At 62.9% G+C, this 461,373-nt stretch carries 434 protein-coding genes, 7 tRNA genes and 2 pseudogenes (2 of these 443 running past the window's edge); 267 read left to right on the plus strand and 176 right to left on the minus strand.

The features are described from left to right. From recG to trmD, 23 genes are all read left to right on the plus strand, one after another. Positions 1-2,089 carry the 3' portion of an ATP-dependent DNA helicase RecG gene (gene recG, locus ACN50D_RS02160; protein ID WP_003942757.1) on the plus strand. 173 nt of this gene lie to the left of the window's left edge, so 2,089 of the gene's 2,262 nt are visible here — the last part of the coding sequence; its start codon lies beyond the left edge, outside the window; the stop codon is at positions 2,087-2,089. 120 nt (positions 2,090-2,209) lie between these two features. After that, on the plus strand, positions 2,210-5,614 hold the full coding sequence (locus ACN50D_RS02165) for a pyruvate carboxylase (RefSeq protein ID WP_211920391.1): 3,405 nt from the start codon (positions 2,210-2,212) through the stop codon (positions 5,612-5,614). Then, positions 5,611-6,177 carry a 16S rRNA (guanine(966)-N(2))-methyltransferase RsmD gene (gene rsmD, locus ACN50D_RS02170; RefSeq protein WP_030535425.1) on the plus strand — a complete coding sequence of 189 codons (567 nt, stop codon included), beginning with the start codon at positions 5,611-5,613 and terminating at the stop codon, positions 6,175-6,177. The genes ACN50D_RS02165 and rsmD overlap by 4 nt, the downstream gene beginning before the upstream one ends. Continuing rightward, positions 6,174-6,668: a pantetheine-phosphate adenylyltransferase gene (gene coaD, locus ACN50D_RS02175; RefSeq protein WP_003942776.1), complete on the plus strand. Its 495-nt coding sequence runs from the start codon at positions 6,174-6,176 to the stop codon at positions 6,666-6,668. The genes rsmD and coaD overlap by 4 nt, the downstream gene beginning before the upstream one ends. 131 nt (positions 6,669-6,799) lie before the next feature. Further along, entirely contained in the window at positions 6,800-7,561 is a 762-nt protein-coding gene (locus ACN50D_RS02180; RefSeq protein ID WP_003942696.1) for a DivIVA domain-containing protein, read from the plus strand. Between the two features lie 189 nt (positions 7,562-7,750). After that, the gene (locus tag ACN50D_RS02185) at positions 7,751-8,311 is read left to right on the plus strand and encodes a YceD family protein (protein WP_007729319.1); all 561 of its coding nucleotides are present in this window, start codon (positions 7,751-7,753) and stop codon (positions 8,309-8,311) included. A 2-nt stretch (positions 8,312-8,313) separates the two neighbouring features. Beyond that, positions 8,314-8,496, plus strand: a complete 183-nt coding sequence (rpmF, locus tag ACN50D_RS02190; protein WP_007729318.1) for a 50S ribosomal protein L32 — start codon at positions 8,314-8,316, stop codon at positions 8,494-8,496. Positions 8,497-8,515: 19 nt separating this feature from the next. After that, positions 8,516-9,289 (plus strand): ribonuclease III, encoded by a 774-nt coding sequence (gene rnc, locus ACN50D_RS02195; RefSeq protein ID WP_003942759.1) that lies wholly within the window; start codon positions 8,516-8,518, stop codon positions 9,287-9,289. Positions 9,290-9,297: 8 nt separating this feature from the next. After that, positions 9,298-10,167, plus strand: coding sequence for a bifunctional DNA-formamidopyrimidine glycosylase/DNA-(apurinic or apyrimidinic site) lyase (gene mutM, locus ACN50D_RS02200; protein ID WP_003942752.1), 870 nt, complete (start codon positions 9,298-9,300; stop codon positions 10,165-10,167). Between the two features lie 42 nt (positions 10,168-10,209). Continuing rightward, a complete protein-coding gene (locus tag ACN50D_RS02205) occupies positions 10,210-10,662 on the plus strand; it encodes an OsmC family protein (RefSeq protein ID WP_003942740.1) in 453 nt (150 codons plus the stop codon). Further along, positions 10,662-11,585: an SMP-30/gluconolactonase/LRE family protein gene (locus ACN50D_RS02210; RefSeq protein WP_211920389.1), complete on the plus strand. Its 924-nt coding sequence runs from the start codon at positions 10,662-10,664 to the stop codon at positions 11,583-11,585. Before ACN50D_RS02205 ends, ACN50D_RS02210 begins: the two co-directional genes overlap by 1 nt. A 5-nt stretch (positions 11,586-11,590) precedes the next feature. Continuing rightward, entirely contained in the window at positions 11,591-11,875 is a 285-nt protein-coding gene (locus ACN50D_RS02215; protein ID WP_007729313.1) for an acylphosphatase, read from the plus strand. A gap of 26 nt (positions 11,876-11,901) precedes the next feature. Further along, complete coding sequence (gene smc / locus ACN50D_RS02220; RefSeq protein WP_211920387.1) at positions 11,902-15,489, plus strand: chromosome segregation protein SMC; 3,588 nt, start codon at positions 11,902-11,904, stop codon at positions 15,487-15,489. 42 nt (positions 15,490-15,531) lie between these two features. Beyond that, a complete protein-coding gene (gene ftsY / locus ACN50D_RS02225) occupies positions 15,532-16,956 on the plus strand; it encodes a signal recognition particle-docking protein FtsY (protein ID WP_211920385.1) in 1,425 nt (474 codons plus the stop codon). 247 nt (positions 16,957-17,203) lie between these two features. Then, positions 17,204-18,463 (plus strand): ammonium transporter, encoded by a 1,260-nt coding sequence (locus ACN50D_RS02230; RefSeq protein ID WP_050656651.1) that lies wholly within the window; start codon positions 17,204-17,206, stop codon positions 18,461-18,463. Between the two features lie 56 nt (positions 18,464-18,519). Then, on the plus strand, positions 18,520-18,858 hold the full coding sequence (locus ACN50D_RS02235) for a P-II family nitrogen regulator (RefSeq protein WP_003942772.1): 339 nt from the start codon (positions 18,520-18,522) through the stop codon (positions 18,856-18,858). Further along, positions 18,848-21,355: a [protein-PII] uridylyltransferase gene (locus ACN50D_RS02240; RefSeq protein WP_003942689.1), complete on the plus strand. Its 2,508-nt coding sequence runs from the start codon at positions 18,848-18,850 to the stop codon at positions 21,353-21,355. The genes ACN50D_RS02235 and ACN50D_RS02240 overlap by 11 nt, the downstream gene beginning before the upstream one ends. A gap of 115 nt (positions 21,356-21,470) precedes the next feature. After that, a complete protein-coding gene (gene ffh / locus ACN50D_RS02245; protein ID WP_003942713.1) occupies positions 21,471-23,048 on the plus strand; it encodes a signal recognition particle protein in 1,578 nt (525 codons plus the stop codon). A gap of 3 nt (positions 23,049-23,051) precedes the next feature. After that, positions 23,052-24,134 carry an amidohydrolase family protein gene (locus ACN50D_RS02250; protein WP_065352375.1) on the plus strand — a complete coding sequence of 361 codons (1,083 nt, stop codon included), beginning with the start codon at positions 23,052-23,054 and terminating at the stop codon, positions 24,132-24,134. Positions 24,135-24,343: 209 nt separating this feature from the next. Next, positions 24,344-24,814 carry a 30S ribosomal protein S16 gene (gene rpsP, locus ACN50D_RS02255; RefSeq protein WP_003942818.1) on the plus strand — a complete coding sequence of 157 codons (471 nt, stop codon included), beginning with the start codon at positions 24,344-24,346 and terminating at the stop codon, positions 24,812-24,814. Further along, the gene (locus ACN50D_RS02260; protein ID WP_003939023.1) at positions 24,811-25,053 is read left to right on the plus strand and encodes an RNA-binding protein; all 243 of its coding nucleotides are present in this window, start codon (positions 24,811-24,813) and stop codon (positions 25,051-25,053) included. Before rpsP ends, ACN50D_RS02260 begins: the two co-directional genes overlap by 4 nt. Before the next feature lie 14 nt (positions 25,054-25,067). Continuing rightward, positions 25,068-25,640: a ribosome maturation factor RimM gene (gene rimM / locus ACN50D_RS02265; RefSeq protein ID WP_050656639.1), complete on the plus strand. Its 573-nt coding sequence runs from the start codon at positions 25,068-25,070 to the stop codon at positions 25,638-25,640. A 9-nt stretch (positions 25,641-25,649) separates the two neighbouring features. Continuing rightward, positions 25,650-26,354: a tRNA (guanosine(37)-N1)-methyltransferase TrmD gene (gene trmD / locus ACN50D_RS02270; protein ID WP_211920383.1), complete on the plus strand. Its 705-nt coding sequence runs from the start codon at positions 25,650-25,652 to the stop codon at positions 26,352-26,354. Here trmD and ACN50D_RS02275 read toward each other — a convergent pair. Continuing rightward, positions 26,351-26,926, minus strand: coding sequence for a dihydrofolate reductase family protein (locus tag ACN50D_RS02275; RefSeq protein WP_065455565.1), 576 nt, complete (start codon positions 26,924-26,926; stop codon positions 26,351-26,353). The genes trmD and ACN50D_RS02275 overlap by 4 nt on opposite strands. Before the next feature lie 68 nt (positions 26,927-26,994). Here ACN50D_RS02275 and ACN50D_RS02280 point away from each other — a divergent pair, with 68 nt between their 5' ends. After that, positions 26,995-27,573: a TetR/AcrR family transcriptional regulator gene (locus tag ACN50D_RS02280; protein WP_042450812.1), complete on the plus strand. Its 579-nt coding sequence runs from the start codon at positions 26,995-26,997 to the stop codon at positions 27,571-27,573. Positions 27,574-27,577: 4 nt separating this feature from the next. Here ACN50D_RS02280 and ACN50D_RS02285 read toward each other — a convergent pair whose 3' ends face one another. Both ACN50D_RS02285 and ACN50D_RS02290 read right to left on the minus strand, forming a co-directional pair. Next, entirely contained in the window at positions 27,578-28,024 is a 447-nt protein-coding gene (locus tag ACN50D_RS02285; RefSeq protein WP_211920381.1) for a GtrA family protein, read from the minus strand. After that, positions 28,021-30,219 (minus strand): hypothetical protein, encoded by a 2,199-nt coding sequence (locus ACN50D_RS02290; RefSeq protein WP_064112685.1) that lies wholly within the window; start codon positions 30,217-30,219, stop codon positions 28,021-28,023. Before ACN50D_RS02290 ends, ACN50D_RS02285 begins: the two co-directional genes overlap by 4 nt. Positions 30,220-30,391: 172 nt before the next feature. On the opposite strand from ACN50D_RS02290, the gene ACN50D_RS02295 reads away from it, so the two are divergent. Both ACN50D_RS02295 and rffA read left to right on the plus strand, forming a co-directional pair. Beyond that, positions 30,392-31,378 (plus strand): glycosyltransferase, encoded by a 987-nt coding sequence (locus ACN50D_RS02295; protein WP_211920379.1) that lies wholly within the window; start codon positions 30,392-30,394, stop codon positions 31,376-31,378. Beyond that, positions 31,368-32,510 (plus strand): dTDP-4-amino-4,6-dideoxygalactose transaminase, encoded by a 1,143-nt coding sequence (gene rffA / locus ACN50D_RS02300; RefSeq protein WP_211920377.1) that lies wholly within the window; start codon positions 31,368-31,370, stop codon positions 32,508-32,510. The genes ACN50D_RS02295 and rffA overlap by 11 nt, the downstream gene beginning before the upstream one ends. A gap of 27 nt (positions 32,511-32,537) precedes the next feature. Here rffA and ACN50D_RS02305 read toward each other — a convergent pair whose 3' ends face one another. Then, positions 32,538-33,524: a serine hydrolase gene (locus ACN50D_RS02305; RefSeq protein WP_007729299.1), complete on the minus strand. Its 987-nt coding sequence runs from the start codon at positions 33,522-33,524 to the stop codon at positions 32,538-32,540. Positions 33,525-33,599: 75 nt separating this feature from the next. On the opposite strand from ACN50D_RS02305, the gene ACN50D_RS02310 reads away from it, so the two are divergent. The 6 genes from ACN50D_RS02310 to ACN50D_RS02335 all read left to right on the plus strand — a co-directional run bounded on the left by ACN50D_RS02310 (position 33,600) and on the right by ACN50D_RS02335 (position 39,295). Beyond that, the gene (locus tag ACN50D_RS02310; protein WP_003942690.1) at positions 33,600-35,939 is read left to right on the plus strand and encodes a Tex family protein; all 2,340 of its coding nucleotides are present in this window, start codon (positions 33,600-33,602) and stop codon (positions 35,937-35,939) included. 104 nt (positions 35,940-36,043) lie between these two features. Then, complete coding sequence (locus tag ACN50D_RS02315) at positions 36,044-36,931, plus strand: hypothetical protein (RefSeq protein ID WP_003942742.1); 888 nt, start codon at positions 36,044-36,046, stop codon at positions 36,929-36,931. Between the two features lie 89 nt (positions 36,932-37,020). Then, positions 37,021-37,362 (plus strand): 50S ribosomal protein L19, encoded by a 342-nt coding sequence (gene rplS, locus ACN50D_RS02320; protein WP_003942791.1) that lies wholly within the window; start codon positions 37,021-37,023, stop codon positions 37,360-37,362. 55 nt (positions 37,363-37,417) lie between these two features. Then, on the plus strand, positions 37,418-38,221 hold the full coding sequence (lepB, locus tag ACN50D_RS02325; protein WP_003942787.1) for a signal peptidase I: 804 nt from the start codon (positions 37,418-37,420) through the stop codon (positions 38,219-38,221). Between the two features lie 50 nt (positions 38,222-38,271). Then, on the plus strand, positions 38,272-38,952 hold the full coding sequence (locus ACN50D_RS02330; protein ID WP_211920375.1) for a ribonuclease HII: 681 nt from the start codon (positions 38,272-38,274) through the stop codon (positions 38,950-38,952). Positions 38,953-38,989: 37 nt separating this feature from the next. After that, the gene (locus tag ACN50D_RS02335) at positions 38,990-39,295 is read left to right on the plus strand and encodes a DUF2469 domain-containing protein (protein WP_003942715.1); all 306 of its coding nucleotides are present in this window, start codon (positions 38,990-38,992) and stop codon (positions 39,293-39,295) included. Between the two features lie 84 nt (positions 39,296-39,379). On the opposite strand, the gene ACN50D_RS02340 is transcribed toward ACN50D_RS02335, so the two are convergent. The 3 genes from ACN50D_RS02340 to ACN50D_RS02350 form a co-directional block, all read right to left on the minus strand. Further along, positions 39,380-40,561 carry an RtcB family protein gene (locus ACN50D_RS02340; protein WP_211920373.1) on the minus strand — a complete coding sequence of 394 codons (1,182 nt, stop codon included), beginning with the start codon at positions 40,559-40,561 and terminating at the stop codon, positions 39,380-39,382. A gap of 97 nt (positions 40,562-40,658) precedes the next feature. Beyond that, positions 40,659-40,877, minus strand: a complete 219-nt coding sequence (locus ACN50D_RS02345; RefSeq protein ID WP_003942716.1) for a hypothetical protein — start codon at positions 40,875-40,877, stop codon at positions 40,659-40,661. A gap of 81 nt (positions 40,878-40,958) precedes the next feature. Then, positions 40,959-41,966 carry an iron-siderophore ABC transporter substrate-binding protein gene (locus ACN50D_RS02350; RefSeq protein WP_249342671.1) on the minus strand — a complete coding sequence of 336 codons (1,008 nt, stop codon included), beginning with the start codon at positions 41,964-41,966 and terminating at the stop codon, positions 40,959-40,961. Between the two features lie 143 nt (positions 41,967-42,109). Between ACN50D_RS02350 and ACN50D_RS02355 the strand changes: the two genes are divergently transcribed. After that, on the plus strand, positions 42,110-42,916 hold the full coding sequence (locus tag ACN50D_RS02355) for a helix-turn-helix transcriptional regulator (RefSeq protein ID WP_211920369.1): 807 nt from the start codon (positions 42,110-42,112) through the stop codon (positions 42,914-42,916). A gap of 115 nt (positions 42,917-43,031) precedes the next feature. Here ACN50D_RS02355 and ACN50D_RS02360 read toward each other — a convergent pair whose 3' ends face one another. Continuing rightward, positions 43,032-43,766: a hypothetical protein gene (locus tag ACN50D_RS02360; protein ID WP_165638297.1), complete on the minus strand. Its 735-nt coding sequence runs from the start codon at positions 43,764-43,766 to the stop codon at positions 43,032-43,034. Positions 43,767-44,032: 266 nt separating this feature from the next. Between ACN50D_RS02360 and ACN50D_RS02365 the strand changes: the two genes are divergently transcribed. From ACN50D_RS02365 to ACN50D_RS02385, 5 genes are all read left to right on the plus strand, one after another. Continuing rightward, on the plus strand, positions 44,033-44,389 hold the full coding sequence (locus tag ACN50D_RS02365) for a YraN family protein (protein WP_037130401.1): 357 nt from the start codon (positions 44,033-44,035) through the stop codon (positions 44,387-44,389). Then, entirely contained in the window at positions 44,389-45,897 is a 1,509-nt protein-coding gene (locus ACN50D_RS02370; protein ID WP_019747979.1) for a YifB family Mg chelatase-like AAA ATPase, read from the plus strand. Before ACN50D_RS02365 ends, ACN50D_RS02370 begins: the two co-directional genes overlap by 1 nt. After that, positions 45,894-47,021 carry a DNA-processing protein DprA gene (dprA, locus tag ACN50D_RS02375; RefSeq protein ID WP_007734867.1) on the plus strand — a complete coding sequence of 376 codons (1,128 nt, stop codon included), beginning with the start codon at positions 45,894-45,896 and terminating at the stop codon, positions 47,019-47,021. The genes ACN50D_RS02370 and dprA overlap by 4 nt, the downstream gene beginning before the upstream one ends. Before the next feature lie 460 nt (positions 47,022-47,481). Continuing rightward, complete coding sequence (locus ACN50D_RS02380; protein WP_003942721.1) at positions 47,482-47,841, plus strand: histone-like nucleoid-structuring protein Lsr2; 360 nt, start codon at positions 47,482-47,484, stop codon at positions 47,839-47,841. Positions 47,842-48,134: 293 nt separating this feature from the next. Continuing rightward, positions 48,135-48,905 carry a siderophore-interacting protein gene (locus ACN50D_RS02385; RefSeq protein WP_007734868.1) on the plus strand — a complete coding sequence of 257 codons (771 nt, stop codon included), beginning with the start codon at positions 48,135-48,137 and terminating at the stop codon, positions 48,903-48,905. Here the strand turns inward: ACN50D_RS02385 and ACN50D_RS02390 are convergent. Next, positions 48,902-50,074 carry a multidrug effflux MFS transporter gene (locus tag ACN50D_RS02390; protein WP_007734871.1) on the minus strand — a complete coding sequence of 391 codons (1,173 nt, stop codon included), beginning with the start codon at positions 50,072-50,074 and terminating at the stop codon, positions 48,902-48,904. The genes ACN50D_RS02385 and ACN50D_RS02390 overlap by 4 nt on opposite strands. 84 nt (positions 50,075-50,158) lie before the next feature. Between ACN50D_RS02390 and ACN50D_RS02395 the strand changes: the two genes are divergently transcribed. Together ACN50D_RS02395 and ACN50D_RS02400 are read left to right on the plus strand one after the other, a co-directional pair. Next, positions 50,159-51,085 (plus strand): tyrosine recombinase XerC, encoded by a 927-nt coding sequence (locus ACN50D_RS02395; protein WP_003942767.1) that lies wholly within the window; start codon positions 50,159-50,161, stop codon positions 51,083-51,085. Between the two features lie 123 nt (positions 51,086-51,208). Next, positions 51,209-52,318 (plus strand): MinD/ParA family ATP-binding protein, encoded by a 1,110-nt coding sequence (locus ACN50D_RS02400; protein WP_003942711.1) that lies wholly within the window; start codon positions 51,209-51,211, stop codon positions 52,316-52,318. A gap of 25 nt (positions 52,319-52,343) precedes the next feature. On the opposite strand, the gene ACN50D_RS02405 is transcribed toward ACN50D_RS02400, so the two are convergent. Further along, complete coding sequence (locus ACN50D_RS02405; RefSeq protein WP_007734876.1) at positions 52,344-52,838, minus strand: M23 family metallopeptidase; 495 nt, start codon at positions 52,836-52,838, stop codon at positions 52,344-52,346. A 313-nt stretch (positions 52,839-53,151) separates the two neighbouring features. On the opposite strand from ACN50D_RS02405, the gene rpsB reads away from it, so the two are divergent. From rpsB to ACN50D_RS02435, 6 genes are all read left to right on the plus strand, one after another. After that, complete coding sequence (gene rpsB / locus ACN50D_RS02410; RefSeq protein WP_003942709.1) at positions 53,152-54,009, plus strand: 30S ribosomal protein S2; 858 nt, start codon at positions 53,152-53,154, stop codon at positions 54,007-54,009. A gap of 152 nt (positions 54,010-54,161) precedes the next feature. Beyond that, entirely contained in the window at positions 54,162-54,989 is an 828-nt protein-coding gene (tsf, locus tag ACN50D_RS02415) for a translation elongation factor Ts (RefSeq protein ID WP_007734877.1), read from the plus strand. A gap of 200 nt (positions 54,990-55,189) precedes the next feature. Then, positions 55,190-55,918: a UMP kinase gene (gene pyrH / locus ACN50D_RS02420; protein ID WP_003942722.1), complete on the plus strand. Its 729-nt coding sequence runs from the start codon at positions 55,190-55,192 to the stop codon at positions 55,916-55,918. 43 nt (positions 55,919-55,961) lie between these two features. Then, on the plus strand, positions 55,962-56,519 hold the full coding sequence (gene frr / locus ACN50D_RS02425; RefSeq protein WP_003942777.1) for a ribosome recycling factor: 558 nt from the start codon (positions 55,962-55,964) through the stop codon (positions 56,517-56,519). Between the two features lie 48 nt (positions 56,520-56,567). Continuing rightward, positions 56,568-57,464, plus strand: a complete 897-nt coding sequence (locus ACN50D_RS02430) for a phosphatidate cytidylyltransferase (RefSeq protein ID WP_003942673.1) — start codon at positions 56,568-56,570, stop codon at positions 57,462-57,464. A 6-nt stretch (positions 57,465-57,470) separates the two neighbouring features. Further along, positions 57,471-58,199: a class I SAM-dependent methyltransferase gene (locus tag ACN50D_RS02435; protein ID WP_030535661.1), complete on the plus strand. Its 729-nt coding sequence runs from the start codon at positions 57,471-57,473 to the stop codon at positions 58,197-58,199. A gap of 79 nt (positions 58,200-58,278) precedes the next feature. Here the strand turns inward: ACN50D_RS02435 and ACN50D_RS02440 are convergent, their stop codons facing one another. Continuing rightward, positions 58,279-59,121, minus strand: a complete 843-nt coding sequence (locus ACN50D_RS02440) for an HpcH/HpaI aldolase/citrate lyase family protein (protein ID WP_211920367.1) — start codon at positions 59,119-59,121, stop codon at positions 58,279-58,281. Positions 59,122-59,216: 95 nt separating this feature from the next. Further along, positions 59,217-59,627: a LapA family protein gene (locus ACN50D_RS02445; RefSeq protein WP_073512295.1), complete on the minus strand. Its 411-nt coding sequence runs from the start codon at positions 59,625-59,627 to the stop codon at positions 59,217-59,219. A 102-nt stretch (positions 59,628-59,729) separates the two neighbouring features. Here ACN50D_RS02445 and rlmN point away from each other — a divergent pair, with 102 nt between their 5' ends. Continuing rightward, positions 59,730-60,839 (plus strand): 23S rRNA (adenine(2503)-C(2))-methyltransferase RlmN, encoded by a 1,110-nt coding sequence (rlmN, locus tag ACN50D_RS02450; RefSeq protein WP_003942816.1) that lies wholly within the window; start codon positions 59,730-59,732, stop codon positions 60,837-60,839. A gap of 78 nt (positions 60,840-60,917) precedes the next feature. On the opposite strand, the gene ACN50D_RS02455 is transcribed toward rlmN, so the two are convergent. Then, positions 60,918-61,187, minus strand: coding sequence for a DUF2631 domain-containing protein (locus tag ACN50D_RS02455; RefSeq protein WP_003942762.1), 270 nt, complete (start codon positions 61,185-61,187; stop codon positions 60,918-60,920). A gap of 120 nt (positions 61,188-61,307) precedes the next feature. On the opposite strand from ACN50D_RS02455, the gene dxr reads away from it, so the two are divergent. The 5 genes from dxr (at position 61,308) to ACN50D_RS02480 (ending at position 67,767) form a co-directional block, all read left to right on the plus strand. Continuing rightward, positions 61,308-62,465 (plus strand): 1-deoxy-D-xylulose-5-phosphate reductoisomerase, encoded by a 1,158-nt coding sequence (dxr, locus tag ACN50D_RS02460; protein ID WP_003942815.1) that lies wholly within the window; start codon positions 61,308-61,310, stop codon positions 62,463-62,465. A gap of 7 nt (positions 62,466-62,472) precedes the next feature. Next, on the plus strand, positions 62,473-63,690 hold the full coding sequence (locus ACN50D_RS02465; protein WP_007734886.1) for a M50 family metallopeptidase: 1,218 nt from the start codon (positions 62,473-62,475) through the stop codon (positions 63,688-63,690). Between the two features lie 87 nt (positions 63,691-63,777). After that, positions 63,778-64,935, plus strand: a complete 1,158-nt coding sequence (gene ispG, locus ACN50D_RS02470) for a flavodoxin-dependent (E)-4-hydroxy-3-methylbut-2-enyl-diphosphate synthase (RefSeq protein ID WP_007734888.1) — start codon at positions 63,778-63,780, stop codon at positions 64,933-64,935. 111 nt (positions 64,936-65,046) lie between these two features. Next, complete coding sequence (locus tag ACN50D_RS02475) at positions 65,047-65,883, plus strand: GNAT family N-acetyltransferase (protein WP_003942692.1); 837 nt, start codon at positions 65,047-65,049, stop codon at positions 65,881-65,883. 69 nt (positions 65,884-65,952) lie between these two features. Then, the gene (locus tag ACN50D_RS02480) at positions 65,953-67,767 is read left to right on the plus strand and encodes a penicillin-binding transpeptidase domain-containing protein (protein WP_064688741.1); all 1,815 of its coding nucleotides are present in this window, start codon (positions 65,953-65,955) and stop codon (positions 67,765-67,767) included. A 4-nt stretch (positions 67,768-67,771) separates the two neighbouring features. Here the strand turns inward: ACN50D_RS02480 and ACN50D_RS02485 are convergent, their stop codons facing one another. Beyond that, positions 67,772-68,581 (minus strand): LuxR C-terminal-related transcriptional regulator, encoded by an 810-nt coding sequence (locus ACN50D_RS02485; protein WP_042450799.1) that lies wholly within the window; start codon positions 68,579-68,581, stop codon positions 67,772-67,774. 178 nt (positions 68,582-68,759) lie between these two features. Here ACN50D_RS02485 and ACN50D_RS02490 point away from each other — a divergent pair, with 178 nt between their 5' ends. Next, entirely contained in the window at positions 68,760-70,382 is a 1,623-nt protein-coding gene (locus ACN50D_RS02490) for an AMP-binding protein (protein WP_042450797.1), read from the plus strand. Positions 70,383-70,438: 56 nt separating this feature from the next. Here ACN50D_RS02490 and ACN50D_RS02495 read toward each other — a convergent pair whose 3' ends face one another. The 6 genes from ACN50D_RS02495 to ACN50D_RS02520 are packed head-to-tail and all read right to left on the minus strand — an operon-like array spanning position 70,439 to position 76,181. Next, positions 70,439-71,224, minus strand: a complete 786-nt coding sequence (locus ACN50D_RS02495) for an ABC transporter permease (protein WP_003942733.1) — start codon at positions 71,222-71,224, stop codon at positions 70,439-70,441. Beyond that, positions 71,199-72,101: a 2-aminoethylphosphonate ABC transporter permease subunit gene (locus ACN50D_RS02500; protein WP_042450795.1), complete on the minus strand. Its 903-nt coding sequence runs from the start codon at positions 72,099-72,101 to the stop codon at positions 71,199-71,201. Before ACN50D_RS02500 ends, ACN50D_RS02495 begins: the two co-directional genes overlap by 26 nt. Next, positions 72,098-73,273 (minus strand): ABC transporter ATP-binding protein, encoded by a 1,176-nt coding sequence (locus ACN50D_RS02505; protein ID WP_211920365.1) that lies wholly within the window; start codon positions 73,271-73,273, stop codon positions 72,098-72,100. Before ACN50D_RS02505 ends, ACN50D_RS02500 begins: the two co-directional genes overlap by 4 nt. Positions 73,274-73,275: 2 nt before the next feature. Beyond that, positions 73,276-74,325, minus strand: a complete 1,050-nt coding sequence (locus ACN50D_RS02510; protein WP_054187752.1) for a 2-aminoethylphosphonate ABC transporter substrate-binding protein — start codon at positions 74,323-74,325, stop codon at positions 73,276-73,278. Positions 74,326-74,350: 25 nt separating this feature from the next. Then, positions 74,351-75,028, minus strand: coding sequence for a phosphonatase-like hydrolase (locus ACN50D_RS02515; protein WP_050656492.1), 678 nt, complete (start codon positions 75,026-75,028; stop codon positions 74,351-74,353). Positions 75,029-75,053: 25 nt separating this feature from the next. Further along, the gene (locus ACN50D_RS02520; protein ID WP_211920363.1) at positions 75,054-76,181 is read right to left on the minus strand and encodes a TIGR03364 family FAD-dependent oxidoreductase; all 1,128 of its coding nucleotides are present in this window, start codon (positions 76,179-76,181) and stop codon (positions 75,054-75,056) included. Positions 76,182-76,277: 96 nt separating this feature from the next. On the opposite strand from ACN50D_RS02520, the gene ACN50D_RS02525 reads away from it, so the two are divergent. Both ACN50D_RS02525 and ACN50D_RS02530 read left to right on the plus strand, forming a co-directional pair. Continuing rightward, positions 76,278-77,021 carry a GntR family transcriptional regulator gene (locus ACN50D_RS02525; RefSeq protein ID WP_007734901.1) on the plus strand — a complete coding sequence of 248 codons (744 nt, stop codon included), beginning with the start codon at positions 76,278-76,280 and terminating at the stop codon, positions 77,019-77,021. 102 nt (positions 77,022-77,123) lie between these two features. Beyond that, complete coding sequence (locus ACN50D_RS02530) at positions 77,124-77,975, plus strand: SDR family oxidoreductase (protein ID WP_030535650.1); 852 nt, start codon at positions 77,124-77,126, stop codon at positions 77,973-77,975. A gap of 15 nt (positions 77,976-77,990) precedes the next feature. Here ACN50D_RS02530 and ACN50D_RS02535 read toward each other — a convergent pair whose 3' ends face one another. The 7 genes from ACN50D_RS02535 to ACN50D_RS02565 form a co-directional block, all read right to left on the minus strand. Beyond that, on the minus strand, positions 77,991-79,118 hold the full coding sequence (locus ACN50D_RS02535; protein ID WP_211920361.1) for an FAD-dependent oxidoreductase: 1,128 nt from the start codon (positions 79,116-79,118) through the stop codon (positions 77,991-77,993). 9 nt (positions 79,119-79,127) lie between these two features. Continuing rightward, entirely contained in the window at positions 79,128-79,814 is a 687-nt protein-coding gene (locus ACN50D_RS02540; RefSeq protein WP_064688877.1) for a TetR/AcrR family transcriptional regulator C-terminal domain-containing protein, read from the minus strand. 306 nt (positions 79,815-80,120) lie between these two features. After that, a complete protein-coding gene (locus ACN50D_RS02545; protein ID WP_211920360.1) occupies positions 80,121-81,266 on the minus strand; it encodes a serine hydrolase domain-containing protein in 1,146 nt (381 codons plus the stop codon). Between the two features lie 126 nt (positions 81,267-81,392). Beyond that, positions 81,393-82,298 (minus strand): hypothetical protein, encoded by a 906-nt coding sequence (locus ACN50D_RS02550; protein WP_249342670.1) that lies wholly within the window; start codon positions 82,296-82,298, stop codon positions 81,393-81,395. A 126-nt stretch (positions 82,299-82,424) separates the two neighbouring features. Continuing rightward, positions 82,425-83,783 carry an L-serine ammonia-lyase gene (locus ACN50D_RS02555; protein ID WP_211920356.1) on the minus strand — a complete coding sequence of 453 codons (1,359 nt, stop codon included), beginning with the start codon at positions 83,781-83,783 and terminating at the stop codon, positions 82,425-82,427. Then, positions 83,780-84,994, minus strand: coding sequence for an amidohydrolase (locus tag ACN50D_RS02560; protein WP_047271326.1), 1,215 nt, complete (start codon positions 84,992-84,994; stop codon positions 83,780-83,782). The genes ACN50D_RS02555 and ACN50D_RS02560 overlap by 4 nt, the downstream gene beginning before the upstream one ends. Positions 84,995-85,046: 52 nt before the next feature. Then, positions 85,047-86,312 carry a DUF3100 domain-containing protein gene (locus ACN50D_RS02565; RefSeq protein WP_228232584.1) on the minus strand — a complete coding sequence of 422 codons (1,266 nt, stop codon included), beginning with the start codon at positions 86,310-86,312 and terminating at the stop codon, positions 85,047-85,049. A 214-nt stretch (positions 86,313-86,526) separates the two neighbouring features. Here ACN50D_RS02565 and ACN50D_RS02570 point away from each other — a divergent pair, with 214 nt between their 5' ends. Then, a complete protein-coding gene (locus tag ACN50D_RS02570; RefSeq protein WP_228402203.1) occupies positions 86,527-87,525 on the plus strand; it encodes an Lrp/AsnC family transcriptional regulator in 999 nt (332 codons plus the stop codon). A 36-nt stretch (positions 87,526-87,561) separates the two neighbouring features. Here ACN50D_RS02570 and ACN50D_RS02575 read toward each other — a convergent pair whose 3' ends face one another. The 4 genes from ACN50D_RS02575 to ppk2 are packed head-to-tail and all read right to left on the minus strand — an operon-like array spanning position 87,562 to position 93,887. After that, a complete protein-coding gene (locus ACN50D_RS02575; RefSeq protein WP_211920354.1) occupies positions 87,562-88,527 on the minus strand; it encodes an endonuclease/exonuclease/phosphatase family protein in 966 nt (321 codons plus the stop codon). Positions 88,528-88,575: 48 nt separating this feature from the next. Further along, the gene (locus tag ACN50D_RS02580; protein WP_211920338.1) at positions 88,576-90,270 is read right to left on the minus strand and encodes a SulP family inorganic anion transporter; all 1,695 of its coding nucleotides are present in this window, start codon (positions 90,268-90,270) and stop codon (positions 88,576-88,578) included. Positions 90,271-90,287: 17 nt separating this feature from the next. Beyond that, positions 90,288-93,029, minus strand: coding sequence for a cation-translocating P-type ATPase (locus tag ACN50D_RS02585; protein ID WP_204855729.1), 2,742 nt, complete (start codon positions 93,027-93,029; stop codon positions 90,288-90,290). A 27-nt stretch (positions 93,030-93,056) separates the two neighbouring features. Then, entirely contained in the window at positions 93,057-93,887 is an 831-nt protein-coding gene (ppk2, locus tag ACN50D_RS02590) for a polyphosphate kinase 2 (RefSeq protein WP_228402274.1), read from the minus strand. A 191-nt stretch (positions 93,888-94,078) separates the two neighbouring features. Here ppk2 and ACN50D_RS02595 point away from each other — a divergent pair, with 191 nt between their 5' ends. After that, positions 94,079-94,330 carry a three-helix bundle dimerization domain-containing protein gene (locus tag ACN50D_RS02595; RefSeq protein ID WP_007734945.1) on the plus strand — a complete coding sequence of 84 codons (252 nt, stop codon included), beginning with the start codon at positions 94,079-94,081 and terminating at the stop codon, positions 94,328-94,330. Positions 94,331-94,463: 133 nt separating this feature from the next. Next, on the plus strand, positions 94,464-94,841 hold the full coding sequence (locus ACN50D_RS02600; RefSeq protein WP_003942794.1) for an SHOCT domain-containing protein: 378 nt from the start codon (positions 94,464-94,466) through the stop codon (positions 94,839-94,841). On the opposite strand, the gene ACN50D_RS02605 is transcribed toward ACN50D_RS02600, so the two are convergent. Beyond that, a complete protein-coding gene (locus tag ACN50D_RS02605; RefSeq protein WP_211920336.1) occupies positions 94,819-96,264 on the minus strand; it encodes a hypothetical protein in 1,446 nt (481 codons plus the stop codon). The genes ACN50D_RS02600 and ACN50D_RS02605 overlap by 23 nt on opposite strands. Before the next feature lie 75 nt (positions 96,265-96,339). Further along, positions 96,340-96,738: a DUF7144 family membrane protein gene (locus tag ACN50D_RS02610; protein WP_007734954.1), complete on the minus strand. Its 399-nt coding sequence runs from the start codon at positions 96,736-96,738 to the stop codon at positions 96,340-96,342. Between the two features lie 162 nt (positions 96,739-96,900). Between ACN50D_RS02610 and ACN50D_RS02615 the strand changes: the two genes are divergently transcribed. Continuing rightward, positions 96,901-97,494, plus strand: a complete 594-nt coding sequence (locus tag ACN50D_RS02615) for a GNAT family N-acetyltransferase (protein WP_050656477.1) — start codon at positions 96,901-96,903, stop codon at positions 97,492-97,494. Between the two features lie 17 nt (positions 97,495-97,511). Here the strand turns inward: ACN50D_RS02615 and ACN50D_RS02620 are convergent, their stop codons facing one another. The 4 genes from ACN50D_RS02620 to ACN50D_RS02635 form a co-directional block, all read right to left on the minus strand. After that, entirely contained in the window at positions 97,512-98,588 is a 1,077-nt protein-coding gene (locus tag ACN50D_RS02620; RefSeq protein ID WP_223304443.1) for an iron-siderophore ABC transporter substrate-binding protein, read from the minus strand. Positions 98,589-98,730: 142 nt separating this feature from the next. After that, entirely contained in the window at positions 98,731-99,567 is an 837-nt protein-coding gene (locus ACN50D_RS02625; RefSeq protein ID WP_050656476.1) for a helix-turn-helix transcriptional regulator, read from the minus strand. Between the two features lie 55 nt (positions 99,568-99,622). Continuing rightward, a complete protein-coding gene (locus ACN50D_RS02630) occupies positions 99,623-99,949 on the minus strand; it encodes a DMT family transporter (protein ID WP_003942819.1) in 327 nt (108 codons plus the stop codon). Beyond that, positions 99,946-100,296: a DMT family transporter gene (locus tag ACN50D_RS02635; RefSeq protein ID WP_003942817.1), complete on the minus strand. Its 351-nt coding sequence runs from the start codon at positions 100,294-100,296 to the stop codon at positions 99,946-99,948. The genes ACN50D_RS02630 and ACN50D_RS02635 overlap by 4 nt, the downstream gene beginning before the upstream one ends. Positions 100,297-100,349: 53 nt before the next feature. On the opposite strand from ACN50D_RS02635, the gene ACN50D_RS02640 reads away from it, so the two are divergent. From ACN50D_RS02640 to ACN50D_RS02660, 5 genes are all read left to right on the plus strand, one after another. After that, positions 100,350-101,069, plus strand: a complete 720-nt coding sequence (locus ACN50D_RS02640; protein ID WP_003942747.1) for a transglutaminase domain-containing protein — start codon at positions 100,350-100,352, stop codon at positions 101,067-101,069. A 29-nt stretch (positions 101,070-101,098) separates the two neighbouring features. Beyond that, positions 101,099-101,956 (plus strand): type I methionyl aminopeptidase, encoded by an 858-nt coding sequence (gene map, locus ACN50D_RS02645; RefSeq protein WP_007734970.1) that lies wholly within the window; start codon positions 101,099-101,101, stop codon positions 101,954-101,956. 8 nt (positions 101,957-101,964) lie between these two features. Beyond that, positions 101,965-103,476: a cobyric acid synthase gene (locus tag ACN50D_RS02650; protein WP_211920597.1), complete on the plus strand. Its 1,512-nt coding sequence runs from the start codon at positions 101,965-101,967 to the stop codon at positions 103,474-103,476. Positions 103,477-103,560: 84 nt separating this feature from the next. Beyond that, the gene (locus ACN50D_RS02655) at positions 103,561-104,130 is read left to right on the plus strand and encodes an RNA polymerase sigma factor (RefSeq protein ID WP_019748032.1); all 570 of its coding nucleotides are present in this window, start codon (positions 103,561-103,563) and stop codon (positions 104,128-104,130) included. 76 nt (positions 104,131-104,206) lie between these two features. Continuing rightward, a complete protein-coding gene (locus ACN50D_RS02660; protein ID WP_047271480.1) occupies positions 104,207-105,040 on the plus strand; it encodes a GAF and ANTAR domain-containing protein in 834 nt (277 codons plus the stop codon). Here ACN50D_RS02660 and ACN50D_RS02665 read toward each other — a convergent pair. Both ACN50D_RS02665 and ACN50D_RS02670 read right to left on the minus strand, forming a co-directional pair. Beyond that, on the minus strand, positions 105,037-105,462 hold the full coding sequence (locus ACN50D_RS02665; RefSeq protein ID WP_211920334.1) for a DUF6069 family protein: 426 nt from the start codon (positions 105,460-105,462) through the stop codon (positions 105,037-105,039). The two genes, ACN50D_RS02660 and ACN50D_RS02665, sit on opposite strands and share 4 nt — an antisense overlap. An 85-nt stretch (positions 105,463-105,547) precedes the next feature. After that, positions 105,548-106,417 (minus strand): PhzF family phenazine biosynthesis protein, encoded by an 870-nt coding sequence (locus tag ACN50D_RS02670; RefSeq protein ID WP_249342669.1) that lies wholly within the window; start codon positions 106,415-106,417, stop codon positions 105,548-105,550. 120 nt (positions 106,418-106,537) lie between these two features. Here ACN50D_RS02670 and ACN50D_RS02675 point away from each other — a divergent pair, with 120 nt between their 5' ends. Then, positions 106,538-106,999, plus strand: a complete 462-nt coding sequence (locus ACN50D_RS02675) for a PPOX class F420-dependent oxidoreductase (RefSeq protein ID WP_211920330.1) — start codon at positions 106,538-106,540, stop codon at positions 106,997-106,999. Between the two features lie 209 nt (positions 107,000-107,208). Continuing rightward, a complete protein-coding gene (locus tag ACN50D_RS02680; RefSeq protein WP_003942671.1) occupies positions 107,209-107,754 on the plus strand; it encodes an alpha/beta fold hydrolase in 546 nt (181 codons plus the stop codon). Positions 107,755-107,832: 78 nt separating this feature from the next. Here ACN50D_RS02680 and mtr read toward each other — a convergent pair whose 3' ends face one another. Continuing rightward, the gene (gene mtr / locus ACN50D_RS02685) at positions 107,833-109,209 is read right to left on the minus strand and encodes a mycothione reductase (RefSeq protein WP_211920328.1); all 1,377 of its coding nucleotides are present in this window, start codon (positions 109,207-109,209) and stop codon (positions 107,833-107,835) included. After that, a complete protein-coding gene (locus ACN50D_RS02690; protein ID WP_003942674.1) occupies positions 109,206-110,255 on the minus strand; it encodes an alpha/beta hydrolase in 1,050 nt (349 codons plus the stop codon). The genes mtr and ACN50D_RS02690 overlap by 4 nt, the downstream gene beginning before the upstream one ends. A gap of 146 nt (positions 110,256-110,401) precedes the next feature. Here ACN50D_RS02690 and mqo point away from each other — a divergent pair, with 146 nt between their 5' ends. The 10 genes from mqo (at position 110,402) to ACN50D_RS02740 (ending at position 121,801) form a co-directional block, all read left to right on the plus strand. Further along, positions 110,402-111,940: a malate dehydrogenase (quinone) gene (gene mqo / locus ACN50D_RS02695; RefSeq protein WP_003942820.1), complete on the plus strand. Its 1,539-nt coding sequence runs from the start codon at positions 110,402-110,404 to the stop codon at positions 111,938-111,940. Positions 111,941-111,951: 11 nt separating this feature from the next. Continuing rightward, the gene (locus ACN50D_RS02700) at positions 111,952-112,428 is read left to right on the plus strand and encodes a GNAT family N-acetyltransferase (RefSeq protein WP_003942808.1); all 477 of its coding nucleotides are present in this window, start codon (positions 111,952-111,954) and stop codon (positions 112,426-112,428) included. 224 nt (positions 112,429-112,652) lie between these two features. Next, positions 112,653-114,614, plus strand: coding sequence for a magnesium chelatase subunit D family protein (locus ACN50D_RS02705; protein ID WP_231783309.1), 1,962 nt, complete (start codon positions 112,653-112,655; stop codon positions 114,612-114,614). 21 nt (positions 114,615-114,635) lie between these two features. After that, on the plus strand, positions 114,636-115,250 hold the full coding sequence (cobO, locus tag ACN50D_RS02710) for a cob(I)yrinic acid a,c-diamide adenosyltransferase (protein ID WP_003942784.1): 615 nt from the start codon (positions 114,636-114,638) through the stop codon (positions 115,248-115,250). Continuing rightward, the gene (locus tag ACN50D_RS02715) at positions 115,244-116,620 is read left to right on the plus strand and encodes a cobyrinate a,c-diamide synthase (RefSeq protein ID WP_030535626.1); all 1,377 of its coding nucleotides are present in this window, start codon (positions 115,244-115,246) and stop codon (positions 116,618-116,620) included. The genes cobO and ACN50D_RS02715 overlap by 7 nt, the downstream gene beginning before the upstream one ends. Further along, positions 116,604-117,017 carry a cobalamin biosynthesis protein gene (locus ACN50D_RS02720; RefSeq protein WP_037130389.1) on the plus strand — a complete coding sequence of 138 codons (414 nt, stop codon included), beginning with the start codon at positions 116,604-116,606 and terminating at the stop codon, positions 117,015-117,017. Before ACN50D_RS02715 ends, ACN50D_RS02720 begins: the two co-directional genes overlap by 17 nt. Continuing rightward, positions 117,014-118,240, plus strand: a complete 1,227-nt coding sequence (cobA, locus tag ACN50D_RS02725; RefSeq protein ID WP_007735001.1) for a uroporphyrinogen-III C-methyltransferase — start codon at positions 117,014-117,016, stop codon at positions 118,238-118,240. Before ACN50D_RS02720 ends, cobA begins: the two co-directional genes overlap by 4 nt. An 11-nt stretch (positions 118,241-118,251) precedes the next feature. Next, entirely contained in the window at positions 118,252-119,748 is a 1,497-nt protein-coding gene (locus ACN50D_RS02730) for an MFS transporter (RefSeq protein WP_050656470.1), read from the plus strand. Between the two features lie 80 nt (positions 119,749-119,828). Further along, positions 119,829-120,257 carry a CBS domain-containing protein gene (locus tag ACN50D_RS02735; RefSeq protein ID WP_007735005.1) on the plus strand — a complete coding sequence of 143 codons (429 nt, stop codon included), beginning with the start codon at positions 119,829-119,831 and terminating at the stop codon, positions 120,255-120,257. Between the two features lie 35 nt (positions 120,258-120,292). Further along, entirely contained in the window at positions 120,293-121,801 is a 1,509-nt protein-coding gene (locus ACN50D_RS02740) for a protein adenylyltransferase SelO (RefSeq protein ID WP_211920326.1), read from the plus strand. A gap of 12 nt (positions 121,802-121,813) precedes the next feature. On the opposite strand, the gene yaaA is transcribed toward ACN50D_RS02740, so the two are convergent. Further along, a complete protein-coding gene (gene yaaA, locus ACN50D_RS02745) occupies positions 121,814-122,557 on the minus strand; it encodes a peroxide stress protein YaaA (protein WP_182261070.1) in 744 nt (247 codons plus the stop codon). 55 nt (positions 122,558-122,612) lie between these two features. Here yaaA and ACN50D_RS02750 point away from each other — a divergent pair, with 55 nt between their 5' ends. The 5 genes from ACN50D_RS02750 (at position 122,613) to ACN50D_RS02770 (ending at position 128,356) form a co-directional block, all read left to right on the plus strand. Next, positions 122,613-124,358 (plus strand): proline--tRNA ligase, encoded by a 1,746-nt coding sequence (locus ACN50D_RS02750; RefSeq protein ID WP_054188575.1) that lies wholly within the window; start codon positions 122,613-122,615, stop codon positions 124,356-124,358. Between the two features lie 79 nt (positions 124,359-124,437). Beyond that, on the plus strand, positions 124,438-125,109 hold the full coding sequence (locus tag ACN50D_RS02755) for an O-methyltransferase (protein WP_020969392.1): 672 nt from the start codon (positions 124,438-124,440) through the stop codon (positions 125,107-125,109). A 22-nt stretch (positions 125,110-125,131) separates the two neighbouring features. After that, positions 125,132-125,791, plus strand: coding sequence for a rhomboid-like protein (locus ACN50D_RS02760; protein ID WP_003942804.1), 660 nt, complete (start codon positions 125,132-125,134; stop codon positions 125,789-125,791). Positions 125,792-125,849: 58 nt separating this feature from the next. Continuing rightward, on the plus strand, positions 125,850-127,580 hold the full coding sequence (locus tag ACN50D_RS02765) for an acyl-CoA dehydrogenase family protein (RefSeq protein WP_211920324.1): 1,731 nt from the start codon (positions 125,850-125,852) through the stop codon (positions 127,578-127,580). Beyond that, entirely contained in the window at positions 127,577-128,356 is a 780-nt protein-coding gene (locus tag ACN50D_RS02770) for a nuclear transport factor 2 family protein (RefSeq protein WP_054188574.1), read from the plus strand. Before ACN50D_RS02765 ends, ACN50D_RS02770 begins: the two co-directional genes overlap by 4 nt. A 75-nt stretch (positions 128,357-128,431) precedes the next feature. Here the strand turns inward: ACN50D_RS02770 and ACN50D_RS02775 are convergent, their stop codons facing one another. After that, positions 128,432-128,857, minus strand: a complete 426-nt coding sequence (locus tag ACN50D_RS02775) for a pyridoxamine 5'-phosphate oxidase family protein (protein ID WP_003942732.1) — start codon at positions 128,855-128,857, stop codon at positions 128,432-128,434. A gap of 159 nt (positions 128,858-129,016) precedes the next feature. Here ACN50D_RS02775 and ACN50D_RS02780 point away from each other — a divergent pair, with 159 nt between their 5' ends. Both ACN50D_RS02780 and ACN50D_RS02785 read left to right on the plus strand, forming a co-directional pair. After that, positions 129,017-130,312, plus strand: a complete 1,296-nt coding sequence (locus ACN50D_RS02780; RefSeq protein WP_372450106.1) for an MFS transporter — start codon at positions 129,017-129,019, stop codon at positions 130,310-130,312. 91 nt (positions 130,313-130,403) lie between these two features. Beyond that, positions 130,404-131,360 (plus strand): DMT family transporter, encoded by a 957-nt coding sequence (locus tag ACN50D_RS02785; RefSeq protein WP_007735024.1) that lies wholly within the window; start codon positions 130,404-130,406, stop codon positions 131,358-131,360. Here the strand turns inward: ACN50D_RS02785 and ACN50D_RS02790 are convergent. The 3 genes from ACN50D_RS02790 to ACN50D_RS02800 all read right to left on the minus strand — a co-directional run bounded on the left by ACN50D_RS02790 (position 131,322) and on the right by ACN50D_RS02800 (position 133,378). Beyond that, positions 131,322-132,155, minus strand: a complete 834-nt coding sequence (locus tag ACN50D_RS02790; protein ID WP_003942723.1) for an SDR family NAD(P)-dependent oxidoreductase — start codon at positions 132,153-132,155, stop codon at positions 131,322-131,324. The genes ACN50D_RS02785 and ACN50D_RS02790 overlap by 39 nt on opposite strands. Beyond that, positions 132,152-132,649, minus strand: a complete 498-nt coding sequence (locus ACN50D_RS02795) for a nuclear transport factor 2 family protein (RefSeq protein WP_007735030.1) — start codon at positions 132,647-132,649, stop codon at positions 132,152-132,154. Before ACN50D_RS02795 ends, ACN50D_RS02790 begins: the two co-directional genes overlap by 4 nt. A 93-nt stretch (positions 132,650-132,742) precedes the next feature. Next, positions 132,743-133,378, minus strand: a complete 636-nt coding sequence (locus ACN50D_RS02800; RefSeq protein ID WP_003942694.1) for a TetR/AcrR family transcriptional regulator — start codon at positions 133,376-133,378, stop codon at positions 132,743-132,745. 83 nt (positions 133,379-133,461) lie between these two features. On the opposite strand from ACN50D_RS02800, the gene ACN50D_RS02805 reads away from it, so the two are divergent. Then, on the plus strand, positions 133,462-134,886 hold the full coding sequence (locus ACN50D_RS02805; protein WP_064073682.1) for an MFS transporter: 1,425 nt from the start codon (positions 133,462-133,464) through the stop codon (positions 134,884-134,886). Positions 134,887-134,939: 53 nt separating this feature from the next. Here ACN50D_RS02805 and ACN50D_RS02810 read toward each other — a convergent pair whose 3' ends face one another. Then, positions 134,940-135,395 (minus strand): ferritin-like domain-containing protein, encoded by a 456-nt coding sequence (locus ACN50D_RS02810; protein ID WP_003942700.1) that lies wholly within the window; start codon positions 135,393-135,395, stop codon positions 134,940-134,942. After that, positions 135,392-135,844, minus strand: a complete 453-nt coding sequence (locus tag ACN50D_RS02815; RefSeq protein WP_003942726.1) for a hypothetical protein — start codon at positions 135,842-135,844, stop codon at positions 135,392-135,394. Before ACN50D_RS02815 ends, ACN50D_RS02810 begins: the two co-directional genes overlap by 4 nt. Positions 135,845-136,115: 271 nt before the next feature. Between ACN50D_RS02815 and rimP the strand changes: the two genes are divergently transcribed. The 12 genes from rimP (at position 136,116) to ACN50D_RS02875 (ending at position 147,825) form a co-directional block, all read left to right on the plus strand. Then, positions 136,116-136,736 carry a ribosome maturation factor RimP gene (gene rimP / locus ACN50D_RS02820; protein ID WP_075833006.1) on the plus strand — a complete coding sequence of 207 codons (621 nt, stop codon included), beginning with the start codon at positions 136,116-136,118 and terminating at the stop codon, positions 136,734-136,736. Then, positions 136,733-137,764 (plus strand): transcription termination factor NusA, encoded by a 1,032-nt coding sequence (nusA, locus tag ACN50D_RS02825; protein ID WP_003942738.1) that lies wholly within the window; start codon positions 136,733-136,735, stop codon positions 137,762-137,764. Before rimP ends, nusA begins: the two co-directional genes overlap by 4 nt. 44 nt (positions 137,765-137,808) lie before the next feature. Then, positions 137,809-138,159, plus strand: coding sequence for a YlxR family protein (locus ACN50D_RS02830; RefSeq protein ID WP_019748063.1), 351 nt, complete (start codon positions 137,809-137,811; stop codon positions 138,157-138,159). Between the two features lie 108 nt (positions 138,160-138,267). Then, entirely contained in the window at positions 138,268-141,213 is a 2,946-nt protein-coding gene (gene infB, locus ACN50D_RS02835; RefSeq protein ID WP_030535614.1) for a translation initiation factor IF-2, read from the plus strand. Positions 141,214-141,326: 113 nt separating this feature from the next. After that, positions 141,327-141,617 (plus strand): DUF503 domain-containing protein, encoded by a 291-nt coding sequence (locus tag ACN50D_RS02840; RefSeq protein ID WP_003942205.1) that lies wholly within the window; start codon positions 141,327-141,329, stop codon positions 141,615-141,617. A 310-nt stretch (positions 141,618-141,927) separates the two neighbouring features. Next, on the plus strand, positions 141,928-142,407 hold the full coding sequence (gene rbfA / locus ACN50D_RS02845) for a 30S ribosome-binding factor RbfA (RefSeq protein ID WP_003942248.1): 480 nt from the start codon (positions 141,928-141,930) through the stop codon (positions 142,405-142,407). Between the two features lie 12 nt (positions 142,408-142,419). Further along, positions 142,420-143,412: a DHH family phosphoesterase gene (locus tag ACN50D_RS02850; RefSeq protein ID WP_054188570.1), complete on the plus strand. Its 993-nt coding sequence runs from the start codon at positions 142,420-142,422 to the stop codon at positions 143,410-143,412. Positions 143,413-143,422: 10 nt separating this feature from the next. Beyond that, the gene (locus tag ACN50D_RS02855) at positions 143,423-144,826 is read left to right on the plus strand and encodes an MATE family efflux transporter (protein WP_054188593.1); all 1,404 of its coding nucleotides are present in this window, start codon (positions 143,423-143,425) and stop codon (positions 144,824-144,826) included. Further along, a complete protein-coding gene (locus tag ACN50D_RS02860) occupies positions 144,811-145,734 on the plus strand; it encodes a metallophosphoesterase family protein (RefSeq protein WP_007735051.1) in 924 nt (307 codons plus the stop codon). Before ACN50D_RS02855 ends, ACN50D_RS02860 begins: the two co-directional genes overlap by 16 nt. A 13-nt stretch (positions 145,735-145,747) precedes the next feature. Further along, positions 145,748-146,407 carry a 4'-phosphopantetheinyl transferase family protein gene (locus ACN50D_RS02865; RefSeq protein WP_003942126.1) on the plus strand — a complete coding sequence of 220 codons (660 nt, stop codon included), beginning with the start codon at positions 145,748-145,750 and terminating at the stop codon, positions 146,405-146,407. 24 nt (positions 146,408-146,431) lie between these two features. Beyond that, positions 146,432-147,352 carry a tRNA pseudouridine(55) synthase TruB gene (truB, locus tag ACN50D_RS02870; RefSeq protein WP_020907442.1) on the plus strand — a complete coding sequence of 307 codons (921 nt, stop codon included), beginning with the start codon at positions 146,432-146,434 and terminating at the stop codon, positions 147,350-147,352. Then, positions 147,349-147,825, plus strand: a complete 477-nt coding sequence (locus ACN50D_RS02875; protein WP_054781058.1) for a GNAT family N-acetyltransferase — start codon at positions 147,349-147,351, stop codon at positions 147,823-147,825. Before truB ends, ACN50D_RS02875 begins: the two co-directional genes overlap by 4 nt. 9 nt (positions 147,826-147,834) lie before the next feature. On the opposite strand, the gene ACN50D_RS02880 is transcribed toward ACN50D_RS02875, so the two are convergent. Further along, on the minus strand, positions 147,835-148,581 hold the full coding sequence (locus tag ACN50D_RS02880) for a metal-dependent transcriptional regulator (protein WP_030535607.1): 747 nt from the start codon (positions 148,579-148,581) through the stop codon (positions 147,835-147,837). A gap of 117 nt (positions 148,582-148,698) precedes the next feature. Between ACN50D_RS02880 and ACN50D_RS02885 the strand changes: the two genes are divergently transcribed. The 23 genes from ACN50D_RS02885 to ACN50D_RS02995 all read left to right on the plus strand — a co-directional run bounded on the left by ACN50D_RS02885 (position 148,699) and on the right by ACN50D_RS02995 (position 173,638). Continuing rightward, a complete protein-coding gene (locus ACN50D_RS02885; RefSeq protein ID WP_003942148.1) occupies positions 148,699-149,679 on the plus strand; it encodes a bifunctional riboflavin kinase/FAD synthetase in 981 nt (326 codons plus the stop codon). A gap of 158 nt (positions 149,680-149,837) precedes the next feature. Beyond that, a complete protein-coding gene (gene rpsO / locus ACN50D_RS02890) occupies positions 149,838-150,107 on the plus strand; it encodes a 30S ribosomal protein S15 (RefSeq protein ID WP_007735061.1) in 270 nt (89 codons plus the stop codon). Between the two features lie 452 nt (positions 150,108-150,559). Next, positions 150,560-152,830, plus strand: a complete 2,271-nt coding sequence (locus ACN50D_RS02895; RefSeq protein WP_003942275.1) for a polyribonucleotide nucleotidyltransferase — start codon at positions 150,560-150,562, stop codon at positions 152,828-152,830. Between the two features lie 127 nt (positions 152,831-152,957). Then, a complete protein-coding gene (locus ACN50D_RS02900) occupies positions 152,958-154,316 on the plus strand; it encodes a M16 family metallopeptidase (protein ID WP_003942169.1) in 1,359 nt (452 codons plus the stop codon). Positions 154,317-154,344: 28 nt separating this feature from the next. Continuing rightward, positions 154,345-155,457, plus strand: coding sequence for an alcohol dehydrogenase catalytic domain-containing protein (locus tag ACN50D_RS02905; RefSeq protein ID WP_211920591.1), 1,113 nt, complete (start codon positions 154,345-154,347; stop codon positions 155,455-155,457). A gap of 181 nt (positions 155,458-155,638) precedes the next feature. Then, positions 155,639-157,333 carry a cutinase family protein gene (locus tag ACN50D_RS02910; RefSeq protein WP_064444495.1) on the plus strand — a complete coding sequence of 565 codons (1,695 nt, stop codon included), beginning with the start codon at positions 155,639-155,641 and terminating at the stop codon, positions 157,331-157,333. Between the two features lie 160 nt (positions 157,334-157,493). Further along, positions 157,494-157,823, plus strand: a complete 330-nt coding sequence (gene hypA / locus ACN50D_RS02915) for a hydrogenase maturation nickel metallochaperone HypA (RefSeq protein WP_073512368.1) — start codon at positions 157,494-157,496, stop codon at positions 157,821-157,823. 2 nt (positions 157,824-157,825) lie between these two features. Continuing rightward, positions 157,826-158,626: a hydrogenase nickel incorporation protein HypB gene (gene hypB / locus ACN50D_RS02920; RefSeq protein ID WP_211920320.1), complete on the plus strand. Its 801-nt coding sequence runs from the start codon at positions 157,826-157,828 to the stop codon at positions 158,624-158,626. Positions 158,627-158,807: 181 nt separating this feature from the next. Continuing rightward, the gene (locus ACN50D_RS02925) at positions 158,808-159,923 is read left to right on the plus strand and encodes a NiFe hydrogenase small subunit (protein ID WP_007735073.1); all 1,116 of its coding nucleotides are present in this window, start codon (positions 158,808-158,810) and stop codon (positions 159,921-159,923) included. A 54-nt stretch (positions 159,924-159,977) separates the two neighbouring features. After that, entirely contained in the window at positions 159,978-161,771 is a 1,794-nt protein-coding gene (locus ACN50D_RS02930; protein WP_204855741.1) for a nickel-dependent hydrogenase large subunit, read from the plus strand. 3 nt (positions 161,772-161,774) lie between these two features. Then, the gene (locus ACN50D_RS02935; protein ID WP_003942277.1) at positions 161,775-162,677 is read left to right on the plus strand and encodes a NifU family protein; all 903 of its coding nucleotides are present in this window, start codon (positions 161,775-161,777) and stop codon (positions 162,675-162,677) included. Positions 162,678-162,696: 19 nt separating this feature from the next. Next, positions 162,697-163,317, plus strand: coding sequence for a DUF5947 family protein (locus tag ACN50D_RS02940; protein ID WP_064444498.1), 621 nt, complete (start codon positions 162,697-162,699; stop codon positions 163,315-163,317). Continuing rightward, complete coding sequence (locus tag ACN50D_RS02945) at positions 163,314-163,952, plus strand: DUF6084 family protein (protein WP_003942181.1); 639 nt, start codon at positions 163,314-163,316, stop codon at positions 163,950-163,952. Before ACN50D_RS02940 ends, ACN50D_RS02945 begins: the two co-directional genes overlap by 4 nt. Beyond that, on the plus strand, positions 163,949-165,310 hold the full coding sequence (locus ACN50D_RS02950) for a hypothetical protein (protein ID WP_064444499.1): 1,362 nt from the start codon (positions 163,949-163,951) through the stop codon (positions 165,308-165,310). Before ACN50D_RS02945 ends, ACN50D_RS02950 begins: the two co-directional genes overlap by 4 nt. Positions 165,311-165,358: 48 nt before the next feature. Next, entirely contained in the window at positions 165,359-165,478 is a 120-nt protein-coding gene (locus ACN50D_RS02955; protein ID WP_003942178.1) for a DUF6893 family small protein, read from the plus strand. A 6-nt stretch (positions 165,479-165,484) separates the two neighbouring features. Further along, entirely contained in the window at positions 165,485-165,979 is a 495-nt protein-coding gene (locus tag ACN50D_RS02960) for a hydrogenase maturation protease (RefSeq protein ID WP_058226288.1), read from the plus strand. 3 nt (positions 165,980-165,982) lie between these two features. After that, positions 165,983-166,270 (plus strand): HypC/HybG/HupF family hydrogenase formation chaperone, encoded by a 288-nt coding sequence (locus tag ACN50D_RS02965; protein WP_058226287.1) that lies wholly within the window; start codon positions 165,983-165,985, stop codon positions 166,268-166,270. After that, entirely contained in the window at positions 166,267-168,555 is a 2,289-nt protein-coding gene (gene hypF / locus ACN50D_RS02970) for a carbamoyltransferase HypF (RefSeq protein ID WP_070161853.1), read from the plus strand. The genes ACN50D_RS02965 and hypF overlap by 4 nt, the downstream gene beginning before the upstream one ends. 16 nt (positions 168,556-168,571) lie before the next feature. Beyond that, the gene (locus ACN50D_RS02975) at positions 168,572-168,871 is read left to right on the plus strand and encodes a HypC/HybG/HupF family hydrogenase formation chaperone (protein WP_003942168.1); all 300 of its coding nucleotides are present in this window, start codon (positions 168,572-168,574) and stop codon (positions 168,869-168,871) included. After that, positions 168,868-169,980, plus strand: a complete 1,113-nt coding sequence (gene hypD, locus ACN50D_RS02980; RefSeq protein ID WP_007735088.1) for a hydrogenase formation protein HypD — start codon at positions 168,868-168,870, stop codon at positions 169,978-169,980. Before ACN50D_RS02975 ends, hypD begins: the two co-directional genes overlap by 4 nt. Continuing rightward, the gene (hypE, locus tag ACN50D_RS02985) at positions 169,970-171,040 is read left to right on the plus strand and encodes a hydrogenase expression/formation protein HypE (RefSeq protein ID WP_211920318.1); all 1,071 of its coding nucleotides are present in this window, start codon (positions 169,970-169,972) and stop codon (positions 171,038-171,040) included. Before hypD ends, hypE begins: the two co-directional genes overlap by 11 nt. Continuing rightward, positions 171,040-171,789: a DUF6390 family protein gene (locus tag ACN50D_RS02990; protein ID WP_211920316.1), complete on the plus strand. Its 750-nt coding sequence runs from the start codon at positions 171,040-171,042 to the stop codon at positions 171,787-171,789. Before hypE ends, ACN50D_RS02990 begins: the two co-directional genes overlap by 1 nt. Positions 171,790-171,820: 31 nt before the next feature. Continuing rightward, positions 171,821-173,638 carry an ABC transporter ATP-binding protein/permease gene (locus tag ACN50D_RS02995; RefSeq protein ID WP_211920314.1) on the plus strand — a complete coding sequence of 606 codons (1,818 nt, stop codon included), beginning with the start codon at positions 171,821-171,823 and terminating at the stop codon, positions 173,636-173,638. A gap of 82 nt (positions 173,639-173,720) precedes the next feature. On the opposite strand, the gene ACN50D_RS03000 is transcribed toward ACN50D_RS02995, so the two are convergent. Further along, positions 173,721-176,126 (minus strand): ATP-binding protein, encoded by a 2,406-nt coding sequence (locus tag ACN50D_RS03000; protein ID WP_211920312.1) that lies wholly within the window; start codon positions 176,124-176,126, stop codon positions 173,721-173,723. A 153-nt stretch (positions 176,127-176,279) separates the two neighbouring features. On the opposite strand from ACN50D_RS03000, the gene ACN50D_RS03005 reads away from it, so the two are divergent. The 3 genes from ACN50D_RS03005 (at position 176,280) to ACN50D_RS03015 (ending at position 180,451) form a co-directional block, all read left to right on the plus strand. Continuing rightward, a complete protein-coding gene (locus ACN50D_RS03005; RefSeq protein ID WP_211920310.1) occupies positions 176,280-177,944 on the plus strand; it encodes an alpha/beta hydrolase in 1,665 nt (554 codons plus the stop codon). Between the two features lie 103 nt (positions 177,945-178,047). Further along, positions 178,048-179,475, plus strand: a complete 1,428-nt coding sequence (locus ACN50D_RS03010) for a hypothetical protein (protein ID WP_054827139.1) — start codon at positions 178,048-178,050, stop codon at positions 179,473-179,475. Positions 179,476-179,788: 313 nt separating this feature from the next. Further along, on the plus strand, positions 179,789-180,451 hold the full coding sequence (locus ACN50D_RS03015; protein WP_007735094.1) for a GAP family protein: 663 nt from the start codon (positions 179,789-179,791) through the stop codon (positions 180,449-180,451). 51 nt (positions 180,452-180,502) lie between these two features. Here the strand turns inward: ACN50D_RS03015 and ACN50D_RS03020 are convergent, their stop codons facing one another. Next, complete coding sequence (locus ACN50D_RS03020) at positions 180,503-181,966, minus strand: glycoside hydrolase family 5 protein (protein ID WP_211920308.1); 1,464 nt, start codon at positions 181,964-181,966, stop codon at positions 180,503-180,505. Between the two features lie 176 nt (positions 181,967-182,142). Here ACN50D_RS03020 and ACN50D_RS03025 point away from each other — a divergent pair, with 176 nt between their 5' ends. Beyond that, on the plus strand, positions 182,143-183,063 hold the full coding sequence (locus ACN50D_RS03025) for an alpha/beta hydrolase (protein ID WP_211920306.1): 921 nt from the start codon (positions 182,143-182,145) through the stop codon (positions 183,061-183,063). A 16-nt stretch (positions 183,064-183,079) separates the two neighbouring features. On the opposite strand, the gene ACN50D_RS03030 is transcribed toward ACN50D_RS03025, so the two are convergent. Further along, complete coding sequence (locus tag ACN50D_RS03030; RefSeq protein ID WP_042922652.1) at positions 183,080-184,282, minus strand: PucR family transcriptional regulator; 1,203 nt, start codon at positions 184,280-184,282, stop codon at positions 183,080-183,082. Between the two features lie 196 nt (positions 184,283-184,478). On the opposite strand from ACN50D_RS03030, the gene ACN50D_RS03035 reads away from it, so the two are divergent. From ACN50D_RS03035 to ACN50D_RS03055, 5 genes are all read left to right on the plus strand, one after another. Then, a complete protein-coding gene (locus tag ACN50D_RS03035; RefSeq protein WP_003942271.1) occupies positions 184,479-184,736 on the plus strand; it encodes a DUF3311 domain-containing protein in 258 nt (85 codons plus the stop codon). Next, positions 184,733-186,229: a sodium:solute symporter family protein gene (locus ACN50D_RS03040; RefSeq protein ID WP_030535588.1), complete on the plus strand. Its 1,497-nt coding sequence runs from the start codon at positions 184,733-184,735 to the stop codon at positions 186,227-186,229. The genes ACN50D_RS03035 and ACN50D_RS03040 overlap by 4 nt, the downstream gene beginning before the upstream one ends. After that, positions 186,226-187,815, plus strand: a complete 1,590-nt coding sequence (locus tag ACN50D_RS03045) for an amidohydrolase (RefSeq protein ID WP_007735103.1) — start codon at positions 186,226-186,228, stop codon at positions 187,813-187,815. The genes ACN50D_RS03040 and ACN50D_RS03045 overlap by 4 nt, the downstream gene beginning before the upstream one ends. Positions 187,816-187,865: 50 nt before the next feature. Further along, positions 187,866-188,021 (plus strand): hypothetical protein, encoded by a 156-nt coding sequence (locus tag ACN50D_RS03050; protein ID WP_155419219.1) that lies wholly within the window; start codon positions 187,866-187,868, stop codon positions 188,019-188,021. Positions 188,022-188,128: 107 nt separating this feature from the next. Next, a complete protein-coding gene (locus ACN50D_RS03055; RefSeq protein WP_007735104.1) occupies positions 188,129-189,043 on the plus strand; it encodes a tyrosine-protein phosphatase in 915 nt (304 codons plus the stop codon). 174 nt (positions 189,044-189,217) lie between these two features. Here ACN50D_RS03055 and ACN50D_RS03060 read toward each other — a convergent pair whose 3' ends face one another. Continuing rightward, on the minus strand, positions 189,218-189,793 hold the full coding sequence (locus tag ACN50D_RS03060; RefSeq protein ID WP_030535586.1) for a TetR/AcrR family transcriptional regulator: 576 nt from the start codon (positions 189,791-189,793) through the stop codon (positions 189,218-189,220). 108 nt (positions 189,794-189,901) lie between these two features. Here ACN50D_RS03060 and ACN50D_RS03065 point away from each other — a divergent pair, with 108 nt between their 5' ends. From ACN50D_RS03065 to ACN50D_RS03075, 3 genes are all read left to right on the plus strand, one after another. Further along, positions 189,902-191,083: a GDSL-type esterase/lipase family protein gene (locus tag ACN50D_RS03065; RefSeq protein ID WP_030535585.1), complete on the plus strand. Its 1,182-nt coding sequence runs from the start codon at positions 189,902-189,904 to the stop codon at positions 191,081-191,083. 71 nt (positions 191,084-191,154) lie between these two features. After that, on the plus strand, positions 191,155-191,661 hold the full coding sequence (locus ACN50D_RS03070) for a glyoxalase/bleomycin resistance/dioxygenase family protein (protein ID WP_030535584.1): 507 nt from the start codon (positions 191,155-191,157) through the stop codon (positions 191,659-191,661). A 52-nt stretch (positions 191,662-191,713) separates the two neighbouring features. Further along, a complete protein-coding gene (locus ACN50D_RS03075) occupies positions 191,714-192,529 on the plus strand; it encodes a MerR family transcriptional regulator (RefSeq protein WP_047271490.1) in 816 nt (271 codons plus the stop codon). A 19-nt stretch (positions 192,530-192,548) separates the two neighbouring features. Here the strand turns inward: ACN50D_RS03075 and ACN50D_RS03080 are convergent, their stop codons facing one another. After that, entirely contained in the window at positions 192,549-192,704 is a 156-nt protein-coding gene (locus ACN50D_RS03080; protein ID WP_165638325.1) for a hypothetical protein, read from the minus strand. 276 nt (positions 192,705-192,980) lie between these two features. Here ACN50D_RS03080 and ACN50D_RS03085 point away from each other — a divergent pair, with 276 nt between their 5' ends. Further along, positions 192,981-194,030, plus strand: a complete 1,050-nt coding sequence (locus tag ACN50D_RS03085; RefSeq protein ID WP_003942269.1) for a lipoate--protein ligase family protein — start codon at positions 192,981-192,983, stop codon at positions 194,028-194,030. Between the two features lie 45 nt (positions 194,031-194,075). Here ACN50D_RS03085 and ACN50D_RS03090 read toward each other — a convergent pair whose 3' ends face one another. Then, positions 194,076-195,236: a hypothetical protein gene (locus tag ACN50D_RS03090; RefSeq protein ID WP_042450699.1), complete on the minus strand. Its 1,161-nt coding sequence runs from the start codon at positions 195,234-195,236 to the stop codon at positions 194,076-194,078. Next, positions 195,236-196,183 (minus strand): metal-dependent hydrolase, encoded by a 948-nt coding sequence (locus ACN50D_RS03095; RefSeq protein ID WP_211920304.1) that lies wholly within the window; start codon positions 196,181-196,183, stop codon positions 195,236-195,238. The genes ACN50D_RS03090 and ACN50D_RS03095 overlap by 1 nt, the downstream gene beginning before the upstream one ends. Before the next feature lie 225 nt (positions 196,184-196,408). Here ACN50D_RS03095 and ACN50D_RS03100 point away from each other — a divergent pair, with 225 nt between their 5' ends. Then, positions 196,409-197,065, plus strand: a complete 657-nt coding sequence (locus ACN50D_RS03100) for a TetR/AcrR family transcriptional regulator (RefSeq protein WP_007735111.1) — start codon at positions 196,409-196,411, stop codon at positions 197,063-197,065. On the opposite strand, the gene ACN50D_RS03105 is transcribed toward ACN50D_RS03100, so the two are convergent. Both ACN50D_RS03105 and ACN50D_RS03110 read right to left on the minus strand, forming a co-directional pair. Beyond that, positions 197,031-197,765: an energy-coupling factor transporter transmembrane component T family protein gene (locus tag ACN50D_RS03105; RefSeq protein ID WP_042450697.1), complete on the minus strand. Its 735-nt coding sequence runs from the start codon at positions 197,763-197,765 to the stop codon at positions 197,031-197,033. The two genes, ACN50D_RS03100 and ACN50D_RS03105, sit on opposite strands and share 35 nt — an antisense overlap. Further along, positions 197,762-199,801 (minus strand): ATP-binding cassette domain-containing protein, encoded by a 2,040-nt coding sequence (locus tag ACN50D_RS03110; RefSeq protein WP_211920302.1) that lies wholly within the window; start codon positions 199,799-199,801, stop codon positions 197,762-197,764. The genes ACN50D_RS03105 and ACN50D_RS03110 overlap by 4 nt, the downstream gene beginning before the upstream one ends. 111 nt (positions 199,802-199,912) lie before the next feature. Between ACN50D_RS03110 and dapB the strand changes: the two genes are divergently transcribed. Then, entirely contained in the window at positions 199,913-200,668 is a 756-nt protein-coding gene (dapB, locus tag ACN50D_RS03115) for a 4-hydroxy-tetrahydrodipicolinate reductase (protein ID WP_007735114.1), read from the plus strand. Next, complete coding sequence (locus ACN50D_RS03120) at positions 200,665-201,129, plus strand: hypothetical protein (protein WP_003942246.1); 465 nt, start codon at positions 200,665-200,667, stop codon at positions 201,127-201,129. Before dapB ends, ACN50D_RS03120 begins: the two co-directional genes overlap by 4 nt. A gap of 34 nt (positions 201,130-201,163) precedes the next feature. Here ACN50D_RS03120 and ACN50D_RS03125 read toward each other — a convergent pair whose 3' ends face one another. Beyond that, positions 201,164-201,820, minus strand: coding sequence for a DUF3105 domain-containing protein (locus ACN50D_RS03125; protein WP_003942235.1), 657 nt, complete (start codon positions 201,818-201,820; stop codon positions 201,164-201,166). A 48-nt stretch (positions 201,821-201,868) separates the two neighbouring features. Continuing rightward, a complete protein-coding gene (locus ACN50D_RS03130) occupies positions 201,869-202,816 on the minus strand; it encodes a hypothetical protein (protein WP_063316536.1) in 948 nt (315 codons plus the stop codon). Between the two features lie 200 nt (positions 202,817-203,016). On the opposite strand from ACN50D_RS03130, the gene ACN50D_RS03135 reads away from it, so the two are divergent. After that, positions 203,017-203,415, plus strand: coding sequence for a DUF1801 domain-containing protein (locus tag ACN50D_RS03135; RefSeq protein ID WP_007735116.1), 399 nt, complete (start codon positions 203,017-203,019; stop codon positions 203,413-203,415). Positions 203,416-203,422: 7 nt separating this feature from the next. Here ACN50D_RS03135 and ACN50D_RS03140 read toward each other — a convergent pair whose 3' ends face one another. Further along, a complete protein-coding gene (locus ACN50D_RS03140; protein WP_211920300.1) occupies positions 203,423-204,580 on the minus strand; it encodes an isochorismate synthase in 1,158 nt (385 codons plus the stop codon). A 200-nt stretch (positions 204,581-204,780) separates the two neighbouring features. Here ACN50D_RS03140 and ACN50D_RS03145 point away from each other — a divergent pair, with 200 nt between their 5' ends. The 9 genes from ACN50D_RS03145 to ACN50D_RS03185 all read left to right on the plus strand — a co-directional run bounded on the left by ACN50D_RS03145 (position 204,781) and on the right by ACN50D_RS03185 (position 224,552). Then, positions 204,781-205,011, plus strand: a complete 231-nt coding sequence (locus ACN50D_RS03145; protein ID WP_003942230.1) for a phosphopantetheine-binding protein — start codon at positions 204,781-204,783, stop codon at positions 205,009-205,011. Continuing rightward, positions 204,999-205,799 carry a 2,3-dihydro-2,3-dihydroxybenzoate dehydrogenase gene (locus ACN50D_RS03150; protein ID WP_211920299.1) on the plus strand — a complete coding sequence of 267 codons (801 nt, stop codon included), beginning with the start codon at positions 204,999-205,001 and terminating at the stop codon, positions 205,797-205,799. Before ACN50D_RS03145 ends, ACN50D_RS03150 begins: the two co-directional genes overlap by 13 nt. Positions 205,800-205,840: 41 nt before the next feature. Next, positions 205,841-207,505, plus strand: coding sequence for a (2,3-dihydroxybenzoyl)adenylate synthase (locus tag ACN50D_RS03155; RefSeq protein ID WP_211920297.1), 1,665 nt, complete (start codon positions 205,841-205,843; stop codon positions 207,503-207,505). 36 nt (positions 207,506-207,541) lie between these two features. Beyond that, a complete protein-coding gene (locus ACN50D_RS03160; protein WP_007735125.1) occupies positions 207,542-208,189 on the plus strand; it encodes an isochorismatase family protein in 648 nt (215 codons plus the stop codon). 47 nt (positions 208,190-208,236) lie between these two features. Then, a complete protein-coding gene (locus tag ACN50D_RS03165; protein WP_003942217.1) occupies positions 208,237-208,689 on the plus strand; it encodes a flavodoxin family protein in 453 nt (150 codons plus the stop codon). A gap of 207 nt (positions 208,690-208,896) precedes the next feature. Continuing rightward, on the plus strand, positions 208,897-221,358 hold the full coding sequence (locus ACN50D_RS03170; protein ID WP_307850401.1) for a non-ribosomal peptide synthetase: 12,462 nt from the start codon (positions 208,897-208,899) through the stop codon (positions 221,356-221,358). Between the two features lie 40 nt (positions 221,359-221,398). Then, positions 221,399-222,412, plus strand: coding sequence for a Fe2+-enterobactin ABC transporter substrate-binding protein (locus tag ACN50D_RS03175; protein WP_003942170.1), 1,014 nt, complete (start codon positions 221,399-221,401; stop codon positions 222,410-222,412). After that, a complete protein-coding gene (gene entS, locus ACN50D_RS03180; protein ID WP_007735127.1) occupies positions 222,409-223,710 on the plus strand; it encodes an enterobactin transporter EntS in 1,302 nt (433 codons plus the stop codon). The genes ACN50D_RS03175 and entS overlap by 4 nt, the downstream gene beginning before the upstream one ends. After that, positions 223,707-224,552, plus strand: coding sequence for a siderophore-interacting protein (locus tag ACN50D_RS03185; RefSeq protein ID WP_211920293.1), 846 nt, complete (start codon positions 223,707-223,709; stop codon positions 224,550-224,552). The genes entS and ACN50D_RS03185 overlap by 4 nt, the downstream gene beginning before the upstream one ends. Here ACN50D_RS03185 and ACN50D_RS03190 read toward each other — a convergent pair. Both ACN50D_RS03190 and ACN50D_RS03195 read right to left on the minus strand, forming a co-directional pair. Beyond that, positions 224,501-225,748 (minus strand): annotated as a pseudogene (locus ACN50D_RS03190) (MFS transporter); the annotation flags it as partial. The gene ACN50D_RS03185 and the pseudogene ACN50D_RS03190 overlap by 52 nt on opposite strands. A gap of 18 nt (positions 225,749-225,766) precedes the next feature. Next, on the minus strand, positions 225,767-225,949 hold the full coding sequence (locus tag ACN50D_RS03195; protein WP_249342666.1) for a hypothetical protein: 183 nt from the start codon (positions 225,947-225,949) through the stop codon (positions 225,767-225,769). 522 nt (positions 225,950-226,471) lie between these two features. On the opposite strand from ACN50D_RS03195, the gene ACN50D_RS03200 reads away from it, so the two are divergent. Continuing rightward, the gene (locus tag ACN50D_RS03200; RefSeq protein ID WP_058038681.1) at positions 226,472-226,882 is read left to right on the plus strand and encodes a hypothetical protein; all 411 of its coding nucleotides are present in this window, start codon (positions 226,472-226,474) and stop codon (positions 226,880-226,882) included. A gap of 87 nt (positions 226,883-226,969) precedes the next feature. Here ACN50D_RS03200 and ACN50D_RS03205 read toward each other — a convergent pair whose 3' ends face one another. The 24 genes and pseudogenes from ACN50D_RS03205 to ACN50D_RS03320 form a co-directional block, all read right to left on the minus strand. Next, a complete protein-coding gene (locus ACN50D_RS03205) occupies positions 226,970-228,595 on the minus strand; it encodes a hypothetical protein (RefSeq protein WP_058038847.1) in 1,626 nt (541 codons plus the stop codon). Continuing rightward, the gene (locus ACN50D_RS03210) at positions 228,592-229,383 is read right to left on the minus strand and encodes an ABC transporter ATP-binding protein (RefSeq protein WP_058038682.1); all 792 of its coding nucleotides are present in this window, start codon (positions 229,381-229,383) and stop codon (positions 228,592-228,594) included. The genes ACN50D_RS03205 and ACN50D_RS03210 overlap by 4 nt, the downstream gene beginning before the upstream one ends. 120 nt (positions 229,384-229,503) lie before the next feature. Further along, a tRNA-Cys gene (locus tag ACN50D_RS03215) sits at positions 229,504-229,574 on the minus strand. Positions 229,575-229,678: 104 nt separating this feature from the next. Next, positions 229,679-230,305, minus strand: a complete 627-nt coding sequence (locus ACN50D_RS03220; protein ID WP_003942244.1) for a class I SAM-dependent methyltransferase — start codon at positions 230,303-230,305, stop codon at positions 229,679-229,681. A 20-nt stretch (positions 230,306-230,325) separates the two neighbouring features. Next, positions 230,326-231,042 carry a hypothetical protein gene (locus ACN50D_RS03225; RefSeq protein ID WP_050655780.1) on the minus strand — a complete coding sequence of 239 codons (717 nt, stop codon included), beginning with the start codon at positions 231,040-231,042 and terminating at the stop codon, positions 230,326-230,328. After that, positions 231,039-231,623, minus strand: a complete 585-nt coding sequence (locus ACN50D_RS03230) for an RNA polymerase sigma factor (RefSeq protein ID WP_007735137.1) — start codon at positions 231,621-231,623, stop codon at positions 231,039-231,041. Before ACN50D_RS03230 ends, ACN50D_RS03225 begins: the two co-directional genes overlap by 4 nt. Positions 231,624-231,653: 30 nt before the next feature. Continuing rightward, positions 231,654-232,337 (minus strand): lysoplasmalogenase, encoded by a 684-nt coding sequence (locus ACN50D_RS03235; RefSeq protein ID WP_058038683.1) that lies wholly within the window; start codon positions 232,335-232,337, stop codon positions 231,654-231,656. Positions 232,338-232,341: 4 nt separating this feature from the next. After that, a complete protein-coding gene (nuoN, locus tag ACN50D_RS03240) occupies positions 232,342-233,937 on the minus strand; it encodes an NADH-quinone oxidoreductase subunit NuoN (protein WP_211920291.1) in 1,596 nt (531 codons plus the stop codon). After that, positions 233,934-235,538: an NADH-quinone oxidoreductase subunit M gene (locus ACN50D_RS03245; protein WP_064444520.1), complete on the minus strand. Its 1,605-nt coding sequence runs from the start codon at positions 235,536-235,538 to the stop codon at positions 233,934-233,936. Before ACN50D_RS03245 ends, nuoN begins: the two co-directional genes overlap by 4 nt. Then, positions 235,532-237,424 (minus strand): NADH-quinone oxidoreductase subunit L, encoded by a 1,893-nt coding sequence (gene nuoL, locus ACN50D_RS03250; RefSeq protein WP_030535567.1) that lies wholly within the window; start codon positions 237,422-237,424, stop codon positions 235,532-235,534. Before nuoL ends, ACN50D_RS03245 begins: the two co-directional genes overlap by 7 nt. 1 nt (position 237,425) lies before the next feature. Continuing rightward, positions 237,426-237,725: an NADH-quinone oxidoreductase subunit NuoK gene (nuoK, locus tag ACN50D_RS03255; protein WP_003942238.1), complete on the minus strand. Its 300-nt coding sequence runs from the start codon at positions 237,723-237,725 to the stop codon at positions 237,426-237,428. Continuing rightward, positions 237,722-238,519: an NADH-quinone oxidoreductase subunit J gene (locus tag ACN50D_RS03260; protein WP_211920289.1), complete on the minus strand. Its 798-nt coding sequence runs from the start codon at positions 238,517-238,519 to the stop codon at positions 237,722-237,724. The genes nuoK and ACN50D_RS03260 overlap by 4 nt, the downstream gene beginning before the upstream one ends. Then, entirely contained in the window at positions 238,516-239,073 is a 558-nt protein-coding gene (gene nuoI, locus ACN50D_RS03265) for an NADH-quinone oxidoreductase subunit NuoI (RefSeq protein ID WP_007735146.1), read from the minus strand. The genes ACN50D_RS03260 and nuoI overlap by 4 nt, the downstream gene beginning before the upstream one ends. Next, positions 239,066-240,406, minus strand: coding sequence for an NADH-quinone oxidoreductase subunit NuoH (gene nuoH / locus ACN50D_RS03270; RefSeq protein WP_211920287.1), 1,341 nt, complete (start codon positions 240,404-240,406; stop codon positions 239,066-239,068). Before nuoH ends, nuoI begins: the two co-directional genes overlap by 8 nt. Then, a complete protein-coding gene (locus ACN50D_RS03275) occupies positions 240,403-242,820 on the minus strand; it encodes an NADH-quinone oxidoreductase subunit G (protein WP_211920285.1) in 2,418 nt (805 codons plus the stop codon). Before ACN50D_RS03275 ends, nuoH begins: the two co-directional genes overlap by 4 nt. After that, positions 242,817-244,136, minus strand: coding sequence for an NADH-quinone oxidoreductase subunit NuoF (gene nuoF / locus ACN50D_RS03280; protein ID WP_007735149.1), 1,320 nt, complete (start codon positions 244,134-244,136; stop codon positions 242,817-242,819). Before nuoF ends, ACN50D_RS03275 begins: the two co-directional genes overlap by 4 nt. A gap of 1 nt (position 244,137) precedes the next feature. Further along, on the minus strand, positions 244,138-244,962 hold the full coding sequence (nuoE, locus tag ACN50D_RS03285; protein WP_211920283.1) for an NADH-quinone oxidoreductase subunit NuoE: 825 nt from the start codon (positions 244,960-244,962) through the stop codon (positions 244,138-244,140). Then, positions 244,959-246,290, minus strand: a complete 1,332-nt coding sequence (gene nuoD, locus ACN50D_RS03290) for an NADH dehydrogenase (quinone) subunit D (protein WP_003942229.1) — start codon at positions 246,288-246,290, stop codon at positions 244,959-244,961. Before nuoD ends, nuoE begins: the two co-directional genes overlap by 4 nt. Further along, positions 246,290-246,928: pseudogene (locus ACN50D_RS03295) on the minus strand (NADH-quinone oxidoreductase subunit C); the annotation flags it as partial. The pseudogene ACN50D_RS03295 and the gene nuoD, both read right to left, overlap by 1 nt. Positions 246,929-246,948: 20 nt before the next feature. Further along, positions 246,949-247,503 (minus strand): NuoB/complex I 20 kDa subunit family protein, encoded by a 555-nt coding sequence (locus ACN50D_RS03300; protein ID WP_003942234.1) that lies wholly within the window; start codon positions 247,501-247,503, stop codon positions 246,949-246,951. Between the two features lie 80 nt (positions 247,504-247,583). Then, positions 247,584-247,943 (minus strand): NADH-quinone oxidoreductase subunit A, encoded by a 360-nt coding sequence (locus tag ACN50D_RS03305; RefSeq protein WP_003942165.1) that lies wholly within the window; start codon positions 247,941-247,943, stop codon positions 247,584-247,586. A gap of 211 nt (positions 247,944-248,154) precedes the next feature. Beyond that, the gene (locus tag ACN50D_RS03310; RefSeq protein WP_070161261.1) at positions 248,155-248,547 is read right to left on the minus strand and encodes a response regulator transcription factor; all 393 of its coding nucleotides are present in this window, start codon (positions 248,545-248,547) and stop codon (positions 248,155-248,157) included. A gap of 180 nt (positions 248,548-248,727) precedes the next feature. Then, a complete protein-coding gene (locus ACN50D_RS03315; protein ID WP_003942203.1) occupies positions 248,728-249,162 on the minus strand; it encodes an SRPBCC family protein in 435 nt (144 codons plus the stop codon). Between the two features lie 87 nt (positions 249,163-249,249). Further along, positions 249,250-249,729, minus strand: coding sequence for a toxin-antitoxin system HicB family antitoxin (locus ACN50D_RS03320; protein WP_003942206.1), 480 nt, complete (start codon positions 249,727-249,729; stop codon positions 249,250-249,252). Between the two features lie 154 nt (positions 249,730-249,883). Between ACN50D_RS03320 and thyX the strand changes: the two genes are divergently transcribed. From thyX to ACN50D_RS03350, 6 genes are all read left to right on the plus strand, one after another. After that, positions 249,884-250,636, plus strand: coding sequence for an FAD-dependent thymidylate synthase (gene thyX, locus ACN50D_RS03325; RefSeq protein ID WP_211920281.1), 753 nt, complete (start codon positions 249,884-249,886; stop codon positions 250,634-250,636). 43 nt (positions 250,637-250,679) lie between these two features. Next, the gene (dapA, locus tag ACN50D_RS03330) at positions 250,680-251,585 is read left to right on the plus strand and encodes a 4-hydroxy-tetrahydrodipicolinate synthase (RefSeq protein WP_003942142.1); all 906 of its coding nucleotides are present in this window, start codon (positions 250,680-250,682) and stop codon (positions 251,583-251,585) included. Further along, complete coding sequence (locus ACN50D_RS03335; RefSeq protein ID WP_003942231.1) at positions 251,586-253,595, plus strand: ribonuclease J; 2,010 nt, start codon at positions 251,586-251,588, stop codon at positions 253,593-253,595. A gap of 59 nt (positions 253,596-253,654) precedes the next feature. Continuing rightward, entirely contained in the window at positions 253,655-254,278 is a 624-nt protein-coding gene (locus tag ACN50D_RS03340; protein ID WP_003942175.1) for a TIGR03085 family metal-binding protein, read from the plus strand. A 124-nt stretch (positions 254,279-254,402) separates the two neighbouring features. Beyond that, positions 254,403-257,174 (plus strand): DNA translocase FtsK, encoded by a 2,772-nt coding sequence (locus ACN50D_RS03345; protein ID WP_030535561.1) that lies wholly within the window; start codon positions 254,403-254,405, stop codon positions 257,172-257,174. A 45-nt stretch (positions 257,175-257,219) separates the two neighbouring features. After that, on the plus strand, positions 257,220-258,200 hold the full coding sequence (locus ACN50D_RS03350; RefSeq protein WP_019748181.1) for a TerC family protein: 981 nt from the start codon (positions 257,220-257,222) through the stop codon (positions 258,198-258,200). Positions 258,201-258,216: 16 nt separating this feature from the next. On the opposite strand, the gene ACN50D_RS03355 is transcribed toward ACN50D_RS03350, so the two are convergent. Next, the gene (locus ACN50D_RS03355; RefSeq protein ID WP_003942124.1) at positions 258,217-258,501 is read right to left on the minus strand and encodes a YciI family protein; all 285 of its coding nucleotides are present in this window, start codon (positions 258,499-258,501) and stop codon (positions 258,217-258,219) included. Between the two features lie 58 nt (positions 258,502-258,559). After that, positions 258,560-259,084 carry an amino-acid N-acetyltransferase gene (locus tag ACN50D_RS03360; protein WP_007735157.1) on the minus strand — a complete coding sequence of 175 codons (525 nt, stop codon included), beginning with the start codon at positions 259,082-259,084 and terminating at the stop codon, positions 258,560-258,562. A gap of 120 nt (positions 259,085-259,204) precedes the next feature. On the opposite strand from ACN50D_RS03360, the gene pgsA (ACN50D_RS03365) reads away from it, so the two are divergent. The 5 genes from pgsA (ACN50D_RS03365) to pspM all read left to right on the plus strand — a co-directional run bounded on the left by pgsA (ACN50D_RS03365) (position 259,205) and on the right by pspM (position 262,657). After that, a complete protein-coding gene (pgsA, locus tag ACN50D_RS03365; RefSeq protein WP_020969465.1) occupies positions 259,205-259,846 on the plus strand; it encodes a CDP-diacylglycerol--glycerol-3-phosphate 3-phosphatidyltransferase in 642 nt (213 codons plus the stop codon). Then, positions 259,843-260,340 (plus strand): CinA family protein, encoded by a 498-nt coding sequence (locus ACN50D_RS03370; protein ID WP_058038694.1) that lies wholly within the window; start codon positions 259,843-259,845, stop codon positions 260,338-260,340. Before pgsA (ACN50D_RS03365) ends, ACN50D_RS03370 begins: the two co-directional genes overlap by 4 nt. 90 nt (positions 260,341-260,430) lie before the next feature. Continuing rightward, the gene (locus tag ACN50D_RS03375; RefSeq protein WP_003942191.1) at positions 260,431-260,811 is read left to right on the plus strand and encodes a helix-turn-helix domain-containing protein; all 381 of its coding nucleotides are present in this window, start codon (positions 260,431-260,433) and stop codon (positions 260,809-260,811) included. Between the two features lie 156 nt (positions 260,812-260,967). Then, the gene (gene pspA, locus ACN50D_RS03380) at positions 260,968-261,780 is read left to right on the plus strand and encodes a phage shock protein PspA (protein WP_003942098.1); all 813 of its coding nucleotides are present in this window, start codon (positions 260,968-260,970) and stop codon (positions 261,778-261,780) included. Positions 261,781-261,811: 31 nt separating this feature from the next. Beyond that, on the plus strand, positions 261,812-262,657 hold the full coding sequence (pspM, locus tag ACN50D_RS03385) for a phage shock envelope stress response protein PspM (protein WP_020907518.1): 846 nt from the start codon (positions 261,812-261,814) through the stop codon (positions 262,655-262,657). A gap of 39 nt (positions 262,658-262,696) precedes the next feature. On the opposite strand, the gene ACN50D_RS03390 is transcribed toward pspM, so the two are convergent. From ACN50D_RS03390 to ACN50D_RS03400, 3 genes are read right to left on the minus strand one after another with little or no spacing between them, the layout of a single operon-like run. Next, on the minus strand, positions 262,697-263,302 hold the full coding sequence (locus ACN50D_RS03390; protein WP_211920279.1) for an energy-coupling factor transporter transmembrane component T family protein: 606 nt from the start codon (positions 263,300-263,302) through the stop codon (positions 262,697-262,699). Beyond that, entirely contained in the window at positions 263,299-263,979 is a 681-nt protein-coding gene (locus ACN50D_RS03395; RefSeq protein WP_007735161.1) for an energy-coupling factor ABC transporter ATP-binding protein, read from the minus strand. The genes ACN50D_RS03390 and ACN50D_RS03395 overlap by 4 nt, the downstream gene beginning before the upstream one ends. A gap of 6 nt (positions 263,980-263,985) precedes the next feature. After that, positions 263,986-264,582 carry a biotin transporter BioY gene (locus ACN50D_RS03400; protein ID WP_007735162.1) on the minus strand — a complete coding sequence of 199 codons (597 nt, stop codon included), beginning with the start codon at positions 264,580-264,582 and terminating at the stop codon, positions 263,986-263,988. A gap of 225 nt (positions 264,583-264,807) precedes the next feature. Between ACN50D_RS03400 and ACN50D_RS03405 the strand changes: the two genes are divergently transcribed. The 8 genes from ACN50D_RS03405 to recX all read left to right on the plus strand — a co-directional run bounded on the left by ACN50D_RS03405 (position 264,808) and on the right by recX (position 271,313). Next, the gene (locus ACN50D_RS03405) at positions 264,808-264,996 is read left to right on the plus strand and encodes a hypothetical protein (RefSeq protein ID WP_020907519.1); all 189 of its coding nucleotides are present in this window, start codon (positions 264,808-264,810) and stop codon (positions 264,994-264,996) included. Between the two features lie 17 nt (positions 264,997-265,013). After that, positions 265,014-265,727 (plus strand): PIG-L deacetylase family protein, encoded by a 714-nt coding sequence (locus ACN50D_RS03410; protein ID WP_042450681.1) that lies wholly within the window; start codon positions 265,014-265,016, stop codon positions 265,725-265,727. A 73-nt stretch (positions 265,728-265,800) separates the two neighbouring features. Beyond that, positions 265,801-266,439: a TetR/AcrR family transcriptional regulator gene (locus ACN50D_RS03415; RefSeq protein WP_050655792.1), complete on the plus strand. Its 639-nt coding sequence runs from the start codon at positions 265,801-265,803 to the stop codon at positions 266,437-266,439. 2 nt (positions 266,440-266,441) lie between these two features. After that, positions 266,442-267,977 carry a glycerol-3-phosphate dehydrogenase/oxidase gene (locus ACN50D_RS03420; RefSeq protein ID WP_003942114.1) on the plus strand — a complete coding sequence of 512 codons (1,536 nt, stop codon included), beginning with the start codon at positions 266,442-266,444 and terminating at the stop codon, positions 267,975-267,977. Positions 267,978-267,989: 12 nt separating this feature from the next. Beyond that, positions 267,990-269,153, plus strand: a complete 1,164-nt coding sequence (locus ACN50D_RS03425) for a glycosyltransferase (protein ID WP_042450679.1) — start codon at positions 267,990-267,992, stop codon at positions 269,151-269,153. 52 nt (positions 269,154-269,205) lie between these two features. Next, positions 269,206-269,400, plus strand: a complete 195-nt coding sequence (locus ACN50D_RS03430) for a DUF3046 domain-containing protein (RefSeq protein ID WP_003942185.1) — start codon at positions 269,206-269,208, stop codon at positions 269,398-269,400. 288 nt (positions 269,401-269,688) lie between these two features. After that, positions 269,689-270,726 carry a recombinase RecA gene (gene recA, locus ACN50D_RS03435; RefSeq protein ID WP_007735170.1) on the plus strand — a complete coding sequence of 346 codons (1,038 nt, stop codon included), beginning with the start codon at positions 269,689-269,691 and terminating at the stop codon, positions 270,724-270,726. An 8-nt stretch (positions 270,727-270,734) separates the two neighbouring features. Continuing rightward, positions 270,735-271,313, plus strand: coding sequence for a recombination regulator RecX (gene recX, locus ACN50D_RS03440; protein ID WP_054825713.1), 579 nt, complete (start codon positions 270,735-270,737; stop codon positions 271,311-271,313). Positions 271,314-271,428: 115 nt separating this feature from the next. Here recX and ACN50D_RS03445 read toward each other — a convergent pair whose 3' ends face one another. The 4 genes from ACN50D_RS03445 to gluA all read right to left on the minus strand — a co-directional run bounded on the left by ACN50D_RS03445 (position 271,429) and on the right by gluA (position 274,784). Next, the gene (locus ACN50D_RS03445; RefSeq protein WP_003942215.1) at positions 271,429-272,325 is read right to left on the minus strand and encodes an amino acid ABC transporter permease; all 897 of its coding nucleotides are present in this window, start codon (positions 272,323-272,325) and stop codon (positions 271,429-271,431) included. Next, a complete protein-coding gene (locus tag ACN50D_RS03450; RefSeq protein ID WP_003942105.1) occupies positions 272,322-273,002 on the minus strand; it encodes an amino acid ABC transporter permease in 681 nt (226 codons plus the stop codon). The genes ACN50D_RS03445 and ACN50D_RS03450 overlap by 4 nt, the downstream gene beginning before the upstream one ends. A 98-nt stretch (positions 273,003-273,100) precedes the next feature. Next, the gene (locus tag ACN50D_RS03455) at positions 273,101-273,931 is read right to left on the minus strand and encodes a glutamate ABC transporter substrate-binding protein (RefSeq protein ID WP_003942146.1); all 831 of its coding nucleotides are present in this window, start codon (positions 273,929-273,931) and stop codon (positions 273,101-273,103) included. Positions 273,932-274,055: 124 nt separating this feature from the next. Further along, positions 274,056-274,784 (minus strand): glutamate ABC transporter ATP-binding protein GluA, encoded by a 729-nt coding sequence (gene gluA, locus ACN50D_RS03460; protein ID WP_007735175.1) that lies wholly within the window; start codon positions 274,782-274,784, stop codon positions 274,056-274,058. A 231-nt stretch (positions 274,785-275,015) separates the two neighbouring features. Between gluA and miaB the strand changes: the two genes are divergently transcribed. Both miaB and ACN50D_RS03470 read left to right on the plus strand, forming a co-directional pair. Then, positions 275,016-276,563 carry a tRNA (N6-isopentenyl adenosine(37)-C2)-methylthiotransferase MiaB gene (miaB, locus tag ACN50D_RS03465; protein ID WP_211920589.1) on the plus strand — a complete coding sequence of 516 codons (1,548 nt, stop codon included), beginning with the start codon at positions 275,016-275,018 and terminating at the stop codon, positions 276,561-276,563. Continuing rightward, positions 276,560-277,150: a hypothetical protein gene (locus ACN50D_RS03470; RefSeq protein ID WP_003942155.1), complete on the plus strand. Its 591-nt coding sequence runs from the start codon at positions 276,560-276,562 to the stop codon at positions 277,148-277,150. The genes miaB and ACN50D_RS03470 overlap by 4 nt, the downstream gene beginning before the upstream one ends. A 94-nt stretch (positions 277,151-277,244) precedes the next feature. Here ACN50D_RS03470 and ACN50D_RS03475 read toward each other — a convergent pair whose 3' ends face one another. Further along, entirely contained in the window at positions 277,245-278,630 is a 1,386-nt protein-coding gene (locus ACN50D_RS03475; RefSeq protein WP_003942193.1) for a DUF349 domain-containing protein, read from the minus strand. Between the two features lie 139 nt (positions 278,631-278,769). Here ACN50D_RS03475 and ACN50D_RS03480 point away from each other — a divergent pair, with 139 nt between their 5' ends. From ACN50D_RS03480 to ACN50D_RS03510, 7 genes are all read left to right on the plus strand, one after another. Further along, positions 278,770-279,531, plus strand: coding sequence for a class III extradiol dioxygenase subunit B-like domain-containing protein (locus tag ACN50D_RS03480; protein WP_211920277.1), 762 nt, complete (start codon positions 278,770-278,772; stop codon positions 279,529-279,531). Further along, positions 279,519-280,454 carry a tRNA (adenosine(37)-N6)-dimethylallyltransferase MiaA gene (miaA, locus tag ACN50D_RS03485; protein WP_042450669.1) on the plus strand — a complete coding sequence of 312 codons (936 nt, stop codon included), beginning with the start codon at positions 279,519-279,521 and terminating at the stop codon, positions 280,452-280,454. Before ACN50D_RS03480 ends, miaA begins: the two co-directional genes overlap by 13 nt. Positions 280,455-280,538: 84 nt before the next feature. After that, complete coding sequence (locus tag ACN50D_RS03490; RefSeq protein ID WP_054826587.1) at positions 280,539-281,210, plus strand: class F sortase; 672 nt, start codon at positions 280,539-280,541, stop codon at positions 281,208-281,210. Between the two features lie 32 nt (positions 281,211-281,242). Further along, positions 281,243-282,112, plus strand: coding sequence for a diaminopimelate epimerase (gene dapF, locus ACN50D_RS03495; RefSeq protein ID WP_211920275.1), 870 nt, complete (start codon positions 281,243-281,245; stop codon positions 282,110-282,112). 75 nt (positions 282,113-282,187) lie between these two features. Then, positions 282,188-283,663: a GTPase HflX gene (hflX, locus tag ACN50D_RS03500; RefSeq protein ID WP_003942213.1), complete on the plus strand. Its 1,476-nt coding sequence runs from the start codon at positions 282,188-282,190 to the stop codon at positions 283,661-283,663. 10 nt (positions 283,664-283,673) lie between these two features. Next, positions 283,674-284,663, plus strand: a complete 990-nt coding sequence (locus tag ACN50D_RS03505) for a hypothetical protein (RefSeq protein WP_232508937.1) — start codon at positions 283,674-283,676, stop codon at positions 284,661-284,663. Positions 284,664-284,719: 56 nt separating this feature from the next. After that, positions 284,720-286,045 (plus strand): alpha/beta hydrolase, encoded by a 1,326-nt coding sequence (locus tag ACN50D_RS03510; protein WP_241199161.1) that lies wholly within the window; start codon positions 284,720-284,722, stop codon positions 286,043-286,045. A 39-nt stretch (positions 286,046-286,084) separates the two neighbouring features. Here ACN50D_RS03510 and ACN50D_RS03515 read toward each other — a convergent pair whose 3' ends face one another. The 4 genes from ACN50D_RS03515 to ACN50D_RS03530 form a co-directional block, all read right to left on the minus strand. Further along, positions 286,085-286,342 (minus strand): HPr family phosphocarrier protein, encoded by a 258-nt coding sequence (locus tag ACN50D_RS03515; protein WP_003942144.1) that lies wholly within the window; start codon positions 286,340-286,342, stop codon positions 286,085-286,087. Between the two features lie 97 nt (positions 286,343-286,439). After that, entirely contained in the window at positions 286,440-288,509 is a 2,070-nt protein-coding gene (locus ACN50D_RS03520) for a PTS fructose transporter subunit IIABC (protein WP_050655799.1), read from the minus strand. Positions 288,510-288,527: 18 nt separating this feature from the next. After that, complete coding sequence (locus ACN50D_RS03525) at positions 288,528-289,523, minus strand: 1-phosphofructokinase family hexose kinase (RefSeq protein WP_007735190.1); 996 nt, start codon at positions 289,521-289,523, stop codon at positions 288,528-288,530. Then, positions 289,520-290,287: a DeoR/GlpR family DNA-binding transcription regulator gene (locus tag ACN50D_RS03530; RefSeq protein ID WP_003942134.1), complete on the minus strand. Its 768-nt coding sequence runs from the start codon at positions 290,285-290,287 to the stop codon at positions 289,520-289,522. The genes ACN50D_RS03525 and ACN50D_RS03530 overlap by 4 nt, the downstream gene beginning before the upstream one ends. 191 nt (positions 290,288-290,478) lie before the next feature. Here ACN50D_RS03530 and ACN50D_RS03535 point away from each other — a divergent pair, with 191 nt between their 5' ends. From ACN50D_RS03535 to ACN50D_RS03545, 3 genes are all read left to right on the plus strand, one after another. Continuing rightward, on the plus strand, positions 290,479-292,152 hold the full coding sequence (locus ACN50D_RS03535; RefSeq protein WP_211920273.1) for a putative PEP-binding protein: 1,674 nt from the start codon (positions 290,479-290,481) through the stop codon (positions 292,150-292,152). Between the two features lie 75 nt (positions 292,153-292,227). Then, a complete protein-coding gene (locus ACN50D_RS03540) occupies positions 292,228-293,508 on the plus strand; it encodes a uracil-xanthine permease family protein (RefSeq protein ID WP_003942232.1) in 1,281 nt (426 codons plus the stop codon). Positions 293,509-293,697: 189 nt separating this feature from the next. After that, entirely contained in the window at positions 293,698-294,840 is a 1,143-nt protein-coding gene (locus tag ACN50D_RS03545; protein ID WP_007735194.1) for an acyl-CoA dehydrogenase family protein, read from the plus strand. A gap of 94 nt (positions 294,841-294,934) precedes the next feature. On the opposite strand, the gene lexA is transcribed toward ACN50D_RS03545, so the two are convergent. Continuing rightward, complete coding sequence (lexA, locus tag ACN50D_RS03550; protein WP_007735195.1) at positions 294,935-295,663, minus strand: transcriptional repressor LexA; 729 nt, start codon at positions 295,661-295,663, stop codon at positions 294,935-294,937. A 282-nt stretch (positions 295,664-295,945) separates the two neighbouring features. Here lexA and ACN50D_RS03555 point away from each other — a divergent pair, with 282 nt between their 5' ends. Continuing rightward, a complete protein-coding gene (locus ACN50D_RS03555) occupies positions 295,946-296,659 on the plus strand; it encodes a LysM peptidoglycan-binding domain-containing protein (RefSeq protein WP_211920271.1) in 714 nt (237 codons plus the stop codon). A 194-nt stretch (positions 296,660-296,853) separates the two neighbouring features. Further along, on the plus strand, positions 296,854-297,351 hold the full coding sequence (gene nrdR, locus ACN50D_RS03560) for a transcriptional regulator NrdR (RefSeq protein ID WP_030535543.1): 498 nt from the start codon (positions 296,854-296,856) through the stop codon (positions 297,349-297,351). A gap of 286 nt (positions 297,352-297,637) precedes the next feature. Here nrdR and hrpA read toward each other — a convergent pair whose 3' ends face one another. Continuing rightward, positions 297,638-301,543 (minus strand): ATP-dependent RNA helicase HrpA, encoded by a 3,906-nt coding sequence (gene hrpA / locus ACN50D_RS03565; protein WP_211920269.1) that lies wholly within the window; start codon positions 301,541-301,543, stop codon positions 297,638-297,640. Between the two features lie 101 nt (positions 301,544-301,644). On the opposite strand from hrpA, the gene ACN50D_RS03570 reads away from it, so the two are divergent. Continuing rightward, positions 301,645-302,274, plus strand: coding sequence for a Pr6Pr family membrane protein (locus tag ACN50D_RS03570; RefSeq protein ID WP_054188523.1), 630 nt, complete (start codon positions 301,645-301,647; stop codon positions 302,272-302,274). Here the strand turns inward: ACN50D_RS03570 and ACN50D_RS03575 are convergent. After that, positions 302,245-302,562 (minus strand): DUF2322 family protein, encoded by a 318-nt coding sequence (locus tag ACN50D_RS03575; protein WP_058226259.1) that lies wholly within the window; start codon positions 302,560-302,562, stop codon positions 302,245-302,247. The two genes, ACN50D_RS03570 and ACN50D_RS03575, sit on opposite strands and share 30 nt — an antisense overlap. A gap of 132 nt (positions 302,563-302,694) precedes the next feature. Between ACN50D_RS03575 and ACN50D_RS03580 the strand changes: the two genes are divergently transcribed. Further along, the gene (locus tag ACN50D_RS03580; RefSeq protein ID WP_047269349.1) at positions 302,695-303,918 is read left to right on the plus strand and encodes an aspartate aminotransferase family protein; all 1,224 of its coding nucleotides are present in this window, start codon (positions 302,695-302,697) and stop codon (positions 303,916-303,918) included. 2 nt (positions 303,919-303,920) lie between these two features. Here the strand turns inward: ACN50D_RS03580 and ACN50D_RS03585 are convergent, their stop codons facing one another. Next, a complete protein-coding gene (locus tag ACN50D_RS03585; protein ID WP_058227955.1) occupies positions 303,921-304,187 on the minus strand; it encodes a hypothetical protein in 267 nt (88 codons plus the stop codon). A 17-nt stretch (positions 304,188-304,204) separates the two neighbouring features. On the opposite strand from ACN50D_RS03585, the gene ACN50D_RS03590 reads away from it, so the two are divergent. Then, positions 304,205-304,903: a hypothetical protein gene (locus ACN50D_RS03590; RefSeq protein ID WP_211920265.1), complete on the plus strand. Its 699-nt coding sequence runs from the start codon at positions 304,205-304,207 to the stop codon at positions 304,901-304,903. Here ACN50D_RS03590 and ACN50D_RS03595 read toward each other — a convergent pair. The 3 genes from ACN50D_RS03595 to ACN50D_RS03605 all read right to left on the minus strand — a co-directional run bounded on the left by ACN50D_RS03595 (position 304,889) and on the right by ACN50D_RS03605 (position 306,779). After that, the gene (locus tag ACN50D_RS03595) at positions 304,889-305,569 is read right to left on the minus strand and encodes a PhzF family phenazine biosynthesis protein (protein ID WP_003942237.1); all 681 of its coding nucleotides are present in this window, start codon (positions 305,567-305,569) and stop codon (positions 304,889-304,891) included. The genes ACN50D_RS03590 and ACN50D_RS03595 overlap by 15 nt on opposite strands. An 80-nt stretch (positions 305,570-305,649) precedes the next feature. Further along, positions 305,650-306,189, minus strand: a complete 540-nt coding sequence (locus ACN50D_RS03600) for a carboxymuconolactone decarboxylase family protein (protein WP_211920263.1) — start codon at positions 306,187-306,189, stop codon at positions 305,650-305,652. Between the two features lie 2 nt (positions 306,190-306,191). Then, positions 306,192-306,779 carry a peroxiredoxin gene (locus tag ACN50D_RS03605; protein ID WP_003942119.1) on the minus strand — a complete coding sequence of 196 codons (588 nt, stop codon included), beginning with the start codon at positions 306,777-306,779 and terminating at the stop codon, positions 306,192-306,194. Between the two features lie 229 nt (positions 306,780-307,008). Between ACN50D_RS03605 and ACN50D_RS03610 the strand changes: the two genes are divergently transcribed. Beyond that, positions 307,009-307,929, plus strand: a complete 921-nt coding sequence (locus ACN50D_RS03610) for a hydrogen peroxide-inducible genes activator (protein WP_042920013.1) — start codon at positions 307,009-307,011, stop codon at positions 307,927-307,929. 28 nt (positions 307,930-307,957) lie between these two features. On the opposite strand, the gene ACN50D_RS03615 is transcribed toward ACN50D_RS03610, so the two are convergent. Together ACN50D_RS03615 and ACN50D_RS03620 are read right to left on the minus strand one after the other, a co-directional pair. Further along, the gene (locus ACN50D_RS03615) at positions 307,958-309,358 is read right to left on the minus strand and encodes an FAD-binding oxidoreductase (protein WP_209908413.1); all 1,401 of its coding nucleotides are present in this window, start codon (positions 309,356-309,358) and stop codon (positions 307,958-307,960) included. Between the two features lie 122 nt (positions 309,359-309,480). Then, positions 309,481-310,329, minus strand: a complete 849-nt coding sequence (locus tag ACN50D_RS03620; RefSeq protein WP_003942255.1) for a LysR substrate-binding domain-containing protein — start codon at positions 310,327-310,329, stop codon at positions 309,481-309,483. Between the two features lie 56 nt (positions 310,330-310,385). Here ACN50D_RS03620 and ACN50D_RS03625 point away from each other — a divergent pair, with 56 nt between their 5' ends. Beyond that, complete coding sequence (locus ACN50D_RS03625) at positions 310,386-310,793, plus strand: DUF5997 family protein (RefSeq protein ID WP_007732807.1); 408 nt, start codon at positions 310,386-310,388, stop codon at positions 310,791-310,793. A gap of 53 nt (positions 310,794-310,846) precedes the next feature. Here the strand turns inward: ACN50D_RS03625 and ACN50D_RS03630 are convergent, their stop codons facing one another. From ACN50D_RS03630 to ACN50D_RS03640, 3 genes are all read right to left on the minus strand, one after another. Beyond that, positions 310,847-313,351 (minus strand): DEAD/DEAH box helicase, encoded by a 2,505-nt coding sequence (locus ACN50D_RS03630; RefSeq protein WP_065455676.1) that lies wholly within the window; start codon positions 313,349-313,351, stop codon positions 310,847-310,849. Between the two features lie 26 nt (positions 313,352-313,377). Further along, on the minus strand, positions 313,378-314,415 hold the full coding sequence (locus ACN50D_RS03635) for an alpha/beta fold hydrolase (protein ID WP_007732813.1): 1,038 nt from the start codon (positions 314,413-314,415) through the stop codon (positions 313,378-313,380). 181 nt (positions 314,416-314,596) lie between these two features. After that, on the minus strand, positions 314,597-315,556 hold the full coding sequence (locus ACN50D_RS03640) for a proteasome assembly chaperone family protein (protein WP_209908416.1): 960 nt from the start codon (positions 315,554-315,556) through the stop codon (positions 314,597-314,599). A gap of 355 nt (positions 315,557-315,911) precedes the next feature. Between ACN50D_RS03640 and ACN50D_RS03645 the strand changes: the two genes are divergently transcribed. After that, positions 315,912-316,667, plus strand: coding sequence for a sensor domain-containing protein (locus ACN50D_RS03645; protein WP_042919947.1), 756 nt, complete (start codon positions 315,912-315,914; stop codon positions 316,665-316,667). Positions 316,668-316,822: 155 nt separating this feature from the next. Next, the gene (locus tag ACN50D_RS03650) at positions 316,823-317,956 is read left to right on the plus strand and encodes a DUF4192 domain-containing protein (RefSeq protein WP_211920260.1); all 1,134 of its coding nucleotides are present in this window, start codon (positions 316,823-316,825) and stop codon (positions 317,954-317,956) included. Here the strand turns inward: ACN50D_RS03650 and galE are convergent. Both galE and ACN50D_RS03660 read right to left on the minus strand, forming a co-directional pair. After that, positions 317,953-318,942 carry a UDP-glucose 4-epimerase GalE gene (galE, locus tag ACN50D_RS03655; protein WP_209908421.1) on the minus strand — a complete coding sequence of 330 codons (990 nt, stop codon included), beginning with the start codon at positions 318,940-318,942 and terminating at the stop codon, positions 317,953-317,955. The two genes, ACN50D_RS03650 and galE, sit on opposite strands and share 4 nt — an antisense overlap. A gap of 8 nt (positions 318,943-318,950) precedes the next feature. Continuing rightward, on the minus strand, positions 318,951-319,637 hold the full coding sequence (locus ACN50D_RS03660; RefSeq protein ID WP_003942150.1) for a metal-dependent transcriptional regulator: 687 nt from the start codon (positions 319,635-319,637) through the stop codon (positions 318,951-318,953). A 176-nt stretch (positions 319,638-319,813) separates the two neighbouring features. Here ACN50D_RS03660 and ACN50D_RS03665 point away from each other — a divergent pair, with 176 nt between their 5' ends. Together ACN50D_RS03665 and ACN50D_RS03670 are read left to right on the plus strand one after the other, a co-directional pair. Continuing rightward, positions 319,814-321,085: an acetoin utilization protein AcuC gene (locus tag ACN50D_RS03665; protein ID WP_003942159.1), complete on the plus strand. Its 1,272-nt coding sequence runs from the start codon at positions 319,814-319,816 to the stop codon at positions 321,083-321,085. Beyond that, positions 321,078-323,789: a bifunctional GNAT family N-acetyltransferase/acetate--CoA ligase family protein gene (locus ACN50D_RS03670; RefSeq protein ID WP_030536893.1), complete on the plus strand. Its 2,712-nt coding sequence runs from the start codon at positions 321,078-321,080 to the stop codon at positions 323,787-323,789. Before ACN50D_RS03665 ends, ACN50D_RS03670 begins: the two co-directional genes overlap by 8 nt. A gap of 124 nt (positions 323,790-323,913) precedes the next feature. Here the strand turns inward: ACN50D_RS03670 and ACN50D_RS03675 are convergent, their stop codons facing one another. From ACN50D_RS03675 to ACN50D_RS03685, 3 genes are all read right to left on the minus strand, one after another. After that, complete coding sequence (locus tag ACN50D_RS03675; RefSeq protein ID WP_003942639.1) at positions 323,914-324,885, minus strand: sigma-70 family RNA polymerase sigma factor; 972 nt, start codon at positions 324,883-324,885, stop codon at positions 323,914-323,916. 159 nt (positions 324,886-325,044) lie between these two features. Next, on the minus strand, positions 325,045-326,544 hold the full coding sequence (locus ACN50D_RS03680) for a DUF7059 domain-containing protein (protein WP_211920258.1): 1,500 nt from the start codon (positions 326,542-326,544) through the stop codon (positions 325,045-325,047). Between the two features lie 26 nt (positions 326,545-326,570). Beyond that, entirely contained in the window at positions 326,571-326,930 is a 360-nt protein-coding gene (locus tag ACN50D_RS03685; RefSeq protein WP_003942638.1) for a DUF3099 domain-containing protein, read from the minus strand. Positions 326,931-327,013: 83 nt separating this feature from the next. Here ACN50D_RS03685 and ACN50D_RS03690 point away from each other — a divergent pair, with 83 nt between their 5' ends. Then, a complete protein-coding gene (locus tag ACN50D_RS03690) occupies positions 327,014-327,250 on the plus strand; it encodes a DUF3039 domain-containing protein (protein ID WP_003942602.1) in 237 nt (78 codons plus the stop codon). Here ACN50D_RS03690 and ACN50D_RS03695 read toward each other — a convergent pair. Beyond that, the gene (locus ACN50D_RS03695; RefSeq protein ID WP_030536891.1) at positions 327,223-328,485 is read right to left on the minus strand and encodes a YihY/virulence factor BrkB family protein; all 1,263 of its coding nucleotides are present in this window, start codon (positions 328,483-328,485) and stop codon (positions 327,223-327,225) included. The genes ACN50D_RS03690 and ACN50D_RS03695 overlap by 28 nt on opposite strands. Positions 328,486-328,741: 256 nt before the next feature. Here ACN50D_RS03695 and ACN50D_RS03700 point away from each other — a divergent pair, with 256 nt between their 5' ends. Further along, a complete protein-coding gene (locus ACN50D_RS03700; protein ID WP_003942642.1) occupies positions 328,742-330,520 on the plus strand; it encodes a DEAD/DEAH box helicase in 1,779 nt (592 codons plus the stop codon). Positions 330,521-330,653: 133 nt separating this feature from the next. Here the strand turns inward: ACN50D_RS03700 and ACN50D_RS03705 are convergent, their stop codons facing one another. Next, positions 330,654-330,845: a DUF7455 domain-containing protein gene (locus ACN50D_RS03705; RefSeq protein WP_003942643.1), complete on the minus strand. Its 192-nt coding sequence runs from the start codon at positions 330,843-330,845 to the stop codon at positions 330,654-330,656. Positions 330,846-331,079: 234 nt separating this feature from the next. On the opposite strand from ACN50D_RS03705, the gene ACN50D_RS03710 reads away from it, so the two are divergent. From ACN50D_RS03710 to ACN50D_RS03725, 4 genes are all read left to right on the plus strand, one after another. Then, positions 331,080-331,457 carry a DUF952 domain-containing protein gene (locus ACN50D_RS03710; protein ID WP_211920257.1) on the plus strand — a complete coding sequence of 126 codons (378 nt, stop codon included), beginning with the start codon at positions 331,080-331,082 and terminating at the stop codon, positions 331,455-331,457. An 86-nt stretch (positions 331,458-331,543) separates the two neighbouring features. Further along, complete coding sequence (locus ACN50D_RS03715; RefSeq protein ID WP_021344116.1) at positions 331,544-332,026, plus strand: cation:proton antiporter regulatory subunit; 483 nt, start codon at positions 331,544-331,546, stop codon at positions 332,024-332,026. A gap of 7 nt (positions 332,027-332,033) precedes the next feature. Beyond that, the gene (locus ACN50D_RS03720) at positions 332,034-333,206 is read left to right on the plus strand and encodes a cation:proton antiporter (protein ID WP_003942634.1); all 1,173 of its coding nucleotides are present in this window, start codon (positions 332,034-332,036) and stop codon (positions 333,204-333,206) included. 21 nt (positions 333,207-333,227) lie between these two features. Further along, entirely contained in the window at positions 333,228-334,037 is an 810-nt protein-coding gene (locus tag ACN50D_RS03725; protein ID WP_211920255.1) for a tyrosine-protein phosphatase, read from the plus strand. Positions 334,038-334,106: 69 nt separating this feature from the next. On the opposite strand, the gene ACN50D_RS03730 is transcribed toward ACN50D_RS03725, so the two are convergent. Continuing rightward, positions 334,107-335,531, minus strand: coding sequence for an RNA polymerase sigma factor (locus ACN50D_RS03730; RefSeq protein ID WP_370333980.1), 1,425 nt, complete (start codon positions 335,529-335,531; stop codon positions 334,107-334,109). A gap of 112 nt (positions 335,532-335,643) precedes the next feature. After that, complete coding sequence (ppgK, locus tag ACN50D_RS03735; protein ID WP_042449945.1) at positions 335,644-336,411, minus strand: polyphosphate--glucose phosphotransferase; 768 nt, start codon at positions 336,409-336,411, stop codon at positions 335,644-335,646. A gap of 169 nt (positions 336,412-336,580) precedes the next feature. Between ppgK and ACN50D_RS03740 the strand changes: the two genes are divergently transcribed. After that, positions 336,581-337,459: an inositol monophosphatase family protein gene (locus tag ACN50D_RS03740; protein WP_003942622.1), complete on the plus strand. Its 879-nt coding sequence runs from the start codon at positions 336,581-336,583 to the stop codon at positions 337,457-337,459. A 6-nt stretch (positions 337,460-337,465) separates the two neighbouring features. On the opposite strand, the gene cei is transcribed toward ACN50D_RS03740, so the two are convergent. After that, positions 337,466-338,149 carry an envelope integrity protein Cei gene (gene cei, locus ACN50D_RS03745; RefSeq protein WP_003942618.1) on the minus strand — a complete coding sequence of 228 codons (684 nt, stop codon included), beginning with the start codon at positions 338,147-338,149 and terminating at the stop codon, positions 337,466-337,468. A 533-nt stretch (positions 338,150-338,682) separates the two neighbouring features. Here cei and ACN50D_RS03750 point away from each other — a divergent pair. Next, a complete protein-coding gene (locus ACN50D_RS03750) occupies positions 338,683-338,985 on the plus strand; it encodes a DUF4193 domain-containing protein (protein ID WP_003942593.1) in 303 nt (100 codons plus the stop codon). 80 nt (positions 338,986-339,065) lie between these two features. On the opposite strand, the gene ACN50D_RS03755 is transcribed toward ACN50D_RS03750, so the two are convergent. Continuing rightward, entirely contained in the window at positions 339,066-339,563 is a 498-nt protein-coding gene (locus tag ACN50D_RS03755; RefSeq protein WP_003942596.1) for a DUF3093 domain-containing protein, read from the minus strand. A 41-nt stretch (positions 339,564-339,604) separates the two neighbouring features. Here ACN50D_RS03755 and dut point away from each other — a divergent pair, with 41 nt between their 5' ends. Together dut and ACN50D_RS03765 are read left to right on the plus strand one after the other, a co-directional pair. Then, positions 339,605-340,099 carry a dUTP diphosphatase gene (dut, locus tag ACN50D_RS03760; RefSeq protein ID WP_003942635.1) on the plus strand — a complete coding sequence of 165 codons (495 nt, stop codon included), beginning with the start codon at positions 339,605-339,607 and terminating at the stop codon, positions 340,097-340,099. Between the two features lie 3 nt (positions 340,100-340,102). Next, positions 340,103-340,942, plus strand: a complete 840-nt coding sequence (locus ACN50D_RS03765) for a DUF3710 domain-containing protein (protein ID WP_007732842.1) — start codon at positions 340,103-340,105, stop codon at positions 340,940-340,942. A gap of 11 nt (positions 340,943-340,953) precedes the next feature. Here the strand turns inward: ACN50D_RS03765 and ACN50D_RS03770 are convergent, their stop codons facing one another. Further along, positions 340,954-341,679, minus strand: a complete 726-nt coding sequence (locus ACN50D_RS03770; protein WP_007732844.1) for an alpha/beta fold hydrolase — start codon at positions 341,677-341,679, stop codon at positions 340,954-340,956. A 138-nt stretch (positions 341,680-341,817) separates the two neighbouring features. Here ACN50D_RS03770 and ACN50D_RS03775 point away from each other — a divergent pair, with 138 nt between their 5' ends. Continuing rightward, positions 341,818-342,192, plus strand: a complete 375-nt coding sequence (locus ACN50D_RS03775; RefSeq protein ID WP_003942613.1) for an OB-fold nucleic acid binding domain-containing protein — start codon at positions 341,818-341,820, stop codon at positions 342,190-342,192. A gap of 52 nt (positions 342,193-342,244) precedes the next feature. Then, positions 342,245-342,958, plus strand: a complete 714-nt coding sequence (locus tag ACN50D_RS03780; RefSeq protein ID WP_003942611.1) for a DUF3159 domain-containing protein — start codon at positions 342,245-342,247, stop codon at positions 342,956-342,958. Here ACN50D_RS03780 and ACN50D_RS03785 read toward each other — a convergent pair. From ACN50D_RS03785 to ACN50D_RS03795, 3 genes are all read right to left on the minus strand, one after another. Beyond that, complete coding sequence (locus ACN50D_RS03785) at positions 342,951-343,244, minus strand: GNAT family N-acetyltransferase (RefSeq protein WP_007732853.1); 294 nt, start codon at positions 343,242-343,244, stop codon at positions 342,951-342,953. The two genes, ACN50D_RS03780 and ACN50D_RS03785, sit on opposite strands and share 8 nt — an antisense overlap. A gap of 33 nt (positions 343,245-343,277) precedes the next feature. Beyond that, positions 343,278-343,940, minus strand: a complete 663-nt coding sequence (locus tag ACN50D_RS03790) for a potassium channel family protein (RefSeq protein ID WP_003942632.1) — start codon at positions 343,938-343,940, stop codon at positions 343,278-343,280. Positions 343,941-344,026: 86 nt separating this feature from the next. Beyond that, positions 344,027-344,692 (minus strand): potassium channel family protein, encoded by a 666-nt coding sequence (locus tag ACN50D_RS03795; RefSeq protein ID WP_003942587.1) that lies wholly within the window; start codon positions 344,690-344,692, stop codon positions 344,027-344,029. A gap of 171 nt (positions 344,693-344,863) precedes the next feature. Here ACN50D_RS03795 and ACN50D_RS03800 point away from each other — a divergent pair, with 171 nt between their 5' ends. From ACN50D_RS03800 to ACN50D_RS03815, 4 genes are all read left to right on the plus strand, one after another. Next, the gene (locus ACN50D_RS03800; protein ID WP_007732857.1) at positions 344,864-346,858 is read left to right on the plus strand and encodes an APC family permease; all 1,995 of its coding nucleotides are present in this window, start codon (positions 344,864-344,866) and stop codon (positions 346,856-346,858) included. Between the two features lie 48 nt (positions 346,859-346,906). Beyond that, positions 346,907-348,175, plus strand: coding sequence for a class I SAM-dependent RNA methyltransferase (locus ACN50D_RS03805; protein ID WP_211920253.1), 1,269 nt, complete (start codon positions 346,907-346,909; stop codon positions 348,173-348,175). Positions 348,176-348,329: 154 nt separating this feature from the next. Then, complete coding sequence (locus tag ACN50D_RS03810; RefSeq protein WP_003942624.1) at positions 348,330-348,818, plus strand: MarR family winged helix-turn-helix transcriptional regulator; 489 nt, start codon at positions 348,330-348,332, stop codon at positions 348,816-348,818. A 5-nt stretch (positions 348,819-348,823) separates the two neighbouring features. Further along, positions 348,824-350,470, plus strand: coding sequence for an MDR family MFS transporter (locus ACN50D_RS03815; RefSeq protein WP_211920251.1), 1,647 nt, complete (start codon positions 348,824-348,826; stop codon positions 350,468-350,470). 50 nt (positions 350,471-350,520) lie between these two features. Here ACN50D_RS03815 and ACN50D_RS03820 read toward each other — a convergent pair whose 3' ends face one another. Further along, positions 350,521-351,186, minus strand: coding sequence for an SIMPL domain-containing protein (locus tag ACN50D_RS03820; protein WP_211920249.1), 666 nt, complete (start codon positions 351,184-351,186; stop codon positions 350,521-350,523). 9 nt (positions 351,187-351,195) lie between these two features. Continuing rightward, positions 351,196-353,022 (minus strand): glutaminase A, encoded by a 1,827-nt coding sequence (glsA, locus tag ACN50D_RS03825; protein WP_125051007.1) that lies wholly within the window; start codon positions 353,020-353,022, stop codon positions 351,196-351,198. 252 nt (positions 353,023-353,274) lie between these two features. Between glsA and dxs the strand changes: the two genes are divergently transcribed. Further along, positions 353,275-355,221, plus strand: coding sequence for a 1-deoxy-D-xylulose-5-phosphate synthase (gene dxs, locus ACN50D_RS03830; protein WP_007732868.1), 1,947 nt, complete (start codon positions 353,275-353,277; stop codon positions 355,219-355,221). A gap of 97 nt (positions 355,222-355,318) precedes the next feature. On the opposite strand, the gene ACN50D_RS03835 is transcribed toward dxs, so the two are convergent. Both ACN50D_RS03835 and ACN50D_RS03840 read right to left on the minus strand, forming a co-directional pair. After that, positions 355,319-356,761, minus strand: a complete 1,443-nt coding sequence (locus ACN50D_RS03835; RefSeq protein WP_007732869.1) for a sugar porter family MFS transporter — start codon at positions 356,759-356,761, stop codon at positions 355,319-355,321. Between the two features lie 350 nt (positions 356,762-357,111). Continuing rightward, entirely contained in the window at positions 357,112-358,128 is a 1,017-nt protein-coding gene (locus ACN50D_RS03840) for an iron-siderophore ABC transporter substrate-binding protein (protein WP_007732870.1), read from the minus strand. Between the two features lie 124 nt (positions 358,129-358,252). Here ACN50D_RS03840 and ACN50D_RS03845 point away from each other — a divergent pair, with 124 nt between their 5' ends. Continuing rightward, positions 358,253-358,804, plus strand: coding sequence for a TetR/AcrR family transcriptional regulator (locus tag ACN50D_RS03845; RefSeq protein ID WP_007732871.1), 552 nt, complete (start codon positions 358,253-358,255; stop codon positions 358,802-358,804). A gap of 102 nt (positions 358,805-358,906) precedes the next feature. Next, the gene (locus ACN50D_RS03850) at positions 358,907-360,478 is read left to right on the plus strand and encodes a GMC oxidoreductase (protein WP_007732873.1); all 1,572 of its coding nucleotides are present in this window, start codon (positions 358,907-358,909) and stop codon (positions 360,476-360,478) included. A 66-nt stretch (positions 360,479-360,544) separates the two neighbouring features. On the opposite strand, the gene ACN50D_RS03855 is transcribed toward ACN50D_RS03850, so the two are convergent. The 5 genes from ACN50D_RS03855 to ACN50D_RS03875 all read right to left on the minus strand — a co-directional run bounded on the left by ACN50D_RS03855 (position 360,545) and on the right by ACN50D_RS03875 (position 367,391). Further along, positions 360,545-362,650 carry a 3-hydroxyacyl-CoA dehydrogenase NAD-binding domain-containing protein gene (locus ACN50D_RS03855; protein WP_211920247.1) on the minus strand — a complete coding sequence of 702 codons (2,106 nt, stop codon included), beginning with the start codon at positions 362,648-362,650 and terminating at the stop codon, positions 360,545-360,547. After that, positions 362,651-363,871, minus strand: a complete 1,221-nt coding sequence (locus tag ACN50D_RS03860; RefSeq protein WP_003942598.1) for a thiolase family protein — start codon at positions 363,869-363,871, stop codon at positions 362,651-362,653. A gap of 161 nt (positions 363,872-364,032) precedes the next feature. Next, positions 364,033-365,322 (minus strand): HRDC domain-containing protein, encoded by a 1,290-nt coding sequence (locus ACN50D_RS03865; protein WP_210378380.1) that lies wholly within the window; start codon positions 365,320-365,322, stop codon positions 364,033-364,035. A gap of 11 nt (positions 365,323-365,333) precedes the next feature. Continuing rightward, positions 365,334-366,740 (minus strand): WS/DGAT/MGAT family O-acyltransferase, encoded by a 1,407-nt coding sequence (locus tag ACN50D_RS03870; RefSeq protein ID WP_003942594.1) that lies wholly within the window; start codon positions 366,738-366,740, stop codon positions 365,334-365,336. Positions 366,741-366,800: 60 nt separating this feature from the next. After that, the gene (locus tag ACN50D_RS03875) at positions 366,801-367,391 is read right to left on the minus strand and encodes a DUF3000 domain-containing protein (protein ID WP_003942604.1); all 591 of its coding nucleotides are present in this window, start codon (positions 367,389-367,391) and stop codon (positions 366,801-366,803) included. A gap of 168 nt (positions 367,392-367,559) precedes the next feature. Between ACN50D_RS03875 and hemE the strand changes: the two genes are divergently transcribed. The 7 genes from hemE (at position 367,560) to ACN50D_RS03910 (ending at position 374,826) form a co-directional block, all read left to right on the plus strand. Next, positions 367,560-368,657 carry a uroporphyrinogen decarboxylase gene (hemE, locus tag ACN50D_RS03880; RefSeq protein WP_030536874.1) on the plus strand — a complete coding sequence of 366 codons (1,098 nt, stop codon included), beginning with the start codon at positions 367,560-367,562 and terminating at the stop codon, positions 368,655-368,657. Then, positions 368,654-370,015, plus strand: a complete 1,362-nt coding sequence (locus tag ACN50D_RS03885; RefSeq protein ID WP_165638346.1) for a protoporphyrinogen oxidase — start codon at positions 368,654-368,656, stop codon at positions 370,013-370,015. The genes hemE and ACN50D_RS03885 overlap by 4 nt, the downstream gene beginning before the upstream one ends. 4 nt (positions 370,016-370,019) lie before the next feature. Continuing rightward, positions 370,020-370,715 carry a hydrogen peroxide-dependent heme synthase gene (hemQ, locus tag ACN50D_RS03890; protein ID WP_003942644.1) on the plus strand — a complete coding sequence of 232 codons (696 nt, stop codon included), beginning with the start codon at positions 370,020-370,022 and terminating at the stop codon, positions 370,713-370,715. Positions 370,716-370,769: 54 nt separating this feature from the next. Beyond that, positions 370,770-373,046 (plus strand): molybdopterin guanine dinucleotide-containing S/N-oxide reductase, encoded by a 2,277-nt coding sequence (locus ACN50D_RS03895; RefSeq protein ID WP_211920587.1) that lies wholly within the window; start codon positions 370,770-370,772, stop codon positions 373,044-373,046. An 82-nt stretch (positions 373,047-373,128) separates the two neighbouring features. Further along, on the plus strand, positions 373,129-373,602 hold the full coding sequence (locus ACN50D_RS03900) for a YbaB/EbfC family nucleoid-associated protein (protein WP_223304570.1): 474 nt from the start codon (positions 373,129-373,131) through the stop codon (positions 373,600-373,602). Then, a complete protein-coding gene (locus tag ACN50D_RS03905; protein WP_003942588.1) occupies positions 373,595-373,906 on the plus strand; it encodes a hypothetical protein in 312 nt (103 codons plus the stop codon). Before ACN50D_RS03900 ends, ACN50D_RS03905 begins: the two co-directional genes overlap by 8 nt. Next, entirely contained in the window at positions 373,906-374,826 is a 921-nt protein-coding gene (locus tag ACN50D_RS03910) for a hypothetical protein (RefSeq protein ID WP_211920245.1), read from the plus strand. The genes ACN50D_RS03905 and ACN50D_RS03910 overlap by 1 nt, the downstream gene beginning before the upstream one ends. Positions 374,827-374,880: 54 nt before the next feature. Here the strand turns inward: ACN50D_RS03910 and msrB are convergent, their stop codons facing one another. Genes msrB through ACN50D_RS03930 form a run of 4 tightly spaced genes read right to left on the minus strand, consistent with a single transcriptional unit; the run spans position 374,881 to position 378,988 of the window. Continuing rightward, positions 374,881-375,312 (minus strand): peptide-methionine (R)-S-oxide reductase MsrB, encoded by a 432-nt coding sequence (msrB, locus tag ACN50D_RS03915; RefSeq protein WP_003942631.1) that lies wholly within the window; start codon positions 375,310-375,312, stop codon positions 374,881-374,883. Positions 375,313-375,321: 9 nt separating this feature from the next. Then, positions 375,322-376,605 carry a glycosyltransferase family 87 protein gene (locus tag ACN50D_RS03920; protein ID WP_054828358.1) on the minus strand — a complete coding sequence of 428 codons (1,284 nt, stop codon included), beginning with the start codon at positions 376,603-376,605 and terminating at the stop codon, positions 375,322-375,324. Positions 376,606-376,665: 60 nt separating this feature from the next. Further along, complete coding sequence (locus ACN50D_RS03925) at positions 376,666-378,219, minus strand: alpha/beta hydrolase (protein WP_211920243.1); 1,554 nt, start codon at positions 378,217-378,219, stop codon at positions 376,666-376,668. Positions 378,220-378,238: 19 nt separating this feature from the next. Continuing rightward, positions 378,239-378,988, minus strand: a complete 750-nt coding sequence (locus ACN50D_RS03930) for a pyrimidine reductase family protein (RefSeq protein WP_211920241.1) — start codon at positions 378,986-378,988, stop codon at positions 378,239-378,241. A 43-nt stretch (positions 378,989-379,031) separates the two neighbouring features. Between ACN50D_RS03930 and zapE the strand changes: the two genes are divergently transcribed. Next, the gene (gene zapE / locus ACN50D_RS03935; protein ID WP_003942629.1) at positions 379,032-380,048 is read left to right on the plus strand and encodes a cell division protein ZapE; all 1,017 of its coding nucleotides are present in this window, start codon (positions 379,032-379,034) and stop codon (positions 380,046-380,048) included. Positions 380,049-380,060: 12 nt separating this feature from the next. Here the strand turns inward: zapE and ACN50D_RS03940 are convergent, their stop codons facing one another. Both ACN50D_RS03940 and ACN50D_RS03945 read right to left on the minus strand, forming a co-directional pair. Then, complete coding sequence (locus ACN50D_RS03940; protein ID WP_003942603.1) at positions 380,061-380,594, minus strand: GNAT family N-acetyltransferase; 534 nt, start codon at positions 380,592-380,594, stop codon at positions 380,061-380,063. 67 nt (positions 380,595-380,661) lie between these two features. Continuing rightward, positions 380,662-381,858, minus strand: a complete 1,197-nt coding sequence (locus ACN50D_RS03945; RefSeq protein WP_007732911.1) for an MFS transporter — start codon at positions 381,856-381,858, stop codon at positions 380,662-380,664. A 116-nt stretch (positions 381,859-381,974) separates the two neighbouring features. On the opposite strand from ACN50D_RS03945, the gene ACN50D_RS03950 reads away from it, so the two are divergent. Both ACN50D_RS03950 and ACN50D_RS03955 read left to right on the plus strand, forming a co-directional pair. Then, positions 381,975-383,360, plus strand: coding sequence for a GH1 family beta-glucosidase (locus ACN50D_RS03950; RefSeq protein WP_003942640.1), 1,386 nt, complete (start codon positions 381,975-381,977; stop codon positions 383,358-383,360). Between the two features lie 174 nt (positions 383,361-383,534). Beyond that, on the plus strand, positions 383,535-384,011 hold the full coding sequence (locus tag ACN50D_RS03955; RefSeq protein WP_003942597.1) for an alpha-isopropylmalate synthase regulatory domain-containing protein: 477 nt from the start codon (positions 383,535-383,537) through the stop codon (positions 384,009-384,011). Between the two features lie 146 nt (positions 384,012-384,157). Here ACN50D_RS03955 and ACN50D_RS03960 read toward each other — a convergent pair. The 5 genes from ACN50D_RS03960 to ACN50D_RS03980 all read right to left on the minus strand — a co-directional run bounded on the left by ACN50D_RS03960 (position 384,158) and on the right by ACN50D_RS03980 (position 384,661). Then, positions 384,158-384,232, minus strand: a tRNA-Val gene (locus tag ACN50D_RS03960). A 16-nt stretch (positions 384,233-384,248) separates the two neighbouring features. Beyond that, positions 384,249-384,324, minus strand: a tRNA-Gly gene (locus tag ACN50D_RS03965). A 92-nt stretch (positions 384,325-384,416) separates the two neighbouring features. Then, positions 384,417-384,491: transfer RNA gene (locus tag ACN50D_RS03970), tRNA-Val, on the minus strand. Position 384,492: 1 nt separating this feature from the next. Beyond that, a tRNA-Cys gene (locus ACN50D_RS03975) sits at positions 384,493-384,563 on the minus strand. Positions 384,564-384,588: 25 nt separating this feature from the next. Next, positions 384,589-384,661, minus strand: a tRNA-Gly gene (locus tag ACN50D_RS03980). Between the two features lie 293 nt (positions 384,662-384,954). Between ACN50D_RS03980 and ACN50D_RS03985 the strand changes: the two genes are divergently transcribed. From ACN50D_RS03985 to pdxS, 9 genes are all read left to right on the plus strand, one after another. Next, a tRNA-Val gene (locus ACN50D_RS03985) sits at positions 384,955-385,026 on the plus strand. 187 nt (positions 385,027-385,213) lie between these two features. Next, positions 385,214-385,666, plus strand: coding sequence for a TIGR02611 family protein (locus ACN50D_RS03990; protein WP_030536868.1), 453 nt, complete (start codon positions 385,214-385,216; stop codon positions 385,664-385,666). A gap of 133 nt (positions 385,667-385,799) precedes the next feature. Further along, positions 385,800-387,857: a threonine--tRNA ligase gene (thrS, locus tag ACN50D_RS03995; RefSeq protein ID WP_007732914.1), complete on the plus strand. Its 2,058-nt coding sequence runs from the start codon at positions 385,800-385,802 to the stop codon at positions 387,855-387,857. After that, on the plus strand, positions 387,854-388,408 hold the full coding sequence (locus ACN50D_RS04000) for an HIT family protein (protein WP_003943307.1): 555 nt from the start codon (positions 387,854-387,856) through the stop codon (positions 388,406-388,408). Before thrS ends, ACN50D_RS04000 begins: the two co-directional genes overlap by 4 nt. 81 nt (positions 388,409-388,489) lie before the next feature. Beyond that, complete coding sequence (pgsA, locus tag ACN50D_RS04005) at positions 388,490-389,167, plus strand: phosphatidylinositol phosphate synthase (RefSeq protein ID WP_307850400.1); 678 nt, start codon at positions 388,490-388,492, stop codon at positions 389,165-389,167. Then, positions 389,164-390,066: a phosphatidylinositol mannoside acyltransferase gene (locus tag ACN50D_RS04010; protein ID WP_030536867.1), complete on the plus strand. Its 903-nt coding sequence runs from the start codon at positions 389,164-389,166 to the stop codon at positions 390,064-390,066. The genes pgsA (ACN50D_RS04005) and ACN50D_RS04010 overlap by 4 nt, the downstream gene beginning before the upstream one ends. Next, positions 390,063-391,190, plus strand: coding sequence for a glycosyltransferase family 4 protein (locus tag ACN50D_RS04015; protein WP_211920239.1), 1,128 nt, complete (start codon positions 390,063-390,065; stop codon positions 391,188-391,190). Before ACN50D_RS04010 ends, ACN50D_RS04015 begins: the two co-directional genes overlap by 4 nt. Then, positions 391,187-392,209, plus strand: coding sequence for an NUDIX hydrolase (locus ACN50D_RS04020; protein WP_211920237.1), 1,023 nt, complete (start codon positions 391,187-391,189; stop codon positions 392,207-392,209). Before ACN50D_RS04015 ends, ACN50D_RS04020 begins: the two co-directional genes overlap by 4 nt. A gap of 171 nt (positions 392,210-392,380) precedes the next feature. After that, positions 392,381-393,289, plus strand: coding sequence for a pyridoxal 5'-phosphate synthase lyase subunit PdxS (gene pdxS, locus ACN50D_RS04025; protein WP_003943338.1), 909 nt, complete (start codon positions 392,381-392,383; stop codon positions 393,287-393,289). A gap of 101 nt (positions 393,290-393,390) precedes the next feature. Here the strand turns inward: pdxS and ACN50D_RS04030 are convergent, their stop codons facing one another. Next, positions 393,391-393,867 (minus strand): RidA family protein, encoded by a 477-nt coding sequence (locus ACN50D_RS04030; protein WP_047269323.1) that lies wholly within the window; start codon positions 393,865-393,867, stop codon positions 393,391-393,393. Between the two features lie 162 nt (positions 393,868-394,029). On the opposite strand from ACN50D_RS04030, the gene ACN50D_RS04035 reads away from it, so the two are divergent. The 3 genes from ACN50D_RS04035 (at position 394,030) to ACN50D_RS04045 (ending at position 397,028) form a co-directional block, all read left to right on the plus strand. After that, positions 394,030-394,452, plus strand: coding sequence for an NUDIX domain-containing protein (locus ACN50D_RS04035; protein ID WP_064444550.1), 423 nt, complete (start codon positions 394,030-394,032; stop codon positions 394,450-394,452). Between the two features lie 128 nt (positions 394,453-394,580). Further along, the gene (locus tag ACN50D_RS04040) at positions 394,581-396,092 is read left to right on the plus strand and encodes an HNH endonuclease signature motif containing protein (RefSeq protein WP_211920235.1); all 1,512 of its coding nucleotides are present in this window, start codon (positions 394,581-394,583) and stop codon (positions 396,090-396,092) included. Between the two features lie 114 nt (positions 396,093-396,206). Beyond that, positions 396,207-397,028, plus strand: coding sequence for an acyl-CoA thioesterase (locus ACN50D_RS04045; RefSeq protein ID WP_003943337.1), 822 nt, complete (start codon positions 396,207-396,209; stop codon positions 397,026-397,028). A 35-nt stretch (positions 397,029-397,063) separates the two neighbouring features. On the opposite strand, the gene ACN50D_RS04050 is transcribed toward ACN50D_RS04045, so the two are convergent. Then, positions 397,064-397,687, minus strand: a complete 624-nt coding sequence (locus ACN50D_RS04050; protein ID WP_003943324.1) for a hypothetical protein — start codon at positions 397,685-397,687, stop codon at positions 397,064-397,066. A 79-nt stretch (positions 397,688-397,766) separates the two neighbouring features. Here ACN50D_RS04050 and tesB point away from each other — a divergent pair, with 79 nt between their 5' ends. Next, positions 397,767-398,636, plus strand: coding sequence for an acyl-CoA thioesterase II (gene tesB / locus ACN50D_RS04055; RefSeq protein WP_007732935.1), 870 nt, complete (start codon positions 397,767-397,769; stop codon positions 398,634-398,636). Continuing rightward, positions 398,636-399,241: a pyridoxal 5'-phosphate synthase glutaminase subunit PdxT gene (gene pdxT / locus ACN50D_RS04060; protein ID WP_007732937.1), complete on the plus strand. Its 606-nt coding sequence runs from the start codon at positions 398,636-398,638 to the stop codon at positions 399,239-399,241. The genes tesB and pdxT overlap by 1 nt, the downstream gene beginning before the upstream one ends. Before the next feature lie 25 nt (positions 399,242-399,266). Here the strand turns inward: pdxT and ACN50D_RS04065 are convergent, their stop codons facing one another. Next, positions 399,267-399,953, minus strand: a complete 687-nt coding sequence (locus tag ACN50D_RS04065; RefSeq protein ID WP_211920233.1) for a response regulator — start codon at positions 399,951-399,953, stop codon at positions 399,267-399,269. Further along, positions 399,899-401,113 carry a sensor histidine kinase gene (locus ACN50D_RS04070; RefSeq protein WP_307850399.1) on the minus strand — a complete coding sequence of 405 codons (1,215 nt, stop codon included), beginning with the start codon at positions 401,111-401,113 and terminating at the stop codon, positions 399,899-399,901. Before ACN50D_RS04070 ends, ACN50D_RS04065 begins: the two co-directional genes overlap by 55 nt. A gap of 111 nt (positions 401,114-401,224) precedes the next feature. On the opposite strand from ACN50D_RS04070, the gene ACN50D_RS04075 reads away from it, so the two are divergent. Further along, complete coding sequence (locus tag ACN50D_RS04075; protein ID WP_003943331.1) at positions 401,225-401,425, plus strand: hypothetical protein; 201 nt, start codon at positions 401,225-401,227, stop codon at positions 401,423-401,425. A gap of 1 nt (position 401,426) precedes the next feature. Next, positions 401,427-402,128: a GAP family protein gene (locus ACN50D_RS04080; RefSeq protein ID WP_162113563.1), complete on the plus strand. Its 702-nt coding sequence runs from the start codon at positions 401,427-401,429 to the stop codon at positions 402,126-402,128. 13 nt (positions 402,129-402,141) lie between these two features. On the opposite strand, the gene ACN50D_RS04085 is transcribed toward ACN50D_RS04080, so the two are convergent. Continuing rightward, positions 402,142-403,062 carry a hypothetical protein gene (locus tag ACN50D_RS04085; RefSeq protein ID WP_211920231.1) on the minus strand — a complete coding sequence of 307 codons (921 nt, stop codon included), beginning with the start codon at positions 403,060-403,062 and terminating at the stop codon, positions 402,142-402,144. After that, the gene (locus ACN50D_RS04090) at positions 403,059-403,415 is read right to left on the minus strand and encodes a GntR family transcriptional regulator (protein WP_003943322.1); all 357 of its coding nucleotides are present in this window, start codon (positions 403,413-403,415) and stop codon (positions 403,059-403,061) included. Before ACN50D_RS04090 ends, ACN50D_RS04085 begins: the two co-directional genes overlap by 4 nt. A gap of 145 nt (positions 403,416-403,560) precedes the next feature. Here ACN50D_RS04090 and ACN50D_RS04095 point away from each other — a divergent pair, with 145 nt between their 5' ends. From ACN50D_RS04095 to ACN50D_RS04140, 10 genes are all read left to right on the plus strand, one after another. Continuing rightward, a complete protein-coding gene (locus ACN50D_RS04095) occupies positions 403,561-404,313 on the plus strand; it encodes a YebC/PmpR family DNA-binding transcriptional regulator (protein ID WP_007732951.1) in 753 nt (250 codons plus the stop codon). 124 nt (positions 404,314-404,437) lie between these two features. Further along, on the plus strand, positions 404,438-405,007 hold the full coding sequence (gene ruvC, locus ACN50D_RS04100; RefSeq protein ID WP_003943325.1) for a crossover junction endodeoxyribonuclease RuvC: 570 nt from the start codon (positions 404,438-404,440) through the stop codon (positions 405,005-405,007). Continuing rightward, positions 405,004-405,603: a Holliday junction branch migration protein RuvA gene (gene ruvA / locus ACN50D_RS04105; RefSeq protein ID WP_007732953.1), complete on the plus strand. Its 600-nt coding sequence runs from the start codon at positions 405,004-405,006 to the stop codon at positions 405,601-405,603. The genes ruvC and ruvA overlap by 4 nt, the downstream gene beginning before the upstream one ends. After that, positions 405,600-406,697, plus strand: coding sequence for a Holliday junction branch migration DNA helicase RuvB (ruvB, locus tag ACN50D_RS04110; RefSeq protein ID WP_003943304.1), 1,098 nt, complete (start codon positions 405,600-405,602; stop codon positions 406,695-406,697). Before ruvA ends, ruvB begins: the two co-directional genes overlap by 4 nt. A 138-nt stretch (positions 406,698-406,835) precedes the next feature. Continuing rightward, the gene (gene yajC, locus ACN50D_RS04115; RefSeq protein WP_003943339.1) at positions 406,836-407,183 is read left to right on the plus strand and encodes a preprotein translocase subunit YajC; all 348 of its coding nucleotides are present in this window, start codon (positions 406,836-406,838) and stop codon (positions 407,181-407,183) included. A gap of 197 nt (positions 407,184-407,380) precedes the next feature. Then, complete coding sequence (secD, locus tag ACN50D_RS04120; RefSeq protein WP_007732956.1) at positions 407,381-409,102, plus strand: protein translocase subunit SecD; 1,722 nt, start codon at positions 407,381-407,383, stop codon at positions 409,100-409,102. After that, positions 409,099-410,322 (plus strand): protein translocase subunit SecF, encoded by a 1,224-nt coding sequence (secF, locus tag ACN50D_RS04125; RefSeq protein ID WP_007732958.1) that lies wholly within the window; start codon positions 409,099-409,101, stop codon positions 410,320-410,322. Before secD ends, secF begins: the two co-directional genes overlap by 4 nt. Before the next feature lie 2 nt (positions 410,323-410,324). Further along, positions 410,325-412,055, plus strand: coding sequence for an ABC transporter substrate-binding protein (locus ACN50D_RS04130; protein ID WP_070160287.1), 1,731 nt, complete (start codon positions 410,325-410,327; stop codon positions 412,053-412,055). Next, entirely contained in the window at positions 412,052-412,630 is a 579-nt protein-coding gene (locus tag ACN50D_RS04135) for an adenine phosphoribosyltransferase (RefSeq protein ID WP_007732962.1), read from the plus strand. Before ACN50D_RS04130 ends, ACN50D_RS04135 begins: the two co-directional genes overlap by 4 nt. A 98-nt stretch (positions 412,631-412,728) precedes the next feature. After that, positions 412,729-415,140, plus strand: coding sequence for a RelA/SpoT family protein (locus ACN50D_RS04140; RefSeq protein ID WP_003943344.1), 2,412 nt, complete (start codon positions 412,729-412,731; stop codon positions 415,138-415,140). Positions 415,141-415,192: 52 nt separating this feature from the next. Here the strand turns inward: ACN50D_RS04140 and ACN50D_RS04145 are convergent, their stop codons facing one another. Next, complete coding sequence (locus ACN50D_RS04145; protein WP_370333875.1) at positions 415,193-416,005, minus strand: peptidylprolyl isomerase; 813 nt, start codon at positions 416,003-416,005, stop codon at positions 415,193-415,195. Next, complete coding sequence (locus ACN50D_RS04150) at positions 416,005-416,886, minus strand: peptidylprolyl isomerase (protein WP_003943303.1); 882 nt, start codon at positions 416,884-416,886, stop codon at positions 416,005-416,007. The genes ACN50D_RS04145 and ACN50D_RS04150 overlap by 1 nt, the downstream gene beginning before the upstream one ends. Before the next feature lie 195 nt (positions 416,887-417,081). On the opposite strand from ACN50D_RS04150, the gene ACN50D_RS04155 reads away from it, so the two are divergent. From ACN50D_RS04155 to ACN50D_RS04170, 4 genes are all read left to right on the plus strand, one after another. Further along, positions 417,082-417,762 (plus strand): MBL fold metallo-hydrolase, encoded by a 681-nt coding sequence (locus ACN50D_RS04155; RefSeq protein WP_007732970.1) that lies wholly within the window; start codon positions 417,082-417,084, stop codon positions 417,760-417,762. Positions 417,763-417,777: 15 nt separating this feature from the next. Continuing rightward, the gene (hisS, locus tag ACN50D_RS04160) at positions 417,778-419,049 is read left to right on the plus strand and encodes a histidine--tRNA ligase (protein ID WP_030536851.1); all 1,272 of its coding nucleotides are present in this window, start codon (positions 417,778-417,780) and stop codon (positions 419,047-419,049) included. Further along, positions 419,039-419,668: a hypothetical protein gene (locus ACN50D_RS04165; protein ID WP_007732974.1), complete on the plus strand. Its 630-nt coding sequence runs from the start codon at positions 419,039-419,041 to the stop codon at positions 419,666-419,668. The genes hisS and ACN50D_RS04165 overlap by 11 nt, the downstream gene beginning before the upstream one ends. Positions 419,669-419,734: 66 nt before the next feature. Beyond that, positions 419,735-420,724: a malate dehydrogenase gene (locus ACN50D_RS04170; RefSeq protein ID WP_042452093.1), complete on the plus strand. Its 990-nt coding sequence runs from the start codon at positions 419,735-419,737 to the stop codon at positions 420,722-420,724. 12 nt (positions 420,725-420,736) lie between these two features. On the opposite strand, the gene ACN50D_RS04175 is transcribed toward ACN50D_RS04170, so the two are convergent. Next, a complete protein-coding gene (locus tag ACN50D_RS04175; protein ID WP_230691596.1) occupies positions 420,737-421,972 on the minus strand; it encodes a hypothetical protein in 1,236 nt (411 codons plus the stop codon). Further along, positions 421,969-422,298 carry a type VII secretion target gene (locus ACN50D_RS04180; RefSeq protein ID WP_037130770.1) on the minus strand — a complete coding sequence of 110 codons (330 nt, stop codon included), beginning with the start codon at positions 422,296-422,298 and terminating at the stop codon, positions 421,969-421,971. The genes ACN50D_RS04175 and ACN50D_RS04180 overlap by 4 nt, the downstream gene beginning before the upstream one ends. Before the next feature lie 173 nt (positions 422,299-422,471). On the opposite strand from ACN50D_RS04180, the gene otsB reads away from it, so the two are divergent. Continuing rightward, positions 422,472-423,260 carry a trehalose-phosphatase gene (gene otsB / locus ACN50D_RS04185; protein ID WP_231917340.1) on the plus strand — a complete coding sequence of 263 codons (789 nt, stop codon included), beginning with the start codon at positions 422,472-422,474 and terminating at the stop codon, positions 423,258-423,260. A 204-nt stretch (positions 423,261-423,464) separates the two neighbouring features. Here the strand turns inward: otsB and ACN50D_RS04190 are convergent, their stop codons facing one another. From ACN50D_RS04190 to ACN50D_RS04200, 3 genes are all read right to left on the minus strand, one after another. Next, positions 423,465-424,256, minus strand: a complete 792-nt coding sequence (locus tag ACN50D_RS04190; protein ID WP_007732982.1) for an ABC transporter permease subunit — start codon at positions 424,254-424,256, stop codon at positions 423,465-423,467. Beyond that, positions 424,256-425,230: an ABC transporter ATP-binding protein gene (locus ACN50D_RS04195; RefSeq protein WP_419970225.1), complete on the minus strand. Its 975-nt coding sequence runs from the start codon at positions 425,228-425,230 to the stop codon at positions 424,256-424,258. The genes ACN50D_RS04190 and ACN50D_RS04195 overlap by 1 nt, the downstream gene beginning before the upstream one ends. Positions 425,231-425,311: 81 nt before the next feature. After that, positions 425,312-426,367, minus strand: coding sequence for a serine/threonine protein phosphatase (locus tag ACN50D_RS04200; RefSeq protein WP_065455701.1), 1,056 nt, complete (start codon positions 426,365-426,367; stop codon positions 425,312-425,314). A 466-nt stretch (positions 426,368-426,833) separates the two neighbouring features. On the opposite strand from ACN50D_RS04200, the gene ACN50D_RS04205 reads away from it, so the two are divergent. Genes ACN50D_RS04205 through ACN50D_RS04215 form a run of 3 tightly spaced genes read left to right on the plus strand, consistent with a single transcriptional unit; the run spans position 426,834 to position 430,900 of the window. Next, a complete protein-coding gene (locus ACN50D_RS04205) occupies positions 426,834-427,454 on the plus strand; it encodes a TetR/AcrR family transcriptional regulator (RefSeq protein WP_249342663.1) in 621 nt (206 codons plus the stop codon). Continuing rightward, complete coding sequence (gene kstD / locus ACN50D_RS04210) at positions 427,454-429,202, plus strand: 3-oxosteroid 1-dehydrogenase (protein ID WP_211920229.1); 1,749 nt, start codon at positions 427,454-427,456, stop codon at positions 429,200-429,202. Before ACN50D_RS04205 ends, kstD begins: the two co-directional genes overlap by 1 nt. Positions 429,203-429,217: 15 nt before the next feature. Then, positions 429,218-430,900 carry an ATP-binding cassette domain-containing protein gene (locus ACN50D_RS04215; RefSeq protein WP_007728106.1) on the plus strand — a complete coding sequence of 561 codons (1,683 nt, stop codon included), beginning with the start codon at positions 429,218-429,220 and terminating at the stop codon, positions 430,898-430,900. Positions 430,901-430,917: 17 nt separating this feature from the next. Here ACN50D_RS04215 and ACN50D_RS04220 read toward each other — a convergent pair whose 3' ends face one another. Further along, complete coding sequence (locus ACN50D_RS04220) at positions 430,918-431,565, minus strand: hypothetical protein (protein WP_211920227.1); 648 nt, start codon at positions 431,563-431,565, stop codon at positions 430,918-430,920. Between the two features lie 440 nt (positions 431,566-432,005). Here ACN50D_RS04220 and ACN50D_RS04225 point away from each other — a divergent pair, with 440 nt between their 5' ends. Beyond that, the gene (locus ACN50D_RS04225; RefSeq protein ID WP_003944949.1) at positions 432,006-432,560 is read left to right on the plus strand and encodes a transglycosylase family protein; all 555 of its coding nucleotides are present in this window, start codon (positions 432,006-432,008) and stop codon (positions 432,558-432,560) included. 12 nt (positions 432,561-432,572) lie between these two features. Here ACN50D_RS04225 and ACN50D_RS04230 read toward each other — a convergent pair whose 3' ends face one another. Then, the gene (locus tag ACN50D_RS04230) at positions 432,573-433,304 is read right to left on the minus strand and encodes a TetR/AcrR family transcriptional regulator (RefSeq protein ID WP_211920225.1); all 732 of its coding nucleotides are present in this window, start codon (positions 433,302-433,304) and stop codon (positions 432,573-432,575) included. 197 nt (positions 433,305-433,501) lie between these two features. Between ACN50D_RS04230 and ACN50D_RS04235 the strand changes: the two genes are divergently transcribed. From ACN50D_RS04235 to ACN50D_RS04250, 4 genes are read left to right on the plus strand one after another with little or no spacing between them, the layout of a single operon-like run. Beyond that, entirely contained in the window at positions 433,502-435,061 is a 1,560-nt protein-coding gene (locus ACN50D_RS04235) for an amino acid permease (protein ID WP_042951823.1), read from the plus strand. 2 nt (positions 435,062-435,063) lie between these two features. Next, positions 435,064-435,897, plus strand: coding sequence for an urea amidolyase associated protein UAAP1 (locus ACN50D_RS04240; RefSeq protein WP_064075360.1), 834 nt, complete (start codon positions 435,064-435,066; stop codon positions 435,895-435,897). Then, the gene (locus tag ACN50D_RS04245) at positions 435,894-436,547 is read left to right on the plus strand and encodes an urea amidolyase associated protein UAAP2 (protein WP_211920224.1); all 654 of its coding nucleotides are present in this window, start codon (positions 435,894-435,896) and stop codon (positions 436,545-436,547) included. Before ACN50D_RS04240 ends, ACN50D_RS04245 begins: the two co-directional genes overlap by 4 nt. Continuing rightward, positions 436,544-438,526: a 5-oxoprolinase/urea amidolyase family protein gene (locus tag ACN50D_RS04250; RefSeq protein ID WP_211920222.1), complete on the plus strand. Its 1,983-nt coding sequence runs from the start codon at positions 436,544-436,546 to the stop codon at positions 438,524-438,526. The genes ACN50D_RS04245 and ACN50D_RS04250 overlap by 4 nt, the downstream gene beginning before the upstream one ends. Before the next feature lie 115 nt (positions 438,527-438,641). On the opposite strand, the gene ACN50D_RS04255 is transcribed toward ACN50D_RS04250, so the two are convergent. The 4 genes from ACN50D_RS04255 to ACN50D_RS04270 are packed head-to-tail and all read right to left on the minus strand — an operon-like array spanning position 438,642 to position 442,207. Continuing rightward, positions 438,642-439,424 (minus strand): Fic/DOC family protein, encoded by a 783-nt coding sequence (locus ACN50D_RS04255; protein ID WP_047888369.1) that lies wholly within the window; start codon positions 439,422-439,424, stop codon positions 438,642-438,644. After that, positions 439,421-440,854: a putative nucleotidyltransferase substrate binding domain-containing protein gene (locus tag ACN50D_RS04260; protein WP_249342662.1), complete on the minus strand. Its 1,434-nt coding sequence runs from the start codon at positions 440,852-440,854 to the stop codon at positions 439,421-439,423. The genes ACN50D_RS04255 and ACN50D_RS04260 overlap by 4 nt, the downstream gene beginning before the upstream one ends. 49 nt (positions 440,855-440,903) lie before the next feature. Next, positions 440,904-441,788 carry a DUF5995 family protein gene (locus tag ACN50D_RS04265; RefSeq protein WP_211920581.1) on the minus strand — a complete coding sequence of 295 codons (885 nt, stop codon included), beginning with the start codon at positions 441,786-441,788 and terminating at the stop codon, positions 440,904-440,906. Positions 441,789-441,841: 53 nt separating this feature from the next. Then, positions 441,842-442,207: a RidA family protein gene (locus ACN50D_RS04270; protein WP_211920220.1), complete on the minus strand. Its 366-nt coding sequence runs from the start codon at positions 442,205-442,207 to the stop codon at positions 441,842-441,844. A gap of 97 nt (positions 442,208-442,304) precedes the next feature. On the opposite strand from ACN50D_RS04270, the gene ACN50D_RS04275 reads away from it, so the two are divergent. Genes ACN50D_RS04275 through ACN50D_RS04290 form a run of 4 tightly spaced genes read left to right on the plus strand, consistent with a single transcriptional unit; the run spans position 442,305 to position 448,049 of the window. After that, on the plus strand, positions 442,305-443,342 hold the full coding sequence (locus ACN50D_RS04275; RefSeq protein WP_211920218.1) for an Rv2578c family radical SAM protein: 1,038 nt from the start codon (positions 442,305-442,307) through the stop codon (positions 443,340-443,342). Positions 443,343-443,400: 58 nt separating this feature from the next. After that, positions 443,401-444,804 carry a 3' terminal RNA ribose 2'-O-methyltransferase Hen1 gene (locus ACN50D_RS04280; protein ID WP_372450100.1) on the plus strand — a complete coding sequence of 468 codons (1,404 nt, stop codon included), beginning with the start codon at positions 443,401-443,403 and terminating at the stop codon, positions 444,802-444,804. Next, on the plus strand, positions 444,801-447,344 hold the full coding sequence (locus ACN50D_RS04285) for a polynucleotide kinase-phosphatase (protein ID WP_211920214.1): 2,544 nt from the start codon (positions 444,801-444,803) through the stop codon (positions 447,342-447,344). Before ACN50D_RS04280 ends, ACN50D_RS04285 begins: the two co-directional genes overlap by 4 nt. Positions 447,345-447,380: 36 nt before the next feature. After that, a complete protein-coding gene (locus ACN50D_RS04290) occupies positions 447,381-448,049 on the plus strand; it encodes a class I SAM-dependent methyltransferase (protein ID WP_058226767.1) in 669 nt (222 codons plus the stop codon). Here the strand turns inward: ACN50D_RS04290 and ACN50D_RS04295 are convergent. Next, entirely contained in the window at positions 448,010-449,239 is a 1,230-nt protein-coding gene (locus ACN50D_RS04295) for an MFS transporter (RefSeq protein WP_058226766.1), read from the minus strand. The genes ACN50D_RS04290 and ACN50D_RS04295 overlap by 40 nt on opposite strands. A 70-nt stretch (positions 449,240-449,309) precedes the next feature. Between ACN50D_RS04295 and ACN50D_RS04300 the strand changes: the two genes are divergently transcribed. Together ACN50D_RS04300 and ACN50D_RS04305 are read left to right on the plus strand one after the other, a co-directional pair. Then, on the plus strand, positions 449,310-450,365 hold the full coding sequence (locus tag ACN50D_RS04300) for a LacI family DNA-binding transcriptional regulator (protein ID WP_235808417.1): 1,056 nt from the start codon (positions 449,310-449,312) through the stop codon (positions 450,363-450,365). Continuing rightward, the gene (locus tag ACN50D_RS04305; RefSeq protein WP_235808416.1) at positions 450,362-450,985 is read left to right on the plus strand and encodes a hypothetical protein; all 624 of its coding nucleotides are present in this window, start codon (positions 450,362-450,364) and stop codon (positions 450,983-450,985) included. The genes ACN50D_RS04300 and ACN50D_RS04305 overlap by 4 nt, the downstream gene beginning before the upstream one ends. Positions 450,986-451,080: 95 nt before the next feature. On the opposite strand, the gene ACN50D_RS04310 is transcribed toward ACN50D_RS04305, so the two are convergent. Continuing rightward, positions 451,081-451,899 (minus strand): helix-turn-helix domain-containing protein, encoded by an 819-nt coding sequence (locus ACN50D_RS04310; protein ID WP_075833113.1) that lies wholly within the window; start codon positions 451,897-451,899, stop codon positions 451,081-451,083. Positions 451,900-451,988: 89 nt separating this feature from the next. On the opposite strand from ACN50D_RS04310, the gene ACN50D_RS04315 reads away from it, so the two are divergent. Next, the gene (locus ACN50D_RS04315) at positions 451,989-452,360 is read left to right on the plus strand and encodes a cupin domain-containing protein (protein WP_054831940.1); all 372 of its coding nucleotides are present in this window, start codon (positions 451,989-451,991) and stop codon (positions 452,358-452,360) included. Here ACN50D_RS04315 and ACN50D_RS04320 read toward each other — a convergent pair whose 3' ends face one another. From ACN50D_RS04320 to ACN50D_RS04335, 4 genes are all read right to left on the minus strand, one after another. Continuing rightward, complete coding sequence (locus ACN50D_RS04320; protein WP_211920212.1) at positions 452,361-453,089, minus strand: HD domain-containing protein; 729 nt, start codon at positions 453,087-453,089, stop codon at positions 452,361-452,363. 209 nt (positions 453,090-453,298) lie between these two features. Further along, positions 453,299-453,895, minus strand: coding sequence for a CHAP domain-containing protein (locus ACN50D_RS04325; protein ID WP_007728059.1), 597 nt, complete (start codon positions 453,893-453,895; stop codon positions 453,299-453,301). Between the two features lie 17 nt (positions 453,896-453,912). Further along, positions 453,913-455,484, minus strand: a complete 1,572-nt coding sequence (locus ACN50D_RS04330) for an MDR family MFS transporter (RefSeq protein WP_003944867.1) — start codon at positions 455,482-455,484, stop codon at positions 453,913-453,915. Positions 455,485-455,525: 41 nt separating this feature from the next. Beyond that, positions 455,526-456,158 (minus strand): TetR/AcrR family transcriptional regulator, encoded by a 633-nt coding sequence (locus tag ACN50D_RS04335; protein ID WP_003944787.1) that lies wholly within the window; start codon positions 456,156-456,158, stop codon positions 455,526-455,528. Positions 456,159-456,262: 104 nt separating this feature from the next. Here ACN50D_RS04335 and ACN50D_RS04340 point away from each other — a divergent pair, with 104 nt between their 5' ends. From ACN50D_RS04340 to ACN50D_RS04355, 4 genes are all read left to right on the plus strand, one after another. Beyond that, positions 456,263-456,616: a zinc ribbon domain-containing protein YjdM gene (locus tag ACN50D_RS04340; RefSeq protein WP_164490578.1), complete on the plus strand. Its 354-nt coding sequence runs from the start codon at positions 456,263-456,265 to the stop codon at positions 456,614-456,616. 101 nt (positions 456,617-456,717) lie between these two features. Beyond that, a complete protein-coding gene (locus ACN50D_RS04345; protein ID WP_307850398.1) occupies positions 456,718-457,749 on the plus strand; it encodes an ABC transporter substrate-binding protein in 1,032 nt (343 codons plus the stop codon). A gap of 51 nt (positions 457,750-457,800) precedes the next feature. After that, positions 457,801-458,220: a DUF1622 domain-containing protein gene (locus tag ACN50D_RS04350; protein ID WP_007728052.1), complete on the plus strand. Its 420-nt coding sequence runs from the start codon at positions 457,801-457,803 to the stop codon at positions 458,218-458,220. A 31-nt stretch (positions 458,221-458,251) separates the two neighbouring features. Beyond that, complete coding sequence (locus ACN50D_RS04355) at positions 458,252-459,652, plus strand: DUF2252 domain-containing protein (protein WP_007728051.1); 1,401 nt, start codon at positions 458,252-458,254, stop codon at positions 459,650-459,652. A gap of 4 nt (positions 459,653-459,656) precedes the next feature. Here the strand turns inward: ACN50D_RS04355 and ACN50D_RS04360 are convergent, their stop codons facing one another. The 3 genes from ACN50D_RS04360 to ACN50D_RS04370 form a co-directional block, all read right to left on the minus strand. Further along, positions 459,657-460,373 (minus strand): SRPBCC domain-containing protein, encoded by a 717-nt coding sequence (locus ACN50D_RS04360; RefSeq protein ID WP_211920208.1) that lies wholly within the window; start codon positions 460,371-460,373, stop codon positions 459,657-459,659. 2 nt (positions 460,374-460,375) lie between these two features. Then, positions 460,376-461,005, minus strand: a complete 630-nt coding sequence (locus ACN50D_RS04365) for an ArsR/SmtB family transcription factor (RefSeq protein WP_007728048.1) — start codon at positions 461,003-461,005, stop codon at positions 460,376-460,378. A gap of 74 nt (positions 461,006-461,079) precedes the next feature. After that, positions 461,080-461,373: the 3' portion of a neutral zinc metallopeptidase gene (locus tag ACN50D_RS04370; RefSeq protein ID WP_042448761.1), read on the minus strand. 630 nt of this gene lie beyond the right edge of the window; the window shows 294 of its 924 coding nt (coding positions 631-924); its start codon lies off the right edge, out of view; its stop codon occupies positions 461,080-461,082.

Genomic DNA, 461,373 nt, shown 5'->3' on the forward strand with positions numbered 1-461,373 from the left:
CACCATCATCGCGCGGGTGGCGTCGGCCGCCGTCGTGAAGATGAAGAACCGTCCGGGGCAGATGTTGCGAGTATCGCTGGCGACTGATTCGCAGACCGTCGACGTCACGTTCTTCAACCCGCAGAAGGTGCGGCACGTCATCAAGCCCGGCGTTCGGGCGATGTTCTCCGGGACGGTGAAGTACTTCCGCGGCAAGTGGTCTCTCACTCATCCGAGCTACCTGATTCTCCCGGAACCTCGTGTCGGCGAAGAGGATTCGGTAGTTCCGCTTGCATCCATCAAGGGAGCCGGTGACCTTGCGGGCCTGGCTCGCGCAAATCAGGATCCCGGCGCCGAACTCGATCTGTCCGTCTTCGACCGCGCGTTGATCCCGCTGTACCCGGCGACCCGCGAGGTCGAGAGCTGGACCATCATGCGGTGCGTGCGGCAAGTGCTCGACCAACTCGATCCGATCGAGGAGCCATTGCCCGCCGAGACTCGGGCCGAGCACGGATTCATCGGTTTGGACGAGGCGCTGCGCACCGTTCACCTGCCAGATACCAAGGAAGACATCGAACGAGCACAGGATCGTCTGCGTTTCGACGAGGCGCTGTCTCTGCAGTTGGTCCTCGCGATGCGTCGTCACGACAATTCCGAGCGTGTGGCTCCGGCCTGCGCTCCGGTCGCCGGCGGGATCGCGGACCAGTTCGAGGAGATGCTCCCGTTCACTCTGACGGAGGGACAGCAAGCAGTCGCGGAGGAGATCTCCACCGACCTTGCCCGCCCACACCCGATGAGCCGCCTTCTTCAGGGCGAGGTCGGGTCAGGCAAGACGATCGTGGCTCTGCGCGCGATGCTGCAGGTCGTCGATGCGGGTTATCAGTGCGCGTTGCTCGCACCCACCGAGGTCCTGGCAAATCAGCACGCGCGATCACTGCGCAAGATGATGGGCTCGCTGGCTGCAGGTGGTGAACTCGGTTCTGCCGAACATTCCACCCGTATCGCCCTTCTTACCGGCTCGCTGCCTGTCGCTGCGAAGCGCGCAGCGCTGCTCGAAGCCGTGACCGGCGACGCCGGGATCGTCATCGGTACCCATGCGCTCATTCAGGACAACGTCGAGTTCTTCAACCTCGGCATGGTTGTCGTCGACGAGCAACACCGCTTCGGCGTCGAGCAACGTGATCAGTTGCGATCACGTGCCCGTGAAGGACTGAGTCCGCATCTGCTGGTGATGACGGCAACGCCGATTCCGCGAACCATCGCCATGACCGTGCTCGGCGACCTCGAGGTCTCGACCCTGCGAGAGCTTCCACGTGGGCGAACCCCTATCAAGAGCAGTGTCGTGCCCGCGAAGCAGAAGCCGCAGTGGGTCGATCGCGCATGGGAACGAATCCGTGAGGACGTCGCCGACGGCCGTCAGGCGTATGTCGTGTGCTCGCGGATCGGTGACGGCGAGCAGGGTGCAGGCGAAGATCAGTTCACCGAGGAGAAGCAGCCCGAGACCAAGTCGGCGGTCGACGTCTTCGAAGAGCTGTCGAGTGGTCCGCTGGCCGATCTGCGAGTCGGGTTGCTGCACGGTCGACTGCCTTCCGACGAAAAGGACGTGGTGATGAGCGCGTTCAACGTCGGTGACATCGACGTCCTCGTCTGTACGACCGTTGTCGAAGTCGGTGTCGACGTTCCGAACGCGACGGTGATGGTGATCGTCGACGCCGAGCGGTTCGGCGTCAGTCAGCTCCATCAGTTGCGTGGCCGCGTCGGTCGAGGGAAACACCAGGGACTGTGCATCCTCGTCACCGGAAGCAATCCCGGGGGGCCGGCGTACGAGCGGCTCTCGGCGGTGGCAGCGACCAACGACGGGTTCGAACTGGCTCAACTCGACCTCGCGACCAGACGTGAAGGAGACATCCTCGGTGCGGCGCAGTCGGGCACAACCTCGAATCTGCGGCTGCTTTCCCTCATGGCCCATGGAGACATCCTCGAGTCCGCCAGGGAGTTCGCTCAGGGAATCGTCGACTCCGATCCGTCGCTCGACGGTCATCCCGCCCTCGCTTCCATGGTGACCGCTGCCCTGGACTCCGACCGGATCGAGTACCTCGAGAAGTCGTGAAGGGTATGACGACAAGCTGAAATCGAATAGCACGAGGACCGCCGGGTTGGTTTCTCGATTCAGTCCGAAATATGAGACTCCGCATGTAGACGCAAGATGAAATCGGGGTAGTTTTCTCGAATGTTCTCCAAAGTGCTCGTCGCGAACCGCGGCGAAATTGCGATCCGTGCCTTCCGCGCCGCCTACGAACTAGGTGCCGGAACCGTCGCGGTGTTCCCGTACGAGGATCGGAATTCGATCCACCGTCTCAAGGCAGACGAGAGCTACCAGATCGGGGAGAAGGGTCACCCCGTTCGCGCGTATCTCTCGGTCGAGGAGATCGTCGCCGCCGCCAAGAGCGCCGGAGCCGACGCCATCTACCCCGGTTACGGTTTCCTCTCCGAGAACCCGGACTTGTCGGCGGCGTGTGCCGAGGCAGGCATCAAGTTCGTCGGCCCGTCCGCCGAGATCCTCGAGTTGACCGGAAACAAGGCTCGGGCCATCGCAGCGGCAAAGGCCGCCGGTCTCCCGGTGCTCGCGTCTTCGGAGCCGTCAGCGGACATCGACGAGTTGCTCGCAGCCGCCGAGGACATGACCTTCCCGCTCTTCGTCAAGGCTGTCGCAGGCGGCGGTGGGCGCGGAATGCGCCGTGTTGCGGAGCGCTCACAACTCAAGGAATCGATCGAAGCCGCAGCGCGCGAAGCGGAATCGGCCTTCGGCGATTCGACGGTCTTCCTCGAGCAGGCCGTCATCGACCCCCGGCACATCGAAGTGCAGATCCTCGCCGACGAGCAGGGCAACGTCATCCACCTCTTCGAGCGTGACTGCTCGCTGCAACGTCGCCACCAGAAGGTGATCGAGCTCGCTCCGGCGCCCAATCTCTCCGAAGAGTTGCGCGCCAAGATCTGTGCCGACGCCGTCGCCTTCGCGAAGGAGATCGGATACACGTGCGCGGGCACCGTCGAGTTCCTTCTCGACAAGCGCGGCAACCACGTCTTCATCGAGATGAACCCGCGAATTCAGGTCGAGCACACCGTCACCGAAGAAGTGACGGACGTGGACCTGGTCCAGTCGCAGCTCAAGATCGCGTCCGGTTCGACGCTTGCAGAACTTGGTCTGTCACAGGAGACGATCAAGCTTCGCGGCGCGGCGCTGCAGTGCCGCATCACGACCGAGGATCCGGCAAACGGATTCCGCCCGGACACCGGCCGTATCACCGCGTACCGCACCCCGGGCGGAGCCGGTATCCGCTTGGACGGTGGCGCCACACTCGGCGCCGAGGTCGGAGCGTACTTCGATTCCATGCTGGTCAAACTCACTTGTCGCGGTCGCGACCTCGAAGCCGCTGTGGCGAGAGCTCGCCGCGCGGTCACCGAGTTCCGCATTCGTGGTGTCTCGACCAACATTCCGTTCCTGCAGGCGGTTCTCGACGACCCGGACTTCCGGGCGGGACGCGTGACAACCTCCTTCATCGAGGAACGTCCTCAGCTGCTGACTCTGCGTTCTTCGGCAGACCGCGGCACGAAGATCCTGACCTACCTCGCGGATGTGACTGTCAACAAGCCGCACGGGGAGCGTCCCTCGGCGGTGTACCCGCAGGACAAGCTGCCCAAGATCGATCTTTCGACACCCCCTCCTGCCGGTAGCCGTCAGCGCCTCCTCGAACTCGGACCCGAAGGTTTCGCGAAGGCACTGCGTGAGCAGAAGGCAGTCGGCGTCACCGACACCACCTTCCGTGACGCGCACCAGTCGTTGTTGGCCACGCGAGTTCGAACCAGCGGACTGCTCGGAGTAGCGGGGCACGTTGCGCGGTTGACGCCGGAACTGCTCTCGATCGAAGCCTGGGGCGGCGCGACCTACGATGTGGGACTTCGCTTCCTGCACGAGGATCCGTGGTACCGGCTTGCCGCACTGCGCGAGGCGATTCCCAACATCTGCCTCCAGATGCTTCTTCGCGGTCGAAACACGGTGGGCTACACGCCGTATCCCGAAAAGGTCACGCGCGCATTCGTTCAGGAAGCCACCGACACCGGCATCGACATCTTCCGAATCTTCGACGCGCTCAACAACGTCGACCAGATGCGCCCTGCCATCGACGCGGTGCGTGAGACCGGAACGGCTCTCGCCGAGGTGGCGTTGAGCTACACCGGCGATCTGTCGGATCCGAACGAAACGCTGTACACGCTCGACTACTACCTGAAGTTGGCAGAAGAGATCGTCGATGCGGGCGCTCACGTGCTCGCGATCAAGGACATGGCGGGCCTGCTGCGCGCTCCGGCGGCCACCAAGCTCGTGACGGCGCTACGCAGCAACTTCGATCTTCCGGTTCACGTCCACACGCATGACACCCCCGGTGGACAGTTGGCCACGTATTTCGCCGCGTGGCAGGCGGGCGCCGACGCAGTCGACGGTGCTTCGGCGGCACTGGCCGGAACCACCAGTCAGCCTGCGCTCTCGGCCATCGTTGCCGCCGCTGCGCACTCCGAGTTCGACACGGGGCTGAACCTGCAGAACGTGTGCGACCTCGAACCGTACTGGGAGGCGCTGCGAAAGGTGTACGCGCCGTTCGAATCCGGACTGCCGGCGCCGACGGGACGTGTGTACACGCACGAGATTCCGGGCGGCCAGCTCTCCAATCTCCGGGCCCAGGCCGTTGCTCTCGGTCTCGGCGACCGGTTCGAAGAGGTCGAAGCCAAGTACGCCGACGCGGACCGCATGCTCGGGCATCTCGTGAAGGTGACGCCGTCGTCGAAGGTCGTCGGCGACCTCGCCCTCCACCTTGTCGGCGCCGGCGTGCCTTCGGAGGAGTTTGCCGCAGATCCGGCGAAGTTCGACATTCCCGACTCCGTGGTGGGCTTCCTGCGCGGTGAACTCGGTACGCCTCCCGGTGGTTGGCCGGAACCGTTCCGCAGCAAGGCACTCGAAGGACGTGGCCAGGCCAAGCCCGAAGCGACGTTGTCCGCTGAGGACGAGGTGCTGCTCGAGGGCTCGTCGAAGGACCGTCAGGCGACGCTGAATCGTCTGCTGTTCCCCGGCCCGACAAAGGAATTCCTCGAACACCGCGAGAAGTACGGTGACACGTCGCGGCTTTCGGCGAACCAGTTCTTCTACGGTTTGCGGCGCGGCGACGAACACCGCGTCGAGTTGGCTCCCGGCGTTGAGCTGATCATCGGTCTCGAAGCGATCTCCGAGCCCGACGAGCGCGGCTACCGCACTGTCATGTGCATCCTGAACGGTCAATTGCGCCCGGTCTCGATCCGCGATCGCTCCATTGCCAGTGACGTACCGGTGGCGGAGAAGGCCGACAAGAACAACCCGGGCCACGTGGCGGCACCGTTCGCGGGCGTCGTGACGCTCGCGGTGAAGGAAGGCCAGAAGATCGAGGCCGGCGACACCGTGGCCACGATCGAAGCAATGAAGATGGAAGCGGCGATCACCTCGCCGCGCGCCGGCGTCGTCTCTCGGATCGCGATCAGCGCCGTCCAACAGGTCGAGGGCGGAGACCTGCTGGTAGTCGTCTCGACGGGGGAGAGCGCCGCAGAGTGACACGCATCATCTCGGGACTCGCGGGCGGTCGACGCCTGCGAGTCCCGCCGAGCGGCACCCGTCCGACGTCGGATCGGGTTCGTGAGGCGCTGTTCAGTGCTCTCGAAGCGCGCATCGATCTCGAAGGGTGCGCGGTTCTCGACCTCTTTGCGGGTTCGGGTGCTCTCGGCCTCGAGGCGCTCTCGCGGGGAGCCGAGCACGTTGTTCTCGTGGAATCGGATGCCAAGGCTGCTGCCGTCATCAAGGCGAACATCGGCACTGTCGCGTTGCCTGGGGCGACGGTTCGCGCCGCTCCGGTTGCGGCCGTGGTCTCGGGTCCGAGCGCGCGTGAATACGACATCGTGATCGCGGACCCACCGTATGCGGTGACCGACGAGGCCGTCGTGTCCATGCTCACCGATCTGCAGGCCAACAAATGGGTGGGGGAGGGCACGATCGTGGTACTCGAACGATCGTCGCGCTCGCCGGAGACCGTGTGGCCTCAGGGCTACGAGCCGATCAAGGCCAAGAACTACGGTGAAGCCCGCATCGAGCTGGCCACCTGCTACGGTCTGGACTCATGACTGGCGCCGTCTGCCCCGGATCCTTCGACCCTGTGACCAACGGTCACCTCGACGTAATCGGAAGAGTTGCTGCGCAATTCGACGAGGTCGTGGTCACCGTGCTGATCAACAAGAGCAAGCGTGGCATGTTCACGATCGACGAGCGGATCGAGATGCTCGAAGACGCGACGAGTCACCTGCCCAACGTTCGCGTCACGTCGTGGCACGGATTGTTGGTCGACTACGCGAAACAAGAAGGCCTCAGCGCGATCGTCAAGGGTCTGCGCGGCGCGAACGACTTCGATTACGAGCTGCAGATGGCTCAGATGAATCAGAAGCTCACGGGCGTCGACACACTGTTCGTCGCCACGAATCCGACGTACAGCTACCTGTCGAGTTCTCTGGTGAAGGAAGTCGCGACTTTCGGCGGCGACGTCTCCGACATGTTGCCGGCCAAAGTGCATTCTCGGCTACTCGCACGTATCGCCGAGCGAGCAGCCGAAAACAGCTGATCCCCGACACACCGACCACGACGACACCCCGTTGGCCGTTCTTCCGGCAAACTTGGACAGGAACGGGCACAGGTCCGAGTGGACCGGTGACGATGTGGGCCGATTTCGGCCGGTAGAGATTGGGGTTGCTTGTGTACCGCGTATTCGAGGCACTGGACGAACTGGTCGCAATTGTCGAAGAGGCGCGCGGTGTTCCCATGACCGCAGGGTGTGTTGTGCCTCGCGGTGACGTACTCGAGCTACTCGACGACGTCCGGGACGCAATTCCGAGCGAGCTGGACGACGCTCAGGACGTCCTCGATCATCGCGACAAATTGGTCGGTGACGCGCGAGCAAACGCCGAGAAGACGGTCAGCAGCGCCAATGCCGAGGCAACCTCGACTGTGGAGAACGCACGCGACGACGCCGACCGGATTCTGTCCGATGCCAAGGCTCAGGCCGATCGCATGGTTGCCGAAGCGCGTGCGCACGCCGATCAGTTGGTCGAGGACGCCGAAGCAGAAGCGGAACGGACCGTCACCGACGGCCGTCGTGAGTACGAGGCCGTCACCGGACGGGCGCGTGCCGAGGCCGATCGGATGATCGAGTCCGGCCAGGCCTCGTACGAACATTCGGTGGCGGAGGGAACGGCCGAGCAGGCTCGTCTGGTGTCGCAGACCGAGGTTGTCCAGTCAGCTCACGCGGAATCCGCGCGAGTGATCGACGCCGCTCATGCCGAGTCCGACAGGATGCGTTCGGAGTGTGACCTGTACGTGGACACCAAGTTGGCCGAGTTCGAAGAGTTCCTCACCGGAACGGTTCGATCGGTCGGGCGTGGTCGTCAACAGCTTCGAACGGGTTCGGGGGTTCCCGACTACCAGGACGACGATCGTCGTTCCGAGCGGCGCCGATAGAGCAGACAAGTCAGTCGAGGGTGGGTCGTCCGATATGGGGCGGCCCACTTTTTCGTGGATCGAATTGGGATTTGCCTTGTAGCTGCCGTATTGTGGAGTGGTTGCCCATACCAGTTTCAACAGTTAGGTGAGTTCTCTTTGTCAACGCATCGTCGTAGTTCGTCGCATCAGTCAAGTGATGCGGGATTTTTGCTGGACACGGTCAAGCTCGGTCGTCGTCCAGGGTCGATGCGTACCGTCGAGAGAACAATTCAGTCCCCGAACCGTATCGGTCTCGATCTGATCGCGATCGAAGCGGGCGCGGACATAGATCTCGATCTTCGTCTCGAAGCAGTGTCCGAAGGCGTTCTCGTCACCGGAAACGTGCACGCACCCACCAAGGGTGAATGCTCGCGGTGCCTTGAACCTTTCACCGACACCGTGGACATCTATCTCACGGAGTTGTTCGCTTACCCGGACAGCACCACCGAGGAGACGACGGAAGAGGGAGAGGTCTACGCGGTCGAAGACGACGAAATCGACCTCGAACCGGTCATCGTCGATGCAGTCGGGCTGGCGCTTCCGCTCCAGCCTCTGTGCAGTGACGATTGCCTGGGATTGTGCTCAGAATGTGGCATTCGCCTGGCGATTGCGGAATCTGGGCATGGGCATGACATACTTGATCCTCGCTGGGCTGGTCTCGCGGCCAAATTTGGCGTGGAATCAAACACCAGCGAAAATCTTGTGATCACCGAAGCCGAGGAGAAGTAGAAGTGGCTGTCCCCAAGCGCAAAATGTCGCGATCCAACACGCGGTCGCGTCGTAGCCAGTGGAAGACCACTGTGCCCACCCTCGTTACCTGCCCCAACCGTGGCTGTGGCGAGCAGACCCTTCCCCACATCGCATGCCCGTCATGCGGTACTTACAAGGGCCGCCAGGTAACCGCTGCTGTCTAGTTCTCCCCGGAGAAAGACTATGACGAGCGAAAATACAGTTTCAGCCGCCGGCGGCGAGGGCAATCACGACAAGCTCCTCGCCGCTGTCGGCGTAGATATAGAGCCCGGTCTTCTGACCCTGGCTCTCACGCACCGCTCGTACGCGTACGAGAACGGCGGACTGCCCACGAACGAGCGCCTCGAGTTCCTCGGGGATTCCGTTCTCGGCGTCACGGTGACCGAAAATCTCTACCTGTCCCACCCGGACAAATCCGAAGGTGATCTGGCGAAGATCCGTGCCAGCGTGGTCAACATGCATGCACTCGCCGAGGTTGCCAGGACTCTGGGTGAAGGTGGACTCGGAGCACACCTGCTGCTGGGTAAGGGCGAGGAAATGACGGGCGGCCGTGACAAGCCGTCCATTCTCGCCGACGGTATGGAGTCGATTCTCGGCGCCATCCACCTGCAGCACGGCATCGAGACTGCGCGACGCGTCGTCCTCGATCTGTTCGACGATCTACTCACTCGCGCACCGCTTCTGGGCGCGGGTCTGGATTGGAAGACGAGTCTGCAGGAACTGACCGCAGAACACGGTGCCGGAGTTCCCGTTTACGAGATCACCGCCACCGGACCCGATCACGACAAGGAATTCACGGCCACCGTTCTCATCAGTGGCAAACCCTTGGGTGTCGGTGTCGGTCGTTCCAAGAAGGAAGCCGAGCAGAAGGCAGCAAGTTCGGCATGGAAGACGATGTCGGAGAATGCCGCTGCTACCGCAGTCGCTGCTGACGACACGCCTGATCTTGCCGGCTGAGTTCACTCTTGCCTGAGCTTCCCGAAGTCGAAGTCGTTCGCCGCGGCCTACAGTCTCATGCTGTAGGTGCGGCGATCGAGGCCGTCGAGGTACTCCATCCCCGCGCGATCAGGCGCCACATTCTCGGTTCCGAGGACTTGATCGGCCAACTCACCGGGCAGACCATCGCTTCGGCAGAGCGTCGCGGCAAGTACCTGTGGCTGGTTCTCGAGCCTGCCGGTGTCGGACTGGTGGTTCATCTCGGGATGAGCGGACAGATGCTGGTCCAACCCCCGACAGTCGACTGGGAAAAGCACCTACGCATTCGGTTGGCCCTCGATTCCGGGGCCGATCTTCGATTCGTCGATCAGCGGACCTTCGGTGGCTGGTCGATTTCACCCCTCGTCGAGGTCGACGGAACGATGCTGCCCGAGTCGGTGGCGCACATCGCTCGCGATCCCATGGATGCGGCGTTCGATCTCGAATCCGTCGTGAAAGTCCTGCGGGGCAAGCACACCGAGATCAAGCGCGCGATTCTCGACCAGACGGTGGTCTCCGGAATCGGAAACATCTACGCCGACGAATCATTGTGGCGCGCCAAGATTCACGGCAACCGAATCGCCGAAACGCTTACCAGGCCCAAACTTCGAGAACTGTTGACCGCGGCACACTCGGTGATGGGTGAAGCGCTCGATCAGGGCGGTACGTCCTTCGACGCGCTGTACGTGAACGTCAACGGGGAATCGGGCTACTTCGACCGGTCGCTGTCGGCGTACGGGCAGGAAAATCTCCCGTGCCCGCGATGCGGCGCGCCGATCAAGCGTGAGAAGTTCATGAATCGATCGTCGTTCAGTTGCCCGCGGTGCCAGCCGACCCCGAGGGCCCGGCGAATCGCCTAGGTCTCCCGCCCCTTCGGTTCGGCGGAGTGGCAAGATTGCGTCATGGCTGAACAGACTCCCGACACCACTGCAACCGCCCCGGCTCACACGGAGCTTTGGGTCGAACGAACCGGAACCCGCCTCTACACCGGCAAGAGTTCGCGCGGCGCAGAGGTTCTCATCGGCTCCGAATCGGTGCCAGGAGTCTTCACGCCCGGCGAACTCCTCAAAATTGCACTGGCCGCATGCACCGGGATGAGCTCCGACTTCCCGATCTCGCGCCGGCTCGGTGACAACTACGACGCGACGGTCCGAGTGTCCGGAGCCGCCGATCGTGAAAACGAGGTCTACCCGCAGCTCGACGAGGTCCTCGAGCTCGATCTCAGCGAGTTGGATGCCGAGGCACAGCAGCGCCTCATCACTCTCGTCGAGCGTTCCGTGGACAAGGTATGCACGGTCGGGCGCACGCTCAAGGCCGGAACCAAGGTCACTCTGTCGTTCGACACGGAAGCCTGATGTTCCGCGCCGGCAGCGTTGTCGCTGCGATCGCACTGGGTTCCGTTGTGGCGCTGAATGCTCCAGCGCAGGCCTCGGTCCCGGCCGACGGCTCGGCCGGTAGTTGCGGCACATGGACGTCGAGCGTCGTGACGACTGGTGCCGGAATGCTCGAGAACCTCGAATTCGACGGCAACGGATCGATGGTGTTGTCGCAGTCGGCTCTGATCGGGCCGGGTGCACTGCTGAAAGTGGCGCCGGACGGAACACGGACAACTTTGGTCGGTGACGTCACCGGACCTGGCGGTCTGGTCGCGCGTGAGGGATCCGTGTACTTCACCACGGGCAACTCGACTGTCTCGGGACTGTTCGGAATCGCCGACGGCAGCCTCCGCAAGGTCGACGTCGCAGACGGGTCGGTGACAACGATCGCCGACGGTCTGGTGATGCCGAACGGGCTTGTGCAGCTGGACGATAACCGTTTCCTCACTGCCCGCACACTCGCCAGGCCGGGGCTCACGGTCGTCAACAGTGACGGAAGCAGTTCGATCGTTCGTGAAGACCTCGGCACCGTCGACGGCCTCGCACGCTCCGGTTCGACGATCTACGTGAGCACGACCTTCGACATGGTCACCGCCGTCCACATCCTCGACGCAGACGATCTGGGCGGGCCGGTGCGAACGATCACGCTCCCCGGGTTCGGTCCGGCAAACATGGCGGACGATCTGACCGTCGGACCGGACGGCGCGTTGTACGTCGCATTCAATGCCGGCGGCAAAGTTGTTCGCGTCGATCCGGATTCGGGATCTTCGTGTGAGATCGCCTCGGGTCTGCCGTTCACATCCGCGGTCGAGTTCGGCGCCGGACCGGGCTGGGATCCCAACGCGCTCTACACCACCGGTTTCCTGGGTGACGTTCACCGTCTCGAACGTGTGGCGGGCTGAGCGTCATGGCTGAGGCAGCGCCCGTGCGGTTGACGGCGTGGGTTCACGGATACGTTCAAGGCGTCGGGTTCCGGTGGTGGACCAGGGCCCGCGCTCTCGAACTCGGATTGATCGGATATGCGTCCAATCAGCGTGACGGTCGAGTGCTCGTCGTGGCGGAAGGCCAACGCACGCAGCTCGAGCGATTGGTGGAGCTGCTGCGCTCCGGCACTACCCCGGGCACGGTGGATCTCGTGGTCGACAGCTGGGACACTGCAAGGGGCGACCTGACAGGGTTCGTCGAACGCTGACCGATTTGGCGGTAAAGTTTCCCCCCATGCACCTCAAGAGTCTGACACTCAAGGGATTCAAATCCTTTGCGTCGGCAACGACTCTTCGGTTCGAGCCGGGAATTACCTGTGTGGTCGGCCCGAACGGCTCGGGTAAATCCAACGTCGTCGATGCGTTGACCTGGGTGATGGGCGAGCAGGGCGCCAAGGCCCTGCGCGGCGGCAAGATGGAAGATGTCATCTTTGCCGGCACCTCCGGCCGCGCGCCGCTGGGCCGCGCCGAGGTGACCTTGACCATCGACAACGCCGACGGGGCGCTCCCGATCGAGTACTCCGAGGTGTCGATCACGCGCCGCATGTTCCGCGACGGCGCGGGGGAGTACGAGATCAACGGCTCGTCCTGCCGTCTGATGGACGTCCAGGAACTGCTCAGCGACTCCGGCATCGGCCGCGAAATGCATGTCATCGTCGGGCAGGGACGGCTCGCCGCGATCCTCGAATCCCGTCCCGAAGATCGACGCGCCTTCATCGAAGAAGCCGCGGGAGTCCTCAAACATCGCCGCCGCAAGGAAAAAGCGGTGCGCAAACTCGATTCCATGCAGGCCAATCTCGCTCGCCTCAGTGACCTCACCGCGGAACTGCGTCGGCAACTCAAACCGCTGGGACGCCAAGCCGAGGTTGCTCGGCGAGCACAGACGGTCCAGGCTGACCTGCGTGATGCAAAGATGCGTCTGGCCGCTGACGATCTGGTGACCCGTCGAAACCAGTTGAACGACCAGGCGCAGGACGAGAAAGCGGCCCGTGAACAGCACAACCAGGTGGCGGCTGCGCTCGACGAGGCCAACCTCGAACTCGGGCGCCAGGAGCAAGCTCTCGCTCGTCTGACTCCGGGATCGGAAGCGGCTGCACAGAGTTGGTTCCAGCTTTCCGCGCTTGCCGAACGCGTGAACGCCACTGTGCGCATCGCCCGCGAGCGTGCGCGTCATCTCGACTCCGAACCCGTCGGCAACCGCGGCCAGGACCCGGACGAGATGGAGGCGCGCGCCGAACGTCTTGCTGCCGAGGAGGCCGAACTCCTCGAAGGCGTCGAAATCGCGCGAGCGGCGTCGGAAGCTGCTCGGGACCAGCTCGCAGCCACCGAAGATGCTGCAGCAGAAGCGGAACGGGCGCACATGGCGGAAGTTCGTGCCGTCGCCGACCGCCGTGAAGGTCTTGCTCGACTCTCCGGTCAGGTCGACACTCTGCGTACCCGCGTCGAATCCGTCGACGCGGAAGTGTCTCGGCTGACCGAGGCGATCGACGAGGCTCGTCTGCGTGGCGATGCCGCACAGGCCGAGTTCGACACGGTGCAAGAAAGCATCGGGGACCTCGACGCCGGTGAAGTCGGCCTCGATACCAATCACGAACGCGCCATCGAGGCTCTCGAGATGATCGACGCGCGCGTCGAAGAGCTTCGTGAGGAAGAAAAAACGAGCGGGCAACGCATCGCTTCGCTCCGGGCGCGCATCGAGGCACTGTCGATGGGTTTGCAGCGCAAGGACGGTGGCGGCTGGCTGCTCGAACACCGCGGCGACGACGGCATCACCTCGCTGGTCGGATTGATTCACGTCGAACCCGGCTACGAGGCCGCGATCGCTGCCGCGATGGGGCCGGCGGCGGACGCCGTCGTGGCGCAGTCGCTGGACTCTGCTCGCTCCGCTGTCACAGCACTGGCCGATCAGGACGGTGGACGTGCATCACTGATCGTGAGCGGTGAACCGGCGATCAAGCGCGAGGCCGAGATCGCGCCGGGTAGTCGTCCGGCCGTCGACGTCATCGACTGCCCTGACGAGTTGCGTGCCGGATTGACCGCCATCCTCGATGGCGTCGTCCTGGTCGAGACTCTCGATGACGCGATTCGAGTTGTTGCTGACCACAAGGGAATTCGCGCAGTGACGCGTTCTGGCGATCTGCACGGTTCGGGGTGGATGATCGGTGGCTCGGATCGGCAACCGAGCACGCTCGAGGTGCAGGCGGCGATCGACGCGTCAGCAGCGGAACTGGCGGCAACGGAGAGCCGATCCGAGGAACTCGACGCGGCGCTGTCCGGCGCTCTGGCCGAACAGGCCGCTCGACGCGAGACCGCGGAGCAAACTTTGGCAGCGCTCAACGAGTCGGACGCCGCCATGTCCGCCATCTACGAGCAGTTGGGCAGATTGGGGCAGGCAGCACGAGTCGCCCACGCGGAATCCGAGCGGTTGACCGCCCAGCGAGTGCGTGCCGAGGAGGGCCGCGGGGAGTCGCTGACAAAGCTCGCGGATCTGGAGGAACGTCTGCGCGTCGCCGAAACCGACGGCAGTGCGCCGGGACACGGCGCGGAATCGACCGCTGCCGATCGTGAAATGGCCGCAGCAGCGCTCGCCGAAGTGCGCATCGTCGAAATGGATGCTCGCCTTGCCGTACGAACCGCCGAAGAACGTGCGGAATCCGTTCGCGGAAAGGCTGATTCGCTTCGCCGTGCCGCGGCCGCCGAACGAGAAGCGCGGATCCGCGCCGAACGGGCTCTGCGCGCCAGGGCGCACGCTGCGGAGGTCGCAGCTGCCGTCGCCGAATCGGGACAGCGCGTGGCGGTCGAACTCGAGACCGTCGTCGCCGCGGCTCTTGCCCACCGTGACGAGTTGGCTCGGGCCCGCGCCGAGTGCACGGCCAAGCTGGATCAGGTCCGCGAGACAGTCCGAGCACTGACCGGACAACTCGCTTCGCTCACCGACGCCGTCCACCGCGACGAGGTAGCGAAGGCACAGGCAGCGCTGCGCATCGAACAACTCGAGGAGTCGATCCTCGATCAGTACGGTATCGGCCTCGACGATCTGATCGCCGAGTACGGGCCCGAGGTCGAACTGCCGCCGACCGCTCTCGAAATCGAGGAGTACGAGCAGGCCAAGGAGCGTGGGGAGCAGGTCACCGCCCCCGCTCCGCTTCCGTACGACCGCGCGACTCAGGAACGGCGCGCCAAGCGGGCCGAGAAGGACCTCGCCACCCTCGGCAAGGTTAATCCGCTGGCGCTCGAGGAATTCGCAGCTCTCGAGGAGCGGTACACCTTCCTCTCCACTCAGCTCGAGGACGTCAAGACCGCACGCAAGGACCTTCTTGCTGTGGTCGCAGACGTCGACGCACGAATTCTGCAGGTGTTCACCGAGGCCTATGCCGACGTCGAGCGTGAGTTCGTGGGAGTGTTCGAGAAATTGTTTCCCGGGGGAGAAGGGCGGCTGGTCCTCACCGATCCCTCGGACATGCTCACCACCGGCATCGAAGTCGAGGCGCGTCCGCCCGGTAAGAAGGTCAAACGGTTGTCGTTGCTGTCGGGCGGCGAGAAGTCGTTGACCGCGGTGGCCATGCTGGTCGCGATCTTCCGGGCACGCCCGTCCCCGTTCTACGTGATGGACGAAGTCGAGGCGGCGTTGGACGACACCAACCTGCGGCGGCTGATCGGACTCTTCGAACAATTGCGGGAGAAGTCGCAGTTGATCGTGATCACTCACCAGAAACCGACGATGGAAATCGCCGATGCGTTGTACGGCGTCAGCATGCGCGGCGACGGCATCACCACCGTGATTTCGCAGCGACTTCGCGGTCAAGACATGGCCTCGACGTAAGCCCTGCTCACTTTCCGGGTCGGAGCCTGAAACAATGGGCCGGTGACTACCCAGGCTTGGATCATCATCGCGGCTGTAGCGGCCGTACTACTCGTCGTTCTCGTTGCCGGATTCCTGCGCTACCGCAAGGGGCAGGTATCGCTGAAGGCGCCCGAGACGAAGCCGGAGCTCGGCGCCCCCGAGAAGGACAAGTCAGGCGGCTACAAGGCCGGTGGCGGGTTCAACTTCAGTCAGGGGTCGACGGCAACGGCGCCACCTCCGGTGGTTCCGACACCGCCGGTCGCCGAGAAGCCGCCCGTCGTCGAAGAACCTGTCGTCGAAAAACCGATCGTCGAAGAACCGGTTATCGAGGAACCAACTGTCGCGGAACCGGTTGTCGAAGAACCTGTTGCGGAGAAGCCGGCCGCCGTCGAGGAGCCGGTTGTCGAAGAGCCGGTAGTAGAAGAGGCGCCGGTAGCAGAACCGGTTGTCGAAGAACCTGTCGTTCCCGAGCCCGTCGTCGTTCCCGCGCCAGTCGAGCCTGCACCGCGCGTGCTGGACGAGATCGACCCGACCGAGGGTCGGCTGGACCGACTGCGCGGGCGCCTTTCCCGCTCGCAGTCAGCAGTCGGCAAGAGCTTGCTGGGTCTGCTCGGTGGCGGCGATCTGGACGAGGACTCGTGGGAAGAAGTCGAGGACACCCTCCTCATCGCAGACCTCGGCTCCGCGACCACGGAAAAGGTCGTCACGAAGCTTCGTGAGCAGATGGCGGCCCGCAGCGTCCGGACCGAGGCTGCCGCCCGCGCCCTTCTGCGCGAGGTGTTGATCGCCGAACTGCGTCCCGAACTGGACCGCTCCATCCGCGCATTGCCGCACGATGATCACCCGGCTGTTCTGCTCGTCGTCGGCGTCAACGGGACCGGCAAGACAACCACCACCGGCAAGCTGGCTCGCGTGCTCGTCGCCGACGGTCGTCGCGTCGTGCTCGGTGCCGCGGACACGTTCCGCGCCGCCGCCGCCGATCAGCTCCAGACGTGGGCTGAGCGTGTCGGCGCTGAAGTTGTTCGTGGCAAGGAGGGTGGCGATCCCGCTGCGATTGCCTTCGACGCGGTCTCACGGGGCATCGCGGACGGCGTCGACGTGGTCCTGATCGACACCGCCGGCCGTCTGCACACCAAGACCGGTCTGATGGACGAGCTCGGCAAGGTCAAGCGGGTTATCGAGAAGAAGGCCTCGGTCGACGACGTTCTGCTGGTTCTCGATGCGACGGTCGGCCAGAACGGACTGGCGCAGGCTCGAGTGTTCGCGGAGGTCGTGGACATCACCGGCGTCGTACTGACCAAGCTGGACGGAACCGCCAAGGGCGGAATCGTCTTCCAGGTTCAGCATGAACTGGGTGTGCCGGTGAAGTTGGTCGGTCTCGGTGAAGGTGCCGACGACCTGGCGCCGTTCGAGCCGGGTGCGTTCGTCGACGCCCTCCTGGGCTGACGCCCCCGTGCGCCTTTTTGGTAGCGCGAACTACCAAAAAGGCGCACAGGGTTGGTAGAACCCCCTGGCGAAACCTGTTTGCAACAAAGTTGGGCAATTGGTTCACGTCTGCGAAACGCGACAGCGCCATGGACGAAACACCAGCCCAGCACTCTTCTCCTTAACGACGTGCTGCCCGGCACGTGCGACTAGGAGGTAGTAAGTGAGTACCGACGATTTGTTGGCGAACTCCGGTAACGCCGCATGGATGCTGATGGCTGCATCTCTGGTCTTGCTGATGACACCCGGCCTCGCTTTCTTCTACGGCGGGATGTCTCGGTCCAAGTCCGTCCTGAACATGATGATGATGTCCTTCGGGGCCATGGCCGTCATCGGCGTCATCTACGTTCTGTGGGGATGGTCGATGTCCTACGGCTCTGAGAACATCGGGGGCATTTTTGCCAACCCGTTCGAGTTCTTCGGCCTCAAGAACAGCATCACCGATGCTGACGGCAACTTCATCGCCGGCGCCTGGGGCTACCCCAACGTCATCGACATCGCGTTCCAGGTGACATTCGCGATCATCACCACCGCCCTCATCAGTGGTGCCCTGGCCGAGCGGGTCAAGTTCGGCACCTGGCTCCTGTTCTCGGGTATCTGGGTCACCGTCGTCTACTTCCCGCTCGCACACATGGTGTGGGGCGGCGGACTCCTCTCGGGCTCCGAGGACGGCATCGCGGCAAAGCTCTTCGGCACCACGGTCAACGACGACGGAGTCACCGTCGCCAACGTCGCTCCGATCGACTTCGCCGGTGGCACAGTCGTTCACATCAACGCGGGTATGGCCGGTCTGGTCCTCGCACTCATCGTCGGCAAGCGTCTCGGCTTCGGCAAGACCGCCTTCCGTCCGCACAACCTGCCCTTCGTGATGCTCGGCGCCGCACTCCTCTGGTTCGGTTGGTTCGGCTTCAACGCCGGCTCGGCATTCGCCGCCGACGGTAACGCCGGTCTCGCCTGGGTCAACACGACCACCGCGACGTGTGCCGCAGTCCTGGCCTGGCTCGCTACCGAGCGTATTCGTGACGGCCACGCCACCAGCCTCGGCGCAGCGTCCGGTGCGGTCGCCGGTCTGGTCGCCATCACCCCTGCTGCCGGTGCGCTCAACCCGGTCGGTTCCATCTTCCTCGGCGCAATAGCCGGCATCCTGTCCGCTCTCGCAGTCGGCCTGAAGTTCCGCTTCGGCTTCGACGACTCGCTCGACGTCGTCGGTGTTCACCTTGTCTCCGGCCTGTGGGGCACGATCGGTATCGGATTCTTCGGCACCGCAACCGGCCTCTTCTACGGCGGCGACTACAAGCAACTGGTGGTTCAGATCGTGATCGCACTCGCAGCCCTCGTCTTCACCGGCGTTCTGACGACGATCATCGGCTTCGCACTCAAGCCCCTGGGCTGGCGAATCTCGGCCGAGGACGAGGCACGCGGCATCGATGAGACCGAACACGCAGAGACCGCATACGACCTCGCGTGATCAGCACGTGATTAAAGTGAATTCAGGCACTTCAGAGTTTGGAAAGGGATGAGCACATGAAGCTGATCACAGCAATCGTCAAGCCGTTCACGCTCGAGGACGTCAAGACCGGACTCGAGCAGGCCGGAGTGCTGGGTATGACAGTCAGCGAAGTTCAGGGCTACGGCCGACAGAAGGGCCACACCGAGGTGTACCGAGGTGCGGAGTATTCCGTGGACTTCGTACCCAAGGTCCGGGTCGAGGTCGTCGTCGACGACGCGGCCGTTGACAAGGTGGTCGAGGTGATCGTCGAGGCCGCTCGAACCGGCAAGATCGGTGACGGCAAGGTGTGGGTCTCGCCAGTCGAGTCGGTCATCCGGGTTCGCACCGGGGAACGCGGTGGCGATGCACTCTGACCCGAAAGGGTCCGAGAACTTCGGCCCTGGTTCCGTCGCGAAAGCGACGGGGCCAGGGCCGGTCTCGTCAGGGGGATCCGACGAAGCTGCGGACCTGGCCCGCGCACGCAAGGCCCTACTCACCGGAGGCGTCAAGAACAGGAGGCTCGACGCCCCCGCGCTGCGACATGCACTGGTCGATCTGCACGAATTCTGGTTGACCACCAAGGGGACCGAACTGGGCATCAAACCGGATTGTGGGTTTGCCATCGTCGCCGTGGGTGGTCTCGGCCGACGCGAACTGTTGCCGTATTCCGATCTCGATCTGATTCTGCTGCACGACGACATGGACCCAGCAGTCGTGGCCCAGGTTGCGGACAGCCTGTGGTACCCGTTGTGGGACGCGCACATCAAACTCGACCACAGCGTGCGGACGCTTCCGCAGGCGCTTCAGGTTGCGGCCACCGACATGACGGCAGCACTCGGAATGCTCGAAGCACGCCACATTGCGGGCGACGTGGAGCTGAGCAACTTGTTGATCAGTGGTGTGCGACGACAGTGGCGCATGGACATCCGCAGCCGATTCGACGAATTGATCACCCAGACCCGTACGAGGTGGGAGCGCAGCGGCGAGATCGCCCATCGCGCCGAACCGGATCTCAAGAGCGGTCGTGGCGGGCTGCGAGACGTCCAACTGCTCAACGCCCTTTCCATCGCGCAATTGACCGACGGGATGCCGGGGCTGGGACCCAACTCGCCGGGCGGCGGTCTGGCACTTGCGCACAGGCGGTTGCTCGACGTGCGCACCGAACTTCACCGCGTTGCCGGTCGCGCCCGCGACCAACTGCGAGCACAGGACGCCGACGAGATCGGTGCGGCGCTACGGATCGGTGATCGCTTCGATCTGGCGCGACTTCTCAGCGAATCGGCGCGCACCATCAGCTATTCGGTCGACGTCGGTATCCGTACCGCCGGAAACTCCTTGCCCCGGCGTGGTTTGTCGCGGCTGCGTCGCGCGCCGGTGCGGCGGCCACTGGACGAGGGCGTCGTCGAGCACGCCGGCGAAGTAGTTCTGGCGCGCGATGCGAGACCGAAGAAGGATCCCGGTCTGGTGATGCGGGTCGCGGCAGCGGCGGCCACCAACGGCATGCCCATCTCCGCGTCGACGCTCAATCGCCTGGCCGACAACGCCCCGGAACTGCGTGAGCCGTGGCCGAAAAATGCAGTCAACGATCTCTTGGTCGTGCTGGGTTCGGGATCGCGTGCGGTTCCGGTGATCGAGGCGATGGACCGGACCGGGCTCTGGGGTCGACTCCTGCCGGAGTGGGGGACCATTCGCGATCTTCCGCCGCGCGACGCCGTCCACACGTGGACGGTGGATCGGCACCTGGTCGAAACCGCCGCGTATGCAAGCGGATTCACCACTCGCGTCGCTCGGCCGGATCTGCTCATGCTCGGTGCGTTGATCCACGACATCGGGAAGGGGCGAGGGGGAGACCACAGCGTCGTCGGTGCCGAATTGGCCACCGCGATCGGAAATCGCTTGGGACTCTGGCCTTCCGACGTCGCGACGTTGACGGCGATGGTGCGCTACCACTTGCTGTTGCCGGAAACCGCCACCCGTCGCGACCTCGACGATCCGGCAACCGTGCAGCGAGTGGTCGACGCACTCGAGGGAGACGGGACCCTTCTCGATCTCCTGCATTCGTTGGCGGAAGCGGATTCGCTGGCCACCGGGCCTGGTGTCTGGGGCGACTGGAAGTCGTCGTTGATCGGCGAGCTGGTGCGTCGTTGTCGTTTGCTGATGGCAGGGGAGGAGCTCCCGCAACCCGATCCACTCGCTCCCGAGCAATTGGCCATCGCCGAGGAGGGCGGGGTTCACGTCTCGCTCGTTCCGGCCGAGAATGCGCACACCTACGTCGTGACCGTCATCGCGCCCGACGCACCCGGGCTGCTGTCTCGGGCTGCCGGAGTTCTGGCGCTGCAGTCGTTGCGGGTGCATTCCGCATCGCTGGGGTCGCATGCAGGTTCGGCGGTCAACTCGTTTGTCGTGACGCCGAGGTTCGGCACACCCCCGCAGGCGGTGCTGCTCCGGCAGGAATTGATCCGGGCTTCGGCCGGTGAACTGAATTTGCTCGAACTTCTCGACGCGAAGGACGAGGAGGCACGGGCAGAGCAGTGGGACGACCCGATCCAGACCAACAAGGATTCCGCGGTTCCGGTGCTCTATGCGCAGGCGCCACCGCGGGTCATCTGGTTCGACGCGCCCGGTGACGGTCAGGCGATCCTCGAATTGCGTACCGAGGACCGCGTCGGCCTGCTCTGCCGACTGGCCGCAGCACTCGAACACAGTGGAGCCGACATCCGGTGGGCGAAGGTCGCCACCTTGGGTTCCTCGGTGGTCGACGCGTTCTGCCTCGACTTCGGTGAGGCCGATACCCGCGCGGCGCGAGAGCGCGTCGAGGAGGCGGTGCTGGCGGTGGTTCCGGTGCCACAACCCAAGAAGAAAGAGGATTGACGGACCGGTTTCGGCAGTTACGCCCGCATCGGCTGGGATCGGTGCGGGCGTAGCGGCTAGGCTGGTGCCCGAGAATATCCACGGCTAACTCGCACGACCTTCAGGAGCGCACTCGGTGTTCGAATCCCTTTCCGACAGATTGACCGGATCTCTCAAGGATCTGCGTGGCAAGGGTCGTCTGTCCGGCGCCGACATCGACGCTACGGCCCGCGAGATCCGCCTTGCCCTGCTCGAGGCCGACGTCGCGCTTCCCGTAGTGCGCAGCTTCATCGCCAAGATCAAGGAACGCGCCAAGGGCGCCGAGGTCTCGGGTGCACTGAACCCGGCTCAGCAGGTCGTCAAGATCGTCAACGAAGAGCTGGTCGAGGTTCTCGGCGGCGAAACTCGTCGACTGCAGTTCGCCAAGACTCCGCCGACGGTCATCATGTTGGCCGGTCTGCAGGGTTCCGGTAAGACCACGCTGGCCGGAAAGTTGGCCAAGTGGCTCAAGGATCAGGGGCACACGCCCCTCCTCGTCGCCTGTGACCTTCAGCGTCCCGGCGCCGTCACTCAGCTTCAGATCGTCGGTGAGCGTGCAGGCGCCGCAGTCTTCGCGCCGCATCCCGGTACCTCCATCGGCGGCGGCGAGAACGCACTGGGCGTGTCCGCAGCCGACCCCGTCGAGGTCGCCCGCGCCGGCGTCGAAGAAGCACGCAACAAGCATTACGACGTCGTGATCGTCGACACCGCCGGTCGCCTCGGTATCGACTCGGAGCTGATGGCGCAGGCCGCCGGTATCCGTGACGCCGTCAACCCGGACGAGACCATCTTCGTCCTCGACGCCATGATCGGTCAGGACGCGGTCAGCACGGCCGACGCGTTCCGTGAGGGAGTCGGCATCACCGGTGTCGTCCTCACCAAGCTCGACGGCGACGCCCGCGGTGGTGCCGCGCTGAGCGTCCGCGAGGTCACCGGCCAGCCGATCCTCTTCGCCTCCACCGGCGAGAAGCTCGAAGACTTCGACGTCTTCCATCCCGATCGCATGGCCAGCCGGATCCTCGGTATGGGCGATGTCCTGAGCCTCATCGAGCAGGCCGAGCAGGTTTTCGACGCCGATCAGGCCGAAGCGACCGCAGCGAAGATCGGCTCCGGTCAGCTCACCCTCGAAGACTTCCTCGATCAGATGATGGCCGTCCGCAAGATGGGCCCGATCGGCAACCTCCTCGGTATGTTGCCGGGTGCCGGCGGCATGAAGGACGCGCTGGCCAACGTCGACGAGAAGCAACTCGATCGCATTCAGGCCATCATCCGCGGTATGACGCCGGCCGAGCGCGACGATCCGAAGATCATCAACGCCTCACGCAGACTGCGCATCGCGAACGGTTCGGGCGTCAAGGTTTCCGACGTCAACCAGTTGGTGGACCGTTTCTTCGAAGCCCGCAAGATGATGGCTGCCATGGCCGGCCGTATGGGTATGCCCGGCGCGCGTAAGCAGGTTCGCAGCAAGAAGGGCAAGAAGGGCAAGAAGGGCGGCAAGGGCCCGACGCAGCCCAAGATGCGCGGAGGATTCCCCGGCATGGGCGGATTCCCGGGTATGCCCGGCGGAATGCCGGCTGGCATGCCCGACCTGTCGAACATGCCCAAGGGTCTCGATCAGTTGCCGCCCGGACTGGAAGGCATCGATCTCTCTCAGCTCAAGCTGCCCAAGAAGTAGTCGGTGGCTGCGCTTCATCTGCGGGGTATCGGTCTGCCCGATGCCGAGCCGATCGAATTGTGGATCGTCGACGGGCTGATTTCCTTCGAGCCGGTGTCCGGTGCGGAGACGATCGTCGAATCGGGTTGGATCACACCGGGTCTCGTGGATGCGCACTGTCACGTCGGTATCCGCTACGGCGGTGGCGGGGGCGAAACCGTCGACGGCTTGCTGGGGCAGGCGAAGACCGAACGTGACGCGGGCGTGCTGTTGCTTCGTGACGCCGGATCGCCGGTCGACACCAGGTTCATCGACGAGCGCCTCGATCTGCCGCGGATCATTCGCGCAGGCCAGCACATCGCAGCACCGAAGCGGTACATCCCGGGCCTGCCGGTCGACCTGGACGACGAATCTCAGTTGCCGGCCGAGGTGGTGCGTCAGGCACGCGCCGGTGACGGTTGGGTCAAGCTCGTCGGGGACTGGATCGATCGTTCCATCGGTGACCTCGCCCCGTTGTGGAGCGACGAGATTCTGGTCGAGGCCATCGCTGCCGCCCATGCCGAAGGCGCAAGGGTCACCGCTCACGTCTTTGCCGAGGATGCTCTGCCCGGCCTGATCAACGCCGGCATCGACTGCATCGAGCACGGCACCGGATTGACGGACGCGACCATCGAGTTGATGGTCGCTCACGGCACGGCCTTGGTTCCGACGCTGATCAACATCGCAACTTTCCCCGAGATCGCGGACTCTGCCACGCGGTATCCGATCTACGCGGCGCACATGCGGGATCTGCACGCTCGTCGACATCGGACGATCGGTGCCGCTCACGAGGCCGGGATTCCGATCTATGCCGGAACGGATGCCGGCGGATCGATCAGGCACGGGCGGATCGCCGACGAGATCGCCGAACTCGAAGTTGCCGGTTTGACGGCGCATCAGGCGCTGGGCGCAGCCTGCTGGGACGCACGGAGTTGGTTGGGTGCGCAGGGGATCGCAGAAGGAGCGCCCGCCGACCTGGTGGTTTACTCTGAAGATCCGCGCGGAAACCCCGATGTGCTCGCGAAGCCGATGCGTGTGATCCTCCGCGGAACCCCCGTGAGTGGTTAGGGAGTCCCCGCACTCTCGAAGCGCGCACAGGGTGGTTTCCGAACGAGCCCACCCATCTGGCACAATGGACCATTGTTCGTCGCAACCGGTTACGTACCGCTGCGACGGTCACAGGATAGAGGCAAAACCGGGCTCACAAATCGTGTGGGTCGCTGAATTGCACGTGACATGCGCAGCACTGTTGTGCGCGCTGAAGGAGAACTGCAGCTGTGGCTGTCAAAATCAAGCTCACCCGCCTCGGCAAGATCCGCAACGCTCAGTACCGCGTTGTCATCGCCGACTCGCGCACCCGTCGTGACGGCCGTGCGATCGAGACCATCGGCAAGTACCACCCCAAGGAAGAGCCCTCGCTGATCGACATCGATTCCGAGCGCGCTCAGTACTGGCTGTCCGTGGGCGCACAGCCCACCGAGCCCGTCGAGGCACTCCTCAAGATCACCGGTGACTGGCAGAAGTTCAAGGGCCTGCCGGGCACCGAAGGCACCCTGCGCGTCAAGGAAGCCAAGCCCACCAAGCTCGAGCTCTTCCAGGCTGCGCTCGCGCAGGCCGAGAACGAGCCGGTTGCAGAAGCAATCACCCCCAAGAAGAAGAAGGCTGCAAAGGCTGACGAGGCCAAGGCAGAAGACACCGCGGCTGACGCCGAGGCTCCCGCTGCAGACGCCGAGGCTGCTGACAAGTGAGTGCCGTCGTCGCTGATGCGGTAGAGCATCTCGTGCGTGGCATCGTCGCCAATCCCGACGATGTGCGCGTCGAGCTGATCACCGGACGTCGGGGACGGACCGTCGAGGTGCACGTGCACCCAGACGATCTCGGCAAGGTCATCGGTCGGGGTGGTCGCACTGCGACCGCTCTGCGGACCTTGGTCTCCGGCATCGGTGGCCGCGGTATCCGTGTTGATGTCGTCGACACCGATCAGTAGACGGCAGTAAACAGGTGGAACTCGTAGTCGGTCGTGTCGCGAAGTCGCATGGCATCAAAGGTGAATTGGTAGTCGAGGTTCGTACAGACGAGCCCGAGGATCGTTTTGCCGTAGGTTCCGTGCTGCGTGGGCGCAAGCCGCGCGAGTCCACACTGAAGTCGTACACAGTGGAAGCCGCCCGGGATCATTCCGGGCGGCTTCTGCTGCGCCTGGAAGGCGTCAGTGACCGTGGCGACGCAGATGCGTTGCGCGGCACACTGTTTGTCATCGACAGTTCCGAACTCGAGCCTTCGGATGATCCGGACGAGTTCTACGATCACGAACTCGAAGGACTGAAGGTCGTCCTCACGGACGGCACCGAGATCGGTTCGGTCATCGAGGTATTGCATTCCGCCGCAGGCGAATTGCTCTCTATTCGCCGCGCCGGTGAGACGTCCGGTGAATTGCTGATCCCGTTTGTCGCAGCCATCGTCACCTCGGTGTCGATCGCCGACGGCGTCGTGGTGATCGAGCCCCCCGAGGGACTGCTCGACCCGGACTTCGGTGACAAGTCGAACAGCGACAATTCGAACGCCGACAGCGACTGATCGCTTGTTATGCGTCTCGATGTAGTCACCATCTTTCCCGAGTATCTCGAACCGCTTCGTGCTGCCTTGCTGGGCAAGGCAATCGAACGTGGCTTGATCTCGGTCGACGTCCACGATCTTCGGTCGTGGACCCATGACATGCACAAAGCCGTCGACGATTCCCCGTATGGCGGCGGACCCGGCATGGTCATGAAACCCACCGTCTGGGGCCCGGCACTGGACGACGTGATCGGGCGCTCCGATTCTTCCGGCCCCGATGATGCCGAGACCATTCTGGTGGTGCCCACTCCCGCCGGCGTTCCGTTCACCCAGGAGACCGCGCACCGCTGGTCCAACGCCAAGCACCTTGTGTTTGCCTGCGGCCGATACGAAGGTATCGATCAACGGGTTTTCGACGACGCCGCCAAGCGGGTCAGAGTCGAAGAAGTCAGCATCGGCGATTACGTCCTGATCGGCGGCGAAGCAGCGGTGCTGGTGATGGTCGAGGCTGTCGTGCGACTGATGCCCGGCGTTCTCGGCAATCAGCTTTCACACCAAGAGGATTCGTTTTCCGACGGCCTTCTCGAAGGGCCTAGCTACACTCGCCCGGCTGTGTGGCGCGACCTCGAAGTTCCGCCGGTGCTTCTCTCCGGTGATCACGCGAAGATCAAAGCGTGGCGCCATGAGCAGTCGCTGCAGCGCACGGCCGAGCGTCGACCGGATCTTCTTCCTTAGGTATTTCGCTTCAACCAGGTGATGCTTGCGCCGTCGTCGAGCGATTCGGTTGTAGTCGGTGTGAACGGTGTCGGCTCGAAGTTACCTCTGATCATCGGTATGCCTGCGCCGGCGACTACCGGATACCTCTTGATGATCAACTCGTCGATCTCCGGTAGTAGTTCGCCGGCGAGAGTTCCGCCGCCACACAGCCAGATATCTTGTCCTTCTTCCTCTTTGAGAGATCTGACTACCCCAAGCGGATCGGCGCGAACGATGGTGACGGGGGGATCCTCGGCGTCAGGGATGGTTGTGGAGACGACGAACTGACGCAGGTGCGCGAAGGGGCTTTTCACTCCGGCGGCCAGCCCGGGCTCGTAGGAGCCGCGGCCCATGACGACCGTGTCGAAGGTCTTGTTGGGAGCGTCCTCGATTCCGAGAGCGGGCCGCACATGCGTTGGCACGGTTTCAGGATATCGATCGCATATCCAGGCCGTGATCTGTTCGGAGACCGGGAGGAAATCGAATTCGCCACCAGGCCCCGCGATGTATCCGTCGAGGGAAGCTCCCACGTAGTACACAAGCTTTCGCATATAACGCTCCGTTCGTAGTACTATGTTTGTAGTGGTTTAACTTAGGGTCGTGTCAGGAGTGATGTCAAGTGCGAAAGAACCCGGAACGCCGGCTTGCCCTGATCGACGCGGCAATCGAGGTGTTGGCCCGAGAGGGTGCTCGAGGCTTGACGTTTCGAGCCGTCGACGCCCAGGCAGCAGTGCCGAACGGGACAGCGTCGAACTACTTCTCCAATCGCGACGACCTGCTCACTCAAGCGGGTGGCCGGATCTACGAGCGACTGATTCCGGAGGACCTCGAAGGGATGATCGATCCCGTCAACGGCACCGATCGTGAGCGCCTGGTGACGCTCATGCTCGACGTGGTCGAGCGCGTCACCTCGTTCGGAACGGGTTTCCTCGCGCTCATGGAGTTGCGACTGGAGGCGACGCGTCGACCGGACCTGCGAGCGGTGCTGACCGTCCGCATCCGAGAAGACTTCGATCTGAACGTAGCCAATCATCTGGCGTCGGGCGTGCCGGGTGATGCGATGACCGTTCGCCTGCTCTATTTGTCGCTGAACTGGCTCGCACTGGATCGACTCACATTGCCGGACCTGTTCGGAGAGGAAGATATTCGGACGATCGTCGAGGCGGCGGTGGATCGAGCGCTACCCCGCGAATCGTAGAAGGTCAGTGTCGTTCGGCAGGTTTGCGGCGGAACGAGAAGTATCGATGACCGAAGAAGCTCACACCGGCGACGATCAGCATGACAACCGCCTGGGCGGGAAGCGGCGGGGCATGCAGAATCGACACCGCGATTGTTCCGAGTATCAGATTCAGCACCAGGCCACCGGAATTGACGACGATGAACGCTCCCAGGTCGCGTGCCACATGTCCGCGGACGCGGAAAACGAGAGTCCGATGCAGAACGAAAGCGATGAGGACGCTGATGGAGTACGCGCCGATCACAGCCACTTGATACAGATCCTTGTTGTCGAGGATCAGTGTCCAGATCACGAAGAGCACGTATCCGATCGCCGTATTAGCCACTCCGAGAATGGCAAATGCGATGGGTTGATGCTTGACCACCCGAAGCAGTGGGCCGGGATTCTCGGGTGATGCGATGTCTTCGGTCATGAAGACTCGGTTTTCACGGTGTTGATCCCGTCCTTGCGTCGGGTCCGCAGATACATCCACTCGAGCACGCCGAGTCCGAGGACTCCGGCGACCATCGAAGCGCCGCCGACCTTCCATCCCGGGGGACGCCACGTCAGGACAAGCTCTGCGTCCTTCGTCCCGGCGGGAATGTCCACGGTGACAAAGGACTTCGCGACGACGTCGATCGGGACAGGCTGACCGTCGATGCTTGCCCGATATCCGGGCCAGCCGAGCCGTGCGAACACAACCTTGCCGCCGGTCTCCGAACTGACACGAAGGGTGCTCGACATGTTCGATTCCGCGATCGACGTAGCCTCGACGCCGTGGGCGTCGGCGATGCGTCCGTTGCGTGTCGAGACGGGGCCGTCGACGCGTTCGAGTACCGAGATGTAGTTCTCGTGTCCGGGGTAGTCGACCCATTTCCATCCGTCGGGAGCCGGGTTCTTGCGTGCATCGGGGTAGAGAGCGTTCTGCAGTACGACGCGGTCCACGTTCATCAGGTCGACGATGGTGCGGCCGGTGGTGGGTTCGACGGTGAATGCGCGTCGGAAGGCGTCGGGGCAGACACTCATGTCCCAGCGCATGCAGAGCAGGTCACCGAAGTAGAAGTGCCCGTTGGGGGTGTAGCCGCTGGTGTAGGTCAGTTCGAGGTCTTTGGGGTAGTTGCCGAAAGCCAGGGAACCGTACGCTCCGTCGAGGGTTTTGTCCCCGGGGGCGATGAGCGCACGGTCGCCCAGTTGCAGTGTCGTGCCTTCGAAGTCGGGGAAGGCCTCTTTCATCTCCGAGCGGGATTCGGGCAGGTTCCAGCTCATCGGGGTTGGTTGCGCGGCCCGAACCTGGGCGTACGCGATGGGGGAGACCGCGACGATCGCTACGAGGCATGCGAAAGCGGTGCCTTTGGTACGGCCGAGCCAGATCATCGCGGCGCCGAGTGCGGCAACGAGCAGGGCTGAGATCACATGCCATTTCGCGAGCCCGGGAGCTGCCGAGGCTGACCGAATCAGAAGCAGGCCCACGAGGATTCCCGCTGCAACGCAGCGCCCGCGCAACTTGTCGGTCGTGGCGTAACGCCCGAGCAGGATGCACACCAGAAGCAGGAGTCCGATGGCCACCATCGGAAGTACGCGCGCGGGCCACCGCAGTGGGCCGATCGTGCTCGGCCCGGCAGTCCACATGAGGACGGCGACCGTGAAGATCCCGACGGCGGTCAATTCGCGTGCCGCGGCGCGTGCCTTGCCCCAGTCGATGAATGCCAGGGCGGGTATGAGGAACCAGGCGATGTAGACCATGGGCATGGTCTGGATGTATCCCCACCACGAGGTGAACGCGGGCATCGTGCTCGGCAGGCTCGCGTTCAGCGATTCCGACCACGGGACGGCGAGGAATGCATCGTTCTTGACTTCGGATGCACCGCGCCAGGTGACGTCCGCGGTGAGCAGGCTCGGCAGATACGTCGCGAGACCGGCCAGAGCGGCACACGCGGACACCGCCAGAAGCCGCAGTGACGGCAGCCAACGCCGCTGATAGACAACTTCGCCGATTGCGACCGCGCCGATCATCAAGCCGGATTCGACTGCGGGGAAAACATATTGGACCGACATCGCGAGATACAAGAACACGAAGGTCGGGATCGGACCGCTCTTACCTCGGGCGTAGCGGATTGCCGACGCCCACGCCTGAACCATCCAGGCAGTGCCGGTGAAGGCAGTCATCCAACTGGCCGAGTCGAAGAACAGCAGGAAACCGGTGAACGGAATCGAGACGCCGGCGACGGCAGCCCACGTGGGCTTCGAGCCGTACTCGAGGCAGATCCGATAGACGCCGAGTGCAAGGATGATCGCGAAGATCAATTTCACGATCGTCGCGTACAACGCCAGGTTGTCGAAGGACGGTGCGATCAGGTCGATCAGGAGTTGCGGTGGATTGAGAAGGCCTGCTTCCTCGATCGCGTAGTTGCCCGCCATCCAGTTCTCGGGGACGAGCACCGGGAGGTGTCCTTCTCGCAGACTGCGGCCGAGCATGACCCACAGCGGCGCGTATTGGGACTCGGTGTCGTCGGTGTAGAAGTGACGAGCATTCGCGAGCACCACGGCCAGATAACCGGCGATGACACCGATCGCCGTGACGGCGCCCCACTTGTACACGTCTGCCCGGGCGAGAGTGCGAGTTTCCACCACGAGTTCCAGACCTTAACAGGGCAGGTGGGGCGTACGGAGACGCGAGCGCGTCACGCGCCGCCGGCATCCGAAGTCAAGACATCTCTGCGTGTTAAAGTTCGCGACGGTGTGGGCCCGATCGTGCCTGTCTCTCGGCGCCAGTCGAGCCCCCTGAAGGGAGTGGAAGCGAGTGCACTCGATTTCCGTCGTAGTGCCCGTTTATCAGGGCGAAAAGACGATCACGGCGCTCGTCGAGGAGTTGGACGGCCTGGGCACACCGAGTGCGACGCCCGGTGGTGCGCAGTTCTCCGTCGACGAGATCGTGCTGGTTCACGACAACGGCCCGGACCGCTCCGACGTCGTGTTACTCGAATTGGAGCGCCGTTTCGAGCAGGTGCGTGTCGTGTGGCTCAGCCGCAACTACGGCCAGGACGCGGCGACCATCGCCGGCATGGCCGCTGCAACTGGACAGTGGATCGTGACGATGGACGAGGACGGCCAGCACGACCCGGTGCACATCGGGGCTTTCCTCGACACCGCGCTGACGGAGCGATCCGATCTCGTGTATTCCAAACCCACGAACACACGCCCGCACGGATTCTTGCGGAACCTGACCTCGCGCGGCGCAAAGATCGTCTTGGCGACGGTATTCGCGTTCCCTGATTCGACGAGATTCGAAAGTTATCGCCTGATCCGCGGTGACATCGGCCGACAGTTGGCCGGCGTCGCGGCCAACGGCGTGTATCTGGACGTTGCGCTGACGTGGGTTGTCGGTAACACGGCCACGGCGCCGGTGACACTTCGAGCCGAAGGCCGCGAAGAATCCGGGTACAACTACCGCCGTTTGTTCTCGTTGTTCTGGAAGATGGTGTTGTGTAGCGGAACACGCGGTCTGCGTCTGGTCAGCCTGCTCGGAGTCACCCTGGCGTCGGCCGGTGTGATCATGGCCGCGGTGATCTTCATCGGGGCCATGACCGGCGACAACAATGATCCCGAAGGATGGGCGTCGATCATCATGGCGCTGCTGGTCTGTTCGGGTGCGATCCTGTTCTCGCTCGGGCTCATTGCCGAATATCTCGGTGTGGCACTGCACGTCCTTGTCGGAAAGCCGCTGTATCTGACTGTCGACTCCCCGCGGCCAGGAACCTCGATCGATCGGCTTAGTCGTGAGCACTGATCGCATCATCTTCTCCCGCCCCTATCGGGCATCGAACGAATTGTCGAATCTGGCAACGGTTCTGGAGTCCGACCACATTCACGGTGACGGACGTTTCACCAAGTCCGCGACTGCAGCGCTCAAGGCGATCACCGGATCCACGCATGCTCTGCTGACCACCTCGTGCACGCATGCACTCGAATTGGGTGCGCTGCTGCTCGAATTGGGCCCGGGCGACGAGGTAATAGTTCCGAGCTTCGCGTTCAGTTCGGCGGCAACCGCCGTCGCGTTGCGCGGGGCCACTGTTGTTTTCGTCGACATCGATCCGAGTACCGGCAACATCGACCCGGCGTGCGTCGCGGCGGCGATCACCGAACGCACCAAAGCTGTACTGGTCATGCATTACGGCGGAGTCGCCGCGGACATGGAACCTCTCCTCGACCTCGCGGAACTCCACGGCGTTGCGTTGATCGAAGACAACGCTCACGGGCTCGGCGGAAAGTGGCGCGGGCGCTCGCTCGGCACCATCGGAGCAATCGGAACGCAGAGTTTTCACGACACCAAGAACATTCACTGCGGTGAGGGCGGCGCGCTGTTGCTCTCCGACGATCAGTTGATGACTCGCGCCGAAATCATCCGTGAGAAGGGGACCGACCGTGCGCGTTTCCTGCGCGGGCAGGTCGACAAGTATTCGTGGCAGGACATCGGGTCGAGTTATCTGCCCAGTGAACTCAATGCCGCCGTCCTCGACGCACAACTCTCCGAGTTCGACGCGATTCAGGCGGCCAGGCATCGCGTCTGGGATGCCTACAGCGTGAGTCTGGGCGAGTGGGCGGCCGCGAACGGTGTCGTGCCCATGGCGGTGCCCGATGATCGCGAGCACACTGCGCACCTGTTCTATCTCAAGATGCCGACCGAAGAGAGCCGTGACGGCTTGATTCGGCACCTTGCCGGTGACGGAATCGTGGCGCCGTTCCACTACGTTCCGCTCGATACGAGTGCGGCTGGTGTGCGCTACGGACGAACACCGCAGCCGTGCGTGCGTAGTGCCGAGTTCTCCGCGTCGATCCTTCGACTGCCGCTGTGGCCCATGCTCACGTTCGAACAACAGGACCGTGTCATCGGTTCGGTGCTCGAGTACAAGCAGGCTTGAGGACGAACACGACCGCGTTGGATCGAATCAGGGCCCGGAAGCTTCGGGCATCGCCGAATCCGCGGTCGTGGATGCCGCTGCCCAGTCGTCGATGCTTCCGCTCGGGAAGAGAATCTGCGTGACGCCGGTGACCGTGTCGCGAGCGTGCAATGCACTTTCGTCGTCGACGGCATCGGTGAACGAGGTGTCGGGATAGAAGCTGTCCTCGTCCGTGTACTGGACGTCTTCTCGCGAACCGATCGCGATGATGTATCGGTTGTCGTCACCGACGATGCCGGTGGACAGATGGATCCACTTGTCCTCGACACAGCACATCCAGCCCTGTTTGACTCCTATGACGGGCTCGCCGAACAAGGCCTCGGGCAGGCCGAATCTCTGGTCGTAACCGTCGGTTCCTTCGGGAGTGGATTGCCGCAGGTACTCGACGAACTGCTCGACCCGTTCAGGTCCGAGTTGATCGGAGTCGTCGAGGACACCGCTGTAGAAGGTGACCAGGTCACGTGTCGTGGTCTCGGTGTTCCACCACATTCCGTCCCAGGGCGGCGTCGTCGCGGTCAGTGCGTAACGCTCGGCGACGCGGGTGATCACCTCTTGGCCGCCGACCTCGTCCCACAGGAGGTTGGCTGCGGTGTCGTCGGAGGATTCGAGCATCGCCGCCATGAGGGTGCGATCGTCGTCCGTGATGGGTCGCTCACCGCGCGCATCCTGATGAAGTAGATCCTCGGCGATGAAAAGTTTTGCCACCGAGGCTGTTTCGATCTGCTGGTCACCGGCGACGTCGAGGTACTTGTCCGAGGAGCGGTCGAGGATGGCGATGGAGACGTCCGCACCACGCCCGAGCGCAGCCACCTGAGCCTGTCCCAGACGGCCGTCGAGGGTCTCGGCTACCGGAACATTGGTGTCGGGAAAGGCGGGGGTCTGCATCGGATCATCCGGGTTCTGTCCACCGCTGCACGAAGCCGCAAAAGTAACTGCGGCCACCATTGCGGCAATCCGGACGTACCGCGTACTCATTTGTTTCCCCCGGTAGCCCTGACACGGCACTGTTGCCGATCTTCTTGTCTCAGGATAGCGGTAGGGTCGGATCTCGTGATTCTCAAGACCGTGAACCAGCGCATTGCCGAGGAACTCGACGTCCGCGAAGGCCAGGTTGCAGCAGCAGTCGACCTTCTCGACGGCGGAGCCACGGTGCCCTTCATCGCCCGGTACCGCAAGGAAGTCACCGGCACGCTCGACGACGCCCAGCTGCGACTCCTGGACGAGCGGCTGCGGTATCTCCGCGAGCTCGACGACCGTCGTGACGCCGTGCTCACGGAGATCGACTCTCAGGGCAAACTCGACGATCAACTGCGCGGTCAGATCATGCTGGCCGAGACGAAAGCGCGGCTGGAGGACATCTACCTCCCCTTCAAGCCGAAGCGGCGCACCAAGGCGCAGATCGCCCGCGAGGCCGGCCACGAGCCCGTCGCCGATGCTCTCATCGGAGATCCCACCACCGATCCCGCGCAGTATTCGGACGAGCAACTCGACGGTGCCCGGTCGATCCTCGTCGAGCGCTTCGCCGAGGACGCCGATCTGGTCGGTGAATTGCGTGAGCTGATGTGGAATCGCGGCCAGGTCGTCTCCTCGGTCCGCAAGGGCAAGGAAACCGATGGCTCGAAGTTTGCTGACTACTTCGAGTTCTCGGAACCGTTCTCCAAATTGCCCTCGCACCGCATCCTCGCCGTCCTGCGCGGCGAGAAGGAAGAAGTGCTGTCGCTCAACATGGCGGCAGACACCGAAGAACTCGCGCCGGGGGAGCGCACGGTCTACGAAGGCCGCATCGCGTCGCGGTTCGAGATCGCCGACCGTGGTCGGGCCGCCGACGGGTGGCTTCTCGACACCGTCAAGTGGGCGTGGAAGACGAAGTTCGCCGTCACGCTCGGTATCGACACTCGGATGCGTCTGCGGCAGTCGGCCGAAAAGGACGCCGTCGACGTCTTCGCCACCAACCTCAAGGATCTACTCCTCGCAGCTCCCGCCGGCGCCCGACCCACCATGGGACTCGACCCCGGATTCCGCACCGGAACGAAGGTTGCCGTCGTCGACGGAACCGGCAAAGTTGTTGCCTACGAGACGATTTACCCGCACCAGCCGCAGAACAAGTGGGACGCGGCTCTCGCGACGCTTGCCGGACTGGTCGCCGAACACGGCGTCGAACTGATCGCCATCGGCAACGGCACGGCCTCACGCGAGACCGACACGCTCGCTACCGAACTGATCAAGAAGACCGGCGCGCCCAACCTGACCAAGATCGTCGTCTCCGAGGCAGGCGCATCGGTGTACTCGGCTTCGGCCTACGCGTCGCAGGAACTTCCCGACCTCGACGTCTCGATTCGCGGTGCGGTGTCCATTGCGCGTCGCTTGCAGGATCCGTTGGCGGAGTTGGTCAAGATCGATCCCAAGTCCATCGGCGTCGGTCAGTACCAGCACGACATCACCGAATCGCTGCTCTCGCGTTCCCTCGACGCCGTCGTCGAGGATGCCGTCAACTCGGTCGGCGTCGACGTCAACACCGCGTCCGTGCCGCTGCTTGCTCGGGTGTCCGGAATTGCAGGATCCCTTGCAGAGAGCATCGTCGCGCATCGGGACCAGAACGGTCCGTTCAAATCCCGCAAGGGTCTCAAGGATGTCTCCCGCCTGGGACCCAAGGCATTCGAGCAGTGCGCAGGCTTCCTGCGGATCACCGACGGCGACGACCCTCTCGACGCGTCGAGCGTCCACCCGGAGGCATATCCGGTGGTTCGCAAGATCGTCGCGAGTGCAGGCGGGGACGTGCGCACCGTGATCGGAAACTCGCAGGCACTTCGATCGGTCAAGGCGTCCGACTACGTCGACGAGCGATTCGGTCTACCGACCGTCACCGACATCATCTCCGAGTTGGAGAAGCCGGGACGAGATCCACGACCCGAATTCAAGACCGCAACCTTTGCCGCAGGTATCGAGAAGGTCGCGCATCTCAAGCCCGGCATGACCCTCGAAGGCGTGGTCACCAACGTCGCAGCCTTCGGTGCCTTCGTCGACATCGGAGTTCATCAGGACGGTCTGGTTCACGTCTCGGCGATGTCACACAACTTCGTCAAGGACCCACGCGAGGTCGTCAAGTCAGGTGACGTCGTCAAGGTGAAGGTCCTCGAAGTGGACGAGGCACGCCAACGCATCGGGCTGACGCTTCGTCTCGACGACGAGGTGGGAGCGCCCCGCAAGTCCGAAGGCCAGCGAGGTGGGCAACCCCAGCGTCAGGGCCAGCCGCAGGGCCAGCGTCAGGGGCAGGGGCAGCAACGAGGAAATGGCGGACGCCAGGGCGGACGCGAGCAGCGACCGGACAACCGCGCGCCTGCTGCCGGGTCGATGGCCGACGCTCTGCGCAAGGCGGGCTTCGGCAAGTAAATCCGTCCGCCGGGTTTTCGAAGTCCGTATCGTCACAATCGAGTCGGTTGGCGGTATGAATCCGATCAGGGTCGGATCATGAATTCGGTGAAGGGAGGACAGTGATGCGGGAGTGGCTCGAGCGCGAGATCATCGCCCATGGCCGATTGCCGTTGCTGTTCTTCCTGCTCGGGTTCCTGTCCGCCTTCCTTTTCATCCGCCTCAGCGTCCGTATGATTCGCGCGCAAGTGAAATGGTGGCCGGGCAACATCGCGCCCGGAGGCCAGCATGTGCATCACGTCGTGTTCGGTGTGATCGCCATGATGATCTCCGGTGGTGCGTTGATCGCGGTCTACGTCGATGGTTCGCAGACCACCGGTGCCGTCCTGGCGGCGATCTTCGGTATGGGTGCGGCGTTGGTGCTCGACGAGTTCGCACTGATCTTCTATCTGAAGGACGTGTACTGGTCCGAACAAGGTCGGACCTCGGTGGATGCGGTCTTCGTCGCGATCGCCGTGACCGGCCTGGTGCTGCTGGGTTTCCGCCCGCTCGAACTTCTCGACGTCGCCGGATTCCGTGAAGAACGCGATCCGTGGATCAAGTTGGTCTTCGTTTTCGTCGCGTTGATCAACTTCGCCTTGGCAGCCATCGTGATTCTCAAGGGGAAGATCTGGACGGGGCTCGTCGGTCTGTTCGTTTTCCCGTTGCTGGTAATCGGAGCGGTCCGCCTGAGCCGGCCGGGTGCACCGTGGGCTCGCTGGCGGTACACGCGCAAGCCGAAACGGATGAACCGCGCGCTCGAGCGTGAGCGGAAGTGGCGGCGACCGGTCATCCGGGCCAAGATCTACGTCCAGGATCTGATTGCCGGATCGCCGAGCGTCGAACATGCGATGACGGCGGCCGAGCAGGAACTGGACCACACCATCCACGCAGCTCCGCCGCCACCGATTTCCCCGCTGGTATCCGCGTCTGGCACAATGGACGGGTTGCCTGGACCAGGCAGCAGCACTTGATCTGGGCACGAACCAGACGAGCGCCGTTTCGGGAGACCGAAACGCGTGCCGCTCGGTTCCTCTGCTCCTGCGAAATACAAGGATGACATATGAACACCCTGGACTTCCTGGACAAAAAGTCGCTCCGCGACGACATCCCCGAGTTCCGTCCCGGCGACACGCTCAACGTGAACGTCAAGGTTATCGAAGGCTCCAAGGAGCGCGTGCAGGTCTTCAAGGGCGTCGTTATTCGTCGCCAGGGCGGCGGCGTTCGCGAGACCTTCACCGTCCGTAAGGTCTCCTTCGGCGTCGGCGTCGAGCGCACCTTCCCGGTTCACAGCCCCACGCTGGCCTCCATCGAGGTTCTGACCCGCGGTGACGTCCGTCGCGCCAAGCTGTACTACCTCCGTGAGCTTCGTGGCAAGAAGGCGAAGATCAAGGAAAAGCGCTGATCTTTCCGATGAGCCCGGCACCGCGTACGCGCGGTGTCGGGCTAATCTGGTTTCTGTGGCAGATTCTTCGAAGGAGCAGGCATTGTCGTCCGGACCCGAGAATCACGAGGGATCAAGCGGTTCCGCGGAACCGACCTCACATCGGCCGCAGAAGAAACAGCGATCGTTTCTGCGAGAACTCCCTGTTCTGATCGGCGTAGCGCTGGTACTCAGCATCGTCCTTCAGGCATTTGTCTTCAGAGTTTTTCTCATCCCATCCGAGTCGATGGAACCGACACTGCACGGCTGTGCGGGATGTACCGGTGACCGCATCGTGGTGGAGAAGATCGGATACCGCTTCGGCGATCCGGAACCCGGCGACGTCGTCGTCTTCAAGGGACCCGATTCGTGGAACACGAAATATGTGTCCAATCGGTCCGACAACGTTGTCGTCCGCGGCATTCAAGAGGTCGGTTCGTGGGTCGGCCTCGTTCCGCCGGACGAGAACGACTTGGTCAAGCGAGTGATCGCTACCGGCGGCCAGACCGTCGAATGCTGTGACGATCAGGGCCGAGTCCTGGTCGATGGCAAGCCGCTCGACGAGCCGTACATCAAGATGGATTTCCCGTTCACCCCGGGAACACAGACGTGTGACACCGAACTGAAGTCGGGCCGCTGCTTCGGGCCGATCACCGTTCCCGAGGGCCACGTGTGGGTCATGGGTGACAACCGCAGCAATTCCGCCGACTCGCGCTACCACGTCGACGACGAGTTCCAGGGAACCGTCCCGATCGACAACATCATCGGTCAAGCTCGTTTCATCGTCCTTCCCCCGTCGCGAATGGGCGGCATCGATGCGCCTGATATTCAGGGCAACTGAGTTGTCGGACCGCACACATGGATTCGCGTAGTTCCGAGTAGGCAGAGACAGTGAGTAGTTGGCCCCCTCGCGTTGTCATTCGCAGATCGGTAGGTCTGCGGACGATGGAGTCTGCGTTGGCGCGAACCGGACTCGGTCCGGTGGCCGGCGTCGACGAGGCCGGGCGCGGAGCGTGCGCTGGTCCACTTGTCATTGCAGCGTGTGTCCTGGCGCCGAAACCGCAAGCAGCCCTCGCGCGGCTCGACGATTCGAAGAAGCTGACCGAACGTGCGCGCGAGGAGCTTTTCCCGGCGATCAAGCGCTTGGCGTTGGCGTGGAGTGTCATCTCTGTTCCCGCTGCGGAAGTCGATCAGATCGGCATCCACGTCGCCAACATCGAGGGGATGCGTCGAGCAGTCGCGGGCCTCGATCTCGAACCGGGCTACGTTCTCACCGACGGGTTCCGGGTTCCGGGTCTGACGGCTCCGTCGCTACCCGTCATCGGCGGTGACGGCGCCGCTGCATGCATCGCCGCGGCGAGCGTTCTCGCGAAGGTGACCCGAGATCGTGTGATGACCGAGATGGACGACACTCATCCGGGATACGGCTTCGCGATTCACAAGGGATACAGCACGCCACTGCACATGGACGCTCTCGACGCGCTGGGGCCGTGCCCCGAGCACCGCATGACCTATGCCAACGTGGTGGCTGCGGGAGTCCGGTTGGAACAACGCGCGGGCCGTACGGGATGATGGACGTTCAGACGAACTGGGAGGACTGGCTAAACCGATGAGTGCCGAGGATCTCGAGAAGTACGAAACCGAGATGGAGCTGTCGCTCTACCGTGAATACCGGGACATCGTCGGACAGTTCTCCTACGTCGTGGAGACCGAACGACGTTTCTACCTGGCCAACACGGTCGAGTTGCTGCCCCACAATTCAGACGGGGAGATCTACTTCGAGCTGCGGATGTCCGACGCCTGGGTGTGGGACATGTACCGCCCGGCGCGATTCGTGAAATACGTACGCGTCGTGACCTTCAAGGACGTCAACATCGAAGAGCTGGACAAGCCGGATCTGCGCCTTCCTGACTGATCTGCGCTTGCCAAACTGATCTCGACAACGAAGTGCCCCGCCGATATCGGCGGGGCACTTCGTATTTCGCGGAGTTGTGCGGGGTCAGTTGCCCTTGACGTTCACGATCTGACGCAGCGTGTGTCGAATCTCGACCAAGTCCTTCGCGTCGTCCATCACGACGTCGATGTCCTTGTACGCACCCGGGATCTCGTCGAGGAACGCCGCGGAACGCTTGTATTCGATGCCGACCATTGCCTTGTCGAGATCTTCGATGGTGAAGGTCTTGCGTGCCTGGTTACGTCCGTACACCCGACCCGCGCCGTGGGGGCTGGACTTGAACGACGGTACGTTTCCCTTCCCGACGACGACGTAACTCGCCGTCCCCATCGAACCGGGGATGAGCCCGGGCGTGCCCTCGTCTGCCTTGATCGCACCCTTACGGCTCAGCCACACACCCCTGCCCATGTGGAACTCCTTCTGGGTGAAGTTGTGGTGGCAGTTGATCCGCTCGACTTCGTCGATGATCGCGGGCTTGCCGTCCCCCATGAAGTGCGCGAAGTCCTTCACGACGCGGTCCATCATCTCTTCGCGGTTGAGCAGAGCGAAGTGCTGAGCCCAGTTGAGATCGGTGATGTACGAGTCGAATTCGGGTGTCTTCTCGACCAGGTAGGCAAGATCCGGATCGGGAAGGTTGATGTACCACCGCTCGCACAAGTCCTTGGCGATCTTGATGTGATGCTGTGCGAGCTTGTTTCCGATACCGCGGCTTCCCGAGTGCAGGAACAGCCAGACGCCGTCGCTCTCGTCGAGCGTCACCTCGATGAAGTGGTTACCAGAGCCCAGCGTTCCGAGCTGAAACCTCCAGTTGTTCTTGAACTTGTCGTAGAAGGCCAGGCGATCGCCCGCCATTGCCTCGAGTTCTGCGATGCGGATTTGCGCCGTGTCGCTCAGCGTCTTGTTGTAGACACCTGCCGAGAGCGGAACGGAGCGTTCGATGCTGTGGCGAAGTACGCTCAGGTCGCGGCCTTGAAGGTCGCGTGCGTTGAACTGGGTTTTGACCGCGATCATTCCGCAGCCGATATCGACTCCGACGGCGGCGGGCATGATTGCGCCTTCCGTCGGAATGACCGAACCCACCGTCGCTCCCGCACCGAGGTGCGCATCCGGCATCAATGCCAGATGTGGACGGACAAAAGGCATCTGGGACGAACGCAGCGCTTGCTCGCGAGTGTTCTCGTCGAGTATCGATGCCCAGTTCCACAACCTCTTGGTGATCTTCTCCATCAGATTTCTCCCACATAGTTCACAGCCGAACCGATCGGTCCGGTGTGTCGTGCAGGAATGACCATGCGCTCGGTCAGTGGTTGTGTGCAACCCCTTTTCAGGTTCGCAGGCCGTCTGCGAGTTCGTAGATTCGTCCGACGTACTTCTCCTGGAAGGCTTTTCGGGCAGCATCTGCTTGTTGCCGTGCGCCCATCTGGGAGTAGAGGTACTCGAGATGAACCAAACTCTCGCCGATGTCGACGCGTCGCTGGTCGAGAACCGTCAGCTCGTCGACCAGTCGAGCCAGATCTAACGCGGTGTCCGGTACCTCGTCCATGGTGATCCTCGATGTCCGTGAGTGCTTCCTGACCCCGAGGCTAACACTATTCGAACATATTTTCGATACCTGCCCTGTTGTTTACTTCGACAACGTGGCTGTCAGTTGGTCGATGGCATACGGAATGCTCAGGACCGTGTTGCCGGACATCGCCGCGCCGACTGGGGGATCTGCGGTGTACCGCACGACTATTGCATTTCCGCTCTTCACGGCGGGTAGTCGCTGGTAGAGCGTGTTGTCGGCGAGGGCTTTCTCTCCCCCCGGATCGGCCATCACGATCAAACGATCAACGGGTTCGAGGATGTCGTATCGCTCGTTCGGCAGCCAGTCGCCGAACTGGTCGCCGACGAATGCGTCGACGGTCGCGGGGAGGGTGAACCCGAGTGACGAGAGGAAAATACCGCGTGGGTCGTGCGACGAGAACACGTATCCCTCGGGAGTGTCGAGGTTGACGATCGTTGCGGTTTGCCCGGCGAACTCCGGGTGTGCAGCGCGGGCGGCGGCAAACGCGTTTTCGGTATCCGTGATCAGTTGCTGAGCTTGTGGTCCTTTGCCGAGGGCGCGCCCGGCGGTGAGCGTCATGTCGGTCCACGGCGTTGTGTACGCGTCGTAGTCCTTGCTCTGCGCGACAGTCGGCGCAATCGAGGTCAGCTTCTTGTAGGTTTCCGTGTCGATGTCGGCGTACAGCGCGAGGATCAGATCTGGTGCGAGGGAGGCGATTTGCTCGAAGTTGAAGTCTCCGCCGCTGTTGATGTAGGTCGGAGTCATTCCCTTCCAGTAGTCCTTCGTCCACGGCCAGCTTTCATCCAGGCCGGAGCCCCACCATTCGGCCATTCCGACGGGTTCAACCCCCAGGGCAAGCAGTGGTTCGTGATCGGTGTATCCGAGTGTGACGACGCGCTGTGGTGCGGCGTCGATTGTCGTCGAACCCAGTGCGTGCTCGATCGTCACGGGGAATGCGTCGTTGCTCTGGGTCGCTGATGCGGTGTCGACGCCTTGCGAGGTTCCACAGGCGGTCGAGAACCCGATGATCGCGGCCGTCGTGAATAAGGCGGCGAGGATTCGGGTGCTACGTGAGGGCACGTGCATGCTCCTTCGAAGTGGTGGGCGAAGTGATCGAGTTCCGCGTGAAGTGCTGAACTGGTCGCGTCAGCAATAAAGTGAGGCTAACCTTTGCAGGATCGTCGGTCCATCCTTCAGGATGGACTCGGATACGCCCAGAAAGACGCAAAATGTCCACTATCGCGTACTCGACTCGCCCAAAGTCCTTGCTAGCGCTGCCCGATAGTCGCGGACGGACATTCAAAGATTTTCAGGTCTACACCAACGTCGTCGACGGAGTGACTGCGTACGGAGCTCATCGACACCCCGAGCATCAGATCGCCTGGATGAGTGAAGGGACGATGCGGATCGCTACCGGAGGCAACGTGTGGCACCTGCACAGCGAGCACTTGGTCTGGTTGCCGGGCACCGTTCTCCACGACATGACACTTCTGACGGAGGGGTGCATGATTGCGGCCTATGCGCGTCCGGATCTACGCCCTGGCGGGCCCAGGTGGACTCAGCCACTGGTTCTCGAAGTCGATGCTCTGTCCGCTCAATTGCTGCGCCATCTCGCAGATCGGACCATCGACGATGCTCGGCGGTTGATGAGTCAGGAGTTGCTCTACGATATTCTTGCTGCCGCGCCCGAACGGCACGACGTCCTCGCGGTTCCTCGCAATGCTGCGGCGAGTTCGGTTTCTGCCCGCATCCTTGCCGATCCGGCAGACTCACGGACGCTGGAGGAGTGGGCGGGCGAACTCGGGGTCAGTTCCAAGACCTTGATGCGTGCCTTTGTCGCCGATACCGGGATTACCTTCGGACAGTGGAGGACTCGCGCCCGAATGTATGCGTCACTCGAGATGCTCGCGCGGGGTGAGGGTGTCAACGACGTTGCCCCGCAGGTGGGTTGCCGAACCAGTAGCGGGTTCATCGCCGCATTTCGGGAAACCTTCGGTACTACGCCGGCCCGATACGGCGGAAAGCTGACGCGGTGATTTGCTGATGATTTCTTGAACTCGGTTGACGGCAAAGCCTTGTTCGGCAACGTAGAAATGGGCCGGGCTACCAGCATCTGCTGGTAGCCCGGCCGATTTACTAATCTGAACTGAGTCAGCTCATGTTGCCGAGCACATTGCCCAAGACGCCGCTGATGACATTGGTCATCGACCCCTGCGGGTCGGTCAGGGAGCCGAATACCTGGCCCGATCCGGAGTTGAGTGAGCCGAAGCCCATGTCTTCGAGGCTTCCGGCGCCGGCCTCGACGGGGTTCGGCTGCCGGATGGTGACGCAGACGCCCATCGGATTGATGTTCCAGTCGCCCGCCGCCAGCACAATGTTGGTGCCGGCGCCGCTGTCGAGCTGCGTGCCTACAACTGCGTTATCGGGAACTTTGTAGGTGGTTTCCAAAGCGATGACGCCGCCACCCGCAGTGGTCCATCCGCCGCCCTTTGCCACCACGGAGTTGTTGCCGACGACGACGGTCTTGGTGACGTCGTCCCACTTCTGGTCGCCGATAAGCCATTTGACGTTCAGGCGAGCCTTGACCAGCTGGAATCCAGCCGGGTGGAAATCGCGGATCTGATTGACGAGTGCTCCCGAACCGGAAACCTTTGTCAGGTAGGTGACCGTCTGTCCCGGGGCGACCTTGCCGTCGCCGACAACTTCCTTGCTGACGGTGTACGGCGTCCCGAGGGAACCGGCCCAACTGTCGGTGACCGACTGGTTGAGCGCGCATGCCGGTGCTGCTTGCGCCACCGAGGCTCCAAGTCCAACAGTGACGCCGGCGGCGATGAGAACGAGGGATGTAGTGGTTGCTACTGCGTGGCGAAGTGAGCGGCGGGCCATGTAGAACTCCATTCAGCGGGGTGCGTGACGGTTTGAGCAAAACTGTAACTAGTTCTACTGGACTTTCGTCCAAGATGTGGCTGATTTCAGAAAATTGTCAGGTTTCGGGTCGCCGTTGGTGTGTCGCGCTGCCGAATTCCACAGGTTCCGAGTTGTGAACAGGTTGTTTTCGGATGGCTTGGTTTTGTGGTGGTGGGTTGAGGGTGGTGGTTGGGACGCGCTTCGTATGTGGCGGGCGCGCGGTCGTGTGAGTGGTGGGGGCTGCGATGGCGAGGAATATGGCGTTGGGGGCTCGGGGCGAGGATGTGGCTGTCGAGTTCCTGATCGATGCGGGTTTGGAGATTGTCGAACGCAATTGGCGTTGTCGGTACGGCGAGTTGGATGTTGTTGCGACGTCCGGTGATCGGATTGTGTTCGTGGAGGTGAAGACTCGCTCTGGTGTCGGGTACGGGAGTCCGGCGGAGTCGGTGACGTTCGCGAAGCAGCGTCGGATTCGGGTGTTGGCGATGCAGTGGCTCACTGATTCGGGTCGGTCGTGGTCGAGGGTGCGTTTTGATGTGGTGGCCGTGTTGATCGGCCGCGACGGCGTGCCTTCGGTCGAGCATTTTGTGGATGCGTTCTGATGGCGTTGGGGCGGGCGCATTCTGTTGCGGTCAGTGGTGTGGACGGGCAGATCGTGGAGATCGAGGCGGATATCGGGCGCGGGTTGCCTGCGGTGCATTTGGTGGGGCTGCCGGATACGGCGTTGCACGAGTCGCGTGATCGGATTCGAGCGGCGGTGACCAATTCTGGTGAGGAGTGGCCGGACAGCAAGGTGATTTTGGCGTTGTCGCCGGCGACGTTGCCGAAGGTGGGCAGTGTTTACGATTTGGCTTTGTCGTTGTCGGTTCTCGATGCGGCGAAGAAGTTGCCGCGGAAGTTGTTGCGGGAGACTGTCTTTTTGGGGGAGTTGGCACTCGACGGTCGTTTGCGGTCGGTGCGTGGTGTGTTGCCTGCGGTGCTTGCGGCGAAGCGGGCGGGGTGGGGGACTGTGGTGGTTCCAGCTCGGGCGTTGGCTGAGGCGGGCCTGGTGAAGGGGATCGAAGTGCTGGGCGCTGACGATCTGTCTGCGGTGATCGGGTGGTTGCGTGGTGAGTTGGCGCTGGCTGTTCCTGATGTTTTCGAGCGTGCGGATGTGGTGACGGTGCGTGATTTGAGTGAGGTTGTCGGGCAGACGGATGCTCGGTGGGCGATCGAGGTTGCTGCGGCGGGTGCGCATCATTTGATGTTGACGGGTCCGCCGGGGATCGGGAAAACGATGTTGGCGCAGAGGCTTCCGGGGATTCTTCCGCCGTTGACGGAGGGGGAGTCGTTGGAGGTGACGGCGATTCATTCGGTGGCGGGGGTGTTGCCGGAGGATCGGCCGTTGATAGATATGCCGCCTTTCATTGCGCCGCATCACAGTTCGTCGGTCAGTTCGCTGGTGGGTGGTGGTAGTGGGATGGCTCGTCCTGGTGCGGTCAGCCGCGCCCATCGCGGCGTGCTGTTTCTCGACGAATGTGCCGAGATCGGGGTGAAGGTGCTCGAAGCGCTACGCACACCACTCGAAGACGGGGAAGTACGAATCGCCCGGCGGGACGGAGTTGCGCGGTACCCGGCGCGGTTCCAGCTGATCCTGGCCGCCAATCCCTGCCCATGCGCGCCGCCGCGAGACGCGGACTGCGTCTGCGCACCCGCGGCGCGTCGCCGTTACCTGGGGAAATTGTCCGGCCCGCTCTTGGACCGAGTCGACATCAGGGTCCGGATGCAGGCCGTTGCAACCGGAGCGCTGATCGACGAAGTAGGGGAAAGTACCGGCGATGTTCGTGCGCGCGTGGCGGCGGCTCGAGACACTGCAGCCCAGCGGTGGAGTGAGTACGGGTGGCGGACCAACGCGGAAGTACCAGGGCCGGCGTTGAGACAGAAGTTCAGACTCTCGCGTGCGGCGCTGGCGCCGGTGGAACGGGCGCTGCGCAAAGGTGTCATCACTGCTCGTGGGGCGGACCGAGCGTTGCGGGTTGCCTGGAGTGTCGCCGATCTGGCAGGTGAGGCGATGCCCGGACCAGACCAAGTTGTCACCGCACTCGACTTCCGAGACAGGGGATTCCAATGACTGCGCACGATCCGCGACTACTCGCTTGGGCATATCTGTCCCGCGTCGTGCAGGGCCCAAGCGCGTATATGTCCATGTTGATCGACGAGCTCGGGGTCGAAGAAACTGCGAGGGCGGTCCGCAACGGCGATCTGCCACCCGCGATCGAGGAGAAGACACGAGCCCGCGCTCACATCGACACAGCCCAACGAGACCTCGACCTGATGGAGGCGATGGGTGGCAGGCTCGTAACACCGAACTGCGCCGATTGGCCGGCGTGGCGAATGCTTTCCTTCGACGGACTCGATGCCTCCGGGGGTGAGACGGCGCCATTTGTGTTGTGGGTGTTGGGGTCCGGGGATTTGGTTGATCTGACCGAGAGGTCGGTTGGGATTGTCGGCACGCGAGCATCTACTGCGTACGGCGAACACGTGACGGCAGAGATTGCCGGTGACCTGGCTGTCGACGGATGGACCGTGATTTCCGGGGCGGCCTTCGGTATCGACGGGGCCGCGCACCGCGCTGCATTGGGCGTAGGTGGAACCACACTGGCTGTCTTGGCCTGTGGCGTGGATCGAGCGTATCCGTCAGGGCATGCGCGACTACTCAAACAGATAGCGAGTTCGGGTGCAGTGATAAGTGAATATCCACCGGGCACAACACCTGCAAAGTTCCGGTTTCTGGCAAGGAATCGACTGGTAGCTGCGTTGTCGGACGGAGTAGTGGTGGTCGAGGCGGGTTGGCGCAGTGGTGCACGCAATACCGCCAATTGGGCTCGGAAGTTAGGCCGTCCCGTGATGGCGGTGCCCGGACCGGTTACCTCGGCATCGTCGACCGGATGTCACCGGATGATCCGCGAAGGTGAAGCGCAACTCGTTTCCAATGCCGTGGATGTAGTCGAAGCGTCAGGCCCATTTGGTGTCGGGGATTCCGCGGAGGATGCGGCCGCGACGCGTGACATCGACGCATTGCGAGGCAATTCTCGATTGGTATACGAAGCATTGCCGGGAACGGGGTCTCGCAGTACGCGTGAGTTGTCCGAGGAATCGGGATTGCTCATAGCTCAGGTTCGTGCCACTCTTCCTCTGCTCGAACTGGAGGGATTTGCAAGTTCTGATTCCAGTGGTTGGTTTCGGACGCGGTAGTACGTGAACTACTTCTGCGCCCGTCAGACCATGCGTGGCGATGCTCACTAATCGTTTGTGAAGACCGTGAATCGTCAATACCCGCAGCGCATCGAAAATGGCACGTCAGGGCTATTTTTCACGAATTTGCTCGACTGTGTGCAATGTAATTCTCGATGCTTTCGCCGACCCGACCTGCAAGTTCGACGGGTCTCAGGAAAGCCTCAGGTCAATGTGCGTGGAAGTCCGATTAGTCTGGATCACGATGACGGCGGGCATTGATTGACACCCGGCATCCGAGGGATGAATGTGCAGAATTTTCAGGGTCGTGTTCGGTCGAGGCAATGCCGCTAACCCGCTGCTAATTCGGACCATTGAGTCTGTTCGGAAACGGTGAAGGCTTTCGAACTTCTTTTGTTCATCAACGCTCTATCTGTGTATTGTGAAGGAGAATTGAATCGATCATTGAAAGAGGAGTGCAATGGCTGAGAAGCTGATTCGGCAACTCATCGACGACCTTGATGGTAAGCCGATTGACGATGGATTCGGTGATCGAATTGAGTTCTCTTACCAGGGAACGGATTACGTGATCGATCTGCGCGCCACCAATGCAGAGAAGTTCGACGCTGCGGTGAAGCCGTTCGTGGAGGCTGCTGCGAAGGTGAGCGGGAAGCGCGGCAAGAAGGCTCAGGCTGCATCTCCGCAGGCCACATCAGGTTCCGGACGCTCCAAGGAGACGCTCCAGGCCATCCGTGACTGGGCAGGTAAGAACGGTTACGAAGTTGCTCCGCGTGGGCGTATCAAAGCGGAAATCATCGACGCTTTCGACGCTGCACACTAGATTGAATTAAATACACCTCTGGCTCTCGGCGAACTCGCCGGGAGCCAGAGGTGTATTTTACTGTTGCTTTGCCGAGTTCTCGGACAGCTTTGTCCGACAGGTCGTCCGTGTGAAGCTGATCAGATAATTCGTCTAAACAGCACCGAATTTACCCAGCAGATTGGTCGGTTTCTTTCGCTCTGCACAAAGGTCGACAGAGCGCTATGTGGAGTCGCCGGCGAGGTATTTCGCCCTCGTGCTGCAATTGTCGTGTACATTAGTTAGGTAACACTAACTTTCGGAAGGATCTTTCTGTGGCCAAGCCGACAACTGCATTGACGGTTCTGCGGACCGAACAATTGACCCCCCATATGGTACGAGTGTTTCTCGGGGGACCAGGCTTCGAGTCGTTCACTCCCAGCGAATACAGCGATTCCTATGTAAAGATCGAATTCGGCACTCCTGATCAGCCGACACTGCGCACCTACACGATTCGTTCGTACGATCTTGATGCCAAAGAGATTGCAATCGATTTTGTCGTCCACGGCGACATGGGTGTCGCAGGTCCGTGGGCCGCGTCAGTTCAGCCGGGCGCTGAGATTACTCTGCGGGGACCCGGTGGCGCGTTTTCGCCGTCACCAACCGCTGATTGGTATCTCTTCGTCGGAGACGAGACCGCAATACCCGCTATTTCCGCGTCGATAGCGCGATTGGCGCCGAATGCGGTCGGCTACGCCGTCGTCGAGGTCGGGGGACCGGAAGACGAAATCGCGCTCGATGCCCCAGAAGGTATTGCCGTGACCTGGCTGCATCGCGGGGCATCGTCCGACGCGGTCGGCGAAGAATTGGCGGGCGACAACGCTCCGGTTGTCGCCGCGGTCAAGGCGCTCGAGTGGTTGCCGGGCGAACCGCACGTGTTCATTCACGGTGAAGCGCAAGCCGTCATGCACAACCTCCGGCCGTACATTCGCAAGGAACGAAATGTCCCGGCGTCGGCTGCTTCTATTTCCGGCTATTGGCGTCGTGGTCGCACCGAAGAGGGCTTCCGGGTCTGGAAGTCCGAACTCGCTGCGGCCGAAAACTAACTCGCGGCGGCCGTGCCGCGAGTCAGCAACACGAGCGCAACGGCCGCGAGAACTCCGAAGGTGGGAATTGCGATTGCCATCGGAACTGCCGTGTCTTCTCCCGCAATTCCCACCAACGGCGAAACCAGCGCCGCCAAGCCGAACTGGCCCGCTCCCATCAGCGCTGAACCGGTCCCGGCCGCGTTGGTGACCTCTCCTTGGGCGAGAGCGGTCGCATTGCCCATGATGAACCCGATGCTCGAAATTGCCACGAACAGTGGGACCAAGATCAACCAGGTATTCGTGGAACTGAAAACCACGCTGGTGCAGAACAATACGGCGCCGCCCATGAGGAGTAGGCACACCCCGAAACGCAGCAGCGTGCGTGCTCCGACGCGACCGAGCAGGCGAGTGGTGATCATCGCTGCCGTGACCATTCCGGTGGCGTTCACTGCGAACGCGATCGAGAATTGTGACGGACTCAGCCCGAGAACGTTCTGAACGACGAACGGTGACGCGGAGATGTACGCGAACAAGGCGCCGAATCCGAAGACGAATGCGAGCGCATATCCGAGGTAGTGCCGATTGCGGACCACGTATCGCAGATTCGAGATCAGGGCCTTCAATCCGCCGCCGTGGCGTCGCTCGGGCGGAAGTGTCTCGGGAACGAGCAAAACGACACCAGCCACCATTACAGCGCCCGCGACCGCCAGGACCCAGAAGATCCCGCGCCACCCGACGGGGCCGAGAAGTGCGCCGCCGATCAGTGGCGCGACGACGGGAGCGATACCGCCGATGATCATCATGATGCTGAAGAGCTTCGCTGCGTCGTCGCCGCGCGCTCGGTCGGCAATACAAGCGCGGGCAAGAACGATGGCAGCGCCTCCACTCAAGCCCTGGACGAGTCGTGCACCGATGAGAAACTCGATGTTCGGCGCCACCGCGCATGCCGCGCCGCTCAGTGCCGTGATGATTGTCGCGGCCAGCAGTATTCGTCGCCTGCCAAGTCCGTCGGAGATCGGACCGATGATCAGCTGGCCGATTCCGAGGCCTGCCATGAAGGTGGTCAGCGTGAGCTGAACGCTGGCCGCAGTAGTGTCGAGTGCATCCGCCATCAACGGTAGGCCGGGCAGGTACATGTCGATGGACAGTGGAGCGATTGCGGAAATCAGTGCCAGTACGCACAACATCTTCAGAGGAATTGCTCGATTCACCGATCAACCCTATCGGCGAGGGAGCTTGCAGTTTCAATCGCGGCGAGCGAGCGTGTGTTCATGACTGACGCATTGCCGGCGAGCTTGAGCGTTCACCTCGATGCGTATGCCGAGCACCTCCGACTGAGCCGAGGCCGGTCGGAACACACGATCCGCGCCTACGTCGGTGACGCGCGGGCATTGCTGACCCATTTCTCCGCGGGTTCGGAGAATGCAGATCTCGACCGCCTCGACCTAAGTGTCATGCGTTCGTGGTTGGCCGCCCAGAATGCCGTAGGAACAGCCCGTACGACGGTAGCTCGACGGGCTTCTTCGGCGCGTGGGTTCACTGCGTGGCTCGCGCAGACCGGACGCATTTCCGTCGACCCGGGCACACGTCTGGCGGCTCCACCAGCTCGCCGGACGCTGCCGACGGTGCTGCGTCAGAGCCAGGCCCTCGACGCAATGGATGCGGCGGAAAGCGGTGCGCAGCAACAAGAGCCGCTCGCCCTGCGAGACCGACTCATCGTGGAATTGTTGTACTCCACCGGAATTCGCGTCGGCGAGTTGTGTGGACTGGACGTCGAGTCGGTCGATGCCGATCGACGATTGCTTCGTGTTCTCGGCAAGGGGAACAAGGAGCGGTCGGTGCCATACGGCCTGCCCGCAGAATCGGCACTGAACGGCTGGCTGGAGCACGGACGACCCGCGCTGTGTTCGGATCGATCCGGGCGAGCGTTGCTCCTCGGAGTTCGAGGCGGCCGGCTCGATCAGCGTCAGGCGCGTTCGGTGGTCCACGAAACCATGGCTGCAATTCCAGGGGCTCCCGACATGGGTCCGCACGGGCTTCGGCACTCGGCTGCGACACATTTGCTGGAGGGTGGTGCGGACCTTCGTGTGGTCCAAGAACTCCTCGGTCATGCGAGTTTGGCGACCACTCAGCTGTACACGCACGTGTCGGTCGAACGGCTTCGATCCGTCCACGATCAGGCCCATCCGCGCGCCTGATTTGTGGAGCGACGCGAGTTCTCGGCTGGTATTTGGTAGCGTCGCAGCTCAGAAGAGTGAACAATCGGCAAAGTTCGATCGTCGTGTCGAGACACTCGATTACATGCGATATCCGGGGGATTCGTGAACCGCCAAGATGTGAAGCACCTGCCGAACAGCGGCCAACCAGCCTGGCTGTCCGAATCGCCGCAACCGGCTCCCGAGCCGGCGCCGACGCCGGAGCCTGTGGCGCGACTGCAAGAGGTCTGGTCCACGCCACCGCCACCGTCGAGCCAACAGCAGGTGACAAACCAGGATCTGGTTGCCGAAGCTTTACTGAAACGCCCGAAACGGACGCCGCGTGGCGGCTGGCGTAGGGGATTGCATCGTGCGACCGGAGGTGTGGTCAATCTGGGGGATTCGACCAACGAACAGCGCAACCGTGCACTGGCCGCCCGAATCGAGCAGCCGATCCGCAACGACTACCGAGTCGCTCTGCTCTCGCTCAAAGGGGGAGTGGGCAAGACGACGGTCACGGTCGGACTCGGTGCGACGTTTGCTTCGCTGCGTGGTGACTGCGTCGTGGCGGTTGACGCCAATCCCGATTTCGGGACCTTGGCACAACGTGTTCCGCTGCAGACCAATTCGACAGTGCGCGATCTGATTGCTGCTAGACCGGACATAAAGAGCTATTCGGACGTTCGAGTGCACACATCCCAGTCGTCGAGTCGTCTCGAGGTGCTGGCGAGTGAGCAGGATCCGGCGATTTCGGAGGCATTCAGCGAGGCCGACTATCGCCAGGTCATCGACATCTTGCAGGTCTACTACAACATCATCCTCACTGATTGCGGTACCGGGATCATGCACTCGGCGATGAACGGCGTTCTCGATCTTGCCAATTCGTTGGTTCTGGTCAGTTCGCCGGCAATCGACGGAGCGCGCAGTGCAGCGGCAACGCTCGACTGGCTTCAGTTGCACGGATACGGCCATCTGGTCGAGCGGACCGTCGTCGTCATCAGCGCCGCCAGACCAGGGTCGAGCGTCATCGACATGGACGCGTTGGTGGACTATTTCATGCGTCGATGCCGCGCCGTCGAGGTCATTCCTTTCGACGAGCATCTCGCGGAGGGGTCGGTGATGGACCTCGAATTGATGCGACCGGCCACCAGACGAGCGTTCATGGAACTGGCAGCGATGGTGGCCGACGACTTCGCGGACGCTGTGGGTCGGCACGCCGTTTCCGAGTGGCACTGATTCTGCGACCGATTTCTGCGACCGATCAGCCTCCTTTCAATGGCTTGAGCCTGAGCGGTTGCGACCGAACCAGTCCGAGTGGATCGAGATACTCGCGTCCTCTGCGCAAGCCCCAGTGCAAACATGCTTCGACAGCGCACCCTTCGTGCCCGGTTTCGAGGGTTCCGATCACTGACCTGGCTGCGACGCGTTCACCTGTGCGAACGACTGCGGTGACGGGTTCGTAGGTCGTGCGTAGGCCGCCGGAATGATCGATCGACACCGTCGGCTTTCCGGCGACCACTCCCGCGAACACCACGATGCCGTCACCGGCCGCGAGGACGGATTGGCCGGCGCTGCCGCCGAGATCGACCCCGCGATGACCCGGCAGCCAGTTCTCGGCCGGTTTGTCGAAAGCGCGTTCCACGTGCGGCCGAGGAGCGAGCGGCCAGTCGAATCGCGTGTCTGCTGACGCCGTGCCTACGGCGACACAGCAGGAGATCACGGCGAAGGCCACGCCTCGTCGAGCTCCGCGCAACATCGTCATTCCTTGATCTTGCGTGGAGTAGCGCACGCTTCAATGCAGATCAGACGGGTAATCCACAAGGTAACCGCCGATCCACAACCGCCGGTTCGGTCTGTTGCTTCCGGGGTGGTTATGGCATCGGGGGACGAGGACGTACACTTGTCGAGCGGTCTGTGCTCGCACAGTCCGACTTCGCGCGCCCGCGCACGTTTTCCGGCCTCGGCTGGTCCTGGTTCTCACGAAACAGGTCCGACGGCCGTGCGGGTGCCAGGGCAGGGATCACCCGATCGCCTGCATCAACCGGATTGAAAGTTTGAGGTACACAGCCATGGCTGTCGTAACCATGAAGCAGATGCTCGATAGTGGAACCCACTTCGGACATCAGACCCGTCGCTGGAACCCGAAGATGAAGCGATTCATCTTGACCGACCGCAACGGCATCTACATCATCGACCTCCAGCAGACGCTGACGTACATCGACAAGGCGTACGAGTTCGTCAAGGAGACCGTTGCCCACGGCGGCACCGTTCTCTTCGTCGGTACCAAGAAGCAGGCGCAGGAGTCCATCGCTTCCGAAGCGACTCGCGTCGGAATGCCCTACGTCAACCAGCGTTGGCTCGGCGGCATGCTCACCAACTTCACCACCGTTCACAAGCGTCTGCTTCGCCTCAAGGAGCTCGAGGCAATGGAGCAGACCGGTGGATTCGAAGGTCGCACCAAGAAGGAAATCCTCATGCTCACGCGTGAGATGACCAAGCTGGATCGCACCCTCGGTGGTATCCGCGACATGGCCAAGGTTCCTTCCGCGGTGTGGATCGTCGACACCAACAAGGAGCACCTGGCAGTTGCCGAGGCTCGCAAGCTGAACATCCCGGTCATCGCGATCCTGGACACCAACTGCGACCCCGACCTCGTCGACTACCCGATCCCGGGCAACGACGACGCCATCCGTTCCGCAGCACTGCTGACCAAGGTTGTCGCTTCCGCGGTTGCCGAAGGTGTGCAGGCACGTGCAGGACTGAGCGCCGACAAGGACGCGAAGCCCGAAGCCGGCGCAGGCGAGCCCCTCGCCGAGTGGGAGCAGGAACTGCTCTCGCAGGCAGCTCCGGCCGCAGAGGCTGAGGCAGCTCCGGCTGCAGAGGCTGAGGCAGCCCCCGCCGCAGAGGCACCGGCCACCGAGGCCTGATTCGTTGAAACCGGCCCTGACCAAGAGTTCTTTTGGTCAGGGCCGTTTCACCGTTAGGCCCGAGCACCACCGTCAGGCCGTGCTTCACCGTTAGGCCGTGCTTCACCGTTAGTCCTAGGTCCGAAACAGACACATGAGGAGGCTCGCTAATCATGGCGAACTACACCGCCGCTGACGTCAAGCGGCTCCGTGAGCTCACCGGCTCCGGAATGATGGCATGTAAGAACGCACTCGCAGATGCAGACGGCGATTTCGACAAGGCCGTCGAGCAGCTGCGCATCAAGGGCGCGAAGGATGTCGGAAAGCGCGCAGAGCGCACCACCGCTGAGGGTCTCGTCGTCGCCAAGGACGGCGTCATGATCGAGATCAACTGCGAGACCGACTTCGTCGCCAAGAACGACGAGTTCATCAAGCTGGCCGACGAGATCGTGACCGTCGCTGCTGCTGGTAAGCCTGCTGACCTCGACGCTCTCAAGGCGCTCGAGCTCGACGGCAAGACCATCGACACCGTCATTGCGGAGCAGTCCGCGAAGATCGGTGAGAAGCTCGAACTGAGCCGCGTCGCTTCCTTCGACGGCCCCGTTGCCGTTTACCTGCACAAGCGCAGCTCCGACTTGCCGCCCGCTGTCGGCGTTCTCGTCGAGTACACCGGTGAAGGCGATGCTGCTGCTGAGGCCGCTCGCGGCGCTGCAATGCAGGTCGCAGCACTCAAGGCGAAGTACGTCACGCGTGACGAGGTTCCCGAGGAGATCGTCGCTTCCGAGCGTCACATCGCCGAAGAGACCGCCCGCGCAGAAGGCAAGCCCGAGCAGGCACTGCCGAAGATCATCGAAGGCCGCGTCAACGGTTACTTCAAGGACGTCGTTCTGACCGAGCAGTCTTCGGTCACGGACTCCAAGAAGACCGTCAAGGCGATCCTCGACGAGGCAGGCGTGACCATCAAGCGCTTCGTGCGTTTCGAGGTCGGCGCCTCCGCTTAATTCGGAGCCCGCACACATGGACCCCGCCTGAAGAGCATTTGCTCTACCGGCGGGGTCTACGTGTACCTGGGGCCTCCGATGAGGCAGGATGAGAGTGCCTCGGGACGAGTCCCGGGGGCTTTCCTATGCCGCGGTGTCCGATTCGGCGGCAGAAGAAGAATGAAGGACCTACAAGGTCTTGTATCGAACTGAGGAGAACAATGTCCGAACCAGCCAACGAACGTCCAGGATTCAAGCGGGTCCTGCTCAAACTCGGCGGCGAAATGTTCGGAGGCGGCAAAGTCGGTCTCGATCCCGACGTGGTCACCAAGGTGGCTGAGCAGATCGCAGAGGTCGTTCGATCGGGCGTACAGGTTGCAGTGGTCATCGGCGGCGGAAACTTCTTCCGCGGGGCGGAACTGCAGCAGCGTGGCCTCGATCGCGCGCGCTCCGACTACATGGGCATGCTAGGCACCGTCATGAACTGCCTCGCTCTGCAGGATTTCCTGGAGAAGGCGGGCGTCGATTCTCGCGTGCAGACGGCCATCACCATGGGCCAGGTCGCCGAGCCGTACCTCCCCCTTCGCGCACGCAGGCACCTCGAGAAGGGGCGCGTAGTCATCTTCGGTGCCGGGATGGGTATGCCCTACTTCTCCACCGACACCACTGCTGCGCAGCGCGCGCTGGAGATCGGTGCCGAGGTAGTGCTGATGGCCAAGGCTGTCGACGGCGTCTACTCGGCCGACCCGCGTCTCGACCCGGACGCGACGATGTACGAACAGATCACGCACCGTGAGGTCATCGAACGTGAGCTCAAGGTCGCGGACGCGACGGCATTCAGCCTGTGCATGGACAACTCGATGCCGATGATGGTGTTCAACCTCCTCACCGAAGGAAACATCGCTCGCGCGGTGTCCGGTGAGAAGATCGGCACCCTGATCAAGTCGTGAGTGACACCCAAAAAATGATGCAGAACAACATGGAGGAACAGCCGTGATCGATGAAGCGCTCTTCGAGGCAGAAGAGAAGATGGAAAAGGCTGTCACGGTAGCCAAGGACGATCTCGGCTCGGTTCGCACCGGACGCGCGAACCCCGGTATGTTCTCGCGCATCGTGATCGACTACTACGGTTCGATCACGCCGATCACGCAGCTCGCGAGCATCAACGTCCCCGAGGCCCGCATGGTCATCGTCAAGCCGTACGAGGCTTCGCAGCTCAACGCGATCGAGACGGCGATCCGCAACTCGGATCTCGGTGTGAACCCGTCCAACGACGGCAGCATCATCCGCATTTCGGTTCCGCAGCTCACGGAAGAGCGTCGACGTGAACTGGTGAAGCAGGCCAAGTCCAAGGGCGAGGATTCGAAGGTCACGCTGCGCAACATCCGCCGCAAGGCGATGGACGAACTCGGCCGGATCCAGAAGGACGGTGAAGCCGGCGAGGACGAGGTCGGTCGCGCAGAGAAAGAACTCGACAAGACCACGGCGAAGTACGTGCACACGGTCGAGGAACTCGTCAAGCACAAGGAAGCAGAGTTGATGGAGGTATAGCCTCCTCATTTGCAGTGTTTGTCGTCGGGAGTAGATCAGGGAGTTTGGGTGCACGCACAAGAGGGAACCGCCGGTGGTCCCGTCACGGACGGGCCTACGGGCGGCGCTGAGGGCGCGCAACCGCCGAAGTCGAAGGCGGGCAGGAACCTACCTGCCGCCATCGGCGTCGGAGCTGGCCTCGGCGCCTTGGTCATCGGCACTTTGATCTTCCTGCCCCCCGGATGGATCGCCGTCGTTGCGATCGCGATGTTCATCGCGACGTGGGAGGTCACCACGCGGCTTCGTGAAGCCGACATCGAGGTGCCGCGAATTCCGCTTCTCGTCGGCGGGCAAGCCACGATCTGGCTCGGCTGGCCGTGGGGACCGGTCGGGGTGCTCAGCGGATTCACCGCGACCGTCCTGGTATGCATGGTGTGGCGGTTGTTCGACCACGGCCTCAAGGCGACCCCGAAGAACTTCCTGAGAGACACCTCCATCACGGTGTTCGTTCTGGCGTGGATCCCGCTGTTGGCGTCATTCGGTGCGTTGATGGTGCTCGAAGACGACGGCCCCGGTCGCGTCTTCGTCCTGATGATCGGTGTCGTGTGCTCCGACATCGGCGGCTACGCGGCTGGAGTGCTGTTCGGGAAGCATCCGATGGTGCCCGCTGTGAGCCCGAAGAAGTCCTGGGAGGGATTCGTCGGCTCCCTCATTTTCTGCGTCATCGGCAGTTTGCTTTCGGTGACGTTGATACTCGACGCGAATTCGATGATCGGCGTCCTGCTCGGTGTCGTCCTGGTGGTAGTCGCGACGGTCGGCGACCTGATCGAATCGCAGATCAAGCGTGAACTCGGCATCAAGGACATGGGAACCTTGCTTCCCGGCCACGGCGGAATCATGGACCGCCTGGATTCACTCCTGCCGTCGGCATTTGTCACCTGGCTGATTCTGTACGCACTCGTCTGATTTCTCGTGCGTGATTTCTTCTCCGGCCGATCCAAGCCCATTCCCAGTCCGAACATCTGGCATTGGCCGGACGTGTACGAAATCGAGAACCGCGCGCAGGACGTCGACGGTTCCCTCTGGGCGGCGATGCGAGCCCGGGTCGACTGGACTGGACGCGATGTCGTCGATGTCGGCTGTGGGGCGGGGTTCCATCTACCGGAGTTCGCTCGTACTGCCCGTCGTGTTGTCGGAGTGGAGCCGCACGCACCGCTGGTGAAGGCCGCGCGGGAACGAACCCGCGATTCGGCGTCGATCGACGTAGTCCAGGGTTCAGCAGAGTCCACGGGTCTGGTGGATGCTTCAGTCGATCTCGTCCATGCCCGTACGGCGTACTTCTTCGGAAAAGGCTGCGGCCCGGGAATTCGTGAAGCAATGCGCATCCTGAGGCCCGGGGGAGCCCTGCTGATCGTGGATCTCGATGTGAGCGCCGGCCCGTACGGGGAGTGGATGAGGGCGGATCTGCCCAAATACGATCCCGCGGCGGTCGAAGCGTTCTTCGAGGCTCAAGGATTCTCGCTCACGCGCGTCGACACCCGGTGGGAGTTCGAGAATCGAGACGATATGCGGCGGGTGCTCGGAATCGAATTCACCGAGAAGACTGCCGAGCGTGCGTTCTCGCAAGTAACAGGGCTTGCCTTCTCGGTGCGATACCGGATCCATGTTCGATCCAAACCACGATCGCTCGAACTTGCGTGAGGGCGGGCCCAAAAGACGAACGTCAGGCGCTCCGACTTGAGCGCCTGACGTTTTCTGCACCGATTCAGTAGTAAAAAAATCAGTGATCGGTGGGGATGTGGAACAGGGTGGCCAGCTTGTGAATCTTCTTGGCCTTGGCAAGCTTGGGCAGGTCGCTGCCGTCGCGCACGCGTGAGCCGTCTTCGCCGAGATCGTCGATGACATTCTGAGCCCAGATCGCGTCGGCCACGGAGGGACTCAGTCCCGCGTTGACGGGGGCAGTCTGCGCGGTGGTCATGCAGAGTTTGCCGGCCATGCCGAGTGACAAGGTGATCGCACAGTCTCGGGCGAGCAGATCCAGATCGGGGCCGAGCGTGGGACCGTCGATCGGCGGAGCGATGCGTGCCGCGCGGCTGGCGATGGTGAGCCGCGAACGCGGGTACGACATCGACGTGGGGGAGTCGTCCATCCCAGTGTCGCGCCGGAAGTCGCCGCTGCCGAATGCGAGACGGAAGATGTCGTCAGTGCGTGCGATCTCGGGCGCAGCCTCGAGTCCCACCGCGGATTCGACGAGAGCAAGAATCTTGGTGCCGTCGGGAAGTCGCTCGGCCGTGGCGTCGGCCTGCTGACCGCTTTCGGTCTTTGCGAGCATGACACCCTCGAGTCCGGGGAGGCCCGCGAGTACGGCCAGATCCTCTTCCCAGAACGGTGTCGTGGCGTCGTTGATCCGAACCCAGGCGTGATTGTGTTCGCTCAGGAATGCGGCGACATCGCGGCGGGCAGCTGGTTTGTTGGGTGCGGTGACGGCATCCTCGAGGTCGAGAATGACGGCGTCGGCCGCACTCGCGAGTGCGGCGTCGAAGGTGTCCGGTTTGGACGCGGGGACGAGGAGCCAGGATCTTGCCTGCTGCGGGGCAATTCGCGAGGTCACAGGTCTCTCCATGTGAGTAGTCACATCAGGGCCTTTCCGGTGATTTCCACGACATCAATGATGCCTGCTGGCCCATCGATCGACCCAATTGCGTAACTAGATTTCAGTCACATCTGCCGCTTCGCTGCGCGCCGGATCTGAATGATGCGAACGCCACCTGCCAACGCCATGATCAACGCGCCCGCGATGGCGGAAAGCAGGATCGTGATTCCGAGCGGAAAGTCGATCTGCCAGGCGAGGATCTTGACGGAGACGCTCTCGAGGTTCTGCAGGATGAACACCAGCAGTAAGATCAGCACAATTGCGCCTATGACCAGGCCAACCCAGGTCGTCGCAGCCCTGGTTCGGTCGGTGACCGACGTTCCGGTCGGCACCGGTTCAGGCGTCGGTGTCGGTTCCGGATCGTGTTTTTCCACTGCCTTGTTCTCGTCCACCTTCGGAAGTTCCGGATCGGGGCCGAAACCGTCGGCTGGGCCGTACACGGGGGAATTCGACGGATCCTCTGGTGTGGTTGACATGACATGATCATCACTCAACCTGCGCGAAGTTGCACGGGTAATCCGGCCACAATCGGGTGGCAGTGGGGTAGCACCCCAAAACAATGGGACAATGGTGTAACTATGGCTGCCTCTCTTCCCCTCGTTTTCACTGCACCCAAGCGCGGAATGCCTCCACGGCACCTCGCCGATCTCGATTCCGCCGAGCGCAAAGAAGCGGTGAAAGAGCTCGGCCTTCCGGCTTTCCGGGCCGATCAGCTGGCGCGTCAGTACTACGCGCGGCTGGAAGCCGATCCGGAGAAGATGACCGATCTCCCCGCATCGGTGCGCGAGAAGGTTGGGGAGTCGCTGTTCCCGACCTTGTTGACCCCGATCAAGCACCTCGCGTGCGATTCGGGCGACACTCGCAAGACCCTGTGGAAGGCACATGACGGAACGCTGCTCGAAAGCGTCTTGATGCGCTATCCCGACCGGGCAACACTTTGCATCTCGAGTCAGGCAGGCTGCGGAATGGCCTGCCCGTTCTGTGCGACGGGTCAGGGCGGCCTCGACCGCAACCTCTCGACCGCCGAGATCGTCGATCAGGTTCGCGAGGCAGCGGCTGCCATGCGCGACGGTGAAGTTGCCGGCGGCCCCGGACGCCTCTCGAACGTCGTGTTCATGGGTATGGGCGAGCCTTTGGCGAACTACAAGCGCGTGGTGGCAGCGGTACGACGGATCACCTCGCCTGCACCCGACGGCCTCGGCCTGTCTCAGCGGTCCGTCACGGTCTCGACCGTCGGCCTAGCTCCCGCTATCCGCAAGCTCGCTGACGAAGGCCTGAGCGTCACGCTGGCGGTATCGCTGCACACACCGGACGACGAACTGCGCGACACTCTTGTCCCGGTCAACAATCGCTGGTCAGTGTCGGAGGTACTTCAGGCTGCCCGGTACTACGCAGACAAGACCGGTCGCCGTGTGTCCATCGAGTACGCGATGATCAAGAACGTCAACGATCAGCCGTGGCGCGCGGACATGCTGGGCAAGAAGCTGAAGAAAGCACTCGGCGGGTTGGTGCACGTCAACCTGATTCCGCTCAACCCCACTCCGGGCAGCGAGTGGGACGCGAGCCCCAAGGACGTCGAGCGTGAGTTCGTGCGTCGGGTCATCGCCCAGGGCGTCTCGTGCACGGTGCGCGATACGCGCGGTCAGGAAATCGCCGCAGCCTGTGGCCAGCTGGCAGCCGAGAACTGAAGCGTTCCAGGCCTGAAACACGTAAAGAGAAGGCCTCCACGAACTTTCGTTGGTGGAGGCCTTCTCTTTGTCAGGTTTCTAGCGCGGGCGGCGACGGATGACGATGTCGCGGACCAGAATGAAGATCATCAATCCGGCGGTGCCGATGAGCCACAGATCCTCGACCTTGCCGTGATGGTTTCCGATCATCATCAGAAGCAGGAATATTGCGAAGAACCATCCGAGGAAACGGAAAAACTTGAGTCCTTCACCACTCCACCCCCATGCGGCAGAGGGAACCTCGGCCTCATCGACGTGCGAGACCACGACGGGGGCGCTGGACTTGACGTCCAACTGGGTATCGGCCACGGTCGATCCTCCTGCTCATTCGGTTGCACTACTGCCCAATATGGTGACATACGACTGCCTGTCGTACGTAGTTGGGCGTCGATAAGGTTGTTCTCAGGTGTTATCAGGAACAATGGGCGAGTGCAGGAAACCACACGTACCCGCGTCCTCCTCCTCGGCAGTACCGGTTCGATCGGTACCCAAGCGCTGGAGGTCATCGCTGCCAACCCCGACCGTTTCGAAGTAGTCGGTCTTGCAGCGGGCGGCAACAACGTCGAGTTGTTGGCCGAACAGATTCGTGCAACCGGCGTCACGGACGTCGCCGTCGCCGATCCTGCAGCGGCATCGGCGCTGGAATCGGTAACCGCCCGTTCGGGACCGAGCGCCGTGACGGAACTGGTTCGGGACAGCGGTGCCGATGTTGTCCTCAATGCGCTCGTCGGTTCTTTGGGACTCGAACCGACACTGGCGGCTTTGAACTCGGGAGCGCGCCTGGCGCTGGCGAACAAGGAATCGCTTGTCGCCGGCGGAGCGCTGGTGACGAAAGCCGCCGCCCCGGGTCAGATCGTGCCGGTCGACTCGGAGCATTCGGCGCTTGCCCAGTGCCTACGTGGTGGAACAGGCGACGAGGTGGCCCGGTTGGTTCTCACCGCTTCGGGTGGGCCGTTCCGTGGCTGGAGCGCCGAGGATCTCGAAAGTGTGAATCCGGCTCAGGCAGGTGCGCACCCCACCTGGTCGATGGGCCCCATGAACACCCTCAACTCGGCAACTCTGGTCAACAAGGGCCTCGAGTTGATCGAGACGAACCTGCTGTTCGGGATCGACTACGACCGCATCGACGTCACCGTGCATCCGCAGTCGATCGTGCATTCCATGGTGACCTTCTTCGACGGATCGACGCTGGCACAGGCGAGTCCACCGGACATGAAGCTCCCGATTGCTCTCGCTCTCGGCTGGCCGGACCGCATCGAAGGTGCGGCGTCGGCATGCGACTTCACCACCGCCTCCACCTGGGAATTCGAGCCGCTCGATTCGTCGGTGTTCCCCGCCGTCGATCTGGCGCGAAGCGCAGGCAAATCCGGAGGTTGCTTCACCGCGATCTACAACGCGGCCAACGAAGTGGCGGCTCAGGCATTCCTCGACGGTGTCATTTCCTTCCCGGCGATCGTCCGCACGGTGGCTGCTGTTCTCGACGATGCAGGTCAATGGTCCGCAGAACCGGTTACCGTGGACGACGTTCTGGCCGCAGACGGCTGGGCACGCACACGAGCGCGTCAGCTCGTGAAGCAGGAGGGCTAGAGCTTTCATGGTTTTTGCACTGGGCGTAGTGCTGTTTGCCCTCGGCATCGGCGTGTCCATCGCCCTGCACGAAGCCGGTCACATGTGGACGGCCAAGGCTTTGGGAATGAAGGTTCGCCGCTACTACATCGGCTTCGGACCGAAGATCTTCTCGTTCCGTCGAGGTGAGACCGAGTACGGCCTCAAGGCGCTGCCGCTGGGCGGATTCTGCGACATCGCGGGCATGACGGCCCTCGACGAGATGACGCCTGAAGAAGAGCCGCACGCGATGTACAAGAAGGCGGCGTGGAAGCGCGTCGTCGTCATGTCCGGCGGTATCGCGATGAACTTCATTCTCGGGTTCCTCCTGATCTACGCATTGCTCCTCGGTTGGGGTCGAACCAGTACGGAGCCGGCACCGCCTGTTGTCAAGGGCGTGACGTGTGTTGCTCCGACGCAGCTCGGACAGGATCAGGGGTGGAAACTCGCGGATTGCACCGGTACCGGCCCGGCGGAGGCAGCCGGAATTGCTGCCGGCGATCGGATCGTCGCGGTGGACGGTCAACCGACGGACACTTTCGCCAAGGTTTCCGCGGCGATCCGCGACAAGTCCGGGACAGTCACGCTCACAGTCGAGCGCGGCGACGAGACTGTTCAAGTTCCGGTCGACGTATCGCCGGTTGAGCGTTACGTAGCCAAAGACGGCAGCACAACGCCGGAACTGGCAAAGGTAGGCGCTGTCGGAATTGAGGGTGTCAGCAATCTGATCGAGTACAACGCGCTCACTGCTGTTCCGGCGGCCTTCGACTTCACCGGCCAGATCATGGTCGACTCGGTAAAGGCGTTGGCTGACATTCCGTCGAAGGTGGGGGCTCTGTGGGAGTCGATCACGGGCGGCGAACGCGCCCAGGACACACCGATCAGCGTGGTTGGTGCCAGCGTTATCGGCGGTGAAGCGGCGGACCGTGCACAGTGGGCGACGTTCGTCGGACTGCTCGCATCGATCAACTTCTTCCTCGGTGTTTTCAACATCCTGCCGCTGTTGCCGCTCGACGGCGGTCACATCGCGGTGGTCTTCTACGAGAAGATCCGTGATTGGTTCCGCGCCCGCCGAGGCTTGATTCCCGGCGGCCCGGTCGACTACACGCGACTCCTTCCGATTACTTACGTATTCATCGTGATCGGTGGCGCGTTCATGTTGCTGACACTCACGGCTGACATCGTCAATCCGATCAAGATCTTCTGACCGTGTGAGAAGGGTGACGGTTGCCGCGCGGTAGTGCGGCGATCGCCCGGCTAAACTTGCAGTGAAGCTATGAAAGAAGGCACAGACGTGACCATCCCTATCGGACTGGGAATGCCCTCGGCACCCGCAGCGATCCTTGCTCCTCGACGCAAGACACGGCAGCTGCAGGTCGGCACGGTAGGTGTGGGCAGCGATTTCCCCATCTCGGTGCAGTCCATGTGCACCACGAAGACGCACGACGTCAATGCAACGCTCCAGCAGATCGCGGAACTGACCGCGTCCGGTTGCGACATCGTCCGTGTCGCCTGCCCGCGTCAGGAAGACGCGGACGCGTTGTCGATCATTGCGAAGAAGAGCCAGATCCCGGTTATCGCCGACATCCACTTCCAGCCGCGCTACATCTTCGCGGCAATCGATGCGGGATGCGCTGCGGTGCGCGTCAATCCGGGCAACATCAAGGAATTCGACGGCCGTGTCAAAGAGGTAGCCAAGGCTGCCGGTGATGCAGGCATTCCGATTCGTATCGGTGTCAACGCGGGATCGCTCGATCCTCGGTTGATGGAGAAGTACGGCAAGGCGACGCCCGAAGCGTTGGTCGAGTCCGCGCTGTGGGAGGCCGGGTTGTTCGAAGAGCACGGCTTCGGTGACATCAAGATCTCCGTCAAGCACAACGATCCGGTGATCATGGTCGAGGCTTATCGCCAACTTGCCGCGAAGTGCGATTACCCGTTGCACCTCGGCGTCACGGAGGCAGGGCCGGCGTTTCAGGGCACGATCAAGTCCGCGGTCGCCTTCGGAGCGCTGCTCGCGGAGGGTATCGGCGACACCATCCGGGTTTCGCTCTCGGCCCCGCCGGCCGAGGAAATCAAGGTCGGTAACCAGATTCTGCAGTCTCTGAACCTGCGTCCCCGCAAGCTCGAGATCGTCTCTTGCCCCTCGTGCGGCCGTGCACAGGTCGATGTCTACACACTCGCCGACGAGGTCTCCGCCGGCCTCGAAGGCATGGAGATCCCGCTGCGCGTGGCAGTCATGGGTTGCGTCGTGAACGGACCGGGTGAAGCGCGTGAGGCCGACCTCGGTGTGGCGTCCGGCAACGGCAAGGGCCAGATATTCGTCAAGGGCAAGGTCATCAAGACGGTGCCCGAGGCGCAGATCGTCGAGACGTTGATCGAAGAGGCGATGAAAATTGCCGAAAGCATGGAGGGTGACGCTTCGGAGGGTGCGCCGGTCGTCACCGTGAGTTGAGTGATTGCCGGATGAATCTTCCCCGTCGGTGTCAGGTTCGTGGCAATCTGAGTGCATCATGATCGGGTAGTGATATTCGTGGACGCGCAGTCGAGTCGAGGGGGTTGACGGATGCTCAAACTCCTCGGAGCCAAGCAGGTCGGAAGTCGAGATCTCGAAGACGTCCGACGGGTACTCGACGCCGATCCGGTGGCGGCCTGCATGATTGCCGCGCGCGTCGAAGAATGCGGCGTCGACCCACGAATGATTCACGGCGAGCTGTGGAGTCGAGGCGGGCCGTTGTCCTCACTGTGCTTTGCCGGGGCGAATCTGGTTCCGCTTCGAGGCGATCCGGATGACATTCGGGCATTCGCCGACCGTGCCTGTCGGATTCCGCGCATGTGCTCGTCGGTGGTCGGCCGCGCCGAATTGGCGTTGCCGCTGTGGGAGATGCTCGAGCTCGACTGGGGAACTGCGCGGGAGGTGCGCCCCGAACAGCCGTTGCTCGCGGTTTCCGAGCCGTTGGCGTGTCCGTCGGATCCGCTGGTCCGGCAGGTTCGCTCGGACGAACTCGAGATCTATCTGCCTGCCGCGATCGCGATGTTCATCGAAGAGGTCGGAGTCGACCCGCGTGCCAACGACGGTGGGCGCGGATACCGGCACCGTGTCGCTAGCCTGATCGCCGCTGGTCGAGCGTGGGCGCACATCGAGGACGGCCAGGTCGTTTTCAAGGCGGAGGTCGGTTCGATGTCTGCTCGCTGTGGCCAGATCCAGGGTGTGTGGGTCAACCCGGAATTTCGTGGGCAGGGCTTCGGCGTGACCGGTACAGCGGCTGTAGCGGAGTCGATCATGGCGACCGGTCGCATTGCGAGCCTGTACGTCAACAGCTTCAATACGATTGCGCGGTCGACCTATTCGCGGGTGGGGTTCCGACAGGTCGCGACCTTCTCGACGGTGCTGCTCGACTGACCGTACAAGCTGCGTGCAATGGTCGCGCCTACGCTGGGTGGAGCATTTGTCGCCCTACTATGGGGCTCGATGAACACTCGGCATTTCTCTCGTAGTCGCTCGGCCCAACTGTTGGCCTCCTGCACCGTGATTTTCTTGGCGGTGGGGATCAGTTCGTGTACTCCGAAACCCGCCGGCCCCGAGCCCGTCGCGCAGCAGTTCCTGAGTGCGTTCGGTGACAGGGATATCGACGAGGCAGCAAAACTGACGGACCGGCCTGATTCCGCGGGTCCTGTATTGAGTGACACCTGGGATGCGCTCCAGGCCGAGTCGATGACTGCCGAGACCACGTCGGTGAAGATGAACGGTGACACTGCGACGGTCGGCTACACCTACGAGTGGCACCTTCCGAAAGACCGCGTGTGGACGTACGACGGCGAGCTGCAGATGGGACGCAAGGACGGTGACTGGTCCGTCCGGTGGAGTTCGACGGACGTTCATCCGCGCCTCGGTGACAAGCAGACGATGTCGTTGCGGGCAACCGCGGCGCCGCGAGCGCGGGTCAACGAGCATTCGGGCACGGATGTCCTGGTGCCGGGAATTGTCTACCGAGTGAAGTTCGATCGCTCGAAGAGCAACGACATCATCGGTTCCGCGAACAGTCTCGCAAGTGTTCTCGGTCGGTTCGATTCTTCGCTGACGGGTCAATCGATCGCCGAATCCTCGACGGCCGTCAAGGGCGACTATCTGGTGACCCGCCTGCGCAGTGACGACTACGACCAGGTATCGGCGCAACTGGGAGCCATCTCGGGAGTATCTGTCTCGGACGAATCGGATCTCGTCTCGACGGACCCGGAGTTCGCGCCTGACCTTCTCGGGCAGATCAAGAAGACGATCATCGACGAGGTCGACGGCAAAGCCGGCTGGAGTGTCGTCACGGTCAACCAGAACGGCGTCGACACCGATGTGCTGACCGAGACTGCGCCGCAACCTGTTCCGTCGTTCAGTATCAGTTTGGATCGCAACATTCAGATCGCTGCTCAGCGTGCCGTGAACGTGAACAAGGATCAGGCGATGATGGTGGTCATCGAACCGTCGAGTGGGGCGATCCTGGCTGTCGCACAGAACAAGGCAGCAGACCGCGACGGTCCGGTCGCGACGATGGGTCAGTACCCGCCCGGTTCGACGTTCAAGATCATCACGGCAGGCGCCGCAATTTCGACCGGTCAGGCGACCCCCGACACGATGGTGCCCTGCCCGGGCCGGATCGAGATCGGTGAGCGCAGCGTCCCCAACTACAACGAGTTCTCACTCGGCACGGTGCCGATGGCAACGGCCTTCGCGCGTTCGTGCAACACGTCCTTCGCCAAGCTGGCCAGCGAGATGCAACCAGACACGTTGACCACTGCCGCAGCGCAGTTCGGCATCGGCCAGGACTACAACGTGGTGGGATTGCCGATCGATTCCGGTTCGGTGCCGCCGGCGTCGGATCTGGTGCAGCGGACCGAAGACGGGTTCGGTCAGGGAAAGGTCGTGGTCAGTCCGTTCGGAATGGCGATGGCAGCGGCGACGGTCGCGAACGGTTCGACTCCGGTGCCGCAACTGATTTCAGGGCGCGAAACCACCATCGACGGTGAGCGCCCGGCGATCTCGCCCGCCATGGTCGACGGCCTGCGCGGCATGATGCGACTCGTGGTCACCAGCGGTACTGCAGAACGCGTCGAAGATCAGGGTGAGGTGTACGGCAAGACCGGTGAAGCCGAGGTCGAAGGGGGATCGCACGCGTGGTTCGTCGGCTATCGCGGGAACCTGGCCTTCGCGACTCTGGTTGTGCGGGGCGGAAGTTCGGACAACGCCGTCGCAGTCACCCGCGACATGCTCACCGCCCTGCCTGAAGGCTACTGACCCGTCAGGGGAGCAGTCCCAACCTCCGGGCGGTCACCACGGCTTCGTGGCGTGAGCTCGCGTCCAGCTTTCCCATCGCGCTTCGCAGATAGCTCTTGACTGTTTCCGGGCGAAGGGAAAGCCGTTGGCCGGCTTCGATGTTGGTGCAGCCGAGTGCGACCTGAGAGAGAACGTCCACTTCACGCGGGGTGAGCGTGACGTCGGATTCGGCGTCGGCGGTAGGACGCAGCAGGTTGGCCAAACGCTGGGAGAGTCCGCGGAGTTTGGTCTGCAAGTCGGTGTCGGTGACGGTCTGGGCGACACTGCGTAGTTCGGCGTGGACTCCGCGGATCTCTTCCGAAGACATACCGTCGGCGGTAGTCGCGGCGGCGGCCTGCAGTAGTTGCAGGCGACGATCGACTTCGTCGCGGATGGCGAACTCCATCCCGAGACGCCGGGATGCGCCGACCATGACGTCTGCTGTGCGGTCACCCAACGGAGCGGAATCGCGGATCGCGGCGTAGAGCACAGCGCGCGATTTTCCCGAAACCATGACCGGAACGGCGATGATCGAATGCAGGCCCTCGCTGAGAACAGGACGGTCGAAGTGATGAGTGATGGACTGCGAATTGCCGTAATCGTTGACGGTGATCGGTGAACCCTGGGCTACGACGCGTCCGCCCATGCCCGAGCGCGGCGGGATGGCCAAGCCCTTGAGGTTGTTGGTGCGGGTGCCGACGAATTCGCTCAGGTGCAGGGTTCCGTCCTGGACCTCGCCTCCGAACAGCACGGGAACAACGCCCTGAGCTGCGATTGTTCGGAGTTCACCTCGCATTGCGTCCCCGTCGCGGGGGCGCAGAAGTGACGAAGCATGTCGGTTCACGCAGGTACCCCTTTCTGGGGGTAGTGAAGTTCTCTTGTGAGCTAGATCATAGGGGGTGAACAGTACGTATGACGAGCCGCCAACGTAACCGGTCGGGCCAACCATACGACGATCGATAAGGAGCAAGTTGATGAGCACCGATCCCACCGCACGGGTGCGCGAGCTGCTGGACCAGTACGACACCCCGCATGCCAGCGCCGCAGAATTGCTCTGCGATCGGCATCCCGCGGATGGCGTTGCATTCACCGTCGTCGAGGCAGACCTTAGCTCGGTGGACCTCACTTACGGTCATCTACGTGAGCAGTCGGCGCGTTTCGCGGCAGCTCTGGCCGACCTCGGAGTAGAGCCGGGTGACAACGTCGCGACCTTGATGGGTAAGTCTGCGGACCTGGTGGTCGCGCTCCTCGGAATCTGGCGCCGCGGAGCAGTCCACGTGCCCTTGTTCACGGCGTTCGCTTCGCCGGCCATCGCTTTCCGCTTGACGGCCAGCGGCGCGAAGGTGGTCATTTCCGACGCCAATCAGCTCGAGAAGCTCGCGCCGGGAGAGGACATCCCCGCCGACGCAGCGTGGCAGGTCATCGTCGCGGGCGGCGCGGCCGGTGACGAGTTGGACTTCGACGCACTTGTCGCAGCTCAGGATGCCGAAGACGCGAAGGGCGCTGCTCAGGCAGTCGGCGGCAACGCACCGATGGTGCAGTTGTTCACCAGTGGCACCACGGGAACACCCAAGGGCGTGCCGGTTCCGGTGCGCGCGCTCGCCTCGTTCCACGCCTACCAGGAGTTCGGCCTCGACGTCCGAGAGGACGACGTGTTCTGGAACGCCGCAGACCCGGGCTGGGCGTACGGGCTGTACTACGCGTTGCTCGGCCCGCTTGCCGCCGGCACGCGAAGCCTTCTGCTGCACGCCGGATTCTCCGCGCCGCTGACGTGGCAGATCATCGAGAAGTTCGGTGTCACCAATTTTGCCGCCGCTCCGACCGTCTACCGCAGTCTGCGTGCCGACAAGGCTCCCGTTCCGGAAGGCATCTCGCTGCGCCGCGCTTCCTCGGCCGGTGAGCCCTTGACTCCGGATGTTGTTGCGTGGTCGAAGAACTCGTTGGGCGTCGAGGTCCGTGATCACTACGGCCAGACCGAGCACGGCATGTTCATCGTCAACGCCTGGGCCGACGGACTTCGCGACGATGTCCGTCCCGGATCCATGGGTCGTCCGTTGCCGGGTTGGTCTGCCGCTGTGCTGGAAGACAATTCGGATGACATTGCACCGGCCCGCACTCAGGGCCGCGTGGCGATCGATACTCACAACAGCCCGTTGATGTGGTTCACCGGGTACGTCGATGCGCCGGAGAAGACGAAGCAGCGATTCAGCGAAGACGGCCGCTGGTACATCACCGGTGATGCGGGAATGACGGACGAGGACGGATTCTTCTTCTTCTCCTCGCGCGACGACGACGTCATCATCATGGCGGGCTACCGCATCGGTCCCTTCGACGTCGAGAGCGTGCTGGTCATGCACGAGCACGTCATCGAGGCCGCCGTGGTGGGCATGCCCGACGAGTTGCGTGGTGAGGTTCTCGAGGCGTTCGTCGTTCTTCGCGAAGGCGTCGACGGCGACGACGAACTCGAGAAGGAACTGCAGACGTTGGTGAAGAAGAAGTTCGCCGCGCACGCGTACCCGCGCACGGTGCACTTTGTTCCGAACCTGCCCAAGACCCCGAGTGGGAAGGTTCAGCGGTACATCTTGCGGAAGGGATAAACCCCTGCTGTGCGCCTTTATTAACCCCCGGCGGTTAATAAAGGCGCACAGCAAGGTCAGCGCCGACGAATTCTGCCGACCACCATGAGGGCGACCAGGGTGACTGCAAGCAGCAGTGTCGTATTTGCTGCGGCAAGAAATACCTGGCCACGGTCGGTGAGTCCGAAGATGCTGACCGGCAAGGTCTTCCATGTCGCCGGGTAGACCATGACCGTTGCGCCCAGCTCACCCATCGACAGTGCGATGGAAAGCCCGGCGGCCGCACCCAACGCTGGGAGCAGCAGCGGTAGCGTTACCCGTGTCAGCACCCGCACCGGGCCGGCGCCGAGTGATTCGGCAGCTTGACGGTAGGCGGGATCGAGCCGTTCGAGCGCGGCCGATACGGAACTGAAGGCAAAGGCAAGCACCAAAACCGTGTGAGCGAGAATCACGATCCACTTGGTGCCGCCGAGCAGTAGCGGGCGCTCGTTGAAAGTGATGAGCAGACCCAAGCCGATCGCGACCGACGGAACCGCAATCGGTAAATGGAATACGGCATCGGTGATGCGCCGCAGCCACATCGGTGCCTCACGCGAGGCCAGCGCGGCCCACGTTCCGACGATCAATGCCAATGCCCCCGCGATGAATGCAGTCTGCAAACTGACGATCAGGCTGGCGAAGTTCTCGTCGGACAGCGCCGTGGAGAAGTTCTTGCCGCCGAGATTCGACGGAAGTGGACCGGTCCACGATCCGGCCAAGGCAGCCGCGACGACGGTGGCGATGGGCGCGACAAAAACCACCGCGACGACCAGGGTGAAGAATCCGAGTACGAGGGCCCTAGAGCTTCGTGTCCACAGCAGCACGGCTGCCTCCCATCAATCTGTTGAAGGTGAATCGGTAGAGGCAGTACAGGCCGAGTGAGAGTGCGACCTGGACCGTCGCGATCACTGCTGCGCCGGGCAAGTCGAAGGTGACAATGCCGCGGGTGTAGATGAGGACCGGAAGAGTTACGACGTCTTTAGCCCCGGTGAAGAGCACGATGCCGAATTCATTCAGTGTCATCAGAAGTACGAGCGATCCACCGGCCAGGAGGGCCGGCCACGCTTCCGGCATCACCACCTGCCGCAGAACTCGGACGGGTGACGCACCGAGACTGGCTGCCACGTCGAGTTGTTCACGCGGAATCTGGGTGAACGCTGCTAATAGCGGACGCACGACAAAGGGGGTGAAGAAAGTGATTTCGGCCGCGATCACACCGAACGGAGTGTTGAGGAAATTCAGTGGGCCGCTCGCATCGCCGGTGATGCGGACGATCAAGGCGTTGACGGCGCCGGCTGTCCCGTACAGGAACGTGAACGCCAGCGTGATCAGGAAAGACGGCAGGGCGAGCACCGTGTCGATCAATCGCCCCACCACCTTGGATCCGGCGAACGGAACGAAGGCCAGCACCAAGGCGAGGAAGGTTCCCAGGATCAGGCAACCCAGGGTCGACGCCACGGCGATTTGGATGGTCCGCCAGAGCGCGGTTCTGAACAGTTCCGAACCGAGCACCGAAGACCACGTGGACAACCCGGTGCCATCTGCGGTGCTCAGAGATTCCGTGAGGACACGCGCAGTGGGATAGACAGCAAACACGAGGACAAGAAGCAGTGGTGGCAGCGTCCAGCCGATCCGGCGCCACGCGATCGGGTCTTTGTGCTGGGGCGCAGCGGTTTCGGGGCGTTCCAGGGTTGTCGTCATGGGTGGCGATCCGCCGGAACCAGGACACTGCCGTCCGTGGGCAGGACGACGCCCACTTCGGTGTCGACCGGTCGTTCGTCGTGCCCTGGAACATCCGCGTCGACGCGGACATCGTCGAGGCCACGTACAGCCAGCGTCAGACGCGTCGTGGAACCGCGCCAGACGCTCGAGACGATGCGCGCCGGGAATGATCCTCGTGCGCCGAGGCCGGTTACGGCTACCGCGTGTGGACGAACACACAGGTAGGCGTCCATGTCGGACTCCCATTCGATGTGCCCGATCTCGGGCTGCGGGGCGTGAGCAGTGAACGGCGTGCCACCGATCGAGACCAGCGCGGAGGTGCCGATGACGCGTGTGACGGTGCAGGGCAGTAGGTTGGCACCCCCGAGGAACGCCGCGGTGAAGCTGGACGGCGGACGTTTCCACAAGGCCTCAGCGGTGTCGATGTCCGCGAGTCTGGCGTTGCGCATCACTGCGATTCGGTCTGCGAGCGCCAGGGCTTCACTCTGATCGTGCGTCACATAGAGCATGGCTGTGTCAGGTAGTGCTGCGCGCAGTCTCGCCAGTTCACCGAGCATGCTCTCGCGAAGTTGAGCATCCAGGGCGGCCAGTGGTTCGTCGAGGAGGAGTACTCCAGGGCGAATTGCCAACGCTCGGGCAATGGCGATTCGCTGCTGTTGACCGCCGGAAAGTTCACGGGGAAGCCGCTTTCCGTACGCCGACATCCCGACCATGTCCAGGGCTTCGGCCACGCGAGTGCCGATCTCCGACCGCGGCACGCGATGGGCTCGGAGTCCGAAGGCTACGTTTTCGGATACTCGCATGTGCGGGAAGAGAGCGTACGACTGGACGACGACGCCGATACCGCGTTGTGCGGGAGGCAGATTGGTGATGTCTCGGGTGCCGAGCTTGACGGAACCGGACGTGGGGCGGACAAATCCCGCGAGGGCCTTCAGGGCGGTCGACTTGCCGGATCCACTGGGCCCCAGCAGTGCCACAGTTTCACCCGGCGCCACTCGTAGATTGAAATCGACGAGTGCATGGGTTGCGGTCTTCCCGCGGCCGTAGGCGACGTTCACACGATCGAACGTGATGGCCGGAGCGGAATGTTCGATCGCTCCGTGAACACCGACGGTCTCGGGGAGCGTCCGCCCCAGTCTGGTTCTTGCCATGATCAGCTCCCGGTGGCTTTCTGGTAAGCGGCGATGTCGGCGTCGAGCGAGCTGAGGACGTCGTTCCAGTTCGGGGTCCACACGTTGACGCCCTGCAGAACTCCGGAAGGCGTGTTCTTGTCGGTGGATTCACCGGCAGCGCTTCGGACGTCCTCGCGGACCGATACGCCGAGTGCATCGGTGGCGACGGTCTTCTGGGATTCTTCGGAGAGCAGGAACTCCATCAACTTCTTGGCTTGTTCGCTGCTCGGTGCGCTCTTGGCGAGGCCCATTACGTAGGGCAGTGCAATGGTGGTGCGAGTGCCGTCGGCTCCAGCGGGGAAGAAGATGTCGAACTTCGATCCGTCGTCGGCGATGGAGGCGAGGTTCATCTGGACGTCACCGTTGGCGACCAGCAGCTCTCCGTTACTGACCTTGGGCTGGAGCTTTCCGGTGGAAGACGAGGGTCCGACGTTGTTGGCCTGGAGCTTTCCGAGGTAGTCGAGTGCTCCTTCCTTACCCATCAGGTGCTGGAGCAGCAAGAGCACCGCGGTGCCGTCGCCGGCCTGGCCGGGCGTGGAGTACTGCAACTTGCCCTTGAACTGGTCAGTGAGCAGATCGTCCCAAGATTGTGGGGCGGGTGATGCAGTCGGATTGGCGATGAACGAGAGGTAATTCTCGACGACGGGTACGTACTTGCCGGCGTCGTCCTTCTCGTCGGTAGGAACGGCGGAGGTGTCGATTCCGCTGGGCTCGAGCAGACCTTGGGCGTCGGCCTTCTGGATGAACGGGGGCAGCGTGATGATCACGTCTGCCTGTGGGTTGGACTGCTCCTTTTCGACGCGGGAGACGACCTCGCCGGATCCGGCTTCCACGAGGTTGACGGCGATACCGGTCTGCGCGGTGAAGGCGTCGAATCTTCCCTTGTACCAACCGGACAGGCCGTCGGCGCTGTATACGGTGACGGTCTCGGTGTCTGATCCGGCAGCAGTGCCGGTGCCACCGCAGGCAGTGGTGAACGAAAGGACGGACACGGCGAGAGCGGCCGCAGCGATGCTCGGGCGTAGACGCATGACGATTCCTTTTTCGGAGGTGAGATCAGGAGTGGGTGAGGAGTTCGGCGAACTCCGTCACGGACGGGACGATGTGGGTGGCTCCGGCGTCGCGAAGCTGTTGCTCGTCGTGTGCGCCGGTCAGAGTTCCGGCGACGATGGATGCGCCGGAACGAATGCCGCTGAGCACGTCGTTGGACGTGTCGCCGAGTACGGCGATCTGGTGGACGTCGTCGATCGAAAGTTTGAGCAGGGCAGTCAGAATCAGGTCCGGGTACGGTCGACCGCGACCGGCTTCGGCGGGGGAGAGGGTGAGATCGGCGAGGGTTTCCCAGCCGAGCGCGACGAGGAGTTTGTCCTGCGTCGATCGGCTGAACCCGGTGGTCAAGGCAACTTTGATGCCGGCCTCGCGCAAAGTGGTGATGGCTTTCTCGGCGCGGGGGATCGGCTCGGCCAGGCCCTGGTCGATGAGGGAGTCGTACGTGGTTTCGAAGGCGGCGTTCGCGGCCTGGGCGCGGTCTTCGTCACCGAAAATCGCCCGGAACACGACGATCTTCGACTGGCCCATCGTGTCGAGGACGTACTGGCGAGCGGCGTCGGCTTCCGGGCCTTCGGCGGGCAGTCCGCCGGCTTCAGCGGCGGCAGCGAAGGCGCGAAGAACCAGTCCGTCGTCGGCGACGGTGGTGCCGGCCATGTCGAGAACGGCGAGGGTGATCGGAGACATGAGAAGTCTTTCTTGTCGGAGAGATTCAGAGACCGAGCTGGTCGGCGGTTTGTTCCGCCAGTGCCGGGCCGAGCGTCATACCGCGGCCACCGGGGCCGGCAACCACCCAGACGTTGTCGGCGGCTTGTGCGCGGTGAACAAGTTGTGAGGGGTCGATGCACTGGCTGTAGACGCCCGCCCAACGCTTGACGATTGGCGGAAGATCGCGTCCCAGAAGTGTTTCCACGACTCCGGACAGATGGCGATAGGGCGCCTCGTCGACGTCGAAGTCGAAGGGCTCCTCGTATTCGTGGGTGTCGCCGATGGTCAGACCGCCGTGCAAGCGCTGCACGCACAGGAGTTGCATGCGGTGCTCCTCGGCAGTCGGTTCCTGCGGCTGTACTGTACGGAGGTGATCGAGGGCAGATCCGGCGAAACTCGGGTAGTAGCGGAAGCTGTCACCGTCAGCGATTGCGGTGGTGAGCTTTTCGCCGAGTGGGGCGCTCTGCATCATCTGCAGGCGCACACGGCGCAACGGGAGATCGCCGGCGAGATCGCGAGCCAATCCGCCGAGTGTTGCTCCGGGGCAGACGATCACGAGATCGGCGTCGAAGCTGCGACCGTGGTCGTCGCGGATGTGTGCGCCGGAGGTGGTCGTCGTGATCTCGCGGGCTTCCGTTCCGGCGTGGAAGGTGTAACGGCCGGTGGATTCGAGGTAAGAACGGATGGCGGGGAGCGCTTGCCGTGACTCGACAGCGGCGTCCAGCGTGCAGTGCAGTCCGCCGAGAAACTTGCCCCGGAGCGCGGGGTTGACGACGCGAACGGCGTCGGGATCCAGAAGCGCGAACCCTCGGTTGTCGGCGTCCGGCCGAGAGAACGCTTCCTGCGCGACCGCGACCTCCTCCTCGGTGCGCATGAGGGTGATGGAGCCGGCTGGGCGGTATCCGACGCCGGGGACACGGGCGGCAAGGTCTGCCCACAGTTCGCGCGAGCGCAGCGCAGCTTCGAGTTCGTGCGGGGCTCGCCCGGATACCCAGACGAGGCCGAAGTTCCGTACCGTGGCACCGCGGGCTTCGGGCTCACGTTCGAGATGGATGACGTCGTGTCCCCGACGGATTGCCTCGTCGGCGTGCGCCGTTCCGAGGATCCCTCCGCCCACAATCAAAATTCGCATGTAGAGATAGTGACGTTTGGTCTAGACCAATAGGGGGAATCGAGACGAACTCCAGGTTAACAATTGGTATAGACCGAATTCTTGTACGCTTGCGCCATGAATCAGCAGACGTCCACCGGGCCGGGGACCTCGAGCGTCGTGATCGAACCGGAGTTGAAGTACTACCGGGTGCGCACCGAGATCGAGACCATTCTCAGTGGGCTCGAGGAGGGCGACGCAGTCCCGTCCGAGCGGGAATTGGCGGCGCGGTTCACAGTCGCTCGCGAGACGGTCCGTCAAGCGCTTCGTGATCTTCTTGTCGAAGGGCGAATCGAGCGGCGGGGGCGGGGCACTGTCGTCGCGAGTCCGAAGTTGGTTCAGCCGCTATCGATTCGTTCCTATACCGAAGGTGCTCTGAGCGCTGGGCGAGTACCCAGTCGTAAGGTTGTGACCTTCGAACGAATGTCGGCCGACGACGGTCTCGCCACGGAATTGGGTATCGAACCAGGTGACAGCGTCGTTCATCTCGAGCGTGTTCTCTTCGCCGACGGAGAGAAGATCGGACTCGAATCAACGTTCCTGCCGGACAGCAGGTTCGGTGAGATGCTCGACGCTTTCGATGCGACGACGTCGCTGTACGCGGCTATCCGTTCCATCGGCGTGGTCTTTGCCTCCGCAACCGAACGGATCGAGACGGTGCTCGCTTCACCGCGGGAGGCAACCCTCGTCGAGTCCACCACCTCGATGCCGATGCTTCTATTGCACCGGACGTCTGTCGACCCGGATGGTGTGCCGATCGAGCGCGTTCGTTCGCTCTACCGTGGTGACCGTATTGCCTTCTTGACGACTCTTCGCGAGTAGGAGGGGCGTCGAGGGGGTCTGCTGTTACCGGGAACGATAGGCACTCCCAGGCCCGTGGAATCTGTTCTGTACTGGACTCCATCAAACGGGAGGACAGTGAACATGGGTGACAAGAAAGTCTGGTTCGTAACCGGCGCAGGCCGGGGCATGGGAGTCGACATTGCTCAGGCGGCTCTTGCCGGCGGGCACGCGGTGGTGGCAACGGGGCGTGATGCGGACCGTGTTTCTGCAGCGATCGGTGAGCATGACGACCTGTTGGTGATTGCCTTGGACATCACCGACGAACAAGCCGCATATGCTGCGGTGGACACGGCAGTTGCACGATTTGGTGGAATCGATGTACTGGTGAACAACGCCGGAAACTTCTACGCCGGGTTCTTCGAGGTTGTCAGTCCGGCGCAACTTCGCGCTCAGATGGAGACCAACTTTTTCGGGCCGATCAATGTGACACGGGCGGTGTTGCCGGTAATGCGTAGGCAACGGAGTGGACGTGTCGTGACTGTCAGCTCGCTTGCGGGCCTGGTTGGTCAGGAGTTTTGCGCAGCCTACGCGGCGTCGAAGTTTGCGCTGGAGGGTTGGATGGAATCATTGCAATTCGATGTCGAACCGTACGGAATCGGGACGATGATCGTGGAGCCGGGATTCTTCCGGACCGAACTGCTTGTCGAGGGTGCGTCGTCGGTCTGGCCGGAATTGTCGATAGACGATTACGACGCTCGGACCGGCGAGACCGTCGAAGCGTGGAAGAGTATGAACGGTGCCCAGGGCGGGGATCCGGTGAAACTTGCCGCGGCACTTGTGGCACTTGTCGATTCGCCGCTACCCCCACGTCGTTGGGTCGCCGGTGCCGATGCAGTGTCCGTGGTTGAGCAGAAAGCCCACCAACTACTCGATCAAGTTGAAGCCCATCGCGGTTTGTCCTCGTCGCTTGCCCACGTGGACGTGACGACCTGATCCGAGTTTGTCAGGTCACGGGAGTGAGGTGAACATGTCCACGAGCCCCTGGGGTGCGTTCTCGCCGAAGCACATGTCCAGTCCATCAGCGGACTGTTGTGCCGCCGCGGCGCTGCGTGGGAAGAGTCGCTCTTCGTAGACAGCTAGCCCTTCCTCCGTGCTGCTGTGCGAAGCGATCGCCTGGCCGAGTTCCGCGCCGTCGAGCATTGCCAGGTTCGCACCCTCTCCGGCAAACGGCGACATAACGTGTGCCGCGTCCCCGAGCAGAGTGACCCCGGGAGTACGGCTCCAACTGTGGCCGATGGGAAGGGCATGGATGGGGCGAGGGGTCAGCGAGCTGTCGGCTTCGACGATCAGTGAACGCAGTGACTCGTCCCAGTCCGAGAAGTGTTCCAGCAGAACCTTCTTCGCAATGTGATCGTCGGAGAAGTCGACACTCGCTGCCCAGCTCTCGGGAACTCGCAGGGCGGCATAGATGTGCAGACTGTTGTCGGTCTCACGGTGGGCAAGGAAGCCCTTGTCGGCACTGAGTGCGAACATCATTCCGCCGCCGACGGTTTCAGCGGCATCCACGTGCTGGTTGTCGGCGTCGTGAAGGTCGAACTCCACGAATGATATTCCGGTGTACGCAGGAGTGTCGTTTGAAACCAGTGGACGGATTTTCGACCACGCACCGTCGGCGCCGACCAGGAGATCGGTGGTGAAGTGGGTGCCATCCGCGAGGTGGACTTCATGCCGACCGTCCGGCAACGGATGGGCACTGCGGACCTTGGCTCCCCAGTGGATTGTTTCCTTCGGAATTGAGCTGAGCAGTAGGTCACGGAGCTGGCCGCGGTCGATTTCCGGGCGGTCGCCGTCTCCGGTGTCCTGCTCGTTCAGGTGCACGACGGCATTTCGATCGAGGACGCGTGTCTCTTCCCCGCCTTGATGAACGAGGGCGCGGAACTCCTCATAGAGGCCGGCGGCACGAAGCGCGATCTGACCCGAGTCTTCGTGGATGTCGAGCATCCCGCCTTGAGTTCTGGCTGTCGGTCCGGATTCGAGATCGAATACCGCCGAATCGATTCCGCGGAGATGGAGGACTCGGGCGAGGGTGAGGCCACCGAGGCCGGCGCCGATGATTGCGATGGGGTAGTGGTTCATGGTGGGTTCCTAAGAAGTGAGTGGGGTGTTCTCGATGCCCGTGATGAGCGTGCGGAATCCCCAGGAGAGGCGCGCCGAGGGTTCACCGGCAAGTAGAGCTGTTGCATGTCTTGCGACGAGTGGGTGCGTCTGCGGGTTTGCGTTCTGGATTGCGTCGGTCAACGCGCTCCATCGGGCATCCGCGTCGGCGGAATTGTTCGGCGCCGAGTGTTCGGCAGCAGTGGACGTCGCGTACTGCAGTAGCAAGTCCACGCCCCACGCGGCCTGACCTGGAGGGACTTCGCCTTCGTCGAGCAATGCCAGCAGGCGCTCGAGCAGGCGTACGTAGTGAACTCCGCTGGGTCGGGAAACGAGTGCCGACTGGGCGAGACCGGGATGATCGAACAGCACGGCCGTGTACGAGGTCAACACCCGTTCAAGGCGAGCTTGCCAAGTGCCGGAGGAATTTTCGGCGAGGTCGACCACTCCGAGAAGTGTGTCCAGAACGGCGGCGTGCAATTCGGCGGTATTGCGCACGTACACGTACATCGATGCCGGCCCGGTGTCGAGTTCGAGGGCGAGTCGACGCATCGTCAATTTCTGCAAGCCCTCCGACCGCAAGATTTCCACCGCGGTACTGACGATGCCCTCGCGTGTCAGAGCGGGTTTGGCCGGACGATTGCGTCGGCTCGATGGACTTGCTGGCTGGTTGGGCATGTTTTTACCGTACACGAACATGTTCGTAACGAACATGTTCGTTGGATCACGCACTGAACGTCCACCGCTGTGCGGAGCCATATCGGGAGCGGTGGGTTACATGCCTGTACCGCCGGAGAGCATTGCGATCGTCAGTAGGATGCCACCCACAATCCCCACGAGCGGGCTGTCGCTGTCGAGAAGCCAGTCGTTCAACGATCCCATGAGTGCCTCTTTCGGGTTTCGATCTGTCGACGGTCGAGCCTATCGACAGATCGAAACCCGAGATGTCACTTTCGTCCGAATTGTGGATCGGACCCGAGGTGATCAGCCGTAGACGTTGCCCGGGCTGATCAACTTGGTGATCGGCACCATCAAAGCACTGGTCAGGTCGGTCTCTCCGTCGATGTCGGTGTTGATGAAGACGACCAGGGTGGTGTCCTTCTCGGGCAAGTAGACCGAGACTGTCTTGTAGCCGGGCAGGCTTCCGTTGTGACCGATCCAGCCGCCGCTGTTGAACAAACCGAGTCCGTAGCCGGAGCTGTCGTCCCCTTCGCTCAAGCTCACGGTTTGCAGGCGCTGCTTCTGAGTGGCGTCGGTCAGGAGATCGCCTTTGGCCAGCGCCGGAACCCAGATGCGCATGTCGTCCAACGACGAGATCATTGCACCCGCGGCGCCGCCCCACGACGGATTCCAGTCCGTCGCCGCGGTCACGGATTCGTCGAGCGTTTGGTTGGTGTACCCCTGAGCGTGTGGTGTCGGGAACGCGTTGGTGGTGGGAAAGCTGGTGTGCTCCATTCCGAGTGGTGTCGTGATCTTGGTGTCGATGACTTCCGACAGTTTTGAGCCGGAGACCTTTTCGATCACCATGCCCAGCAGAACAGTGTTGGTGTTCGAGTAGTCGACGGTGGTCCCTGGTCGAAGCTGAAGCGGGAGGTCCTTGACGTACCCGACGAGTTCCTCCGGTGTGAAAGTTTGGCGGGGATCCGAAAGATATTCCATCACAAACTGTTCGGACGTCGTGTAGTCCACGAGGCCGCTGCGCATTCCTGCCAGGTGACGCAAGCTGATCGCATCACCTTCCATGACGCCGTCGACGTACTTGGAGATCGGGTCATCGAGACCGATCTTTCCCTCGTCGACCAATTGCAGCAGGGCGGTCACGGTAAATGTTTTGGTGACGCTGCCGATCCGGTGGTAGAAGTCGGTTTCCATCGGCGCTTTGGTTGCCGTATCCGAGACTCCTGCAACCTTGACATAGTTGCCGGCGGGCCCCCAAATGCCCACCATCGCACCGGGAATCCCGGTCGAATTCACCGCTGCGCCGACGATCGAATCGAGCTGGTCGGTGATGGTCGAGTCCATGATCTTGTCGGATGTGTCTGTGGATTTGTCCGTGCTGCAGCTGATTACAGCTCCAACCATGGCGCTGCACAGGCCGACAAGCAGGATGCGTCTTGCTCCGGTTTTCATGAGTCGAACTCTGCCTGTCCGAGGGCACTCACACATCGACCCCGGGTACGGCAGACGCAGTCCCCAGGTACCTCCTCAACCGGTACCGGGGGACTACGGAACCCTGGCCTGAACCCTTGACTTGGGTCAGAGCCCGCCGTCGAAGAACGCCGCCAGGGCCAGCGCGGGGTCTGCCGCGGTGCCCATATTTGCTACGCCGACAACGATCAATCCCAGCGTGAACAGTGCAGTGAGAAGACCTATCGACCCCGACATGAATCTCGTCCGTCGCTCGGATCGTGCCGTTCTCGCGAAGCGTGCCCACACGACCACAGTCACGGCCAGTGATATTGCTGCCGCGATCAGCGCGATCACCGCTATGGCCAAGTGATACCGCGCGAAGTCGCTGATCATCAGTTCGAGGGCGGGACTTTGCTGATTTCCGGTGCCCGTCGACTGAGCGAGCTGTTGGCGGACCTGCCCGACAGTGTCGCCAGGTGCCCCATCCGCCTGGGCCACGGGCAACATCGAGATCAGCGAAGAGAAGGGTGCAACGACACCTTGGATATTTGCCATCACGAGTACCGAGGAAAACATCGCGAGGAGCGTGACCAGCCCTCCCGCCGAGACGAATGCGAGTTTCTTTCCAGCCGTCAGGGGGCCGGCGTTCACGAACGACGCCTTGAGCATCCTGCCGAGTGCGAGCAGAACCGTCAGCAGGATTACCGCGATCACGGCCTTGGCCACGTGGTACCGCAGCCAGTAGTCGACAGCGGACTCCAAGCTCGGCGAGAAGGCTTGGACACCGGAACTCCAGTATTCGACGAACGCGGCGCGGACCGTCTCGACGAGTTCTCCCTGGTCTGCGTACCCATCACCCGGCCTACTCGTCAGCATGCCCGGGGCGCGAACGAAGGCAGCGGAGAAACCGGCGACCAACGCGATCAACGCAGCGATCTTGCGACCTGAGGACTGCGTCGAGCGCGACGGCCCCGCAGTGTTGTGCCGTGAAGAATTGTGCAGTGGGATTCCTCCAGCGTGATGAGCGATCATCTGGTCACCGTCCACAAAGTCATGTCACCGAGTGTAGAAATCGGTACACCGGACTTCATCGTTCGAGAGGATGATATTTCCTGCGACGGCGTCCGCCCGCCCTCGCCGCTGCCGCCGACATCCCCCTCAGCACTCGACGACATTGACGGCGAGCCCGCCTTCACTGGTTTCCTTGTAACGCACGGACATGTCGTTTCCGGTTTGGCGCATGGTTTCGATGACGGTATCGAGGCTCACCACATGCGTCCCGTCACCGAGGTATGCGAGCTGAGCTGCGGTGACTGCAGTCGAGGCGGCTACGGCATTTCGTTCGATGCATGGGATTTGGACCAGGCCACCAACCGGATCGCAGGTCAGCCCCAGATGGTGTTCCATGGCAATCTCAGCTGCATTCTCGATTTGTCGTGGCGATCCGCCCATGACAGCGCTCAAGCCGGCTGCCGCCATCGCGCAGGCAGCTCCGACTTCACCCTGGCACCCCGCCTCCGCGCCCGAGATCGAGGCATTCGCCTTGATGATCGATCCGATTGCGGCAGCGGTGAGGAGAAAGGTTCGAACGTCGTGAACACCGGCGCCCGCCGCACGTATGTGGTGGTATAGCACTGCCGGCACGATGCCTGCGGCACCGTTCGTCGGAGCCGTTACCACGCGGCCACCTGCTGCATTTTCTTCGTTGACCGCCATGGCGTAGACGGTCAGCCACTCGCGTGAGGAGGGTGCGCAGTTACGTTGTTCCAGTTGAATGTTCGCAGACCGTGCTCTTCGGCGAACTCCGAGACGCCCGGGCAATACACCTTCGGTCTGGGTGCCGCGTTCGATGCATGCGCGCATCGCGGACCAGATCGCGTCGATGCCGGTGAATGCCCGATCCTGGCCGTGTATCGCGATTTCGTCCGACAGTGCCAGTTCGGCGATAGTTCCGGAGCCGCATTCCGCCAGTAGCTCTTTCGCGGTTCGATAGCGTGAGTTGATCGAATGCGCGCTTGCTTGCGTCTCCGTTCCGGCACGCAGTACGAATCCGCCACCGATCGACAGATATGTACTCGTACAGACGATTTCGCGACCGCTGAAGGCGGTCAGTGTCATCGAGTTGGGGTGCCCGTGACGGCGAACGAGCGGCTCGAACACCATGTCCTCGTGAGTGAACACAACGTGCCCGAGTGAGCCGCCGACGAGCTTCACCGATCCGCCGTCCGAGAGCTCGGCCCAACGCCCGTGAACGTCGTTCGGCTCGCACGTTTCAGGATCCAACCCACGAAGTCCCGCGATCACCGCGTCGGGAGTGCAGTGCCCTATTCCGGTGGCGGCGAGAGAGCCGTGCAGATTGCAGCGAATTCGGTCGACCGACGCGGTCAAGCCGGCGTCGGAGAGCTCGCCGACAAAAGTGCGGGCGGCTCGCATCGGACCGACCGTGTGTGAACTGGAGGGCCCGATGCCGATGGAGAAGAATTCGAGCGCGGAAACATAGACGCCGGTGGTGCTCATTCGGCGCTCGTGACGGTAGTCGCTCCTGACTCGCGCTGGGCCGCAATCGTCAGGAGGTTGGAGCGCGAGTCCCCGGTGGCGGCTCGGATCACAGTGCGTGCCATTGCAATTGCTCCGTGCAGAACAGCTTCGTCGCCCGCTGCGGAGCGGGCATCAGCGGCAAACTCGATCGTGTGAGGAACTCCGGTAACGCCGCGTAACGCGATCATCGGGTGGATCGAGGGAACCACCTTCGACACATTGCCCATGTCTGTCGAGCCGCCGGTCAGGGGAGTTCGGGCGGCCGCGGTGCGGCCCAGGCTCGCGATCTCCTCGTCCCAGATCGTCGCCAGCACGCGATGTTGAACAAGCTCCTCGTAGCGCGGTTCGGCGCGTTCGGTCGACCAGGAGCAGTCGCTGGCCACAGCTGCGCCCTCGAAGCAGGAGAGCATACGACGCTTGGCGTCCAACAGCACGTCGAGTTCTGCGGCCCGAACTTCCGCTCGCACCAACGTCGAGGCCGGAATGATGTTTGTTGCTTCGCCGCCGTGCTCGACATAGGCGTTGAGCCTGACGTCGGACGGAAGTTGTTGACGGAGAAGTCCGATGGCGACCAAGGCGATCGTGGCGGCGTCGCCTGCGTTGATGCCCTTGTGTGGCGCAGCGGCCGCGTGTGCGGCTCTTCCGGTGTAGGTCACGTCGAACCGGTCGACTGCCTGCGTTCCGGTGACGGTGCAGCTGACGTCTTCACCTGCAGCGCCGTGGACCATGATCGACATCGCCGCCCCCTCCCATGCGCCACGTTCGAGCAGCAAGACTTTCCCGCCGCCATGTTCTTCGGCCGGCGTACCGAGAAGGACGACGGTCAGACCGTGTTCCTCCGCGACCTCTCCGAGCGCGATCGCTGCTCCCAGTCCGGCAGCGGCGATGACATTGTGTCCACACGCATGACCGATGTCGGGAAGGGCGTCGTACTCGGCGCAGACGACGACGCGGAAGGGGCCGGAGCCCCGCACCGCTTCGAATGCCGTCTCGAGGCCGTAGGCGGCGCGAGTAACCGTGAAGCCGGCTTCCTGTGCGGCGTCCGCCAAGAGGGCGGATGCCCGATGCTCTTCGAATGCCAGCTCTGGGTGAGCATGGATCGTGTGGCTGACATCGATGAGGCGTGATGCCCACTTCTCGATCGTGCTCGAAACCGAGTCTGTGCGGGTGCGGGTGTCAGCGATGGACATGGGTATTGGTTCCTTTCAACATCTTTGGTTCTCAGCGTTTTCGGGTGCAGTTCTAGTGCCAGAGGCCCAGCGCGAACTCCGCGACGACCACGGAAAGTAGGTAAGAGGCGAGGATCGCGACGATTCCGACGGGCACGATCTTCCAGCCGATCGTCTTGAGCAAGGGAAGGTCCTTGCCGAGGCTGAGACCTGCGACAGTCAAGGTGAGGGTGCAGATCGAGAGAAAGTCGACAGTCCCGACGGTGCTCGAGACGAAATCACCGATGGGGGACCACGGTGTTGTCGCCAAGGCGCCGATGGTGATGATTGCGATCATCGCCGCGATCTTGCCGCGGGTCAGGCGGGCCACGCCGACGCCCAGGAGCAACAATCCGGTGAGGATCAAGTAACCGACGATGATCGATCGAGATACGCCACCCGCTGCGATCGAGGAGACGATGACCCCACCGACGAACAGAATCGGAACGATCGTGGTCAGCGGCACGGTGACGCTCGGCGCAACCGCTCGTGGGGCAGTGTCGGCTTTCCGTTCGCTGGTCGTCTTCGAGCGCTTGGTGAGGGCGCCGTAGATTCGATCAGCAAGGGGGAGTGCGACATACATGCCGACATACACGCCGAGGAGGCCGGTGATGATGTTGGATGTGGCCGCCACGGCGAGTACCTGGTCGGCCATCTCGGGGTGCGCCGAAACGACGCTGGCGGCAGCGGCAGCCATCATCGAGCCGGATCCGACGCCGGCACCCATCGCCAATGCGAGGGGGTCGAAGATGTTGAAGGATGTAGCCAGTGACGCAATCAGGCTGATCAGCACGGCACCGAACAGAGTGCCGAAAACGTACATCGACAGGACTCCACGGTACTGGTCGGAATCGGGGCCGTAGCGTTCGCTGACCATCGCGAAGGAGCCCTCGCGGTCGATGGAGAAGGTTGCTCCGACGGTGGCCGGCCCCATCCGAAGGAGTACCGCCAGCGGGAGTGCGAGAGCGATAGTGCCGAACAAGTGCCCCAATTCCTGCAGTAGCAGTGCGGGGCCCGCCTCGAACAACAATTGGATGTTCGGGCCGATGGTGAAAGACAACCTTGCACAAAGCAAGAGAACAGCCAGGCCCATGATTGCCGAGGCCGCAGCCTGAAGGTCGAGGCCGAGTGGTTTCCACTTCTGGCTCGAGACGACACCGCCGGCAATCAGTCCCCACACCATGGGCAGGATCGTGATGGCGGCAGCGCCGACGGGAATCACTGCGGGGCCGATCAGTTGCGCGCCTGCCGCAAGCCCGAGGAGCAGAGTCACCACGATCCACAGGCGTGGCGACTGCATGGCGAAAACGACTTTTTGCGTCGCGTTTTGATCGCTGACTGGGGAATCGTCATGCGAGACAGGGAATGCTTCGGTCATGTCGGTGTCTTTCTCGAGGGGGCGAACGAACGCAAGAAGTAAGGGTTCTCGAGGCTCAGGATTTGGTGGACTATTGATGTGATGAAGTTAGGATCGACGCGTTTCGATCCTGTTTCGGTGCAGCATTCTTTTGAAAGTGAGGTCCTCGGTGCAGGATCAGATGCTCAAGGACGACGATCTTCGGCTGTTGAACGCACTGCAGATCAGGCCGCGAGCGTCGTGGTCCGAGCTTTCACGCGCGATCGGTTCCGACCCGGTCACCCTGACCAGGCGTTGGGAGCGTCTGCACTCGCAAGGAATAGCGTGGATCGCTGCGTACCGTGGTGGACCCATCGTGTCGGCGACCGCACTTCTCGAGATCGAATGCGCACCGGCACAGACCATGAGCGTTGCCGAACAGATCGCGCACGATCCCGAAGTTCTCACAGTCGATCTCACAACCGGCAATCGGGATCTGCTCGTCACGCTCACCTGCACTGACCTCGATCAATTGTCCAGGTACGTGTTGGAGCGAACACAATCCCTGCCGATGATCACCGCGATGCGAACTCAGATCGTGTCCTCGGCGAACTCCGACGCGAGGAACTGGCGTCTACGTGCTCTCGATGCGGAAGAAATTGCCGCGCTCGAGTCGGCCCCGGCGGGAAAGATTCGTGGTGTACGCGCCGGCGAAGAGGAACAGTCGCAGCTGTTCGACATTCTTTCTCGCGAACCACGTGTCACCGTCTCGGCACTCGCTGCGGCCCTCGGAGTCACGCCGGCTCGCGCTGGGGCGCTCCTTTCTCACGAGCTGTCGACGGGGCGACTGGTCGTCCGCACGGAGATTGCTCGGCCCTACTCCGGCTGGCCGGTCTACGCCTGGTACTTCTTACGTCTCGACGGGCGAAAGGAGGCAATTGCTCAGCGTCTTTCGCACCTGCGTGAGGCGAGGCTTGTTGCTTCTACGATCGGCAGCTACGACATCGCATTGGCGGTGTGGCTGCGCTCGATCGACGACGTGCAGCGTCTGGAAGGTTATCTCGCCGAGCAGTTTCCGGGCGTATCCGTGGTGGACCGGTCGATCGTCCTGCGTACGCCGCATCACCTGCATCGGACGATCGATGTGTCGGGTCGAAGCATGCCGAAGCACGGGTGATCCGCAACTCGTTCGCTCGGGTCGGGTGCTCTCCGACTAGTTGGGGATCGCCACGTCGACGATCAAGCCGAAGTGATCGGAACCTTCGATCTCGATCCGCTCGAGTGACTTCGCCTGTCCGCCCCGCAGAAGTACATGGTCGATGCCGACGATCGCGGGAAATTTCTTGTCCGCCGGATAGGTGCGCACGATGCCTACTCCCAATTGGTCTGCGGCATCGGAGTAGCCGACATCTAGGAGGTCACGGAATTGCTTGTGCGTGAATGTGGTGTTGAAGTCGCCACTGACGATGACGGTTTCCTCGGCGGCAGCAGCGTCGAGCGCGTTTCGCAAAGTGCTCAGCTCGGCAGTCCACACGTCGGGCGGGGTCGCGTACGCCGGTCCGGGGTGAACCGCCAGAAGGGTGAACGGAGTCGAGAAGCCCACTTCGGCAACAAGATTGGTCGGTCCGAATCCGTTCAATTCCCGAGTGTCCGTCAGCGGATAACGGCTGTAAATACCGGCGCCACCCCCGCCGGCCTCGTCCGGTACCAAGTAGTGATGCGGCAGCAGTTGCTCGAGTCCTTGATCTCTGAGAGAGCCTTCGAGTGATGTGGTCAGTTCCCGAACCGTCAGGACGTCGACTGCCTTCTCGCGCACCGTCGCAGTCAAACTGGCGGGATCTGCCTGCCCGAAGAGAAGGTTTGCTTGCATTACGCGCAGAGTCAGCCCGTCGATTTCGGAACTGTTTGCCACATACAGTGGACTGATCACCGACGCGCCCACCGCAATCAGTACCACCGAGATCGCCAGCAGGATCCAGCGGCGAAAGACCAGGCATATCAGGGACGCTGCGAGTGTGACCGCAAGCAGTATCGGGACGAAGGAGGCCACGGCGATCAACGGGTTGATCGGCTTGGTGGAGTACAACGCGATCAGCGAGACAACGCCGACGGCGATACCGCCCACGCCGGCGACCTGAGCGATACGGCGTGCCGGAACATTGTCCGTCGTGAATCCCATACCAAACGGTACCCAATGCAGCCACGGCTCCCGACTGCCTGGCGTTTGTCAGTCGCCGGTTCGGGTGCGGAATGCGTTCACGGCGGCTTCGACGGTCGGGTAGAAGTGCGTCGAATCGAATCGATCCCCGACTCCGAATCGGATGAGTCGATCCTTGATCGGACCTTTCATCTCTGCGAATGCCAACCGAATTCCTTTGCCTTCGAGGAATGTATCCAGATCGACGAGTTCGTCGACTGCCGTTGTGTCGAGTCCGGTGATCGGTTCGGCGGCTATAACCACCCAGTCGACCGGATCTGGCGCCTTGGCGACGACGGAGCGAACGTACTCGTCGAAGATCTCGCCGTTCGCGAAAAACAGTGGCGCGTCAAACCTCACCAACACCAGGCCGGGGATGCGATGCCCATCTGGATGGCGTTCGATGTCGTGGAATCCGGCGGGTTCGCCCGTCTCGACGAGTTCGGTTCGATGTGGCTGCCATACCTGCGCGATGACCGCTGCGAAGGACAGTCCGATCGCAACAAGGATGCCTTGTAGCACACCGACCAGGGCGACGCCCAGAAACGCCGCGACGGCGAGGCCGAATTCCACGGTGCTCATGCGCCACATGCGGACCATGCCGCCCACGTCGATCAGTGCACACGCGGCGACGATGACGACGGCGGCCAGTGTTGCATCGGGCAGATATGCCGTGAGTCCGGGAGCGACGAGGACGAACACCAGGACCGCGAGCGCCCCGACGACGCCGGCCAATTGTGTGTGCGCCCCACTCTGTTCGGCTACCGGAGTTCGTGACCCGCTCGCCGAGATCGGGAACCCGCCGAACAGCCCGCCGGCCACGTTCGCGACACCGATCGCCTTCATTTCGGTACTGCCGTTCACGTCCTCGCCGTGGCGGGCGGCGAAGGTGCGCGAGAGAACGCCGGTGTCGGCGAAGGCAATCAATGCGATACCGGCGGCGGGCCCGATCAGATGGCCGACGTCCTGCCACTTGACTCCACCGACGGAAGGGAGGGGGAGTCCTTCCGGCAGTGCGCCGACCATGCCGATGTCATCGGTGAGACCGGCGGCAGCGGACAAGACTATGGCCGCGACAACGGCCACCAGAACGCCGGGAACAACAGGTACCCAGAGCCGGAAGGCGACTATGACGACTAGCGAACCGACACCGATGGCGGCAGCGAGGGGGTCGACGTCGCCACCCACCAGGGCCTTTGAGATCCCGCCGATTTCACCGAGTAGACCGGACGCGTCGACGGAGAATCCGAGCAGCTTGGGAATCTGACCAACTACGACGACGAGTGCAATGGCGTTGAGGTAGCCGAGGCGGATCGGTTTCGAGAGGAGTTCGGTCACGAAGCCGAGACGAAGGAATCCGCCGATCACGAGGATGAGTCCGACAAGAATGGCGAGAACACCGGCTAGTGCAAGCGCATTCTCCGAATCGCCGACCACTGCCAGCGGTATGACCGCGGCGGCAATCAGCGGCGCCAGTGACGAATCAGGTCCGAGTACAAGGATTTTCGAGGGCCCGACTACCGCGTACGCGAGCAAAGGCACGATGGTGGCGTACAGCCCGGCGTACGCAGGCAACCCGGCGGCCTCGGCGTAGCCCATGCCTGCCGGGATGAGCAGGGCAGTCAAGACGAGTCCGGCAGTGACGTCTGTTCGCAACCACTCGCGGCGATACCCACGGGCAGTCGCGACGCCCGGTAGCCGACCTAGACTCTCCGCCCACATCATCGTTTGATTGTCCTCCCTCAGTGGAGCGAACGGGCGCGCTCGGGGGCAACCGCGGTGGTCGCAGGGAGGGGCGCAGGTGCCTGTGCGAGGCGGCGGCGTCGAATTGCCTTGTCTAACTCGACGACAACCGGGATGATCAGCGACCAACCCAGGCAGGCGAGCCACTGGGCGCCGGTCAGTGAGGTTGTCATGAGGAGGTCCTGGAGGACGCCCGCCTCGACGGCGAATACGGTCACGACCGTGGGGATCGTCAAGATCTTGATGGCACCGAGCACCGGTGGAACCACGCCGGACTCGGGATCACGCCGCATAGTCAGCCCCGCGAGAATCGAACCGAGAGAGAGCACTACGAATGCTGTGGTCATGGGAACATTCGCCTCGGAAGTACTCATTTCACCGGGTGCGAGAAGCATCGCCGCGAGTGTCACGGCAAATTGCAGGACACCGTACGCGAGCCACTGAGCGACTGCGCTTCGATGTGCGATCGGCATCTTGGGATCGCGCGGAGGCTTGTTCATCAGATCCGGTGGCGGCGGGTCGAGCATGATCACGGCGACGGGGAACAGTGTGATGAAGAAGTGCTGGAACAGCACCATCAGTGGCGTCAGTGCCACACCCTCGTTGATGTTGAAGATGCTCGCAGCGAGGAAGAGGAGAACCAAGGAGAAGAGTTTCGACATCTGGTACCGGATGTATGAGACGATTTTTCCGTAGATGTTGCGGCCCAAAGTGATCGCGGTGATGAGGGTACCGAAGTTGTCGTCGGTGAGCACCATCTTGCCCGCCTGTTTGGTCACCTCACTGCCCGAGCCCATGGCGACGCCGATGTCTGCCTTCTTCAACGCGGCGGCGTCGTTGACCGCGTCTCCGGTCATCGCGACGACGGCGCCACCGCTCTGCATGACATCGACCAAGCGAAGTTTGTCCTGCGGAGTGACGCGGCCGAACACGTGCAGGTTCGGCAACGCGGTCGACAGTTCTTCATCGGTCATCGCTTGCAACTCGCCGCCGCCCACCGAGCCCGGGCCGAGTCCGAGTTCGGCACCGATCGCTGCGGCGGTGATGGCATGGTCGCCGGTGATCATGCGGACCTCGATGCCGGCCCGGTGTGCGGTTCGCACCGAATCGACCGCCTCCGGACGCAGCGGGTCGATGATGCCTGCCATACCGACAAACGTCAGGTCCTCGACAAAGGACATGGGGTCGGCCACGACAGCGTCTTCCCGTCCGTCGAGGCGTCTGACCGCGAATGCCAGCACCCGAAGACCCTTTTCGGACATGGACTGATTTGCTGCCGTGAGTTCGTCTCGGACTTCCTCGATCGGGACCTGCCGACGGCCGGGGAGAAAGGCCGAAGAACACCGAGCGAGGACGACATCGGGTCCGCCTTTGACCAATCCGACGAACTGACTTACGCCGTCGACTTCGAGGTGGTGGTACGTGGCCATGAACTTGTACGCGGAATCGAACGGAACCGTCGCCACCCGCGGGTAGGTCCGTCTGGTCAGTGGGGCGTCGGCACCGATCTTTGCCGCGAGCACCACGAGCGCGGCCTCGGTCGGGTCGCCGACAACTTCCCCGGAATCGGAAACCGTTGCATCGCTGTCGAGACACAGTCCGTATGCGAGAAGGGTGAAGTCGGGCGGCGCCTCGCCGGCAACCTGCGTGATCCTTCCCGCTTTGGCATAGCCTTCGCCCTCGACCGTGTACCAACGGCCGTGGACGTACAGCGATCGGACGGTCATCTGGTTCATGGTCAGCGTGCCGGTCTTGTCCGAGTTGATTGCACTGGTCGCGCCGAGTGTTTCGACGTCGGTCAGGTTCTTCACGACGGCCTTGGCGTCGGCCAGTTGACGGGCACCGTAGGCCAGCATCGCCTGGACGAATGTTGGCAGGCCGGTCGGAATCGCGGACACTCCCATTGCGATACCAAGGAGCAGAAGCGTAGTCAGGTCCTGCCCACGAAGGAGCCCGATGACGACGATGACGATCACTGCCGTCCACGCGATGATTCCGAGAAGTTTGGTGAGAGAGTCCAATTCACGTTGAAGTGGCGACTTGCCAGGGGCGACCGCCGACAACATCGACGCGATCTGGCCTATCTGCGTCTGCATCCCGGTCTCGGTGACCACCATGGTCGCCGTGCCGCGGGTGACCGAGGTGTTCTGGAAGACCAGATTGCTGCGGTCTCCGAGCGGAATATCCTCGTTGTTCAGCGTATTCGGGTCCTTCGGTATCGGCGCGCTTTCCCCGGTCAATGCGGCTTCCTGCGTCTCCAGGGTGGTGGTGGCGAGCAACCGTCCGTCGGCAGCGATGATGTCTCCTGCCTCGACTTGGACGATGTCACCCGGCACCAGTTCGGTAGCGTCGAGTTGTATCAGGTTCCCGTCACGAATGACCCGTGCTTGGGGCGTCTGCATCTTGGCGAGGGCGTCGACGCTCGCCCGTGCCTTCAACTCCTGTCGAGTTCCGAGGACGATGTTGAGCACGACGAGCACCGCCACCACGATTGCTGTCGGCACTTCACCGATGGCGATGCTGACCGCGGCCACGGCGACGAGCATCAAGTTCATCGGATCTTTCAGCTGCAACAGCGCGATCGACCACGTCGACGGCGGTGGCGTCGAGGTGATTTCGTTCGACCCGTAGCGTCGTCGCCGTTGGTCGGCCTCATCCGACTGCAGTCCGCGCTCCGGGTCCGACTGCAGTACGGACACGACTGATTCGCCACTCTGCGCATGCCACGGCGTGGGGCTCATGACCGCACATCCTTTCCTTGGCGATCGTCAATACCGGGTCGGAATCCAGTGCAGCGGTTGTTTGGGCGTCTGGTAGCCGTGAGCCTTCTGCCGTTTCGGCAGGGTGATGTCCGTGGATTGCACGGGCTCGTAGGGGATCTGACTCAGAATGTGGCTGATGATGTTGAGTCGTCCGCGTTTCTTGTCATTGTTGTTTGCGACATACCATGGCGCCCAGCCGGTGTCGGTGAAGCGAAACATCTCGTCGCGGGCACGCGAGTAGTCGTACCAATGACTGAACGACTTCAGATCGAGATTCGACAGCTTCCAGATCTTTCGAGGGTCGTCGATCCGGCTCTGCAGACGTAAGAGCTGCTGTTCTTCGCTGACCTCGAGCCAGTACTTGAGCAGAATGACTCCCGATTCGACGATCGCGCGTTCGACGGTCGGAATGAGCTGGAGAAATTGATGTGCTTGTTCTTCGGTGCAAAAGCCCATTACTCGTTCTACACCGGCACGGTTGTACCAACTTCGGTCGAAGATGACGATCTCACCGGCAGCCGGAAGATGCGGGACGTAGCGCTGGACATACATCTGCGAATGCTCTCGCTCGGTCGGGGCGGGTAACGCAACGACCCGGAACACTCGCGGACTCACTCGCTCGGTGATGGCTTTGATGACACCGCCCTTCCCCGCGGTATCTCGACCTTCGAATACGATGCAGACCTTGGCTCCAGACGATTTGACCCACTCCTGCAAAGCCACGAGTTCGCCGTGCAACGGCTTGAGTTTGCGGCGGTACACCTTGTTCTTCATCGGCTTTTCTGCCACGGGCGGCGCGTCGTCGGTAAGGGTCGACGGGGTGTCGTCGTGAAGAATCCGAGCGTTCTTTCCCACTTCCACTCCCTGGCATCATGAGCGCAACGCGAGCGCGCGGGGAACCGTCCGCCCTTATGTGTATGCCCCATATTCGGTGAACCTATTCTCTTCGCAATCGAGACCCGAATCGTGTTGTTTTCGAACCCTTTCCGAGTCTTGACGTGCTCGGCTGGACGGACGACCATTAATGGATGACTGGCGACGAAGAGTTGCTTCACGTCGAGCGGGTGATCACTCGCCTGATTTCCCGCTATCCCGCCGTTCCTCCACCGGAGATCGAAAACAGAGTGCGAACAATTCACCAGCGTTTTGCGGGATGTCGGATCCGCGACTTCGTGCCTCTTCTGGTCGAAAAAGCGGCCAGACAAGAGATCTCGGATCGGAGAATCGTGATTCCGATAATGGATGAGCGGTCGGCGAGTCTGAACTCTCTCGAGCTGTAGCCGGAACGGGGATCGTCGGCGCATACTGAAATGACCTTGGACCAGGGAGTTCTGGCCGAATGCAGGAGCTCAGGCGCGGAACGTCAGCCTCCCGACCTCCTGATGTGTAAAACCGAGTACAGGGAGCGTTGACATGGAAGGCTTCTGGGAATTCTTCTGGTTCATCTTCGTCTGCTTTGCCTTTGTGGCGTACTTGAGCGTGTTGTTCTCGATCATCACCGACTTGTTCCGTGATCACGAGACTTCGGGCTGGGCCAAGGCGTTGTGGATGATATTCCTCTTCGTCATTCCATTCCTGTCCGCGATGATCTACGTGGTCGTCAAGAATGACGGAATGACGAGGCGGTCGATGGAAGCCGCTCAACAGCACATACACGCGCAGAGTGATTACATTCGAAAGGTCGCCGGGAAATCGCCGACTCAGCAGATCGCCGACGCCAGAGAGCTTCTCGACTCAGGCGCGATCAACGAAGAGGAATTCCAGGCCATCAAGGCAAAGGCGCTGGCGTAGTTTTCGTATCTTCTGCCCCGGGCCTGGCGTCGTCGGTTCCGCCGTCGTCAGGCGCGGCGTCCTGCGCGGCGGCGCGTGCGGGACGAACCAATACTTCCAGTGCGACGAGAGCAACGAGCGCAATGACGACGATCCAACCAACGACCAATCCGGTGGGGTAGCGCCAGAAGAGTAGCAACAGTGCGGCGATGCCGATGATGGCACAGCGCAGTGGGACACGAAGCTGATTGGCCCACCGCTCCACCTGATTCGGCGTTCGGCCGCTTGCAGAATGCCGGACGAAGTCCAACGCCTGCCCGTAGCCTCGACGAACGGCGATCGCCGACGACGAACCACCGATCAGGTAGGCGCCGAGCCCCACCACCACACCGAGGACCGCAACCGCGCGAAGGCTCGTCCGAAGCGGAACCAGAACTGTGTCGATGACAGCGGTGGCGGCGTCTGGCGAGAGGATATCGGTAGGGACACTGTCGAGGTAGATTGCACGTCCGATCAGAATTCCGATGGCAAGAACAAGCATTCCCAACGCAATCGACAGACCGACCAGGGACAGCGTACGAAGCCTGCGACCGGTTGGCGCAACGGCGACAGCGGCTGCTGCGCAAGCGATTCCCAACCACGGCAGCACCGCCGAGACCTTGTCGAGTGCCGAGACGGCTCGCTGCGCCTTCACCAGCTCGGGGGACTGGAAGAGAACAAACTCCTTGTCCACGGACGGGATTTTGTCTGCGAAAGCGAAGCCGCGGTCGGTCAGCGCCGTTTTCACCCGGTCGATGATCGTGCTCAGTGAAATGCTGACCGTTCCGCTCTGGTCGACCTCGACCGAGTCGGGTCCGTAGTTTCCGGTCATGACGGCGACGAGGGAGTTGTGCGCCGCTCGGTTCGCCTGAATCCAAAGGTCTTCGAACTGCTGCGTCCGAACGAGCGAGGCCACTGTGTCGTGGACGAAACTCTTCGCCTGGCCGGCGATCACCGGTGCCAAACCCACCAACGCCTGGTCCACGCGAGGGGCGTTGGCTTCGAGATTCGACACGTCCGTCAATGCTGTGAGTGCCTCGGTGGTGAGCCCTTCGACGTCGACGCGATCGAAGATCTCGTCCGTGACTTGATTCGTGATCTCCGCTTGCACGGCTGGATTCTCACCCAGTGGCGCTACCGTGCTGACGTAGCGGTCCGTGTCGAGGATCTGACGACGTACGAAGCGGGTGGTTACCGACAAGACTGCGAGCAGTGCGACCAGCACCAGCAGGATTGTCACCGCGGTCCACCGCAGCCCATGTCGAGGTGGTCGGGAGACTTTCTCGACGGTCGTTTCGCGGGCGCTGGGAGTCTGCTCGCGAAGTGTTGCTACCTCTTCGCGCAACCGGGCTAGTTCGGCACGTTCGTCCTCCTGGAGTGGTCCGTCGCTCGTGCCGTTTGCCATGATGGTCCTCCCGGGACGGAAACTACTGGCGCACAGTTGAAATGCTGAACTGCGAAGATGATTCGGCGGGTGACCTCAGATGACCTCGGGATTCCAGGTCGCGACGGCCCAGATGACGAATACGTCGAGCGCGATGATGATGATCGACCACCACGGCGAGTGGGGTAGCCACAGGAAATTCGCGAGGATCGACAGAGAACAGATGACTATCGCGCCTACCCGTGCCCACGTCGCGCCGGTGAAGAGCATGATTCCGACAGCGGTGACGAGCACACCGAGTACGAGGTGGATCCATCCCCACGAAGTGAGGTCGAATTGGTACGTGTATTCCGGGCCGACGACTGTCACGTCGTCCTCCGATATCGCCGAGATGCCTTGGAGGATTTCGAGCACGCCGACTGTGATGAGGAGAACGGCTCCGCCCAGCGCGCTTCCTTTTGCCACACCCTGCTTTACCAGTGAATCCTCGGACATGACCGCCCCTAGATTTCAAGCGCGAAATAGCCTGGCATATTTCCCTGTCCCGACCTTTTACGGTGGTGAAGTAGCCCGTCGGAGGGCAAATCAAACATTGAGCGCTGCACAGCATTGCGATATTCATTCGCCTACGAATTCGAAAGAACCTACCGTGACGGCATGGATATGGCGGACGTAGGTGTGGCGATGAGGCCTGCACCGGGTGTGATCCGGACGGACCGGCTGGTGCTCCGTACCTACCGCCCAGGCGATCACCGGGATCTTCTCACCTTCTACGGGCGCAGCGACGTATGCCGGTATTTGCTCAACGAACCCTGGAGTCTCGCGGAGGCTCGAGAGGCCGTGCAGACCAGAATGTCTCGCCGCGACCTGGCATCGGGCGCGGTGGCACTTGTTGTCGAGTACGGGGGCCGGGTTGTCGGAAGCGTGAGTGCTTGGCGAGTCGAAGAATCTGATTGCACAGCCGAAGTCGAGCACACCGCCGAACTCGGGTGGGCATTTTCGCCCGAGTTCGGCGGCCGAGGATTCGCGACGGAAGCAGTGACCGCTCTGATCGACCTCGCGTTCGCGACACCCCGATTGCGCCGCGTGGTCGCGCGAATGGATTCGAGAAACGAATCCTCGGCGCGACTCGCGCAGCGGATCGGTATGAGGCGAGAGGGACATTTTCGGCAGAACGCGTGGATCAAGAACGAGTGGACCGACACCGTGGTTTTCGCGACACTTCGCGGTGAGTGGCCTTCAGTTGCTTGATCAGACCGAGCGGGCTGCTATTTTGCGACCAGTTCGGTCAACTGTGGCACGAGTTCGTCGGTCGCCCACGGAACACTCAGAAGGCTGACGTACATTGTCGCCGCAGTCAGGCGATTGTCGGTGATCCACAGGTCCTTGCCGTTGGCGATGACCGGCCACCGCGAGAACAGAGTGTTGGCCAATGTGCTGTCGACTTCCGACTGATCGCTTGCCCAACCGAGATACACGTCGGTGTCGATCGTGTCGAGCTTTTCCATACTGATGCCGAAAAGGAACGAGTCGCCGGCAAAGTTCTTGGCGCCGTTCACCACGTCGGGAGCGACTGTGAGCCCGAGGTTTTCGACAAACTTGACGCGCGGATCGTCCGGACCGTAGATGGCGGTTTCGGTTTCTCCTTCACGGATGTAGGAACCGAAGGCGAAAGTGACTCCGTTGAATTCGGGATGACTCGCCTTCGATTCCTGGACCGATTCCTCAACCGACTTGATCAGCGCCGCGGTCTGAGCGGGACGCCCGAGTGCCTTGCCGACATCGGTGGCGAGGTTTTGCCACGAGCTGGGCTGATACGGCTTGGTGTCGTACGGGAGGGTCGGGGCGATCGAGCTCAGGCGCTGGTAATCCTGCTCGGAGAAGCCCGAGTACGGGGCAAGAATCAGATCAGGCGCGGCATTGAGAATCTGCTCGAACAGTAGCTCGCCGCTGTCGGAGTAGTACGGCGCAGGCGTGGGCAGCGTCTGGCCCGACTTTTCGAGTTCGGCGCGGGTCCACGGCAGGAACCCGTCGGCGTCGCCGGCCCAAGAGTCCTTCTGCATCGCGATCGGAGTGACACCCAGGGCGATGACCGTGTCTGCCGCTGCGGAATCGAGGGTGAGGATCCGTGTCGGCTCCTTGTCGATGGTGGTCCCGCCGAAAGCGTGCTTGATCGTCACGGGATAGGCGCCGTCCTCGACGGCGGATGCCGATGAATTGTTTTCCTGGGCGTCCGATGACGACTGTGTGCAGGCGGTCAGAGGCAGTGCCGCCGCCAGCATGAGCGCAACAACGATTCGTCGCCTCCGCTGGGGACGAATTCTCTGACGGGCAGATCTGAACACGCGAAACTCCTCGGGATTGATCAGGGAAGTGCTTGCACGACTCAGCGCAGTACGCACGTGAGAGCAGGCTTACCTAAGTGAATGTAGGGCGCGTGCGTGTAGCGAAGGGGCCAGCCGATGTCGACAACAGGTCAGGCTCGAGTCAGTTGACAGCGGCGAGCGCATTGCCGGGGGTGTAGCCGACCGTCTTGCGAAAAGCGGCGATGAAGGAACTCGACGTCCCGTAACCGACACGGCGGCTGACGGCGTTCACACTCATTCCGGTCCCGAGCATGCCGAGGGCCGTGCTCATACGAACCAGAGTGCGCCACTGCGCAAAGCTCAAGGCGAGTTCCGCGGCAAAAATCCGGGTGACCGTACGTCGGCTGAGATTGAGAACGTGAGCCCACTGATCGAGTGATCGATCGTCGGCGGGATCCGACAGCACTTTGTCGACGAGCATCCGTAGCCGCGGATCTCGGGGGATCGGTACGTCGAAGTGAGGTGCTGATGCCGGCGTGAGGAGATCGACACAAACCTGCTGTGCCCGAAGGCGTTGTTCTGTAGGCATTCCGGTGTGGGCGAGGTGTATCAGCAGTGCCCGGGCTGCCTCACTCAGTGTCACGATGCACGGTTCGTTCCAGGCGGGGGTCCACAGCTCGGGGGTGAAGAGCGTGGCGCGGAATGCGACGTGGGGATTTGCCTGACCTTCGTGGAGGACCCCGCGGGGGATCCACAGGCCGACGCCGGGCGTGACGGTCCAGAGTTGATTGTCGATGATCATGTTGACGACACCGCGGTCGGACCAGATCAGTTCGTGCTCGATGTGAGCGTGCTCTGGCCACCGGGTGATGTGGTCGGTCTCGACGATGTACGTCGTGAGTTGGAACGGCGCCGGGACAGCGCGCGCCATCGGAGTGTGGCGGTCGGATTCCCGTAAGTGGGAATCGTCGTCCAGCTGTGGACCGTCGGCGATTTCACGAAGGGCAGGGATCAGCACCGTGGACTACCTCCAGAGCAAAGTTAGGTAAACCTTACACTGATGTGTGCAGCGATCAGTGACTCGCACCGAGTTCGATGAGAAGCACGCCTGCCGCGATGAGGCCGATCCCGACCATCATGAGCCTGGTCAGCGGTTCGCGAAAGAGAATGCGGGATGCGATTGCCGTCAACGCCACTCCACATGCGGTCCAGATTCCGTAGGCGACGCCGATGGTGAGGCCCGCGTCGAGCGCGAGGGTCAGGAAGGCGAACGCGGCGAGATACCCCACGGTGACAACCGCGAGCCATCGTTTGTCGCTGCCGTCCTGCGACGCCATCCGTAGTGACAACGTCGCGGTGACCTCGGAAATAATTGCAGCGATCAGAAATACGAAGGTCATGCCGGGTCCGCCGGCCCGCTGTCGGCGGCAGCCTGGGAGCCGAGTTCGACGCACAGCACTCCGCCGATGACCAGTGCAATCCCGACGCCCATGGTGGCCGTCAGAGGATCTCCGAAAAGGGCCGTTGCGAATACTGCGGTCAGGACAACTCCGGTTGCGCCCCAGATTCCGTATGCAACACCGAGTCCCATGCCCTCCCGCAGGACGAACGACAAGGCGGTGAATGCTGCGAGATATCCGCCGACGACCACGATGTACCAAGCCGGGTGATCGAGGGCGGCGCGCAACGACAGCGTCGCAGACACCTCGGTGAGGATCGCGGTGATCAACAACAGCCATTTCTTCACGGTTGGGATTCTGTCAGGCTCCACCGATTCCGGTCGCGCACTACGGTTGAGACATGACGTGCGTACTGCTCGGTGGAATCCGCAAAGGTGACATCCGCCACGACGCGTCGGGTGGCGATGTGGCCGCAACTCCGATCCTCGACTGGGGCCACGACGACGTGGCCCGCCTCTACGAGGACATTGCAGAAGGTGCGATCCAGTCGGCGCAGGAGTTCCTGGTGTCGGCGCATCGCAGCGTCGTTGCAAATATTCGGCCGGTGTACGGCCTCGACGACCGGCAACCCGTCTCGGTGACATTGAGTCGAGAGCGCGGATCCTGCAGTCAGAGACTGGCTATAGTCGAAGCGTTGGCTCGCCGCCGAGGAATCGCCACCCGAGTACGCGGTCTCGTACTACGCGGGGAATTCTGGTACCCGAGATTTCGGCGTCTACATGCGGTGATTCCGAAGTCAGTGCTGCTGGCGTGGCCGGAATTTCTGGTCGACGGACGCTGGCAGGACATCTCCGAGATCGTTTCACCTGCGGTGGTCTCAGCGCTCGAACCGTTCACGAACACCGGCGAGGAGACACTGTTCGACGCGATCGGACGCGCTCCGATCAGTTGGGGCAAGTCTGTTTCGTGTGATTGCTTGGACTTCTCCGAATTCGTCGACCGCGATCTGGGCACCTTCGAATCTCGCGACGTGCTCTTCGAGGAATTCGGACAGACGATGTCGACCCCCGTCAGAATTCTCGTCGACCCGGTTTTCCGGAACTGGAGTGCATCCGGCTGACGCGCGACGCGAGGTCTAGGCTGTTCTGCATGTCTGTGCGTACCCCATTGGTCCCTGGAACCGTCTCTCCCGTCCTCGCTGTGCCCTCGAAGATCGAGCGGCCCGAGTACGCGTGGAAGCCGACCGCCAAAGAGGGCAACGAGCCCTGGGTTCAGACGCCGGAAACGATCGAGGCGATGCGCATCGCCAGCAAGATCGCTGCAGGCGCGCTGCAGGAAGCCGGCAAGGCTGTCGCTCCCGGTGTCACGACCGACGAACTCGACCGCATCGCACACGAGTTCATGCTCGACCACGGTGCATACCCGTCGACGTTGGGCTACAAGAGCTTTCCCAAGTCGTGCTGCACGTCTCTCAACGAGGTGATCTGCCACGGAATCCCCGACTCGACTGTGATCCAGGACGGCGACATCGTCAATATCGACGTCACCGCGTACATCAACGGGGTACACGGCGACACCAATGCGACATTCCTCGCCGGTGACGTGTCCGAAGAGAACCGCTTGCTCGTCGAGCGCACACACGAGGCAACGATGCGGGCCATCAAAGCCGTCAAGCCCGGCCGCGCGCTCAACGTGATCGGACGTGTCATCGAGTCCTACGCCCATCGGTTCGGGTACGGCGTCGTCCGGGACTTCACCGGACACGGAATCGGCGAGACCTTCCACAACGGCCTCGTGATCCTGCACTACGACGAGCCCGCGGTCGAGACGATCATCGAACCGGGCATGGTCTTCACGATCGAACCGATGATCAACCTCGGTGGTATCGACTACGAGATCTGGGAGGACGGTTGGACCGTCGTCACCAAGGACCGTAAGTGGACGGCGCAGTTCGAGCACACCTTGGTGGTCACCGAGACCGGTGCAGAGATTCTCACCCTGCCTTGAGTTCGGAGATGCGCGGCGCTCTGCTGGTAGCCGGCACTACTTCCGATGCGGGCAAGAGCGTTCTTGTGGCCGGATTGTGTCGCATGTTGGCGCGTCGAGGCGTCCGAGTGGCGCCGTTCAAGGCGCAGAACATGTCGAACAACTCCGTGGTCACGCTGGACGGCGGAGAGATCGGCCGTGCGCAGGCACTTCAGGCGCGTGCATGCGGTCTGGAGCCGAGTGTTCGATTCAATCCGGTGCTGCTCAAGCCTGGAAGTGACCGCACTTCGCAATTGGTCGTTCGGGGCAAGGCGATGACCACAGTGGGTGCTCGCGACTACATGCAGCATCGGCAGTGGCTTCGCGCCGTCGTGGCCGAAGATCTCGAATCGCTTCGATCCGAGTTCGACGTCGTGATCTGTGAAGGCGCCGGTTCACCGGCCGAAATCAACTTGCGCGCAACGGATCTTGCCAACATGGGATTGGCTGAGGCTGCGCGGATTCCGGTCGTCGTCGTCGGTGACATCGATCGCGGCGGCGTCCTGGCCCATCTGTTCGGGACCGTTGCTGTGCTCTCGCCGAGCGACCAGGCATTGATCGCGGGATTTGTGATCAACAAATTCCGCGGTGACGTTGCACTGTTGGAACCCGGACTGGAACAACTGCGCAGCCTCACCGGTCGACCCACTCTCGGAGTGATCCCGTTTGCCGACGATCTTTGGCTCGACGCCGAGGATTCGCTTGGCGTCACCGGCAATGCCCCGGTAGGGCGCCCGGGCCCACCCGTCGGTTCGGCCTGGCTCACCGTTGCTGCGGTTCGGCTCCCGCGCATCTCCAACTCCACGGACGTCGAGGCACTGGCATGTGAACCGGGCGTGGCAGTTTCGTGGGTGACCGATCCGTCGCGGATTCGCGAAGCGGACCTCGTGGTGATCCCCGGTAGTAAGTCCACCGTGAGTGACCTCGAGTGGTTGCGAAGTACCGGCCTGGCCGACGAGATCGTCGCGCGAGCAGGTCGCGGGCAAGCAGTCCTGGGAATCTGCGGCGGTTACCAGATGCTGGGTAATTCCATCGTCGACGACGTCGAATCAGGATCAGGGACCACCGCGGGACTGGGTCTGCTGGACCTCGATGTCGAGTTCGCTCCGGACAAGGTGCTGGCGCAGATGACCGGTACGGCAGACGGTATCTCGGTGTCCGGGTACGAGATTCATCACGGACGCGTCGTGCGCAACGGGGACCACCCATTGCTGGCGGACTCGAGCGGTATGCCGGAAGGCAGTGTGCGAGGGCCTGTTCGAGGGACACACTGGCACGGTCTCCTGGAAAGTGACGACTTTCGGCGCAGCCTGCTGCGTGAGCTCGCGGTTCCCGGTTTTGTTGCTGCACCCGACACCGCGGTTGCCGCGGTGCGAGAACAACAACTCGACCTTCTCGCTGATCTCGTCGAGCAGCACCTCGATCAGGATCTACTCGAGAAACTGATCAACGGTGGGGCGCCTATCGGGCTCCCCGTCATTGCTTCCGCACTCGAAGCCTGAGAGCGCTCCCGCGGGTGTCGACGTGGACGCGGTAGAATAGCCAGGCCTCACTCCCGCGACGGCTCCCTAGTAGGAGTGTGCGCGGTGACAGATCAATTCGACGGCTTGCTGACCGACTTCAGTGACGAGGTGCTGGTCGACTCGGCAATGCTCGGCGATCATGCGGCCTTCGACGTCATCGTTCGCCGATACGGCCCGCACTTGTATCGATTTGCCCGTCGACTCGTCACCAGTGAGAGTGACGTCGACGACATCGTCCAGGAAACCTGCGTTGCCGCCTGGCGCCAACTTCCGAGGTTTCAGCGGCGCTCGAGCATCAAGACCTGGTTGTTCGCGATCTGTTCTCGCAAGATCTCGGATGTCCATCGAAAAGTCGGCTCCTGCGCCGCCGATGTGGACGGACTTCGGGACGAAGTCGATACTCGATTGCGCGATCCGAGCGAGGAAGTATGCGGCACAGCATTTCTCGACGCTCTTGAAGCCGAACTCGATCGTCTACCGCTGCGTCAGCGCGCCGCCTGGGTCTTGCGGGAAGTCGAGGGCATGACGTATCCACAGATCGCAGTTGTCCTGGAACTGAGTCCGGACGCGGTTCGTGGCCAACACACTCGGGCGAGGCGGAATCTGGGTCTCGCGCTCGATCGATGGCGATGACGACTCGGCGGTTTGCCGGGTTCTGTCACCGAACTCACTCTACTGACGGCCCGGGTAGCTGGAAGAATGCTTCGTCGTGGATACCGCTTTCGACCCCAGAGGCTTCGACCCGAGAACCGAGGATTCGGTGCCGTCGGTACTGCCGGACGATGCGACGGCAACTGGTGCTGACGTCGCCGTCGAGGCTGCGGAAACTCGGCTGACGGCACGTGCGGTCAGAGAGTTGCTGGCAGCGCTCGGGGGAAGTATCGGCGACGAGGACGAACTCGTGGTTCTACTCCAGCGCGCCGTCGAAATCGCGAACGACGCCATCGACGGCGCCGACAGCATCGGCGTCACCATCGATCTTGCCGGGCAGACCTACACCGCCGTTCACACCGATTCGCGGACCCTGCGCGTCGACATCGAGCAATACGACGCCGGCGACGGACCATGTCTGCATGCGGCTCGAACCGGTGAAACCGTAGTCGTTGATTCCGAGACCAGCGCAGAACGCTGGCCGCGGTTCGCGGCGGCCGCGAAGGACGAAGGGATCAAGTCCTTTCTCGCGGCGCCGCTCTTCACGCCGGATCAGCGACTCGGTTCGTTCAACCTGTACGGACGTGCCCCAGCGGCCTTCGACAGCGTCGACGCGGAAGTCATGGAGATTCTCACGACAACAGTCTCACGCGCGATCGGAGACTTCTCCCGCTTCAAATCTGCCAAGGCGGTAGCTGACGCCTTGCAACGCGCGCTCGAGACTCGGGCGCCGATCGAACAGGCCAAAGGCATGCTGATGGCCATCCATCGGATCGACGCCGACACCGCATTTCACATGCTGCGCAAGCAGTCTCAGACCACGAACACCAAGTTGCGTGACGTGGCAGCCGAGATCGTCGAGACGTATTCCGCGCCGCCTACCGCGGTCTAGTTCGACGGAGACCGACGTACGGCCTCGAGCGCGACGACCACGCTCGCGGCGACAACCACGTGCATCAGCGCGAGCGTGACCGTGCTGGCGGCGTCGAAGTCCGCGGCGATCGTCAGGGCGATGGTGCCGAGCGCAAACACTGCACCCACGACCTGAGCGATGCGGATGATCGGCTCCCACTTCAGTGAGATCAACATTGCGAGCGACAAACCGACCAGCAACGGCACTACCGTAAGTGTGATGACCCCGCCGGGAGCTACGCTCGCCACCTTTCCCTGATCTGTCATCTCGAACGATCCGCCCGATGCCAGGCCGATCAACCACAGGATCAGGTTGGCGACGAGGGCCATGACCGTGGCCCCGAGTACGGCGCGCGGCTTGGTGAGGTGGAGGTTGTGTGGGGTTGAAGCGATTGCAGACATGATGTTCTCCCGGCTCGATGCGATGGTCTTGTGACGTCGCTCTGGTGAATAGACCCGCCGGCCGGGAGAAACTCATCGCTGGTGGTTACCGGGGGTCGTCTGTCGGCACGGCGGTGCCGGTGACAGCGATACCGCCGTCGACCGGGATCTCGACCGCGAGAACGCTGGGTCGCCCGACGTGTCGGCCCTGGTGGATGGTGATCCGCCGCGGAGTGGCCGCGGGTTCGAGTTTGCGCAGGTAACCGCCGGTCGACGCCGCTGCGGACCCGGTCGCGGGATCCTCGACGATGTTTCCCACCGGAAACAGATTTCGAGCTTCGAAGGTGTTGTCGTCGAGGGGATGCAGGATCGTCACCGTGCCCGCCCACCCCTGCGCGTCCATCAGAGTTCGCATTGCGGATGGATCGAAGGTGAACTCGTCGAAGGCTGCCTGATCACGAAGTACGACAATCGGGTGCGTGTTGCCGGCGTACGAGAGCATCGCGGGATACCGCGCGTCGAGCGCAGACGAATCGACGCCGATGAGCCCGAGCAGTGCTGTCAGTACAGCATGATCGATCGGCGAGACCGACGGCTCCACGCTGGTGAAGGTCGCGGTGGACGTTCCGTCCTCGTCGGCCGCCGTGTCGATGGATACCGGTCCGATCGGTGTTTCGAATGTGAAGGTTCCCTCACCGTCTCGCTCGGTGAGAGCGATGGCCGTCGCAATAGTGGCATGACCGCAGAACGGTACTTCGGCGATAGGGGAGAAGTACCGGATTCGGCTGTGGCGCGGGTTGCCTCCGAGCGCCGGTTCGATGAGGAACGCCGTCTCGGCATACCCGATTTCGGCTGCAACAGATTGTAATTCGGAGTCGTCGAGTCCACGCGCGTCGAGCACTACGCCGGCCGGATTACCGCCGGCCGGATCCGAACTGAACGCAGTCAGCCGGAGGATGTCGCGAGAAGTTGCCATGTCGACCATCTTTGTACGCTGTCGTCCATCGAGGAAGAGTGATCGCGCGATTGCGGTCCGCGATCTTCGAACTGGACTGCCTCCGGAACAAACCGGCCGCACGGCGTCGTTGGTGCAGATATGAACAATGACACAGACACCGCCGAAGCGTTGTTCGCACTCGTGGCCCAGGGAAAACAAGGCGTGCTGGCAACCGTCAAGCGTGACGGCCGCCCACAGTTGTCCAACATCATTTACCGCTGGGACGTCGAGTCGAAGACGGCTTCCGTGTCCGTCACGGCCGATCGCGCCAAGAGTAAAAATGCGATCCGCGATCCGCGGGTTTCCCTTCACGTCAGCGCGCCCGACTTCTGGAGCTACGCCGTGATCGAAGGACTTGCTGTGGTGACACCCGCAGCGGCCGATCCTCACGACGAAGTGTCGGACGCCCTGGTCGAGCTGTACCGGGACATCAGCGGCCAGGAGCATCCCGATTGGGAGGAGTACCGCGAAGCGATGGTGGCAGAGCGTCGACAGATCCTCACGGTGCGCGCTGATCACGTCTACGGAATGACGAGGCTCCCCAAACCGTCCGGTACCTAGAGCCGCGCCCCACTGGAGTTCGGCCCACCCCCACTTTCGAGCGAACGGTACGTCCGTCGCCTCAGATGCGCCGAAAGCCACTTTCGCTCCGAGTGGAGGCGGTACAGAGCGAACAATTCGGGCTCGCAGCGGCGCGTGAATGTATGAGTGGTCATACTTCTGTCGACTCCAGGGTCCTCCACTGTGTGGATCGCGTACCGTTTCCAGACATGGAATTGACTCGAGTAGCGGTGGGCAGTGGTTCGTGCACCGTTCGGATCGACGGGCCGGTCAGCAAGCATGCGGTACTCCTGCTTCCCGGCAAGGGCGACCCCGTCGACTTGTACGACGATGTGTGCGAGCGACTGCACCATTCGGATCTGCGGACCGTCGCGGTGGAATCGATCGAGAATCTCGACGAGACCTCGGCAGTGGTACTTCTGGACGAGTTGAACATCGCCTGGGTGAATCTGGTCGGTCACCGGGAGGGCGCCGATCTCGCGTGGCTGTTGGCTGCACGTCAGTTCGGCCGCTTCGCGAGTTTGATCGCCGTGGACCGTGGACATCCGTCGGCCAGCGATATTGCCGGCGTTCCGCCGGTCGAGGTTCCGACCACCGTAGTCGTGGGCAGTGGAGGTCGGGCCATCGCCGACGCCAGCGGTCGTTTCGTGTACTCCGACTTCCGCGTGACGGAACTTCCGGGTGTCGACGACGTCGTCAAGTCGGCACCGGCCGAACTCGCAACCGAGATCGTGCTGCGTACCAGCCCCTGGTGAAACTCTGACCTACGAAAAGGCGGGCGCTCCCATTGCGAGGAGTGCCCGCTTTTTCGGCGTCATAAGGGCTGCGGGGGCTCAGATGTCGAGGCCGAGCAGCGCGTTCTCGACCACTTCGGCCAGGGCCGGGTGGATCCAGTACTGGCCGCGCGCCATGTCCTGAGCTGACAAACCGAAGCTCATCGCCTGAATGAGCGGCTGGATGACGGTCGGAGCCTGCGTACCCATGACGTGGGCACCGAGGATGCGTCCGGTGCCGCGCTCGGCGATCACCTTGCAGATGCCCTCCTGATCCTCCATCGCCCAGCCGTACGCGACGTCTCCGTATGCCTGCACCTTGACGGTGATGTCGAGTCCGGTGTCGCGAGCCTGCTTCTCCGTCATTCCGACGTCGGCGATCTGCGGGTCGGTGAACACGGCTGCCGGTACGAAGCGGTGATCGGTGCTGCGAAGCCCGGACGTGTCCTTCCACGCGTCCTGGAGCAGGTTGTGTTGAACAACGCGCGCTTCATGGTTGGCGACGTGCTTGAGCTGGTACGGCGAGGAGACGTCACCGAGTGCGAAGACGCCCTCTGCGGTGGTGCGTTGGTATTCGTCGACCACGATCGAGCCCTTGTCGTCGAGTTCGACGCCGGCCTTGTCGAGACCGAGTAGGTCACCGTTCGGCTGACGACCGACCGCGACGAGGAGAACGTCACCGGAAACGACTGTGCCGTTTGCCAGTTCGACGGCGATGTTGTCGCCGTCGCCGCCTACCGACGTGAGGGGGGAGCCCAGATGGACGTCCCACTTCTGTTCGGCCAACTCGGTGAAGCGCTCGGAGATCTCGTCGTCGAGGTGCCGCAGCAGTCGCTGGCTGCGACCGATGATCGACACGCGAGAACCCAACGCGGAGAACACGTGTGCGAACTCGGTGGCGATGAATCCAGAGCCGACGATCACGAGGTGCTCGGGAAGTTCGGGCAGTCGCATGATGTCTTCGTTGGTGTAGTACTTCACACCACTCGACGCGATCTCGTTCGGGATGATCGGACGCGAACCGGCTGCGATGACCACCTGGTCAGCGGTGATCGTCTCGCCGGTTCCGGTGTCGATCGTCTTGTCGCCGGTGAACGTGGCGTGGCCGCGGTAGACGGTGGTGTTGGGACTGTCTTCGCTGCGGTACCGCTCACCACCTGCAGAAATGGGATCGATGCGGCCGAAGACGCGCTTGACGATGTCGGACCAACGAACGCCGTCGAGCGTGGCGTCGACGCCGTACTTCTCGGCAGTGGTGACGGTTCGTGCCACCTCGGCGGCGTAGACGAACATCTTGGTCGGGATACACCCGACATTGAGGCACGTTCCGCCGAAGGTGCCCTCTTCGAGGATTGCGATCTTCTTGCCGTCGAACCGCTCGTCGGGCAGCGAGTTTCCGGATCCGCTGCCGATGATTGCAAGGTCGTAGTGCGTCACTGCGCGATCTCCTGTGTGTTGCTTGCTGTGCTTGCCGAACTTTCTGCGGCCGGGGTGAGGTGGCCGTCGAGCCACTCCAACCACAGGTCGAGTTCGGAAAAGGCTGTGGCCAAGGGCTTCTCGGTCGAAAGGAACACGTCGTGACGGGCGCCGTCGATCGGGACGATGGTGGTGCGATCGCCGAGGCAACCGGCCCAACGTGCGATCTGCTTGACGTCGAGCACGGAATCGGCGAGGTCGACGCTCGGGTTGTACGCCTTCGCGAACTGCGACTTCTTCGAGCGCAGAATCAGCGCGGGCACTCCGATGTCTAGGCCGCGGTGAAGTTTTGCGTGACCCGCTCGGACGGCCCGCATCCAGCCGAAGGTAACGGGGCAGCCTGCCAGTGGCTTCCAGTCGAGGTTGTAATCCCAGACGCCGTTGGCCGAAACATGAAGACTGGAACCGTAAGTCGGTAGCCCAGTTCCCGGGATCACCGTCTTCGCCGATACCCGTCCGAGCGCATCGATCGCCGTAGTACCGACGTTGCGCACCACTGAGGGACCCTGAAGGTCGAACCAGGGGCTGTTGAGTACCAGCCCGCAGATTCCGGCGCCGTCGCTGCCACCGGGCTTGCGCTGCAAACGGTTCAGCCAGAGCGGAACGATCAGACCGCCGGTGGAGTGCGCCATGAGCAGCACCTCGCTGCCCTCGGTCTCGCTGCGGACGATGCGCAGCGCTTCGTTCAGTTCGGCGTCGTAGAGCGCAAGGTCGGAGACGTAATGAGCTGTGTGCCCCGGTTTGAGGGAGCGGCCGCACTTACGCAGGTCGAGTGCGAAGAAGGCGTAACCCTGCTCGGCAAAGTGCTCGGCGAGGTGCTTCTGGAAGAAGTAATCGGTGAAGCCGTGCACGTACAAAACGGCACGGTGTGTCTTCACCGCCTCCTTCTGCGGTTGGTAGCGGACCAGTGTTGCGTCCACCTCGCCTTCGCCGTCCGGATCCGTTCCGAGCGGGATCGTCAGCTGCTGATATCCGTCACCGAGGACGTCTGGAACCCAAGTAGTCACAAATCACAATCTAATCGTCGTTTCGAGTGCGCGTTGTAGAGCACAATTGGGGGTGGTGAACCGCGCGTGTACGCACGGGTAACCTATTCGGCGTAACACAGCAGGCGGATGCGCGCACGGCTAATGACAAGGAAGTCGATTCTCCAGTGTCGAATCAGAACGCGGTAGAGACGAAGACGGATGTAGTGCTCGTGGGCGCAGGCATCATGAGCGCCACGCTGGGTGCATTGCTGCGCCAGCTGCAGCCCGATTGGTCGATCTCGACCTTCGAGCGGCTCGATGCCGTCGCAGCCGAGAGCAGCGACCCCTGGAACAACGCGGGAACCGGTCACTCAGCCCTGTGTGAGCTCAATTACACACCTGAGAACTCGGACGGCACGGTCGACATCAAGAAGGCCGTCAACGTCAACGAGCAGTTCCAGGTGTCACGCCAGTTCTGGGCACACGCGGTAGAGCAGGGCGTCCTGACACAGCCCAAGGAATTCATCAACCCCATCGCGCACGTGAGCTTCGTTCACGGTGAGGCCAACGCCAAGTACCTCCGTGCTCGTTACGACGCACTTGCCGGCCACACGCTCTTCCGCGGTATGGAGTACATCGACGATCCGGCCGAGTTCAGCAAGCGTTTGCCGCTCATGGCCAAGGGACGCGACTTCTCCGATCCCATCGCCCTGAACTGGAGCCAGGACGGCACCGACGTCGATTTCGGAGCGCTCACCAAGCAGCTCATCGGCTACATCGGCAAGACCGGCGGCAAGATGTACTTCGGCCACGAGGTCACCAACCTGACCCAGAACTCGGACAAGTCCTGGACCGTCAAGGTCACCAACCGTCGCACCGGTGAAAAGCGCACCGTTCGCTCGCGCTTCGTGTTCGTCGGTGCCGGTGGCGGCGCCCTGCACCTGCTGCAGAAGTCGGGCATCAAGGAAGCCAAGGGCTTCGGTGGCTTCCCGGTCAGCGGTGCCTTCCTGCGATGCACCAACCCCGAACTCATCGACCAGCACAGCGCCAAGGTCTACGGCAAGGCTGCCGTCGGCGCCCCGCCCATGTCGGTGCCTCACCTGGACACCCGTGTCATCGGCAACAAGCCGGGTCTGCTGTTCGGTCCCTACGCTGGTTGGTCGCCGAAGTTCCTCAAGCAGGGTCGCGTCACGGACCTGCCCGGCTCGGTCAAGCCGAACAACATCCTCTCGATGCTCGGTGTCGGTGTCAGCGAGCTCGGCCTGGTCAAGTACCTGGTCAGCGAGCTTGCCAAGAACGAAGCCGGTCGCATCTGGGATCTGCGTGAGTTCGCGCCCAAAGCGCAGGCCCAGGACTGGGAACTCATCACCGCGGGCCAGCGCGTCCAGGTGATCCGCCGTGCCAAGGGCAAGGGTGGTGTCCTCGAATTCGGTACCGCTGTGGTCGCCGCTGAGGACGGTTCCATCGCCGGCCTGCTCGGTGCTTCGCCCGGTGCGTCCACGGCCGTCCCGGCGATGCTGGACGTACTCGAGCGCTGCTTCCCGACCGAGTTCCAGGGTTGGAAGGGCAAGCTCCGCGAGATGGTTCCGTCCATCGGCGTCAAGCTCACCGACAACGAAGGCCTGTTCAACCAGGTCTGGGATTGGTCCTCGAAGGTTCTCGAGCTCGATTCCGCCGGTGCTTCCGAATCGGCTCCGGTCGCGGATACCGCCGCGACTGTGTGATAGTCCAACCCATGACGGCAACAGCAGCTTTGAAGCGTTCATGGGCACTCGATCTCGACAACAAGACGTTCTACGAGTTGTTGAAGCTTCGAGTGGAGGTCTTTGTCGTCGAGCAGGCTTGCCCGTATCCCGAGTTGGACGGGCGGGACCTGCTGACGGAAACACGCCACTTCTGGCTCGAGCAGGACGGCCAGGTGGTGTGCACGCTCCGGCTGCTCGAAGAGCACGACGACGGAAACAAGAGCTTCCGAATCGGACGCCTGTGCACGTCGCGTCAGGCTCGCGGCCAGGGCCACACGACCCGCCTCCTGCAGGCCGCACTGGCCGAGGTCGGCGAAGCGCCGTGTCGGATCAACGCCCAGACCTACTTGGTCGAGATGTACGCCAAGCACGGATTCAAGGCTGACGGCGAAGAGTTCATCGAAGACGGCATCCCGCACACCCCGATGCGTCGTGGTGGGGGAGAGCCTTTCGTGGCCGTCAGCTAGTTTGTCGGAGAATTGACCCTGGTCGGCTCGTGGGAAAGCGAGCCGACTAGGGTTTTTTCGATACCGAATGTTCGCGGGGAAGTCCTGTTCGATCCAGGCGCGGTCCCGCCACTGTGAAAGATCTCTCCTCTACCGATAAACCGGGAGATCTCAGCCAGGTTGCCGCGACATTCGAGTGCAGCCAAATTCTCGGCGAGGAAACCGAGAGGTGGAGGGATATCGACGTGCGAAGTGAAGAAGATCGACCAGTGGCGGGCTTCCCGTTCAGTGCTGTGGTCGGCCAGGATCAATTGCGATTGGCGCTGATCCTGTGTGCGGTGCATCCAGGGATCGGCGGGGTCCTGGTCCGCGGTGAGAAGGGAACTGCCAAGTCGACGGTCGTGCGCGCGCTGACTGCGCTGCTGCCCGCGGTCGACGACGCCGGAACGAGACGACCGGCCCGCTTGGTCGAACTGCCCGTGGGCGCGACCGAAGACCGGGTGATCGGTTCGATCGACTTGGAGAAGGTTCTGCGTGACGGTGAGCGCGCATTCCAACCTGGACTGCTCGCCACCGCTCACCAGGGTGTTCTGTACGTCGACGAGGTGAATCTGCTTCACGACCACCTGGTCGACGTGCTTCTCGACGCCGCGGCGATGGGCCGGGTTCACATCGAGCGTGACGGCATCTCCCATTCGCATCCGGCCAAGTTCGTACTCGTCGGCACGATGAATCCCGAAGAGGGAGAACTGCGTCCGCAACTTCTGGACCGTTTCGGTCTGGCTGTCGACGTCGCCGCTTCCCGCGACGTCGACATTCGCATGGAAGTGGTGCGTCGCCGACTCGACTACGAGCGTGACCCCGAGGCATTTGTCGCTCGGTACGTATCCGCCGATGAGGAGTTGGCGTCCGAAATCCTCACGGCGCGTGAGAAATTGGACTCGGTCGAGCTGAGCAACCGCGAACTGCGTCGTATCGCCTCGCTGTGTGCGTCGTTCGACGTCGACGGTATGCGCGCGGACTTGGTGCTGGCGCGCACCGCGACGGCCCACGCTGCCTGGCGCGGCGACAGTGAAGTCACTGCGGAGGACGTACGAGTAGCGGCGGAACTGACGCTGCCGCATCGCCGCCGCCGCGATCCGTTCGACGAGCCCGGCTTGGATCAGCAGCAGTTGGACGATGCGCTCGAGCAGGCCGATCAGGATGCTCAGTCGCAGGTAGAGGACGACGCGCGCGACGGAGAGCCCGAACCTCCCGAGAATCCCGAAGACCGTGGCCCGGAAGATGGCGGCTCCGATGACGGCGGTCCCGGAGACGAAGGGCCGGACGACGACGGGCCTGACGACGACGGCCCGGACGACCCTGACGGACCTGGTGGGGGAGTGCGCGCCACCGATCGTCCCTCGGCTCCACCGGCCGGCGAATTCAAGGCCAAGCTCCTCGAAGTTCCGGGAGTCGGTGAAGGTGCACCGGGACGACGCTCGCGGTCCATGTCGTCCCGTGGACGAGTTGTGCGGTCCACGCGGGAGCGTGGGCACGGATTGCATCTGACGAGCACGGTCTTTGCCGCAGCCGAGTCTCAAGTTGCCCGTGGTCGCACTGCTGGACGGTTGCGGCTGGCACCGGCTGACCTCCGCGGCGCGATACGTGAAGGGCGAGAAGGCAATCTGATCGTTTTCGTTGTCGACGCGTCGGGGTCGATGGCAGCACGCGACCGCCTCTCCGCGGTCACCGGTGCGGTTGTCTCGTTGCTCCGCGACGCCTATCAGCGCCGCGACAAGGTCGCCGTCATCACTGTCCGTGGTCGTGAAGCGGAGCTCGTACTGCCGCCGACATCTTCGGTGGACATCGCTGTCCGTCGCTTGCAGTCGATGCGTACCGGCGGCAAATCCCCACTCGCAGAGGGATTCCTGCGTGCTCGCGAAGTGGTTCTGCGTGAACGACTTCGTGACCCGCAGCGTCGCGCCCTCGTCGTCACACTCACCGACGGCCGGGCAACCGGCGGCAAGGACGCGCTGCACCGCGCCCGCGTCGCCGCGCATCTTCTCGCCGACGCGTCCGTCGCGTCCATCGTCGTCGACTGCGAGACCGGCCTCGTGCGTCTGGGGCTGGCGGCCGAGTTGGCGCGAGAACTACGTGGCGGATACGTCCGCCTCGCCGAATTGTCAGCGCAGCAGGTCGCGGGTGTCGTCCGCGCCGCAGCCTAGATCCCAGCTCAGGAGTTCACGATGCCCAAGGGTGTTCCCGAGACAGTTCCCGACGACGGTCTGACCACGCGTCAGCGTCGTAACGCGCCGGTACTTGCCGTGCACACCGGCCCGGGAAAGGGTAAGTCCACCGCCGCTTTCGGCATGGCGCTGCGTGCCTGGAATCAGGGGTTCGACATCGGCGTGTTCCAGTTCGTGAAGAGTGCCAAGTGGAAGGTCGGAGAGGAAGCCGCGTTCCGCGCGCTCGGAAACCTGCACGACGAAACCGGCGTCGGTGGGCCGGTGCAGTGGCACAAGATGGGCGAAGGTTGGTCATGGACACGCAAGGCCGGTAGCGAGGAAGATCATGCTGCTGCCGCTGCGGAGGGTTGGCAGGAGATCGCGAGAAGGCTTGCGAGCGAGGAACATCGATTCTATGTCCTCGACGAGTTCACCTATCCGCTCAAGTGGGGCTGGGTCGACGTCGACGAGGTCGTGCAGACACTGCGCGATCGTCCGGGCAACCAGCACGTTGTCATCACGGGACGCGACGCCCCGCAGGCGTTGATCGACGCCGCCGACCTCGTGACCGAGATGACCAAGATCAAGCACCCGATGGATGCCGGCCGAAAGGGCCAACGGGGCATCGAATGGTAAGTCCTTCCACTCCGGCCGTGGTGATCGCTGCTCCTGCCTCGGGTAGCGGAAAGACCACGGTGGCAACGGGATTGATCGGCGCGCTGCGACGGTCCGGTAGCAGCGTTGCACCCTTCAAGGTGGGGCCGGACTACATCGACCCGGGTTATCACGGACTCGCGGCAGGGCGGCCCGGACGCAACCTCGACACTGTTCTGGTGGGCCCGGATCGCATCGGACCGCTCTACCGGCATGGAACCGCTGGTTGCGACATCGCCGTGGTCGAAGGCGTCATGGGTCTGTTCGACGGGAAGATCGACGAGGCAAACTCGCAGCCGTCGGCGGAGGGATCGACGGCGCAGGTCGCGTCGATCCTCGGTTCGCCGGTAGTCCTCGTGATCGACGCCCGTGGGCACAGTCAGAGTCTGGCCGCCGTACTCCACGGCTTCGCGACCTACGACGCAGGTGTGCGCATCGGCGGCGTCATTCTCAATCGCGTCGGGAGCGCTCGTCACGAGCAGGTGTTGCGTCATGCGTGCGACAAGGTCGGCGTCGCAGTGCTCGGAGTTGTGCCACGGTTGACGGAACTCGAAGTTCCCTCCCGGCACCTCGGCCTGATTCCGGCGGCCGAGCACGGCGCCGCCGCTGTGGCCGCAGTGGACGCGATGTCCGACTTGATTGCCTCGCACGTCGATCTGGGTGCTGTTCGCGCACTCGCCGCCTCGAACGTGAGTGCAGCTGCATGGGATCCGGTTGCCGAGGTCGGCGCACACGCAGAGTCTCGGCCTGTGGTTGCCATGGCGGGCGGCCCTGCCTTCACCTTCGGCTATGCCGAGCACCGGGAGCTGTTGACCGCCGCCGGCGCGGACGTGCAGGTGTTCGACCCGTTGCGGGACGAGCTTCCTGCGGGAACTGCCGCTCTTGTCCTTCCTGGCGGGTTCCCGGAAGAGCATGCGGTGGACCTCGCGGCCAATACCGTTCTGCTGCAGCAGGTTCGTGACCTGGCGGACGGCGGCGCACCGATCCACGCCGAGTGTGCCGGTCTGCTCTACCTCGCTCGCAGCTTGGACGGTCACAGCATGGCCGGTGTTGTCGGGGTGGATGCGACGTTCGGGAAACGCCTGACCCTCGGGTACCGCGAAGCAGTGGCGATCAGCGACTCCAGCCTCTTCGAAGCAGGCTCCCGCGTCACCGGTCACGAGTTCCACCGAACGTCTCTCGTCTCGGCAGACGCGGACGGTTGCGGAAGTGCGTGGGGGTGGAGGCCCTGGGACGGCGGCAGTGTCCGCGAAGGATTTGTTCGCGGCGGCGTCCACGCGTCGTATCTCCACACTCATCCGGTGGGGCAGCCCGAATCGATCGCGAAGTTCGTCGATGCCGCACGGGGATGACCTCTGTATCGGCGTGGGATTCACGACGAGTGTCACCGCGAAGGACATCGTCGCTGCGGTGAAGGCTGTGCCCGCGGCGCAAGGGAAGATCGTGGTACTCGCCACTGTGGCGGCAAAAGCTGAGTCTTCGGCTCTTCTGACAGCGGCCCATGAACTGAACGTCCCGATTGTGAGTTTCGCCCCGGACGTACTTGCGCGAGTTCAAGTTCCGTCACCATCGCCTCGCGTCGAGAACGCCGTCGGAACGGCAAGCGTCGCGGAAGCGGCTGCGATCCTTGCGTCCGGGGGCGGCCGACTTGTGCTGGCCAAGACTGCCAGGGATGGAGTGACCGTGGCCGCGGCCCGTAAAGTTCCCTCCAGCTTGACCAATTCTGACAACGAAACGGAGTGCGAGTGAGCGAGTCCACCGCAGACGAGACCAACTACCTGGTCGGCCTCAACCTGACCGATCGACGCGTGGTCGTGTTCGGTGGCGGCACTGTGGCTCAGCGCCGACTCGGACTGCTGGTCGCCTCTGGTGCCCGCGTTCACGTCATCAGTCGCGCGTTCACTCCAGCCGTCGAAGGTATGGCCACTGCCGGTCAGATCACGGTCGAAGAGCGTCCGTACGCCGACGGCGACCTCGAAGGTGCGTGGTACGCCATCGCCTCGACCGACGAGCCGGAAACCAATGCGGCGATCGTCGCCGAAGCGGAGCGTCGCCATATCTTCTGCGTGCGCGCCGACAACGCGAAGCACGGCACCGCCGTCACTCCCGCCAGCGCCGAGTACGACGGTATGAGCATCGGAATTCTGGCGGGCGGCGATCACCGTCGTTCGGCAGCAGTCCGCACCGCCGTCGTCGAAGGTCTTCAGTCGGGCGTGCTAGCCGATACGGCCGAGCCTGCCGCTGCGGGTGTTGCTCTCGTCGGTGGTGGCCCCGGTGATCCCGATCTGATCACCGTGCGCGGACGCCGTTTGCTCGCACGCGCCGACGTCGTCGTGGCCGACCGATTGGCTCCGCCGGAGTTGCTCGCCGAACTGGGTCCGGACGTAGAGGTGATCGACGCCGCGAAGATCCCGTACGGCCGTGCCATGGCTCAGGAGGCCATCAACGCCGCGCTGATCGACAACGCGAAGGCAGGCAAGTTCGTGGTCCGCCTCAAGGGCGGGGACCCGTACGTCTTCGGACGGGGATACGAAGAACTCGAAGCGTGTGCCGCTGCCGGCGTTCCGGTGACCGTAGTGCCCGGAATCACGAGCGCGATCTCGGTCCCGTCGGCCGCAGGCATCCCGGTCACCCACCGCGGCGTCACCCACGAGTTCGTCGTCGTCAGTGGGCACGTGGCTCCGGATCATCCGGATTCGCTGGTCGACTGGTCGGCGCTGGCCAAGTTGCGCGGCACGATCGTGCTGCTCATGGCGGTCGAGCGCATCGATCAGTTCGCGAAGGCACTCGTCGACGGTGGACGCCCGGCAACCACGCCGGTCACCGTCATCCAAGAGGGCACGCTGCGCACTCAGCGTGAACTTCGGGCCGATCTGGCGACCGTTGCTCAGCGCGTCAAGGACGAGGAGATCAAGCCTCCGGCGATCATCGTGATCGGGCCGGTCGCGGGCTTTTCCGTCGACGCTGGGTAACGTGAAGTCTTGTGTCTGATTCCCCAACATCTGAAACCGCTTCGGCGAATGCCCCGGTAGCGACTCGAGTCATCGGGCTCGCCATCATCGTCCTGAGTGGTTTGCAGATGATGGTGGTGCTCGACGGCACCGTCGCGAACCTCGCGCTGGCGCCATTGCAGGCAGACCTCGGGCTGAGCGACAGTGGTCGCAACTGGGTGTTGACCTCGTACGCGCTTGCGTTCGGTGGGCTCATGCTCCTCGGTGGTCGCCTCGGTGACGCGTACGGGCGCAAGAAGATGTTCATCGCGGGAGTCTCGCTGTTCACGGTGGCGTCGTTGCTCTGTGGTCTCGCCCTGAACGAGGGCATGTTGATCGCAGCGCGGGCGCTTCAAGGTGTCGGCGCAGCCGTGGCGTCGCCCACTGCCTTCGCCCTTGTTGCCACGACTTTCGCCGCGGGTCCGGCTCGTAATCAGGCCATCGCGATTTTTGCCGCCATGACGGGCGTCGGATCGATCGCCGGTCTGATCATCGGCGGCGCATTGACCGAGGTGTCGTGGCGTCTGATCTTCCTCATCAACGTCCCGATCGGCATCGCGCTCGTCGGCATGGCGTTCCGCGCCCTTCGCGAGACGAATCAGACGCGTCTGGCTTTGGATGTCCCGGGCGCGATCCTCGCGACCCTCGGTTGTACCGGTGTTGTTTTTGCTCTCACCGAAGGCCCGGAAATGGGATGGGGGAGCATCGCCGTCATCGGTGCATTGGCGGCCGGATTGGTCGCCCTCGCCGCCTTCCTCTTTGTCGAGCGAACTGCAGACAACCCGCTCTTGCCCTTCTCGTTGTTCGCCGATCGCAACCGTGTCGCGACGTTCCTCGCCATCTTCTTCGTCGGTGGCGCGATGTTCAGCATGACGGCCTTCGTCGCACTGTTCGTGCAGGACATCATGCAGTATTCGCCGTTGCGTGCCGGTATCGCGTTCATTCCGTTCGCGTTCGGATTGGGCGCCGCCGCGTCGGTTGCTTCCAAGCTCGCCGTGAAGGTTCAACCCCGCTGGCTGGTCCTCACCGGCGTCGTGATCATGATCGTCGGACTCCTCTACGGCTCTACTCTCGATTCCGACTCCACCTACCTGGCCAACTTGTTCGTGCCCGTGATCGGGATCGGATTCGGTATCGGCCTCGCGATGGTGCCCTTGCCACTGTGCGCGATCGCCGGTGTCCCGGAGACCGAGATCGGCCCGCTGACCGCAATCTCCCAAGTTGCCCAGACGCTCGGTGGACCATTGGCGCTGTCGGTGATCGGTGCAATGGCGACGTCCAAGACGCTCTCGCTCGGCGGCACTTCGGGCAAGGCAGCGGACATGAATCCGGCGCAATTGATCGCACTCGGAGAGGGGTACACCTTCGCACTTGTGGGCTGCGCGGTCTGCGCCGTGTTCGCCGGTATCGCGGCGCTGTGCATCAGGTTCACACCTTCTCAGGTAGCCCAGGCTCAGGCTGCGGAGAAGGCAGCTCAGGGAATCGCCTGATCAGTCCTGTTTTTCCGCTTCGCTAGCCGATACGATCGTTGCAGGACGTGCCGAGAGTCTCGACGGATCGGGGTGCCGTGATGCGGATCGCGGACATATTGCGAAACAAGGGCAACAGCATCGTCACGATCGACGCCCACACGACGGTCAACGGGCTGCTGTGCGATCTTGCCCGCCACAACATCGGAGCCATGGTGGTGGTCGACGACGATGCGGTGGTCGGCATCATTTCCGAACGCGATGTCGTTCGACGCCTGCACGAGCGTGGCCCGGACCTTCTCGGGATCCAGGTTTCCGAGGTCATGACCGCTCTGATGTACACGTGCGTTCCGGCAGACGCAGTGGACAGCATTGCCGCGATCATGACCGAGCGTCGAATCCGGCATCTGCCGGTGATCGAGGACGGCAACCTCCTCGGCATCGTCAGTATCGGTGACGTGGTGAAGAGCCGCATCGACGAGCTCAAGAGCGAACGCGATCAGCTCGAGTCGTACATCGATCAGGGCTGATCGATAGGTTGTCGCACGGTGACTACTCTCGTGTGATGGCCGCATTCCAGGAATCCACAGCAGACACGGTCACCATCGTGGCCGGCCTCGAGAGCACGTTCGCCGACGAACTCGGCGCTCTGACGGTGCCGTGGCAAGGTGCTGCCGCCCCTGACCCGCAGTTGCTCGTGGTGAACGAGCAGCTGGCTGCGTCGTTGAGATTGGACGTAGCAGCGCTGCGAAGTGTGGACGGGATCGGCGTACTGTCCGGGTCGACGGTGCCGGTCGGGGCCACACCGGTGGCGATGGCGTATGCGGGTCATCAGTTCGGTGGGTATGCACCAATTCTCGGAGACGGTCGGGCGTTGTTACTCGGCGAACTCGTCAGCAGTGCCGGGCAGCGAGTGGACTTGCATTTGAAAGGCTCCGGGCGCACACCGTTCTCTCGGGGCGGCGACGGGTATGCGGTCGTAGGGCCGATGCTGCGCGAATATCTCGTCAGCGAGGCGATGAATGCCCTCGGTGTCCCCACTACGCGCGCGCTGTCGGTGGTGGCGACGGGCCGAGACGTTCGCCGCAACGGCGCAGAACCCGGTGCCGTGCTTGCACGGATCGCGTCGAGTCACCTACGCGTTGGGACCTTCGAGTTCGCGGCCCGGCAGGGCGAGGTCTTGCAGCCGCTCACCGACTACGCGATCGCCCGGCACTACCCGGAGCTGACCGAACTTCCGTCAACGGGTACACACAATCGCTATCTGAGGTTCCTCGAGGCGGTCGTCGAGGCGCAGGCGTCACTGGTGTCGAGGTGGATGCTCATCGGTTTCGTGCACGGGGTCATGAACACCGACAACACGACAATTTCGGGAGAGACCATCGATTACGGTCCGTGCGCCTTCCTCGACGCATTCGATCCGGCGGCAGTGTTCAGCTCGATCGACCACGGGGGCCGCTATGCGTTCGGCAATCAGCCCGCTGTACTGAAGTGGAATCTGGCGCGCTTGGCAGAAACACTGTTGCCGCTGATCGATTCCGCACCCGACAATGCGATTTCCGCGGCGTCGGCAGTTCTCGAGACCTTCGACGAGCGCTACGAGGGACACTATGCGGCCGGTTTCGCGGAAAAGCTCGGTCTGGCCCAGCCGTTTGTCGATCGGGCGCTCGTCGACGATCTGCTGACGTTGTTGGCGGAACACGGTGCTGATTGGACGGGCAGTTTCCGCGCACTCGCCGACGAATTGCGTGGAAATTCGGCGCCCCTCGACGACCTCGTGCCACGGGACCACATCGCGTCTTGGTTGCAGCGGTGGCACAGGGCCCTGACGGACCAGGGGCGTGGGGCCGCGGAGACCGCGAGCGCGATGGATCGCGTCAACCCGCTGTACATTCCGCGTAATCATCACCTCGATGCTGCCCTGCGCGCCGCGACCGACGGCGACCTCGTTCCCTTCGAGAAGCTGCTCGAGGTTGTCACGCATCCATTCGACCGACGCGACGAGTGGACCGACTACACCGAGGCGGCTCCGCAGTCTTTCAGCGAAACATTCCAAACCTTCTGTGGCACTTGACAGACGAAGCCATCAATCCGTCAGGATGATCAGTTCACGCTCCGACGCGATTTCCACCCGCAGGCCGGCCTTCGACGCCACCCGCGCGACACCCTTGATATCGGTCGGTTCGGCGCGCGAGACCACCAGCGCACGGGCAAGCAGACCCTTGTGGTGCTTGTTGAAGTGACTGACCACCGTCCGGGTGCCGTCCGGCTTCTCGGTGAGGACCGTTGCGATCAAGGCGTCCGGAACAGGTCCGAGGTCTTGGTAGGTGCCGGATCGTAGATCGATGACAAGGCCGTCGGCTTCGGCGGCCAAGGCCTTCGGCAGCTCCGGCTTCCACAGCGAGCGCAGCGTCCCCATCCCCGGCAGCTTGGACCCGCCGGAGAGGCGGTAGGCGGGGATCAGATCTCCTGCGCGGACAGCACCGAACAGAGCGGAACCAATGGCGATCCGATCGAGCGCCTTCGCCTTCTGGGCGCGGGTGAACGACTTTGCGTCGAGGGCGTCGAAGAGCACGCCGGTGTAGCGCTGTAGTGCGGGCCGCGTCGCGGACACCCACAGCTTGGCATTGCGCTCCACTTCGTCTGCTTGCGTCGGGCCGAGCCCGAGCGCTTCGCACGACGCCTCGACGTCAGCGGCCAGATCGACCAGCGTCTGAACCAGCAATTCGCGCGTTTCGGTCAAGTGGGGCATCGACAGTTCGGCCAGATCGAGGGGCGCATCCTTGCCGCCGTCGGACTTGGTTTCTGAGGGAGGCAGCAGTACAAGCACGCTGTAACCGTACCGAGGCCCGCTCGGCCGACTGCGGCGACTATCCTTACACCTCGTGATTACCCGTCTGTCCCACCTGTTCCTGCGTACCCTGCGTGACGATCCCTCGGACGCCGAAGTTGCCAGCCACAAACTGCTGGTTCGTGCCGGCTACGTGCGTCGTATCGCTCCAGGCGTCTACTCGTGGTTGCCGCTGGGATTGCGGGTGCTGCGCGAGGTAGAGCGTGTTGTCCGCGAAGAAATGAATGCCATTGGCGGACAGGAAATCCTGCTGCCTGCGCTGCTCCCGCGCGATCCCTACGAAGCGTCGAACCGCTGGACCGAGTACGGCCCCAACCTGTTCCGCCTCAAGGACCGCAAGGGCAACGACTACATGCTCGGCCCGACCCACGAGGAGCTCTTTGCTCTGACGGTCAAGGGTGAGTACAACTCCTACAAGGACTTCCCGGTCACCCTGTACCAGGTGCAGACCAAGTACCGCGACGAAGAGCGTCCGCGTGCCGGCATTCTGCGTGGCCGCGAGTTCCTCATGAAGGATTCCTACTCCTTCGACCTGACCGACGAAGGCCTGACGGAGTCGTACCAGGCGCATCGCGGCGCCTACGAGAAGATCTTCACGCGTCTGGGCGTCAAGTACGTCATCGTCTCGGCCACCTCCGGTGCGATGGGCGGCAGCGCGTCCGAGGAGTTCCTTGCCGAGAGCGAGATCGGCGAAGACACCTACGTCCGCTGCCTCGAATCCGGCTACGCCGCCAACGTCGAGGCCGTCAAGACTGTTGTTCCCGATTCGATTCCGTTCGACGGGCTGCCCGAAGCCAAGGTGTACGACACCGCGAACACACCCACCATCGACACCCTGGTGGACTGGGCGAACGGCGCTGATCTCGGCCGTACCGTCACCGCCGCCGACACACTCAAGAACATCATGGTCAAGACCCGCCTGCCCGGCGGCGAGTGGGAACTGCTCGGTATCGGCATCCCCGGCGACCGTGAGGTCGACGAAAAGCGCCTCGAAGCTTCGCTCGAGCCGGCCGAGTTCGTGATGATCACCGAGACCGACTTCAAGAACAACCCGTTCCTGGCCAAGGGTTACATCGGCCCGAAGGCTCTGCAGGCCAACGGCGTTCGCTACCTTGTCGATCCGCGCGTCGTCGACGGCACCAGCTGGATTACCGGCGCCGACGAAGACGGCAAGCACGTGGTCGGCCTCGTTGCCGGTCGCGACTTCACCCCTGACGGAACCATCGAAGCCGCCGAGGTTCGTGACGGCGACGCCTCTCCCGATGGAGCCGGCACGCTGGTCTCGGCTCGCGGTATCGAGATCGGGCACGTCTTCCAGCTCGGCCGCAAGTACACCGACGTCTTCACCGTCGACGTCCTCGCCGAGAACGGCAAGCCCGTCCGCCCGACCATGGGTTCGTACGGCGTCGGCGTCTCGCGTCTGGTGGCCGTCATTGCCGAGCAGCATCACGACGAAAAGGGCCTGCGCTGGCCTGCCGAGGTTTCACCGGCCGACGTCTACCTCGTCATCGCGAACAAGGACGAGACCGCGCGCGAAGGCGCCGAAGGCCTCGCCGCGCAACTCGACCGTGCCGGACTCGAAGTAATCCTCGACGACCGCAAGGCATCGCCGGGCGTGAAGTTCAAGGACTCCGAGCTGATCGGCGTTCCGCTGATCGTTGTCGTCGGCCGTGGTTGGGCCGACGGCAAGGTCGAAATTCGCGACCGCTTCACTGGCGAGAGCCGTGAGATCGACGCCGACTCGGCGATCGAGGAGATCATCAGCGCAGTTCGCGGCTGATTCGAATAGTCGTCTGGGCCGCCGCAGCCACCTTCCGAGGTGTCTGCGGCGGCCCTTCTTTTCTGCCACAATCGTGGCTATGGAACGCGAACCGGATTGGGCAGAAGTCGACGGTTACCTTGTCTCCACGTTGGTAGGTGAAGATCCGGTTCTCGACGCGGCACTCGCCGCCAACTCCGAGGCCGGTCTCCCGCCCATCGACGTGGCGCCGAACCAGGGCAAGCTCCTCAATCTTCTGGCGCGAATGTGCCTGGCGCGCAATGTTCTCGAGATCGGAACGCTCGGCGGATACAGCACGATCTGGCTCGCTCGCGCGGTCGGCCCCTCGGGCCAGGTCATCACGCTGGAATTCGATCCCACCCATGCGGATGTCGCTCGGGCGAATATCGAGCGCGCCGGCTTGGCTGACCGTGTCGACGTCCGCGTCGGGGCGGCGCTCGACAGCCTCCCGTCGATCGCGAAGGAAGAGTTGGGACCTTTCGACTTGGTCTTCATCGACGCCGACAAGGAGAACAACACCGAGTACGTGCGGTGGGCGTTGGCCCTTTCGCATCCCGGAACCGTCATCATCGTGGACAACGTGGTGCGTGGGGGACACGTGTCCAACCCGGATATCGACGACGAGCGCGTCAAAGCGAGTCGAGCGGTGTTGGAGATGATCGCGGCCGAGCCGAAACTCGACGGCACCGCCATTCAAACCGTGGGTTCGAAGGGATGGGACGGGTTTGCCGTTGCAGTAGTGAACGAGTGAGCGCAGACTCGAAGCGGTGAGGATGCTGGGGGCAGCCAAGGCGGCATGGCGATGGGTGCGCAGTGCTCCCGGTACCTACGTCTGGTTGCTGGCCCTGCTGTTCACCACACTGTTCCTGCGGCATCTGCCTGACAATGTCGAGGAGCGTTTTCTCGGCAAGCGCTCGACCAATCTGCATCACCTGGCCGAAGACCCGCTACGAGTCCTGTTCTCGAGTGCCTTCTGGCTCGAAGGTGGCGGTTGGTTGGGATACCTGGTTCTCTTCACCATCTTTCATGCAACGGCTGAGCGTTGGCTCGGGACGTGGCGGTGGTTGTGTGTTGTCGTCATTGCCCACGTCGGAGCCACGTACATCAGCGAAGGTGTTCTGTACGAAGGTATTCGGCACGGATACGTGGCGGAGTCGGCGGTCAACACTCTCGACGTGGGTGTGAGTTACGGTCTGGCCGGCGTCATGGGGATTCTGGTATATCGAATCGTCGATCCGTGGCGATACGTCTATCTCGCGGGGTTGCTGCTCTTCTATGGTGTACCTCTGATTTTCGCCACCAATTTCACCGCCATCGGCCACATGTCTGCGTTGTTGCTCGGGTTGGCGTGCTACCCGATCACGCGCGCTCGGGCCGGCACGTGGAATCCGATGGACCTGTGGCATTCGCGAAGAATCGCAGGTCTTCCATGAATCGCACCGCGGAAAGTTACCCGCTGGTAGTTTAGCGTCATCGACGAAAGGTAATGACGTGTCTGGCACCGATGGATTGCTCTTCAACCCCCATACTTACGACCCCGCTCAGTTCGATCCGGAGACCCGCCGTTTGCTGCGAGCCACCATCGAATGGTTCGAGAGCCGCGGTAAGAAGCAACTGCTTCAGGACGACCTCGACGCCGTGTGGGTCTCCGACTTTCTCGAATTCGTCGGCAAGGAGAAGTTGTTCGCGACGTTCCAGACTCCGGCGGCATTCGCCGACGGTGACGAGAACCGTCGTTGGGACGGTGCCCGCAACGCGGCCTTGAGTGAGATCTTCGGTTTTTACGGACTCGCTTACTGGTACGCCTGGCAGGTCACGATCCTCGGACTCGGACCGATCTGGATGAGTGACAACGACGCTGCGAAGAAGCGTGCAGCGCAGGAACTTGCCGACGGTGGTGTCATGGCGTTCGGGCTGTCCGAGCGCGACCACGGCGCCGACGTGTACTCCACCGACATGCTCCTCACTCCCACCGACGGCGACGTCGCCTTCCGCGCGAGCGGCGAGAAGTACTACATCGGAAACGGCAACGTAGCCGGAATGGTGTCTGTGTTCGGGCGTCGTACCGACGTCGAGGGCCCCGAAGGCTACGTGTTCTTTGTCGCCGACAGTGCACATCCGAACTATCAGCTAGTGGACAACGTCCTGCGCGGGCAGATGTATGTCAGCAATTTCCGCCTCGACGATTACCCGGTGCGCGAGGAAGACATTCTGCACACCGGCGTCGCCGCATTCGAGGCCGCGCTCAACACGGTCAACGTCGGAAAGTTCAACCTCTGCACCGGCTCCATCGGCATCACCGAGCATGCGTTCTTCGAGGCAATCACTCACGCGCAGAATCGAATTCTGTACGGCAATCCCGTCACGGATTTCGCCCACGTTCGCGCCGCCTTCGTCGACGCGTACTCACGTCTGATCGCGATGAAGCAGTTCAGTGCGCGGGCGGTCGACTACTTCCGCAGCGCCAGCCTCGAGGACCGTCGCTACCTGCTGTTCAATCCCATGACCAAGGCCAAGGTCACCTCCGAAGGTGAGAAGGTGGTCGGGTTGCTGCACGATGTGATCGCAGCCAAGGGATACGAGAAGTCCACGTACTTCCGCGAGGCAGCGCAGATGATCGGCACGCTGCCCAAGCTCGAGGGCACCGTCCACGTCAACGTCGGCCTGATTCTCAAGTTCTTGCCGAACTATCTGTTCAACTCGGCGCAGTTCCCGGAGATCGTCACGCGCGACGGCGCCGCCGACGACGAGTTCTTCTGGAACCAGGGGCCTACCCGCGGCGCTGCGAAGATTCAGTTCCACGAGTGGAAGCCCGTCTACGAGAAGCACTCTTCGATTCCGAACGTCGCCCGTTTTTACGAGCAGGCGATCGCGCTCACCGAATTGCTCACTGCTGCAGCGCCGGACGCACAGCAGCAGAAGGATCTCGATTTCATGCTCAACGTCGGGCACCTGTTCTCTCTCGTCGTCTACGGTCATCTGATTCTCGAACAGGCCGAGATCAGCGGGCTCGACGCCGACGTTGTCGATCAGATCTTCGACTTCCAGATTCGTGACTTCTCGGGATACGCGATCGCACTGCACGGAAAGCCGTCGTCGACACCCGAGCAGCAGAAGTGGGCCCTGGCCGCGGTGCGGAAGCCTGTTGTCGACAGTGAACGCTTCGACCGGGTGTGGCAGCAGGTCAAGGCGTACGACGGTGCATACGAGATGCGCGCATGACCGCGCCGGTGACGCGCGAGCAGTTGATGGCCGTCGTGGAGGGATCCCCGAAAGCCGTCGGCGCGCATGACCGCTCGACCTGGGTGGCCCTGTTTGCCGGCGACGGACAGGTCAACGACCCTGTAGGTTCACGTCCGCACAACGGTCAGGCGGCGATCGAGAGTTTCTACGACACGTTCATCGCCCCCAATTCGATCACCTTCCATGTCGAGCGCGACATCGTGTGCGGCCGGACGGTGTGGCGCGATCTGAGCCTCGCTACCGAGATGTCGACCGGAGTCGTTCTCGACGTTCCGATGCACTTGCGATACGACTTGGTGGGGGAGCCCGATTCCTTGCGGATCGGAACCCTCTACGCGCATTGGGAATTGGCGACGATGTTGAGCCAGCTCGCGACTGCTGGTGTGGCGGGGGTGAAGGCGGCCGCGAAGTTGACGCCGCAGTTGCTCTCGAACCAGGGGATCGGCGGGGCGCTCGGGTTCTCGCGCGGCATCTTCGGCGTCGGAGACAAAGGCAAGAAGGCAGCGTCGCGGTTCCTCGATGCGGCCGCTGTCGGCCGAACGCCGCCGGTACCCGTCGAGCTTCCTGCGGGGACGCAGTTGTCCAACGCTGATGTCAACGCTCTGCTCACCGGCGTGACGAAGAGCAAGATGCTGGTTGCCGGTCGCACCGTGACGGCGAGCGTCATCGTGTGCGGGGAACCTGCCATCGTATTGTTCGGCTTCGAGGCGAGCGGTCATCGACTCAATCGGGTGCGTTTCTTCACCGAGAGCTGACATAGAGCCCTCCACATGCAGGTCAGGCTCGGCGCGCCACTCCGGCGCGCCGAGCCTTCGTTTTTCTGAGAATTGTCAGATCGCCCCGAGATCCGCAGACAGCCAGTGCTGCGGATTCATGTAGATCGCTACCTGTTCGCCCAACTGCGATCGCGCGAATTCGAGATACCCGTCGACCTTGTCCGGGGCCAGGTAACGCCGCGAGACTTCGACCAGCATCTCGTCGGTGCCCGGAACGATCTTGTCGACGGATCCGCTGACGCTGACGTAACGAATTGTCGGATCGAGCCTTTCAGCCATCAACGAGAAATGCCCGGCCGACTCGATGAGTCGTGCCTTTCGCGAATCCTTGCCCGTGAGGATCCATGGTTTGCCACCGGGTGAGTACAGGTACCAGATCGGGACGGTCAACGGACCGCGCTCGGTGCCGTCCGCCACGGACAGCGCCCCGATGTGGGGTTCGGCCAGGAACTGTTCACGCTCATTTTCGGAGAGTGCCATTCCTCGAGATTACCGCGACGTTTGACATGGCGTTGTGACTCCGTACACAATCGATGTGCTCATTATGAACAGGCGTTCGCAATGCGAACACGTTTCGATCCGAACTACTGGATCCCAACCGGTCGCGAACGCCCACAAGCAGTGAATGTCGAGGATCCGATGACCGCACCGCATACGCAGTCGAGTTCAATCACCGGTTCGCCTGGGGCGCGTGCCGCAATGTGGGTAGCACCGTTGTGTTGGATCGCTGTGCTTCTGGACGGATTCGACCTGGTCGTACTCGGCGCGGTCATTCCTTCGCTTCTCGACTACGACGCGTGGGGTTTGAGTACGGGCACGATCACGATGATCTCGACCTTCGGGCTCATCGGCATGACCATCGGCGCCCTCGTCATCGGCACTCTCACCGACGTCATCGGTCGACGCCGCGCGCTGCTGTACGCCGTTGCCGCATTCTCGATTCTGACTCTGTTGTGCGCAATTGCGCCCAATCCGTTCATCTTCGGGCTGCTGCGCTTCCTTGCCGGTGTGGGGCTGGGTGGCGCCCTACCGACGGCATTGGCTCTGGTCAACGAATTCTCGAAGAAACAAGGCGGTGGATCTGCGTCGACCATGCTGATGACCGGCTACCACGTCGGCGCCGTTGCCACCGCAGCGCTGGCGCTCGTCGTGATCGAACCTTTCGGTTGGCGAGCGATGTTCGTTGTGGGCGCACTTCCTGCCGTCGCCCTGATTCCACTCATGTTGCGGTATCTGCCGGAATCCCCGTCGTACCTTCTCGCTCACGGAAAGCGTGCCGAAGCCGAGGAAATCGCTGCCCGTTACGGAGTCGAACTCGAGATTGCGCCCACGTCCGAAGTTGAGTGCGCCGAAGCCGCCAATCCCGTTCGCGCACTGTTCTCTTCGAAGTTCCTGCGCAACAGCATCGCCATCTGGATCACCAGTTTCATGGGCTTGCTGCTCGTCTACGGATTGAACACGTGGCTTCCGACGATCATGCGTGAGGCCGGTTACAACCTCGGGGCGTCGTTGACGTTCCTTCTGATCCTCAATGCCGGCGCCGTCGTCGGGCTGTTGATCGCCGGGGGTGTCGCGAACAAGATCGGCCCGCGGACTGCAGCCATCGTGTGGTTCGCCGGAGCTGCACTGTTCCTGGCGCTTCTGAGTGTGAAGGTGTCGTTCGGAATCTACGTGATGGTCTTCCTCGCCGGATGCTTCGTGTTCAGTGCGCAGGTACTGGTCTACGCCTTCACGAGCGCCAATCACCCACCTCAGATTCGCGCGACCGCGCTCGGATGGTCGGCAGGTGTCGGCCGGGTCGGTGCGATCTGTGGCCCGATCCTGGGCGGAGTCCTCCTGGGCGCGGGTTACGCCGTGCCGTGGGGCTTCTACGCTTTCGCGCTCGTCGGACTGCTCGGAGCAATTTCTATCTCCTGCACACGGGTGCGCACCTGAAATACCAGTTTCGCTGGTTGGCGTGCTGCTGCTACCGTAAAACATGAGTATGAAGAGTAGCGCTATCGTCGCGCCGCAGGCACCGCTACCGATGCCATCGTCTCGATCCGGTTTGTGGTGGGGCTTGCTCGGTGTGCTGGCGTTCTCGTTCACCGTTCCGCTCACGAGGGTCGCCGTCGCGGATCTCGACCCCCTGTTCGTCGGTGCGGGCCGCGCCGTCGTTGCCGGGGCCCTTGCGATTGTGATGCTGTCGGTTACTCGCGCGACGCTTCCGACGCTTCGGCAGTGGTTGCGCATCGCACTCGTGACTGTTGGTGCGGTACTGGGGTTTTCACTGTTCACCACGTTTGCGTTGCAGACATCGCCGGCGAGTCACGCGGCAGTCGTGATCGGGCTACTTCCCGCTGCGACCGCGGTATTTGCGGTCGTCCGAGGAAAAGAGCGTCCCAGTAAGGGATTCTGGTGGGCAAGCGCCGCCGGCGCGGTATCGGTCGTAGGGTTCGTGGCGATTGCAAACGGCGGACTCGGCTCGTTTCATCTCGCTGATCTTCTTCTGTTCGCCGCGGTGGTGTGTGCAGCGCTGGCATATTCGGAAGGTGCGTTGCTGGCCCGCGAGATCGGGTCGTGGCAGACGATTGCCTGGGCATTGATTCTCGGACTGCCGGTCACGATTGCGTTGACGGTGGCGTCCATGGCCCAGGCTCCGGTCTCTGCCGATGTGAATTCGTGGCTTTCGTTTGCCTACCTGGGATGCGTGAGTATGTTTCTCGGGTTCTTTCCTTGGTACCGGGGTCTGGCGATCGGTCCCATTTCCACTGTGAGCCAAACACAGTTGGTTCAACCGGTGCTCAGCATTGCCTGGTCGGCGCTGATACTCGGTGAGACGTTGTCACCCTCGATCGTGGCCGGCGGTGTCGTCGTCATCGGGTGTGCCTGGCTTGCCCTCAAGGCGCGAGTGGCAGCGCCGCGTGCTGTGCCGGCACGCGACGCGACCACTGCTACTGATGAATCAGAAAAGCGGGCCGCCACCGAAGGCACTGCGGTGTGACGCCGGTTGTTTCCCGTTGGCGTCGGTGATTCCGTACTCGACGGCCGTCTCGGCGGTGATCAGTGTGTGACCGCTGCGCGCGTTCACTTCTGGATCGTTGGCCAATGCAGTGATGACTTGGCCGACGAATTCCGGGGTTTCGGCCTCGGCCAGTGAGAAGCCTTCGAAGCTCTCGATCCCACTCGCCTCCATCCGCTCGTTGCGGATCAACCCGAGCCAGAAGGAAAGTGCGGTGACGCCGGTCCCCTTCAATTCGACAGCCATGTCCGCGGCCATCTTGTCCAAACCTGCCTTCGACATCCCGTACAGCACAGAGTGCAGGTACCCGCGGGTGCCGAACGACGAGATGTTGCCGATCACTCCACTGCCCCGGGGAACCATCAACTTCGCCGCTTCCACCGAAGCAACGTAGTGGGCGCGCAGTCCGATTCCGATCAGCGAATCCCAATCGTCGATCGGCCTCTTCCAGAACGGATCGGCGAAGCCTGCATAACCCGCCGGGTTTGCCCAGACGTTGTTGACCAGAAGATCGAGGCGGCCTGACTGTTCCTCGGCGATGCGTGCAAACAGGTCGACGATCTGTTGATCGTCGGCGTGATCGCACTGCACGGCAATGCCGTGACCACCGCGCTCGGTGATCTCGGCTGCGGTGCGATCGAGTGGGCCGTCGTCGCCGACGGTTCCTCGGGCCGTCACGTACACCGTCCATCCGTCGCTTCCCAGCGCGAGGGCAATGCCCTTGCCGACGCTCCGGCTGGCACCGGTTACGAGCGCAACTTTTCCATTCGTCGTCATCGCGGCCCACCCAACGAACCCTCGGCGATGTCAGCGTCCGGGGAAAGGGGAGTGGTGATCGACCACGTCTCCGTGAAATGGCATTGACTCATTTTCCACATACCGTCCTCGATCACGTACTTGTCGTCGTATTCGCCGGTCATCAACTTCTCGGTGCGCCCGACGGTGTCGATCTGGCGGAACTGCAGAGCCCATCGCCCCACCGCCGACGTCTCCGAGGTCAGTGTGATGTCGGGATGCAATCCGTGATGCATGTCGAGGACCGCGTACCGGCCGTCGACCTTGCGAAGAGCGATCTTCTCGAAGATGTCCGCCATCGGCCCCGCGTCGTCGAAGGCGCCGAGGCGGCCGTAGTCGATCGACGCTCCGGAACGGATGAAGCTGTTGCGGAACCCAACTGGATCCTTGGCATCACATGCTCGCCAGTAGCCGTGCTTGAGCTTCTTGATTTCCTCGATCTGTTCGAGCGCGTCGAGGCGTTGTGCGAGATCCAACGTCGGTCCTTTTCGTCTGGGTTTCCCGGAGACATGTCGGATCGACTGTAGGGTGTCCTCAGTCACATGTGTGTAGTTTTTCCCAGTGACCGGTCAGGAATCGGTGTCGGTTTCGCTCGAGGATTCGTCGCCGGTGAGCGTGATCGCAGTCGAGTCGCTGAAGACGCTGCCCCAGAGTTCGCCGAGGGCTGGATCTTCTTCGGCGTGTTCGGGCGCCATCATTGCGAGCAGATTGTTGATCAGCATCCCGTTCGCGATGAACAAACGCGCTTGCTCGGGTGTGCAACCGGTGCGCTCGCGCAGCAAGGTGTAGATGCCGGACATGGCGTTCCGGGAGACGGCGGCGACATCATCGGTGCTGGTGGCGAAGCCGTGCAACATGACAAGCAGTAGATCTCGGTCGAGAACCAGCTCGCCGTAGGCGGATCCGAGTTCGGCCCAGAACTGCGGATTGCTCGGATCGATCGTGACCGTATCCAATTTGTCGTTGAAGGTGCGGACGATTTCGTCGAGCGCGCGCGTGAACACTGCGTGGAACAAATCTGCCTTGGTTCCGAACATGCGCACGACGTAGGGCTGCGAGACACCGGCTTCCTTGGCGACGGCGTCCGTACTGGTCCCCGAGTATCCACCCTTTGCGAATGCTCGCGTTGCCGCGGCAAGGACCAACGCGCGACGTTCCGGTGCGCTCATCCTGCGGGTACGTGGTTCAGCTGCACCGATCGACATGTTGACACGTTATCACCGGATAGCTTAGTTTCGACCTAAGTAATCATTCGATGCCTTAAGGCACCTTCACTCGAGGAATCACGATGACCGTTTTGACGAAGTCCGGATCGGACGCCGCATCCGGGTCGGAAAGCAGTGGAGGACGTAAGGTTCCGATCGCGATAGCGATGGTTGCTGCCTCTCTGCCCATGTTCATGGCCACCCTCGACAACCTCGTGATGACGAGCGCGCTGCCGGTGATCGAGAAGGAGCTGAATGCGTCCGTCGGGCAACTTCAGTGGTTCATGAATGCGTACACGCTCTGCTTTGCGACGCTGATGCTTTCGGCGACGACGCTCGGCGATCGGTGGGGGCGCCGCAAGATGTTCGTATTCGGGATCGGGCTGTTCACGGCGGCGTCGATTGCTTCGGCGTTGTCGACGACACCAAGCCTGCTGATCGCGGCCCGAGCTTTTCAGGGCGCCGGCGCTGCCGCGATCATGCCGCTCTCACTCACTCTCCTCGTGGCAGCGGTACCGGAAGCCAAGCGCGCCATGGCAATCGGCGTGTGGGGTGGAGTCTCCGGGCTGGGAATCGCGATGGGTCCGGTTGTCGGTGGAGCAGTAGTCGACGGGTTCTCATGGCAGGGCATCTTCTGGATAAACGTGCCGGTTGCGATCGTCGCTGTTCCTCTCGCGTTGTACGCGCTGCGCGAATCGACCGGTCGCACACAGCCTCTCGACCTTCCCGGTGTCGCACTCGCCGGACTCGGTGTGTTCCTGGCGGTGTGGGGGATCGTTCACGGCAACGACGACGGCTGGGGATCGCTTGGAGTAGTTGCGTCGTTGGTCGGGTCCGCAGTCGCGTTGGCACTGTTCGTGCTTCGCGAGATGAAGACCTCGCATCCGGTCATGCCCCTACGTCTGTTCCGCTCACGCAGCTTCTCGATGGCGAACGTCATCGGCTTGACCTTCTCGATCGGAATCTTCGGGGCGGTGTTCCTGCTGTCGCAGTACCTCCAGATCGTGATGGGCTACAGCCCGTTCCAAGCAGGCCTGCGGACGCTTCCGTGGACGGCAGCGCCGATGATCTTCGCGCCTCTCGCCGGTTTTCTGGCGCCGAAGGTCGGGCTCCGTTCGCTTCTGCTGACCGGTCTGTTGCTCCAGGCCGGAGCATTGTTCTGGTTGGCAGCGTTGATCGGTCCCGACGTGACGTACGGGTCGCTGGTTCCGGCTCTACTGATGGCGGGAATCGGTATGGGCCTGACCTTCGCGCCGAGCTCGACGGCGGTACTCGTCGATATGGACGAGCCTGATCACGGAACGGCCAGTTCGACCAACTCGACGCTTCGTGAGATCGGTGTTGCACTGGGAATCGCGGTTCTCACTGCGGTCTTCCTTGCCGCCGGCGGTGCCCTCACGCCCCTCGGTTACGGAGATGCGCTGACACCTGCACTGCGCGTCGGCGGTTGCTTCGTGTTGGTGGCCGTGGTCGCGGCGTGGTTCGTGCCCTCGCATCGCAAGGCCTGAGCACTGCTGTGCGCCTTTATTAACCGCCGGGGGTTAATAAAGGCGCACAGCAGTTACGAAGTCGGGTCCCCCGGGAACGCTGAGGTGGCCGGAGCGGTTCCCAGCGCGGACCGCCATCCGGCGCCGCGGATTGCCGCATCGGTCAGGCCGTCGATTCCGAACGTGCGGAGTTGGTCGGTATCGACCTGTTCGACGAATGCCCTGTAGGTCACGGCGGTGTCGGATTCGATCTGTGCTGCCAGTTGTGCCGCGGTAACGGCGTCCGTCACCGGAAACGGGATCTCGTAAGCTGCCGCGGCTGTCGGCGGGGTCACGCCCGCGTCGGTCGACAGGGCAACCAGCGCATCACGTCGTGCGCGGTGCGCTGCTGTGTGCGTGGCAACCTCGTTGACACGGGCAGGATTCGAAAACGCGGCAACCACTCCGTAAGCGAAGATCGCAGCATTCTCTGATTCGATTGCGGTCAGCAAGGCAGAACTCTCGGATCGACGGGTGTGCGAAGTGATCACGGAAGCAACACCGCAACCTGAGTCGAGCACGACGCGCTGATCGAACCGAGCAGGCCCGCGCGATAGCCGGACATCGTCCGAGCGAGATCCGCGGCACTGCGCGCCGAATCGGCCAGCGAGGTACTCAAGGTTTCGACGCCCGTAGGAGCGTTTGCGACCGAGGTCGACGGGGGCGCTGTGGTCGTAGCGGCGCCGCTGCCCGCTGCTCGCGCAATCTCGGCGTCGAGTTCGAGTGCATGCGCTGTGCGTTCGGCGCTGATCGTGGTCAGTGATGCCGACTTGTCCGGCGCAAGAGCGATGGCGGCGGTTGCTGCTGCCGCGTCGGAGCGGGCTCGATCGGCCTGGGCCGTCAGCTGGTCGACTTCTGCAGCCGCCTCCGCTGTGCCGTTGTCGGTGCAGGCGGACAACGAGAAGGCCGCAGCGCCCAACGCTGCTGCAGTTCCCGTCATCTTGAGCGCACTCCGCCGGGAGAGTGGGGTAGTAGTCATGGGCGTCAGCACCAGTCCATCGTGCCAGGTGGTCGGCCGATCGTTCGAATCCGCGGCACGTGTTCAAGTGTGACGTGCGTCGGGCACTCTGGTCACGGAGACGCGCAATGAGCGGTACTCTTGGATGCTTGCAGCATGTGGCACCTGGTGTCTTTTCATGCTCGCAGCCGCCCACGTCGACAGTCGACACAAGTCGGACAATCGACGACAACTGAAATGAGGAGTTCGCGAGATGCCGGTGCCATCCAGGGAGAGGGTGATCGAGCTGATCTCCGAACTCGTGCACGCCCAGGGTTATGACGTCGAAGACGTTGTCGTGACCAGTGCGGGCAAGCACAGCGCGGTGCGCATCATGGTCGACAGCGATGCCGGGATCGAGCTCGATGCCGCCGCGGAGATCAGCAGACTCGTTTCGGAACTTTTCGACACCCTCGAGGAAATCGGTGAAACGCCGTACACCCTCGAGGTGACCTCCCCGGGAATCGATCGCCCACTGACGCTCGATCGTCACTGGCGTCGGGCTCGCGGACGTAAAGCGCGAATCGATCTGGCCGGCGAGACCGTGGTGGGCCGTATCGGAACGATGAACGACGATTCCGTGGCAGTTGTCATCGGTGGCCGTGGCGGACCGACCGTGCGCGAGATTGCACTAGGCGACGTTCAAAAGGCTGTAGTTCAGGTGGAGTTCTCGAAGCCCAGTGAGGCGGAGTTGGAACTCGCGGGCGGCATCCCGGAGGGGCGCGCAGTTCCCTCCGATGCGGTTGACCTCACCGAGGACTCGGGCGTGGACAGTGTCGAAGACGACGAAGCAGAATTAGAAGACGTAGAAAACGAAGAAGGGTTCGACAAGTGAATATCGACATTGCAGCGTTGCGAGCGATCGAAGCCGAAAAAGGTGTCTCGATCGAAACTGTGATCGCCACGATCCAGACCGCGCTGCTGACGGCGTACCGCCACACCGAGGGGCACAAGCAGAACGCTCGGATCGATGTCAACATCAAGACCGGTTCGGTGCGAGTGATGGCGCACGACACCGATGCCGACGGCAACATGATCGGTGAGGAGTGGGACGACACTCCCGAGGGATTCGGACGCATCGCGGCCACCACCGCACGCCAGGTCATCCTGCAGCGTCTGCGCGACGCCGAGCACGAGCGCAGTTTCGGTGAGTTCTCGACCCATGAGGGTGAAATCGTCGGCGGTGTCATTCAGCGTGACACGCGTGCGAATTCCCGCGGAATGGTCGTCGTCCGAATCGGCAGCGAATCCAATGGCGCCGAAGGATTGTTGCCGCCTGCAGAACAGGTTCCCGGCGAGAACTACGAGCACGGTGAGCGCATCAAGTGCTACGTCGTCGGGGTTGCTCGCGGAGCCCGCGGCCCACAGATCACCCTCTCGCGGACCCACCCGAACCTGGTTCGCAAGTTGTTCGCACTCGAGGTTCCAGAGATCGCGGACGGGAGCGTCGAGATCATCAACGTCGCGCGCGAAGCGGGACATCGTTCCAAGATCGCCGTTGCCTCACGTGTGCAGGGGCTCAACGCAAAGGGTGCATGCATCGGCCCGATGGGTCAGCGCGTCCGCAACGTCATGAGCGAACTCGCGGGGGAGAAGATCGACATCATCGACTTCGACGAAGATCCCGCGACGTTTGTGGGCAACGCACTTTCCCCGTCGAAAGTGGTCTCCGTCACTGTCGTCGATCCCGAGGCTCGTGCGGCCCGTGTCATCGTGCCCGATTTCCAGCTTTCGTTGGCCATCGGAAAAGAGGGTCAAAATGCCCGCCTGGCTGCGCGGTTGACGGGCTGGCGTATCGACATTCGCAGCGATGCGGCACCCGTTGGCGACGCGTCCGACCGGCCCGCCACGTCCAACGGATAACGGTGGAATGCAGTGATCGAGACGGTTCGGCGGTAGAGTGGACAATGGTTCGACGTGAGTCCTCGGATTCGGCGCGCGTGAAACCCGGTTCGCCGGTAAGAACGTGTGTGGGATGCAGGGAACAAGGGTCGGCTGTCGATCTGTTGAGGGTCGTGGTTGGTGAGCAGGGGCCGGAGGGTTCCCCGCTCGTCCCCGACGTATCGCGAAGACTCCCCGGTCGAGGTGCATGGCTGCACCTGGATCCGAGTTGTCTGAGCCTGGCAGAGCGGCGCCGAGCATTCAGCAGAGCACTGCGAGTGTCCGGAAATCTGGACACGTCCGCTGTCGACCAGCTGGTCGACGCAGTTCACACAAAAGCAGTACCTCTCGAGAAGAACAGGCACAAGCACTCATGAGCACACCGTGAAGCACCAACGATGAACGTCCATCGGCGATAACCCGAGGTCGTGCGGGACCCACATCTGTGGGATGCCTCCTGCTCGACCTCATCAGTGAGGAGAGCAGTGGCAGGCAAGGCCCGCGTGCACGAGTTGGCTAAAGAACTCGGTGTCACCAGCAAGGAACTACTCGCAACGCTCAAGGAGCAAGGCGAGTTCGTGAAGTCTGCGTCATCCACAGTGGAGGCGCCCGTCGCCCGTCGTCTGCGGGAGTCATTCCCGTCGGCAGGCGGAGCAGAAACCAAGTCCGAGACCGGCGCAGCCGCTCCGGCGGCTCGCCCCGCGGCAAAGCCCGGCGCACCGTCGCCGTCGGCTGCAAAGCCTGGCGCACCGCGTCCCGGCCCCAAGCCGGCCGCACCCGCACCGGCTGCTCCCGCAGCGCCGGCCCCGGCAGCCCCCGCGGCTCCCGCAGCCGCTGCTCCGGCAGCACCGTCAGCGCCGGTCCCCACCCCGACGTTCAACGCTCCGAAACCAGCACAGCCGGCACGTCCGGCTCCGGCTGCTCCCGCAGCGTCGGCACCGGCAGCCCCCGCGGCTCCGGCCGCACCGTCCACCGGCGCGAAGCCCGGCGGACCGCGTCCGGGACCGAAGGCACCTCGCGTCGGTAACAACCCGTACTCCTCGGCACCCGCCGAGCGTCCGGCACCTCGTCCGGCTCCCGGCGCACCGCGTCCGGGCGCAGGTCAGGGCGGTTCTCGTCCGGCTCCGGGTCAGGGCGGTCCCCGTCCGGCTCCCGGTCAGGGTGGACCTCGTCCGGCTCCGGGTCAGGGCGGTCCCCGTCCGGCTCCCGGCCAGGGTGGACCCCGTCCGCCTGCAGGTCAGGGCGGACCCCGTCCCAGCCCCGGCTCCATGCCTCCTCGCCCGAACCCGGGTGCAATGCCTGCTCGTTCCGCTCGTCCCGCGCCCGGTGGCGGCGGACGTCCGGGTCGTCCCGGTGGCGCTCCCGGTGGTCGTCCGGGTGGCGGCGGCGGTGGATACCGCGGTGGCGGCGCTCCCGGCGCCGGTGCCGGTGCAGGTGCTCCCGGTGGAGCAGCTCCGGCCGGTGGATTCCGCGGTCGTCCCGGCGGCGGTGGCCGTCCCGGTCAGCGCGGCGCAGCGGCAGGTGCATTCGGTCGTCCCGGCGGAGCAGTTCGCCGTGGACGTAAGTCGAAGCGGGCGAAGCGCGCCGAGTACGAAAGCATGCAGGCTCCCGCAGTCGGCGGCGTCAGGCTGCCACGCGGCAACGGCGAGACCATCCGTCTCGCTCGCGGCGCATCTCTGTCGGACTTCGCGGACAAGATCGATGCGAACCCCGCAGCACTCGTGCAGGCGTTGTTCAACCTCGGTGAGATGGTCACGGCAACTCAGTCGGTCAACGACGAGACGCTGGAGCTGCTCGGCGGCGAAATGAACTACGTCGTGCAGGTCGTCAGCCCGGAGGACGAGGATCGCGAGCTGCTCGACAGCTTCGACCTCACCTACGGCGAGGACGCCGGCGGAGAAGAGGACCTCGAGTCCCGTCCGCCTGTGGTCACCGTCATGGGCCACGTCGACCACGGTAAGACCCGTCTGCTCGACGTGATCCGTAAGGCGAATGTCCGTGAGGGCGAAGCCGGCGGCATCACGCAGCACATCGGTGCCTACCAGGTGCTGACCGAGCTCGAGGGCAACGAGCGTCTCGTGACGTTCATCGACACCCCCGGTCACGAGGCCTTCACGGCCATGCGTGCTCGTGGTGCCAAGGCCACCGACCTCGCGATCCTTGTTGTCGCAGCCGACGACGGCGTCATGCCGCAGACGGTGGAAGCGATCAACCACGCCCAGGCGGCCGACGTGCCGATCGTGGTCGCGGTGAACAAGATCGACAAGGAAGGCGCGAACCCGGACAAGATCCGGCAGCAGCTCACCGAGTACGGACTGGTGGCCGAGGAATACGGCGGAGACACCATGTTCGTCGACATCTCGGCGAAGCAGGGTCTCAACATCGACGCACTGCTCGAAGCAGTGCTGTTGACGGCCGACGCTTCCCTGGATCTGCGCGCCAACCCGGACATGGACGCTCAGGGTGTTGCCATCGAGGCGCACCTCGACCGTGGCCGCGGCCCCGTCGCTACCGTGCTCATTCAGCGCGGAACGCTGCGGGTCGGCGACTCGATCGTTGCCGGCGATGCTTACGGCCGCGTCCGCCGCATGGTGGACGAGCACGGTCAGGACGTCCACGAGGCACTGCCTTCACGTCCGGTCCAGGTCATCGGCTTCACGTCGGTCCCCGGTGCAGGCGACAACCTGCTCGTGGTCGACGAGGACCGTATCGCTCGTCAGATCGCGGACCGTCGCAACGCACGTAAGCGCAACGCGCTTGCAGCGAAGAGTCGTAAGCGCATCAGCCTCGACGATCTCGATGCAGCTCTGAAGGAACATTCACAGCTGAACTTGATCCTCAAGGGTGACAACTCGGGAACCGTGGAGGCCCTCGAAGAGGCTCTCCTCGGAATTCCGATCGACGACGAGGTGCAGTTGCGCGTCATCGACCGCGGTGTCGGTGGCATCACGGAGACCAACGTCAACCTGGCTGCTGCGTCCAACGCGATCATCATCGGCTTCAACGTCCGCGCCGAAGGCAAGGCAACGGAGCTGGCGAACCGCGAGGGCGTCGACATTCGCTACTACTCGGTGATCTACCAGGCCATCGACGAGGTCGAGAAGGCACTCAAGGGTCTGCTCAAGCCGGTGTACGAAGAGGTCGAGCTGGGCAAGGCAGAGATCCGCGCCATGTTCCGTTCGTCCAAGATCGGCAACATTGCCGGTTGCTTGGTCACGTCGGGCAGCATCCGTCGCAACGCCAAGGCACGTCTCATCCGCGACAGCAAGGTCATCGCCGAGACGGTCACCATCTCCTCGCTCAAGCGGGAGAAGGAAGACGCTACCGAGGTTCGCGAAGGCTACGAATGTGGTTTGACCGTCACCTATTCCGATATCAAGATCGGTGACGTTCTCGAGTGCTACGAGCTTCGCGAGAAGCCGCGCGACTGATTATGTCGACACGGGCGTTGGGGCGGACGCACGTGAGTACTAGCTGACATGGACTCTCTCGGACTTGAACATACAAGTCCGAGAGAGTCCATTCGGCTCTGTCTAGGGGGAAAATGTTTGTAGGGGCACTGGAGTTCGACATCCTTTTCGGCGATGTCCACTCACTCAAGGAAAAGCGTTCGATGCTGTCGCCGATCCTGACGGAACTCCGTCGATTCGGTGTGAGTGCAGCGGAGGCGGGGGAGCAGGGACGCCTGCGTCGTGCGCTCGTGGGCGTCGGGGTGGTCAGTTCGTCTGTCGATCACCTGCACGACGTTCTCGATCATTGTGAGCGGGCGGTCGCCGAGCGTCCGGAGATTCAGTTGCTGGCTGTGCGAAGGCGAATCTTCGGCCCGGAAGACTGAGCGTCATCGGGCGGTGTCGATGAGCCACGCTTCCAGACGGCGTACCGAATCGAGTTCGTCGGCAAGGGATTCGGTGGCTTCGGGACCAACGGTGGCGGTGTTTGTGCTCACGCTCGACGCATGCGACAACTGTGGAGATCGACGACGGCCCTGGCGGCGGTGGCTCGTGGTCGAAGACCTCTACCGATGGTGATTTGGTTGCCGGGTAGCCGATGGACGAGACTGTTGTCGGTAATAATTCTTGTTAACCAGAACTTTGATCGATCGAGTCACCTCGATTCGAGTGGCCAGGTAGAGGAGACTGACAGTCATGGTAGATCCAGCCCGGGCACGCAAGTTGGCAAAGCGTATCGGAACCATCGTCGCGACCGCGATCGATCACGAGATCAAGGATCCGCGACTCGCATTCGTGACCATCACGGACACCAAGGTCACCAACGATCTGCACGACGCGACGGTGTACTACACAGTCATGGGCGAGAAGGTCGATTCCGCACCCGATGTGGAAGCCGCCGCCGCAGGTCTCGAGAAGGCCAAGGGTGTTCTGCGCTCGAAGGTCGGTGCCGGAACCGGAGTTCGCTTCACACCGACTCTGACGTTTGTCGCCGATACCGTTCCCGACACCGCGCGTCATATGGAAGAACTGCTGGCCCGTGCCAAGGCCGCCGACGACGAGGTCGCCAAGGCGCGTGAGAATGCACAGCCGGCCGGAGATGCAGATCCGTACAAGGAGCCGCGAGTGGCTTCGGACGAAGACGAGGCGTCGCCAGATGTTCGTGAAGCCGACTGACGCGCACCGAGAATGACGATCACCGCACTTTCGGACGTCGACCCCTGCGAGGCGAAGTTCGCTCAGGTGGCCGAGGTTCTCGAATCGGCACACACGGTGACAATTCTCTGCCATGTGCAGCCGGATGCGGACACGATCGGCAGCGGACTTGCGCTCGGTCTCGTTCTCGAGCGTCGGGGCATTTCGGTGCAGGTCGCGTTCAGTCGGCCGTCGGCGCTGCCCGAGTCGATGCGCGATTTCCCCGGTCTCCACTTGCTCGTGGCGCCCACTGATGTTCGGGAAAGTGTCGATGTACTGGTGACGGTGGATGTCGGCAGCGAGGGCCGTCTCGGTGAGTTGTCGAGTCGACTCGCCGGCGCGAATCGCACGATCGTCCTTGATCACCATCGCTCCAATTCCGAATTCGGAAGTATCAACGTCGTCGACGAAGCCGCGGCTTCGACGACGGCGCTCATCGCACGATTCTTCGATGCGTGGGGAGTCGCGATCGATCGCGATATCGCGCACTGTCTCTATGCCGGACTGGTCACCGACACCGGCTCCTTCCGGTGGGGAGGTCCGCTTCCGCACGTGCTCGCGGCGCGTTTGCTGGCGACCGGCATCGACGGCGACGCGATTGCGCGAAAGCTGCTCGACACCCATCCGTTCGGGTGGTTGCCGATGCTGGCTTCGGTACTCGGGTCCGCGGTGCTGGTCCCGGAAGCCGCGGACGGCCGTGGGCTGGTGTACGCGGTCATCCGACGCAGTGACATCGGCGATCTTCGCTCCGAGGAGATCGAGAGCGTCGTCGATATCGTGCGAACCACATCGGAAGCCGAAGTTGCCGCAGTACTCAAGGAGTCGGTTTCCGGAAGCTGGTCGATCTCGTTGCGTGCAAAGTCGGCGATCGACGTGTCGGCGGTCGCTGAAAGTCTTGGTGGCGGCGGACATCGGCTGTCGGCCGGATACACGTCGACCAGTTCCAGCGACGAGATTGTTGCCGCGCTCGTCGCGGCACTCGGCTGAATCCGCGGCATTGAGCGAATCTGACGCCACCTCGGCGGGATCTTCGGCAGCTGATTTCGACGTCACTGGGCGACGAATCTTTTCCCTGGCGTTTCCGGCACTCGGGGTGCTGGCAGCCGAACCCCTCTATCTGTTGTTCGACATCGCCGTGGTCGGCCGACTCGGGGCACTCCCGCTGGCCGGGTTGGCAGTCGGTGGTCTGATCCTGTCGTTGGTGAGTACGCAGCTGACCTTCTTGTCGTACGGCACCACGGCGCGGGCCGCACGGCTTCACGGGGCGGGCCGCGAGCGCGACGCGGTGGGTGAGGGTGTTCAGGCGACCTGGCTGGCGGCCGCGATCGGCTTGGCCTTGGTCGTGATCGTGCAGGTGATCGCCGGCCCGCTGACTTCGGCGGTGGCCGGGACTCCCGACATCGCCGCGGCTGCGGAAAGTTGGCTCCGGATAGCGGTGTTGGGTGTTCCACTCATCCTGGTGGCCCTGGCCGGCAACGGCTGGATGCGCGGGGTTCAGAACACGGTGCGACCGCTGCGGTTCGTCCTTGTCGGCCTGGGTATTTCGGCGGTGTTGTGTCCGATTCTGGTGCATGGCTTGCTCGGTGCTCCGCGTCTGGAACTTGAAGGATCAGCTGTTGCGAATCTGGTGGGCCAGAGTGTTTCGGGTGTGCTGTTCGCCTGGGCGCTCTTTCGTGAACCGGTTTCGGCTCGACCACATTTTGCGATCATGCGGGCGCAGATGCTGATGGGCCGTGACCTGATTCTGCGCAGCCTCGCATTCCAAGCGTGTTTCGTTTCCGCGGCTGCAGTGGCGTCGAGGTTCGGTGCGGCTGTAGTCGGTGCACACCAAGTCGTCCTCCAACTGTGGAACCTGGTTTCGCTCCTTCTCGATTCATTGGCGATCGCAGCTCAGACGCTGATCGGAGCGGCGCTCGGCGGTGGATTCGCAGCCGCGGCGAAAAGGATGACCTGGCGGATCACCGCATGGTCGACGGTATTTGCCGTGGTGCTCGCGATCTTCTTCGCCGCCGGCCACTCCGTGATCCCCGGACTCTTCACGTCCGACGCCGAGGTGCTCGGTCAGATGTCGATCGCATGGTGGTTCTTCGTCGCGATCATGCCGGTGGCGGGAATCGTCTTCGCACTCGACGGTGTTCTACTCGGCGCCGGGGACGTGGTGTTTCTGCGCAACGCGACCATGCTGTGCGCAGTTCTCGGGTTTCTGCCCGCGATCTGGCTCTCTCTCGCCTACGACTGGGGGCTCGCCGGAATTTGGGCAGGGCTTACCGTGTTCGTAGTACTTCGGATGGTCGCGGTGTCGTGGCGAGCGTTTTCCGGCAAGTGGGCAGTGACAGGTCCGGCGACGGCGAAGCGCGGAAGTTCAACTGAGGAAGCAGAGGGATCGTGGCAGCAAAGCTGATGGCGGTGAGCGACATTCATGTCGGTCACAACGGCAACAAGCCGATGACGGAGGAACTGTTTCCGGATTCGCCTGACGACTGGCTCATTCTCGCCGGAGATGTTTCCGAGAAAACTGACGACATTCGGTGGGCGTTGAAGCTCCTTCGCAGCCGATTCGCAAAGGTCATCTGGATTCCGGGCAACCACGAACTGTGGACGACCGCCAAGGATCCGGTTCAGATTCACGGAGCGCCGCGCTACGAGTACCTGGTCAACATGTGCCGCGAACTCGACGTCATCACACCCGAGGACCCGTTCCCGGTGTGGGAGGGAGACGAGGGACCGGTCACGGTCGTCCCGATGTTTCTTCTCTACGACTACTCCTTCCTGCCGGAAGGTGCGCGAGACAAGGAACACGGGCTCGAGATCGCGCGTGACAAGAACGTCGTCGCCACCGACGAGTTCCTACTCTCACCGCAGCCGTATGCGACGCGCGACGCATGGTGCCGGGCGAGGATCGAGTACACCCAGGCGCGGTTGGATGCGCTTCCCGAAGGAACAAGAACCGTTCTCGTGAACCATTTCCCGATGGTCCGGCAGCCGACGGACGTACTCATGTATCCGGAGTTCGCACTGTGGTGCGGAACCACCGCTACCGCCGACTGGCACGTGAAGTACAACGCGGTGTGCTCGGTGTACGGGCACCTGCACATCCCTCGAACCACGTACTACGACGGCGTCCGCTTCGAGGAAGTCTCACTCGGATACCCGCGCGAGTGGCGTCGGCGTGGACTGCCGGAGAAGTTGTTGCGTCAGATTCTTCCCGTTCCGGAGTACCCGCCGGGAACGCTCAACAAGTGGGGTGGCCACTTCAAGGTCACGCCGGAGCAGGAAGCCGAAGTCGAGCGCATGCGCGCCGCACGCTGAGAGGTATCGCTACGTGATCGAACAGATTCTTCCCGGTGGAGTTGCGACGGCCGAGGCCTTCGTGGATCCGCCCGGTCTGGTTCCGCACCCCAGTGAGGAGGCGTTGATCGGCCGCGCGGTCGAGAAACGTCGTCGCGAGTTCGTGACCACCCGGCACCTTGCGCGTCAGGCGATGGGCAAGCTCGGTGTTCCGTCTGCCGCTGTCATGCGCGGCGAGCGTGGTGCGCCGCTCTGGCCGCAGGGAGTGGTCGGGAGCCTCGCCCATTGCGACGGCTACCGCGGCGCTGTCCTGGCGTACTCCATGCAGGTCCGCTCACTCGGTATCGACGCCGAACCGCACGGCCCGCTGCCGGACGGGGTATTGCCCGCGGTCAGCATCGAGGCGGAACGAACGTGGTTGGACACTCAGGAAACCGGCGGTCCGGTGCACTGGGATCGAGTGCTCTTCTGCGCGAAGGAAGCCACGTACAAGGCGTGGTTTCCGCTCACCGGGCGCTGGTTGGGTTTCGAGGACGCCCACATCACGTTCGAGGCGGAGTCGGAAACGTCCGGCACTTTCAACTCGCGTCTGCTGGTCCCCGGTGAGGCGACGTCCGGTCCGCCGCTCACCTCTTTCGACGGCAGGTGGTTGGTGTCGGACGGACTCATCCTGACGGCAATTTCGGTGCAGTGAGCGCGACTGGCAGAATCGGCACACGTGTCAGCTCGTGAAAAGCCTTCCTCCGGTCTTGTCGGCGCCGGAATTCTGATTGTCGACAAAGAGGCGGGTATCACCAGCCACGACGTGGTCGCGCGGTGCCGCAAGTTGTTGAACACCCGGAAGGTGGGACACGCCGGGACGCTGGATCCCATGGCGACCGGTGTTCTCGTTCTCGGCGTCGAGCGTGCGACCAAGTTGCTCGGACTCCTGGCGCTGACAACCAAGGCGTACTCGGCGACCATTCGCCTCGGGGCAGCGACGGACACGGACGATGCCGAGGGGGAGGTCCTGACCTCCGCAGACGCTTCGCAGGTGACGGACGCGGAGATCGCGGCGATCGTGGCCACGCTGACCGGGGACATCAAGCAGATCCCGGCAAGCGTGAGCGCTATCAAGGTCGACGGTCAGCGCGCACATGCTCTGGTGCGTGCGGGAGAAACCGTCGAGCTGGCGCCGCGTCCGGTAACGGTGTCGACTTTCGAGGTTCTGGCTCGGCGAGATGTCCCGGGTGGCTTCGTCGATCTGGACGTCGACGTGGAGTGCTCGTCCGGTACGTACATCCGCTCGCTTGCCCGCGACCTCGGTCGTGAATTGGGCGTCGGCGGTCATTTGACGGCACTGCGCCGCACCCGCGTCGGGCCGTTCACTCTCGAACATGCGCGCACGCTCGAAGATCTCGCGGATCAGCCGGGTGTGAGCCTCGACATCGATCAGGCCGCGCAGACGGCTTTTCCGCATCGGCAGATCACGGCGGAGGAAGCCGAGGCGATCAGCCAGGGGCGCTGGCTCGAGCCGATCGGGATGAAGGGGATCTGTGCGGCGATCGATCCCACCGGTCACACGATTGCGCTTCTGCAGGAGAAGGGTCGACGCGCCAGTTCGGTGATGGTCGTGCGACCGGCGACGCTTCGCGGGTGATCGTCCGCGAGCGTGTCGACGGCGACCTCGACGGTTGCGTCGATGCGCTGGCACAGGTCCACGAGTGCGACGGATATCCGAACACGTGGCCGGAACACCCGCGCCGCTGGCTCAGTTCGCCCACGGTGGTGAAGGCGTGGGTCGGTGAGAGTGACGGTCGTGTTGTCGGTCATGTGGCCGTCGACAGCGAGGTCGCAGGTGCGCCCACAACCGCGGGATCGATAGCCGTGTCGCGATTGTTCGTTCATCCTGGCTCACGTGGAAACGGCCTCAGCGATGCGCTACTCGATGCCGTGACGGATTTCGCAGCCGAGAGTCGGTTGGAACTGGTGCTCGCCGTCGTCGACGACGCTCTGCCGGCGATCGCACTGTACGAGCGTCGAGGGTGGGTGTACGTCGACGAGAGGCTCGCCGACTGGACCCGGATCGACGGCGTCCGGCCCGTGGAACGCCGATACCGACTGCCGCTTTGACTACCTCGGCTAGACGAGCCAAATTGCTTGAGCGACTGGACTTCCCAAGTCGATGGTGTTGGGGCTGTCGCCGAGTCGAACGGACACTGTCCCGGCGAAATCGCGGCGCTCCTCGACGGTGATCTCGACATCGAGACTGACGCCGACGGAATCGAAGTACCGGAGCATTTCGGGATCGGAATCGGAGATCCGGGCAACGCGGCCCCGCTCACCGTTGGCGAAGTCGCTGAGCTGGCGGGCCGGGGGAGTCGGCACCGAACCGTCGGTGGCGGGAATGGGATCACCGTGCGGGTCACGTTCGGGGAAGCCCAGTTTGGCGTCCATCCGAGAGATCATCAGATCGGAAACGGCGTGTTCGAGGACTTCGGCCTCGTCGTGGACTTCGTCCCAGCCGTATCCGAGTTCCTGAACCAGATAGGTCTCGATCAACCGGTGGCGCCGGACCATGGAGACGGCGGCGGCGCGGCCGCTGTCGGTCAGGGCGATGGATCCGTAGCGGGCGTGATCGACCAGGCCTTGGTCCGAGAGTTTGCGGATCGCCTCGGAGACCGTCGAGGCCGAGACGCTCATTTTCTCGGACAGGAGCTTGGTGGAAACCCGCTCGTGGGACCACTCCTGGATAGTCCAGATGACCTTGAGGTAGTCCTGGGCCACCGACGAGAGTGCGAGCGTGTCGATTGCCGCGTCGTGCGCCGAAGTGCTGTCGCCGTCCGACGTCGATGATGCTTCCGAGGTTCCGGTCTTGTGAGCTGCCACAACGCTTAGCTTAGGCTACGAAATCCGGAACTTCCGTACGTGATCGGCAGCACAGCGGTGATTCGCTGGGCGGGTCCGAACGTGACCCGCCGCCGGTGGACCCGTAGGCTGCCAATCGTGCTGAGATGGCGTGGTCTCGACGAAGTTCCGGCCGATTGGGGTCGTTGTGTGCTCACTATCGGTGTGTTCGACGGTGTGCATCGTGGGCATGCCCAATTGATAGCGAGAGCGGTTACCGCTGCCCGCAAACGTGGTGTTCCGAGCGTGTTGATGACGTTCGACCCGCATCCCATGGAGGTTGTGCGGCCGGGTAGTCATCCAGCCCAGTTGACGACGCTGCAACGGCGTGCGGAATTGGCTCAGGATCTGGGCATCGACGTGTTCTGCGTGATGCCGTTCACCGCTGATTTCATGAAGCTGACGCCGGAGCGCTACGTCCACGAGATTCTCGTCGAACGTCTACATGTCGCCGAGGTCGTGGTGGGGGACAACTTCACCTTCGGCAAGAAGGCGCTCGGCAATGTCGATCTTCTTCGTGAAATGGGCGCTCGCTTCGGCTTTGCCGTCGACGGCGTCCAGCTGCTCGCCGAGCATGCGGTGACGTTCTCGTCGACCTACATCCGCTCGTGCGTCGACGCAGGCGACATGGAAGCGGCTACCGAAGCTCTGGGCCGTCCACATCGTGTCGAAGGTGTGGTCGTCCACGGTGACAAGCGTGGACGCGAGTTGGGGTTCCCGACGGCCAACGTTGCACCGCCGATGTTTTCGGCGATTCCGGCCGACGGCGTGTACGCGGCGTGGTTCACGGTGCTCGGTGCCGGCGAGGAACTCGGAACCGTCGTTCCCGGTCGCCGATACCAAGCCGCGGTGTCTGTGGGTACCAATCCGACCTTCTCCGGCCGGACCCGAACCGTCGAGGCATACGTTCTCGACACCGAAGCAGACCTGTACGGACAACACGTCGCGGTCGACCTGGTTTCGCGGATTCGCGGTATGGAGAAGTTCGACTCGATCGAGTCGCTCATCACGGCGATGAACCGAGATGTCGAACGCGCACGCCGGATTCTGAGTGAGGATGCAGAACGTAGCGTCGGTTGAGTTCCTCCTGTGTCAGTGGCGGCCGCCACATTCGCTCCAGGTGGGCGAGAGCGCCTCATTGCTGCTGGTAGGATCTTCTCTCGGTGCGTGCTGCGGTTTGCGGTGGCCGCGCCCGATCTAGTTCCTTTCACGCAAACGTCATCACAGGAGTGAATCAAGTGGCATTGACCACGGAAGAAAAGAAGGCCGTTCTCGGCGAGTACGGCTTGCACGAGACCGACACGGGATCGCCTGAAGCTCAGGTGGCAATGCTCACCAAGCGCATCACCGATCTCACCGAGCACCTCAAGACCCACAAGCATGACCACCACTCGCGTCGTGGACTGCTCTTGATGGTCGGTCGCCGTCGTCGTCTGCTGAAGTACGTGGCAAAGACCGACGTCGCTCGCTACCGCACGCTCATCGAGCGTCTCGGCCTGCGTCGCTAGATTTTTCTCACGACGCTGATCGAAAGCAACACGGCATGCTTCGGTTTGCCGAACACTCCGTCAGCCGGCGAAGCCACGCATATACTGGGCTTCGCTGGCTTTCGGCGTTAGCTGCCGCAAGGCAGTTTCCGCTGTCGGCGCTATGCACAGTTGTCCAGGCGCAGTTGTCTAGGCGCAGTTGTGCAGTACGCAGCCAGCACACCGTATGCACCAGAGAACGTGGTGTCGGTTGTCGGTAGTGGTTCTCCGGACCGGGCAAGTGCCCGAAAGCTCCGGCGGACTTCGATCGACGGCCGCCCGAACGTCGTGACGTCCCGAAGCAGAAATCGCTCGCATCGCAAGGAGCGTCTGCAATTCAAGAGGGGGACGTCCCTCGGTGCGCAGTTTCCACCAGGAGGGTGGAAACGCCCGCGCGGGTACGGCGAAGACGAGAGGGAAGTGAAGAGAAAAGAATGACAGAGAATTCCGTAGTAGAGGTCGACGAAGGCGTGTTCGAATCCACCGCCGTGATCGACAACGGGTCCTTCGGTACCCGCACCATCCGTTTCGAGACCGGACGCCTTGCTCAGCAGGCCGCCGGCGCCGTCGTTGCTTACCTGGACGACGAGACCATGCTGCTGTCCGCCACGAGCGCCAGCAAGCACCCCAAGGAGCACTTCGACTTCTTCCCCCTGACGGTGGACGTCGAAGAGCGTATGTACGCAGCGGGCCGCATCCCCGGTTCGTTCTTCCGTCGTGAGGGACGCCCCTCCACCGACGCGATCCTGACTTGCCGCCTCATCGACCGGCCGCTGCGCCCGTCCTTCGTCGACGGTCTCCGTAACGAGATCCAGGTCGTCGTCACGGTCATGAGCCTCAACCCGCAGGATCTGTACGACGTCGTGGCCATCAACGCTGCTTCCGCGTCGACGCAGATCGCGGGCCTGCCGTTCTCCGGACCCGTCGGTGGCGTGCGCGTTGCACTCATCGTCTCGGACGAGAACAAGACCGGCCAGTGGGTTGCATTCCCGACGGTCGATCAGCTCGAGAACGCCGTCTTCGACATGGTCGTCGCCGGCCGCGTCGTTTCCGGTAGCGGTGACAACGCCGACGTCGCGATCATGATGGTCGAGGCCGAGGCCACCGACAACGTCATCGCGAAGATCGCCGACGGCGCTCAGGCACCGACCGAGGCCATTGTCGCCGAGGGCCTCGAGGCCGCCAAGCCGTTCATCGCACGCCTGTGCGCTGCACAGGCAGCACTTGCATCCAAGGCTGCAAAGCCCACGGGTGACTACCCGGTCTTCCCGGCGTACCAGGACGACGTTTTTGCTGCCGTCGAGGCTGCTGCGTCCGAAAAGCTCAATGCCGCACTGACAATCGCCGGCAAGCAGGAACGCGACGACAAGACCGACGAGGTCAAGGTCGAGGTTCTCGAGCAGGTTGCACCCAACTTCGAAGGCCGCGAGAAGGAACTGGGAGCAGCGTTCCGCTCGCTCACCAAGAAGCTGGTTCGCCAGCGCATCCTGCGCGATCAGTTCCGCATCGACGGCCGCGGCGTCACGGACATCCGTTCGCTGTCCGCCGAGGTCGCGATCATCCCGCGCGCACACGGCTCCGCACTGTTCGAGCGTGGCGAGACCCAGATCCTGGGTGTCACCACTCTCGACATGGTGAAGATGGCTCAGCAGGTCGACTCGCTCGGTCCCGAGACCACCAAGCGCTACATGCATCATTACAACTTCCCGCCGTACTCCACCGGTGAGACGGGCCGCGTCGGTTCGCCGAAGCGTCGCGAAATCGGTCACGGTGCACTCGCCGAGCGCGCTCTCATGCCGGTTCTGCCCAGCGTCGAAGAGTTCCCTTACGCGATTCGCCAGGTCTCCGAGGCTCTGAGCTCCAACGGTTCCACCTCGATGGGCTCGGTGTGCGCGTCCACGCTCGCACTGCTCAACGCCGGTGTGCCGCTTCGCGCTCCGGTTGCCGGTATCGCCATGGGTCTGGTCTCCGACCAGGTCGACGGCGAAACCCGCTACGTCGCGCTGACCGACATCCTCGGCGCCGAAGACGCCTTCGGCGACATGGACTTCAAGGTCGCAGGTACCAAGGACTTCGTCACGGCCCTGCAGCTGGACACGAAGCTCGACGGCATCCCGTCGCAGGTCCTCGCCGGTGCACTCTCGCAGGCGAAGGACGCACGGACCACGATCCTCGAGGTCATGGCGGAAGCCATCGACACCCCGGACGAGATGAGCCCGTTCGCTCCCCGCGTGACGGCCATCAAGGTCCCCGTCGACAAGATCGGTGAGGTCATCGGCCCCAAGGGCAAGATGATCAACTCCATCACCGAGCAGACCGGTGCCAACATCTCCATCGAAGACGACGGCACCGTGTTCGTCGGCGCCACCGATGGACCGTCTGCACAGGCCGCGATCGACATGATCAACGCCATTGCCAACCCGCAGCTCCCCAAGGTCGGCGAGCGGTTCCTGGGCACGGTCGTCAAGACCACCGCCTTCGGTGCCTTCGTTTCGCTCCTGCCGGGACGCGACGGACTGGTGCACATCTCGAAGCTGGGCAGCGGTAAGCGCATTGCCAAGGTCGAAGACGTGGTCAACGTCGGATCCAAGATTCGCGTCGAGATCGCTGACATCGACGCACGTGGCAAGATCTCGCTGATCCCGGTCGAAGAGGGCAACGACGAGGCTGCCGCTCCGGCCGCCGACGAGGCTGCTTCCGAGTAGATCTCACTTCGTACTCTGATGCGGCCCCGCGCGGATTTCCGTGCGGGGCCGCATCTGTACTGTCTGTAGACACAGAGCCTGTAGATACCTGATTGACCACTTGCACCGAGGACTGCTGAACCTTTTCATGGCAAAGACCACTCCCAACACCACGCGCAGCCGCAGCGCTGTGCTGAAATCTCCGATCGATGCGACTCCCGAATCCGGAGTACAGCGCACGGTCCTTCCCGGCGGCCTGCGCGTCGTCACCGAGTTCATTCCCGGTGTGCGTTCCGCCTCCGTCGGTGTGTGGGTCGGAGTCGGCTCGCGCGACGAGCAGCCGAGTGTGGCCGGTGCCGCGCATTTTCTCGAGCACCTGCTGTTCAAGTCGACGCCGTCACGGACGGCGTTGGACATCGCGCAGGTCATGGATGGTGTGGGCGGCGAACTCAATGCATTCACGTCGAAGGAACACACCTGTTTCTACGCGCACGTGATCGACGACGACCTTCCGATGGCGGTTGACCTTGTCGCCGACGTCGTGCTGCGAGGGCGTTGCAGAACCGCGGACGTCGATGTCGAGCGGCAAGTAGTGCTCGAAGAGATCGCGATGCGTGACGACGATCCGGAAGACTTGCTCGGCGACGCGTTCCTGACCGCGTTGTTCGGCGATCATCCTGTCGGCCGTCCGATCATCGGTAGCGTCGAATCGATCGAGTCGATGTCGCGCAATCAGTTGCATTCCTTCCATGTTCGGCGTTACACACCGCAGCGGATGGTGCTGGCCGTAGCGGGAAACGTCGACCACAAGCAGGTAGTGACGCTCGCTCGCCGTGCATTTGCCGGACATCTCGAGCGCGGGGTCAAGCCGGCGCCGCGGCGCGAAGGCACTCTGCGGTTGCGCACGATGCCTGAACTGAGCTTGACCCACCGCGACAGCGAGCAGGTCCACCTTGCGCTCGGGGTACGCGCGTTCGGCCGGCACGAGGGCCATCGCTGGGCGCTGTCGGTGCTCAACGCCGCAGTGGGCGGTGGGCTGAGTTCTCGTCTTTTCCAAGAGATTCGGGAGAAGCGCGGGCTTGCGTACTCCGTCTATTCGGGCGTCGACACCTTCGCGGACACCGGAGCGTTCTCCGTGTATGCAGGTTGCCAGCCGGAGAACCTCGGGGAGGTTGCCACGGTGATCCGCGAGGTACTCGCGAACGTGGCGACGGACGGAATCACCGATGCCGAGATCGCCCGCGCCAAGGGATCGCTGCGCGGCGGATTGGTTCTGGCACTGGAAGATTCAGGCTCACGCATGAACCGTATCGGTCGCAGCGAACTGAACTACGGCAACCATCGCAGTGTTGCTCAGACGCTCGCAACCATCGACGCAGTCACCTCCGAAGAGGTGCTCGAGGTGGCGCAGGTGCTCTTGACGAGGCCGTTTGCAGCCGCCGTCGTGGGTCCGTACAAGCGGGTTCGTGACCTCCCCGCGTCGGTACGCGGGATCGTGGGCAAGTAGTTCGAACTATCGAAATCGGGGTGTGCAGTTGAAGATCCGTGGTGCAGTGCTCGAAGAGATCGGCCGGAAGCGTCCCTTCGCAGAGTCGACTCCGATTTCGATTTCGGAACTCGACCTCGAATCCCCGGGCCCGGGTGAGATCCTGGTCAAGATCGAAGCTGCCGGGCTTTGTCACTCCGACCTCTCCGTGGTCGACGGCAATCGGGTACGACCCGTGCCGATGTTGTTGGGCCATGAGGCGGCAGGTCGAATCATCGAACTCGGCGACGGAGTTGATTCGTTGTCGGTGGGCACCCGCGTCGTGATGACTTTTCTTCCGCGGTGCGGTGAATGTGCGGGATGCGCCACTGACGGCCGGATGCCTTGCACGGTGGGTAGCGCTGCCAACAACGACGGCAGTTTGCTCGGTGGCGCGCATCGACTGCGGCGCTCCGGCGAGTACGTCAAACATCATCTCGGTGTTTCGGGTTTCGCGACGCATGCTGTGGTCAACGCCAAGTCGGTTGTTCCCGTCGACGACGACATCCCGGCCGAAATTGCAGCCGTACTCGGTTGTGCGGTGTTGACCGGTGGGGGAGCGCTCCTCAACGCGGCGAAGCCTCGCCCGGCAGACACCGTGATGGTGGTCGGCTTGGGTGGCGTCGGGATGGCCGCAATCCTGACGGCGAGGGCACTCGGGGTCGAGAACGTCATCGGTGTCGACGCACTGGAATCCAAGCTGGCTCAGGCGCTGGAACTGGGCGCGACCGAGGTCTTCACACCGTCCGGCCTGTCCGAGAGTGGCGTTCGCGCAGACATCGTCGTCGAGGCCGCGGGAAATGCTCGGGCCTTCGAGACAGCGGTGGCTGCGACGGCAGCGGGTGGCACGACCGTCACGGTCGGGTTGCCGGCGCCTGACGCGCGCTCGTCGATCTCACCTCTCGGACTGGTCGCCGAAGCGCGGACCATCATCGGCAGCTACCTGGGATCGGCGGTCCCGTCCCGCGACATCCCGATCTACGCGCAGTTGTGGCGCGACGGGAAGCTGCCGGTCGAGAAGCTCATTTCCTCGCGAATCGAATTGGCCGACATCAATTCGGGCATGGACGAACTCGCCGACGGAAAAGCAATCCGACAGGTCATTATCTTCGACGCGGAGTAGGTGCACGTCGGTGTTATGCAGCGGAAATGAGGCGTTTGCGCCCCCGATGCCCTCCCGAGTCGCCGCGGAAAATCGTTACCCGTTGTAACGCTCCTCTCGTACTGGACGACTACTCGAATGACGTTGCGTGACGCCCCGGGGGTCGGTCGTACGTTTTCCAAAAGCTGATTGGGGAGAAGATATGCCGGTTCGTGGGTTCTTTTCGCGACATCGAATACTGGCGGGTGCAGTAGCGCCCGCAGCGCTCGGCGTGGCCGCACTGGTCGCGGTTGCGGTCGCTGTGGACTCTCCGGAGTCACGCACGATCGAGACACAATTGACGTCGTCGGTCACCGAGTGTCACGACATGGTCAGCATTGCGGTTGCCGGTCGACACGACACACCGGACGCTTCGACGGTGAAGATGTTGCTGGGAGCCGACGGGAAGCCGCTGCCGGCCGCGCTGTCCGGTGACTACAAGAGTGAACGCGTCGACCAGGTGATCAACCCGGCAGGCTCCGTCAACGCGAACAAGCCCGGCTCGTACGCGGCTGTGTACATCGCGTACCCGGCCAACATGGCGTCCTACGAGGATGCCGTCGCTGCCGGCGCTGCAAATACGCAGTCCGTGATGAGTGCCATCGCCAAGGAATGCCCGAAGACTCAGTTCTCGATCGTCGGGTACAGCGAAGGCGCCGATGTGGTGCGTCGCGTCGCGATGGACATCGGTACGCAGGAGAACAACGAGTTCGGGGTCGACCCGGACAAGGTTGTCGGTGTGGTCATGCTGGCGGATGCAGGCCGTGAAGCGGGCGACGGCACGTTCCTCGGTGCCACGAATCCGTTCACGAACCCGGATAACTTCAATACGAAGTACCAGAACGGAACCTCCGCGACACCTGGCGAAGGTGTACTCCCCGGCACTGCCGGAGGTTTCGGCAAGCTGAACGGCAAGGTCGCGTCCTTCTGCTCGGACGGTGACTTCACCTGCTCGGCTCCCAGCAACATCTCTCTGTTGATCTTGGCGGCAAATGTCGGTCGGCAGTTGAACATCGACCAACTCGAAGCGCAGGGTCTGAACCCGGCCACCGGTCAGGACGTCGCGGTGGTGTTCGGCCAGATCGTCTTCGAGGCGTTCGCAGACATTTCGTCCAATCCCAACTGGATGCAGAGTGACGAGACATTCCTTCAGGTGATGCTCAAGGTCTCGGATCCGGAGTACAAGCCCGGAAAAACACCCGCGCCGGCGCCGGTAGCCGAGGGCGAGACGGTGTCCACCGACAAGGTGTCTCCGCTGGCATATCTGCCGCAGAAGCTTTTCAAGGAGATTGTCGGTCTGATTGCTACCAACCAGAACACGATTCCCGTGATCTTGAGCGACCCCTACCAGCAGACACTCGCTCCAGACGTCGGACACCACTTCGATTACTGGCGAGATGCGGATGCGGCCAACGGCAAGCCGTTGACTTCAGCTGAGTACGCAGCGGCCTGGCTCACCTACCTCGCCCAGCAGGCGAAGGAAGGAAAGCCCGTCGACACAACTGCGAAGCCGACCCCGGAACAGATCAGTGCTGCTGTCGATGCCTACATGGCTGACGGCAATGCTGAGGGCGACGCCGCGGTGGCTGAAGGCACCGGAACCGGTCAGGCACCGGCCGGGACCACTGGCTCCACGGGATCTGCTGGAGCGCCCGCAACCACGTCACAGGTGCCTGCGGCAGGATCGGCGTCGGTCACATCGGGAGCGGTTGCCACTCCGACGGGTTCGGCGGCAGTGACGCCGACGTCGACAGTTCCGACCACACCGGTAGCGGGAACGGATGCAACGACGGCGCCCCCGACTACGACAGTGGCGTCGACGACCACGACGACGAAGGTGCCGGTTCCGAACCCGTAATCCTTCTCGCCGGCGTTCGTCACACGAATAACGCTGTCACAGGCTGCGATCCGCAATTAGTTGCGGATCGCAGCCTGTTTTCGTGTACGGGTTACGCACAGCGACCGTTGGTGCTTATCGTGGAAGGGAGGTTTCCGGATCACGAATCGTGGGTTTCACCGTGCACGAGCTGTCCATTGCGCAGAGTGTGGTCGAAGCCGTGTGTGAGCGTGCCGGCGAGCGACGAGTATCGAGCGTGCGGCTTGAAGTAGGGCAACTCTGCGCGGTGGTTCCACACTCTCTGCTGTTCTGCTTCGACGTCGTCACCGCGGGTACTCACGCCGAAGGTGCCAGCTTGCACATCGATGAGATTGCAACCAGCGCGCGATGCAAAAGCTGCGGCGTGATGTTCTCGCCGCCCGACATGTTCTTGCTGTGTGAATGCGGCAGTGCTGATGTCGAGGTGCTTGCCGGCCGAGAGTTACGGATCCTGTCGATGGAAGTGAGCTGAGCATGTGCGCGACGTGTGGGTGCGGGGACACCACAGGACCTCGGGTGTCGGTAGTCGCAGACGGAGAACACGAGCAGGAACACGACGATCATAGGCACGGTCACGAGCATGACCATGAGCGCGGCCACCCCGACCACACCGTGATTCTCGAGCAGCAGGTGCTCGCCAAGAACGACGGCATTGCGGTTCACAATCGTCAGTGGATGCGGAGCCGCAGAATCACGGCGCTCAACATCATGAGTTCCCCCGGCGCGGGGAAGACGACATTGCTGGCGCGAACTATCCGGGAGCTCGGATGTCAGCGACCGATAGCCGTGATCGAAGGTGACCAGGAAACCCGGCTCGACGCCGAGCGGATCCGAGAGACCGGCGCGTCGGTGGTGCAGGTGAATACCGGGGCCGGATGTCACCTCGATGCCGCGATGATCGACCGCGCACTGCGCGCCTTGGATCCCGCTGAAGAATCGCTGCTTCTGATCGAAAACGTCGGAAACCTGGTGTGCCCCGCGCTCTTCGACCTCGGCGAGGAAGGCAAGGTTGTCCTAATTTCGACGCCGGAGGGGGCAGACAAGCCGAAAAAGTACCCACACATCTTCGCTGTCGCGGACCTCGTGGTGATCAACAAGATCGACTTGCTCCCATACGTCGAGTTCGACGTCGATGCCTGCGTCGAGCAGGCGAGAATACTCAATCCTGCTGTGCGCGTTGTTGTTTTGTCTGCCACGACAGGTGAGGGCATGGACGAGTGGTACGAGTGGATCGGTAGTCGTTCGGCGATTTCTCCGGTGGCCGTTGACAACTGATCTGCTCGGGTAGTTAATGAAATGAGTGGGTGCCACGCAAGTGGGCCGAGGTTCGACTCCGGTGGCGTCAGCGTTTCGGTGCCGCGGCAATTCGGGGCCACAGAGTCTTGAGGCCATAGCGTGTCAGGCCAGTCGCGGCGCTGAGAGTCAAGGCGCAAGTGCACCCGTGAAAGCGGCTGACATGGACACACAAAAATCGACTGCTGGCACCACGGCGGAACCTGCCTCCGAAAGCGCAGCTACCCCCGCAAGCGCAGCGGCCAAAGCGGAAGAAACTCTGATCCACGTGCTGTGGATCAATGCCGGTCTCAGTTGCGACGGAGATTCGGTGGCGCTCACTGCAGCCACGCAACCCAGTATCGAGGAGATCGCGCTCGGCGCCTTGCCCGGCCTGCCGCAGGTAGCGGTTCATTGGCCGCTCATCGACTTCGAATGCGGACCGCAGGGTGGCGCTGACGATTTCCTGGAGTGGTTTTGGAAAGCCGACCGCGGAGAACTGGAACCCTTTGTTCTTGTTGTCGAAGGATCGATACCGAACGAGAAACTTCACGACGAGGGGTATTGGTGCGGCTTCGGGAACAATCGCGAAACCGGCCAACCGGTCACCACGAGCGAATGGCTCGACAAGCTGGCACCGAAAGCCACTGCGGTAGTTGCGGTCGGTACGTGTGCGACCTACGGCGGCATACATGCGATGGCCGGCAATCCGACCGGTGCGATGGGTGTGCCGGACTATCTCGGGTGGACCTGGAAATCGAAGGCGGGCATCCCGATCGTCTGCGTTCCCGGGTGTCCCATTCAGCCGGACAACCTCTCCGAGACCCTGACTTATCTTCTGTACATGGCCACTGACCAGGCGCCGATGATTCCCTTGGACGAATCCCTGCGCCCGCAGTGGCTTTTCGGTGCCACCGTTCACGAGGGCTGTGACCGTGGTGGGTACTACGAGCAGGGTGAGTTCGCGACGGAGTACGGGTCACCGAAGTGCATCGTCAAACTCGGATGTTGGGGACCGGTCGTGAAATGCAATGTCCCCAAACGTGGTTGGATCAACGGAGTCGGCGGGTGTCCCAACGTCGGCGGGATCTGTATCGGGTGCACGATGCCGGGGTTCCCCGACAAGTTCATGCCGTTCATGGATGAACCACCTGGCGGCAAACTCTCCACCAATGCGGTGGGAATGTACGGGTCCGTGATTCACAGTCTGCGCCGGATCACCGGTCACACGTTGGACAAGGAACCGCACTGGCGCGAGCGCGGGTCGAAATTACTCACCGGTGCAACGCGTACGTGGTGACCGACCGGATACATTCAAATCAGTTCGTGAGCAACGTCTCTGGGAGGCACTGCAATGACGGCCATCGTTCCCGAACCCACCTCGACTGCAGACCGCGACGGTCTTGTCGAGATGGCGTGGGACCCCATCACCCGAATCGTCGGCAGTCTGGGCATCTACACCAAGATCGACTTCGCCAATCGCGAAGTGGTGGAGTGCCACAGCACGTCGTCGATCTTTCGCGGGTATTCCCTGTTCATGAAGGGGAAGGACCCGCGCGACGCGCATTTCATCACCAGTCGTATCTGCGGCATCTGCGGTGACAATCACGCCACATGCTCGTGCTACGCACAGAACATGGCGTACGGCGTCAAGCCGCCGCATCTGGGCGAGTGGATCGTCAATCTCGGCGAGGCCGCCGAGTACATGTTCGACCACAACATCTTTCAAGAGAATCTTGTCGCCGTCGACTACTGCGAGAAGATGGTCTCCGAGACGAATCCCGGTGTGCTGGCGCAGGCAGAGAACACGCGCTGCCCGCACGAGGAGCAGCACGGATATCGCACGATTGCGGACATCATGCGGACTCTCAATCCGTTCACGGGTGAGTTCTATCGCGAAGCGTTGCAAGTCTCGCGTTCGACTCGCGAAATGTTCTGCTTGATGGAGGGAAGGCACGTTCACCCGTCGACGCTCTATCCCGGCGGCGTCGGCACCGTCGCGACGATCGAACTGATGACGGACTACATGTCGCGGCTGATGCGGTACGTCGAATTCATGAAGAAGGTCGTGCCGATGCACGACGACCTGTTCGACTTCTTCTACCAGGCGCTGCCTGGTTACGAAAAGGTTGGCCTGCGGCGGACCCTGCTGGGTTGTTGGGGATCGTTCCAAGACCCCGAGTACTGCAATTTCTCCTACAAGGACATGACCGACTGGGGCCGGAAGATGTTTGTCACTCCCGGTGTGGTTGTCGACGGAAAGTTGGTCACCACGGATCTGGTGGACATCAACCTCGGTATCCGAATCATGCTGGGCTCCTCGTATTACGAGGACTGGAGTGATCAGGAGATGTTCGTCAAAACCGATCCGATGGGTAACCCGGTCGATCGCAGGCACCCGTGGAATCAGCACACCAACCCTCACCCGCAGAAGCGGAACCTCGAGGACAAGTACAGCTGGGTCATGTCACCGCGATGGTTCGACGGAAAAGACAACCTTGCTCTGGATACGGGCGGGGGAGCATTGGCTCGTCTGTGGAGCACCGCTCTGGCCGGCCTGGTCGACATCGGATACCTGGAGTCGACCGGACACAGTGTGAAGATCAATCTTCCGAAAACAGCACTGAAGGGTCCTGTCTCGCTCGAGTGGGTGATTCCCGAACATGGCAGCAATACCCTCGAAAGAAACCGCGCGCGAACGTATTTCCAGGCGTACGCAGCCGCGGCTGCCCTTCATTTCGCCGAGAAGGCGCTTGTCGAGATCCGGGCCGGCCGGACCAAGACGTGGGAGTCGTTCGAGGTCCCGGACGAGGGTATCGGTTGCGGATTCACCGAAGCCGTCCGCGGAGTTCTCTCACACCACATGGTGATTCGTGACGGAAAAATCGCGAACTATCACCCGTACCCACCGACACCGTGGAATGCGAGCCCGCGCGACAGCTACGGAACCCCCGGTCCGTACGAGGATGCCGTGCAGGGTCAGCCGATCTTCGAGGAGAACGATCGAGACCACTTCAAGGGCATCGACATCATGCGGACCGTGCGTAGTTTCGATCCCTGCCTGCCGTGTGGTGTTCACATGTATCTCGGCGGTGGCAAGACCCTGGAGAAGTTGCACTCTCCGACGCAGTCCGTGACCGGGGAGTGATCGATGGAGCAATCGGCCGACTACTGGCGCGGAGCAGGTGAGCGCATCGAGACGTTGTTGCAGGCCAATGCCGGCGCAGGCCCGGTGGCGAGAGATCGCGCCGAGCAACTGGTGCGTGAAGTCGTGCAGTTGTACGGCGCAGCACTCGAACGCACCGTCGCTCTGGCAGATCCGGCCACGATGGATGCGATGGTTCGCGACGATCTGGTGTCCAGCCTGCTACTGGTGCACGGACTTCACCCGCACGACGTGGAGACCCGCGTCCGCACTGCGCTCGACAGCGTGCGTCCGTACCTCGGTTCGCACGGAGGCGACGTCGAACTGATCGAGGTGGCGGACGGCGTAGTGCGACTACGGCTTCTCGGAAGCTGTAACAGTTGCCCTTCGTCCTCGGTGACCCTCGAAACCGCGGTCCAGGACGCGGTGCAGGCGGCGGCACCCGAGACCACCGGAATCGACGTCGAAACACCGGATTCGCATGAGCTGAAGTCGGGTGTGATTTCGGTCGAGTCCCTGTTCTCGCACGTTCACGCCGACGGGGGAGGTACGCACTGGGTGGAGGTCCCCGAATTCGCCGAAGTCGAGGTGGGAGAGGTCGCGGGCTTCCGCGTGTCGGGCACCGATCTGTTGGTCTGCCGCTCCGGTGACGATCTGTACGCGTATCGCGACCGTTGCCCGGTGTGTGAGCACTCGATGGCGGGGGCTGTGCTCGAACGCATGATGGGCCGTCCTGCCCGAGACGCCGCTGTCCTCACCTGTCCGACGTGCTCTGCCCACTTCAGTGTGTACGGGGCGGGAGCGCGGGTGGGCACCGGCTCCGAGCACCTGGCGCCTGTGCCGGTGCTGATTCGCGACGGAGTGCTCTCGGTCGCGCTTGCTGACGATTCTGTGATACCGGTGACCTAGCCGTGAACGCAGCCCGGTCATGAAAGTCACTGTGGGAGAGGTGCTCACACGAATCGCCTCGTCGCGTGTCGTTCCGACCGGACCGAGGTGTGAGATGTGTGCGGCGGGCATAGGCGACGAACACCAGCACGTCGTGGACGTACAGGTCCGGAGCCTGATGTGCGTGTGCCGACCCTGCTATCTACTCTTTGCACCGGTCGACGCGGACCTTCGATACAAAGCGGTTCCCGATCGGTACCTCGAGTTTCCGGACTTCGACCTCGGCCCTGGCCGGTGGGAGTCTCTGGAAATCCCCGTCGGCCTGGCATTCTTCTTCCGCAACTCACTCCTCGACAAGTACATAGTCTTCTATCCGGGACCGGCCGGAGCTACCGAATCCGAGTTGCCTATCGACTCGTTCGAGACTGTGCTCGCGGAGAATCCGGGGCTCTCGCAGATGCGGGCCGACGTCGAGGCGTTGATCGTGTCGGTGCCCACGTCAGGACAATCGCCGAGATGCTTCGTTGTTCCCATCGACGCCTGTTACGAACTGGTGGGACGATTGCGCACCGTGTGGCGCGGATTCGACGGTGGCCAGGATGCCGCACGCGCAGTGGACGAGTTCTTCGGGCGCGTCGAGGCGCGAAGCAGGTCGGCATGACTGTTCTCGACTTCTCGGTCGACAACATGGAGGTGGAACCGTACGCGGTTACGCCGAATCTGACGGTGAGATTGAGAATGTCGGAATCCACCGGCACGACCGTCCGTGCGGTGGCTCTGCGCGCGCAGGTACGAATCGAACCACACCGCCGTCCGTACTCCGACGCCGAAGGCGAAGGTCTGCGCGATCTCTTCGGTCCGCGGGAGCGTTGGTCGAGTACGCTGCGCACCTTCCTGTGGATGGAATGTTCCACGGTCGTTCAAGGATTCACCGGAACAACGGTCGCGGCCTTACCCATGGCGTGTACGTACGACTTCTCGGTGACGGCGTCGAAGTACATGCACGCACTCGGCGACGGAACGATTCCGATCGTGGTTCTACTGAGCGGCACGGTATTCACCGACGGACCGCGTGGGTTCTCCGTGCAGCAGATCCCGTGGGACAGATCTGCTGCCTACGAATTGCCGGTCGACGTGTGGAAACAGCTGATGGCTGCGCATTATCCGGCGTCTGGTTGGGTACGCCTCGACCATGAGACGATTGCCGATCTCGTGCGGTTCAAGGCAGCGCACGGCCTCACGGACCTCGATTCAGCCGTGCGGCAGTTGCTGACGGCGAGCCAGGTGCCGCGATGACTCGAACGGGGATGGATCACGACGTTCGGGCCGTGGCCGACGCCGTCCTGTACGAGGGATATCTTCTCTATCCCTACCGGGCCGGCTCGGCGAAGAATCAATCCCGTTGGCAGTTCGGGGTTCTCGGACCGCCCGGCGCCGCCGAGGTCGGAGTCGGCGAGGAACCGTCGATGTCCGCGCAATGTCTGCTCGGCGAATTCGAGCGGAACGGCGTCGAAGTTTCTGCGACTGTGAGATTTCTGCACCACCAGTCGCGGACGGTTGAACGACTCGGCGCCGGCGGGGCGTGGATCCCGGTCGATCGGTTGGTAGTCGGCGAGCGGGAGTCGATCTCGTGGGACGAAGCCACCGAGTCCGAGATCGTGTTGGGTCCGTGGGGTCTGGACGAACTCGAGGCCGGCGTCGAAGAAACCTTCTGTGCGGCCGGAGTTGTCGAAGGAGAGACTTTGTCGGACTCTCGGGGCAGGGTGGTCGGACGTATCGTTCGGACACGGCTTCCGGTGAATGGCCTCTTGGCAGTGAGCGCCTCCGCCGGGGACGGACGCACGGTGATTTCCGTGACGATCATGAACGCCACGAGCGTCGACGCACGGGACAAGGGCACGGCCACCGCGCAATCGATGCTGGGGACTCACGTCATTGTGAACTGCACAGGCTCGAGGTTCCTGTCGTTGTTCGAAGAAGCAGATCACTCGGAGCAGTTGCGGCAAAATCGCTGTTATCCGGTGCTTGCGGGGACCGAGGACCCCACTCACCCCGGCACATCTCCCACCGTTCTGGTGTCACCGATCATCCTGTACGACTTTCCCGAGATTGCGCCGCAGAGCGAGGGATCTCTCTTCGACTCGACCGAGATCGACGAAATTCTCACCCTGAGAATCCTTGCCATGACCGACGAGGAAAAGGCGCGGGCGCGAGCTACCGACTCCAGAGCTGCCGACATCATCGACCGATGTGAGCGATTGACGGACGACGATCTAGCCGGCCTGCACGGTGTGCTGCGAAATCCGCACGCCGGTTCTGATCTGATACCCGAGGTGCCTGACGGTGTGGACTGGTGGACCCCGGAAGCCGACACCAGTGTCCAACCACGCACCGACGCAGTTCTGATCAACGGCGTCCGTGTCTCTGGTGGAAGTACAGTTCGGCTCCACCCCTCACGCCGCGCTGATGCTCAGGACCTGTTCTTCGACGGCCGGATCGCCCACGTCGCCACCATTCATGAAGACGTGGACGGCGACATTCATGTTGGGGTGACACTGTTGGACGATCCGGCCGCCGATCTGCACAACTGGTACGGCCGCTACCTGTACTTCGCGCCGGACGAGATAGAGCCGATGCCGCGCGACAGCGCGTGACGTACTCACAGCTATCGAACTTCACAGCTATCGAGAGGAGAACTCGCCATGAGGAGCATGGGATTGCTGTCGACGGCACTTCTCGGCGCCACCGCGATCGCAGCCGCGATCGTCCTGGTGGTGTCGATGCCGGACATCCAGCGCTATCTGCGAATGCGAAAGATGTAAAGCGCTGTGCGCGTGCTGATTGCAGGTGTCGGAAACATATTTCTCGAAGACGACGGATTCGGCCCCGAAGTTGTTCGGGCGCTGCAGCATGAGAATCTCCCATCGGGAGCTCACCTGGTCGACTACGGGATTCGGGGCGTGCATCTGGCGTACGACTTGTTGGAGTCGTGGGACGCCCTGGTCCTGATCGATGCCTTACCGGCGACCGGAGTCCCGGGCAAGCTCGCGATCATCGAAGTGGACCCCGAAAGTGAAGGCCCGCAAGGAGGTTTCGACGCGCACTCGATGCATCCGAGTTCGGTGTTTGCCAGCCTGCAGGCCCTCGGCGGAACACTCCCGCGGACGTTCGTGGTGGGGGCACATGCGAAATCGATCGGCGACGGAATCGGATTGAGTGCGGAGATGCGTGATTCGGTAAGGCAAGCCGCTTCTGCGGTGCTGGCACTCGTCCGGTCCATCGACGTGGACTGTGAGGCCACCACACTGGGGCCGGAGGTGTGAGTCATGTGTCTGGGGATTCCGGGACGGGTACGCGAACTACTGGACGGATACGGAGGTCAACTCGCTCTCGTCGACGTGGAGGGGGCACCACGCAAGGTCAACATCGGAATGCTCGACGAAGGCACCGTCACGGCAGGTGACTGGGTGGTGATCCACATGGGCTTTGCAGTCGAGAAGGTCGACGAGCAGGGAGCTCGCCATGCTCGGGCCGGCCTCGAACTGATGGGCCGTGGTGGCCACGACGGTGAGGTAGTCCTCTCCGGTTCTGGTAACGGCGAGGTCGGGACATGAAGATCGCCTGCCGTGTCATCGTTCGTGGCGTAGTCCAGGGGGTGGGCTTCCGGCCGTTCGTCCATGCGACCGCCACCGAACTGGGACTGTCGGGTTCGGTGGGAAATTCTGCTCTCGGTGTCGTGATCGACGTCGAAGGCGACGGAGAGACAATCGATGCATTTGTCGCTCGGGTGCGAAACCGCCCCCCACCGCTGGCACGGGTGGAGTCGGTAGAGCGCGAGGACTCGCGGCCGGTTGGTCGTGAGGGGTTTCGCATAGTCGAGACGGATGCGGGGTCGGTCGGGCGAACCTTGGCGCCGGCGGATGTCGGGATCTGCGACGACTGCCTCCGGGAACTGACTGATCCGAGCGATCGGCGATATCGTCATCCATTCATCACCTGCACCAACTGCGGTCCGCGATTCACGATCATCGAATCGCTGCCCTACGACCGGGCCGCTACGACGATGAAGCGATTCCCGTTGTGCGCGAACTGTGCGGCGGAGTACGTGGATCCCGCCGACCGCCGGTTTCATGCGCAACCGATTGCCTGCCCGCAGTGCGGTCCAACGCTATCGTTCGTGGAAGGGGACGCGCCCGCCGTGACCGGTGAGGGTGCACTGCTACGAGCCCGATCCCTACTGCGAGACGGGAAGATTCTTGCTGTCAAGGGAATCGGAGGATTTCACCTGGCTTGTGATGCCCGCGACGACCGCGCGGTTCACGAGTTGCGTGAACGCAAGCATCGAGCAAGCAAGCCGTTGGCGGTGATGGTGCGCGATGTGCCAGAAGCCAGAGAGTTGGGTGTGGTCGGTGATGCCGAGGCTGATGCCATGTCCTCGCGCGAGCGCCCGATTGTGCTGGTTGCCAAAGCGTCTGGATACGCGCTTTCCCCCTTGATTGCCCCCGGCATTCCGGATATCGGAATCATGCTGGCCTACAACCCGATTCAGCATCTTCTTCTGGGTTTGGCCGGAGAAGAGGCGGGCCCAGCGGTGTTGGTCATGACATCGGCGAACATCGGCGGTGAGCCGATTCTGTACTCCGACAACGATCTCGAACGATTGGGTGACCTGGCCGACGGGGTATTGACCCACAACCGTCCGATCTTGGTGCCGTGTGACGACTCGGTGATGCGAATAGTCGGCAGTGGAAGACAGTTGCTTCGTCGCTCGCGCGGATATGCTCCGCTGCCCGTCACCGCGCCGTTCGACGTACCGCCTACCTTGGCGGTCGGGGCCGACCTGAAGAACACCTTCTGTCTTGCCGAGGACGGATATGTGTGGCCGAGTCAGCACATCGGGGACATGGGCGACCTCGCTGTCATCGACAGTTTTGCTGCGTCGGAGAGTCACTTCGAATCGATCACGGGGGTGGTGCCGCACCAGATCGCCTGTGACGAGCATCCTCGGTATCGCTCGTCCTCGTGGGCTCGCAGTCGTAGTGGTGACCGACCGGTGCGCATCGTCGGGCATCACCACGCACATGTGGCTTCCGTGATGGGGGAGAACGGCCGGGACGGGAGCGAACCAGTTCTCGGAATAGCGTTCGACGGCACCGGCTACGGGGCGGACGGCGCAGTGTGGGGAGGGGAACTACTGCTGGCGACATACAAGGGTTATCGCCGTCTCGCGCATCTGGGATACGTACTGCTGCCCGGTGGCGATGCCGGAGTGGAACGGCCGTACCGAATGGCGCTCGCCCACCTGTGGCATGCCGGGTTGGACTGGGAATCCGACCTCGCGCCCGTGGCAGCCTGTCCGCCCCGAGAGCAGTCGGTCCTACTTCACCAGATGGAAACCGGTTTCGGGTGCGTGGACACCTCCAGCATGGGGCGGTTGTTCGACGCAGTCTCCTCGCTGACCGGGGTCCGACAGAGGGTCGACTACGAAGCGCAGGCTGCCATCGAGTTGGAGGGGGTGTCGAGGGGAGTCGACAGCGCCGGTTCGCGGTACACCTTCGATTGGACGCAGTCGGACGACGATTCGTGGACAGCAGATCCGCGGTCGGTCATTCGGGCTGTTGTCCGCGATCTCCGGGAGAAGTTGCCCGCTGAAGTGATCGGCGCCCGTTTCCACGAATCCGTAGCGCACCTGGTGCTCGAGTGGGCAATTCGTGGCCGGGAACTGGCGGGAGTGGACGAGGTAGTACTCACCGGAGGTGTCTTTCAGAACCCTCTACTGCTCGTTCGGGCGTGTGCTCTGCTCTCAGACGCTGGATTCACGCCGTTGACAGGACTGGAGTTGCCGCCGCACGACGGCGGTCTCGCCTACGGCCAAGTGCTGGTGGGGAGTTCGTCATGAGGTCAGGAGTTGTGTCATGTGCCTAGCCGTACCGGGACGTATCGAGTCCCTGGAGGAACGCGACGGAACGACGATGTCGGTGGTGAACTTCGGTGGCGTCCGAAAAGAAGTGTGCCTCGAGTACATTCCGGGCGCCCAAGTCGGCGAGTACGTCGTGGTGCACGTCGGATTTGCCATCCAGCGACTCGACGAGGAATCCGCTCGCAGCACGCTGGCGGAATTCGAGCACCTCGGCGTACTCGAAGAGGAATTCGGTGACGGGTTCGAAAGGGCTGCCCGGGCCGCGGGGATCGAACCGAAGGAGACGGAATCATGAAATATCTGGACGAGTTCTCCGATCCGGAACTGGCCGGCAAACTGCTGGATCAGATCCGTGCGCTGGCCACACGGCGATGGGCGATCATGGAAGTGTGTGGTGGTCAGACACATTCGATCATCAGACACGGCATCGATCAATTACTTCCCCAACAGATCGAGATGATCCACGGACCCGGATGCCCGGTCTGTGTCACCCCGCTCGAGATCATCGACAAAGCTCTCGAAATCGCGGCAAGACCCGATGTCATTTTCTGCTCCTTCGGGGACATGTTGCGAGTTCCGGGGAGTTCGTCGGATCTGTTCCGCATCAAGAGCGCCGGCGGTGACGTGCGGGTGGTGTACTCGCCGTTGGATGCACTGACTATTGCCAAGGAGAATCCGGGCCGGCAAGTGGTGTTCTTCGGGATCGGATTCGAGACCACCGCGCCGGCCAACGCCATGACCGTCTATCAGGCCAATCGCCTGGGTATCGAGAACTTCTCGCTACTCGTCTCGCACGTTCTGGTCCCGCCGGCGATGGCCGCGATCATGGATTCGCCAGAGTGCCGCGTGCAGGCATTTCTGGCGGCCGGGCATGTGTGCAGTGTGATGGGAACGTCGGAGTACCCGGCGCTGGCCGAGAAGTACAAGGTCCCGATCGTCGTCACCGGATTCGAGCCGCTGGATCTGCTGGAGGGCATCCGAAAGACGGTGCTGCAGTTGGAATCGGGTCGATACGAGGTCGAAAATGCTTACGCCCGTGCCGTCACCGCGCAGGGCAACACCGCAGCGAAAGCGATGCTCGAGGATGTGTTCGCCGTGTCGGACCGGACGTGGCGCGGCATCGGATCGATCCCGGACAGCGGTTGGCAGCTGGCACCGAAGTATGCGTATTTTGATGCCGAAGAGCGTTTTTCGGTGACCGATATCCATACCGACGAGTCGAGCGTCTGCCGTTCCGGAGAAGTGTTGCAAGGTTTGATCAAGCCACACGAGTGCAGTGCCTTCGGGAAGGAATGCACTCCGCGGAATCCGCTCGGTGCCACGATGGTGTCGTCCGAGGGGGCGTGCGCCGCGTACTACCTGTACCGGCGCCTGGAACTTCAGGAGGCGGGTCATGCCGGCTGAGGAGACCGCTGTCGTGGACTTGTCGGCGTGGGTCTGCCCACTGCCGCTGCGTGATTCGCCGAACATCGTCATGGGGCACGGCGGTGGAGGAGCGATGTCCGCCGAGCTCGTCGAGCACCTGTTCCTGCCCTCGTTCGGAAGCGCTGCCGATGCAGAACTCGGTGACTCGGCCGTATTCGACGTCGGTGGGGTGCGGCTCGCGTTCTCGACCGACTCGTATGTCGTCAAACCCATGGTGTTTCCCGGCGGAACGATCGGCGATCTCGCTGTCAACGGAACGGTGAACGACCTGGCGATGGTGGGAGCGCAGCCATTGGTGATGTCGACGGCATTCATCCTGGAAGAAGGGACGGCGCTGACCGACATCGCGGGAATCGCGAAGGCGCTCGGTGAGGCCGCGCACGTTGCCGGCGTTCGGCTGGTGACGGGTGATACCAAGGTCGTCGATGCCGGTCACGGCGACGGAGTCTTCATCAACACCGCAGGAATCGGGATTGTCGCAGACGGGGTGGACATCAGCCCCACTCGCGCACAAGTGGGTGACGTCGTGATCGTCAGCGGCGACATCGGCGTTCACGGCGTGGCCGTGATGAGTTGTCGCGAAGGTCTCGAATTCGGGACCGAAGTGCGCAGTGATTGTGCGGCCCTGAACGGCGTGGTGGCCGACATGATTGCCACCGGCGTCGACATCCACGTCCTGCGCGACCCTACGCGGGGCGGAGTCGCCGCGACCCTCAACGAGATCGCTCAGGCGTCGAACATCGGGGTTGCGCTGGTGGAGCGAGATCTACCGATTCCCGCTGACGTGCGCGACGCCTGTGGGCTACTCGGCTTGGATCCGTTGTACGTCGCAAACGAGGGCAAGTTGATCGCTTTCGTTCCACGCGAAGATGCCGCCCTGGTTCTGGAAGCGATGCACGGCAATCCACTGAGTGTGGGAGCCGCCGTGATCGGGGAGTGTGTGGCCGAACATCGCACAATGGTGGTGGCGCGTACGGCATTGGGAGGCAATCGGGTAGTGGATCTGCCGGCAGGTGAACAACTCCCGCGGATCTGCTGATGACTGCCGTCGGTATGAACGGGCCGGCATTGTTTGCCCGCTACGCGTATCCGCCGAACGAGTTGGGTTACTGCGGACCCGACGATCCTTCAGTGCTGCTTCGTCTGGCCAGCGGCAACTCGGGCAGCGGCGACCGTGATCGCGCTCGTCAATTCGACGGTGCGTGGCCGTACCTCGAGGCATTGGCTGTAGGAGCGGGCATCGACGACCCCTTGGATTCGCGAGTGATCGAAGCCTATTGGGTGGGAGGTGATCTCCTCGACTCTCTCGATTCGGGGAAGTTGTTACAGCACTTGAGGGGGGCATTCGGTGAACGCGAGAACACCGGGTTCCTCCCCGTCCTCGGGGGTCGGGACCGCGCGCTCGCGCACCACAGTTTTCACGTATTTCTGGTGTATCCGTGGGTCAAGCTTCTTCGGAAGCGCGGTGCGGTCCCACTGTCCGTCCTCCAGAACTGCCGGATCAGATGGGGAGTGGTCGAGGACGTCGGCGAGGAGCATGCATTGGTGGCTTCGTCCCCGCTCGAGTTCGACGGTGAGCAACTCGCACGCGGCCGACCGGCAACGCAGAGAGTGCGGTGGAGGGTCGAGGGCAACGCGCTTGCGGCGATGCCCGTCCCCGGCGCTGTGGTGACGATGCACTGGGATTGGGTGTGCGACAGGATAACGGCAGAGCAATCACGTGCATTGGATGCCGCGGAAGACTCGGGATTGCGGATCGCGAACCGAATGCTGTCGACCGATATGTGATCGTCAGTTCCCCTCCAGGACGGAGGCTACGGTGAATTGGGGTAGCGCGGTAACGGACAGCGCACTGTGGTTGGCAGAGGCATATGCGATCACGGTAGCGGTTCTCGTCGTCACCGCGCTGCTGCTAGCTCGGTATACCCGCTGGGGCAACCAGTTTCGGCGAATGGCTTGGCCCTACTTCGATCCCCGGCGCACCGTCATTCCGCTGTCGATTCTCGCGTTACTGCTGCTGCTCACGATATTCGGTGTCCGCGTGACGGTGTTGTTCTCGTACTGGTACAAGGATTTCTACGACGCCATTCAGAACCTCGACGAAACCGCTTTCTGGCACTACCTGCGAGTGTTCGCGATATTGGCCGCAGTCCACGTCGCTAGCTCACTCGTCGTCTACCTGGTGGGCCAAACACTCGATATCAATTGGCGCAGTTGGCTCAATGACACATTGACCGACGATTGGCTCGACGGCCGCGCCTACTATCGCGGAAACTTCCTGGAGAACCCGGTCGACAATCCGGACCAACGTATTCAGGCAGACATCACCGCATTCGCGACGTCGTCCCGCACGTTGTCCATGGGCGCCGTCGCCGCAATGGTGTCGATCGTCAGCTTCACCAAGATCCTGTGGGATCTGTCCGGGCCGTTGACTGTTTTCGGTGCCGAGATTCCGCGAGCGATGATCTTTCTCGTCTACATCTACGTGTTGGTGACCACGGCACTCGCATTCTGGATCGGCCGGCCTTTGATCATGCTGAACTTCTTGAACGAGAAACTCGGCGCCACCTTCCGGTACGCGTTGGTTCGACTACGGGAGTACGGCGAAAGCATCGCCTTCTATCGCGGAGAGAACGTCGAACGACGCACGCTCGGACTACGTTTTGCTGCAGTGATCCGCAATATGTGGGCGATCGTCTTCCGGACGCTCAAGTTCAGTGGCTTCAATCTGGCAGTGGATCAGACAGCGGTGGTGTTTCCGTTTCTGGTCCAGGGATCTCGATTGTTCAGCGGGCAGATCACTTTCGGCGACGTGATGCAAACTGCTCAAGCATTCGGCCAGGTGCACAATTCGTTGTCGTTCTTTCGAGAGTCCTATGCCGATTTTGCAAGTTTCCGGGCCACACTGATCCGTTTGACCGGGCTCGCCGATGCCGATCGTCGTGCCCGCGCACTTCCCGTGCTCGACGCGTTCTCCGCTGGCAGTCATTTGGTTGTTCGGGGACTCGACGTGCGCACGCCGGTTGGTGAGGCGTTGATCTCCGAACTCGACATGTCACTGGGGCCCGGCGATGCACTGCTGGTGAAGGGTCCGTCGGGTAGCGGCAAAACCACGCTGCTCCGCAGCATCGCGCAGTTGTGGCCGTACACAAACGGTTCCGTGACCACCCCGGTCGGAGACGTCCTGTTCCTCTCACAACGGCCATACCTACCATTGGGTTCTCTGCGCGCGGGTTTGGCATATCCGGACCAGTTGCCCTCAGGTCAGCCGAACACCGGGCGCTCGGACTTCGACGACCGCAGGCTCCACGACGCGCTCGCCGAGGTGCATCTCGCACATTTGATCGGTCGGCTCGACGAGCCGGCTGATTGGACTCGAATTCTGTCGCCGGGCGAACAACAACGGTTGGCGTTCGCCCGAGTCCTCCTGATCCGACCGCGAACCGCATTTCTCGACGAGGCGACATCCGGAATCGACGAAGGCCTCGAGTACACGCTCTACGACATCCTTCGCCGTGAACTGCCCGACAGCATCATTGTCAGCGTCGGGCATCGCAGCACCCTCGACGTTTTTCACAATCGACAACTCGAACTGCGCGGTGCGGGACACTGGACTCTCGCTGATCACGAAGGCTGAGAAAACTTTCGACGGTCGGATTCTTGCGACAGGATTCGGCCGGGTTACCCGCCGCGCCGCTATCGATCGAAGACACCGACCGTCACGAGGTCGAAGGGTTGCGGAAGTCGTTTGTGTGCTGGAGCACCCAGGCCGCAATCCTGGTGCGCGAGTCGTACCCCAGTTTGTTCAGTATGTGATCGACGTGGCCGTCGACAGTGCGCTGAGAAATGACCAGCTTGTCCGCGATTGCTCGGTTGGTCAGGCCCTGTGCGACGAGTTCGGCCACCTGCTGCTCCCGCGGAGTCAGCATTTCGTCAGCCGCCGATTTCGGTGATCCACCGGGCGGTTGCTCTCTCAGCGCGCGGGCCGCTGCGTCGTCGAGAGTCAGAGCTCGTCCATGATCGAATGCTGTTTGAAACACCCTGTCTCCGATCCGGTTACGAGCCTCGGTCACACTGTTTTCGTGGTACGGGACCATGCTCCTGAAGGTGTCCATCGGGCTGCCCGTGGCGGTGAACAGCGTGTCGGCAGCTCCCATCAGTGTGGCTGCCAGCTTTGCGTCCCGGTCGACAAGCGTCCACGCGATTTCCTCGAGGCACCATGCACATCCGAACTGGTTACCCAGCCCTCGAAGCAATCGGAGAGAATCTTCGAGTAGCTCGATACCGCGAGCGTGGTTGCCATGACGCCACAGGGCGGATCCGTAGTCCGACATCGTCATCGACCGCCACAAGATTTCGCCGCGCGATTCGGTGAGAGCCAACTCCTCCTCGTAAATGCTTGCAGCCCGGTCGGTTTCGCCGAGTGCGTCGACGACGAAGGCGAACCAGTAGAGCGCGGGTACCAGACGGGCGATGTCGTCGTTTGCCCGGAATGCTGCGACAGCCTGCTCCAGGTACTCGGCGCCGCGCACGAGATCGCCGTCGGCGACCGCGACGAATCCGAGCGTGTACCGCGCCAGTATGCGACCGTCGTCGTTCCGCTGCATCTCGGCCTGTCGCCGAGCCTCTTCGGCAATGCTTGTCGCCGAAGCGATATCTCGTTGGAGGGCTGCCAGCAGTGCGCCTGTCGCGGCGGCCTCGACTACCGCCTCACCGAGAGTGCCCTCGGTCAGTTCGGGCACCTCGGCCAGGGCGCGACCCAACCAGTAGCGACCTTCGTTGAATCGACCACGTGCAAGCCAGTAATCATGCAAGGCACTTGCGGTACGCAATGTGGCTTCGACCGAGTCGGGTTCGGTCAGACCGAATTCCAACGCGGTGCGCACGTTGGGTAAGTCGCGGTCGATCCGCGTCATCCAGTCGATTTGGTGCGGCCCCGTCCAGTCGACTCCGGCGCGGAAGACGAGTTGCCTGAACCACTCACTGTGCCTGCGCTGCAGCGAGACCCACTCGTCGACTGACACCAGTTCACGCCCGTAGTCGCGAAGAGTCTCGAGTAGGCGGTAGCGGACGTACGAGCCGTTTTGTTCACGGATGAGGATCGACTTGTCGACAAGGGACATCACGAGATCGCCCAAGTCGTCGTTCTGTGCTTCGTCGGCGAGAATTCCTTCGACGGACCCGAGATCGAAGCTACCCGCAAATACGCTCGAGTTCGCCCACAACGACTTCTCCGGCGGCGTACACAGATCGAAGCTCCAGTCGATACTCTGTGCAAGCGTTTGTTGACGCGCTGGAGCGTTCCGGCTGCCCCGCGTCAGCAGTTGGAAGCGGTCGTCGAGTTTTTGCAGGATCTGATCGACCGACATCGCCCTCAGTCGGGCAGCCGCCAACTCGATCGGCAGCGGTAGTCCTTCCAACCGGCGGACGATCTTCTCCACAGCCGCGCTGTTCTCGCTGGTGATGCGGAAGTCCGTCACGGAGGAACGTGCCCGCTGCTCGAACAGCATCATCGCATCACCATCACGGGTGTCGGTTGGCGACGGCGCCTCGGTGGGAAATCGCAGAGGCGGCACCCGTAATACCATCTCGCCGGGAATGTCGAGCGGTTCTCGGCTGGTCGCCAGAAGTGCCAATCGGGCACAGCACCGGAGAAGTTCGGCGGCGGTGTCGGTAACCCAGCCGATGAGGTGTTCGCAATTGTCCAGAACAAGCAGGACACGTTCGTCGACGAGACGGCCGATCAGTACCGATCGCGGTGACCGCGTAGATCGGTCTTGTACTCCGAGTGCGGCAAGAATCGTCTGATCGAGAAGTGCCGGCTCCCGCAGTTCGCTGAAGTCGACGAACCAGACGCCCCCGGGGAACGCACGGGAGGAATCATCGGCGGCACGGAGCGCCAAGCGGGTTTTGCCGACCCCACCCAGGCCCGTAAGGGTCATAAGCCGGTAGTCCGACAGCAGGCGTCGGACTTCTTTGGCCTCGGACCGACGACCGACGAAACTGCTCAGTTCGATCGGTAGGTTTCCTCGTTTTGCCGCCATGAGAATCGCGCCGAATTTGTACGTGCTGAGTGGATTGACCCCACACAGTGTACGCGGAATCGCGTGTGCGAAATCTGTCAAGGCACCACCGGTGTTCGCCCGTGATTGCCGTTGGGCCGAAGCTTTTCGGTGCATGACGCGGAATAGCGAACACTTTCCACCGACGTAGTTCGCGCCTCATTCGAAAGGGATGAGAGGCGCATTTCATCTTTCTGGCGCACTTACGATTCGGGCATGAAACGTGTGTGGGAAGGTGTGCGGCGCTACGGCAAAACGCTGCACTCGGTCGGGTTGTCGTTCGGTCTGGTGTTTTTCGTCCTCTCGATGAGCCCGTCCCTCTTACCGCGCGCGTGGTACCTGCAGGGCGTGGCAACCGGTATTTCCGCCGACACCGGGTACGGCATCGGTGTGAGCGTGGCGTGGATGATCCGCAAATGCGGAGTCGAACCGACATGGTCGGACCGGACCAAGCGGATCGGTTGGGCCGTACTCGCCGTACTGGCAGTGATATTGGTGCCTCTTTTTCTGATCTTGGGTTCGTGGTGGCAGCAGATCGTCCGTGATCTGGTCGAGGCGCCTCGCGTGAACCGGGCGAACTATCTTCTGGTGCTGCTGGTTTCGCTAGTGGTGTGGTTGATCTTGCTGGAGGCGGGTCGCGGTCTGCGGCATCTCACCAGAGGACTCGCTGCCGTTGCTCTGCGGTTTGTTCCCAAGGAAGCAGCGAAAGTCGCGAGCTTGGTCGTCGTCTTCGCGTTGGCGATCTTCGTCGTCAACGGTGCCCTCTACAACGGGCTCATCGCTTTTGCGAACTGGAGTTTCTCCGGCGCGGACAACGACACGCCCGATGGTATCGACCAGCCTCTGATCGCCGAACGCAGTGGTTCACCCATGTCTGGCGAGGCATGGGATTCGCTGGGCAAGGAGGGTCGCACTTTCATGGGTAGCGGGCCGTCTGCGGTGCAGATTTCCGCGCTGACCGGCCGGGACGCGAAGCAACCCATCCGGGTGTACGCCGGCCGTGAGTCGTCGGATTCCGTCGACGGTGTCGCGCAGCGGGTCGTCAACGAACTCGCGCGCACCGGCGGCTTCGACCGTGCCGTCCTGGCAGTAGTGACCACCACCGGCCGCGGCTGGGTGAATGACGACGTGGCGTCCGCTTTCGAATACGTCCAGGGCGGCGACACCGCCATCGCGGCGATGCAGTACTCGTTCCTTCCCAGCCCTTTGGCATTCATCGCCGATCGGGAAACCCCGATGGCCGCAGGCCGGGCGCTGTTCAACTCTGTCTATGCGAAGTGGATCGATCTGCCGCTCGACAAGCGCCCCAAGCTTGTCGTTTTCGGCGAGAGCCTCGGATCGTACGGGGGACAGGCCGCGTTCGCGGGAGCACAGGACATGGCGACGCGGGTGGATGGGGCGTTGTGGTCGGGGACTCCGAACTTCACCGCTCAATGGCAGGAGATCACCAGCAGTCGTGACTCCGGCTCACGGGAAGCCGTGCCGGTGATCGACGACGGGCAGTCGATTCGTTTCGCTGCCTATCCGGAGGATCTCGAACTGGATGCGCCGTGGAACGACTCACGCGTCGTGTACTGGCAGCACGCCAGCGACCCAATTGTCTGGTGGTCTTTCGACCTGCTTCTGAACAAGCCGGACTGGCTTGCCGAGCCTCTCGGCCGTGATGTCGATCCGGGAATGACGTGGATACCGTTCGTGACATTCTGGCAGGTGACACTCGACATGGTCTTCTCGGCGGACGTTCCGCCAGGTCACGGGCACAACTACGGTGCCGAGGCGGCGGACATGTGGGCGCGGATCCTGCACCCCGACAACTGGTCTCAGTCGGACACCGACGCGATTCGCGGCGCTCTGACGAACGACTTTCAACCCACCAAGTAGTAGTGCGGAGTGCGGACCTCGTGACGGTCTCTCGTCGTTGGACCGGGAGTACTCGCTCTAGATCGTTCTATCACTGTTTGTCAGCTATCTAACAAGGAGCGCGATGCATTCATCAAGAACACTCGTAGCTGCGGTGGCGCTGAGTGCGATCACTGTATTTGCCGGGGCTGGGTCCGCGGTTGCCGCGCCGGCGGTCGGATCTGTCGATTTCGGCTCGTCGAGCGGATCCGGATCAGGAACCGGTTCGGCTAGCGGATCCGAATCTGGTTCTGTCGATTTCGGATCCGGCGGACCGGACGTCGAGCATCCGGTGTCGACCTGCTTCTGGTCCGTGCCGATCAATCCCGAGCGCGCGGACCCACAGCTCAACTACGCCTTTCCTGACACCGCGGCGATTTACTGGGCTGCGCAGTTCACAATCCCCGAGAACGCCGAGTTGGTTATCCGAGGGCAGTATGCGCATGCGCGCTATCAGTCGTTGAACTCGTACAACGCAGCAACCGCGATGCCGACCGCCGTCCTCAATGACATTTCGACAGCTCCCGACGCAGGTTCGCGCAACACCTATCTTCCCGGTGCCGATCGATCGAACGAAAGTGCCAGGTCGTACACGGCTTCCGTCCTCAACGAGGCCTCGCCTGCTGAGCCGAAACCCAACACCTTGTATGCCGGTGTGCCAGGTCAGGACCGGATAAGCCTGCTTTATCGCATCTACCTGCCGGACAACGGGCGTGATCTCACCGGCGGCGTTGGACTGCCGGAGCCAGAGCTGCACCTTTCCGGTGGTCAGGTGTTGCGCGGGCAGGATCTGTGTTCAGCGGTCGGTGCGGACAACGGAATCTTGAAGCCGGCTTCGCTGCCGCTGGACACGTACAAGGCATTGCGTGACCAACCGGGCAAGCCTGCGACATTCCCTTCCGAGCAGACACCAGTCTGGCGGGCGTACTACAGCGCCGAGTTCACGCTCGGCTGTACCTATCTCGGCAAATGCGATGGCACACCCCAGCGGGTGGGCGGGCAGTACTCCAACATCGACAACAGCTACGTCACCGCTGAAGTCAACCGTGGGTTCGGCGAAGTTCTAGTACTTCGGGGAGAGTTGCCGAGGACTCCGAAGACGACAGGCGGCGCAAAGAATCTCGACAGCGCAGTCGACATGCGGTTCTGGTCGATGTGCAGCAATGAATCGCTGGCAACGACGAAGGTAGCGACGTGTCTGTTCGACGAGCAGATGGCCACTGATGCGGATGGTCGCTACACGATTGTCGCGTCGCTCCCTGAAGACCGACCCGCAAACGCTACGAAGGAATGTGGGGTGTCATGGCTTTCGCTCTCGCCGGCCGGTGACGGCGCAGGGCACCCCGACGATTCCCTCTTGATCATGCGGAACATGCTGCCGGCCAAGGACTTCAGCCACGCTGCACACGACACCAAGACGCCCGGTGACGAGAAGGCAGTGATGGGAGAGTATCTGCCGGACGGGCAATATACGTCCAAGCTCGCGTTCGAGGGCAGTGGCTGCGCGAAGTAACCCGTCTTTACGCGTGAGGTCACTACTCGAGATTGTGTCTGGTGATCCTCCTCGATGATGTTGGCTGCGCTCTGCTGCGAGCGCAGCCGACACACCGTTGACCAAGTCTTTTCGCGATCTTCGGTGGGGAATCGGGGCCTGCGGTTCAGGCACTCATCCCTTTCGAATGAGGCATCAACTACGCAGGCGCTCGCAGTGTCAGCATTGTCGCGCAGCGGTATCGGCTGTGCTCTGTTGTCCGTCGTGGCGGACAGGGGCGGCTTTTCTCGCCTACCGCCTATCCTGCTTGCCGCAATCAGAAATGAGTTTTGACATGGGTTCCGTTGTCGGAGAACTTCTCCCGTTGGCCGTCGGTGTCGCCGTGTCGCCGGTGGCCGTCATCGCCACCATCTTGATGTTGCTCTCCAAGCGAGCGGGTAGCACCAGCGCCGGGTTCGCGGTGGGCTGGTTACTCGGAATCTTCATCGCTACAGTTTTTTTCGTCATCTTGTCCAGTGCCGTCAGCACGTCAGACGACGGACCGTCCGCCACGGTTTCGTGGATCAAACTAGCTCTCGGTGTCCTCCTGTTGGCCGTCGGGGTCAAGCAGTGGCGGGGGCGCAGCGGCGAGCACGAAACACCGAAGTGGATGCAAGCCGTCGACGAGATGACCGCGGTCAAGGGATTGGGCCTTGGATTCGCGCTCGCCGCGATCAACCCGAAGAACCTGCTCATGTGCATCGCGGCCGGAGTGTCGATCGGCTCGGCGTCGTTGGCGACCAGCGGAGCGATCACCTCGATTCTCGTCTTCACGGTCATCGCCAGTTCAACTGTCGCGATCCCGGTCATCGGATACGTGGTGGCTGCTGATCGCCTGCGAAAGCCGTTGGCCAATCTCAAAGTCTGGCTCCAGGACAACAACACCACGGTGATGAGTGTGTTGATCTTGGTCGTCGGAGTTGTTCTGATCGGCAAGGGAATTGGCGGAATCTTCTGATACCCGCTCTTTCGCGTGGTGTGAAGGCGCGATTCCCGGATGATCGTTCGATCAGGCGCGCTTGACCGCGTAGTCGCCGTCGGCGTGGCCGATCAGTTGCCATCCGCCCTCGATCGGGGACAGTCGGACGTCGGAGAGATTCGTGGTCTCGAGCTGTGGCCGGTCGGTGCCGGGGTACCAGGCCTCGACCCGTCCGGTGCCGCTCCCGTCAAACCCGTCACGCGATACCTCCGTCAGCGTGCCGGGCGCTGCCCGCGGATACGCTCGCGAGAGTGGCGCGGCGAATCCCTCTACGAGCCAGAGTGATTCACCGGACGGGCAGTCGATGCGATTCAGATTTCCCTGTGGCTGGTGGGTATTGCCGTCGCGAACCGGGTGGGGGTCACCGCACGCTTGTGTCCACGACCACCACGCGCCGCCCATCCGGTACTTGTCGGTGGCATCGACGAAGCGGTCGACGTCTGCTCTCTGCTCGTCGGCGTCGCCGAACCAACCCCATTCACCTGTCCACAACGGTGCGTCGTACCAGGCGGCAGCGAGGTCGGCGATCTTGAATCCGTCTTCGATTCCGGGAAATTCGCTACTGACCGTTATCGATTCGCTGTAGAGATGGGGCGAGAAGACCACCAGGGGATCGGTCAGGTAATGGCGTGGAGGCAGCGCGTCGAGGCCGAAAGCCGACCAGATCGCGCTGGGCTCGAAGAACACGAGGTGTGGAAATCCTCCTGCTTCGGCCTGTCTGATGGCGTCGGTGGCCCGCTTGTAGAACTGCCCGATCTGATCAGCTGCCGTGAATGGATCGCGCAGGCCGGGGTTCGGTTCGTTCAACAGGTCGTATCCGGCTACAGCTGGTTCGTCTTTGAACTCGGCAGCCAACCGCGCCCACGTCGCGACGAGGCGACTCTGGATTCCTTGCTCGTCGTCGTAGAACGCCTGGAAGGCATGGGCGATCGCGGGTGCGGCTTCCCTGAGTCCACCGATGTTGCAGGTTGTCCATCCGCCGGTCAGGGTTGCCCACTCGGGTGCGCCGTCCCAGCCGACTCCCGGCTCCATGAAAGACGGGCACGACTGGTCGCTCGGGGTGCCGACGTACGGGCCCCATGCATCCTGATGCATGTCGAGAACGGTGTAGATGCCGTGGTCTTTTGCATCCTGGACCGCTACTCGGATGCGGTCGACGTACGCAGTGTCGAATGCACCGCGGGTCGGTTCCAGGAGGGACCACGCGACGTTGAGCCGGACGACGTTGAAGCCCAGCGCTGCCATCTGCGCGAAGTCCGTTCTTCCCAGCGGCGTAACGGTGGGTAGACCGGTGCCGTTGGTTGCGTAGTCATTGAGACCGTTGGCGTTCACGCCGCGGAGCAACACCGTTCGTCCGTCGACGTCCTTGATCGTTCGATCTGCGACGGTCAGTTGGGGGAGAGTCCAGCCCGGATCCGGTGGTGCAGCGTTCGCCGCCGGAGTTGCAATCTGGAGGACCAGGATTGCGAGGGTGGCAAGCAACAGCGCACGCATCCATCGACCTTTCTAGACAAACGTCCAATTCCGAGTCGAGGCTAGCGTGAGAAGACCTCTTTCCGGCGCGGTTTGCTCATACCTGTCACGGCCCCGCGTTGCCGAGAACACGTCGGACACGTGCTCCTGCTGGAGGTGTCATCATTGTCGACAAGTCTCGACCCGAGGGAGCCCTGGTGAAGCTTGCATTGACTGATCTGATCGAACAAATGCCTCGTGACGATTTGGCGAGTACGCGAGCGTTCTATGCGTCGCGGCCTGCCGGTGTCGGTCCGAGTTCCCTGCAGGAACTGCTTGTGGTGCGAGCATCCAGGGTGGTTGATCCCACGGCGAGCCGGGCTGTTGAACACACACTCGACATCGAGGGCCGATCCGTTTCGGTGCGCGTAGTCACTCCGAAGGACGGCGATGTCAACGGGGTCTATCTGTATCTTCCGGGTGGGGGTTTCTACATGAGTTCAGCGGCCAGCGCTGACGCCCGAAGCATGAGACTTGCCGACGAGGTCGGGGTAGTAGTGGTTACCGTCGATTACCGGCTTGCACCGGAATTCCCTTGGCCGGCAGCGCCGGACGATTGTGAGGCAGTCGCCTTGTGGCTGCTTGAGGTCGCTGCCGAACGGTTCGGGACGACCAGGCTCGCCATCGGTGGCATGTCGGCGGGAGCAACCTTGGTGACGACGACGTTGCTGCGCCTTCGTGATCGAGGTCTGGCCAAGGCATTTTCGGGTGCGGTGCTGGAAGCGGGCACGTACGACGTCAGTGCCCAGACTCCCGCGGGCCGCACCATCAGCGACGAATACTTCATCGAAGCCTACGTCGGCCATGTCGATGATCGCACTCTCCCGGATATTTCTCCGACATTCGGCGACCTCAGCGGCCTGCCGCCGACCCTCGTTGTCGTTGGATCAGAAGACGTGGTCCTGGCAGAGAACCTTGCCATGGTGGCGCGACTGTCGGCGGCCGGAAACGACGTCGACTTGCGTCTCTATCCTGATGTCCCGCATGGATTTACAAACCATCCAACGCCTGTTGCCCGCCGCGCTGCGTCGGATATGGGTGCCTGGCTTGGGCAACGTCTCGACGGCGAGTCGGAGTGACAAGCACGGGCGCGGTTCAGCGTGCCGAGGACACGCGGCGCGTGTTCGGTGTCAGATGGTGGTCGAGCGTTCGGCGATGAAACAGTTCTAGGCTCACGATAGATTTCATCAGGCCGTCGAGGGTTCGCGCATCCCATCCGGTCAGATGCTGCCAGCGGTCGAGTCGATACGTGACAGAGTTCGCATGCAGGTGGATGTCACGGGCGGCAGCGCTGACGGAGAACCCGCTTCGGGCGAAGGCGCGGACGGCATCCATCAGATGTGAGTGCTCTTCGGCCACGGACGCCCCAGCCTGTAGAAGCGGCAGCAGCTCGTCCTGGTGGGTGGCAAGAGTGGCGATGAGCCATTCGTCGGCAAAACTGACCGTCGTGCCCGGCGCTGTCGCCAACTGCAATGTGCGCTCGGCGTCTTTGATGCTTTGAGCTGCGCCGACGAGCCCGACCCGGGGCATCCCGATACCTAGTGAAGTTCGTGGATGATCTCGCATGATTGCGTGGATGACTTCGGTTGGTTCGCCCTGACACATCACGATTACTCGGGAGCCATGTCGACTGCAATGCGCGACAGCATGCACGGAATCCAGGGTTCGTTGCAGGTTTTCCACTTGTGCTTCTGACCATTCCTCCTCGACGGCCGACAGTGCTTGGAACGATTTCTGTGTATCGAATCCGAGGGTTTGTGCCAGCTCTCGGGCGTTGCTCAGTTCCATATCCGTTGCACTGTGCAGTGTTTCGAAGAATCGGTATCGAACGCCGGCGCGGATGGCCTGCTCGCTGCGCGTTGCCTCGGAGTGTCCGACTGCGACTGCGCTCGTCGCGGCGTGAACGAGGTCCCAGAGTTTGCCGCCTGCTTGCAGCAGCTCGTGTGTTGGTTTCGTGGACCGCTGGACCATCGTGTCCCAGAGCTCACGAGATGCAATGTGATAGGTCTCGATGACATCGGAGAGGGGGAGCCCTTGCATCGCGCGACGGCGCCCGAGTTCGCGGTTTCGGTCGGTGTCTTCTGTGGTGATCGTTTCGTTCTCGGCGACGGCACACAGCATTGCGGACAACTGTTTGCGGATGTAGTTGCCTTGCTCGGCCACTGGTACCGCGGAGTAGGCCGGGAGTTCGCTGCGAATCTGTTGTACCGCGCGTTCGGTGAGCGCTTCGAGCTCGTCGGAGACCTCGCGACACAACCGACGGATCGTGTCTTCTTCTTCGACGTCGGTTACGTCCACGGGGTTACTCCTTTGTGCGTGCTTGGTCTTGCGTCCCGTGAATTTCACGAACGAGCGTCGTGGATTCCGGGGTTCACCCATGGTCCCGCCATAGTGACGGGAGGCACACTCAACGCTAGACCGGACGACGATTCGACGGCAAAACGCCCCTCGCCTCATCTGCTCCGGATCGATCAACGGCTAAGGAGCCACAATCATGTCCAACGAGGCGAAGAGTGCCTTGCTCGCAATCGGAGTTCCGTTCGTCGGGGTGCTGGGCGGGATAGTTGCGCTCTCCGGATCCGAACTGACTGTTCTCGGATTTCCCATTTTGTTCGCGTGGCTTTTCCTGTGGATGCCGCTGACCTCGTTGTGTCTCCACATGGCATGGAAGTTCTTTGACCGCAAGGACTTCGAGGAAGCGGAACGAAACGAACTGGCTCAGGCCAAGACCGAGATCGGGGATCCGACATGATCGCTGCAACATTTACGCTCGTGCTACTCCTCGCGCTCGGCGCCGGAGTGCTTTCACGCCGTGGAAGCAAAAAAGAGATCTCCGACTACCTCGTGGGCGGGCGGTCTTTCGGTCCCGTGCTGGTTTTCATCCTGGGAGCAGGTGAGGCCTACAGCATCGGCACGCTCATTGGATTTCCCGGGGGTGTGTACGCCCACGGGGCAAGCTACGGCGTCTGGTTCATCGGATACATCTTGCTTGCCTACCCGATCGGATACTTCTTTGCGCCCTATCTCTGGCGGGCAGGCAAGCGGTATAACGCGATGACGCTGCCCGATGTGGCAGGGCGGCACTTTCGGTCGCGCGGGTTGGAACTGACAATCGCGATTGCCTCGGTAGTCTTCCTCATTCCCTGGGGGCAGTTGCAGCTTGCCGGCCTCCAGGTCGCACTGAGCGGACTTGGCATCACCATCAACCCGACGGTGGCGGTTTTCGTCGGCGCTGCGCTTGCTCTGCTCTTCCTCCTGCTTTCGGGTGTGCGTGCACCGGCGTTCGTGTCTTACGTCAAGGACGCAGCTCTGCTGTTGGGAGCGATCCTGATCGGACTGGCCGCCACGGCCAAATCGGGCGGTATCACGAAGCTCTTTGCCGATGCGGCATCCCATGGGGCCGGGCAGGCCTCGCAATCCACCGTCACCGGTTCGTCGCTGACCTTCGTTCTCACCACAATTGTGTTCCAGTCACTCGGTTTTTTCGTTTTCCCCTTCATCGTGCAAGCGGTGCTATCGGCGAAGTCCGAGGCAACCCTCAAGCGAGTCGCCCGATTCAACCCGCTGTACATGCTCATGTATCCCTTCCTCGTCGCTGCTGCCTTCGGCGCAATTTCATTGCTGCCCAACAAGCTCGAGGGCGCAGAGTCCAATGAGGTGCTCCTGCAACTGTCCCGTCTCGTGCTCCCGGACTGGCTGACCGGAGTGGTGGCGGGTGGTGCGGCACTGTGCGCGATCGTTGTTCTGTGTGGCTCGGCGCTGGGAATCGGCTCGATCGTCTCGCGAAACATCGTTCCTGGAATACCCGAATCACGTCAGAGAGTGTGGGTGCGCGGGGTCATCGTCGCCTACCTCGGCCTGTCGCTGATCCTCACCCTCGCCGCACCCCAATTGCTGCTGACGCTGGTGAATACCGCGTATTACGGGGTGACCCAGGCCGTGGTGGTGTTCGCGACGATGATCTTCGGATGGAAGCTGCGACCGGCAGCGCTCGCGATGGGCGTGGTGCTCGGCGACGTGCTGGTGCTCTGGCTGTACCTCGACACACACGGCACGGTATCGATGTGGTTGGCGGACAAAGGCATGAACATCGGTGCCGCAGCGCTCGTTCTGAACGTGTTGTTCGTGTCCGCCACCCGAGTGATGTGGCCTCCTGTCGAAGCGGTTTCGGGCCTCCGTGCAGAAAATCGATCGGCACCAGTGCCTTGCCCCGCAGCCCCGACCACGAAGGCGGATATCCGATGACTCGGACACTACTCACCGCAGATGCAATCCTCACCCAAGACGCAGCGTCACCCCAGGTTGAGGCGCTCGTCCTCGATGGAGGCCTGGTTGTCGCCACCGGAAGTCGAAAGGACATGGGGGAGTACGCCGGACCGGAAACTCGTCGGCTCGATCTCGCGGGCGCTACTGTGATCCCGGGGCTGATCGAGTCGCACATTCACCCGACCTACTCCGGCTTGACTGACGGATGGGCCGATTGCCGGACGCCACCGTGCGCCTCGATCACGGATATCCAAGGGGCTCTGCGGAACTCCACTCCCACTCACGGCTGGATACGTGGATGGGGGTACGACGACACACAACTTCGAGAAGGTCGCCATCTCACACGCGATGACCTCGACGCAGTCTGCACCGACCGCCCGATCATCGTTCTGCACATCTCGGGGCACTTTGCGGTGGCAAACACTGTTGCGCTTGCAACTGCAGGCATCGACGAATCGACGGTGGATCCCGGGGACTCGCAGTTTCCGCGTGGGGCGGACGGGAGGCTCACAGGGATGGCCTGGGAAATCGACGCCGTGGCACGGTTGAGTGGCGCGATACCAGACCTGACACAGGCAGAGGTGCAGACCGCGTTGCTGCGTAGCTTGACACTGGCGCGTTCGCGAGGAATCACGACCGTCCACGATCTAGGGGTCGGCCTGTCGGCGGGCATGCAGGAGTTGGCCGCCTATCGTGCCCTGGACACCATGGGCGAGATGCCCGTGCACACGGTTGGCTTCCTTCGGGGTGATCTCGCGATCGCAGAACTGGAGGAAAGGAACATCGCTTTCACGGCTGCACCGGCCCCAGGGTCACGCTTCCGCCTGGCCGGCGCCAAATTCTGGGCGGATGGGTCCATTCAAGGATTGTCTGCAGCCTTGCGAACTCCGTATACCTGCAGCCCGAACCATCACGGTGATCTGCTCTATCCGCAGGAGCAACTCGACGACATGGTTCTCCAGGTGCACCGCGAGGGAGGTCAGGTCGCGGTGCACGCCAACGGCGATGCGGCTGTAGCCGCCGCCATCGCGGCGCTGCGCAGTGCGCACCGCAGTGACGGACGTCGAGCGCGGCACCGTATCGAGCACTGCCAGGTGAGTAGGCCTGCGGATCTCGAGGCGATACGTGATGCCGAGATCGGGGTGAGCTTTTTCGTCAACCATGTTTTTCATTGGGGCGATCGTCACCGTGACCGTTTCCTCGGTCCTGAGAGAGCCGGCAACCTGGACCCGCTGGCGTGCGCCGATGACATCGGCTTGAAATTCGGGCTGCACTCGGATTGCCCGATAACGCCGATGGATCCCCTCCAGACGATTAGGACTGCTGTGAATCGGCTGACCATGGGCGGTGCCGTGCTTGGCGCCCACCAACGGATCGGAGTGCAGCGTGCAGTGCAGGCCATGACTGTGGACAGTGCGTACTTGGTCCATGACGAAGGACGGGTGGGGATCTTGGCGCCGGGTCGTCGTGCGGACCTTGTCGCGCTCGACGGCACTCTTGCTGCTCTCGCAGACGCTTCGTCCGACATTCCTCAGCCTGCACTGGTCATGGTCGACGGCCGGTAGCGCATGAGATTGATTTCGTCCCAACGGATACCAGCTCGAGGTGGAGATTCGTGCAGTTGCTCGACAGTGAAGTTGTTCGGCGCTGTGCAGTTACGGCTGCCGCCGCGGCCGCGGTCTGTCGTTCGATCGGGCCCGGCGTGGTCGATGGCGACGCAGTGACGGGCAAGAGTTTCTTCCTGCAGGATGGCGGCTGGCCGGGCACCTGAACACATGTCCGGTTTCTGGAGCAAAGTCGGGACGAGGAGCGTGCCACCCTTGTAATCTCGCACGGGAGTTTGCGGGGCGCGGGGTATCCCGCACAGCGAATGAGAGGATGAAGGTGACAACTGTCTACACGCGCCGCCGAGGGGCGCGCCCTTTCGGAATCGCCCTCGCTGCGCTGGTCGCCATGGGTGCGGCCCTGACAGGCCCCACACTCGCCTCCGCTTCGAGCGGCGACCTGCAATTGGGTTCGAGTCAGTTCGGATCGTCCGGGGAGCAACCGCCGCTGCCGGAGATCCCACCGCCGTCCGCGGCCGAGATCAGGCTCGACGAGGCGCGGAACTTCCGCGATATCGGCGGGTATCGGACTACCGACGGCAGGACCGTCCGGACAGGCCTGGTGTTCCGTTCCAACAAGCTCAGCTCGCTCAATGAGACTGATCTGGCAAAACTCACCGCCGCGAACCTGACCCTCGACGTCGACCTGCGCAACGCCTCCGAACGTGCGGAGGATCCCGATCGGATCCCCGCCGGGGTCACCTACCAGGTCGCCGACGTCGTCAGTATCGAACACGGCATCGCGTTCCACGAGTTCGTTCCCCTGACCCTCGGTCGCGCGTTGATCGACGGCGCAGTCAAGGGAACCTCGAACATCGGCCAGAGCATCGGCTACCCGTTCATGGTCAACTACCGTGGTTCCGATGTCGCCTTCCGTGACCTGCTGACTGCGATCGCGAACAACTCCGACGGCGCAACCGTCTACCACTGCAGTGCAGGGAAGGACCGCACCGGTTGGGGTACCGCGATCCTGCTGACCATTCTGGGTGTCCCGCGTGAGTTCATCAGTGCCGATTTCATGGCGTCGAACACGTACCTGGGCCGGGACGACGCGGTGGACCTGTCGTGGCTCGATGCGGCGTATGCACAGGTGGACCGGCTCTACGGCGGTATGGATACTTACGTACGGGAGGGCCTCGGCGTCGACCAGGGCACTGTCGACTCTCTGCGCGCCAAGCTTCTCCTCTAAGCGGAGCTCCACGCCCGGCTTCTTGCCTACTCGGACCTTCTTCTGTCCCAGTGCGACCTGTGGTTGCGGGAGCGCGCGATTGTGTGGCGCCGCTCCTGGGGTGGGCCCGAGGTTTCTTGGCCGTGTGCGATCACCAAGTGGCGCAAGAACTTGGCGCGCAAGAATCACGACTGGTCATGGACTCGACGCTGGCCAATTGGTCAGCATCGAATCGAGAGCCTCGAGGATTCTTGCCCAGCTTTCGGCGCTGTCCGGTGCACTGTGGCTGAACGATCCACCCAGCTCGAGGCTGGCGTACCCATGAAAAACGCTGCCGAGCAACCGAACTGCGTGGGTCTGATCGAGATCGGTGAGGTTGTACCCGCGCAGAATCGATCGCATCATCTGCGAGTGTCTGAAACCCGCGCTCGCGGCCGCGGCCTCCGGGGTGAGGCGCATCTGTGACGCGGCGTACCGACCAGGGTGTGACCTCGCGTAGTTGCGGTACACGTTCGCGAAGGCGGTCAAGGCGTCGCGGCCGGACCGACCGGCCACGGCGTCGGCAGCCTGGTCGGCCATCTCTTCCAAGGCAAGCAGCGCGATTCTGGTTTTGAGGTCGTTCGAACTTTTCACGTGCGAGTACAGGCTTGCGACCTTGACGTCGAACGCTCTGGCGACCGCCGATACGGTCACCTGCTCGAAGCCCACCTCGTCGGCCAATTCGGCGCCCGCCACGGCGAGGCGTTCGGGTGTCAGTCCTGCGCGAGGCATGTCCGTTGGTCCTGTTCGTCGAGAAGTGAAACCGCTTGCCTAAATAGTATAGGCAAATTACTGTGTGCTGTAGTTAAAACCTTCGCAACTTATCTACAGGTGAATGAGATGAACAGCCAGAGCAGCTGGATTACTACCGTAATTTCCGAGGACATCGTGCGCGGAGCCCTCGAGCTCGAGCGGACCGAACGCGGTGTGCTGACACACCGTCTGCCTGCCAGAGCTCGCACGCAATTCGCTGACGGGCAGATGGCAATGGCGCAATCACAACCGTCCGGAGTGCGGCTGGTGTTCCGAACCAGCGCTACGGCCATCGAACTCGACACTCTGCCCACGAAAATGATCTACATCGGTGCTCCGCCGAGGCCGCAAGGGGTGTACGACCTGATCGTCGACGGCGAACCAACCGGGCACGCAATCGCTGAGGGTGGCAACACGGTGACGATCGACATGGCGACCGGTACCGCTCAGAGACAATCCGGACCCGTCAGCACCATCCGCTTCGCGGACTTGCCCGCGCGATCCAAGACCGTCGAGATCTGGTTGCCGCACAACGAAACCACCGAACTTGTCGCATTGCGAACCGACGCCCCGCTCGAACTCGCAGTCGGCACGAAGCGTGATGTGTGGCTCCATCACGGAAGCTCGATCAGTCAAGGCTCCGGCGCTGAAAGTCCCTCCCGCACTTGGCCTGCTCTCGCAGCCTCCCTCGGCGGCGTGGATCTGATCAACCTCGGGTTCAGCGGCAGCGCTCTGCTGGACCAGTACGTCGCCCGCGCTATGCGAGACACTCCTGCCGACCTCATCAGCATCAAGATGGGCATCAATCTGGTCAACTCCGACGTGATGCGCCTGCGGGCCTTCACGTCGGCAATGCACGGCTTCCTCGACACGGTCCGCGACGGTCATCCAGTGGCTCCACTGCTGGTCGTCTCGCCTGTCTATTGCCCGATTCACGAAGACACGCCTGGACCTGGTGCATTCGATTTCGACGCGCTTGCCAGAGGCGAAATGCGATTCGTTGCTACCGGCGATCCCGCCGAGCGCGCAGCCGGAAAGCTGACGCTGCGCTCTATTCGGGAAGAGTTGGCGCGCATCGTAACCCAGCGATCGGCGGATGATCCCAATCTGCATTACGTCGACGGGTGCGATCTCTATGGTGCGGCCGAGAACGAAGAGTTGCCGCTTCCCGATCAGCTCCATCCGGACGCTGCGACGCACCGTCTCATCGGCGAACGCTTTGCCCAACGGGTATTCGCAGACGACGGCGCATTCGCACGCACGGTGTGATCGCGCAATCTGGTTCGATCGGATTTCACACGATTTGACCCTGACGTAGCGTGAGGGCTCACGATGGCTTCATGACCGATACTTACCCGGCATTCGACATCAGCCCCGTCCCTGTCCCCGCTACAGACGCCGTGCCTCCGGAACAGTTCCGAGGTCTCTACGGAATGCCCATGTTCGTGTCGGTTCCGACATCGGATCTGGCCGAATCTGCCGACTTCTGGATCCGTGGGCTCGGTTTCTTCGACCTCTTTTCGGTACCGGATCGACTGACGCACCTGCGACGCTGGGCATTTCAAGACGTTCTGCTCGTGCCCGGCGAATGTGCAGATTCACCACCGTCCGTCAGTGTGAGCTTTGCGTGTGTGCTGAGTCAGATGGACCAGATAGCACAGGCGTGTGAGGAATTGCGGCCCGGATGCACCAGCGGTCCACATCTGAAGCCGTGGAATTCACTGGAGTTGGAGATTGTGACACCGGAGAACGCGCGCGTGATCATGACGGCCGCTCGTCCGTACGACCCGAACAGTGCCGAGGCCGAGCATCTGCGAGGCATGGGAATTGACGGACCCGACGACTGAACCGAGGTCTGACGCTGTGGCCTCCCGAACCGCGTCTGTCAGACTGGATCACGTGACGGACCAACTCTTCGGAGACGAGGCAGACAGTGCTCTCACTGTCGGTGCTGCCGCATCACGACTAGGCATAACCGTACGTACCCTCCATCATTGGGACGCAATCGGTTTGGTGCGTCCGTCCGGGCGCAGTGACGGGGGCTACCGGCTGTACACCGACGCGGACCTCGGTCGCATCGGCCGGGTGCTTGTCTACCGTGACGTGGGTTTGTCGCTCGACGAGATCGGGATATTGCTCGATGCGCCCGCAGCCCACGTGGACGAGACGCTGCGTGGGCAGCGCGCCGAGTTGCGGCAACGGATAGCCGACTTGGAGGAACTGGGCGAGTCCTTGGATCGCATCATCGATGCCAGGAAGTCGGGTGTGCTGTTGCCGGCACACGAGCAGGTCTCGATCTTCGGCCGACACTGGCAGCCGTCATGGGGACCTGAGGCGCACGAGCGTTGGGGTGACAGTGCGCAGTGGGCGCAGCACGCGGAACGGTCGGCGGGTAGGACCGCTGAGGATTGGCAGAAGATCGCCGACTGCGTCGAGACGCTCAACGAAGATCTGGCGCTGGCCTGCCGATCCGGTGTCGAACCGGGAAGCGGCGAGGCGAATTTGCTGGCAGAACGGCACCGAGCGTCGATCGGGGTTTACTTCGACTGCACACATTCGATGCAGGTGTGTCTGGGACGGATGTACGTGGCCGATCCGGGATTCACCGCGTTCTACGAGCAGGTCGAGACCGGTCTGACAGTGTGGCTCCGCGCTGTCATCGATGCGAATGCTCGGGCCAACGGGGTTGCCCCCGAATCGGCGACGTGGGTGTGAGTGAGCTGGTGGTCGCTCGTCAGTCCAAAGACGCACACGCAGTGCACCACGGTCGGCCGTCGACTCCGTGGGCACGATGGGACACTGCGATGCGCGCGGCCAAAATGCAGCTTTCGTTGTCGTGATAGACGTCGAGATCCGAAGGAACCGTCGAGTGGAACGCCGGGACCTTCATGTCTACCTCCGTTGTGGCTCGCCAGGGAGTTGGCTCGTTGCGGCAATCCTCCCACCACAGAGATCATCTCGCCTGTCGGCAGAAGCAGGGCCGTTGCTCGGCCAAATTGCCAGGGGTCGACACGTGCGGTCCCGTCCGCGCGATTGTGCAGCCCCGCAGCGACTTACAGGTGTGGTTACTTGATCGCCCTGCCTTCCGAACAGATGCGCACTGCGCGCGGGGTGTGATCTTCGACGGCGCTCACCGCAGAGAATCCCGCAGGGATAGGCTGGACGGATGCGTGGAGAGTACAAGGTTCCTGGTGGAAAACTGGTCGCGGTCGACGTCGAGGTGGCGGACGGTCGGCTGTCCGAAGTCGCAGTCTCGGGGGACTTCTTCCTCGAGCCCGACAGCGCGCTCGACGACATCAACGCGGCGTTGCGCGGAATGCCCGCCGACTCGGATGCAGAACAGTTGGCGCATGCCATCTCCACTGCGCTCGACGAGTCCGTCTCGATGATCGGCTTCACGCCGCAGTCGGTCGGCATCGCGATCCGGCGCGCACTCGGCCACGCCACGAGCTGGGCGGATCACACCTTCGACCTCATCCCGCCGGTGGTTCTCGATCCCGCGATGCACGTCGCGCTGGACGAGGTCATCGCGCGTGAGGTCGCATCGGGTGAGCGTCCGCCGACATTGCGTTTCTGGGACTGGGACTCGCCCTTGGTCGTGATCGGATCGTTCCAGTCCGTGCGTAACGAGGTCGACTCCGAGGCGGCTGCGCGGTACGGCATCGGGGTGGTGCGCCGAATCTCCGGTGGCGGCGCGATGTTCATGGAACCGGGCAACTGCATCACGTACTCGTTGGCAGTACCGGCGTCATTGGTCGAGGGTTTGAGTTTCGAGCAGTCCTACGCGTTTCTCGATCAGTGGGTCATGGGAGCGCTTGCCGAGGTCGGTATCAACGCTCGGTATGTGCCGCTCAACGATATCGCCTCGGACAAGGGCAAGATCGCCGGCGCCGCTCAGAAGCGATTCGCGTCCGGCACTGTGCTCCATCACGTGACCATGGCCTACGACATCGACGCTGAGAAGATGACGCAGGTGTTGCGAATCGGACGAGAGAAGATGTCGGACAAGGGAACCAAGAGTGCGGCCAAGCGCGTCGATCCGCTGCGTTCGCAGACCGGAATGACGCGTGCAGCAATCCTGGAGTCGTTTGCGCAGCACTTTCGAGGTCAATACGACACCCACGACAGCGATTACACGGACTCGGAGTTGGAGCAGGCGCGCAAGCTGGTGGACACGAAGTTCAGAACCGAAGAGTGGACTCACCGCGTCCCGTGAAACCGAGAAACCGGGACGAGACCCGAGCGGTCTCGTCCCGGTCGCCTAGGTAGCCGGAGTCGCTGAGTTTGCCCCGAGGAGCTCGGCGTCGGCCGTCCCGGAGTTCCGCTTCGGAATGGTGAAAGTTGCGCTCACGCACAGGATTGCGATGACGAAGCACGCCACTGTGTACCAGAGGTTCCCGATGGGATCTCCAGCGCTGGTGGAACCGTCGACCGCGTCGAAGAAGTCGGGAAGCGCACTCGCCCACAGGACGGCCATGACAACCAGGTACACCACGCTGTAGATCTGCACGAACCTGTTGGTGTGTGCAGGAGTGTTCGATTCTGCCGAGCGCAGGTGCGTCCATTGGCGGACGAGAACCACGATCGCGACCACTGTGAGGACTGCAAGTTCAGCGGCGTAGAGGAACCCGCGGACAGTGTCGCTTCCTATACCGAAGACCGTCGCCGGGAGCGGGAGAATGAACGTACCCAGCGAGGCCAGCAGGCCGATCACGATGGTGCGCCATACCAATTGAAGTCCGGAGAAGTGCTTGCCGGCATCGACGTGCCGTCCGACGAAGTACTGGACGCAGAATGCCAACGACATCGGCCACAGCGCGGCGAAGACGACCACGCTGGGAAGTGGAACCGCGTCGAACATGGGTTGGTTGATCGGGTTCGACGTCGACCACTCCCACCACCGCAACTGGGGCCCCAGGTGGTCGAAGATTTCGTAGAACGCATGGTGGACGAAGCCGACGCAGACAGCGCCCAGTAGTGGACCGTATCTGCGGAAAACGCCGAGCATTCTGACTATTTCGAAGGCCAACGTCGCCATCAGTGGATAGATGGCAACGATGTACAGCGGCAGTCGACCCCACATGAAGTCGACGGTGAACACGTTGTGCGCGAACATCGTGTCCACTTGTTCTTCGATGCCGAACGCCGCCGGGAAGTACAGCGGAGGCTCGATGATGAACAGGTAGGCGGTGGCGCCGAACCAGAGAACCAGATTGGTGGGGTCGCCGTTGCGGCGCAACCGCACGATCGCCAGGACCAGTGCGAGCACCGAGCCGACGATGATGGTCCATTCGAGGACGGGCAGGGTCCAGTTCTCCAGCGCCGCCGGGTTACGGAACTCGACGAGTCCACCTGCTTCCTGACAGGAGAAACCGAGTTCTGTTGCGAGCTGGGAAAACGTGGGGGAGCAGTGTTCTGCCATCAGTTGGCCCCTGACGTGATCGACTCGGCTTGTGCCTGAGATTCGGCGGTGTACCAGCGTGTGCAGTCGTAGCCGTCGTCGTAACGCTTGAACCACTGGTCGGCGAGTGCGGGGAGTTTCTCGTGGTCCGGGTTGTGATTGGGCATCTGGCTGCGGAAGACACCGCCGAGTGCAACGAGTTGTGCTCCGAGTTGAAGGTGATCGAAGGCGCGAGGCATCGTGCCCTTGGTCAGATACGGAGCGAACGACGTCAGAATCTTCTGCTTGGTGCGGTGGGTGGCGAACATCGACAGTGAGTCGACTTGCCGCTCGGAGAGCGGAACGTGCTGGTTGAAGCCTGCGCAGGCGATACGAATCACCTTCATCACGTGCGCGAAGATCGACGGTGCCATCCGCATCCGGTAAAGCTCGCTTCCGACAACGGAATTGAAGATGATCAGAGCCGAGCTGCGATGCTCGACCTCCTCGACGAAGTGCCAGATGAACAGCGACGCGACGCGGTCGTCTCCCGGGCGGAACAAGGTCGCCTCGTTGTCGAGCATCAGCTTGAACACCGGAGTGAAGGTCGCCTCCAGGTCCGCGGTGTATGCAAGCCGGTAGTTCAGCGAGGTCGCCTCGGTCAGTAGATCGAATTCACCGATCACAGCGTCGAGCGTGTTCTGTAGTCCGGGGTAGCGCCTGATCAGAGCCTTCACATGCTGGCGGTGCGCGGTCGAGTGATGGCCTTCCTGACGCATGAACGCCACGGCTTCCTCGGCCACTTCAGGATCGCTGATCCGCGACTTGGTCTGCATGATCATCTTCACGATCATCTTCTCGAAACCGATGGCCAGGAACGAGACCGCGTTGGACATGCTCGACCAGGCCGGATTCTCCGGGTTCCACAGGAAGGGAACGTCCTGATCCTCGAATCCGAAGTCCATTTTTCGGGGTTGAAGGTTGGTCACTTGTCGAACCTCGTCTTTCGGAGGGGCTGGTCAGGTGGCCGCTCTGGCACTCGAAGCCACGTGTGGCGGTAATCATACATATTGGTGTGCAGTTGTATGTTCACTTTCGGCGAGGGGAGTGAATTCGAGGGGCGCAGATGCAAAACCTGCCTGTGTTAGCCTGTGGCTCTTGGACTTCGAGCGCAAAGACATGGTTCGAGCCTCGTTCGAGCGAGGAAGTGGGCAGTGGCACGAAGGCGTGGGTGGGGCGGCAATCCACCGGACAGTGACGAAGATGCGTCTCGTCGCATTGTCGAGGCCGCGGTCGAGTTGATCGGACGGACGAGTTCGGAAATCAGCATCGGCGACGTCGCCGAGTCACTGGGCGTGATCCGGCAGACCGTGTATCGATACTTCCCCAGCGCTGACGCTCTGATGCGGGCAGCTGCAATCGCGTCGGTCGACGGCTACCTCGATCGGCTCACCACACACGTGAGCGGCATCGAAGATCCCGTCGAGGCGATGACCGAGGGTGTCGTCTACACCCTGACCCAGGTCCACCGAACGCCGCATCTCGGCATTCTGCTCACCAGCACGAATTCGAGTCTTCATCCCGAAGGTCTGACCTCTCAGGAGGCGCAGGCCTTCGGAATGGCGATGATCACCCGCTTCGACGTGGACTGGGTGCGTTTCGGATACGACGACGCATCACTTCAGGAACTGGTCGAATACGTCCTGCGGACGATGCAGTCGTTTTTCCTCGCGCCCGGCGACCCGAAGCGGAGCGACGAGGAACTGCGGCGATACCTACGGCGCTGGATGGGTTCTGCGATCATCGCCCAGGGAAATTCTGTCAGCGGTGATCCGATCAGCGCAGAACCAGAGTCAAAACAACCGCGCTGACGCACGCGGCGATGACGACGATCAGCGCGAACAGGTCGGCGAGCTGAGGGCGCTTGGGGTACGCCGCGATCAAACCGGTGCCCCCGCGAGCGGAGATCGCTTCACCCATCTCGGCAGAGCGCCGAATTGCCACCGACATGGTCGTGGTGATCAGATCGACTATCGAATTGTCGGCAGCGCTGTTCACCACAGCTTTCGGGCGTAGTCGTCGCGCCGCCACCAGGGTGAGCATCTCGTCGATCAAGAGCGGAAGTGAACGAATGCAGAGGGCCGTCGCGATCGCCCACTCGTCGACCGGGATCTTGAGGAATCGCAGCGGTCTACCGAGCGTTGCCAGTGCCGGCGCCACATCGCTCATCGACGTGGTCCATGCCAACATCAGTGAGACGCAGAGCAATACAAGACCGAACGTCACAGCTTGCAGGTAGATGAAGACTGCGTCGAGGCCGATCGGAAGATTGATCAACGCGCCGAGCAGGATCAGCGCCCACAACCACCACGGAGGTCGCGGAACTGCAGTCGGGGGGATGCGTCCGATCACCGCGGTCAGCAACAACAATCCGAGTACGACGCCGATCGCCGGCCAGGACGGAGCGGTCACGACCACGATGCTGACGAGAACGACGGCAACGATCTTCGTTCCGGCCCACAATCGGTGTATCGGCGATGAAGTCGGGACTTCGCGCAGAAGTGTTGTCACGTCGTCGATCCTTCCAAGGCGCTGCTGGCGGCAGGGTCGAGGATGCGACCCTCCGACAGTCGAATTGTTCTGCTGCACACGGCGTCCATGTCGTCGACATCGTGGGAGATGACGACTACTGCGGTTCCGTTCCGACGAATCCACCTGAGTACGTTCAGGATTTCGTGTCGACCGGGTGGATCGAGACCGGCCAACGGTTCGTCGAGGATGAGTACCCGCGGTTGGCGCACGAGGAGACCGGCCAGGACGACGCGTCGCATCTGTCCGCCGCTCAACTCGTCGATGCTGCGGCCGGCGATGTGACGGTCGAGTCCGACGGCGTCGAGCGCCCACGAGACTTGCACCGATCCGATCTCCGGACCTCCGGCGGCCTCGATGTCTTCGGCGACGGTTCGGCGTTGCAGCTGCAGTCGCGAATGCTGGAACGTGAGACCGACGGTGCCGAGTTGGCGTGAGACGGGTTTGCCGTCGAAGACTGCGGTTCCCTTGCTCGGTGCGATCAAGCCCGCCATGATCCAGGCCAGAGTCGATTTACCGGAACCGTTGCCGCCCAGAACCAGCAGCCCGTCGCCGTCGCCGATTGTGAGATTTACGTCCGACAGTGCGCGCCGCGACCACGGAGTCCGGTCGTTGTACGTGTGGGTGACATCGGTGAGTTGGAGGACAGCTCGAGTGCTGACCGGCCACGGCGCAGACGGCGGACCCCCGAACGTCGACGTCATCCAACCGGGTTGGTGATCGATCTGCCGTCCGCGTTGTAGTTGAATCACCCGATCTGCGTTGCGGGTGTCGGCGTGGTGATGGGTGACCAGTACCACGGCCATCGGGTGGCGTCGCGGAAGTTCGGCAAGGAGCGAGACCAATTCCTCCCGGCCGGCCTGATCGACCATCGCGGTGGCTTCGTCCGCGATCAGCAGAGCGGGGCGCCGCGCCAGCGCGGCTGCAACAGCCAGACGTTGCATCTCGCCACCGGACAGCCCGGAGGTCTCACGCATACCCATGCCCGCGAGTCCCACCTCGGCCAGCAGTGCATCGACGTCGGGATGCGACTCGGGGGGGAGCCCCCAGACGACGTCGTCCGCGACGCGGGTTCCGAGGATCTGGCTTTCGGGTCGTTGGAGGACGACGGCGGTTCCGCCGTGTCGGCCGAGACCGGCGGACCCGGGTCTCGTCAGCGTCCCGACAGTCGGCGCGCGACCGGCGAGCAACCGGGTGAGTGTGGACTTGCCCGAGCCGTTGTGGCCGACGACGGTGACGAACTCTCCTCGTCGCACGGTGAAGTTGACGTCGACGAGGGCCGGTGTCGTTGCACCCGGATAGGTGAAGCCCACGTGATCGAAAGTGACCGGCAGAGGATCGATCGGACGGTCGTCGGGTGCTGTCTGGAGCGGGTCGGCCGAAGGGAGTGCAGCCAATCGGTCGAGGACGGCGCCGAGGACGAAATAGGAGACGACGGTACTGAGGACGATTCCGGAGATGATGGACACGCCGATCCACAACCACCAGTAGTCGATGATCGAGCCGATGCTGTTCTCGATCCATTCGGCTGCGCCGACCAGTGTGGGGGCACGCTTCAAGATCTCGGCCACGCCCAACGCGGTGTTCTCGAGCGAGGTCAACAACAAGGTGCGCAGCGGAGCGAGAACAAGCAACAGGACTATGGAGAACAACGCCAGCGCGGGCCCGATGACCAATGACGACAGCAATGCGGAGACGAAGCCGAGACCGCGCCGCTTGACCGTACCGATGATTCCGCCGAGGAGAGCGCTCAATGCGACCGCCGCCGCAGATCCCGAACCCGCCGCGACAAAGGCGACTGCCGTGGCCGAGATACCGGCCGTCGTCACGGCGCGGACTCGGAAGCGCTGGGCAACAATTCCCATCGGAACGGCGGCCACGAGGTTGAGGGCGCTGGCCATGGGGATGACCGTGGCAATGACGGACAACGCGACCGTGAATCCGGCCATGACGGCACCCGTTGCCAACTCGAGTGGTCGAAGGTTGCCGGTTTCGCGGACTTGCGGACGGTTGCTCACTACGTCCAGTGTGCCAGTGGTGACATAACTCCCGCCCGACTGATGGTGAGCGCATCGGGGTGATTGCGTAGGCTTCACCTCAAACAATGCATCGGACGGAGCGTGGAAGACGTGAGTGCAGCACCCATCAGGGTCGGGGTTCTGGGAGCCAAGGGCAAGGTCGGTCGAGCGATCTGCGAGGCAGTGGAAGCTGCTCCCGATCTGGAACTCGTCGCTCAGGTCGACACCGGTGATCGCATCGAGACGTTTGTCGACACCCGCACTCAGGTAGTGGTCGATTTCACGCACCCCGACGTCGTCATGGGAAATCTGGAATTCCTCGTGGCCAACGGAATTCATGCAGTGATCGGCACCACCGGTTTCGACGAGTCCAGGCTTGCGACTGTTCAGTCCTGGCTCGACGCCCAGCCGGCAACGGGTGTTCTGATCGCCCCGAACTTCGCCATCGGTGCTGTGCTGTTGATGCGCTTCTCGGCTGCCGCGGCGCGCTTCTTCGATTCCGTCGAGGTCATCGAACTCCATCACCCCAACAAGGCAGATGCTCCCTCGGGCACCGCATACCGAACGGCCGCCATGATCGCCGAGGCTCGCGCGGAAGCAGGCGTCGGACGCAGCCCTGACGCCACCACGACCGAGCTCGAGGGTGCGCGTGGAGCCGACGTCGACGGCGTCCGGGTTCACTCCGTGCGGATGGCCGGACTGGTCGCGCATCAGGAAGTGATTCTCGGAACTCAGGGCGAGACGCTGACCATTCGCCACGACTCGATCGACCGGAATTCGTTCGCGCCGGGCGTTCTGCTCGGTGTCCGCCAGATCGGCTCGCGTCCGGGTCTGACGGTCGGTATCGATTCCTTTCTCGATCTATGAACAAGACCACCCGCACCGTCGCACTGATCGTCGCGATTTGCATCGCGCTCGCGGTGTACTTCGTGCTGCTCGGTCAGCGCGGAATCCAGCTCATCCAGGACGGTGGCGGCGCCGCGATCGGTCTCGGGATCGGCGTGCTGATCCTGCCGTTCCTGGGGCTGTGGCTCGTCATCGCCACGCTCCGTGCCGGCTTCACGCACCAGCGCCTCGCGCAGCAGATTCACGACGAGGGCCTCGCTGTCGACGCGTCTGCGCTTCCGAAATTGCCTTCGGGCCGGATCGAGCGAGCGGCTGCCGACGAGTTGTTCGCCCAGATCAAGGTCGACTGGGAAGCAGACCCGGATAACTGGAAGCAGAACTTCCGACTTGCTCGCGCCTACGACTATGCCGGTGACCGAAGCCGGGCTCGGGAAACCATGCGACGGGCAGTCGAACTGGAACGCCGTTCACGAGGCAAGTAGGTGTCTACGCCGCGAAGCGGGGCCTGCTGAGACGCTACCGCTCCGGAACGGTTGTGGGAGATGACGGATCCGGAGTGGTGGGGTCGAATGGCGGCGGGTTGTTCGGGTCGAAGCTCGTCACCGGCACCGAACAGGTCGCGCCCACTTCGGGATACGTGTTCGGGTTGACGCGCAGAGCCGAGACGAACTGATCGATGCGCGCGTCCGCGGCGTTGTCGAGCTTGAGTTGACGGCCCCACGACTGCAGCGAGATCGGCGAATCCAGGGTCGGATACGGCGACATCAACGTGTAGCTCATGCCCTCGACTCGCTGTGCCAAGCGAGCCTGATCCTCGCTCGAGACGAGGTCGGGGTTGTACGTGATCCACACGGCCCCGTGCTCGAGAGAATGGACCGCATTCTCGGTCCGAATCGCTTGTGGATAAACAACTCCGGTGCAGTTTGCCCAGACCGAGTCATGACGGCCGCCGAAGGGCGGTGAATATGTGTACGCCACGCGTTCGTTCGGGCGTACGTGTTGGGCTGCTGGGTAGTCGACCGTGACAACTCCGTCGATGGCTTCGGACGGATCCGGGTTGTCGATGCTCGGAACAAACGCATCCGGGCGCGGTGATCCTTCGAGGGAATTCGCACACGAAGCCAGTGCGAGAACTGCCGAGACCACCACTGTCGCTCGAAGTTGTTTGTTCACTCGGCCATGATAGCGGCGGCTGTCCGCTTTCCCGGGGACGCGAATCGACTACGACCCGAGAGAGCCGCTCGCTCCGCCCGACAGTGCGATGTCGCTGGCGCCGCGAAGAATTCGGATTGGTGGTAATGGCCCTCGGTATGCCTCGGAGCCACTGATCAGATCACCGGCAGCGTCGAACGCGATCGCCTCACCTTGTGGCTCGTCGGGAAGGGGGACGCGAATCGGGTTGGTGTTCAACGCTTTCACGATATCGCCGTCGGGAGCTGCGTACAGGTAAGCGTCGGTATACGTGCGGAGCGCTACCACCGTGCCGTCCTTGCTCACGGCGCCGCCGGTGACAGCCATCGTGCCGGCGTGGGGGACGGGCCCACCGGGTGTGAGGGTGGGAGTAAATCTGAGCTGACCTACTTTGGCCAACATGGTCGGCGAGCCCGTACTCAGATCCTGAACCTGCTGTCGCTCAGCGGTTGTGTAGACCACGCTTGCACCTAGGTAGTCCTTGGTGACGATGACGGGAACCCCGTCGCTCTGGATCAGTAGTGTCTCGGCGTCGTGCGCGCCGTCGGGATAGACCAGGGGGTAGGAGGTCGCCGCACCTGAAGCCGGATCGAGGTCGATCAGCCCGACCGACGTTCGTACCGCGTTGTTGTCGCCGATGTCTGCCAGCCACAGATGGCCGTCGGGAGTCGACGACAGATCCTCGACGTCGACACGAGGGGTGCCCACGCTGATCCAGCGCTGCACGTGGCAGTTCGAATCGAGTTCGGCGACCCGATCGTCGGAGCCGCTGTCGCCGATTGCGTACATCCCGGCCGCGGTGACGGTGAGTCCGGACAGCTCGGAAAGGCCTGCATCGGTGGGTGTGCACAGTACGTCGAAGACGCGGGCCTGTTGCGCCGCCGCAGGAACAGTGTGAACGCCGACAATCGCGGCGGCGAGAACAACCGATCCGGCAGCCCAAGCGACTGAGTGGGTGAGCGGTCGATTCCAGATCACTATGCAGTCCTCCAGGCCGAAGAATCGGGACTTAGTACCCAGAGAATACTGGACGTCCGTCTCACTTTGACAGAAACTGCAAGAAATCGCCTATGCCGAGACGTCGTGATGCGTCAGTGATTCACCGAGTGAATCCGCGTGCAGGAGGGGATACTCGACTCACCGGAGATCGGCGGCGACGAGCAGGAAGTGACGAAGCGATGGCGAAGAGTGAGTCCGACAAGCAAGGCGCAGATTCCCCGTCTCGGTTGATCGACAAGCGAATCGAGGAACTCGGAGACTGGCGGGGCGAGATGCTCGCCCGGATACGAACTCTGATCAAAGAAGTGGATCCGGATGTGGTGGAGGAATGGAAGTGGCGAGGTGTTCCCGTGTGGTACCACGCCGGAATGATCTGTACCGGTGAGACTTACAAGAGCGCAGTGAAGGTGACCTTTGCCAAAGGCGCATCACTCGACGACGCTTCAGGACTCTTCAACTCCAGCCTCGAGGGCAATACGCGACGGGCGATCGATTTCCACGAGGGCCAAGCCGTCGACGAAAAGGCGTTCAAGGCACTCGTTCACGCCGCGATTGCCCTGAACACCTCGAAGAAGTGACGCCCTGTCAGAGATGATGTTCAGCGAGGTCGAACGCACTGAGTAGCGTGCGGAATTTTGTACTGGTCTCTCTCAATTCGATATCCGGGTCGGAAGTAGCGACGATGCCGCCGCCGGCGTAGGCCCGCGCCGAGAGGCCGTCTGCTGCGATCTCGGCGCAACGAATAGCTACCATCCACTCGCCGTCTCCAGTCCGGTCGCACCAGCCCACGGCACCGGCATAGAACCCACGATCGGCTTCGGTTGCGGTGATGTGCTCGCGTGCGGCGACCGTCGGTGTGCCGCAGACAGCGGGAGTCGGATGCAGCGCCATTGCGAGTTCGAGCGAGGTCTGGCTCGGGTCGATCAGGACACCTTCGATCTTGGTCCCGAGATGCCACAGTTGCGGTGTCCGAAGGATTTCCGGTGCGCTGGGTGCATTGAAGGACGTGCACAGTGGTCCGAGTATCGCGCTGATGGAGTCGACGACAAACGCGTGTTCGGCCAGATCTTTGGTCGACGCGCGGAGTTGCTCGGCATTCGCCTCGTCCTGATCCGAATTCGGATGGCGTGCAATCGAGCCCGCCAGCGGGTGGCAGGTGACGACGCCGCCTCGCCTTTCGATCAGAACCTCGGGCGTCGAACCGACCAGCGAACGCCCGCGGTACTTTCCTCCGGCGGGGGACAGGTCGACGCAGAAACCGTTGTGCGCGTGATCGAGTGCAATCAGTTTCTCGGCCAGAGCGGCGGGGAAGATCGTGGACTCGGCCTCGATGGTCAGGGAGCGTGCGAGGACAACTTTGTCGAGTTCGCCTGCTCGAAGTCGCTCGATGGCTCCGCGGACCCTGTCGGTGTGGATCTGCGGGCTGGGTTCGAATCCGGCTACCCGCGAAGTGGGTAGTGACGGGATGTTCGAGTGATATAGATCACCGCGGACTCGTGTGAAACTCAGTGGCGCGGTGAGGGCGGACGGCGTCTCCGGGGAGAACGGCAGGGCGCCGACGACCGAGTCGATGCGCCCGGTCTTGAGGGCTTCGGCAGCGTCGAAGGCCGAGTCGAATTCTTCGACTACTCCCGAAGTGCGGATCGACGTTTGCCTACGTGAGAGCAGGAAAACGGAGTCCGTTTCATCGTCAGTCCGGTTGTTGCGCAACGGGAATTCGGAGACTTCGGCGAGTGCTGACATGGACACCCTTCCAGTTCGACAGATTGCTTGTTATGTTGAGGCTAGCCTTAGTTTGGGTGAATTTGTGTTGCGAGCGCCCGGGTTGTGTACTTCCGTACCGTTATGGTTAGGCTGGCCTAAAGTCAAGGCGTGCGGACGGGGTCGACACGAGGGTTGGGTTGGCTCGATCTGAGCGCGTCGACCACTACTCGAGGAGACCGATGAGCAACACCGTGGACCGTGACCAGATCGTGCGCGACGTCGCCGAGGTTCTGTCGATGAGGGCAGAACAACTCGGCGACGACGCGGACCTGGGTGACGAAGGCCTTGACTCGGTTCGCTTGATGACGCTCGTCGAACGGTGGCGGGGAGCGGGCGCGGATGCCGACTTCGCGGAGTTGGCAGAAGAGCCCACGATCAATGCCTGGGTTCAGGTCCTGTGCCCGCAGTGAGCGAGCGCCGAATCGCCGTGGTCACCGGTGCTGCGGCGGGGATCGGCGCCGCAGTGGCCCGTACGCTTGCGCGCGACGGGTATTCGCTGGCGTTGCTCGATCGCGACGACGTCGAATTGAAGCGGGTAACTGCGGAATTGGCAGAAACAATCGTCGAAGGCGCCGATATCGAGAGTCACGTCGTGGACGTGACCGATCGGCAGGCAGTCGACGCTGCAGTGGCCTCGACGATGGACACGTTCGGCCGGATCGACGCGCTCGCGCACGTCGCCGGAATTCTCGACACCGGATCGGTGCTGGACTCCGATCCAGACCAGTGGCGGAAGATATTCGGCGTCAACGTCTTCGGTTTGCTCAACGTGCTGCAAAGTGTGGGACTGGAAATGCGTCGTCAGCGGACCGGATCGATCGTGGTGGTCTCGTCCAACGCAGCCGGTGTGCCACGTATCGGGATGGGTGCTTACGGTTCGTCCAAAGCTGCTGCGACGATGTTGGTTCGAACCGCTGGGCTGGAGTTGGCCGCCGACGGGATTCGTGTCAACGTGGTCGCTCCGGGATCCACCGACACAGCGATGCAGCGGTCATTGTGGTCGGACCCTTCCGACGATTCGGGTGCCGACGCGGTCATCGAAGGCAATCTGGCGAGCTATCGCCTGGGTATTCCGCTCGGAAAACTGGCCACCGCAGACGATATCGCCGACTCGGTGCACTTCCTGCTGTCCGACCGGGCGGCCCACATCACCATGCAGGCGCTGTACGTCGACGGTGGAGCGACGCTCAAAGCGTGAGACGTATTTGCTGACAGTACTTTCGAACAGGAGTCACTTGCATGACCTCGAGGATCGCTCGCGAGCCCTTGGCACCCGTCGCACAGTATCCACCCGATTTGGTGACGCATTATCGGGAACGAGGCTATTGGACTGACGAGACGCTGGCCGGATTCGTCACGGCCGCGGCCGCACGGCATCCCGACAACGAAGCGGTGGTCGGCAGCGATGCCTCTGGCACACAGACACGGCTGACGTATTCCGACCTCGATCGTCGCAGCTCGGCCGTGGCCGGAGGCCTGTCCGGCTTGGGTGTTCGCGCCGGTGACCGGGTGCTCCTGCAGCTACCGAACATCGTGGAATACGTCGAAGCATTGTTCGGTGTGCTGAAGCTCGGCGCACTGCCGGTTTTCGGGTTGCCGGCGCATCGCCGAACCGAAATCGGATACTTCTGCCAGTTCGCTGATGTCGCTGCCTATATCGTCGCCGACCGTCATGGCGGGTTCGACTACCGCGCGCTGGCGCGTGAGGTGAACGAAGGCCTCGAGACTCCGCCTGTTGTGATCGTGACCGGTGACCCCGAAGAGTTTGTCGGTTTCGATTCGCTGCGCGGATACGAGGTTCCCGTTCTTGCCGACGTCGATCCGTTGTCGGTCGCCTTTCTTCAGCTTTCCGGTGGCACGACCGGTGTTCCGAAGCTGATTCCGCGAACGCACGCCGACTACCTCTACTCGGTGCGAGCGTCCAACCCGATCTGCGGCGTCGACGACTCGACGCGCATGTTGGTGGTTCTTCCTGCAGCGCATAATTTTCCGATGAGTTCGCCGGGCATCCTGGGTGTTCTCCACGCGGGCGGCTCCGTGGTTCTGGCGCCGGACACCATGCCCTCCACAGCTTTCGGCCTGATCGAATCAGAGCGAGTCACGCACGCTTCCTTGGTTCCACCGATCGCGTTGGCCTGGATGGCCGCCCCCAGTAAGGCAGATCACGATCTGTCGAGCTTGCGGGTTCTCGGCGTCGGCGGAGCGAAGTTCAGCGCCGAAGCCGCTGCACGCGTACCCACGGAGCTGGGCTGCACCCTCCAGCAGGTGTTCGGGATGGCCGAGGGGCTGGTCAACTACACCCGCCTCGACGACACGCAAGAATTGATCGTCAGCACTCAGGGCCGGCCCATTTCACCCGACGACGAGGTTCGTGTGGTCGACGACGAAGGCGCGCTCGTCGCGCCCGGAACCACGGGGCACTTACTGACTCGGGGTCCGTATACGATCCGTGGCTATTACCGGGCGGATGCGCACAATGCCGAGGTCTTCGACGCCGAAGGTTTCTATCGCACCGGCGATCTGGTCAGCGTCACCGATACGGGACACCTGATTGTCGAGGGCCGCGCAAAGGACCAGATCAACCGCGGCGGCGAGAAGGTGGCCGCCGAGGAGATCGAGAACCACCTGCTCTCGCATCCTGCTGTCCACGATGCGGCCGTCGTCGCTGTTCCCGACGAGTACCTGGGCGAGCGAACCTGCGCCGTTCTGGTGATTTCCGGAGATGCCCCGACCGTCGGCGAGATCAAGCGATACATACGAGGCCGAGGCGTTGCGGCGTACAAGGTTCCGGATCGAGTGGAGTTCGTGACCGAGTTCCCCGTCACCGGCGTCGGAAAGACCAGCAAGGCGGCCTTGCGCCGTGTTCTCAGCGAATCGATTGCTGCACAGACTCTGTCGAGTTGATCGGTTCCCACCCCCACATTTTCGAGGAGATTCATCATGGCGCTACCCACAGCAGTGCGATACGAGATGCCCACCGAGTTTCCGCAGAATCGGGTCGACTGGACTCTCGATCCTTCCCGAGCGGTGCTGCTTCTGCACGACATGCAGGAATATTTCGTGAACGCGTACGACCGAAGCGTCGACCCGCTCCAAACCGTGGTTCCGAACATCGACCGGCTTCGTTCGTCGGCGCGAGCTGCCGGAATCCCGATCGTCTACACCGCGCAACCCGGTGATCAGGATCCCGAGGAGCGCGCGTTGCTGTCGGATTTCTGGGGACCGGGTCTGAAGGCAGATCCCGCTCACACCGACGTGATCGCCGAGTTGGCTCCGCATCCGGACGACGTGATGCTCACAAAATGGCGCTACAGCGCTTTCATCAAGACAGATCTGCGTGAGCGGCTGCGCGAGAGTGGGCGTGACCAGCTGATCATCACCGGAATCTATGCCCACATCGGTTGCCTGACTACCGCTTTGGACGGGTTCATGCAAGACGTGCAGATCTTCTTCGTGGGCGACGCGGTAGCCGACTTCTCCCTGGACGAGCATGTCGGCGCGCTCGAGTACGCGGCCGGGCGCTGCGCCTCGGTCACCCGAACCGACGACCTGGTCAAGGCGATGAGCGCGGAAACGGTTTCGGCGTAGGCGTGAACGGTGACGGGTGCGCCACCCGTCGCCGTATTGTCAGGTGTGTGAAGACATTGTTGGTGGTTCACCACTCGCCCTCGCCGACAACCCACGAATTGTTGGATGCGGTCCTGGCCGGGGCTCGCGATCCCGAGATCGAGGGCGTCGAGGTGAAGGTGATGCCGGCGTTGGCGGCGACGGTGCCCGACGTGCTCGCTGCTGACGGCTATCTTTTCGGTACCACCGCCAATTTCGGTTACATGTCGGGCGCGCTGAAATACTTCTTCGACACCACGTACTACCAATGCCTCGGCGCGGTTTCGGATCGACCGTACGGCCTGTGGGTTCACGGCAACAACGACACTGCCGGTGCAGTGTCCTCGGTGCGCAAACTCGCCACCGGGCTCGGATTGGTCGCGGTGGCGGATCCGCTCGAAGTGACTGTGAGCGTGGACAAATCTGTCCGCGATGGTTGTTATGAACTGGGCGGAACCGTCGCGGCAACGCTGATGGACTAGCCTTCACTTTCTCGTTTCGATTCACGAAAGAGACTGTCCCGCAAGCGGTTGTAGAAGCGCGTGTCCTCTGATTAACGCGTCGGGAGCCGTCGGTTCTCGGGTCACCGGCGAGGCGGATTCCCCGATTCACTGACATTTAGTTTAGGCTACCCAAAATGACGTTAGGTCACCCTTGGGTGACGTGTGTCCACAGACGAGGGGATCAGTGTGAGCGTTCTTCCAGGTTCGAACTCCGGAGCGGCGAGCGAAGCTACGTTTGCTCTCACAGGAGCTCAACTCGGGATTTGGAACGCACAGAGGCTTGATCCCGAATCTCGGAGCTACCTCGTCGGTGAGGTGCTCGAAATCTCGGGCGACGAACCGATCGACACGGAACTGCTGACAGCCGCCATCACGGCGACGATCGGTGAAGCCGAAACCATGCGGCTGCGGATGATCGAGACGGCGGACGGCCCGCGTCAGTACATCTCCGACGAGCCGGTTGGCATCATCCCGATCACCGACGTCCGTGACGAGCGCGATCCCGTAGCCGTGGCGCACGCGCTGGTCGACGCCGAGCGCAGCCGGGCGTCCGAGTACTGCCGCCTGATGGTGGAGCGTCCGCTGTACACCTACTCGCTGATCAGGCTCTCCGATCGCGAGATCTGGTGCATCCAGCTCTATCACCACCTGATCGTCGACGGATACAGCGCAGCAATGATTTCGCGCCGAGTCGCCGCGCACTACACGGCCGCGAAGAAGGGAACCGAGGTCGCGCCAACGCGATTCGGTTCTATGACAGATCTGGTCAGCGAGGACGAGGCGTACCGGGCTGGCGAGCAGTTCGCGGAAGATCGTGACTACTGGCGTGATGTCCTGACGCCGTTGCCCGCGTTGGACGGACGCGGCCAGCAGGTCACCGGTCCGGCGGAACGAACGATCCAGGTTCGCGAGATCATTACCGCCGACGCCCTCAACCGCCTCAAAGACGTGGCAGACGCGACGGGAACAACGTGGGCCGAGGCACTGATCGCCTGCTACGGCGCATTTCTCCACCGACTGCTCGGCGAGACGGATGTTGTCATCGCGATGCCACTCATGGCGCGCGTAGGTCGCACGGCACTCAAGACGCCGGCCATGGCAGTCAACGTTCTGCCTCTCCGGTTGACGATTCGCAGCCACGATCGACTCGGTGACCTGAGCAAGCAGGTGGCCGCCACGATGAAAAGCCTGCGCGCACACCAGCGCTACCGCGGTGAGAATCTTGCTCGGGACCTGGGCGTCGCCGGAACCGGCGCACTGCTTCACGGGATCGGAATCAATCTCAAGGCTTTCGACTTCGCCCTCGATTTCGCCGGCGCTGTGGGTGTACTGCGTAACGTCGCCGGGGGACCGCCGGAGGACCTGGGTTTGACGGTGACGCCCATTGCGGACGGCGAAGTTCTACTCGGATTCGAAGTGGACGCGCGTACCAATACTCGGGAATCGGTTCAACGTCGCCTCGCCGGTTTCGTCAGCATCGTCAACGCGATGGTCGGGGAGGGAGATCCTGCCGTCGGTCAGGTGGAGATGATGCCTGCGGCCGAAGCCGCGCGGATTCTCGCCGGCCGCGAAACTGCACCGCAGCCCGGCTCGGTCGAACTCGTTCCCGACGTGTTCGACCGCATCGTCGTCGAGCACGCGGATGACACAGTCCTCGTGTGCGGTGACGAAACAGTGACAGGCGAAGAACTCGGTGGCCGCGTCCACAAGCTCGCCCGGTTGCTTCGGGCCCGCGATGTCGGCCCGGACGACATTGTCGGACTTGCGCTTCCGCGTACTTCCGAGATGGTGGTGGCGCTGCTCGCGACATTGAACGCGGGCGCAGCGTACGTGGCCCTGGATCCGCAGCACCCGGCCGAGCGGTTGCGAGATCTGATCGACGACGCGCAGCCGAAGGTCGTGATCACCACTTCCACTCTGGCCGAGCAACTCGTCGGAGGTTCTCGGCCCGACCCCCTCGTCCTCGATTCCGACGCAGTCCGCGAAGAACTCCGAGCTAATTCCGAGCTTCCACTCGAACTCGGTGAACTGGCGACAGCACGGCATGGTGATCACCTGGCGTATGTCATCTACACCTCGGGATCGACAGGCAAGCCCAAGGGTGTGCTGGTCAGAGGCGGTGGATTGGCGCACCTGCTTCACCACCATCGCGCCACCATCTACCGGGACACCGCCGAGCGCGTCGGGAACCGCCAACTGCACACCGCGCACACAGCGTCGTTCGCCTTCGATGCGTCTCTCGATCAACTGTTGTGGCTGCTGTGTGGTCATCGGGTGCACGTATACGACGAGGAACTGCAGAAGGACGCGGTTGCTCTGGTCGCGGCGTTCGAGCGAGATTGCGTCGACGTGGTCGACACGACGCCGTCGATGGCGGCAGCGATGGTGGACAACGGATTGCTGCGTACGCAGCGGTTGCAGCTCCTCGTCGTGGGTGGCGAGGCGGCACCGCCCGCACTGTGGGACGCGATCATCGAATCCGGCGTTCCCGCTCGAAACCTCTACGGACCAACCGAAACGACGGTCGACGCGATCGCGACCACGGTCGGAGGTGCCGGACCGCGTATCGGGTACCCCCTCGCGGGTACCCGTGCGTACCTGCTCGACAGCGCGCTCGAGCCGGTCGCCGACGGTGAACGAGGTGAGCTCTACCTGGCGGGACCGCAAATGGCCAGGGGCTACCTCGGCCGCGCCGGCGCGACCTCCGAGCGTTTTGTCGCAGATCCTTTCGGGGCTCCGGGAGATCTGATGTACCGCGCTGGGGACGTGGCGCGGTGGGTGCCGGGGCGGGGCTACGACTTCATCGGTCGCAGCGACAAGCAGGTGAAGATTCGCGGACATCGAGTCGAGTTGAGCGAGGTCGAGGCTGTTCTCGGATCGGTACCCGGAATCGGCGCGGCTGCTGCGTTGATCCGCACGGATGGGGGACGGCCCAGCCTCGTCGGCTACGTTGTAGCCGCCGCCGGCGCGACGCTTCCGCCGCAGGAAGAATTGCGCCGTGACCTCGCCGGTCGCGTACCGGATCATCTCGTTCCCGCCGCAATCGTCGTTCTGGACGAATTGCCCGTCACGGTGAACGGAAAGCTCGATCGTGCGGCACTACCTGCCCCGGCTGCCGAATCGGCAGGGCGCGCCGCATCCACACCGCGCGAGGAAATCCTCTGTGACGTGGTGGCCGAGGTGCTCGGCCGCGAACGCGTCGGCGTGGACGAGGATTTCTTCGGCCTCGGTGGTGACAGCATTACGGCAATCAGTGTCAGCAGTCGACTGCGGGTGCGTGGTCTGATCGTTGCTCCCAAAGAACTACTGGCACAGCGAGATCTGGGAACCATCGCCGCTGCGGCGCGTGAGATTGCCGATGACGCCGACGCCGTAGCCTCGGTTGCGGACGTGGCGACCGGCACCGTGATCGCCCCGCCGATCGTTCGAGCACTGATCGACAAGAATCCGACAGACGAGGCAATCGCGGGCTACGCGCAGTGGACCGCAGTGCGCATCGACGACAGCCTTTCACTGGGTGACCTGCAGTCAGGCGTGCAGACGATCCTCGATCACCATGACGCTCTACGCCTGCTCCTGCGCCGTGACAACGACAGCGGCACTACCGAATTGATCGTCCGGGACCCCGGCGCGGTGCGCAGCGAGGGACTCGTTCGAGAGGTGTCCGACACCTCCGAGCCGTCCCGGATCAGAGACCTCGCGGAGGCGTCGGCGGCGGGTCTCGACCCACGTGCCGGTGAACTCCTGCGAGTCGTACTGGTCAATACCGAGGCCGGACGACCCGACCAATTGATCGTCGTGGCTCACCATTTGATCGTCGACGGTGTGTCCTGGCGAATTCTGCTTCCAGACCTCCACGAAGCCACCGATGCTGCACGCGAGCGTAGGTCGGCCCGGTTGGCTGCAGGCGGAAGTTCGTGGCGTCGATACGCAGGGTTGCTCGCGGAATTCGGGGCCTCTGGCAGCAGGGCGTCAGAGCTCGAGTACTGGAAGTCCGCGTCGGTACAGGCGGACGACGAGCCGATCGGCAGTCGTCGTCTCGACCCGAAGATCGACCTGACCGCAACCGCCACTCGCACGACAACTGTTGCGCCCCCGGCCGTCACGGACGCGCTGTTAACCACGCTTCCGGCGGCGTATCGAGCCAAGACCGACGAAGTGCTTCTCGCGGGATTGATGCTTGCCTTGCGCTCATGGCAGCACAGTCGCGGCCTGACTGGGCTGCCCGCGCAGACAGTTACCGTCGAAGGTCATGGCCGCGACGCGCTCGCCAGCGACACCGACTTCGCCGGAACCATCGGGTGGTTCACCAGTGAGTTCCCCGTCCGGGTTCCCACCGATGCACTGCTCACCGCAGACGATCTTGCCGACGCACTGAGCGGCGGAGCAGCTGCGGGGCATCTCCTTCGTGCGGTGAAGGAGGCAAAACGCGCCGTACCCGGAGGCGGAGTCGGCTATGGAGTTCTGCGGCATCTGGATCCCGACACCGCACCTGACCTTTCCGCGTGCGCTACACCCGAACTGCTGCTCAACTATCTGGGCCGCTTCCCGTCCCTACCCGGAACCGGATGGCGATTGCCGGAGCAGGATCCATTCGCGGTCATCGAGCCGGCGACGAAGATTATGTCGGAAGTGCTGGCGCTCAACGCATTTGTCCGAGAGGACGACTCGACGACGCTGGCGGTCGAATGGACTGCGGCGGGTTCAGTGCTCGACGGCGCGACGATCGTCGAGCTGCAAGAGCATTGGGAACGTGCGCTCGCTGCCCTGACCGCGCATGCCGCGCTCTTCGAGGGTGGTTTGACGCCTTCCGATTGCTCGGCGACGATCTTCGGCCAGGGCGCGGTGGTCGATCAGGCAGGGATCAACGAACTCGAAGCCGTCCACGGACCGCTTGCCGACGTCCTTCCGCTCTCGCCGCTACAAGAAGGTCTCCTGTTCCATGCGGTCCGTGACGGAGCCGCAGACGTCTACACGCTCACTGCACGCTTCGACCTCTCCGGGCCACTGGACGAGGCGAAGTTGGCCGACGCGTTCGAGACCGTGATCGACAGGCACCCGAACCTTCGCGCCGCGTTCCACTACGAGCAGTTCGCACGGCCCGTTCAGATCATTCCGCGCGGCGCAAAAGTCGAGTGGCGTTCGGTCGATCTGACCTCCGTTCCAGCTGACACTGCATTCCGCTCTGCAGATCAGCTCGAGGACGAGGCCGCCAAGCATGTCTTCGACGTCAGTACACCGCCTCTGCTGCGTGCACTACTGGTTCGGCTGCCCGGCGGGGTGCACCGTTTGGTCCTCAACGCGCACCACCTGCTCACCGACGGTTGGTCGACTCCGATCGTCCTGCGCGAGCTGATGAACGTCTACCACGACGGCGACAGCCGCCTCCCTGCGCCGACGCCGTATCGCGACTACTTGGCATGGATCGCCGGCCGTGATCAGGACTCTGCCCGCGCAGCGTGGAGCGAGCGTTTGCGTGGGCTCACCGCGCCGACTCTCGTTGCCGATGCCGGAGCGCCGCGAAGTGTGCCCGTCGCGCTCGAGGTTCCTCTCGCGACATCGGACGCCGAAGCGCTGATCGAACTCGGCCGTGCGCGAGCGCTGACGGTCAACACCCTGGTTCAGGGTGCGTGGGCAGCAGCGCTCGCCGAAGCGACAGGACAGTGGGACGTCGTGTTCGGGGCCACGGTGTCCGGCCGACCTGCCGAACTCTCGGGGGTGGAGGGAATGGTCGGGTTGTTCAGCAACACGATTCCGGCCCGCCTCGACATCGTCGCGCACCGGCCTTTGCTCGATCAGTTCGTCGGTCTGCAGAACGCCCAATTCGACATCGTGGACGTCGAACACACCAGTTTGGCCGAGATCGAACGCATCGCCGGAATCGGGCAACTGTTCGACACGCTCCTGGTGTTCGAGAACTTCCCGAACTCCGGTGCGGGACAGCCTGCATCGCACACACTGCGGGTCGAGGGATTCACCAACCGCGGAGTCACGCACTATCCGATGACGTTGATGGCGCCGCCGAGCACCGGTCTGGATCTGGTTCTGTACCACGATCCGGCAGTTGTCTCCGACGCCACGGCGCAGCGAATGGTCACACGGCTCGCGGAGATCCTGCGTGGGTTGCTGACCGAACCGACAGCTCCCGCATCCGCGGTGCTCACGGTAGTCCGACAGGCAGCGTCCGTTGCCGTTGCGGTGTCTGCCGCGAAAAATGTCGCTGTCACGAAAAAGGTGGCCGCGTCCGATCCTGCGATCGATGTCGATCCCGCGGTCGTGGATGCAGTGTGCGCCTGTGTCGCAACGGTGTTGGAGATTCCCGACGTCGATCCGGGCGACAATTTCTTCACTCTCGGCGGTCACTCGCTCACTGCGATGCGGTTGGTGGGAAGCCTGCGCAAGCTGGGAATTCGCGTCGTCGTCTCGGATGTCTTCGACACCCCGACCCCCCTCGGTCTTGCCGTGGCCGCACGCGTCGATCGGACGAAGTTCTCGCCGGATTCGGTCGTTGGCGTCGATCGACCCGTCGTGACCGTGGCGACGTTCCGCGCCCCGGCGGTGGCGGGAAATCCTGATCACGAGCGGTACTGGGTTCGCACGCTCGCGGACCTGCCCCTCGAAACGGACCTTCCGTATGACCGCCCGCGCGGCGAAGAGTACCGCCCGCACACCTACCTTCGTCAGCTACGCGATGCCCGGTTCGGTGACGAACCAGGATTCGACGCGGTGCTGTTGGCCGCCGTGGCGGCGACGCTGAACAGCTTCGGCGGTGGTCGGGACCTTGCGGTCGGACTGGTCTCGGAAGGGACTGACACCCTGATTCGGGTCGACCTGTCCGGTCGGCCGAGAATTGCCGATGTCGTTCGGCGAGTCGATAACGCTGTCTCCGAGGCACTTGCGCATTCCGATGTCAGCCTCGACCGAATCGCCGATCTACTCGGGCGTCCGACGAGCAGCCTGTTCGCTGCCCGTGTCGGTCACTCGCCCGGAAAGAGCGTCGACCTCGAATTCGTCCGAACCGCAACAGAACTTCGATTGACGGTTGATGCCGGGCTGTTCGACGCCGCGACTGCGGACGCATTGCTCGACGGTGTGATCGCGGTCCTCGGTCACGAAATCAGCACTGTCGTCGCGGATCTGCGACTGGCGGAAAACAAGCCGGATCGCGACCCGGGCCGACGCGCGACGTCGCCGTCGGGGATCTCGCAGTTGTTCGCTCGACACGTCAGCCGCCACCCCGACGACATCGCGGTGATCTCCGGCGAGGTCGGAATTACCTACGGGGAACTGTCGGCGCGCGTCGACGAGCTGGCCCGCGAACTTCTCGCGGTCGGCGCCGGACCCGAGAAGGTAGTCGCCGTCGCGCTGGATCGAAATGCGGATCTGGTGGCCGGACTGCTCGCGGTACTGCGCATCGGCGCTGCGTACCTGCCACTCGACGTCGATTACCCGACTGAGCGGCTCGAGTTCATGATCGAGGACGCGGCTCCGGTGTGTGTCCTGACCAGTATCGACAGCGCCGGGCAACTTCCGTTGACGGTCGCCACGAGTGTCTTCGTGGACGGTGAGTTCACCAACTCGGGTGTCGTGCTTCCTCCGCCGCCCGCGGCGGGTGATCACCTCGCCTACATGATCCACACCTCCGGTTCGACGGGTCGCCCCAAGGGCGTGATGGTCTCGACGGGCAACCTCGCAGCCTTCGCGGACACGGTACTCGAGGATTGCTGGATCAGGCCGGGCGATCGCATCGTCGCGGTGACAACGGTGTCGTTCGACATCGCGGCACTCGAGTTGCTGTGCCCGCTCGCGGCGGGCGCGACTGTCGTGATCGCAGACCGCAGGACGGTTCGCGACCCGGATGCGTTGTCGGCGTTGATCATCGCAAGCGATGCGACAGTGATGCAGGCAACGCCGGCGCTGTGGCGAGTGGTCACCGAACACGAGAACGCAGTCGGACTCGCCATGGTGCGAGCCCTGGTGGGAGGGGAAGCCCTCCCGCAGGATCTGGCCGACGATCTGGTGGCCAACGCTGCTTCGGTCCGGAATGTCTATGGACCCACCGAGGCCACGGTGTGGGCGACATCTTCGGTCATCACGACCGGCGACCGAGTCACGATCGGTCAGCCCTGGACTGATGTGCACGTGCGAATCCTCGACGACGACCTGCGTGAGGTTCCGGAAGGCGTTGCGGGCGAGCTGTATCTGGGCGGTGCGCAGGTGGTCCGCGGATACCTGAACCGCCCCGATCTGACCGTCGCTCGGTTCGTCGCCGATCCTTCTCTGCCGGGGGCACGCCTCTACCGCACCGGCGATCTGGTCCGACGCCGGCGCGGGGTTTTGCACTTCCTTCGTCGTGCTGACGATCAGGTGAAGGTTCGTGGTTTCCGCATCGAGCTCGGCGAGGTCGAAGGCGCGCTCGGATCGGTGGCAGGTGTGTTCCGCGCGGCAGCCACCGTTCGCGTCGATGCGGCGGGTACCGGAAGTCTGCACGGATATGTGGTTCCCGAAGGTGCAACCACGCTCGATTCGGTACTGGTGCGCAAGGAGATTGCGCGGCTCCTACCCGAACACATGGTGCCGCAGACCATCACGGTGCTCGAAGCACTACCACTCACCCTCAACGGCAAGGTGGACCGGAAGGCATTGCCCGACACCGCGCCGGATCGTGTGCCGAGCCCACTCGTAGCCGTCGATGCGGATCGTCGGGCACGGCTCGAGTCGCTGAGCCCGGGCTGGCAGGACGTGCTGCCACTTGGTCCCTTGCAGGAAGGCATGTACTTCCAGTCGGTTCTCGACGGCGCCGGCGGCACGGATGTCTATCACATGCAGCCGCGATTCGAGTTCTCCGCCGATGCCGCCGTCGACGTTCGCTCACTCCGAGCAGCGGGGGATGCGCTCTTGCGACGCTATCCGAACTTGCGGGCCGGTTTCACACACGCCGGGTTCGACGCTCCGGTGCAGTTCGTGCCCAGGGAAGCCGAAATGCCTTTCCGTGAGGTCGATCTGAGCGCAGTCGCACCCGAGGACTTGGATATCGAGGTCCGCGCCGTCGACGAGGCCGAATTCGGCAGGCTGTTCGACTTGAGTGCGCCGCCACTCATTCGAATGGTGTTGGTCTGGTTGCCAGGTGGGGGAGCGCACCTCGTCTTCACTCAGCACCACCTGCTGACCGACGGTTGGTCGCAGACCTTGATGTACGCGGAGTTGTTTGCGCTCTACGAGTTTGCTCGCACACACGGCACGGACCCGGTCGGACTCGACGGCGCGCTCGACAAGCCTGCGGACTTCCGTGATCACCTGCGATGGATCGCCGAAGCGGATCGCACGGACGCCATCTCGTCCTGGAAGGACTACCTCGCGGATCTCGAGCAACCCACACTCGTGGGTGGTACGGGATCAGGCGGGCGCGCTCCGTTGCCGGTGTTCACCCGGGTTCAGCTCGAACAGAGCATCACCGAGCACGTACGCGAGTTGGCCAGACGTAGCGGAGTGACGCTCTCCACCGTGGTTTCTGCGGCGTGGGGCCTGGCATTGCGCGCAGTGACTGGCCGTGACGACGTGGTCTTCGGATCGACGGTTTCGGGACGTTCACCCGAGGTCGAGGGCGCCGACCGAATGGTGGGCTTGGCGCTCAACACCATTCCGGTACGTGTCCGGGTCCGGCCCGGCGAGGAGATTTCGGCGTTGCTCGGACGCCTGTTCCGCGAACAAGGTTCGCTGCTGGGGCATCACCATCTAGGGCTCGGCGACGTGCAGCGAAGTGCAGGGTTCGCCACGCTCTTCGACACGCTCTACGTTTTCCGCAACACCCCTCGCGACGAACAGGCGCGGCGAGACACGTTCGGTCGCAGTGGAATCGTCGGGTTCGATGCGGTGGACGGCACGCACTATGCGCTCACGCTCGACGTGGATCCGGGTGTCGGGGATGCGCCGATGGCGCTCACACTCGAAAACCGTCCTGACCTGATTCCCCACGACGTGGCTCGGGACATCCTGTCCCGCACCATCACGATCCTCGAAGTGATGGCGAATTCCGATACCGCCACGGTGGCGGACACGGCGGTTCCGTTTTCGCGCACCCCCGCGGAATTCGCTTCGGAGCACGTCGTGATGCCACGGCCGGACCAGGCCGGCGGTAGCGTGGACGCACTACTGCGCGAAAGGGCAGCGGCAACTCCGGACGAGACGGCGCTGGTCTTCGGAGACGTCACACTGAGCGCAGCCGAGATGAACTCTCGGGTGGACAGACTGGCACGGATACTCGCGTCGGCGCTGGGGCAGTCGGTACCAGGCGGGGGACCGACCCGTGTTGTCGCGCTCGCGCTTCCGCGTACTGCCGATCACGTCGTCGCAATCTTCGCCGTCATGAGAACCGGAGCGGCCTACCTTCCCTTGGATCTGGCTCACCCGCCGGCACGCCTGCGCGAACTCATCCTCGACAGCGATGCGGCGCTGGTAGTCACCACGACTCAGACGCGTGACCTCGTTGTTCCCGATGGACAGGCATGTCTGGTCCTCGACGACCCGGACGTGGCCGGGGTACTCGACGGGCAGTCTTCGGCACCAGTTGTCGACGAGGCCGCGGTCTGCGGGCCGACCTCACCGGACCAGCCTGCCTACGTCATCTACACCTCGGGCAGTACCGGAAAACCCAAGGGCGTCGTGGTGGGTCACCGCGGGTTGACGACGATGTATCACAATCACAAGGCCGAGATATTCACTCCGACCGAAAACAGTGTGGGTGGCCGACGTCTGCGCATCGCGCATACAGTCTCGTTCTCGTTCGACATGTCGTGGGAGGAACTGTTCTGGTTGCTCGCGGGGCACGAAGTTCACGTGATCGACGAGCAGGCGCGACTGGACCCCGCGTCTCTGGTGAAGCATTACCGCGAAGTCGGTATCGACGTCGTGAATGTAACCCCCTCGTATGCACGGGAACTGATGGCCGCCGGTCTCCTCGACGGTGAGCGGACGCCGGTGTTGGTGATGCTCGGCGGAGAAGCTGTACCTGCCGAGTTGTGGTCGCGATTGCGCGATCAGGACGGTGTCGACGGGTACGACCTTTACGGGCCGACGGAGTTCACGATCAACGCGATGGGATCCCCGGTTCAGGGGAGCGAGACACCCTGCTTGGGTCGTCCGATTCTGAACGCGTCTGCGCGGGTACTCGATTCGGGTCTGCGGGAGGTAGCGATCGGAGCGGCGGGCGAGCTGTACATGTCCGGAGACGGAACGGCGATGGGTTACCTTCACCGGACCGCGTTGACCTCCGCTGTGTTCGTTGCTGATCCCTACTCCGTCGGCAAGCGCATGTACCGCACGGGTGACGTTGTACTGCGTCGCCGCGACGGCGAACTCGAATATCTGGGTCGCGCAGACCATCAGGTCAAGATCAGAGGCATTCGGATCGAATTGGGTGAAGTCGAATCCGCGCTGGCGTCGTTGCCGGGAGTGTTGAGAGCGGCAGCGTCAGTCCGTAGCGAAGGCGGTGCGCCGCCGCGACTGGTCGGCTACGTCATCGAAGAACCCGGCGCTGATCCAGTCGATCTGCGAGCTGCGTTGCGGGAAAGCGTACCGGCACACCTGGTTCCGTCGGACATCGTCGTCGTGGATTCGATCCCGTTGACGCCCAACGGAAAACTGGACCGCGGTGCGTTGCCGGCACCCCCCGCCCGAGCAGCGGCCCGAGCACCGCGAACCGAGATGGAAAGGCAACTGTGCCAGGTCTTTGCGCGGGTACTCGGCGTCGAGGCAGTCGATCCCGAAGAGAGTTTCTTCGATCTCGGCGGCGACTCGCTTCGAGCCATGCGACTGGTGGGGGAGATGGAGCACGACCTGTCGGTGAGCGTCGGTGTGGGAACGCTGATGGCCCGTCCGACAGTTGCAGAACTTGCAGTACACCTTGACGAGTCGGCGTCCGAAATCGATCTGAGTCGTGATCGCCTCCTGGCACTGCGAGCCGAAGGCAGCGGAGAACCACTGTTCTGCGTGCATCCGGCCGGTGGATTCGCTTGGCCCTTTGCGCCTTTGACCGGTGTTCTCGAGGCCGACCGTCCACTGTTCGGCCTGCAACTGCCCACAGTTGCCGGGGAGCCACTCGAACCGACGAACGTGGACCAACTGGCAGCGATGTACGTCGACACGATTCGCGGCGTGCAACCGAGCGGGCCGTACCACCTGCTCGGCTACTCGTTCGGTGGCAACGTCGTTGCCGCGATGGCGGCTCAGCTGGTCGATATCGGCGAGACAGTGGAGTTCGCCGGTCTGATCGATACTCATCCACTGGGAGATCGTGACGATCGCGGTCGCGACGATGCCGACGACCGAGATCTGGCCGCCGCCCTGCCACCCGAGATCCTCACTCAGGCACCGGGACTGGTCGACGCAGTTCGGGCGGGTTTTGATGCCACTCGTTTGCTCGTGGCCAGCTCGACCGACACAACCTACGACGGACCGGTTACTCTGATCACCGCCGACGCCGAGGCGTCCGGACAGCTGCTGGCTGATCGCTGGCGCGCAGTCCGCGGGGACCAGGACATGGCAGTACACCATCTGCCGTACGACCACGCCGGTTTGGTGACCCCAGCCGGGTGGGCGGCGATTGCCCCGCTGCTCGACAGCTATTTGTCGAAACGCACGGCCACATAGTTCGAAAACCACACAGTTGAAACACAATGGGAGCTCAATGATGAAGTCCACACCGCCCCTCGCGATACGGAGTTGGCGACGATTCGTCGCCATCGCAGGGTTGCTGATCGTCGCACTCGTGGCGATGATCGGTTGCAGTAGCGATTCGAACGACGAACCGACCAAGGCTGCAGAGCCCACGACCCGCGTGATCGAGACCGAGAAGGGCTCGGTCACCGTGCCCGCGTCGGCGGAGCGCATCGTGGTTCTGAGCGGCGGTCTCGCCGGATACCTGTACGCCCTGGACGCACCGGTGGTTGCCACCGATACCCGCGTCCTCGGTGTCACGAACCTCGACGGTGGATTCCCGCCGGCTTGGGCGGACGCCGCAAAGGCGCAGGGCACCAAGGAATTGCCGGCCGGCGAGCAGCTCAACATCGAAGCCGTCGCGGCGGCTGAGCCCGACCTGATCATCGGCGGTGGCCAGGGAATCACCTCCGTTCAGTCCGAGGAACTCTACGATCAGCTCACTGCTATCGCACCCACCGTCTTGGTCCCCAAGACGGTCGCCGCGTGGGACAAGCAGCTCGAAATCGTCGCCGACGCGGCGGGCCGTTCCGACCAGGTTCCGGCGCTGATGAGCGCATACGAGGACAAGGTCAAAGAGGTCAAGGGCAAGATCAAGGTTCCCGAGGGCAACGTCGTCTACTTCCTCTCGGTCTCGAGCAACAAGCCGTACCTCGTTCCGCCGACGGCCGCGCTGCCCGCGATGCTCGCCGAGCTCGGTTTCAAGGCCGACGACGTCATGGCCAAGGCCGGCAACCCGCAGCTCTTCGGCTCGGGTGACTCGTTCGAGGTCAGCCCGGAACTGCTCTCGCAGGTCGCCGATGCTCCTGTCGCCTTTGTGATTCCGGTGTCCGGTCGCCCGATGGCCGAACTTGCCACCGATCCGCTTTACTCGCAGTTGCCGTCCTTCAAGGCAGGCACGACGTTCGAGCTCCCCGCCAGCAGCTACCGTCCTGACTACGACGGCGCAATGGCTACCCTCGACCTGATCGGCCAGACCTTCGCATGACTCGATTCGGTGGGCTGGTGATCGATGTTTCACCCTTGCGGACCAGCCGTCCCTTCAGGTACGCCTTTTCCGCGCGATTGATCTCGCTGCTCGGGATCGGACTGCTCGTCGTAGCCGTCCCCGCGCAGACGTACCAGCTCACCGGCTCGACCTTGCAGGTTGCCGGAGTGTCCACGGCGATGGCCATCGCCATGTTCTTCGGCAGCCTGTTCGGCGGCGTGCTCGCTGACCGTTACGATCGGCGACGCACCATCCAGTTGGCCCGCAGTGCTGCGGGTCTCGGCTTTGTCATTCTCGGGTGCAATGCGCTCTTGCCACACCCGTCGATGTGGGTCATCTACGTCGCGGCAGCTGTCGACGGCTTGGCCGGCGGTGTCAGCAGCTCGGCCTTGATGGCTTTGATGCCGACGTTGTTGCCGCGCAACAAGATGGCTGCGGCCGGCGCTTTGGTAGCGCTGACCACCGACATCGGGACGATGATCTCGCCGGCAATCGCCGGCGTGATCATCGCCTCCGGCGGCATTCCCGCGACATACTTTGTTGCTGCGGTGGCCACCGCAGCAACTGTCACGTTGTTCCAAGCCATCGGCCCTTCTCCTGCACCGGGCACGAATCACGAAAGCCCGATGCGCGCGCTGGTGACCGGCGTGAAATTCGCCGGCACGCACACAGTCATTCGCGGCATCCTTATCAGCGGTCTGTTGGTCATGTTCGTCAGCGGGCCGATGGTGTTGCTGCCTGCCTTCGTCGACCAGGTCCTCGGCGGCGGACCCACCATGCTCGGTCTGCTCTACGGCGCCCCCGCTGTCGGCGCTGTGGTCGGTTCCCTCACCAGCGGTTGGACCGGACGAGTCCACCGCAACGGCGCCGCGATGTTGATCTCTGTTGCGCTGATGCCTCTCGGCCTGGTGGTACTGGGTGCGTCGGGAGCAGCGATTGTCGCGTTCCTGGGCCTGGCCGGATTCGGCCTCGGCCGCGCACTCAACGACATTCTGAGATTTGCAGTCCTTCAACAGAACACTCCGGACGAATTGCGCGGACGCGTGTCCAGTCTGTGGATGGTGCAAGCCGTCACGGGTACGGCGATCGGTTCGATGGCAGCCGGGTTCCTCGGGCAGTGGCTCGAGCCTGGCGCCGCGCTACTGGTCTTGGGGCTCGCCGGTGTGACACTGGGCCTGGTGCTCCTGGCAGCATTGGGTTCGGTGCGCCGGGTAACTTCGGAGATCAACGAAGTCGATCTCTCCGAAAACACTGTGCCGGTGGGGAATGCTCCGCCGGAAAAGGAAGGTAGTTCATGAACCGAGGAGACCACCTCGCGACCATCGCCGAAGTTCTGGCGGGAACCACCGGCGCAAAAGTGCCGTACCCCATCGGCATTCGCGAACTCGAAGTTGTTCGCAGCGAAATGGTCGGGACCGGACTGTTGCGTCTGACCTTGGGTGGACCGGAGTTGGCGGGCTTCGAATCGCACGCTCCCGACGAGCATGTTCGCCTGGTCTACCCGGATGCAGACGGAACTTTACGTCTACCCGAACGCGACGGATTCAGCCTGAAGTGGCCTCGTCCATTGCCGATCTCGCGTGAGTACACCGTCCGTCGATACGACGCCGAGGCGGGGGAGCTGGACCTCGATTTCGCGCTCCACGAAGGTGGGTACGCCTCTGATTGGGCTCAGGCGGCGACCGTCGGCACTCGGGTGCACGTGGCAGGTCCGCCCGGTGGCGTCGTGGTTCCGTGGACGTACGACCGCTATCTGCTGGCCGGTGACATCACCGCCCTTCCTGCCATTGCTCGTTGGCTCGAGATGATGCCCGCTGCTGCCGCCGGGTGGGTGTTCGTCGAGATCACCGACCCTTCACAGGAAATCGAACTCACTGTTCCGGAAGGCGTCGAGGTGCGATGGCTGCACCGCGGTGACGTCGCAGCCGGTCACTCGGATCTGCTCGAGCAGGCAGTACGGACGGTCACCGTGCCCGAGGGCGAGCGTGTCTACGCCTGGATCTCCGGTGAGGCCACCAGTCTCAAGCCGATTCGCAGATTCGTGCGCGACGAACTCGGCCTGAGTTCGGGCGACCACCTGATCACGGGCTACTGGAAGCGCGGAGTCGCAGACTTCGACGAGGACGACGACGACCACTGAACATCGGTTGATGCCGGTTTCGGCATCGTCACCGCGACAACGAGTCCGACAATCGCAACGATTGCCGCCACTCCGAAAGCTGTGGCGAATGCCGAGTGCTGGGGAAGGCCGCCGGATGAAGTCGCGCTCGCGATGATCCCGGCGGCAATTTGGGTTCCCACAGCAGAACCCAGCGATCTGGCGATCGTGACTATTGCCGTCGTGACACCTACGCGGTCTGCCGGTGCGCTGTCGGCGGAGATGACGAACACTGCCGTCGACGCGGCGGCAACGCCGGTACCCGCAAGGATCAGCACCACAACGATCTGCCACATCGTGGTTGCAAAGACCCCGACGGCGCCGCTCAGGCCGAGGAAGGCAACTCCCGCTACCGCAATGGCTTTCGTGCCGACCCGTTGTGCGAGCTTTCCGGAAATCACCGACGCGATCACCGCTGCGCCGTAACCGATGCACAGCAGGATTCCGATGGCACTTGTCGATGCACCGCGGCCGAATCCGCTCTCTGCCGGCACGGCGAGTTGTTGCGGAAGTAGATAGACAACAGCGCCGTAAGTGAACCCGAAAACCACGCCGACGACCACGGCGCTCCACATCGAACGATGCCGCATCATCGTCAGGTCGACCATCGGCTCGGTTGTCCGGCTCTGATACTTGGCCCAGATCGCGAACACGGCAGCGGAAGCGAGAAGCAGCAGCATCGACGTCGGTGCGCCCCACCCGTTGCTCGATGCGCTCGCCAGCCACGCCGTCAGCGTCAACAATCCCAGAGCCAATCCGCCCGCTCCCGGCCAATCGAGTCGGCCGCCGACGTTCGATATGTGATCTCGTGGTGTGCTCACGGCAAAAGCAATTGCGCCGAGCAAAACGAACGCGGTCGGAACTGCATACATCGCGGTGCGTGAGACGTTTTCCGCGACGGGCCCGGCCAATACGACTCCCAGAGCGCCGCCGGCCACTACGACAGCCCCGAGTAAACCCGTGGCCGTCTTCAGTCGGTCCGAGGACAAAGTGCGTCGTAGGACCACGAAGCTCACGGGAAGCAACCCGAGCCCGAATCCCTGGAGAAATTGGCCGAGGACGAACAGCGGGAAGATCGTTGCGAGAGCGGACACGCTGCCGCCCAGGACAACGATTGTCGTGATCGCGAGCAAGGTGGGGCGGGCGCCGTACACGTCGGCTATTCGCCCGGCCATCGGCGTGACGAGGACAGTGCTCTACGTCAGAGCGACGGATGCGAGCGCTCCGACGTCGGCCGTCACTCCGAAGTCTCTCTGTATCAGGGGGAGTGCGGGGACGATGATGCTTTCGAGCGCGGCCACGGCAGCGATCAGCAGGGTCAGGCTTGCGATAGTTGCTACCGGTCGCGGCTGATTGCCGGAGACGCTCTCTGTGGTCATCGTGCTCTCTTTCGATCGGGGAGTGAGGAGCTTATGGACGCGACGAAACGCCGCCCCTCCAAGAGCCCGGAAGGGTTGTGGCACTGGATATATCGGGCTGTGAAGTAGACCGTCCCGCTATTTCGTTACGCGTACCGTTATTGTGGAGAAATGTAATCGGATTCAGCGCACAAAGCAAGAGTCGGATGGGGTGGAAATGGTGCCATGTATCGCCAGATCGCAACGGGCAGACTTTTGCTGCTACCGTCGGTTGGTGTCAGGCGATGTGACGATGGGGCTCATTTCTCGATGAGCATGACGCTGGTCACCAAAATGCTTCTCCGAGCAGGGAGTTCATCTGCCGGACACATCCAAGGTCCCCGTTTGAATGCCGGGTTTGTTAGCTTTCTGCCTGTGACGCGACGTCACAGAAAGTTCACGAATCACGGAGGATCATCATGGGTTCTATTTCAACGATCATCGGAATCTTCGAGCTCTACAAGCTTCTCGAGCCGCTGCTGAGCTCGCTGAGCTGATTCAGGTGTGATTTCGCTGTTGAGCCGGGGCGCCGAGGGACTCGGCTCGACAGCGGATCTCGAGGATCCGGCGCGATCAGGACCCGTGGAACGGATGTCGGCACCGGCAGAATTCCATCGCTCCGGTGTAGTGGTCCATCACCAGGATTTCTGCACACCGAGCGGGCTGCGGTGCGAACCTGAGGCAGCGCTCGATCCAGCCGCGCTCCAGCGAAGGGGCGGGGTGCGCGCAGTTCCCGCATCGGCCGGGACGTTCGGCGACACGTACGGAACCGTAGTGCTCCGGGGGCATGCCAAACATCTTGGTGGTGCGATGTTTCCAGGGCAATGGTTCGGCTCGAGCGGAAGCTATGTCACGAAAGCCCGGCGGCGATATGCGAGGACCGAACCCGTTGAGCTGCGCTACCTGGCTCCCTGATAATCCGATTGCCCAGACTGAGTTTTTTGGTGCAAGTTGCGGCTACTGCGCTGACGCCCAGAAATTCTCGGACTATCTGGGCAACGATCATGCGGTGGTGACCGCGAACAGAATCCGATCCGGCTCGCGTTGCATACGGGTGATCGCGACGCGGCCTCCGATCCAAGCACCAAGTGCACCAATCGCAACAGCGACAGGGATGGCGAAATAGTTCACCGGGTTCGGTAGCAGCGCTCCTAGTAGCACGCCGGGCGCCGTTGTCGCGGCGAAGATGACGATGGCGAGGATGATCAGTCCGAAGGACGAGCCATTGAAGGATCCACGGGTGTTGAGGGAGAACGACTTCTTCATCTCCGGGACCGGGTAGGGGGCTTTGGCGGATATCGCTACTGCCAGTCCTGCACCGACTCCCATCATCGAAATGCCGACGGCGAGCGGCACGGCCAGTCGGTCGGTCCCGAGGTCCCCGAAGATCCGTACAGCAGCTGTTGCGACGACCACGAAGGGTGTCGTCACGATCGCCCACGCGATTTGTCGGCCCCGGACGTCAGCGGCAGCGGCTTCGGGGATCATCACCAGATGCCAGATCGATGCGCCGTCGAATCCGTACAGATTCGATCCGGCTGCCATTGCCAGGTAGATCAGGAACCAGGCACCCCATGCGGCGGAGAAGGGGATCGATGACGAGATCAGCGGTCCGAAGCCGGAGACCAAGGTCATGATGGCAACGGAGAGCAGTTGTGTTCGTCGGCGCATGTCTCCGTGCCAGAGCGAAAGCTCGCGAGAGATGACGGTGCCCAGTCGGGATGCGCGCCAACCGGTTCGAATGTCGCGGCCCTGGTTCTTCAATTGCACGGAAGTGGCGCCCGCTGATTCTGCGACCTTCCCGTTGAAGTAGCGAACGACCAGGCGTTGCCATGACCACAGCAGTGCGAGATCGACCAGCACCAGGGCGAGGACTGCTCCGGCGGCGAGGAGCCAGGCGCCTCCTGCTGCTGCGTCGACACTGGTGATTCCCCACGCGAACGGGATCGAATGCGCGACCGTGAGCGGCCACGTGACGTCGCCGTCCACGACCGTGCCGAGGCGACTCTGCAGCGGAAATTGCAGCAGATACAGTCCGCCGAAGAACGTGCCGAATGCCAACAGTCCCAGTTCGCGGCTGCGACGACTCCGCAGGAGCTGCGACATCGCCAGCATCGCGACCCGTGAGGTGCCGACAATGAGCAGGACCGTTGCGGGCCAAGCGATAATGGCCAATGGCAGTGCGGCAGGGTGGTGTGTAGCGGCATAAATTGGAATCGCTGCTGCAGCCAACGCGGTAATCGGCACGGTCATACCGACCAGCGACGTCGAGAACAGTGCTCTGGCGAGTCGGACGGGTTCCAGGGGGAGTAGCTGGAAATGTCTGGGGTGAAGATTGTCATCTGACAGACCAGACATGATCGGCATCAAGATCCACATCACGCCGATAGCCGAAAGTGCGAGACTGGTTGTGCCGCTGACGAGATCGGGAGAAACACCGTTCTTTCCCGAAGCTCGTAGGCACAGTAGCGCTGCCCCCAGAACCCCGAACAACGCTGCAATGACCTTGATTACAGCTCTTCCACCGGTGAACTGACGTTTGTAGAGGGTCATGCGCATGCGGAGAACAGTGCGCCACACAGAGACCGACGGGTTCCAGTGTGTCGGTGAAAAGCTGGTGGTGGTCATGCGCGCATCCATGACAGTCCGTCGGGACTGGGACTGCGGCTACCGACCAGGCGAACGAATGCCTCGTCGAGAGTGTTGCCTGCGCGCACCTCGTCGACCGTTCCTGAAGCCACGACGCGACCGTCTGCGATGACTCCGATGTGAGTACACAGTTGTTCGACAAGGGCCATCACGTGACTGGAAAGAATGACCGAGCCACCTGAGTGGACGAACGAGAGCAGAATGCTCCGAATTCCGGCCGAAGAAATGGGGTCGACAGCTTCGAACGGCTCATCCAGTACCAGTAAGCGAGGGCCGTGCAACAAGGCCGAGGCCAACCCGATTTTCTTCGTCATGCCCGCTGAATAATCGGCGATGACCGTTCCACCTGCATCGGCGAGATCGAGCGCGGCCAACAGTTCGTCGCGTCGTGACGCGATGACGTCCTCTGGCATACCGCGCAGTCGCCCGAAATAGGTGAGTAGTTCATGACCGGTGAACTGGGCGGGTAGCGCCAGACCGTCGGGTAGAACGCCGAGCAGACTCTTCGCTGCCACAGGGTCGTTCCACACGTCGTAGCCGTACACCAGGCTGCGACCGTAGTGCGGGCGAAGCAATCCGACAGCCATCGACAATGTGGTCGTTTTTCCCGCACCATTCGGGCCAACCAGACCGAACAACGAACTTGAGGGCACCGCAAGAGAAAGGTCGTTCACAGCAACTTTCGCGCCGAACGCCATGCAGAGGTGTTCCACTTGCAAAGCCATCGGTCCGGGAGGTAACTGTCCTGTCTCGGGGAGAGGGTGCATCGATCGAGGGTAACTGTCCGGAGCCATGTGCGCGGAGACGGAGCGGAGCGATGCAGGCTGCGTGCACCGAATGTCATTCCTAGGTGGGGGTTGCGACATGAGTCGCTGGTTCGCAAGGGGAGCGGATGGCAGGAGTCGAACCTGCGTGGACGGTTTTGCAGACCGCTGCCTTGCCGCTCGGCCACACCCGCATTGATCCAATTATGTTCGTAGTGAACAACAGTCGCCACCATTGTGATCAGGGTGAGTTGATCGCCGTGTGACGGATCGCAGGGACTGCGGGGGAAGTGCCGGGTCAGGCGCGGGAGAACACCGCGACCAGGAATTCGGAATCCTCCTTGAACGGGCGAAGATCCCACGTGGAGAGCAGCAGATCAGCCTCGAGGCCACTCGCGGTCGCGTCGGCGAGAAACTCGGGGAACTCGTAGCCACGGCCGGCACCGAATCCGATGACTACTCGGCCGCTCGGAGCGAGATGACGAGCAAATCCTGACAATACTGCTTGCCTGGTGGACGGCGCGAGAAACGCCACCACATTGCCTGCCGACACGATGACGTCGAAATCCGCCTCGACACCGCGGGCCGGCAGATCGAGTTCGGCGAGATCGCCGACAAGCCACGTCGGTCCGGGGTGGTCTTCTTCTGCGGCAGCGATGAGAACCGGGTCGACATCGACTCCGACAACCACATGCCCGACGTCGTGCAGATAACCGCCGAGTCGGCCAGGCCCGCACCCTGCATCGAGAACCCGGCCACCGCGTCCGAGCATCGCGTCGATCAAACGTGCTTCCCCGACAATGTCCTTGCCGTCCGCTCTCATGGAACGGAAACGCTCGACATATCGTGTGGAATGCGTCGAGTCGGCTGCAGTGATCTCTTCCCACTGGCTGGGGATGCGCTCGTTCGGGGCGTGTGCAGTCATCTTTCGAGGGTACCGACAGCTCACCGGGTGCCGACGACCGTCCCGTCTGCGGCATATCCGACGAGGGTTGGACGAGGGGACGTGAGCGACAGGGGAATCCATCCGTAGAAGCGGTCTTCGGCAAGAATTGTCGGATAGATCTGGCCGTCTGCGGTGTGAAGTTCGGCTCGGACAGCACCTCCCGCTCCTGCGTCGTAGGTCGCCTCGTGCGGACCGGCCTCGTACCCGGCGCCGCCCCCGAATGAATCTGCGCCGTACAAGTCAATTGATCTGCAGCCGTGTCCGAGGCCGATGAATTTCGACGGACCAACCTTGTCGATGTCGGCTGACGCCTCGAAAACCGGGGCGACGCACCTCCAGCCATTAGCGCCGTGGGCGACAAAGACGCTGAACAAGGTTCCGTCAGGTCCGGGAATGGACCCGACCCGCTCGGCGGTGGACGGATCTATTCCGCCGTTGGTTCCCGGCATCGTCTGCCAACCCGAGTACATGTCGGTGAACGCTTTCGGCATCATCCCCGTGGCAGCGGCGCAGCCCACCACCACTGCTGCGCAGATCGCCGCGACGAGAACGATGGCACCGACGCGACGGCGTGGAGCTTTGGTTGCCCCAATGTTGTTTTCGGTAGCCATGATTCGGGTGCGTGCGGCATCTTGGACGTTCTCGGGCCAGAGTTCGGCGGAAACCGTATCGCTCGGCCGCAGCTTCTCGAGCGTGGTGAGCGGATCTTTGGTCATGGGGTACTCCCGTGTTCGGCGGCAGCGCAAGGTCGGGCGGTGTTCATCGGGATTACGGTGTCGGATTCTGAAGTCAACCCGGCGCGCAATCGACGCCGAGCGCGAAAGAGACGAACATGCATGGCCGGAACCGAACACCCAGCGACCCGCGCGGCTTCGGTGGCGGTCAACCCGTCCCAGGCAGTCAGGAGCAGGGCTTCACGTTCGGTGACGGTGAGTGTTGCCAGTGCTTCGAGCAGTTCCGTGCGTTCGGTGACAGTGACGTCGGCGCCCGGCGTCGATGCCGCAATCTGCTCGATGCGTCCCATCTTCTCGGTGAGCGCGTCAAGGCGCCGAACGCTGCGACGGTTGTTGTTCACGGTGTTACGAGCCACCACCAACAGCCACGGCAGTGCCTGGTCGGGCACTTCGTCCAAGCGTCGCCAGGCAACGAGGAACGTCTCGGAGACAACCTCCTGCGCGCTGTGATGATCAACGTGGCGACAGGTATACGCGAACACCCGACCGGCGTAGGCGTCCCACAGGGCGGTGAACCGCTCTTCGCCGCTCGGCGGCGGTTGTTCCTCGGATTTCGGGGTCATATGAAGAGATGTCCGGCTGGTTGCTGATCCTTACAGCCTCTGAGCTAATGGACGGTTTGGCGTGTTACTCCGGCCGAGAACTCCCACTGTCAGAAGCAACAGAGCGAGGATGTACAGCGTCATGATCCAGATGCCCGCAGCGGCGGGCTGCCACTTGTTCGCCTGGCCGAGCAGGATGAGGGCGTCAGAGGTGAGGAACAGCGCGCCGCCGATACCGGTGATCGAGTTGTACGTCAGTGCGGTTGATGCGGTTCCCACCAGGATTGCGGCGTACACGGGGACGGCAATTCGAAGTTCAGGTTCGAGACCGGGCCAGGTGTACGACACAAGAGCGATTCCAGCGATGGTGTAAGCGCACAGAAACCATGGCCGCCTTCGTATCTCCCGAAGAGCGCCGTGTGAGAGAAAGAATCGGATGAAGCAGAGGTGACCGATCGCGAAGGCTGCCATGCCGATGACAAACGTGGAGTCCCAGATCAGGAACAGGTCTCCGAAAGCACAGGCAATCAGTGCCGCAGCCACAACTCGAGGTCCGCGTCGGGCGACAACCCAGGCAGCCAGAATCGGCGCGAGCATGACCTTGGTGATCCCGTCCCAGGGCGCAGCATCAGCGGCATTGAGGATCAGATGGACAATCGCTACCGCTGAAAACCCGACAAACCATGGCGACCGGATGGTGCTCGGCAGTCCGGCGTCGCAATCAGATTCACCCATCGGCTCAGTGTAGGAAGTCCGCTGCACGCTCGGCGAGGTCGAGCGCCGGCTGGGGGAGTATGCCGAGGATGAGCGTGACACCGGCGCCGAGGCCGATCACACTGCTGGTCAGTGCACTCGGCACCACGACGGTCGGAGCGTCTGCGGCCGATTCGGTGAAGAACATCAACACGATCACTCGCACGTAGAAGTACGCGGCGATCGCGCTGCACAGGACGCCGACGATCACGAGAGGTGCGGCCCCGCCCTCGGCTGCCGCGCTGAACACCGCGAACTTTCCGATGAACCCACTGGTCAACGGGATCCCGGCGAAAGCCAGCAGGAACAGTGCAAAGACAACTCCGACCAATGGTGAGCGCCGGCCCACCCCGGCCCAGCGCGAGAGCGTCGCGACCTCACCGTCTGCGTCCCGAACCAGACTCACGACGGCGAACGCGCCCACGGTGCTGAATCCGTAGGCTAGAAGGTAGAACATCGCCGAGGCCAGGCCGGCATCCGAATCCGCAACCACAGCGGTCAGAATGAATCCGGTGTGCGCGATGGCCGAATACGCGAGCATCCGCTTCATATCGGTTTGCGTAACAGCGACGATCGATCCGACAACCATCGTGAGAATCGCGACTGCCCACATCAGTGGACGCCAGTTCACGTACTCGTTGGGCAGAGCCACATAGAAGACACGAAGGATGGCACCGAATGCGGCGATCTTGGTCGCGGTAGCCATAAAACTGGTGATCGGCGTCGGCGCCCCTTGATAGACATCGGGAATCCACGAATGGAACGGCACGGCACCGACTTTGAACAGTAATCCCACGGCCACGAGTGCTGTCCCGAGCCACAGGAAGGCATCGGTACCCGACCCGCTGCGTGCTGCGTCGGCGATACCGGAGAGCGTGACCGTCCCGGCATAGCCGTACAGCAATGCGATTCCGAAAACGAAGAACGCCGACGAAAATGCCCCGAGCAGAAAGTACTTGAGCGCAGCTTCCTGGGAGAGCAGGCGACGTCGGCGTGCCAGACCACACAGGAGATACAGAGGCAGTGAGAACACTTCGAGCGCAACGAACATCGTCAGCAGATCGTTGGACGCGGGAAAGAGGAGCATGCCGCCGACAGCGAAGAGGGTGAGCGGAAAGACCTCGGTCTGGGCGATACCGACCTTGACCGCTTCTTGTTCCGCAACACTTCCGGGGACGCTCGACGCTTGAGGGGTGAAACCGCCGAGCGCGTCGTGTTGCGCGATCACCTCGGCGGTGTTGCCCGAGCCTCGCTCGGCGATCAGCAGTACTGCGGGGATCGACACGAGAAGGATCGTGGCCTGCAGGAAAAGGGTCGGACCGTCGACCGCTACAGAACCCATCATCGCCGTCGACCGCGTGCCGGCGAGCAGAAGCACTGCCACGAATGCGGCCGCCAAGCCTGCGACACCGAGGACGAGTTGCACGGGGTATCGAAAACGCCGGGGTGCAAATGCCTCGATGAGTACGCCCACAACCGCAACACCGAACACGATCAACATTGGCGAGAGCAAGCTGTATTCGACACTGGGTGACGCCGTGCCGGCTGAGCCGAGGATGGTCACGTCGTTGAAGGAACTCATTTGTGGGCACCTCCTTCGTGGTCGGCGACGAGCGGGGTCGGAGCCTCGTCGACGACCGTATGGCTCACTGCAGGAGTGATGACGTCCAAGGCAGGCTTGGGGTAGATGCCGAGAAGCAACAAGAGTGCGATCAGAGGGGCGACCACCACGAGTTCGCGTCGAGCGAGGTCGCGGATCGTTCCCTGCTCTTCCTTCACAGGTCCGCCCATCATGCGCTGGTAGAGCCAGAGTATGTAGATCGCGGACAGGACAAGCGCGGCAGTCGCCGCGATAGCGGCCACGTGGTATCGCGAGTACGTCCCGATCAGCACCAGGAACTCACTGATGAACGGCGCGAGACCCGGCAGCGACAGCGTTGCCAACCCCGCAACGAGGAATGTGCCGGCAAGTACGGGTGCAACTTTCTGGACGCCGCCGTACGCCGCGATCGATCGAGTACCTCGCTGCGAGACGAGGAATCCCGCAATCAAGAACAGAGCCGCAGTGGAGACTCCGTGATTGACCATGTACAGCGCGGAACCCGCCTGGCTCTGGCTGGTCATCGCGAAGATTCCGAGAATGATGAAGCCGAAGTGCGAAATCGACGTGTAGGCGATCAGTCTCATGACGTCTGTTTGCGCGATCGCCAGTATTGCGCCGTAGACGATCCCGATAACGGCGAGCGTGATGATCCACGGTGCAAAGGTCGACGACGACTCCGGGAACAGTTGCAGGCAGTAGCGAATCATCGCGAACGTGCCCACCTTGTCCACGACCGCCATCATCAGCACTGCTGTCGACGGAGTCGATTCCACCGCGGAGTCCGGCAACCAACTGTGCAGCGGCCAGAGCGGTGCTTTCACCGCGAACGCGAACATGAATCCGAGGAACAAGGCGTTGAGCACCCCGGGTCCCACACCGAGTTCACCGCTGTTTGCCGCTGAGGCGATCGCCCGGAAGTCGAAAGTGCCGCTGGCGAAGGGACTCTCGTCGCGCGTGGTGACCACATACAGGCCGATGACTGCAGCGAGCATGACCAGGCCGCCGAGGAGGTTGTAGAGCAGAAACTTCACGGCTGCGCGAGATCTGCCCACTCCGCCGAACCCGCCGATGAGGAAATACATCGGTATCAGCATGGCCTCGAAGAAAATGTAGAACAAGAGAATGTCCAAGGCGCTGAACGAAATCATCACCATGGACTCGACAACAAGGATCAGCGCGAAATAGGTGTGCGGCATTCTCTTGGGTGATGCCGGGTCTGCCGGGACGTCATTCCAGCCCGCGATCAGGAGTAACGGCACCAGCACGGCGGTGAGAAGAACCAGAACGAGTGCGATCCCGTCGAGTCCGAGTGTGTAGCTGGTACCGAAAGCCGGTATCCAGCTGTGGCTTTCGACAAATTGAAATTGTTCGCCGCCGCGGTCGAACGCAACTCCGAGAACGGCGGCGACCACCAGGACTGCCACGGACACAGCCAATGCGAGAGACTTCGCAAATTGGTACGACCGTGCCGGCAGAGCGAGGACTACACCCGCTCCGATGAGCGGAAGCAACCAGAGCACCGTCAGCGCAGGGAAGCCGGTATTGGTCACAGAGTCGCTCACCGCCGCTTCGATCACCACAGTGTCACCGCCATCATTGTCGCGACCACGAGTGTTGCTCCGACAAACATCACCAGCGCGTACGAGCGAACAAACCCGGTCTGTAGCTTCCGCGTGAGCGCGGACAGCCCGGTGACGACCACCGCAAAGCTGCCCACGACGCCGCCTATTCCCTTGGTGTCGAACACTTCCAACGACTTGGTGAGTTGTTGTCCGGGCTTCATGAACACCGTCTCGTTGAAGGCGTCACCGTACAGATCGCGGCGAGCCGCACCGGTCAACGGTGAAACCGGAGTAGGTGCCACAAGTGGAATCTCCCGGGTGGCGTACTCGCGATACGCAATCGCGACGCCGGCGGCAACTGCGAGCAGCGCCAGCGCGGTGATCGACCATGCGGGTATCGGCGGTTCGACGTGATGTGAGCCGACAACCGGTTCGAGCCAGTTCTGCAAGCTGGACCCGATGGTCAGGAGCATCCCGGCGCCGACGGACCCCACCGCCAGGATGATCATCGGAGACGTCATCACTGCCGGAGATTCGTGAGGTTTCTGGTTCTCCCAGCGGGCCTTCCCGAAGAAGGTCATCAGCATCACGCGGCTCATGTAGAAGGCAGTGAGGGCCGCACCCAACAGGGTGACGATGCCCAGCACAACACCCTTGACGCCACCCTCGCCGATCGCAACCTCGATGATCTTGTCCTTGGAGAAGAACCCGGCAAACGGCGGAACACCGATGATGGCAAGGTATCCGAGCCCGAACGTGACAAAAGTCAGTGGCATGAACGCTCGGAGCCCGCCGTAGCGCCGCATGTCGGTTTCGTCGTTCATCGCGTGCATCACCGAACCCGCGCCGAGGAACAGGCCTGCCTTGAAGAATCCGTGGGTGATCAGATGAAGGATTGCGAAGGCGTATCCAGCTGGTCCGAGGCCCGCCGCCAGGACCATGTATCCGATCTGACTCATGGTCGATGCGGCGAGCGCTTTCTTGATGTCGTCCTTCGCGCAGCCGATGATCGCACCGAACAGCAGCGTCACGGCACCGACGATGACAACCACGAGTTGAGCGTCGGGTGCGAGATCGAAGATCGGATTGGAGCGCACGATCAGGTAGACGCCGGCCGTGACCATCGTGGCCGCGTGAATCAGCGCCGAGACGGGGGTGGGGCCCTCCATCGCGTCGCCGAGCCACGACTGCAGTGGCACCTGCGCCGACTTCGCGCATGCAGCGAGGAGGAGCATCAGGCCGAGCGCCGTCAGGACACCTTCGCTTGCACCAGACGCGTCGGCGAAGACGCTGCTGAACGAGAGCGAGCCGAACGTGCTGAACATCAACATCATCGCGATCATCAATCCGATGTCGCCCACCCGATTGACGACAAAAGCCTTCTTGGCAGCGGTCGCCGCCGACGGCTTGTGCTGCCAGAAACCGATCAGCAGGTACGACGCCAAACCGACGCCTTCCCAGCCGACGTAGAGCCCGAGGAAGTTGTCGGCGAGCACGAGGAGCAGCATCGCAGCGAGGAAGAGATTGAGGTAGGCGAAGAACTTACGACGCTCGGGGTCGTGCGCCATGTAGCCGACCGAGTAGATGTGGATCAGCGAACCTACACCGGTGATGAGCAGGACGAAACACATCGACAGTTGATCAAGCTGCAGTCCGAACTCGACCTGAAGACTGTCGACCGGGACCCAACTGAACAGGTGCTCGGTGACGGTGCGGTCGGCGGTGTCGCGGCCGAGCATGGCGATGAAAAACACCACTGCGACGACAAACGACGCGAGTGCCATGACGCAGGCGAACAGGTGGCCCCACGCGTTCGTGCGACGACCCGCCAGCAACAGGACAGCGGCGCCGCACAGGGGCAGGGCGGGGAGCAACCAGATGGCGGACGTGATTCCTCCTGACATGTCAGTACTTCAGCAGGTCTGCGTCGTCGACGGATACAGAACGCCGAGATCGGAAGATGATCATGATGATTGCCAGGCCGACGACTACTTCGGCCGCAGCTACCACCATCGTGAAGAAGGCGAAGATCTGGCCGTCCAGATTGCCGTGCATGCGCGCGAAGGTCACGAATGCCAGGTTCGCGGCGTTGAGCATCAATTCGATACACATGAACACCACGATGGCGTTGCGTCGCAGGAGGACTCCCGCAGCCCCGATGGTGAACAACAGGACCGACAGATACAGATAGTTCTCTGGATTCATCGCTGCGTTTCCTCGCCGGTATCGGGATCCGGGGATCGCGGAGTGAGGGCGCTGCTGACGGAGAGGGTCGAGAACGTTCCGTCGGGCAACAACGCCGGCATGTCTACTGCGTTGTGACGTGCGTACACGCCGGGACTGGGGAGGGGAGTGGCCGAGCCCTTGTCGGGATTGCTCTCATCGCTGCCCAGGTACGCGAATCGTTGCTGCGAGAGTTCGCGTTGGTTGAGCGTGGATCCGATCTTCTCCCGATGCGCGAGCATCATTGCGCCAAGTGTCGCCGTGATCAGCAGTGCGCCGGTCAGTTCGAAGGCCCAGACGTAGCGGATGAAGATGAGATCGGCGAGAGCGTCGATGTTGCCCTGGTCGAGTCCGGTGAATCCGGTGAACCCCGAGATCGACGCATTTCCGAGGCCGCCGATAAGGAGTAGCCCGAATCCGACGCCGATCACGATCGCGCTGACGCGTTGTCCCCGTAGCGTTTCGACCAAGGAGTCCGAAGAATCCACGCCGACCAGCATCAGGACGAACAGGAACAACATCATCACTGCGCCGGTATAGACGACGACCTGGACGACACCCAGGAACAGTGCGCCCTGCACGATGTAGAAGACGGCCAGGATGATCATCGTCATTGCAAGGAAGAGCGCAGAGTAGACGGCCTTGGGGGCGGCGACCACGCCCAAAGCGCTGATCACCGCAAGGGTTCCGAGGATCCAGAACTGCACCGCCTCGCCGGTGGAGGTCGATGTCATCGTTCCCTCCGCCAGGATCGTGGTCGTGACCGACGCGATCATTTCTCGGTCTCCGGGTTCGGCTCTTGCTCGGGTGCTGGCTGTTCGGGAGCTGCTGTGATGTCTCCGCGGTAGTAGTCGTCCTGAGTTGTGCCGGGACGCAGCGCGTGTGGTGGCGCTGCCATGTCGGGTTTCAGGGGCGCGAGAAGGCGGTCCTTCTCGTAGATCAACCCGGCTCGGTTGTCGTCGGTCATCTCGTACTCGTTGGTCATGGTGAGAGCCCGAGTGGGGCAAGCCTCGACGCAGAGGCCACAGCCGATGCACCGCAGGTAGTTGATCTGATACACCCGCCCGTAACGCTCGCCGGGGGAGAACCGTTCTTCTTCGGTGTTGTCAGCACCCTCGACATAGATCGCGTCGGCGGGGCAGGCCCAGGCACACAGTTCGCAACCGATGCACTTCTCGAGTCCGTCCGCATACCGGTTGAGTTGATGGCGACCGTGGTATCCGGGCGCGGTGGGGCGCTTCTCCTCCGGATAGAACTCGGTCTCGGGCTTCTTGAACATTGTCGAGAGCGTCACTCCGAAACCCGCGATAGGTCCGAGGAAATCAGGCATGGGAGTCCTCCGATGTGTCGGAAACATCTGTCCGCCGCGGCGGTGGCACCTTCTGACCCGGTAGTTTTCGGGTCGGCAGCGTTTGACCAGGTAGGGGTGGAACCGGGAAGCCGCCCGACATCGCATCGAAAGGCATGTTCCCCGCAGCGGTGACCGACGCGGCGGTTCGGCGTCGGCTGCGGTAAGTCCCGGCCAACACGATCAGGAGCGCAGCTCCGAGAACCAGTGCGACGCAAAGAAGTACGACCCAGGTGTTGTAACCCTCGTTGCTGAAGGCACGAACAGTCGCGATCACCATCACCCACACCAAGGCAGCGGGGATGAGAATCTTCCATCCGAGATTCATGAACTGGTCGTAGCGCAACCGCGGAAGGGTACTGCGCAACCAGATGAAGACGAAGAGGAAGCCCCACACCTTGGCGACAAACCACAGCACGGGCCACCAACCGGAATTGGCGCCGTCCCACAGGTTGAATGGGAACGGGGCGTGCCACCCGCCCAGGAACAGTGTCGTGGCCAGAGCGGACACCGTCACCATGTTCACGTACTCGGCCAGCATGAACATCGCGAACTTGAGTGAGGAGTACTCGGTGTGGAACCCACCCACCAGTTCACCCTCGGCCTCGGGAAGGTCGAAGGGAGCCCTGTTGGTTTCGCCGACCATGGCTGTCACGTAGATCAGGAAGGACGGCAGGAGGAGAAAGACGTACCAGGCACCTTGTTGGGCGCTGACGATGCCGGACGTGGACATCGTGCCGGCGTAGAGGAAGACTGCGGCGAAGGACAGCCCCATTGCTACTTCGTAGGAGATGACCTGCGCGGTCGATCGAAGTGCGCCCAGTAGTGGATACGTCGATCCGGACGACCAGCCGGCAAGCACGATCCCGTACACACCGATTGAAGTCACGGCGAGGATGTAGAGAACTCCGACCGGCAGATCGGTCAGTTGCAGGGGTGAAAGGGTTCCGAAGATCGACACCTGCGGACCGAACGGGATGACGGCAAAGGCCATGAACGCGGGCACGACTGCGATGACGGGCGCGAGGAGATAAATCGGTTTGTCGGCGCCGGTCGGTGTGATGCCCTCCTTGAGGGCGAGCTTGATTCCGTCAGCGAGACTCTGGAGCATTCCACGGGGGCCGACGCGGTTCGGTCCGACACGCATCTGCATGCGTGCCATGACCTTTCGTTCCGCGTAAATTGCCACCAGCGGTGTGAGTACGAGGAACACGAAAATGGCGAGAGCCTTGCCGATCACCAACCACCACGGGTCGTGCCCGAACGCCGACAGGTCGACCGGAGCTGCGACGGTCCCGTACTCGTGGGTGGTCATTGCGCTCCCGCCTTCGCAATCTTCACCACGGAACCCGCGGTAACGCAGAGCGTTTCGTGGATCGTGCTACCCGGTGAATTGAGTGGGAGCCAGACTGTTCGAGGCGGGAGTTCGGTGATCTCCAACGGTAATGTGATGGAACCGGATTCAGTCGACACCGCAACGTGATCGCCGTTGTCGGCGCCGATCTCGGCAGCGGTCTCGGCAGACAAACGTACGAGTGGGAGCCGTGCCGTACCCGCCAGGTTGGGCTCGCCGTCTTGCAATCGGCCGTTGTCGAGCAGCATTCGCCAACTCGACAACACTGCCTCGCCCAGTGCCGGTGTGGGCATGGTGCCTGACGGGACCTGAGGCGAGGTGGGGCGCGATCCGGACCACGCGCCGAGGCGGTGTATCTCCGAGCGTGCGGAATCTGCGTCGGGTAGGCCCAGATCGATGCCCATCTCGGCTGCGATCGCGTGGAGAACGCGCTGATCCGGCATTACTCCTGTCGTTCTCAACGCGGTGTCGAACACGCGCTCGCGGCCTTCCCAGTCGAGGAAGGTTCCGGGCTTCTCGGCGACCGGTGCCACCGGGAAGACGACGTCGGCGAGTTCGGTGACTCCGCTGTGACGGATCTCCAAACTCACCACGAACCCTGCTGCTTCGATCGCGGCCCTTGACTTCGCCGGGTTCGGGAGATCACTCAATTCGACGCCGCCGACAAGAAGGGCAGCAGTCGTCTGCCCCGGATCCAGCAGACTCGCGGCGTCGCGCCCGTCGGATGCCGGGATGGAGACCCCCCACACTGATTCCACCTCCTGACGTGCTGCCGGGTCCGCAACGGGGCGTCCGCCGGGAAGCAATCCCGGTAGTGCGCCGGCCTCGACGGCGCCGCGATCACCAGCGCGGCGTGGGACCCAAGCCAAACAAGCTCCTGTCGCTTCGGCGAGACGTACCGCCGCGGCGAAGCCGCCCGCCACCTCACTGAGTCGTTCGCCCAACAGGATCACTGCACCGGGCTGCCGGAGGAGCTGGCCCTCCTCACTGCTGGGGCGAGCCAACGAATCCATCAGAGCTGCTTCACTTCCGGGTACGGTCCGAAGCAAAGAGCCGCCCATCTTCTGCAGGCCGCGCGTAGCGAATGGCGCGCTGGAGAGCACCGTCGTCTTGCCGAAACGTGCGGCCTTGCGTAGCCGCAGGAAGATGATCGGTGACTCCTCCTCGGGCTCGAGAGCTACCAGCAATGCGGCCGGGGCCGACTCGAGGTCCTGGTACGTTACCGACTCTTCGAGTGTGCGGCCGGCGACGTGTGCTGAGAGGAAACCTGCCTCTTCGGCAGAATGAGCACGGATTCGGAAGTCGATGTTGTTGGTAGCGAGAGCAACTCGCGCGAACTTGCCGTAGGCGTAGGCGTCCTCCAAGGTAGAGCGTCCGCCGACGAGTACGCCTGCGTCACCGCGGGCCTGCGCGAAGGATCGCGCAACGAGGTCGAGTGCCATGGGCCACGACGCCGGAATCAATTCGCCGTCAGCGTTGCGGATCAGGGGAGTGGTGATCCGATCACCTTGGGTCGTGTAGGTGAATGCGAAACGGCCCTTGTCGCAGTTCCATTCCTCGTTGACTTCGGGGTCGTCCCCGGCGAGACGGCGGAGAACCTTTCCGCGACGGTGGTCCGTGCGCTGAGCACATCCGTCGGCGCAGTGTTCACACACGCTGGGGCTGGACACCAGATCGAACGGGCGCGCCCGGAATCGGTATGCCGTACTGGTAAGCGCGCCGACCGGGCACACCTGGATGGTGTTGCCCGAGAAGTAGGACTCGAAGGGCTCGTTGGCGTAGATCCCGACCTGTTGAAGCGCGCCGCGCTCGAGGAGATCGATGAACGGGTCGCCGGCGATCTGGCCCGAAAACCGTGTGCATCTGGCGCAGAGGACGCAACGCTCGCGGTCGAGGAGGATTTCGGACGAGAGTGGGATGGGCTTGGGGTAGGTCCTTTTCTCCTCACCGAACCGGGATTCGGTGCGACCGGTCGACATCGCCTGGTTTTGAAGCGGACACTCGCCGCCCTTGTCACACACGGGGCAGTCCAGAGGGTGGTTGATGAGCAGGAGTTCCATCACCCCGCGCTGCGCCTTCTCCGCCACCGGTGACGTGAGCTGTGTGGTGACGACCATTCCGTCCGCAACCGGTGTCGTGCAGGACGCCACCGGCTTGCGTTGACCTTCGACCTCCACGATGCACTGTCGGCACGCCCCGACCGGGTCCAGAAGAGGATGATCGCAGAACCGCGGAATCTGTGTGCCGATCATCTCTGCAGCGCGAATGATCAACGTGCCCTTGGGTACCTGGAGTTCCCGGCCGTCGATGGTGAGGGTGACGAGATCAATCGGCGGTGCCGCATCGGTTCCAGTGGTGGCGTCGGCTGCAGTCATGAGACGAACGCTCCTGTCGCGAGAACGGACCGGCGAGGATCGAACGGGCATCCGTTGCCGTCGAAATGCGCTACGTATTCCTCGCGGAAGTACTTCAGGGAGGACATGATCGGGCTGGTCGCTCCGTCGCCCAACGCGCAGAAGGATTTTCCGAGGATGGTGTCCGAGATGTCGAGAAGTTTGGTGAGATCAGCTTCAGTACCTGTTCCGCCTTCGAGTCGCCGCAGGATCTGCACCAGCCAGTACGTGCCTTCGCGGCACGGCGTGCATTTACCGCAAGATTCGTGGGCGTAGAACTCGGTCCACCGCAGCACCGCGCGCACGATGCAGGTTGTGTCGTCGAATATCTGCAGTGCCTTGGTGCCGAGCATCGATCCCGCCGCGCCGACACCCTCGTAGTCGAGTGGGACATCGAGATGTTCGTCGGTGAAGATCGGAGTCGAGGATCCGCCGGGAGTCCAGAACTTGAGGGTGTGCCCGGTGCGAACGCCGCCCGCGTAATCGAGAAGTTCTCGCAACGTGATGCCGAGCGGCGCCTCGTACTGGCCGGGAGTGGTGACATGACCAGAGAGCGAGTACAACGTGAACCCCGGCGACTTCTCGCTTCCCATCGACCGGAACCACTCCGGGCCGCCCAGGACGATCGACGGCACACTCGCGATGGACTCGACGTTGTTGACGACGGTCGGGCAGGCGTAGAGGCCGGCGACGGCGGGGAATGGCGGCCGCAGTCGAGGCTGACCGCGTCGTCCCTCCAACGAATCGAGGAGGGCTGTCTCCTCACCACAGATGTACGCGCCTGCTCCGGCGTGCACGACGAGATCCAAGTCGAATCCCGAACCGAGGATGTTGCGGCCCAGGTATCCGGCCGCGTAGGCCTCGGCCACGGCGGTCTGCAGACGTCGCAGGACCGGGACCACCTCGCCCCGGACGTAGATGAACGCCTTGGCCGCTCGAATTGCATACGCCGCGATGATGACTCCCTCGACCAACGTGTGTGGGGTCGCCATCATCAACGGCATGTCCTTGCATGTGCCCGGTTCGGACTCGTCGGCATTGACGACGAGATAGTGAGGCTTGCCGTCTCCTGGCTTGTCTTCGGTGCTCTGTGGGATGAAACTCCACTTGAGGCCCGTCGGGAAACCCGCGCCACCGCGCCCACGAAGGCCCGCGTCCTTGACCGTTTCGATCACGGCGTCGGGGGACATGGCTAGCGCTTTGCGTAGGGCTTGGTAGCCGTCGTGACGAAGGTAGCTGTCGAGAGTCCACGAGTTCGGTTGATCCCAGTAGCGACTCAGGACGGGGGCGAGTGTCATGTCACTTCCCTTCGCCGGGAGCGTCGGCTGCTGAGGCCGAGCCGGGTGGGTTGTCGTCGTGAGATCGGCTGATACGCAGTCCGGCAAGAGTTGCCCCGCCGATTGTTTGTGCTTCGGCTGCTTCGATTCGCGTATCCGGGAACCCGGCCAAGGTGCGTGCGGTCTGTCGGAACGAACACAGTGTGGCACCGCGACTGGGTGTCACGCGCTCTCCGGCGCGGAGCGCATCGACGAGTGAGCGCGCCGATTCCGGAGTCTGGTTGTCGAAGAACTCCCAGTTGATCATCATGACGGGGGCGTAGTCGCACGCCGCATTGCACTCGATGTGTTCGAGGGTGATCTTGCCGTCGGACGTCGAGATGGAGTGTCCGCCTTCGTCTCTGGAGCCTGCTGACCCGAGATGCTCTTCGAGTGCTGCGAGGATGTCGTCTCCGCCCATGATCGCGCACAGCGTGTTGGTGCAGACTCCGACCAGATACTCACCCGTCGGACCACGGCGATACATCGAGTAGAAGGTGGAAACGGCGGCAACCTCGGCGCCGGTCAAACCCAGCTTGGCACTGCAGAAATCGATCCCGGCCGGGGTGATGTACCCGTCCTCGGACTGCACGAGATGAAGGAGCGGCAGGAGGGCTGATCGACTGGTGGTCGCCGCGGCGTCAGGCTCACGGTAACGAGCGATGACGGTTTCGGCATCGGCGTCGAGTCGGGCGACTACATCAGGCGGATAACTCGATCGTGCGCCAGGGCGTACCAGTTGCGTGGGCTCGTCCGGGCGCGGCCCGAGTTCGATGAACACCCGTGACGAGCCGTTCGGGCCGGTCATCGGTCCACTCCGCCCATGACGGGATCGATACTGGCAACCGAGGCGATCACGTCGGACACCATGCCTCCCTCGCACATCGCCGCTACCGCTTGAAGGTTGGTGAATGACGGATCCCGGAAATGGACGCGGTACGGCCGGGTTCCCCCGTCGCTGACCATGTGCACACCCAACTCGCCACGCGGGGACTCGACTGCGACGTACACCTGGCCGGGCGGCACGCGGATTCCTTCGGTGACCAGTTTGAAATGGTGAATCAGACCCTCCATGGACGACTCCATGATTTTGGCGATGTGCTTCTGCGAATTGCCGAGGCCATCCGGTCCGACAGCGAGATCGGCAGGCCAGGCGATCTTCTTGTCGTCCACCATGACCGGCCCTGGTTGCAGTTTGTCGAGGCACTGCTCGACGATCTTGAGGGACTCCTTCATCTCCTCGACACGGATGACGTACCTTCCGTAGCAATCGGATCCGTCGTGCGTCACGACGTCGAACTCGTAGTTCTCGTAGCCGCAGTAGGGCTGCGCTCGACGCTGATCGTGGGGTAGACCCGTGGCGCGTAGGACCGGCCCCGTCACGCCGAGCGCCATGCAGCCGGTGAGATCGAGATATCCGATTCCCTGGGTGCGGGCTTTCCAGATGGAGTTGTCGCTGAGCATCAGTTCGACGTCACGCAACCGTTTCGGTAGGACCTTCAACAGTTCTCGTACCTTCGCGACCGACCCGTCGGGTAGATCCTGAGCGAGACCACCAGGCCTGATGTAGGCGTGATTCATCCGCAGTCCGGTGATCGTCTCGAACACGTCCAGAATCAATTCGCGTTCGCGGAATCCGAACAGCATCGCCGTCACGGCGCCCAGTTCCATTCCACCGGTTGCCAGGGCGACAAGGTGCGACGAGATTCGATTGAGCTCCATCATCATCACGCGAATGACGGTGGCTCGCTCGGGAATGTCGTCGGTGATGTCGAGAAGTTTTTCGACTCCGAGGCAGTACGCGGTTTCGTTGAAGAACGGTGAGAGGTAGTCCATTCGAGTAACGAAAGTGACGCCCTGCGTCCAGTTCCGGTATTCGAGATTCTTTTCGATTCCGGTGTGCAGGTAGCCGATTCCACACCGAGCTTCCACGACTGTCTCACCCTCGATTTCGAGAATGAGGCGCAGGACGCCGTGAGTGGACGGATGCTGCGGGCCCATGTTGACCACGATCCGTTCGGCCTCGCCGGTTCGCTGGCGAGCGGCCGCGGTGACGATGTCGTCCCAGTCCTGACCCGATGCTGTGACGACGGTTTCCGTCGTGGCACCGGAGTTGCTTCCTGTCGTCTCGTTCATCAGTTGTACGACCTACGCTCGTCGGGTGGAGGAGTCTGGGCGCCCTTGTACTCGACCGGGATACCGCCGAGCGGATAGTCCTTGCGCTGTGGGTGGCCCTTCCAGTCGTCGGGCATCTCGATACGGGTCAGGGCCGGGTGACCGTCGAAGACGATCCCGAAGAAGTCGTAGGTCTCACGCTCATGCCAATCGTTGGTGGGGTATATCCCGACGATGGACGGAATATGTGGATCGGTGTCCGGCACGGACACTTCCAGTCTGATCCGGCGGTTGTGCGTGATCGAAGCAAATGGATATGCGGCGTGGAGCTCGCGACCGGTGTCCTGCGGATAGTGGACTCCATCGACACCCAGGCAAAGTTCGAAGCGCAGTTCCGATTCGTCGCGCAGTCTGCGCGCGACCTGCGGGAGGTGAGACCGTTCGACATGCAGCGTCATCTCGTCTCGAAAGATCACTACCCGCTCGATTGCATCGGTGAAAGTGCTGCCCGCGCTGCGCAATGCGGCATCCAAGGAGTCCGCAACTTCGTCGAAGTATCCACCGAACGGTCGAGAGGCCTTGTCCTCTACTGAGATCGGCGGGGCGAGCCGGCTGTAGCCCGAGGTGTCACCACTGCCGCGGACCCCGAACATCCCCCTCGATCCGTTGTTGCCCGCGGTCATCGCAGAAGCCCCTTCATGTCGATGGTGGGGGTGGATGCCAGTGCGGCGCGCTCGGCTGCCGCGCGTGCCTCTTCGCGGTTCACGCCGAGGGGCATCTCCTGGATCTTTCGGTGCAGTTCGATGATCGCGTTCAGGAGCATCTCCGGCCGCGGCGGACAGCCGGGCAAGTAGATGTCGACCGGCACGATGTGGTCGACGCCCTGTACCACTGCGTAGTTGTTGAACATACCGCCGGACGACGCACACACACCCATGGCCAGAACCCATTTCGGCTCGGCCATCTGGTCGTAGACCTGACGAAGTACCGGCCCCATCTTTTGACTGACCCGCCCGGCCACGATCAGAAGGTCTGCCTGTCGCGGCGACGCGCGGAATGCCTCCATGCCGAACCGCGCCAGGTCGAAGCGACCTGACGTGGTTGCCATCATCTCGATCGCGCAGCACGCGAGCCCGAAGGTGGCAGGCCACAGTGATCCTTTGCGGGCATACCCTGCCAGGCCCTCGACAGTGGTCAGTAGAAATCCGCTGGGGAGCTTTTCTTCGAGACCCATATCCGACTCTTTTCAGTCGTAACAGCTGCGGTGTGACCGGTTTTGTCTGACGTATGTGTGCTGTACCTGTGTCCGCTGGCCTAGTCCCAACCGAGACCGCCTCGTCGCCATTCGTATGCGTATGCCACCGAGACGTTGACTATGAAAAGGCCCATCGCCGCGAGGCCGAACAAGCCGAGCGAATCGAAATGCACCGCCCACGGGTAGAGGAAAACGATCTCGATGTCGAAGATGATGAACAGCATTGCCGTCAGATAGAACTTGACGGGAAACCGCCCGCCACCGGCGGTACGGGGTGCCGGTTCGATTCCGCATTCGTAGGCTTCGAGTTTCGCCCTGTTGTACCGCTTCGGGCCGACCACGGACGCGAGAACAACCGACACCACAGCGAAGGCCATCGCGATGACCCCGAGGACGAGAATGGGGATGTAAGCGTTCATGTCACCCGAACTCCTCTCCGCTGTGCGGATGTCCGCCCAGCCCGAAGGTGCCGTTCGATTTCGATACTGCCAGCAATTCGATACTTATGTGACCTGCGACACCCACACTAGGGGAGGCCTCCGACATTGGGTTCGTTTTCGGGGTGCCGAGTTTCGCTCTCGAAAGTCCGAAGTAGTCGGCGCCGCAACGAATCACCGCTGCAACGGGTGCTCACCGGCTCAGTTGTCGACGCAGAAGCGCGATGACGGTGGAAGCAAGTTCGATCGGATCTATCGGCTGCGGCACTGAGGCTTCCGCTCTCGACCACGACGCCAGCCACGCATCGTCGGGTCGACCGGTCAGTACGAGGATCGGTGGACAGTCGGCGATCTCGTCCTTGAGTTGTTTCGCGACGCCCATGCCGCCCGCCGGACTCGCCTCGCCGTCGAGAATGGCGAGGTCGATTCCGCCGGCATCGAGCTTGGCTACGACGACCGGCGCCGTCGCGACCTCGATGTAGTCGATGGTGGGCATCGACGGATGTGGGCGCTCTCCGAGAGCGAGCCGAACTTGCTCGCGCGTGTGTGCGTCGTCGCTGTAGACGAGGATGCGCACGGGTGCCATGGAGTTGGGCTCTGCGGTCTCGGCGGACACGCGGCCGACGTTACTCCGGGCGGTCCCCGGCTACCGGCGAATCTTCAACATCGGCAGGGACTTCCGCGAAAACACAGCTCGGCTTCACGGCAAACGGCCCTTACCCGGCGATGAACGCCGAAGTAAGGGCCGCCTGAATTGCGTGTGCGCTCAGAAGTTTTCGACGAACTTCGTCAGGCCCTTGCTCGCTGTTTCCAGGGCCGTCTTCTGTGCCTTCTTCACCAGGAAGCCCGGCAGCGGGATCTTGGGATCGATGGTCAGTTCGAAGGTGACTTTGGTTCCACCGTCGGTGGGAGTCAAGACGTACGAGCCGTCCTGCTGGTTCTGCTGACCGCTCTCCACGAGGGTCCAGGTCACCTTCTCGTCGCCCTCGAAGGTGTAGTCGACTACCTGCTCGTCGTTGATTCCCAGAATGGACACGGCCATGCGAACGCGATGGGGGCGACCGTCGTCGTGGGTGCTCTCGATGGTGATCTTCTTGTGTGCAGACGACCACTCCGGCAGCCGATCGACGGCTGCTACGGCCTTCATCACCGTTTCCGGATCAGCCTTGATCTCGAATTCCTTGACGCCCGAAACGGCCATGAACGTGCTCCTTCTCGCCTTGCGGCAACGGTTCGTGATTACTGCAGTTGCGCAATTAGATCATTCGGTGATCGGGTTGGCGTCGAGCTAGTCCATGCCGTTCTTGCGCATCTGGTCCCGCAATGCGCCCTGGACGGCTTGTGAAACCCACGAGTTGAGGGAGACTCCGTTCTGATTGGCGGCCTCCTCGGCGCGGGCTTTGATCTGCTCCATCATCCTCAACGTCACCCGGCTGATATCTCCGCTGACGTCGTCGAACGAGTAGGTTGAGTCCTTCTTCTCGTCGTCTGCCTTCTCGTTTGCACCCTCGCCGCCGGTCGAGTTCGGCGGGCGAACGACGTCGACCAGTAATTCGCTTCCGTCGAGATTCACCTTGACCTCTCGGTCGCCCAGCTTCGCCCCGATCTCCTTGGCCAGTTCCGTCGCCGCGGCCAACAAGACCAGGCGGACCGAGGGTTCGATGGCGGCGGACAACGACGCCGCAATCCGGCGCGTGTGATCGTCGCCGAGTTCGGCTGCAGTGGCGAGGTCGTTCTGCAGCTTTGCGGTGTACTCCGAAATGTCCATGACACCACAGTGGCGTCAAAAGTGACGTCAGTCAAGGATGTGATGACGTCACTCGGTATCGAGGGCGGTCGACCGCTATAGAGTTGCCCAGCACCTGAGGCGAACGGCGCCCGGGTTTCGTGCTGGTCGTTTCGTGCTTGTCGAGGAGTGGGTTGTGCCGAACACGGTGTCACTGAAAGTGCAGTTGGTGGCGAAGTCCGAGTTCTTCCCGCCCGAGGACATTCAGTGGGAGACGGACGCGGATGGTGGCGAAGCGCTGGTCGAGTTCTCCGGTCGAGCCTGCTACCAGAGTTGGTCCAAGCCGAATCCGCGAACCGCAACCAACGCCGGCTATCTGAGGCATCTGCTCGAGGTCGGACACGTTTCGGTGCTCGAGCATGCGACAGTGAGCTTCTACATCACCGGTATCTCGCGCTCGTGCACTCACGAATTGATTCGTCACCGGCACTTCTCGTACTCGCAACTCTCGCAGCGATTCGTCCGTGAGAACGATGCAAACGTCGTCGTGCCTCCTGCTGTCGAAGGTGATCCCGAGCTCGAAGCACTGTTTCTGAATGCCACCGACGAAAGCCGTCGCGCTTACGGGGAACTGCTGACTGCCCTCGAAGGGAAACTGCAATCGGTGCCCGGTGCCCCGATGCGGGGCAAGCAAGCCAGGCAGGCTGCGCGCTCGGTGCTGCCCAACGCCACCGAGACGCGCTTGGTCGTGACCGGGAACTATCGGGCCTGGCGGCACTTCGTCGAGATGCGTGCCACCGAACATGCGGATGTCGAGATCCGGCGAGTCGCGGTCGAGTGCCTGCGTCAGCTTCGTGATGTCGCGCCAAATGTGTTCGGGGACTACGAGATTCTTCGCGGAAGCGACGGATCGGAAATTGCCGTCAGCGCATTTGCGGCCGAGTCGTGACTCGTGTGCAGAAGTAAGAGCTGAACCGGGTAACCTTCTGACCATGACCTACGGTGATTCCGCTTCTCTTGTCGAGCGTCCGTTCGGCACCATTTCCGTTGCGATGGTGACCCCGTTCACTGCCGACGGGAAGTTGGACGTCGACGCGGGAGTGCGCCTCGCAGCCCATCTCGTCGACAACGGCTGTGACGGCCTCGTTCTTGCCGGTACCACCGGTGAATCTCCCACCACCACCGAGTCCGAGAAGCTCGACCTGCTCCGCGCAGTGATCGACGCCGTCGGTAACCGCGCGAAGATCGTTGCAGGCGCCGGCAGCAACGACACCGCTCACAGCGTCGAACTCGCACGTGACGCGGCTCGCGCCGGAGCGCACGGTCTGCTCGTCGTCACCCCGTATTACTCACGTCCGCCCCAGGCCGGACTGTTTGCACACTTCACCGCCGTCGCCAACGCGACCGACCTGCCCGTCATGTTGTACGACATTCCGCCCCGCTCCGTCGTTCCCATCGAGACCGAGACGATCCGCCGACTCGCCGAGCACCCGCGAATCAAGGCCGTCAAGGACGCCAAGGGCGACCTCAACGCCGGCGCAGAGTTGATCGGCACCACCGAGCTCCAGTTCTTCTCCGGCGACGACCCGCTGAATCTGCCGTGGCTCGCTGTGGGCGCCACCGGCTTCGTCAGCGTCATCGGCCATCTTGTTCCGGGTCGTCTCCGCGACCTTCACACCGCGTTCGTGTCCGGCGATATCGCCCGCGCGCGCGAGATAAACCTCAGTTTGATCCCTGTGATTCGTTCCGTTGCCCGCCTCGGCGGTGTCAGCGCTTCGAAGGCGGGTCTGCGACTCATCGGAATCGATGTCGGAGAACCACGCCTTCCGCAGGTTGCACCCACTAAAGAGCAGATCGACGGTCTTGCCGCCGATCTGCATGCGGCAGGAGTTTTGTAAATGACCCGTCCCCCCCGACGTCGTAGTGCCAGTCGTCAAGCCGGTCCGCCTTCGCCTCCGGCTCCCGAAACGGCCGCAAAGGCCGCACCGGTAGAGGCACCAGCTGCGCCGGCGGCAGAAGCGGCCCCCGCCGCAGCCGCCCCGCCCAAGAAGGCCGCAGCAACCAAATCTGCAGCAACCAAGTCCGCTGCCACCAAATCTGCTGCACCCAAGAAGTCGACCGAAGACAGGTCGCCGCGCAAATCTTCCGGCGGTAACCGACCGGCAGCATCGAAGTCGGGCAACGGGCGCGGAAACAAGCGCCCCGAGAACCGTCCGGCCGTCGATCCCACGGGTCGCCTCGGAACACCCCCGAAGGCGCCGGCATCGGGTCTGCGCATCGTCGCGCTGGGCGGCATCGGCGAAATCGGTCGCAACATGACGGTGTTCGAGCACCGTGGCAAGTTGCTGATCGTCGACTGCGGTGTGCTGTTCCCCGAGGACCAGCAGCCTGGCGTCGACCTGATCCTCCCGGACTTCCGCTACATCGAAGACCGTATGGACGACGTCGAAGCCGTCATCTTGACTCACGGACACGAGGACCACATCGGTGCTCTGCCGTTCTTGCTGCGTCTGCGCGCGGACATTCCGGTCATCGGCGCGAAGTTCACTCTCGCTCTCGTTGCCGCCAAGTGCCGCGAGCATCGCCTGCGTCCGAACCTGGTCGAGGTCGTCGAGGGAAACACCACCACCCATGGCCCGTTCGACTGCGAGTACTTCGCGGTCAACCACTCGATTCCCGACGCTCTCGCGATCGCGATTCGCACCGACGCCGGCGTCGTACTGCACACCGGTGACATCAAGCTCGATCAGCTGCCTCTCGACGGCCGCCTGACCGACCTCGCCGGATTCTCCCGCCTGGGCGACGAGGGCGTCGACCTGTTCCTCGTCGACTCGACGAACGCCGAGGTTCCGGGATTCGTCACACCCGAGCGCGAAATCGGGGGAGTGCTCGACAATGTCATCGGCAAGGCGAAGCAGCGCGTCATCGTGGCATCGTTCGCCAGCCATGTGCATCGCATCCAGCAGGTCGTCGACGTAGCCGCTCGGTACAACCGCCGCATCGTCTTCGTCGGCCGCTCGATGGTCCGCAACATGCAGATCGCCCAGGATCTGGGCTACCTGACGGTGCCCGACGGCCTCGTCGTAGACATCGACACCGCCGCCACCCTTCCCGACGATCGCCTGGTGCTCATTTCGACGGGTTCGCAGGGTGAGCCGTTGGCAGCGCTCTCGCGGATGGCGCGCGGCGAACACCGTCAGATCAACATCCGCGCCAACGACCTTGTCGTTCTCGCGTCTTCGCTGATCCCGGGCAACGAGAACTCCGTTTTTGCCGTGGTCAACGGTTTGGCCAAGCGCGGTGCCACCGTCGTGACCCAGCAGAGTGCCAAGGTTCACGTCTCGGGCCACGCGTCCGCCGGTGAGTTGCTCTACCTGTACAACGCGGTTCGGCCCACCAATGCCATGCCCGTCCACGGTGAATGGCGGCACCTGCGTGCCAACGCCGCGCTGGCAAAGGCAACCGGCGTGCCGGAAGAGCGCATCGTATTGGCCGAGGACGGCGTCGTGGTCGACATGGTGGACGGCCTCGCCGAGATCGTCGGACGCGTACCGGTCGGACACGTCTACGTCGACGGTCTGTCCGTCGGCGACGTCGGTGAGCCGACGCTGTCCGATCGCCTCGTGCTCGGTGAGGGCGGCTTCATCGCGATCACCATCGTCATCAACGAGTCGACGGGCCGTGCGGTCAGCACCCCCGAGGTGTCCGGTCGCGGCTTCTCCGACGATCCGACAGCGCTCAAGGCTGCCGCGGATCTCGTGGAATCGGACCTGGCCCGGTTGGCGAGCGAAGGCGTCATCGACGCTCATCGCATCGCGCAGTCGGTGCGCCGCGTCGTCGGACGCTGGGTCGCGGACAAGTACCGCCGCCGTCCGATGATCATTCCGACGGTCATCGCGGTTCCGTAGATTCGGCACAGCAGGTCGCTTCCGCTCGAACCCGGTCCGGTTCGAGTACTTTGGCGAAGGTGACCTTCGCTCATGACGAACGACTCGCCCTGGTGGACAGCATGGTCGAATTCGGCCCCGATGCTCCGACACTGTGTGGGGAGTGGACCAATCGTGACCTGGCAGCACATCTGATAGTCCGGGAGCGGCGTCTCGACGCCGCTCCCGGAATCATGTTGAGTCCTCTTGCCGGTCACACCGAGAGCGTGCGTAAGGCCGCAGCGGCGCGTCCGTGGGAGGAGATCCTCGACGACGTTCGGAGTGGGCCGCCTCGGTGGTCGCCGATGTACTGGCTCGACGCGCAGGTAAATACCACGGAAATGTTCGTCCACCACGAAGATGTACGACGCGCACATCTGAACTGGGCGCCGCGTCCGTTGTCGGAGGGTCGGCAGGCTCAGCTGTGGAAGTACGCCCGGCAGATCGGCAAGATGGGTTACCGCAAAGCCGCTGTCGAGGTCATTTTCGAACTTCCGTCCGGCGAGAGTGCGGTCGTCCACAAATCCGGCTCTCGCAGTGTTGTCCTGCAGGGTGAACCCGCCGAGTTGCTGCTGCACGCTTTCGGTCGCAACGAGGTGAAGATCGAAGCCAAAGGTGAACTGGCCGACGTTCAATCCGTGATGGCGCTCGATCGCAGTTTCTGATGGCCCCCTTCTTCCGGAGCCGAGCTCGACAGACGGGTTGTGAAGATCACGTTTCGCACTCGCCACCAGTGTTGCTGGTGTTGCGGATGGTCCAGATGGGGTCGCACAGACTAGCCTGAACTCCATGGCAGGTAAGTCGAGCGCCCGGGGATCCAGTACAAGCACGTCTACGTCCAGGGCATCGACCAGGTCGTCAGCCTCTACTCCGAGCGCGCGCGCAACCGCAAAACCTCGTGCCTCGCGCACCACGCGAACCGTATCGACTCCTCGAAATGTCACGACTTCGGCCAGGGCTGGTGGGCGCCCCGCGTCGGGCAAAGGCTCCAAGCCGGCGCCCAAGAAGGCGTCCGGTACGTCGTCGGCCGCGCGCCGCCCGGTATCGAAAACCTCTCAGCGGGCCAGCCCGTTGGCCGCTGTGGGCAAGGGAATCGGAGCCGGGTGGTCCCTGGCTGCCCGCGGCGTCGGCGCCACCACACGCACCGTCAGTAAGGTCGGCGAGATCGAAGCCGGCCACCGCCGCGACGGAATAGCGCTCGGCCTGATCGCATTCAGCGTCGTCATCGCCGGTGGCGTCTGGTTCAAGGCCGGTGGTCCGATCGGCGGCGGCATCGACACCCTCGTGCGGGCGATCTTCGGCGCGGCCTCGGCCGTGCTCCCCATCGTCGGCGTCGGCCTCGCGATCCTGTTGATGCGCACCGAACCGAAACCTGAGATCCGGCCCCGACTGATCATGGGATCCTTGCTGGTCGGTCTGCCGGCGCTCGGCCTCTGGCACATCATCTCGGGTTCACCGACAGACGCCACCGGTCGCTCCAACGGCGCAGGGTTTGTCGGATACGTCGTGGGCGGCCCGCTCACCAACGGGCTCACCGTCTGGCTGTCTGCGCCGCTGCTGGTCATCGCCGCCGGATTCGGAATCCTCCTTCTGACCGGAACGACTCTGCGTGAGGTGCCGAGCAAGTTCCAGTCCTTCTTCGGCGCCTCGTATCGCTCGGATGAATACGGCGACTACGGATCCGAATTCGACGAGGACGGTGAGCACCACTACGGCGAATCTGCTTACGATCCTTCACTGTTCGACGCCGACGGCTACCCGGTCGACACCTACGCCGAGCCGCCGCTCAAGCCCGCCAAGCGGACCAGCCGACGCGCACCGATCGACAACTACCCGACGGACGAGTTCGAATCCGGAGACAAGAAGACCGAAGTCCTCGGTCTGTGGAACGCCGACGACACCGCAGTACCCGACGAGCCCGTCGCGGCTGCGGCAGCGCCCGTCGTGGAGACGCCGGCACCGCGCCCCAAGGTGCCTGCGCGTTCGGTCCCCATCGCCAAGCCCGTGCCGAAACCCGAACCGGAGCCGGAGGAGAAGGAACACTTCGTCACCGATCGGGTCACCGACGGCGACTACAACCTCCCGCCGACGACGTTGCTGATCGAGGGAGACCCGCCCAAGCTCCGCAGTTCTGCGAACGACGCGATGATCGAGGCGATCAGCGAAGTCCTCGAACAGTTCAAGATCGATGCCGCTGTTACCGGTTTCACCCGCGGACCGACGGTGACGCGCTACGAGGTCGAACTCGGCCCAGGCGTGAAGGTCGAGAAGATCACCGCGCTCGCCCGCAACATCGCGTACGCCGTGGCAACCGACAACGTCCGCCTCCTGGCTCCCATTCCGGGTAAGTCCGCGGTGGGTATCGAGGTACCGAACTCCGACCGCGAAATGGTCCGCCTCGCCGACGTTTTGAACGCGCCGAGCACCCGACGCGATCACCATCCGCTGGTGATCGGTCTGGGTAAGGACATCGAAGGTGACTTCGTCAGTGCGAACCTCGCGAAGATGCCCCACCTTCTGGTGGCAGGTTCGACCGGCTCGGGTAAGTCGAGCTTCGTGAACTCGATGCTCGTCTCGTTGCTCACCCGAGCAACGCCCGAAGAAGTACGGATGATCCTCATCGACCCCAAGATGGTCGAGCTCACGCCGTACGAAGGTATCCCGCACCTGATCACGCCGATCATCACTCAGCCGAAGAAGGCAGCGGCAGCGCTGGCCTGGTTGGTCGAGGAGATGGAACAGCGCTACCAGGACATGCAGGCCAACCGGGTGCGTCATATCGACGACTTCAACTCCAAGGTCAAGTCCGGCGAAATCACCGCCCCGCTGGGCAGCGAGCGCGTCTACCGTCCGTACCCCTACATCCTGGCGATCGTGGACGAGCTGGCAGACCTCATGATGACCGCGCCGCGCGACGTCGAAGAAGCAATCGTCCGCATCACGCAGAAAGCCCGTGCTGCCGGTATCCACCTGGTGCTGGCAACGCAGCGCCCGTCCGTCGACGTCGTCACCGGCCTGATCAAGACCAACGTGCCTTCGCGTCTGGCGTTCGCGACGTCTTCACTGACGGACTCGCGAGTCATCCTCGATCAGCCCGGCGCCGAGAAGCTCATCGGTATGGGTGACGGCCTCTTCCTGCCCATGGGCGCGGGTAAGCCGACCCGTATGCAGGGCGCGTTCATCACCGACGAGGAAATCTCGGCGGTTGTCGACTTCGCGAAAAACCAGGCCGAGCCCGAGTACACCGAAGGTGTCACCGCGCAGAAGGCAGGGGAGAAGAAAGACGTCGACCCCGACATCGGCGACGACATGGATGTCCTCCTGCAGGCCGTGGAATTGGTCATCACGAGTCAATTCGGTTCGACGTCGATGTTGCAGCGCAAGCTACGAGTCGGGTTCGCCAAGGCCGGCAGACTGATGGACCTCATGGAAAACCGCGGCGTCGTCGGACCCAGCGAGGGCTCGAAGGCACGCGAGGTGCTCATGAAGCCCGAGGAGCTCGACGGTCTGCTGTGGTCGATACGCGGCGGCGACCCGGATGAGGCACCTGCAGACGAGTAGGGACACCTCGGCGGACAAGCCGTCGACAGACGACCGGAGGAACCCGTGCATGTGACGCCGTTGGCTTGGGGAATCACGATCGTGGTGATCCTCGGCCTGTTCGTCTTCGACTTCTTCGCCCACGTCCGCACTCCGCATGCGCCCACGTTCCGGGAGTCGGCATTCTGGTCGACGGTCTACATTTCGATCGCCATCGTCTTCGGCCTCGTCGTGATGTGGATCTGGGGCACCACGTACGGCGGTGAGTACTTCGCAGGCTACGTCACGGAGAAGGCGCTCTCGGTCGACAATCTGTTCGTCTTCGTGATCATCATGTCGACGTTCGCCGTCCCGCGAGAGTTCCAGCAGAAAGTCCTGCTGATCGGCATCGTCCTCGCATTGGTGATGCGCGGAATCTTCATCGGAGTCGGTGCGGCCGCCATCAATGCGTACAGCTGGGTGTTCTACCTCTTCGGAGCGTTCCTGATCTACACCGCGTACACCCTGATCCGCGATCACGGGCATGAGAAGGAAGCCGAGGAGAAGCGCGACAGTCGCATCATCTCACTCGTGAAGCGGGTGCTGCCGACAACCGAGGAATACGACGGGGACAAACTGATCACCCGGATCGACGGCAAGCGCGTCGTGACACCGTTGTTGTTGGCGCTCATCGCAATCGGGTTTGCCGACGTGCTCTTCGCGCTCGATTCGATTCCGGCGATCTACGGTCTGACCCAGGAACCGTATCTGGTGTTCACCGCCAACGCCTTCGCGCTGATGGGTCTACGGCAGCTGTACTTCCTGATCGGTGGGTTGCTCGAACGGCTGGTCTATCTCTCGTACGGGCTCTCGATAATCCTGGCGTTCATCGGTGTGAAACTGGTACTTCACGCGTTGCACGAGAACACCCTCTCGTTCGTCAACGGAGGTGAACACGTCTCCGTCCCGGAAATCTCCACGGCACTCTCACTCGGAGTGATCATCGGAGTATTGGCGGTGACGACGGTCGCGAGCCTGTTGAAGACTCGCGACCGGGCGGGGGAGTAAGCCGGGGCCGGGGCTCTCAGGCGCTGAACTGACCCAACACCGGAACCCACTCGGTGATCCGGACCTTCTCGATCAAATCGGCGATCGCGAACGGATCGTGGGTGAAGAGGAGGGAAACGGTGTCGGCGTCTGCGGCGTCGACGATGATCAGCGCGCCGTTTCCATCTGCAAACGGGCCGGATGACAAGACGATCGAGCGGGAAACCAGATCCGCGAGCCACGCGCGGTGATCGCTACGGACTTCGTCGCGCTGAGCGTTCTTCTCGGGCGCGTAGGTGTATTCGACGAGGAACAACGACATCGTGAACCGCTTTCGGGGCTGGTGATCGAGATGGTGGTGTGTGAAGAGTCTGAACGGTTCAGAGAGTCAGGAGCATGCGAGTATTGCCGAGTGTGTTGGGTTTCACATAGCTCAGATCGAGGAACTCGGCGACGCCGGCGTCGTAGGACCGACACATTTCCGCATAGACCTCGGCGGTGACGGGGGTGCCGTCGATCTCTGCGAATCCGTGACGGTGGAAGAACTCGGTCTCGAACGTCAAAACGAACAACCGTTCCAACTCCAATTCCTTGGCGACCTCGATGAGTTTGTCGACGACGTGGAAACCTGCGCCCTGGCCTTTGGCAGTCGGATCGACTGCGACGGTGCGGATCTCACCCAGGTCCGCCCACAGCACATGCAGTGCGCCGCAAGCGATTACCTGGCCGCCTCGCTCGGCGACCCAGAACTCCTGGACTGCCTCGTACAGCGTCACGAGATTCTTCTCGAGGAGGATCTTGCCGGCGTAGATGTCGATCAGACGCTTGATTTCGGGGATGTCCGACGTTCGCGCGCGACGCACGATCAACTGGCTCTCGGTATAGGTCGGCGCGGTCGAAGTCATGTGGTGCACATTAGTCAATGGCCCTACCGATATTCTAAGTCGCGTGCCTGTCCGCCCCACGCAATTCCCGCGCCGCTCGGCTTTGTCCCGGGTTCGGCTCACCGCCTGTGCGGTGATCCGATGAGTACCCCGCGCGATCAGACCGACGCCCATCGCGCCGCCGTCGGCCCGTCCGACGGCACACCTGTCGCGGACAACCCGGTTCCGTTGCTGAACATCGCGAACATTCTCACGATGGTCCGAATGGTTCTCGTTCCGGTTTTTCTCGTTGTTCTGTTCGTCGACGGCGGACACTCGACGTGGTGGCGTCTCGGGGCAATGGGCGTGTTCATCGTCGCCGCGATCACGGATCGGATCGACGGCCAATTGGCTCGGAAGTACGGTCTGGTCACCGATTTCGGCAAACTCATGGACCCGATCGCGGACAAGGCACTGATCGGCGCCGCGCTGATCGGTCTTTCGGTTCTCGGTGACCTGTCGTGGTGGGTGACCGGAATAATCATCGCCCGAGAACTCGGAATCACGCTGTTGCGGTTCGCGGTACTGCGGCACGCGGTCATCCCGGCGGGCAAGGGCGGCAAGCTCAAAACCCTCGTGCAGGCCGTCGCGATCGGGTTCTACCTGTGCCCGCTGCCGAGCAGTTGGGACATCGTCAGCGGATTGCTGATGGCTGCTGCCGTCGTGCTGACGGTGGCGACGGGAATCGAATACATCGTGCAGGCGATCAGGCTTCGCGCCGGAGTTCGCGCAGTCGAGTCATGACGGACCCGCTGCTCGCACTCGGAGTGGTCGAACTCGTCGACGCCCTTGGCGCCGCGAGGCAGACTGTCGCCGCCGCCGAATCTCTGACGGCTGGCTTGTTCACGGCTGCGGTCGCGTCCGTGCCAGGGTCGAGCGCGGTGCTGCGTGGGGGTCTGGTCGTGTACGCGACCGACCTGAAAGCAACACTGGCCGGTGTGGATCCAAGCCGCCTGGCAACGGACGGCCCCGTGTCCGAGAGCACGGCGGTGGCATTGGCGCTCGGTGCCCGGACGAAGTGCGGTGCGGACTGGGGTATCGGTCTGACCGGAGTCGCCGGTCCGAGTGAGCAGGACGGACACCCGGTCGGAACAGTGTTTCTCGGTATCGCCGGCCCTGACGGAACCAAATGCGAACCGCTCGCGCTCGGCGGCGAACGGTGGGAGATTCGGACAACCGCGGTCGCGACTGCCGTGTCGCGGTTACGTGATCGTGTCGCAGAGCGTGCGGCACGATAGGCTCGGGAACCAATCGGATGTGTTCGGACGTTGACGATTGTGAAGACGTACGACCATGCACGATGAGGTCACGGATGAAGGAGGAGCGAGATGGCGCTGCTATTGCGTGAGGCAATCGGTGACAGTCTCCGGCGTACGCGCGTTTCGCAGAGCCGCACGCTACGTGAGGTGTCGAACAGCGCGCGTGTGAGCTTGGGCTATCTGTCCGAAGTGGAACGTGGACGTAAGGAAGCATCGAGCGAACTGTTGGCGGCGATCTGTGATGCGCTCGCAGTCCCACTGTCCGACGTGCTGGTCGACGTGAGCGAGACCCTGGCCACGAAGAAGAGCGCTCCGGTAGCTGGTCGACAGGTCGCCGAACCCGCCGTGTCGGCTTCCGGTTCGGTCTCGGCTTCCGGTTCGCCGACAATCGCACGCGATACCCGCGTCGTGATTCCGGCACCGAACGCTCGAAGGTTGGCGGCGGCGTAGCCACTACCGGCCGTAACCGATAGATTTTGTACGTAACCGCCGGTTTCCAGCAGGTGGGGTCAGAGCAGATAGGGCGCAGCCCTTGTTTCGGTGCGCGACGGTCGCGCTCCGGGTCGCGTTCGGCGCGGCGCATCAGATGGAGGCAGGATCAAACCAATGGCTAATCCTTTCGTCAAGGGCTGGAAGTACCTGATGGCGCTCTTCAATTCGAAGATCGATGAGAAGGCAGATCCAAAGGTTCAGATTCAGCAGGCGATCGAGGACGCACAGCGCCAGCATCAGGCGTTGTCCCAGCAGGCTGCGTCGGTGATCGGTAATCAGCGTCAACTCGAGATGAAGCTCAGCCGTCAACTCGACGAGGTCGAAAAGCTCAACGCCAACGCGCGCCAGGCCGTCAACCTCGCCGATCAGGCCGCTGCTGCCGGCGACAACGACAAGGCGATCCAGTACACCAACGCTGCCGAAGCTTTTGCGGCCCAGTTGGTGACGGCCGAGCAGGGCGTCGAAGATCTGAAGGCACTGCACGACCAGTCCTTGCAGGCCGCCGCTCAGGCCAAGAAGGCTGTCGAGCAGAACGCGATGACTCTGCAGGCAAAGGTTGCCGAGCGCACCAAGCTGCTCAGCCAGCTGGAGCAGGCCAAGATGCAGGAGCGCGTGAGCGAGTCCCTTCGGTCCATGGACAGCACGCTGTCGGCTCCCGGCAACACACCCAGCCTCGATGCTGTGCGCGACAAGATCGAGCGGCGTTACGCCGACGCACTCGGCTCTGCCGAACTCGCTCAGAACTCCGTTCAAGGCCGCATGATGGAGGTCCAGCAGGCCTCGGTCCAGATGGCAGGGCACAGTCGCCTCGAGCAGATTCGTGCTTCCATGAAGGGCGAGGCACTGCCGTCCGGCGGCGCAGCAGCCACTCCTGCGACTCCGTCCGTCGAGAAGCAGCCCCCGGCTGCCGGTCAGACCGGGCAGTAGCCGAATCCTCGATGTCGGCAGTGATGCTCTGATGTTTTCTTCACGAGACGGTCGATCTGGGCGCGAGCCCCGGTCGGCCGTTCCCGTTTCCGTATCCGGCGCCTTCGGAGCGTTGGGACGCACCGCGGACACATTGCGCGAGGTCGGACTGTCTGCGGCGGATGCCGCTCGGCGGTGGCAGGACCCGCGCGCCAAATTCGAGCGCAAACGTGCCCGTGCTCGTCGACGCGCTCAGCGTTGGGGTTTCATGTCCGGCGGATCAGTGGTCGGCACGGCCGGCCTTGCTGTTGCGTCGGCCCCCGAGTGGTCGGTGGTCGTGGCAGGCGGGGGAGCGGCACTGTTCGCGGTTCCCGCCGTCATCGCGGTCGGCCGTTACCGTTCGATGAGTTCCGGCCCACCGCCGTCGGCGCCGATTCGCCGGCGCTTGCCACCGTCGTCGTCTCGCGCGTTCATCCCGATGTCTCGCCTCATCGGCGCCGAGACTTCGTTGTTCGAGATCTTGAGTGTGCTCAGGCGCGCCGACACCATCGACCCCGGTGAGTTGGACGAAATCACTGTTACCGCCGATTCGGCATTGAGAGCGATGTTCGCGGTGTCTTCGGATGTCGTCGCGATGGAACGCGCCGTGGCCGCTACACCCAAGGTGACCGAACCTCTTGATCCCACCATTGACGGCGCAGTTCGTGAGTTGCAGTCGGGGTTGGATCAGTACGAGGATCTGGTGACCTCCGCAGCTGCATTGACAGCGCCTCACAGCCCTTCGGCTCTGGTGGGATTCAACCGAGAACTCTCGGCGCTGCACGCGGCCGCCGAGCGACTCTCGGCGCTTGCCGACGCCATCGGTGAGGTGGACGACATCACCCGCAAGTACAACTGATCGGTCCTCGCGCCTGATCGATGCACCCTGTTCGAAATCTCAGTCGTCGGCGCCGCGGGCCGCCAACGCTTCACCCATTGCGTCCGCGGTCATCAGGGTGCCGACGATGACCGGAACTGCGAAGGATCGCAGCGAGAATCCGAGCCCTCGCGCCTTGCGTGCCTCGGACGCCTGTGTGATGACCTCGAACATCAGCGGGATGCACCGGATCGTCATTGCGAGGAGCAAAGCGATCCGTTCGGGATTGACGCCGAAGCGTCGCAAGGGTGTCAGGAACCGGGTGATCGCGTCGAGCATCTCGGAGATCCGTGTGGTCAGACCCATGATCGCCGCGAAGGCGATCGAGATGATCAGGACGCCGCACACGACGGTCGCTCGCTGCCACCCCGCGACCACCAGCTGGAACGCGCCGATGAACAGCAACATCCACAGTGCGGGTCGCAGCTGCCGGATCGCAGTCATCGGCGGGATGCGCGCAATGACGTACAGGGCCACAACGACGATCGTGGGAACTGCCAGTTGCCACGGCTCACGTACGAAGATCGAGACGGCCAGTATCGCCACGATCAATGCGAGGAGCTTGATCCCCGTCGGCATCCGGTGCAGGAGTGAGCGGCCCGGACGGTAGACGCCGAGAGTGGTCACGAGACCAACGACCGGTAGTGATCGATGGAGTCGGCGGGGGAGCCGTCAGCGACGACGCGGCCTTGGTCGACGACCAACACCCGTTCGAAGGATTCGAGGAGATCGAGTTGGTGGGTCACGACGATCAGTTGCTGATCGAGTGACTCGAATACCGAGCTGATCAGCCGAGAGTTGCGAAGGTCGAGGAGCGTGGTGGGTTCGTCGGCGACGAGTACGTTCGGTTCCGTCACCATGATGGCCGCGAGCGCGAGGAGCTGTTTCTGCCCGCCCGAAAGCTGGTGGGTGGGATGGTCGGCGTGCCCGGCGAGGCCGTAGCGTTCGAGCACCGAGGCCACCTTTGCGGCGCGCTCGGCTTTGCCCAATCCGCTACGGCGGAGCGAGAATTCGATGTCCTCGGCAACCGTCGGCATCACGATCTGGTGGTTGGGATCGGTGAAGACGAATCCGACCTGCTTGCGTACGTCGCGGCCCTTCTTCGCCGTGTCCAAGCCGTTGACGTGGACGTGTCCTTCCGTCGGAACGACCAGTCCGTTGATCATGCGAGCGAGCGTCGACTTGCCGCTTCCGTTCGCACCCACGATTCCGATTCGCTGCTCGCTCAGTCGCAGATCTATCTGCTGCAGGACCGTTCGTTCACCGAAGCTGTGTCCGACGTTCTCGAAGACGATCTCACTCATCGGAGATTAATTCGCCACCACGGTCTTGTTCGACGAGATCACCGAGTCGCGCAGTAGTGCCGGGTATGCCCGGTGAACCTGGGACGCGACCAACGCGGTGACGACTGCTTTTGCGGCGTCGAGCGGGATGAAGGCGGCGTTGGCCGACCATGCGGCAACGAAGCTCATGTGTCCGCGGACCATCATTCCAACGATGCCGAACGCGTAGAGAACGACGACGCCGCCGAGAAGGTTGATGCCGATGCCCGCGATGATCCGGTACTTGGGCAGCATCTTGGCGGTCAGCCATCCGATGACAAACGCCGTCGGGATCCAACCGATGAGGAATCCGGCTGTCGGGCTCGATAGAGACACGAGTGCGGTGCGACCGCCGGCAAGGACCGGTAGACCGACCAATCCCAGAGCAATGACCGTCAGGACGGCGAGAACACCCTTGCGCGGTCCGAGTAGAGCGCCGGCCATCATGACGCCCATGGACTGAAGGGTGATCGGCACGCCGGAAATGCCGATGTTGATCGACCCGGGTAGGCCCAGCGCGATGATGAGTGCGGCGAAGACGGCTACATGCGCGAGATCGCGAGCGGGGAAACGGGTCGTAGACACTGCGGACGTGCTCCTTCGGCATACGGGATCGAACTTCGCGAGTTTACGCCAGGAGCAAGCTCCCATGGGTTGGACACCTGACCTGCGTGAGGGCCGGTCTCGGGGTGAACCCTGATCTTTACCTGAACTTGCCGCTGAGCTGCTGCTTTGTCACGCCAGACCTGTCAGGCTGGTTCTACGGACGACGCAGCACCTGTCCGATTCGACTGATTATTCAACGGCACGTTGGAGGTAAGCATGTTTTGGAAGATCGTTTTGGCCGTCGTACTGGTGTGGGTCGCACTCGCGGTGGTCGGTGCGCTGATCAAGGGGCTTTTCTGGGTTCTGGTGGTCGGCGCTGTCGGCTTCGGAATCTACTTCCTGGTGAAGGCGATGTCGGGAAGTGACGACAATTCGCCCGCTTCGCGGTTCTGACGGGCAAGATCTGCCCTATGGAAAACTTCCCCGAGGACTGGCAGCGCGCGATTGTCATCGTGGCGCATCCCGATGACATCGAATACGGCGCAGCCGCAGCAGTGGCGCAGTGGACCGATCGCGGCAAAGACGTGCGATATGTCCTGGCCACGCGCGGCGAGGCCGGAATCGCCGGTCTGTCGCCCGAAGAGTCCGGCCCGATCCGCGAGGAAGAAGAGCGTCGCTCGGCCGCGATCGTCGGTGTCGGTGAGGTGGAGTTCCTCGGCCTGCCCGACGGTCGTCTCGTGGAAGGCTTGGAGTTGCGCTCGACTCTCGCCGCAGCAATTCGCCGCCACCGTCCGGAATTGGTGGTGACGATGAACTTCTCCCACACCTGGGGCCCCGGCTATCTGAACAGCGCAGATCACCGTGCACTCGGGATCAGCGTTCTCGACGCAACTGCCGACGCAGCAAACGAATGGATCTTTCCCTCGTTGACGGCGCAGGGACTGGCGCCGTGGCCCGGTGTTCGGTGGGTTGCGGTCAATACGATGACTCCCACACACTGCGTCGACGTGACGTCGACGGTCGATCGCGCCGTGGATTCGCTCGCGGAACATGCGCGATATCTGGCGGCGCTGAGTTCCACGCCGATCCGGGAACAGGCGCGCGCACAGATCGACATGGTCAGCGGACCGAAGCCTGGTTTCGACGCCGAGCGAGCAGTTGGTTTCGAGTTGTACTATTTCTGATGATCTCTGAGCGAGAGAAATCGCAAGTCCCGACGGGATTACCGGTGACTTGTCCGGTATTGTGTTACACACGATGGTAATCCGTAACGCAGATGACTCATTTGCCCCTCGCAAGGCAGATGGTCAGCGCATCCCCAGCCGCGAGATCGACGACGTGATTCTCGACGCAGCAAGGTCGTGTGTCCTCGATTTCGGAATGCAGCGAACCACACTTGCCGAGATCTCGCGTCGCGCCGGCGTGAGCCGACCGACGGTCTACCGGCGATGGCCGGACACGCGAGCTGTCGTCGCGGACCTGCTCACCCGGGAGATCCGATCGGTGCTGCCCGAGGTGACCTTCAACGGGTCTGCCGGCACGTTGCTCGTGGAGGCGATCGGTGACGTCGTCGGCCAGATTCGCGACCATCCGCTCTTCGTGAAAATTCGGCAAGCTGATCAAGAATTGCTGACGACCTACATCGTGGACCGGCTCGGCGCGAGCCAGAAGTCGATTCTCGAGCTGATCACATCCGTTGTCGCGGCCGGCCAACAAGACGGTTCGATTCGCGAGGGAAGCGTCAACGAGATCGCGGCGATGGTTCTACTGATGGCTCAGTCCGTCGTCATTTCTGCGCCGACTCTCGAGCCGGAGCTTTCCTCCGATGCGTCGGTCGAGCAACTTCGATATGCGGTCGCTGCTTATCTGGCACCCGTCAAGAATTCGGGAGAATAGCTGTGAGCCCCCTAGATTCAGCAGGCAGCGATTCAGCGCTCAACGCACAACGGCGTACTCGTGAACTCGAGCAGTTGGCGAACGGCGATTCGGTCGACGTCCTGGTGATCGGCGGCGGAATCACCGGTGTCGGTGTCGCTCTCGACGCCGTGACTCGTGGGCTCAGTGTTGCGCTGGTCGAAAAGCACGACCTCGCGTTCGGCACCAGCCGCTGGAGTTCGAAACTCGCACACGGCGGCCTTCGGTACCTGGCTTCCGGCAATGTCGGTATAGCGCGTGAAAGTGCGGTCGAGCGCGGCATTCTCATGACGCGCACCGCGCCTCACCTCGTTCGCGCCATGCCTCAACTCGTACCGCTGTTGCCCGAAACGTCGTTCTTCGGGAAGGCCCTGGTGCGTACCGGTTTCCTGGCCGGTGACGCTCTGCGCATGTCGGCGCGAACCCCGGCTTCGGTGCTGCCCAGATCACGGACGGTCAGCGCTGCTCGAGCGCGCGAATTGGCTCCCGCGGTCAAGCAGGAGAACCTACGAGGCGCCTTGACCGCGTTCGACGGGCAGCTCATCGACGACGCTCGCCTCGTCGTCGGTATCGCCAGAACCGCAGCGTCGCACGGCGCGCGAATCCTGACCCGCGTCGGTGCATACGACGTATCCGGAACGTCGGCCACCTTGCGTGACGAGTTGACCGGGTCCGAGTTCTTGATGCGTGCCCGCGTCGTGATCAATGCGACCGGTGTCTGGGCTGATCAGGTCGACTCCAGCATCACCCTGCGCCCCAGCCGCGGGACGCACCTGGTGCTCGATGCAGCGCGATTGGGGAACCCCACGGCAGCACTGACCGTGCCGATTCCCGGCGAGACCAACCGTTTCGTCTTCGCCCTGCCCGCCCAGCTCGGCCGGATCTACCTCGGGTTGACCGACGAAGCAGCGCCGGGGCCGGTGCCAGACGTGCCGTCGGCGTCCGAGGACGAGATCGACTTCCTGCTCGACACCGTGAACACGGCGTTGGAAGTTCCGCTGACCCGTGGGGACGTCTTGGGGACCTTCGCGGGTCTGCGTCCGCTGCTGGACACCGGTGAAGGCTCGACGGCCGACCTCTCGCGCAATCACGCTGTAGTCCGTTCGGACTCGGGCTTGGTCACGGTGGTAGGCGGAAAACTCACGACGTACCGCAAGATGGCCGAAGACGCCGTCGACGCTGCGGTCGAGGTCGGGTCGCTGAGCGCCGGGGCATGTCGGACACGCGCGTTGCCGCTGGTAGGCGCTGCATCACCGGCGGAATTGAAGAAGATCAAGGCACCCGCGTCATTGGTGGCGCGATACGGCACCGAGGCCGAGGTCGTTGCCGCGGCGAGCGGCGATCGTCTCCGGTCGGTTGCGGACTTGGAGATCTGCGGTGCCGAGTTCGATTTCGCGGTGTCGCATGAAGGCGCCCTCGACGTCGACGACGTCCTCGATCGCAGGACGAGAATCGGATTGGTGGCTTCGGATCGCGAACGCGCACTGGGTGCGGCGGAACAGGCCTTTCACTCGGTGTGACACTCTGATCCGGTGCGTGTAGCCGTTGTTGCCGGGCCGGACCCGGGTCATGCTTTTCCCGCAATAGCGTTGTCGCTGGCGTTGATCCAGGCCGGCGACGAACCGATCCTGTACACGGGGACCCGGTGGGTCGAGGCAGCGCGAGCAGCCGGCGTGGAAGCCGAGCCGCTCAAGGGCTTGGCCCCGCGGCCGGGAGACGACGATCTTGATGCAGGCGCTCGGATTCATTCGCGCGCCGCCTATATTTCCACCGAACTGCTTCCCGACCTGAAGTCCGTCTCCCCGGATCTCGTCGTTTCCGACATCCTCACTGCCGGAGGCGGATTGGCCGCCGAAAGACTTGGCATCCCCTGGGTGGAACTCTCGCCTCACCCGCTGTACTCACCTTCACGGGGGTTGCCGCCGATCGGCAGTGGGCTCGCTCCCGGCGTCGGAATTCGTGGTCGACTCCGCGATACCCTGATGCGCGCAGCGACGGGACGTTCGATCAAGCAAGGGTTGGCCCAGCGATCCCAGGCCCGTGTCGGTGTCGGACTGCCCGCTCTGGATCCCGGTCCGCAAGCGCGGCTGATCGCAACACTTCCGGCACTCGAAGTGCCTCGCCCCGACTGGCCGGAGCGCGCTCACGTCGTCGGACCGCTTCTGTGGGAGCCGACCGAGGTGATTCTGGATCCACCGCCAGGTGACGAACCGCTGGTTATGGTGGCGCCCTCCACGGCGCACACCGGCGCAGTGGGAATGTTCGAGGGCACGGTCGAAGGACTCGGCGGAGCCGGTGTGCGGCTGATTGCGTCGATGCTCGACGGGGCTGAAGGTGAGCATCCTGATTGGGTTCGTGCAGGTCTCGGACGCCAGGACGCGATGCTGCGTGACGCGTCGGTGTTGGTATGTGGCGGCGGGCACGGCATGTTGGCGAAGGCCCTGCTGGCCGGCGTGCCGACGGTCGTCGTTCCCGGGGGCGGGGACCAGTGGGAGTTGGCCAATCGCGCTGCGCGGGCAGGGACGTCGGTGATCGTGCGGCCCGCAGATGCTCAGTCGATTCGCGATGCCGTACTGCAGGTGCTCTCCGACAAACGATTCGCGGAAGCTGCGAGAGCGGCTGCCGCGACTGCGTCGCAGGTCACCGATCCGGTGGCGGTGTGCCGACAGGTGGTCAACGGAGGTGTGACGGCGTGAGCACGTTGCGCCTGAATGCAGGTGCACCGCTCTGTGGACTACGGTGGCGGCTGTGCGGTTGACCGAATTTCATGAAATGGTGCGCGAAGAGTTCGGGCAGGTACGAGGCGACTCGATGCTGATCGACCATGTACTCCAGAGTCTCGACGGAATGACTGCCGCGGAGGCCGTCGAAGCAGGCTGGGAGCCTCGCGAAGTGTGGCGTGCGCTCTGTGTGGAGTTCGACGTACCACCCGCCCGCCGCTGATTCTTCGGCGTGTCGAACGTCTCCCATCTTCTGTTCGAACACGTGTTCGTCTATGCTGAACCTGTTCGGTGGTGACGCTTCTTTGGTAACTGCGAACTTTCGATGTTCTACAAACGCGGTGACCTACAAACGCGGTGATCGACAAGCGCTAAAGCAAGATCGAAAAGTCTGTCGGTGGCCGGATCTACTCTGATCGCAACACACCAACAGGGTCGGCTCAGGCAGGCGCTGAAGAGACGGAGTCTGCTCAGGCAGGCACTGAAGACTGAAACAAGGATGGGGATCACGATGGCACCACAGGCACCTGATCGGGACAAGGCACTCGACCTCGCGTTGGCGCAGATCGACAAGAACTTCGGCAAGGGTTCGGTGATGCGCCTGGGTGAGGGTGTCCGCCAGCCCATCGCCGTCATTCCCACCGGTTCCATCGCGCTCGACGTCGCGCTGGGTATCGGCGGACTGCCGCGTGGCCGCGTCATCGAGATCTACGGCCCGGAGTCCTCGGGTAAGACCACCGTGGCACTGCACGCAGTTGCCAATGCTCAGGCCAACGGCGGCATCGCGGCGTTCATCGACGCGGAGCACGCACTCGATCCCGACTATGCAGCCAAGCTGGGCGTCGATACCGATGCACTCCTGGTCTCGCAGCCCGATACGGGTGAGCAGGCCCTCGAAATCACCGACATGCTGATCCGTTCAGGCGCCCTCGACATCGTCGTGATCGACTCCGTGGCCGCTCTTGTTCCTCGCGCCGAGATCGAAGGCGAGATGGGTGACAGCCACGTCGGTTTGCAGGCTCGACTGATGAGCCAGGCGCTGCGCAAGATCACCGGTGCCATGAACAACTCGGGCACCACCGTCATCTTCATCAACCAGCTTCGCGAGAAGATCGGTGTGATGTTCGGTTCTCCCGAAACCACCACCGGTGGTAAGGCACTGAAGTTCTACGCTTCGGTCCGCCTCGACATCCGTCGTATCGAAACTCTCAAGGACGGTACCGACGCAGTGGGTAACCGCACTCGCGTCAAGGTCGTCAAGAACAAGGTCGCGCCGCCGTTCAAGCAGGCCGAGTTCGACATTCTCTACGGCCAGGGCATCAGCAAGGAAGGCTCGCTCATCGACATGGGTGTCGAGCACGGGTTCATCCGCAAGTCCGGCTCCTGGTACACCTACGAAGGTGACCAGTTGGGTCAGGGCAAGGAAAATGCTCGTAAGTTCTTGCTGGAGAACACCGATATCCGTGACGAGATCGAGAAGAAGATCAAGGAAAAGCTCGGTATCGGTGCTGACGTCACTGCAACCGACGAAGCTCCCGCCGACTTCTGAGTTCAGTCATGAGCTTCGACGACGGTGACAACGGCGAGAATGCTCGTGAAGAGTACGGCGCTCCTCGGCGTCGATCCCGTCAACGATCCGAGAAGCCGTCGCAACGCGCAGAAGGTGGGACGGAGGCGCAGGCCAAAGATGCTTGCCTGCGCCTCCTGACCGACCGGGCGCGCAGTCGTTCCGAGCTGGAAACCAAGCTGAGCGGACGCGGCTTCGAGCCCGAGATCATTGCCAAGGTCCTCGATCGACTCCAGGAAATCGGGTTGATCGACGACGCGGACTTCGCGAACCAGTGGGTTCATTCGCGGCATACGTACTCGGGCAAGGGAAAGCGTGCGCTTGCAGTCGAGTTGCGGCTCAAAGGAATCGACCAGGACACCGCTTCCGAAGCGTTGTCACAGATCGATCCGGAAGATGAACGCGAGCGAGCAGCGGAGCTGGTTCGGCGGAAGCTGAAGAACAAGCCCGTCGATGATCGCGACAAGGTCACGCGTCGACTGGTCTCGATGCTGGCACGCAAGGGATATTCAGCGGGGATGTCGTACGAGGTGGTCAAAGCCGAGATGGCGGCGGTCACCGACTCGTAGAGAAGTGCAGCATTCAGAACAACAGGGCGGGGGTACCACCGAAATTCGGTGGTACCCCCGCCCTGTTGTGTATTCGCGCTAACGCGGCTGGATTCGACTCACGGCTCCATCTGATTCACGGCTTGGTCAGGTCCATACCCGGAACCGAAACAGCTGGGTCGGCGGACGGAGTCGCGATGGGGCCCTTGCCCTTTCGCTTCCCGGACCGCAGGCGCTTCTCCACCTTGGTTGCCAGGAAGGTCAGAGCCGAGTTGAGAGCGATCATGATCGCTGCGACCACGATGAGCGCCGGCAGGAAGTTTCCGTAGAAGGTGCCGAGCTGTTGGGCCTGACGCACCAGCTCGACATACCCGATCAGGTAACCGAGGGCGGAGTCCTTCAACGCCACGACCATCTGTGAAATCAGGGCCGGGAGCATGGCGGTAACCGCCTGGGGGAGCAGGATCGTCACCATGATCTGCGTCTTGCGCATACCAAGTGCCTTGGCGGCCTCACTTTGCCCTCGTGGGAGTGAGTTGATTCCGGCACGGACGATCTCGGCGATCACAGAACCGTTGTACAGAGTCAGACCCACGACGACTGCCGCGAGTGCGAGGTACTTGGACTTGAAGACCTCGTATTCGGCGAACACCTGATACGAGAAGATCATCAGAATCAGAACCGGTACTGCTCGGAACAATTCGACGATGACGCCGCAAATCTTCCGAATGATGTTGTGCTCGGAGAGTCGGCCGATACCCAGTGCAGAACCGAGGATGAGCGCGAAGACGATGGACATCGCAGCCGCGATCAGCGTTCCTCGGATGCCGGGTATCAGATACGTTGTCCACGACGTGGATTCGAGGAACGGATCCCACTTCGCTGCTGTCAGCTGGCCCTTTTCGTCGAGTGCGCGGTAGATGACGTAACCGATTGCGACCATGAGTGCAGCGACGACAAGGGACGCGAATCGGTAGAGATTTCGCGCTCTCGGACCTGGCGCGTCGTAGAGGACTGTTGCGCGGTTGCTCATCGTGAAACCTCGAATCGCTTGCTCAGCTTGCCGAAGATCAAGCCCATGGGAAGTGTCAGGATCACGAAACCGACAGCGAAGATTCCACCGACGACAAAGATCGCCGCTTCGTTTTCGATCATCTTCTTCATCAGCGCTGACGCTTCGGATACGCCGATCACCGCGGCGATGGTCGAGTTCTTGGTCAGTGCGATCAGCACGCTACCCAGCGGTGCTGTGACCGCGCGAAATGCCTGAGGCAGGACGATCAGCCGAAGATTTTGTGCAAACGACAGACCGAGTGATCGGCCCGCTTCGGCCTGGCCGACCGGAACGGTATTGATTCCCGATCGAAGTGACTCACACACGAACGCGGCGGTGTAGACACTGAGGCCGAGTACGGCGAGTCGGAAGTTGTTGTCCACCAGAAAAGTCGGCGAATCCGACTTGGCGAGGTTGACTCCGAGCGTCTGCGAAAGACCGAACAGACAGAACAACAGAATCAGTGTGAGGGGGGTATTGCGGAACACGGTCACGTACGCGGCGCCCAGGAATCGGGCGACCGGGACCGGTGACACGCGCATCGCCGCGATCAGCACACCGATGATGACAGCGCCGATCGCGGAGAAAAATGTCAGCTGGATCGTGGTCCAGAAGGCTTCCAGAAGCTGGTCGCCGTACTTGCTCAGAAGGTTCACTTGCCGTCTCCCCAGATCACGGGATCTCCGTTGGTGGCGTCACGCGCTGCGGCTCCCGAAGTGGGAGCCGCAGCGAGATTGACGGTGAAAAAAGCAGGTCAGTAACGATCAACGGTGGGCGGCGCCGGGATGGGGTAGCCCGAAGCGCCAACGGTGTTGTTGAAGGCTTCTTCCCATGCGCCGGTGGAGATCATCTTCTCGATGGCGTCGTTGATCTTGCCTCGGGTCTCGGAATCGTCCTTGGCCAGGCCGACGCCGTAGTTTTCCGTTGTGAACGGTTCTCCGACGACCTTCAACTGGCCGGGGTACTGTGCGGCAAAACCAGCGAGGATGATGTCATCGGTGGTGACTGCGTCGACAGCGCCGTTGCGCAGTGCTTCGACACAAGCAGAGTAGGTGTCGAACTCCTGAAGTTGGACGTCAGGTACGGAGTCCTTGACCTTCTGAGCCGGAGTGGAGCCAGTCACCGAGCAGAGCTTCTTGCCGCCGCTGAGAGAATCGCGACCGGTGATGTCGGTGTTGTCGGAGCGAACGAGCAGCGATTGGCCGGCGATGAAGTACGGACCGGCAAAGCCGACCTTTTCCTTGCGTGCGTCGGTGATCGAGTAGGTGGCCACAATGTAGTCGACCTCGCCGTTCTGGATCAGGGTCTCGCGTTGGGCTGACGGTGATTCCTTGAAGGTGATTCCTTCGGGCTTCACGCCGAGTTCGTTGGCGATGTACCGGGCTACCTCGACGTCGAAGCCGGAGAACGTCCCGTCCGGATTGCGCTGACCGAGGCCGGGCTGATCGAACTTGATACCGACGGTGAGCGTTCCGTCGGCAGCACTCTGCGATGCGCTCTTTTCTTCTCCTCCACCACAAGCCGTGGCAGCGAACGCGATAGCCATGATTCCGATTCCGAAACGGACGGAGCGATTGATCTTCATGAAGATCCTCTCAGTTGTCGACATACAAACGGTGCAGTCGAGATGAACGGTGCAGCCGAGGTGAACGGTGCAGTCGAGCAAGTTGTCTTGTGGACGAGGACAGGACTGTCGGAGGGGACTGTGATCAGTGAGTGAGGATCTTGCCGAGGAAGTCCTTGGCCCGATCCGACTTCGGATGGGTGAAGAACTCTTCGGGCGTGGTGTCTTCGACGACCTGGCCGTCAGCCATGAACAGCACACGATCGCCGGCTTTGCGGGCGAATCCCATCTCGTGCGTGACCACGAGCATGGTCATGCCTTCCTTGGCGAGGGAAGTCATGACGTCGAGAACCTCGTTGACCATCTCGGGGTCGAGAGCGGAGGTGGGCTCGTCGAACAACATCACCTTCGGCTGCATCGCAAGAGCGCGAGCAATCGCGACACGCTGTTGCTGACCGCCGGAAAGCTGCGCCGGGTACTTGTCGGCCTGATTGGCGATACCGACGCGCTCGAGCAATGCCTGCGCCGTCTTCTTGGCTTCGTCCTTCTTCGCCTTGCGGACCTTCATCGGTGCGAGCATGACGTTCTCGAGGATCGTCTTGTGTGCGAACAGGTTGAAGGACTGAAAGACCATCCCGACGTCGGCACGAAGTGCGGCAAGTGCTTTGCCCTCCTCGGGGAGCGTCTTGCCGTCGACGGCGATGGTGCCCGAGTCGATGGGTTCCAGGCGATTGATGGTGCGGCACAGAGTCGACTTACCGGAGCCCGACGGACCGAGGACGATCACCACTTGGCCCTTGGGTACTTCGAGATTGACCTCTTGCAGGACGTGAAGTTCCCCGAAGTGTTTGTTCACCGAGGTCATCGAAATCATGGATGTGGAATCGCCGGAGGTGGTCGGCGTCGTCGCATCGTCGGCTTGGGTCATAAACGAGAACCTTAGGCGTAGTTTGCGTCGACGCCCGTGATTTCGCCATGGTTCTTGCCATATGTAATGGAAATTTTACTGTGACGACGTTTATGTCGCGTTTCGGCTGTTTATCAGGGCGTTATTACACGTCGTAGTGGACGTGAGCTAGGCTGAAGCGTGTCACTGATCGACGAAATGTCCCCTGCACTTCCGGAGCCGACTGCAGTTCCGGAGCCGACGGCGAAGTCTGTTCGCACCTACGAGGTGCGGACGTACGGCTGTCAGATGAACGTCCACGATTCCGAGCGACTGTCCGGTCTGCTCGAGGACGCCGGGTATTCGAAGGCGGAGACCGGAACCGATCCTGATCTTGTCGTCTTCAATACGTGTGCGGTCCGCGAGAACGCGGACAACAAGTTGTACGGCAACCTCAGCCAGCTCGCCCCGAACAAGGAGGCGAACCCCGACATGCAGATCGCGGTCGGCGGGTGCCTGGCGCAAAAGGATCGCGACACCGTCGTCAAGAAGGCGCCGTTCGTCGACGTCGTCTTCGGCACTCACAACATCGGCTCGCTTCCCGCGCTGCTCGACCGTGCGCGTCACAATCAGCGCGCCGAGGTCGAAATCCTCGACGCGCTCGAGGCGTTTCCCTCGACACTGCCAGCCAAACGCGAATCTGCTTATGCAGGTTGGGTTTCCATATCGGTGGGCTGCAACAACACGTGTACGTTCTGCATCGTTCCGGCCTTGCGTGGCAAGGAAGTGGATCGACGTCCCGGCGACATTCTGGCCGAGGTGCAGGCACTCGTCGACGAGGGTGTCTCGGAAGTAACCCTGCTCGGACAGAACGTCAATGCCTACGGCGTGTCGTTCGCCGATCCGGAACAACCGCGCGATCGCGGAGCCTTCGCCTCCCTCTTGAAGGCATGTGGACACATCGACGGCCTCGAACGGGTGAGGTTCACATCGCCGCACCCGGCAGAATTCACCGACGACGTCATCGAAGCGATGGCAACCACTCCCAACGTCTGCCCGCAGCTGCACATGCCGTTGCAGTCCGGTTCGGACAAGGTTCTCAAAGCGATGAAGCGCTCGTACCGCAAGTCGAAGTACCTCGGGATCATCGAGAAGGTGCGCGCCGCAATGCCGCACGCCGCCATCACCACGGACATCATCGTCGGGTTCCCGGGGGAGACGGAGGAGGATTTCGAGGAGACGCTGGACGTCGTGCGTAAGGCGCGATTCTCCAACGCCTACACCTTCCAGTACTCCAAGCGCCCGGGCACGCCGGCGGCGGAGATGGCCGATCAGCTTCCCAAAGAGGTTGTCCAGGAACGCTACATGCGATTGCTCGCCGTTCAGGAAGAAGTGAACATCGAGGAAAATCGCAAGCTCGTCGGCACCGAGGTCGAACTCTTGGTGGCAGCGGGGGAGGGTCGGAAGAACGCGGCGACTCAACGTCTCAGTGGTCGCGCGCGAGACGGCCGCCTGGTGCATTTCCGCCCCGAGGGAAACCTCGACGGCACAATCCGACCCGGTGACGTGGTGACGGTCGTCGTCACCCACGGAGCCCCTCATCACCTCGTGGCAGATGACGGAGTGCTCACGCACCGTCGGACCCGCGCCGGTGATTCGTTCGAAAAGGGCATCACACCCAAGACCCCGCCCATCGGCGTAGGTCTCGGACTACCGAAGATCGGTGCCCCGGCCCCACAACCCGTCCAGATGGGATGCAACACATGACCTCGCAACACGAGAACACGACACCACAGCCGGGCGACGACGCCTTCGAGGGCTACCGCAAGGATCTCGACGACGCGGAACGCAAGGTCGCGGGAGAAATCGATCCGGGTGTGCGCGCCATGGTTGTCGCGGTTGCGGTGCTCGTGCTTGTCGGCACCCTTGCACTGCCCCATGCGGGAGTTGCGAACGGCTGGGATGTGCTCGCGTACAACCAGGACGCGGAAACCGAACGGATTGCACTGTTCTCACGCTTGTTCGTGTGGTTCGTCGTCATCTTCGGCATCGGATTCTCGATGCTCGCGCTGGTCACGCGGCGTTGGAGTCTGGCCTGGGTCGCACTCGCCGGCAGTGCCGTGGCGAGCGCTCTCGGCATGATGGCCGTCTGGTCGCGTCAGACCATTCCCGCCGGTTTCAATGTGGCAGGACCGTCGATCGGGCTGATCATCGGATGGTTTGCCGTCGTGTTCTTGACGTTCCATTGGCTCAAGGTGGTCTGGACACGAACCAACATTCAGCTCGCTGCCGAGGAGCAACGCCGGATCGCTGCGGCCGAAGCCGAGAAGCATCAGGAATGGAACGTCGGCTGACACAGCAGGCCGTCCGTCCAAAGCACAAGACAACGCCGGCTGACTCCTTTCGGAGTCAGCCGGCGTTTTTGTTGTCTTTACAGCTCGTCGTCGATTACTCGTTGACGGCGCTTTCGGCAGCTTCGGCCCACTCACGCCACTGCTTGGCCTGAGCGAGAGCCTTCTCGGCGTCCTTTGTCTTGCCGGCAGCCTGAGCCTTGGCGGCCTGCTCCTCGAACTGGCTCACCCGCTCCTTGAACTGCGCGACCCGGGCAAGTGCTTCCGGATCGGTGCGACGCCACTCGGCGTCGACCGCGTCGCGCACCTTGGTTTCGATGGCCCGGAGCTTCGCTTCGAGTTCCTGCATTCGGTCGCGCGGCACCTTGCCGATCGCGTCCCACTTCTCCTGCAGGTCGCGAAGCGCTGCGCGGGCGTTCTCGAGTCCGTGTGCCGGATCGATGTTCGCATTGGCAGCGAGCAGCTCCTCTTTTGCAACCGCGTTCTGCTCGAATTCGGCATCGCGCTCGGATGCAGCAGCGTTGCGCGCGGCGAAGAACACATCCTGAGCGCCCTTGAAGCGCTTCCACAGGTTGTCGTCGGCCTCGCGCGGTGCGCGGCCGGCAGCCTTCCACTCGCTGAGCAGATCGCGGAATTCCCCGGCGGTCTGTCCCCATTCAGTGGAGGTCGACAGCTTCTCGGCGCGCTCGACCAGTTCTTCCTTCGTCGAACGGGCGCTCGCACGATCCCGGTCGAGTTCGGCGAAGTGGGCTCCACGTCGTCGGTTGAAGGACTCACGAGCCTTCGAGTAACGCTTCCACAGTGCGTCGTCGACCTTGCGGTCGATTCCGCGAATCGTCTTCCACTCGTCGAGAATCTCGCGCAGTCGATCACCCGCGGTCTTCCACTGGGTCGACTCCGAGCCGATCTGCTCGGCCTCGACTGCGAGGGCCTCCTTGCGGGCGGTGCTTGCCGCGCGCGACTGTTCCTTCTCTTCCTTCGCGTGCGCTGCGGCCTCGTCGGAACCGGCAACGATCACGTCGAGTCGGCGAGCCAAAGCGTCGAGGTCACCGATCACTGCAGCGGTCGAGAGGGATTCGGACAGAGCGATGGCGGCAGCCTTGGTCTTCTTGGCGTCTCCGGCGCCCGACGTCAGTCGCGCCTCGAGTAGCGAGACCTCGGTCGCGAGGTCGTCGTAGCGACGACCGAAATGGGCGAGGCCCTCGGTGGCGTCGCCGGCCTGCCACGAACCGATCTGACGTTCACCGTCAGCGGTCTTCACCCAGGCGGTTCCGTCTTCCTCGACGCGTCCGAACTTGCTGGGGTCGCTGGCCGGTGCGGCGGTGACGGCATGCGAGGCTGCTGGTCCGGGGCGAGGTGCTCCGGGGCGGGGCGCACCGGGGCGTGGTCCACCAGGTTTGGGAGCGCCGGGTTTGGGTGCTGCCGGGCTCGGGCTGGCCGAACTGCTGTCGGCGCCGGTGGTGGGTTCACTGTTCTCGGTCATCGGTCCTCGTCTCTGCCGCGCGTCACGGCTGCCTGATCGCATTCCTGGTTCCATTGAACCCGGTACTCACGTTCTCCGACTATTGAATCAGGTAAGAGGGTGTGAGGTCGCCACCTCGGGGTCGACTAGCGTGGCAACTGTGTTGACTTCCGCTGTTCTCGTCCCCTCGGCGCCGTTACTCGTGCCGGAATTGTCCGGTGATTCGGCCGAGTCCGCTCAGGTGCGCGCTACAGCGATAGCCGCCGTGCGCCGGCTCTCTCACGAGGCGGTTCACTGGGTGGGCGTCGGTGTCGGCCTCGAGAATGCAGGACCCAAGAATGCAGCAGGCGAACTCTGGCGATCGGGCGTCGGACGTGGGCAGATCGGTACGTTCGCTGGATTCGGCGCCGATGTCCGGACGTCACTGGACGCGGATGCGGCAGGCGAACCGGTGCCATCTCTCGAACTGTGCGCCCTTGTTGCCGGCTGGCTGCGTGGCCGAACAGACGTGGAGATAACCGTCGACATGCACGTCGTCAGTGCAAAGGCGTCGGCGAATGAATGTCGTGAATTCGGGCAGCAGCTGCGCAAGCAACTCGACAGCGACAACCGACCGCAAGGGCTTCTGATCGTTGCTGACGGTGCGTCCACGCTGACGGCAAAGGCGCCAGGAAGCTTCGACGAGCGCGCCGCGGGTGTGCAGTCGGCCATCGACGACGCCCTGACGGCCGGTGACCCGGAGGCGCTTCTTGCTCTCGATCCCCGGCTCTGCCGCAGTGTCGGAGCCCAGGGGCGCGCGGCGTGGCAGGTCCTGGCCGGTGTCTTTACGGGCTCGTCTCGGTCGGCCCATCCTCGCGCGACGGTCGACTACAGCGATGCGCCGTTCGGCGTCGGTTACCACGTCGGGACGTGGCGGCCGTGAACGTCCCTGAAGAACTTCGCCCGATCGCAGTTGTCGGTCCGACAGCGTCGGGAAAGTCCGATCTCGCGCTGGCACTGGCCGAGGAATTCGGCGGTGAAATCATCAACATCGACGCGATGCAGCTCTATCGCGGCATGGATATCGGGACCGCCAAACTGACGCCGGCCGAGCGTCGCGGGATTCCGCATCACCTGCTCGACGTTCTCGACGTGAAGGAGACCGCCACCGTCGCGCGTTATCAAAGCGACGCGATCGCGATCGCCGAGAATCTGATCGTGGCGGGCAAGGTTCCGGTGATCGTCGGCGGATCCATGATGTACGTCCAGTCTCTACTCGACGAATGGTCCTTTCCGGCAACGGATCCCGAAGTTCGTGCGAAGTGGGAGGCAGTGCTGGCCGACGGTGGGGTCGGTGCGGTGCATACGGCGCTGGTTGCTGCTGATCCGGTAGCAGCGGCGTCGATACTGCCGACGGACGGTCGGCGGATGGTTCGGGCGCTCGAGGTCGTCGAGCTGACAGGTCTGCCGTTCGCGGCCTCGGCGCCGCAGATCGGTGACCCTCGATGGGGAACCCGCATTCTCGGCGTGGATCGGGATACGGAAGAACTCGACGCCCGGATTCGGTTGCGAACAGAGCTGATGTTTTCAGACGGACTTGTCGACGAAGTTGCCGTGCTCGTCGAGCAAGGATTGCGTGATGGCGTCACCGCGCCGCGAGCCATCGGCTACGCACAGGTGCTCGCACATTTCGACGGTGAATACGATCTGGCCGAAGCACTCGAACGGACGTTCATCGGGACACGGCGCTATGTTCGCCGACAACGATCATGGTTCCGTCGTGACGCACGCGTGCACTGGCTCGACGGTGCCGATCCGGAGCTGCCCAACTCCGCCTTCGCTGCGCTCGCAGATCGCGGTCTGTAACACGATCGCGCCGATCAGCTATCTTACAGTTAGCTATTTCGCGATCGATCGGTTTCGCGAGCGATGAACTGGAGGTCAACGAGCATGACGCAGACCGCGGCGCATGCGCATCCGAAACGTCGACGCGCGGGTCGGCTACCGCTGGTTCTTCTGCTCGTCACATTTCTCACGGTCGGCGGGGTACTGATCTACTTTGCGGTGAGTGCGGCCGGGAAGCCCATCAGCGCACCTGTTCCCGAAGCGCCCTTCGACGTGGGAGCCCCAACCGATCCAGGGGCGACGTGGGCGCCTGCGCCAACGGATCTGCCGCCGAACATGCTCGCGATTCCCGATCTGGATGTGCGAGCCGACATCGTGACCAGTGGGTTCGGCGCCAACCGCGGAATGATCCTTCCGCATCCTGACAAGGTTTCGCATTTCACCAACGGCGTGCAGTTCGGATCTTCGGAGGGTACCAATCTTGTTGCCGGCCACGTCGACGACGGTGACCGCACGCACGGCGCCTTGTGGGCGCTGCACCAGATGAAGCCCGGAACACCGATCTATGTCAGTGACGACACCGGAACGATGTTCACCTATCACGCAGCGAGCCTGAAGTTGTACGAAAAGGTGGCTTTGCCTGCGGAGTTCTTCTCCGAATCCGGTGCGCCCAGGCTTGTCCTGGTGACCTGCGGCGGCGCAACCGTGCCCGACCCCTCGTTGCCGTCCGGCTTCACGTACGAACAGAACGTCGTGGTCACCGCGTCACCTGCGTAAGTCGCTCGGTAGGTCCGGATAGGATGGCGACCATGGATTTCAGTAAGGGCCACGGCACGCAGAACGACTTCGTTGTTCTCCCTGACCTCGACGTTCGGATCGATCTCGAGCCGGCGCGAGTTTCAGCGTTGTGTGATCGTCAGCGTGGCCTCGGCGCCGACGGCATCCTTCGTGTCGCCCGGGCAGGCGCACTTGCGGACGCGGGCGTGCTCGGTGCGCTGCCCGACGGCGTCGCTGCCGAAGACTGGTTCATGGACTACCGCAACAGCGACGGCTCCATCGCCGAGATGTGCGGAAACGGCGTTCGCGTATTCGCCCACTATCTCAAGGCCTCGAGCTTGGAGAGCAAGGACGAGTTCGTGGTCGGCAGCCGCGCCGGAGCGCGTCCGGTCGTGGTGCACGGCTACGACGCCACACATGGTGACGTGACTGTGGCGATGGGCCCGATCAAGGACCTCGGCACCAGTTCGGCAACAATCGACGGCCGCGTCTTCGCCGGCGTCGGCATCGACGTCGGTAATCCGCATTTGGCGTGTGTCGACGAGCACGTGACGGCAGAAGTTTTGAGTGCGCTCGATTTGAGTGTTTCTCCGGGCTTCGATCCCGGGTTCTTCCCGCACGGGGTCAACATCGAGATCGTGACGCCGATCCACGACGGTGGGGTCCACATGCGCGTACACGAGCGTGGTGTGGGCGAGACTCGTTCCTGCGGAACCGGAACGGTCGCAGCGGCGGCCGCGGCGCTGAGGTACGACGGCCGCGATGAAGGCTCGGTACTGGTGCGCGTGCTCGGCGGCGAGGTACAGGTCACCGTCGAAGGCGGCAAAGGGTCGTTGCGGGGGCCCTCGGTTCTGGTGGCGAACGGGACGATCAGCGATGCCTGGTGGCAATCGCTCGTGTGATATCGCCCGCGGGAAATACGCCTGCAGGAAATACGGATGCACCGTGGCCAGGTTTCGTGGGACCATGGATCTTGTATGACGAACACACATGAAAACGAAGAGTCCACCGCTCACGAGCAGTCCGAGTACGCGCAAGCCGAATACACGGCAGCGTCCGCATCGGGCAACCCGTCGACCGGTGAGATGCAACTCGCAGATCGCGGCGCCCTGCGCCGCGTGGCCGGTCTGTCGACCGAGCTCGAGGACGTCACCGAAGTCGAGTACCGCCAGCTTCGACTCGAAAGAGTTGTCCTGGTCGGCGTCTGGACGCAGGGAACTGCCGAGCAGGCCGAGGCGAGCATGACCGAGTTGGCCGCACTTGCCGAGACGGCCGGCTCCGAGGTCCTCGAAGGACTGGTTCAGCGTCGCGACAAACCTGACGCTGCCACCTACATCGGTTCGGGCAAGGCGCAGGAACTGCGCGAAGTTGTGCTGGCGACCGGTGCCGACACCGTCGTCTGCGACGGTGAGCTGACGCCGGCGCAGCTCACGGCGCTGGAGAAGATCGTCAAGGTCAAGGTCATCGACCGGACGGCCCTCATTCTCGACATCTTTGCTCAGCACGCCACTTCGCGTGAGGGTAAGGCGCAGGTCGCTTTTGCTCAGATGGAGTACATGCTCCCGCGTCTGCGTGGTTGGGGCGAGTCGATGTCGCGCCAGGCCGGTGGCCGTGCCGGCAGTAACGGCGGTGTGGGTCTGCGTGGTCCCGGTGAAACGAAAATCGAGACGGACCGCCGCCGTATTCGTGAGCGCATGGCAAAACTACGCCGCGAGATCAAGGGCATGAAGGCCGCTCGCGACACCAAGCGCACACGTCGATTGCAGAGCGACATCCCGTCGATCGCCATCGTCGGATACACCAACGCGGGCAAATCGAGTCTGCTCAATTCGCTCACCGGATCGGGTGTGCTCGTGGAGAACGCGTTGTTCGCCACCTTGGACCCGACCACTCGCCGCGCAGCACTCGACGACGGCCGCGAGTACGTTCTCACCGACACGGTCGGCTTCGTGCGACACCTGCCGACTCAGTTGGTCGAGGCATTCCGCTCGACTCTCGAGGAAGTGACCGACGCAGATCTGCTGCTGCACGTCGTCGACGGTTCGGATCCGTTGCCGACAGAACAGATCAAGGCTGTTCGGGAAGTCGTCACCGATGTTCTGCGCGAGACGGATTCGAAGGCTCCGCCGGAGTTGATCGTGGTCAACAAGATCGACGCGGCAGATCCGGTTACGTTGACGCAACTACGTGGTCTGTTGCCTGGTGCCGTGTTCGTCTCGGCGCGGACGGGTGAGGGAATCGCCGAACTAAGAGCACATCTCAGCGAGGTGCTGGTTCGGCCGGAGGTCGAGGTCGACGTGCTGGTGCCGTACACGCGCGGTGACTTGATGGCTCGAATCCACTCGGACGGAACGATTTTGGAATCGACTCACGAAGAGGCGGGAACGCGGGTGCACGCACGCGTGCCACAGATGTTGGCCTCGGCATTGGTCGAGTACGCACCTAGTGCGTAGTTTCGGGGCCGTGGTCGCGGTGATTGCTGCGACTACGGCAACCGCACTGCTTCCCGGAGCGCTCGCACAGGCGTCGTCGTTCGAACCGAGCGAGTTCGCCCCACTCTGTACGCCTACCGATCCTGCGCTCCAGGAGTTGTCGGGGATGGTCGTCGTCGACGATCGGATCTACGCGATGGGCGACGGCGGCAGTGACGACTTCGTATTCGAAATGGACCTGAACTGTGTTGTCCAGAAACAGATTCCGGTCCCGATAGATCCTTACGACGTCGAAGATCTTGCGGTGAGTGGGCGAACGCTCGTTCTGTCGGACACCGGTGACAACCTCCGGACCCGCGAAACAGTGGCGTTCATCACGATGGACCTCGATTCCGGTGACGGTACGTTGCACCGCCTCACGTACCCGGACGGTGCGCACGACACCGAGTCGATACTGCTAGATCCCGACGGCCATGTTTTTGTCGTGACCAAGGAATTGTTCGGCGAAAGCAGTGTCTACACACCGGTCGGGGATCAGAAACTGAGTGACTTGGCGCAGCCCGGCCCGACGCCGCTCGAGCGCGTCGGAGCCGTGTCCCTCGGACCGGAGAAGCCCGTGTCGGTGATGTTCACCGGGGGAGCGGTGTCGTCGGACGGTTCGGCGATCGCACTTCGGAGTTACTCCGACCTGTACCTGTACGAAGTCGTGGACGGCGGAATCGGCGCGACGCTCACCGGTACCGAACCGCTGCGGATCCCGCTCCCGAAGGAGCCTCAGGGTGAGGCGGTGGCATTCAACGATGCGGGCGATGTTCTGATCGGTTCTGAATCTGCCGGCGGAGCGTTGCCGCCGGTGTACGTGATGCGAGCGCTCGTGGACGCGACAGAAGCGACGGCTGACTCGTCTGACGGTTCGGTCGGTGTCGGGGTCGATCCGTGGACATTCGTGTGGGCCGGGTTGGTCGCGGCAGGATGTGCGATCGGGGGCGCGGCGTTCGTGAGATTTCGACGACGCCGCTGATTCCCAAATAATTCCACGAATTCGCAGACCGCCGGTAGATGTGGATACTGGAACGAATGCACGGGCATCAACTCCTGACGCGGCTCTCGCGTATGTCACTCGAGCACGGACACATCACCGCAGTGCTGCTCGTGGGTTCCGTCATCGTCGGCGTCGGCACGTTGCTTCTGCTTAGGTGGTTGCCGCGTAGGGCCGCGTTGGTTGCGCTAGGTCTGTCAGTGCTCGGATCAGCCACCGGTGCGACGTTCGTGTGGCTCAGCTTTCGGCCGCTGCCCGCGCAGCTACCGGCGTCGAATTTTGTCTGGATAGCGCTGGCGATGTTCGGAGTCATAGGCGCCGCACTCGTTCTCCTTCGGCGCCCAGGGCTTGCGCGTGGCCTTTCGGTGACGGCATTCGCCGGGCTGGCCGCGATCGTCGCAGTAGGTCAGGTCAACGCGCAGACCGGCACCTATCCCACACTCGGCTCACTGGTCGGGCACTGGCCGGTGGGCTCGGTCGAGAACGTTGCCTTCGATTCGCTCCCCGGGGCCGAACCTTGGGTACAACGGGGACTGCCCACCGAAACTCATTGGCAGGTTCCGGTGCGGATGCCGAGCAACGGTGTCGTGACGGAAGCGGCGATTCCAGGAAACGTTTCGGGATTCGACGCGAGGCCTGCGACGCTGTATCTCCCGCCGGCCTATCTTGCCGATCCGCGTGCCGAGTTGCCCGTACTGGTGTTGGTGGCGGGCGAGCCCGGCAGCCCCAGCGACTGGCTGGACAGTGGCCGGCTCGCGACCACCGTCGACGCCTATGCGTCGAGGCATTCAGGGCTTGCTCCCGTCGTGGTGGTGCCCGACGCGTTGGGGGACTACGACGCCAACCCCGGCTGCATGGATTCTGCGCTCGGCAACGTCGCGACGTATCTGGACCAGGACGTTCCGAACTGGATCGAATCGAACCTTCAAGTGAATCCGGACGCTGCGCAATGGGCTATCGGTGGGTTCTCCTACGGCGGGACATGCGCGATCGAGATGGCCGTGAACTTCCCGGACCGATACCCGTCGTTCCTGGACTTCTCCGGGCAGGACGAACCGTCGACCGGTGATCACGAGGACACCGTGGCGGCCATGTTCGACGGTGACGAAAGCGCGTTCGACGCGGTCAACGCCCGAGACCTGATGGCGCAGAATCGGTATCCGCAGTTGTCGGGTGTATTTGTCGCGGGTGAGGACGACGACATCTACCGCCCTCAGCAGGAGATCATGTTCGAGGCTGCACGCGCCGCCGACATGAACGTGGACTACTACACCCTTCCCGGCGGGCACTCGGGTGATGTGTGGGGCACTGCTCTGGAACTCGAAATGGACTGGCTGGGCCGGACACTCGCACTGACTCCGTGAGAGTGTCCGGCCCGCTACACAGCACCGACTGACATCAGGTCAGGCGTCGAGATCAGCGGCTACCAGCTCGGCGACCTTGGCGAGTGCGTCGGCGTCGTCGGACTCGATGGTTACTTCGGTGTCCTTGGCGGCTCCGAGCGTCATGATCATCAGTGCCGAACCTGCATCCACCGGTTCGCCGTCGGCGACTGCGAGGGTGACCGTGGCGCCGGAGGCTCCGACTGCTTCGGCGATGAGAGCGGCGGGGCGGGCGTGGAGGCCGACTGCGGAACCGACGGCAACTGTCTTGCTGGGCATGGGATCTCCTCGTTGTAGAACTGTCGTTGCGGACGTTATGGGGTGTTCGGGCAGATCTGGTGACTCAGGTGGTGACTGCAGTGTTGCCTGCTGTCGATCATGCCGCAGCGGGCACGATTTCGGGGTCGAGTTCGGCATCGGACGGCCCCTTGCGGAAGAACTCCTTGGCTCCGACGACGGCGAGCGCAGCTACCACGGTTCCCGCGGCGAGCGAGACCAGGAACCAGCCGATTCCGCCGACTGCGAAGAAGACGAAGATCCCGCCGTGCGGGGCGCTGAGAGTGACGTCGAAAGCCATGATCAGTGCGCCGGTGACCGCGCCGCCCGCCATCATCGAGGGGATCACGCGAAGCGGGTCGGCAGCGGCGAACGGAATCGCGCCCTCGGAGATGAATGCCGAACCCAGCAACCAGGCAGCCTTTCCGTTCTCCCGTTCGGCTTCGCTGAAGAGCTTGGGACGCAGCACCGTCGAGGCAAGTGCCATGGCAAGCGGCGGAACCATACCGGCAGCCATGACAGCCGCCATGATGCGCAAAGTGGCCGGGTCGTTGACGTTGAGTCCGGCGACGGCGAAGGCGTAAGCCGCCTTGTTGACCGGTCCACCGAGGTCGAAGCACATCATCAGGCCGAGAATGATGCCGAGGAAGATGGCCGAGCTGCCGGACAGTCCGTTGAGCCAGTCGGTGAGACCGGAGGTGATCGCGGCGAGCGGACGCCCGAGGACGATGAACATCAGTGCTCCGACGACCAGCGTCGCGAACAGCGGGATGATCACCACCGGCATCAGGCCTCGCAGCCACTGCGGGACGGCGATCCGGCCGATGTAGAGCGCGACGACACCGGCGATGAGACCACCGACCAAGCCGCCGATGAAACCGGCACCGACGAACACGGCGACCGCGCCGGCTGTGAAGCCGGGAGCGATGCCAGGCCGGTCGGCGATGGCGAAGGCGATGTAGCCGGCCAACGCGGGCACCAGGAAGCTGAATGCCAACGAACCGATCTGGAACAGCACTGCGCCGAGATAGGTGGCCAGACCACCGTCGGGAAGGTTGGTGATCGAGTTGTTGAGAACGATGTCCTTGGCCGGACCGGAGATCTCGTATCCGCCGAGCAGGAAGCCGAGTGCGATCAGCAGACCGCCGGCCGCGACGAACGGGATCATGTAGCTGACACCGGTCAGGAGGACCTGACGGAGGTGGGTGCCGAACCCTACGGAACCGGCATCGGAATCCGCGGCCGCTGCCGCGGTGCCGTCAACGGTGGCGGCGGCGGGATTCTCGGAGGCGCGCAACGCTTCTGCGAGCATCTTGTCCGGCTCGTTGATTGCCCGCTTCACACCGGAAGCGACGACGGGCTTACCGGCGAATCGTTCGCGGCCCTTCACGCCGACGTCGGTGGCGAAGATGACCGCGGCGGCTCCGGCGATCACCGAAGGGTCAAGGGGGGTGCTTCCGCTCGAACCTTGGGTTTCGACGTGCACCTTGACGCCGGCGCGTTCACCCGCGGCGACGAGTGAGTCCGCCGCCATGTAGGTGTGAGCGATTCCGGTCGGGCAGGCGGTGACCGCGACGATGTGACGCTCCGCGGGCGCTGGTGCCGGGGTCTCCTCGGTAGCGTGTTTCCCGGTGGAAACAGGTGCCGGGGGTGTCGCTGCCGCGGCCTTTGCTGCAGGATCCTTCGGCGCGGGATTTAGTACCTCGTCGACCAGTCTCACGATCTCGTCCGGCGTCGACGCTTCACGAAGTGACGTGACGAACGCGGGCCTGACGAGTGCTCGGGCCAAGGAGGAGAGCAGCTTCATGTGCTCGGCCCCGGCGCCTTCGGGTGCCGCGATCAGGAAGACCAGATCGGCGGGGCCGTCGGGTGCACCGAAGTCGACCTTCGGATCGAGTCGAGCAAACCCCAGGGACGCGGACGAGACAGCCTCGGCGCGGCAGTGGGGAATTGCGATTCCGCCGGGCAGTCCGGTCGCGGACTGCGCTTCGCGAGCGAGTGCGGCATCGACCAATCCCGCGGCGTCGCTCGCCCGTCCCGCTGCAGTCAATCGCGCTGCGAGAGAACGAATGACATCTTCCTTGGTCGAACCCAGGTCGGTGTCGAGTGAGATCAGTTCGGGACTGATGATCTCCGGGCCGGAACTGCCGGCTGCGGTGGTATCGGACATGTCAGGTTCCTTAGGGCGTCAGGCGAGTTCGGTGGGGACGGGGATGGGAGAGGCGGCATCTGCTGCAGATACCGAAACCGCTGCCAGATCGATCTGTTCGGGTGTGGGAAGGGTTGTGCCGGGAAGGGAGGCAGCGGCGCTTCCGTAGGCGACCGCGTGACGTAGCCGCTCGGATTCCGAGCCGCCGCCCGCTTCGGCGAGGATGTAGCCGGCCAGCGACGAATCGCCTGCGCCGACGGTACTGACTGCGACAATCGGGGGAGCGGTGGCGATCCACGCGCCGTCGGCCGTGACGAGGACGGCACCGGCTGCGCCGAGCGTGGCGAGCACGCTGCCGACGCCGCGATCGACCAATCGCTGCGCCGCCGTGATTGCAGGCCCGGGATCACCGTTCTCGGCAGCACGTTCGAGGACGTGGCCGTCGACGCCGGTCAGTTGCGCGAGTTCCTCGCCGTTGGGTTTGAGCAGATCAGGTGCCGAGCCGGGGAAGCCTTCGGCGAGTGCCGTCAGTGGGGCGTCCGAGGTGTCGACCGCCACCTTGCACGGGTGATCGCGCAGCGCCGCGACAAGTTCGCCGTACCACCCCAGAGGAACGCCGGGAGGCAGTGAGCCGGACAGCGCGAACCACAGTGCGGTATCGGCGCGGGCGATCAACTCCTGTGCCAGGGCGTCGAGAGTCGAACCGGACAGCGTTGCGCCGGGTTCGTTGATCTTCGTCGTGGTCCCGTCCGGTTCGGCGATGGTGATGTTGGTGCGAGCCGGACCCGTTGTGGCGACGCCGATGTGGGGAATCCCACCGGCTGCGAGCGCCGAGAGCAACGGATCGCCACCATTTCCCGGTAGAACGGCGAGCACGTCGAGGTCGGCTGCGGCGAGAACACGCGCGACGTTGACCCCCTTGCCGCCGGGGTCGCTGCGAGTGGAGTGGGCGCGTAGGACGGAGCCTCGTTCGAGCCGTTGCTCGAGTTGTACGGTCCGATCGATACTCGGGTTGGCTGTCAGTGTGACGATCATGCGATCACCACCTCGATTCCGTGGTCGTGGAACTCGGATGTGTCTGTGGGACTGATCTCTTCGTCGGTTATGAGGACGTCGATGCTGTCGAGTGGCGCGAAGCTGATCAAGTGCTCGCGGCCGACTTTGCTGGAATCGGCCACCACGACAACGTGATTGGCGGCCTTGACCATCGCTCGTTTGACGGCGGCCTCCTCGCTGTCCGGGGTGGAGAGTCCGTGCCCGACGCTGATCGCGTTGGTTCCGACGAAGGCGACGTCGACCCGCAACGTGCTCAGCAGGCGTAGAGCGTCCTCGCCGACCGCGGCTTGCGTCACCCCGCGTACTCGTCCGCCGAGCAGGATCAGGGAAATCGAGTTCATCGATGCCAGTCGTGCGCCGATCGGCACGGAATTGGTCACGGCCGTGAAGTCGTTCTCGGTCGGTAGTTCGGGGATCATGCGGCCCGTGGTCGTGCCCGCGTCGAAGATGACGCTGCCGCCGGTAGGAGGGAGATAGGTGACCGCGCAGCGGGCGATCCGGTCTTTCTGTTGCGCGCGGGTCTGATCGCGTTCCGCCATGCCCGGTTCGGTCACGTGGAGGGATCCGGTCGGAACGGCGCCGCCGTGTACACGCCTGATCTGTCCGATCCGCTCGAGGAAGGCCAGATCGCGACGCACGGTCTCGGTGGTCACACCGAAGGTTTCCGACAGCGCCGCCACGGACATGCGTCCGCGCTGCGACACCATGGTGCCGATCGCTTGTTGGCGTTCTTCCGCGTACACGTGCTCTCCGATTCCGAAATGTGATCCGACGGTGCGTTGTGGATCACAGTGAATGTTGCTTTATGTTGTTTTACGCCCGAGTGTGTTGACATGTCAAGACTTGGGAGTAATCTTCGTCACAACAAAGGTGAGGGCTTTACGCGCTCGAGGTGATCCGGTGTGACACCGGGCCCATCGCTCAAGGAGGACAGATGACCGAACAGCTCAACCGAATCACCGTGCACGGCACCCCCGTCGTGCCCGGAATTGCCTACGGCCCGGCTATCTGGCCGTCCAGCCGACCAGAACTCGTCACCGATGCACCGGCCCTCGACGAGGCCGATCGAGAGGCAGCTGCAGACGCCTTCGTCGCAGCAGCGAAGGCGGTCGAGAACCGCCTTCTCGGACGGGCTGCCGAAGCCACAGGCGCGGCCGCCGAGGTCTTGCAGGCCAACGCGGCGATGGCAGCTGATCGTGGCTGGATCGGGGCGGCCAAGAAGTCGATCGCCGGCGGAGTGCCCCCGGTGCAGGCTGCGATCGCGGCGACGGAGCAGTTCGTGGTGCTGTTCACCAAGGTCGGCGGTGTGATGGCCGAGCGCGTCACCGATCTCGAGGACATCCGCGACCGCGTGATCGCCGAACTCTCCGGATTGCCCGAACCCGGAGTTCCGATGCCCGAGACGCCGTCGGTGCTGTGCGCGGACGATCTGGCTCCTGCGGACACCGCGGGCCTCGATGCAACCAAGATCATCGGACTCGTGACCATCTTCGGCGGCCCGACCAGCCACACGGCAATCATCGCGAGGCAGTTGGGCATCCCGTGCATCGTGGCTGCGAAGGAATTGGAATCCATCGCGGCCGGAACACCGATTCTGATCGACGGAACCACCGGCGACGTGATCGCGGAGCCGGATCCCGAACAGGCGCGCGAACTGGTCGAACAATCCCGGATCGATCGCGAACGCGTCAGCACGTGGACCGGACCAGGCCGGACGTCGGACGGTCGGCCGGTAGACGTTCTCGCCAATGTTCAAGACGGCGCGGGCGCTCGCGCCGCGGCGTTGACCGCAGCGGGAGGCATCGGGCTCTTCCGGACCGAACTCTGCTTCCTCGGCCGTGAGACCGAACCGACCGTAGACGAGCAGGCGGCGATCTACGCCGAAGTTCTCGAGGCCTTCGCAGACAAGAAGGTCATTATTCGCACGTTGGACGCGGGTTCGGACAAGCCGCTCAAATTCGCCAACCACCAAGAGGAAGCTAATCCGGCCCTCGGCGTTCGTGGGGTGCGAATCGCCTGGCAGGACATGGGGATTCTCGACCGCCAGCTCGACGCGATCGCCGCAGCAGCGGCGTCGACCAACTCGTCCCCGTGGGTCATGGCACCGATGATCGCCACCCCGGCCGAGGCGAAACGCTTTGCCGATGCGGTGCGGGCACGCGATCTCGTTCCCGGAGTCATGGTGGAGATCCCGGCGGCGGCGCTGCTGGCCGACCAGATTCTCGAACACGTCGAATTCCTCTCGATCGGTACCAACGACCTCGCTCAGTACACGATGGCCGCTGATCGGATGTCCTCCGAACTCGCCGACCTGACCGATCCATGGCAGCCCGCGGTGCTCGCCCTTGTCGCACGTACGGCCCAGGCCGGTCAGGCGGCAGGCAAGCGTGTCGGCGTCTGCGGTGAGGCGGCCGCCGATCCACTGTTGGCCTGCGTACTTGCCGGTCTCGGCGTTTCCTCGCTGTCGTGCGCTGCGGCATCGGTAGCGGGTGTGGGAGCGAAGGTCGGGTCAGTCACCATGGCGCAATGTGAGGCGGCTGCGGCGGCCGTGCTGGCAACCGGTGATCCCGTGGCAGCGCGCAAAGCGGCGGCTGACGCAATCAGCTGAACTGGTTTCGTTGGTCTCGGTCGGAGACCGAGCGCCTGACCTCTAGTATTTCGACCTGTGATCGAACGAGAAACAATGACCGGGACCGGCGGAATCGGCTGGACTGTCCACGGAGACGGCAAGCGGATCGCCGACGGCGCCGTCGTGGCGCCGGACGAACGACTGAGTTGGCCGCGCACCATCGGGATCGGGATGCAGCACGTCATCGCGATGTTCGGAGCGACACTGCTCGTTCCGACCATCACCGGCTTTCCCGTCACGACGACGCTGTTGTTCTCGGGTATCGGCACGGCACTGTTCCTGCTCATCACCCGGGGCCGGATCCCCAGCTATCTCGGTTCGTCCTTCGCGTTCATCGCGCCGCTGACAGCGTCAGCAGGGTCAGGCCCGGCCGCGCAGCTCGGTGCCGTCATGGCCGTGGGCATCGTGTTGATGTTGATCGGCGTCGCCGTACGTCTGATCGGCAGCCGGGTCATCGACGCCGTCATGCCGCCGGTAGTGACAGGCGCCGTCGTCGCGCTGATCGGTCTCAACCTCGCTCCGACGGCGGTCGGTTCCTTCGAATCGCAGCCGCTGATCGCCACGGTCACGCTCGTTTCGATCCTGCTGGTCACGGTCGTCGGTCCCGGGCTGCTCGGCCGGTTGGGCATTCTGGTCGGGGTCGTGATCGGCTGGGTCTTCGCCGCGGTCATCGGTGGTCTCGACAGTGAACGAGTGTCCGCTCTGCGCGAAGCCGACTGGTTCGGGCTGCCGAGTCTGCACGGACCGTCGTTCGACTGGTCGGTGATCGTGCTCGCGCTGCCCGTGGTGATCGTTCTGGTCGCCGAGAACGTCGGACATGTCAAAGCGGTGTCCGCCATGACTGGTAAGTCCCTCGATGATCTGGCCGGCAATGCGCTGTTTGCAGACGGTCTCGCCACGACCTTGGCGGGCGCCGGCGGCGGATCCGGAACCACCACGTATGCCGAGAACATCGGGGTCATGGCAGCGACGCGTGTGTACTCGACCGCGGCGTACTGGGTAGCGGCCGCCACCGCCGTGATCCTGGCATTTTCGCCCAAATTCGGTGCACTGGTCTTCACGGTTCCGAACGGCGTCATCGGCGGTGCGACGATGGTTCTCTACGGACTCATCGGCATTCTCGGTGTGCGCATCTGGATGGAAGCGAAGGTGGACTTCACCGATCCGGTCAACCTGACCGTCGCCGCTGCCGCACTGGTTGCCGGCATCGGGAACCTGACGCTGACCATTGGTTCGGTCGAGCTGGGCGGCATCGCTTGGGGGTCGATCGGCATCCTGGTCGCCTACCCGATCATGCGATACCTCGCCAAATTCCGTACTTCGAGTAACAGATAACCGCTACAGTCACGAATCGTGATCGTTCGGGTCATCGACGGGTATCGCAACAGGTTCTACCGTCGGAGGCAGTGACGTGGGCCCGCGAACTTCGGCGTGCCCAGTCTCAGCGAAAACATCCCGACCGGGTACATCATCCCCACCGGGTACATCACTGAAGTGCCGTATATCGAATTGCAAGGAGTCGGCGTGGAGCGCACCCTGTTCGAACCGGAACATGAACTCTTCCGGGAGTCTTACCAGAAGTTCTTGGCACAGCACGTGGCACCGAACCACGAGAAGTGGGAAGAGCAGAACATCGTCGATCGTGACGTCTGGGTCGAGGCCGGAAAGCAGGGATTCCTGGGAACCGCGGTACCTGAGGAATTCGGCGGCGGCGGTGTCAAGGATTTCCGCTACAACGCGATCATCACCGAGGAAACCACCAAGGGTGGCTTCAGTGGTATCGGCTTCACGCTGCACAACGACGTGGTGGCGCCGTACCTCCTGGAGTTGACCAACGAGGAGCAGAAGCAGCGTTGGCTACCCGGATTCGCGTCGGGTGAGCTGATCTCGGCGATCGCGATGACCGAACCGGGTACCGGTAGCGACCTGCAGGGCATCAAGACGAAAGCAGTTCGCGACGGGGACCACTGGGTACTCAACGGTTCGAAGACCTTCATCACCAACGGAATCAACGCCGACATCATCATCGTTGTCGCGTGCACCGACCCGGACAAGGGTGCTCAGGGCTTCAGCCTCCTCGTGGTCGAGCGGGACATGCCCGGCTTCGAGCGAGGACGCAATCTCGACAAGATCGGCATGAAGGCTCAGGACACCGCCGAACTCAGCTTCACCGACGTACGCGTTCCCGCTGCCAACCTGCTGGGCGAAGAGGGAATGGGCTTCTTCTACTTGATGAAGAACCTTCCCCAGGAACGACTCTCGATCGCCGTCGTTGCTGCCGCCGCAATGGAATCGGTTCTCGAGAGCACGATCCAGTACTGCCGTGACCGCAAGGCATTCGGCAAGTCGATCGGCAGCTTCCAGAACACCCGATTCGTACTGGCCGAATTGGCAACGGAGACCACGGCAGTGCGCATCCTGGTGGACAAGTTCATCGAGCAGCTCAATGCCGAGAAGCTGACCGTGCAGGAAGCTGCGATGGCAAAGTGGTGGACCACCGAAGCTCAGGTCAAGCTCATCGACCGCTGCCTCCAGCTGCACGGAGGCTACGGCTACATGAAGGAATACCCGGTTGCCAAGGCGTACATGGACTCTCGTGTGCAGACCATCTACGGTGGCACAACCGAGATCATGAAGGAGATCATCGGACGCTCGCTGAACCTCTGATTCGGGTGATGCACCGCTGATCGTCACGTAAAAGACTCTGGGCCCCGGCTGATGCCGGGGCCCAGAGTCTTTAGGTCGTGGGATGCGAGCGAATTCAGATCTTCCGCATGACCGTGACAACCTTGCCCAAGATGACGGCGTTGTTGCCGGGAATCGGCTCGAAGAGGTCGTTGTGCGGCATCAACCACACCTCCTTCTTCGTACGCTTGAACGTCTTCACGGTGGCTTCGCCGTCGATCATTGCGGCCACGATGTCACCGTTCTCGGCGACGTTCTGCTGACGGACGACAACCCAGTCGCCATCGCAGATCGCTGCATCGATCATCGACTCACCGACAACCTTGAGCATGAAGAGCGAACCTTGGCCGACGAGCTCGCGGGGGAGTGGAAACACATCCTCCACAGCTTCCTCGGCGAGGATCGGTCCGCCGGCAGCGATGCGGCCCAGGATGGGGACGAACGCCGGCTCTGGCAGCGGGTCGGCACTGTTGTACTCGCCGGAATGCTTCGACACCGACGCGATGGCGGTATCGGCCGCAACCTCGTCGAGACCCCGAACATCGACTGCACGAGGGCGATTGGGATCGCGTCGAAGGAAGCCCTTGCGCTCCAACGTTCGCAGTTGATGCGCGACCGACGACGTGGAGGTAAGCCCCACCGCATCCCCGATTTCGCGAATGCTCGGCGGATACCCGCGCTCCGTCACCGAATCGCGGATCACTTCGAGAACGCGCCGCTGACGCTCGGTGAGCGTCTCGCTCGACGGAGACGGAACTGCAGAAGCTCCTGCCTCCGCGGCTGTGCTGGAGCGATCGTCCTTCATGGCCTGTTGCCTCCGTGTCTGAAGAAGTCGTGTCTGAAGAAGTCGTGTCTGAACAAGTCGTGTTTGAAAACTGCCTGCAAAAGTGCCTGGTGCAAGTCGCGCAGAAACCTGTCGGTGCCTCCTGCCAACATTCGAGCTGTCGACAAACACGGAGGCTTTCGCAATTCCCGCTGTGTGGTCTGACACGAATCTAGCCGGATTTGCTCGCGGTTTCAAACATCTGTTCGATTCGTGTCGCTCCAAGTAGAGACATTGTCGGCCAGGCGTGGTAGAAATTCGAACATGCGTTCCATCGAACGCATGATCGAACACATCGATCGGTGTCGACCAGCGGAGGTCACGATGGGTAACGCAGCACTGAAAAGCAACAGGGTTTTCGACGACGCGATTGGTTTCGACGCGTTTGGTTTCGACGGTACGTCGGCACTGAAGTACCACCCCTCGTTCTATGGGCCCGATGCAGACGCTGTGTCCTTCGAACGGCGCGGAGCGGCCGAAATGCATGGCGTGGCCAGGGATGTCGACAACGAACCGCAGGCGGCCGTCGTTCGACGGGTTCCGGCGGTGGGCGCGGTTTCAGGTTCGCGTTCATTGCACGAATCTCCTCGCCGGTGGGACAGCGAGCACGATTCGTCACGCCCGTACGGAGGAAGTTTCGCGCACCGAAACAGGGTCGGTGTGTCACGGGTCGAACATGAAGTGGCCGCCGAGGATGTCAGTTGGAAGACGGTTTTCCTGGGCGCCGTATTCACCGCATTCGCAGTGTTGGCGTTGGTGGGGATCGGCGCTTTGTCGAGTGGTGACGTAGCTGCGACAAACGGCGCGACCGAAGTGGTTCGCGTTGCCGCGGGTGAATCCCTCAGTGATATTGCTGCCAAGGTTGCACCTGGCCAGGCTGTCGGTTCGGTGATCGAGCAGATCATGGATCTCAATGCGATGTCGAGTTCCGGGCTGTCAGTGGGACAAACGCTGATCGTGCCGGCCTCGGGGCGCTGACCCACCCCGTACCAGGCGGGGGCGTACCGAGCGTGAGAGCAGTCCGTTCACAGCGAGTAAGCTGTCCACTTGACAGTCCCACCACCTCGGGTGGTCGCGTTGAGTACGTGGATCTGCTCTGTAAATCGTCGGAGGATTTGCAGTCGGTAGCGAATCTGAGTTGCGGCCATTTCGGCGACAACGAAGGAACCCCGATGCATTGCCCGTTCTGCCGGCACCCTGATTCCCGAGTGGTCGATTCGCGCGAGGCCGACGAGGGCCAGGCGATCAGGCGGCGCCGTTCGTGCCCCGAGTGTGGCCGCCGATTCACCACGGTCGAGACGGCAGTTCTCTCGGTCGTGAAGCGCAGCGGCGTCACGGAGCCTTTCAGCCGAGAAAAGGTTGTCAAAGGTGTGCGTCGCGCATGCCAGGGCCGCCAAGTGGACAACGATTCGCTGAATTTGCTCGCCCAGCAGGTCGAAGATGCCGTTCGAGCTTCGGGTTCTGCCGAAATTCCCAGTAACGAGGTAGGGCTCGCGATCCTCGATCCGCTTCGAAATCTCGACGAAGTCGCCTACCTGCGATTCGCATCGGTGTACAAGTCCTTCAGCTCGGCTGCGGATTTCGAACGTGAGATCACCGACATGCGCGAGCATGCAGAGACCCGTGCCGCCGAGAAGGCTCCCGGCGCCGAGACCGTTTCCGTCGACTGAGGCCTTCGCCTCAGATAACGCTGAGAGCACAGAGCGGTCTTAGGTAACGCTGAGAACACAAAGCGAACAATCGAACAAATCGGGCACGTTATTCGCTTAGTGTCTACCAGGTACGTTCGTCCGCATCTCGGATCTTCACGGAGGCGTTATGAACTTAGTTGCAGTTCTCGGAGTCGTGAACAGCCTGGTAACCCTCGGGTTCGCCAACACTGTTGCCACCTTTGGCGGTTTCCTCACCAACGTCAACATTCAGACAATCTACTGATCGCGCAATTCTCGCCGAACATCAACGCTTGATCGCTTCGATAGCTTTCAGGACTCGCTTTTCGGAAATCGGTGTGGGTGTACCGAGGGACTGCGCAAACAGGCTCACGCGCAGTTCCTCGATCATCCAACTGATCGCGTCGACATCTCGAGCAGTGCGACGCTCTTCGGGAAGCGAACTCAACAACCGGTCGTACGCTGCGTACACCCGGTCGAGGACATCCATAGCCTGCTGATCTCGTTGTGCACTTGCGGGCAGAGCTTCGAGACGGAATTTTGCTGCGGCAAGATACCGCGGTAAATCGCGTAGGCGGGCCGATCCCAGTTCGGCGACAAATCCCGGAAACAGCAGTGAGGTCAACTGTTCTCGGACGTCGTCGGCTGCCTCGCCGCGCGAGCGGTCCAGCACGACGCTCAGTCGGTGTGCTTGTTCGAGGATCGGAACAATCATGCGCAGGATCGCGGAAACGCGTCCGGCCAGTTCGGAGCGTGCGATCTTCACCAGGGCATCGAACGCTTCAGGCGTGCGTACCGGTCCACCGTGAGCCGCGATCACTTCGTTGGCAGCTGCCACCCGGCAATCTTCGACGAGGGCCTCCAAGCCGCCGTCCGGATTCTGGCCGAGAGCCAGACGCTGCGTGTTCGACAAGCCGGCGGTCACTGCCTTGAGTTGGGTGGGAACGGCCGCAAGGAGAAGCGCCCGCGTACCTTCCCTCATCGCCTGCGCCTGCGCGGCCGGCGTACTCAGGACACGAACGGCAACTCCGCCGTTCTCCGGCACCAGAGCTGGGTAGCCGGTCACCTGCTGTCCGCCGATGGAGCGAGTGATGGTCTGTTCCAATGCGCCCAGCGTTTCGGATGTCCAGACGGTTGCCGCTGCCCGTTCGGTTCCGGTTGCCGCCTTGGCCACTTCCTTCTGCACGCGCGGGGCGAGCGTGCGTCGTAGCTGCGCCAGATCCTTACCCTTCGCGAGAACCTTGCCCGATTCGTCCTCGACGACAAATGTCATCCGAAGATGGTCGGGCAGCGCGGCGGGATCGAAGTCCTTGGCGTCGATCTGGATCCCGCCCAAGTGCGAGAGTTCGCGGGCCATCGCGGTCATCAACGGCTCGGATCGAGGTTTGACTGCTGCCAATGCTGCGGCGGCATAATCCGGAGCCGGAACGACAGCGCGTCGAATGTTCTTGGGCAACGTCTTGATCAGAGCAGTAACCAGATCGACGCGCATACCGGGGACCAACCAGTCGAAGCCGACCGGCTGAAGTTGCGCGAGCAGGCCGACCGGGATGTGCGCGCTGACGCCGTCGTCGTCCTTTCCCGGCTCGAATTGGTAAGTGAGCGGAAACTGCATGTCGCCCTGGCGCCAAGCGTCCGGGTACTCGCCGCCCAGGACGGCAGCCGCGTCGGAGTTGACCACCGTTTCCGGTGTGAACGTCAGCAGACTCGGATTCTTGCGCCGCTCGGTCTTCCACCACTGGTCGAAATGCTTGGCGGATACGGCTTCCTGGCCGATACGTTCGTCGTAGAACTCGTAGAGAGTTTCGTCGTCGACGAGGATGTCGCGTCGGCGCGCGCGGTTCTCGAGTTCTTCGACGTTGTCGAGGAGTGCACGGTTTTCGTGGAAGAACTTGTGGTTCGTCTGCCATTCGCCCTGCACGAGCGCATGGCGGATGAAGAGATCGCGAGAGGCCTCGGGATCGATTCGTGAGTACGTCACTGCGCGGCCGGTTACCAGAGGAACTCCGTAGAGAGTGACCCGCTCGTATGCCATCGCCGAGCCGCGCTTGGAGGACCAGTGCGGTTCGGAATAGGTCCGTTTCACCAGGTGCGGGGCGAGCTTTTCAGCCCACTCGGGTTCGATACGCGCGGACATGCGCGCCCACAGCCTCGACGTTTCCACGAGTTCGGCGGCCATGACCCAGCGTGGTGGCTTCTTGAACAGTCCCGATCCGGGGAAGATCGCGAAGTGGCTGCCCCTGGCGCCGAGGTAGTCCCGCTTCTCGCCCTCGCGTAGCCCGATATGCGAGAGCAACCCGGCAAGGAGCGACTGATGGATCGCGTTCTCGCTTGCCGGTGTCTCTCCCACTGTCCAGCCGAGACCGCGGGTGATCTGCCGGAGTTGCCCGTGCAGATCCTGCCATTCGCGGATGCGGAGCCAGTGCAGGAACTCGTTCCGGCACATCTTGCGAAACTGGTTGGAGGACAGATCGTTACGTTGTTCGCGTAAGTAGTCCCACAGTTTCAGGTAGGCCAGGAAGTCGGAGTTCTCGACGTTGAAGCGGGCGTGCTTTTCGTCGGCGGCTTGCTGGAACTCGGCGGGCCGCTCGCGAACGTCCTGGATGGACAACGCCGCGACGATGACAAGGGTTTCGTGAAGGCAACCGTTGTTCTTGGCTTCCACCAGCATCCGTGCCATCCGCGGATCCACCGGAATCTGGGCCAGCTCGCGGCCGACCGGCGTCAGTTCGGGGTGGCTGGCCTCGGAACCTCGCGCGATGGCGCCGAGTTCTTCGAGGAGTCCGATTCCGTCCTTCACGGCGCGCTGGTCCGGCGGTTCGACGAAGGGGAATGCCGCGATGTCGCCCAGGCCGAGGGCCGTCATCTGCAAGATCACGGATGCGAGGTTGGTTCGCAGGATCTCCGGTTCGGTGAATGCCGGCCGTGACTCGAAGTCCTCCTCGGAATACAGGCGGATGCAGATTCCTTCGGCGACGCGGCCGCAACGCCCGGAACGCTGACGGGCTGACGCCTGCGAAATGGGCTCGATCGGCAACCGCTGAACCTTGGTGCGCACCGAATATCGCGAAATGCGCGCGGTTCCCGGATCGACGACGTACCGAATGCCGGGAACGGTCAGCGAGGTCTCGGCCACGTTGGTGGCAAGGACGACGCGTCGGCCGGTGTGCGGCGAGAACACTTTGTGTTGCTCGGCGGCAGACAGCCGCGCGTACAGCGGGACGATTTCGGTGTTGCGAAGACGCCGATCGCGTAAAGCATCTGCGGTGTCGCGAATTTCGCGTTCGCCGGAGAGGAAGACCAAGATGTCGCCTTCGCCCTCCGCGCTCAGCTCGTCGACCGCCTCGCAGACCGCGTCGACGGGATCGCGGTCGAAGGTGATGTCGCCGGATTCGACGGTCAGTGGCCGGTAACGCATTTCGACAGGGAATGTTCGCCCGGATACCTCGACGATCGGCGCGGGCTTACCGTCGACAGCGAAGTGCTTGGCGAAGCGCTCGGGATCGATGGTCGCCGACGTGATGATGACCTTGAGATCGGGTCGGAGGGGGAGCAGCTGAGCCAGGTAACCGAGGATGAAGTCGATGTTGAGACTGCGTTCGTGCGCTTCGTCGATGATCAGCGTGTCGTAGCGTCGGAGCATACGGTCGCGCTGAATTTCGGCGAGGAGAATGCCGTCGGTCATGAGCTTGACGTAGGTGCGGTCCGAGACCTGGTCGGTGAACCGCACGGTGTATCCGACGGCGTCGCCGAGTTCGGTGTCGAGTTCTTCGGCGATACGTTCGGCAACGGTGCGTGCTGCCAACCGGCGCGGCTGTGTGTGTCCGATCAAACCGCGGACGCCACGTCCGAGTTCGAGACAGATCTTCGGGATCTGGGTTGTCTTACCCGAGCCGGTCTCGCCGGCGACGATGACAACCTGATTCTCCGAGATCGCGGTCGCGATGTCGTCCTTGCGCTGACTGACGGGCAGAGCTTCCGGATACGAGACTGCGGGAACATTGGCGGAGCGTGCGGCCAACCGCGTGCGCGCCGTTTCGATTTCCTCGGCCAGCGCCACCAAAGCGTCTGGTGTGCGGGCACGGTCGAGTTTGCGACGGAGTCGACTCTCGTCGCGGAGTGAGACCTGCGCCAGCGCGCTCTTCAGGTCACTCCGCTTGGGGGAGAGCGGGGCCGGTGGTGTTGTAGACATGCTGATGACAGCCTATCGAACGCGTTCACAACTACCGCTCGCAGATCGTGCTGATGTGCAAATATCGACCAGTGACGACAAATACCGCAAATGAGTCATCGGTGCCTGTCTTGTCGACGCCGATCGCCGTGCGAGCCCTGAGACTGTTGTTTGCTGTGTTCGGACTTGCCGCTTTGCTGTGGATCCCGATCCGTGACGCGGCTGAGCTGTCTCTGTCGAACTATCTGAGCTACTTCACCATCGAGAGCAACATTCTTGCGGTGATCGTGTTGCTGATCGGTGCAATTCGAGATCCACAATCGCAGGCGTGGCAGTCGATCCGCGGGGCGGTGACGCTGTACATGGTGATCACCGGCATCATCTATGCCGTCCTCCTGGCAGATATCGACGTCAATTTGAACGATGCCTGGATCAACTCGGCACTGCATCGGATTCTTCCGTTGGTCATGCTGCTCGACTGGGTGTTCTTCGCCTCGAGGCACAGGATCTCCGAAGCACGTTCACTGCAGTGGTTGCTGTTCCCGGTCGTGTACGGCGTGTACACGTTGATCCGAGGCTCGATCGTCGACTGGTATCCCTACCCGTTCATGGATCCGCGCCACCAGGGCTATCTGGCCCTGTTCATCGGATTCGTCGTACTGGGCATCGCGATGGCCCTGATGGCGTTGGCAGTCAATGCCGTCGGACGGCTGGGAGCCGGGCTACGCGGACGGAACGCTGCGAAGTCCTAGGGGATTGCCGGAGGCGAGCACCTGCTCGAGGCGGTCCACGTTCGGATGCTTACCGGGGTTCGCCCGCGCGTCCTCGGTGTGCTCGGCGAAGATCGTCAGTCCTGCCGAGGCGGCTTCGGGTGTCAGCGCGCCGTAGACCTGAGCGAGATGGTTGTACACCTTGACCGAGCCGGACTTTCCGGGCTTGTTCTCCACGGTGTCGACGACGGTTCCGTCGGCGTCGAGTACCTCGATGGCGGCCAGATGATCGATGGCGGGCAGTGCGGCAAGATTGTCGGCAAAAGTCATGGTCGACAGATTACGGGTGCGCCCGTGAAAGCCGGTGCCGGGCGAGCGCCGTCGTGCGCGGATTCCTGGTGTCGATATAGTCGCAGCACATCGTTTGCACACCAGCATCGTTTGTATTCGAAGGGGACAATGATGGCTTCGGCATTGTGGCACGGGTTCGCGGACATGGGCGCTGTGGAGAAGAACGGCGCGTTTGTCGTCTCTCGCGGTGAGGGCGCGTACATCTGGGACCGCGAGGGCACTCGGTATCTGGATGCGACGGCGGGCCTGTGGTTCACCAATGTCGGGCACGGGCGCACGGAGATCGCGGATGCGGTGGCGGCTCAGTTGTCGAAGATCGCTCATTTCTCGAATTTCGGTGATTTTGTTCCCGAGACCACGCAGGTGTTGGCGGAGCGGTTGGCGACGATCGCGCCGGTTGCCGGGAGCAAGATCTTCTTCACTTCGGGTGGTTCGGATTCGGTGGACACTGCGGCGAAGCTGGCTCGTCGGTACTGGCACGAGGTGGGGCAGCCGGAGAAGGCGATCATCGTCGGTCGTCAGAAGGCGTATCACGGAATGCATGTTGCCGGAACGGCTCTCGCTGGTATTCCGGTGAACCGTGAGGGGTACGGCGAGCTGATGGCGGATGCGGCGACGGTCGGCTGGGATGATGCGAAGAGTCTGCTCGAGTTGATCGAGAGGGTCGGTGCGAACAAGATCGCTGCGTTCTTCGCGGAGCCGATCATCGGTGCGGGTGGGGTGTATCTGCCGCCGGAGGGGTATCTGGCGGAGGTGCGTGACATCTGCCGCGAGCACGACATCCTCTTTGTCGTCGACGAGGTCGTGACCGGTTTCGGCCGTATCGGTGGTGAGTGGTTCGCGTCTACTCGTTTCGATTTGCAGCCCGACATGATGACCACGGCAAAGGGTTTGACGTCGGGTTACGTTCCGATGGGTGCGGTGTTCATCGCGCCGCGGGTGGCGGAGCCGTTCTATGCGGGTTCGTGGTGGCGTCATGGTTACACCTACGGCGGGCATGCCGGTGCTGCTGCGGCGGCGATGGCGAACCTCGACATTCTCGAGCGTGAGAATCTGCTCGCGGAGTCGAAGCGTTTGGAGGCGTCGTTGCATACGCATCTGCAGCCGTTGGCGGAGCATCCGCGGGTGGCGGAGGTTCGTAGTGGACTCGGTGCGGTTGCTGCGGTGCAGTTGGCTGATCCGGCGGAGGCGTTGCCGTTCGTGAAGACGCTTCGTGAGCATGGTATTTCGGGTCGCGCGGCGGGTCAGGGTGCGATGCAGATTTCGCCGACGTTTGTCATGACCGATGATCAGGTCGCGGAGATGGCAGCAGGGATCCTCGCAGCCCTCGGCTGATGTCAGTTGCGGCGCCGGAAGAGTTTCTCGATTCGGCGCCGCACAGCGTTGGGTGCAGGTTCGAGTTCCAGAACCTCTTGTTCCGACTGCTTGGCGTAGGCCTGGGTGTACCGCTCGTGCAGTACCGAGCGAATTTCGTCCGGAGAGTAGGCCCGACGCTGGCGTTCGCCGCGCGCAACGAGAACCCCGGTGGCGGCAACGCCCATTGCACCGGCGAGGCCGACCAGTTTCCAAACGTGCGAGGCGCGCAGAGGAGTACGGAGTTTCATCCCTCTACGCTAGAGGCATGGACCGACGATTGCTTTCGCAGGTGAGTCTCGACGAGGCCGCCGCGGCGACCCGCACGGGCGACATCTGGATCTTCCGCGGAGAGTCGACGGCGGACCGGGCCATTCAGACACTGACCAACAGCCCCGTCAACCACGTCGGAATGTCGGTCGTGATCGACGACCTCCCGCCGCTGATGTGGCATGCGGAACTCGGTCACTCGCTGCAGGACATGTGGACCGGACGCTTCCAGCGTGGTGTCCAACTGCACGATCTGCGATCGGCCGTTCAGGTTTGGGGCGCCAAGTACGGGCAGCGTGGATGGTTGCGCCAGCTCGACCACGAAGTCACCCGGGAGCAGGAAGACGCTCTGCTCGAGACGATCGCGCGGCTGGACGGTACGCCTTTCCCGTCGACGGCCAAGCTTGCTTCGCGCTGGTTCGGCGGCCGAATCCCGAAGCTGCGCAAGAAGTCCGACGTATCGGCAGTGGCCGTCGAGAGCGCCTACTGCGCCGAAGTGGTTGCCAAGACCTATGAAGCGACGGGTCTGCTCGTCGGCAATCGTCGTGTCAACTGGTTCGACCCGGGCAAGTTCTGGAGTGGAGATCAGTTGCCCCTCGCTCCGGGAGTTGCGCTCGGTGACGAGATCTCGGTATCACTGAGTGCACGTGACCTCGAGGCCGGACGCAATCCCGCCGGGTACTCACAAGGTTCGTGACGGCTCGGCGACGACGCGGCCGCCGACTTCGAGCCAACCTTCCGGAGAGAAGGTCGTGTGAAGGACCGATCCGCGTCCCTGGGTGATGAGCAATGATTTCCTCAATCGGTCCGTGATGCGCAGCGCTGCAGATCCGGTCGCCTCGTCCTCGGCGATTCCCATCACCGGTGCGAACATGCGTGCGCGGATGGCAGCTTCGAGCTTGTCCTGCCATGCCCACAGATACGAATGATCCGCCTCGTAGTCGGACGGATCTGCGTCGATGACGTCGTCCACCGTGTCCATCGGATAGATCGCGAATTCCGGTGCCCATTCGGCACGCGCGCGTACCCACGTCAAAGCGCCGGATTGGCGGACGTCGACACTGCCGGCAGGAACGTCGAGGGCGCTCACGCGACGGCCCTGTTCGCCCAGCCACCACGTGGCACCGACGGTCGGGTGTCCGGCGAAGGGGAGTTCTGCTGCCGGAGTGAAGATCTGGACCCGCGCACGCGAGGCGCCGTCATCCGGAACGTCGATGAAGATGGTCTCGCTGTAGTCGAGTTCCTTCGCGACGGCTTGTCGATCCGATTCTGCAACCGTGGACGCGTCGACGATTCCCAGCGGATTCCCGTGCTTGCCGTTCTCGTCCGTGAAGACCCGGACCACACTCACCTCGATACCCATCGGTCCACCCTAGCGCGCGAAAAGCCCTCCCCACCTTCACGGTGGGGAGGGCTCGTCGAACTGCACTCAGGTCCGAGTGATCAGACCTGTGCGGCAGAGAGGATCTCGTTGGCGTCGACAGCCTGTGCGACGCCCGCGACGATGGAACCGGCGCGGATCGCTTCGAAGATGACCTCGCGGTCGACACCTTCCTGGCGGAGGGTGTTCTCGTGAGCTTCGAGGCAGTGGTTGCAGCCGTTGATCGCGGACACTGCAAGCGACCACAATTCGAAGTCGGCCTTGTCGACGCCCGGGTTGCCGATGATGTTCATCCGCAGGCCGGCACGAAGGTCGTCGTACTTACCGTCGAGGTAGCCCTTGGTGCGGTAGAAGACGTTGTTCATGCCCATGATCGACGCTGCGCCGAGAGCGGCGTTGTATGCCTCTGCCGACAGGTTGTCGGCAGCCTCGGAAGCAATCTCCTTGAGCGTGGACGCAGACTTGGTGGCTGCGGCCGTTGCGAGGAGCGTTCCCCACAACTGCTGCTCGTTCAGGACCGTCGTGCGCGCAATGGAACTCAGGTTGAGCTTGAGGTCCTTCGCGTACTCGGGAAGCGAGTTCTTGAGGTTCTCGACGCTCATACTCAGACGCTCGCAGTCAGGAGCTCGCCGGCGTTGATGGTCGGGTCGCCCTTCTTCCAGTTGCATGCGCACAGCTCGTCGCTCTGGAGAGCGTCGAGGACGCGGAGAACCTCGTCGACGTTACGGCCGACGGAACCGGCTGTGACGGAGACGAACTGGATCTCGTTGTTGGGGTCGACGATGAACGTCGCGCGGTCTGCAACGCCGTCGGCGTTGAGGACGCCGGTGGCCTCGGCAAGCTCGCGCTTGAGGTCCGAAAGCATCGGGAAGGGGAGGGTCTTGAGCTCTTCGTGCTGTGCACGCCACTGGAAGTGCACGAACTCGTTGTCGACGGAAGCGCCGAGAACCTGAGCGTCACGGTCTGCGAACTCTTCGTTGAGCTTGCCGAATGCAGCAATCTCGGTGGGGCACACGAAGGTGAAGTCCTTGGGCCAGAAGAAGACGATGCGCCACTTGCCTGCGTAGTCGTCACTGGTGACGGTGGTGAAGTAGTCATCGGGCTGCTGGGCATCGACCTTGGACAGGTCGCCGCCGATGACAGCCGTGAGGTTGTAAGCGGGGAACTGGTCGCCGATTGTGAGCAGAGCCATGTGTCTCATTCTCCTACGTGTCTCGTGAACAGGAATTTCTTGCGCACACGATCCGGATGTTCGGACTGTGACGGCCGAACGTGCTGGATCGAGAGGGTTTGTCACCGTCAGCGGGTCGGACGGTTTCGACTGGAGTGTCGAGGTTGTGACCGGCGCTTTTTGGTATGAGTCCATTCTGCATCAAACCGTTCAAAAGGTAAAGGTGATGGGTGGCACTACACTGATAGGCATGTCTGATCAGACTTATCAACCTTCCTTGTCACAGCTGCGTGCCTTTGTGTCGGTGGCCGAGTACCGGCACTTCGGTACTGCCGCAGCGCGTTCCGGTGTGAGCCAACCCACACTGTCGCAGGCGCTGGCAGCTCTCGAGGCGGGACTAGGGGTCAAACTGATCGAACGTAGTACGCGGCGCGTGCTCGTGACCGCGGACGGACAGCGCTTGCTCGGTCAGGCCAAGCAAATCCTCGAGGCTGCCGACGGTTTCGTCGCGAGCGCGGCCGGCTCCGGCGACTCTCTGACCGGACCGCTGCGCATCGGGTTGATCCCGACCGTTGCGCCCTACATTCTTCCGGGGTTGTTGCCGGAGCTGCGCGAGAAGCTGCCGTCGTTGGCGCCGCAAATAGTCGAGGATCAAACGGCGCGCTTGCTTGATGCCCTGCGATCGGGAGCGCTCGACGTCGCGGTGTTGGCGCTTCCTGCCGGAACACCTGGCCTGGTGGAAGTTCCTGTGTACGAAGAGGATTTTGTGATGGTCGTGCCGAACGATCATTCCTTGGCCGGACGTGTCGATCTCACGGCGGACGTGCTCGACGCGCTGCCGTTGCTCTTGCTCGACGACGGCCACTGCCTGCGTGACCAGACGTTGGATCTGTGCCGTTCGGTAGACGCCCATCCGCTTGCCGGCGACACGCGGGCTACCTCTCTCGCGACAGTCGTGCAATGTGTGGCCGGGGGACTCGGGGTGACTTTGGTCCCGGAATCGGCTGTTGCAGTGGAGGTTCGACGCGGGGACTTGTCGACGGCGCGTTTCGCTTCGCCGGCTCCAGGTCGCACGATCGGCGTCGTGTTCCGCTCGTCGAGTGGCCGAGCAGAAGGATTCCGTCAGCTGGCCGAGCTGGTCCGTTCGGTCAGCCCGACGGTTCCTCGATGACGTGACTCGTTCGACGTCGACGTGAAAGCTAGTCGAGAGAGCCTTCTTTCACGGCAATGACGGCTCCGGGATTGAGAATCCCCAGCGGGTCGAGCGCATCCTTGACCTTGCGATTGAGGGCCATGACGTCTTCACCCAACTGTGACGGCAGCCAGTCGCGCTTGAGTCGACCCACCCCGTGTTCGCCGGTGATCGTGCCGCCGAGCGCGATGGCGAGATCCATCACCCGTCCGAATGCGATCTGTGCGCGTTCGGACATGTCCGGGTCTGCGGGGTCGAAGACGATGAGCGGGTGTGTGTTTCCGTCTCCGGCGTGCGCCACCGTGCAGATCAGGACGTCGAGGTCGTCGGCGATGGCTTCGACCCCGGTTACCAGCTGGGGGAGTGCGCGCATGGGAACGCCCACGTCTTCGAGAAGCAGACTTCCCATCGCGAGCACGGCCGGGAACACCGCTCGCCGTGCCGCCGCAAAAGCGTCACCTTCGGCCTGGTCATCGGTGGCGAATACTTCGGTGGCTCCGTTGTTTTCGCACGCCTGAACAATCGTCTCGATTTCCAGCACGCCTGCCGCGCCGGGTGCGTCGGACTGCGCGAGCAGTAGTGCGTGAGCCTTGCGGTTCAGACCCATGCGTACCGAATCCTCGACAGCATTGATACTGGCGTGATCCATGAACTCGAGCATCGCCGGACGCATGTTGCTGGTGATCGCCAAGACCGCGTCGGCAGCTTCTTGTACCGAGTCGAACGACGCGACGACGGTTGATGCGGGCGGCTGCGCGGGAATCAAACGCAACGTGATTTCCGTGATGATGCCGAGAGTGCCCTCGCTGCCCACGAACAGTTTGGTGAGTGAGAGTCCGGCGACGTCCTTGAGAAGGGGACCTCCGAGGCTGACAGCTGCACCGTCCGCCAGCACGACCCGGAGTCCGAGAACGTAGTCGGTGGTAACTCCGTACTTGACGCAGCAGAGTCCGCCGGCGTTGGTGGCTGCATTGCCGCCGATGGAACAGATTTCGAAGGATGACGGGTCGGGTGGGTACCAGAGTCCGTGCTCTGCGGCTGCTTTCTTGACCTCCGCATTCATCAAACCGGGCTGAGCAACCGCCACCCGGGCGACCGGGTCGATCGTGATCTGTCGCATTCGCTCGGTGCTGACCACTATGCAACCGTCGACGGCGCTGGATCCACCGGACAGGCCCGAGCCGGCACCTCTGGGAACCACCGGCACGCGGTTGGCGGTTGCCCAGCGCATCACTGTTTGGATGTCTTCGGTGCACGTAGCGCGAACCACGGCAGCGGGATGGCCGGCGGTCGGATCGGCGGCCCAGTCCTGGCGGTAGCCCGCGGTCACGTCCGGATCCAGCAGGACGGCTCCCTCGGGGAGTGCCGCTACCAATTCGTCGAGGGCTGAAGAACTCGCGGGAGTCATACTCTCATCATGCTCGACGGAGTTCGACGATGCGCCAATTCGCGAGACCACAGTCCGAGTCTGTCGCGCCTGATCAGTTCAGCATTGTCCGGCAGCGATCCTCCGAGTTGCCAGTTGAAGCCCTAGCGGCCCTTCTGCTTTCCGGAGAACCGGCCACCCGAACTCTTGGTCCCACCGGACTTGCCGCTGCCTGATTTGCCGCCCGCCTTGGCCTTACCGGAACCGGCGTTGCGTCCGGATATGTTCTTTGCGGTGCCGGCGCCCTTAGCTTTCTGCCCGTTCTTGGCAGCTTCTGCGCGACGCTCGCGGGCCGCGATCTTGGCCTTGACGGAGCCCTTGATCTTCTCCGCCGGCTCACCGTTTCGGCCGCGGGAACTCTGCGCCGTTCGGCCCCGCACGATGCCGATAAGTTCCTCGACCAGATCTGTGGTCTTGGACTCCATCCATGCCAAAGCCACAGGAGCCTCGGGCGCACCGTCCACCGGACGGAAGGTCAGGTCCTTGCGATGGTGGAACCGCGCCAGCGAATGGGGAACCACGACAACTCCGACACCGGCGGCCACCAACTCGATGGCGTCGGCGATGGTCGCGGGTCGCTCGGCGGCGGTCTTTCCGGGACGGGTCGGCCAGTCGAGTCTGTCGTCGAGAGGATCGAGCACTATCTCGTCGGCCAGATCGTCGACGGAAATCTGATCGACAGTAGTGAATACGTGATCCTTCGGTACCACCACCACCGGGGTTTCCGCGTACAGCGAGATGGCGCTGATGCCGGTCCGGTCGATCGGCAGTCGAACCAAACCTGCATCTGCTTCACCGGCGCGAAGTGCAGCTTCGAGTTCGAGAACCGGGAACTGAACAAGTTCCAGACGCACCTCGGGGAGCCGCTCGTGCCACACCCGGACCCACTTGGTGGGCGTCACCCCCGGGGCGTACGCGAGTCGAAAAATTGCCTGACTATCCGCGTCTGTCACCAGGCAAGGCTACCGCCTTGGTAAAAGCACCCGTATCGGCTGGTTACTCTTGTTGCATGACGTCGAACAAAACTCCCCAGACGATGAAGCCGACGACGGCTGCCAAGAAGCTGGGTGTGTACCTGGAAGCAACACCTGCGCAGTTCCAGGAAGGCGACGTGACTCGTGACGAGCTGACCGCTCTGCAGACCGATCCGCCGGAGTGGCTGCTGGAGCTGCGACGCACCGGACCGCACCCTCGCCCGGTCATCGCCGCCAAGCTGGGCGTATCGATCGCCGGGCTGGCCCGCGGCGGCGTCGAAGAAGCACTCACCACGGATCAGATCGCCGCACTCCTCGAAGAGAAGCCCGAATGGCTCGAAAAGGAACGCGCTGTTCAGGCCGAGGTGCGGGCCGAGAACGTTCGCATCAAGGAAAAGCGCGCTGCTCGCCGCAACCAGCCGCGGAAGGCTCGAAGGGGCTGACGCCCCCTGTGCGCCTTTTTGGTAGCGCCGACTACCAGAAAGGCGCACAGGCGCTAGCCTTCTACGACGCTCAGCTCGTCGAACACGATTTCACCCGCGGCATCCGATTCCGGGATGTCGACGACGGCAAGCAGTGCCCATCCGTGATCGCCCTCCGGATCCTCGAGCACCTGCCGCACCCGCCAGAACTCACCCTCTTCGGTGACCTGGAAGAGCGCCGGCCCGCGCGCCGATGGCCCGGTTCCGATTGTTGCGTACTCCTCGAAGTACGGGAGTAGTTGCTCTTCCCACTCGGCGGCGTCGATACCGTCCTCGAGGTTTTCCAGCTCGTTCCACTGCCGACGCGACGCGAGGTCGATGCGTCGGAACATCGCATTGCGCACCATGACGCGGAATGCGCGCGGGTTCGCCGAGATGGGACGGGGAATGTCGGCGCCGAACGCAACCTCTTCCGTATCTGCCTCGGCTCCGGGGTCGGTGAGTGACTCCCATTCGTCGAGCAGGCTCGAGTCGACCTGACGGATCAGCTCGCCCAACCACTCGATGATGTCTTCGAGTTCCTCGGTGCGCGCTTCCGCCGGGACGGTCTGTCGCAGCGCGCGGTAGGCGTCGGCGAGGTAGCGCAGGACGAGGCCCTCGGACCGGGTGAGTCCGTAATGGCTGATCAACTCGGCAAACGTCATGGCGCGTTCGATCATGTCGCGCACCACGGACTTGGGGGAGAGGGCGAACTCGGTGATCCACGGGTGGCCACCCCGGTACATTTCGAAAGCCGGGAACAGCAAGTCCGACAACGGTTTCGGCCACGTAACCTCTTCGAGGAGTTCCATGCGCTCCTCGTACTCGATGCCGTCGGCCTTCATCTGCGCAACCGCTTCGCCACGAGCGAAGTGCTGCTGCGCCATCAGAACCTGACGCGGATCGTCGAGCGTCGACTCGATGATCGAGACGACATCGAGTGCGTAACTGTCGGATTCGACGTCGAGAAGTTCGAATGCCGCCAAGGCGAACGGTGAGAGTGGCTGGTTCAGGGCGAAGTCGCGTTGCAGGTCCATCGTCAACCGAGCCATGCGGCCGTACTCGTCGGGTTCGTCGAGGCGTTCCACGATGCCGGCGCTGAGCAATCCGCGATACAGCGAGATCGCTTTGAGGATGTGCTTGCGCTGCGCCGGACGCGATTCGTGGTTGTCCTCCAACAGGTGCCGCATCGCGTCGAAGCAGTTACCCGGGCGGGCAATGACATTGAGCAGCATCGAGTTGCTGACCGAGAATCGCGACACCAACGGCTCGGGCGATGCGGCGACCAAGCGATCGAACGTCGCTTCGCTCCAGGACACAAACCCCTCGGGAGCCTTCTTGCGTTGAATCTTCTTGATCTTCTTCGGATCGTCGCCGGCCTTGGCGACTGCCCGCAGATTCTCTACTTCGTGTTCCGGTGCCTGGACGACGACGGTGCCCATCGTGTCGTAGCCTGCACGACCCGCGCGACCGGCGATCTGATGGAACTCGCGGGCTTTCAGATGCCGAGTACGGACGCCGTCGTACTTGGCCAGACCCGTGAGCAGCACTGTGCGGATCGGGACGTTGATGCCGACGCCGAGGGTGTCGGTACCGCAAATCACCTTGAGAAGCCCGTCCTGTGCGAGAACTTCGATGAGCCGTCGGTACTTGGGCAGCATGCCCGCATGGTGAACGCCGATGCCGTGCCGGACCAGGCGGGAGAGTGTTTTTCCGAACCCGGTGGTGAAGCGGAAACCACCCAGCGCCTCGGCGATCGCTTCCTTCTCTTCTTTGGAACAGAAGTTGACGCTCGTCAGTGCCTGGGCGCGTTCGAGGGCGGCGGCCTGCGTGAAATGCACGATGTAGACGGGGGACTGGTTGGTGGTCACCAGATCTTCGATGGTTTCGCCGACCGGCGTGGTCGCGTACGAGAACATCAGCGGCACGGGGCGTTCTGTGCCGGAGACGACGGTGGTGGGTTTCCCGGTACGCCGCGTCAGATCTTCGGAGAAGAAGTCGACCTCACCGAGAGTTGCCGACATCAACAGGAACTGGGCGTGCGGCAACTCGATGAGCGGAACCTGCCACGCCCAACCTCGATCGGGTTCGGAGTAGAAGTGGAACTCGTCCATCACGACCTGGCCGATATCGGAGTTCGGGCCCTCGCGCAGTGCAAGATTCGCGACGATTTCGGCCGTCGCACAAATGATCGGCGCCGACGAGTTCACGGCGGCGTCGCCAGTCATCATGCCGACGTTCTCGGCACCGAAGACCTCACACAGTGCAAAGAACTTCTCGCTCACCAAGGCCTTGATCGGCGCTGTGTAATAGGTGCGCTTGCCGAGCGACATCGCATAGAAATGCGCGCCGATCGCCACCATCGACTTGCCTGACCCGGTCGGCGTCGCAAGGATCACGTTTGCACCCGAGACCAACTCCATGACGGCCTCTTCTTGGGCCGGGTAGAGCGTCAAACCTCGTTCGATGGTCCACGAAGAGAAGGCGTCGAAAACGGAATCAGGATCCGCGTTGTCGGGGAGAAGTTCCGTCAGCAGCACTCGTACAGGCTAGCCGCAACCGTAGATCAGGTTGCGCTTCGCTCGTCCGAGCCCATGGCGTCGAGCACCGCCATGCGGGTGGACGACGTTCCGGTGATGGTGTTCTCGCCGACCCCGGAGATCAGCATGTGGCGCCAGCGAGCCTCGTCGAAGACGAGTGGTGCGGTGCTGGAAAGAAAATCTTCGACGATCTGCAGGAAACGCATCGGATCGTCGCGGAACGGGAAGTGGCCCGAGCCGCGGAAGACTTCGAGGCGTGAGTTCGGCATCGCCGCGTGCGCGAGGTGAGCGTGGGAGACGGGAATGACGGAGTCGTCGTCGCCCCAGATCAGTTGAACCGGCAGATTCTCGGTCAGATAACAGCGGTCGAGCATCGTGACGACCTGTCCGCGCCAGTCCACGACGGCCCGCAGCGTACGAAGGTATGCCTCGTAGGCAGTGGGGTCGGGGAGATCAGCGAGCACGCGAATCAGGTCCGGTGTGTCGTGCAACATGGTGCCGGGACGCAAATTTGAACCGTGAACTACGCCGGCAAGGTTCCCGGCCATCCGGACGAGCGGCATCGCACCAGGTATCCGGAGCAGCTTTACCACCTCGTTGACCACCGGAACGGACATGAGCCGCAGCAGCGGGTGGACGTCCTTGGTGACGCCACCGGCTGAGACCAGCACGAGGCGATCCACCATGTGTGGGAATTGGTAGGAGAACTGCATCGCTACGCCGCCGCCGAGCGAGTGCCCGATGACGGTGACGTGCTCGATGCCGAGCGTCGACAGAAGATCCCGCATGCCGTTGGCGTACGCGGCTACCGAGTAATCCGCGCGTGGCTTGTCGGAACGGCCGTGACCCAACAGGTCAGGTGCGATGACCGTGTACTTCTTGGCGAGGTGGGGAATGATCTCGGTCCACGTCGACGAGTTGTCGCCGATTCCGTGCAGGAGCAGTACTGCCGGACCCTCGCCGGCTATCCGAAATGCGCGTCGGTAGCCGTGAATCGTCCGGAACATCATCCGCGGTTCCTCGTCGGGGACCGGTCGGAGCTGACGGTTCCGTGGTCTGCTCATGTCGCCTCCTGGCTCGGCGTGTGACCACGTTGACTGTCTGCTCCAGTTGTTGAGCCGTCAACGAAAATCACACAGAGTTTGAGGCTATCCGACGGATGTGTCCTGAACAACAGCCCAGGTAACGGAGGGGTTGCGGAATGCGCACAATGTCGAATTATGCGCCCCGCCCGTCACATTTTCGTCAGTTGTCGCCTCGATCGAGGTCTCCATCTGAGCCGAAGTCGTCATTTCCTGCCTGTTCGGCCAGGAACTTTTCGAACTCTGCGCCGATCTCGTCACCGCTGGGAAGGTCGGCCTCGCCGGCCAGAAGGGACGACTGTTGTTCCTGAGCGGCGACAAAAGTGTCGTATTGACGCTCCAAAGCGTGGACTACAGTCTGAACTTCTTCGTTCCCGGCTATGTGCTCGTTAACCTGTTCCCGAACGCGCGCCGCGGCCTCACCCAGTGCCACCAAGGGCAACTCCAGATCCGAAACCTCGGAAACGTTTTCGAGCAAAGTTTCTGCGGCGCCCGGGTAGTCCGTTTGCGCGAGGTAGTGGGGGACATGCACCGAAAAGCCCATCGCCTCGTGCCCGTGCTGAGACATACGAAGCTCGAGCAGTGATGATGCGCTGCCGGGAACCTGCAGTTCACCTGACCAACGCTGATGGTCCTGGATCAGGTCCTTGTTGGTCGAATGTGCTGTCACACCGAGCGGTCGGGTGTGCGGGATTGCCATCGGAATCGCGTTGAGCCCGATGGTTCGACGCACTCCCAACTGTTCGGACAACAGTCGAACAGCTGTGGTGAACCGCTCCCACTTGAGGTCCGGTTCCATCCCGGCAAGCAGCAGGAACGGCGTGCCGGCCGTATCGCGCAGTGCGTACAGATTGAGCGCCGGAGCGTCGTAATCGGAGAAATGATCGGCCTTGAACGTCATCGTCGGTCGACGTGAGCGGTAGTCGATCAGCTCGTCGACAGCAAACGACGCGACAAGCTCGGTCTCGAGGCTTTCGCGCAGATGCGTCGTCGCCAATTTCACGGCGTGACCGGCGTCGGAGTAACCCTCGAGTCCGTGAATCAGGATCGGCCCCTGGCCGTCGGCAGCCGCCAACTGGGGCGCCGGAAATTCCAGCTCGTACATCCTCGACTGTTCGTCCATCGCAGTCCCCTTCGCTCTTCGGTCTTGATCTCAAGTGTCCACTATCGGCGCACGCGCGACAGCATCGGAGTCAGGTGCCCGACAGCACTGGATCAGACGTTCATCGGTAAGAACACCGAGTCGGTGACCGATCATTCCCGATCCGATGAGACGGGCGTTCGCCGAGAGCGAAGCTGAGCGGTATCTTTCGACACTTGGCCTGGGCGTTCGTTAGATGTCGGGTGCGCGGCTTCGGACATGGCAGAGTGGAACACAAGGTCGGCACGGCCGATTTGTCCGAAATGGATTGGTCGATTGTCGGGATCGGTCGAGTGCGGAGGCTTACATGCGGGTGTGTCCACGATCGTCCAGGCGAGTGGCCGCATGCTCACTTGCTGCGGTGGCCGCCGTTGCACTACTCGCGGGCTGCTCCGGGTCTGTCCAAGGAGCACCCGTTCCGGACTCCGCGCCGGCGACTGCCGGTGCGACCGACAGCGGCACGGCGGCGCCGAGTACGACGGCTGCACCCAAATCCTCGACGCCGAAATCCACCTCTCCGAAAACGGCGGCACCGCTGTCCGAACTGCTGCTGACTCCCGAGGAATTCCCCGAGCCCTTCGGCGCTGTTGTGCTGCCCCCGCAAGCCGTTCCGATGGCAGCGCCGGATCTAGTCGGCGTCCCGCGCGGTGCCACCGTCGATCCGTCCGAATGTGAGCCACCGGAACAGGATTACGGTCCGAACGGGACCGTGATGGCGGTCGGGACCGACAACGCGACGAGGGCAACGATTTCGGTCGAACTCACGAAGGTCGATGCACCACTGGACGAGTTGGAAGCGCAAACTCGGCAGTGCCCGTCCATGACTGTCACTGCGAACGGCGTCACTACGACAGTGACGACGGAAATTCTTCCGCCGTCGCCGATCGATGCCGACAAGACGATGTCACTTCGCCGCACTGTCGTGTCCCCCAAGGCCACAGCCGGTGATCAGACGATGCTGACCTTGATCGCGCAGGTCGGCGACGTACGGGTGGCGACAACACTGATGACGTTCGGTTCTGCGACGCCCTCGACGGCACCGCTGGATCAAGCGTTCACCGCAGCCGTGCAGAAGGTCAAAGCAGGCAAGTGATTTCGCAGCACACAGGTCCGACAAGTAGCGGAGCTGCTCGGTGCGGCGCGGTACTTGGTCCCCAACAAATGCGGTAATCCACAGACGACTTGGACGCAGCTGTTTTCCCTGGTCGAGCAGACGGCCGGGTCAGGGTGATCAGCGACGGTGTGTGCATGACGACATCACCTCTTCCGGGAGAATTCGAATTCTCCGACGACGACCTTGCCGCCCTTCTCGGATGCGTCGAACGCGTCTCCGATCCAGGCGAATTGATCGCGGCAATACCCGCACTCCTGGGCTTCCATCCGTCCAACTCTGTGGTTGCGCTGTCTCTGATGGGCGCCTCCGCCTCGACGCTCGGACCAGTGATGCGGCACGACTACTTTCCCAGTGTCAGGGGAAAGCCCGCGAGGCAGATGAGCGCGGCGCTGCGCCAGTTCGCCGCCGTCTGTGACGGGGAAGGCGCGCGTGCGGTCGTTCTCGTGGTGATCACCGATTGCTCGGCAGCTGAAACTCTGATCGATGAAACCATCGAGCTGGCCGAGGTATTCGAAGACATGCTCGGCGGAACCTGCGTCGAGCTGGCCGACGTATTGTGCACGGCCGCAATAGAATCTGGCCAGCCGTGGACGAGCGTCATGCGTTCGATTCACCGCGGCACCCTGCCAGACCCGGCATCTTCGTCGGTTGCAGCAGCACAGGTGTTGGGCGGGAGGGTCATTCGCCGTTCGCGTGAGGAACTGGTCCGGTGGGTACACGGCGCCGCTCGCAATCACGACACGATTGCCCGACTGATCGCGAGCCGACGAGAGTCGAGCGCGCACAGTGGGGGACCGAGCGGTGAAACCGCAGTTCAGTGCCGGATCGATCTGGTGTTGGAACACGTCCGCCGTGTCGAGGCAGGCGCTCACCGCCCTGACCCGCAGGAATGCGCCGATCTGGTGGTCGCATTGACGGACGTACGCGTGCGCGACGTGGTGCTGGGATTGGCGATCACGTCCGTTGCGGCACATGCTGAGCAATTGTGGCTCCTGCTCACCCATGAAGTCCCGTCGCCCGAACGAGCTTGGCCGGCAACACTTCTCGGCTTCTTTGCATACGTGCGTGGCGACGGACCTCTGGCAGGTGTTGCGCTGTCGGCCGCGCTGTCGGCCGATTCGGAACACACCTTGGCGGGATTGCTGGATCTATCGCTGCAATCCGGTATGCGCCCCGACGGAATCCGTGACCTCGCGGCCGTCGGATTGTCCATCGGGGAATCGCTCGGAATCACCGGCTTGCCGCCGGCACTGCCGAATGGAAGCTAGCGAGCAGCGTGTGAGCGGTCGCCCAGATCCTGGAGGAACTGCCATGCGTCGGCGACGATGACGTCGAGATCGGTACGCGTGGGCGTCCAACCCAGCTCGGCCATCGCCTTGTCGCTCGATGCGATCAGTACTGCCGGATCACCCAGCCGTCGTGACGCGTCCTCGACGTTGATCGGCAGGCCGGTGACCCGCGCACAGGCGGCGATCACCTCGCGCACGCTGAAGCCGGCACCGCTTCCGAGGTTGTAGATGCGGTGCTCGCCGGGAACCGAGGATTCGAGCGCCAGTAGATGTGCTTCGGCGAGGTCCAGCACGTGGATGTAGTCGCGTACCGCGGTTCCGTCCGGCGTGGGCCAGTCGGTTCCGAAGACCGAGATCTTGTCCCGCTGTTCGAGCGCGACCTGCAGGACGAGTGGAATCAGGTGGGTTTCGATCACCCGGTTCTCGCCGGCGGACTTGTACGCACCTGCGACGTTGAAGTAGCGCAAGCTCGTCGCACCGAGGCCGTGGGCGATCGAGTACGAGGTGATCGCATGATCGATCGCGAGCTTGGTCGCGCCGTACGGATTGGTGGGGCGGGTCGGAGCGGTCTCCACGATGGGGGACTGCTCCGGTTCGCCGTACGTAGCGGCGGTGGACGAGAACACGAGGCGGGGAGTACCGGAGACACGGATAGCCTCGAGCAACTCGATGGTCGTGACGACGTTTCCGCGCCAGTACTTTTCAGGGTGAAGCACCGATTCGCCCACCAGCGACTGCGCTGCGAAGTGAAGCACACCGTCGAAAACCGGTGAACCCGCACTGCCGAGGACGTCGGCAGCAAGCGCTCCCACGTCTCCTTCGATGAACTCGGCACCGGCAGGCACCGCGTCGGCATTTCCGGTGGAGAGGTCGTCGATGACGACAACCTCGTGTCCACGCTCGAGCAACACAGTGCTGCATACACTGCCGACGTAACCGGCGCCGCCGGTGACCAGGAGTTTCATCTACTTCCTCAGACCTGCTTGACCTGAACGGCGTGAGCCATTTCCTCGGACAGGTCGAACCCGCTGTGACCCGGCACGATGATCGTCACCGAGCCCGGACGGGTTTCGACCGTCACCCTGGCGTCGGGAACGACGCCGGCGTCACGCAGCTGCGCGATCACCTCGGGATCGGACTGCACGTGCTCGGCCAGTCGCCGAACGACCACAGCTGTCTGTGCGCCGTGCGGAATATCGGTCAGGCGCACCAATGTTTCGGTGGTGGCAACCGGGCCGTCGAGTCCCAACTGGTCCAAGCCCGGAATCGGGTTGCCGTAGGGCGACGTCGTGGGGTTGTTCAGAACGACGACGAGCCGACGCTCGACCTCCTCGCTCATCACGTGCTCCCAACGGCATGCCTCGGCATGTACGTCTTCCCATTTGAGACCGATGACGTCCACCAGCAGGCGCTCTGCCAACCGGTGCTTACGCATGACAGAGATCGCGAGATCGCGACCCTTGTCGGTGAGTTCCAGATGTCGATCGCCGGCGACCATCAGCAAGCCGTCACGCTCCATACGCGCAACAGTCTGGCTGACGGTGGGTCCGCTCTGTTCGAGCCGTTCGGCGATCCGCGCCCGGAGTGGGACTACGCCCTCTTCTTCCAAGTCGTAGATCGTCCGGAGATACATCTCCGTGGTGTCGACTAGATCCTTCACACTCAACCCCTTCGTCAGTTGATCATTCTACCGTTCAGTTCGTGGTTCCGGTGCCGCCTCCACCGCGGCGAGTCCAGCGCGTGTCCGAATTGGATTCGTGTCACTCGATCTCGGTCTCCGAAGCGGGCCACGAGTGTGGTGTGCAGCACGAAACGAGAAGGAAGTAGCGTGATCCCATGACCGCGTCGATCAGATCTGACGGGGACCCCGCGGCGTCTCGAGCGAATCGAGTCGTGGTGTGGAGTCCGGAGTACCTGAGCTATCGGTGGAGCGCCGATCACCCGATGAATCCCACTCGCCTCGATCTCACGATGGCACTCTCGCGAAGCCTCGGACTTCTCGAGGGCATCGAATTTCTCGAACCGAGTGCCGCGTCCGATGCCGACCTCCTCAGAATCCACACACCGGCATATCTTGCAGCGGTCAAAGACGCGGGTAACTCTGCGAACAACGGTGTGAGCGGCCAGGATGTTCCCCACGGGCTCGGTACCGAGGACAACCCGGTCTTCCCGCACATGCACGAAGCCAGTGCGATCCTCGCCGGCGGCTCGCTGGCCGCAGCGCAGGAAATCGCTTCGGGACGTACGAGGCGCGCGGTCAGCATCGGCGGCGGCATGCATCACGCGATGGCGGATTGGGCCTCTGGATTCTGCGTCTACAACGATGCGGCGGTTGCGATTTCGTGGCTGCTCGACAACGGCTACGACCGCATCGCCTACATCGACGTCGACGCTCACCACGGCGACGGAGTGCAACATGCGTTCCTCGGGGACCCGCGGGTGCTCACGGTCTCGCTGCATCAGCACCCGGCAACCTTGTGGCCGAACACCGGATGGTCGAGCGAGGTCGGCGACGGGGCCGCCGAAGGTACGGCGGTGAACATCCCGGTGCTGCCCGGAACCGTCGACGCGTTGTGGCTGCGTGCATTTCACGCCGTCGTCCCGGGAGCCATTGCAGCCTTCCGCCCGCAGATCATCATCAGCCAGTGCGGAGTCGACTCGCACCGCGAGGACCCGCTCGCGGATCTCGCCCTCACCGTCGACGGTCAGCGCGCCGCGTTCCTGGCGATGCGTGACCTCGCCGACCGCTACTCCGAGGGGCGGTGGCTGGCAGTCGGAGGCGGGGGATACGGACTGGTGCGCGTCGTGCCGAGGGCATGGACTCACTTGATCGCTGCAGCGCTCGATCGCGAGATCGACGTCGACACCGCTGTCCCGGAAGACTGGAAGGAATCGACGAAGCTGCGAGCGCCGAGCGTCGACCTCCCGCCGACCATGGGGGACGGCGGCGATGTCGCCTACACGCCGTGGGACGGCCCGGGTGGTACACCGGAGACAGGTGTCGCCTCGGTGGACCGTGCACTCACCCGTATCGACTCGGCGATCATCGCGACACGTCGCGCTTCGTTCCCGCTACTCGGACTCGACCCGGAGGATCCCCGTGACTGAACAGTCCGATACCGAAGCTGCCGGCGGCGAGGCGAGCGGCCAGGCGCCGAAGACCGACCCCGCTCACACCTATCCCCATTCCTGGGTAGTCGATGTTCTCGCCTCCGACGGCGGAGCGGTGGCGTTGCGACCCATCGTTCCCGAAGACGCGGACAAGCTCGTCGAATTCCACGGCAAACTCTCCGAGCGCACCCGGTATCTGCGCTACTTCGGCCCGTACCCCACGATGTCGGCGCGCGACGTCAAGAACTTCACGACGGTCGACCACCACAACCGCGTGGCGTTCGTGATGATGCTCGGCGACGAGATCATCGCGGTGGGTCGATACGAGCGACTGCTCGACGTCGGTGACGGAAAGTCTGCCGAGGTCGCCTTCGTCGTCGCCGACGCACACCAGGGGCGCGGCCTCGGCCCGATCCTGCTCGAGTACCTGGCAGCGGCAGCGGCCGAGAACGGTCTGACGATGTTCGTCGCCGAGGTCCTCTCCGAGAACCGCAACATGGTGACGGTGTTCCGTGAGGCGGGGTATCAGGTGAGCCGCTCTTTCGACGGTGGCGTGCTGAGACTCGAATTCGCGATCGACCCGACGGAAGCGCTTGTTTCAGTACGTAATTCGCGTGAGCGGGCAGCTGAGGCCCGCAGCATGGGAAACGTGCTCAGCCCGCGATCGGTGGCGGTGATCGGCGCATCAGCGGACCCGGCCAAAGTGGGTAACGCGGTGTTGACCAACCTGCTGCGCGGCGGATTCACCGGACCGGTCTATCCCGTCAACGCGGAGCATCGTTCGGTACACGGCGTTCGGGCATATCCGACGGTTCGTGACATCCCCGACGACGTCGATCTCGCCGTCGTGGCTGTACCTGCAGAATCGATCAATTCGGTACTCGACGACTGCCTCGACAAGGGCGTCAAAGCGCTGGTGGTCGTCTCGTCGGGCTTCAGTGAGAGTGGTCCGGACGGGCGCTCGTCCGAACGCAAACTGGTCCATGCAGCGCGCGCTCACGGTATGCGCCTCATCGGCCCGAATGCGCTGGGTGTCGCGAACAACGACCCGGCGATTTCGTTGAATGCGACGCTCGCGCCGGTCTTGCCGGTGGCAGGCAACGTCGGCTTCTTCTGTCAGTCCGGCGCGCTCGGTATCGCCATTCTCGACGAAGCCGCGCGCAGCCGAATCGGATTGTCCGCCTTCGTTTCCGCCGGTAACCGTGCGGACGTCTCGGGTAACGACCTTCTGCAGTACTGGGATTCCGACCAGTCCACCGAAGTGGTCCTTCTCTATCTGGAGAGCTTCGGCAACCCACGGAAGTTCTCTCGCATCGCGCGTCGAGTTGCGCGGAAGAAGCCGATCGTCGCAGTGAAGAGCGGTCGGCACGCGGTTCCGCCGGTGCTCGCCGCCACCGGAGTCGAGATCGACGATTCGATCGTCCGCGCCCTCTTCGAACAGGCGGGCGTCATTCAGGTCGGGTCCATTTCACAATTGTTCGACTGCGCCTTGCTCTTCGGATACCAACCGTTGCCCGCCGGCCCCCGGCTTGCGGTCATCGGCAACTCGACCGCGCTCGGTGTCCTTGCTGCGGACGCGGCCCGCAGTGAAGGTCTGCAGGTCAGCGACCCGGTCGACCTCGGCGCCCAGGCGAGTCCGGAACTGTTCGCCACTGCCGTGCGCGACGCTTTGGCGTCGTTCGACGTCGATGCCGTCATTGCCGTCTTCGTTCCTCCGGTCGCCATTCCGGTCGAGCCGTTCGCGAAAGCACTCAAGGACGCCGTCGCAGGCTCGGACAAGCCGATTCTCACCACGTTCCTCGCAGCTGAGGGTGTGCCGGACGTCCTGGCGGTTCGTGACGAAGTCGGTAACCCGACCCGCGGTTCGGTGCCGTCCTACCCGGGGCCGGAGCGTGCCGCCCTGGCGTTGGCGAGGGCTTGGCGATATGCGGAGTGGCGCAGCAAGCCTGCGTCGAAGGTGGTTCGCCCCGTGGGTATCGACTCCGAGCGAGCCCAGAAGATGGTGGCCGATTGGCTTGAAAACTCTCCTGGCCGTTGGCTTTCAGATGTGGAAGCGGCGGCGCTGCTCGAGTGTTACGGGGTCGCCGTCGTCGAATTCCGTTCGGTCCTGAGCGAAGACGAAGCAGTAGAGGCAGCGGATGCTGTCGGCTACCCGGTCGCGGTCAAGGCAACCGGCGAAATGTGGCGACACCGACCGGATCTGGGCGGTGTCAGGCTGGATCTGAGTGGACCGGAATCGGTGCGCCTCGCTTACCGAGATCTTGCGGCCGCGTCGGGTGAACCGCTGCTGCACGTGCAGAAAATGGCAACCAAGGGCATCGGATGTGTGGTTGGTGTCCAAGACGACCCGTCGTTCGGTTCGCTGATCTCGTTCGGGCTTGCCGGTGTGATCTCCGATCTCCTCGGTGACCGTGCCTATCGCGTACTGCCTCTCACCGAGGACGCTGCTACGGAATTGATCGACGCGCCCAAGGCCGCGCCGCTTCTCTCCGGATACCGCAACGCCGTTCCGGTCAACAAGGGTGCGTTGGTTGATCTGGTCCAGCGCATCTCGGCGCTGGCCGACGACATTCCCGAAGTCCGCGAACTGGCCTGTGAGCCGGTACTCGCTTCGGCTACCGGCGCGGAGATCACCGATTCACGTGTCCGAATCGGACCTGAGCCGAGCGCAATCGACCTGGGGCCCAGGCGGCTGCGGTAGACACAGCGAACAACACCGGCCACCGCACATTCCCGAGGGGGAGGGAAGTAGCGGTGGCCGGTGCTTTGTGCGGTGCGTCAGCGCGAGTGGTGTGGCGCGCTGACGCACGTGCTGTGTTGTTTGATCAGCTCGCGTAGGACCGCAGTTTCTCGGCGCGATCACCGACGCGGAGCTTGCCCATGACCTCACGCTCGATCTGACGAACCCGCTCACGCGAGAGGCCGAAGAGCTTGCCGATCTGATCGAGGGTGCGGGGCTGGCCGTCGTCGAGACCGTAGCGAAGTCGGATGACCTGCTGCTCCCGCTCGTCGAGCGTCCCGAGCACGCTGCGCACATCGCTGTGCAGCAGACCGGCGATGACGGCGTTCTCGGCCGAGGTCGCCTCGGAATCTTCGATGAAATCGCCCAAGGGCGCTTCTTCGTCGTTGCCCACAGGCATGTCCAGGCTTACCGGGTCGCGGCTGTGGTCGAGCAGGTCGGCAATCTTGTGCGCCGGGATGCCCGACTCTTCGGCCAACTCGTCGTCCGTGGCTTCTCGCCCGAGCTGCTGGTGCAGTTCGCGCTTGATGCGGGCGAGCTTGTTGACCTGCTCCACGAGGTGGACTGGGAGCCGGATGGTGCGGCTCTGATCAGCCATTCCGCGGGTGATCGCCTGACGGATCCACCAGGTGGCGTACGTCGAGAACTTGAAGCCCTTGGCGTAGTCGAACTTCTCCATCGCACGGATGAGTCCGAGGTTGCCTTCTTGAATCAGATCGAGGAGCGGCATGCCGCGGCCGGTGTAGCGCTTGGCCAGCGACACGACGAGTCGCAGGTTCGCTTCCAGGAGGTGGCTACGTGCCGACTGTCCCTCGCGAACGATCGTTGCGAGATCCCTCTTCTTGGCGACTGTCAGGCGCTTTCCCGTGGCAAGAACGTGGCTGGCGTACAGCCCCGCTTCGATTCGCTTCGCCAGTTCGACCTCGTCTGCTGCTGTCAGCAGTGCGGTACGACCGATCCCGTTCAGGTAGACGCGGACCAGGTCTGCGGCCGGGCTCTGGGCGTCCAGATCTGCGGCGCTCGGACGAATGCGAGTAGTGGTGCTGGGGCTTGTCATGACTTGCCTCCCTATCGGCGGTCTCTCACACAGTTCAACGTGTGAGAGTTCCGGGAAAGTTCCCGTGCCGATTTCCGCTAAATCGCCGTGACCTGCAGTTATTTCCCAGTCGTCCTGAGAAGTTGCTGAGAACACAAAAATCTGCAACTCACCGGGAACTCAGTTCGTGACGGGAAGCACCAACCCGTGCCGAACCAGCGAGACCATCATTGTGACGACGGCCTCACGTAGCTGGTCCGGGTCTTCGCCGTTCGCCGCGGCAAGAAGTTCGATCAATTCGTCGACCACCAGTCCATCCGCTCGGAGTCCGGCCAACAGCGCAGCACCGAGCTCGTCGATCTCGTGCTGCCAGTGCGGTCCGTTGCCGCGGTGCACACGCGTGACCACTTGTTGCCATCCCTCGTCACCGGGGAGGTAGACGCGTTCGAGAGCCGTGTCCGGATCGAGGACGAAGCGTTCCTCGAGGACGTCGTGTTCACGCAACCAGGCAAGACGGTCGAAGTATGCGAGCGCCTCGGCCCCGAGCGGGTCCGAGAAGCCGTGCATGAGGTCCTCGGCCATCAGGTCGGTGGGGGAGTCGGTGCGGCGAAGGAACACGAAACCGAAGCCGACGCCCTCGACATCGGCTTCTTCGAGGTGATCCAGCCAGGCGTTTGCTCTCGATGCCGTTTCCGGATCTCGAGGATCCTGCCCGCCGTCCTTGAGCCACGTGCCTACATACAGAGCCGGATCCGCGACATCGCGCTGGACCACCCAGGCATCGACGCCGTGGGCCGGCAGCCACGACGCGATCCGCGACCGCCAGTCCTGCCCTTCGACGTGCACCCAGGACGCCAACAGAGCTGCCGTGCCGCCGGGGTTCAGGTAGTCGATCGATTGCGAGATCATCAATTCGCTCGCACCGTCGAGATCGAGGCCGGAATCGCGGTACGTGTGATGGACGCGTGCCTCGCCGACGACAAACGGCGGATTGGCGACCACCTGGTCGAAGGTTCGACCCTCGACGGGTTCGAACCAGGACCCTTGAAGGAGTTCGACGTCCAGTCTGTTGAGGGCCATGGTTGCTGCCGTGAGGTCGACAGCGCGTTGATTGATGTCGGTTGCGGTGACCGAATCGGCGTACGTGTTCGCGTGCAGGGCTTGGATGCCGCATCCCGTACCGAGGTCGAGCACGCTGCCGACCCTCGCGGTGGGCGTGGCCTGCAGCAAGGACAGTGACGCATGCCCGACGCCCAGCACATGATCGGCCGTGGCCTTCTTGGGACGGATTCCGCCGTCGAGATCCGAGATCACCCAACGATCGCCGTCGCCGACGTCGATGGGGCGAAGATCCACCGCGGCCCGCACGAGCGGATTCTCACTGTCGAAGTTCTCACCTTCGAGCAGACCGGCGTCGACGCACTGCGCGATTGTCAGCGGAGCCAGCGCCGCGGCGACGTCGCCCGCCGGGCAGTCATCGGCGAGAAGGAACAGTCTGATGAGAACGCCCAGGTCCCCGAGTTCTCGGGTGGCGCGGCGCACGGGCACCGGCTCACTTCGGCCGAGAGCAGCGTGAACTTCGGGACCCAACGCCTCGAGCATGGTTCCGGTGTCGAATCGATTGCGAAGCAGAGCCTCACGCAGCGCAGGGGTGATGGACAGGAGCGTTTCGCTTCTCACCCCGTCATTCTCGCAGGCGGAACTTGTCAGCCTTCGATGGTGTGGTGCGTCGCGGATTCGATCTCGCCTGCGGTCTTCTTTCGTCCGTCGTATCGACTCGGTTCGTCCTTGGTGCGCGGTGGTCGGTCGTTGGCGATCAGGACGGCGATCCAGGGAAGCGGAATGGATGCACCGATGATGAGCATCGAGATCCAGGCGTTGGCCCAGATGCCGTACGCGATCGCCGCGAGGATCAACGCCGGGAACCGGAAGGACATGATGATCATGTACTTGCGCACTCGGGCTTTGTGCTGTTCTTCGACGGACTGCTGCGCTTCGGTGATCAGTACGGGATTGTCGGGAGTCCCGGCCTCGTCGGACCTGCCGAACGCGCCATTTCGTGCCATGACTCCACTGTTCCACTCTCGGCCGACAATTGCACACGACCCGTGGGTCGCACCGCTGTGACGGAGACGGCATTATTGGAGGGGTGAGCACTCAAACCAAGGAACGTCCCGACGTCTCCACCGACGAAACGACCGACGACGACACCCCGAAGTTCTTCCACTACGTGAAAAAGAACAAGATCGCCGAGAGCGCCGTCATGGGAACCCATGTCGTCGCGCTGTGCGGTGAGGTGTTTCCCGTGACGAAGTCCGCCAAGCCGGGATCACCGGTGTGCCCGGACTGCAAGAAGATTTACGAAGGACTCCGTAAGGGCGACTGACCTCGGGTCAGGCGAGCGGGAGTACTTCCGGAGCTCGGCGGATCGACAGCCTCGACGCAGTCGGCCGCCGGGCTCTTCGCGTCTGCGTGCGGTTCATCGCAGGGATCTTGGTCGACGCACGAGTTCTGGCGCGACTCCGATTGTCTGCTCTCGGTTTGTCTGCTGCGGGGCCGCCCGTACGAGGGGACCGTGGCCGGGTCCGCTTTGTCGCCCGAGATGCGGATCGGGCTGGTGGCCAGGTGCCAGGTCAGGTTGGTGACCGGACCGGTCTTTTCGTCGGTGTTCTGAGCCGCAAGCCACTCTCGCATCTGCTCCATCCGAGTGGCACGAGCGGGCCAGAACTCCTGAACCGTCGCGTTGAACTCGGCGCCGAGCACGACGGCAAAACCGAGGAAGAACGTGAAGAGCAGAAACGCGATCGGCGTTGCCAGTGCGCCGTACGTGTAGCCGGTGCTGGTGACGAATCCCAGGTACCAGCGCAATCCGGTGCTGGCGGCCATGAAGAACACACCGGCGACCAGGGCGCCCGCGAGCAGCCGATGCCACGGCAGCGACTTCGGCAGAGCGACTTTGTAGAGCGTCGTGAGGCCGATGATCACCAGCAGACCGACAGCGGGATAGTAGAACGTGTCGACCAGATTCGATCCGACCACGTACCAGGAGGCCGGCAGTGCTCGCCCGACGAGCGTCGGCCCCAGAGCTACCAGCGGCAGGATGAACACCGCCATCACCAGGAACATCACGTAGAGCAGCAGGGCGAAGATGCGCTGCCAGATGGGATTGCGGGCATCCTGCTGCCCGTGTGCTTCCACGATCGAGTCGACGAACGTACTGATCGCCGATGATCCCGCCCACAGGGAGAGCAGGAAGCCCACCGAGATGATCTCCGGGCGTCCGCGCTGAAGGACGTCCGTCACCGTCGGGCGGATGATCTGGTCGACGACGCTTTCGCTGAAGATCGTTCCGCTGAACGTGACGATCTTGGATTCGATGATCTCGACGGTGTTGGGTCCGAACCACCCACCGATGTAGCCGATCATTCCCAGAAGGCCGAGCAGCAGGGGAGCAAGCGACAGCGTTTGCCAGAACGCGGCCGTAGCCGCCTTTCCGAAGATGGAATCGTCCCAGGCCTTGCTCAGGGTTCGACCGATCAACTGCCCGGTGCGGCGTAGCGGATGCCATCTGCGGTGGTGCAGATCACTTCCGCTCGACTTCTCGCCTCGCGCTTCACTCATGATGTCTCCAGCATCCCTGACGACACACCCGGTTGCCCAACCATGGCGCCGACGTGTCGCACATTTCTGAGACAATTCGCGTGCAGGTCGGCAGGATGCGAGAGAAGCGAAACCTCGCCGGCCGGAGTGAGAACGGCCATGAGTACGCGCTTCGAGTGCGGCTTTCGTCGGTGGCGGCGGCTAGGCTCGTCGCCGGACATTGATGAAAATTCGAGGAGCGCGAGACAACAGTGCGATTCCAGTGGAGGCGCGGCCTATGACGTCTGAGACCGTGGCAGCCGAGTTCGGCAAGTCGCCCGAACCCGCCGGAGCTCAATCCGCGGGAACCCAACCTGGCGCCCCTACCGGTTCCCTTCGTGCATGGCAGCGCCGTGCACTGACCAAATACCTTTCCAGCAGCCCGCGTGACTTTCTGGCGGTCGCAACGCCGGGAGCAGGTAAGACCACCTTCGCTCTGCGGGTAGCTTCGGAATTGCTCCGTGACCGGACGGTCGACCAGATAACCGTCGTGGCGCCGACCGAGCACCTCAAACACCAGTGGGCGGAGTCCGCACAGCGCTCCGGCCTCGCATTGGATTCGCGGTTCTCCAACTCGACCGGCCAGACCTCGAGTGACTATCACGGCGTCGTGCTGACCTACGCCCAGGTTGCCTCGCACCCGTCGAAGCATCGTGTGCGGACCGAGGGCCGCAAGACGCTGGTCATCCTCGACGAGATCCACCACGGCGGCGACGCCAAGAGCTGGGGCGACGCCATTCGTGAAGCGTTCGGCGACGCGACCAGGCGTCTCGCACTGACCGGAACCCCGTTCCGCAGTGACGACAGTGCCATTCCTTTTGTCGAGTACGAGCCGGACAAGGAAGGTCTGCTCCGCTCGAAAGCCGACCACTCCTACGGATATTCGGATGCCCTCAAGGACGGCGTGGTTCGCCCCGTCGTGTTTCTCGCCTACTCGGGCGAGGCACGGTGGCGAAACAACGCCGGCGAGGAATTCACCGCTCGACTCGGCGAGCCGCTGAGCGCCGAGCAGACGACTCGGGCCTGGCGCACGGCCTTGGACCCTGCCGGCGACTGGATTCCTGCCGTGCTGCAAGCAGCAGACACCCGTTTGGCGCAGCTGCGCAGTACCGGTATGCCCGATGCCGGCGGACTTGTCATCGCGACGGACCAGACAGTGGCCCGCGAGTACGCGAAGGCCCTGACCGCGATCACCGGCGAACAGCCGGCTGTCGTGCTGTCCGACGACCCCACCGCGTCCAAGCGAATCGCCGAATTCGGTGCGAGCGACCAGAAATGGATGGTCGCGGTCCGCATGGTGTCCGAGGGCGTCGATGTTCCCCGTCTGGCGGTCGGTGTGTACGCGACCAGCGCGTCGACTCCGCTGTACTTCGCTCAGGCGATCGGGCGCTTCGTGCGCTCGCGTCGTAAGGGCGAAACTGCCAGCGTCTTCCTGCCGTCGGTGCCGGTGCTTCTCGACCTTGCCGCACAGCTCGAGGCCCAGCGTGATCACGTACTCGGCAAGCCGCATCGTGAGAAGGACGGCCTCGAAGACGACCTGCTCGCCGATGCGAACAAGCAGAAGGACGAGCTGGGCGAGGAGGAGAAGGCGTTCACGTCCCTGGGCGCCGATGCCGAACTCGACCAGGTGATCTACGACGGATCGTCCTTCGGTACCGCGACATTCGCCGGAAGTGACGAGGAAGCCGACTACCTCGGTCTGCCAGGTCTACTCGACGCCGATCAGATGCGGGCGTTGCTGCGTCAACGCCAGCAGACACAGGTCGAGGCCAACTCGGCCAAGGCTGCCGCCCCGCAACCCACGGCGGCAGTGGTATCCGATCGAGCGGCCACGGCAGATCAGCTCGGTGCGCTCCGCAAGGAGCTGAACGGGTTGGTGGCGATGAACGTCCACCGCACCGGTAAGCCGCACGGCATCATTCACGCGGAACTGCGCCGGGTGTGCGGCGGTCCGCCGACGGCCATCGCTACTGTCGATCAGCTGACCGAACGCATCGCGATTCTCCGCAGCTGGTAGCAGCCGATACCGGTCCCGCACGCTTCGCGTGCTTGCGACCCCGGAACGGCAGAACGGGCGATCACAGTGACTGTGATCGCCCGTTCTGGCGTTCATGGCGCGCCTCGTGAAGAGGCCACCCCCGGCTGACAGGTCAGATTGCGGGTTCGCTTTCGGAGACGACGGCATTCATCTCGCGAAGTCGATCCGCGTGTTCGGTTGCGTGGTGTCCGCAGAAGAGAAGCTCGCCGCCGGTGGGAAGCACGGCGCGTACGCGTGCTCCGGCACCGCACCGGTCGCACCGGTCGGCAGCGGTCAACTGTGGGCTGGTCAGTGTTCCGGGCATGACTCCTCCGTACTGGCTTTGCGGCATTCGGGCCGCGTGCCTGGGGCCTGGTCCGCCGCGTCGGAATGGCGCGGTAGATCCACTCTTACAGACGTTTGGGGTTTACGGGTTGTTCCCGAAGGCGTTTCTTAGTGTTGTGTCTCACTGGAAATGCGCTGGGCAGGCATTCTCGGGTGAAGATTGTTCGCTGACAGCTGATTCGGATCGCCGACCTCAGCCCGATATTCTGGGCGGATGAACCCGGGACGCGAACCACTTGTCGACGAGAGCGTCGAGTTGCTCCACATGTGCACGCGCGAGGAGTGGGCGCGGGCACAACAGCTCGGTGAACGTATCCCCGACGGATTCGAGGCGGAGGGATTTGTCCACATGTCGACTCCGGCGCAAGTTCATCTCCCGGCCAATCGGATCTTTGCCGGCCGTGACGACATAGTCCTTCTGGCTATCGATCCGGCCTTGCTCGGCGGTCAGGTCAAGTACGAACCGGGTGTCCCCTCGGACCCGGAATCGATGCGATTCCCGCATCTGTACGCCCCGATTCCCGTCGCAGCCGTCACCGCTGTCGTCGAGTATTTTCCGGGCGAGAACGGCTTGTTTTCGCCGGTTCGGTAGGTCGCCGGTTGGCCGGTCGTGAACTGTGCCCCGCGGATTACGGCCCTCCCGCGATGCAGGTCACCGATCGGCGCTACCGTTGGTATATGAACGTAGAAGTCACCCCACTACCGGGGATCGGGACGCGCAAGGATTTTGTTCTGTCTTCCGGTCGTCGCGTGGGTGTCGTCACCCATCGGGACGGTCATACCGACCTCATCGTTTCCAAGGCAGACGACCCTGACGCGTGTGCTGCCTCGCTGCCTCTGACCACCGAGGAAGCGGCAGCGCTCAGCAATCTCCTGGGTGCCCCCCAGCTCGTTGCTCAGCTCGAGGAAGAGCACCGTGACCTTCCGGGCATTCGAACCAAACAGCTCTACATCAAGGACGGTTCTCGCTACGACGGACAGACCCTCGGGGACACCGGCATGCGCACGCGCACCGGAGTGTCCATCGTCGCCGTCATGCGCGCAGGACAGGTGAGCCCGTCTCCGAACCCCGACTTCACGTTCACCGGGGGAGACCTTCTCGTGGCAGTCGGAACGCCGGACGGTTTGGCTGCAGCGGCAAAAATCTTGGCCAACGGCTGACTGGCGCGTGGACACAACCACCCTCGCACTGATCGAACTCGGCGCGGTCTTCTTCGCGCTCGGACTGCTCGGACGGCTCGCTGCTCGCGTCGGCATGTCGCCGATCCCGTTCTACCTGATCGGCGGCCTGTGCTTCGGACAGGGCGGTTTCATCCAGCTCGGCGACATCGGCGAGTTCTCCCATCTGGCAAGTGAGATCGGGATCGTCCTGCTCTTGCTGCTGTTGGGGCTCGAATACACTGCGGCCGAGCTCGTCACCGGTCTCAAACGCTCGCGGGTAGCCGGCATCGTCGACATCGTCCTCAACGCCACCCCTGGCGCGGTTGTCGGCTTGATGCTCGGTTGGGGCGTCGTGGGGGCGACGGTCATGGCCGGCGTCACCTATATCTCGTCTTCGGGAATCATCGCCAAGGTGCTCAGCGACCTGGGGCGCCTCGGTAACCGCGAGACACCGGTCGTGCTGTCGATTCTGGTGTTCGAAGACCTGGCGATGGCGCTGTACCTGCCGATTCTGACCGCGATGCTCGCGGGCGTGAGCTTCATGGGCGGGCTCGAAGCGGTCGGGATCTCGTTGTTGGTCATCACCGTGGTTCTTGTCGTGGCCCTCCGATACGGACGGTACGTCTCCGCCCTCCTCGACAGTCCCGACAGTGAGACGCTCCTGCTCAAGCTGCTCGGTGCCGCACTGTTGGTCGCCGGCATCAGTTCGGCGATGCAGGTGTCGGCGGCTGTGGGCGCATTCCTCCTCGGAATCGCGATCTCGGGGTCGACGGCGCACAATGCCAGTCGCGTGCTCGAGCCCCTTCGAGATCTGTTCGCCGCAATGTTCTTCGTGGTCTTCGGTCTCAACACCGATCCCAGTTCCATTCCGCCAGTCCTCGGATGGGCCGCGATCCTGGCAGTGGTCACGGCGATCACGAAGCTGGTAACCGGCGCTTGGGCGGCCAGACGTCAGGGTGTCGCGCGAATGGGTCAGGCGCGCGCCGGTGCCGCTCTGATCGCCCGCGGTGAGTTCTCCATCATCATCGCAGGCCTCGCGGTGTCCGCAGGCGCCGTCGACGCCGAACTTGCCGCATTGGCAACTGCTTACGTGCTCCTGATGGCGGTCATCGGCCCGGTGGCGGCAAGAGTTATCGAACCGGTCGCCTCGTTGTACATCAAGGTTCGTACGAAGTCCTGATTGCGGTCCTATTCTGTCCGGATGTCGAACAGAATCGCCCGTCCCGCCGCGACCGCTCTGTGTGCGCTGATCATCTCGTGTGCACCGGTCCCGGCGCTCGCCGGTGGAATTCCCGCTCTCGACCACGCCGGACCAACAGCTGCGCAGGTTGCCGCGGATCGATCGCTACACCTCGGGGGTGCGTCGAACGCGCGTGACATCGGTGGCTACGACGCCGCGGACGGGCAGACCGTTCGGTGGGGGAAGGTATTTCGCTCGAATGCCCTCGACAAGCTGACACCGTCGGATCTCGCGTCGTTGAGCGAACGCGGAGTGGAATCGGTCGACGACTTCCGTACGGTCGTCGAACGAACGCTCTCGCAGGATCGCCTTCCGAACGGGGCGCGAAGCAACTGGTTCGACGTCATCGGAACCAACCCCGCCAACCTCCCGGCGCTGGTGGACATGCCGACGATGTACGCGTTGATGGTGACCGATCCGGGGGCGAGCCGCGCATTCCACGACGCGCTGGTGAACGTCGCGAACACCGACGGTGCAGTCCTCTACCACTGCTCGGCGGGCAAGGACCGTACCGGTTGGATGACCGCGGTTCTCCTGACCGTCCTCGGCGTGAGTCGCACCGACGTGAACGCCGATTACATGCTCAGCAATCAGTACCTCACCGGACCCCGCACGGGGAGCGCGTTCATCGACGGCGTCGAACAGTCTTGGCTGGACACGTCTTTCGCCACGGTGGATCGGGTGTACGGCAACTTCGACAACTACGTCCGGGACGGCCTTCAGTTGAGCGAGGACGATGTCGCACAACTCCGGGACACACTCTTGGTCTGAGGCGACAAACGCACAAGAGCCGCTCTCCGGCGATCCGGAGAGCGGCTCTTGTGCGCATAGCTGGTGTGACTAGTCGAGGTAGTCGCGCAGAACCTGCGAACGCGACGGGTGGCGCAGCTTCGACATCGTCTTCGATTCGATCTGGCGGATACGCTCACGCGTGACGCCGTAGACCTGTCCGATTTCGTCTAAAGTCCTCGGCTGACCGTCGGTGAGACCGAAGCGGAGGCGAACCACGCCGGCTTCGCGCTCGGACAGCGTCTCGAGTACCGACTGCAGCTGATCCTGCAGCAAGGTGAACGAGACGGCATCGACTGCGACAACAGCTTCGGAGTCCTCGATGAAGTCACCGAGCTGGCTGTCGCCCTCGTCGCCGATGGTCTGGTCGAGAGAGATCGGCTCACGCGCGTACTGCTGGATTTCCAGCACCTTCTCCGGCGTGATGTCCATTTCCTTGGCGAGCTCTTCCGGCGTGGGCTCACGGCCCAGGTCCTGGAGCAGCTCACGCTGGATACGGCCGAGCTTGTTGATGACCTCGACCATGTGTACCGGGATACGGATGGTGCGAGCCTGGTCGGCCATTGCGCGGGTGATGGCCTGACGGATCCACCACGTGGCGTAGGTCGAGAACTTGTAACCCTTGGTGTAGTCGAACTTCTCGACTGCACGGATCAGACCGAGGTTGCCTTCCTGGATGAGGTCCAGGAACGCCATGCCGCGGCCCGTGTAGCGCTTGGCCAGCGAGACGACCAGGCGGAGGTTGGCCTCGAGGAGGTGGTTCTTGGCGCGGTTGCCGTCGCGGCAGATCCAGCTCATGTCGCGTCGCTGAGCCGCAGGCAACTTCTCGCCCTTGTCAGCGAGGTCCTGCATGATCTGCACGGCGTAGAGGCCGGCCTCGATGCGCTTGGCCAGTTCGACTTCCTCTTCGGCGTTGAGGAGTGCGACCTTGCCGATCTGCTTGAGGTAGGCGCGAACCGAGTCGGCGGACGCCGTCAGTTCGGCATCCTTGCGTGCCTGGCGGAGAGCCTCGGACTCTTCCTCGTCCCAGACGAAGTCGCCGGAAGCCTTGTCCTTCTCGGACGGCTCTGCAGCGGTCTCTTCGTCTTCGCCGACTGCTACGACCTCGACGACATCGGACTCGACCTCGGCAAGGTCGCCGTCCGTGATGTCGATGTCTTCCAACTCGACATCGCCGTCTTCGGCGTCAGGATCGCCGGCCTTCTTGGGGCTGGCCTTCTTAGCTGCTGCCTTCTTGGCCGGAGCTTTCTTGGCCGGAGCCTTCTTTGCTGCTGCCTTCTTGGCGGGGGCCTTTTTCGCCGGAGCCTTCTTGGCTGCCGGAGCGGTGACGGTGGCCGCCTCCACGGCTGGAGATTGTGGCTCTGACTCTGATGGAGAATCAGCAGTCTGACGTGTATCGGTGGCTGCCACGTACGCCCTTTCGTGACGGTGTCGTGCGGCGTCACGCCAGAGTGGTGATCCGGCGGAGAGGTCAATGGTTGTTGGCCGGCGCGCAGCCGGACTTCACCATTGTAACGACTCTCAGGAAACTCTTACGTCACGGCGGGCCGTAACAGGTAGATTTTCCGCTTTTCACGTGCGGGTTTTCTCATCCGGCGACGGAGGCCGGCCTGGTCAGTCCGACCGATGCGAGCGCAGCTCCCGCAATTCCCGCGGTGTTGAGAAGGGTGGCGGGGACGACCTTGGTGCGGTTGGTCAGATGCGGAATCCACTTCTCGTGCTTGCGGCTGATACCGCCTCCGGCGATGAAGAGATCTGGCCAGAGCAGGTTCTCGAAGGTGGTCAGAACTCGCGAGACCTCGACGGCCCACTCCTTGTAGCTCCAGTCCTTCTTCTCCTTCACCGACGACGCCGCCCGGTGCTCGGCTTCCTTGCCGTCGACCTCGAGGTGACCGAACTCGGTGTTGGGCAACAGAACTCCGTTGTGCAGCACGGCAGATCCGATTCCGGTGCCGAAGGTCAACAAGATCACGACGCCGGAGGTGTCCTTGCCCGCTCCGAACGAGTCCTCGGCGATTCCGGCAGCGTCGGCGTCGTTGAGGACGGTGACCTCGCGCCCGCCCAGCGCCTTGCCGAACAGGGCGGCGGCGTCGGTGTCGATCCAGGACTTGTCGATGTTCGCGGCGCTTCGCGCGACGCCGCCGGTCACGACAGCGGGCAAGGTGATGCCGACCGGACCGGTCCACTTGGCCTGCTCGACGATCTCGGCGACAGTGCCCGCGATCGCATCGGGTGTGGACGGCTGCGGGGTCAGGATCTTGATGCGGTCACCGATCATTTCCCCGGTGCTCAGGTCGATCGTGCCGCCCTTGACGCCGCTGCCGCCGACGTCGATCCCGAAACCTGTGGTTGTCATCGTCCTGCGCTCCTGAGTGTCGAATTCGAGGTCACGATCTACCGTTGCAAACACTAACCCGAACAAGGACCCGGGCGCGTCCCCTCGAACCGCCCACCTCGAGACGTTCGAGTGGTGCCCCTCGGTAGAGATGTGTTGCGATGGTCCGGTGCGCCCTTCAGAAAGAACGTTGCCCGACTTTTCCGCCGATTCTCTGGACCCCGCACAGTTGCGGGAAGTAGCCGTAGCCGTCGCCGAACGCGCAGCCGAACACGTCCGCTTGCGTCGGCCCGAGGTATTCGGCCTGGTGGGTTCCGGTGCCGCCGAGGGTGGTTCGGTTGCGGCGAAGAGCACGCCCACCGATCCCGTCACGGTGGTCGATACCGAAACCGAACAGGTGATTCGCGACCTTCTGGCGCAATGGCGGCCTGCAGATTCGATCCTGGGTGAGGAAGGTGGCGGAGACACCGACGATTCCGCGGGAGTTCGATGGGTTGTCGATCCCATCGACGGCACGGTGAATTTTCTCTACGGAATCCCCGCGTTCGCCATCTCGGTGGCCGTACAGATCGACGGGGTCTCGGTAGCCGGGGCTGTCGTCGACGTGTCGTTGGAAACCACGTACGCCGCGCATCGGGGCGGCGGTGCAACCATGACCACGGCCGACGGCGTCGTCAGCGACCTGCAAGCCAATGAGGTGACCGAGCTGTCAATGGCGCTGTTGGCCACCGGCTTCGGTTACGGAGCGGATCGCCGGAAGGTGCAGGGCACGTTGATCGGGCAGATCCTGCCGCAGGTTCGCGACATCCGACGCATCGGTTCGGCGGCTTTGGATCTGTGCATGGTCGCCACCGGCCGGGTCGACGCTCACTTCGAACACGGACTGAGTCCGTGGGACTGGGCAGCTGGCTCCCTGATCGCTTCCGAAGCGGGCGCCGTCATCAACGTCCCGGCGTCAAATTCCACGTCGGCCGACGGTGATGTCGTTTACGCAGTCGCTCCGGCGATCGCCGAGCAGTTCGCGCACATGCTCGGAGCTACCGGCGCAGATCAGCCGATTCCGAGCTGAGGCTTGTCAGCAGCGCGCCGTGCGCGCTGCTTTGAGCAGTGCGATGTCCATGGGGGCGACTTCGGCGTTTGCGGGTTGCTCGGCCAGAGCATGCAAGATCGCGGTGGCGTCGGTGTTGGGGGTCAGGGCGCCCTTGTTGTAGGTGCCGAGAGCCAGGTCGACGGTGTCGTCGCCGCGGCCGTCCTGGACCAGTTCGGCGCAGGGGGCGACCAGCCAGACGGAACTGGCGGCGGCGAGGCCGTTCGCTCCGAATCGGATCTGACCCTGGCACTCCATGTTCTGGTCGACGTAGACGGGGTCGTTTCCGACCTGGACGTCCGGCGCGCTGGAGAAGCCGAACTCGCTCAGTTGCGCTGCCACCTGGGCCGCCTGGCCGTGTTCACCGTTGGCGTTGAACACACGAACCTTGGTGGCGGCGAGGGGAGCGGGATCCACGTCGAGCAGCTTCGAGCGGTCGACGACGGTTCCCAGCGGTAGTGGCGCCGCTGCCGAAGGATCGGACGAAGGTTGCGGCAGGTTGCAGGCGACGGTGTCACTGACTTCCGCCTCGGCGCTCAGGATGCGGACCCACAAGACACTGCCGATCAATGCGAGTACCGCGAACACGGCGATCACCGGCCACGCGCGCCGACGGCGGAACGGACGTCCCTGGTCATCGGTAGAGCTGCCTTCGGTGATCAGAGAAACCACGGTATCCCTCGACTTTCTTGACGAAACTTCTACTTCGCCATCGGGCCGAGCGGCGCCGGCATGACGTTCGGTGCCTACCTTAGAGGGCCTGTGTGACGAGACAGCCGAAGCGAGGCTCGACGCGTCGAGTCCTTGTCGATTGCGAAACGGCAGTTGGCCGATTACCGGCCTGTTTCTACCCGGATTCGGCCCGAAAACATCGTGGAAAGGTCACAGCTTGCTCTTGCCTTGGTGACAATTCGCAGTCATTTTTCGGAAATTTCCGATTCGGTTACTACTTTCGTGCTCACGTCGGCTACTGTCTGGCGGCCCAGGTCGTTCAACTGGGCATCGGCCGGACGCCGAAATGACAACCAAATGAGGCGCAGATCACGTTCTCGGAAGGAACTTCCGGGCACTAATTCCGGTCCTGCAGCGTTATGCAGCGACAGGGAATGATCTGGATGCCACGGCGGTTTCCATGCGCATCAAGGATCTACCGGATTCTCGGCGCACACGGGACCGGGATACACGAAGAGGATGGGGTAGACGAGATGGCAACTGACTACGACGCACCGAGGCGTACAGAGTCCGACGAGGTTTCGGAGGACTCGCTCGAGGAGCTGAAGGCGCGACGCAACGAAGCGCAGTCAGCCGTCGTCGACATCGACGAGACGGACACCGCGGAGTCCTTCGAGCTGCCGGGTGCCGACCTTTCCGGCGAGGAACTCTCGGTTCGAGTTGTTCCGAAGCAGGCAGACGAGTTCACGTGTTCGAGCTGCTTCCTGGTTCATCACCGCAGCCGCCTGGCCAGTGATGCCAACGGACAGCTCGTATGCATGGACTGCGCTGCCTGATCTCCCTTCCCGGTGGTCGACCCGTCAGCGCGAGGGTCGACCAAGGGTCGGGAAGTACTGCTTTGCTGTGACCGCGCTGGTCAGAGATCCAGCGCAGCCAGCAGATCAGCGGGACGACGTGTGCTCACCAACCAGTACGGCGTGGGATCCTCCGGGTCGTCGAGCACGATCAACACCATTGTCTTGACCCATGGGCGATGCTGGACGAACGCCGACGGATCGAGTTGGCGCCCCATCGCAGCACTCTTCGCGGAAGCCGGCACTGCTGCCGCCCGTGAAATCAATTCGACCGGCAGGTGGGCTCTACCCACGTGCAGTTCCTTCACCCCTGCTGTCTCCACTACCTCGACGCGCATCCGGCTGAGCCAGAATGCCGCCCAGATCGGGATCGGGAGTAGTACGACGTACGCCAGGTACGAGAGAAGCCCCGGGCGGCCCATGTGGACCTCGGCCGCGAGGAGTCCGGCTACGGCCAACCCGGCGATCCACCACCAGATCGGCACCCACAGGCGCTCGGAGTACAGCGTCGTGGACGGGGGCGTTGTGGTGGCGACGTCAGGTCGAGATGTTTCGGGCACCTGTCAAGGATAGTCCGTCGCTACGAGTAGTCTTGGCCCACGTGAGCGACCATCTCTCCATCGCCTTGAAGCGACTGGATCCAGACCTGCCCGTTCCACAGCGTGCGCATCCCGGAGATGCGGGTGTGGATCTGTGCTCCACCAGCGACGTCACCATCGAACCCGGCCACCGAACACTGGTCGGAACGGGGATCGCGATCGCTTTGCCGGTGGGCACCGTCGGGTTGATCCATCCGCGTTCCGGACTCGCCGCCAAATCGGGACTGTCGATCGTGAATGCGCCCGGAACCGTGGACGCGGGATACCGGGGCGAACTCAAGGTCTGCTTGATCAATCTCGATCCGGCCACAGCCATCGACATCCGCCGCGGTGACCGAATCGCTCAGCTCGTGGTTCAACGAGTCGAACTTCCGGTTTTCGAGGAAGTCGAATCGCTGGACGACACGACCAGAGGAACCGGAGGCTACGGTTCCAGCGGCGGGCACGCGATACTCGATACCGATGCGCCTGGCGCGGTAGTCGGAGAGGGAGTCTGAATCATGTTCGGACGCAAGAAGAAGACAGACGTCGACGAGGAAACCACCAGCTTCTTCGGTGACGAGAACGACGAGTCGGTGGAGATCGACGAGGTCGAAGACGATCTCGAAGTCACCGGCGACGAGTTCGGTGGCGAATCGGAAGGCCCTTACGACATCTCGGAGATCGATTCCGACGATCCGACGGCAGGCCGTGACGGTCAGCGTCTTGATCTCGGTTCCGTTCTGGTGCCGATGCCGACCGGCGGGCAGTTGCAGGTCGAGATGGCGCCCAACGGTTCGCCGCAGGCCGTGCACCTGGTCACCGAGCACGGCCGCATCACGGTTGCTGCCTACGCCGCCCCGAAATCGCCCGGTCAGTGGCGTGAGGTCGTTGCCGAGCTCGCGCAGTCGCTTCGCGACGACAATTCCGCGGTGAGCGTCGAGAACGGCCCGTGGGGCCGTGAACTGGCTGCTGTGACGGCCAACATGGACCTGCGGTTCATCGGCGTCGACGGTCCCCGGTGGATGGTGCGCTGCGTGGTCGCGGGTCCGAGTGGATCCACCGCCGCGAACGCCCCTCTGGTGGCAATCGCACGGGACATCTTGCGTGACACCGTCGTCAACCGAGGATCAGAGCCGCATCCGGTGCGGACACCGCTGCCCGTGGTGCTCCCGCAGGTGCTCGCCGAGCAGTTGGCGGCCGCACACGAGCAGCAGTTGGCGGCAGCGCAGCAGCAACAGGTCGCCGCCCAGCAGCAACAGCAGTCAGCACCGCCCGCTCCGCCGGCACCTCCAGCACGGCCGACCCCGCCGCCTCGTAGCGGCGAATCCGGTTCTGCCATGCAGCAATTGGGTCAGTAACAGGATTTTCTTCAGGCGCTCGCGGTGGTATCGGATTCGATCGCCGCGAGCGCTTTGATGCAGGTGGACCCGAGAACCGCGGGGTCGCGCCCGATCATGTCGAGCGTCGTCGTGGCGACTGCGCCGCGGGGGAGTGAAGCCGCCCAGGCCTGCGCCACTGACGCGGGATGAACCGGATCGTCCATCGCCGACGCAATGCCGACCGGAACGCCTACCGCCCGTAGCGCGCTCTCGCCGAGTGAGTGGTACGACGCCGCCTCGTCGAGCGCAGCCGGGAGATCGGGCCACTGAGAGCGCCAGGAGCGCTCGAGTTCGGCTCCGAGCCACGCCGGACTCGACGCGAGCATCGCAGCGATCACCGACTCCAAGCCTTCGGAGCGCAGTTGCCCGGCGGTGAACCGCGCGCTCGCTGCTGCGGGGGCGTCGTCGGCCGAGCCCGTCCAGGCCGGAAGCGCTGCCAACACACTCACGGTTCGATCGGGATTGTCGGCGGCCCACTGAAGTGCAACGGCCGCTCCGATCGAGACCCCTCCGACGATGATTCGGCCGTGCGTGTCCGCGGCTCTGTCCATCGCGTCAAGATAGCCGTCCACGACACGCCGAGGGTCGGGTTCAATTGCGACGATGCGCACACCCAGAGCCTCCAGCGGCGCCCGGAATGCGCGGTCCGCGAAGTGGGCGTCAGAGCCTGTACCTGGGAGAACGACGGCAACGGTCGCCAATTCCGAGTTCTGCATCTCTTGATCTTGCCCGGTGCCCCCGAGGCGCGGACTGACCGGTGTGGTTACACGCTCGTAATGGGTCTACAGTGGCGATCACACAGCCCTTCACGTGACGCGAAACCCTTGCGTCACACATGTTCGCAGGAGCGCGCAATGGCACCCGCCGCCGCAGGATATTTTCGTCGACTGACCCAGCGTCTGACCGAGGACGTCGACCAGTTGGACGCCCAGGAGATGGCCGAGTCCAACAAGGCTTCCGGAGGTCAGAAGGCATGCGATTGTCGTCGCGGTGAAGAAGTCACGATGGTGGGCCGACTCCGCAGCGTCGACGCGTGTCCCAAGTCGGGAAATGCCAGCATCGAGGCCGAGTTCTTCGATGGCACCGAGGTGATCAATCTCGTCTGGATCGGGCGTCGCCGGATCCCGGGAATCGAGACCGGTAAGACCCTGCTGATCCGCGGTCGTGTGGGCGAGCGTGACGGTCGCAAGGCGATCTTCAACCCTTACTACGAACTGCGCGGCGAATAGGCGCGTTTCCCGCATTTACCGTGCAACTCGGTGACTGTGGCACCCTCGACAGGTGACTGAAACACAACAGCGATCGGTAATCGACCAACTCGGCGGGCTGAGTGGTCTGATCTATTCGTCTTTGCCGATTCTGATTTTTGTCCCGGTCAACAGCATCTGGAATCTCACCGCGGCAATCTGGGCCGCATTGGGCGTCGCTGTCGCTATCGCGGCCTGGCGCCTCTTCCGCAAGGATTCCCTCCAACCCGCTATTTCCGGTTTTCTCGGAGTCGGAGTTTCCGCATTCATCGCCTACCGCACCGGCGACGCCAAAGGATATTTCCTCTTCGGTATCTACACGAGCCTCGCCTACGGTGCGGTCTTCCTGATTTCGATCCTCGTACGCTGGCCCCTCGTCGGAATCATCTGGGGTTATCTCAACGGGCACGGCAATCTCTGGCGCAAGCACAGCTCCGCCGTCCGGCTCTACGACGTCGCGACGGCAGCGTGGGCGTTGGTCTTCGGTGCGCGGTATCTCGTTCAGTCACAGCTCTACGACACCGACCACACCGGATGGCTCGCAGTCGCGCGTATCGGCATGGGTTGGCCGTTGACCGGTTTGGTGCTGCTCGTGACGGTCTGGGCTGTGCGTAAGGCCGATCGCATCGTCGAGCCTGAACCGGTTGTGGAGCCCGAAAGCAGCGAGCCCACCGCCACGGACGCAGGGTCCGAAGAGGTGGGCTCGGTGAATCTGACGAAGCCGCGCGAAGACCGCGATCTCAGCTGATCAGGTCCTGGTACTCGGGGTGCTTGTCGAGGAACTTCACGACGTACGGGCACACCGGATGAACCTTGAGGCCGCGTGCTCGTAGGTCGTCCAGAGCCTGGCGGACGAGAATCCCGGCCAATCCGAAACCTTCGAAGGCGGGGTAGATCTCGGTGTGGTTGAACGAGACGACGTCACCGGAGGTGGTGTAGTCCTCGATCCCGGCGAGGTCGCCGTCGGCATGGATCTCGTACCGGCTCTGGGCCGGATTGTCGGTGACTACGGTGTTTTCGGGCGCTTGTGCCATGTGATTCCCTTTCGTCGTCAGTGTGTTCGTCGGTCAATTCTCCAGGCGGAGTGCAACGCGCAACTGATCCTCGGCGTCGACGGCCGCAACGAAGAGCAGTTCGTCCCCGCCTTCGATGGGATCGTCCATCTGCGGGACGATCACGCGTCCGCCACGCAGGATGGTGACCAGTGCGCAGTCTCGCGGAAGTTCGAGTTTCTTGACGGCTTTTCCGGCAAGAGGTGTGTTGTCGGGCAACGTGATCTCGACGAGGTTGGCCTGTCCCTGCCGCAATGTCATCAGTTTGACCAGGTCACCGACCGAGACGGCCTCTTCGACGAGCGAAGCGAGCATCCGCGGTGTCGAGACGGCGACGTCCACGCCCCAGGACTCGTCGAAGAGCCACTCGTTGCGGGGATCGTTGACGCGGGCGACAACTCGGCGAACACCGAACTCGGTTTTCGCGAGCAGACTGAGGACCAGGTTTGCCTTGTCGTCTCCGGTCGCGGCAATCACGACCTCGTACGACTCCATCGACGCGTCCTCGAGTCTGCTGAGTTCGCAGGCGTCCGCGTGCACCCACTTCGCCTCGGGCACCGACTCCGGTTCGATGTGATCGAGTTTGCGTTCGATCAGCATGACGTCATGTGAGCTTCGAATCAGCTCTCGCGCAATGGAACGGCCTACGGCGCCGGCTCCGGCGATGGCGACCTTCATCGAGAACTTCCAATCACGTTGTAGTGCAACACAGTCGCAGTCTTGTTGTGGGGGGCGGCGTACGGATCAGTCATCTGCGGCCTCCCTCAGTCGTCGCTCGGCGGCGGGTTGCCGGCAAGTGCGACAGCTTCGGCGACGGTTCCCGACACGGCGGCGATGTAGACCTGATCGTCGGCCTGGATGACAGTCTTGCGGTCGGGGAGAATGCCGGTCCCGAAGCGGATGATGAAGGCGACTCTCGAACTGGTCGCGCCCTCGAGGAGCGCAATCGGCTTGCCCGCCCAATCCTCGTGCAGGGCAAGTTCGGTGATGGCGACAGTGCCCGAAGGATCGCGCCACTTCGCAGTCTGACTTTCCTTGGTCAACGTGTGCAGGAAACGATCCGTCGACCACGGCACGGTGGCGACCGTGGGAATGCCGAGTCGCTCGTAAACGGCGGCACGCTTGGCGTCGTAAATACGTGCGACGACGCGTTCGACGCCGAAAGTCTCGCGTGCGACTCGCGCTGCGATGATGTTGGAATTGTCTCCCGAGGACACCGCGGCAAAGGCGTCGGCCCGCTCGATTCCCGCCCGGACCAGCACGTCACGGTCGAACCCCATTCCCAGAACCTTGGTTCCCGGGAAGTCGAGATCGAGACGCAGAAACGCACTCTGATCGCGGTCGATGACGGCGACCTCATGTCCGATCCTGGTCAGAGACGCGGCGAGGGAAGAACCCACTCGACCGCACCCCATGATGACGACATACACGCCCTACTCCGTTCATGGACCCTCATGGCGCGATTGCACGCCGAATCGAACGGTACAGCCCCTCACGGGAAGAGCAAGTACAACGGTCGCTCGCGTGCCGGTTGTCACGACAAAAGGTGAAGTTGGGGCTCTGATGACTCCGAATCGGGCGAGACGGCTTACGCTTTGCACGTGTCTAAGCTCTCGACCGCTACCAAGCGGCTCCTGCTCGGTCGGCCGTTCCGAAGCGACAAACTCGGGCACACGCTGCTACCCAAGCGAATTGCACTACCGGTCTTCGCGTCCGACGCGATGTCGTCCGTCGCGTATGCCCCCGAAGAAATCTTCCTGGTTCTCTCCGTCGCGGGTATTTCCGCGTATGCGTACACCCCCTGGATCGGATTGTCCGTCGCCATCGTCATGGCTGTGGTGGTGGCGAGCTACCGCCAGAACGTCCACGCATACCCCTCCGGTGGCGGCGACTACGAGGTCGCGACGGTCAACCTCGGCCCGACCGCCGGTCTGACCGTCGGTAGTGCGCTGATGGTCGACTACGTGCTGACGGTCGCCGTGTCGATCTCGTCGGCGGCGTCGAACATCGGCTCGGCTCTGCCGTTCGTCGCGCAGCACAAGGTGTTGTTCGCGGTTGCGGCGATCGTGTTGCTGACCGCGGTCAACCTTCGCGGTATCCGTGAATCGGGGACCGCGTTCGCAATTCCGACCTACGCATTCATCGTCGGCATGTTCCTGATGCTCGGGTGGGGATTCTTCCGGATCTACGTCCTCGGCGAGGATGTGCACGCGGAATCGTCGTCGTTCACGCTCAACGCCGAGGATTCGCATCTGTACGGAATTGCCTTCGCGTTCCTGATCGCCCGCGCATTCTCCTCGGGCTGTGCCGCACTGACCGGCGTCGAGGCCATCAGCAACGGCGTACCGGCGTTCCAGAAGCCGAAGTCGCGCAACGCTGCCACGACCTTGCTGCTGCTCGGGTCGATCGCCATCGTCCTGCTGATGGGCATCATCATCCTGGCTCAGAAGATCGGCATCGTCTACGCACACAATCCGCAGGAACAGCTGGTCGGAGCGCCGGAGGGCTACCATCAGAAGACCTTGATCGCGCAGATCGCCGAAGCCGTGTTCAGTGGTTTCCCGATCGGTTTCTTCTTCATGGCGATCGTCACGGCACTGATCCTGGTTCTGGCCGCGAACACCGCGTTCAACGGATTTCCGGTACTCGGATCGATCCTGGCGCAGGATCGGTACCTACCGCGTCAGCTGCACACGCGCGGCGACCGACTGGCATTCAGCAACGGAATCCTCTTCCTCTCCGGTGCTGCGATCGCATTCGTCGTGGTGTTCGGCGCCGAGGTCACCAAGCTCATCCAGCTGTACATCGTCGGCGTCTTCGTCTCGTTCGTGCTCAGCCAGACGGGCATGATCAAGCACTGGACTCGGCATCTGAAGTCCGAGACCGACAAGGCGCAGCGGGCCCGTATGCAGCGCTCGCGAGTGATCAATTCGATCGGTCTGGCAATGACCGCCACCGTCTTGATCATCGTTCTGATCACCAAGTTCGCTGCCGGCGCATGGATCGCCATCGTCGCGATGGTCGCGATCTTCATCGTGATGAAGATGATCCGCAAGCATTACGACAGCGTCGCAGCCGAGCTCGAGGAGCAGGAGTGGGACGGCGTACTGCCCAGCCGCACGCACTCGATCGTGCTCGTCTCGAAGTTGCACATGCCGACGATGCGAGCTCTCGCCTACGCGCGAGCCACGCGACCGGACACCCTCGAAGCCATCACGGTCAACGTCGACGAGCCGGACACCCGTGCACTCGTGCGTGAGTGGGAGAAGAGCGACGTGACGGTTCCGCTCAAGGTGATCGAGTCGCCGTACCGCGAAATCACCAAGCCGGTTCTCGATTACGTCAAGCGTGTACGACGCGATGCTCCGCGTGACGTCGTCACCGTCTTCATTCCCGAGTACGTCGTCGGACACTGGTGGGAGCAGATCCTGCACAATCAGAGCGCGCTTCGTCTGAAGAGTCGTCTGCTTTTCCAGCCCGGCGTGATGGTGACCAGCGTTCCGTGGCAGCTGAGTTCGTCGGCAAAGGCGAAGCCGCTCGACATCGAGAAGACCGCAGGTGCCACGCGTCGCGGTTACGACACCGGCGAGAAATGATCACCGGCGAAAAATGATCGGCAACATCGAAATGGCAGGCGTAGTTCGTTGAGTGAGAATTGGACCGGACAGACCTTCGAGGTCGATCTGGGCAACCCCGGTCACGGCGGGTTCGTCGTCGCCCGGCACGAGGGGCGGGTCGTGTTCGTCCGTCACGGTTTGCCGGGGGAGCGTGCGCTGGTCCGGGTGACCGAGGACAAGGGCGGATCGTTTTGCCGCGCCGACGCGATCACCGTTCTCGACGCTTCTCCGCATCGGATCGATCCGACATGCCCGATCTCCGGCCCGGGCGGGGCGGGCTGCTGCGACTACTCGCATGCGGATCTGAGCGTCCAACGTGAGATGAAGACCTCGGTCGTGCGGGAGCAGCTTCTGCGACTCGCTCGTGTCGAATCGGACGTCGAGGTAGAGGAACTGCCCGGAACCGGAGACGGAACGGGTTGGCGCACGCGAGTCCGGTTGGCGGTGGACGGGCACGGTGTCGCCGGATACCACGCGTACCGCAGCAACCGGATCGTCACAGACCTGCGGTGCACCCAGATCGATCAGAGCGCGTACGACGGTCTCGGCGGTGCGCAGTGGGCACCAGGTAGCGAGCTGCAGGTTGTTCTCGACGCTGCCGGCGAGCGGCACGTCGTGGAAATCGCGGCACCCGCGGTGTCCAAGACGGGACGGCGGACGCCCGGGCGACGCGGCGCGATGGCACGCCGAGCGGCAAGCGGCGGCCCGCGAAAGGCCCGAGTTGCCATCGGATCGGACACAGTGATCGAGCGCGTCGGCAGTCGAGAATGGGCGCTGGCTGCGACCGGTTTCTGGCAGGCCCATCGCGGCGCTGCGGCCGCGTACTCACAGGTGGTCGGGGAGTGGGCCGGAGCCGCTACCGCGGACACGGCCTGGGATCTCTACGGCGGTGTCGGCGTGTTCGCAGCTGTGCTCGCCGAGCTTGTCGGGCCGTCCGGCGTGGTGGAGTCCGTCGAATCTTCGGCGCGTGCAGTCGCGGACGGGCAGGCAGCGCTGTCCGATCTCGGTCAGGTGCGCTTCCACAGCGCCCGCGTCGAGAACATCATCGCGGATCTGGAGCGTTCGCCTGCTGTCGTCGTGCTCGACCCGCCACGTGCGGGAGCCGGCCGTCCGGTCGTGGAAGCTCTCGCCGCAACGGGCGCTGAGCGGATAGTCCATATCGGGTGCGACCCGGCGTCGTTCGGTCGCGATATCGGCCTCTACCTGGAGCAGGGCTTCAGAATCGGTGGCCTCCGGGCGTTCGACGCGTTCCCCCAGACTCACCACATGGAGTGCATCGCGCTTCTCGAACGCTGAGACGTCCCGAAATCTTTCCCTGAAACGGTGTGACGCTTCTCGCGTTCACAACAGTTGCTTGCATTACGCAACTAATCGTATAGTTTCGTTCTGCAAGTAGTTTTCCGTTTTCAAGTCACGGCTCGTTCGGGCCACTCGAATTCAGGGGTAGGCAATGTCGGTACAGCCGGAGACGGCCCAAGCGCTCGTCGACACGATCTTCATGTTCGGCAGATCGCTGCGAGCCGCGGTCACCACCGGTGCAGACAGCCTGCTGCCGCCTGCGCTGGTCAGTGTGTTGTTCATGCTGGCAGCGCGTGGGGAGTGCCGACAGAACGAATTGGCCGTCGATCTGTGTGTCAGTCAGTCGTCGCTCAGCCGACAAATGTCGGATCTGGTCGACGCTGGGTATGTCGAGAGAAATCCCGATCCGGCTGACAAGCGGGCGTTCCGCATCCGAGTATCGGAAGAGGGACACGACGTTTTACGGAGAACCACGCAGCGGCGTGCGGCGCGTTTGCGCAACATGCTCGAAGACTGGAGCCAGGAAGAGGCCATGGCCGCAGTGACATCGCTGCAACGTCTCAACGAGACGTTCGGCGCATCGAATCGGCAGGCCTCACCGGCAGTTCCGCACACGGGCGTAGAAAGTATTGGGAGATAAGGCACATGGCAGCAACAGTAGGAGAAACCCGGGCAAGTACCGGAGGTGACGGATCGGCTCGCGAAGCGGGCGCGATGACTCACCGCGAAATTCTCGAAGCACTCACCGGACTCATCGCAGCGCTGTTCACCGCGCTGCTCAGTAGCACCATCGTTTCCACAGCGCTTCCCACGATCATCGGTGAACTGCACGGAACTCAGACGCAGTACGCCTGGATCATCACGACAGCGTTGCTCGCCACCGCGGCGTCGACGCCGATCTGGGGCAAGCTTGCCGACCTCTACAACAAGAAGGTCCTGGTCCAGACCGCGATCGTCATCTTCGTGATCGGCTCGGTCATCGCCGGCGCGGCGCACAACGTTCCGTTGCTGCTCGGTGCGCGTGTCATCCAGGGCATCGGTATGGGCGGTCTGACCGCTCTCGTCGTAGCCATCATTGGCACGATCATCCCGCCGCGAGATCGCGGTCGCTACTCCGGATACATGGGTGCGGCCATGGCCGTCTCGATGTCCGGTGGACCGATCCTCGGCGGCGTCCTCGTGGACACTGCCGGCTGGCGCTGGTGCTTCTACGTATGTGTTCCGCTGGCAGTCATCGCATTGTTCCTGCTTCAGCGCACACTGCACGTCGAGACCGTGAAGAAGGACAACGTCTCCATCGACTGGATGGGCGCCACCTTGCTCACCGCCGGTGTCAGCGTCCTACTGATCTGGGTTTCGTTTGCCGGTCAGGACGACTACTACGCCTGGTTCTCGAAGGAGTCGGCCTTCTTCGTCATCGGTGGTCTGGCCCTGCTCGGCCTGACGATGTTCGTCGAATCCAAGGTCAAGGATCCGATCCTGCCGATCAAGATCATCACCGAGCGCACAACGGCTCTCGCGATCATCGCCTCTATCGCAGTTGGTGTCGGCCTCTTCGGCGCGACGACGTTCCTGACGCAGTACTTCCAGACCGCACGCGGATTCGATCCCACCGAAGCCGGATTGCTCACCATTCCGATGGTCGCAGGCATGCTCGTCGCCTCGGTCGGCTCGGGCCAGCTGATCACCAAGTTCGGTCAGTGGAAGCCCTTCATCGTCGCCGGCGCAGTTCTGCTGCTGGTCGGTTTCGGGCTGCTGTCGACGATCGACCACGCAACCAGCCTGTGGACAATCGGAATCTTCATCGCCATCGTGGGTCTCGGTACCGGCATGCTGATGCAGAACATCGTTCTCGCCGTGCAGAACACGGTCAGCGTCGAGAACATCGGCGCGGCCAGCAGTATCGTGGCGTTCTTCCGCACCTTCGGCGGCGCGATCGGCGTGTCGGTGCTCGGTTCGATTCTTGCGACCCGCGTCAAGACACTGACAGTCGATTCGGTCTCCACCTTGCCGCCCGAGCAGCAGGCAGTAGCTGGAAAGAGCCTCCAGGACGGCCTCGACCTGAGCAATATGCCTGACTTCGTCTCGCAGATCGTTCGCTTCGCCTACGGCGACGCAACAGGACGGATCTTCCTGGTCGCAGCTGTCGTCGCCGTGGTCACGCTCGTGTCGGTCGTCTTCATCCCGAACCGTCCGTTGCGCACCACCATCGACATCGCGACTCCTGACGCCGAGCAGAAATACGAAGAAGAGCGCGAAGAGAAGAACGAAGAGAAGAACCTCACTCGCTGATCCGCATGCCCGGCTGGTCTACCGCCGGCCGCGTCTTCTGAACAGTTCTGTCACGCCATAGCCCATCGAACGCGGACCGAGATCGATTCTTCGATCTCTCCGCGTTCGACGGCTATCGGGGCCGAATCCGCTTTCATCGCCGCGACACGTCCGCGCATCGGCACGATCTGGTCGAAGTCCTCGAGCACCTCGAGGACTTCGACCAGATCTTTGTCTGCCAGGTCCGCGAACTGTCTGGCTTTCGATTCGGCTGCCGTCCAGGCCAATTCGCGTGCTTTTGTCGCCAGATCGCTGCGGTCGTCGAGGTCGAACTCGAGCCCGTCGAGCCGTATCGCGTCGCCGCCCACCGATACACACGCCGCGATGACGGCGGCGGGGGAGTTCGCCGCTTCCGGCTCCAGCTCTCGCAGTACGACTCGGAAAGTTGTCGATGCGGTGAATCCTGTTGTCTCCTGGCGGCCTCCGTCGCTCCAGTGAGTCTGCGGATGGACGCTCAGCCCGGCGGTGGTGAGGTCCGCTCCGCGCACACCGCGCGCGTGCAGGGTCTCGGTCAGCGCAGTGGACAGACGCGCGACGGCGTCGAATGCGTCGGAAACGGCCGTCTGTGTCACCGATACTCCGATCGTCAATCGCACGATGTCGGGAACAGCTGTTGCAGTGGCAGTTCCGGTCACCGTGACAGTGGACGGCTCCGAGGTGAAGGCGGTGGTGGGCACGTGTGGTTCCTATCCGATTCGTCCGGCGGATATGACACTCCGCAACATCAGGTCCAATTGCTCGTAGGCGCCCGCAGCCAGTCGTTCGAGAAGCGCAAGTTTCAACTCGGGTGCCTGTGCGGTCAGTTCTGCATATCGCTCCGGAGTCAGCACGGCCACGGTGACCGTGGAATCGGCGCGGATGTCGTTGAGGAACGGAGTGTCGAGGAACATCGTCATCTCGCCGAACGTCATTCCGGCGGAGAGCGTCGTGATGCGGTGCTCGACCCCGTGCGCGTCGGTGAACATGGTGCTGACCTGGCCACTGAGAATCAGATAGAACCCCGAGGCCGCTTCGCCTCGGCGGGCGATCTTCTCGCCGCGGGCATAGGTTCGCGTCTCCAGTTCTGCGGAGAATCCCTCGATCTGCGCCGCGGACAGAGCATCGAGAACTGGGTGGTCCTCGATCGAGATCGTCGACGCCTGCCGATCGGCCTCACAATGCACCGCAAGCAGCGTGTCTTCGCACCACTGCATGGCGGAATCGAGATCCGCAAAAACCCGACCACTTCTTCTGGCGGGGTCGATGCTCGAACTTCGTTGTCCCAGCAGTCCTTGCGGATCGACGACGGCCACAGCACAAGCCTGCGCGGCCAGCTGAACCTGCAGCGCAGTGATCATGCGTACCGCGACGTCGCTGGCGTCGTCGACGCGGCGGACGTCGATGACGACAACTTCGAGGCCCTCGTCCACCGAGCCGATTTCGCGGACCGCCGATTCGGCACCGGTGAAGAGGAGATCGCCGTGCAGTTCGTAGACCCGGCTGCGCTTGCCGACGTCGTCGAGCACGGCTTGTTCGGTCGGGGTGCGTCGTACTCGCGACGGTGCTTCGATGACGCTGTATCTGGCCCGGATCGACGAGCGTGACGCCCGCGTCACGTGGAGGAAGTGCAGTTCGAGTTCCTTCGACAGTGCCCGGGCAGAAGCAACTCCGCGAACACTGTTGCCGTGAACGTCGAGCCTGGGGGAGTACACGGCGATGCCGATCTGGCCCGGCAGAACCGCCAGCACTCCGCCGCCGACACCGCTCTTGGCCGGCAATCCGACCTCTACCAGCCACTTGCCGGCGCCGTCGTACATTCCGCACGTAGCCATGACGCTGAGGACCTGTTCGACGCCTGCGGGTGCCAGCGCGCGCTCGTGGGTGAGCGGATTGACACCGTTGTTCGCCATCGTCGCAGCCATCAGACTCAGGTCGCGGCAGGTCACGTCGATCGAGCATTGACGGAAATACAGGTCGACGGCCTCGTCGGGATTGCCGGTGATGACGTCGAAGGATCGCAGCATGTGGCCGATCGCACGGTTGCGGTGACCGGTGCGGGCCTCGGAGGTGTAGACGGCTTCGTTGAAGGTCAGCTCGCGGCCTGCGTATCGCGAGTACGCCGAGCGGATGCGCTCGAAGCGGGCCTCGGGATTCGGTCCGGCAACCAGTGATGCAGCGGTGATAGCCCCGGCATTGATCATGGGGTTTCGTGGCCGTTCGGTGAGCGGGTCGAGGCTGATTTCGTTGAACGGCTCGCCGGATGGTTCGACGTCGATTTTCGCGGCAACCGCCTCGCTTCCTCGATCGGCGAGAGCCAAGGCGTAGGTGAAGGGCTTCGAGATCGACTGAATGGTGAACGGGATTCGCGAGTCACCGATCTCGTAGACGTAACCGTCTACGGTGGCGATGCAGATTCCGAACGAATCGGGGGCGACCGCCGCGAGTTCGGGGATGTAGTCGGCCAACTCGCCTTCGTCGAGTGATCGGACTTCGTCGAACACTCGCGTTATCAGGTCGTCGACCACAGTTCCCATACGTCGACCTTAAGCTGACATGGCGGTCGTTTTGTGGAAGAAGAGTTGCCGAGTCGATCGCGACGGATCCCATTTGTCTGTGATTGCGATCACGAGCGATCCGCGGGATTTCGCTGTTACGCGAAGTCACACCGGAATCGGGCCGAGTCCGCGTGTCGGTTCGCCGGAACGCTCCGTAGACTGGCAGCACTGTCGCGAAGACAGCCGCGGCGCGCACCGGTGCAGCTGTGAAGCACGGAGGGAGCGATCTCGTTGGGTGTTCTTGCCCGCATTCAGGGTCCTGACGATCTACGTCAGTTGAGCCACGCCGAGATGACGGAGTTGGCCGACGAGATTCGTGAGTTCCTCGTGCTGAAGGTCGCTGCGACCGGTGGTCACCTCGGGCCCAACTTGGGCGTCGTGGAGTTGACCCTCGCACTGCACCGAATTTTCGACTCGCCGCAGGACGCGATCATCTTCGACACGGGCCATCAGGCCTATGTACACAAGATCCTCACCGGTCGTCAGGATCAGTTCGACACTCTGCGTAAGCAGGGTGGACTGTCCGGGTATCCGTGCCGCGCCGAGAGCGAACACGACTGGGTCGAGTCTTCTCACGCTTCCGCCGCGTTGTCCTATGCCGACGGCCTCGCGAAGGCCTTCGCGCTGACGGGTCAGAATCGCCACGTAGTTGCCGTCGTCGGTGACGGCGCGCTGACCGGCGGAATGTGTTGGGAAGCTCTCAACAACATCGCGGCAGGCAAGGACCGTTCGGTGGTGATCGTCGTCAACGACAACGGTCGCTCGTACGCACCGACCATCGGCGGACTCGCCGACCATCTCTCGGCACTGCGCACTGCGCCGAGTTACGAGCGCGCCCTCGACAGTGGCCGACGCATGGTCAAGAGACTGCCCTGGGTGGGGCGCACCGCGTACTCCGTCCTGCACGGAATGAAGGCGGGTCTCAAAGACGCGGTCAGCCCTCAGGTCATGTTCACCGATCTGGGTATCAAGTATCTCGGACCGGTGGACGGACACGACGAAGCCGCCATGGAATCGGCATTGCGCCGGGCAAAGGCCTACGGCGGACCGGTCATCGTCCATGCCGTCACTCGTAAGGGCAACGGTTACGCACACGCCGAGAACGACGTGGCCGACCAGATGCATGCCACCGGTGTCATCGATCCCGTCACCGGTCGCGGCACCAAGTCGTCCGCGCCGGACTGGACGTCGGTCTTCTCGGCCGCGTTGATCGAGCAGGCTTCGCGTCGTGAGGACATCGTCGCCATCACCGCGGCGATGGCCGGGCCCACCGGCCTCGCGGCCTTCGGTGAGAAGTTCCCCGATCGGATCTTCGACGTCGGTATTGCAGAGCAGCATGCGATGACCTCGGCCGCCGGTCTTGCACTTGGCGGACTTCACCCCGTCGTTGCTATCTACTCGACCTTCCTCAATCGGGCTTTCGACCAGTTGTTGATGGACGTCGCTCTACTCAAGCAACCGGTCACAGTCGTGCTCGACCGCGCCGGGGTCACCGGAGTCGACGGCGCCAGCCACAACGGCGTCTGGGATCTTTCGCTGCTCGGAATCATCCCCGGGATCCGTGTCGCGGCACCGCGCGACGCCGACACACTGCGCGAAGAACTGGACGAGGCACTTCTCGTCGACGACGGCCCAACCGTCGTTCGTTTCCCGAAGGGCGCTGTACCCGAAGCGATTCCGGCCGTGAAGCGACTCGACGGAATGGTCGACGTTCTCAAGTCCAGCGAGGGTGAGCGCGGCGACGTGCTCCTCGTCGCGGTGGGCCCGTTTGCATCCCTGGCACTCGAGATTGCCGAGCGGCTCGACAAGCAGGGCATCTCGGTTGCCGTCGTCGATCCGCGGTGGGTTCTGCCGGTCGCGGATTCGCTGGTGAAGATGGCGGACAAGTACGCCCTCGTGGTCACCATCGAAGACGGTGGTCTGCACGGCGGCATCGGTTCGACGGTCTCGGCCGCGATGCGGGCAGCCGGAGTGCACACGTCGTGCCGCGACATGGGCGTTCCCCAGCAGTTCCTCGATCACGCCAGCCGCGAGGCCATCCACAAGGAACTCGGACTCACGGCTCAGGACCTCTCCCGCAAGATCACCGGCTGGGTGGCGGGGATGGGTAGCGTCGGCGTCCACGTCCAGGAAGACGCGTCCTCGGCGTCGGCTCAAGGTGAAGTCGCGCAAGGCTGACAGCTCGTCTCACGATAATCTTCACTACGATCTCGAAAAGCGGTGGCCCACGGATCAATCCGAGGGCCACCGCTTTCGGTGAAATCGTGAGAGCTCGCTACTGGACGGATTCGAGTGTGCTGCCTCGCGTTTCCTTCACGAACCTCAGGACGACGAACAGCGACAACACTGCCATGACGGCGTAGCCGGCGTAGGTGTACGACAGATTCCAATCGGCCAGTGCCGGGAACGTCCAGGAGACCAGGAAGTTCGCGACCCAGTTGGTGGCGGTCGCAATTCCGACTGCTGCAGCACGCACGCGGTTGGGGAACATTTCGGAGATCAACACCCAGACGACCGGGCCCCAGGACAAGGCGAAGAAGAACACGAATGCGTTCGCCCCGATAAGAGCGATAGTGGCATTGGCTCCGGTCAGTGTGGCCACGGATTCGCCGATCTCGTTCTTGGTCACTGTTGCCGAATGGAAACAGAACGCTGCGGTGCCCAGTGAGATGGCCATACCGGCGGAACCGACCAGCAACAACGGCTTTCGACCGACCCGGTCGATGACGGCGATGGCGACGAACGTACCGACGATGTTGACCAAGGCGCTCACGACGCTGATCAGCAGGGACCGGTCGGCGCCGAATCCGACCGCCTGCCAGAGGGTGCTCGAGTAGTAGAAGATCACGTTGATACCGACCAACTGCTGCAATGCGGCGAGTGCAATACCGACCCACACCAGATGGGAGACCCCGAGCCGCTTCGAGAAGAGTTGGCGGACTGTGGTCTTGGCTTGCTTCTCCGTCAGAGATTCGCGGATCTCGTTCATGCGTTCGGTGACGGCGTCGTGATCTCCACCTTCGAGATCGGAGATGATCTTGCGAGCACGATCGTCCTTGCCCTGCGCCACGAGGAACCGTGGAGATTCGGGAATCGTGGTTGTCATGATCAGGTACAGGACTGCGGGAACCGCCTCGAGCATTAGCATCCACTGCCAGGCTTCGAGGCCTGCGATCTGATTGCGATCACCACCGGCCGCGGCCTGGAGGGCGTAATTGACCAACTGCGACACGGCGATTCCGAGAACGATCGCCAGTTGGTACATCGAGCCGAGACGTCCGCGAATCGCGGCGGGGGAGATCTCCGCGATATAGGCCGGGGCGATGACTGACGCGAAACCCACTGCCAGGCCGCCGACCACGCGCCAGAACGTGAGGTCGTAGACGCTGAACGGAATTGCGGAGCCTACGGCGCCGATGATGAACAACACCGCGGCTATCTGCATGACGCGGATGCGGCCGAGTCGGTCGGCGAGTGTGCCTGCGATCCAGGCGCCGAGTGCTGCGCCGAGCAGAGTCAGTGAGACCGTGAGCCCGGTGCCCGAGGCGCCGATGTCGTACTTGTCTCGGATCGCACCGACCGCCCCGTTGATGACTGCGGTGTCGTATCCGAACAGAAAACCGCCGAGCGCGGCGGCGCCGGCGAAGAGCACTGCATGTCCGACGTCGGCGCGAGTAGCGCCGGATCCACCGCCGGAGGCGGTTCCGCTGAATGCCATTCCTGCCCCCTCAAAGGCCCTACGGTCGACACCCCGATGCGCCGATCCATCCGCGAGCACTCTGCACGCTACGCCCACCCGGGCAGATTTGGCGGGGACTCACGCGCCGTTACCCAGCTGAGTCCATTCCCGCAGCGAATCAGCTGGACACAGTGATGTCGTATTGATTGCAGTTATTATGCAAACAATATGGTAAGTGCAGGTGAGGGCGCTTTACTCGCCCGAGAGACGCTCGGCTTTTGCTGCGATGTCTTCGAGATCCTTCGCCACGAATTTCCGGGTCACCCGCCTCTCCGGCGAGCCGTTCGATACGGATCACGCCGGAGAGGGTTGTCGGGAAAATCTCGTTTCTAGGCGGAGGCGCGCTTTGCGGCTTCGCTCAACGTCGGTGTGATCTGGCCGAGGACCCACGGCGTGCTCAGGACGTTGACGTTGCTCAGTCCGCCGATGACGCGGGTGTCGCTGAGGAATGCGGTGGATCCGCGTTTGACCGCGTCGAGTCCACCGACTGCGGGTATGCCGGACGGATCGCCGGAGCCGTCGGTGAAGCCGACGATCACGTCGGCGTCGATGTCGGCGATGTTCTCGTAGGAGATCGTCTTGAAGAACGATCCACCTGCATTGTCCGCGGCGAGCTTCTCGACGCCCGGCGCGTTGACGAATCCGAGTTCAGTCAGCACCTGGACCCGCGGATCAGTGGGCAGATAGACGTTGATGTTGCTCGAATCGGTGTCGAAGTTGACCACTGCCAATGTCTTTCCGGCGAACTCCGGGTGGGCTGTGGCGGTATCGGCGAGAGTCGCGTCGAGGCCGTCGACGAGCTTGTCGGCCTCTTCGCTCTTGCCGACTGCCTTGCCGACGATGCGGGTCTGGTCCTGCCAGGATGTCTGCCAGGCCGCGCCGGGGTAGGCGGCCGTCGGTGCGATCTTGCTCAGTTGGTTGTAGACGGATTCCTCGAAGCCCTCGTACGGCGCGAGGATGACGTCGGGGGTCAACGACGCGATGGACTCGATCGGCGGTTCTCCGCTGGCCGGCATGTCGAAGAGCGTTGTCTTGTCCGCGTCGAAGTAGTCCTGCGCCCACGGCATGACGCCGTTGTCGTCCGCGCCGTAGGTGTACTTGGGCTGTCCGACCGGAGTCAGATCGAGTGCGTACAGGATGTCCTGCGCGTTCCATCCGAGGGTGACGAGGCGCTCGGGCTTCGAGTCGATGGTCGTGGTGCCGAAGGTGTTCTCGATGCTGACGGGGAATCCGCCCGTACCTTGGGATGGCGTGGATGTGCCTGAATCCGAGGAGCACGAGACAAGTGCGGTGACCGCGATTGCAGCCGCACCGAGGGCAGTGAAGCCCCGAACAGAAGTTTTCATGAAGGGCAGCCTAACCTACTGAATTTCGGCAGCCAAACGAAACCGATTGTGCCGTTTATGCAGGTGGGAGTCGGATCTGGACCGCGTTTCTCAGTGCACCATTTCGGTGGGCAATACTTTCCTCGTGCGATCACAGCAGAAGATTCTCGGCGCCGCCCTCGAACTGATCGAAGGTGGCGGATTCGAGGCTGTGAACATTGCCGCAGTTGCCACCGCGGCCGGTGTCTCGCGCCAGACGGTGTACTCGATTTTCGGCACACGTGAGGAGGTCGTCTCCCAGGCGATGGGCGGTCTCGCTGTCGAGGTTCTCGGGGAGATCACGGCACAGGTGGAGTCGGTCGACACGGCGTGTGATTACGTCGTCGAATTCATCGTTGCCGCGCGAACTGCCGTGCGTGCTCACCCGGTGCTCGCGACTCTGCTCCTCGCCGAGCGGGGAAACCCTGTCTTCGATCTCGAAATGATGAGTCGAGCAATACCTTTCGCTGGTCAGATGCTCACCCCTATGGTCGAACGTGGCCTCGCCACCGAGGCGGAGTTGGATGAGATAGTGGAAATTGCCGTGCGACTGGGGCTTTCGGTTGTTGCATTCGACAGTGACCTCGTACATTCCGACGACTCCTTGCGGGCCTTTCTCTCGAGGTGGCTCGGGCCCGCAATCCGGTCGACCTCGTAGTTCCTCGCCTGCTCCGCCAAAACCTTGACACTCGAGCGTCAGAGTGTCTAGTTTTGGCGTGCCCGGAATTCTCTGGCGACATTCTTCGAGGGAGCACCAGTCATGTCCGGAGTGAAACGCAGATCGTTCTTGGCCGGTACGGCCGCCGTGGGAGTCGCGATGATGGCGCCACGCACTGCCAGGGCTGCAACAGGGATTCCGCTGACACGTGAAGTGCACCGTGTCGTGGTTATCGGATCGGGGTTCGGCGGCGGGGTGACGGCACTTCGCCTGGCCGAGGCGGGGGTTCCGGTCACTTTGCTGGAGAGAGGGATTCGGTGGCAGACCGGGCCGAATGCCGAAACTTTCCCGCACCCCGCCAGCCCGGACAAGCGCATCCTCTGGCATCAGTCCAACCCGACTCTGTTCGGCAGGCCGGCGATCTTCGAGCCATACGCGGGTTTGTTGGAGACGGTGACCGGTGAGAACATGACCGCGATCTGCGCAGCCGGTGTGGGCGGCGGATCGCTTGTGTACCAAGGGATGACGCTGCAACCGGAAGAAGCGGTCTTCAACACGCACTTTCCGGAGGAGCTCGACTACGCACGAATGGACCGCGTCCATTACCCGCGGGTGGCGCGGATGCTGCAAGTGGAAACTGCACCAGACGAACTGATTTCCAGCCCGAACTACGAGGCGGCACGTGTATTCGCGCGTAACGCAACGCGTTCCGGTCTACCCGTGTCGAAGATTCCGATGCCGATCGACTGGAACTACGCGTTGGCCGAACTGAGGGGTGAGATGAAGCCGTCTTACACCAACGGTGACGGCGCGCTCGGTGTCAACAACGGTGGCAAACATTCGGTGGATGTCACCTACATTGCGGCAGCGGAAGCGACCGGATTGGTGAATGTGGAGACTCTGCACCAGGTCACCGATGTCGAGCGGGCTGCCGACGGACGGTGGCGCGTGTACGTGGACCGGACCGACATTTCCGGCAACATTCTCGAGAACAAGATCTTGACGACGGATGCGCTCGTCATGGCTGCCGGCAGCATGAACACCACCAAACTCCTGGTCCGCGCCGCGGCAACGGGGCGGATCACGGATCTGCCCGACGAGCTCGGCGCAGGGTGGGGGACCAATGCCGATCGGATCTACATCTGGTCGGATCTCGCCGAGAATTTCGGCGCGACGCAGGGCGGGCCGGTCGTCTACGGCAGCCGGAACTGGGACGACCCGCATAACGCGTTCACCGTCATTCAGGCGTCGTTCCCGCCAGTGGCGTTCGACGCTCACAGCACGGTGATGGTCGGATTCGGGGTCAGCAGCGACCGGGGTCGGTTCGTGTACGACTCAGCGCGAGGCGAGGCGGTGCTCCGTTGGCCGAGTGATGGCGACTCTGCGATCCAGCAAGGCCACATCGGACCTGCGGCCCAGCAGATCGCGGCAGGAGGACTGCTCACCGATACGAACGCGATACTGCCGTCCACGTGGCATCCCCTCGGTGGTGCCTGCATGAACTCGGTGTGCGATCTCGATGGGCGGATTCTGGGCCAGCGGGGGTTGTACGTGCTCGACGGCGCTCTGCTGCCGGGAAACTCCGCTGCGTGCAATCCGTCGATGACCATCGCCGCCGTCGCGGAGCGTGCGCTCGAGAACATCGTGAAAGACGATGTGGGAACCCTATTCTGAACCTGCGCAAACGCCACGGACGGCGTACCCGAGGGCACGCCGTCCGTGACGGGTCGATCGACTGACTCAGACGCTGGCAACACCGGGCGCGAGGAAGCGCTTGCCGTTGACGGCCTCGGAGGTACCGGTCCGGTCCAGGTACGGCGTGATGCCGCCGTTCCAGAATCCGAATCCGCCGCCGAGCAGCAGGCAGAGGTCGATGTCCTCGGCTGCCGCTACGACGCCCTCGTCGAGCATGATCTGAATTTCCTCGGCAAATGCACGACGTGTGCGCTCGAGGACCTCTTCCGAGGTGGACACCTTGTCACCCTGCGGCCACAGTGCGGCGACCTCGGGGTCGACGGCCTGACCGTTCTCGCCCCAGGTCCACACGCCGGGCTTGCGGGCCTCGACGAGTGCTTCGAGTCCGGGTGAGCTCTTGAACCGGTCCGGGTACGACTCCTGCAGGGTCTCACCGGTGTGCAGTGCCACTGCGGGTCCGACGAGGGCCAGCAAGGTGAACGGCGACATGGGCATGCCGAGTTCGGCGATGGCATTGTCTGCGACGTCGAAGGGGGTGCCTTCGTCGACGGCGGACATGACCTCACCCAAGGTGCGGGTGACGAGGCGGTTGAAGACGAAGCCGGCCTTGTCGCCGCAGAGGACGGCGGACTTCTTCAGCGACTTCGCGGTGGCGAAAGCCGTTGCGAGAGTGGCATCATCGGTCTTGCTGCCCTTGATGATCTCGAGGAGGGGAAGAACGGCCACCGGGTTGAAGAAGTGGAAGCCGACCACACGCTCGGGATGTTCGAGGCCGGACGCCATCTCCGTGATGGAGAGCGAAGACGTGTTGGTGGCGAGGATGGTTTCGGGAGCGATGAACTGCTCGAGTTCCGCGAAGACCTTCTTCTTGACGTCCATGTTCTCGAAGACGGCTTCGATGACGAAGTCGGTCTTGGCGAACGCGGCCTTGTCGAGGGAGCCGGAGACGAGCGCCTTGAGGCGGTTCGCAGCGTCGGGGGACAGGCGTCCCTTGCCCTGGAGCTTCTCGATTTCGGTGTGGACGTAGCCGACACCCTTGTCGATGCGTTCCTGGTCGATGTCGGTCAGGATGACCGGCACCTTGAGCTGGCGGACGAAGAGCAGCGCGAGCTGGCTGGCCATGAGGCCGGCGCCGACGATGCCGACGCCGCTGACCTTACGAGCGAGCGAGCGGTCGGGTGCTCCGGCGGGACGCTTGGCGCGCTTGTTCACCAGATCGAAGGCGTACAGACCCGCGCGGAGTTCGTCCGTCAGGAGGAGGTCGGCAAGAGCCTCGTCCTCGGCCGCGAAGCCCTTGTCGAGCGAGGCGGCATCGGTGATGTCGGTGCTGCGAGCCAGTTCGAGCAACTCGACGGCCTTGACGGCGCCGGGAGCGTTGCCCTTGGTCTTGCCGTCGACGATCGCCTTCGCACGAGCGATCGCGTCGTCCCAGCCCTGGCCACGATCGATCTCGGGGCGAGCGGGTGTCACTTTGCCGGCGAGGACCTGCGACGCCCAGGCGAGGGACTGCTCGATGAAGTCGGCGGAGTCGAGAACGACGTCGACGACGCCGAGTTCGAGTGCCTTCTTGGGGGAGAGCACCTTGTTCTGGTTCAGCGAGTTCTCGATAACCACGGTGACGGCGTTCGACGGGCCGACGAGGTTGGGGAGCAACTGCGTTCCGCCCCAACCGGGGACCAGACCGAGGAATGCTTCCGGAAGACCCAGTGCGCCCGCATTGGCGGCAACCGTGCGGTAGTGGCTGTGCAGTCCGACCTCGAGGCCGCCGCCCAGAGCGACACCGTTGATGAAGGCGAACGTGGGAACGGACGACTCACGCAGGCGTCGGAACACCTTGTGACCCAAGCGGCCCAGCTCGAGTCCCTGCTCACGAGAGGTGATCGCGGGAACACCCTTGAGATCCGCGCCGGCGGCGAAGATGAACGGCTTGCCGGTGACGGCGATGGCAACCGGGTTGGCGGCAAAGGCTTCGTCGAGGGCGGCGTCGAATGCTGCGAGTCCGCCGGGACCGAAGGACGACGGCTTGGTGTGGTCGAAGCCGTTGTCGAGGGTGATCAGTGCAAACGGGCCCTCGATGCCGGGGACCGAGATGATCTTCGTGTAGGCGTTCGTCACGACCTCGTCGGCGAATGCTGTTGCAATATCAGACATTTAGTTAACTCCTGCCTGGTAGTCAGCGTGGTTCGGGTTCTCCCAGATGACGGTGCCGCCCATGCCGAGGCCGATGCACATGGTGGTCAAGCCGTAGCGCACGTCGGGACGCGTCGCGAACTGGCGGGAGAGCTGCGTCATCAGGCGAACGCCCGAGGAAGCGAGGGGGTGGCCACACGCGATGGCGCCGCCCCACTGGTTGACGCGCGGGTCGTCGTCGGCGATTCCGTAGTGCTCGAGGAACGCGAGGACCTGAACGGCGAACGCCTCGTTGATCTCGAAGAGTCCGATGTCCTCGATCTTGAGGCCGGTGCGTGCCAGCAGCTTCTCAGTGGCGGGAACCGGGCCGATGCCCATGACGGCGGGGTCGACGCCCTGGTAGGCGAAGCCCACCATGCGCATGCCGACCGGCAGGCCGAGCTCGGCTGCGGTGTCCTCACCGGCGAGCAGTGCTGCGGTGGCACCGTCGTTGAGTCCGGCTGCGTTACCGGCGGTGATGCGTCCGGCCGGGCGGAACGGCGTCTTGAGCTTCGCGAGATCTTCGACGGTGGTTCCGGGGCGCGGCGGCTCGTCTTCGGTGGCCAGACCCCAGCCCGCGGAACTGCGGGTGGCGACGGGGACCAGGGTGTCGGCGATGAAGCCGGCCTTCTTGGCAGCGTCGTACTTGTTCTGGCTGTTGACGGCGTAGGCGTCCGTGCGGTCCTTGGTGATGGTCGGGAACCGGTCGTGCAGGTTCTCGGCGGTGTTACCCATCACGAGGGCGCTCGGGTCGACCAGGCGGTCGGCGAGGAAACGCGGGTTGGGGTCTGCGCCCTCACCCATCGGGTGGTGACCCATGTGCTCGACGCCACCGGCGATCACGACGTCGTACTGGCCGAAGCCGATGCCCGACGCGGTGGTGGTGACGGCGGTCATCGCGCCGGCACACATGCGGTCGATGGCGAATCCGGGAACGGTTTCGGGGAGACCGGCGAGGATCGCAGCGGTGCGGCCGATGGTCAGGCCCTGGTCACCGGTCTGCGTGGTGGCTGCGACAGCAACTTCGTCGATCCGTGCGGGATCGAGCTGCGGGTTACGGCGAAGCAGCTCACGAATCGCCTTGACGACGAGATCGTCTGCGCGCGTGTCGGCGTACATGCCTTTCGGGCCGGCCTTGCCGAACGGGGTGCGAATGCCGTCGACGAAGACGACGTTGCGTTGGTTGTTTGTGGATGGAGCCACGCGAATTCCTCCTGATGGAGCTGCCCACCGCACCGAAGGGCGGTGAGACGTTGGTTCGGCGATCACGGCCAGGCGTCCGGCCTCGTATCGAGCGTACTACTGCCCATTACTGACCGGTAACTTAACGTGCCGAATTGCTCCAACCTCACACCGGGGTCAGGTCAGGATTCCGGCTCTTCCACTTCGGGCTCGGCCGGGACCACGGAGTTCAGTGCCTCGGCGAGGACGGGAACGGTCAAAGTGCGTTGCCAGCCACGTGCGCCACCGGAAGTGAGCTTGGTCTCGATCGCACTCTCGACTTCGGCGATGTCCGAGTCGGGTTCCAGTTTCCAGTCCCAGCACAGGCGCCTGACCAGGTCGGGTTGGAGCAAATTCTCCACGGGCACCGAAACCTCTTTGCTCAGGTCCGACAGTGCTGCGCGCGCCGCGGTCAACCGATCAGCCGCCGCTGGATCCTGGCGGGCCCAGCGGCCGGCAGCGGGCGGCCCGACGATGGGCGGGGTTTTCGGCGGAAGCTCGCTGTCGGGGAGCCTGCGCGCGGCTTCCAGTGCGTCCATCCAAATACGCGAATACCGGCGTTGACGTGGTCCGCCGAAGACGGGAAGCGAGCGGAGCGCATCCAGCGACCGAGGATCTTTGAGAGCGGCATCGATGATCGCGGAGTCAGGAAGAACCCGACTCGGAGACACGTCGCGCTTGCGTGCGAGATCCTCGCGCGCCTGCCACAGCGCCCGTACCGCCGCCAACTGACGGGTGGTCTTGAGTGAGGTGATGTGCGACGTACGACGCCAGCGGTCCGGTTTGGGCTTGGGCGGGCCGGCCAGACGGATGTACTCGAACTCTTCCTTCGCCCACTCGAGTTTGCCTTGGGATTCGAGTTCGGATTCCATTGCGTCGCGCAGTTCGAGAAGCACTTCGACGTCGAGGGCGGCGTAGTTCAACCAGGCGTCCGGCAGCGGACGTGTCGACCAGTCCGCAGCCCCGTGACCCTTGCGAAGTTCCACTCGCAGGGTTCGTTCCACGATCGCGGCGAGTCCGACTCGCTCGAACCCGGCCAGTCGTCCGGCCAGTTCGGTGTCGAACAGCTCGGCCGGCGTCAGGCCCAGTTCGGCGAGGCCGGGGAGATCCTGATCGGCAGAGTGCAGCACCCATTGCAACGGGTTGATCACCTCGGCCAACGGCTGCAGGTCTTGCGCTGTCGGAATCGGGTCGAGAAGGAACGATCCTGCTCCTTCGCGGCGAAGCTGGATCAGGTACGCCCGTGCCGAATAGCGGAATCCGGATGCGCGCTCGGCGTCCACGGCGAGCGGGCCGTGGCCGGAGGCCAGCGCGGCCGCGGCGTCGGCGACACCGGCGGCAGTGGTGATGACGTCCGGAACTCCGTCACGCGGAACGAGCAGCGGAACTACGTCGGAGGTGGGCTCGGTTGCATCATCGGTGACTTCGGACATGGTCACTGACTCTACGTCGCAGTCGGGGCCGGGGTTGTCACCTCAGCGTCGAACAGTTCGTCGAGTGCGGCTCCGAAACCTTGCGCGAGCTGGTCCAATTCGGGGGCCAGATCGGAGCAACTGACGATGCCGACGTCGAGTTTTCCGTCGAGAGACATCACCGTCACGTTGAGACCTGCTCCGTGAAAGATCGGGCCGAGCGGGAACATTCCCTTGATCTGGGCACCGAGGAAGTAGAGCGGGACCGGCGGTCCAGGCACATTCGACACGACCAGGTTGGACACGACGGGGTGACGCTCGGCGAGTTTGAGCGACGAGTACACGCGCATGGCGGCGCCGAACACCGCCGGCGAAGCGAACTGCGACCAGTCCTGGAGCATGTTCGCGCCCAGAGCCTCGTTGTGATTCTTCGAGGTGGCGTTGTAATCGCTGATTGCGTGCAGGCGTTCGACCGGATCGGCGATCTGGGTGCCGAGTTGCGTGAACATGCCCGAGATCTGGTTCGTGCCCGGACGATCGGATTTGCCGTGGACCGACACCGGCACCATGGCGACGAGGGAATCCTCCGGCAGCTCGTCCCGGTCCTCCAGATACTTACGCAGTGCCCCGGCGCAGAGCGCGAGAACCACGTCGTTGACCTTGACCCCGTGACGGTCCTTGACGGCTTTGACCTTCGCGAGATCGAGTTGGCTGAACGCGACGTTGCGGTGACCGGTGATCGCGCCGTTGAACGAGGTCCGCGGCGCGGTGAACGGAGCAGGCATCGCTTCACCCTTTCGTGCACGCGTCACCCACTTCGGGAGCATGGCGATTCCGCCGGGGACCAGACGGGCAATTCTTGCGGGTCGGGCGATGACGGCCATGAGTCCGCCGATGGCGATGTCCAGCGTTCCCGCGTCGCCCGCACCCTGTGCGGTGGGATCCACGAGCGCCGGTGAATCCGGTTCGAGACTGCACAGCTGAGCCAGGATGTTCGCGCCGGTGACACCGTCGGCAGCGCTGTGATGGATCTTCGACATGACGGCGATCTGTCCGTCGGCAAGTCCCTCGATGACCCACATCTCCCACAGCGGTCGGGAACGATCCAGCGGTTGGCTCGCGATGTGTCCGGCGAGCTCTGCCAGTTCCGCGTGTGTGCCGGGAGCAGGTACCGCGGTCCGGTGGCAGTGCCGCTCGATGTCGAAATCGTGATCGTCGACCCACACGGGGTAGTCGAGATTGAGACGGGAATCTTTGAGTTTGCGCCGGAAGGTCGGCATGGTGGCCATCCGCGAGTCCAACTCGCGAAGCAGCTTCCGGTAGTCGTAGCCGCCCGGGATGGTCGTGGGGTCGAGCAGGACAAGTCCACAAACGTGCAATAGCTGGGTCGGTGTTTCCAAGTAGAGGAAGGTCGCGTCGAGTCCGCTGAGACGTTGCATGACTCATTCTAGAACAGGTTCTAGTATTTTTCCGGGGGAATGCTCAAACGAATAGCAGAGTCAGTCGTTCTGCCGCGACAGCGTGGTTATCCCGGCAGGCGGAAGCCCCGCCGCGTACGCGAGAACCTCGCAGAAAGCCTCGACGTGGTGAGCCAATTCGGACGAAGTTGCAGTCCAGGACGCTCGCAACTCCAGTTGATGGGCTCGCGGAGGCCCGGCGATGTCGCCGTACCGCACGGAAGTTGTGGCTGTGACCGTACCGCCCAGGGCCACAAAAGGTTCCGGTCCGGCCTCCAAAGCGTCCACCAGCCAACTCCAGGCTACTTCGGGAAGTAGTGGATCCGCGGCGACGGCTTCGTCGAGATCGGCCTGGATGTACGCCACCAACCGCATGGTGCCGTTCCACGCCTCGTCGCCGTCCGGATCGAACAACAGGATCAGGCGGCCGAAAGCGTCACCTTCGGACTGCTCGGCCACGACGTCGGAGTCCGGGTGGAGAACCTCAGCCCCCACCGCGTGGCTGTACGGAGCGAGACGCTGCGGCGGGCGGATGGGACCGACCTCTATCTCGGGCCGAACCCGCGCAGCGGTCATCGCCTCCACGGCGGCACGGAACTCGGCCGGGTCGGCTGTCGATCCGGATGTCGTCACAGGTCAGGACGTTAGTCGGGGATGCGGGCGGGGAGGTGGAGGCGCGCCGACCGAGTGTGGCTCGGGTGTGTGGCCGCTCACGAACCGCTCGGGTGTCCGATCCCGAGTGTGGGACGTGGCAGCATTGAGTCGATCGAAGACACACGTTGGCGGAGAGCGCGAGGACTGATGAGCGGGTTGGACAACATGAATTCAGGCATTACCGGGTCGGCGGAGTACAGCGCTCGGCGAGTCTTGCCCGACGCACCGTTGCTTGCCGCGGCGACCGGACGCACTCCGAGTCGACGGCCGGTGTGGTTCATGCGTCAGGCCGGGCGTTCGTTGCCGGAGTACCGCGAGATCCGCGCCGGGATCGGCATGTTGGAATCTTGTTTCGATCCGGCGCTGGTCTGTGAGATCACGATGCAGCCGGTGCGCCGTCACGACGTGGACGCGGCAATCCTGTTCTCGGACATCGTCGTTCCACTCAAAGCCGCGGGAATTGATCTCGACATCGTTGCCGGCGTCGGACCGGTGGTCGCCAATCCGATTCGCTCCATCGCCGACGTTGCAGCACTCCCGCGACTGGTCCCCGAAGAGGTAGGCGCAATCGCACAGGCCGTTCGGCTTCTCACCACCGAGTTGGGCTCCACGCCGCTGATCGGCTTTGCCGGAGCGCCGTTCACTCTGGCGTCGTATCTGGTCGAAGGTGGTCCGAGCCGGAACCACGAGAAGACCAAAGCGCTCATGCACTCCGATCCGAAGACCTGGCACGCGTTGCTCGGAAGTTTGGCCGACACCACGATCTGCTTCCTGCAGGCGCAGCTCAAGGCGGGCGTCGACGCGGTCCAGCTGTTCGACTCGTGGGCCGGCGCGCTCTCGCTGGCCGATTATCGGGAATTTGTCCTGCCGCATTCCGAGCGAGTGTTCGCCGAGGTTGCCGCTGCCGGCGTCCCGCGTATCCACTTCGGTGTCGGCACCGGTGAACTTCTCGGCGCGATGGGGGAGGCAGGCGCCGACGTCGTGGGTGTCGACTGGCGGATTCCGCTCGACGTCGCGGCTGGTCGTGTCGGTCCGGGTAAGGCGCTGCAGGGCAATCTCGATCCCGCCGTACTGTTCGCGGGCCCCGAGGTGATCGATCGTGAGGTGCGCCGGATCGCCGCCGAAGGGGACCGCGCGATCGAGGCCGGTGCCATCGGCCACATCTTCAACCTCGGCCACGGAGTTCTTCCCGACACCGATCCCACGGCGATCACCTCGGCGGTGGAGCTGGTGCACTCGCTGTGACAACGACTCGGCCGTCGGTCGCGGTGATCGGAGGCGGAATCTCCGGTCTGGTTGCCGCGTACCGGCTTCGGCGCAGTCTGGGCTCCGAAGCGGACATCACGATCGTCGACGACTCACCGCGGCTGGGCGGGAAGCTGCGAACGATTGATCTGGGCGGCGGACCGATCGACATCGGTGCCGAGGCTTTCATCGCTCGTCGGCCCGAGGTTCCCGCGCTTCTCGCCGAGCTGGGACTGACCGATCAGATCGTCTATCCCGCGGGCCTGAGTCCGTTGATCTGGTCTCAGGGCTCACTGAATCGGTTGCCGACCGGAACCCTGATGGGAATCCCGGCTTCGGCGGAGTCGGTTCGAGATCTTGTCGACGAGCAGACCCTGGCGCGCATAGCGGCCGAGGCCGGCGTCCCGCTGGAGTGGACCCGCGGTTCCGATTGCAGTGTTGCCGAACTGGTTTCGCAGCGATTCGGTGATCAGGTGGTCAGCCGATCGGTGGATCCGCTTCTCGGTGGGGTGTACTCGGGGCTGGCGGAGACCATCGGCGTGCGTGCAGCTTTGCCGACACTCGCTGCGGCCCTCGATGCGGGCTCTCGGAGCCTCACGGATGCAGTCGCAGCCGCATTGCCGACGCCTGCACCGGGGCCGGTGTTCGGAGCGCTCAGAGACGGGTACGGCATCCTGCTCGATGCGCTGCAGCAGGCCGCCGACGCGACCTTCGTCCGCGGCGAGGCTTCTGGGTTGCGCAGCGACGGGGCTGGTTGGAACGTCGATCCGCTCGGAAGCGTCGACGCGGTGATTCTGGCCGTCCCGGCGCCGCGCGCAGCGGCGCTGTTGGCCGGAGTCGATGCGGATGTTGCGAGTACCGTCGCTCGGATCGAACTGGCGTCGTCCGCGGTGGTGGCGCTCCGGTTGTCCGGGCAGGTCGAACTTCCGCAGAATTCAGGGATCCTGGTAGCCACCGACGCCGACCTGACCGCCAAGGCGTTCACGCTGTCGAGCCGAAAGTGGACACACCTCGCTGATCGCGGTGAGCACCTCGTTCGGGTGTCGTTCGGTCGATTCGGTGCATCGGAGATCGTCGACCGGCCGGATGGTGAGTTGATCGACTTCGCGCGCGCCGATCTCGAGACCGTGACCGGAATCACCGAGGAGCCAGGCGCGACCTTCGTACAGCGGTGGCACGGAGGTCTTCCCCAATACGCCCCAGGTCACACGAAAATCGTGGCTGAAATCGAGTCCGGGATGACGCAGTTCGACGGCCTCGCCCTGGCCGGGTCGTGGCTGCACGGCGTCGGGGTTCCGGCGTGTGTCGCAGTCGGCACGACGGCGGCTACACGGATATTCGAGCGAGTGGCACGATAGACCCATGGCACGCCTTGATTTCGACAAACTGAACTCTGAAATCCGTTACCTCATGTTCTCCGTGTTCCAGGTGGAACCCGGTGTGCTGGGCGATGATCGGGAAGCTGCGGTCAAGGACGCCCGCTTGTTCTTCGAGGGTCTCGAAGACAAGGGCGTCGTGGTTCGCGGGATCTACGACGTCGCCGGCCTGCGCGCCGACGCGGACTTCATGATCTGGACCCACGCGGCCACCATCGAGGAACTGCAGGCCGCGTACGCGGATTTCCGTCGCACCACCGTCCTCGGACAGGCCAGTGCTCCCATCTGGAGCAACTCGGCGGTGCACCGCCCCGCGGAGTTCAACAAGAGCCACGTGCCCTCGTTCATCGCGGGTGAGGATCCGGGCGACTACATCTGCGTCTACCCGTTCGTCCGCTCGTACGAGTGGTACCTGCTCCCCGACGAGGAGCGTCGCAAGATGCTCGCCGATCACGGTATGGCTGCTCGTTCGTACAAGGACGTTCGCGCCAACACGGTCCCGGCCTTCGCCCTGGGGGACTACGAGTGGATTCTCGCGTTCGAAGCACCCGAGCTCATTCGTATCGTCGATCTGATGCGCGATCTACGTGCCACCGAAGCTCGCTTGCACGTTCGCGAAGAGGTGCCGTTCTTCACCGGCCCGCGCGTGGACATCGAGAAGCTGGTCCTTTCCCTTCCCTGATCTGCTTCGAAAGTAGTTCCTGTGACAACTGCACCGAACCGGCGTCGTCAACACATGTCCCATTGGGGAATGTTCACCGCCGAATCGGTCGCCGGCGAGGTGACCGCCGTGCATCCGTACGAGGGTGATGCGAATCCTTCGCCGATGCTCGGGAACCTCGCCGGTTCGGTGCGCAGTCGGGCTCGTGTTTCGGGCCCGGCGGTGCGTCGGGGTTGGCTCGAGAACGGGCCGGGTCCCAGCGACCGACGTGGAGCCGACGAATTCGTCTCGATCTCCTGGGACGAACTGACCGAACTCCTCTCGCGTGAACTGCGTCGCGTGGTCGACGCGCACGGAAACAACGCGATCTTCGGCGGCTCGTACGGCTGGGCCAGCGCCGGCCGATTCCATCACGCGCAGAGCCAAGTTCACCGATTTCTGAATCAGCTGGGTGGATACACCAAGTCAGTTCACAGCTACTCGCTCGGTGCCACCGGCGTCATCATGCCGCGTGTGGTCGGAACGCACTGGAAGTTGTTCGCGCGCTCCACGTCGTGGGACGTCATCGCGAAGCACTCCGATCTCCTCGTCTCGTTCGGGGGAGTGCCGATCAAGAACACCGGAGTCAATGCCGGTGGTACGAGTGATCATCCGACGCGCGGGGCGCTCGACGCGTTTCGTGGCCGCGGCGGAAAGATCGTCTCCTTCAGTCCGTTGCGTGACGACGTCGAGGGTGACTGCGAGTGGATCGCACCCGTTCCGGGAACCGACGTTGCAATCATGCTTGCCCTGGCGTTTGTCCTGGCGTCGGAGGACCTGCACGATCGCGATTTCCTGGGCCGTTTCTGCGTCGGTTACGAACGCTTCGAGGATTACCTGCTCGGACGTTCCGACGGTGTACCGAAGGATCCGCGCTGGGCGCAGAAGATCTCCGGTGTGTCGGCGGAGTTCATCACCGACCTGGCTCGGAGAATGGTGTCTGGCCGGACGCTGGTGACCGTCACGTGGTCGTTGCAACGCATCAAACACGGTGAACAGGCACCGTGGATGGGCGTGACACTCGCAGCGATGCTCGGCCAATTCGGGCTTCCGGGTGGAGGTTTCGGGCACGGCTACGGTTCGATGAACGAGCCGGGTCTGGCTCCGGTGCCGTATCCCTTGCCGACCTTCTCGCAAGGTGTGAATCCGGTGTCGGATTTCATTCCGGTAGCCGCGATTTCCGACCTGCTGCTTTCGCCCGGGGAGGAGTTCGATTACGACGGCCGACGCTTGACCTATCCCGACATCCGGTTGGTCTACTGGGCCGGTGGCAATCCGTTTCACCACCATCAGGATCTCCCGAGGTTGCGACGGGCATTTGCGCGTCCGGACACGATCGTCGTTCACGATCCGTACTGGACGCCGATGGCCCGCAACGCCGACATCGTTGTCCCGTCGACCACCTCGCTCGAACGAAATGACCTGAGCTGCACTCGAAACGACCCGCTTCTGGTCGCGATGCAGCAGGTCGTTCCACCTTTCGAGAACTCGCGTGACGACTACGACACGTTTGCCGCTCTGGCTTCTGCGCTCGGATTCGGGGAACAGTTCACCGAGGGGCGATCCTCACAGGAGTGGATCGAGCATCTCTACGCTCAATGGCGGCCGTTCGTCGATGCAGACGGCGGCAACACACCGACGTTCGAGGACTTCTGGGCAGAAGGGCACTACCGGATGCGAACCGAAGACAACCTCGTGCTCTTCGGTGACTTCCGTGAGAATCCCGAGAAATATCCGCTCTCGACTCCGAGTGGGAAGATCGAAATCTTCTCCGAGACCATCGAGTCCTTCGGCTACGACGACTGCGCCGGCCATCCGCGCTGGTACGAGCCCGACGAGTGGCTGGGTGGACCGCGAGCCTCGCAATTCCCGCTTCACTTGATCGCCAATCAGCCCAAGACGCGTCTGCACAGCCAACTCGATCACGGCGCTGCGAGCCAGGCGTCGAAGATTCAGGGACGCGAGCCGATTCGTATGCACCCCGATGCAGCGGCCGCGCGCGGCGTCTCGGCAGGAGACGTGGTGCGGGTGTTCAACGATCGCGGAGCGTGCCTTGCTGGTGTGATCGTCGACTCGGACTTGCGGAGCGACGTCGTCCAACTTTCCACCGGTGCCTGGTACGACCCGCTCGATCCTGCCGATCCCGACTCTCTGTGCGTGCACGGCAATCCCAACGTTCTGACACCGGACATCGGTACGTCGTCACTCTCGCACGGGTGCACCGGCCAGCACGTTCTGGTGCAGATCGAGAAATTCGACGGGGCCCTGCCGCCGGTCAAGGCGTTCGATCCGCCCGTGCTTCGTTCACGCTGACGGAACCGATCGGCCACCTCTCGCGTCGAACCTCGTGAGCGCCTGAATCAGGTGTCACGATCTATCGAAGGTGGGGGCCATCGTGAGTGCAGCGGATGTTGGTTCGATGCGGGGGCAAGTCGAAGTACTTCGGGCACAGATCGATTCGATGCAGCACGTTCTGTTGGAGCGGACTCGATCGCTGGCGGACTTGCAGGAGAGGATCGCTCGAGCGACGGCGAGCGCGCGTTCGAGTGACGGCAGCGTGGAAATCGTCGTCGACGCCTCGGGGGCGGTGGTGGGAGTCGATCTCTCGGGGAGTTCTTACGCCAAGCATTCGCCGGCAGCGTTGGGGAATCTGATCCTGGCTACGGCCGCGTCTGCGGCAGAAGACATACGCCGACAGGTTGCCGAGATGACGAAGCCGCTCACGGAGGCGGCCGGAATCGACTTGCCGGACCTGGTTCCGGGCGTGCTCGGATTGCGCGAGATTCTCGAACCTCGTCCGAGCTCCACACCGGCTTCCTGCGACGAGAACTGGGACCGCACCGTTCTGAGGAGCTCCGGCAATGTCTGAGCTGGGCGTGAATGTGGCCGCGATGAAAAGTGCTGCACCAGCCTTCGCGGTGGTCGCTGCCGATCTCGACGAGGCGCGGAGCGCTCTCGACGCAGTGGTCGCCGCCGAAGAGGGTTGCTGGGGCACTGACCAGTTCGGATCCGCATTCTCAGGCGCATATGTTCCCGGTGCTGAGTCAGCAGTCGGTGGGATGACGCTGGTCGCGGGCGCGCTGCGCGAATTGACCGCCACGCTGATCGAGATCACCGATCGTTTCGAATCGATCGACACCTCGCTTGCCGACGACATGGCGGGTGGGCTCTGATGGGACTCGAGATTCCAGGCTGGTTACAGGCGGTTGCGGCGGTCGCGGTGGGCAGTGACTGGCCGCAAGGAGACGAAACGGCACTGTGGAGGTTGGGTGATGCCTGGTCAGGCGCGGCTGATCGGATCGAGGCTTCGGCCGCTGCCGGTGGTTACGGATTGCAGGCAGTACTGGCATCGATCGACGGTCGAGCCGGCGACTCGTTGTCTCGGTATTGGTCCGAGGCCGGGGGAGTTGCGGAGGTCTTCGAGCGGTTGTCCTCTGCCGCGGCCGAACTGGGTCAGTCATGCACCGATACCGGCACGGACATCGAGTACACCAAACTGTCGATCCTCGCGGCGCTGGGCGCACTGGCGCTCGAGATTGCCGCCATGGTGGCGGCTGCTGTCCCGACGCTGGGTGTCAGTACCGCCGGGGTCGTGGCGGCTGAGGTCGCAACAACACTCACGGTCCGAATGTTGTTGCAGCAATTGTTGATACGAGTGATCGAGGCTGCGGCAGTGGAAGCTGCCGCTGCCGTCTTCTCCGGCCTCGCCATTCAACTCGGGCAGATGACGATGGATCATCGCCAGTCGATCGACGGTGGCAAGGTCGTGACCGAGGGGCGCGACGGTTTCATCAAGGGACTTGCGAACGGAGGGTTGAAGACGACGCCGGATCGTGTCGGCCCTGACCCGAACCCGCTCCCGACCGGTTCGAGAGTGCAGGAGATCGCGCGGGGCGCCTTCGACGACGCGGTGTCGGGAGCGTCCGCTGCGATCGTGACGAAGGAAGTCACGGGCGGCGACGCCTCGTTGACTGACATCACTTCCGGCGCGATCGGTGGCGGGATCGGTTCCGTCAAAGACGGACTTGTCGCTCGCAACGAGGACCTGAATGCGGCCGGTCTGAGCCCGACTGCGCTGAACTGGGACTTCTGAGTTGAAAGTCTCGAATCGTGGGCTACCAGTGACACGGGGTAGCCCACGACCTGGCTACTGAGCGGGCTTGAGAACCAGCGAGATCGAGTTGATGCAGTACCGCTGATCGGTCGGCGTCGGGTATCCCTCGCCCTCGAAGACGTGACCGAGATGGCTGTGGCACTTCTTGCAGATGACCTCGACCCGGCGCATTCCGAGTGAGCTGTCTTCTTTCAGGATCACGGCATCCGAATCCGCCGGATCGAAGAAGGACGGCCACCCGCAGTGCGATTCGAACTTCTCGGTGCTGCGGAACAGTTCGGCTCCGCAGGCCCGGCAGGAGTAGACACCTTCCGTGGTGGTGTCGGTGTACTCGCCGACGAAGGGACGTTCGGTGCCGGCTTGGCGCAGGACGGCGAACTCCTCCGGGGTCAGTTTTTCGCGCCACTCGCTCTCGGTGTACGTGACCTCAGGTGTGCTGTCGATGCCATCGTGTGAAGAACTCATGCCTCCACGCTAATGCTTTGTCGCCGTTTCGGCTTCGTGGGCAGGTGAGACGGCATCGAGTGGGGGATCGAGGAGGTACGCGGGATCGATTCCCCGATCCAAACGGCCCTCTCGACGCGCGACCAGATACCGGTATCCGAGGACACAGAAGATCACGATCAGCAGAAGGCTCCAGCCGAGGGTGCTCTTGGTGTATTCGGCCGCCCGGCCGAAGGTCGGCCAGCGGTTCGACCACCAGCTGTCGAACGTCATGAAGCCGTAGACCGCAAGCCACGCCGGCCAGTTCCGCATGACCGAGTTCTTGAGTACCACGGACATCAGGAGCGGGAGCAGCATCATCGAGTAGTACATCTGGCCGAGCGAGGGCAGCAGGAACGACGCGGTCATGATCACACCGGTCGCGGTGGTGAGGAAGAAGAGTTCGTCGTTGCGGTAGTAGCGGTACAGAAGCCACAGAGAGACGACGACCATGGCGGCCAACACGACGCGCAAGAGCAGGATCAACCATTCGGGCAGACCGAAGTAAGCGCCGTTTCCGACAATCGAACTGTTGAAGTAGTCACGAGATTCGAGCAGGTACGGCACGGTGCGGCGGACGAAGTCCATCGGATCCGACGCCAGCGGCCATGCCACGACCGTGAGAATGAACGGGATGCCCAGGGCGGTGACGAACACCTTCCACTGACCGCGAACGAGTGGCAGCAGGAGCAGCGGCGCGAGAGTGGGTTTCACTGCGATGGTGAGACCGATCGCGGCGCCGGCCCACAGATCCTTCTTGCGCATCAGCAACAGGAGGAAGGCAACTTCGCCGAGCAGGACGAGGCCGTTGATGTTGGTGAACACCAACGTGTTGGTGACCGTCTCCGACATGAACGCGCCGAGCACCAGAATCGGCGCCGCGATGGAACTGATCGTCAGGTCGAACAAGCGCAACAGCAGGTAGAGAGCCACGAGAATGGCGACGGCATTGACACCGATGAACAGCCACCGTGAGCGCTCGGGATCGAGGATCGCCAGGGGGGCCATCAACAAGGAACCCGATGGTGGGTACAGGTAATGGGGGTCTACGGAGTTGAAATCTGCGGTGTAGACGTCGCGCCCGTTCCAGAACGCCAGCGCGGCGTTGTAGACCGGTCGGAAGTCATCGGTGATGGCGCCGTTGACTGCTGTGACGATGACACGATTGAGCACTGTCATCACGGCGATCGGCCACAAAACGAAGTTGACGACTTGTTGGGTTGTCCGCCCGGTACGCGGCTCGAGCTGTCGAAGGAACACTTCGGCACGGTACACCGGAGCAGGGTGTGATCGGGGGATGCACCCCTTTTCGGTCGTGGTGGACGAGCGCCCGAGTCAGGCCGGGCACACGCTTCCGTTACTGGGCAGGGAGGCGTCGCTGAGGTAGAGGCGCATCGCCTGTTGAGCGCACGTGGATTGTGCCGCCGGGTGACCCGCACCTTGCCAGTCCAGAGTTGCGAAGCGCGATCCTGCATTGGTCACGACGCCGGTGACGGTCGAGAGTCCGGAGTTCCCGACGGCCGGGTCACCCTGACCGCTCAGCACGAGGACTGGGGGCTTCAACTGATTCGGCAAGGGAGAGTTGGCGGTCGACGGCCAGCTGGCGCACGCCAGCAACCCGAGCGCGGCTTCTTGCCCGAACACCGGATAGTTGGTGCCCCACGTGTTCGCAAGCTCGCGCGCACGCCCGATGCCCGGCCATTGCATGCCGTCGGTGCATCGTCCGATGAACTGGCCGTCGCCGTCCACCTCGTTCTCCGCCCGGGCGGCGCGCTCTCGAATCGGTGAAGCGTTGCCGGTACCGAGCGCGGACAGAGCGTCGGACAGTGAGCGGGTCTCCTGCTCACGGTTGGTTCCGGCAGTCCACAGGCTGGCCGAAATCGCGTTCGACACCGCAGCGGCGGACAGCGGCTGGAATTCATCGGCTCGAGCGCGCTCCATCAAGTCCGTGACCGATTTCTTCGGATCAGGTCCGAGCGAGCACCCCAGCGCCACACATCGCTGAGCGAACGCGGTCAACGCGGCTTCCTCGCCCTGCACGCGACTCTCTGCCTCGGTGGCAGCGTCGGTGGCCACCGGAGCGGGAGAATCGAGGATCAACCTCGCGAGGTTGTTCGGGTGGGCCGCCGCATAGCTCAGCGCGATGTCCGAGCCGGACCCTGCCGACCACAGAGCGATGGTCTCGACGCCCCACCGTGTACGTAGAGCGTCGATGTCCTCGGCTGCGGAGTCGGCGCCGAACTTCAGTTCTTGAGGGTCGAGGTAGTCCGTGCAGGCAATGGTGGCGTCGTGACCGAGAGCGGCGACCGCATCGGCGGCGTCTCCGGTGGAATCCGCGTCGAACTGGCCCAGATCGTGAAGGCCGCGCCGAATTTCCGGCGTCATGCAGTCGATTGCGGTGGACCTGTCGATTCCGCGTCGATCGAGGGCAACCACGGGATGTTCGGCGAGAACCGTGTTCAAGCCGGATGCGGCGAGCATGGCCAGAGAGTTTCCCGACGAACGATCGGTGCCCGATGTGAACACGATCGGATACGCGTCGGCAGGCGTCGACGAGGTCCGAGCGCGGGTCAAGCCGGCAGTGAAGTTGCCGTCGATGGCGCCGGTCACGTCGATGGGGGCATTGAATTCCGCGCATTCGAGAATGACGCCGGCGCTCGACGCCGCGAGAGCCTGGTCGGCGAGTGACGTGCCGGTGCAGTCTCGCCACGGTATGTCATCGGTCGGGACGCCAGGGTCAACCGGCGGCGCATCGGGCGACGGTCCCTCGCTCTGGGCAGGGCTGCCGTCGGTGCGGCCTTCGACCGCGACGGCGGGCCGAAGCGACGGACCGGCGCCGCACGCACAACACGTCGCGAGGACGACGGCCATCAAAGCAACTCTGCGCATGCCGACCAGAGTGCCAGGTTCACCGACGTGGCTGCTGACGAACCCATCGAGTGAGGATCGTGCCGTCCGTATCACCGAGAATGTGCGCGGGACGCATGGCTGTGGGCATTGCGTTGGGGGAGAGTGAGATTCGGCCGACTTTGCTCCCCACCAGTTGAGGTGACGTGGTGATGCAGAGTTCGTCGACGGCATTGTCCTCGATCAACTGCCCGAAAAGTGACGGTCCGCCCTCGCACAGCACGCGACGGAGCTTGCGAGCCGACAAGGCCCTGTCGATGTCGCCGCTGGTGACGTTCGGTGAGTCCGTCACCTCCACCTGCGCTCCGGCAGATCTCAGCGCCGAAATTGCCGCGGAGTCCGCGTCGCGACCGACAACAAGGATCGGTGGAACTTCGGTATCGCGAAGGAGTCGGCTTTCGGAGTCGATCGACGCGTGCGCCGAGACGACCAGGATCGGTGGGACCGGAGCGAGGCCGTCGGCAGTGCGACGCGCCCGGGCTTCGTCCGAGACCTGCACACCCCCGTAGTTCTCGGCTCGCGCTGTGCCTGCGCCGACCACGACGACGTCACAAAGTTCGCGCAAGATCCCGAATACCGACTTGTCTGCCGGTGTGCCCAGTCCACCGCTCACTCCGTCGACGGCGACGCACCCGTCGATGCTGGAAACGAAGTTCACGCGCATCCAGGGTTGCGAGAGGTTCTCCGGATAGGCGTACAAGCCGCGGAGTTCGTCGTCGTGGCCTGGTGTGAAGTAGGTCGCAATATCCATACGGTGCACATGAGAGATCACATCACGTAGATACCCTTGACGGATGCATGAACGTCTTGTCGATCGCAGCCCGGTGGTACCCGCCGATCAACTGGTAGCTCAAATGGTGCCTCCCGCAATGTTCGACGAGGTGAGTTTTGCGTCCTACATTCCTGATCCGAAGGAACCGAGCCAGGCAGCTGCTGTCGCCAAGGCCGAGGAATTCTCCAAGCGCGTCACCAAGATCCGTAGTGGTGGACGCCGCGGACTGTTCGGCAAGAAGACCCAGGCGACCGGCGCCGGCCTGTACCTCGACGGCGGGTTCGGTGTCGGTAAGACTCACTTGCTGGCGTCGATCTTCCACAGCGTTCCGTCGCCGAAGGCTTTCGGAACCTTCGTCGAGCTGACACACGTCGTCGGCGCTCTCGGCTTCAACAAGGCGGTCGAAGCGCTCGCCGACCACAGCGTTCTCTGCATCGACGAGTTCGAGCTCGACGATCCGGGCGACACCATGCTCGTATCCCGCCTCCTCTCGGAGCTTTCCGCGCGCGGCGTGTCCATCGTCGCGACGTCGAACACGCTTCCCGGCCAGCTCGGGGAGGGTCGCTTCGCCGCCCAGGACTTCCTGCGCGAGATCAAGAAGCTCGGCTCGATCTTCGAGACGATTCGCGTCGACGGCCCCGACTACCGTCACCGCGATCTCCCGCCCGCACCCGAGCCCATCTCCTCGGAGGAGTTGGTTTCTCGGGCCGACGCCATCGACGGCGCCACGCTCGACAACTTCGATGAGCTGTGCAAGCACCTCAGCACCCTGCACCCGTCGCGGTACAACAAGCTGGTCGAGGGTGTGAAGGCCGTGTTCATCGACGGTGTCCACCCGGCAACGGATCAGTCCGTTGCACTGCGCATCGTGGTTCTCGCCGACCGCCTGTACGACGCGAGCATCCCGGTCACCGTTTCCGGCGCACGCCTCGACGAGATCTTCACTCCCGAGATGCTCGCCGGTGGGTACAAGAAGAAGTACTTGCGCGCGACCTCGCGCCTGCTCGCACTTTCTCGTTTCGAGGTCGCGGCCGGCTAGTCTGCACGCCTGTCAGCTGACGGGGCGCTCCATCACGAAATCGTGGTGGAGTTGTGCGCCCACGAGGAAAGTCTTCGTGCCGACCTGTGTGAAACCGTGCTTTGCGTAGAACTTCTGGGCGCGCAGGTTCTCCTGATTGACGCCCAGCCAGATCCCGGCACTTCCGCTGCGTCGTGCGTGGTCGACAACCGCGTCCATCAAGGATGCTGCCGCGCCGGTTCCGTGGTTACCCGGAAGCACGTACAACTTGCTGAGTTCTGTTGTCGGGCGAAGTGTCACAGCAGCTTTGACGTCCGGGTCGGCGGGCTCGTCGTCGACAAGCATCGCGTAGCCGACGATCGAACCGTCGCGAATGACCTTGAGAACGGTTCGCGTCGGGTCGGTCAGATACTCGGAGAACTTGTCGACCGAGAGAACGTTGTCGATGAAGGCACTGATGTCGTCGTCGGATGCGTCCGGCGGACAAGCCAGCGGAAACGTCACCGCTGCCACGTCGGCTATTGCTTCGGAATCCCAGATCCCGGCCCGGTCAACGGTGATCGTCACGTCAGTTTCTGCCTCTCGCGCACACAATTCGGTCGATCAAGTACACCACTTTCCTCGGGCGCAATGCTCAAGCGGCGTTCTCGGCGACCGGAGTTGTGGCTCGTTTCGGTGCGAACGCGGGAGCAAGAACTATCAAGATCGCGCAGAACGCCAGCGGAATCAGGAACCCGATTCGGAGGTCACTGAAGGCAGCGACCGCGCCGACGATGCCGCCGCCGACGACTGTGCCGACGTAGTTGAAGAGGTTGATGCGTGCGATCACCGCATCGACCTGATCCGGGGGAGCCATCCTGCCGGCAGCGCTGAAGCAGATCGGAGCGATCACCGGTACCCCGAGCCCGACGATGAGGAACCCGGCGATGGCAACGGCGGGAGATTGCGCGAGGACGACAACTGTCATGCCGACTACGCCGATGAGAGAGCCGATCCGCACGACGGTGGTCTCACCGAATTTCCCGACCCAGTAGTCCCCGGTCAGTCGTGCGACAAGTGCCGCGATCTGATACGCCGCCACGGAAAGGGCAGCGGTCCCGGCGTCGGCGAGCAGTTCGTCCTTGACGTACAGAGTCGACCAGTTTCCGACGCTGAAGTCGACCGCGTAGAACAATGCCATCGCGACGCCGAGGAGGACGAAGGCGCGGGTGGGTACCGCGAATTTCGCGGTGCTCGTGATGTTTGCCTCGGCAACCGGAGACTCGGACCGATCGAGCAGTTGCGGGCCGAAGGCCAGAAGCATCAGTCCGACAACAACTCCCGCGATCACCTGCGTGACGCGGATCGAAATGTCGAGGCCTGCGGTAGCAGAGATGAACAGGGCGCCGACAATCGCTCCGACGCTCCAGGAAGCATGGAACGAGGAGAGGATGAAGCGGCCCTTGGCGTGTTGGATCGAGACTGCCTGCATGTTGGCGGCCGCGTCGACCATGCCGAGTCCGATGCCGTAGATCGCCAGGAAGACGAAGAACATCGCTGCGTTGGGCGCAATTCCGGTTGCCCCGCCGAAGACTGCGATGACGGCGAGCCCAGTTCGCAGGGTCATCTTGCTCGACGTTCTCACGGCCAGCATCTCGGCGAGCACGCTGCCGAGCCCGGCGATGACGGACACGGTGACAACCGCAACCACAACCAGTGTCTCGCTCAGCTCGAACAAGTCCTTGTACTGCGGCAGCTGCGTCAGAATGGCGGCGAGCAGAAATCCTTGAAGTCCGAAGGCCACCGAAGTGGCGATCCGAGCCCTCGTCAGGGTGCGGGTGTTATCCGTCATCAAGCAGGGCCTTTGTCTCGTTCGTTCGGTTAGGCCGAACGGTACTGGATCTTGATACTGGTCGAGTGTCCAACAAAGCTGCGTGTTTTGCACGGTTCTTTGATTAACTGACCGACATGACTCGGCAGCCGACACCAGAATTTCCGACTTCCTTCGTCTGGGGAACCGCCACTGCGGCCTATCAAATCGAAGGAGCTGTGGCCGAAGACGGTCGCGGACCGTCGATCTGGGACGAGTTCTGTGACCGTCCCGGTGTTGTCGTCGGGGGCGACACCGGGACGGTCGCTGCCGATCATTATCACCGCTGGGAGTCGGACATCGAGCTGATGAATCAGCTCGGGCTCGACGCTTATCGGCTGTCTCTGTCGTGGTCGCGCATTCTGCCCACCGGATCGGGGGCCGTGAATGCGAAGGGGCTCGACTTCTACGACCGCCTGATCGACCGACTGTGTTCGGCGGGAATTACTGCCGCTGTCACGCTCTTTCACTGGGATCTGCCCCTTGCCTTGCAGGAGCAGGGCGGCTGGATGAACCGCGACACCTCGTATCGGCTGGGGGAGTATGCGCAGGTCGTCGGCGAGCGGCTGTCGGATCGGGTCGGAATGTGGATGCCGCTCAACGAACCAGTTGTGCACACGCTTTACGGGCATGCCCTCGGAGTTCACGCCCCCGGACTGGCCTTGGGGTTCGAGGCTTTCCAAGCCGCACATCACCAGCTGCTCGGGCATGGCCTCGCTGTCGAAGCGCTTCGGGCAACCGGATGCACGAACATCGGAATCGCCTCGAACCATGCTCCGGTGCGTGCCGCTTCGGATTCGCCGGAAGACGTGATGGCTGCCGACATCTACGACCACGTCGTCAATTGGATGTTCGCCGACCCGGTTCTGGTCGGGAAGTACCCGGCCGACGAATTCGCTCAGCTGCTCAGCGGTCCTGTCGACGAGGACTTGAAAATCATCGGGGCGCCGCTCGACTGGTACGGGATCAACTACTACGAGCCGACGATGATTGCTGCTCCGGTGGAAGGCCAGGGGACCGAAGGTGTGCTCGAAGTCGACCTGCCCCCGGGCCTGCCCTTTGCCCCTGTCGCGATTACCGGTTATCCCACAACCGATTTCGGTTGGCCGATCGTTCCCGAGGGGCTGGGCGAGATCTTGCGGACGTTCCACGCCCGCTTCGGTGACGCACTGCCGCCGATCTACATCACCGAAAGCGGATGTTCATTCCACGACGCCCCGGATGCCGCAGGCGTCGTCGACGACGAAGCACGAATCGACTACCACGATGCGCACCTTCGCGCCCTCCGATCGGCAATGGACGACGGTGTCGACGTCCGCGGTTATTTTGTGTGGTCACTTCTCGACAACTTCGAATGGGCTGCGGGATACAAAGAGCGATTCGGCCTGGTGCACGTCGATTTCGACACCCAGAAGCGCACTCCGAAGACCTCGTTCGAGTGGTATCGCGCCCTCATCGCCGAGCACAAAGCGGCTCAGGTCTGACCTGTGCGGAGGCGGTCTGGGTTGCATTCTCGAACCGGGCCGCCTAGCCTCGTCTCTCATGAAGCGAATTCTCGTAGTAAGCCGCCGTAGCGGGGTCTGAATCGGACCGACCCCTCGCTGCGGGTTGTCTTGCTACCAGTTGGTCCTCCACTTCATTCCAGGAAGACCACGATCATGACTTACAACTTCGCTTTCGCTTCTGATTCTTCTTCTGCTGCTGATCCCTTCGCGGCGCGTCACGGCAAATCTCTGCCCGCCGGCTTGCGTGCCGAATGCTCAGCGATGTCGTGGACCGAGTTCGAGTCCACGTATGCGGCTATGAGCGGCCCGATCCGTCTGGGTGCGTGGTCCTCCGAGAAGATTGCGCCGGGTCGTTGGACCTTCGAAGCGACTCTCGGTCTGGGGGAGCGTATCCAGAAAGCGTCCGCCACCTCGACCGGCGCGATCTCGGCCATGACGTCGATGCTGCACGACGCGGGAATCTCGCTCGAGATCCTGTCTTTCCATCAGCACCAGATCGGCCACCGCACTGCGACGTTCATCTTCACCGAGTGCGACGGCCGTCGGAGCTGGGCGATGGGTATTGCGGAGTCGTCGACGGAGTCCTCGCTGCGCGCGATGACTTCGGCAGCGAACCGCTTCTCTCACTGAGCAGTTACAACAATCTGATCAGCTACATCAACCGCAGTACTGACGTGGATGCCCGAGGGGGCTTGCGTCAGTACTGCGGCCCGTGTGTTCGGCGCTCGAACGCAAAAAGCCGGAACCCTGAGGTTCCGGCTTTTTGCATTCTCAAATGGTGCGCGATACTGGGATTGAACCAGTGACCTCTTCCGTGTCAGGGAAGCGCTCTCCCGCTGAGCTAATCGCGCGGGTTCTGGAGAAAAATGGAGCGGACGACGGGATTCGAACCCGCGACCCCAACCTTGGCAAGGTTGTGCGCTACCAGCTGCGCCACGTCCGCATGAGCAATGAACTCCGTTACCGGAACTCAGTACTTTTCTAACTTATCAGACCTGCAAGCAGGTCTTGACCATCAGGCCCTAGGGTCTGACGTGGTGCGCGATACTGGGATTGAACCAGTGACCTCTTCCGTGTCAGGGAAGCGCTCTCCCGCTGAGCTAATCGCGCGAGGTGGAGACGGGAATCGAACCCGTGTGCACGGCTTTGCAGGCCGTTGCCTCACCACTCGGCCACTCCACCGTAAAAGGTTGAGTCACACCTCTCGAGCGGACGACGGGATTCGAACCCGCGACCCCAACCTTGGCAAGGTTGTGCGCTACCAGCTGCGCCACGTCCGCATCGCACCGTGTTGCTTGGGGAGCTGCTCGCTCTCCTCGGTGCGTTGGAAACATTAGCCGACCGTGTCGGATACACACAAATCACCAGCTCAGTGGCGTGTTCGGAGTCGAATCGGCCCGTCGCGCGCGTTGCAACTGTCCGTCTGGGCGATGAATACGGTCTGAAATCAGTTCGAATTCGTAGATTTCGGGGCGGCCTGGAGCAAAACGAATGCCAACCTGGTGATTCGTATTCATCGCGCAGCCGTGTTAATGTTCCAACTCGTTCGAGCGCATGCGTTCGTATGACTTACGGTCCCGTGGCTCAGTGGGAGAGCGTCCGCTTCACACGCGGAAGGTCGCTGGTTCGATCCCAGCCGGGACCACAGAAAAACACTGAAGGCGTTCCCGATCATCGGGGACGCCTTCAGTCGTTTGAGAGCACAGCTGTTTGAGAGCACAGCTGTTCGAGGGCACGGTCGTTTCGGCATGCAGACCGTCGTCGCAGGTCGCCGGGCGACGATTTCGGTAGCCTGGTCGAAGAGACATTTCGCGACCGAAAAGGTGACTGCTTTGAGTACCGAAAAGGTCGATTCTTCCGTCGACGATTCAGACCTGTCCGTCTTCCAGGACGCAGAGTCCCGCTGGGAGCGGTGGCGCGCGGGAATCGCCGCGCGGCCCACCCTCAATCTTGCGTACCGCATCGGCGTCGGAGTCGTGGGCACGATCGTGTTCGCCGCCGGCATCGTGGCTATTCCGTACCCCGGGCCCGGTTGGCTCATCGTTTTCGCCGGCCTCGGCATCCTGGCGTCGGAGTTCGCGTGGGCACATCGACTCCTTCATTTCGCGAAGGCTCGATACGACCGGTTCATGGAATGGTTCGGCAAGCAGTCGCTGTTCGTCAAAGGGTTGGGCGTTCTGTTCACCACAGTGATCGTCCTGGCGACTTTGTGGGTGCTCGGCACTTTCGGCCTGATCGGGACATGGGTGGGCCTGGACTACTCGTGGCTCGAGTCGCCGCTGTGAGTTGAACGCGGCCCGGTTTCCTTCACTCGGTTGTCTCACCATGTCGGTAGGGCCGATAACATGATCGTGCGCGTGCTCGCAGTGGGTACGACGCCTGTCTAACTTGTCGCAATACCTTTAGGAGCACATCGCCGTGACCAGTCCCGCGCCAGAGCACTCAGCCGCCCCACTTCGGGTGCCCGCGGGGACGACCGCCGGGACTGCAGTGCGCGAAGCCGGATACCCCACGAAGGGGCCCGACGTGATCGTCGTTGTCCGCGATGGCGAGGGAACGCTCAAGGATCTGTCGTGGACACCTGAGGTCGATGTCGACGTCGAGCCGGTGGCAGCATCCACCGAGGACGGCCGCAGCGTCATCCGGCACTCCGCGGCCCACGTCCTCGCGCAGGCGGTTCAGAAAGAATTCCCCGACGCGAAGCTCGGCATCGGTCCGCCGATCAAGGACGGCTTCTACTACGACTTCGCGGTGGACCGCCCGTTCACTCCGGAAGATCTGGCCAAGCTCGAAAAGCGTATGAAGCAGATCATCAAGGGATCACAGCGCTTTTCGCGTCGAGTGGTCGATTCGATCGAGGACGCTCGGGTCGAGTTGGCCGACGAGCCGTTCAAGCTCGAATTGATCGACGACAAGTCCGGTATCGACGATCCCGAGATCATGGAGGTGGGCGGCAACGAGCTGACCATCTACGACAATCTCGATCCTCGTACCGGCGACAAGATCTGGTCCGATCTGTGCCGCGGCCCGCACATTCCGACCACCAAGCACATCCCGGCCTTCAAGTTGACCCGAAGCTCCGCCGCCTACTGGCGTGGCAACCAGGACAACGCCGATCTTCAGCGTGTCTACGGCACTGCGTGGGAGTCCACCGAGGCTCAGGACGAATACCTCGAACTGCTCGCCGAGGCCGAGCGTCGTGATCACCGCAAGCTCGGTACCGAACTGGACCTCTTCAGCTTCCCCGACGAGCTCGGTTCGGGTCTGCCGGTGTTCCATCCCAAGGGCGGCATCATCCGCACCGAGATGGAGAACTACTCGCGCAGCCGCCACATCGAGGCGGGCTACGAGTTCGTCAACACTCCGCACATCACCAAGGGGCATCTGTACGAGGTTTCCGGTCACCTCGACTGGTACCGCGACGGCATGTTCCCGGCGATGCACGTCGACGAGGAACTGAACGAGGACGGCACCGTGCGCAAGCCGGGCCAGGACTACTACCTCAAGCCGATGAACTGCCCGATGCACAACCTGATCTTCCGTGCTCGCGGACGCTCGTACCGTGAATTGCCGTTGCGGCTCTTCGAATTCGGCTCGGTCTACCGCTACGAGAAGTCCGGCGTCATCCACGGCCTGACCCGCGTGCGCGGCATGACCCAGGACGACGCTCACATCTACTGCACCCGTGAGCAGATGCGCGACGAGCTGACCACCACCCTGCAGTTCGTGCTGAACCTGCTCAAGGACTACGGCCTCGACGACTTCTACCTCGAACTGTCCACCAAAAACCCGGACAAGTTCGTCGGTAGCGACGACGTCTGGGAAGAGGCGACCGCAACGCTCGCCGAGGTCGGCGAAGCTTCCGGCCTGACTCTGGTGCCGGATCCGGGCGGAGCCGCCTTCTACGGTCCCAAGATTTCCGTTCAGGTCAAGGACGCCCTCGGCCGCACCTGGCAGATGTCGACCATCCAGCTCGACTTCAACCTGCCCGAGCGGTTCGAGCTCGAATACACCGGCAACGACGGCGTCAAGACTCGTCCGGTCATGATCCACCGCGCGCTGTTCGGCTCGATCGAACGGTTCTTCGGTGTGCTGACCGAGCACTACGCCGGCGCTTTCCCAGCGTGGCTGGCACCGGTGCAGGTTGTCGGAATCCCGGTGGCCGAGGCGTTCGCCGATCACCTGTTCGACGTCACGAAGAAGCTCAAGGCTGCCGGTGTGCGCGCCGAGGTCGACTTCAGTGACGACCGTATGCAGAAGAAGATCCGTAACCACACCACGCAGAAGGTCCCGTTCATGCTCCTCGCGGGCGAGCGTGACGTGGAGGCCGGCGCGGTCAGCTTCCGTTTCCGTGACGGCACGCAGATCAACGGCATTCCCGTCGACGACGCCGTCCGGATCATCACCGAGTGGATCGGCCGCCGCGAGAACGCCTCGCCGACAGCCGAACTGGTGCAGCCAAGCGTGGCGCAGTGAGCGCCCCCGGTGACGACGGTCCGGGTTCGCTGATCGACCACGGCGTCGGCGATCCTGATCATTTGCAGCGCATTTGGTCGCCGCATCGGATGTCGTACATCACCGAGGCGCCCAACACCCCGGGCACGACGGGTGAACCGTTCATCGACATTCCGAAGATGTCGGACGAAGAAGGACTGATCGTTGCCCGCGGTGAGCATGTCTATGCGGTTCTGAACCTGTATCCGTACAACCCGGGGCACCTGATGGTGGTTCCGTACCGCAAGGTCGCGGCACTCGAAGACCTGACGCCGGAGGAGAGCGCCGAGTTGATGGCGTTCACCCAGCAGGCGTTGCGGGTGATCAAGAGCGTGTCGAATCCTCACGGATTCAACGTCGGCCTGAATCTCGGTGCCGCTGCGGGCGGTTCGCTGTCCGAGCACCTTCACCAACACGTAGTGCCACGTTGGGGCGGCGACGCCAACTTCATCACCGTGCTCGGTGGGGTAAAGGTGATGCCGCAATTGCTGCGGGAGACCAGGGGACTACTCGCCGGTGCCTGGCAACAATAGGTTGACGCATCCGGCTTCATGGCAGGATGCATTGCTGCAACGAGTTCCGAACCGGAACTCACGACGGGGAGGGTTCCTGCGGTGTTGAGCTTCTTCGGGCGCGCATCGGTGTCCAAGGTGACGGCACCTATGGGGAAGGCGCTGGTCAAGACCGGTCTGACGCCGGACTCGGTGACGGTGATCGGCACGGTGGCAAGCGTCGCCGGTGCGGTGACGCTGTTTCCGTCCGGACATCTGTTCTGGGGAACCATGTTCATCTGGTTCTTCGTCATGTTCGACATGCTCGACGGCGCAATGGCTCGTGCTCGCGGCGGCGGAACGCGGTACGGGGCGGTACTGGACGCGACCTGCGACCGCGTCGCCGACGGCGCGATTTTTGCCGGCCTGGCCTGGTGGGCGGTTTACCACGAGAACAGCAAGTGGCTGCTCGTCGCGACGCTCATCTGCCTCGTCACCTCGCAGGTCATCTCGTACGCGAAGGCGCGTGCGGAGGCGAGCGGGCTGACTGCGGACGGCGGGTGGATCGAGCGCCCGGACCGACTGATCATCGTGTTGGTCGGATCCGGCCTGACGGGTATGGGTCTTCCGTGGGCAATCCACATCGCGATGTGGGTACTTGCCGCCGGAAGCATCGTGACGGTCTTCCAGCGAGTGCTCGCGGTGCGCAATTCCCCTGGCGCTCGGGAACTTCTGCCGATCGCCCCGGTCGCATCGACGGTCGAAGGTGCGCCGGACACGGACGGCGAGGCAGAGAAATGAGCTTTGCCGAGCGTGCAACCGACCTGGGATACGCCGCGGGTTGGCGTCTGGTGCGAAGCCTGCCGGAATCGGTGGCGGTCAAGCTGTTCGACGCCGGAGCGGATTTCGCGGTACGCAAGGGCGGACCCGAACAACTCAGGAAGAACCTCGCTAGAGTTCTGGGCACGACGCCGGAGCAAGTTCCGGATCAGTTGATCAAGGATTCGATGCGCTCGTACGCCCGGTATTGGCGTGAGGCGTTTCGTCTTCCGTCGATGGACCTGGTCGCGACAGGTAAGGCGCTGCATGCGCTGGTCGAGGGCCAGGAACATCTGGAAAAGGCAATGGCGGCAGGTCATGGCGCGGTATTGGCGTTGCCTCACAGCGGTAATTGGGACATGGCCGGCGTGTGGTGCGTTCAGCAGTGGGGCGGGTTGACCTCCGTTGCCGAGCGGCTCAAGCCCGAATCCCTGTACGAACGGTTCGTCGACTATCGCGAGAGTCTCGGCTTCGAGATCTTCCCGCTCAGCGGCGGGGAGCATCCTCCGTTCGTCGAACTCTCCAAGCATCTGCGTGAGAACAAGATCGTGTGCCTGTTGGGGGAGCGCGATCTGGCGAAGAAGGGTGTGCCCGTCACGTTCTTCGGAGAACCCACTCGCATGCCCGCCGGCCCGGCGAAGCTCGCGATCGACACCGGCGCGCCGCTGCTACCGGTCCACTGCTGGTTCACACCCGACGGATGGGGCTTCAAGATCGACCCGCCGATCGACGTATCCGGCGGAGTCGGCCCGGCCACGCAAGCACTTGCCGACCGTTTCGCGGTCAACATCGCAGCGCACCCCGCTGACTGGCACATGCTTCAACCGCTGTGGCGCTCGGACCTTTCCGAATCGCGGCTCGCCCGCATGGAGGGTGAATGAAAATCGGCATGATCTGCCCGTACTCCTTCGACGTCCCCGGCGGCGTCCAGGCGCACGTGGTGGATCTGGCCGAGGTGCTGATCGAACGTGGTCACAAAGTGAGTGTGCTTGCGCCGTCGTCCGATGACGACGAGTTGCCGGATTTTGTGGTTTCCGCAGGTAAAGCCGTCGCGATTCCCTACAACGGTTCTGTTGCGCGGTTGTCTTTCGGCCCGACGGCGAACAACCGCCTCCGCAAGTTCATCGCGGAAGGTGACTTCGACGTTCTACATATCCACGAACCCAATGCGCCGAGTCTGTCCATGCTCGCGTTGCGTATCGCGGAAGGCCCGATCGTCGCCACCTTCCACACGTCGACCACGAAGTCGTTGGTGCTGAGCACGTTTCAGGGTGTCTTGGCTCCGTATCTCGAGAAGATCAGCGGCCGGATCGCAGTCTCGGAGTTGGCGCGTCGTTGGCAGGTCGAGTCTCTCGGATCCGACGCGGTCGAGATCCCCAACGGCGTCGATGTCGCAGCGTTTGCCGAGGCCGATCTGTTGCCCGGCTACCCGCGCGAAGGTGGAACCATTCTGTTCCTCGGTCGCTACGACGAACCGCGCAAGGGGATGGCCGTCCTCCTCGGCGCACTGCCGGGGTTGGTCGAGCGTCACCCGGATCTCGAAGTGATCGTGGTCGGACGCGGCGACGAGGAGAAACTCCGCAAAGAGGCGGGCAAGTACTTCAAGCATCTCCGCCTGCTCGGGCAGGTCAGTGACGAGGAGAAAGCGTCGGCGCTTCGCAGTGCGGACGTCTACTGCGCGCCCAATCTCGGCGGTGAGAGCTTCGGGATCGTGCTGGTCGAGGCCATGGCGGCTGGCACTGCCGTCGTGGCCAGTGAGTTGGACGCTTTTCGCCGTGTTCTTCGCGACGGTCAGGCCGGCTTGCTGGTCCCCATCGGGAACTCCGATGCCTTGGCAGAGGCAATCGATTCCGTTCTCGGTGACCCGGATCGACGACGCGCGCTGGTCAACACCGCGACAAGTGTTGTTGCCGAATACGACTGGCCGGTGGTGGCCGAACAGATCCTGCGTGTCTACGAGACCGTCACGGTTGGCGGCACCGGCGTACGCGTGGTGGGTTCATGACCTTCTCCGCTCTGACAATCTTCATTCTCGGGCTCGTCGCTGCCGTCGTCCTGGTCGTCGGACTGTGGGCGTACGGGACGGCGAACCGACTCGATCGACTGCATGTGCGTTCGGATCAGTCGTGGTTGGCGCTCGATGCGGCTCTGTCCCGTCGTGCCGCGGTTGTCCGCGCGGCGGCTGTGGACATGAGCGCCGACGACGCCCGCAGATTCGTCACCTTGGCGGACGCCGCCGAACGTGCGGATCGTCAGGATCGCGAGCTTGCCGAGAACCGGCTGTCCAATGCTCTCGCTGCCTACGGAACGACGTCGCTGCGACCTCAACTGGTGGCCGAGTTGGCCGATGCCGAGGCGAGGGTCCTGATCGCTCGGCGGTTCCACAACGACGCGGTGCGCGACACTCTCGCGTTGCGTACGCGTCGACTTGTTCGCTGGCTGCACCTCGGGGGAACGGCACCGCTACCTCAGTACTTCGAGATATCGGAGCGCACGACCGCGGCGGCGGTGCCCGAGGGCATCACCGTGGATACGTCACGGACCTCTGCCCGCGTGGTGATGCTGGACGAGGACGATCGGGTGCTGCTGTTGCGCGGCCACGATCCCAAGATCCCGAACACTTACTTCTGGTTCACCGTCGGCGGAGGGCTCGAACGGGGCGAACACCTACGGGCGGCTGGCGTTCGTGAGATCGAGGAGGAGACCGGATTCGTCGTGGCTCCGGAGAATCTGCGAGGTCCGCTCTGGCGGCGTGTGGCGATTTTCCCGTTCGACGGTGAGCTGATCCGTTCGGAAGAGCTGTTCTTCGCTACGCGCACTCACGGCTTCGAGCCGGTCTTCCAAGGCCACACCGAATTGGAGCAGCGTGCCATCACCGGCCATCGCTGGTGCAGCGCCGACGAGATCCGCCAATTGGCCAAGTCCGGTGAGCCGGTCTACCCGTTGGATCTGGCAAACCTCCTGGTGGAAGCGGCGACGATCGCGGACGGTACCGAGGATCCGGAAGTGCGTTCCATCCGCTGATCTTTCGGTCGTTCAGTGCTCGCGGGCAGTCTAAGGCCAGCAATGGCAAATTGGATACGGAATCGAAGGCCGGTTAGTCCTAGAGTTCTGGCCAGAGGCCTCCGAGCGAATGAACTCGTGTGTTCGCCGTGCCTCGTTTCTTTTGTCACGCCACTACTGCAGGAGTTTGCTGTGAGCACCCCCGACTCTGCCCCCACCACCGCCATCGGCACCGCCCGCGTCAAGCGCGGCATGGCTGAAATGCTCAAGGGCGGTGTGATCATGGACGTGGTCACCGCTGAGCAGGCCAAGATCGCCGAAGACGCAGGCGCCGTCGCCGTCATGGCACTCGAGCGGGTCCCCGCAGACATTCGCGCACAGGGCGGCGTCTCGCGCATGAGCGACCCGGACATGATCGACAGCATCATCTCCACCGTGAGCATCCCCGTCATGGCCAAGGCACGCATCGGTCACTTCGTCGAAGCGCAGATCCTGCAGAGCCTCGGCGTCGACTACATCGACGAGTCCGAGGTCCTGACCCCGGCCGACTACGCCAACCACATCGACAAGTGGAAGTTCACCGCTCCCTTCGTCTGTGGCGCCACCAACCTCGGCGAAGCGCTCCGTCGCATCAACGAAGGCGCGGCCATGATCCGCTCGAAGGGTGAAGCAGGCACCGGAGACGTCTCCAACGCCACCACCCATATGCGCACCATCCGCGGCGAGATCCGCCGGTTGACCTCGCTGAGCGAGGACGAACTGTACGTAGCCGCCAAGGAACTGCAGGCCCCGTACGAACTGGTCGTCGAGGTCGCCAAGGCCGGCAAGCTGCCTGTCACCATGTTCACCGCCGGCGGCATCGCCACCCCGGCAGACGCTGCCATGATGATGCAGCTCGGCGCCGAGGGCGTGTTCGTCGGATCGGGCATCTTCAAGTCCGGCAACCCGAAGCAGCGCGCCGAGGCCATCGTCAAGGCCACCACGTTCTACGACGACCCGGACGTGCTCGCCAAGGTCTCGCGCGGACTCGGCGAGGCAATGGTCGGTATCAACGTCGACGACCTGCCCGTCGGACACCGCCTCGCAGAGCGCGGTTGGTGACAGCAGGTTCGACGACCGGGCTCAGTGCCTGAAAGTCCTCACAGACGAAGGGGCGGCGGTTGCGTTGGCAACCGCCGCCCCTTCGGGGTGTGGCAGACCGATCAGATGCTGTCCGATACCTCGAACACGAACTCGACCTCGACGGCACTGTTTCGGGGTAGTTCGGCGACGCCGATCGCGGAGCGTGCGTGTTGTCCTGCCGTGCCGAAGATCTCGGCCAGCAGGTCGGAGGCGCCGTTGATCACCTGGGGTTGCTGCGAGAATCCGGATCCGGAAGCAACAAATCCAACAACCTTGACGACGCGAACGATGCGATCGAGCCCGACCAAGGCATCGACGGCCGCGAGTCCGTTGAGTGTGCACAACCGCGCCGCCTGGGCGGCGTCTTCGACGGAGACACCTTCGCCCAACTTGCCGATGCACGTCGTAGTGCCGTCGACGAGCGGCAATTGTCCCGACGTGTAGACGTATGCCCCCGTCTGAACAGCGGGGAGGTAGGAGCCTGCCGGGGTAGCGACCGGCGGGAGGGTCAGGTCGAGTGCTGCGAGTCGTGCGGTCCAGGTACTTGCGTCGTTCATCGGTTCCTCAATGGGTTCTTTTGTCCGGGAATGGTGTTCGAGTCTGTCATCGGGAGTCTCGGCAAGTCCAAGTCGTATTTGCGCCCACCCCATCACTTTTGGTGATATTCGCCGTCGTCGGATTCAAAATGGTGTTCGAGTTGGCCACCTAAACTGTGTCGTATGTCGTCAATTCGTAACATCTCACTGGGGATACCTGTCCGTTCCGGTCACATACTCATAATCGACGGCACGGACTCTGTCACGGGGGAGAACTTTCATCGATTGATCGGTGGCGGTATCGAGTTCGGTGAGACGGCCGAGGCAGCGCTGCGGCGCGAGTTCGCGGAGGAACTCGGCGTCACGTTGGGAAGCGTCGAGTTGCTCGAGGTCGTAGAGAACATCTTCGAGTTCGAGGGGCGACCTGGGCATGAGATTGTCCATGTCTTTGGAGTCGACTCGGCTGACATCGATGCGTTTCCGCTCGACGTGCAACTCCGAGTCCTAGACGAAGGTAGTCCAGTCCACTGGGTATTGAGTGGTGGGTCCGACCGCCCTATCTACCCGGCCGAAGCTGCCCGCATTATCAACGCCCTGGTTCAGTAGGGGAATCCGTTGCCGGAACACGAGTGGCCGCAAAGGTTGCTCCGCAACAATTTTCGGTCAATCAGGATTGTTCGGACTGATTCCTGGAAATCATGGATATCGAACGTATATTCGAATAATGTTGAGGAATGTTCGATGACGGAGTAGGAAGTTCGGATACCGCAGCGCAGCTGTCCGGTGCTGAATCCGACTGCGCCCTCATCGATCTCATCGCCGATCTGCATGCGCGCGAATCGATGCTCGTGGAACGGAAACTGGCTGCCATTGCCGAGTTTTTCGAGCGTCGCAGCGCTGACCACACTGATAACGGTGCTTGGTCGTCTACCGCTCACGAACTGGCTGAGGCCGAGCTCGGCGCGGCATTGACCATGGGCCGTGCCGCAGCGGGAAAGTTGATCGGTCTCGGCTTTTCTCTCAAGACTCGCCTCCATCGCACGCGTGCCGCCATGGCGCGCGGAGAACTGGATCTGTATCGAGTCGGATTGATCGACTCCGCTACGGCCAACGTAGCCGACGATTTGATCGACGAGGTGGAACGGCAACTCCTCGAGAAGATCTCGGCGCCACCGATGCCTGGCGGTACCGGCTTGACGGGTCGCCGATTGACAGCGGCTATCGACCGGATCGTCGCCGTGGTGGATCCCGAGGGGATACGCGAACGTCGACGCCGCGCCCTGGCTGATCGGTTCGTGGGTGTGAGCGCTGCCGAGGACGGAATGGCGCGGATATTGGGGAGTATTCCGGCGGAGGAAGCACGGGCTTTCGAGCGTCGGTTGCGGGAGTTGGCAATGTCGGTGTGTCGACACGATTCCCGTAAGTACGAGCAACGACGAGCTGACGCATTGGGAGCGTTGGTATCCGGGTCGACGATTCTGCCGTGCGATTGCGGCCGGGACGAGTGCCCACAAGATCGAAGCGGGATTGTGGTGGTGCGTCGGCCGTTGGTTCACGTGGTCATGCTGGAATCAACGCTTCAGGGCGGTGACGCACCAGGTGCAGACGAACCCGCTCACCTCGACGGTTATGGAGTGATCAGTGCAGAGCATGCGCGTGACATCGCCGCGGGTGCGCTGATTCGGAAGGTGAAGGTACCAGCCGATGCCGCGCTCGAGTCTTCCGGTGAGGGCGAGCCAGTACCTCCGCCCGTTGTTCCTTCGGCGTCGGTCTACCGCCCCGGCGCTGTCCTCGACACCTGGGTGCGGGTGATCGCAGGAAGCTGCCAGTGGTTGCACTGCGATGTCGCTGCATGGAATTCAGATCTTGATCACACTGAGCCCTTTGATCATCGCGATCCCACTTGTGGTGGAAAGACCGTGGCGTCGAATCTGAGTGCGTATTGTCGAAACCATCACCGCCTCAAGCATTCCGGTCAGTGGTTGCATATCTCGAACCCGGACCGGAGTGTCATGCTGACCTCGCCGACCGGACATTGCTACCGAACGAGGCCGTCAGGTCTGCTGGCGGGAATGCTCGAGCCTGTACTGCCCGAGGGTGGTCGGCGTCGGCGCACACGTCTGGAAAACAAAGCCGCTCGTGTGCGGGGTGAACGCCGGCGGCAGCGGTTACGAATGCACCTCCGAATGAAGAAGAAGGCCCGGAGGAGGACCTTCGACGGCGGAGACGATCCACCGCCATTCTGAGTCGATGCGCCCCGTCGCTCAGTGTTTTCGGATGCCCACTTTGGTGGCCGGGGGTGCGTCAGGCATTGTGTGAAGGTCGGTAGACGTCGGTACACGGGAAGATGTGGAGCATCGATGGCGAGGATCGAAGAAATTCTGGAGTTGGAACGCCTCGAGCGGGACATCTTTCGAGGAATCATCGCGGAGACCACCCTGACCCGCACTTTCGGCGGCCAGGTCGCCGGACAGGCATTGGTGTCGGCGGTACGCACGGTCGATCCGGCCTACTCGGTTCATTCGTTGCACGGATATTTCCTGCGTCCGGGAAATCCGATGGAGCCGACGGTTTTTCTGGTTGATCGTGTTCGGGACGGTCGATCGTTCGCGACCCGCTTGGTCACCGGAATTCAAGACGGGCAAGCCATTTTCACGATGTCGGCGTCCTTCCACGTCCAAGACGAAGGCATCGAGCACCAGGATGAGATGCCACCCGTTCCTGACCCCGAGACCTTGGCCATCGCCCAGGATTCGGAGGATCCCGAGACTGCGTGGCTGGCGCGTGAGTGGTCCGATTGGGACCTTCGAATGGTGCCGAAGGCCGACATCGACAAACGTCCGGGCGCTGCCGCGCAGCAGCAAGTGTGGTTCCGTTCCCGCGAGGCACTCCCGGACGACCCGGTATTTCACGTGTGCACGCTTGCCTACATGAGCGACATGACGCTGCTCGGATCTTCCCGCGGCCCCCACATGGACGTCGCCATGCAAAGCGCTTCGCTCGATCACGCCATGTGGTTCCTGCGGCCGTTCCGCGCCGACGAGTGGCTGTTGTACGACCAGACGTCGCCGTCAGCGGGCTTCGGTCGCGCCCTGACGCAGGGACGAATCTTCGACAGCCGAGGAAATATGGTTGCTGCAGTCGTCCAGGAGGGTCTGACCAGGCTGTATCGCCCGAAGTGAGGTCGGCCGACGTGAGATCAATGGCAGTGAGACCTTCACTGGCGAGACCGCACCGCAGGCCGGGCCGGATGGTCGTATCTGACCTCGAAATCGACCTCCTCGGACACTTCTGATCGGTGTTCGAGGAGTGCCTCGACGGTCCACAGATCTGCCTCCGGTGTGTGCCGCCGCATGGCAGGTTCGCTCATGTCCAGGCGGACGCTGACGTCGAACTCCAGCCCGCGCCCGAGCAACATCGGACCGGCGATCACGATGACCGCGCGCTCATGGACGGGGATACGGGTCGACCGAGCCGATCGATCGGTGGGTTCGTCCCAGAGTTTCGGCAAGAACGCCCGTTTTGTGCGGGCTGCGGTGATCACTTCACGATCGAGTGCCGGATAGTCGAACCAGATAGTGCGGTAACTCAGCGCATCCTCGTGGCCGAACTCGTATCGCAGCGAAGCCGGCCGCACGTAGTCGTGCAGTGACACAACAGCACTCGGCCTGTTGCGCGACTCGACGGCGGTGCCGACCAGTTCCGCGAGCCGAGACGGCTGTGCACAATCAGGTCCGTCGATCGCTACTACCGCCACCGACGGAAACGATCCGCTCAGCGTTGCAATCTGCTCGGCCAAGGCGAGGGGACTGGACGGGATGAATGTACTCACGCCCACCATGGTGCCGTGCCCGCTCGCCGAGGCGATATTGTGAACCGTCATCGCGCCCAGTGCGGCGGTCTATGTTTTCGGAGGACTCATGGTTGGTATCGAGGAGATCCTCGCGCTCGAACACCTGGAGAAGGACATCTTCCGTGGTGCGGTCCATCCCACCGCACTTCAACGGACGTTCGGCGGGCAGGTTGCCGGGCAGTCGTTGGTTTCTGCCGTGAGCACCGTTGACGAGAGCTACCACGTGCACTCGTTGCACGGATATTTCCTGCGCCCGGGCAATCCGAAGATTCCGACGGTCTACCTGGTGGACCGCATCCGCGACGGGCGCTCGTTCTGCACCCGCCGGGTGAATGCAGTTCAGGACGGCAAGACGATCTTCACGATGTCGGCCTCGTTCCACGTCGACGACGAAGGTATCGAGCACCAGGACCGGATGCCCTCCGTTCCGGCGCCGGAGGACTTGCCGGATGCGCAGACCGTTCCGAAGTTGGCTGAATCGCAGTTCTATCAGGAGTGGAAGAACTGGGACATCAGAATTGTGCCCGCTGAGCAGAGCGCGTCAGCGCCGGATCTCGCCGCGCAACAACGCGTGTGGATGCGCTACCGCGAGGCTCTGCCGGATCGTCCGCTGCTGCACATCTGCACCCTCGCGTACCTCAGTGACATGACCCTGCTCGGAACTTCCAAAGTCCCGCACCGCGGCGTGAAGACGCAGACTGCTTCGCTCGATCACGCGATGTGGTTCCTGCGTCCGTTCCGGGCCGACGAGTGGTTGCTCTACGACCAGACGTCGCCGTCGGCAGGTTTTGGTCGCGCGCTCACTCAGGGGCGTATCTACGATCGCGATGGCAACATGGTGGCAGCGGTGGTTCAGGAGGGTTTGACGCGTCTCGAACGCGAACCCGACAGCCATGAGAGCAAGAACAGCCGTGAGAACAAGACAGGAACTGTGTGATGACGCGTCCGTTGATCGGTGTACTCGCCCTCCAAGGTGATGTTCGCGAACACCTTGCCGCACTAGATGATTCGGGAGCGGATGCGGTGGGTATCCGGCGCCCGGAGGAACTCGACAAGGTCGACGGCATCGTGATCCCCGGTGGCGAATCCACCACGATGAGCCGGCTTCTGCAGGTATTCGAGCTGCTGGAACCGCTTCGTGAGCGACTCCGCGGCGGGCTGCCGGCTTACGGATCGTGTGCGGGCATGATTCTGCTCGCCAGCGAGGTACTAGACACCCGGCCGGACGCCGAGCATCTCGGCGCCATCGACATGACGGTGCGCCGCAACGCTTTCGGTCGGCAGGTCGATTCTTTCGAGTCCGACCTGGAGTTCGAGGGCATCATCGGTGATCCCATTCGCGCTGTCTTCATCCGCGCGCCGTGGGTGGAGCGAGTTGGGCCGGGCGTTGAGGTCCTTGCGCAGGTTCCCGCCGCCGCGGGGGAGGCTGCGGGCCGGATCGTCGCGGTTCGGCAGGGCTCGGTGATCGCCACTTCTTTCCATCCCGAGGTAACCGGTGACCGTCGAGTGCACGAGATGTTCGTCGATCTGGTTCGCGGATAACTGGAGTAGTCAGCCTCGGCCGAACCTACAGCTCCAGTTCGCGGGCAAGGATCGCCGCCTGGACGCGTGAGGTGAGGTGCAACTTCGACAGAACTCGCGACACATGCGACTTCACCGTCGGAGCACCGACACCGAGTTCACGCGACAGTTCGGCATTGGACAGACCCGTCCCCAACAGCGCGAGCACCTCGCGTTCACGATCGGTGAGCTCGCTCAATCCCAGCGGTTCGGTGGGTTTGGGTGCACGCTGAACGAACTCGCCGATCAGGACACGCGCCGCGCGAGGAGCGAGCACTGCATCTCCGGCCGCGACATTGCGGATAGCGCGGGTCAGTTCGTCCGCTGTCGCAGTCTTGAGCAGGAATCCCGACGCACCGGCGCGCAGGGCCGCGAAGACGTATTCGTCGAGATCGAAGGTGGTCAACACCAATACGTGGCTTCGGGTCGTTCCGACGATCTGACGTGTCGCTTCGATGCCGTCGGTGCCTGGCATCCGGATGTCCATCAGCACGACGTCGGGTTGATGCGTGCGTGTGACGGTGATCGCCGACGCTCCGTCTCCCGCTTCTGCGACGACATCGATGTCGTCGTGCTGCCGCAGGATCATCGCGAGTCCCGACCGGATCGCGGCGTGGTCGTCGACCAGGGCGACGGTGATCACCGATCCGTTCCGTTCGGCGCGGGGACCGGTATCTGTGCGCGTACCGTCCATTCTCCGTCGACCGGAAGTGCGTCGAGTGAACCGCCCAGCAGTTCGGCGCGGTGACGCATGTTTGCAAGTCCGTGCGTTCCCGCCCGAAAACTGGATGTGTCGCGACCGACGGGGTTTCGGATCTCGATCTGTAATGCATTGTGCTGGAGAGAGATCGACATCGAGATCGGTGCACCAGGCGCATGCTTGAGCGCATTGGTCAACGCCTCCTGGGTGATCCGGTACGCCGTGTGATCGACCACGCTCGGCAGGTCGGCAGTATCGATGTCGATCGCAACGTGCACGGCGGCGCCGGCTGCCCGAACTGCGTCCAGGACGACGGGCAACTCGGTCAGCCGCGGGGGAGAGGAACGCGGGTCCGGGGTCTCGTCGTCCCCGGCGTGGAGCAGTTCGATCATCGAGCGCATCTCGGAAAGGCCCGCAAGACTGCTCGATCTGATCGCCCCGATCATCTCCCGCAAGCCGTCGTCGGGTTCACCCCGTTCAGCGGAGAGAGCTGAGGTGGACAGTGCCGCCTCCGAGTGGATGGCGATGGCGGAGAGGTGGCTTGCGATCACGTCGTGCAGATCGCGCGCCATGGTCGCGCGTTCGTGAGCGACCGCGGCCTCGCGGTCCAGAGCGGCGAGTGCTTCGTGGACTCTGGAACGCTCGCGTTCGGCCTCGGTCAGTTCGACTTGTCGACGGATGACCAGTGCCCACCACACCGGTGTACCGAAGAACAGAGCGGTCACGACGCCTGCCCCAGCCGCAGCGCGGACGTCCTGGGTGGACAGGTAGACGAGTGCGGTGAGCGCGGCAACCGTCACCGCGGTCAGAGAACACACCACTCGGCCCAGCCGCGCCGTCCCGTACAGAACTGCGGCGTAGGTGAGATCCGAGAGGACCAGCCACATCGGCAGAGTGGGTCCCAGGGCAGCGTCGACCGCGACGATGACGGCCCCCGCCGCCAAAGCTGTTGCCGGACGCACCCGCCGGAACGAGTCGATCGCACACAGCAGAGCCAGCATCCCGATCCGTACCCCGGCGGGAACGTCGGCGACACCTCCGACATCGGTCCACATTTGGTACAGGCCGACCAGGTAGAGGAGTACCCCGATCGCGAACAGGCCGAAGGCGATGAGCGGATCGTTCCACTTGCCGACACTCCGACTTCTGGTCACCACAGACTTATCAGAGCACATCGGGGCGTCTGACTTGTCATACCAAATGATGAGGTCGGCGTTGTTCCGATGGCTGATGTGCGGATTCGATAGAGAAGACAGGCTCGACGTATGAAAATTCGCTTCGAGTTGATGATCGGCATTCTCTTGGTCGTCGGTGGCGGCTGTCTGTGGCTGTTCGCGCGTGACGCCGAGTTCTTCTGGTTTCGCGGCGGACCACTCGGCGTGATCCTCGCGATCATCGGTGCCTTCGACATCGTGAATGCAGTCCGAACGAGGGAGACAGCGATACCCGAGCGCCGAAACGACTGAGGTGGAACTCGTCCTGCTCACCACGCTGGGCGGGCTCGCCCTGCTGGACAGTACGAGCATCGGAACATTGGTCGTCCCGGTCTGGATGTTGTTGATGCCGGGACGACCGCAGGTTCGCAGGCTGCTGACGTATCTGGTGGTCATCACGACGTTCTATTTTGTTGTCGGGGTGGCAGTCTGGACGACGGCACGGGCAGGTATGCCTGTCGTCGCCCCGCTGCTCGACACCCCCGCCGCCCGCGGTGCGCAGTTGATACTCGGTATCGCGTTGTTCGCGTGGAGCTTTCGATTCGATTCCGAGAAGAGGCGCACATCCGGTCAGGCCGATCGAACTCATGTTTGGCGAGAGCGGGTGCTCGGCTCGGGCAGTTCCGCGAGAAGTGTTGTACTTCTGGCAATTGCTGCCGGGACCGCCGAGTTGGTGACGATGCTGCCCTACTTGGCGGCGATCGCGATGATCACCGCTGCTGGGCTGTCCGCAGTCACGTCTGCGTCGATACTTGCCGGATACTGCCTGATCATGGCCACTCCGGCAGTGCTTCTGTTGTGCGGGCGGATCGTGGCCGGCGACCGACTGGACAAGCCGCTGAGCGGGGTGGACTCGTTCATCTCACGCCACGGCGACAGCGCGATGGGTTGGGTGTTCGGCATTGCCGGCTTCTACCTCGCCGGCAATGCCGCTGCCGTGTTGTTCGTGAATTGACGTTGTTCGTGAATCAACCAGCCTGAACCAACGAATTGATCAGCTTCACACCGTCTTCCGGGTGATCGACGGTCACGGCGAACAGTCGTCCGTTCTCGAGAGTGACCACGATGGCCTCACCCGAGCGGAGAGTGACGGCTGTTCCGCGCGGTGTCATTCGGTAACCCCATCCGCCCCATTCGGCCGGACGTATCGCGTCGACTGATGCGGACTTCACCTTCGAGATGGGGATCTTCTTCCATTGAACGCCCCAGGAACTGATGCCGACACCGTGACGGTCGACGCGCACGGTGACCGACGCGAATGCTGTGACGGCGAGGGTGGACACACCCAGGATCACGGCAACCCACCAATCCGAGTACGCGGCAGTCGCGATCACGAGAACTACGAGGCCGGCGGTAACGATCCACGGCCAGACGCTGCGGACCTGCCCGACCCACACTGCACGTTCGGAGGCCGTCAGCGGAGTGTCGAGCGTCGGGGTCGGCAGTGGCGACTCCGGGCCGCTTCGTTGCTGGTCAGGCAGCGCGTATGCCAGAACTCCTACGAGTACCGCCGCGATCGGCGCAAGAATCCACCAGCCGATACGCGCGGCTTCCGGCGACCCGGCGTCGATCGTCAGGGCGACGCTCAGAATCCAGATCGTCGCCAGTGTCGCACTCGAGATCGAGGTTACGGCGAGAAACAAGGGCGCGTTGTCGCTCGAACGGGCCGCGACGACACACGCGCAAACGACTGCCACCAGTGAAATCGCCAGCGCGATGAAGAAAAAGGTCGTCGTGGTGCTGAACCCGTCCGGGCTTGATCCGGACCAATGGCTCGCGACGGTCTCGGGTAGGCGGTCACCCCACGCGAAGCGTGCGATAACCAGGATCAGGGTCGGGAGCAGAGTCAGCGAAGCTGCTGTCCAGAGTCGGATCTTGCTGGTCGTCATTGTGTGCTGGTCTCCTTGATGAGGTCGAGCATGTGCGCGGTGTCGAGTCCGAGATTTCGGGCTTGCCGTACGAACTCGCGCGCAGATTCGTTGAGAGCTGTCCTTCCCGAGTCGAATTCGGCGCGAATGACGGCGCCACGTCCGCGTCGGAGGTCGATCAGGCCTTCGTCGCGGAGTGTTGCGTACGCACGAAGAACCGTGTGGAGATTGACGTCGATCGACTCGGCAAGGGCGCGAGCGGACGGCAGGCGGTCACCTGGTCCGATCTCACCGCGGATGACCGAGCCACGAACCCCGGCTGCAATCTGCTCCGCGAGTGGAGTTGTGGAGGCGTGATCTATTCGGACCAACATGTTTGCATTCTATGCAAACAATGCGCGGTTTGACTAATTCGTGTCGGGGGATGCAGCGAGTTGTGACGTGGGACGGGTAACATCGGCAGAGCTGAAAGACGCGCATTCGGCGTGCGCAACGCAGCAGGAAAGGGGCTTGAATCGCATGAGCGGCCACTCAAAATGGGCCACCACCAAGCACAAGAAGGCTGTGATCGACGCACGTCGTGGCAAATCCTTCGCGAAGCTGATCAAGAACATCGAGGTGGCGGCACGAACCGGCGGTGGCGATCCCACGGGCAACCCCACCTTGTACGACGCCATCCAGAAGGCAAAGAAGACGTCTGTTCCCAATGACAACATCGAGCGTGCGCGCAAGCGCGGCGCCGGTGAAGAAGCGGGCGGCGCAGACTGGCAGACCATCATGTACGAGGGCTACGGACCCAACGGCGTCGCCGTTCTGATCGAGTGCCTCACCGACAACCGCAACCGCGCAGCCGGTGAAGTTCGCACCGCGATGACCCGTAACGGTGGCAACCTCGCTGACCCGGGTTCCGTCTCCTACCTGTTTGCTCGCAAGGGTGTCGTCACGCTCGAGAAGAACGGCCAGTCGGAGGACGACGTCCTGATGGCTGTGCTCGACGCCGGTGCCGAGGAAGTCACCGATCTCGGTGAAACCTTCGAAATCGTCAGTGAGCCACAGGATCTGGTTGCCGTACGTTCGGCACTTCAGGAAGCCGGCATCGACTACGACTCTGCTGAAGCCGATTTCCGCGCTTCCGTCGAGGTTCCCTTGGATGTCGACGGCGCACGCAAGATCTTCAAGCTCGTCGACGCGCTCGAAGATTCTGACGACGTGCAGAACGTCTACACCAACATCGATCTGTCCGACGAGGTTCTCGCGGCTCTCGAAGACTGATTGCTTTTCAACTCAACCCGGCCCTGACGTCCGCGTCCGGGCCGGGTTGCGTGTTGATGCGGGGTAGTAGTCCCGCGCACCGCTAAGCTATCGAACAGCTGTTCGGTATGGAGAGGTGTGACAAGTGCGCGTGCTCGGAGTGGACCCAGGCTTGACTCGCTGCGGGTTGGGAGTGGTCGACGGGAGCAACGGCAGGAAAGTGCGCCCCATTGCGGTCGACGTGGTGCGGACTCCGGCCGAGATGGACCTCGGTTCTCGGCTTCTGCGGATCTCCGATGCGGCTGAACTGTGGATCGAGCAGTACAAGCCGGAGGTGGTCGCGATCGAGCGCGTGTTCGCGCAGCACAACGTCAGTACCGCGATGGGGACGGCGCAAGCAGGCGGAGTTGTCGCGCTCGCTGCCGCCAGACGCGGCATTCCGGTGTGTTTCCACACGCCCAGCGAGGTGAAGGCCGCCGTCACCGGCAGCGGTAACGCCGACAAGGCGCAGGTCACTGCGATGGTGACGCGAATTCTGAATTTGAAGACGGCGCCGAAACCGGCTGACGCTGCCGACGCTCTGGCGCTGGCGATCTGTCACTGCTGGCGAGCACCGATGATCGAGCGGATGGCCCGCGCCGAGGCGATGGCCGCTGAACAAATGCGTAAGTATCAGGCAAAATTGGCCGAGACGAAGAAGGCAGGTTCACGATGATCGCGTCGGTACGCGGCGAGGTACTCGATATTGCGCTCGATCACGCGGTCATCGAAGCGTCAGGTGTCGGCTATCGGGTCAATGCCACCCCGGTGACTCTCGGTGCACTGCATCGGGGAAGCGAAGCGCGACTGTTCACGACGATGATCGTTCGCGAAGACTCGATGACGCTGTACGGTTTTTCCGATACCGAGTCGAAGGACCTGTTCAGCCTCCTGCAGACGGTTTCCGGAGTCGGACCGCGCCTGGCGATGGCAACTCTTGCAGTTCTCGAACCGGACGCGCTGCGGCGGGCGCTATCGGAAGGCAACCTGACGGCGTTGACGAGGGTGCCCGGTATCGGAAAACGCGGCGCCGAGCGCATGGTTGTCGAACTGCGTGACAAGGTCGACGCCGTCGCGACGACGGCTGGCGCGGCGTCCGGTGTCGTCGTCGGCAGTTCGATCCGTGATCAGATCGTCGAGGCTCTCGAAGGTCTGGGCTTCCCGATCAAGCAGGCTGAGCAGGCCACGGATTCGGTTCTGGCGGAATCGCCCGAGGCCACCACGTCGGTCGCACTGCGTTCTGCTCTGTCGCTGCTCGGTAAGACTCGATGAACTTCGACCCGATCGACGATTTCGACGACGAGTCGCAGGTCTCTGCCGAATTGGTGGCGGGAGACGGTGATGTCGAAGCGAGTCTGCGCCCCAAGAGTCTCGACGACTTCATCGGTCAACCTCGTGTTCGCGAACAACTGCAGCTCGTGCTCACCGGAGCAAAACTTCGCGGCAGCACGCCTGATCACATCCTGATGTCCGGTCCCCCCGGGCTCGGCAAGACGTCGATGGCGATGATCATCGCGGGGGAGTTGGGCTCTTCTCTGCGGTTGACGTCCGGACCGGCGCTCGAACGCGCCGGAGACCTGGCTGCGATGCTGAGCAACCTCGTCGAGGGCGACGTGTTGTTCATCGACGAGATTCACCGAATCGCTCGTCCGGCCGAGGAGATGTTGTACCTGGCGATGGAAGACTTCCGTGTCGACGTCGTCGTCGGTAAGGGGCCGGGTGCCACGTCGATTCCTCTGGAGGTTGCACCGTTCACGCTGGTCGGTGCGACTACGCGGTCGGGTGCGCTGACCGGTCCGTTGCGCGACCGCTTCGGGTTCACCGCTCACATGGATTTCTACGAACCCGAAGAGCTGCAACAGATTCTGATGCGTTCGGCCGGAATTCTGGGCGTCGATCTCGAAGTCGATGCCGGTGCCGAAATCGCACGACGCTCGCGGGGGACACCGCGTATCGCGAACCGATTGCTGCGCCGGGTTCGCGACTTCGCCGAGGTGCGCGCCGACGGAATCGTCACCATGGACGTCGCTCAGGCGGCCTTGGCCGTCTACGACGTGGACCAGTTGGGCTTGGACCGTCTCGACCGTTCGGTACTGAGTGCTTTGGTGCGTTCGTTCGGCGGCGGGCCCGTCGGCGTGTCGACGCTTGCGGTGGCCGTCGGCGAGGAACCGTCGACGGTGGAAGAAGTGTGCGAGCCGTTCCTGGTCCGGGCCGGAATGATCGCCCGGACGCCGCGAGGACGTGTGGCTACCGCCGCTGCTTGGACTCAACTCGGAATGACACCGCCGCCGGATGCCGCAGCGGGCGGTATCGAGGTTCGTGTCAACGAACCGCAGGCCACGTTGTTCGATCCGAACGGCGAGTGAATTTCGACTGGAAAGGCCTACTTGAACGGCCGATCTGTCAGGAATCCTCAGCAACTAATGGCACACTGGTGTATTGCGTAGGTCCATCCGGGACCATCGCGGCGTAAAACGTGCAACACAACCGAGGTTGATCAACACATGTCGAGTTTGCTTTTCCCCCTCTTGATCCTCGCACTGCTGGTGCCCATGTTCCTGGGCATGCGCAAGCAGAAGAAGGCCTTGGCCGCGACTTCCGAGATGCAGGACTCGCTGCAGGTCGGCGATCGGGTGCAGACCACGGCCGGGCTCTACGCCACGATCGCTTCCCTGGACGACGACACCGTGGACCTCGAGATCGCGGACGGTGTCATCACCACCTGGTCGCGTCTGGTCATCCGTGAGCGCGTCGTCGAGACGACCGAGACCGACGAGTACGACGACGACTCGATTTCCGAGATCGAAGAGTCTGCTGCCGACACCGAAATCCGGCTCACCAAGGAGTCCTGACTTCGTCGAACTGGTACGTGTTCTAGAGTTGCGAACTCGGACACACGTCCAGATCGGTTTGTCCGCTCTTACACCAGCAGCTCAGTTCACCCCGTTGATCAATCGTTGCAGTTCGAACGCCGCAGCTCGGGTGGTCGTCGACCACCCGAGCCGTGCACTTACTGAAGCTCTGCACCTACCGAGGAGACTTAAAGATCGTGGCACCTTCCACCGGAACGGTGCATCCGGTCCGCTACCTGGCCCTTTTCGGGGTCCTGGTAGTGGCACTGTATGCCCTCGTGTTCTTCACTGGAGACAAGTCGGCCACGCCGAAACTCGGCATCGACCTGCAGGGTGGAACGCGCGTCACGTTGACCGCTCGTACCCCGGACGGCAGCGCTCCCAGTCAGGACAGTCTCAAGCAGGCTCAGGAAATCATCGAGACCCGCGTCAACGGTCTCGGCGTTTCCGGTTCCGAGGTCGTTGTCGACGGTGACAACCTCGTCATCACCGTTCCCGGCGACGACAGTGCGCAGGCTCGCTCGCTCGGCCAGACCGCTCGTCTGTACATCCGCCCGGTGACGGGTTCGATCGACGTCGCCACCCGTGACGCGAATCGGACAGCTACGCCCGAGGCGCCGGCGGCCGAAACTCCGGCCACTGATGCACCGGCCCCCGAAGCACCCGCTGACGGGACGCAGACGCCGCAGAACCGTCCGTTCCTGGCTCAGGACCCGACTACTCCCGAGGCAACGCCCGCGCCGCAGACAACGACTCCGGCCCCCACCGGGGACGCTCCGAGCGACGGCACCGACGAAGGCGACGCAGCAGCAGCGGAAATCGCCGCAGCGCGCGCCCTCCGGCAGAGCAGCGATCCGACAGTGCAGCAGCAAGCAGTGGCGAACCTCGACTGCTCCGTCGCGGATCCGCTCCGTGGAAACGACGACCCGACCCTGCCGCTGGTCGCGTGCTCGCAAGACGGACTGAACATCTATCTCCTCGGTCCTTCGATCATCGACGGCCAGGAGATTGCCGACGCGTCTTCGGTCTTCAACTCGCAGCAGTCGCGCCACGAGATCAGCCTCTCGTTCAAGACGACCGGCAGCAACACCTGGGCCGAGTTCACCTCAGCCAACATCGGCAAGCAGGCAGCGTTCACGCTCGACTCGAAGGTCGTCAGCGCTCCCACGATTCAAGGTGCAACGCCTGCGGGTAGCGCCACCTCGATCACGGGCAGTTTCACTGCCGAGAGTGCCAAAGAACTTGCCAACACACTGAAGTACGGTTCGCTTCCGCTCTCGTTCGCAGCCTCTGAGGCCGAGACGGTCTCGGCCACGCTCGGCCTGGCCTCACTGCAGGCGGCATTGATCGCCGGCGCGGTCGGTCTCGTTCTCGTTCTGCTGTACTGCCTCGTCTACTACCGCATGCTCGGCGTCCTGACGGCGTTGTCGCTGATTCTCTCCGGAGTCATGGTCTACGCGATCATGGTTCTGCTCGGCAGATACATCGGCTTCACGCTCGACTTGGCCGGCATGGCTGGTCTGATCATCGGTATCGGTATGACCGCCGACTCGTTCGTCGTGTTCTTCGAACGCATCAAGGACGAAATGCGTGAGGGCCGTAGCTTCCGCTCGGCGGTGCCACGCGGTTGGGCAAGAGCACGCCGAACAATTCTTTCCGGCAACGCGGTGAGCTTCATCGCCGCTGCAGTTCTGTACGTGCTGGCGGTCGGACAGGTGCGAGGCTTCGCCTTCACCTTGGGTCTGACGACCATTCTCGACGTGATTGTCGTGTTCCTCGTGACGTGGCCACTGGTCAGCATGGCGTCCCGTTCGGCGTTCTGGTCCAAGCCCAGCGTCAACGGTCTCGGCGCAGTGCAAGAGGTTGCCCGCGAACGTAAGGTTGCCGCCGCTGCGTCGGCTAAGGAGACACGAGCATGAGCGAGTCCAACAACTCCCCGGTGGGGTCCACCAACAGTTCCGCCGCCGAGTCCGCCGATGCGGCGGCCCGGTCGGAGATCACCGACTCAGGCGTCGATCAGGGCGCGATGCCCAAGCACAGCTGGCTCTCGCGGTTGTACACCGGAACGGGTGCGTTCGAGGTCGTCGGCAAGCGTCGCTTCTACTACGGACTGACCGGCGCTCTGGTCGCCATTGCGCTGCTGAGCATCATCCTGCGCGGCTTCACCTTCGGTATCGATTTCGAAGGCGGATCACGCATTCAGTTCCCGGCCGAGGGCGGAGTCGAGACGTCGGCGGTGGAAACCGTCTACTCCGACACACTCGGGTTCGAACCGGTCAGCGTGCAGACAGTCGGCTCGGGTGCCAGCGCAACCGTGCAGATCCGGTCGGAGACGTTGAACGCGACGCAGATCAACGATCTTCAGTCGGCTCTCTTCGACGAGTTCCAGCCCAAGGACAAGAACGGGAACCCGTCGGCGCAAGCCATCAGTTTTGCGGACGTGAGTGAAACCTGGGGTGGCCAGATCACCAAGAAGGCGCTGATCGCGCTGATTGTGTTCCTGGTGATCGTGAGTATCTACATCGCCATCCGCTTCGAGCGGGACATGGCGGTAGCTGCGATCGTTGCGTTGTTCTTCGACATCATCGTCACCGCCGGCGTCTACTCGCTCGTCGGTTTCGAGGTGACGCCCGCGACGGTGATCGGTTTGCTCACCATTCTCGGTTTCTCGCTGTACGACACCGTGGTGGTGTTCGACAAGGTCGAAGAGAACACCCGTGGTGTTCTGCATCTGACGCGCCGGACGTACGGCGAGCAGGCCAACCTCGCGGTGAATCAGACCTTGATGCGATCGATCAACACGACCGTCATCAGCGTGCTCCCGGTGATCGCTCTGATGGTTGTCGCGGTCTGGATGCTCGGCGTCGGCACACTCAAGGACCTTGCGCTCGTTCAGCTCGTCGGCATCATCGTGGGTGCGTACTCCTCGATCTTCTTCGCGACGCCGCTCCTGGTGTCGATGAAGGAACGCTGGGGACCCGTTGCCGCGCACACTCGTAAGGTGCTCTCGCGCCGGGCTACGCTGGCCGAGAAAGGTACGCAGACGGTTGCCGTCGGCGCACCAGTTGCACGCCGTGCTCCGGTTGCTCCGCAGCCGGGTGCGCGGCCGACCGGAAAGCGAAACAAGAAGGGGCACTGAACATGCTCCCAAGAACACGCACACTGGTTCGATCGATGACGTTCGTTGCGGCCACCGCTGTGGCTGCGGGTTCGTTGGCGGCCTGCTCGGAAAGCGCCGAGCAGGTTCCGTCCATCGGATATGCCATCGACAACTCCATCTCCACGTACAACGCCAACACGACAGCTGGATCGGTGTCCGGGGCGATGGCCGCGTTCGGCCGGGTGCTTCCCGGCTTCACGTTCACCGGCCCGGCCGGAGCACCTGTCTCCGACACGGACATCGGAACGGCGTCGGAGTTGCCCGGTGACGTGCTCACGGTCTCGTACAAGCTCAATCCGGCGTCCGTGTACTCCGACGGGATTCCGATGTCCTGTGACGATCTCGTCCTCACCTGGGCGGCGTCGAGTGGCAAGTTCACCGAAGACGTCGATGGTGCCGTGAAGCCCATGTTCGACACGGCGAACAATCTCGGATACGCGGACATCGACCGGATCGACTGCCAGAGCGGGGCGAAGGACGCGACGGTGTTCTTCAAACCCGGGCGATCGTTCACCGATTGGCGGTCGTTGTTCGGTGCGACTGCGTTGATGCCTTCACACGTCGTGACGCAGCGCACGGGTGTCAGCGACGTGGTGAGCGCGGTGAATGCCGGTGACACCGAAGCGTTGTCGAAGATCGCGGACTTCTGGAACACCGGGTGGAACCTGACTCCAGGTCAGGTGGACACCTCCGTACTGCCCTCCGCTGGTCCGTATCGAATCGACTCGTACAGTACCGACGACGGCCTGGTGCTGGTCGCGAACGAGCGGTGGTGGGGCAACAAGCCTGCGACCGATCGCATCGTCGTCTGGCCACGTGGTGTGAATCTGACCGAGGATCTCGACAAGAACTCGATCGAGGTAGTCGACGTCGCTTCCGGCTCGGCTGGCGAACTCGGTACTCCGTCCGGGTTCGACGTCCAACAGATTCCGTCGCGGTCGATCGAGCAGTTCGTTCTCGCGACCTCTGGTTCGCTGGGCGACGAAGCCGCCCGTCGAGCGTTCGCGCATTGTGTTCCGCGGACAACTCTGTTCGAGAAGTTCGGGCAGACGGATAACGCGCCGCAGGCTGGTCTGGGTTCCGGCGTGGTCGATTCGCGATTGATGGCGCCGGATTCACTCGTGTACAGCGACGCCGCTGCGGTCGACGGTGACCGGTACGCCAATGCCGACGTCGATGCCGCGAAGACGTCGTTGTCGGAAGCCGACCTCGACCAGTTGACCGTCCGGGTCGGGTACCTCGCACCGGACCCGGTGCGGGCGCAGATCGTCTCTGAAGCGAAAGCCGCGTGTGCTCCGGCGGGAATTACGATCGAGGACGCGAGTACCGACAGCTTCGATCCTGCGAGTCTGCAGTCCGGGGGAGTCGACGCTGTGCTTTCCGGCATGGCAGGCAAAGTCGGGGCAGGCGGAACAGCGAGCATGATCGACGCGCGCGGAGCGCTGCGATCGGGCAACGGCGCAAACCTCGGTACGTACGGAAATGCCAGGATCGATCAGATCATCGATCAGTTGAACGTGGATGCGAGCACGAGTGCGCAATTGGGACTCTCGGTGGAGGCGGAGAACATCCTGTGGACCCAGGTGCCTACGATTCCACTGTTCAATCAACTACGAACTGTCGCTGTAGCTCCAGGCATGTCGGCAGTGTTGGTCAATCCGACTCGGGCCGCTACCGGCTGGAACATGGACAGATGGGTACTACGCAGATGAGCGTCTCGAATGGTGTTGCCTTGCACACGACTGAAGAATTGATCGCAATCCACCGGGCTGCCGGTGACGCCGTTGTTCGGCTGACCCGCTGGGCGGACAACTTTCCCGGTCCCGGTGTTCGGTTCGCCGATCTGACTCCGGTGTTCGCCGACGCCGAGGGGTTCGGGGCCGTGCTCGATGCCCTTGTCGCCTGTGCTCCGGACGCCGACACGATCGCCGCCGTCGATGCTCGCGGTTTCCTGCTCGGTGCCGGTGCGGCCGCGAAGATGGGTGCGGGAGTCGTTGCCGTGCGGAAGGTCGGCAAACTGCCGCCGCCGGTGCTCTCTCGTTCGTACAGCCTCGAGTACGGATCCTCGACTCTCGAGATTCCCGCAAACGGCTTCGATCTCACGGGGCGGAATGTTCTGGTGATCGACGACGTTCTGGCTACCGGAGGGACACTCGAGGCGGCTGTACAGTTGGTCGAGTTGGGTGGAGCGAACGTCGTCGGCGTCGCAGTGGTGCTCGAGATCGAGGAACTGCGCGGTCGAGATCGCTTCTTGAAGTACCCACTGACATCACTGGTGAAGGTCTGAGTATTAAAGTTGTCTCCTGGGGGTCGAGTTAGACCTCCAGGGCAATTACCCGATGCAGGGCGGTTGCCTCAACCAACTCGGTGGTAGGAGGTGGCGACATGACGTCGAATCTTGATCGATCACAGAACTCGGGTGCAGTGTCGCAGGAGACGGGTGCAGTTCCGGCTCCGGAGACGACACCATCGAAGTCCGCGGTGCCCGACGATTCGGGATCTGCGCAAACTACCGGCAATCGGGGTGGGCAGAATCTGGCCGTGCCCGCTTCCGCCTCCCGTAGGGTGCGCGCTCGGCTTGCTCGACGCATCACCGGTCAGCGCAACGCCACCATCCGCCCGGTGCTCGAGCCGTTGGTCAGCCTCCACCGTGAGCTGTATCCGAAGGCCGACCTCGCGCTGCTCCAGCGTGCGTACGACGTCGCCGAGGACAGACATTCGAGCCAGCGGCGCAAGTCCGGCGATCCGTACATCACGCATCCGTTGGCCGTCGCAAGCATTCTGGCCGAGTTGGGTATGGACACCACCACCCTCGTCGCAGCCCTGCTGCACGACACCGTCGAGGACACCGGTTACTCACTCGAAGAGTTGACCAAGGATTTCGGTGACGAGGTCGCTCACCTTGTCGACGGAGTCACCAAACTCGACAAGGTCGTTCTGGGCACCGCCGCTGAGGGCGAAACCATCCGCAAGATGATCATCGCGATGGCGCGGGACCCGCGCGTGCTCGTGATCAAGGTTGCGGATCGTCTGCACAACATGCGCACGATGCGATTCCTGCCGCCCGAAAAGCAGGCACGTAAGGCGCGTGAGACTCTCGAAGTCATTGCACCCCTTGCGCATCGGCTCGGAATGGCGACCGTCAAGTGGGAACTCGAGGACCTTTCGTTCGCGATCCTGCACCCGAAGAAGTACGACGAGATCGTTCGACTGGTCGCCGATCGCGCGCCTTCTCGAGACACTTATCTGGCCAAGGTTCGCGCCGAGATCAACTCGACTCTGTCCGCCTCGCGGATCAATGCCATCGTCGAGGGCCGGCCCAAGCATTACTGGTCGATCTACCAGAAGATGATCGTCAAGGGCCGCGATTTCGACGACATCCACGATCTGGTCGGCGTGCGCATTCTGTGCGAAGAGGTGCGTGACTGTTACGCCGCGGTCGGTGTTGTCCACTCGCTGTGGCAGCCGATGGCCGGACGCTTCAAAGACTACATCGCACAGCCGCGCTACGGCGTCTACCAGTCGCTGCACACCACCGTCGTGGGACCGGAAGGCAAGCCCCTGGAGGTCCAGATCCGGACCCAGGACATGCACCGGACCGCCGAGTTCGGTATCGCCGCGCACTGGCGGTACAAGGAGACCAAGGGCAAGCACGCGGGCGACATCGCCGAGGTCGACGACATGGCGTGGATGCGTCAGCTACTCGACTGGCAACGTGAAGCGGCCGATCCGGGGGAGTTCCTCGAATCGTTGCGTTACGACCTCGCGGTCAAGGAGATCTTCGTCTTCACACCGAAGGGCGACGTCATCACGTTGCCTGCCGGATCGACCCCCGTCGATTTTGCATACGCCGTGCACACCGAGGTCGGGCACCGATGCATCGGTGCCAGGGTCAACGGCCGACTGGTCGCGCTGGAACGAACTCTCGAAAACGGCGAAGTGGTGGAGGTCTTCACGTCGAAGGCTGCCACCGCCGGGCCGAGCCGTGATTGGCAGACGTTTGTCGTCTCGCCGCGTGCCAAGGCGAAGATCCGTCAGTGGTTCGCGAAGGAACGCCGCGAGGAGGCGCTCGAGTCCGGCAAGGATCAGATCGCGAAGGAGGTCCGCCGTGTGGGACTTCCGTTGCAGCGGTTGATGAATGCCGAATCGATGAGCACGATCGCGCACGAACTTCGCTATCCCGACGTCTCGGCGTTGTACACGGCCGTAGGCGAGAGTCAGGTGTCGGCGCACCACGTCGTGCAGCGACTGGTTGCTCATCTGGGCGGCGTCGGCGCCGTCGAGGAGGAACTGGCCGAGCGTTCGACGCCGTCGACCATGCCGGTGCGCACCCGCAGTACGGGTGACTCCGGAATTCTGGTTCCCGGAGCACCCGGCACGGTGGCAAAACTCGCAAAGTGTTGCACGCCGGTTCCGGGCGATTCGATTCTGGGCTTCGTCACGCGCGGTGGGGCGGTGAGCGTGCACCGTACCGACTGCACCAACGCCAACTCGCTCCACGATCAGTCCGAGCGAATCATCGACGTCGAATGGGCACCGTCAGCGACGTCGGTGTTCCTGGTCGCGATCCAGATCGAGGCGCTCGATCGTCATCGGTTGCTTTCCGACGTCACCAAGGCGTTGGCCGACGAGAAGGTGAACATCCTGTCGGCCTCGGTCACCACCTCAGGTGACCGAGTGGCGATCAGCAAGTTCACCTTCGAGATGGGTGACCCGAAGCACTTGGGTCATGTTCTCAACGTGGTTCGTAACGTGGAAGGCGTCTACGACGTCTACCGCGTGACCTCTGCCTCGTAAACTGCTGTGCGCCTTTATTAACCGCGGGCGGTTAATAAAGGTGCACAGGGGGTCAGGCGACTACTGCAGTCTCGATGGTGATCGGGGTGTTGGGTGCACCGCCGCCGGTTGCTCCCATGCCACCGTCGTCGCCGTCGGCCGCGATCTTCTCGATCGTCGCCAGGCCGGCGTCGTCGATCTTTCCGAAGACCGTGTAGTTGGGCGGCAAGACCGAATCCTCGTAGACGAGGAAGAACTGACTGCCGTTGCTGCCCGGTTTACCCGAGTTGGCCATTGCCAGCGTGCCGCGGGGGTAGACGGCAGGCAAGGAGAGTGCCGGATCGTTAGCCGGGTAGGCAGTGGTCGGGTACTCGTTGTCGAAGCCATAGCCTGGTCCGCCCGTGCCCTTGCCCGAGGGATCGCCGCACTGCAGGATCTGTAGACCGGGTGTGGTGACGAGTCGATGGCACGGGGTGTCGTCGAAGTACTTCTGCTCGGTCAAGCTCACGATGCTGTTGACCGTGCAGGGGGCTTCCGCCCGGTTCAGTTCCATCCCGATCGGGCCGGCCGTAGTCGTGAGCGCGACGTTGACGGTTCCCTCGGTGGACACACCCGTGGAGTTCGGCGGATTGACGGTTTTTGCTGCACCCGCCGCGCTCGGGTACGAGCAGTCGACGGTCGCCGAGGCCGGAGTCGGGACAGGCGGGAGTGCGTCGAACTGTGACATGTCGAGCGGCGGCATGGCAGCCGTTGTCGTCTTCGCCTTGGAGGTGCTGGACGGCGAGTCCGAGCTACCGGAATCACTGGAACAACCAGCCAGAAGCAGCGCCGCGGCGCTGGCGGCGGCAATAACTACAGGAAAGCGCATCACAGGATTACGTCGCATCAGTCGAGCCTTACTGTCTTGATGTCGGTGGTCAGATTCGGCTTGCCGTCACCCTCTGGCGTCGATCCGCCGGCCGCGACCTTGTCCAAAGTGGCGAGCCCGGTTTCGTCGATCGTGCCGAAAACCGTGTACTGCGGGGGGAGTTGTGAGTCGCCGTAGACGAGGAAGAACTGGCTGCCGTTGCTACCGGGTGCCCCGGTGTTGGCCATCGCAACCGTGCCGCGCGCGTAGGTGACGGGCTCTTGCGCTGCCGGGTCGGTGGTGGAATACGCCGTGGTGGGGAATTCGTTGTCGAAGCCGTAGCCCGGTCCGCCGGTGCCGGTGCCGGACGGGTCACCGCACTGCAGCACCTGGAGCGAGGGGCTCGTCGTCATGCGGTGGCAGGTGGTGTCGTTGAAGTAGTCCTGCTGCGCCAAGCTCACGAAGCTGTTGACCGTGCACGGAGACTTCGTTCCGTCGAGTGTGAGCCCGATGTTTCCCTGCGAGGTCTCGACGCTGATGCTCGGCGTCGCGTCCGGCGCGGTGGTGGGAATCCCGTCGGTACGAGGAGGGTTGTTGGCCTTGGACGCGGTAGCGCCGTCGGCTGGATACGAGCAGGAAACCGTGTCGGCCAGTGGCGTCGACAGACCGGCCGGCATTGCACCCGCGGTCTGTGGCGTGAGGCTCGAGTCGTCGGCAGCAGTGTTGGTGGTGTTCGCGTCGTCGTCACTGCGATTGCTCAGCCAGATGAGTCCACCGACGACGCCGACTACGACGACCACGCCGAGCGCAGTTCCGGCTATCGTCATCTGCTTGCGCTTGCGGGCACGTTCTGCGCGACGTTCGAGCTGACGCTCGAGCTTGCGTTTCGCCGCCTCGCGGCGTTGCTCGTTACTCGGCACTGCTGTAGTCCTCCGTATCGCGGGTGGATCGTGGTCGGCCGGCCGAGCGACACCCTGGGGGTCGGCTTCGGCAAGCGGCTCTACTCGTCGTCAGAGTCTCCCATTGCAACCTGAGAACTTACTGGCGGGGCAGCAGCTTAGGCTGTAACCGACAGCGTGTTGTTCGTTTCCACCCTTCGAAGAGGAGTTGCCCCCGTGCTCGTCACTGGTTTTCCGGCCGGGATGTTCCAAACCAACTGCTACATACTCGCTCAGGACGACGCGTGCGAGTGCGTAGTCGTAGATCCGGGTCAGGATGCAGCTGAGCCGCTCTTCGAATATCTGGACTCCAAGGACATGTCGGTCACGGCGGTCCTCCTGACGCACGGTCATCTCGATCACGTGTGGTCGGCCCGCGAGGTCTGTGAGCGGTATTCCGTACCCGCGTACATCCATCCCGAGGATCGCTACATGCTCAGCGATCCGGCACGGGGGATCGGCCCGACGATGAAGGAATTCATTCAAGGCATGACGTTCGTGGAGCCGGACGAGGTGATCGAACTGGCCGACGGAGACAAGATCACCGAGGCCGGAATGACGTTCGTCGTGGACCACACACCCGGGCACACGCAGGGATCGGTGGTGTTCCGCACCCAGGCGAACACCGAGAGCGGGCCCGTGGATTTGGCGTTCACCGGTGACACCCTGTTCCAGGGTTCCATCGGGCGCAGCGACCTGCCCGGCGGAAATCACGAGCAGTTGCTCGCTTCGATCGCCCGCAAGCTATTGGTACTCGGTGACGAGACAGTGGTCCTGCCCGGGCATGGCGGAAACAGTTCGATCGGCGCCGAGCGAAGCTCGAATCCGTTTCTCGTTGGACTCAGCGCACAAGAATAAGGAAAAGTACCTCTCGTGAGTAAAGCCAGCACCTTCTCTGCACCCAAGGGCATTCCGGACTACGTTCCGCCGCAGTCAGCCGAATTCGTCGCCGTTCGTGACGGTTTGACGCGCGCCGCGAGGTTGGCCGGATACGGCCACATCGAATTGCCGATCTTCGAGGACACCGGCCTGTTCGCTCGCGGTGTCGGTGAGTCGACCGACGTCGTCAGCAAAGAGATGTACACATTCGCCGACCGCGGTGACCGTTCGGTGACGTTGCGTCCCGAGGGAACCGCCGGAGTCATGCGTGCGGTCATCGAGCACAGCCTCGATCGTGGACAGTTGCCGGTCAAGGTCAGTTACGCGGGCCCGTTCTTCCGCTACGAGCGCCCGCAGGCCGGTCGCTACCGCCAGTTGCAGCAGGTCGGCGTCGAAGCCATCGGGATCGACGACCCCGCGCTCGACGCGGAGGTCATCGCGATCGCCGACGCCGGATTCCGGTCGTTGGGGCTCGACGGCTTCCGCCTCGAAATCACCTCTCTCGGTGACGACACCTGCCGGCCGCAGTACCGCGAACTGCTGCAGGAGTTTCTCTTTGCACTCCCACTCGACGAGGACACGCGTCGACGCGCCGAGATCAACCCGCTCCGCGTGCTCGACGACAAGCGCCCGGATGTACGCGAGATGACTGCGGGCGCACCGCTCATGCTCGATCACCTGTCCGAGAGCTGCAAGGCGCACTTCGGCGAGGTGCTAGCGCACCTGGACGCATTGGGCGTTCCGTACGTCGTCAACCCGCGCATGGTCCGCGGCCTCGACTACTACACCAAGACAACCTTCGAATTCGTGCACGACGGACTGGGTGCGCAGTCCGGAATCGGTGGTGGTGGTCGTTACGACGGTCTGATGGAACAGCTGGGTGGACAGCCGCTCTCGGGCATCGGGTTCGGAATCGGCGTCGACCGCACGGTTCTCGCGCTCGAGGCCGAGGGCAAGTCCGTTGCGCCACCGGCGCGTGTCGACGTCTTCTGTGTACCGATGGGTGCCGAGGCGAAGGCTGCACTGGTGAAGATCGCACATCAGTTGCGTGCCAATGGGATTCGCGTCGACCTGGCGTACGGAAACCGTGGCGTGAAGGGCTCGATGAAGGCAGCTGATCGTTCGGGTGCCGCGATCGCTTTGGTTCTCGGCGAGCGTGAACTCGAAGAGGGCGTTGTCGTTGTCAAACAGTTGGCAACAGGTGAGCAGGAGACAGTGGCGCTCGACCAGGTTGTCGACAAGCTCGGGGAACTCGTTGAGCACTGAGGCCGAACCGGTTTCGCTCGATCTGGTTCCCGTGGCGTTGATCGCGCCGCGGCTGAAGAAATTCGCCGTTGTTGTCGTGGTGTTCGGTGTGGTCGTCGGGTTGATCGTCAGTGTGTTCTCGACGGCGACCGTTGGAGTGATCGTCGGTGCCGTCATCGCGGTGCCGACGTCACTTGCGATCCTGATGACGCTGCGCCGGCACATCACGTTGTACGGCAACAGAGTTCGTGCGCAAGCTGGTTTTCGAACCAACGTCGTCGACGTGGCCGAGGTACTCACGGCGGCATTGACGGTGAGATCCGGCCGGATCAGCGAAGTCAGCTTGACGCTCGGCGACGGACGGTCCACCGTGCGGATCCCGCTCGCGCTGTATACCGCGGGGGGTGGGCGCGAGTTGGAGATCCTTGCACTCCGCAAGCTCGCCGACGCGCTGGCGGCCAGCGAGTTGGTACCGGCTGCCGCGTTGTCCTCGGTGCTGATCGAACAGTTGCGTGCCGAAGCCCGCGGCGCCGGACTCGCCGAGCGTCCGCTCTACCGCGCCGTCGAACTCGTGACGGCGGAGGGACGAGTGCCGAGAACCACACTGACAGACCACGAAGTGGCCGGTTTACTCGACTAGCGTGGAAACCGTTCTTACAGCGTTGTAGAACGGACAGTCGTGAAAACGGCAGGTGAGGAGTCGGCAATGAGTATTGCGCCCGTAACCGTCACGGTAACCGGAGCGTCGGGTCAGATCGCATACGGAATGCTTTTCCGCATAGCTGCGGGGGAGATGCTCGGCGCTGACGTCCCGATCAAACTTCGACTGCTCGAGATTCCTGCCGCCGTGTCCGCTGCCGAAGGCGTTGCGATGGAACTCGAAGACGGCGCATTTCCGTTGCTGAGCTCCATCGACATCACCGACGATCCCGATGTCGCCTTCTCCGGCGCGAACGTCGGGATGCTGGTCGGCGCACGTCCGCGGAGCAAGGGGATGGAGCGTGCCGACTTGCTGAGTGCGAACGGCGCGATATTCACAGCCCACGGGAAGGCGATCAACAACAACGCAGCCTCGGACGTCAAGGTGCTGGTCGTGGGAAATCCGGCCAACACCAACGCACTCATCGCGATGAACAATGCACCGGATGTGCCCGATACTCGGTTCAGTGCACTGACGCGTCTCGACCACAACCGAGCGATCGCGCAGGTGGTGAAGAAGACCGGGGTTCGTGCGTCGTCGGTGCGCAAGGTGTCCGTCTGGGGAAACCATTCGGCGACGCAGTACCCGGACCTGTCCCACGCGACTGTCGCAGGTGAGCCTGCACTCGCGGTGATCGACGACCGCGACTGGGTGGAGAACGATTTCATCCCGACTGTGCAGGTGCGAGGCACCGCCATCATCGCTGCACGGGGATCGTCCTCTGCGGCGAGTGCGGCCAGCGCGTCGATCGACCACGTCCGCGACTGGGTGATCGGTACCGCCGAGGACGACTGGGTATCCATGGCCGTCTGTTCGGACGGTTCCTACGGAGTGCCCGAAGGTTTGATCTCTTCCTTCCCTGTGACCTGTGCCGATGGCGAGTTCGCTATCGTGCCCGACCTCGCGATCGACGACTTCTCACGCGAACGGATCGACCTGTCCGTCAGCGAACTGGAGCAGGAGCGTGCGGCGGTGCGGGAGTTGGGCTTCGTCTGAGGTTTGTCTTGATCAGAGATCTCGGAACAGGTACTGATCGGGATCGTCAGCCCCGAGCACGGGCGGCGACACCATCGGCAGATCGTCGACCATCGAATTCTCGTCGCCGGCAGTGACGAGATACCTCGGGGTAGTGCGTGACGACTCGTCGTCCCGAGATCCGCGGGGTCCACCGCCCAGCATGCCGCCCGGCGACATGCCGCTACTGCCGACTGCCGACGATGGTGCACCCAGGCCGGGCGTTGTTACCGGAACCGGTTGAACTGCAGCAACTCCCGCTGCACCCCTCACCATTCCGCCGGTAGTGCCACCGCTTCCGCTCACCCATGCTCCGCCAGAGCTTGCCGTCGCACTGGGTGACGGCGACGCGCCGGCTGCGAGTGACGTCGACGGATTGCCTGCGCCCCACAGCTTGTCGACGCCGGTCGGAAGCCCGGCGCCGGCCCGTGCAGCCGAAGTTCGAACAGCCTCTGTGCCTGGCTGAGTGGAGTCCGGGTGGGTGGAGTACGGCGCATCACCGGCATCGGTTGAGGCAGAAAGAGGTTGGGCGATCTGACGGGCGGCGTTGTTGATTGCCTCCGCAGTGACCAGGTTGGAGAGTGCCTCACTGGTCGGTGGGGTCGGCACGGGGATCGGTCCGGCAAGGGCGTTCATGGCTGCGGTGTGCCCGAGCATCTCCCCACGCGTCCGAGTCACCGCCGCGACGGCTGCCTGCATGTGTTCAGCTGCCGAGGCAAGCAACATCGCCTGTCCTGGTGGTGTCCACGCGATGGGCGCGGCAGCTGCAACCGTGGTGGCGAAGGACTGCGCGATTGCCGCGAGATTCGCGTTGCCTCGCTGCACCGATTCCGCGGCGGCGGCAGCAGTTTTCGATATCGCGGTTCCGCGTTCGCTCAATTCTGCGCCGCTGTTCTGGGCGGATCGCGACAGTTCGGTCGCGGCGTCACTGCCGGTGCTGTTCCAGGTCTGGCCCACGTCGGCGACCGCGCTTCGGGACAGTCCCATGGCGTGGTCGATGAGAGTGGACGCCTGATCGAAGATGCCGACGGGATCGATGCCCGCAAAAGTGCCTGTGCCGAGACTCTTCCCGAGTTCGATCAAGGGCGCGAACAGATCTTCGATTCCGGGGAGTGCCGGTACCGGTATGCCGGCGAGCATCGATTCGACCACATTGTTCGGCAGTACCGGGGCAGGAGCGCCACCGTGAAGGAATTCGATGACGGTCGTCGAGTCGTCTTCGGTGCTCACGCGGTCGCGCCCGTCGATCCGGCCGCAGCGGTCAGATCTGTTGCGATTGCATGATCTGTGGTGTCGTAGGCCTGCGCGGCTGCACCGGCCGTCGCGGCGTTGCCGGCGTAGAACGTGGCGAGTGCTGCAACATCTTTGGTGTGAGTGGCCTGAGCGCGCGCGAATGCTTCGAGAAATTCGATCCCGACGGGGCCCACGGCCGGTGCGACTGCTGCGATGTTTGCACCCAGATCGACGGCGGCGGCCTGCGCGATGCGTCCTGCCGCTTCGGTCGACGTCGAGCCGTACTTTCGGATGCCGTCAGTGGCGACAGTCAATTCGCTCATCATTACCCCCCAGTTGGTAAGCGTCGTGAGAACTTTAGCGGACCACTGTGGGCCCTTACAGGGAGACGACGCGACCTACTCAGCGGTTCCGGACAACCTGGACGAAGTGGCAGAGATTACATTCGGCTCCGGTGTTGGTATTGCGAGTGCGATCGATTTGGCACACTCGAACCATGCGAACCGCTTCGGACGTCATCCTCCGACTCACGTCCGATCCAGCTCGCTGTGGACTGGTGATGGATTTCGACGGCGTGCTTGCACCCATCGTCGACGATCCGTCGGCGAGTGCGCTACTGCCCGGCGCCGAAGACGTGCTTGCGACCCTGGCCGAGCATCTCGGTGTTGTCGGCTTGCTCTCGGGACGGCCTGTGTCGTTCTTGCGAGAGCGGCTCAGCTTGAATTCCGTTGTGCTCATGGGTTCCTACGGCGTCGAGACCTGGACGGACGACGGAATCCACGTGCTTCCGGCCGTCGCGGCGTTCAGTGATGCTGTCGCCGAAGCAGAAGCCGAATTGCGACGCTTGTTCGACTCTCCGGCAGTTCCTGGCATCCATGTCGAGAGCAAAGGCCTTGCGGTGGCCGTGCATTGGCGTCGGGCCGCGGATCGTGCGGTCGCGCAGCGCCTGGTGGAAGCAGCGACGACAGAAATCGCGAGCCGGACCGGGTTGCGGCGTGAGCCCGGCAAGTTGGTCGAGGAATTGCGTCCACCCGTTGAGGAGGACAAGGGGACAGGCCTCCTTCGCGCGATCGCGGCCGCAGGGGTCGACGTCGTCGCGTACGCGGGCGACGACCGGGGTGACCTACCGGCCTTTGCCGTTGTCCTTGCCTCGGGTGGAGAAGCGTTGGTGGTCAAGGGCGACGACATCGCACCGGAAGTGGCTGCTGTCGACGGCGTCCAGTTCGACGGCCCGCAGGCATTCCTCGATTGGATGAAAGAGCTTGCCGCGCAACTGGAACGCTGACGCGTAAGGTCAGTCTGCCAGGAACTCGACCAGGTCTTATTTCGAGGTGCCGCGTCCGCGGGGCAGAGTGACGCGAACCCGCGCGTGCCCTGTCCTGTTCCTTGGCGTGATCGACAAGCGCTGCGGGTTCTGTCAACGCGAAACTGGCCGCACCGGAAGGGCTCCGGTGCGGCCAGTTTTGGTCTTGGTCGGTTTGCGACTCGGTCAGGCGTCGCGCTTGTTGACGACGGCGATGCTGATTCCGAATATCACCAGCACAAACGCTGCGAAGTAGAACAAGCTTCCCCAAGGGCCCCAATGGAAATTGGTGCTCGAACCCGAAGAGAGGAAGTGGTCGGCGTTGGCGAACGGGAGGAACGGTGTGACGTTTCTGCCGAAGGATCCGAACATGCCGAACAGGCTCTCGATGAGCAGTGGCCACAGCAGCAGTAGTGCAATGGCGCCGGCGGACTGACGAAGGAGTGCTCCGACGGCGATGGCAAGGGCAACGCAGAGGAACGCGAAGATCGGTACGCCGTAAACGGCGCGCCAGGCGTCGGCGTTGTCCAGTGCCAGATTGGTGGAACCTTCAGAGCCTGCCGCAGCTTTGGTGATGAATACCGCGCCGAGCATGAGAACGAAGGACAGCACCGCGCCGAAAGCCCCGATCAGGCAGGCTTTGGCGATCAGAACCGAAGCCCGACTCGGGATGGCCTGGAAGGTGGTACGGATGATGCCGAAGCGGTACTCGCTGGTGATCGCGAGCGCCGCCATGATCATCAGGACCATGACGCCGAATCCGGATACTCCTAGCCCCGCGTCGTTGAACGTGGGGAGGAATTTCTCGAAATCAGGAGTTCCTGATGCGGCTTCGTCGTTGTACGCCTGAATGCTCGAACTCGACGAACGCCCGATCATCCAGGCGACGCCCAACCCTAGGACGATGATTGTGATCGTGCACCACAGCGGCGACTTGGTCGTGGTGATCTTGATACGTTCAGCACTGAGAACAGCCATTACAGTGCACCTCCCATAGCGTGCTGTGTGTTTGCGTGGTGGGCTCCGGCGCCCGGATCGATACCGGATGCGTGGTACTGGACATCGTCCCCGGTCAACTTCATGAACGCATCCTCGAGCGACCCCTGCTGAGAAGCCAACTCGTACAACACGATTCCCTGCGAACCAGCTAAACCACCGATCACATCGGTGGTCGAATCCACGACCACCAATGCCGGGGCAACGCCGGAACCGTCTTCACGCACCGTCAGCCCCTGCGAGAGCAACACACTGCGCAACGCATCGAGCTGTGGGCTGCGCACGCGCACCGTCGACTCCGACGAACGATCCACGAACTCCGCGACCGTCGAATCCGAAATCAACCGACCCCGACCGATCACCACCAACTGCTCCGCCGTGAGCGCCATCTCCGACAGGAGGTGACTCGACACCAGCACCGTGCGGCCCTCGGCCGCCAACCGCTGCATGAACTTACGAATCCAGACGATGCCCTCCGGATCGAGACCGTTGACCGGCTCGTCGAACAACAACACCTTCGGATCCCCCAACAACGCACCCGCCAACCCCAGACGCTGCGACATACCGAGCGAGAACCCGCCGGCCTTCTTGCCCGCCACCTCGGACAATCCGACCAACCCGAGCACCTCGTCGACGCGGGACTTCGGGATCCCGTTCGAAGCAGCCATCCACTGCAGATGCGCCCGCGCACTGCGATTGGGGTGCACCCACTTCGCATCCAGCAACGCACCCACCGTCCGCAACGGCGTCTTGAGCTCCCGGTACGGCTTGCCCTCGATCAACGCCGCACCCGACGTCGGCTGATCCAGACCCAGGATCATCCGCATCGTCGTCGACTTGCCTGCACCGTTCGGGCCCAGGAAGCCCGTCACGATGCCCGGCTTGACCGTGAACGACAAGTCGTCCACCGCTTTCGTCGGTCCGTAAACCTTGGTCAATCCCCTCAGTTCAATCATGAGGAGAACTGTGCGCTACCGGCACTGACCAGCACATCGGTCCCGAGGATGACATGAACCCTGAGATGTGAATACGGCAGTTCAGGGAAAACCCTGTGCTCGACCGGAAGTCGGAACTGGCGCGGCATGCGGGTAGGGCGCATCGAAGTCGCCGTCGAACAATCGCCAGTAGAAGTCGTTCATCCTCGCAGCGACGGGCGCGTGCCGTGTCACGATCGCGGCCACCTCTGGTGTCACATCACCTGGAATATGACCTGTGGCGCATCGTCGTACGTACTGGTTGCGGGCGACTGGTCCGCCGCTCGTCGGCCTCGGTACCCCGCAGACCTCGGTCACCAGCCAGTTGACCAGAAGCATGGCGGCGTAGTCGGCGTCATGAGTGGCGTGGCGCCGGACGAAGTCGTGCTCGGCAGTCGACAGGTCGAAGTGTGGGGATGTGGCCAGTCCGAAGTCGGTGAGATAGATCCGCTCCATGTCGGTGCGCATGTTGCCGAAATGTCCGTCCATGTGCAGCAACTGTCGATCGCGCAAGAATGCCACGATCTCCGAAAACTGTCGCTCGACTTCGGCAGCTTTGGCGGACGGGTTGTCTTCCAGCCAATTCGAGATCGGGTGTTCGATGTACTCGCAGAACAGTACGAGGCTGCACGGCGCAGCGGCAAGCGCTTCGAGACGGGTCCGCACTTCACGGCTGGCGCCGGCGGTGTGAACGGAATCGATGTCGGCGTGTTCGGCCGCAACGGGCGAACGTCCGGGAAGTATCCGCCAGTGGTAAAGCATTGGGAACGACTGTGTTTCGCCGGCCAGAACGGCATCGGTGACCACGATGTTCGCGGCCAGTTCTCGCCAGGCGTTGAAGCTTGGGCCACCAATGCCGTACTGGCAGAACGTCGGCAGATCGAAATGGTTGGAAGTAGAGCCCACCTCGGCGATTTCCCGCACGCTCAGTGGGATGCGTTTGGTGAATACCGGAACGCCGTTGAGCCTGTTGTCATAGACCCTGATCACTCCTGCGGCGCCACCTACACCGACACTCGAGATTTGAACGGTGTCGACCAGTCGGGCCAGTTCGACATCGTTCTGGGAAGACAGGAACGCCGACAGCATTCGGTGGCGGTCAATCCTGACGTCTGTCATTCCACGACTGTGCCACAGGCTCGTCCGGCTTCGATTTCGCGGAGCCGCCTGTCGAAGTCACCGATTCTGGCGGTGTCCTCGTAGTAGTCCTCTTGCTCGATGATCTTTCCCACTTGGTCCGAACGAGAAGCACTGTTCGATTTCGATAGATGACGGCGCCGTCGGGGCCGAGGGCTCGGTCGTCGAAACGGGCGAGCAGGGTCATGCGCCAGAGTGGACCACCGAAATACGCTTCGGTGACCGCGCCTTGAAGCCCCGCATCGACAAATTCTTGGAGAAACGTCTCGATTCGGTCCCCATCGTTTCATCTTCGAAGCTTGTCGTGGCATCGAATGCCCTGTCAACGAAATGCCCGGGTCTGCTGATATCTGACAGAGAATTGGATATTGACAGTGACTGTCACAATAGGTGAGACTCGCATTATCGAGAACGGCCGGATCTCGGCCGAGGCGGGAGGACGTTGCTGATGTCACTACGGGAGAGACAGCGGTTGCAGGTGCGAGCAGACATTCAACGTGCGGCATTCGATCTGTTCGCGCGTGACGGTTTCGAGGACGTGACCACCGAGCAGATTGCGGCGGCAGCGGGGGTGTCGGCGAGTACGTACTTTCGGCACGTTCGTAACAAGGAGGATCTGCTGTTGGATCCGGTCAGGCAGGGCGGTGCCGGAATCGTGACGTTGCTCGAGGATCGCCCACCGCCCGAGTCGGCTGATCTTGCGATATCACGGGCAATCCTCGAGCGTTCCAATGCTTTCGAGTCCGCGGAGATCGATCAGTGGCGATCGGCGTTCCGTACCGCGCCGCACCTGATGGATCGTGTCGCTCTGATCGCGCCCGAGCATCGTGATCGGTTGGTCGAGTTGGTGGCGCAACGTATGCAACTCGATCCGGAAAACGACAGCCGCCCAGGACTTCTCGTTCATTTGATGTTGGCGGCGGCGGAGTTCGGTTATCGGCAATGGATACGTAACCCTCACAAGCGCGGGGCATCACTTCCCGTGTGCGTCGAGGGGGCGCTCGACGCTGTTCGAGGATCCCGGTGGCACACGCAGGACGAAGATGACACGAAAGGTCGTGACCAGTGATGGACGAGAACCCTCAGGGCGCCGTGCCGCCCGTAGTGGATGTCGTTGTTGTCGGATCGGGGGCTGCCGGCATGTCTGCAGCCATCACCGCAGCCCGCAACGGACTCTCGACGATACTCGTGGAGAAGTCCGAATACTGGGGCGGTTCGTCGTCCCGGTCCGGGGGCGGCGTGTGGATTCCGGGAAACTCGATACTTCGCCGCGAGGCACCGATAGATGATATCGACTCTGCGCGAACATATCTGAAGAGCATTGTCGGAGAGGATGCAGACGCCGACCGAATCGACACGTATATCGATCGGGGTCCGGAAGCCCTCGATTTCCTGATTCGTCACTCTGCGTTGGAGCTCGAATGGGTGAAGGGGTACTCCGACTACTTTCCCGAGGCACCTGGCGGACGTGCAAGCGGCCGCTCGTGCGAGCCGCGCCCGTTCGACGCGCGAGCTCTGGGCGACGATCTTGCGACACTTCATCCGCCGTACATGAAGGTTCCGCTCAACATGGTTGTCCAACAATCTGATTACCGTTGGCTGAGCACGGGGATCCGGCATTGGCGGGGTCCGGTGCGGATGCTTCGGGTAGGAATGAGATCCCTGGCCGCAAGAGCTCGGAGGAAGAAGCTGATCGGGCTCGGGCCGGCGCTCATGGCCGAACTGATGCTCGGAGTTCGGGACGCCGGAGTGACGGTGGAGCTCGGGACGAGGCTTGTGGATTTGGTGACCGACAGTGATCGTGTCGTGGGTGTGCGACTCGAGTCCGGGGGAGTGCAGACCACCATGCACGCTCGACGCGGTGTCATCCTCGCGTGTGGCGGGTTCGACAACAACGACGACATGCGAGGCGAGTACCAGCGCCGGCCGAGTAGCGCGCAGTGGACTCTCGGGGCACCGACCAATACCGGGGACGGTATCCGTGCAGCTCTACGCGTCGACGCCGCGATTTCGTACATGGACGACGCGTGGTGGGCCCCGTCGATTCCACTGCCCAAAGGCCCGTGGTTCGCCTTGGCGGAACGCTCGTTGCCTCGCAGCCTCATGGTCAACGCCAGCGGTCAGCGCTTCATGAACGAGTCACTTCCCTATGTCGAAGCGGCACACGCCATGTTCGGCGGAAAGTACGGCCGAGGTGAAGGACCCGCTGAGAACATCCCGGCTTGGCTGATCTTCGATCAGACGTACCGTGACCGTTACCTGTTCGCGGGGGTTCCGGCGCGCAGGCCGATACCTCGGTCGTGGATCGAATCGGGTGCGATCGTGCGAGCTGGATCGATTGCCGAACTCGCTGCCGAGATCGGAGTGCCGGGCGATGCGCTGTCCGCGACCATCACACGATTCAACAGTCACGCGCGCGACGGAGTCGATCGCGACTTCGGCCGTGGGACAAGCAGATACGACCACTACTACGGCGACTGCACCAACAAGCCCAACCCCAGCCTCGGAGAACTCACGAAGGGTCCGTTCTATGCCGCGAAGATGGTGCCTGGAGACCTGGGGACCAAAGGCGGCATCAACACGGACGCTCGCGCGCGAGCGTTGCGCGCCGACGGTTCGGTCATCGACGGGCTCTATGCAGCAGGTAACACCAGCTCACCGGTGATGGGTCATACCTATGCCGGTCCAGGTGCAACTATCGGTCCCGCAATGGTTTTCGGATATCTGGCGGCGCTCGATGCGGTCGGACGATCCCACGACGGTAGTGAGCTCGAGACCGAAGGCAGGAATAATGGTTTGGCAGATCGCCGTGGGTAGGGTTCTCTTGACAGCGTGACCCACCTCAACATCGCCGACGTCGACTACTTTCTCCCTGATGGTCGGCAACTGCTCAGCGGTGTCAGCTTTCGGGTCGGCAACGGTGCAAAAACTGCACTGATAGGCCCCAACGGGACTGGTAAGACGACGTTGCTCCGCATTATCGCCGGAGACGTCGTCGCCGACGAGGGCGCTGTCACTCGATCCGGAACACTGGGCGTGATGCGGCAATTCGTCGGCCAGGTTCGCGACGAGTCCACCGTGCGCGATCTTCTGTTGTCCGTCTCGCCGGCACGGATCCGGGACGCAGCACTGGCGCTCGATACGGCAGAAAACGCGATGATCGAGCGCGACGAGGAATCAACTCAAATGAAGTATTCGCATGCGCTGGCCGATTGGGCCGACGTGGGCGGCTACGAGACCGAAGACTTCTGGGACAAGGTCACTACCGCGGCTCTCGGTGTTCCCTATGACCGTGCGAAGTGGCGCGCGGCCAACTCCCTCAGTGGTGGCGAGCAGAAACGGTTGGTTCTCGAAGCACTGTTCGCTGGGCCCGACGACGCACTCCTGCTGGACGAGCCGGACAACTACCTCGATGTTCCGGGCAAGCGATGGCTGGAAAAGACGATCTCGGAATCGTCGAAAGTGGTTTTGTTCGTCAGCCACGACCGCGAACTGATCGCCAACGCGGCCACCCACATCGTGACGCTCGAGCCCGGAATCAGCGGCGCAACGTCGTGGACCCACGGTGCTGGGCTGGCCAGCTACCACCAAGCCCGCGAGGATCGCAACGCTCGATTCGAAGAACTGCGCCGACGCTGGGACGAGGAGCACGCGAAACTGCGTGCCCTGGTTCTGCGATTGCGTGAAAAGGCCAAGTTCAACGACGGCGTCGCTGCGCGTTATCACGCCTCGCAAACCAGGTTGGCGAAGTTCGAGGAGGCAGGGCCACCCGAAGCGATTCCACTTCAGCAGAAGGTGACGGTTCGGCTGGCGGGCGGGCGAACCGCCAAGCGCGCGTTGGTATGTCAAGATCTCGAGCTGACCGGATTGATGAAGCCTTTCGACACCGAGATCTGGTACGGAGATCGGGTTGCCGTGCTGGGCTCCAATGGATCCGGAAAGTCGCATTTCCTTCGGCTCTTGGCGGGTGGGGGGACCGATCCGGGGAGCGAGCATCTGCCTGTCGAGGCGCTCGACATCGCGCCGGTCGAGCACGGGGGTACTGCGACGCTGGGTGCTCGGGTACGTCCCGGATTGTTTGCGCAGACACACTCCAGACCCGATCTGACCGGAAACACGCTGCTCGAGATCCTGCACATGGGCGACGAACACCGCAGCGGAATGGGACGCGAAGCGGCGAGCCGCGCGCTGGACCGTTACGGATTGTCCCAGGCTGCGGAACAGAAGTACGACGACCTGTCCGGCGGTCAGCAGGCACGATTGCAGATCCTGCTCCTCGAGCTCTCCGGCGCCACGATGTTGTTGCTCGACGAACCGACCGACAACCTCGACCTTCATTCGGCTGACGCGCTCGAGCAAGGCATTGCTCAGTTTGCCGGCACGGTCATCTCGGTCACGCACGATCGCTGGTTCGCGCGCGGGTTCGACAGGTTCCTCGTCTTCGGATCGGATGGGAACGTGTACGAGAGCGAGTCGCCGGTGTGGGACGAGGCCAGGGTCGAACGAGCGCGCTGAGATCGAGCAGCCACTCCCTACCTGGGGAGAGGCGGCAGCTCGTTGATCATCGCGCGAAGGAGGCCCGGATCGCTGCGATCCGATCGAGGCGGGGGACAGCGCGAAAGATCGAGCTGTGTCGGAAAGCGCCACACAACGCGACCTGGATCTACCCTGTTCACCGCCGAGTACCAGTGGGTGAGGGGCTCGGCGAGCGCCGCGTGAAGCTCGAAATGCCGTCGGCGGCGGCTGGGGTCGCCTTCGCGCTGAAGTAGAAGCTGCTCCGGTGACGGTATCGAGATGACGGTCAGATCCGCGAAACCCAGTTCGAGGTGCTCGAAAGCTGTCTCGACTGCCGCGAGCTCGTACTCGAATCGCTCCCGAGGTGCTGCGCCCACCGCAGCGAGACACCAGCTGTAGTGCAGTTTCAGCGGGTCGCTGTCGCAGAGCGCGATACCGGTTCTCGCTTCGAGATCTTCCGCTTGCGACCATCGCTTCGAATTGACCGTTGTCCAGTAACTTGCCTGAAGGTCGAGATCCGTACCGTGCGGCTCGAACCCGGTGGGCTGATACTCGGCGACGAATCTCTCCGCCGCGGATTCGCCACCGAGTTGGGTTCGGCACCAGGTGGTCTTGCCGGCGGCGCTGGGTCCTTCTACTGCGATGATCACCAGTCCATTCTCCATAATGATTGGGGCGGTTGGTTTTTGCTCGTTGCCAGGACTCTCTTAACATTTGAATGTGGCTGTTTTGCGTTCCGACACGGTCTGTTTCGGTGCGGTGGGTCACAAAATTGCAGTGACGGTTACCACATAACGGACGGATAACGATCGGTATGGTTGAAGCTCGAATCAACTAGTTGACCTGTGGTTATCTTTTGAATCTCGACTGGATCTGGTACGGCAGTGCCGGAAAACCGCCCCGTGACCAATCCGTGACCATCGCCTACGGTCGTTGACAGCCCGAAACCACCGGGCAAACGCCGACCCGCAACTGCGTGCTTCTGCCCCGCGGGTCCGGTACTCCCGAAACCTTCGCGGGGCAGGAGTGAAACAGACGAGTCGATCGACGAGACGTGAAAGCGTCCGGGCCGACCTCGTCCGCGGTAGCGGAGAGGATTTACCCAATGACCAGCATCACCTTCAAGCGCGCCCTCGGCGCAGTTGCAACCGCAGGCGCAGTCGTCGCAATCCCGCTCGCCATGAGCACCGGCACCGCTTCGGCAGCCGGCCACGACTGGTCCGGAGTCGCAAATTGCGAGTCCTCCGGTAACTGGGCGGCCAACACCGGAAACGGCTTCTACGGCGGTCTGCAGTTCACGCAGAGCACCTGGAACGCATTCGGTGGATCGGGCAACGCTGCCAACGCCAGCCAGGCTGAGCAGATCCGTGTCGCCGAAAACGTTCTCGCAGGCCAGGGCGTCGGCGCATGGCCCGTCTGCGGTCAGTACCTGACCACCGGCACCACCGCAGGCAACTACGAGGCCGCAGCAGCCCCCGTCACCGCTGAGGCTTCCGTCGAGTCGGCTCCGGCAGCAAGCACCGGAAGCGGTAACTACGTGGTCAAGGCAGGCGACACCCTGTCGAAGATCGCTGCTGCACACGGCATCTCGCTCGAGAACCTCGCCAGCCAGGTTCCGAACATCAACCTGATCTTCCCGGGACAGTCCCTCTCGGTCTAGTCTCGTGGCCGTTTAGGTCGTCATTGCGTCGAAATTGTCCGGAGCTGATGCAGCCCCGGACAATTTCGGCGTTTCTGCGTTCGCAATGAGCGTTGCCGCTTCCGTATGGATGGGGTCAAGATCCTGGCGCCACCCAAGAATGTGCAGCGCCGACCCGGCGATGACAGCGGCGTCGGGAATCGGGGTGCCTTCGAGCGCGTCGGCTCGCGCGCTGATCACGCTTTCTACCAGGCGAAACGGAAGCTCGGCCAGGTGAGTTGATGCTGGATCGTCAATCGCGTCGAGCACTGCCTGGGCGAGGGCCCGGTATTGCTCGCGAAGCCGATCGCGATCGGCTCGGAACGACATGAACCTGTCGCTTCTCAGTTCCGGTAAGAGATAGAGGACGCCGAGGTTCCACCGTCCGGTGATCAGTTGGGCCGCGTCGATGTACGAAAGCGCGTACAGCTTCACCTCGGGTGAGGTGCCGAGTGGCCTGAGATTCTCCGCGAAGTCCAGCGCCGGAGTCACGGTGTCGGCGAGCAGTGCAACCAGGATGTCGTCCTTGGTGGCGAAATGGTTGTACAGCGACGCCTGACGCATTCCGACTGCTTCGGCGATGTGGCGTGTCGACGTCGCGGCGAAGCCTCGGGTGGTGAACAGTTCAGCGGCTGCATCCAAGATCTCCGCCCGGGCAGTCCCACCCGGGCGTCGGCGAGCGGTCAGGCGGGGTCGTCCGGGGCCGGCGTTGGTCACGCCTTCCATAGTGGCAGGCTCTGGCCTTACATGCGGGGTGGCCGTCGCTGTGAGCATTCGGTCACGTGCCCGAAACGTACTCAACGAGCCTGTTACAGAATCAGGCGAATCGTATACGCGGGCGTCACCTGCGGCGAGTGGATTTCGCGAAAACTATCAGTCGACAGTTATTCGCCTCTGAATCGCTTCGCCGAAGGAGTACGCCGTTGAGTGCAACCACCCCGGCTGCGCAGCCCACCACCGCATCCGCACTCGCCTCTTCGCCTCACGACGACGGTGACCTCGCGGAGTTCGGCTACGAGCAGCAGCTGCATCGATCGCTGGGAAAGTTCGCGTCGTTCGCCGCGGGCTTCTCCTTCGTTTCCATCCTGACCACGATCTTCCAATTGTTCGGCCTCGGTTTCGGTTTCGCGGGTCCGGCGTTCTTCTGGACCTGGCCCGTCGTCTTCATCGGTCAGTTCATGGTTGCTCTCAACTTCGCGGAACTTGCTGCCAGATATCCGATTTCGGGCGCCATCTACCAGTGGTCGCGGCGGATGGGTGGTGAAATCGTCGGCTGGTTCGCCGGTTGGTTCATGATTCTCGCTCAGATTGTCACCGCGTCCGCCGCCGCGATCGCCTTGCAGGTCGTGCTCCCCAATGTGTGGAGCGGGTTCCAGATCATCGGCGAGGACAGTGCACTCACCTCCTCGAGCGGTGCTGCCAATGCCGTACTGCTCGGTTCGGTACTTCTGGTTCTGACCACCTTCATCAACTGCATCGGCGTCAATTGGATGTCGCGTATCAACAACATCGGCGTGACCTGCGAAATCGTCGGTGTCATCGCGGTGATCGGGATGTTCTTCACCCACGCTCAGCGCGGACCGGACGTCGTCTTCGACACCGGCAGTGCCGGCGGTCAGCCCGGATATGCCTGGGCGTGGATCATGTCCGGACTGATGGCTGCCTACGTCATGGTCGGCTTCGGTTCGGCAGGCGAACTGGCCGAGGAGACCCGCAACCCCCGACGCGTCGCACCTCGTACGATCCGCCTTGCACTCTCCGCTTCCGCGCTCGGCGGCGGCTTGATGATCCTCGGCGCGTTGATGGCAGCGCCCTCACTGACCGACGGACGCCTGGCCACGGAAGGTTTGCCGTACGTACTGACCTCCATTCTGAGTTCGCCGTGGGGCACGGTTTTGTTGATCGACGTCTCGATCGCAGTGTTCGTGTGCACCTTGGCCATTCAGACTGCTGCTTCACGGCTGATGTTCTCCATGGCCCGCGACGGGCGGCTTCCTGCCTCGCAGGTACTGGCAAAGGTCAACCCCCGCACCGGAACACCTATCGCGCCGTCCGTCCTCATCGGTCTGGTCTGCATTGCCGTCCTGGCCGTCAACGTAGGCAACTCGGCAATTTTTGCAACCCTGTCCAGCGTATGCATCATCTTGATCTACTTGGCCTACCTCATGGTGACGGTGCCGCTGCTGGTTCAGCGTCTCAAGGGATGGCCTCGCACGGCAGTCGGCCCCAAGTTCGACGCCGAAGGCAAAAAGCTTTTCTCCCTGGGCATCTGGGGAGTTCCGGTCAACATCGCCGCGGTTGTGTACGGCGCGCTGATGGTGATCAACCTGTCCTGGCCACGAGCCGAGATCTTCAACCCCACCGGGGAGTACCCCATTCTGCAGTGGGCCGCGCCCATCACGGTAGCGCTGGTCGTGGGGCTGGGAGTCGCTTGCTTCCCACGTGGCCGCGCCACCCCGAATCCCGTCACGATCGGAGCCTGACCATGAGTACTCAGACCACCGCCGGAGCGCGCGAGCATGCCCGGTCTCAAGCTGGAACGATCACCGATTCCATGCCCGTATTGCCGGCAACGCGTTGGCCGAACCCACCCGAAGACGTCGCTCCCGAACGTCTGACCTGGGCTGAGACCGTGCCGGGTGGGCGGTACACGACCAAGGTTCTCGCACGTGGAACCCGATTGCGACTTCGCGACATCGCTGGCAGCGCCTGCGCAAACATCTTGCTCTATCGCGCCGACGCCCCCTGGGAGCGTCTCAACGTCGCCGATACCGTCAAGGTGCCATGGCAGGCCTATCTCGGCGTCGGGCACCCGTTGCTCTCCGATCAGGGGCGAGTACTTGCGACCGTGGTCGCAGACACGTCGGGTCACCACGACGCGTTCTGCGGAACGACGTCACGCGCCACCAACGAGGCGAAGTACGGGCAGGGTTCGCTGCACAGTGCCTCACCCGCCGGTCGTGAACTGTTCACCGTCGCTGCCGCGAAAAACGGGCTCGGGCCGCAGGACATCGCGCCGCCGTTGTCCTTCTTCCATGGTGTCCGCGTCGAGGCGGACGGCGCTCTCACCAGTACGGGGTCCGCCGGCTCGGGCGCAACAGTCGACCTTCTGATCCACCTGCCCGTCATCGTGATGATCGCCAACACCGCGCACCCACTCGATCCGGCGCCGCAGTTTCCCACCACGTCCCTCGAAGTGCTCGCGTGGAACGCGGCCGACGAACTCGGCGGCCTTGACGATCTCGGGCCGGAATACCAACGCGCAGTGCTCAATACCGAAGATGCCTGGACGGCTTCGAACCTGGAGGAGATCGCATGACCACCACCTTGGATGTCCCCGCCCTCGTTCCCGGAACGGTGATCCTCGACGAGATTGCTGACGCATTCGGGCCGTGGTCCGCAGTTGTCCGTGCCGGTGACGTTCTGACCATCGTCGATCTACACGGAAATCAAGCCGTCGACACCCTCGTCTACGCCGGTGATGATCACAGCGTTCGGTACTCGGCAGCAGCGACGGTCACAGCCCAGAAGAACCTGTTTCTGTCCACAGGCTCCGTGCTCCGCAGTGACGACGGAACTCCACTCATGACCCTGGTCGCAGACGAGGTCGGAAACCACGACACCGTCGGCGGCGCGTGCTCACAGGAATCGAACACCCTGCGATACGGCCACCACACCAAGCATCAGCACGCGTGCGTCGAGAACTTCCTCGTCGAGGGCGCAAAATGGGGGCTCGGTAAGCGGGACCTGGTGTCCAACATCAACTTCTTCATGAACGTCCCGGTCGACCCCGACGGCACACTCGGAATCGTCGACGGACTGTCGGCACCAGGCAAGCGGCTCGCGTTGCGTGCCGAACGTGACGTGCTCGTCCTCGTGTCCAACTGCCCGCAGATCAACAACCCGTGCAACGGCTTCGATCCCACGCCCGTCCGCATGATCGTCACACGGCCGGGAGCAGACGAATGAACGCAAAACTGACCATCGTGCGTCCCGGAATGCTGACGACGGTTCAGGACTATCCAGGACGCGTCGGATACTGGCAGATCGGAGTCCCACCATCGGGCCCGATGGACGACCTGTCGTTTCGGTTGGGAAACACCGCACTCGGAAACCCCGAAGGCGCCCCCGGCATCGAATGCGCGATGGCCGGACCTGCCATGACGTTCGACGAAGACACCACGGTCTGCATCACAGGTGCCCCGGTGTCGGTGACCGTCGACGGCGTCGTACACGGTCAGTGGCGTCCCGTTCTCGTCCCCGCTGGATCGGTGCTCGACGTCGGAACGGTCAGCGGCCCGGGACTGCGCATCTACGTACTCGTACAGGGCGGAATCGAGACCGACGACTATCTCGGCAGTGCGTCGACCTTCACCCTGGGCAGGTTCGGGGGACACGAAGGTAGGACTCTGCGGGCAGGAGACGTTCTCAAACTCGGACAGGCGACCGGGGTCGCGGGAGCTGTTCCCGCCGAGCATGTTCCGGCGATACACACGTGCTGGGAACTTGCGGTGACCGAGGGCCCGCACGGGGCGCCGGAGTTCTTCACCCGCTCCGACATCGACATGCTGTACGCGACCGAGTACGAGGTCCACTTCAACTCCGACCGCACCGGTGTCCGGTTGATAGGTCCGAAACCAGACTGGGCCAGAACCACCGGCGGCGAAGCCGGACTTCACCCTTCGAACATCCACGACAACGCGTATTCGATCGGTGCACTCGACTTCACCGGCGACACGCCCATCCTCCTCGGACCAGACGGACCGAGCCTCGGCGGCTTCGTCTGCCCGATCACAGTGGTGTCCGCTGATCGCTGGAAGCTCGGACAGTTGGCTCCAGGGAACAAGATTCGCTTCGTGCCGGTCCGCGCCGAACGGGCAGCCTCCCGGCGTGACCTCGGAGTATCGCGTCGAGCCTCCAATTCGGTTGTTCATTCCTCCGGTGGTGACGGCGACGACGGCGTCATAGCCCGTCGTGACGGCGACACCACGGTCACGTACCGGCGCTCAGGCGATGACAACGTGTTGGTCGAATACGGCGACATGAATCTCGACCTGGCGTTACGTGCGCGTGCTCATGCACTGCATCAGCGACTCGACGCCGAGAAGCCGGCCGGACTACTCGATCTCACCCCGGGAATCCGCAGCCTGCAGGTCCGCGTCGACCCGGACGTGCTGCCCGTCGGCAAACTGATGGGAATGCTCGCCGAGGCGGAGGACACCTTGCCGGCGGCCAACGAACTCGTTGTGCCCAGTCGCACTGTGCGGATGCCACTGTCGTGGGACGACCCGGCTACGCGCGAAGCGATCCAGCGGTACATGCACGGGGTTCGCGCCGACGCGCCCTGGTGCCCGTGGAACATCGAGTTCATCCGCCGGATGAACGGTCTCGAATCCGTGAACGACGTGTTCGACACCGTCTTCGGCGCCGAATACATGGTGCTCGGACTCGGTGACGTCTACCTCGGAGCGCCGGTCGCGACGCCGCTCGACCCACGTCATCGCCTTGTCACGACCAAGTACAACCCCGCCCGCACCTGGACCCCGGAAAACGCCGTCGGGATCGGTGGGGCGTACCTCTGCATCTACGGCATGGAAGGCCCGGGCGGGTACCAGTTCGTCGGACGTACGACGCAGGTGTGGAATCACCGCCACCCCGCGAAGTCCGGGCCGTTCGAGGAGGGCACTCCGTGGTTGCTGCGATTCTTCGACCGGATCTCCTGGTACCCCGTCGAGCCGGAAGAGTTGATGGATCTGCGCGCGGACACCGCCGCCGGCCGCGGCGGGGGCGTCGAGATCGAGGACGGCAGCTTCTCGCTGGCCGAGCATCAGGAGTTCCTCGCGTCGAACTCGCGCTCGATCGAGGAGTTCCGTGCGATGCAGTCCGTCGCGTTCGGGGCCGAGCGTCAGCGCTGGTCCGACGCAGGGGAGTTCGCGCTGCCCGGTTGATGGTCGAGTGAGCACCCTTTTCCTCGAGTGAGCACCGCTTCCAGAGTGTCGGAAGCGGTGCTCACTCAGCAGTAACGGTGTTCAGTCCGCCTGGAACGGGCAGCAGATGTTTGCGTCAGCGAGTCAGCGCGCGATTGAACAGATCGATGAACGGGCGAGGCGACGGGGTTCCGGTGGGCCGGAAAGGCGCAGAATCCCTCGACGCGGATACCCACTCGGTTCTGCTCACCCGCGACAAGTCGAGCTGATACCGGGTGTCCGCGGCGAGTCGGTGCAGGAAGAGGGTTCCGGTTCGCCCGTTTCCTTCCCGAAACGGGTGGGCATGATTGAGCGTCGAGTACACCGATGCGAGCGCGAACGACGCAGCGCCGTGATCGAGTGCTACCCAATCGACGGCGGCGATGATCTCTTCGACCTCGGACAGGTAGTTCCGAATCGCCGAGACCGGAGCAAACGTTGCCGCACCTTTCCTGATGTCGACGGTTCTGATGTGTCCGGCCCACTGGTACAGATCTTGGAAAACGTGCTGGTGAAGTAGGAGAAGTTCGGCTGTGTCTCGCGTGTGCGGTACGAGGTCGCTGCCGAGATGCGCCTCACCCAGACGAAGCGCGGTCGCCGCGAACTCGAGTGATTGCAGTGCGGCGGGATCTCGTACGTCGAAATTGTTCTCGAGAACCGATGTACCGCGATAGACGTACGGCGCTGATCTTCGCCAGCGGATTCGTGGGGGAATTGCAGACGAGAGGCCGACTGCTCGCGCCAATTCCTGCTCGAAATACTCACGCCGAGAGAGCATCCCGATCATGACGGCCTCGAGTTCCGCGATCTGCTCATTACTCGGATCCCAGCCTTCGAGGCGCTCCGCCGCTAGAACCTGTTCGAGCGCAGTGCGATTCACGGGTCGATGTCGGGTAGCGCCGACGCGGACGCGGCATATTCGAGTCGTCGTTGCACACCTGCGACCTCGCGCACTGCATTGCTCAGCAAGCTCCGCGAGAGCGGAGTGAGTTCGGAGATCACGACTTCGTCGGTCGGTGGCCGACCTGCCGCGAACTGATCGGTCTGGTGGCGGACACGAATCTGCTGCAACACCTCGAAAGATTCGATCAGTACCTGGGCGTCGTCGTCGAGTAGGAAACCGCTTCCCGCTGCAGCCTTGAGGCGTTCGAGTGTCGAACTCGTGCGGGCGCCCACGGAAATCCCCGCCCAACGAGCGATGTTCACGATCGGTTGGACGGCGCTGGCTTTGAGGTCGACGGTTCCGGTCCGACGCGTCATCACGTCCTTGAACGAATGGAGCTTTGCCTTGTCTCCGACGGCTTCGCGAAGGAGCAGTCGCATGACGGCCGGGTGCAGTCGCAGTTGATCCAACGCCGCAGGGCGAGGATCCAACGCCGGATCGCCCGCGACGACGCGGGCATCCGCCAGCATCGACAACATGACCAGGGCCTGGTCCTGGTACGGATTGGATACCCATTTCCGCAGCGCAGTGCGCCATTGTGGGAGCGTCCGAGCGAACCTGGCCTGGGTCGCGACGGCGTTCTTGGTGTCGCGAGGGAACCCGCAGAGATCGAGGATGTCGTGGATCGTCTTCGCGGCGTCGGCTCCCTCGTGATGAGATTCGCCGCCCCACACCAGCGCACTGTCGATATCCGAAGAGGGGAGCGCTTCACGTCTGGCGACGCTGCCGAGCGACAGCCACGCGAAATCCGGTCGCTCGTCTCCGCCCACCACCAATTCGATGGCGCGCCTGACCGTCACGTCGATCAGCACCGCCAGCGTCGCACCGATGTCGAGCGGTGAGACCCGTGACGCCACCAATTCCGTCACCAGAACAGGGACCGCGCGGGCTGTTTCGACGAGGTGGGCGTCATCCTGTGCTGTGGCGAGCGCTGCGCGCAGTTCGAAACCCTGATTGGTGGCCGAAGTCAGGAGGTCGCTGAGTTCGAGCACGCCCATCAGTGCGCCTGCCTCGGTCACGACCGGGAGATGGCGCAATCCGTACTCGAGCATGTCGGTCACGGCGTCGGCGCCCAATCGATCCGGATCGACTGTCACTGCTGACGGCGTCATCACCGTTGATACCGGCTGATTGCTGTCGATACCACCGACTACCACACGAGCACGTAGGTCACCTTCGGTGAAGATTCCGAAACCGGTTGTAGCCGTCGGGATCACGACAGCGCGGCGGCCCGCGTCGGTCATCAACTTCGCGGCCTCGCGGATGGTGGCCTGTTCGCTGCAGACAATTGCGGGTCCGCGCAACAGGTCTCGTACCCGGCGCATGGCGGGACTCTGCATGCCTTGCCCCGTCGAGTGCCCCGTCATGGGGTCATTGTCTCAGGTGTGTCCGGTTCAGGCAGCGGAGGGTGAGATGTCAGAGACCACCGAGTCGCGAGAGTACGTCGAGAGCGGAATCTGTAGTACGCCAGAGCGCGTCGATCTCCTGTTCTGCGCCGGGACGTGTCTGCGGATTCTGGAGGGCGAACCCGTTGGCCAGCGTGATGGTGTTGTATCCGCTGTCGGCGGCGCGGAGCAACAGTTCCGAGGGCTGCGAGTTTCCGGCCAATCGGTCGAGTCCTTCGCCGACGAAGTAGAAGCGCCAGAGGGGCCCGAGATCGGCGTCGTACTCGGCCTTGGTGAGCGTCACGATCGAACCACCCTTGACGGCAATGGAATCGACGATCTTGTAAAAATCGGGGACATCCTCCGCAGTGGTTCCGGACGTGGCGACGGCGTGAGCGAGGTCGACGGTGAGATGCGCGTTGTAGCCGGCCATGGCGACCCGTGCTGGACTGGCGTCGCACTGACGTGTCAGGGCGAAGTAGTTGCTCCACGCCGGATCGGTGGGAGTACCGGTGAACTCTGCATGGACGTTCACCAGGTACCTGCGCAGCAATTCGAAGCTGACGGAATGGGCCCACTCGTCATCGGCGAAGGCCGCAGGGTCTCGCTGCAGCGGCATCACCGCCTCGTGTTCGACAGCGTCGAGGCCGATGGAGAACAAGCCTCGCCAATCGTGGTGTGAGACGAGGATCGACGTGATCTCACGATGACGTTCGACAGCGGTCTCGAGCCGAGGCAGTCCGGCACCGTTCAGGGTCGTGACGTCGCTGAGTTCGGCAATCCGGCCCACCTCGGCATTGCTCAACTGGCTGCCGCAAGCCGTCGAAAGACTCTCGCCCGGTTCTGCGAGTGCAGAACCGGGCGAGAGGAAAGCGGCGGTGATGCCGAGCGTGAGCGTCAACGGATACAGCCGCATCGGTTTCATCGGCTCAGACTAGGCGCCCATTTCACAAATGTCCGGATTGGCGATCAGCTGAGAACCGCGTCGGCCTCGATCTCGATGAGCAGAGCGGGGTCGATCAGCGAGCTGACCTCGAGGATCGTCGTGGCGGGACGAATCTCGCCGAACACTTCACCGTGCGCGAGAGCGGCCTGCTCCCACTGCGTCATGTCGCGCAGGTACATGCGAGTGCGGATGACGTCGTCGATCGAGGCGCCGGCCTCGGCAAGTGCTGCCTTGATAGTTTCGAGCGCTGCGCGGGTCTGATCTGTGAGGGTCTCACCAGGAGCGGTGGTGCCGGAGACTGCGATCTGGTTACCGATGCGCACGGCACGGGAGTAACCGATCTTGGGTTCCCATTCGGAACCGGACGAAATATTGATTCTGTTCGACATGCACCGAATTCTGCCAACAACTTCCCGGCCGTGGTGAGGCACGGTCAGGTATTCGCTCCATCTTGACATACCTTAGAACAAGTGTTCGACTTGGGGCATGAGGTGGTCGGGTCAGGCATTGGATGCAGATGACGGAGCGCTACCCGGACTCGAACGGGCCGGGTTGGTTCGCTCCGTGCAGACTCCCGAGTTCGAGGGAATCACGTTTCACGAGGTGCTCTGCAAGAGCGCGCTCAACAAGATGCCCGAAGAGTCGACGTTGCCGTTCAGCTTCACCGTCAACGCTTTTCGTGGTTGCTCGCACGCATGCCGATATTGTTTCGCGAGACCGAGTCACGAGTATCTCGACCTCGACGCCGGCGCGGATTTCGATTCCCAAGTGGTCGTGAAGACGAACATTGCCGCGGTGCTCCGCAAAGAGTTGGCGCGAAAGTCCTGGAAACGGGAGGCGGTGGCACTGGGTACCAACACCGATCCCTATCAGCGAGCCGAGGGCCGATACCGCTTGATGCCCGGCATTATTCGCGCGTTGACCGAATCCGGAACTCCCTTCTCGATCCTGACGAAGGGAACTCTGCTCCGACGGGACCTGCCGCTGTTGAAAATGGCGGCAGCGCAGGTCGACGTCGGAATCGGAGTGTCGTTGGCGATCAACGACGCTGCACTTCAGAAGCAGATCGAGCCTGGTACCCCGTCGCCGCGGGCGCGTCTCGAGATGATCCGCGCCATCACCGATGGGGGATTCTCGTGCAATGTCATGGTGGCGCCGGTCATTCCGTTCCTCACCGACTCCACCAGTCATCTCGACGGGCTGTTCGAGGCACTGTCCGAAGCCGGTGCGACGAGTGTGACGGTCTTCCCGATGCACCTGCGGGGGAGTACTCGGGGTTGGTTCATGAATTGGCTTGCTCAGGAACATCCGGCGCTCATCCGTCGCTACCGCGAGCTGTACGGGCGGGGCGCGTATGTCACTCCCGAATACAAGCGTTGGCTCGCAAGCCGTGTCGAGCCATTGGTCGAGCGCCATGGGTTGGGTGGTCGTTCGGAGCATCGAGACGTCAGCGCAGCTGGCAGTGAGCCGCGTGAGGCGCCCCGGGAACTGGTGGGTGCGGGAGCAGCTCTCACTTTGTTCTGACGGCCGCGGGCGCGTAAATCGGAGGCGCCCCGGACGTTTGCCGGGCTACATTCGCCTGGTGCTACTCACACTGACGTCCACCCCGACCCCGCAGACTCCTGATGCGACCGCGTTGAGCTACCTGCTGCACAAACATCCCGACCGCGTGCAAAGCTTCGACTTGGCGATCGGCGCCGCCACGGTTCTGTACCCTGAGGCCTCAGCCGAAAAGACCACGGTGGCAGTGATTGTGGACGTCGACCCCATCGAACTTGTGCAGAGTAGGTATCGACGCGGCAAGAGTGGCGACAACTTTTCGCTGGGTGAGTATGTCAACGATCGGCCGTATGCGGCGTCGTCCATACTCTCGGTTGCTCTGTCGAAGCTGTTTCGCACCGCGTTGACGGGAAGGTGCAAGTCGCACCCGGAACTCGTCGGAACCGAACTCGCGTTGACCGTCTCGATTCCGGTGGTTCCGTGTGGCGGCGATGCGGAATTGCCTCGTCGGTTGTTCGAGCCGCTGGGCTGGGATGTGACCGCGATACCGGTGCAGCTTGATCCGCACCTGCCGACGTGGGGAAACTCCGACTTCGTGTCGTTGACGCTCACCGGGGAACACACGGTGCAGAGTGCCCTTCGGCACCTCTACGTGCTGTTGCCGGTCCTCGACGACGTGAAGCACTACTGGGTGGGACCCGACGAGGCAGACAAGTTGATCCGCGTCGCTGGAGAGTGGTTGGCGTCGCATCCGGATTCCGCGCTGATCATGTCCCGCTACCTGGCGCGTCGACGCGACCTGGTCGAATCGGTGGTCGATCGACTGATTCCCGACCAAGCAGAGGCGCAGATCGAACTACCGCGACCGGATCCGCCGCTGGCACGGCTTCGCGTCGACGCAGTTTTGGCGACGCTTCAGCGACTGCACGTCAGAACGATTGTCGACATCGGTTGCGGCGAAGGCAAACTGATCGAGGTGCTGATGCCGCACGCTCAATTCGACAAACTTGTCGGCGTCGATGTGAGCGCGCGCGAACTGACACGGGCGCAACGCAGATTGAAGTTCACCGAAATGTCCGACGCCCAACGTGAACGTGTGTCTTTGATGCAGTCGTCCGCGACGTACCGCGACGCGCGCTTGAAAGGCTTCGACGCAGCCGTGCTGATGGAGGTGGTCGAGCACGTCGACACGGCGCGCCTGCCGGCGCTGGTCAGATCGGTCTTCGTGGACGCAGCACCGCAGTATGTGCTGCTGACTACTCCGAATGCCGACTACAACGTGCTGTATCCGGCATTGGCCGCGGGAGAGTTCAGGCACCCCGATCACAGGTTCGAGTTCTCCCGAACCCAATTCCGCGACTGGGCAACCGAAACGGCCCGAGTCCACGGCTATTGCGTGGAGTTCGAATTTGTCGGAGCAATTGATCCGGTCCTTGGCGGGCCGACACAGATGGCAATCTTCACGAAGGAGGCACGAACGTCATGACGGTGTACGAGATTCCAGATCTCGCCCTGGTAGTACTCATCGGCGTCAGTGGCTCGGGAAAGTCGACCTTCGCGGCGCGTCACTTCGGTGAGTTCGAAACTCTCTCGAGTGACACATTCAGAGGGTGGGTCAGTGATGATCCGAACTCACAGGAGTCGACGTCCGATGCTTTCGAAGTGCTGGAGTTCGTCGCGGCCAAGCGTTTGCGACGCGGACGCCTCACGGTGGTCGACGCGACCAACGTCCAGCCCGCCGCGCGCAAGCGACTCGTTGCGTTGGCTCGCGAGCACGACATACTGCCGGTGGCAGTCGTGCTCGATATTCCGGAATCGGTCTGTTCTGCGCGCAACGACGCACGCTCTGACCGGACGTTCGGACGCGACGTCATTCGCCGCCAGCACCAACAGTTGACTCGCTCGCTTCGCGGGCTGGGTAGGGAAGGTTTCCGTTCGGTTCACATACTCAGAGGTGAGGACGCGGTTTCCGAAGCCACATTCTTGCGCCACCCGCTCCGCAGCGATCTGCGTGTCGAGCGTGGTCCGTTCGACGTCATCGGTGACATCCACGGATGTCGAAGCGAGCTCGAGACGCTCCTCGTGAAACTCGGCTACACCGTCGACTACGGGACGGATGGCAGAGCTGTCGATGCGGTGCCGCCGGAAGGGCGAACTGCCGTCTTCCTCGGTGACTACGTGGATCGAGGACCGGATTCGGTCGGTGTGCTGCGTCTGGTCATGGGGATGGTAGCGGCGGGACATGCGATAGCGGTTCCGGGTAACCACGAGAACAAACTCGTCAAGGCCTTGCGCGGTAAGAAGGTCACGGCCAGTCACGGACTCGCCGAGACCCTCGAGCAGATGGCCACCGAGTCGGCGGAGTTCCGCGAAAGCGTCGTCGACTTCTGTGACGGCCTCGTCGCGCACCTCGTCCTGGACGACGGCAAACTCGTTGTCGCGCACGCCGGTCTCAAGGAGGACTACCACAACAGGGCATCCGGTCGAGTCCGGAGCTTTGCGCTCTACGGTGAAACTACCGGTGAGACGGACGAATTCGGCTTACCCGTTCGATACCCGTGGGCGCAGGACTACCGAGGATCAGCGATGGTCCTCTACGGTCACACGCCGGTGCACGAGGTGGAATGGATCAACAACACCGCGTGCCTCGACACCGGGTGCGTCTTCGGTGGATCCCTCACCGCCCTTCGATACCCGGAACGAGAGATCGTGTCGGTTCCGGCGGAGCAGGTTTGGTACGAGCCGGTGGTACCGCTGGCACCGCCGACTCGTGATCCGGATGTGCTCGATCTCGCCGACGTCCTCGAAACGACCGGCGTCGACACCGAACTGCGCGGTCGAGTGTCCGTTCGCACCGACAACGCTGCCGGCGCCCTGGAAGTGATGAGCCGATTCGCGGTCGCGCCGCAATGGCTGCGGTACCTACCGCCGACCATGGCGCCCTGCGCGAGCGCCCAATCCGATGACTATCTGGAACACCCGTCGACCGCGTTCGACGCATACCGGGCCGGCGGAATCGGAACAGTGATCTGCGAAGAGAAGCACATGGGTTCGCGGGCAGTGGTGCTCGTGTGCCGTGATCGATCGGTTGCTCAGTCCCGCTTCGACGCTCCGGATGCGCTCACCGGGATGGTGCACACCCGCACCGGCCGCCAGTTCTTCGACGACGACCTGACTCAGCAGTTGATCGACGACATCGCCGCCGCAGTCACCTCCGCTGGGTTGTGGGAAGAGTTGGGCACCGACTGGCTGCTCCTCGACTGCGAACTGTTGCCGTGGAACGTCAAAGCGGAAGGTCTGCTGCGCTCGCAGTACGCGTCGGTCGCGGCGGCCGGGCGATCAGACCTCACAGCTCGCGAGGCCGTGCTGGCGCGGGCCGGGTCGCGGGGCCTGGACGTGGCGGAGATGTTCGAACAGACAACTGTTCGGGCCGCCAGTATCGAGCGCTTCGGCGAGGCGTACCGACGGTACGTGTGGCCGACGAACGGACTGGACGGCGTCACCATCGCGCCGTTCCAGATTCTGGCGGCCGAGGGCCAGTCGTACGGGGAACGGGATCACGAATGGCACCTCGGTATTTCGGATCGCCTGGCCGCGGCCGACCCGAGTCGATTTACCACTACACGTCGCCTGGTGGTCGATCTCGGTTCCGAGGACTCGGTGTCCGAAGCGACGAAGTGGTGGGAGTCGCTCACCGGCGACGGTGGTGAGGGGATGGTCGTCAAACCGCTGGCGAATCAGATTCACGGACCGCGGGGGTACAACGCGAAGGTTCAGCCGGGGATCAAGGTCCGCGGCCGGGAGTACCTGCGATTGATCTACGGTGCCGACTACCTCGAACCGTCGACGCTTGCGAGATTGCGTAACCGCAACCTCGGACACAAGCAGTCGATGGCGCTGCGCGAGTACGCGCTCGGCATGGAGGCGGTATCCAGGCTCGTCGACCGTGAACCTTTGTGGCGAGCGCACCAGGCCGTGTTCGCGGTGTTGGCTCTCGAATCGGAGCCGGTCGACCCGCGGTTGTGACGGCCGGTGCGCAGGCTCGGATTGATACCGTCGGGTATGGGTGTGATTGCTCGCGTGGACGGTTTCAACCGACGCCATCCGTGGAGTCACAACGATTACTACGGCCGGTGGGTTCTACGTAATCTGCGCGGGGTCAGGTCCGGTCGCGCTCTCGACGTGGGGTGCGGGACCGGCAATCTGATCGACCTCTTGCGTCGGCGGTTCGACGTGGTGGTCGGTGTGGAACCCGACCTGACAACCTCGGCCGCCGTGCGCGCAAGGTTTGTCGACGACGAGAACGTGATCTTCGACGCGCAGCGGATCGAGGACTTTGCATCCGAGGCGAAGTACGACGCGATCACAGTCGTCGCAGCGTTGCATCATCTGCCACTCGAAGAGTCGATGAAGCAGCTGAGTAGCCTGCTCGAACCGGGCGGGCGGCTCGTCGTGGTCGGGTGTTATCGATCGACCACAGCCACCGACGCACTCTTATCGGTGTTGGCGACCGTGTGCAATCCCGTCGTCGGCGTCGTCAAGCATCGACGGGTTGCCTCCGAGCCACTGAAGGCGATGACGGCTCCCACCGCGGAACCGGGGGAGTCGATGGCTGACGTCCGACGCGCGGCCTCGTTGTGTCTGCCAGGTAGCCGGATCAGGAGACGACTGTTCTGGCGATACACCCTGATCTACGACGAGAGTCCGGCCGGCGCGTCGGTGGGGGAGTGAGTAGACCGCTGCGGTTCGCGGGGAAATGCGCGTCGGCCGAACCCGACTATCGCCAACGAAGCGATCATCAGAGCGACCCCGATGCCCGCCAGATGTGAGAGCCCGCCACTGTCGACTACGGCCGCACCGAGCAGAGCGCCCGTTGCAATCGCGATCTGGAACACGACGACGTAGATGGCCGAGGCACGGTCGGTCCCGATCGGGACGGCGCGCAGAACCGAGGACTGGAGGCAGATCGGAACGGTGGTGAACGCCGCACCCCACAAGATCGTGGCGACGACAGCGAACGCTCCCATCGACGGCGCCAGGAGCCAGAAGATGGCCAGCGCGCCTGCCACCGTCGCGATCGAGATGAGCGTGAAGAGGCGCGGTCGGCGGTCGTAGTACTTGCCGGCGACCCACACTCCGACGGCGCCGGCGGCACCGTAGACCAGAAGCATCGCGGTACGGATGCCACCGGACGAGCCGAGGCTTTCCTCCACCAGAAGTGTGAAGAACGTGTACGAAGCGAATTGCCCCAGGGCGGCAAACAGCGTTGCCGCGCAGATGACGGCGAGTGCCCGTTTCATCGCCGGCGTCGGCTTCGGTTTGTCTCGCTTGCTCCGATGGTGTTGATCGACCGGCATTTCGGGCAACGCACGATGCAGTGAGAAAGCAATGACCACTGCCACCACACCGATTGCCGCCGATGCGGTCCGCCAACCCCAGGACTGGCCGATCGCCGAAGACAGTGGACCTCCGAGAACAAATGCGAGAGACGTACCGGCATACACCATCGCGATGGCCTTGCCCTGTTGTCCGCGCGGAACCAGGGTGGCAGCGGCCGGTGCAACGACAGCCCAGAACACTCCGTGCGTCGCAGCGCAGAGCAATCGTCCGATCACCAGCATCGGATAGTTGACGGCCAATGCTGCGACCAGTTGCGACACCGCGAGGGTGGCCACCGTCAGAACGACGACGCGTCGTCGCGGCCAGGTTTTGACCGCTCCGATCAGCGGAAGCGTCAAGACCGCGACACCGTATGCGTAGAAGGTCAGCAGTAGGCCGACACGCCCTTCGGTGACGTCGAGGTCCGTCGAGATTTCGCTGAGCAGTCCGACGGGGAGCATTTCGGCCGTCACGTAGGCGAAGGCTGCTCCGGCCAGTGTCATCAGCCGTAGCGTGGTTGCCTTCGGCAGTCGAGCAGTCATGTTGTGTAACGATACATGTATCGATACACACCTGCGCAATGGATATTTTTCACTCGCTATGCTGATGCTCATGGCCATACGTGCGCAGCGTTCGAGTCGTCCGACGATGGCCGACGTCGCCAAGGCCGCAGGCGTGTCGGTGATGTCGGTGTCGTACTCCTTCGCGCAGCCCGAGCGCGTGTCTGAATCAACGCGGGCCAAGGTGTTCGCCGCCGCCGAAGAGCTCGAGTACGCGGGCCCGAACCGGGCGGCGCAGTCCTTGCGGAGCGGGAAATTCAACAACATCGCGGTCGTCTTCAGCGAGAAGCTGACGTACGCCTTCGAAGACGCAGTAGCTCGGCGATTCCTCTCGGGAGTCGCCGAAGCGTGCCTGGATGCGAACGCCGGGCTGATGATGCTGCCGAACTCGGGGAAACCGGGAGACGTCGACAGAGTTCGCGACGCGGCAGTAGACGGTTTTGTCGTCTGGACCACCGTCTTCGACGATCCCATCCTCGACGCGATTGTCGGCACCGGAAAACCCGCATGCATCCAGGGTGGTCCGGTGCACGAGGGTGTGGATCTCGTCGGGATGGACGATGTTGCCGGCGCCGTTGCGATCGCGGCAGTCGGGTTGTCGGGGGCGCAGCGGCCCGCGGTGATCAGCCTTCCGTGGGATCGTGAGCGTCGGTCCGAAATTCGGATGGACGTGGATCCAGGTGAAGCGTTCTTTCCGGTGTCCCGCCATCGGCTCGAGGGCTACGAGCGCGCCGTCCGCGACGCGGGCCTCGATTGGCCCTCGGTGCGGGTAGGGGTCGTCACTGTCAACGAGCGGAGCGAGGGTGCGCGGATGGCTCGGTCCCTGCTCGACGTTCCCGAGAGCCGAAGGCCCGATGTCATCTTGGCGATGAGTGACGAACTGGCTCTGGGGGTTCTGGACGCGATCCGTGAACTCGGCCTCGCGCTGCCCGACGATGTCGCAGTCGTCGGATGGGACGACACAACAGCCGCATCGGACGCCGGCCTGACAACGGTTCGCCAGTCCCTGTTCGATCAAGGGCGCAATGCAGCTCGCGTGGTTCTCGGGCTGGACGATGCGGTCGAGCCGGTCGAATGGTCGGTGCGTCGGCGAACCTCGACGCGATGATCACGCCGGTAGTCATCGACGGTCTGCGTCTTCGGTGGTTTGTCCCTCCCGAATTGGGGGAGACCGTCCGGTGGGGACTCTCCTGGAATGTCGACAGCCCGAGCAGGTGGGCGGTAGTCGAGCCGGCGTGGGTCTTGACGGCGGAAGTGCGCACGAGTTCGAAACCATTGATGTGGAGACTGCCTCGCGACGGGTCAGGCATTCGGGAGCCGGTCCAGCCGGCGATCGCTCGCGTCGCTGCACTGCAATTCATGTTCGACGCCGAACCACCGTTGCCTTCTCGGATCGAAGCCGCGGGCGCTTTGCAACTACGCGCCGGAACTCCTCGTGACGACTTTAACGCACGTCAGGCGTGGACCGATTTCGACGAGAATGCCTCCACTACCGGAGTGGTTCGCCGTCTACGGCTGATGTCGATGGAGTCCGACATGCTGCCCGACCCGAAGTTTCCGCACGGCCCGAACTGGGGTTGGGCTACGAGGCAATTCGTGCCTGGCTCCGAGCGGTTCTACGAGTTGGCCCGTGCACCTCGTGCGTTGCGCTCGTATCAGCTGACCGATCGTGAATACGGGCCGCGGCGCGAGGACTTCCTCCTGGTCGACCTCGAGACGGCTGCTTGATCGTTGGGACCTGACACCGTTTTCATTCAGTGGACACAGACTCCAGCTGATCGGAGTCAGTGTCTGCTCGACGAAACCGGTGCCAGGTGCTTCGACTAGCGCGCTCTGCCGACCACGTTCAGTGCGTATTTACCGGGCGGCGCCCCGACATGCTTGACGAAGTGCCGCGACAGGTGGGATTGATCGTGGAATCCGACGTCGACGGCCACGTCCGCCAATTCGCGCCCGGCGAGGATTGCGCGTCGCGCCAGATCGATTCGTCGTCCCGTCACGTACTTGTGAGGCGGAAGCCCGAAATGCTTCGCGAAGTTCTTGATCAGATACGTGGGGTTCCGCTGCAGGATGTTCGACGCTTCCCGCATCGTGATTCCCGTTGTGAGTCGCGCATCGAGCAGGTCCCGAAGTTGATCGGCAACGCGTTCGTCAACGGTCCGCGTGTGACGGGATCGACCTGTGGCCGGTGTGAGGATCTCGTTCAATCTTTCAGCGAGGAATCCCAGGCGACTTTCGGCCTCGAGTGATTCGCCGTCCGGGCCGAGTGCAGAGTGCAGTTGATCGATGCGATGGCGCAGCAGAGGGTCTCGAATCTCGGGGCTGTCCACCGCCGGGCCTATGAGGACCTCGCCGAGAACTGACGTGTCGAGGTAGAGGATTCGTTGACGAAATCCGGCCTCGGTGACCGGAACTCCGTCGTGTGCGATGCCTGGCGGCAACAGAGTCACGATCTCGGGTGCCGCGCCATGAGCGCGATGATCGAGGTCGTATGCAATCGTGCCGCGGTCGACGAGCATCAGAGACCACTGATCGTGCGTGTGTTTGGGATAGGCGTGTCCGACGAAATCGGCATGGAAGACCTCGGTGATTCCCGCGAGGCCCGGTGCCCACGCGGTGATCTGTGCGCCGCGGGGATCCATGTCAGAAACGTACAAGACGCAGCTGCCTCGGGTGACGAAGAGTGGCGGGGTCGTCATCGCGATGGTGGCGCGCCCGAGGGAGGAACAACATGAACAGTTCGGCAACAGCGGTATCGCTCCGCGAGAAGTTCGGTCAGTTCACCGAGCACTGGTCGCCCAAGAAGATTGCGGCCCTCAATGATTACGAGATCAAGATCGTCAAGATCAAAGGTGAATTCGTCTGGCACTCCCACACCGACACCGACGAAATGTTCCTGGTGACGAAGGGGCAGATTCGAATCCAACTCCGAAACGGAGATGTTCGACTGGGGCCCGGTGAACTGTTCGTGGTACCTCGCGGAGTCGAACATTGCCCGATCGCCGAGGACGAAGCGGAGGTGATGTTGATCGAACCCGTTGGCGTGATGAATACCGGGAACGTCGGAGGGGCGCGAACCGCAGTGCTCGAGGACTTTTCGTAGTTACCGGCTCTTCCAATCCAGGGGATTGGTACGCAACGGCAAGGCCATTCCCGATCTCCAGAGCGTCGCCGCGCGAGAGTTAGGACGGAGCTCGACCTCGCGCCGCATCGACTGCGCGAAGGCGTCGGTGAACCCTGTTCGCGGGTACTCCGCGATTGTTGCATCAACAGTTGCTCGCGGAATTTCGGGCGCACGCCGACCGGCAACGTCGAAATGCGCTGCGGCATGCAGTAGGTAGGCGTCAGCGCCCGCGCCGCGGTCGACGGTCAGATCCATGTGCAGACGGATCGCTTCGCCGATTCGCTGTACCGACCTCTCCGAAGTTCCCACTCTGGTCGCGAGTTCTTCTGCGTCTGCGGCACTGATGTAGGTGAAACAGCCGTGCTCGGCCGATCCTTCTGCGCCCAGTCCGACATCGTGAAGGGCGCACGCAGTGAAGAGATCTTCGGGGTCGTACTCGATCGCATCGATCTGCGCGAAGGCGTCGGCCCAGATCCAGCAGCGCAGGCTGTGGTTCAAGACCGCGGGGGACAGGGTTCCTCTGGCGTGATCGAGCGCTTCGCTGCACAGCTTGGTGTCGGGGAGTGGGCGTTTGCGCAGCTCGGGTGTGCGAGTGGGGTAGCGGCCGAGCCGCAGTCGGAGCATCGACGGAGCACTCATGGCCTGCGCAGCAGCCGCGCGGGCCATGAGTTGTATCTGCTCGAGAGTGGTGAGCTCACCAGGGCGCATCGAATTCCTGTTCTGGGTGGGGGACAGCTGGATACGAATCTAGTTGGCAGGGAAACTTCTTCACAGATGTCTAATATCTGTCAATGACGGAAACACGGAATTATCCGAATATTGGTCGATAGCAAGTGCCATCCAACGGCAACCCCGAATCTGTAGCCTCACCTCTGCACATCGCAAGAACCATCAAGCAACGACGGTGGGGCTCGGGCTCAGATGACGCCGAACCCGACGATCCCCGGGACTTCCGACGGGACGATGCGATGGAGCATGACCTTGTTGTTCTCGTTGCCGCCGACGGTCGTCAGAGTGCCGGCGTCGTTGACCAGAACGACGTTGACGTGTTGGCCGAAGGGGCTCGAGTCGCCGTACAGGATCGTGTCGCCGACCTTGGGTTGGTAGTCCTGACCGTAGGGGACAAACGCGTCGACGGACTCGTAATACTCCTGCAGCGTGTACACCCCGGGGATGCGCCACGACCCTGAGTTGGGGTTCGAGAACGGCGTGCCGATCTGGTTCATCGACCAGCTCACGAAATCGGCACACCACGATTCTTCGACACCCTCGGCGTACTTGGTGCCGGGACTCCCTGACTCCCATTCCTGCTCGAGGACGCCCAGTAGCGCACTCTGCTGAGCGCTGAGAATGCTGTGGTCGACGGCCGGGAACGAATCGAGATTCTCGCCGGCAAGAGCGTCGTCGCCGCGCGCGAACCACCACAGTGCGCCGGCGACCACTACGACCACCGCAACGCCGAATACGCCCAGAACAGCGAGAGTGCGTCTGGGCGTATTCGGTGCGTGCGACATCACGCCACGATAGTCAATTACTCGAGCGGGGGTGCAGAGCGATCGATCGTCGTCGCGAGTGGCTTCTCCTTGACGAAGAGCAACAACACGACCGCTGCGATGACCAAGGGGACGAGGTAGAGGAAGATCGGCGCGAGCGCGTCGTTGTACGCGCCGACGATGATCTCGCGAACCTGGCTCGGCAACTTCCAGAGGATTCCCGGGGTCAAGGAGTTCTCGTCACCACCGACCGCGCCGCCATTCGCCGGGAGTCGCTCGGCCAGGAGATTGGTCAGACGCGAGGCGAACAGGCTGCCCACGATCGCGCTGCCCAACGACGCACCGATCTGGCGGAAGAAGTTGTTCGACGCGGTGGCCGTTCCCACTTCGGCCGCGGGGAAGGTGTTCTGCACGATCAAGATCAAGATCTGCATGACGAGGCCGAGTCCGATACCCATGAGTGCGATGTAGCAACCGAAGACCAGCAGTGAGGTCGACGGCGTCAGACGTGAGAGCAGGACCAGAGCAACAGCGACGATGGATGTTCCGACGATGGGGAAGATCTTGTAGCGGCCGGTCTTGCTGACCAGCTGGCCGGACCCGATGGAGGCGACGAGCAGGCCCGCCATCATGGGAATCATCATCAATCCAGCTTCGGTGGCGTTCTTGCCTGTCACCATTTGGATGTAGGTCGGCAGGTAGGCGAGCGCACCGAACATGGCGATTCCGATGATCAGGCCGGCGACGGTGGTCAACACGAAGTTGCGCTGAGCGAACAGGTGCATCGGAATCACCGGTTCGTCGGCACGCTTTTCGACGAAGACAAAAGCCACTGCCGTCACGACGCAGCCGACGATCAACCCGATGATGACGGCCGATCCCCAGGCGTAGGTGTTTCCGCCCCAGGTCGTGAACAGGATCAGACACGTCGCTGCCGTCGCGACGAGAACCATGCCCAGATAGTCGATGCGAGGCTTGCCGAGGTTCGGCTTCCGCAGGTGCAGAAATGCCATCGCGCTCGCGATGGCGAGTAGGCCTAGGGGGATGTTGATCCAGAAGGCCCAACGCCAACCGATGCCTTCGGTGAACCAGCCGCCGAGTAGGGGACCGGCAACCGAAGCCAGTGCGAACACCCCGCCCATCGCACCCATGTACCGGCCGCGTTGCCTGGCGGGGACGACGTCGGCGATGATCGCCTGGGAAAGCAGGATCAATCCGCCGCCGCCGAGTCCCTGCACGGCTCGACCAGCGATGAGTGTGGTCATGTCGTGGGACAGACCGCCGATCACCGAACCGACGATGAAAATGCTGATGGCGCCGATGAAGAGGCCCTTGCGGCCGATCAGGTCACCGAGTTTTCCGTACACCGGCATCATGACGGTCGAGGCGAGGATGTATGCCGTCGTCACCCAGACCATGTGGTTGACGCCGTTCAATTCGCCCACGATGGTGGGCAAAGCGGTACTGAAGATCATCTGGTCGAGCGAAGCCAGAAGCATCGTGATCATCAGCCCGACAAAAACGAGGATGATCGACCGTTTGTCCGGCGAGGCCTCGGTGTCGGTATGCGTGCCGTCGGGCTCGACGGTCGCAGCTTCTCGAGTGGACATGTAGTTCCTTAGTTGAGTGACGGCGGGTGCGAGAGTGTGGATCAGCTCTCGGACCTCAGTATTCGAGCCATCAGGAGTAGTGCCGGATCGAGCAAATCTGTTCTGGGGCTTGCCCGTTCACTGTTCTGCCATTTTCGGAAGACGTAACGCATCGCGGCGCCTGCGGTGATGACCGTTGCTGTGGCTTCGTCGGCAGCGGCTGTGTCCGAGTGCAGGCGGCGATACTCGGTTCTGTTCGACAACTCCCGCGTGAGGATCCGGGTGAGCGTGTCTTCAAGATCGTGGAAGGTGGCCAGATGTTGTTGCAACAGCGTGGGATGACGCTCGAACAATTCGCGTCGATGCGCGAGCAGATCGGGTCGCTCGTCGACGATTTGCATCGCCGCCTCGAATACCGCGAGGGCGCCGCGCAGCGGATCGTCCGGGTGCTCGCCGATGAGCGTGAGCATGGTCGTCTCACTTGGCACGACGAGCATGAGCCCACCGATCGCTGCGTCCTTGGTGGGGAAGTAGTTGAAGAACGTGCGGGTCGACAGATTGCAGGCTTCGCAGATCTTCTCGACGGTCACTTCGTCATAGCCCAGGTCGAGAACGAGTTCGACGGCGGTGTGCTCGATCAGCTGCCTCGTCGCAATTCGTTTTCGTTCGCGCAATCCGAGAGTTTCGGTTCCCATTTCATCCATAATTGCACAGAGTGCAAAGTTTCATCGAATGCAATATTTCGCCCAAGAATGCCTCATGAAATGCAAAAATGGGGATCGGGTGCCTGGTGGATAGGATGAACCGCGTGGAAGACACCTTGCCCCCTTGCCCTGAATGCGCCGGCGAATACACCTACGAGATGGGCGCGTTGATGGTCTGCCCGTCCTGCGCGCACGAGTGGGCGCCGACCGATAGTGCCGGCGAGGACCTGGGTGTGGTGAAAGATGCCGTAGGCAACATTCTTGCGGACGGCGACACGGTGACGGTCGTCAAGACGCTCAAGGTGAAGGGCAGTCCGACCGGCATCAAGTCAGGTACGAAAGTTCGCAACATCCGCCTTGTTCAGGGTGTTGGTGACCACGACATCGACTGCAAGGTCGACGGCATCGGACCGATGCAATTGAAGTCGAGCGTCGTCAAGAAGGTGTGACCGGACAGCGATAGTTGTCGGCTCGAAATCCTGTTCAGTTTCGACGGTTCGATAGCCACAATCGAGGTGATTCTCGACCGCTCGAACGAATGGACCGAACTGTGCCGAACTCGATCTGCCTGGCGCCCGCACTCGATAACACCGCACTCGATACAGAGGAGCAGTGGAAACGCATCGTCGATGCGCTGACGCGCAGGGGTTTCCTCGGCGCCGGGCTCGGTGCCGCGGCCGCGACCTTGCTGGCAGCGTGCAGCAGTGACGAAAATGGCTTGGAGTCAGGCGGTCTCGTCACGGTGCAGGACGAGACGGGCAGTGTCGAGATCCCTTCGGATCCGCAGCGAATGGTCATCGCCCATGTCAGCGCCATGGCGACGGTGCTCGACCTCGGTGTGCCGCCGGAGAAGATCGTCGGCGGCTTCTTCGGTCTCGAGGGTGTGAGCGGTGACGCGGTGTTGCGCACGATGCCGGAGGCTGCGAACATCCCGAACCTCGGCACGGCGGGAACGTGGAACAAGGAAGCAATCATCGGCGTGTCGCCGGATCTGATCGTCATGCTCCTGACGGCCGGAAATGCTTACGCAGCAAAGTCTTACGACGAACTCTCTGCCACAGGCGTGCCGGTGTTCGCCGGCTTCAACGGGTTCCTCACGTGGGACGAGATGAAGAAATTGGTCACCTCGATGGGCGTCGCGGTCCGACGCGAAGACGCGGCGGCCGAATTGAACGCGCGAACGGAAGAGCGCCTCCTCACAATCAAGGATCGACTCTCCGCCCTCGGTTCGTTGCCGTCGGTGACCCTCCTCCGCACCGGCGAGAACGGTGTCGTCTACAACCAGGTCGACGCTCTTCTCGACGCCCTCGGTTTCCCCGGCGAACGAGCTACATCGGAGGAGTTCACGCGCACACTCACAGCGGAGCAACTCGATCAGGTGACCAGCGACGTGATCATCGTGGGCGCATTCCAGGACCAGCAGGACGTCCGCGCGCAGTTGGCGATGAACCCGCTCTGGGAGCGTCTTCCCGCTGTCCGCTCGGGGAACGTCCATTACGTCGACGACAGCCTGTGGGGCTCGGGCTATTCTCCCCGCGCGACCGAGCTGCGACTCGACGACATCGAGCGGATCTTCAGCTGACGCCGTCGTGTCACCTCGACTTATCGGTGCATTACCTCGAGAATCATGACCATGGACAAAATCAGGTTCTTCGAGCTGGTCACCGAATGGTTCGAGGTACTCGGTGTTGTCGCCATGGTTCTCGGGTTCGTGTTCGCATTCGTGATCGCGGGGCGCGCATGGAGTCGAACGCGGGACGGTAGTTCGGCGTTTCGTACTCTGCGCGAGACCATGGGCGCGGTCATCCTTCTCGGCCTCGAGATCCTTGTCGCCGCTGATCTGGTGAAGACGGTGACGTCGTCGCCGTCGCTGACAGACGCCGCAGTTCTGGGCATGATCGTTCTTATTCGGACCGTGCTGAGCCTGTCGATTCAGATCGAGATCGACGGGGTACTTCCGTGGCGCAAGGCGTTGGTGTCAAGTCCGGAACTCCTGGTACGCGCAGCGCGCGGATCAGGAGGCCGCACGACGCCCGACGCGTCGAGTTCGTAGCGATAGCCGTTGCGAGTGAAAGGTCGGGCAGATGACAGCAGTGCGTACCGAGCATCTCACGGTCGACGAAAGGCGGGCGCGCGGCCGTCAGGCGCGTAGAGATACGCCATTGGCCGCGCTCGCGGATCTGGCAGAGAGTGACCGTGATCCGATATCACTGCTCGAATTGCAGGCGAAGTCGCGGGTACAGGACCTGGTGCCCATCCGATACGGGCGGATGTCGGCATCGCGGTTCTCGTTCTTCCGCGGCGCTGCTCTGGTGATGGCCGACGATTTGTCACGCAGTCCGGATTCGGGTCTTGCCAGCCAACTCTGCGGCGACGCGCACCTGAGCAACTTCGGTATCTATGCGACGCCCGAGCGAAAACTCGCGTTCGACATCAACGACTTCGACGAAACGTACCCGGGACCGTTCGAATGGGACGTGAAACGACTGGCCGCAAGTTTGGTGATCGCCGCAAAGGACAACGGATTTTCGGGCAAGGAGCGGAAGAAGATCGTTCGCGGATGCGCGGCCGAGTATCGGGAAACCATGATCACCCAGGCAGGATTGGGAAATCTTGCAGTCTGGTACTCGCACATCGCACCCGAGGACGGGCTCGAGGCTCTCCAGATCGACCTGAAGAAGCGCATGCTTGCTCGCACACAAGCGACGCTGGACAAGGCTCGTCGCCGCGACAGTGTGCAGGCGGCAGGCAAGTTCACCGAAATCGTCGACGGCCGGCGGCAATTCATCAGTGATCCGCCGCTGATCGTGCCCGCAAACGAGTTGTTCGCAGGGACCGATCTCACGCAGATCGAGGAGTTGCTACGTCAGCGCGTTCGGTCGTATCGGAGCACGCTGCAGTGGGACCGTCGGGTGTTGCTCGAAAGCTTCGAGATGACGCACATTGCGCGGAAGGTTGTCGGTGTCGGGAGCGTCGGAACACGCGCATGGATGATCCTCATGAAAGGCGTCGACGACGACGATCCGTTGATCCTGCAGGTCAAGGAAGCGCAACCCTCGGTATTGTCCGGCTACGTCGATGGTCCGACCTTCAAGAACGAAGGGGAACGCGTCGTCAACGGGCAACGCTTGATGCAAGCGACAAGCGACATCTTTCTCGGCTGGGAACGAGGGCCGGGGCTCGACGAGGGTGAGCACGATTTCTACATTCGTCAACTGCGTGACGGTAAAGGGTCGGCAGTCATCGAAGAGATGGTGCCGCAGGGGCTGGAACTCTACGGGCGCCTGTGCGCCAGGGTCCTTGCCTACGCACACGCTCGCTCGTCCGATCGGATAGCGATCGCCGAATATCTCGGCGACGGAACCGAATTCGATTTCGCGATCGGGGAGTTCGCGGCTGCCTACGCCAAGCGCAATGCACGCGATCATGCCGCTCTGCTGACCGCGATCGACGACGGTCGCGTGTCAGCAGAGCGGGGAGTGTGACGACTCAGGCGAACACGCCGTCGAGCCAGCCCTGCCACGCTGCCGTTGCTGATCCACCGTCAGCGCCCTCTGCGAAGAGGTGATGGGCCGCGTCGACGTTGCCGCCGAAAGCATTTCGGCCGTAGAACCGCAGCAATGCGTCCTCGGTGCGCAAGCCGATGAACCAGTCGTTGATGTAGTCGACAATCGCGTCGACGGTTCCGATTCCGGGGACTTCCACCGACGCGGAGTCACCGACAGCGGCGCCCGAGGTGATTCCGAGGGCGCTGCGAAGCGTTCCCATCGCTTGCGGCGCGGACGAGGATTCCGGGCCTTCGGCCGAGACATAGGTGACGGGTTTTCCGGCGAAGTACCGCACGTATTGGCCGAGACTGTGCAGGTAGAAGTCCGTGTGCTTGCTCGCGCCGTCGTACTGGTTGTCCCAGTCATCGGCAAACACTCCGGCGTGGACGTAGCGGACAACGGCGGTGCTCTCGGCGCGGGCCTCGACGACGTATTCGAGGTTGTTGAACCAGCCGTCGGGGCCTTGCATGTGGATGGCGAGTTCGCGGGGTGGCTCCCACGTGGCGATGATCGGGCTGTCCGGGCGGCTGCCGTCGGCGGGGATCTCGAGAGGGGAGGGGAACATCCAGCCGGCCGTTTCGGCCGAGATGGCGGCCCAGATCTGCTCGGGGGTTCCTGGGACGACCACCTCGCGGCGGATTTCGAATTTCTCGGACATTGCTACTTCTCCGTTTCGGGCGCGTCGATCGCTTGGGTTGTGATGGTTTGGGGTGTGGTGAGGCTGGGATGCAGGGCGACAACGAGGCGGTGTTTGCGTCCGCCTTCGGAATTGCCGTCGTGATACTTGGCGACGAGTGAGTTGATCGACTCGCCGAGTTCGCCGGCGAAGGCGGCACGGTCGGCCGCCGTGGCAAAGGTGATGTCGCTGTCGATGGCAAAGGACGCCAACGGTTTTCCGGCTGCAGTTGCTCCGGCGATCAGTTCGCCGACCTCTCGGACGATCCGCGCTGCGAGACTGACGAGCCAGCGCGCCGAGAGTTGATCGGGGAACCGGCCCGGGTCCGGGGCGAGCGCCGACATGGCGGCAGGGGATATGACGTACGACGCGGCACTGGCCTGCATGATTCGCTCGGTCATGTTGCCTCGCTTGCGTTCCTCGACGAGCTCGACAAGTCCGTGGTCTTCGAGAGTGCGCAGGTGATAGTTCACCTTCTGGCGTGTCAGCCCGATCCGGGGCGCCAGCGAGGATGCCGATCCCGGCACCGCCAATTCGGCCAGAATCCGTTGCCGAATCGGATCGAGCGACGCCTCGGCAGCTCCGGGGCGATCGATGACTGCTACGTCCAACATGAGAAAACCATCCCACCGACAACTGAATCTGTCAAGACAGAAAAAATTGTCGGTGGGATGGTTTCGGAGGTTCGCTATCGCTTGAGGTCGGGCGGGTTGTTCAGATCCCGCGCCGAGTACGTGTCACACGACGAAATCTGGCCGGTCTGGTATCCGGTCTTGAACCACGCCTGCCGCTGTGCGGAGGAGCCGTGTGTCCAGCCTTCGGGGTTGACCCGACCGGTCGTGGACTTCTGGATGCGGTCGTCGCCCACCGATGACGCCGCCGAGAGGGCGTCTCGAATATCGCTCTCGGACAAGGGCTTCAGGAATGGTTGACCGGTCGCTTCGTCGGGAATCGTGTCCGCAAAATGTGCCCAGACGCCGGC

Origin of the sequence: Rhodococcus sp. SB1D (assembly GCF_048573875.1) — a bacterium.
In the GTDB taxonomy this organism is placed as follows: Bacteria; Actinomycetota; Actinomycetes; order Mycobacteriales; family Mycobacteriaceae; genus Rhodococcus_F; species Rhodococcus_F qingshengii.

Coding starts and splice junctions, on each gene's coding strand:
- ACN50D_RS02165 (WP_211920391.1), top strand. CDS start 2,210: ATGTTCTCCAAAGTGCTCGTCGCGAACCGCGGCGAAATTGCGATCCGT.
- coaD (WP_003942776.1), top strand. CDS start 6,174: ATGACTGGCGCCGTCTGCCCCGGATCCTTCGACCCTGTGACCAACGGT.
- rnc (WP_003942759.1), top strand. CDS start 8,516: ATGACGAGCGAAAATACAGTTTCAGCCGCCGGCGGCGAGGGCAATCAC.
- ACN50D_RS02205 (WP_003942740.1), top strand. CDS start 10,210: ATGGCTGAACAGACTCCCGACACCACTGCAACCGCCCCGGCTCACACG.
- ACN50D_RS02210 (WP_211920389.1), top strand. CDS start 10,662: ATGTTCCGCGCCGGCAGCGTTGTCGCTGCGATCGCACTGGGTTCCGTT.
- ACN50D_RS02215 (WP_007729313.1), top strand. CDS start 11,591: ATGGCTGAGGCAGCGCCCGTGCGGTTGACGGCGTGGGTTCACGGATAC.
- smc (WP_211920387.1), top strand. CDS start 11,902: ATGCACCTCAAGAGTCTGACACTCAAGGGATTCAAATCCTTTGCGTCG.
- ACN50D_RS02230 (WP_050656651.1), top strand. CDS start 17,204: ATGCTGATGGCTGCATCTCTGGTCTTGCTGATGACACCCGGCCTCGCT.
- ACN50D_RS02235 (WP_003942772.1), top strand. CDS start 18,520: ATGAAGCTGATCACAGCAATCGTCAAGCCGTTCACGCTCGAGGACGTC.
- ACN50D_RS02240 (WP_003942689.1), top strand. CDS start 18,848: ATGCACTCTGACCCGAAAGGGTCCGAGAACTTCGGCCCTGGTTCCGTC.
- trmD (WP_211920383.1), top strand. CDS start 25,650: ATGCGTCTCGATGTAGTCACCATCTTTCCCGAGTATCTCGAACCGCTT.
- ACN50D_RS02275 (WP_065455565.1), bottom strand. CDS start 26,926: ATGCGAAAGCTTGTGTACTACGTGGGAGCTTCCCTCGACGGATACATC.
- ACN50D_RS02285 (WP_211920381.1), bottom strand. CDS start 28,024: ATGACCGAAGACATCGCATCACCCGAGAATCCCGGCCCACTGCTTCGG.
- ACN50D_RS02305 (WP_007729299.1), bottom strand. CDS start 33,524: ATGAGTACGCGGTACGTCCGGATTGCCGCAATGGTGGCCGCAGTTACT.
- ACN50D_RS02315 (WP_003942742.1), top strand. CDS start 36,044: ATGCGGGAGTGGCTCGAGCGCGAGATCATCGCCCATGGCCGATTGCCG.
- rplS (WP_003942791.1), top strand. CDS start 37,021: ATGAACACCCTGGACTTCCTGGACAAAAAGTCGCTCCGCGACGACATC.
- ACN50D_RS02335 (WP_003942715.1), top strand. CDS start 38,990: ATGAGTGCCGAGGATCTCGAGAAGTACGAAACCGAGATGGAGCTGTCG.
- ACN50D_RS02340 (WP_211920373.1), bottom strand. CDS start 40,561: ATGGAGAAGATCACCAAGAGGTTGTGGAACTGGGCATCGATACTCGAC.
- ACN50D_RS02345 (WP_003942716.1), bottom strand. CDS start 40,877: ATGGACGAGGTACCGGACACCGCGTTAGATCTGGCTCGACTGGTCGAC.
- ACN50D_RS02350 (WP_249342671.1), bottom strand. CDS start 41,966: ATGCACGTGCCCTCACGTAGCACCCGAATCCTCGCCGCCTTATTCACG.
- ACN50D_RS02355 (WP_211920369.1), top strand. CDS start 42,110: ATGTCCACTATCGCGTACTCGACTCGCCCAAAGTCCTTGCTAGCGCTG.
- ACN50D_RS02360 (WP_165638297.1), bottom strand. CDS start 43,766: ATGGCCCGCCGCTCACTTCGCCACGCAGTAGCAACCACTACATCCCTC.
- ACN50D_RS02365 (WP_037130401.1), top strand. CDS start 44,033: ATGGCGAGGAATATGGCGTTGGGGGCTCGGGGCGAGGATGTGGCTGTC.
- ACN50D_RS02370 (WP_019747979.1), top strand. CDS start 44,389: ATGGCGTTGGGGCGGGCGCATTCTGTTGCGGTCAGTGGTGTGGACGGG.
- dprA (WP_007734867.1), top strand. CDS start 45,894: ATGACTGCGCACGATCCGCGACTACTCGCTTGGGCATATCTGTCCCGC.
- ACN50D_RS02380 (WP_003942721.1), top strand. CDS start 47,482: ATGGCTGAGAAGCTGATTCGGCAACTCATCGACGACCTTGATGGTAAG.
- ACN50D_RS02390 (WP_007734871.1), bottom strand. CDS start 50,074: ATGTTGTGCGTACTGGCACTGATTTCCGCAATCGCTCCACTGTCCATC.
- ACN50D_RS02395 (WP_003942767.1), top strand. CDS start 50,159: ATGACTGACGCATTGCCGGCGAGCTTGAGCGTTCACCTCGATGCGTAT.
- ACN50D_RS02405 (WP_007734876.1), bottom strand. CDS start 52,838: ATGTTGCGCGGAGCTCGACGAGGCGTGGCCTTCGCCGTGATCTCCTGC.
- rpsB (WP_003942709.1), top strand. CDS start 53,152: ATGGCTGTCGTAACCATGAAGCAGATGCTCGATAGTGGAACCCACTTC.
- tsf (WP_007734877.1), top strand. CDS start 54,162: ATGGCGAACTACACCGCCGCTGACGTCAAGCGGCTCCGTGAGCTCACC.
- pyrH (WP_003942722.1), top strand. CDS start 55,190: ATGTCCGAACCAGCCAACGAACGTCCAGGATTCAAGCGGGTCCTGCTC.
- ACN50D_RS02440 (WP_211920367.1), bottom strand. CDS start 59,121: ATGGAGAGACCTGTGACCTCGCGAATTGCCCCGCAGCAGGCAAGATCC.
- ACN50D_RS02445 (WP_073512295.1), bottom strand. CDS start 59,627: ATGTCAACCACACCAGAGGATCCGTCGAATTCCCCCGTGTACGGCCCA.
- rlmN (WP_003942816.1), top strand. CDS start 59,730: ATGGCTGCCTCTCTTCCCCTCGTTTTCACTGCACCCAAGCGCGGAATG.
- ACN50D_RS02465 (WP_007734886.1), top strand. CDS start 62,473: ATGGTTTTTGCACTGGGCGTAGTGCTGTTTGCCCTCGGCATCGGCGTG.
- ACN50D_RS02475 (WP_003942692.1), top strand. CDS start 65,047: ATGCTCAAACTCCTCGGAGCCAAGCAGGTCGGAAGTCGAGATCTCGAA.
- ACN50D_RS02480 (WP_064688741.1), top strand. CDS start 65,953: ATGAACACTCGGCATTTCTCTCGTAGTCGCTCGGCCCAACTGTTGGCC.
- ACN50D_RS02485 (WP_042450799.1), bottom strand. CDS start 68,581: ATGCGAGGTGAACTCCGAACAATCGCAGCTCAGGGCGTTGTTCCCGTG.
- ACN50D_RS02490 (WP_042450797.1), top strand. CDS start 68,760: ATGAGCACCGATCCCACCGCACGGGTGCGCGAGCTGCTGGACCAGTAC.
- ACN50D_RS02500 (WP_042450795.1), bottom strand. CDS start 72,101: ATGACGACAACCCTGGAACGCCCCGAAACCGCTGCGCCCCAGCACAAA.
- ACN50D_RS02505 (WP_211920365.1), bottom strand. CDS start 73,273: ATGGCAAGAACCAGACTGGGGCGGACGCTCCCCGAGACCGTCGGTGTT.
- ACN50D_RS02510 (WP_054187752.1), bottom strand. CDS start 74,325: ATGCGTCTACGCCCGAGCATCGCTGCGGCCGCTCTCGCCGTGTCCGTC.
- ACN50D_RS02515 (WP_050656492.1), bottom strand. CDS start 75,028: ATGTCTCCGATCACCCTCGCCGTTCTCGACATGGCCGGCACCACCGTC.
- ACN50D_RS02520 (WP_211920363.1), bottom strand. CDS start 76,181: ATGCGAATTTTGATTGTGGGCGGAGGGATCCTCGGAACGGCGCACGCC.
- ACN50D_RS02525 (WP_007734901.1), top strand. CDS start 76,278: ATGAATCAGCAGACGTCCACCGGGCCGGGGACCTCGAGCGTCGTGATC.
- ACN50D_RS02530 (WP_030535650.1), top strand. CDS start 77,124: ATGGGTGACAAGAAAGTCTGGTTCGTAACCGGCGCAGGCCGGGGCATG.
- ACN50D_RS02535 (WP_211920361.1), bottom strand. CDS start 79,118: ATGAACCACTACCCCATCGCAATCATCGGCGCCGGCCTCGGTGGCCTC.
- ACN50D_RS02540 (WP_064688877.1), bottom strand. CDS start 79,814: ATGCCCAACCAGCCAGCAAGTCCATCGAGCCGACGCAATCGTCCGGCC.
- ACN50D_RS02545 (WP_211920360.1), bottom strand. CDS start 81,266: ATGAAAACCGGAGCAAGACGCATCCTGCTTGTCGGCCTGTGCAGCGCC.
- ACN50D_RS02550 (WP_249342670.1), bottom strand. CDS start 82,298: ATGATCGCTCATCACGCTGGAGGAATCCCACTGCACAATTCTTCACGG.
- ACN50D_RS02555 (WP_211920356.1), bottom strand. CDS start 83,783: ATGAGCACCACCGGCGTCTATGTTTCCGCGCTCGAATTCTTCTCCATC.
- ACN50D_RS02560 (WP_047271326.1), bottom strand. CDS start 84,994: ATGTCCATCGCTGACACCCGCACCCGCACAGACTCGGTTTCGAGCACG.
- ACN50D_RS02565 (WP_228232584.1), bottom strand. CDS start 86,312: ATGCAGTCGCCACGCCTGTGGATCGTGGTGACTCTGCTCCTCGGGCTT.
- ACN50D_RS02575 (WP_211920354.1), bottom strand. CDS start 88,527: ATGGGATTCACGACGGACAATGTTCCGGCACGCCGTATCGCTCAGGTC.
- ACN50D_RS02580 (WP_211920338.1), bottom strand. CDS start 90,270: ATGATGTGGGCGGAGAGTCTAGGTCGGCTACCGGGCGTCGCGACTGCC.
- ACN50D_RS02585 (WP_204855729.1), bottom strand. CDS start 93,029: ATGAGCCCCACGCCGTGGCATGCGCAGAGTGGCGAATCAGTCGTGTCC.
- ACN50D_RS02595 (WP_007734945.1), top strand. CDS start 94,079: ATGACTGGCGACGAAGAGTTGCTTCACGTCGAGCGGGTGATCACTCGC.
- ACN50D_RS02600 (WP_003942794.1), top strand. CDS start 94,464: ATGGAAGGCTTCTGGGAATTCTTCTGGTTCATCTTCGTCTGCTTTGCC.
- ACN50D_RS02605 (WP_211920336.1), bottom strand. CDS start 96,264: ATGGCAAACGGCACGAGCGACGGACCACTCCAGGAGGACGAACGTGCC.
- ACN50D_RS02610 (WP_007734954.1), bottom strand. CDS start 96,738: ATGTCCGAGGATTCACTGGTAAAGCAGGGTGTGGCAAAAGGAAGCGCG.
- ACN50D_RS02615 (WP_050656477.1), top strand. CDS start 96,901: ATGGATATGGCGGACGTAGGTGTGGCGATGAGGCCTGCACCGGGTGTG.
- ACN50D_RS02630 (WP_003942819.1), bottom strand. CDS start 99,949: ATGACCTTCGTATTTCTGATCGCTGCAATTATTTCCGAGGTCACCGCG.
- ACN50D_RS02640 (WP_003942747.1), top strand. CDS start 100,350: ATGACGTGCGTACTGCTCGGTGGAATCCGCAAAGGTGACATCCGCCAC.
- map (WP_007734970.1), top strand. CDS start 101,099: ATGTCTGTGCGTACCCCATTGGTCCCTGGAACCGTCTCTCCCGTCCTC.
- ACN50D_RS02650 (WP_211920597.1), top strand. CDS start 101,965: ATGCGCGGCGCTCTGCTGGTAGCCGGCACTACTTCCGATGCGGGCAAG.
- ACN50D_RS02665 (WP_211920334.1), bottom strand. CDS start 105,462: ATGTCTGCAATCGCTTCAACCCCACACAACCTCCACCTCACCAAGCCG.
- ACN50D_RS02670 (WP_249342669.1), bottom strand. CDS start 106,417: ATGGCAACTTCTCGCGACATCCTCCGGCTGACTGCGTTCAGTTCGGAT.
- ACN50D_RS02675 (WP_211920330.1), top strand. CDS start 106,538: ATGAACAATGACACAGACACCGCCGAAGCGTTGTTCGCACTCGTGGCC.
- ACN50D_RS02680 (WP_003942671.1), top strand. CDS start 107,209: ATGGAATTGACTCGAGTAGCGGTGGGCAGTGGTTCGTGCACCGTTCGG.
- ACN50D_RS02700 (WP_003942808.1), top strand. CDS start 111,952: ATGACGGCAACAGCAGCTTTGAAGCGTTCATGGGCACTCGATCTCGAC.
- cobO (WP_003942784.1), top strand. CDS start 114,636: ATGCCCAAGGGTGTTCCCGAGACAGTTCCCGACGACGGTCTGACCACG.
- ACN50D_RS02715 (WP_030535626.1), top strand. CDS start 115,244: ATGGTAAGTCCTTCCACTCCGGCCGTGGTGATCGCTGCTCCTGCCTCG.
- ACN50D_RS02720 (WP_037130389.1), top strand. CDS start 116,604: ATGCCGCACGGGGATGACCTCTGTATCGGCGTGGGATTCACGACGAGT.
- ACN50D_RS02735 (WP_007735005.1), top strand. CDS start 119,829: ATGCGGATCGCGGACATATTGCGAAACAAGGGCAACAGCATCGTCACG.
- ACN50D_RS02740 (WP_211920326.1), top strand. CDS start 120,293: ATGGCCGCATTCCAGGAATCCACAGCAGACACGGTCACCATCGTGGCC.
- ACN50D_RS02755 (WP_020969392.1), top strand. CDS start 124,438: ATGGAACGCGAACCGGATTGGGCAGAAGTCGACGGTTACCTTGTCTCC.
- ACN50D_RS02760 (WP_003942804.1), top strand. CDS start 125,132: ATGCTGGGGGCAGCCAAGGCGGCATGGCGATGGGTGCGCAGTGCTCCC.
- ACN50D_RS02770 (WP_054188574.1), top strand. CDS start 127,577: ATGACCGCGCCGGTGACGCGCGAGCAGTTGATGGCCGTCGTGGAGGGA.
- ACN50D_RS02775 (WP_003942732.1), bottom strand. CDS start 128,857: ATGGCACTCTCCGAAAATGAGCGTGAACAGTTCCTGGCCGAACCCCAC.
- ACN50D_RS02780 (WP_372450106.1), top strand. CDS start 129,017: ATGACCGCACCGCATACGCAGTCGAGTTCAATCACCGGTTCGCCTGGG.
- ACN50D_RS02785 (WP_007735024.1), top strand. CDS start 130,404: ATGCCATCGTCTCGATCCGGTTTGTGGTGGGGCTTGCTCGGTGTGCTG.
- ACN50D_RS02790 (WP_003942723.1), bottom strand. CDS start 132,155: ATGACGACGAATGGAAAAGTTGCGCTCGTAACCGGTGCCAGCCGGAGC.
- ACN50D_RS02800 (WP_003942694.1), bottom strand. CDS start 133,378: ATGTCGATCGGTGCAGCTGAACCACGTACCCGCAGGATGAGCGCACCG.
- ACN50D_RS02805 (WP_064073682.1), top strand. CDS start 133,462: ATGACCGTTTTGACGAAGTCCGGATCGGACGCCGCATCCGGGTCGGAA.
- ACN50D_RS02815 (WP_003942726.1), bottom strand. CDS start 135,844: ATGACGGGAACTGCAGCAGCGTTGGGCGCTGCGGCCTTCTCGTTGTCC.
- rimP (WP_075833006.1), top strand. CDS start 136,116: ATGCCGGTGCCATCCAGGGAGAGGGTGATCGAGCTGATCTCCGAACTC.
- ACN50D_RS02830 (WP_019748063.1), top strand. CDS start 137,809: ATGGTTCGACGTGAGTCCTCGGATTCGGCGCGCGTGAAACCCGGTTCG.
- ACN50D_RS02840 (WP_003942205.1), top strand. CDS start 141,327: ATGTTTGTAGGGGCACTGGAGTTCGACATCCTTTTCGGCGATGTCCAC.
- rbfA (WP_003942248.1), top strand. CDS start 141,928: ATGGTAGATCCAGCCCGGGCACGCAAGTTGGCAAAGCGTATCGGAACC.
- ACN50D_RS02850 (WP_054188570.1), top strand. CDS start 142,420: ATGACGATCACCGCACTTTCGGACGTCGACCCCTGCGAGGCGAAGTTC.
- ACN50D_RS02895 (WP_003942275.1), top strand. CDS start 150,560: ATGACAGAGAATTCCGTAGTAGAGGTCGACGAAGGCGTGTTCGAATCC.
- ACN50D_RS02900 (WP_003942169.1), top strand. CDS start 152,958: ATGGCAAAGACCACTCCCAACACCACGCGCAGCCGCAGCGCTGTGCTG.
- ACN50D_RS02910 (WP_064444495.1), top strand. CDS start 155,639: ATGCCGGTTCGTGGGTTCTTTTCGCGACATCGAATACTGGCGGGTGCA.
- hypB (WP_211920320.1), top strand. CDS start 157,826: ATGTGCGCGACGTGTGGGTGCGGGGACACCACAGGACCTCGGGTGTCG.
- ACN50D_RS02925 (WP_007735073.1), top strand. CDS start 158,808: ATGGACACACAAAAATCGACTGCTGGCACCACGGCGGAACCTGCCTCC.
- ACN50D_RS02930 (WP_204855741.1), top strand. CDS start 159,978: ATGACGGCCATCGTTCCCGAACCCACCTCGACTGCAGACCGCGACGGT.
- ACN50D_RS02935 (WP_003942277.1), top strand. CDS start 161,775: ATGGAGCAATCGGCCGACTACTGGCGCGGAGCAGGTGAGCGCATCGAG.
- ACN50D_RS02940 (WP_064444498.1), top strand. CDS start 162,697: ATGAAAGTCACTGTGGGAGAGGTGCTCACACGAATCGCCTCGTCGCGT.
- ACN50D_RS02945 (WP_003942181.1), top strand. CDS start 163,314: ATGACTGTTCTCGACTTCTCGGTCGACAACATGGAGGTGGAACCGTAC.
- ACN50D_RS02950 (WP_064444499.1), top strand. CDS start 163,949: ATGACTCGAACGGGGATGGATCACGACGTTCGGGCCGTGGCCGACGCC.
- ACN50D_RS02955 (WP_003942178.1), top strand. CDS start 165,359: ATGAGGAGCATGGGATTGCTGTCGACGGCACTTCTCGGCGCCACCGCG.
- ACN50D_RS02965 (WP_058226287.1), top strand. CDS start 165,983: ATGTGTCTGGGGATTCCGGGACGGGTACGCGAACTACTGGACGGATAC.
- hypF (WP_070161853.1), top strand. CDS start 166,267: ATGAAGATCGCCTGCCGTGTCATCGTTCGTGGCGTAGTCCAGGGGGTG.
- ACN50D_RS02975 (WP_003942168.1), top strand. CDS start 168,572: ATGTGCCTAGCCGTACCGGGACGTATCGAGTCCCTGGAGGAACGCGAC.
- hypD (WP_007735088.1), top strand. CDS start 168,868: ATGAAATATCTGGACGAGTTCTCCGATCCGGAACTGGCCGGCAAACTG.
- hypE (WP_211920318.1), top strand. CDS start 169,970: ATGCCGGCTGAGGAGACCGCTGTCGTGGACTTGTCGGCGTGGGTCTGC.
- ACN50D_RS02990 (WP_211920316.1), top strand. CDS start 171,040: ATGACTGCCGTCGGTATGAACGGGCCGGCATTGTTTGCCCGCTACGCG.
- ACN50D_RS03005 (WP_211920310.1), top strand. CDS start 176,280: ATGAAACGTGTGTGGGAAGGTGTGCGGCGCTACGGCAAAACGCTGCAC.
- ACN50D_RS03010 (WP_054827139.1), top strand. CDS start 178,048: ATGCATTCATCAAGAACACTCGTAGCTGCGGTGGCGCTGAGTGCGATC.
- ACN50D_RS03015 (WP_007735094.1), top strand. CDS start 179,789: ATGGGTTCCGTTGTCGGAGAACTTCTCCCGTTGGCCGTCGGTGTCGCC.
- ACN50D_RS03020 (WP_211920308.1), bottom strand. CDS start 181,966: ATGCGTGCGCTGTTGCTTGCCACCCTCGCAATCCTGGTCCTCCAGATT.
- ACN50D_RS03035 (WP_003942271.1), top strand. CDS start 184,479: ATGTCCAACGAGGCGAAGAGTGCCTTGCTCGCAATCGGAGTTCCGTTC.
- ACN50D_RS03040 (WP_030535588.1), top strand. CDS start 184,733: ATGATCGCTGCAACATTTACGCTCGTGCTACTCCTCGCGCTCGGCGCC.
- ACN50D_RS03045 (WP_007735103.1), top strand. CDS start 186,226: ATGACTCGGACACTACTCACCGCAGATGCAATCCTCACCCAAGACGCA.
- ACN50D_RS03055 (WP_007735104.1), top strand. CDS start 188,129: ATGAAGGTGACAACTGTCTACACGCGCCGCCGAGGGGCGCGCCCTTTC.
- ACN50D_RS03060 (WP_030535586.1), bottom strand. CDS start 189,793: ATGCCTCGCGCAGGACTGACACCCGAACGCCTCGCCGTGGCGGGCGCC.
- ACN50D_RS03065 (WP_030535585.1), top strand. CDS start 189,902: ATGAACAGCCAGAGCAGCTGGATTACTACCGTAATTTCCGAGGACATC.
- ACN50D_RS03070 (WP_030535584.1), top strand. CDS start 191,155: ATGACCGATACTTACCCGGCATTCGACATCAGCCCCGTCCCTGTCCCC.
- ACN50D_RS03080 (WP_165638325.1), bottom strand. CDS start 192,704: ATGAAGGTCCCGGCGTTCCACTCGACGGTTCCTTCGGATCTCGACGTC.
- ACN50D_RS03085 (WP_003942269.1), top strand. CDS start 192,981: ATGCGTGGAGAGTACAAGGTTCCTGGTGGAAAACTGGTCGCGGTCGAC.
- ACN50D_RS03090 (WP_042450699.1), bottom strand. CDS start 195,236: ATGGCAGAACACTGCTCCCCCACGTTTTCCCAGCTCGCAACAGAACTC.
- ACN50D_RS03120 (WP_003942246.1), top strand. CDS start 200,665: ATGAACAAGACCACCCGCACCGTCGCACTGATCGTCGCGATTTGCATC.
- ACN50D_RS03135 (WP_007735116.1), top strand. CDS start 203,017: ATGGCGAAGAGTGAGTCCGACAAGCAAGGCGCAGATTCCCCGTCTCGG.
- ACN50D_RS03140 (WP_211920300.1), bottom strand. CDS start 204,580: ATGTCAGCACTCGCCGAAGTCTCCGAATTCCCGTTGCGCAACAACCGG.
- ACN50D_RS03145 (WP_003942230.1), top strand. CDS start 204,781: ATGAGCAACACCGTGGACCGTGACCAGATCGTGCGCGACGTCGCCGAG.
- ACN50D_RS03155 (WP_211920297.1), top strand. CDS start 205,841: ATGACCTCGAGGATCGCTCGCGAGCCCTTGGCACCCGTCGCACAGTAT.
- ACN50D_RS03160 (WP_007735125.1), top strand. CDS start 207,542: ATGGCGCTACCCACAGCAGTGCGATACGAGATGCCCACCGAGTTTCCG.
- ACN50D_RS03175 (WP_003942170.1), top strand. CDS start 221,399: ATGAAGTCCACACCGCCCCTCGCGATACGGAGTTGGCGACGATTCGTC.
- entS (WP_007735127.1), top strand. CDS start 222,409: ATGACTCGATTCGGTGGGCTGGTGATCGATGTTTCACCCTTGCGGACC.
- ACN50D_RS03185 (WP_211920293.1), top strand. CDS start 223,707: ATGAACCGAGGAGACCACCTCGCGACCATCGCCGAAGTTCTGGCGGGA.
- ACN50D_RS03195 (WP_249342666.1), bottom strand. CDS start 225,949: ATGACCACAGAGAGCGTCTCCGGCAATCAGCCGCGACCGGTAGCAACT.
- ACN50D_RS03205 (WP_058038847.1), bottom strand. CDS start 228,595: ATGACCACCACCAGCTTTTCACCGACACACTGGAACCCGTCGGTCTCT.
- ACN50D_RS03210 (WP_058038682.1), bottom strand. CDS start 229,383: ATGCACCCTCTCCCCGAGACAGGACAGTTACCTCCCGGACCGATGGCT.
- ACN50D_RS03220 (WP_003942244.1), bottom strand. CDS start 230,305: ATGACTGCACACGCCCCGAACGAGCGCATCCCCAGCCAGTGGGAAGAG.
- ACN50D_RS03225 (WP_050655780.1), bottom strand. CDS start 231,042: ATGACCAAAGATCCGCTCACCACGCTCGAGAAGCTGCGGCCGAGCGAT.
- ACN50D_RS03230 (WP_007735137.1), bottom strand. CDS start 231,623: ATGACCCCGAAATCCGAGGAACAACCGCCGCCGAGCGGCGAAGAGCGG.
- ACN50D_RS03235 (WP_058038683.1), bottom strand. CDS start 232,337: ATGGGTGAATCTGATTGCGACGCCGGACTGCCGAGCACCATCCGGTCG.
- nuoN (WP_211920291.1), bottom strand. CDS start 233,937: ATGAGTTCCTTCAACGACGTGACCATCCTCGGCTCAGCCGGCACGGCG.
- nuoL (WP_030535567.1), bottom strand. CDS start 237,424: ATGTCAGGAGGAATCACGTCCGCCATCTGGTTGCTCCCCGCCCTGCCC.
- nuoK (WP_003942238.1), bottom strand. CDS start 237,725: ATGAATCCAGAGAACTATCTGTATCTGTCGGTCCTGTTGTTCACCATC.
- ACN50D_RS03260 (WP_211920289.1), bottom strand. CDS start 238,519: ATGATCGCGTCGGTCACGACCACGATCCTGGCGGAGGGAACGATGACA.
- nuoI (WP_007735146.1), bottom strand. CDS start 239,073: ATGCCTGATTTCCTCGGACCTATCGCGGGTTTCGGAGTGACGCTCTCG.
- nuoH (WP_211920287.1), bottom strand. CDS start 240,406: ATGACCACCCACGAGTACGGGACCGTCGCAGCTCCGGTCGACCTGTCG.
- ACN50D_RS03275 (WP_211920285.1), bottom strand. CDS start 242,820: ATGACTGCAGCCGACGCCACCACTGGAACCGATGCGGCACCGCCGATT.
- nuoF (WP_007735149.1), bottom strand. CDS start 244,136: ATGACACTCGCCCCCGTCCTGAGTCGCTACTGGGATCAACCGAACTCG.
- nuoE (WP_211920283.1), bottom strand. CDS start 244,962: ATGACCGGCCCGAACGGCTCGTCACGGGTGTTCATCGAACTCGGGCCG.
- nuoD (WP_003942229.1), bottom strand. CDS start 246,290: ATGAACGAGACGACAGGAAGCAACTCCGGTGCCACGACGGAAACCGTC.
- ACN50D_RS03300 (WP_003942234.1), bottom strand. CDS start 247,503: ATGGGTCTCGAAGAAAAGCTCCCCAGCGGATTTCTACTGACCACTGTC.
- ACN50D_RS03305 (WP_003942165.1), bottom strand. CDS start 247,943: ATGAACGCTTACATCCCCATTCTCGTCCTCGGGGTCATCGCGATGGCC.
- ACN50D_RS03310 (WP_070161261.1), bottom strand. CDS start 248,547: ATGGCACCCGTGCGCATCCTCGTCTACAGCGACGACGCACACACGCGC.
- ACN50D_RS03315 (WP_003942203.1), bottom strand. CDS start 249,162: ATGGCCGTTTCGGGCGTCAAGGAATTCGAGATCAAGGCTGATCCGGAA.
- ACN50D_RS03320 (WP_003942206.1), bottom strand. CDS start 249,729: ATGGACATTTCGGAGTACACCGCAAAGCTGCAGAACGACCTCGCCACT.
- dapA (WP_003942142.1), top strand. CDS start 250,680: ATGACCTACGGTGATTCCGCTTCTCTTGTCGAGCGTCCGTTCGGCACC.
- ACN50D_RS03335 (WP_003942231.1), top strand. CDS start 251,586: ATGACCCGTCCCCCCCGACGTCGTAGTGCCAGTCGTCAAGCCGGTCCG.
- ACN50D_RS03345 (WP_030535561.1), top strand. CDS start 254,403: ATGGCAGGTAAGTCGAGCGCCCGGGGATCCAGTACAAGCACGTCTACG.
- ACN50D_RS03355 (WP_003942124.1), bottom strand. CDS start 258,501: ATGTCGTTGTTCCTCGTCGAATACACCTACGCGCCCGAGAAGAACGCT.
- ACN50D_RS03360 (WP_007735157.1), bottom strand. CDS start 259,084: ATGACTTCGACCGCGCCGACCTATACCGAGAGCCAGTTGATCGTGCGT.
- pgsA (WP_020969465.1), top strand. CDS start 259,205: ATGAGTACCCCGCGCGATCAGACCGACGCCCATCGCGCCGCCGTCGGC.
- ACN50D_RS03370 (WP_058038694.1), top strand. CDS start 259,843: ATGACGGACCCGCTGCTCGCACTCGGAGTGGTCGAACTCGTCGACGCC.
- ACN50D_RS03375 (WP_003942191.1), top strand. CDS start 260,431: ATGGCGCTGCTATTGCGTGAGGCAATCGGTGACAGTCTCCGGCGTACG.
- pspA (WP_003942098.1), top strand. CDS start 260,968: ATGGCTAATCCTTTCGTCAAGGGCTGGAAGTACCTGATGGCGCTCTTC.
- pspM (WP_020907518.1), top strand. CDS start 261,812: ATGTTTTCTTCACGAGACGGTCGATCTGGGCGCGAGCCCCGGTCGGCC.
- ACN50D_RS03395 (WP_007735161.1), bottom strand. CDS start 263,979: ATGAGTGAGATCGTCTTCGAGAACGTCGGACACAGCTTCGGTGAACGA.
- ACN50D_RS03410 (WP_042450681.1), top strand. CDS start 265,014: ATGGAAAACTTCCCCGAGGACTGGCAGCGCGCGATTGTCATCGTGGCG.
- ACN50D_RS03415 (WP_050655792.1), top strand. CDS start 265,801: ATGGTAATCCGTAACGCAGATGACTCATTTGCCCCTCGCAAGGCAGAT.
- recA (WP_007735170.1), top strand. CDS start 269,689: ATGGCACCACAGGCACCTGATCGGGACAAGGCACTCGACCTCGCGTTG.
- recX (WP_054825713.1), top strand. CDS start 270,735: ATGAGCTTCGACGACGGTGACAACGGCGAGAATGCTCGTGAAGAGTAC.
- ACN50D_RS03445 (WP_003942215.1), bottom strand. CDS start 272,325: ATGAGCAACCGCGCAACAGTCCTCTACGACGCGCCAGGTCCGAGAGCG.
- ACN50D_RS03455 (WP_003942146.1), bottom strand. CDS start 273,931: ATGAAGATCAATCGCTCCGTCCGTTTCGGAATCGGAATCATGGCTATC.
- gluA (WP_007735175.1), bottom strand. CDS start 274,784: ATGATTTCGATGACCTCGGTGAACAAACACTTCGGGGAACTTCACGTC.
- miaB (WP_211920589.1), top strand. CDS start 275,016: ATGTCCCCTGCACTTCCGGAGCCGACTGCAGTTCCGGAGCCGACGGCG.
- ACN50D_RS03470 (WP_003942155.1), top strand. CDS start 276,560: ATGACCTCGCAACACGAGAACACGACACCACAGCCGGGCGACGACGCC.
- ACN50D_RS03475 (WP_003942193.1), bottom strand. CDS start 278,630: ATGACCGAGAACAGTGAACCCACCACCGGCGCCGACAGCAGTTCGGCC.
- ACN50D_RS03490 (WP_054826587.1), top strand. CDS start 280,539: ATGACGCAGACCGCGGCGCATGCGCATCCGAAACGTCGACGCGCGGGT.
- dapF (WP_211920275.1), top strand. CDS start 281,243: ATGGATTTCAGTAAGGGCCACGGCACGCAGAACGACTTCGTTGTTCTC.
- hflX (WP_003942213.1), top strand. CDS start 282,188: ATGACGAACACACATGAAAACGAAGAGTCCACCGCTCACGAGCAGTCC.
- ACN50D_RS03510 (WP_241199161.1), top strand. CDS start 284,720: ATGCACGGGCATCAACTCCTGACGCGGCTCTCGCGTATGTCACTCGAG.
- ACN50D_RS03515 (WP_003942144.1), bottom strand. CDS start 286,342: ATGCCCAGCAAGACAGTTGCCGTCGGTTCCGCAGTCGGCCTCCACGCC.
- ACN50D_RS03520 (WP_050655799.1), bottom strand. CDS start 288,509: ATGTCCGATACCACCGCAGCCGGCAGTTCCGGCCCGGAGATCATCAGT.
- ACN50D_RS03525 (WP_007735190.1), bottom strand. CDS start 289,523: ATGATCGTCACACTGACAGCCAACCCGAGTATCGATCGGACCGTACAA.
- ACN50D_RS03535 (WP_211920273.1), top strand. CDS start 290,479: ATGACCGAACAGCTCAACCGAATCACCGTGCACGGCACCCCCGTCGTG.
- ACN50D_RS03540 (WP_003942232.1), top strand. CDS start 292,228: ATGACCGGGACCGGCGGAATCGGCTGGACTGTCCACGGAGACGGCAAG.
- lexA (WP_007735195.1), bottom strand. CDS start 295,663: ATGAAGGACGATCGCTCCAGCACAGCCGCGGAGGCAGGAGCTTCTGCA.
- ACN50D_RS03555 (WP_211920271.1), top strand. CDS start 295,946: ATGCGTTCCATCGAACGCATGATCGAACACATCGATCGGTGTCGACCA.
- nrdR (WP_030535543.1), top strand. CDS start 296,854: ATGCATTGCCCGTTCTGCCGGCACCCTGATTCCCGAGTGGTCGATTCG.
- hrpA (WP_211920269.1), bottom strand. CDS start 301,543: ATGTCTACAACACCACCGGCCCCGCTCTCCCCCAAGCGGAGTGACCTG.
- ACN50D_RS03575 (WP_058226259.1), bottom strand. CDS start 302,562: ATGACTTTTGCCGACAATCTTGCCGCACTGCCCGCCATCGATCATCTG.
- ACN50D_RS03580 (WP_047269349.1), top strand. CDS start 302,695: ATGGCTTCGGCATTGTGGCACGGGTTCGCGGACATGGGCGCTGTGGAG.
- ACN50D_RS03585 (WP_058227955.1), bottom strand. CDS start 304,187: ATGAAACTCCGTACTCCTCTGCGCGCCTCGCACGTTTGGAAACTGGTC.
- ACN50D_RS03590 (WP_211920265.1), top strand. CDS start 304,205: ATGGACCGACGATTGCTTTCGCAGGTGAGTCTCGACGAGGCCGCCGCG.
- ACN50D_RS03595 (WP_003942237.1), bottom strand. CDS start 305,569: ATGGGTATCGAGGTGAGTGTGGTCCGGGTCTTCACGGACGAGAACGGC.
- ACN50D_RS03600 (WP_211920263.1), bottom strand. CDS start 306,189: ATGAGCGTCGAGAACCTCAAGAACTCGCTTCCCGAGTACGCGAAGGAC.
- ACN50D_RS03605 (WP_003942119.1), bottom strand. CDS start 306,779: ATGGCTCTGCTCACAATCGGCGACCAGTTCCCCGCTTACAACCTCACG.
- ACN50D_RS03610 (WP_042920013.1), top strand. CDS start 307,009: ATGTCTGATCAGACTTATCAACCTTCCTTGTCACAGCTGCGTGCCTTT.
- ACN50D_RS03615 (WP_209908413.1), bottom strand. CDS start 309,358: ATGACTCCCGCGAGTTCTTCAGCCCTCGACGAATTGGTAGCGGCACTC.
- ACN50D_RS03625 (WP_007732807.1), top strand. CDS start 310,386: ATGACGTCGAACAAAACTCCCCAGACGATGAAGCCGACGACGGCTGCC.
- ACN50D_RS03635 (WP_007732813.1), bottom strand. CDS start 314,415: ATGAGCAGACCACGGAACCGTCAGCTCCGACCGGTCCCCGACGAGGAA.
- ACN50D_RS03640 (WP_209908416.1), bottom strand. CDS start 315,556: ATGGACGAACAGTCGAGGATGTACGAGCTGGAATTTCCGGCGCCCCAG.
- ACN50D_RS03650 (WP_211920260.1), top strand. CDS start 316,823: ATGACGACATCACCTCTTCCGGGAGAATTCGAATTCTCCGACGACGAC.
- galE (WP_209908421.1), bottom strand. CDS start 318,942: ATGAAACTCCTGGTCACCGGCGGCGCCGGTTACGTCGGCAGTGTATGC.
- ACN50D_RS03665 (WP_003942159.1), top strand. CDS start 319,814: ATGACCGCGTCGATCAGATCTGACGGGGACCCCGCGGCGTCTCGAGCG.
- ACN50D_RS03675 (WP_003942639.1), bottom strand. CDS start 324,885: ATGACAAGCCCCAGCACCACTACTCGCATTCGTCCGAGCGCCGCAGAT.
- ACN50D_RS03685 (WP_003942638.1), bottom strand. CDS start 326,930: ATGGCACGAAATGGCGCGTTCGGCAGGTCCGACGAGGCCGGGACTCCC.
- ACN50D_RS03695 (WP_030536891.1), bottom strand. CDS start 328,485: ATGAGTGAAGCGCGAGGCGAGAAGTCGAGCGGAAGTGATCTGCACCAC.
- ACN50D_RS03700 (WP_003942642.1), top strand. CDS start 328,742: ATGACGTCTGAGACCGTGGCAGCCGAGTTCGGCAAGTCGCCCGAACCC.
- ACN50D_RS03705 (WP_003942643.1), bottom strand. CDS start 330,845: ATGCCCGGAACACTGACCAGCCCACAGTTGACCGCTGCCGACCGGTGC.
- ACN50D_RS03710 (WP_211920257.1), top strand. CDS start 331,080: ATGAACCCGGGACGCGAACCACTTGTCGACGAGAGCGTCGAGTTGCTC.
- ACN50D_RS03715 (WP_021344116.1), top strand. CDS start 331,544: ATGAACGTAGAAGTCACCCCACTACCGGGGATCGGGACGCGCAAGGAT.
- ACN50D_RS03725 (WP_211920255.1), top strand. CDS start 333,228: ATGTCGAACAGAATCGCCCGTCCCGCCGCGACCGCTCTGTGTGCGCTG.
- ppgK (WP_042449945.1), bottom strand. CDS start 336,411: ATGACAACCACAGGTTTCGGGATCGACGTCGGCGGCAGCGGCGTCAAG.
- ACN50D_RS03750 (WP_003942593.1), top strand. CDS start 338,683: ATGGCAACTGACTACGACGCACCGAGGCGTACAGAGTCCGACGAGGTT.
- ACN50D_RS03765 (WP_007732842.1), top strand. CDS start 340,103: ATGTTCGGACGCAAGAAGAAGACAGACGTCGACGAGGAAACCACCAGC.
- ACN50D_RS03770 (WP_007732844.1), bottom strand. CDS start 341,679: ATGCAGAACTCGGAATTGGCGACCGTTGCCGTCGTTCTCCCAGGTACA.
- ACN50D_RS03775 (WP_003942613.1), top strand. CDS start 341,818: ATGGCACCCGCCGCCGCAGGATATTTTCGTCGACTGACCCAGCGTCTG.
- ACN50D_RS03785 (WP_007732853.1), bottom strand. CDS start 343,244: ATGGCACAAGCGCCCGAAAACACCGTAGTCACCGACAATCCGGCCCAG.
- ACN50D_RS03790 (WP_003942632.1), bottom strand. CDS start 343,940: ATGAAGGTCGCCATCGCCGGAGCCGGCGCCGTAGGCCGTTCCATTGCG.
- ACN50D_RS03810 (WP_003942624.1), top strand. CDS start 348,330: ATGTCGGTACAGCCGGAGACGGCCCAAGCGCTCGTCGACACGATCTTC.
- ACN50D_RS03815 (WP_211920251.1), top strand. CDS start 348,824: ATGGCAGCAACAGTAGGAGAAACCCGGGCAAGTACCGGAGGTGACGGA.
- glsA (WP_125051007.1), bottom strand. CDS start 353,022: ATGGGAACTGTGGTCGACGACCTGATAACGCGAGTGTTCGACGAAGTC.
- ACN50D_RS03835 (WP_007732869.1), bottom strand. CDS start 356,761: ATGGCATTCAGCGGAACCGCCTCCGGCGGTGGATCCGGCGCTACTCGC.
- ACN50D_RS03840 (WP_007732870.1), bottom strand. CDS start 358,128: ATGAAAACTTCTGTTCGGGGCTTCACTGCCCTCGGTGCGGCTGCAATC.
- ACN50D_RS03850 (WP_007732873.1), top strand. CDS start 358,907: ATGTCCGGAGTGAAACGCAGATCGTTCTTGGCCGGTACGGCCGCCGTG.
- ACN50D_RS03855 (WP_211920247.1), bottom strand. CDS start 362,650: ATGTCTGATATTGCAACAGCATTCGCCGACGAGGTCGTGACGAACGCC.
- ACN50D_RS03865 (WP_210378380.1), bottom strand. CDS start 365,322: ATGTCCGAAGTCACCGATGATGCAACCGAGCCCACCTCCGACGTAGTT.
- ACN50D_RS03870 (WP_003942594.1), bottom strand. CDS start 366,740: ATGCAACGTCTCAGCGGACTCGACGCGACCTTCCTCTACTTGGAAACA.
- hemE (WP_030536874.1), top strand. CDS start 367,560: ATGAGCGGGTTGGACAACATGAATTCAGGCATTACCGGGTCGGCGGAG.
- hemQ (WP_003942644.1), top strand. CDS start 370,020: ATGGCACGCCTTGATTTCGACAAACTGAACTCTGAAATCCGTTACCTC.
- ACN50D_RS03895 (WP_211920587.1), top strand. CDS start 370,770: ATGTCCCATTGGGGAATGTTCACCGCCGAATCGGTCGCCGGCGAGGTG.
- ACN50D_RS03905 (WP_003942588.1), top strand. CDS start 373,595: ATGTCTGAGCTGGGCGTGAATGTGGCCGCGATGAAAAGTGCTGCACCA.
- ACN50D_RS03910 (WP_211920245.1), top strand. CDS start 373,906: ATGGGACTCGAGATTCCAGGCTGGTTACAGGCGGTTGCGGCGGTCGCG.
- msrB (WP_003942631.1), bottom strand. CDS start 375,312: ATGAGTTCTTCACACGATGGCATCGACAGCACACCTGAGGTCACGTAC.
- ACN50D_RS03925 (WP_211920243.1), bottom strand. CDS start 378,219: ATGCGCAGAGTTGCTTTGATGGCCGTCGTCCTCGCGACGTGTTGTGCG.
- ACN50D_RS03930 (WP_211920241.1), bottom strand. CDS start 378,988: ATGGATATTGCGACCTACTTCACACCAGGCCACGACGACGAACTCCGC.
- zapE (WP_003942629.1), top strand. CDS start 379,032: ATGCATGAACGTCTTGTCGATCGCAGCCCGGTGGTACCCGCCGATCAA.
- ACN50D_RS03945 (WP_007732911.1), bottom strand. CDS start 381,858: ATGACGGATAACACCCGCACCCTGACGAGGGCTCGGATCGCCACTTCG.
- ACN50D_RS03950 (WP_003942640.1), top strand. CDS start 381,975: ATGACTCGGCAGCCGACACCAGAATTTCCGACTTCCTTCGTCTGGGGA.
- ACN50D_RS03955 (WP_003942597.1), top strand. CDS start 383,535: ATGACTTACAACTTCGCTTTCGCTTCTGATTCTTCTTCTGCTGCTGAT.
- ACN50D_RS04010 (WP_030536867.1), top strand. CDS start 389,164: ATGAGCTTTGCCGAGCGTGCAACCGACCTGGGATACGCCGCGGGTTGG.
- ACN50D_RS04015 (WP_211920239.1), top strand. CDS start 390,063: ATGAAAATCGGCATGATCTGCCCGTACTCCTTCGACGTCCCCGGCGGC.
- ACN50D_RS04020 (WP_211920237.1), top strand. CDS start 391,187: ATGACCTTCTCCGCTCTGACAATCTTCATTCTCGGGCTCGTCGCTGCC.
- ACN50D_RS04030 (WP_047269323.1), bottom strand. CDS start 393,867: ATGAACGACGCAAGTACCTGGACCGCACGACTCGCAGCACTCGACCTG.
- ACN50D_RS04035 (WP_064444550.1), top strand. CDS start 394,030: ATGTCGTCAATTCGTAACATCTCACTGGGGATACCTGTCCGTTCCGGT.
- ACN50D_RS04040 (WP_211920235.1), top strand. CDS start 394,581: ATGTTCGATGACGGAGTAGGAAGTTCGGATACCGCAGCGCAGCTGTCC.
- ACN50D_RS04045 (WP_003943337.1), top strand. CDS start 396,207: ATGGCGAGGATCGAAGAAATTCTGGAGTTGGAACGCCTCGAGCGGGAC.
- ACN50D_RS04050 (WP_003943324.1), bottom strand. CDS start 397,687: ATGGTGGGCGTGAGTACATTCATCCCGTCCAGTCCCCTCGCCTTGGCC.
- tesB (WP_007732935.1), top strand. CDS start 397,767: ATGGTTGGTATCGAGGAGATCCTCGCGCTCGAACACCTGGAGAAGGAC.
- pdxT (WP_007732937.1), top strand. CDS start 398,636: ATGACGCGTCCGTTGATCGGTGTACTCGCCCTCCAAGGTGATGTTCGC.
- ACN50D_RS04065 (WP_211920233.1), bottom strand. CDS start 399,953: ATGGACGGTACGCGCACAGATACCGGTCCCCGCGCCGAACGGAACGGA.
- ACN50D_RS04075 (WP_003943331.1), top strand. CDS start 401,225: ATGAAAATTCGCTTCGAGTTGATGATCGGCATTCTCTTGGTCGTCGGT.
- ACN50D_RS04085 (WP_211920231.1), bottom strand. CDS start 403,062: ATGACGACCAGCAAGATCCGACTCTGGACAGCAGCTTCGCTGACTCTG.
- ACN50D_RS04090 (WP_003943322.1), bottom strand. CDS start 403,415: ATGTTGGTCCGAATAGATCACGCCTCCACAACTCCACTCGCGGAGCAG.
- ACN50D_RS04095 (WP_007732951.1), top strand. CDS start 403,561: ATGAGCGGCCACTCAAAATGGGCCACCACCAAGCACAAGAAGGCTGTG.
- ruvA (WP_007732953.1), top strand. CDS start 405,004: ATGATCGCGTCGGTACGCGGCGAGGTACTCGATATTGCGCTCGATCAC.
- ruvB (WP_003943304.1), top strand. CDS start 405,600: ATGAACTTCGACCCGATCGACGATTTCGACGACGAGTCGCAGGTCTCT.
- yajC (WP_003943339.1), top strand. CDS start 406,836: ATGTCGAGTTTGCTTTTCCCCCTCTTGATCCTCGCACTGCTGGTGCCC.
- secF (WP_007732958.1), top strand. CDS start 409,099: ATGAGCGAGTCCAACAACTCCCCGGTGGGGTCCACCAACAGTTCCGCC.
- ACN50D_RS04130 (WP_070160287.1), top strand. CDS start 410,325: ATGCTCCCAAGAACACGCACACTGGTTCGATCGATGACGTTCGTTGCG.
- ACN50D_RS04135 (WP_007732962.1), top strand. CDS start 412,052: ATGAGCGTCTCGAATGGTGTTGCCTTGCACACGACTGAAGAATTGATC.
- ACN50D_RS04140 (WP_003943344.1), top strand. CDS start 412,729: ATGACGTCGAATCTTGATCGATCACAGAACTCGGGTGCAGTGTCGCAG.
- ACN50D_RS04145 (WP_370333875.1), bottom strand. CDS start 416,005: ATGCGACGTAATCCTGTGATGCGCTTTCCTGTAGTTATTGCCGCCGCC.
- ACN50D_RS04170 (WP_042452093.1), top strand. CDS start 419,735: ATGAGTATTGCGCCCGTAACCGTCACGGTAACCGGAGCGTCGGGTCAG.
- ACN50D_RS04180 (WP_037130770.1), bottom strand. CDS start 422,298: ATGAGCGAATTGACTGTCGCCACTGACGGCATCCGAAAGTACGGCTCG.
- otsB (WP_231917340.1), top strand. CDS start 422,472: ATGCGAACCGCTTCGGACGTCATCCTCCGACTCACGTCCGATCCAGCT.
- ACN50D_RS04190 (WP_007732982.1), bottom strand. CDS start 424,256: ATGGCTGTTCTCAGTGCTGAACGTATCAAGATCACCACGACCAAGTCG.
- ACN50D_RS04195 (WP_419970225.1), bottom strand. CDS start 425,230: ATGATTGAACTGAGGGGATTGACCAAGGTTTACGGACCGACGAAAGCG.
- ACN50D_RS04200 (WP_065455701.1), bottom strand. CDS start 426,367: ATGACAGACGTCAGGATTGACCGCCACCGAATGCTGTCGGCGTTCCTG.
- ACN50D_RS04205 (WP_249342663.1), top strand. CDS start 426,834: ATGTCACTACGGGAGAGACAGCGGTTGCAGGTGCGAGCAGACATTCAA.
- kstD (WP_211920229.1), top strand. CDS start 427,454: ATGGACGAGAACCCTCAGGGCGCCGTGCCGCCCGTAGTGGATGTCGTT.
- ACN50D_RS04220 (WP_211920227.1), bottom strand. CDS start 431,565: ATGGAGAATGGACTGGTGATCATCGCAGTAGAAGGACCCAGCGCCGCC.
- ACN50D_RS04225 (WP_003944949.1), top strand. CDS start 432,006: ATGACCAGCATCACCTTCAAGCGCGCCCTCGGCGCAGTTGCAACCGCA.
- ACN50D_RS04230 (WP_211920225.1), bottom strand. CDS start 433,304: ATGGAAGGCGTGACCAACGCCGGCCCCGGACGACCCCGCCTGACCGCT.
- ACN50D_RS04240 (WP_064075360.1), top strand. CDS start 435,064: ATGAGTACTCAGACCACCGCCGGAGCGCGCGAGCATGCCCGGTCTCAA.
- ACN50D_RS04245 (WP_211920224.1), top strand. CDS start 435,894: ATGACCACCACCTTGGATGTCCCCGCCCTCGTTCCCGGAACGGTGATC.
- ACN50D_RS04250 (WP_211920222.1), top strand. CDS start 436,544: ATGAACGCAAAACTGACCATCGTGCGTCCCGGAATGCTGACGACGGTT.
- ACN50D_RS04260 (WP_249342662.1), bottom strand. CDS start 440,854: ATGACGGGGCACTCGACGGGGCAAGGCATGCAGAGTCCCGCCATGCGC.
- ACN50D_RS04265 (WP_211920581.1), bottom strand. CDS start 441,788: ATGCGGCTGTATCCGTTGACGCTCACGCTCGGCATCACCGCCGCTTTC.
- ACN50D_RS04270 (WP_211920220.1), bottom strand. CDS start 442,207: ATGTCGAACAGAATCAATATTTCGTCCGGTTCCGAATGGGAACCCAAG.
- ACN50D_RS04275 (WP_211920218.1), top strand. CDS start 442,305: ATGAGGTGGTCGGGTCAGGCATTGGATGCAGATGACGGAGCGCTACCC.
- ACN50D_RS04285 (WP_211920214.1), top strand. CDS start 444,801: ATGACGGTGTACGAGATTCCAGATCTCGCCCTGGTAGTACTCATCGGC.
- ACN50D_RS04290 (WP_058226767.1), top strand. CDS start 447,381: ATGGGTGTGATTGCTCGCGTGGACGGTTTCAACCGACGCCATCCGTGG.
- ACN50D_RS04295 (WP_058226766.1), bottom strand. CDS start 449,239: ATGACTGCTCGACTGCCGAAGGCAACCACGCTACGGCTGATGACACTG.
- ACN50D_RS04300 (WP_235808417.1), top strand. CDS start 449,310: ATGGCCATACGTGCGCAGCGTTCGAGTCGTCCGACGATGGCCGACGTC.
- ACN50D_RS04305 (WP_235808416.1), top strand. CDS start 450,362: ATGATCACGCCGGTAGTCATCGACGGTCTGCGTCTTCGGTGGTTTGTC.
- ACN50D_RS04310 (WP_075833113.1), bottom strand. CDS start 451,899: ATGGATCCCCGCGGCGCACAGATCACCGCGTGGGCACCGGGCCTCGCG.
- ACN50D_RS04315 (WP_054831940.1), top strand. CDS start 451,989: ATGAACAGTTCGGCAACAGCGGTATCGCTCCGCGAGAAGTTCGGTCAG.
- ACN50D_RS04320 (WP_211920212.1), bottom strand. CDS start 453,089: ATGCGCCCTGGTGAGCTCACCACTCTCGAGCAGATACAACTCATGGCC.
- ACN50D_RS04325 (WP_007728059.1), bottom strand. CDS start 453,895: ATGTCGCACGCACCGAATACGCCCAGACGCACTCTCGCTGTTCTGGGC.
- ACN50D_RS04330 (WP_003944867.1), bottom strand. CDS start 455,484: ATGTCCACTCGAGAAGCTGCGACCGTCGAGCCCGACGGCACGCATACC.
- ACN50D_RS04335 (WP_003944787.1), bottom strand. CDS start 456,158: ATGGGAACCGAAACTCTCGGATTGCGCGAACGAAAACGAATTGCGACG.
- ACN50D_RS04340 (WP_164490578.1), top strand. CDS start 456,263: ATGAACCGCGTGGAAGACACCTTGCCCCCTTGCCCTGAATGCGCCGGC.
- ACN50D_RS04350 (WP_007728052.1), top strand. CDS start 457,801: ATGGACAAAATCAGGTTCTTCGAGCTGGTCACCGAATGGTTCGAGGTA.
- ACN50D_RS04355 (WP_007728051.1), top strand. CDS start 458,252: ATGACAGCAGTGCGTACCGAGCATCTCACGGTCGACGAAAGGCGGGCG.
- ACN50D_RS04360 (WP_211920208.1), bottom strand. CDS start 460,373: ATGTCCGAGAAATTCGAAATCCGCCGCGAGGTGGTCGTCCCAGGAACC.
- ACN50D_RS04365 (WP_007728048.1), bottom strand. CDS start 461,005: ATGTTGGACGTAGCAGTCATCGATCGCCCCGGAGCTGCCGAGGCGTCG.